This window comes from Sulfurimonas sp. CVO (assembly GCF_009883775.1).
GTDB classification, from domain to species: Bacteria; Campylobacterota; Campylobacteria; order Campylobacterales; family Sulfurimonadaceae; genus Sulfurimonas; species Sulfurimonas xiamenensis.
Genome location: NZ_CP033720.1, coordinates 460,168 through 921,540 on the forward strand (window position 1 = coordinate 460,168; position 461,373 = coordinate 921,540).

Sequence of the window (461,373 nt, forward strand, 5' to 3'; positions counted from 1 at the left end):
CCAGTGTGTAGCACTTGCAGAATCTTGATACGCATTACAAACATTTACCCATGCAAATTTGATAAGCCCATCTTCGATATCACGATGAATTTTCATAATATGTTGTACGCCAACTGGGTTGATTGTTCCTTCTGGAACCATCCATTTGTTTTCAGTGATTTTTCTATGTTTTGGATTTGCAACCATCATATCAGCTGGAAGTCTGTGACAGAATGTACCAACTTCACGAGCAGTACCACAAGCAGACGGCTGACCTGTTAAAGAGAATGCTCCAGAACCAGGAACAGCTTGTTTGTTTAACATAAAGTGTACATTGTATGAAAGTGTATTTACCCATGTACCGCGAGTATGTTGGTTCATACCCATTGTCCAGAATGATACTACTTTTCTATCTTTTTCAATATATAGATCTGCTAATGCTTGAAGTTTTGCTTTAAAGCTCTCTAAATCTTCATCCGGATCACCTTTAACTATCCTAGCTGTGTAGTCTAAAGTATAAGGTTCTAAAGATTTTTTATACTCTTGAAATGAAATTTCCCAGTGACCAAGAGTACCAGGAATATTTTCCATTACATCACCCTCTTTATATCCATAAGGCTCTAATGCAGGTGCTTCTTTTGCAGAAACTTTTTTCTTCATCTCTTTAGAGATAGTTTCCATCTCTTTAGCAGTATATTTACCGTCTTTAATTGATTTTTCATCACTTCTTCTCATACCATAACCAATGTTTACAGGCCCTACTGTAAAGATGATATGTTTTTTAATGAAATCCCAGTCAATAATGCCTTCTGCCTCATCTCTCATTACAATTTCTCTAGCGATATAGTTCCATATTGCCAAGTCTGTATTTGGTGAAAAGATAATCTCTATATCTGCAATATCTGATGTTCTATGTGTATATGTTTGGATTGACACAACTTTTACACGATCTGGATCTGAAAGTTTTCTGTCAGTTACACGAGACCATAAAATCGGGTGCATCTCTGCCATATTTGAACCCCAAGATACAACAGTATCCGTCAACTCGATATCATCATAACATCCTGAAGGCTCATCAATACCAAAAGTTTGATAAAAACCAACAACCGCAGAAGCCATACAGTGACGAGCATTTGGATCAAAAGCATTTGATCTAAATCCGCCTTTCATCATTTTTTGAGCTGCATAACCCTCCATAATAGTATATTGCCCTGACGCAAATACACCGACTCCTTCCGGTCCAGCATGTTTTAGTGCTTTTTTAATATGGAATTCCATCTCATCAAAAGCTCTTTCCCATGATACCGGAGCAAATTTACCTTTTTTGTCAAAGTTTCCATTTGCATCAACTCTGAGAAGTGGTTGAGTTAATCTATCAGCACCATACATGATTTTAGCATTAAAGTAACCCTTAATACAGTTAAGACCACGATTTACCGGTGCAGCTGGATCCCCTTTAACAGCAACGATTTTACCGTTTTTTGTTGCCATCATAATACCACAACCTGTACCACAGAAACGACAAGCTGCCTTGTCCCATCTCCAGTCGCCTTCAGCTTGATTAGCCGCTGCTTTTAGCTCTGTCGGCACATTCATACCAACAGCTGCTGCTGCAGATGCTGCCGCTGAACTTTTAAGAAACTCTCTTCTTGAAAGTGACATATTTTCTCCTATATGATAATTTTTAAAACACTTGTAGTAAAAACTACGACTACTATAATTTTTGTTAAGGTGTCCATTAACAAATCTATAGTATCACTTTGAGGCTTTTAAAATCTTTGATCTATGTCAAAATATTAGTTTTTTAAGCTAAGAATAATTTTATATTTCGAATATGTAGATATAAGTAGCACTTAAAAATAAAATAAAATTAAGTATATTTTATTAAACTTTTTGATTCTTAAGATCTTGACAGCTTTTGGTTAGTTTTTCAAGCTCTTTTTTTAGATTCATTAACTTTTTTGTTGAATTTATAAGTTCTTCTGTAGACTCAATAACAATATCTTCACTATTGTTTAAATGCTTAGTTACTAATGATTTGTTTTTTAATTTATTGATAATAGTATCAAACTCATCAGTAAGTTCTTCTAATTTTGATGAAGCTTTTTCCGACTGGTTGAGTGCTTCATTTGAGTACTCAACTGCTAAATTTATTTTTTTGATAAAACAGTTTATTGTGTCACTTACTTCAATAATTTCACTTTCGCTTTCAGACCCTACTTTTAATGGAGCTAAATTTGATATATTTTTACTTTTTACTAACATTTTTGAATATTTCATAAATGAATTAACATGAGATTCTATTGATTTTAACTGCATAAGCGAGTATGCAAAAAGTAAAAAAAGTATTGCACCTGATGTATATTGAAAAGTTTTTATAAAATTTGTTTTATCTTCACTGTATTTTGTGTACATTGCAACCAGTTTATCTACATTGTCGAGCAATATTGTATTGTTTTTGTATATAGATAAAATTATTTCTTTTAGTTTAGCTTCATTGTTTTTGTTTGAGTTTATAATTACTTTGAAATTTTGAACATCTTTGTAAAAAGAGTTCCATAAATTGCTTACTACAATGAGTTGAGTAGATATTTCATTCGTAGGAACAGCTAACACTTTTTTATTGTTATCTGTGTTTTTTAGGATGCTTAGCCCGTTAGCAAATTCATCACAAGCTTCGTCTAATTCAGTAAAATCTTGTGTAGAATCATAATTTATATAGAAAACATTTTTTGCTATTTTTTGGGTTAGCATTCTTTGTTTTCCGGCAATATTTATCGTCAAAGCATCTTTAATATTTTGTTGATTTAAATATATTGTTGTTGCTATAACACTTGTTATTAAAAATATTAGTAAAGCACCGATAAATTTTATTTTTGTACTAATTTTTTTTGTTTTAATCATAATATTTCGCCTCTATATAAATTTTGGAGCATTTTATTGTTTAAAATAACAATCTTTGATTTTTCTATATCTATAATAGAATTTCTTTTAAGTTTTTTTAAAACTCTAGATAAAGTTTCAGGCTGTATATGAAGCATAAAAGAGACTTCATGCCTTTTAAGAGAGTTAAACATCTCTAAATCATCACATAAAGAAAAAGCAACTTTTGCAGTTGCATCAAAAACAAGTTCTCTATTTATAACACAATGTAGTTGTTTTGTTTTTAATAATATTTCATTTATAAATTCATTGTTTAATATATTTTTGGATAAAAAATTCGCTTTAAATTCTAAAAAATCAATCTCTAAAACAATGCTTTCTTCCATAAATTCGGCATTTGACATGCAGTATATTGTGTCGTTTTCGAGTGTTGTAAGCTCAGATATAAGAGAGTCTTTATGTATATGATATAAAAATATTTCATTTTCAAATTTATCTATTTTATATATTTTTAAAAGACCTGATACTAAAAAAAAGAGTTTATTGTTTAAATCATTTTCATAAAAAAGTATAGAGTTTTTTGGATAAGTAATGATTCTTGATATATTATTAAGGATATCTAATTTTTCATTATCAAGAGAATGAAAAAAAGAGAGCTGTTTTATAAAATTTAATTTTTCATTTGTATCTGTTATGTTTTTTTCTGTCATATTTACTTCTTTTTGACTTTTTTAACCAATATTTCGCTGTTGATTTTATCTTGTATTATAAAAAAATTTTAATAATATAATTTTTTTGTTTGATATGGCATTTTTATTTTTAATAAAAATATATTTATTTAATGAATTTCGCAAGAATAGTACAACTAAAAATATGAAGCAATTATCTTAATATATATTTAAATATTTTAGCTTCGAAATTTATTCGAAGCTAAAAAAATTTAGCAAAAATGATTAAACTAATCCCTGCTCAATCATGGCATCTGCCACTTTTCTAAATCCTGCAATATTTGCACCCAGAACTAGGTTTGTAGGCTCACCAAATTCAGCCGCAGTTGTACTTGCATTTACAAAAATATCTTTCATTATTTGAGCCAATTTAGCATCCACCTCTTCAAAAGTCCAACTGCTCATAGAAGCATTTTGCTGCATTTCCAGCTGGCTTGTCGCAACACCGCCGGCATTTGCCGCTTTACCGGGACCGTAGCAAATTTTTGCATCAATGAACGCGTGAACAGCCTCAAGAGTTGAAGGCATATTTGCACCTTCGCTTACACAAACACAACCGTTTGTAAGAAGCGTTTTTGCATCATTTAGGTTAAGTTCATTTTGAGTAGCACTTGGAAATGCTGCATAACAAGGAATACTGTAAACACCATTGCAACCCTCAGGGTACTCTTCAACAGGAGTATATTTTGCATTTGGTCTACTTTTTACATACTCTGTTAATCTCTCTCTTCTTACCTCTTTTAAATCTTTTAAAAGTTCTAAATCGATTCCATCTTCATCATAAATCATACCGTTTGAATCACTGCATGTAACAGGGATTGCTCCAAGATGGTAAAGTTTTTCAATTGTATAGATAGAAACATTACCGCTTCCTGAAACTACACATCTTTTACCCTCTAAAGTCTCACCTCTATCTTCAAGCATATATTTTGCAAAATATACCGCACCATAACCTGTTGCTTCAGTTCTTACCAGTGAACCACCCCATTTAAGTGATTTTCCTGTAAGTACGCCTTCATATCTATTTGCAAGTTTTTTGTACATACCAAACATATAACCGATTTCTCTGCCGCCTACACCGATATCTCCAGCCGGAACATCTGTGTTCGCCCCAATATGTCTGTAAAGTTCGCTCATAAAAGCTTGGCAAAATCTCATAATTTCATTGTTTGATTTGCCTTTTGGATTAAAATCACTTCCGCCTTTTCCGCCGCCGATTTGAAGACCTGTCAGTGCATTTTTGAAAATTTGTTCAAATCCTAAAAACTTAATTACGCCTGCATTTACGCTCGGGTGAAATCTAAGGCCGCCTTTGTATGGTCCAAGAGCCGAGTTGAACTCTATTCTGTAACCTTTGTTTACTTGGATTTCGCCGTTATCATCAACCCAGTTTACTCTAAAGAGTATTTGTCTCTCAGGTTCAACAATTCTCTCTATAATTTTATGTTCTCTATATTTTGGGTATTTTTCCATTAACGGTCTAAGTGACTCCAAAACCTCTTCAGCAGCTTGATAAAATTCTGTTTGAGACGGACTTGATCTCTTTAAATATTCAAAAACATCTTTTACATATGGCATATACTTTCCTTTTGTTTAGTTTCAAATAATATTACTATAAGATATATTAAATCTTTATAATATTAATAAAATTTAATGAATATTTAAATAATTCAGCATATGTTAAGTTATTTTTAATTTGACAATTTAACTACTTTTTTGTTAGTCTAGTAGTAGGTTATGCAAAATTGAGTAGGGAGAGTTGTAAATTATGAAAATATCTAAAGAGAGATTTGATGAAGCAAAAATCGTTGCAAAAGAGTGGCAGCAGTATATAGAACAGCATAGAGAGTCAATAGAGCAAAAATTTCATGACACAATGGGCAGAATGTTAAAAGACCCCATGAACAAAATGTTTTTGATTGAGCTTTTAGATCAGAGTTTTCGCTCACGAAATCCTCACAGAGTAGCGGACCAAATAGAGTATATTTTCAACAAATATAAAGACACAACATTTTTTACTGCCTTTGAAGAGCTTCTTGTTCTCTCTTTTCGCAAAGTTGGTATTTATATGACCAATGTTTCTGTACCGATTTTTATAAAATATCTTAGAAATGATATAAAAAATGTGGTTATTCCGGGTGAAGAGAAAGCTCTTATTGAACATATCAAAAAGAGAAAAGCGGAGGGAACCCGTGTAAATATCAATATAATAGGGGAGATAGTTTTAGGAGAAGAGGAGGCTGACTACAGAGTTAGTAAATATATTAAAACTCTTCAAAACCCTAATATTGACTATATTTCTATAAAAATATCTACTATATTTTCTCAAATCAATCCTCTTGCACATGACTGGAGCGTAGAACAGGTTTCAAAAAAACTGGAAAAAATTTATAGTGCTGCTGTAGAAAATAGATTTACAGATATCGATGGTAAAAAGAAAGATAAGTTTGTAAATCTTGATATGGAGGAGTATAAAGATATACATCTTACTATTGATGTTTTTAAAAAAACGCTCTCTCTTGAAAAATTTAAATCTCTTCATGCCGGTATTGTGCTTCAATCATATCTTCCTGATACTTTGGCATTGACAAAAGATCTTGTTCAATGGGCAAAAAAGAGAGTAGAAAATGGAGGAGCACCTATAAAGATTCGTCTTGTAAAAGGTGCAAATCAGGAGATGGAACTAACAGAAGCTAGTTTGAGGGAGTGGGAGTGTGTTACTTATACGAAAAAATCGCAGAGTGATGCAAACTTTAAAATAATTATGGATTATCTTTTGAAACCTGATGTAGCTCCTTATGCACATTTGGGAGTAGCTTCGCACAACCTTTTTGATCACGCATTAGGAATGCTTTTGGCTAAAGAGAGAAAGGTTGAGAAATTTTACAGTGCCGAGATGCTTGAGGGCATGAGCGAGACTGCTTATAAGGTTTTGAAAAAAGAGGGTCTTGATGTCATACTCTATGCGCCGACTGCGACAAAAGAGACTTTTACAAATGCAATCGCCTATCTTGTAAGGAGGTTTGATGAAAATACTGCCCAGCAGAATTTTTTACGCCACAGTTTTGGACTTAAAGTTGATTCTGAAGCTTGGAAAACTCTTATAAAAAGTTACGGCGATGCTATAGAAGAGATAAAAGATTTAAGACTTACTCCCTACAGAGTTCAAGATAGAAACAAAGAGCCTGAAAAACCTGATGTTGATCTGGATAATTTTATTTATAAGAGTGAGCCTGATACCGACTTTGTTTTACCGCAAAATAAAAGATGGGCAGAATCTATTGCTGATAAATGGAAAAATATAGCTAAAAGCGGAGGATATAGTGCAAAACCTGTCGTAGCTTCCAAAGAGATTGAGAGTGATGATGCTGTAGAGGTAATAGATAAATCCCAGTATCATGATGGTGTTTTGGTCGGTTCATATGTAAGAGCAGGTGCAGAAGATATGCATGAAGCTGTAAAAATTGCAAAAGAGGATCCAGACGGATGGAGAGATTTAAGCACAAAAGAGCGCCAGAAGATACTTTTAGATGTGGCACATGAGTTTAGAAAAAGAAGAGGAGACCTTATAGGCGTCGCCGCGGCAGAAGTAGGAAAGGTTTTTGTTGAAACTGATGTTGAAGTTTCAGAAGCAGTTGATTTTTTAAACTTTTATCCTTACAGTATGAGAAAAATAGAGGCATTAGAGGGTGTGAAAACGACTCCAAAGGGAGTAGGCCTTGTAGTCAGCCCATGGAACTTTCCTGTTGCAATTCCTACAGGCGGTGTTGCCGCAGCACTTGCAGCCGGAAATACGGTTATACTAAAACCTGCATCAGACTCTGTTCTTTGTGCTCAAATGGTGTGTGAGTGTTTTTGGAGTGCGGGTGTGAGTAAAAACACGCTTCAGTTTCTTCCATCAAGCGGAGCTTTGGCAGGGGAGAATCTTGTTACAAATAAAGATATTGATTTTACTATCTTTACGGGCGGTGAAAAAACGGCTTACAGCATGATAAAGCAGCGACCGGATATTTATCTAAGTGCTGAGACTGGAGGAAAAGATGCTACGATAGTTACATCAATGGCTGACCGTGATCAGGCAATAAAGAATGTTATAGCTTCTGCATTTAATAACTCAGGGCAGAAGTGTTCGGCAACATCTCTGCTTGTTTTAGAGGATGAGCTTTATAATGATAAAGATTTCAAACAAACTTTAGCAGATGCAGCCTCTTCTTTGAAAGTCGGTTCTGTTTGGAACTTTGAAAATAGAATAGGGGCGCTCTCCTCAAAACCTTCAGGTAATTTAGAAAAAGCGCTTGAGTATCTTGATGATGGTGAAGAGTGGCTTATAAAGCCCTCTTGTGCTGAAGAAGAAAACCCCTATATGTTAAAACCATCTGTTAGATGGGGGACAAAAAGCGGTGATTTTTGTCATATGAATGAATTATTTGGACCGGTTTTAAGCGTTATGAGAGCAGATGATTTAAAGAGTGCCATAGATATAGTAAACTCTACAGGATACGGTCTCACCTCGGGAATAGAGAGTCTGGATGAGAGAGAGCAAAAAATATGGAAAGAGGAGCTCTTAGCCGGAAATCTATATATAAATCGTGGTACAACAGGTGCTATTGTAATAAGACAACCTTTTGGCGGAATGAGAAAATCTGCCATAGGAAGCGGAAGAAAAGCAGGCGGGTTTAACTATGTAACACAGTTTGTAAATATAGATTCTCAAAATAAAAATATCAAAGAACTGTTATCTCATCCTTTTATAAAAAAGATTGAAAAGTTAGCTTTAAATGATACTTTTTCAAATGAGATTCTTGAAGCATCAAATATAGCAAAAGGATTTTCATATTGGCATGAGAAAGAGTTTGCAAAAGAGCATGATTATGCAAATGTCAGAGGTGAAAGCAATATTATCAGATATTTAGGAGTAGAGAGTGTTCTTTTAAGATGCGAAGAAAGTGACAAATTTCAAGAGATACTTGCATCTATCATAGCGGTTAAAATGGCAAAGGCAAAATTATATATATCTTTACCAAAAAGTATAGAGAGTGATGCACTTGTATGGCTAATAAATAATTCTAAAAAGATTTTGGAAGAGGAAGATTCTTTGCAGCTGCAAAATGAAGAAGAGCTTATAAGCGCTATGAAAAAAGTTCAGAGAATTAGATTTTTAAATCCAAAACATGTAACCAAAAAGATATATGATGATCTAAAAGATGAGGCAAAGCATATATCAAGTGAGCCATTTATATCTCATGGAAGAGTTGAGCTGCTTCACTACTTTATAGAGCAGAGTGTTACAAACTCATATCACAGATATGGAAATTTAGGAGTTAGAGGGCTAGAGGATAAAGCTAATGTCCACTCTTAAATCTAAAACCATCTTGGGCAAGCAGAGCTCTTAATTTATCTTTAAGTTCGCCTTGAAACTCCATCCAGCCGTCTTTAAAAGTTCCGCCGCAGCCGAGTTTTTTCTTTAAAGCCTTTAACAGTGCTTCTGAGTCGTTTTGCGGTGTATGAAATTCGCCGACAAGAGTTACCGTCTTGCCGCGTCTCTTCTCTTTTTTAAAAACTAAAAAATGTTTAGAAGGCTCTAATATCTCACCTGATATGACACTTTTTCTGGGAGTCTCAACTTTTGCCCAGCCATCTTCTATTTCTGCACCGATAAAGAGGTCAAGCTTTTTTCCTCTGCTCATAAGATTACTTTTTGTTTGAGAAGACTCATATTTGAAGATTTAAAACTACTCTTTTTTATGCTTTTGATTACATCATCCAAAGAGAGTTCCGTATGACTGTAAAGCACTACAAAAACCTCATCTCCCTCTTGCAAAAATGTGCTCTCTCCATAAGAAGTATATCTTGTGGCACCTATGCTTATAATAGCATCTGAAGGATTATTGCATGATGCTATATAGTCGCTTAAGGGCTCAAGGGGACCGAAATCTCTCTGGATATTTATCTGCTCTACCATCCACTCTTGGAGTTTTTCATAGAAGTAGCTGTAACCTTTTAGTTCAACATCTTCACCGTAAGCATGAAGTTTACCATCTCTTTTTAAAAAACTGCAAATGGAGTAGTTATCCATTATGCTGCCATCGCTAAAGCGGTCTATTTTGATTAGATTTTCGCTCAGTCCTTTAGAATTTTCGCCCCAGTTTTTTTTGTCACTTATCTTGGAAGCACCTGCAACTCTGATTGAACAGTCATTGTATGCACCAAAGTGTGTAGGGATTATTTTGCTTGGTTTATTGTTTTCGTATTCAAGTCTGCAGATAAGAGCGACTTCAGGCTCTGCTTGAATATTAAGTTCTTTGTTTGGTATTTTAATGGTGGAGCTTGAGAGAGGGTAGGTGTTTAAGATCTCTTTGGCTCCTGTGACTCTTTTTGGCAGATAAAAAGGAAACATCCCTTTAGGTGCTGCCTCATCTGCCGTGATAACATCTTTAAAATCTTCTAATTCTCCTGCTTGAGCTAGGTGCAGAGCAAAATTACCTGCGATCCCAAGACCTAAAAAATCTCTATAGTTCACCTTTTTCCTTAGCTTCTGCAAACTCTTCATAACTTCCTTTGAAATCTACGAAAGTGCCGTCTTCTCTTAGTTCGATTATGCGGTTTGCAAATGCATCCAAAAGTTCACGGTCATGTGATACACAAATAACATTGCCTTTAAAGTTGTAAAGTGCCTCTCCAAGTGCCACGATTGCCTCAAGGTCAAGATGGTTTGAAGGCTCATCCAGAACCAAAAAGTTTCCACCCTCAAGCATCATTTTAGAGAGCATCATTCTATGTTTTTCACCACCTGATATGCTAGCAACCGATTTTTCTTGTTGTTCGCCTGAGAAAAGCATTCTTCCCAAACAGTTTCTAATCTCTGCTATATCTCGTTTTGGATCAAATCCTCTTAGCCAGTCATATAGAGTTCCATCACCTTTGATAATGTCGGCAGTGTCTTGAGGAAAGTAGCTGTTTTCTATGGTTGCTCCCCAGTGAATCTCCCCGCTTGTCGGCTTCATCTCTTCCATTATAATCTTTAACAGAGTTGTTTTACCCACACCGTTTGAACCTATAAGAGCAACTTTTTCATCCGGATCAAATTTAAGATTGATATCTTTTAAAACTTCATTGTCGCCGTAAGAGTGGTTTACTCCAATAACTTGAAGTGCTTCATCTCCCATAACTCTTTTTGCTTTAAAAACAATGCTCGGGTCACGGCGTGAAGATGGCTTGATATCATCGATTACTAGTTTTTCAAGCTGTTTTTGTCGTGAAGTTGCCTGTTTTGCTTTTGAAGCATTTGCACTAAAGCGGCGTACAAAAGCTTCTAGCTGCTCTTTTTCTTTCTCTTTTTTTGCATTGTTAAGCTCTTGCTGTTTTGCTATTACATTTGCGGCAATATACCAATCATCATAATTACCCGTAAACTCACGAATTTTTTGATAATCAACATCGAGAATATTTGTTACAACAGCATTTAAAAAGTGTCTATCGTGAGAAATAACTACCATAGTACCTTCATGACGCTTTAGTTCATCCTCTAGCCAGCTAATTGTTTCAATATCAAGATTATTTGTAGGTTCATCTAAAAACAAAACATCAGGTTTTGGAAAGAGAACCTGTGCAAGAAGAACTTTAAATTTATCTGCACTGTCAAGCGTGCTCATAAGCTCATTGTGCTGATTTGCAGGAATTCCCACATTCTCTAATATTTTTGCAATATTGACATCATATTCATAGGTAGGATCTTCTTCAACGGAAATTACTTCTAATTCTGCAAGGCGATTATTTACAGAATCATCTTCAAAATCTCCTGTTGCATAAAGATGCTCTTTCTCTTTTATTGCATCATAGAGTCTTTTATTTCCATATAAAACTGCATCTGCTATGGTGAAGTTTTCGTAAGCATATTGATTTTGACCTAAAACACCTACTTTATTTGATTTTGGGATAATAACTTCACCCTCATATTCATTGATCTGACCGCTAAGTATTTTTAAAAAGGTTGTTTTTCCGGCACCGTTTGCTCCGATAAGTCCATATCTTTTATGACGATCTAGTTTTAAATTTATATCTTGAAATAGAACTCTATTTCCATAACGCATTGTTAAATTTTGTACAGTTACCATTGTTAGTTTCTTTCATGCAGGCACATATATTACGCACCTATTTATTTTTCGCGATTATATCCAAGAGTTGTTTAAAGCCTATTTAATAATTGAATATAGTGTAAATTTATATATTATAGAGTATTGTAGAATTGAGGGTATTAGTAAGAAAATATAATCTATTTTTAGTTTTATAAAAAAGTTATATAAAAATTGCAGGCGCTAAGCCTGCAATATAAAAGTTATAGCGGAGTTACATTCTCAGCTTGAGGACCTTTTTGTCCTTCGCCTAGTTCAAAAGTTACCCTTTGACCTTCAGCTAAAGAGACGCGACCTGGTCCCGTTCTGTTTACTTGGCGAAAGTGTACGAATACATCTTTACCACCATTGTCTTGTTGAATAAAACCATAACCTTTTTCTTCATTGAACCATTTAACTGATCCGTCTAGCAATTCTGCCATGTTGTAGTACCTCTTTGGTAAAAATTCACTTCTTTTAGAAGAGGAGTCAAAATATAGGGGAGTCGTTTGTCTAGCAGAATATACTAATAGATGAGCTCACACACACAAATCTTTCATCAAAAACATTATATCAAAAGTTTTTAAATTTTGTATGTAAATATAAAAATTTTATATAATTTTTAATTTTCGATAATTTGTATATATATTTTATATCTATTCATATTATAATTATATAAGAAATTTTAAATAAAGAAGAAAAGTATGAATTATAAGTTAAAAGATGAGTATATAGAACTTTATAAACTTTTAAAAGTTCTAGATTTGGTCGATAGCGGAGCAGAAGCAAAGCTAATAATTGCTAATGGTCATGTCAGAAGAAACGGTGAAGTTGAGTTAAGAAAAAGAGCAAAGATTCAAGTGGGTGATATTATAGAGATTGCTGATGTAGTTATAGAAATCTCTTAAGTTGGATTTTGTTAAGTTTGAAGCTACATTGATAGCATAAAAGAACTTAACAAGCCAATCAGTCCACCAAAGACTCCACCCTTATGTTTTACAACTCTCTTTAACATTTAACAAAACACCTTATTTCTTCGTTTGTATGGACTTTATACAATTCTTATCCTTTGCAAGTATTTTCAGTTTTATGCTATTTTACAACAAATTGTTGTAAAATTTTGTTGTAAAATTTTTTATACAAATATACTTGATTAAATTCACAACAGAAGTTATAAAGCATATTGTATTTAAATAAGGTTTAATATGGGATTTAGAAAACTAAAGGCTAAAAAATATAGTGGTATTTTTGAATATTTTAAAGATAGTGATAAAGATAAAAAAACTATTGCTTATTATATTTCATATAGAGATATTGATAATAAGGTAAAAAAACTAAAATGTGATGCCACAACAAAAGAAGATGCACTTAAAATTTTAAATGATAAAAGAAATGAACTTTCAAAAAACAGACTTGAAATACAAAAAGATGCATCACTTCTAAATCAAAAAATCATGAATAGTAATCTGACATTAGAAGATGTTGCCAAACTATACTTTCCTACAAAAACTGCTAAATCAACAGCTATGATAAAATCAGCATACGATAGATTAATTAATCCTATTTTAGGAAAAATGAAAATTTCAAAAATAAAAACGGAAGATATAAAAAATCTTAGTGAGACTTTAAAAGCAACACCATCGAGACAAGGTACTCCACTTAACCACAGAACAATTAAAAAGACTATTTCTTACCTTAGAGCATTATATAACTGGGCTATAAAAGAAGGATATGTTGATAAAAATCCTGTAATTATAAAGGATATTATAAAAGTTGATAGGAATGAGGCAGGAAGAGTTTTATCAAACGAAGAGCTTGAAAAAATATGGAACTTGGATGAATTTATCGTAAAGCCAAGGTTACTGCTTTTTTTAAAAGCGTGTTATCATACTGGAGCAAGACCGTCTGCTGTTATGGATATACAAGTAAAACACATAAACTTTCATAAAGGTACAGTACATATTCGTGCTATGAAACAAGGTAAACCTTATGATGCAAGAGTTAGCAAAGAGCTACTCGATTTATTTAAAAACTGGATAAAGGAACACAGTCTAGTACATGACAATTTTATTTTTTATCCACAACAACTATATAAAAGAGCTATAACTAAAGAAGAGAAAGACGCACTAAAAAACCAATCAACAAGATACCAAAAATATGCAGAACAACTAAGAAAAATATTTGACAAACATTTTAATCAAAATATTGGAACTTATGATTTAGCATATAGAGTTAGTGTTTATACAATGAGGAGAACAGCTGCAACCAATGTTTATAAAAAATTTGGTATAGTTCATGCCAAAAGATTTTTAAACCATACTGAGATAGATACGACCATGAAATATCTCAATATAGATGATGATATGGAGGTTGTAGATTATGGATTATAATGATGAGTTTGAAGAAAATGAATTTCCTAAAAGAACAGATGATAGATATAAGAGAATAGAAAAATTTAAACCTTATGAACTGACACATTGTATTGTTTTTGAAATGGCGGGAAGAAACAAGAATGTAAGAGCATCTATAGAGTTAATTGCTAGTATAGAAAAGGTATTGAATATCAAGTATAGTTTAAAATCTGATAATGATTATGAAGGATTCGAAGAATTAAAAAAGCTTGATAATGATTCACTTGAGGTTACTTCTGAAGAGTATGAAAAGCTTGAAAAAAAAAGACAACAATTTTTAGAAACTTATAAAGAAGGCATACATATTTTAAAAAACAAATATTTTATACATTACGATCAAACTAAAATTAATATACCAGAAATAGAAAACCCATTTAAATATAAAGATTTTAGTGGTATGTCTTTTGAAGAAATTGAAGAAGAATTTTCAGATGCATTACGCTCTCCGATGATGAAACATATTTCAGGAGCAATAGGAAAATTCTTACATGGAGAAGAATACCCACTTTACAAATCTGATCACAACATATACGAAGGTTTTGTAACTGCAAGAGGGATTAATCCAAGGTGTAAAACTTTTGATATTTCTAGCATAAATACACATTTTCAAAGAAAAATTTATGATACAAATCAAATAAATATAGCTTTAAATATCTCATTACCAGAAAATGAACTAGTTGAATATATAAAGCATATTAAAAAAACTTTATCAGATGAAAACTCAAAAAAATTAAAGACCCCAAATAAACTACTAGGTAAAGATGTTCAAGAAGCAAAAAAGACAAAAAACTATCCCAAAAAACAAACTGCAAAAAAATTAGCAGATATGTTTTTTGTATATGATTATGTAACTGCACGATTCGATGATTATGCATCCAATAGTCAGGAAAGTGTAAAAAATGAAATATTTGATGAATTAGAATCTCATATACCAATAGCTTATTATTTAGAAAAACAAAACAAGAATAATTTAGATTTAGAAAATTATCAAGATGCTATTTTTGAAGATTTAGTATCACCATTGTATAGAGAAAAAATAAAGCACGTTCAGAGAAGATTCAAGAAAAAAATTATACATACTAAAATAAGTGAGGTATGCAAAGTTTTTGAAAATTATTTAGATGTTAGTGAAATATCAGTTATTACTAAGAAGTATTCCCAAAAAATTGATAATCCTAAAGAGAATAAAATTTTTGAAGATTTAGAAACAATTTTATACAAAAAACATAAAAAAGAGATTGAAAAGAGATTTTCTCATATTCAAGATAATCAAATAAAAAGAATCTTTAAAGATATAGAAGCACTAATTGAGGAATATAAAATTAGTAGCTCAACAGTTTCAAATTATTATTACGCTTTAAAACCATATATTAAAGAGTGTAGATATCCAGAATTTTTAACAGGTGAAAGTATTATTGAAGATACAGAAGATAAAAAATGACACATAAAGTAATGCTAAGCTTCATATAAAAACCTAGCTACTTCATCAAGCGAAAACATTACTTGACCCAAAATTTTTTTTGAGTTTAATTGACCATTTTGTCTAAGCCTATCAATGGTAGCTTCGCTAACATTTAGCTCATTAGCCGTTTCTTTTTTTGTAAGTAATATTTTTTTATAATTATCTCTGAGCATATTAAAAAAATCTTGTTGAGACATAGCAAATCCTTTTATATTTGTTTTATAAAAGAATTCTACAAAAATGATTTTTTTTGAATTGTAAAATTTTAAGATGATTTTTTACAATCCTTTTAAAGCTCGAATTACTTGTTCTTTAATCTCCTCAAAATTTAAATCAATTCTATCCCTCTCACTAAGATAAACAGCTTCATCATCTCTAGGTTCATTTTTTGATTTTATAAAATTAACAACATCATCTGCTGAAACTATTTTACTATTAATTTTTGAAAACAATTCAACTATTTCATCAATCGACAATACATTATGTTCTAGTATGGCTCCAAAGTCAAAAAGATCTCTTGATTTATTTCTCATGATGAGAGCTACTATTTTTAGCTTTGCTATAGATTTTACATCAAGTATTTTTAGTTTTGAATCTTCATAATTTGAAAATGATGCGGTAGAAAGTATCTCTTTTTGGATAGGTCTATTAGCTTGGAAAAACTCTAACTTTACATTATTAAGTAAAAATTTTATCATGTATTCGTCTGGAAACAGTCCAGCCATTCGTAAAGCTGTTACATTTTCATCTTGTAATTTCTTAGCTCCTATTACACTTATATTTGGGATAATAGCTCTATGATTTAATGTTCTAGCAGACACTATATCTATATCTTCAGAAATTCTATGGTTCAAGTAGTAAGCCAGAGCTGTACCTCCAGTGAAGTACAGCTCATCGTTAAAGATTTCATTGTTGCAGATTTTATCCAGTGCATTTTTAACATCAACAGTCATTAATCACACCTATTAGTTGTTTATACATTTCATTTTGATTAAAAGAACCTGTTAAGGGTATATCTATACTGCTAGTAGATATAAACCCCATCGCATACATTTTTTGATATTTATCTTTGAGTACACTTTTGACTAGGTTTTTACCAAATTGATTACATAATGTTTTAATATCATCTTCATTCATAGTGGATAGATAATTTGAGATGATAGCATAAACTTTTTGCTCACTTTGTTCGTTTGTCTGCCAAAAAAGATTATACGAATATTGCTCAGGTTTAAATACAACTACATCGTCAATATCAACTGCATTAATCTTCTCTTTTACTTCACCGTACTCTAATGATTCTAAAAGATTATAAAGCCTCTGTCTATTCTTTTTCCAATCTCTTAGTGTTCTGTCTGGTACATCTAATAATTTACTAATTTGTTGTTGTGTCATAGTAGTACCTTTTTAGTTTTTATATATTATAGGCGAATATCGCCTAAATGTCAATTATACAATAATAGTTTTTATCAGTCATCCAACAAAAATCCTAATCCCAAACCACTAAAAAACGGTAGCCAAAAATTAAGTTCACTTGATTTTGTATTATCTGCTATAAAGCTTATTATTTCACTCTCAATCTCTATATTAGGGATAAATATAGCTTCATCTTTACTGATGCATATAAGTGCATTTTCTAGCTTCTCACACCAAATTATATAATCGTATAATACTTTTTTACTAATCTGTAGTGATAGTAATGCTTGGATATTATCACTTGAGATATTACTCTTGAGATCTTTATAGATAGTGATAAGCTCTTTTAGTTCTAAGTTGATACTCTTAAAAGAGTTTATAACAGCTTTCATCATCTGTTCTTCACTCTCATAGTTGCTATTAAAAGTTTTAGCTTCTTTTTTTATAGAGTTTGAAAGGCTTTTAGTGTGCTTTTGAATATCTTCTAAAACTGTATCAAAATCAACAAATGAAGCTCTTGAGGAATCATCCTCAAAAGCTTTTATAATTGGTTGTTTACTTTGCTTTATAATTTTTAATAGTTGGATTAGAAGAGTGTCGTTCATTACTTACTGCTTACAACTTTTTTAGTTGCTTTGATTTTACTATCCGCATAGTGAACCACATCTTTTATAACAAGTTTTTTAATAGCAGATATTAGAGTTTCCATAGTTTTATAATCTGGCTGATTATCTTTTATTGGAAGCTCTATGCTTTTATCTTTTACTATATTCCAACCACCTAATTTATTTTTATATGAATATATAGATAAATCTGTTACTTTATTTATACATGGAACTGTAAATAAATACTGATTAGGAGATAGTTTTACATCACCATAAACCCAGTTAATTGCATAAGCATCAGATAAAACTGTAAACTCTCTTGATTGAAAATAAGCTCTATAAACATCACTATTAGAAGGGATTGAAATTACATTTTTTAAAATAGTTGCATTATCTTTAGGTGCAAAATAGTTTAACCCTTGATTCTGAAAACTAGAAGTAAGACAAGGAAGAGCATATGTGTCTGTTGGCTCTTTTGGAAGTTCACTTGCTTTAAAAGGTAACTTGTTTGTTTTTATTCTTTCAAACAAATTCTCAAGTCTGAACTCTCCCCACTTCATACTATCAAACTCATCTAAAGATTTTTGCTCTTGATATGTAAGATTGTAATCTTTTAAACCAGTAGCTATTAGGTATGCTTCTAGCTCCGCTATACGCTCCGCTTCTAGCTCCGCTATGAAGCGTTCCATAAAGTCAAAATCAATTTCACCATTTTTGGTTGGAAGTTGAATATTTAAATTATCGGCATCTTTTGCATAAAAATTTCTTCCATAATCAAACTTTCCTGTATAAGATGATTTATGAATTGCACCTGTTATAAAAACTGAAGCAAGTTTTGGTAAATTTTCAGTATGAACTACCGCTACATGGTCATCTGCACCATATTTATAATTTCTATATTTGGCAGAACCAAACATATCAATAGTTGTTGTATTTTCTGAAAATATAGTTACATCATTACCAATATATGCAGACACCCCTTCATCGGTTTCACCAGCAGTAACAAAAGGTAAATCTCCAGCTATTCTATCATCACTTTTTAATCTTTTTCCACGAGTTGATTTGCCAAATAGTTCTTCAAGATTATACTCACCCCACTCAACATTTTCTAATTTTTTGCTAAGTGAGGTTACTACTTTCCCGCTTGTTTTTCTCCTTGCTGCTTCAATAATTGGCTTACTTCCCAAGCTAAATAGTCACTTACGGTTTTTTTTAAGTCTTCTAAAGTTGGTTTTGTATTAATTATTGGATTATAGTTCCAGTCTGCACCATTATCAGGGTTTATAGTAGCTTCATAGTATTCTTTTTCACTAAAAATACTAAGCTTACTTTTTCCAAACCGTACTAAGTTTACAAGTTCTTGATATCTCTCTTTTGCTCGGTCCGTATCTTTTAAATTATTACTAGCTTTTTTACGGTTTGACCTTGAGTATCCATCATTTGAGAAATCAATAAACTTTACCATTTCGTCTTTATGATGTTTTTCACCAATTTTAAATACATAAATATTTGTTTGTACACTTGCTTTTCCTACAAATATATCTATTGGCATTTTAATACTTGCGATGAGAGTATTTTTTTCTAGTATTTTTTTGTTGTAATCTTTGGCTTTTCCACTTCCTGCTGAATTTTGAATAATTATAGCGGCATAGCCCTTGTTCATCATTTGTATAGCTTTTTCAACAAAAATCATACCATTTCCAGAAGCTGAATATGGAGGATTTAAGATAAATGCATCAGCTGGGAATATTTCATCTGTTTTTCCAAATCCATATTTACCATCAAAATCTTTTAAAGAGTCTTTATTTAGAATATTAGAACTTCCATCACCCATCATAATCATATTTAATACTGCTAACATATAAACATTTGAAAGAACTTCAAGACCTAATAGTTGTTCTGCTTTTATTTTAACTTCTTTTTGTACAAGTTCCTCTGGTGAAGTTATTGTATCTTTTGCATCATTCAACATTTCATTCATAGCTGATACAAGCAACCCTGCTGAACCAGTTGCAAAATCCCATACATAAGAATCTTTGTTGACTCTAGCTAACTTAACTAATAATGTTGCAATATAAGATGGAGTAAGCACCACATCATTAAGTTTATCTTGTGTAAATCCTAACCAACTATACATCTCATTGAAAAGCTTCCCAGTAAAGTCTGTAGATAGACCGATTTTATAGTAAATTCCTAAATCATCTACAATTTTGGTAAACACCCTTTTTAGTTGAGTTTCGCCATCTTCAACTTTGTTTATGTTGTCTGTTAAAAGAGTGTTTGAAAGTGTTCTTATAATAATATCTTGCTTGTCTTGAGGTATCTTTTTTTCTTTTAGAAAAGCTTTGATTTTTCTAAGTACTATTTCACCGTCTGTATTACCTTCTTCTGATGAAGATTTTAAATCTCCCTTTTCAAGAGGAGCAACTTTACCAGGTATTCCAATAGTTGCCATAATTGAAGCAGCTACAAGATAAACCCTGTCATTTTCACCTAAACCTTTTTCATTCTGATATATATCATTATTTAAGTCTTTTAGACTTTTATCAATCTCTTTTTCTTTTTGTTCTTTTAGTTTGTCCAGTTCTTCTAAAGAAAGATGCAAAGTTTTTACTTTAGCAATAAAATCATCAAAATTCTCAGGTGCTAAAAAAGAAAAATCAGAGTAATCATCTATTTTTTGACCAGCACCAAGATTTGATTTTGAAACATAATAAACACCAATTGTATGTTTTATGTTTCCGCTTTCATCTTTACATCCAGTCATACCTATAGCTATAATATCAGTGTAGCTTGTATGATGAAGTAACGCATTTGCATAATGTACCGCACCATTAACAGCATATGAATTGATATTTTTAAAGTTAGGTTCATTTTTGGCAGTTTTATTTTCAATTTGTTCATTTACATCAAGTTTTACCAGCTTGTCTTTATGTCCCTTATATTCAATTAGGATAGGAAAAAAATCTAAATTTTTATCTTGTAGTAAAAGTTTTGCATCAGGACGATTTCCTCCTGTTCCACCATTCTTAGAATAATAATCATTAAGAGCTTTATCAATTTCACTATTTAAATTTTCTTGTTCTAATTTGTAATTTAATTTATATGATTTTAGCCATCCATTAGCTAGGTCTGCTATATTTGGTTCTATTGATTGTACGGTTTTCTTTTTTGCCATTTATTCTTTGTCCTCTATGTTTTGTTTTTTAGGTAATGATGTCGTTTTTTTGGAAGTATTTATTTCACTGTTAGTTGCTTGTGTTGTATTGTGTATATTTAAATATTTAGCTAATTTTTGAGCATTAAATGCTGATACTGCAAGTAGTAGATAAATCACTATAACAATAATTTGAACAGTTATAAATTGAACTGTTCTAGTTTTTAACGGTCGAGTAACATATTTATTATATGTTTGAGAAGTCATGTAGTCCATAGAACTAGCACTCCATCTGTGAGCTTCTTTTTGAGAGAGCCAAATATCCCAGAAATTAAACGCTGCTTGAGTCAGCATTGAAATTAAAAAGTATGACCCTAAAAGTAAAAAAATAATTGTAGCGTCATCTGAAAAAATAAAATCCTTATTACCGCTAAATCTTGAATATGCAGTAAGTCCCAAAAAGAAAATAGAACCTAAAATATCTCTTAGAAGACTATTTATAACGGTTCTCGTTTTTTCTGAATATTTGTCAGTTTTCTCTTTTGTATCTTTAAGTAAATCTCTTAAATCTTTTGTATATTCTTCAGACTTTTCTGTAACTACAAATTTATATCGATCTTTTGCTTCTGTAAATGCTTCTTCAATATGTTCAATCACTATTTCCATTAAACTATTAGCATTGTCTTTATGAAAACTCAATCTATCTGCAAGAAGTTGTAATCTGGTACTGGTATTTTCTTCATAAACCCATTCAACAGCTTTCTCTAGAATTTTTACAATATTGGTATTAGGTTGTAAATCGTTATTTAGTTTTATTTTAAAATGCTTTAATCCTTTTATAGTAACATCTTCTCTTGAATTAAATATATGTACTATAGAAGCTAATAGAGTTTCTGCATATTTAGTTTCTAAAATATTTTCAAATTTATTAGTATTTTCTTTTAGTGTAAAGGCTAGTTTTTTTGGAGAAAAAACAATTGACTCTTGAGAAATTAAATGTACAAATTCTTTAATTTTTAAATCATCTGGTAGTTTGTTTTCATCACAAAGTGACAAATTTCCTTTAAGTTTTTTTGTAATTATAAAACTATTACCAATTATATCTTCATCATCATATGTAGGTAAGACAATTTGTAAGTTTTCATATTTTAATATTTCATTGTTTTGATTAAAGACATTGAGATTTTCAAGCCATTCTTGAAACTTTTGTATGTCAAAAAAAGTTGTGATTTTATAATGATTGTAACTGAATAAATTTACCTTATTTAAATTTATCTGCCAATTGAAATCAGTATAATCAGTATCAATATTTTCTCTTATATCTTCTTGTGAAACACTTGCATTATTTTCAGATAAATTTTCTACAAAAATTCTTGTTTCATCAACTTTTGTAAAAGCTTCATAAAGTACTTCTAGTTCTTTTAAAGAATCAATACTTTTATTAATGCTGATGATGATATTTTCAAAAGATTCACTTTTTACAGTTCCATGATTTTTTTGGAGGAACTCATTGATATATTGTATAAGTGATTCTATTGATTGTACTTTATCTTCCATTATTCTAAGTCTTTTAAATCAGCTGTTGTAATAGTAATTTGTCTTCTTTGGTCTTGAAGAGTTGTAATAGAAATTCCCTTATCTTCAGGGTTACCTTGCCATTCTATTACAACCCCTTCTTCTGTTCGTTTTTTAGTACGTGAAATTGTCTTTGGAATAGAATTAGGTTTAGGAATAAACACTTGACCATATATACCTGTGTTTGTTAAATGATCTTGCATTTTAGTCTGTAGGGTATTAATTTTATTTTTAGATTCTTGAGTTAATTCATCAAGAGAAAATAAATGTTTAATAAAGTTGTCTGCATCAAAAGTAATTCCTTCATTAGAGTTCATAAAACTTATTGCTCTACTTTTAAAATAACTTGCATAATCACTTGTTCTTTCAGTGTATTCAGGAATCTCCTTAATCAAGTTAGCATGTACTTTTGACCATTTACTAACTTCACTTACAGTTCTTTTTGTTAAACCACTTGAAGTATCTCTCATTTGAGCATTTAAAAATTTTTTAAAGTATTCTGCAATTCCTTCTGTCTTTTTTCGCTCTTTGGCAAGAATGTCCCATGCAAATGTATCACTTATATCAATAATTGCAACTTTTTGAACAGCATCTTTGCTTTCTATAAATGAATCTGCAATCTCACGCATAATTGCTTTTCTACCCTCATCTGTATTTTCAAGTTCATATTCTAAAACTTTTTTTTGATCCATTTTTAGTAATGCAATAAGTGTTATTTCCTCTTCATCTGTATTTAACATTGAAAATGTTGAAACAATAAATGCTCCATCTGTAGTTGTTCCTCCGTGATGAGATTTAAAGTCATTGCAAATGGTTTTTGAATTGTCTACAAAGTTACTATTGTCAATATTTAAATTTTTACATAATGTTGCGAGGGTATTATGGCTTTTATCAATAAAAGTGTACTGAGTACCTTCTGCTACTTCTGCTATTCTATCTTTAAAAAATAATTTTTGTGCATCTGTTAAATCAACTTCGTCTAGGTGTGTTGGCTCATCATTTTCAACAATGATAATATGAAAAATGAACTTTTCAATTTTGATACTCTCTTTTTGAACTTGGGTTAAAGTACTTTCTTTTGACATTATCCTCTCCTAGACATAAATTAAACTATTTTATCTAAAATTGGATTTGACTATTATTTTAAGAGTCAAAATACTATCTTAATTTTAAAATTATGTGCCATTTTTCATCTTTATAATTGTCTCGTTGTATGAGTTTTAAGTTGAATGAATATTGCTATTTCAAAAATGAAACAACTTTATCTAGCATTTTATCCTTTAAGCTATCAGTTTGTAGTTTTGCAAAAAACTCATCTATCTCTTCGCCTTTTTTTATTCTTCTTCTCTCTTCATCGACAATATTATATTTATCGTTGTAAAGTGTCTCAAAACTGCATATTACGATATTGTTTTCATTCAGTTGTTTTGATTCTATTTGAGATTTAAGTCTGATTTTTAAGTCTTTATCTTCCGTTATAAAATATACCTGTTTTTCACTTTTTAAATCATCAATAATCATTTTGATAAATATCGGGTCGGCATAAGATGATGAATCAGCTGGCATATCTTTTAAGTCTAGTATATCGATATGTTTTGAATCAACTAGTTTTTCTATTCTTCTAAAAGCATCTCTTGCGGCTTTTGAGCTAGATTCTTCATCGCTTCTTTTTAAATTATAAATTTCTTCATATTGTTCTCTTGGCATTGTGATTTTGATATTATCGTACGATGTAAATTCATCAAAAAATCTATCTACAGCTTTGTTGGGTTTAGCCATGAAAATATTAGAATCAACATATAACTTTTTATTTTTTAGTTGTTCAAAAAGAAGATTTAAAAAATCATCCTCATAACTATTTTCAATGGCATTTTTTGCCTCTTTGTCTTTTTGATCTTTTATACGATATATTTTTCGTGCTATTATTACTAAATCTGTAAACTCCATATTTCTATTCCTTTTAAATTATTTAACTTTTTGCTAACTTTACAAATCTTTCATTGTACGAGTTTTGTATTAGCTCTTTTTTGTCTTTAACGGATTGAGCGGTATTGATTTTAAGTTCTTGTAACCTTAATTTACCACTATCAATTAGATATGTTCGTCGATTATCTACTTTATTTACAAATATAAAAACTTTTTCAACTTGTGGATATTTATTTAAAATTTCATTTTCTAAATCAAACTCTTTCCAAATACTAACTAAGATTGATACACCCATCATAGCAAAACCTACAGGTGGAAACACAATACTTATAGTTATCATCATCCCTTTAGATAAAGCTTCTGTACCAACTATATTTACACATTCTTCAAGAGTCATTTCACCTTTGAAGTATGATAGAAGTGTTTTATAAACTATTGGAGCAACAGATACTATTACCAATGGTAAAGCACCGCTGTCTTCCATTTGTTTTTCTAAGATTATCTCGATAACTTTGATTAATGCACCTCTAAGAGCACTTGAAGATAACGTTGTCATTATATTTTTAAGGGCATCTGTAAGCACTTCTTTAGGTACTTTTTGTCCTTTTTGAAGTTTTGCTAATATTTTGATTGATTCTTGAAGAGATTGAAATATTGCTCCAATGGCTGCACCGCTCATAGCACCATCCATTATCTCTTCACTATTTGCAGAGTAGTGTAATTCCTCTACATATTCAGTTGGATTTTGTGCGATTTCTTTCATCTCTTCAACTGTAAATGCTTCAGCACTAATTCCATCATGGCTAACATGAGATTCTATATCTAAAGCTTCATTCATAGTATCTAATGCTTTAGAGAGTTCATCTAGTGAATCTAAGTCGTTAAAATCAGTTTGTGATAGCTCTTTTTCAATGCTCTCAAGATTCTTCATTGCTTGATTATAGCCGTTGTCAATATCAGTAACAAAAGCATCAGTATTGCCATCTTGATATTTTTCTTCTTGAATTTGTTTATTTATATACTGTTCTGTACCTATTTTGGCTTGATAATTTTTTATTGTTTCCCCAGTAGCTGTATCTACAATTCTTATATCTGGTGCACTTTTACCATCTATTCCAGTTGGTGGATCAACTATAGCTCTTAAAGAACTCCCATCTTTTGCAGCCACTTCATTAAAAGTTCTTGCTTGTTCTTCTTCAAACACAAAGCCTTTTAGATTGATATTTTGACTTATTTCCCCAGATTTTGTTGTAACTGTATCTAATAAATTATCAGCCCCATCTCGTCTTGCATCCATTGCATCATTCATTGGCTTTGTAACTTGTTCAATACCTATATTTATCGCTGTACTTGTACTTTTAGCACTATCTTTAATAAATTCACTGCCAAGTTCAACACTGCTTTTTGCAGTCTCTTTTGCTTTATTGGCTAAGGATTCAGCTCTCTTTTTAAAATTATCTAACATGTTTGCACTCCTAAGCAAACGATACATATATCGTTGATAGATTCTAGCGAAAAGAATATTATCCAATAATTAAATATATAGGTCGTTAGGAATAAATGTGAATAGTAGTGATGATTTAGAATCATTTAGCGAAGAGATATTAGATACTGTCTCTAAAAATGTACTGAAGTACCGAAAAGATAAGGGCTTAACTCAAATGCAACTAGCTCTTGAAATCGGTATGAGTGGCGGTGCATATTTAGGTCGTGCAGAAATTAGAAAAGAGAACCATCATTTCAACATCAAACACCTTGCAAAAATATCAAAAATCCTCGATGTAGATATTTGCGAATTTTTTAAATCCTAAAGAACCCTAAACTTATCCTTTATATCCTAATTCTCACTTTTAAATAATCCTACCAACTTCCACAAATAAAGCCAATCTATACCTTTTAGTTCGTAGCACCACTTTTTATTACTCATTTTGTAATTCCAATTTTTTTCAATCATATATCATAAACATAGTCAAGGTACATGGATACTTTGAGAAACCAATAACAGGAGAAAACACAATGTTTCAAAAGTTAAAAAAGTTCTGTGTGTTCACTACCAAACCATTACTAGATGATTTGATATGTGACGGTTATGATTTAAATTGTTCAAAGGTTGAGCTATGAAGATAAAAAATCAACTTCAAAAACAGCAAGAGAAAGAGTTTCAGGAAAATCTATCATTTGCCGAGTGGCTTGATTATTTTAGTAAAGAGCTAACTAGTAAAGAACTAGATGATATGGAAAGAAAATCTTTTAAAATCACTTCTATAAACAACAAACACTACCAGCCACTAAAGGGAGTATAAAAATGATACCGCCATCAGTTTTATTAGCAGTGATTATTGCAGGAGCAACGATTATCAAAGAGACTTTAGAAAAGCAAGAGGATTAGTCAAAAGACTTTCAATACAAAAAAAGAAAAACAAAAGGATAGAAAATGTCAGTAAAACCATTAAGCAACGAAGAGTTAAGAGTTAAAGCACCAACGCTTTTTACACAAACACCACACTTTGAAGTAAGTGATAAATACCACTTCATCCCTACGATAGAAGTGATTGAGGAGATAAAATCTCATAATTGGCATCCAGTAAGTGTAAGTGAAGCAGGAGTTAGAGATATTCAAAAAGAGGGGTATCAACAACACTGTGTTCGCTTTAGACACTTTGAGGATCTGTTAAACCCTAGTGAAAATGCCGTTGAACTGCTACTGTTTAACTCTCACGATAGAAGCAAAGCTTTTAGTATCAGTGCAGGTATATTTAGATTTGTATGTGCCAACGGGCTTGTACTAAGTGATAGTGTATTTGAGAGTTATAAAATCAAACACTTAGGAAGCAGAGATAACGATGTAGCAAGAGCAGTTGCAAATATAACGGCAATCAAACCAAAGCTTATGGATAAAATTCAAAAGTTGGAATCTATTACGCTCAATGAGAACGAAAAACAATCATTTGCAAAAAGTTCAATTCCACTTAGATTTGAAAATCATCTTGAAGTGGATTATAACGATTTGCTTATCCCACATAGAGATGAAGATACAAAAGATGACCTCTACACTACGCTCAATGTTATTCAAGAAAATCTCATTCGTGGAAACATAACAGGTGTAAACAAAGATACAGGCAGACGCTTTACTAGCAAACAAATCTCATCAATCTCTAAAGATGTTGAAGTAAACAAGGGTATTTGGGATATTGCAGAACGCATTGCATCCATAAAAGAGCCTACTTATCTTATGGCTCCTTAAGGGGTGTATTATGCAGATGAAAAAATATCGACTTCAAACAGAGATGGAAAATCTCAAAGTAGATAATCAAGAGTGGTTCAAGGACTATCTAAGAAGTGTTCTTGAATCTGATAAAAGCTATTTTGAAAAGGCTGATTATATCGCTTACTCTATCAACCAAGTTCAAAATAAAATAGACTATATCTCAAATGAGATAAAAGAGTTGCAAACCATCAAGAAAAATCTTACAAATGCAAAAGAGATAGCTCTTGAAACTACGGCAACTGTATTAGCGGAATATGGTATCGATAAATTAGAGGGTGCAACAATTTCATCCATTACCATCACTCCAGAGAGTTCAAAATCAAAAGATATAGTAACCATCAAAGACGATAACGCCGTTATGGGTCTTGGATTTGTCTCATTTTCGGTGGATATGGAAGCTGTAGAAAAAGCAATTGCTTCAAAAGAAGGAATTGATGAACTCAAAGAGTTTATCGAAGTAAATACTCTTACTGTGACAACACCTGCAAAGATAAAAATCAATAACAAAAGATCATCTGCAAATAGTGAAATAACAGTAGATGAAATCTTAGTTACCAAAGAAGCAGCATAAGGAGGAAATTATGTTCAATGACAATCAAATAGCTATCTTAAATCAAGAGTTAGACGGCAACAGAGTAAAAACAAGAGAAAAAGGAAATATCAACCTCTCATATTTGGAGGGGTTTGATGTAATTGAGACCGCCAATAAAATATTTGGATACGGTAACTGGTCGTACTCTATTACAAAACTAGAGCAAGTATCGCAAGAGCAAAACCAAAATCAAAACTTTGTAGTTTGCTACAAGGCTATTGTAAATGTGATAGTACATGACAATGGACATCTCAAACAGATACATCGTGAAGATGTAGGTACAGGAACAGGTATAGCAAAAACTTTAGCAGATGCACATGAGGGAGCAAGTAAAGAAGCCGTTACTGATGCACTTAAAAGAGCTTTACGGACACTAGGGAATCAGTTTGGGTTATCACTTTACGATAAAACAAAAAATCATCAAAGTGCAAATAACAATAAGCATTACAATCAACCTCAAAACCAACCTATGCAAAACAATACCCCTCAAGACTATAGCCAACTTACAAATCTTGGATTAACCGTTATGCATCAAGGTCAAAACCTCGTTGTCATAGGTGAGAATATTTTTGAGAAGAAAAATACCATTAAAGCTCATGGGTTTAGATGGGATGGTGCATCTAAAACTTGGTACAAGCCATTGGCACAACAAGCAGCGTAAGATGAGAAATTTTATATTCTTCACAACGGAAGGGTTTACATACGACCCCAACAATAAAGAGATTACCAATATGCAGATACTCGGCTCTGAAGAGGGAAAGGATATTTTAGAAGCGTTTAAAAACTTTAAAATAAGCCACTCCTACTTAAAAGAGTTTGCATTTAAAGATGTAAACGCCATTGAGTGCATCGGTGATTTTATACGCAATTTGGAACTATGAAAGGGGTTATACAATGGAGCTAATACCAAAAGAGATAAAAGAACAAATCCCTAAACTCTATGAAACAGAGGAACAAAAAGACCCTATGGCTTACATCAAGCTATTTATCGATGGTTGGACTTGGTATATCACAGAACTTTCAATCAATGATGATATTTGCTTTGGGTATGTGGTATCTCCATTTGGAAGTGAACTTGGATACTTTTCACTTCAAGAGATAAAAGAGGTAAAAGGAAGCTTAGGCTTGGGTGCTGAGAGGGATTTGTACTTTAAACCAACACCATTATCTACGATCAAAAAAGCTTCATAAATGAAAATTCTATGGCTACTAAAATGTAGCTATAGTTTTTTCTTTTTTTTATTTTAAAATCTCTAACTCTGTATATTACATCAAATTATAAATCATCGTAAAACAAGAACTTCCCAAATCTTGTATACATAGTTTACTTAGTATATTGAATATTTCATATTTTAGGTTATTAATATTATTAGTAATTATTATATATAGACTATAACTATACTACAACCAATATACTCATAGATTTATTATTTAAAATAATATATAAATATAGATAGAAGTGTAGCTATAGGGTGTCTTCATCTATAATACAAATAAAAAATAATTGTATACATACCTTTTATTGAAATAAAAATAAAAGGATATTAAATGTCAGATAACAAAACTGTAAACAAAAGATTAGAGAGTACCAAAGAGTACATAGATGCACTACAAGACAAGTATTCAAAACTATGTGTCGTAAGAGTAGATCTTGGATATAAGAAACCTCATAGCGATAGTATTGTACTAGATGATGCCAATAATGATTTTAATAGGATGTTAAATAATAGAAGAGGTAAGCCATCAGTTTTCAAAGACCAAGTAGGCTATATGTGCTTAAAAGAGTACACGGAAGATAAAGGTGTTCATCTACACACAGTTTTTATATACGATGGTAACAAAGTGCAAAAAGATGCTCACATGGGAGATAAGATTGGTGAATACTGGAAAGAGCTAACAGATGGTAAAGGTAGCCATTTTAATTGTAATCGCAAAAAATACAAACATAAAGGCGTAGGTATGCTTCATCATAGCGATACTGATAAGCGAGAAATTTTAGATGAATATGTAACCTCATATTTATGTAAAACTGATGAAGAACAAGATTTAGCACCTGTTAAAAGTAATAGTAAGGATAGAGCGTTTGTAAGAGGGATTATGCCAAAAAGCAAAAGTAAGACAGGAAGACCTAGAAATAAATAGTATATTCTATAAATAGCCCTTTTTTTGGACATTTTACAGAAAATACAAATTTGCTAAAAAGTGTAATAAAGCCCGTAATCAAGGTATTCTATGGGCTATTCTAAGTTTATTCCAAATGTACATAAAAATATCTGGAATAAAAAAAGAGCATCCCAGAATGGCTCTGGAATACTCTTGGAATATGGATAAATTACAGTAGCTTGTATCGAAATTTATCATTATATTTTTTGTGATCTTTTGGATTTTGTTTAAACACTTCATATCTGCTTCTTAGTTCAGATAAAAATAGTTTGTTATCACTGACATGTGCTTCAGGATACATGATATTGAAATAGAAACTCATTTCGGGTTGAGCAATAAATCTACCATTTTCATCATTTATAAGGTTATACAAAAATTCAGCATATTTTTCTGGATACTTTTCTAATGGCTCAAAATATTTTAAATCAATAGTTTCTGATAGCAGTTTTCCAACAAATTCATCAACAGCTTCATCAAAATTAAACACTTTGGTACTTCGATAGTAGTTTACAAGTTGATATTGTTTATGCTCTTTCCATTGAGCATTAGATATCTCTTCTTTACCGTCTAGTAGTTTATCGGTGTTGTTGATTTTAATAATGTCGTTAGAACCAGCTGATAGATAAAACTCTCCAGCTTTAAGAGTTTCAACATCCTCTAATTTTGTATTTAGAGTCTTGTTCATCGATTCAAGGGTTTTATTACTATTTTTACCAATGATTTTAACATTAGTCATAGTAGTCATAATATCTCTAAGATTAGTATCTTTTATCTGTGTGATTGCTTGATGGGCAAAAGTAACAAAAAGCTTGTATTTTCTCGACTCAGTAAGTATTTCACTAATAGTTGCTGTTGAAGAGATAAAGTTATGTGCCTCATCGATGTAGAGATGGGTATGTGTTCTTTCTTCTTCTGAAATATCAGCTCTTTTTAGTGCCAAAATTTGGATATATTCAACTATAAACTTAATATAGTATTTGTAAGTATTTGTCATCTTGCCTTTTGGGATATTAAAAATAATAACCATACCTTTAGTATTCATCACTTTTTCTAAATCAATCACATTTTTACCATTCATCATATTTGAGAAAACATGATCATTTAGAAGTTTTTTAAGTCTTCTTCTAAGAGCATCTTTTGTTACTGATGCCTTTGGATTTTTAAAATCATCTTCAAAAAATTCTGATTCTAAAAGATTAGGACTATTTATACCAAACTCTATAAGGTCATCATTTCTATTGTCATTAAGAAACCTATAAAGCTCTTGAAAGCTACCATTACCTCTTCTAAGTAATACCCTAATACACATCTCTAAAGAATCTTCCATTGCACCACTAAAAGATTCATCTGAATTAATCCCTTTTAATACATTAAGGATAATCTGTGTAACTCTTGCGATATTAGCTTCACTTTTATCTTCTAAATGAAATAGATTAATAGTTGGTGCTTTATTTTCACCTAAAAATGGATCTAGATAAATCAATCTTGTTTTATCTTGAACCATTTTTGCAACTTGTTCACTAAGATCACCGTGGGGTTCTAACAGTACAACTGACCCATCAGCTCTTAAAATATCTCTTAATATTAATGTTTTTAAAAGCTCTGACTTACCACTGCCTGTTTTACCTGTAATATAACAATGTTTGTACCTTTCAATTACTGGAATCAAGTTCTCGAAATTATCATCAAACGGATCCAACAGATTATTTTTTACAAGTTTAGCAATCTCTTCATCCATATTATCAAGTAGTTTGATAAACTCTTCATTTTGATTTTGTAGGGAATCATCACAAGGCATATTCCCAATCGCTGAAAGCTCTTTTGCAAAAGTATCTAAACTATTGTGAATCTTCTTATAAAAAGAGATTTTATCATCTACTTGTAGTTGATGCATTATATTATCTAATGTATCTACAAAAAAGACATCACTTGAACTTAAAAAATCTTTGAAAAATATATCTTCTTTATCTACAGTAAAAATTACTTGACCGTGAATAGGTATAGTGTTGTCATCGATTTGTATTGATTTATACACTAGGATAGAAATAAGTATTTCTCTAAGTTTCTCTCTATCTTCTGCGTCGGTTGGGATATGGTCAATATGGTAGATTAATTTATTTTTTACAATATCTTCTACACTCATAGTTTGCAACATTTCATCAGTGATTGTAGTAAAAAACTGTGAGCCAAAAATAGGCTTTAGTATCTTTTTTAACAATATGCCTTCTGAAACATCTTTATTACCCATAAATACGATTGCATTTGATGTTATGAGATGTTTAAAGAATTTTCCAAATCTGCTAACTAAAAATCTTAAATCTTTAATTGTAGTCATCTTTTGAATAAAATATCTTGCTTCACTAACATTGTTCTCATCTAGCCTAAAATCAATAAATCTTTTATGTAAATAAGAGGTATAAGATAAACAGTTCCTAGATAAATATCCTTGATGATTTACAAATATCTCATTCATTTGATTAATATCAAACACTTCTTCATCTACAACGGGTATAGAATTAATAGCGACATAGGTTGTATCAACTCTTATATCCATTTTTTTATAAGAAAGTGCATCGTTTAAATCGTTTACTATTTTTATGTTGATATTACAATATCTTGAGCTAATCTCTTTTGCAAGTTCTTGTTCATCACAAATTTTAAGCTCACCGTACTGGGTAGGTCTATAATAAAACTTATTTTTATACCTCCATAAACGAATAGGTTGATTAGGTCTGTTTATATCACAAAGTATAGAGTGCTCTTTATTTTTAAAGTAATCGTACTTTCTTTCCTCATTATTCATGATTTGGTTAAAGTTTGCCTGTGCATCCCAATATCTTACATTTGAGTTTTCTAACTTTCTGATATTTCTATCGTATAAACCAACTTGATGATACATGTGATCATTAATCGTAGTTAATCTGTTAGCTTCATACTCGTAATTTTGTAAAGCTGTTTCTACTTCTAAAGCGTTGTTGTCATTTTGAAGTACCATTCCATTCATTTTTTTATCCTTTAATAAAATTGAAACTATATAAAATATAGTTAACACCTCTCCATCAAATCACAGTTGAAACAAAAGTCGACAACTATAATTTTGATTTATGGATTGTTAAGTAATTTACTCAACACCTATAATTTAAAACACAACGAAAGAATATAAAAAAATAAAATTTGGGATTGTAAAAAAAGAAGGTAGAATTTTACAATGAGATTAAGAGAGTGAAATGAAGATAGAATTTAATTAACTTGTTTTAAAATAAGAAGTTTAGTATCTGGTATTTGACACATCTAAAAATTGAAGTACTTTGCAACTTTTATCAAAATTATGCAGATTTATAACAAAATGTTGTAAAAAAATGTTGTAAAGTTTTAAAGTAAAAAATATAATAGCCCTTAAAATAGGGCTATATTAAGAAAGAAGAGATTAAACCAATTAGTCCACCAAAAACTCCACCCCAAACTATAAGCCAAGAGAGATGCTCTTTTATAAGCTGTTGTACTATCTCTTTTACCATATGTGGAGTTAATTCGTTTAATCTAATCTCAATAATATTTTCAATAGATTGAATCATATCCTCACTTAAAGATGAATTTTGCAGATGCTTTTGCAGAGTGTAGTTAAAAGTTTCGCTCTGTACTATTTTAATAACGGCGTTTTTCATTTTTAAAGAGAATGGTTCACGAAGTCCTTCAAGTGCATTTGCTCCTCCAAACATCCCAAGCATTCCTCCAAAAGAGGACTCCATAACAGTTTTGCTTAACGCGTCAAAAGCGGGTGAGAAATCAGTTTTTTCTATAATAGGAACTAAATTTATCTTTCTCTCTTCACTTTTAAAAAAGTTATCTAGTTGATTTCGGGTGAAAAATTGGCTCATCATAAGGTTTTTAATAGCATCTTTAAAAGCTTCAAATCTAGCAGGTATTACTCCTGAACCATATAAAAAAGGTACTTTTTCAAATAGCATATGAATTGCAAGTTGATTTGTTACTGCACCCGAAAGTGCAAATAAACCTGTATATAGCAACAAAGAATTTAAAGTACTTTCAAATAAAAATGATAAAAAAACAAGTATTACGGCGATGCTGTTTGTAAGAAAAGTTTTAGATAACTTCAATTTTTGCTCCTAGATAATAATAAAAGCAAAATTATACTAAAAGTATTTTATAATGGCACAAATTTAATATAAAATGAGTACTTTAATGAAACAGCAAAGTTATGATCTTCTTAAAAATGCAGATATACAAACAATTTTACAAACTTTAGAAGATGAACTAAAAAGTAAAGAAGAGTCTCCTTTTTGGAAAGACAGAGTAATCCCTTTTAGTCAAGCTATTTTGAGTGTTTTGATTCCGCTAAGAGATGCAAATATGCTTTTTAGTCCTGAAGGAATTGCTCAAGATGAGCTTACTCCGGAACTTTTTTTAAAGTGGAGCGATCTTGTAAGTTTAAAAACTTTGGCATTTACGATTCAAAAATCCAATGAAGCGGGAGTTTTGTTAAGAACTGAACTTAATGAAAATGTCTGTAAAAATTATAAGAGTATAGATTTAAAGATATTGGGCGATTATCTATCAAAAAACAGTATAAATCTTCAAAACGAATTTTTGGATTTTCCAATAGCAAACTATAACTTGCATCAGGGTGTAAGCAGTGTAATAAAATCGCTTTTATAAGAGTGTTCATTGAATAGATTTATTGAATATTTTATAAAAAACAGCAGATTAAATTATGCTTTGCTGGTTTTTCTAATTTTTATGGGCATTGATGCTTATATAAAAATACCCAAAGAGATTTTTCCTGATGTAGAACTTGATAAAATCAGTGTTTTAGGCTCTTACCGCGGAACAAGCGCCAATATTATGGACAAAATGGCTGTTCGTGATATAGAAGATGAGATAAGCAATATTAGCGGTATTGATAAAACAGAGACCACCATCACTCCCGGTGCATTTGCGATACTGTTAACACTTAATGAAAATGCAAATAAAGAGATAACGCTTGGTCGTGTGAAAGATGCCATAGCGCTAAGCAGACAGTATCTGCCTTCAGATATGAATGAGCCGGTTGCACAATTGCTAGATAAAACAAGACCTCTTATAAGATTGGCTCTTTCATCAGAAACTCTTTCAATAGGTGAGTTAACTGTTATCGCTCAAGATTTGAAATCGAAAATATCAAAACTAGATAATATTAGTGAAGTTCTGATTCGTGGTGATTCTGATGAAGAGGTGATTATTAAAATAGATTCTGAAGCAGTCTTGGCATATGGACTTCAGCATGAAAGTGTACAAAAAGCGATAGCAAATTTATCATACATATATCCTGTTGGAAATATAGAACAGAAGGGAAAATTTGCTTATGTATCAACTGTTAACGGAAAACCGGATGCAGAGGGGTATAAGGAGAGCATTTTAAATATTGATGAAAAATATATAAAGCTGGGTGATATAGCTGAGGTGAGCATAGAGTATCCTCAAACTGATACTTTGGCAACTTTTAACAATAAAAAAGTAATTTCTTTAGTAATATCAAAAGGAACAAAAGGTGATGCAATTGTTTTATCAAAAGAACTTAGAGGGTATGTCCAAAATATAAAAAAAAATTATGACGGAGTTGATTTTAATTTTTATCAAGACTCTTCAAAACCCATAAAAGAGAGATTAGATACAATTATTTCAAATTTGATGTTTGGTTTGATTTTGGTCTTTTTATCAATGTATATTTTGATAAATTTAAGAATTGCATTTATTGTAGCTCTTGGAATTCCATTCTCTTTTATAATAGGACTTTTAACTATTTATCATTTGGGATATTCAATAAATATGATTTCTTTGCTTGGAGCATTGATAGTCATAGGTATCGTAGTTGATGATGCAATCGTTGTAAGTGAAAATATTCAACGATATATTGATGATGGTATGGATAATTACAGTGCTGCAATAACAGGCGTCAAGGAGATGATGCTTCCTGTGACACTTGCAACGATAACTACAGTAGCTGCATTTTTGCCTATCTTTATGATGCAGGGAGAGATAGCACTTTTTATTTTGCTTATTCCTATCACAGTAGTTATGATTTTAATAGCTTCTCTTATAGAGAGTTTTTTCTTTTTGCCTCTTCATGCACAGGAATTTTTAAGAAAAAGCAATAATTTAATTAGCTGGGTACCTTTACAAAAGTTTTATGTTAGGCTGATTTTACATTTTTTACATTTTAAAAAAATATCATTGTTGCTTTTTTTAATCTTAATTCCGCTGGCAACCTTTTATATAGCACAATCTATGAAATTTCAATTTTTTCCTAATTTTGATGGAAACTATCTATATATATCAGGAAAACTAAATATCAATACTCCGTTGGAAGATACATATGAGATATCAAAAGAGATTGAAGCAAAACTGATGGAACATTCAGAAGAGTTTTCTCTTAAAGCAATATCTTCTGTTGTCGGTTATAGAAGAAGCCTCTCAGGAGAGACGCAAAGAAACAATAGTGTTTTTATGATTACCATGGAGCTTTATGACAGGGTTGATACAAACTGGGTTGACAAATATATAAATCCAATTTTAAATTTTAGTTTTGAATTTGACAATCCTAATAAAATAAGACAAAAACAGACCTTTGAACTCTCTCCGCGAGCAAAAGAGATAATTGATGTTTATAGAAGTAAATACAATATGGAAGATCTTGGTGTTATGGAAGATAAACCGGGACTTATTAAGAGCGATATTCAGATAAATTTATCTGGAAGCAATGATGAGATACTTCAAAAAAATATAAAAAAACTAGAAGATGAACTCTCTAAAATGGAGTATATTAAAGATTATAGCAATAATATAAAATATGGAAAAATGGAGTATAAAATTAAAATAAACTCTTATGGGGAAAGCTTGGGGTTGAGTGAAGCTTCTGTTGCTAAAACACTTAGCGCTTATTTTTTAGAGCAAAAACAGACAACCACTTTTAATGAATCGGGAATAATGGAGATAAAAACAGAAGATAGTTCAAAAGACAATATTGAAAGATTTTTAAACTTTAATTTAGCGCTAAGTGATGGCAGATATGTGAAATTGTCTGATATTGCCGATATTTCAGAGATAAAAGATTATGAAAAAATAGACAAGCTCAATGGAAATATAATTAAAACGGTATTTGCTAATGTTGATAAGAGAAAAATTACAGCTGAAGAGATTTTAGAAAAATTAAAACCGACATTGGATTCAATAGCAAAAATGGGTGTGCATGTTGAACTTTTAGGAGAAAAAGAGAAGAATGAGCAATTGAAAAATGATATGAAAAAAGCAGTTTTTTTAGCAATATTTTTGATTTTTTTAACTCTGCTGCTTATTTTTTCAAAAATAAAATATGTGCTTATGGTCATGAGCGTTATTCCTCTCTCTGTATTAGGAGCCCTGATTGGGCATAAAATAATGGGAATAAATCTCTCTATGGCTTCAATAATAGGAATTTTAGGATTAGCAGGCGTTGTTATTAATGATGGAATAATAATGATAGATTTTTTGCATGGAACTCATAAGCTAGAAGATTTTCTACAAAGAGCAAAACTGAGACTTCGTCCAATTATTATAACATCGGTAACAACATTTTTAGGACTCTTCTCACTTATATTTTATGCAACGGGACAAGCTGTTATACTGCAACCGATTGCAATATCTTTAGGTTTTGGTCTTGTTTGGGGAACATTTTTAAATCTTATTTATCTGCCCACACTTTATGCCATGATAAATAAAATAGAGCCAACTAAATAAAAATGGCATATAAGAGTGCCCAAAGCAGAAAAACAATAAGCGCTATAATAGCAAAAGTCAAAAAAACTCTTGTAGTGAAATAGAAAAGAAATTTTAAGAATTGCATAATTTTTTAATTAGGTTTATAAGGCAAAATATCCAATTTTAGATATTTTGCATAAAGAATACCTCTTTTTATATTTATAACATCATAATTTAATTTTTGAGATAAAAAAGATGCCAGAATTCTTGTTCTGCTTCCTGTTCTGCAGATGATAGCAAAAGGCTTTTTTGTATCAACAGCACTATTTAGTTTTTGTAAAAAATCATTTATATCATAATTGCCTTTTTCATCAAAAAACATAATAGGTATAGAGCCTTTTAAAAGTCCAGTCTCTCTCCACTCGGCAGGAGTTCTTATATCAACAATCGGTATTTTTGAATCAAGCAGTGCCTGAGAAGCTTCTTCATTTTTAACAGTAGCAAAAAGCCAAGTGGATAAAAGCAAAAGTGATAATATTGTTTTTTTCAATATAATTCTCCATTATAAATAATTAAGTGTATAATTATACTAACAAATAAATAATAGGTTAAAAATGGCATCACAAAAAGCGATAAACAATTCACTTAGACTTCGTTATATAAGAGCATTAGAGAGATTTCACAAGAGTGTTGTTTCTTATTTGTCGAGTACATCAGATATCACTAAAGAGGGATATGAAAAAAAAGTCAATAACAGTTTAAAGCTACTACAAAGGGTTGAAGAGACAGCTCTTTACAAAGGTGACTTTCAAGATCTTGAAAAGTTGATTAAAAAGATTATCAACTATAAAAACAGTGATAAAAACATAGATGATATAAAAGAGGAAATTCTTTATGAATCAAATCAGTTAGATAAAACTAAAAATGCCAGACATTATAAAAAAGATAAACATTCCCACTCTAAATTTAATGACTGGGAATAGTTTAACTGCCGTTATAAAAACATAAATTGTGATAATAAAATAATAATTACAACCAGGCTAAATGGGAAGAAGTGGCTTTTAAATACCCAGGGGTTTATTTTAAAAAGTTTCTGATTGATTCCTCTTATGCCTAACCATAAAGCAAAAAAAGCTTTGATGGAGAGTAGAGTTTGAAAATATGAGAGTGTACCGTTTTCTATTTTTCCAAATATTTGAGAAATAAGGTACAATCCGCTTGCAACAGCTACCATTAAAGCATATGGAACAACTTTTCTTACATGCATCATAATAGCTTCTCTTGCTTTTGCATGTTCGTCATCGTTTAAAGTTTCTTTCATTTTAGAAAGAAATAAAACATCAACAAATAAAAATCCGCCGTAAATAAATACTGAGAAAATATGAATTGTATGAACTAGAGTATAAGTAATAGAGTATCCTTTTTTTGATTTGAATTTTAACATAAAATAGGGCTGATATATTTGTTTTATATTAATTGTTGTAAAATGTAAAAATAAATTTATAAAAAAAATGGAAAAATATGGATATAACACGGGAAAATATTAAAAAATCATTGACAGGTGATAGTGCTCAAAATAATGTTTTTTTTCAAGCGGTTCAAGAAGTTCTTTACTCTATATCTCCACTATTAGAATCAGATAAAAGATATGATAAATACTCTATTTTAGAGAGATTGGTAGTACCGGATAGAGTTATAAAATTTAAGATAGTTTGGTTGGATGACAGTGGGAAGATTCAAGTTAATACTGGATATAGAGTTCAGTTTAACAATGCTATTGGACCATATAAGGGCGGACTTCGCTTTCATCCAAGTGTTAATGAGGGTATTTTAAAATTTTTAGGATTTGAGCAGATTTTTAAAAATTCACTTACAGGTTTGCCTATAGGCGGAGGAAAAGGCGGAAGTGATTTTGATCCTAAAGGAAAAAGTGATTTTGAAATTATGAAATTTTGTTCAGCTTTTATGACTGAGTTGCATAAGTATATAGGTCCCCGCATAGATGTTCCCGCCGGAGATATCGGAGTGGGAGCACGAGAAATAGGGTATCTTTTTGGAGAGTATAAAAAAATCACATCATCTTATGACGGTGTTTTAACAGGAAAGCCATACATGTTTGGAGGCTCACATATGAGACCGGAAGCAACAGGATATGGAGTTATATATTTTACTCAAGCAATGCTTGAGATGGAAAAAAAAGAGAGTTTAGTCGGTAAAAAATGTGCAGTAAGCGGAGCAGGTAATGTTGCTTTGCATGCAATAGAAAAACTTTTACAAATTGGGGCAATTCCGGTTACATGTTCAGATTCAAAAGGAACAATATATGATTCTCGCGGCCTTGATTTAGAGCTTTTAAAAGAGTTAAAGTTAGAAAAAAGAACTTCGCTTGAAAAGTATATAGAGTCTCATCCAGAAGCTAAATATATCCCTGTTTGCGATTATATTGACGGTGAGCATGCAGTTTGGAATATTGAGTGTTATGCCGCTTTTCCGTGTGCAACACAAAATGAGCTCAATGAAGCAGATGCTCAAAACTTAATCTCTAATGGCTGTGTATGTATAAGTGAAGGAGCAAATATGCCTTGTACCCCTGAAGCAATAGATGCTTTTTTAAATCACAACATCTGTTTTGCTCCGGCAAAAGCTGCAAATGCCGGCGGTGTCGTAGTCAGCGAATTTGAAATGAGTCAAAATGCTTCTATGCAGAGATGGAGTTTTGAAAAGATAGATTATAAACTAAAAGATATTATGCAACAGATTTGTAAAAGAGTGGTACTTACCGCAAAAGATTACGGGGTTGAAGGAAACTATGTTGATGGTGCAAATATAGCAGGATTTAAAAGAGTCGCAGATGCTATGATAGCAGAAGGAATTTAGTTTTTTACTCTATATTTAGACTTTTTTGATAAAATCTAAAATAAAAAAAAATTATATATAAAGAAGAAATATGCAAAACACAAAAGCAAGAGTTAATATCTATGCACTTTTATCTCGAATATTATTGCAAGAGTTAGATGAAAATATGCTAGATACAATAAAAAAAGATGAAAATATTTTGGATTTTCTCCCAACTTTAAAAAATTGGGAGCCTTTTAAAGAGTTGCAAAATAACAAACTACTGGAGGAGTATTTTAATCCAGATTTTGTAAATCTCTCTCTTTTGCATCTTATCCCTTATGAAACATTTTACACTAGAGAAGATCAGAAGATTGAGACAGGCGGAGCAAATCCGGTAACTGATATATACAGCGCATATGATTTTATGGTTGATTTTGAAGCAGCTCGTACTATTTCAGCCGATCATATCGGAGTTGAACTTGAGTTTATGCATCATTTGGCAGAAGCTGAATTGAAAGCTATTGAAAATAATGATAAAGATGCTATAAAAAATCTTAGAGAAGTGCAAAAAGAATTTTTAAATAAACATCTTTTACAATGGGCTCCGATGTATTTGATAAATGTTAAGTATGAGGCTAGAACTCCTCTCTATTATGATACTGCGGATATGGCTTTGGAATTTATCTTAAGTGATAATGAATATCTCAGCAAAGAGTTAAGTGCATAAATGATACAACTTAAAGCCAGTCGTTGTATTCGTTCTCTCTCAAAAGAGAGTAATTGCAACAGATGTGAAATTATCTGCCCGACAGGGGCTATTGTTGTAGGAGACAATCCTCTTCCGGCAATTAATTTTTCTTCATGTGTGGGATGCGGAGCGTGTGATGCAGTCTGCCCGAATGAGGCACTCTCTTTAGATGATTTTAATTCTACAAATTTCTTTTTTAAATATATAGAAGAGAGTGATAATCTTATCTCATGCAGAAAAAATGTTCCATGTATAGCAGCTTTAAATGTAGAAAATATAATCTCGATGGCTCTGCTGAAAAAAAAGATGATTTTTGATATTGGACATTGTGATGCATGTGCAATAGCACATAAGTGCAAACCTGAGATAGAGAAAAACTATGAAGAGGCTTTATATATATTAGAGGCTATACAAAGTGATGCCGTTATAGAATTAAAAGATGTTAAATATGAAGATAAAGACGAAGTAAAAGAGAGTAACAGAAGAGAGTTCTTTAGCAGAATAAATTTAAAAAATGTCGCTAAAACCAAAATGAAATTTGAAAAAGAGATACAAAAAGCAACTGATGCATTAGTTGAACATACTTTGCAAAAAAGTGATATTGCACTCTTAAAACAAAAACGCATAACAGATAGAAGAAAGCTTCTGTTTATGGCTCTTAGAAGGGTCGATAAACCATCTATATATCACACAATTGAAGCAGGTGAACTAACATTTACCTCAATGAAACAAATAGATAGCAAAACATGTACTGCCTGTCAAATGTGCTATAGAGTCTGTCCGAGCGGCGCACTTAGTTCAGATATAAAAAATTCAAAGATAGATTTTGATCCGTTATTGTGTATAAAGTGTCATATTTGTCATGATGTGTGTGAACCTAATGCAATCATACTTTCGCCTGTTTATAAAATAAAAGAGTTTTTTGAACCTGAAGTTCACAATTTGATAAAATTTAATGTTAAAAGATGTGATGAGTGCAATATGATTTTTAGTACAAACAATAGCAGTGATAAACTCTGCTACAGATGCAAAGCAGAAGAGCAAGAGGCTAGAGAACTTTGGGGAATAAAGGAAAATATATAATATGATGAACAATGCAAATGAGATATCACATCATACAAAGCTTTATGGTTTTATAGGGGAATTTGCAGGACAGAGTAGTTTGTCTGCAATATTAAATAAGCTTTTTAAAGTAAAAAACAAAGATGCCATGATGATACCTATGAACATTAGGGAGGATGATTTTTATTATACTGTAGCAAATATGAAAAAATCGCATGTAAATGGTGCGTTTATATCCAATGAGTATACAAAAAATGTAGTAGAACTTTTGGATGAAGCAAGTGAGGCAGTTTTAAAATCAGGCATGTGTGATATTATTTTAAGAGAGGGACAAAAACTTATTGGTGATATTTTGGGCATAAATGTATTGGCAAAATTTTTAAAAAACAGAAATTGTAAAAAAATAGCACTCATTGGAATTGATTCAAGAGCGAAAGCATTTTGTTTTTTAAGAGATGATTTTGAAATAAGTTACTTTTATAACGATTTGGAAAATCTTATGAATTTTACTATTGAGATGGGAGTAATAAATCCTGATATAAATCGTATATCAGATAGTGTAAATATTGATTTTTCAAATTATGATGCAGTTATAGATTTTTCTGATTTAGAGAGTTTGGATATGGTCGATAAATTTAGTGATATAAATTTGGATATGAAGCAAAAAAAAGAGTTTTCAGCACTTAAATTGAGAGCAGATGAACTTAAAGCAAATTATATTGGGTTTGATGCTATGTTAGAAGAATTAAGCAGCGTTATTTTTGAATTTTTAGAAAAGAAGCAGCATCTAGATTATGACAAAAGCAATATGAGATTTTAAAAAAATAAAGGAAAAAAATGAATCAACATGATTTAAGTGATTTAAGAGCAGAGTTTGATAAGTTTGTAAAAGAGAGATGTCCAACAGATCCTGAAAATTTGCAAGAGCAAAATTCGGATGCTTCAGACAAAGAGGATGAAGAGAGTGTTCCGCAATTTGTAGAAACACTTACAAATAAACTTTTAGCACCTGCAATTAGCGGCGTCTATCTCTCAAGACTTGATATAAAGAGAATAGCTGAAGCAATAGATGAGTCTCTTCCTATTAAAGAACGGATTAAAATGATTCGAGCTCTTTTTAGACATACAAATACAAAACAATATTTAGAAGATGCTTTTGGTGAGATAAACAAGCACATTAATGGGCGTATTTTAATCTATCAAGAGCTTGGTGAAGCATTTCCGGCATCTAAAACAATCTTTGATGAGCACTCCAACAAGGCTAGAAAAATTATGAAAATTTTTGAGCACATTATAGAAGATTTTGAAGAGATAGAACCCTCCGAAGATCCGCTGTTTGTTTAGTTTTGAAAGATTAAACGAGAAAATGTCTTCTCATTTTGTAGAGCAGTATAGATAATAGTATCGCTGCTATCGATGCAATCATAAAAAGAGGAGTGCTCCCATAATTGTCCCACAGCCATCCGCCAATAGTAAGCGATAGCAGGGTCATTACTCCTATGGAGGTATAATAAACTCCATATGCAGTTGCTTTAAGCTCCTTAGGTGAAGTGTCTGAAATAATGGCTTTGGCAAGTGCATTAAAACCGCCGGCGAAAAAGCCGTAGATACCAAATCCTATCCATGCTCCCCAAATATCTCCTGAAACCATAGCAAGTGCTCCCAATCCAAAAGCCATATAGACAACGGATAAAAGTGTTGCTTTCCCAAATCGATCTGCCATTTTTCCAATTGGTATGGCAAAAATCGAGAGAATAAGATTATAAAGAGTATAGGCGAGCGGAATAATTGCTAATGCCATGCCGTTGTCTTGAGCCTTAAGAATCATAAAAGAGTAGTTCATTGCAAAGAGGCTGAAAAGACTCTGAAAAATGAGCAACCAGTAGAACTGCTTACTTAGTGATTTAGGACGAAATTGTTTTAGAGGCACCGGTGTAAAAGAGGTGTCTGTAACAAAAAAGATAAGAATTGCCATGGCAATAAGACCGGGAATAAGACTTAGAGCAAAAATAGTTCGAAAAGATGCCTCGCTCTCTCCCAAAAACCAGAGCAATCCAAAGGCACTTAAGCTTCCTACAACGGCTCCTGCACTGTCCATCATTTTATGAAAGCCAAAAACAAAGCCGCTGGACTCATTTTGAGTAGAGTCGCTGATAAGAGCATCGCGAGGTGCGCTGCGGATTCCTTTGCCGATGCGATCAGCCACTCTTATGGTGGCAATCATGGCAGCACTCTGAGCAAAAAAAGCAAAAGGTTTGATGATGTTAGAGAGACCATATCCGATAATTGTGAGTACTTTGCGTTTTCCGATTCGATCAGAATAAAAACCAGATAGTGCAATTAGCAGAGCAACTCCGAGCTCAGCCACTCCTTCTATTAGACCGATTTCTCCTTTGCTTGCATGTAAAAATCTATCTAAAAAAATGGGCAAAAGAGGAAGTATCATTTCTGTTGAGAAGTCTGTAAAAAAGCTATTCGCACCTAATGCGATAACATTTTTATCTATTTTATTCATAAGAACATATCCTCTTTTATCTGCTTCCAACACTACTGTTGTAAAAGCAAATTGATATAGAATTAAGACTATTTATCTTATATAAGTTATGCTACATCATGCCTTGAAGTTGTAAAAATCCCTGCCAAAGAACAGCACTTAAAATTCCCGCTACAAATCCTGCAACGATATCATCGCCAACGACGCCGACACCACCTTTGGCCTCTCTGTCCAGTCTACCGATAATAGATGGTTTTTTTATATCAAAATATCTAAACAGTACAAAAGAGAGTAAACTTTGAATTAAAAAACCATTTTGCAAATCAGCAACTTCATTTAAATTTACACTGATTGCAGGTGCAACGCTAAGAGCAAACCACATTCCGATCAACTCATCAATAACTATGCGTTTATCATCATGTATAGCGCTTTTTTTTTCGTACTTGTTTATTTCACGAATGGCTATTGCAGAGATTAAAACAGTAGCTAAAAAAAGAGTTTGAGCATCAAAATATATAAGTATAAGCATACCAAGAGGCAAAGAGACGAGTGTTCCGACAGTTCCCGGAGCTTTTGGTGCAAGCCCGCTGTATCCCAAAGTTATAAAAAACCAGTTCATTTTTTTCCTTCAGTAAATTTGTAAAACAACAAAATTATGTTAATGATGTTGTTTGATAGAGTTTCATTAGTTCCAAGTAGAAGTCATTTTCAGTATGCTCTTCTAAAAGCCCTTTGCTAGGGAGTATGTCATAATAGATTTTTTCTAAATTTTTAAATCTATTAGGATGAAGTTTAGATAGGACTACGGCTGAAATCTCTTTTCTCATTAGTATTGTAGGCGGTAAAATGCCAAGTTCTAAAAGTTCCAGTATGGAGTTTGAATGATAAGAAATTTGATGATGCTGGCCATGCGGGCAAGTATTTTTACTCACAAGTGTAGTACATTTGTCGCAATAAACATACTCGCTTGCAACGGTGATTTCAATATCTATTCCTATTACTTTGTCAATGATGGATTTATTTGAATTACAATCATAAAACATTCCAAGCCCGGCATGATTTCTGCCAATTGTTAATCTGTTGCAGCCATAGTTTTTAGCAACTACAGCATCAATTATTATTTCATTGTATCCTGCAAAAATATAACTGTTTTCAAGCGGTACAACAACTACATGATTTTTTGTTAAAAAATTATTTATAAAAAATTCAAGAGACTCTTTTCTTATTTCAAAAGATAAGTTTGATTCTGAATATGGTTTTAATAAAAAAATTACAAGCAAATCAGTGCTGTCGAGTGTTTGACGAATCAGTTTTTCATGTGCTCTATGCAGAGGATTTCCTGCCATTACAAGAGCAGTTGTATGTTTTGCATTTATAAGTTTTTTAGCTTCTTGTATTTTTTGTTTGTTTGTATTGCTGGATTTATTTAAGAGAGTATACTCTCCGCTGACGGCCAATGAACCAAGTCTGTTCAGTGTTGTCATAACACCGGGATGAGAGATGTCATCTGTTCCATATATATGTTTTATTCTATCTCTGGGGTCTATATGAAAAACTTCATCAACTATTAAAGAGGCAAAAGGTTTTTTATCGAAGAGAATAGTAATCTCCTCTCCTTTTTGCAATGAACGCAATACCTCTGCATTTATTTTGCCTGATGGGGCCAAAATAAAGGGAAAAGGAAAAGATTTACCATTGATAAGCCCTGTTTTTAGTACGCTTTCACTCTCTTTTTTATTCATTAACGACTCAACTGGGGAGAGTAAGCCGTCTTTGAGAAGTTCAAGTGCCGCCGCTGCTTCTTTGTCTATTAAAAGAGTTTTATTTTTTCTTGACAATGTCATACTTCTTTCTTTTTTCCCATAAACTTTTACGGCTGATTCCTAATTTTTTTGACAGTTCGGTATCGGGAAATTTGTGTTGATAGTTTAAAACGATAAATTTTACATAATCTTCAATAGGGAGAATTTCTCCCTCATCGAAGATATTGTTTTCACTTTTAATTTCTATAATATCATATGTTTCATCATCTATTTTGTCAGTACTGGAAATTATAGCTTTTTTATTTTCAAGTGATGAATAAAGAGCTTTTCTCTCGCTTTTTTTAAGAGTTTGAAAATCTATAATATAAATAAGCGAATTATCAGTAATTGATTCTATCTCATTTATGGCTTTTGGGTCACTAAGAGTTATAAAATGTAGTGGTAAATTTTTCTTTTTTGCATATTCAAAAGCGAAAGAGTCTGCATGTTTCTGATATGGTGAAAAAATAAAAATAGGAAGTTGCAGATTATCAAAGTTGTGCTCGCTGTCAAGAGATGCAAAAGAGTGCGTCAAATATTTTTCATAAGCTTTATTTCTTCTTTTTAACTTTTCATACTCTTGATAATGATTTATCTTCCTAATAAGTTCTTCAATCATAAAAGGTTTGAGTATATAATCTTTTGCCCCCGCCGAGAGAGGTTTAGACACGGTATCGTTGCTTATATATGAAACCATAAGAATTATAATAGATTTTTTAAATGTCTCTATTACAGGATTAAAATCCTGACCGTTTATGTTTGTTGAAAGCAAAACGACATCATAGTTGTTGCTTTTTATTGCATCTCTTGTTGATGTGCACATTTCACACACATGACCCAGTTCACTTAGTTTTGTAGCTATGCTTTGCGCTAGGTAAACTTCATTTTCTATAATTAGTATCTTCAAATTTTTGTCCAATCAAAATATTTTAAATTTGCGTTGGCAATAACACCAACACCTTCGCTTCTGCCGATAAAACCAAGTTTTTCAGTTGTTGTGGCTTTTATGTTTACTCTTTGGCTCTCTATATTTAAAATAGTGCTGAGCACTTTTCTCATTTGTAGCTTATAGTTGCCGATTTTAGGTTTTTGGGCTGCTATTGTCAAATCTACATTTATAATTACAAATCCAAAATTACAAAGTTTTGTAACAACTCTTTTTAAGAGCTTTTTTGAGTCTATATTTTTATAAGCAGTATCATTATCCGGAAACATCATACCGATATCTCCCATTCCGGCAGCGCCGAGAAGAGCATCAATAAGAGCATGAATTGCCACATCACCGTCACTGTGAGCTTTAAATCCATATTGGGAATCTATCTTTACACCGCCAAGATACATTTCACCCTTTTCATCAAAAGCGTGAACATCAAATCCAGTTCCGCTTAATATATCATTTGAGGGCGGGTTAAGGCATTGTAACTTTTTTAAATCTTCTATATGAGTTATTTTATGGGCACTGCTTTGGCCTAAAATAAACTCTCTTGAGCCTCCGTTTGCAACTATTGCACTGCTCTCATCCGTAAATTCCTCTTTTTGCTCAAGAGCACTTATGAGTGCAGCGGTAATTGAAAGTTGTGGTGTTTGAACAACTTTTACTCTATCTCTGTCAATTGTTTGATCATCATATACTATAGTATCATTTACTTTTAAGTAAGGAACAATGCAGTCACTTTTTCCTCTATATGAAATAATATTTTGCAAAAATTCTTCACTTATGCAAGAACGGGCAATATCACTTACTAAAACAAATTCTGTATCTACCTCTTTAAGAGAGTTTTTTAAAGACTCTTGTCTGCTGTTTCCGCCCTCTATAAATACAAAATCAGAGTAATATTTCATAAATTCTATATCATCTAAAGATGAAGTTATGATAATTTTTTTAAAAAGTTTTGTTTTTTCACATTTTTCGGCGACAAACTGCCATAATGGTTGATTTCCAACTCTAAGCCATTGTTTCTTTATATCTAGTTCAAAGCGTGTTGAACTGCCTGCTGCAAGTAAAATAAGTGTTACATTAGACAATAAAACTCCTAAAATATATAAGTGTTACGAAATTATACACATCAAAAGCTTTTTTTTCTCTTGAAGCAGGTAATAATTTCGCAAAAATTTAATTTAATATATAAATTATTAGAGCAGATAATCAACTTAATATTATATTAACTTTATTTGACTATATTTTCAGTGCATGATAGTGGTATATAATTAAAGTGGGAGAGAATATGAGAACTTCATGGGTAAAAAAGCGTCAAAACGACCCTGTTAAAACACAAATGCATTACGCAAAGCAAGGTATTATTACCGAAGAGATGGAGTATGTGGCAAATATAGAAAATCTATCTCCTGAGTTAGTTCGCAGTGAAATAGCAAGAGGAAGATTGATTATTCCTGCAAATGTAAATCATACTTCACTAGAACCAATGGCAATAGGTATTGCAGCAAGATGCAAAATCAACGCAAATATTGGTTCGTCCGCAATAGCATCTGATATACAAGGCGAGGTTGAAAAGATTCAGGTATCTCAACATTACAAAGCAGATACTGCGATGGATCTTTCAACAGGGGGCGATTTGGATGAAATTCGCAAGGCTGTAATTGCTTCATCTAAAATACCTATAGGAACGGTTCCAATTTATCAAATACTACATGATGTCGGAAATAAAATAGAAGATTTAAGCATAGATGTAATGCTTGAAGTACTCGAGCGTCAAGCAAAACAGGGTGTTAGTTATTTTACTATTCATGCAGGATTTTTATTGGAGAATATGCCAAAAATTGCTAAAAGAAAAATGGGAATAGTAAGCCGCGGAGGCTCTTTAATGGCTGCATGGATGATGCACTATCATAGAGAAAATCCTTTCTATACGGCATATGACGATATTTTGGATATTTGTGCAAAATATGATGTTGCGCTTTCTCTAGGTGATTCTCTTCGTCCTGGATGTTTGGCAGATGCAAGTGATGATGCTCAGCTTGGCGAACTTAAAGTATTGGGTGATTTGACTTTAAGAGCATGGGAGAGAGATGTTCAGGTTATGATAGAAGGACCGGGACATGTTCCATTAAATCAAATAGAACGCAATATGAAACTTCAGCGTGAACTTTGTCACGAGGCACCTTTTTATATTTTAGGACCATTGGTAACAGATATTGCTGCCGGATATGATCATATAAGTTCAGCAATCGGTGCTGCGGTCGGCGGATGGCACGGTGCATCAATGCTTTGTTATGTTACTCCAAAAGAACATCTAGGACTTCCAAACGCAAATGATGTAAGAGAAGGTATTATTGCTTATAAAATTGCTGCTCATGCAGCTGATATTGCAAGAGGGCGCAAAGGTGCTAGAGATGTTGATGATGCGATGAGTGATGCAAGATATAGTTTTAATTGGGAAAAACAATTTGAACTTGCGCTTGATAGCGAAAGAGCTAGAGAGTACCATGATGAAACGCTTCCTCAAGATGTTTTTAAAGAGGCAGAGTTTTGTTCAATGTGCGGACCGAAATTTTGTTCATACAAGATAACGCAGAATATTATGGATAATCCGGAAGCAATTGATAAAATCATACAAGATTCAAAAGAAAAATAAAAAATAGTTTATAAAATAAAATTTATTGATATAGGATAATTTTTGTCTTATTTAATTATGGTAAAATTTTGTTCTAAAAACAAATGGGGCTTTGCCCTAAAGGCGTTGTTAAATTAAATAAAAAGGAAAATATATAGAATGACAAAAGATATTGTAAATTCAGCACTATCAAAAGTTATGTATCCAGGTTTTACAAAAGATATAGTAACTTTTGGTTTTGTTAATAGTATAGAAATTAACGGTAATGATGTTAGTTTTAATGTTGAGATTACATCAAGTGCTCCAGAGGTGAAGCAACAAATTATTGATGATGCAACAAAAGAGCTAAAAGCAGTCGGTGCGGGGAATGTTACGGTAAATATTAATGCTCCGAAAATGCCTGAGCCTCCAAAGCCAAAGAGCAAAAATATTGCTCCGCATATTAAAAACTTTTTGATGGTCAGTTCAGGAAAGGGCGGAGTCGGTAAATCGACAACATCAGTAAATATAGCTATTGCTCTTGTAGCACAAGGTAAAAAAGTCGGTTTACTAGACGCAGATATCTATGGACCGAATATTCCTCGTATGTTAGGTGTAGCAGATGTTAAGCCTGAAGTTTCAGGAAATAAAGTTCTTCCAATTAAAGCGTATGGATTAGAGATGATTTCAATGGGCTCATTGATGGAAGAGGGAAAATCTCTTATGTGGCGCGGGCCAATGATTATAAAAGCAATCGAGCAGTTCTTAAGTGATATATTATGGAGCGATTTGGATGTTTTAGTTATAGATATGCCTCCTGGAACAGGTGATGCACAGTTGACATTGGCGCAAAGTGTACCGGTTACTGCGGGTCTTACAGTAACTACTCCTCAATCAGTTTCGCTTGATGATTCTCGTCGTTCACTTGATATGTTTAAAAAATTAAATATTCCAATTGCAGGAATTGTAGAAAATATGAGCGGTTTTATTGCACCGGATACAGGTGTTGAGTATGATATTTTTGGTAAAGGAACTTCACAGCCAATGGCAGAAGAGTTTGATACTAAAATAATTGCTGAAATTCCTATCGAACCAAGTATAAGAACCGGTGGAGATGAAGGAAAACCAATTACATTTGTTAATCCAATGAGTGAAAGCTCAAAGCGTTATATGGCTGCCGCTGAATCTATTTGGGCTACTATCGAAGAGGTAAATGCAAGTGGTGGAGTTAGCAATGAAAATGTTCAACCAGTCACAGCACCAGGCGGTAAATCTGCTTGCAGTATGTAAAAATATGACGCATTTTATGCGTCATATTATTTATAAAGCTAGAAAATAATTACTCTACAGTTACACTCTTTGCTAAGTTCCTTGGCATATCCACATCATTTCCCAATCTTATAGATATCTCTAAAGACAATAGTTGTAAAACTACCATCATCTCGAAAAATTCCAGCATATAGTGCTCACAAGAGGAGATTTGTATAAAATCATCTGCTTTATCAAACTCACTCTGACTTATTGCACAAATAGTAGAATCTCTGGCACTGAGCTCCTCGACATTGCTTTTTGATTTTTCATAATGAAGATGTTTTGGAAGAAGAGCAATGGTAAATAGTTCTGGATCTGCAAGGGCGATCGGACCATGTTTCATTTCACCTGCGGGATAACCTTCTGCATGCAGATAAGAGATCTCTTTAAGTTTTAGTGCACCTTCAAGAGCAAGCGGATAGAAGATATCTCTTCCGATAAAGAAAAAACCATGTCCGTGGAGATATCTTTTGGATAATCTTTTGATTCGTTCATGCATAGCATCTGTTACTTTTATATGTGAAGGAACCTCACGAAGCAGTGAAATATGTGAAGCTATCTCTTGTGCATTTAGCGAATTTTTTCTCTTTGCAATATATAGGCTTAACATCCAAAAAACACTAACTTGCGTAGCAAAAGCTTTGGTTGAAGCCACTCCTTTTTCTATTCCTGCTCTAGTTAAAATAGTTGCATCTGCCAATCTTACCATTGAAGAGTTGTCAACATTACAAATAGCTAAAGTTTTAAGATTAGCAGCTTTTGCCATTTTGAGGGTTTCCAAAGTGTCAGCTGTTTCACCGCTTTGAGAAATAACGACAAAAAGCGTGTCTTTTGTCATAATTGGTTCTCTGTAGCGAAATTCGCTTGCAATTTCTAATGAAGTTTTAATTTTTGAATATCTCTCAAAAAGATATGAAGCACTCATAGCTGCATGATAAGATGTTCCGCATGCGCAAAGTTTTATCTCATTTATACCGTCAAAAAGAGTTTTGTCAAGTTCATCAAAAATAATTTCATTTTCACCCAATCTTCCCATAAGAGTATCTGAAATTACAACACTCTGCTCATATATCTCTTTTTCCATAAAGAATCTGTAGCCATCTTTTTGAGCAAGAAGTTTATTTTGTGAAAGTGCGGAGAATTTCAACTCTTTCTTAGCTCCATCTTTGTTAAAAACAGCTATCTCTTTAGAAGTTGCATATCCGTAATCTCCATCTTCAAAATAGTTGACGCTTTGGCAGTGTCCAATTAACGGCGTGTCGGAGGATGCGAAATATTTTTCATCCTCTTTATTTATTCCAATTAGCATCGGAGAGCCATACTTCGCAAAAAAGATTCTGTCAGGTTCATTTTTTGTAACAAGCAAAATTGCATAAGCGCCTTGAAGTTCGCTTACAGTTTTTGCAAATGCCTCAAAAGAATTTTTTGCGCTTTTTTGATTTTTTTCAAATTGGTGAACAATCACTTCCGTATCAGTTTGGCTTAAAAACCGTGCGCCATTTGCTTGAAGCTCTTTTTTTAACTCTACATAATTTTCAATGATTCCATTGTGAACAACATAAGAAGATTCTCCTAAATGCGGATGTGCGTTTAGTTCTGTAGGCTTTCCGTGTGTTGCCCATCGCGTATGCCCGATGCCGAGTGCAAAGCCTTCTGTTTTAAAATCTTTTGTTTTTTCTTCAAGGTTAACAAGTTTGCCTACGGCTTTGTAGTTTGAAAAATTTCCATTTTGTAAAACGGCTATTCCTGCTGAATCATATCCGCGATACTCTAACTCTTTTAGACCCTCTAGTAAAATCTCTTTTGTATTTTTTTGTCCAAGATAACCAACAATTCCGCACATCTATTTGCCTTTTGTAATCAATAATTTATAAATTTTTTCGACATTATTACATAGTTCGTTTTGTTTTTCTATTAAGAAACTGTCTCTTACTTTATGTTTTGTGCTGTGAATTTTTGCTGATACAATGTTTATGCCAAGTTCTTCAAAACACTCCATTATGTAAGCTAAAAGACCCTTTTGGTTTTGTGTATTTATATTTATTTCTGCATGTGTAAGCGAGTGCTCAAAATCTATGTTTATTTCATGTTTATATATTGTAACTTCTTTTAGTTTTATATGCTTGCTCATATCAAAAGCATTGTTTATAATATTTTCTATTTGACGAAGCTCATCTTTGCCGACATGCTCGATAAATTCAATTTTAAAATATTTTATATCATCAAAAAGTGTGAAAATCTCCATAGATGCAACATCGAGATGACTTAAAGATGCAAGAAGATATCCAATGTTTAATGGAATTTTTCTATAAATTTCTATAACAAGAGAGCTCTCTGTAGAGATTGAAAAATCATACTTTTTTGTTTCTTTTGCTTTTTTTGCAATTTCTATGATATCTAAAGGCGTGTGTTTAAAAAAGAAAAGATTTGATTCAATGCCTAAGAGTTTCTTTTGAAGTAATTTTGGAAGTTCAAGAAATTCAGGAAGTTTTTGAACCCTTTTTTCACTGTTTATTCTTTTGGAAGCATCTGTAATTCTACCTTTGTTTTGTGCAACTTCAAGAGCATTTATATAGAGTTCGCGAAGAAGTTTTGAGCTAAAAGAGTTATAAACTCCTTCACCCACACCATTAATATCGGCATAAGTTAGAACATAAAGAAGTTTTAGATTTTTGATATCTTCCACATTTGACATAAACTTATAGAGTGTTTTTTCATTATGAATATTTTGTCTAAAAGCGACATTGCTCATGGTTACATGTTGCTTTACTAAAGTTATAGATCTATGTATATCTTCATCTTTTAGTTTCATTTTTTTAACAAACGGCGCTATAAGTTTTGCACCTACCTCGCTATGGTCTTGAACTCTTCCTTTTCCTGTATCATGAAAAAGAGTTACAATTTTTAGCAACAGTTTTTCATCATTGCCAAATTCATCATAAAGTTTTTTAATAAACGGCTCTTCAATATTTTCCAATGCTTCTACACATTTTATGGAGTGAATGTCTACGGGATAGTGATGATATCCGTCAAATTGCGGCAGATGAAGCACTTTTTTAAAATTATGAAACAGATGATGAAGTATGCCTGCATCATAAAAGAGTTTTAAAAAACAGTACATATGTCTTTTTTTAAAGAGTTCTTTGAGCAGCATATATGTTTTTGATTTTAGCGGATACTCTATCTTTGTATAGGTAAACTGGTTTAAAAATCCGGCATCAAAATGGTATGTTTTATTTTCAAGAGAAACTAAAATTTCTAAAAGCTTGTTTAACGGCTGAATCGCTAGATTGTAAGAGGCGTAAATTCTGTTATCTAGTTCGTAAATACCTCTGCTTAAGCGGTGATGTCTAAATTTTTTCACATTAGAGATATCCGCAATATATGGTCTAACCATTTTTTTAACAAATATTTGAGTAAAATTATTTATGCGCCATTGCGCCTCAAGTACTTTTGTAATCATCTTTTGCTGATTTTTAAAACCAAGCATATGACTTACCTCTGGTATATACTCTAAAAGAAGTCTATCTTCTTGTTTGCCTGTAATAAGATGAAGAGCACTTCTTACGCGAAACAACAATTCTAGTGCTACTCTGTACTCTTTATACTCTTCATCAGAATAGAGAGAACCTGTTAAATCTTTTAAGCTTGTAATTGCATAAATAGTCTGTGCTATCCAAAATATAAAGTTAGAATCTCGAAGCCCGCCAACGCTCTTTTTGATATTTGGCTGCATCGAGTTTGGATATTTTTTTCTTCTAGTTTGAGCCTCTTTAATTTTTGCAAGAATAAACTCTTTTTGTTTATAAAGTCGTATTCTATTTAACTCTTTGCTTGCTGCATGCCAAGTCAAACTTGATCCGGTAACAAATCTTGCTTCCATAAGTGAAGTTCTTATTGTGATATCTTCATTGCTGGCTTTAAAGAGATCATCTACCTCATGTACTCTATGGCTTAGTTTCAGTCCTGAATCCAAAATTAGATAGAAAAATTTTTCTATAATAAGCTCACTGTTAAAGCCGTCAATTTTTTTATAAACTATAAGCAGATCTATATCGCTGTGAACGCATAGCTGTTCCCGCCCGTAACTTCCAAGAGCAACAACGGCTATGGGAATAGAGCTTCTCATGGGAAGGTAGTTTCCAAATATACGCCTTAAAGTAGTTTTGTACATTAATGAGATAATGGAATCTAGCTGTTTTGTGTGGCAAACGAGAAAATCTTTGCCTTGATTTTTTTTAAAGAGCTCACTAAGAGAAGCTTTATACTCATTTATAAAAGTTTTGAAGAGTTTAGATAGCTCAAAATCACTACCATTTTTTTCTATTATATCTTCAATATGAACTGCTAAATCCAAGGCAATTGTCCTGCTTTTTTTATAATTATAGTGTAATTACTCAAACAGGGCAGAGACAAAGAGATAAAATAGTATAAATTTTAATTTTTGAAAAAGATTACGAAGTACAATTAAAGTTAGTAGATGCTAATATTACGACTTTAATATGCAAAAAAGCATCAGGATTATAATAGTTAGGAATAAATAAAAATGTATCTATTTACAAGTGAAGTAGTCAGCCCGGGGCATCCTGATAAGTGCGCTGACATTATAGCGGATAGCATAGTCGATAGACTAATTATAGGAGACTCAAAATCAAGAGTTGCATCAGAGGTTTTTGTTGCCGGAAAACATATAGTAATCGGTGGAGAAGTAACATCAAAAACTAGAATAACTACCGAAGAGTATAAGAAAATTGTTCATGACGCTCTTGTAAATATCGGTTATGACGGAAATCCATACTTTACGAAGGAGGAGTGCCTTCATCCTGAAGATATAGAACTTCAAGTGCTTTTAAATGCGCAGTCTCCCGATATTAATCAAGGAGTGGATCAAGAGAGCGGCGAGATAGGTGCCGGAGATCAGGGAATTATGTTTGGATATGCTGATATTGAGACGAAAAACTATATGCCAAGTGCTATCACATATGCAAGAATTTTGATGGAAAAAGTTTATAACTATGCAAAAGAGAATCCATCTAAACTTGGTGTTGATATCAAAACACAGGTTACTATGGATTACGGCAAGAAAGAGAATTTCGAGAGCTGCAGACCTCAAAAAATTCATACTATTGTTGTTTCAGCTCCTTGTGTAAATACGATGGATATAAACAGTGTAAGAGCTTTAATACAAGAGTTGATAGATGATGCAGGACTTCCTGAAGAACTTTACAATAAAAATGAGTGCATTATTCATATCAACCCGACAGGAAAATATGTATCCCACTCATCTCTGCATGATTCAGGACTTACGGGAAGAAAACTTATCGTTGACAGTTTTGGCGGATATGCACCCATCGGAGGCGGAGCGCAGAGTTCAAAAGATTATACAAAAGTTGACAGAAGCGGTTTATATGCAGCCAGATGGATAGCCAAGCATATTGTAGCTGCAGGTTTAGCAAAAAAAGCGCTTGTACAGATCTCTTATGCAATCGGGGTTGCGCGTCCAACCTCTATTGCGGTCGATACATATGGAACAGTAATACAAAGCTTGGACGATGATAAACTTTCAGAATTTGTACAAGAAAATTTTTCTCTTACTCCAAACTGGATAACAAATAAATTTAGTCTTGACAAACCATCAAAAGAGACTTTTTTATATGCTGATGTAGCTGCTCGTGGACAGGTTGGACAGAGTGATTATCCTTGGGAAAAGCTTGATGAGCTTGAAAAATTTGAGGCATTAAGATAATTATGGATTTAAAAGAAAAAATTTTGGCAAGAAAACGGGTAAATTTTGAAGAAGCGCTTGCGCTTTATGATATGGATCTTTTTGATCTTGGTGAGCTGGCGGATGCGATTCGCAAAAAAAAGCATGATAAAAAAACATACTTTAATATCAACCGTCATATAAATCCGACAAATATTTGTGCTGATGTGTGCAAATTTTGTGCATACAGTGCAACAAGAAAAAATCCAAATCAGTATACTATGAGCCATGACGAGATTATGGAGATTGTAAAAGATATTGACTCCCGTGGCGCAAAAGAGGTCCATATAGTTTCCGCTCATAATCCAAATACAGGTTTGGAGTGGTACCTTGATATATTTAAAAAGATAAAGAGTGCTTATCCTCATCTGCATGTAAAAGCTCTTACTGCCGCAGAAGTTGATTTTTTATCGCGTCAATATGGTAAAAGTTATGATGAGATACTTGATTTGATGGTTAAAAACGGTGTGGATTCTATGCCAGGAGGCGGAGCCGAAATATTCGATGAGAAAGTAAGAGATTATATTTGTAAAGGTAAAGTCACATCAGATCAATGGTTTGAAATTCATAAAAAATGGCATGAGAGAGGAAAAAAGAGCAATGTTACAATGCTCTTTGGACATGTTGAGAGCAGGGCAAACCGCATAGATCATATGATGAGAATTAGAGAGCTTCAGGACAAAACCGGCGGCTTTAACTGCTTTATCCCTCTTGTTTATCAAAAAGAGAATAATTATTTAAATATAAAAGAGATTATAACTGCAAACGAGATTTTAAAAACGATAGCGATAAGCCGCATAGTTTTGGATAATGTTGATAATATAAAAGCATACTGGGTAACTTCTACAGTAAACTTGGCATTAGTTGCTCAAGAGTTTGGCGCAAATGATTTAGACGGAACGATAGAAAAAGAGTCTATAAATTCTGCAGCGGGTGCAAAAAGTGCACATGGCATGAAACTTGAAGATTTTACTGCGCTTATAAAAAACAGCGGTTTTATTCCGGTTGAAAGAGATAGCCTTTATAACGAAATAAAAATTTGGTAAAATCCAAATATGGATATATCGGTTGTTATTCCTTCTTATAATCGATATGAAACTTTAAAGAGAGCGTTGACTTCAGTTTATGCCCAATCTTTTAAGCCAAAAGAGGTCATCGTTATAGATGATGGCTCTTGCGACAAAACTTCTAATATTCAAAATTTATTTCCAGACATCAAATATTTTTATCAAAAAAACTCAGGTGTCTCAAGCGCAAGAAATCTGGGTATAAAAAAAGCTGCGTATAAGTGGTTGGCGTTTTTAGATTCTGATGATGTATGGCATAAAGAGAAGTTGGCTTTTCATGCGATATTTCATAAAAAAAATCCTCACATATTGATGAGTTACACAAATGAGAGATGGATAAGAGATGGTGTTGAAGTAGCTATGCCTCAAAAATATCAAAAATTTCACGGAGATATTTTTGATGCGTCCCTTTCTCATTGCATTATTGCTCCCTCGGCAACGCTTATGCATAAAAATTTATTACAAGATGTCGGCTTTTTTGATGAGAATTTAGAAGTTTGTGAAGATTATGATATGTGGCTAAGAGTAGCATTAAAAAACAGTATCGGGCTTATAGATAAAAAGCTTATTACAAAATATGGCGGAGCAGACGATCAGCTTAGTACAAAATTTTGGGGAATGGACAGATTTAGAGTTAAGGCTTTAGAGAAGCTGCTTGATTTAGAGCTGCCAAAAGATAAAAAAGATTTAGTTATAAAAACATTAGTGCATAAGTACACACTACTATTAAAAGGCGCCATAAAATATGATAGAATATTGGATATTAATGCGTATAAAATAAAAATAGAGAGATATACATTTGAATAATTTAACACAAAGTACAAAAGTAACACTGCTTTATATAGCGATAGCGTTTCTGTTTTCAGTTGCTGTAAGGATGATTTGGTTTTATCAATTTTTTGGGTATGAACCTTTTATGTTTAATTCTCAGCTTATGATAAACACAAATGACGGCTATTTCTGGGCAGAGGGTGCCAGAGATATTCTTAGCGGCATAAGTCAAGAAAACGATCTCTCTCCCATAACTACTGCTGCTTCGCAGTTAACTGCACTTTTTGCTTATATATTGCCTTTTTCGTTTGAGAGCATAATCTTATTTATGCCTGTTTTTTTAAGTTCGCTTGTTGTTGTTCCTATAATACTTATTGCAAAGAGTTTAGATAATTTAGAGATGGGTCTTATAGCTGCACTTTTAGCTAGTATTGCATGGAGTTACTACAATCGAACAATGATTGGTTATTATGATACCGATATGCTAAATATAGTACTTCCAATGTTTCTGCTTTGGTCGATAATTTGGGCTATAAGAACAAATGAAAACAGGTATCTTCTTATAACAGCTCTTGATATTTTAGTTTATAGATGGTGGTATCCTCAAAGCTACTCTTTGGAGTTTTCATTTTTTGGTTTAATCCTTTTTTACACACTTGTTTGGGATAGAAAAAATTTTTATAACTATAAACTTTTAGCTTTAATGATGCTTGCAATGGTAAATCTTGACGGCTTTATTAGATTCCCTCTGGTTTTGGCTGTTTTTTATATCTTTAAAGATAAAAGATTTGATAAATATACATACTCTATTTTAGTTGCTTCAGTTGTTGTGTTTTTCGCATCAGGCGGTTTTACCCCTATCTGGAATCAGTTAAAAGGATATGTATTTAAAGATGCCGTAACTGCAGCCGATGAGGGCTTGAAGCTTCACTTCTTCTCTGTAATGCAGACAATAAGAGAAGCAGGACATATACCCTTTGAGACATTTGCAAACCGCATAAGCGGACATGTAATTACTTTTATTTTATCTCTTGGAGGATTTATATATCTCTCCTACAGACATAAAATAATGCTTTTTGGACTTCCTATGATAGGTCTTGGTTTTTTGGCTTATTTCGGAGGGTTGAGATTTACTATCTATGCAGTTCCTGTTTTAGCTTTTGGTGCTGCTTTTTTAATAACAGAAATTGCAAGATATATGCCAACAAAAAGATTAAAGTTTTTAACTATAACTGCTTTTACATTAGCCGTTTTATATCCAAATATAGCTCATGTGCAGGAGTATAAAGTTCCAACGGTATTTAATGTGAATGAGGTTAAGGTTTTAGATAAGTTGAAAAATATAGCAGATAGAGAGGATTATGTAATTGCGTGGTGGGATTATGGATATCCTATTCGATATTACAGTGATGTAAAAACATTGGCAGATGGCGGGAAACATAGCGGAAGTGTGAATTTTCCTGTTAGTTTTACGCTAACCAGTCCTCAAAATATTTCAGCAAAAATGGCAAGACTTGATGTTGAATATACTGAAAAAACATTTAGATTTAAAGAGGAGAATAAAGAGCGTATTGAAGATGAAAATATAACGATATTTTCAAATATAGAACAGATGACAAAAGAGTACGGTTTTGATGATGCAAATGATTTTCTTCTATCGCTTCAAACTGATATAGAACTTCCTTTAAAAACAAGAGATATCTATTTTTATCTTCCATATAGAATGTTAGATATCTACCCGACTGTCAAGGCATTTTCAAACATTAATCTTATGAATGCAAAGATGAAGAGTTCACCTCTTTTTTATATGAGCAGAGTATTTAAAGAGGAGCAAAGCGGTATAAATTTGGGGCAGGGAATTTTCTTGGATCTTCAAAATTCAACTATAACTTTTTCAGATCAAAAAATGCCAATTAAAAGATTTGTACAGACTTCATATGATAAAAATATGAAATTTAAAAAAGATGTAAATATTTTAAATATAACGGCAGATATAAATGTTATTTATATGTCAAGCTACAATACATTTTTAGTGCTTGATGAAAAAACCTACAACTCTTTGTATATACAGTTAATGGTTTTAGAAGAGTATGACAAAACTCTATTTGAAGAGGTTATTTTAACCCCGCATGCAAAAGTTTATAAACTAAAAATTTAACTTTTTTTATGGCGCAGTTAGATAAAATAAAATAAATATAATTAATGAAGGTTAAAAGATGCCAAAAGATAAAACAAAAGTTAAAAAATGTCTTTTTCCGGCTGCCGGATATGGAACAAGATTTCTTCCCGCTACAAAAGCGATTCCAAAAGAGATGCTTCCTGTACTTACAAAGCCTCTTTTGCAATATGGTGTTGAGGAGGCAATAAGTGCCGATATTGACACAATTGCCATTGTAACGGGGCGCGGAAAAAGAGCAATTGAAGACCATTTTGATATATCTTATGAGCTTGAGCATCAAATAAAAGGCACATCAAAAGAGCACTATCTGACTGAAATAAAAGATGTTATTGAAAAATGCACTTTTTCTTATACCAGACAGATGGAGATGAAGGGTTTGGGACATGCGATACTTACCGGTGAAACTCTTATAGGGGATGAGCCTTTTGCAGTAATTTTAGCAGATGATTTGTGTGATAATAACGGCGAATCTGTTATTTGTCAAATGACAAAATTATTCGAAGAGTATAAATGCTCAATAGTGGCTGTTGAAGAGATTCCTCCGCAAGACAGCAATAAGTATGGTGTTATAGCAGGTGAAGCGGAAGAAAATGGCGTTATTAGAGTTTCTGATATGGTGGAAAAACCTGATCCAAAAGATGCACCTTCAAATTTGGCGATTATAGGCAGATATATCTTAACGCCTGATATTTTTGATATTTTAAGAGAGACAAAACCTGGCAAAGGCGGAGAGATTCAAATAACAGATGCGCTTTTAGCCCAAGCAAAAAAGGGTAGAGTAATTGCTTATAAATTTAAAGGTAAAAGATTTGATTGTGGAAGCGTAGATGGTTTTGTAGAGGCTACAAACTATTTTTATAACAAAAGCAAGGATTGAACATGAAATATCAACATAACTTTAATCCAACAATATCTGATGAAGATATTTTTAGCGAAATTGTAAAAGAGAAAGAGTATATAGGGTACTATAATCTTGTTTTTCAAGATACATTAGAGTATAAAGAGTATGCTAAGTCTGTTAAACAAAAAAATATAGTCGTAATTGGAATCGGCGGAAGCACACTTGGAACTTACGCTATATATAAGTTTTTAAAATACTCTAAAAACTTAACTAAAAAACTCTATTTTTTGGAAACTACAGATCCGATTGATATAAAATCAAAATTGGAAAATATTGATCTAAATGATACTCTTTTTATAGTTATATCAAAATCTGGAACCACAATTGAGACTATTTCTATTTTTAAGTATATAAACTCTCTTATTACATGTGACAGAGACAATACTCTTGTTATAACAGAAAATGATTCTAAACTAAATGAATACGCAAAAGCAAATAAGATAAAATCCTTTGAAATACCAAAAAATGTAGGTGGAAGATTTTCAGTTTTTAGTGCAGTTGGATTAGTTCCGTTGGCTATCGTTGGAATAGATATAGATGAGATTTTACATGGTGCCAAAAAAAGACATGATTCATTTTTTACTCAAGGCAAAACATATGCTCGAATAGTTAAAAAAGCAAGATTTTTTATAGAGTATAAAAATAGTTTTAATATAAATGTGGTTTTTTCATACTCATCCAGACTTGAAGGATTTAACAAATGGTATATACAACTTTGGGGAGAGAGTCTGGGCAAAGTTGATATAAACAGCAGCAGACAAGGCTTAACTCCTATTGGAATTATAGGTCCGATAGATCAGCACTCCTTTTTACAATTAATTGTAGAAGGCAGAAGAGATAAAACGGTTACTGTTATAAAAGTTGATGATTTTTACAATCATTTAAAAATACCAAATATAGAGTTAACGGGCTTAAGCGAGCTGAATTATGTTGATGATATAGAGTTTTCTCTGCTTATCAACAAGCAGGCAGATGCTACAATAGAGTCAATTAATAATTTAAAAGATATACCCTGCGATGTAATTACAATAGATAGTGTGAGTGAGAGAAGCATTGCCGGTTTGATGTATGAGTATGAACTTTTAACATCTGTTTGCGCTAAATTTATGTATATAAATGCCTATGATCAACCGGGCGTAGAAGCTGGAAAAATTATTTTAAAACAAAAGCTTCAGACAAAAAGTTAAAAGTATTTGCTAATGTAGGAGAGATGCATCTCTCTTACAAACTAAGCGATAAAGTGTCCCACGAATTTGCTCATATTGTTCATAATTTCTGAACCTTTTCTAAAGCTGAGTCCGCACGCCTCATAGGCAAAGAAAACACCTGCTTGATACTTCGCACCGCTCTCATCCATATTTAGTTCCACATACTCCTGATAAACCTTTTTATAGTTGCCGTAAGGCCCATCTTGCTGGTTTAAAAGCTTTTTATCTGCACTAAATATTTTTATATTTGCACCCTCTCTGCCAAAAACACTTTTTTCTACATGCTTTACTCCCTCTAAAGGTTCAAAAGATGTTTTTAAAAGATATGGTGAGTCGGGAAATAGATCATATAAAATTTTCAGCATGCCTTTGGATTGAAAAAGCAGAGTGTATGCCGGATTTAAAATAATAGCACTTTGATTTTGCATAATATTTGTAAGCAAGGTAGCAAGCTCGGGCTCATCTACTGCTATATCTTCCCATGGATAGAGTTTAAACCAGTATTCATATTGATTGTCATCTCTGTCAAAGATTCCATTTTCATCAAATTTTACATTTTCAAGATACTCAAAACCGGTGTTAAAACCTGCATCTGTTGCAATTTGCTGCAGAAGCCTTGTAGTTGCCTCCTCCTCTTCATTGCCATAAATCGAAGAAAAAAGTATCTTCCATCCATCATATCTTTTATCAAAAAGCTCTGTATCATCAAAGAGTGTTATTACTCTTTTAAAATTTTGCTGGATAGCCTCATAAACACTATTAAACTGCTTACTTTCATCCATTGCATTTTCTTTGAGAAGAGCCCATTGTAAAAGAGCAGTTTCAAATAGAGATGTTGGAGTGTCTGCGTTAAACTCCAAGAGTTTGATTGGTTTTTCGTCAATACCGCCGGCTAAATCAAATCTGCCGTAAATATGCCAATGAACATCATTTTCCCAGCTTTTTTTAATTGCATCAATAAGGTTAAAAGGGATTCCCAGCTCAAAAAATAGATTATTCTCTATAACATACTCTGCAGCTTGAACATACATATCATAGAGTTCATTTGCCGCGTTATAATAAGCTTGCGCTTCATCTGTAGTAATTTGTACCAAACTTTCACTTATATATTTGCTATTGTCGCTATCAGTGTGCCATGTAAAACCCAACTCCTCGAGCTGCTCATTTTTAAGAGGCTTAATTTTATTTAATTTAACCAATGTTATCCGCCATATCTTGTAGTTGTTGATGATGAAGCTGTACTAGAACTGCCAAAAAAGCTTTTTCTAGCAGATGTGCTGCTTCTTGATGCACCTGCAGCAGAACGACTGTAAGCACTTTTATTTACAGAAGATGCTCTTGAAGCAAAATTTTTATTATTCATTAAAGCATTTCCGATCATATTCCCTAAAAGCGAACCTGCTGCAACAGCAAGTATAGTTCCTGCAAGCCCCATACCGGCACTTCCTTCACTGCTTTGTAGTGTTTCAGATGTACCTTCTTGAACTTTTTGATACTCTTGTTCGGCTAATGCTTTCATCTCTTCTTCGTTCATAAAACGCTCAATTGTATTGCCGTTTTCATCTTTTTCGCGGATAATTGCTCTGTTTGGACCTTCTGTGGGCATCTCTTCAACTACAATGTATTTTCCGCTTGCTTGCTGTTCAATAACCAAATATCTGTTTTGCGGCTCCTGTTGTTGCGATGTACATCCGCTCAGTACGCTCATCATAACAATACCGGTACTTCCAAGTGCAATTCCGTTTGCTATCGAAGAAATATATTTCAATATTCTGTCTCCCTTTTGCTAAGTTTGATAACTCTTTTGCAACTATATTTTTTATTCATTAAAACAACTCTCTTATCTTATTTTTTTACTTTTTACTCTATTTATTTTTATAAGAGCTGATGATTTTTTTTCAATTAAACCATTTATATCTTCTATTATTATGTCAGCTTTTGATTCACAAAAATCTCTACTAAATTTTTCACTGCTTTTATTTGCAGATGTGGAGTAAAACCATGAAATATCTCTTAATAGTTGTGAATTTAGGGGAATAGGTGCAACTCTAAAAGCAAAATCATTGATGATAAATGTAGTTTTTTTAGCGCGTCTGACTAAATTTTTTCTATTTTTAATAACTCTATTGCCATCAGCTAAAAAGCTTTTAAAATCTTTATAAACTTTTATAAAAGGCTTTGTTGAGGGACGAGATTTTATCTCATAAAGTTTTTGTGAATTTTGAGATAAGAAACCGACAGTAGTGTCGGTTTGAGTTAAAAAAACAGGCATTTTTATGCTAGAAAATCTTGCAGCGCTTTTGAGTTTGACCATGAATCATCTTTCATTTCATCAAGGGCAAGAATAAGTGCTCTTGCAGCACTTAGGGTTGTAAAGTAAGGAATATTTCTTTTTAAAACTTCTTGACGGATAACAATAGCATCTTTTTTTGAAGTATTGTTGTCAGATGTATTGATTGCCATATGAATTGCATCGTTTTTCATACTGTCTTCAATATTTGGACGGCCTTCAGAGATTTTTAAAACCACCTCACACGGAATTCCTGCATTTTCAAGTACTGCTTGAGTTCCTTTTGTGGCAACTAAAGTAAAACCATGTTCTACAAGACCTTTTGCTATCTCCGGCGCATGCTTTTTATCTGTATCTACAAAAGATAAGAAACAAGTTCCCTCTGTAGGAATTTTATTTCCCGCTGAGAGTTGAGCTTTTGCGAAACTAATACCAAAGTTTGAGCTAATTCCCATGACTTCACCGGTTGATTTCATCTCAGGACCTAAAACTAAATCAGCACCGTATAATTTATGGAAAGGAAAAACTGCTTCTTTAACAGAGATATGACCTTTTAAACGAGGTTTTAAAAGTCCATTTTCTTCTGTAACAATATTGTATTTATCATAATATTTAAGCGCATCTCTTAGAGTCTCACCAACCATAACGCGTGTTGCAACTTTTGCCAACGGCATTCCTGTAGCTTTACTTACAAACGGAACAGTTCTAGAAGCTCTTGGATTTACTTCAATTAGATAGATTTCATCTTCATAAATGGCATACTGAACATTCATCAGCCCGCAAACTCCAAGACCAAGCGCGATAATTTTTGTCTGCTGTTCAACCTTTTCAATCATCTCTTTTGATAAATTTACAGGAGGAAGAGAACATGCACTGTCGCCTGAGTGAATACCAGCTTCTTCAATGTGCTGCATAACAGAACCGATATAAACATCTTTACCGTCGCAAATAGCATCAACATCAAGTTCAACTGCCTGATCTAAAAATTTATCTATTAAAACAGGAGCGTTGTTTGAAACTGATACTGCCAAATCCATATATTGTTTAAGTTCATCTTCGCAATAAACAATTCTCATTCCGCGGCCGCCAAGAACAAATGATGGTCGAACCAGTACCGGATAACCAAGTCTTTTTGCAATAACATAAGACTCCTCTTTTGTTCTAGCCAATCCGTTTGCCGGTTGTTTTAATCCATGTTGATTTACAAAATTGGAAAACTGCTCTCTATCTTCAGCCAAATCAATGACAGCAGATGGAGTTCCTGCGATTTTTGCTCCGATTTGAGTCAAGCCATTTGCCAGTTTAAGAGGAGTTTGTCCTCCAAAATGAACAATGATTCCATCAGGTTTTTCATAATCTATAACTTCTCTTACATGTTCTAAATCAATTGGCTCAAAATATAGTACATCAGAAGTATCATAATCAGTTGATACTGTTTCAGGATTACAGTTATACATTATGGTCTCTATGTCCATCTCTTTAAGGGCAAATGCAGCATGAACACAACAGTAATCAAATTCAATACCTTGACCGATCCTATTTGGCCCGCCGCCGAGGATAAGAATTTTTTTCTTATCGCTTGCACGATTTGCTATATTTGGAAGTTTTGTAATATTTGTTGTAGAGTAAAGATATGGGGTTAATGCTTCAAATTCAGCAGCACAAGTGTCAACTTCATTATATTCTAAATTTATATCCATAGCTTTTCTAGCACTATAAACATCCTCTTCATCTATCTCTTTATTTGTATTTTTAGATATTAGCTGAGCAATTTTTTTATCTGAAAAGCCATCAACTTTTATCTTTCTTAAAAATTCTTCATCAGATAAAATTTTATCTGTAATACTATTTTCTGTTTTTACTATCTCTTCTATTTGATACAAAAACCAAGGATCGATATTGCAAGCCTCGAACATCTCCTCAACGCTCATTCCACGACGAAAGCCCTCCGCTACATAAAGAACTCTGTCCATATTTGGACGGCGAATCTCATGTTTAATAAAGTCTATATCTGAATTTATTTCATCAAATCCACACAAGCCGGTTTCAAGTGAACAGAGAGCTTTTTGCATAGACTCTTTAAATGTTCGCCCGATAGCCATAACTTCACCGACTGATTTCATACTTGTGCTTAAAGTGTTTTCTGCTTCAGGAAATTTTTCAAATGTAAAACGAGGAATTTTTGTAATTACATAATCAATTACCGGCTCAAAAGATGCAGGAGTTCCTGTAATGTCATTTGTAATTTCATCAAGAGTAAAGCCAACAGCTAAAAGAGTTGCAACTTTTGCAATAGGGTATCCAGTTGCTTTGGAAGCAAGAGCTGAAGAGCGCGAAACTCTAGGATTCATCTCAATTACTATCATACGCCCTGTTTTTGGATCAACTGAAAACTGAACATTGCTTCCGCCGGTATCAACGCCGATTTCACGCAAAATAGCAAAGGAAGCATCACGCATTCTTTGGTACTCTTTATCTGTTAATGTTAAAGCAGGAGCAACAGTAATACTGTCTCCCGTATGAACGCCCATCGGGTCAAAGTTTTCAATAGAACAGACGATAATGCAGTTATCTGATCTATCACGGATGACTTCCATCTCATACTCTTTCCAGCCAAGAAGAGACTCTTCTATTAAGATTTCAGTAACAGGAGATTCGTCTAACCCGCGCTTTGCAAGTTTTTTGAACTCATCCATATTGTAAGCAACGCCGCTTCCGCCGCCTGCTAAAGTAAAAGATGCACGAATAATTATAGGAAATCCGATTTTTTCCGCTGCAGCAAGAGCGTCATCCATATTGTAGGCGTACATTGAAAACGGCAGATCCATTCCAATTTTTATCATAGCCTCTTTAAATGCTGAGCGATCTTCGCCTTTATGAATAGCTTCAGGGGATGCACCTAAGAATTCTACTCCTTCTAACATTCCTTTTTCATACATTTTTGTAGCTACATTAAGTGCAGTTTGTCCTCCCATTGTGGGCAAAACTGCATCTACTTTTTCATCTTTGATAATTTTAGCAATTATCTCTTCTTTTATAGGCTCAATATATGTTCTATCTGCAAATTCAGGATCTGTCATAATTGTAGCTGGATTAGAATTGATTAGAATTACACGATAACCTAGCTCTTTTAGTGTTTTTACGGCTTGCGTTCCTGAATAATCGAATTCACAAGCTTGACCAATGATTATTGGACCTGAACCAATAAGTAAAATAGTGTTAATGTCGGTGCGTTTTGGCATTTTTTACCTTTTGTATTTATACATAAAAAAATTTGTTTATTATAGGCAAAAAGCACTTAAGATTTGATGAGTTATTTTACTTTTTTTATTATGTGAAAATAATTTGGATTATTTGCTTTATAGTACGGTTCTATAGTAGCAATTTGATATCCTTGAGATTTAGTAACAGATAAAACAGTTCCGACTTTTAAATCTTTAAAAAATATTTCATCCAGTCCTGATGTAATAACTTCATCTCCCTCTTTGATGTGATACCAAGCAGGGATAAACTTGACTATTAAATATTGCGTATTGTTTCCATGCACAATTCCTGGTGCTTTTTCTTCGCCAATGTAGACTGCATAGGAACTTTTTATGTCTTTATTTAGTAGTCCCAAAGCTCTTCCTTCATTTGAAACTACAATTCCTGCGGCGAGTTCTTTATATACAAGTCCGTAAACTTTTGACGCATTATAATCTTCTATTTCTAGCCATATTCTGTTAAAATCGCCAAATTTTTGATATGAGATGGTTCTTACAAGTTCTACATTTGGGTCTGTTTTTAGAGAAGAGTTGTTTTGTGCAAAAAAATCATTTATTTCAGAGGCCAACTGCTGCATAATTAAATGATCTTTTTCATATTTTTGAAGTTTTTTTTTCAGTTCTGATATTTGTTCAGCTTGAAAAAAGTGTCTATCTAATTGATCTTGTATAAATTCAGTTGTATCATGATATTGCGATTTAATATTGTTTAAAGTAGAGATAAATGGAGATTGAATAGATTTTGAAAAATATAATGCACCCATCAAGAGTGCAAAAAATATTGAAAAAAAACCAAATAATCCTTTATTCATTTTCAAAAAGTTCTTGCAATAAATCTATCTCTTCAAGTGCTCGACCTGTTCCGCGGGCAACTGCAAGAAGCGGTTCATCTGCAACATAAACAGGGATTTTTACTATATCCGAGAGGTATTTGTCAAGTTGGCGGATAAGTGCTCCGCCGCCGGTTAATATAATACCGTGATTTACTATATCACCTGCTAAATCAGGCGGCATCTGCTCTAGCACATCGCGAAGAGCTTCTCCTATCTCTTTAAGCGGATCTCTCATCGCTTCTCTGGCATCTTCGCTTGTAAGTTCAACAGTGCTTAAAAGTCCTTCTACCTGGTCTCTTCCTGTTATTGTCATTTTTAAATCTTCATCAAGAGCTACAGCTGTTCCAATAGCGATTTTAATCTCTTCGCCAACTCTTTCTCCGATTAAAAGATTATATTTTTTTCTGATAAAGTTTACAATACCTTGATCTATTTTATCTCCGGCAGTACGGATTGATTTTGAAAGAACAAGTCCGCCTAGTGATACAACACCGATTTCGGTAGTACCTCCACCTATGTCAACTACTAAATTTCCTCGTGGTTCTCTTATCTCTATACCGGCCCCAATTGCTGCTGCCATTGGTTCTTCTATTAGAAAAACTTCTCTTGCTCCGGCACTTAATGCAGATTCTCGAACAGCTTTTCTCTCAACTTGCGTTAATCCGTAAGGAACACAGATGATAATTCTAGGGCTTACAAGAGATCTTCTTCCATGTGCTTTTTCAATAAATTTTCTAATCATTTTTTCTGTTATATCAAAGTCGGCTATAACACCGTCGCGCATAGGACGGATTGCTTTGATATTGCCTGGAGTTTTTCCGACCATCTCTTTTGCTTCTTGACCGACTGCCAAGACTCTCTGTCTGCCATATTTTTCAGTTTTTACCGCAACAACAGAGGGCTCATTTATAATTATGCCTCTGCCTTTTGCTATAACAATTGTATTTGCAGTTCCTAAATCGATAGCTAAATCATTTGAAAAAAGACCGACTAATTTGTTAAATATCATTGTATTGCCTTATGCTATTTGTTTTGAGTGTTTTTTTATATAGACTGGAGCTTCGCCATCATCAATTACAGCTTTTGTAATTAATAGTTCGTATCCACTATACTCTGGAAGTTCATACATAATATCTATCATATTTTCTTCTAAAATAGCACGAAGCCCGCGAGCACCGGTTTTTCTCTTTAGAGCTTTTGTTGCAATAGCTCTTAATGCATCCTCTTCAAAATTGAGTTCAACATTATCAATTGAAAATAGTTTTTTGTATTGTTTGATAATTGAATTTTTTGGTTCAGTCAGTATTCGAACCATATCATCTTCAGTGATTTCATTGAGTGACGCAATGATAGGAAGACGCCCTACCAGCTCTGGAATAAGACCATAACTTACCAAGTCATCAGGCTCAACTATGTCATAGCTTAGTTTTTGTTCATTTTTGCTCTTTTTCTCATGACCGAAACCTAAAATATTTTCGCCCTGTTTTCTTTTTAGTATCTCATCAAGACCGTCAAACGCACCGCCGCAGATAAATAAGATTCCTGTTGTATCAATTGAAATAAACTCTTGATTAGGGTGTTTTCTTCCACCTTTTGGCGGGATATTTACAACAGCACCCTCTATAATTTTTAAAAGTGCCTGCTGTACGCCTTCGCCTGAAACATCACGAGTAATAGAACGGTTTTCGCTCATGCGCGAAATTTTGTCTATCTCATCTATAAAAACTATTCCTCTTTGTGCTTTTTGAACATCACCCTCAGCTGCTTGCAGCAGCTTTGTTAAAATATTTTCAACATCTTCTCCGACATATCCAGCTTCAGTAAGACTTGTAGCGTCAGCTATGGCAATAGGAACATTTAGGACTCTGGCAATTGTTTGAGCCATAAGAGTTTTTCCGCTTCCTGTCGGTCCAATAAGAAGTATATTTGATTTTGCAATTTCTGTATCATCATCTTCTAGATTTTGATTTTTAAAAATTCTCTTATAATGATTATAAACTGCAACACTTAAAAGTTTTCTTGCTCGTTCTTGCCCGATAATATAATCAGATAAAAAGTTGTTTAACTCTTTGGGAGTCATAAGATTTTCAACAGTTTCCATCAACTCTTCATCTTGTGAAGAGATTGAAGCGCTGTCGTCCCCAAACATTATCTTATATGCCGAAATAACACAATTTTTACATATATACACACCGTTTCCGGCAATTAAAGGATTCGTGTCACTCTCTTTGGCACCGCAAAAGCTACATGTTCTGTTGATCATAAATTTTTCCTCTCATATGGAATTCCGCGTTTTGTTTTAAGAACAAAGTTGCAAAGTTTTTGAACATTATGGTTTTTAGTTTTTTCAAGCAGCTCATTTGCAACATCTTTTAGCGGTTTTCCAGCTTCAAATAGCTCTCTGTAAGCAGATTTTAACTCATCTATATCTTCACGGCTTAAATTTCTTCTAAGTCCTGTTAGATTTAAGCCTCTAAGCGTTGCACGATTTCCCTCTGCCATGCAAAATGGGGGAATATCCTGCGCTAAAGCAGAGGCTCCTGCAACCATTGCATAATCACCTATATGAACAAATTGATGGATAGGAGTCATTCCGCCGATAACTGCATAATCTCCCATCTCTACATGTCCTGCAAGTGTTGCTGCATTTGCTAAGATACAATGGTTTCCGATAATTACATCATGTCCAATATGCACATATCCCATAAAAAGGTTGTGTGAGCCAATAATTGTTTTTCCGCCTCCGCCTTTTGTGCCTGGATTGAAAAGTGTAAACTCTCTGATTTTATTGTTGTCACCTATAATAAGCTCTACATCTTCACCGGCAAATTTGAGATCTTGCGGAGCTGAACCTATAACGGCATGTGAAAATATATGATTATTTTTGCCTATGGTTGTTTTTCCATAAATGGATGTACTTTGCTCTATTTTTGTGCCGTCACCGATAGTGGTAGCAGAAGAGATAAAGCAGTACGGCCCGATTTCAACATCTTTGCCGATAACAGCACCTTTTTCAATAATTGCCAGGGGTGAAATTTTATTCAATGATCTACCTTTATTTATCTACAATCATAGCTTTGAGTTCAGCTTCTGAAACTAAAACATCATCAACATAAGCTTTGCCATCAAGCATCCAGATAGCACCTTTATTTTTTATAACCTTAAGACGATATTCTAATCTATCTCCAGGTTTTACAGGATTACGAAATTTAGCTTTGTCAATACTCATAAAATATACAACTTTATTAGCAGCTTCTTCCTCTGTCATATTTCCCATGCTTTTAAATGCCAAAATACCGCCTGCTTGCGCCATACCTTCTAAAATCATAACGCCTGGATAGATGGGATGACCCGGAAAGTGGCCTTGAAAAATATTATCACCGATTGTTATATTTTTAAATCCTACTAAATATTCATTTTCTTTGATCTCAGTAACTCGGTCTAAAAGTAAAAAGGGATAACGATGAGGTATAATTTTTTGAATCTCTATAACATCCATAATCATAATACAAAAGCCTTTATAATAATTTTGGCTATTTTAGCGAAAAAAAGATTATAGAATCATTAGTTTTTCTTTAGTGTCTTCGTAAACTTTAGCATCAAGTTCTATAGTAAGTTTTGTTTGAGGGATTTTATCAATTATGATGATTGGGCTTAAATCATAATTTGTATTTGTTAAAATTTTTCTAAATTTTAGTTCATCATCATAAGCCGGAGGATTAAAGAGCAGCTCTTTTAATGTTTTATAATGTAAGTTGCATGTTTGATTAAAAAAATCCAGTGTTACAAATTTTATCTCTTCTCGATTAAAATAACCGATATTATTGTGTAAAAACTCTATTTTTCCCTGTGTTTTTTTTCTTGGAAGAGTAGAGTAGAAGAGAGCATATGCGGGGATAACTTCACTTTTTTGTGAAATTAGTTTAAAGTTAAATTGGCGATAGTTTAAAAATTTCTCTTTTATGATTTTATAAGTAATATTTTTATCTTCAAGTTTTATGCGATATCTGTATAGCTCTAAACGCTCTTCTATTGATGCTGGCAAGATTTGGTTTGAAACTGAAGAAAACATCTCATCCATTAAGCGGTTTTGTTGCTTTCTTTGCATAGTGAGTCCATAAATGCACCCGCAGTAATCCTGGCGATAGAGCTGCTCCTCTTTTGTTACACGGCTCTGATCCTGTGTTCCTCCGTTTGAACGATAATCAACAGCTATAAATGAAACGCCATATTTTTTAAAAAAAAGATCACCGCTTTTTTTAAGCTGTTGCTGTGATTTTAAAGGACTGACAAGCAGCGTTGTTGTTACTTTTTTTTCACCAAGTTCAAGAGCTTTTTGCACACTTACTTCAAATCTTTTATCGAAGCATGCTTCACATCTTTTACCTTTTTCAGGTTCATCTTCCAAGCCTTTTACTGTTTTTATCCATGTTTCAAAATCATAAGGACCTTCAAGAAGTTCAATGCCCAGTTTTTTACATGAACGCTTTACATCAAGCAGACGAAGCTGGTACTCTGAATAGGGGTGAATATTTGGGTCATAGAAGAAGCCTATCAGCTTCTCCTGCGGATAGTCACGCTGCAGCTTTTGTAGAAAAAAATGTGAATCAACGCTGCAGCAGATATGTACTAGCATAAAATTTTATTTACTGTTTTTTTTATTTACGAGTTTCAAAAATCTCGATAGAGTTGATTCCGTCTTGACCTTGGATACTATCAAGAACTGCAAAACTTTGGGCATCATCTTCTTCAATAACACCAAAAACAGTGTGCACTCCATCAAGGTGCGGTGTTGGAACAAATGTAATAAAGAATTGGCTTCCACCTGTATTTGGTCCGGCATGTGCCATAGATAGAGCACCTCTTTTGTGTTTTGTAATGTTTTTGTCTGTTTCACAAGGAATTGCCCAGTCAGGTCCGCCCGTTCCTGTTCCATGTGGACAGCCTCCCTGTGCCATAAATCCTGGAATTACACGGTGAAAATTAAGACCGTTATAAAAACCTGATTCTGCTAAATGTGCAAAGTTTGCCACAGTATTTGGAGCTTCTTCGGGAAGCAGTTTTAACCATATATCGCCTTTACTTGTTGCAATTTTTGCCCATTGAAATTTATTTATCTCTTCAGCGCTTAATTCATATCTTCTTAGTTTTTTTCCAAACATATTTTTGCCTTTTTATTTTTTTTAGAATTATAATCTAAGTTTAATAATATATAATCATATACATGAAAATAAAATCAATTTTTCAAAATATAACAATAAAACGGGCTAATCTTTTTACAATTTTATTTATATTTTTACTTACTATGATTTTTGTTACTCTTCTTGTTGATGAGATGTATAAAGATTATGAGAGAGCACTTCAGCAGAGTTCTTTAGTCAAAAGTGATACTTTTTCAGATTCCAAAAAATTAGAGCAAAATAAAAAAAAGTTAAAAACGCTTCTTGTAAAAACAGTTTTAGCAATTATGACGCTCTCCTTTATACTGTTTGGAGTTTTTTTAGGTTTTAATACTCTTTTTAACAAATTACTACAGAGAGATACACAAACTTTTTTGGATTTTTTTAAAAAAGCTGTTGACCATGATGAGGCGATAAACCCGAATACCATATTTTTTCAGGATTTTAAAGATATGGTCGGTTATGCAAATGAGATGGTCAGTAAAATTAATGAGCAAAAGAAAAGTCTCAAAGAGCTTAATCTTGGGCTTGAAGAGAGAGTAAAGAAAAAAACTGCGGCACTTTTAGAGATTAATAAAAATCTAGAAGAGGAAAAAACATTTTCGCAAGATCTTCTTAATGCTCAAAAAGAGTTTTTGCGTTACACGGTTCATGAAACAAATACGCCTCTTAGTGTTATATTAACAAGTATTGAGCTTTATTTAATGAAACATCCAAGAGATAGACAGTTATCTAAAATAGAAGCTGCCGTTAAAAATATTTTTAGTATATATGATGATTTGAGTTATTTGGTGAAAAAAGATCAGATAGAGTATAAAAAAACTGTAATAAATTTAAATAATTTTTTAAACAGCAGAATAGATTTTTTTACAGAAGTTGCTGAATTTTCAAGAATACATTTTAACTTTATCTCTCCTGATGAAGAGTTATATATATATTTTAATGAAACAAAACTTCAAAGAGTAGTAGACAATACATTGACAAATGCTATAAAATACACGCTTCCGGGTGAAAATGTTTATATAAAATTGCTAAAAGTTGGTGCATATGTAGAGTTTATAGTAAGCAGCAGATCAAAAATTATTAAAGATACAGATAAAGTGTTTGAAGCTTACTATAGAGAAGAGAAGAGCAGAGACGGATTTGGACTTGGACTTGGACTTGTAAAAAGCATATGTGAAGAGGAAAATATAGAAGTAAGTGTTACTTCTAGTGATAAATTAACTACATTTAGCTATAAATTTAAAATAATGGGAGACTGATGAAAATATTGCTTTTAGAAGATGAGGTAATGCTTAATGAGTCAATTTGTGAATATCTTGAATCTGATGGACATCAAATAGAGAGTTTTTTTGACGGAATTGATGCACTTAAAGCTATAAAAGATAACTCTTATGATCTGCTGGTACTCGATATTACCGTTCCAGGTCTTGATGGTCTCTCCTTTTTAGAACATATTCATGCGTTGAAGATTCATGTACCTGCCATCTATATAAGCGCTTTAGTCGATATTGAAGATATTTCAAAAGCTTATGATTTGGGATGTAATGATTATCTAAAAAAACCTTTCCATTTAAAAGAGTTATTGTTGAGAGTAAATAGAGTAAAACTTCTAGTCAATACCCCAAGAGTACATCTAAGACTCTCTAAAAACTATAGTTACGATCAGGAACACAGCAGATTGCTTTTTAACCAAGAACCGCAAATTCTTACAAAAAGACAGTCTCAAATCATAGATATTCTCTCCCGTAATCGCGGACGCATTGTTGATTTTGAACAGTTTCAGAGCTATGTCTGGAGTGAGCAGATGGTTGATAACGCTACTATTCGTGCAGAAATAAACAGGTTGAAAAAAAACCTCAAGGAAGATTTTATTATCAATGTGCGCGGCATGGGATATATGATAGATAAGCCGTAATACCCCATGCTATTTTATAAAGTTAATTATCATCCTTTGGCGTTGCTTCTTGAATAGTTTTATAAAAATAACCAAGCCCTACAAACATAATTGTTGTTCCTATAAGCAGATAAAAGGCTGAGAGCATATTTGAAAGATCTCCAAGTGCAATTTTAAACACTACCATTAGTGATTCAATAGATAGTGCGATAATTATAGAGATTAAAAATTTACCCAATACTTTGTACTGTTTATCTTCAGATTTATGAAATGACTGATACATAACCTCATGTTCAAAAATTTGTTTTGCAAGATCGTAAATTGCCAATCCAAGGGTTATGGAAATAATTGACCTGAATATATCATTTAGAAAGTTTGACATTGATAGAGAAAACATAAGCATAAAAAACACGAATACGCCATATCCTATAAGAGCGATAGAAACCAGAGCCAGAGAAGTAGAGCCAAAAAGGTAGACAACTCTTTTGACTTTATCATGAAAACTGTTGTATTCAATTAGTTTAAGCCCTTCAAGCAGATGGATAAGATCTATATCAAAAACATAATATGTTGAATCTACTAAATGAACAACTGAGATGCTTGCCTTACCTGTTTTATAATGAATATATGGGTTCGAGATATAAATATTATCTTCATCAAGATTGAGTTTTACAAAATAGTGGCTTTTGTTGTTTCCTATCTGAGAAGTATCAGACTCTTTTTTATATACAGTAGGTGTTGATTGCTTAAATTTAGCATCAACGCCATATATAAGCTGTATATAATTATATCTACTAAATATTTTTGCAGACTCTTTTATATAGTCACTCGGCAAACTTTTTATAAGAGTCTTAATATAAGAATCTACACTGATTTTTTGTTTTCTATAAACATTTATAATTTCTCTCATTGTGTCCATCCCTCTTTTATAAATTTAGATATCTTATTATAGAACAATCATTATAGTATGGTGTAAATATATTAAGTATTTTTTTTATGAAAATCTAAAAAATTTCTTTTAAGATAAGCTGGATATTAAAAATAAGTTACTTTTCTACTCATTTTGTGAAATTAAAAATTTAAAACATAACTTTTCTTCACATTGCTATGTTCGTGCTATTTTTCTTTTTTACTATTAGTTTGATGAAATTCTATAAAGGAGAAAAAATGAAAAAAGGGTTGATGTTAAGTGTAGTAACATTTGGATTAATTGCTTCTTCGCATCTAAATGCCGCGGAAGATTTAAGCAGTATGTTTTCTGAGGGAAAAGCTAGCGGTCAAATTCGTATGTTTTATATAGACAGAGAGTATCAAGGAAGTGCAGGGAATACAACACATAGAGGTTCAACTGCAATTGGCGGATATTTAAAGTATGAGACGGCTTCTCTTAACGGTTTAAGTTTTGCAACTGCATTTTATACTATAAATGAGATAGATTCTCGCGAAACTATGGATCCGACTCTATTTGGTGAAGGCAATGACAACTACTCAATGCTGGGTGAAGCTTATCTTCAGTACAAATTTGAAAATACAACATTTAAAGCAGGACGCCAAAAACTTTCAACTCCTATGCTGGGTGATGATGATGCAAGAATGCTTCCAAACTTATTTGAGGCTTATGTTTTAACAAACAAAGATATTACAGATACAACGCTTACTCTTGGACATGTAACAAAGTTTGCACAAGGAACATTTGGTCGTGCTTATAATGGTGGAATTTTATCTGCAACAGCAGGTTACTCTTATGTTAATTCTCAAGATTATGCGGGAGAATTTAAAAATGTAGGAACATATGCTTTTGATGAGTCAACAGACGGTATCACAATGGCTTCTGTTACATATACAGGCATAGATAACTTAAAACTTCAGTTGTGGGATTATTACGCACATGATATTATGAACATAGTATATGGAGAGGCTAACTTTTCATGGAACTGTTTAATAACTGATGCAATCAAGCCTTATGCAGGAGTACAGTTTATCAAAGAGAACTCTGTCGGAGATGAATTTGGCGGTGAGATAGAGAGTATATATGGTGCGGCAAAAGTTGGATTTAAAGTGCAAAATTTTAATCTATCGTTTGCTTATTCACAAACCGGTGAGAATGATGCAGCAGACAATAATAACTATCTTGAAAATGCAATTGTGTCTGCGTGGGGTGGAATGCCGGCATATACACAGGGCATGGTAACGCGCCATATGTTTTTAGCTGGTACAAAAGCTGCAAAGGTAGCTGCATCATATAATTTTAAAGATATGGGCACAAACTTAACAACTGCAGCTTATTATACTGAGTTTGATATGGATGAAAACAGTGGATATGGCATAGCGAGAACTGCTAGTGAAGCAGGATTTGATGCAATTTATAATCCACAGGCTGTAAAAAATCTTCAACTTCGTCTCCGCGGAAACTTTCCAAGAGGTTTTGCAGAGAGCACAAGCGGTAAAACTGGCTGGAATGAGTACAGATTTATTGCAAACTATAACTTTTAAAGGAAAAAAAGATGCATAAAGATATCGTAGAAGTGGTCAAGAATGACCCAAATTATCAAGAGTTAGTAACAAAGAGAAGCTCTTTTGCCGTGACACTCTCCATTATCATGCTAGTAGTCTATTTTGGATTTATCCTTATGATTGCCTATTTTCCAGAAGTGCTTGGAACTCCGCTATCTGAGGGTTCTGTAACAACGGTAGGAATTCCAGTCGGGATGGGAGTTATCTTTTTTGCTTTTATTTTAACGGGTATTTATACAAAAAGAGCAAACGGCGAGTTTGATGACTTAAATAACAAAATCAAAGAGAAAGTGAAGGGAATGTAGATGATAAATAGAATATTTTTATTTTTAATTCTCGGCAGTGTTGCAGTTTTTGCAGCAGGAGCAATTGAGGGTGAAGTAGCAAAACAAGATCTTAATGTACCTGCAATTGTAATGTTTGTTATTTTTGTCGGTGCTACACTGGGAATAACATATTGGGCTGCAAAGCGTACAAAAAGTGCAAAAGACTTTTATACTGCAGGCGGTGGAATAACAGGTTTTCAAAATGGTATGGCAATTGCAGGTGATTATATGTCGGCAGCATCGTTTTTAGGTATATCAGGACTTGTTTATCTTAACGGTTATGACGGACTTATCTACTCTATCGGGTTTTTGGTCGGTTGGCCGGTTGTTTTGTTTATGATTGCAGAACCGCTTCGTAATTTAGGAAAGTATACATTTGCCGATGTTGCATCGTATAGATTACGCCAAACACCTATTCGTATTTTAGCGGCATCAGGTTCGATAGCAACGGTTATTTTGTATCTTATTGCTCAAATGGTTGGTTCGGGAAAACTTATTCAACTTCTTTTTGGTCTTCAGTATGAAATAGCTGTAATAATTGTAGGTGTTTTAATGATTCTTTATGTAACATTTGGAGGGATGCTTGCAACTACTTGGGTTCAAATTATTAAAGCATTCTTGCTTCTTGCAGGTGCAACATTTATGGCACTGGCTGTAATGGCACACTATAACTTTAACTTTGGTCAGTTATTTGCACATGCAACAGAGTTAAAAGGAATTGAGATTATGAGTCCGGGTGGTTTGGTAAGTGATCCAATCTCAGCGATTTCTCTTGCAGTAGCTCTTATATTTGGTGTTGCAGGTCTTCCTCATATTTTAATGAGATTTTTTACTGTAGGTGATGCAAAAGAAGCGCGTAAATCTGTTTTTTATGCGACAGGTTTTATCGGTTACTTTTATATTTTGACTTTTATTATCGGTTTTGGTGCTATCGTTATGGTTTTTCAAAATCCTGAGTATTTGGATGTTGCTAAACAAGCAGTAAGTGGTGGAGCTCCGATACTTGGCGGAAACAATATGGCGGCTATTCACTTAAGCCATGCAGTTGGCGGCGACTTCTTCCTGGGCTTTATCTCAGCTGTTGCATTTGCTACAATTTTAGCGGTTGTTTCAGGTCTTACACTTGCAGGTGCTTCTGCAATAAGTCATGACCTTTATGCTTCTGTTATTAAAAAAGGACAGATTGACTCTATTACAGAGATGAAAGTTTCAAAAGCTGCTACTATAGCGCTTGGAATTATCGCGATTATTATGGGTATCTTGTTTGAACAGCAAAATATTGCGTTTGTTGTGGGTCTTGCGTTTGCTATTGCGGCATCTGCTAACTTCCCGATTCTTTTCCTTTCAATGTACTGGAGAGGTTTAACAACTCGCGGTGCTGTTATTGGCGGTAGTTTAGGTTTAGCGACAGCGGTACTTTTAGTTATCCTTGGTCCAATTGTGTGGGTTGATATTTTAGGAAATGCGACAGCAATTTTCCCTTATAAATATCCGGCACTCTTTTCTGTAATTGTTGCTTTTGTTGGAACTTACATCTTCTCTGTAACTGATAAATCTCAGGGAGCAAAAGATGAAGCAGAAGCTTTTGAAGCGCAATATATCAGAGCACAAACTGGTATCGGCGCTGAGGGTGCGACTGAGCATTAATAACATTAGAACAAAAGGAATTTTTTCCTTTTGTTTGTATAGTGAAATTTTTTTAAAAGAGTCAATAATGGAGTTAATCTTGTGAGTATACATGATCAAAGAAAACTTATAGAATCTATCCACCCCTTTGAGCTTTTAAGTCCGATTACATTAGATAATTTGATGAAAAAGATTGATATAGCTTACTACCCAAAAGACACTCTTCTTATCTCAAAAAATCTCCCTTCTGTTGCATTTTACATTATTATCAAAGGCTCTGTTAAAGAGATTATTGACGGAGAGATTCATACAGTTTTTACTCGAGAAGACAGCTTTGATGCTGATGCTCTTATATATGAAAAATCAAATGGAGATTTTATTGTAGAAGAGGATCTGATCTGCTATGAGATAAAAAAAGATGATTTTATAGATCTTATGCAAGACAAACGAGTTCAAGGATATTTTTTACAAGATTTTGTAACCCGTCATCAACATTTAAAAAATTATGCAACGCAGAGTGAATTAACACCTTTTCTTATCTCAAGAGTAAATGATATTTTTCTGCATAATGCATGTATGGTAGATGAGACTGTCTCTATACAAGATGCACTTAAAAAACAAAAAGAGTTAAAATCCAGTGTGATAATTGTAAAAAATGTTGATGAATACGGGATAATTACAGATAAGGATTTAAGAGAGAGAGTTTTGCTTGCTAGTATTGATGTAAAAGATAAGGCGTATAAAATAGCGACATACGGTTTAGTTTGCATCGATAAAAATGATTTTTTGTTTAATGCACTTTTATTGATGACACAAAAAGAGATAAAAAGAGTTGTTGTAAAAGATAAAGAGACAATAATAGGAGTTTTAGAGCAATTGGATTTGCTTAGTTATTTTGCAAATCATTCACATTTAATAGCAGTTCAGATTGATAAAGCACAAAAACTTGATGACTTAAAAGCTCTTGGAGATGATCTAAAAAATTTAATCATATTGCTTAGAGCAAAAGGTGTGAAAGTAAGATATATTACAAAACTTCTCTCCTCTTTAAATGAGAAAATATATAAAAAACTTTTTGATATGTGTGTTGAAGATGATTTAAAAAAAGATTGTGCTTTAATAGTTATGGGAAGCGAAGGCAGAGAAGAACAGACTATAAAGAGTGATCAAGACAATGCGCTTATTATTAGAGACGGTGTGGATGTAAATCTATTTACAAAACCTATGATGAAGTTAAATGCATATCTGCTTGAGCTTGGATTTCCAAAGTGCGGCGGAGATGTTATGGTAAGCAATGCATTTTGGCGTAGAAATATGACTTCTTATAAATCGCTTATAGATGAATGGACATATGAGATGAGTGAAGAGAGTGTTAAAAATCTTAGTATATTTTTAGATTCAAAATGTGTCGCAGGCGATATCTCTTTATTGAATGAGTTAAGAGAGTATCTTCACAATAATTTTTATTCAAGAGATGATGTACTGGCACATGTAGCAAAGGCGATACTCCATTTTGATACGCCTTTGTCTCTGTTTTCGGGTTTTGTAATAGAAAAAGAGCATGACAATAGGTTAAATTTAAAAAAAGGTGGCATTTTTGCTTTAGTTCATGGCATAAGAACATTAAGTCTTAAGCATGGAATAGATGCTACAAATACAATTGAGAGAATAAAAGAGCTAAACAATATAGGCGTAATTGATAAAACATTCGCAACAGAACTAATAGAGAGTTTTGATACGCTAAGTTCTATTCGTTTACAAGCTATGCTTGAAGCGAAAAACATTGAAGAGAGTAACTATATTAATCCAAAAAAATTGGAGAAAATACAAAGAGACTTGTTAAAAGACAGTTTTAAAATCATAAATAAGTTTAAAAAATTTATGGTTTTTCATTTTCATCTTAATATGGTTTCTTGATAATGTTTTCATTTATCTCAAAGCTAAAAACTAAAGCAAATTTTTCTAAACTTAAAGATAAAAATTTTAAATTTTTATTTGATGAAGATAAAAGCGGAGAACTTGTTGTAGTAGATACTGAAACAACAGGTTTAAACACAAAAAAGGATGAAATACTTTCTATCGGGGCTGTTAAAATTAAAGACAATAAAATTCTTACATCACAAACTTTTGAAGTTTTTTTAAAGAATTCTAAGGAAATAGACTCTAGCAGTATTAAAATTCATGGTATTCGTCCATTTGATTTAAAAAATGCAAAAACAACAAAGGAGGGTATTTTAGAGTTTTTAAATTTTGTAGGTTCTAGACCACTTGTAGGATATTATTTAGAATTTGATGTGGATATGATAAATAAATATACCAAAGAGATTCTTGGAATAACACTTCCTAATAGAATGATTGAAGTATCTGAAATATACTTTGACAAATCAATTTCTTTGATTCCTCAAGGAAATATTGATTTAAGATTTGATACAATTTTAAAAAACTGTGACATCCCTAATATGGGGACACATAATGCTGTCAATGACGCAATTATGACGGCAATGATTTATTTAAAACTAACAAAGGAAAGATAAATGACAAAAAATATTTTCAAACCAAATAAAGAGTTTGCGAAAAATGCTAGAATTAAAAATATGTGTGAATATCAAGAGTTGCAAGATGCGGCGATGGAAGATTATGAAGGTTTCTGGGGCGGTTTTGCAAAAGAGAAATTAGACTGGATAAAACCTTTTGATAATGTACTTAATGAAAGTAATTTCCCGTTTGTTAAATGGTTTGAAGGCGGAAAATTAAATGTTTCAGCTCAATGTATTGATCGTCATTTAAACAGTCGTAAAAACAAAGCGGCTATTATTTTTGAGGGTGATCGCGGAGATAAACAAATTATTACCTATCTTGAACTTTATTATAATGTAAACAAGTTGGCAAATCTTCTTAAAAATGAGTTTGGTGTAAAAAAAGGCGAGCGTGTAGTTATCTATATGCCGATGATTCCGGAAGCTGCTTATGCAATGCTTGCATGTGCTAGAATCGGAGCAATTCACTCTATAGTATTTGGCGGTTTTTCTGCTGAAGCATTAAGAGACAGAATTGTTGATGCTGAAGCAAAAGTAGTTATTACAGCTGATGGAGCTTATAGAAAAGATAAGCCTTATATGTTAAAACCTGTAGTTGATCAGGCTCTTGAAGAGAAAACAACAGTTGAGAAAGTTTTAATTGTTGAGAGAAATAATGAGGATATAACCTGGGTTGCTGGGCGTGATTATTCATATAACGAATTGATTAAAAATCAAGATGTTACATGCGAGCCTGAAGTTATGGATGCAGAAGATCCTCTTTTCTTATTATATACATCAGGAAGTACTGGAAAACCAAAAGGTGTACAGCATAATTCTGCAGGTTATATTCTTTGGGCTCAAATGACTATGGAATGGGTATTTGATGTTAAAGAGAATGATACATATTGGTGTACTGCAGATGTCGGTTGGATTACAGGACATACATATATCGTATATGGTCCATTAGCAATGGGTGCAACAACTGTTATGTTTGAGGGTGTTCCAACATATCCTGATGCAGGGCGTCCATGGAAAATGGTAGAAGAGTATAAAATTAACCAATTTTATACAGCGCCTACGGCTATCCGTGTTCTTCATAAAACAGGAGAAGATGAACCTTCTAAATATGATCTTTCAAGCCTGAAAGTTCTTGGAACAGTTGGTGAGCCGATTGACCCTCCGGCGTGGAAATGGTACTATGAAGAAGTTGGCGGAAGCAGATGTGCAATTGTGGATACATACTGGCAAACTGAAACAGGCGGACATATTGTTTCTCCTCTTCCTGGAGCTACACCAATCAAACCTGGCTGTGCAACCATGCCTCTTCCTGGAATTATGGGAGAGATTTTAGATGAAAATGGAAACAAAGCAGAAGTTGGAGAAAAAGGGTTAATGTGTGTAACTCGTCCATGGCCATCAATGATAAGAGGCGTTTGGGGTGATGAAGATAGATTTATAAAATCATACTTTGGCGATGTAAAAAAAGATGGCAAACCAGTTTACTTTACAGGTGACGGCGCTATTTATGATGAGGATGGATACATTACTATTACTGGAAGAACTGATGATGTTATCAATGTAAGCGGGCACAGAATGGGTACTGCTGAAGTTGAAGCGGCTATTAAAAAGCATCCAAATGTTGCTGAAGTAGCAGTTGTAGGAAAACCTCATGATATCAAAGGTGAAGGTATTTTTGCTTACATAGTTTTAAAAGAAGATAATGGTATTGCTGATGAAGTTGAAGAGGTAAAAGCAATTAATAATGTTATTAAAAAAGAGATTGGAAATATCGCTCTTTGTGATGATGTTGTTTTTGTTCCTGGACTTCCAAAAACTCGTTCTGGTAAAATTATGAGAAGAATTCTTCGTTCAATAGCAAAAGGTGAAGAGATTACACAAGACACATCAACTCTTGAGGATCCTTCAATAGTTGCAACTATTGCTACTGCGGTTCAATCTTGTAGATTATAAAAAAATAGAGTAGATTTTTCTACTCTATACCCCTTCATTTAAAATAAAAATACAAAAGAGAAACAATGGAACTTTGCGTAGCCCTTGATTTACCTACAAAACAAGAAAATTTAGATTTAATTAAAAAAATAAAAGATTATCCTCTTTGGCTAAAAGTCGGACTTCGCAGTTATATTCGCGACGGCGAAGAGTTTTTAAAAGATATTAAAAAAATAAATCCCGATTTTAAAATATTTTTAGATCTTAAACTTTATGATATTCCCAATACAATGGCAGATGCTGCTGAATCGATTATCGGACTTGGAGTTGATATGTTCAATGTGCATGCAAGTGCAGGTAAGCGCGCTATGAAAGAGGTTATGGATAGAATAGCTCCGTATGAAAACCGCCCAATAGTTTTAGCTGTTACCGCATTGACTTCTTTTAATGAGGAGGAGTTTGCAGAGGTTTATGAAAGTAAAATAGCACAAAAAGCTGATCAATTTGCAAAAGACGCATATGACAGCGGACTTGACGGTGTCGTCTGTTCTGCTTATGAGAGCGCATCTATTAAAAAAATAACAAATGAAAAATTTATGACATTGACTCCAGGGATTCGTCCTTTTGGCGAAGATGCACAAGATCAACAAAGAGTAGCTGATGTAGCATTTGCAAAAAAAGCAGATGTAGATTTTATAGTTGTCGGTCGTCCAATATATAAATCTGATAATCCTGCCTTAGTTGTTGCGAAAATATTAGAACAAATTTAAATATATAGCTTTGCGTGAATAAGTTTTAAGCTATATATTATTTATATATGACTATAATTGCACTCTTCAACGGATAGATGGGTGAGTTGGCTGAAACCACATCCCTGCTAAGGATGCGTATGGGTAACTGTACCGAGGGTTCGAATCCCTCTCTGTCCACCACAAAACTCCAACAAAAAAATCTCAAATTTTTATTAGTAACAAATTGTTGATACTCTTTATCTTCATTATCTATTGTGCTATAATCTCGATAAAAATAATCAAAAAAGTTATAAATGCGTTCATCTGAAATCGAATCACTTTTAAACAATAAAGATAAATTGCTAACTCAAGCCTACTTTGATCTGCAAAGATATTTCGAAAAAAAATATGGTAATGATACTGTTCTTTTTATGGAAATAGGGACCTTTTTTGAAGTTTATGAAGTAAATAACGATGAAGAGCAGATAGGTAAAGCCAAAGAGATAGCTGAGCTTTTAAACATACAACTTACCAAAAAAAATAAAAACATAATAGAAAATAGTGATAAAAATCCCCTTTTAGCTGGAGTTCCTGCAGTATCTTTTGATAGATATTTAAACCGCCTTATAGCAGAACAAAAATATACTGTTATAGTTGTAAAACAAAAGGGAAATCCACCAAAAATAAGCAGATATGTTTCCCAAATTGTATCTCCTGGAACAAATTTTGATTATATAATTGATAATGACGACAATTATATAGTTTCAATTTTGGTGGATAAATTTAGAGGAATATATACAGTAGGTTATAGTGCCATAGATGTAACTACGGGTAAAACATGGCTTTATGAAAGTCATGGAACAAGTGAAGATCCTGCTTATGCTTTAGATGAACTCTTTAATCTTTTAAATACATATCGAACATCAGAAGTAATTGTTACATTTTTGGATGGAGTGGATGATCAAAGGCATGTAATGCACTATCTTGAAATTCCCGAGCATTATAACTACAGCGTAAATAATCAAAGATTAAAGATAGAGTTTCAAAATAGACTTTTTTGTGAAGTATATCAGATTAAGTCGCTGCTCTCTGCCATAGAGCATTTGGATTTGGAAAGAAATCCAATGATAACAGAATCGTTGGCAATTCTTATAGATTTTATTATTGAGCATGATATTCATATAATTCAAAAGTTGGATTATCCAAAGATAATAGACAATCGCCGTTTTATGTATCTGGGAAACAGCGCACTTGAACAGATGGGCGTAGTCTCAAAAGATAAAAAAGAGTTTACTCTTTTAAAAATGCTCGACAAGAGTGCAACGGCAATCGGCCGCAGACTTTTAAAAGAGAGACTTCTTAATCCTATTATGGAGAAAGATGAGCTTGAAAGAAGGTACGATTTAATTGAAAAAGTGTCATCGCATACAAGATATCTTGATGAGATAATGCGTGGGATATATGATTTGGAGAGATTGTCGCGTAGGCTTGATCTGGGCAAACTTCATCCATTTGAGATGAATCATATATATGAATCAATGTTAAGTGTAAAAGAGTTGATAATATATGCAAAAAAACATAAAATCCAAAAAATACCTTTTCACGAGAGTGAAGTTGATGAATTTTTAAGAGATATTACAAAGAGTATAGATTTAGATATCTCACGCCGTTTTACAAATGCAACGATTGATGAAAATTTTTTAATGGGCGGTGTTGATGAGGCTATTGATACTTTAGTGAAAGAAAATAGAATTATATTTATTGCGTTTGAAGATATTATGAATAAAATCGAGCTTATTTTAGAGAGTGCAAATGCAAGCAGTTCAAATAAATTGGTGACTCTTGGATTTTTGGAAAAAGAGGGATACTATCTCTCTCTTAGCAAAAATAGATTTTCGATGATAGAATCTGAGTTTTACAAGCACAATGATTTTAAAGATTATATGGTTAAAAAATTAACTAACAGTGTAAAAATAACATCAAATTTTACCGATAAATTATCGGATCAATTGATGAAAAATCGTCGTAAGATTATCGCATTGGTAAAAGATAGATTTATTGGGCTGCAAAGTGTTTATGAAAGAAGATATTCTCTTCTTTTTGACCGCATAATAAGCTATGTTGCTGATTTGGATGTAGGAGTGAGTTCATCAAAAGTTGCTCAGCTTTACAAACATTCAAGACCTAAAATTTGTGATGTAGAAAATGATGAAAATTTTATTCAAATAATGCAGCTTCGTCATCCTCTTATCGAGATACAAAGTGACAGTATTTATGTGCCAAATGATGTTATTATGGGAAATCGCTCTTATATGGATCTGCCATATCCCAAAACTGTTATGTTGGACACAGCCTCGCATAACGGACACGAAATAAACGGCGTTTTGCTTTATGGCATAAACTCCAGCGGAAAATCATCTCTTATGAAAAGTATCGGACTTGCCACATTGATGGCTCAAGCAGGCTTTTTTGTAAGTGCTTCTGCTATGAAGTTTTCTCTTTTTGATTCTCTTTTTACAAGAATTGTTTCAAAAGACAATCTCGCTAAAGGATTATCAACATTTGCGGTTGAGATGCTGGAACTCAAAAATATATTTAACCGTGCTACGGTCCGCTCGCTTATTTTAGGAGATGAGATAAGTCATGGAACAGAGACGCTCTCCGGTGTTGCGATAGTTTCAAGTGCTATTATAAAACTGGCTAATCTTCGTTCTATATTTCTTTTTGCAACACATCTACATCAGCTTTCAACTATGCAGGAGATAAAAGAGTTAAAAAATGTTGTAGATCTTCACCTAAGTGTTAAGTATGATGAGCAGATGGACAAACTTACTTTCAATAGAATTCTTCAAGCAGGAAGCGGAAGCAGTATCTATGGGTTAGAGTTTGCAAAGTCACTTCATATGGACAGTGAATTTTTAGAAACTGCAAATAGGATTAGAAAGCGTCTTGCGAATGATTTTGATGAGCTAGAGCTTCTTGTAAAGAAGAAAACAAGCAAATATAATAAAGAGCTCTATATAACAAAATGTGTGATTTGTGGAGCGGTAGCTGAAGATGTACATCATATAAATCATAAATCAAAAGCAGACAGCAGCGGTTTTATAGGCCATTTTCATAAAGATGTAAAACACAACCTTATTCCTCTTTGTAAAAAACATCACAAAGAGATACATGAACAAAAGATAAAAGTAGATGGTTTTGTAATGACATCAAATGGATTAGAGTTAAAGTATAAAGAACAAATCAATAAAAAAGAAGATAAAAATCAAGATAATTTAAAGGAGTTTACTTTAGATAATTGGGATTAAGCACTATAGAAAATAGTATAATTTGCTTTTAGATAAACTAAAAATTAGGTATAAAATGAAAATAATTGAACTGTTTAAATTTATGATTGAATCAAAAAGTGAAACACCGCATGACGGGGGACTTTTGGATTTTATAGAGAGTTATCTGCCTGATTTTAATGCTGTTAGAGTAGATGTTAAAGATGTAAAAAATCTTTTTATTTATAAGAAATTTGGAAATGGGGAGCATCTATGTTTTGCCGGACATGTTGATGTGGTTCCGGCGGGCAACGGTTGGGATAGCGACCCTTATAAAGCAGATGAGAGAGATGGGTATATCTACGGTCGTGGAACACAGGATATGAAGAGCGGTGTTGCGGCTTTTACTCAGGCTGTTAAAGAGAGTAAAAATTTCAATGGAACACTCTCTTTGCTTTTAACTTCAGATGAAGAGGGAGAGGGAACATACGGAACAATAGAGGTTTTAAAGTATCTTAAAGAGCATAATATGCTTCCGGATGTCGCCATTGTTGCAGAACCTACATGTGAGAGTATCTTTGGTGATGCCATAAAAGTAGGTCGACGCGGCTCTATCAATGGTTATATTACTGTAAAAGGCAAGCAGGGTCATGCGGCATATCCTGAAAAATCTATAAATCCAATCAATTTAATAGCTCCAAGATTAGCCAATATGGCAGGAGTAGATTTGGATAATGGCGATGAGTTCTTTGCTCCAAGTAAATTTGTTATAACAGACATTAGGGCGGGCATGGAGGTTACAAATGTAACTCCAAACGAACTTAAAATGATGTTTAATGTAAGAAACACTACTCTGACAACACAAAAAGAGGTAGAAGAGTTTGTAGCTAAAAATTTAGATGGACTGGAATATACGCTTAGACTTACTCAAGGCTCATATCCCTTTAGAACAAATACTGATACAAAATTGGTAAAAAATATTGATAAAGCAATAGAAAGTGTAACGGGTATCAAACCAAAACACTCAACCGCAGGCGGAACTTCAGATGCAAGACATTTGGCTCCTTTAGGTGTTGATGTAGTAGAATTTGGCGTGATAAATGATACAATTCATGCAGTAAATGAGAGAACAACAAGAGAAGAGGTTGAGAAACTTTATGAAGTTTTCAAAAATTTAATCAAGATGTGGAAATAAAAGAGATAAAAATTTATTAATAGGAGAAAAAAATGAAGTTCGTACAAACAAACAAGGCGCCATCGGCAATAGGTCCATACTCTCAGGCAGTAGTAGCAAACGGTATGGTTTTTACATCGGGGCAGATTGCACTTACTCCAGAGGGTGTTATGCTTGAAAATGATGTGGTTATTCAGACAAAACAGGTTTTAAAGAATCTTCAAGCAGTTTTAGAAGAGGCGGGGGCTTCAATGCAGAGTGTTATTAAAACGACGATATTTTTGGACTCTATGGATGATTTTGTAACCATCAACGAGATATATGCAGAGGCTTTTGGCTCTCATAAACCTGCTCGTTCAACCGTTGCAGTAAAGACGCTGCCAAAAAATGCCCTTGTTGAGATTGATGCAGTAGCGTTGGTAAAATGACAAAACTTCTCTTTTGATGCCGTCTTTTTTATATAGAGTTATAGTTCTCTCAGTCTTGTGGTTAAGTGATTTTATAAAGAGGATTGAAACGGCTTTATAGTATAATTTTTTATATAAAGAGAGTAGGAGAGTATTTTGTTAGATAAAAAGCAGTTAAAAAAAGAGCAGATAATACAAGCGGCTCTAGAACTATTTGCTTCAAAAGGGTTTTATAGTACAACTATTCCTGATATTGCGCTTTTGTTAAAAATGAGTGTTGGAAACATGTATAACTATTTTAAATCAAAAGATGTTTTAGCAATAGAAATCATAAAATATATCTCTGCATATTTAGGTGAAAAGTTAAAAGAGATAAACGAACAAGAGATATCTACTAAAGAAAAAACAAGAAAAATAGTAGAGATGTATTTTAAAACAGCCTCTTTAAAACCAGAGATGATAGACTACTTTTTAAGAATATATCTCTCAAATCGTGAGGTTTTTAAAAATAGCTGTGAGGGAATGCTCTGCGTAAACGAGTTTGTAACGGAGATAATGATTTACTTTGAAGAGGGCGTTAAATGCGGCGATTTGAGAGAGCAGGACTTTTTTAGCGCTTTTGGACTTTTTATGGGCTATCTAGGCGGTATGGTTTTTTTAAAGGGTGAAAATATTTTGCCAAAAGATTTAAATGATTATGTAGATGATATAACATTTAATATCTATAAAGCGTTGAGTGCAGAATAATTATGAAAACAAAAATGAGAGTATTATGGCTTAGCGCAATCGCTTGCAACGGCAATACCCACTCATTTTTAAACTATCCATACATGGAACAATTTTTAGATGATTTTGAGTTTATTTATCATCCCGTCATAGATTCTGAGTATTCGCTTGAAGATATTGTTTCAAAAGAGATATCTTGTGATATTTTACTTATCGAAGGTGCAATCTCAAAAGAGTTTAAAAGAGCCGATGTCTCTGTTGTGGATATAATTGAGAAATATTCTAAAATAGTCCAAAAAATAGTCACAGTCGGTACATGTGCAACTTTTGGCGGGATTTTTAGAGAGAGCGGTTATGAAAATACATCTGGTTTACATTTTGATCAAGAAGAACCGCTAAAAACAGATCAGGATTTGTTGGATAAAACCATCTCAGTTTCAGGATGTCCCGTTCATCCTGAAGTTTTGGTAAATACTCTTTATGCAATCAAAAAAAGCGCTGCATTAAAACTGGATAATTTTCTTAGACCAAAAGAGTTTTATGCTTATACTGTCCATAATGGCTGTACGAGAAACGAATATTTTGAGTATAAAGTAGATAATCACCGATTCGGAGAACTTGAGGGGTGCATGTTTTACGACCACGGCTGTCAAGCGCCATTTACCCACGGAAGCTGTAACAAAATACTTTGGAACGAGGTAAACTCAAAAACCAGAGCAGGACTCCCTTGCATGGGTTGTACGGAACCTGCTTTTCCGAGAAAAAATCTCTTTAGCACTAAAAAAAATATGGCAATACCCGAAAATCTCCCCGTTGGCGTGAGCAAAAGAGTCTATCTAACTCTAGCAGGCATTACAAAAGCATTTAAAATTGATAGACTAGAAAAGAAGTTGATTGATGATTAAATTAATAGAGAAGATAGAGGGTGAGGCGAAACTCAACTTTAATTTTAAAGAGGGTAGGATTGATTTTGTAGATATAGAATTTATGTCAACGAGAAATATTGAAAATATCTTAAGAGGCAAAAATGCTTTTGACGCACTTGTTATAAATCCGAGAGTCTGCGGAATCTGCGGACATGCCCACTTGATAGCTACAGTTCAAGCATTAGAGAGCTGTTATGATAATTTGAAGCTTTCAAACAAGGCGAAAATTATAAGAGAGTTAACGCTTAATTTCGAGCTTATCCAAAACCACTTTAAATGGTTTTATCTCACAATGCTGCCTCTATTCGGGCATAAGCAAGAGATTTTAAAAGCTACATATCCGTCTCAGCTTATGGGAAAAGCCATTGCAATATTCGGCGGACAGTATCCGCATACTTCTTACGCAGTTGTCGGCGGAGTAGTTTGTGAAATAACAGAGATAGATATTATAAAATTGCAACACTATATAGCCCAGACGCTTAAGTTTGTGGAAGAGAATCTGGTAAAAACCAAGAGTGAGAATTTTTTAACATGTGAAGATGCAGATGCTCTTTTGGATTATGAGGGAGATTTGCCTGACATACTCAGACAGATAAAAAAAGAGAACTTGTTAGAGTACGGAAAAAGCTATGACAGATTTATATCTTTTGGGCACAACAGCTATTTTAAAAAGGGCAAATCGCTAAAGGCAAAAGTAACTCATAATATCTCGCTCGAACATGTCAAAGAGTCTGAAATGCCTTCATCGTTTGCAAAAAACGTAAGCTTTAAAGATAAGTATTATGAAGTAGGTCCGCTTGCCCGCGCCATGGTGAACAAAACTCCGCTTATAGCAGATGCCCATAAAAAATACGGCGACAGTATCTTTAGCAGAATACTGGCAAGGGTTTGTGAAATATCCCAACTTTTACAACACTCAAAAGAGTTGATTAAAGATTTGGATTTGAGTGAAGAGTCATATATTGAACCCTCTATTGATATATCAAAACTAAGTTCCAGCGGATATTCTGCCGTAGAAGCTGCGCGCGGCACACTTATTCATAAAGTTGAGATAGAAAACGGAATGATAAAAAATTATGAAATTATCACGCCGACACAATGGAATCTAAGCGGCGGAACAAAAGATAAACATGGTGTTTCGCAAAAAGCGATGATTGGTTTAAGCGATGTTAAAACTGCCGAACTTGTTTTCAAATCGTTTGATGTCTGCTCAGTTTGTACTACCCACTAAAATAAAAAAAAATAATTATTTTTTAAGCTAATAAGAGTATATTTATATAAATAATAGTTATATAAGACATATTAATTTTAGTTTAAGTTTTTTTCATATACCATTATTGAATGAATATTCATTTTTGAATATAATTAAAATTAAAGGGGGTTTGTCATGAAAAACAGCAGTCTGTTTAACAAGTTGTCTTCTAGATTGGATGAGTTGTCAAATTTACCAAAACTTGATGATGAGGTATCAATATCAAAGTTGATTGAAGAGAAAGGCTTTTCAAGAAGAGAGTTTATGGGTTGGGCTGGGGCGATGACATCCATGCTGATGTTGCCTGCCAGTTTTACCCCTCTTGTTGCAAAAGCTGCCGAACTAGCCGATAGACTTCCTTTAGTTTGGCTTCATATGGCGGAGTGTACGGGATGCAGCGAATCACTCCTTAGGTCTGCGACTCCGAGCATAGACAGTCTAATATTCGACTATATCTCGTTAGAGTATCATGAAACGATTATGGCAGCGGCGGGTTGGCAGGCTGAACACAATCTTGAACATGCCATGGAAAAATATAAAGGCAGATATATTTTAATGGTAGAAGGCGGTATCCCGCACGCTCAGAGTGATTATTTTTTAACTATCGGTGCTCACGGTAAAACGGGAGAACAGAGTGCAAGGGAAGCTTCAGAAAATGCTGCGGCTATTTTTGCAATCGGTTCTTGTTCATCTTTTGGAGGCGTTCAAGCGGCATATCCAAATCCTACAAATGCAACGGCACTTAGCAACATAACGGACAGACCTGTTATAAATGTACCGGGATGTCCGCCGAGCGAGAGCAATATTGTGGGAACACTGCTTCACTTTATTCTTTATGGAACGCTTCCCGCGCTTGATGTTTTTAACAGACCGAAATGGGCTTACGGACTTAGAATCCATGATGCATGTGAGAGAAGAGGCAGATTTGATGCAGGTGAATTTGTAGAGCAGTTCGGCGATGAAGGTGCAAAAGATGGTTACTGCCTTTACAAAGTAGGCTGTAAAGGACCGTACACTTTTAACAACTGTTCAAAACAGAAGTTCAATCAAGGTACTTCTTGGCCTGTTCAAGCAGGGCACGGTTGCATGGGATGCAGTGAGCCTGATTTTTGGGATAAAATGGGAATCGTTCACGAACCTCTTGGCGATAGACTTTATCATACGGTTTTTGGCGGTCTTGGTGCAGATGCAACGGCGGATAAAATCGGTGTTGGGATTTTAACGGTTACTGCAATAGGTATAGCGGCACACGCGGCGATTTCACTAATTAAGAACCCAAAAGAATAATTAAGGAGTATAGATATGTCAAAAAGAGTAATAGTTGACCCCATAACAAGAATAGAGGGACATTTAAGAGCCGAAGTAATAGTAGGGGATGACGGAGTAGTTCAAGACGCTTTCGTATCTTCGACTCTTTGGAGAGGATTAGAGGTAATAGCAAAAGGGAGAGACCCTAGAAACATACCTCTTATGATGCAAAGAATTTGCGGTGTTTGTACCTATTCACACTATTTAAAAAGTACGATTGCCGTTGAAGATGCACTCGGAATTAAGATTCCTTATAACGCGGAGCTTGTAAGAACTTTGATGAATGCGGCTCTGTTTTTACATGACCATGTTATTCATTTTTATCATCTTCACGGAGTTGACTGGGTCGATATCGTCTCTGCACTCTCAGCCGATGAGGCAAAAGCTAGTAAATTGGCTTTTAAATATACGGACAATCCTATAGGAACAGGCGAAAATGAGCTTAAAAAAGTAAAAGAAAAAGTGGCAAAATTTGCTAAAAATCCTCAAGGACTAGGACCATTTGCAAATGCATACTGGGGGCATAAAACATATAGACTCACACCTGAGCAAAACCTTATAGCGCTTTCGCACTATTTAAAAGCACTTGAGATTCAAAGAACGGCGGCTCAGATGATGGCGATATTCGGCGCTAAACAGCCTCATCCGCAAAGTTTGGCAGTCGGAGGAGTTACATGTGTAATGGATCTTCTGAATCCTGCTAGAATGGGAGAGTATCTAGTTAAGTATCAAGCAATAGCAGATTTTGTAAACAACGCTTACTATGCCGATATCGTAATGGCGGCAGAGATGTATAAAACCGAGTCTTCGGTTATGAAGCCTATGGGTGTTAAAAACTTTATGGCGCATAAAGAGTTTATGATAGGCAGAGAAGAGTATCTTTTTGATAGCGGAATAATTATGAATGGAGATTTGAGTAAGGTTTTTGAGATTGATGAAGATAAGATAACGGAAGAGGCTACCCACTCTTGGTATAAAGACGATGCCCCGCAACACCCTTATGAGGGAACTACAAATCCAAACTATACGGGTTTTATAGACGGTCAATCAGTCGGGCCTGACGGCAAAATGACAGATTCTAAGATGATTAACGAAAAAGAGAAGTACAGCTGGATAAAATCGCCTAGATATAACGGTGAACCTATGGAAGTCGGTCCGTTGGCATCGATACTGGTCGGTTACGCAAAAGGGAACAAAAAAGTACAAGCAGTTGTAAATGAGTTCTTAGCTAAAACAGGCATTCCTGCAGCTGCTCTGTTTTCAACTCTGGGAAGAACGGCAGGGCGAATGCTGCAGGCAAAACTTGTTGCCGATAATGCGCTTGTTGCTTTTAATAATCTGATAGAAAACCTAAAAGTTGATCAAGAAACTTGTGCTACTTATGTAATAGATAAAGATAAAGAGTATAAAGGCAGAGGGATAGGCGATGTGCCTCGCGGGATGTTAAGCCACTGGATTAGAATCAAAAACGGCGTTGTCGAAAACTATCAAGCGGTAGTTCCTTCAACATGGAATGCGGGACCGATGGACTCTAAAGGTGCAAAAGGACCTTACGAGGCGGACTTAATCGGACTAAAGATAGAGGATTTAACGCAACCGCTTGAGATAATCAGAATCATTCACTCTTATGACCCGTGTATAGCATGCGCAGTACATGTAATGGACACAAAGGGCAAAACATTAAGCCAGTATAAAATCGACCCGCTTTACGGCGGATGCACTATTTAAGGGAGTCATTATGCAAAGTGTTGATACATTAGAAAAAAATTCTCTTAATCATGCTGATGAAACCATTGAAAGAGAGCTAGAGTTTACTTCGTTTTATAGATGGCACCACTGGATTAGGGTGTTTAGTATAATTATATTAACGGTTACGGGGTTTTATCTCTCTGTTCCTTTTATAATTCCTGCAGTAAATGCAGAACCGACAAACTTTTTAAATGCAGAGTTTAGAGGTGTACATGAGATATTTGGATTTATTATGATTTCTATGTTTATAGGAAAGACATACTACTTCTTCTTTTCGGTAAAAGATAAGATTGAAATCAACTCTTTTAAGGATGTTTTGAGTCTTAAAAATTGGCTTAGTCAGATAGGTTATTATCTGCTTTTATCGAAGCATCCAAAGTTAAGCGGAGCGTACAATGTTATACAACTTTTGGCTTATTTTGTCTTTTACATCGCTATTACAGGTTTGATTATAACAGGGCTTATTCTTTATGTTCATAGTTTTCATCTTGGAATAGGCGGAATGCTTTATGATATTATGAGAGAATTTGAAGTGATGCTAGGCGGACTTGCTGCCGTGAGAGAGCTGCATCATCTGCTTATGTGGGGAGTAATCTTTTTTGTAGTCGGACATGTTTACATGGTAGTTTTTAATGCAGTTCACGGAAAAGAGGGAACAGTTGATTCTATATTTAGCGGATATAGATGGAAAAGAAAACATTAAGGGTTTATATTGAAAATTTTAGTTCTTGGCATCGGCAATATTTTATTTGGAGATGAGGGGATAGGTCCTCATCTTGCAAATTTAATAGATGAAAAGTATGAGTTTGTATCAGATGAACATGTTGTTGATGTTCTTGACGGCGGTACATTGGCACAGAGACTTATACCCATAATTACTGATTATGACAATGTTTTACTTATAGACTGCGTTAATGTAGCAGATGGAGAAGTCGGAGATGTTTACAGTTTTGACTTTAACGATGTGCCTGAATGTATAACATGGAATGGAAGTGCTCATGAGGTCGAAATGCTTCAAACTCTTCAGATGATAGAGATGTTAGGCGATTTGCCTCCAACTAAAATAGTGGGTGTCATTCCTTATGTAATCGGGGAAAACAGTACCTTTTCAATGACAGCGGAAGTTTTAAAAGCAAGTCTAACTATGGAGCAGGTCATTACAAAATATATAGAAGATTTCGGGGTTAAAGTTCTCATCAAAAAAAATACAACCCTAGAAGAGGTTTCAAAATATACATACTTAAAAGGCACGCAATGATATTGGAGTTTTCGTTTAACTATCTCTCATCATCTTTGATTTATGAAAAAATAATTTTAAATACGCTTGGAGTGTTTTTCCTTGAATCAAAAATTATAAAAAAGGGCGATAATCTTTTTTTGTATGTAAAATCAGATGATAGCGATGAGTTGGAGAGTTTTGCAAACAGATTGTCACTTGAACTGCCTCACTCAATTTTTTTACATGAAACAGATGTCAAAGTCGTAGATGAGATGCCGCAAGAGAGTTCTGTTTTACCTCAATTACAAAAACTTCCTATGGCATTTTGCCCTAAGTGTTTGCGTGAAGTTATGGATGAATCAAATGAGAACTATTACAATATTTTTCATGAGTGTGAAGTCTGCGGATACGATGTGAATGGCGAAAAAAAGAGCTATAAAGATGATTTTGTAAATCTTGCAAAATCAATAAGCGATGGTTTGGTAGTTGAAGTAAACACATTTTACTCAAAATATTTCGTTGGTAAATTAGGTAAAAAATGTAATGAGGTTGATTTTGATATTATCAGTTATGATTTAGGCACGACCACACACTACACAAATGCTACAAACAGCGAAATGGCGGCACTTGGAGCTATCGAGAAACCTTTTGTAAAGTTAAAAACAAACATCAAATTTAAAATGGATTTTGAAGATGTAGCAAATGAACTTATCCGTTTTAAACTCCCTGATGATTTAGTTTTGCATTTTTTACTCAGTGAGCTTAACAAACTCGGAATCAACTTGATTTTTATAACAAAAGAGAAGCTTCCTTTGGATGTTAAGTTTGATTTAGCGGAGTATGAAAAAGAGCTAGAGCCTATCGAAGTTGTCGTCGGCGATAATCATATCGCCATAGTAAGAGGAGAAAAAGGTCTGCCATATCAAAATCTAAGTAACAGCAATGATTTAATCCCTCATGTAGGAGCTTTTTTCTCGGTTATAAAAGAGCACTCTTTGTTTGATAACACGGTTGTTGGAGTAAACATCTCCAAAATGTATCACAATAATATTTTAGTCTATTGTAAAAAATTCGGAACTATAGAGTATCTCTCATTTGCGTTTAAATTTGACTCTGTTAAAGATGTGTTTGATTCTATCATGAGTTCAAATGAAAGCGGCAAGAAGCTGGTAGAGAACTTTAAAAACAAATTTCCAGAGCATTTTGAGGCAATATCTGCCATAACATTTAATGAAGAAGAGTTTAATGTTTACAAACTCTGGGGTATAGTTTCCATAGTTTTAGGTTACTCAAAAGATAAAAATCTTTTTGCATCTGCAAAAGTGCTTGAAGATAGTGCGAGTTCATTTTTTGGAACAAAAGGTCCAAGAATTGACTATAAACTAAAAAGAGTTGACTCTAAGGTTTACTTAGACCCATTGATGACGATTAGAACCGCTATGAGTTTCAAGCTGGCGGATGTTGATAGACTTACGCTTAGTTACGGGGTTATTGAGAGTTTTGTGGAGTTTGTCTCAACTCAATTGGATGAGATAAAAGAGGAGATGAAAAGCGATGCTGTGGTTGTAACGGGTTCACTTTTACAAAATAGACATCTTTTTAGTAAACTTAGCAAAGAAGTTTCTATAAATCATAATCTCTATTTTAATAAAGAGCTGCCAATTGATGGAAAAAATATTTTATACGGCGGAAATGAATTGTTTTGAAAAGATATAAATATATTATAAAAGGACAGGTTCAAGGTGTTGGATTTCGTCCTTTTGTATATAAGTCGGCACTCGATTTCAAACTCGCAGGTTTTGTCAAAAACGATATAAACGGAGTGGAAATTGAAGCAGAGGGAAAGCAAAAAGATATAGAGCTTTTTGAAGAGTCGCTCCGCTTTAAACTTCCGCCGCTTGCAAGAATAGACGAGATACAAAAAACAGAGATAGAACCGCTTTTAGAAAAAGGCTTTGCGATTATACAAAGCTGTGATGACTCAAAAACCTCATACAAATCTGCTCTTATTCCTCCCGATACCGCTACATGTCAAGAGTGTTTGGCAGATATAAAAGATGAGAAAAACAGAAAATATCATAACTACTTTGCCACAAACTGTACAAACTGCGGACCGAGATATAGCATCATAAAAACAGTTCCCTATGACAGAAAAAACACATCTATGCAGAAGTTTAAGATGTGCAGATCGTGCGAAGAAGAGTACAATAATCCCTTAAACAGAAGATACCATGCACAGCCTATTTCATGCAACGAGTGCGGACCCTCTTTGTCTCTTTTTAGAGGCGATAAAAAAGTAGATATTGCTCAAAAAGAAATTATCCAAAAAGTTGCATCTCTTATAGAAGAGGGAAATATTTTAGCCATAAAAGGCATAGGCGGATTTCATATAGTCTGCGATGCAACGAATGATGAGGCGCTAAAAAAGTTAAGAGAGTTTAAACACAGACCCACAAAACCTTTTGCCATCATGTGTAAAGATTTGGAGCAGATAAAGGCTTTGGCGTATGTAAATGAGAAAGAAGAACAGCTCCTAACATCAAAAGAAGCGCCCATTGTCGTACTGAAAAAGCTTACATGTCAAAACAATCTACATGTCAAAATATCATACTTTTTAGCTCCAAATATTGACAGAATAGGCTGCTTTTTGCCATACACCGCTCTTCATCATCTTCTCTTTGCTTATCTGCAAAATCCCATAGTTGCCACAAGCGCAAATCTCGGCGACGAGCCTATCATCATAAACGCAGAAAATATTTTTAAAAAGCTTCCTTTTGTTGATTTTACTCTTGATTTTGACAGAGAGATAATTAACGGTGTTGACGACTCACTTGTTCAGGTGGTAGATGACAAAACCCAGATACTAAGGCTTGCACGCGGATACGCTCCAAAGGTAATAAAGCTTCCCTTTAAGAGTGAGAAAAAGATTTTGGCAGTCGGAGCAAACCAAAAAAACTCCATAGCTTTTGTGATGGACGACAACATAATCATATCTCCGCATATAGGGGATTTGGGCTCTATGGAGGCTTTTGGATTTTTTGAGAGAACATTGGAGAGTTTTAAACGCTTTTACGATTTTGAACCGGGTGTCATAGTGCATGACAGACATCCAAACTATGAAACGACCAAATGGGCGAAAAAACAGAACAAAAAGCTTGTAGAAGTTGGGCATCATTTAGCACATATCTACGCCTGTAAAGCGGAGTTTGGACTTAGGGGTGATTATCTTGGATTCAGTTTTGACGGCACGGGTTACGGCGATGATGGTACTCTATGGGGCGGAGAGATTTTTGTAGGAGACAAACGCAAATACAGTTTCAAAACGGTAAAACTTCTAGGCGGAGAAAAGGCTATAAAAGAGCCTCGTAGAGTAGCACTCAGTATGCTTTTTGACAAACTCTCTTTAGAAGAGGTTTTAAAGCTTGAACTAGATGTTGTGAAATCCTTTTCAAAAGATGAGATAAAAATACTTCATCAAAGCTACCTAAAAAATCTAAACGCGCCAAAAAGTAGCTCAGTAGGAAGACTCTTTGATGCCGTGGCTTCATTTTCAGGTATTGCCCAGAGTGTAAGCTATGAGGGCGAGAGCGGACTTTTGTGTGAGAGTTTTTATGAGAAGAACATAGAAAAATATTTTGATTACGACATAGAAGAGGGCGTAATTGAGATAAAAATAGCAGAGTACATGTTAAAAAACAAGCCGGATAAAAAAGAGCTAAATACCATGTTCATAAACACGCTTGTAAAAATCATCGTTGATATCTCAAAGCGAGAAAAACTTGAAGTGATTTTAAGCGGCGGAGTATTTCAAGACAAAACTCTGCTTGAGCTTACATGTCAAGAGTTAAAACAAGAGAAAATCAAATGCTACTTTCAACAAGAAACGGCTACCAATGACGGCGGAATCGCTTTGGGGCAGGCTTATTATGTTTTATCTCACAGTGAATTTTGATACAACTCTGCTAATATTTCTTTCTGCATCTCTTTAGAGTAGTTAAACTTAAACTCAATCTCTTTCAAGTAGTAAAAAAAGTTTTCACTTCCAACTCCTTTGTATTTTAAAATAGACTCTTCAAAAAAGAGCCAGAACTGTGTGATTCGGTTTTCTCTTTTTTTTGTTTTTGAGATTTTGTTGCGCATCATAAATTTTGAAAATTCTTTGAAATAGACTTCTTCTATGTTATTGTCTAAAAACTGATTTTTATACTTGTTTAGGTTTGGCATAAGCAGGTTGTATACTTTGTCATCGTAGGCAAGAGTCAGAAAGTTCTGCGCATCAAAAATGTTCTCTTTTACTTTTTTCTTGCTTTTCTCAAGGTAGATATATTCATCGTACTCTATGATCTGTTTGTTTTGATACGCTTTTTCTAAATAGTTTGCGATTAGTTGACGAAAAAATTCATATCTTTTTTTGAGGGTTATATAGTTGATAAAGAGTTTTTTGCTTGCTTCATTTACTGTGAAATTTTCGCAAAAATACTCCATAATTTTTAAATCTGTTTTTATTTTTTTTTCAGAGAACTTTTTTTTGCATTTTGCACACTTCATCTGTCCAGATTTCAGCTCGTAGAGTTTGGTATGTTGGCAGTAGATACATTTCATAAAATATTCTACCATGTTTAGTACCAAAAATAACTAAGAAATAAGAAAATTAATGTTACTTTTACAATAAAGATATAAAATATGAACAGCTATTCAGAAGAATAGAGATACAATCAATTTAAGGAAAAAATCATGAAAATGTTATTGATGCTTTTATCATTCTCGGCGTTGGCTTTTGGACACACTACTACTTTGGAGAGTGGTGGATTTGGGAGTGGATTTTTACATCCTATCAGCGGTTTAGATCATATCTTGGCGATGGTGGGCGTCGGTATGGTTGCTTTTCTTTCTCAGAAAAAAGGTTATTTACTTTTAGTGGCATTTATGGGTGCAATGATGTTAGCGGCAGTAATTGGTTTTATGGGTGTTGAGATATTGTTCATCGAAGAGGGCATTTTGCTTTCCATCGCAGTTGTTTTTGCACTTATCGGTTATGCGAAAAAGATTTCATTAAATGTTATTATTGCAATCATTGCATTTTTTGGAATGTTCCACGGTTTTGCCCACGGGTCTGAGTTTCAGGGCGGAAATTTTGTAACTTATATGCTAGGATTTAGTCTTACAACTCTTATGCTTCACCTTAGCGGAATCGTTTTGGCTTACGGATATACGCGTATTCTTGAAAAACGCTCACAAGTTGAGGCGCTAGAATTAGCGTAGTTTAAAAACACAAAAGGTTTTGTATGGAGCACTTAGGCTTACTTCTTATATTTTGGTATGGTGTGTTTCATGCTTTTGGACCTGATCATTTGACTGCAATTGCAGATTTCTCAATCGGCAAAAACAAAAAAAGACGATACTTATAACGCTTGGAGTAATTAAGGAACAGAGTGTTGATTTTGTAATGGTTTTTGCGTTTACGCTTAGAGTTATGAGTATATTTGTAGGTTTCGGGGCAGTTATACTCTATATTAATAAAAATCTATTAAACTCAAAACAGAATTTAAGAAGAGTTTTTGCAATTGCCGGAGTCGTCTCAGTCGTTGTCGGCTCTAACATGTTAATCGGATAGAAAATCAGATAGAAAGAGGCATAAGTGCCGAGGGTCTTCTGCCGAAGGAAACAAAGTGTTAATGTAGGTATCGGAATTACTTCCGATACCGTAATAAATCAGATGAAGGGCTTCCTTCATTTTATGAAATAAAATTAAGGATATAAATATGTGTAAAGATTGCGGCTGCAGCATTGTAGAACATAGTCACTCTCAGAAAGAGAATCATTCACATGAACATCATCATCGGGATTCTCATGAACATCAGAGCGCTCATAAACATCTGCATGACAATCCACAGCTAAACGACCCTAAAACCATCTCGGTAATTACAAAAATTTTAGATAAAAATGACCAAGAGGCACAGCATAATCGTGAGCATTTTAACTCTCACGGTGTTTTGTGTATAAATCTTATGAGCTCTCCCGGAAGCGGAAAAACGGCACTTTTGGAGAGTTTGTCGGATTTGGGCGAGTTTAAATTTTGTGTCGTTGAGGGTGACTTGGAGACGAGCCGCGATGCGGACAGACTCAAAGCAAAAGGGATAGAGGCTCATCAGATTCAAACGGGTTCGGCTTGTCATTTGGACGCGTTTATGGTTCATAAAGCTTTGCATCACATGGATTTGGACAATATGGATGTATGTTTTGTAGAGAATGTCGGAAACCTCGTATGCCCTGCTAGTTATGATGTAGGAAGCCACTTAAACATAGTACTTGTCAGTGTTCCCGAGGGCGAAGATAAGATAGCAAAATATCCCGTTATGTTTCGTCAAGCAGATTTGATTCTTTTTACTAAAACCGACCTGCTTCCATATTTTGAATACGACATCCAAAAAGAGAAAGAGACTGCAAGAAAGTTAAAACCTAGTGTTGACATACTTGAAGTAAGTACCAAAGATGAAGAGTCCATCAAAAAAGTGGCTGCGTGGATAAAGTTTAAAATAGGAATGAGATAATGTGCCTTTCAATACCCTCAAAAGTAGTAAAAATAGATAAAAAAAATGAAATAGCGACAGTCGATACGATGGGCGTGCAAAGGGAAGCCTCTTTATCTTTGATGAGCCAAGAGGATATACATGTAGGCGATTATGTGCTTTTGCATATCGGATTTGTGATGAACAAAATCGATGAAAAAGAGGCGTTAGAGAGTTTGGAGCTTTATAGAGAGATTATAGATGCTATGAACGAAGAGGATAGGCGGCTGGCGATTTTAGAAGTAGATGAGTGTCCAAATAGAGAAGTCTAAAATGGGTTTGGAACTTAAAAATCTTTATGATGACTTTAGAGACGCAGACACCATAAAAGCCTATGCAAAAATCATAAAAGAGGATGCGGCAAAGCTGAAAAATCCTATAAACATCATGGAAGTCTGCGGCGGACATACGCATACTATTATGAAGTACGGTCTTCCTCAGCTTCTGCCATCAAACATCAAGTTTATCCACGGTCCCGGCTGTCCGGTTTGTATCATGCCAAAAGAGCGCATTGATCATGCTTATGTTTTAAGTATGCAGCCTGATGTGATACTTGTGACTCTAGGCGATATGATAAAAGTACCCGGAAGCAACGGAAGTCTGCAAACTGCAAGAAGCAAGGGTGCAGATGTTCGTTTTGTCTATTCTCCGCTAGAGTGTCTAAAGATTGCAAAAGAGAATCCTACTAAAAAAGTCATCTTTTTTGCCATAGGATTTGAGACGACTACGCCGATGACAGCTGCACTTCTTGATGCGGTTATAAAGCAGAACATCAAAAACATCTTCTTTCACATAAACCATGTAACCGTTCCCGAAGTTATGCGTGAGCTGATAGATAGCAGAGATGTGCATGTAGATAGTTACAACAACAAAATAGACGCATTTCTAGGACCCTCACATGTAAGCGTGATAAGCGGAAGTAAAATCTATGAAGAGTTTCCGCGTGATTATAACCGCCCCGTGGTTGTCTCGGGTTTTGAGCCTGTTGATGTCATGCAGGCAATTAGCATGATAGTCAAACAGTTCATAGAGGGCAGATGCGAGCTTGAAGTGGAGTACAAACGGCTTGTGACATATGATGGAAATGTCAAAGCGCAGGAGCTAATAGAGAGATATTTTGAAAAAAGAGACCTGTTCAAATGGCGAGGTTTGGGCAATATTCCTAAAAGCGGACTAAAACTAAAGCCTGAGTTCAAAGAGTATGACACAGAGATAGTCTACAAAGATGTTCTGCCACTCGGCGAGATAGAAGACCACAAACTATGCATCTGCGGAGATATACTGAGAGGCATGGCAAACCCGCCCGAATGCACTCTCTTTGGAACCGCATGCAAACCGACTTCACCCATTGGAAGCTGCATGGTAAGCAGCGAGGGCGCGTGTGCCGCGTACTATAAATATGGGAATTTAATTTAATATGAAAGAAAAAACCCTACTTCGGATAAAATATACATGTTGATTGTGAAAGGTATGTTTTAGAAAAAAGTGATATTCAAAAATTGCAATTTTATAACTTTTGAAAAGAGAGTGCGAGAGGTACAACTTGTGTGATGCTAGATGAAAATAGCGCTATGGCTGAGGAAGTAATATGTTAAATATAATATATGAATACAGTAAAGTAAAAGATAAAAAGCTAAAAGAGCATATCATAGATACGCCACTGCTTCATAAATATTTTAAACTTGATAGGAAAATTTCTCCTCGTTCCCATCTTCTCCGATGGGAGTGCATACATCGCTTCCTAATTTTGAAGTCTTTACAGCCTTTGGAGCATTGGAACGAAAAAAATACAAAACAAGCAGGTGCGAACAAAGGTGGATACTGGAAAGTGAATATAATAAATACAATGGAGAAAGCAGATGACTAAAACCATAACATTAGCACAGGGTAACGGCGGGCAAGAGAACAACGAACTTATCTCTAAAGTTTTTTACAAGGCTTTTAAAAACGACATCCTCGACAAAAGCGAAGATGCGGCTATTATCCATAACGGGGAGTTGGCATTTTCAACTGATAGTTTTACGGTTTCGCCTCTTTTTTTTGCGGGAGCGGACATAGGCAAGCTTGCTATCTGCGGTACATGTAACGACCTTGCCATGATGGGGGCGAAGCCGAAATATTTGACATGTAGCGTGATTATCGAAGAGGGTTTTGAGACTAGAGAGTTAGAGAGAATCGTGCGAAGTATGAAAAAAGAGCTTGAGGTAAACGGTGCGATTGTCGTGAGCGGAGACACCAAGGTTGTGCCTCGCGGAAGTGTCGATAAGATTTTCATAAACACTACGGGAATCGGCGAAGTTTTGAAAAAGGGTATCAGCTCCAACAACATAACAAAAGATGATCTCATCATCGTAAACCGTGATATCGGCTGTCACGGTGCGGCTATCTTTGTTGCGCGCGAAGGCATTGAGATGAGCAGTTCTTTGCAGAGTGATTGTGAGTCGCTTTTTCCTCAGGTAAAGGCTCTTTTGGACGCAGATATAAAGATAACGGCTATGAGAGACGCAACCAGAGGCGGAGTAAGTGCTGTTTTAAACGAGTGGTCGAGGCAGTCAGATATCTGTATAGAAGTGCAAGAGGAGAGTATCCCTGTCAGCGATGAGGTAAAAGGCATCTGTGAAATGCTCGGTTTTGAAGCGACGGCTTTGGCAAATGAGGGTACTTTTGTGTTGGCGATAAATCATGAAAATGCACCAAGAGCAGTTGAGATTTTAAAAACTTTTGAGAGTTGCAAAAATGCAGCGATAATTGGCAAAGTAACGGATACGCATCTAAAAAAAGTCGTTTTAAAGAGCAGTTGGGGAACTTCACGGTTTTTAGATACGCCAAGCGGCGAGCTGCTTCCAAGGATTTGCTAAAGCTATGAAAATACTTCTTATCGTATCTGCCTTTAACTCTCTTACGCAAAGAGTTTTTTGTGAGCTTCAAGAGATGAATCATACGGTCTCGGTGCAGTATGCCATAAGCAATGAGGCGATGATGCAAAGTGTTGACGCGTTTGCGCCCGATATCATCTTTTGTCCTTACTTGAAAAAATACCTTCCAAAAGAGATATTTCTAAAAATTCCCACTTTTATTCTCCATCCCGGCATAAGAGGAGACAGAGGACACAACGCGCTCGACCATGCCATAAGGGAAGATAAAAAAGAGTGGGGCGTTGTCATACTCAGAGCAAACGAAGAGTTTGACGGCGGAGATATATACGCCGAAGTCAGGTTTGAGATGAGAGATGCGACAAAGGCTTCCATCTACAGAAACGAAGTCGCTGATGCCGCCTCAAAAGCGTTAAAAGAGCTGCTTAAGAATTTGGACGACAAAGAGTTTAAACCCACTCCTCAACTCAAAATGCCGATGCATAATTACTTAACGCAAAAAGAGAGAGCCATAGATTGGCAAAGAGATACGACAAAAGAGATCATAAAAAAGATACATGTAAGCGATAGTTTTCCGGGTGTAAAAGATGAGTTTTTAGGTGTAGAGTGTTATCTCTTTGGAGCGTGGGAAGAAGAAAAGTTCAGAGGAAAACCCAAAGAGATAATCGCCAAAAGAGACGGCGCGATTTGCGTCGGCACGATTGACGGTGCTTTATGGATAAGCCACATGTCAGAAGTCGGCAGGTTCAAACTTCCCTCGACCTATGTTTTAAAAGATAAAATCAAAGGTATTAAAGAGATTCGTTTGCCGTTGATAGTCAAAGAGAAAGAAAAAACTTTTCATGAGATTAGCTCAAAAGTTATAGGCGAAGTAGGCTATCTCTATTTTAACTTTCACAACGGCGCTATGCATTCTGAACAGTGCATCAGGCTAAAGTACGCGTTTGAGTATCTAAAAGAGAGCTGCAAGGTTATAGTTTTAATGGGAGGAGAAGATTTTTTTAGCAACGGCATACATCTAAATATTCTTGAGGACTCTAAAAAACAGGGAGAGGACGGCTGGAGCAACATAAATGCCATGAATGATGTCGTAAAATCGATACTTTTTGCTGATGATATTATAACAGTTTCATCTCTGCATAAAAATGTAGGAGCAGGAGGAGTGTTTTTGGCTCTTGCTTGTGATTATGTTGTGACATGTAAAGATGTTGTTTTAAATCCGCACTATAAAACTTTGGGTCTTAGCGGAAGCGAGTATCATACTTACACACTGCCAAAAAGAGTAGGTGCGCACAAGTCAAAAGAGCTGCTGGAGCGTTGTCTGCCCATAAATGCCGCTCAAGCGAAAGAGATAAATATGGTGGATGAGGTTTTTGAAAAAGAGAACTATTTTGAGCAATTAAGAAGTTTTACCGATAAACTGGCAAATATGCAAGACAAATATGATGATTTTATATATGAAAAAGAGGATTATTTGCAAAGAAACAGAGAGTTTATAAATGAGTGCAAAGAGAATGAGTTAAAGACGATGCACTTGGAATTTTGGAATGAAGATAGCTCGTTTCATAAGCTAAGACATGATTTTGTTTATAAAGTCTGCTCTATTGAAACACCTCAAAGATTAAAAGGAAATTTAGATGCATGAATACAGTATAGTGCAGTCTCTTTTAGATTCATGCGAAGAAAATGCCGCAAAAAACAACGCTACAAAAGTAACTAAAGTCGTAGTTAAAATCGGCGTTATGAGTGGGGTAGAGCCTGAGCTTTTAAGAACCGCATTTGATACATTTAAAGAAAAGACGCTCTGTGAAGAGGCGGAGTTTGTTATAAATATCCAGCAAATCGTTATAAAATGCAACAAATGTTTAAATGAGTCAGTTTTAAAAAGTATAGATTATTGTTGTCCAAAATGTAAAGATACGGATATTGAGATTCTTGAGGGTGAAGATATGTATTTGATGCAGTTAGAGCTTGAGTAGATGTGTGAAATATGGTTGAATTATTCTCTTTATATAGTTACAGTAGAAAAATAGAGTAAATAAATAGCAAATTTATAATTTTTATACCTTTTTTTCAATAAGTTTACAATATTTTGAAGAAATGATGTTTATAAAAGTAGCTAAATTTGTAGTTTAGATATTTAAATTGAAAACTTTTTATTTAAGTTAAACAATACTTAAAGCTTGTAAGAGTATAATTTCGAACTTTTTGTAGAAACAAAACCAATGGGAATGTAAATTTAATGCGCCCATAGGGACCCAAGTATTTAAAGATTTAAGGAATTGTAGATGTACGCAATTATCAAAAACGGTGGCAAGCAGTATAAAGTTCAAGAGGGTGATATTTTATTATTTGATAAAATGTCTCTTGAACCTAAAGCTTCTATCGAGATTAAAGAAGTTCTAGCTGTTAACGCAGGTGAACTTAAAGTTGGAGCACCATTCGTAGAGGGTGCTGTTGTAACTGCTGAGGTTATCAATGAAGGTCGTGATAAAAAAGTTATGACTTTTAAGAAGCGTCGTCGTAAAGATTCTAAAGTAAAAAGAGGCTTTAGAAGAGATTATACGCGCGTTCGTATTACAAAAATAGCGGCATAAGCTAAAAAAACTCAAGGAGATTTAAGATGGCACATAAGAAAGGTCAAGGTAGTACACAGAATAATCGTGACTCGGCTGGTAGAAGACTTGGTGTAAAGAAGTATGGTGGAGAAGCTGTAATAGCAGGAAACATTATTATTCGTCAAAGAGGAACTAAAGTTCACCCTGGTAAAAATGTAGGCATGGGCAAAGACCATACTATATATGCATTGGTTGACGGTGTTGTATCATTTCATAGAAAAGATAAAAAACGCCAACAAGTTTCAATTATCCCCGCTGCATAATTCTACAATATTTGAGCCTAGGCTCAAATATTTCTACTTCAATATTAGGTCGTGCGCCTAAAAAATTTTAAATATTTAATAGTTTACTTTTTATTGTTACTAGTAAATTTTTAAGTATTAACTGACTTTACACACCTTTTATAATAGTGCGTAACATCAGGTATTTAAATATCAAGGAAAATATATATGTTTACAGATAGCGTTGAATTAACGGTCTCTTCAGGAAAGGGCGGTCAAGGGTGTGTAGCATTTCGCCGTGAAAAATTTGTTGTAAACGGTGGACCAAACGGCGGAGACGGCGGCAAAGGTGGTGACATCTGGTTTAAATGCGATAACAACACTCATACGCTTTCTCATTTTCAAAAAAAGATGCATATAAAAGCAGATAATGGTGCTCCAGGTGAAGGTTCAAGCATGACGGGAAAATCTGGTGCAAAAAAAGTTATTATAGTACCGCCGGGTACACAGATAATTGATCAGGACAGTGGTGAAATACTGTTTGATATGTTAGAAGATGGGCAAGAAGAGCTGTTTTTAAAAGGTGGAAAAGGCGGGCTTGGAAATACCCACTTTAAGTCATCTACAAATCAAAGACCTACTTATGCGCAACCCGGAGAAAAGGGTGAAACAAGAAGAATTAAACTTGATCTTAAGCTTATTGCCGATGTTGGTTTGGTCGGTTTTCCAAATGTAGGTAAATCAACCCTGATTTCAACACTCTCAAATGCTCGTCCTGAGATTGCAAACTATGAGTTTACTACTCTTACGCCAAAACTTGGTCAGGTAAATATTGGTGATTTCGAGTCGTTTATAATGGCTGATATTCCAGGAATTATAGGCGGAGCTCATGAGGGCAAAGGTCTTGGAATAGAATTTTTGAGACACATAGAAAGAACGGAGATTCTTCTTTTTATGGTTGACTTGGCATCGTACAGAGATTTAAAAGAGCAGATAGACACCTTAAAGGCTGAAGTATCTGCGTTCTCAGATAAGCTGGCAAATAGTAAATATGCCATTGCATTAACAAGATCAGATGCAGTTTCTCCAGATGAAATAACTGATCTGGTCAGTAATTTTTTAGAAATAGTAGGAGTAAAAGCCACTAAAAACAGTGATATTGGGTTTGACGATTCAATTCCATATTTTATTCAAGATAGTGCAGATGAAACACTTGGATATGATAGATCACTTCCATATTTTGTTGCACCGATATCATCGGCGACACAAAAAAATATTGAACCGCTTAAAAAGGCTTTATTTAAATTAGTTCAATCCAAACGATCCGAGTTATAAAAAAATGAGAAGAGTAGTTGTAAAAGTAGGAAGTGCTGTTTTAACGCAAGACGATTCCATTGCGCTTGCTAGAATGAGAGAATTAGTAGATTTTTTGGCAGAATTAAGAAAAAACAATGAAGTTATACTGGTTTCATCAGGTGCAGTTGCAGCTGGATATACAGCGTTAAAATTAGATAGAGGCATATTGCAAAATAAACAAGCTCTGGCATCTATTGGACAGCCAATTTTGATGAACAAATATAGTAAAAAATTTGCAACTCACAATATTTTGACAGCACAAGTTTTAGTAACGGCTGCAAATTTGCAAAGAGATGATGAGATACAAAGAATCAAAGATACCGTCAATACGCTTCTCTCAAACAGTGTTATTCCTATTATTAATGAAAATGATGCTACTTCCACAAAAGAGTTAGTCGTTGGAGACAATGATCAGCTCTCCGCATATATTACAAAATATACCGATTCTGATTTACTTATTATTCTTTCAGATATTGATGCTTATTATGATAAAGATCCGAGAAAATTTTCAGATGCAAAAATACTTAAAATTGTAAACAGTATTGATGAGAATGAGTTAGAGAAAGAGGCTAGTCCACATGGAGCTTTTGCAACCGGCGGAATTTTAACAAAGCTTAAAGCTGCTAATTATCTTTTAAAACACGGCATAGATATGGTTTTAACAAGCGGATATGATTTGAGCGATATAAAGAGTCTTATGTTGCAAAACAGGCATTTAGGCGGAACTCTTTTTACTAAGGTCAAGTGATGAAAATAATTTTCATGGGAACACCGGAGTATGCCGCTAGGATTTTAGAAAAAATTATAACCACAAAAGATATGGAAGTGGTTGCTGTTTATACACAGCCGGATAAACCTGTAGGAAGAAAAAAAGTTCTTACGCCTTCAATTGTTAAAACTGTAGCACTTCAAAATAACATTAAAGTCTATCAGCCAAATCGATTAAGAGAAGCGGATGTTATTGAAGAGCTTAAAAAAATAGAGTGTGATTACATTGTAGTGGCAGCCTATGGGCAGATATTGCCTCGTGAAATATTAGAACATGCCCCATGCATAAATCTTCATGCCTCGATACTGCCACAATATAGAGGAGCAAGTCCAATCCAGCAAGCTCTCTTAAAGGGAGAAAGAAAAACCGGCGTAACAGCAATGCTTATGGATGAAGGTCTTGATACGGGAGATATCATAAAAATTAAAGAGATTGATATAGATAAAAATGAGATGGCAGAATCACTCTTTAATAAACTTGCTGATGTTGCATGCGAGCTTACTGTTGATGTTTTAGAGAATTTTAATAAATATACCCCGGTTAAACAGGATAATTCTAAATCTTCTCATTGTACAAAAATTACAAAACAAGATGGTGAAGTTACATTTGAAGAAGCAAAAACTCTTTTTAACAAGTATCGCGCATTTACTCCTTGGCCGGGAGTATACCTCTCAAGTAAATTGAAACTAAAAAGGATAGAGTTTTTAGAGAATGAGACTCAAAACGAGAGCGGTAAAATTTTAAAAATTGAAAAAGATTCTATTATTGTGGGATGCAAAAAAGGCAGCATAAGAGTCTATAATGTACAACCAGAATCAAAAAAAGAGATGGACATCCTCTCGTATATAAATGGAAAAAGGATAGGGGTTGCAGATACTCTATCTTGAGAGTGTAGACTCAACGCAAAAATATCTAAAAGAGCTTATTCAAAATAATAAAATTTCTCCTCCTTATGCCGTGGTTGCAAATTTTCAAACAGCAGGAATCGGAAGCAGAGGAAACTCTTGGAGCGAAGGCAGAGATAATCTTTTTTTATCTTTTGCGCTTTCTTTGCAAGATTTGCCAAAAGATCTGAAACTTGAATCTGCATCTATTTATTTTTCTTATATTTTAAAAGAGACTCTTAAAGAGTTTGGTTCAAAAGTTTGGCTTAAGTGGCCCAATGATTTTTACATAAAAAATAAAAAAGCAGGCGGTATGATTACTAATATAATCAAAGAGAGCCTTGTTTGCGGAGTTGGATTAAATATAACAGAGGCGCCTGAAAGTTTTGAAAAATTAGATATAAAAGTTAACAGAGAAAAGTTGATTGAAAGATATTTTATAAACATTAAAAAAAAGAGTTCATGGAAGCAAGTTTTTAGTAAATATAAGTTAGAATTTTATAGAAATCAAAACTTTTATACACATGATAAAAATTTAAGAATTTCTTTAGAAGATGCGTCACTACAGAGTGATGGTTCGGTTGTAATCAATGGTGAAAGGATATATAGTTTAAGATGAGTGAAGTAATTGTAATTGCAAATCAAAAAGGTGGTGTAGGCAAAACGACGACTGCCGTAAACTTAGCTGCATCACTTGCAGTTGCAGAAAAAAAAGTGCTCTTAATAGACTCTGATCCGCAAGCCAATGCTACTACATCTTTGGGATTTCACAGAAATGATTATGAATTTAATATTTATCATGTACTAATCGGAACAAAAAAATTAAAAGATATTATTTTAAAATCTGAACTGCCTACACTTCATTTGGCACCTTCAAATATAGGGTTGGTTGGAATTGAAAAGGAGTATTATGATGCGCAAAACTCTAAAGGGCGTGAACTAGTTTTGAAAAAAGCTATAGCAAATGTCTTAAAAGATTATGACTATATCATTATAGACTCTCCTCCGGCACTTGGACCGATGACCATAAATGCACTCTCTGCTTCCAATTCTGTAATCATTCCTATACAGTGTGAGTTTTTTGCACTTGAAGGTTTGGCGCAGCTTTTAAATACTGTAAAACTAGTAAGAAAATCAATTAATCAAAAGTTAAATATTAAAGGATTTTTACCAACTATGTTTAGTGTTCAAAATAATCTATCCAAACAAGTTTTTGCTGATTTAAAACAACATTTTGACAGCAAACTTTTTAAAGATGAAAATGGAGAAATTATAGTAGTGCCAAGAAATGTAAAATTAGCAGAGTCTCCATCATTTGGGAAACCTGTGATTTTATATGATGTAAAATCAAGCGGTTCTATATCATATCAAAATTTAGCACAAGCGATTATGGAAATATGAAGTCACAAAAATTAGGTAGAGGTTTAGGTGCACTGTTAGGTGAAATAGATGAGGCGTATGAGAATGAAGTTTCTCAAAAAGATTCTATTGTAGAGATTCCACTAAAAGATATTAGACCCAATCCATTTCAGCCAAGAAAACATTTTGAAGAGAGTTCATTGTATGAACTTAGCGAATCTATAAAAAGCAACGGGCTGCTTCAACCTGTAGTAGTAACGGAAGATGTTGACGGGTATATGCTTATTGCAGGAGAGAGAAGACTTCGTGCATCAAAGCTTGCAAAATTAAAGTCAATTCGTGCCATTATTTTAAATAGTGATGAGCATAAAATGAGGCAGTTTGCACTTATTGAAAATATTCAAAGAGATGAGTTAAATTCAATAGAATTGGCACATGCTTATGCTGAGCTTATTAAGCTGCACAGTATAACACAAGATGAGCTTTCTGCTAGAATTCATAAAAGCAGAACACATATCACAAATACTATCAGATTGTTGCAACTTTCGTCAAAAACGCAAAAAGCTTTAGTAGAAAAAAAAATTAGTACAGGACATGCTAAAGTTTTAATTGGTCTTGATGAAAAACAGCAGCAGCTAATCGTTAACTCAATTGTTGGACAAAAGTTAAGTGTAAGGGATGTTGAGTCAATTATAAAAAACATTAAAAACAACAACAAAGAGTTGAATGATAAAATAGAAACAGTTTCATATAATTTTAAAAATATTAAAGATAAATTATCAGAACTTGGATTTAAGAGTAAAAGTTCTAATAAAAAATTAATAATAGAGTTTGAAAGCGAAGATCAAATAAAAGATTTGTTGAGTTATTTTTCAAATTAAAATAGTATAAATTAAAATAAATTTATAATTTTTCATAAAAATATAAAAAAAATTTAAATATTTTGTCAGTTTAACAATTCTTTTAATTTTAAGATAGTATAATCACGCAACTTTTAGGAGGTGCTATGTTAGATATAAATCCGATACTACTTGTAGCTACATTAATCGTGTTTCTTACACTTATTGCCGTTCTAAACAGTTGGCTTTACAATCCATTATTCGCTTATATGAAAAAAAGAGATGAGGACATCAAGAAAGACTTGGAAAAAGTAGGTTCTAATGATGATGAAATCAACGAGCTTGAATCAAAAGCGCAATCAATAATTGCAAACGCTAAATTGGAAGCTGCGGCCTTAAGAGAGAAAGTTATTGCGGATGCTAAAGAGTTAGCAGATAGTAAGTTAGAAGCAAAGCGTGCTGAATTAGCTAGTCAGTATTTAGAATTTGAGCAAGAACTTGCTCGAAATCGTGAACAATTGGAAAGTGATCTTAAATTACAAATCCCAATGTTTAAAGAAGCTGTCAAAGCTAAATTTAGTCAAATATAAGGATGTAATGTGAGTAGAATTTTAGTATTTATGCTAATGATATCAACCTTTGCATTAGCATCTAGTGGTGCAGAACATGCAGAAACAGATATTGTTCAAAGAACAGTTAACTTTTTACTATTTGCAGGGCTTATTTGGTATCTTGTTGCCGAACCTGTAAAAAACTATTTTTCTTCAAGAAGTCAGTCTATTGCTGATGAAATGAAAAAAGTACAAGAAAAGTTAAAAGAGACTGATTTATTAAAAAAAGAGGCGCTTGCTAAAATATCAGCAGCTGAAAAATTTGCACAAGATTTGATAGTTAGTTCTAAAAAAGAGAATAAAATTATTAATGATAGTATTATTACTCAATGTGATGCAGATATTGAAACAATTGTTAAACAACAATCTATACTAATTGAATTTGAGCAAAGAAAAATGGTTAGAAATGTTGTTGAGAATACACTTAAAGAAGTATTAAGTCAAAGTGATGATAGTTTTGATAAAGAAGCTATGGCTAATGTTATCTTAAAGAAGGTGGCATAAATGGAAGAGTTAATTGCAAAAAGATATATAAAAGCTATTAAGCAAGGTCTTGATATTGAATCGATACAAAAAATAGCTTCTATATTTTCTGTTTTAGCTGAATCTTTTAATAATGAAAAGTTTAATCAAGTTATGAACAATCCTGATATCAGTAAAAAACAAAAAGCTGATATTTTGTTATTGGCCGTAAAATCAGCTGATTCTAATATTGTTGAAAACTTAATTAAACTACTTGTTGAACACAATCGTATTAACATTATTCCTGCAATAGCAGAAGTGATGAGAAAAGATATAGCAATAACAACTAAAAACTATAATGGAATTATATATAGTGATAGTGATATGGATTCAAAAGTTATAGAAGATTTAGGTAACGGTTTAGGCAGTAAATTTGATTCTAATATATCGTTGAAATTGGTAAAAGAAAATTTTAATGGTATAAAAGTAGATGTTGAAGATCTTGGTATAGAGATAAGTTTTTCTAAATCAAGAATTAATAGTCAAATTATAGAACATATTGCAAAAGCAATTTAACTTCATGAGAGGAGATGTGTAGTGGTAGCAAAAATTCAAGCTGATGAAATCAGCTCAATAATAAAAGAGCGTATTGACAACTTTGAACTAAGTGTTGATATTAATGAAACGGGTAAAATCGTTTCTTATGCTGATGGTGTTGCGCAGGTTTATGGCCTTAGCAATGTTATGGCTGGAGAGATGGTAGAGTTCGAAGAGGGAACAAGAGGTTTGGTTATGAACCTTGAGGAAAGCACTGTGGGTATCGTTATTCTTGGTGCAGGAGCAACATTGAAAGAGGGCATGACTGTTAAAAGACTGGGCAAACTTCTTCGTGTTCCTGTCGGTGATGCACTTCTTGGGCGTGTTGTAAATGCTCTTGGTGAACCAATCGACGGTAAAGGCCCTATTGAGACAACAGAAACTCGTTTTGTTGAAGAAAAAGCTCCTGGTATTATGGATAGAAAATCTGTTCATGAGCCATTAGCAACTGGTATTAAAGCAATTGATGCACTTGTTCCAATCGGTAGAGGTCAAAGAGAGCTTATTATCGGTGATAGACAAACTGGAAAAACAACAGTTGCGCTTGATGCTATTATCAACCAAAAGGGTAACGGTGTTGTATGTATCTATGTTGCAGTCGGTCAAAAAGAGTCGACTGTTGCACAAATTATTCGTCGTTTGGAAGAGCATGGCGCAATGGAATATACTATTGTTGTTTCTGCTACGGCGTCTGAAGCAGCAGCACTTCAATTTTTAGCTCCATATACCGGTGTTACTATGGGCGAGTATTTCCGTGATAACGCTAGACATGGTCTTATTGTATATGATGACTTAAGTAAACATGCAGTTGCTTATCGTGAAATGTCACTTATTCTTCGTCGTCCTCCGGGCCGTGAAGCATATCCGGGTGATGTTTTTTACATTCACTCTCGTCTTCTTGAGAGAGCTGCAAAAGTTTCTGATGAAAGAGGTGCAGGTTCGTTAACTGCTCTTCCAATTATTGAAACGCAAGCAGGCGATGTTTCAGCATATATTCCGACAAATGTTATCTCTATTACTGATGGTCAAATTTTCCTTGAAACTGAGCTTTTTAACTCAGGTATTCGTCCGGCAATTAATGTTGGTCTTTCAGTTTCTCGTGTTGGTGGTGCCGCTCAGATTAAAGCAACTAAACAAGTTGCAGGTACATTAAGACTTGATCTTGCTCAGTATCGTGAACTTCAAGCTTTTGCACAGTTTGCATCTGATCTTGATGAGACATCTCGTAATCAATTAGAGCGTGGACAAAGAATGGTGGAAGTTTTAAAGCAGCCTCCATTTTCTCCGCTTTCTGTTGAAAAGCAAGTTATGATAATATTTGCAGGGAATGAAGGCTTTTTAGATGATATGGATTCATCTAATGTTGTTCGTTTTGAAGCAGAGATGTATCCATTCATTGAAGCATCTTATCCTCAAATATTTGAGAATATTAGAAGCAGTTCTAAAGTAGATGATGATACTAAAGCACTAATGTTGAAAGCACTTGAAGAGTTCAAAGCTAGCTTCGTAGTAGCGTAAGGAAAAACTTATGGCAAACTTGAAAGATATTCAAAGACAGATTAAGAGTGTTTCTAACACTCAAAAGACGACTCGCGCTATGAAGCTTGTATCGACTGCAAAACTTCGTCGTGCAGAAGAACTTGCAAAGCGTTCTCGTCTTTATGCTGCAAAAATGAATCAGGTAATTGCCGAAATTGCTGGGCGTATAAAATGTAACAAAGTTGGTGGACTTGACAATCGATGTTTTGTAGAGATTGAAAATCCAAAAACTGTTGACATTGTTTTTGTAACTGCTGATAAAGGTTTATGTGGTGGTTTTAATATTCAAACTATTAAAGCTGTTAAAAAATTATTAACAGAGTATAAAGCAAAAAATGTAAAAGTGCGTTTACGCGGAATCGGTAAAAAAGGCATTGAGTTCTTTAAATATAACGAAGTTGAACTTTTTGATGCAGTTGCAAATCTTAGCTCAAATCCTGACAAAGATCGTTCGGATGAGTTTATCATCTCTTCCATTGAAGATTTTAAAGATGGAAAGATTGATGCTTTACATATTGTGTATAACGGCTATAAAAACATGATAACTCAAGAGTTGCATGTAAATAAGTTATTACCAGTTGATTCAACTCAATTTGAGTGTGGTGAAGCAGAAAAATCTATGCTTGAGATAGAATCTCAAGATGAAGAGAAGATGTTAGATTCTTTGGTAAATAGATATGTGCAGTATGCAATGTACTATTCATTGATTGATTCTGTGGCTGCAGAACATAGTGCTAGAATGCAGGCTATGGACACGGCGACAAACAATGCAAAAGATATGGTTAGGTCATTAAATGTTCAATTTAATAAAGCTAGACAAGCAGCTATTACTACAGAGCTTATAGAAATTATAAGCGGTGTGGAGTCTATGAAATAATGGAGAAAAATATGATTGGTAAAATAAGCCAGGTTATGGGTCCGATTGTTGATGTTGATTTTGATGGATATCTTCCGATAATTAATGAAGCAATCGAAGTTAATATTAATTTAGAGGGCAATGTAACTCGTTTAGTACTTGAAGTTGCAGCGCACCTAGGTGATGGTCGTGTTAGAACGATTGCAATGGATATGAGTGAAGGTTTAGTTCGTGGTATGGACGCAAAAGCTACAGGTGCTCCTATTAAAGTTCCTGTTGGTGAAAAAGTTCTTGGGCGTATTTTCAATGTAATTGGTGAAACTATTGATGATGGTGAACAAGTTACAGATTCTCCTATGTGGTCAATCCACCGTGAACCTCCAAAATTGGTTGAACAATCAACTACTACAGAGATGTTTGAGACTGGTATTAAAGTTGTTGATCTTTTAGCACCGTACTCAAAAGGTGGTAAAGTTGGACTGTTCGGTGGTGCAGGTGTTGGTAAAACAGTTATTATTATGGAGCTTATTCATAATGTTGCAATGGGTCACGAAGGTCTATCTGTATTTGCAGGTGTTGGTGAGAGAACTCGTGAAGGAAATGACCTTTACCATGAGATGAAAGACTCAAATGTACTTGATAAAGTTGCACTCTGCTATGGTCAAATGAGTGAGCCTCCGGGAGCAAGAAATCGTATTGCATTAACAGGTCTTACAATGGCTGAGTACTTTAGAGATGAAAAAGGTCTTGATGTATTGATGTTTGTTGATAATATCTTCCGTTTTGCACAATCAGGTTCAGAGATGTCTGCACTTCTTGGTCGTATCCCTTCAGCGGTTGGTTATCAACCAACTTTAGCTCGTGAGATGGGTGCTTTACAAGATCGTATTACATCAACAAAGAATGGTTCAATTACTTCTGTTCAAGCAGTTTATGTTCCTGCAGATGACTTAACTGACCCGGCTCCGGCTTCTGTTTTTGCTCACTTGGATGCAACAACAGTTCTTAACCGTAAAATTGCTGAAAAGGGTATCTATCCTGCAGTTGATCCATTGGATTCATCTTCAAGATTACTTGATCCGCAGATTTTAGGCGAAGAACACTACAGTGTAGCTCGCGGTGTGCAGCAAACACTTCAAAAATATAAAGATTTGCAAGATATTATCGCGATTCTTGGTATGGATGAGCTTAGTGAAGAGGATAAAAATGTTGTTGAACGCGCTCGTAAAATTGAGAAGTTCTTATCACAACCATTTTTCGTTGCTGAAGTATTTACAGGTTCGCCAGGTAAGTATGTTTCTTTAGCTGACACTATTAAAGGATTTAAAATGATTCTTAATGGTGAATGTGACCATATGCCAGAAGGTTCTTTCTACATGGTTGGTGGTATAGATGAGGCGATTGAAAAAGCTGAAAAAATGAAGTAATTCATAAAGGACTGACATGGATAAGTTAAAACTTGAAATCCTGACTCCTAACGGTGTAATCTATAATGGTGAAGCCCTTAGTGTAACTCTTCCGGGTGAAGAGGGCGAGTTTGGAGTTCTAGCACAACACTCTTGTTTAACTACACTGCTTGAAGCAGGTGTAATTGATATAGAGAAAGAGGATAAATCAGTCGAATCAATTCTAATCAACTGGGGCGTAGTTCAGGTTGATGAAGAAAAAGTTATTGTATTAGTTGAGGGTGCTGTAGCGATTCGTGGTGAGACTGAAAGTGCAGTTGCAAAAGCTCTTGGTGATGCTAAGGAACTTATTGAATCTATTAAAGACAATAATCCTGCCATTGCCTCTGTTACTGCCAGAATAGAATCAGCAGCTCAGAGTTTATTATAAATAATGATTAACGAATTAATAGATTTTTATCTTAAAAGTCACCCGGTAACTTTGGGTGTTTTAGCTCTTTTAGCACTATATTTCATAGTGCTAAATTGGGTTTTTTTCTATCGATACTTCTCTCTTAATAGTTGGTTTGAAATAGAAAACAGATCTCTTGAGGGTCTTCTTATGGGAGCCAACAGTGTTGATTCTCAATCTTTTTTAAGTAATTTTTTAAAAACTAATTCAAATATCACAAAAAATATTTTAGATTTAGCTAAACTAGCAGCGACAAAAGATGCTACAAAAGGTTTATCTATACTTTCCGTATTTGCTTCTACTACTCCTTTTATAGGTCTTTTTGGAACTGTTGTTTCAATTTTAGATACATTTACGCATATTGGACAAAGCAGCGGTGGTATGTCTGTGATAGCCGGCGGAGTTTCTGATGCACTTGTCGCAACTGCAGCAGGTATATTTGTTGCTATTTTTGCATATACTTATCATCAAATACTTAAGAGAAAATCATTTGAACTTATTAGCTTTATCGAGATGCAAAGTGATGCAATCATAGCTAAAAAAGTGTGAAAAAATGGCTTATAATTGGGAAGAAAAACCTGAACTGAACATTACTCCTCTTGTAGATGTAATGTTGGTTCTTTTAGCAATTATGATGGTAATCGCACCAAATATGATATATGAAGAGAAGATAAATCTTCCTCAAAGCTCAAAAACTAAATCACTATCTAAAATTCCACCTGTTCATATTACAATAGATAAAGATTTAAATCTGAAAGTCAATAAAGACAATTATCAGCTTAATGCATTTTTAGATAATTTTTTTCTCTATTCAAAAAAACTTGATTTAAAAGCAACTGTACTTATCAGTGCAGATAAAAGTTTGGATTACGGTGTCGTTATGTCTGTTCTGGCTGCTGTTAAACAGGCAGGTTTTACCGAGGTATCATTAGCTACTAATGGATAAAAACAATTTTTACTTTTATATTAGTGGTTTTATATCACTGCTCTTATTTATATTTTTTTCAACTCTTTTTGTCATATCTATTATCCTTTCAAAAAAAAATGATAGCTTTGCTATAAAAAAAGATAATTATATTTCAGTATCAATAGATATGCCAAAGATTGAAACTTCCAGTATTAAAAAAAATGTAGAGTCTCCTAAAGAAATTGATAAAAAAATAGTTGTAAAAGATGAAGCTCCAAAAGAGAGTACAAAAGTAGAAGAAAAAAAAGTAAGAAATGTTGAAGATCTTTTTAGTCAAGTGTGGACTAAGGATATCAAGAAAACTCAAGAAATTAAAAAACCTACAAATGACAAAAGAGTTTTAGATGAGATTCAAAAAAAGATTAAAAAATCTGATTCCAATAGAGCTGAATCAATATCCCAAAAGATTATGAGCATGGATACTACAAAGAGAGAAAATGAAAATTCAAAAGCTTCTACTGCTACAGAAGTTAATGAATATTTAGCTAAAATTCAAGCTTTAGTATATCAATATTTTAAACCGCCTGAAAATTCACAGGGCAATAGTGTAACTGCTGTTATTGAACTTAGTTCTATGGGTAAAGTTATAGATTTTAGAATCTTAACATATTCTGATAATGAAGCACTCAATGGAGAGTGTGATAATATAAAAGAGAGACTTCTTAATGTGCTTTTTCCAGAAAATCCCAGCGGTCGTTCTAGCTTACACAAAGTAAAATTAATTTCTAAGGAGTAGTTTTGAAAATTTTTATTTCATTTTTGATGGCAATTGCTATATCATATGCAAGTGATGCAACAATTGAGGTTATTAAAAAAGCTGATTCTTTGCCTACTTTGGCTATTGAAGACTCTTCTGTTAGTTATGATGAAACTTTTAAAAATAAATTTTTCAAATCACTTTTAGCTGATTTAAATGTTCTTTCTATATTTAATGTAGACAGATATCACCGCAGAGTTAATTATGATGCAAGCAGCGTATTGGTAGAAAATAAAGACATGAATTATGTTTTAAGATATAAGCTAAGCGAAGATGACAATCTTGCATTAAGCGTAGAGCTTAAAATGATAAGCGGAGATAATGTTGTTTTTAATAAAAAATATAAAGTAAATAATTCTAACATATATATGTTTGTCTCTCACACAATTGCGTATGATATAAATGAGTTTATGGGCGAAGCGCCGGTAGAGTGGATGAAAAGAAAAGTTATTTTTTCAAGAATTGTTGGACCTAAAAAAAGTGAATTAGTTATTGCTGATTATACACTTGCATATCAGCATGTAGTAGTAAAAGGCGGGTTTAATATATTTCCAAAGTGGGCAAATAAAGAGCAGAGCGCATTTTACTACAGTTCTGTGGATGAAAATAAACCTACTTTAAAATATGTCGATATAACAAGCGCGAAAAGTAGAGTTATAAAATCATCTGATGGAATGATGATCTGTTCGGATGTTAATGATGACGGCAGCAAGCTTCTTTTGACAATGGCTCCACAAGGTCAGCCTGATATCTATTTGTACGATGTTAAAACAGAAAATATAAAAAGAGTTACAACTTACGGTGGAATCGATGTCGGCGGTCAGTTTATGGGCAACAATAGCATAGTGTTTGTATCAGACCGTTTAGGATATCCAAATATTTTTTCTAAAAATATTAATACAAGCAGTGTTGAGCAAATGGTCTATTATGGAAAAAGTAATGCAGCATGCAGTGTTTCAGGAAAATATATAGTGTATAAAGCAAGAGAGAGTTCAGAATCATTTGCAGACAATACATTTAATTTGCATTTAATATCTATGGAAACTGATTTTATTCGAAGATTGACGGCAGTTGGTGTAAATGAATTTCCAAGATTTTCTGTAGATGGAGATGCAATAATTTTTATCAAAAATTATAAGGCTCAAAGTTCTATAGGTATCATAAGATTAAATCATAATAAAAATTATCTTTTCCCTTTAAAATATGGAAAAGTACAGTCAATGGATTGGTAATAGTAAAATTATAAAAATATATTAATTTTATTTTGCTACAATTATGACAATTAAAATTGAAGGTTGAAAAACATGAAAAGTATAATAGTATCAAGTGCAATAGCAGCACTTTTAGTATTAAGTGGATGTGGCGACAAAGATCCTAAAGTTGATGAGTCGACAGTTGACAGTGTTTCTCAGGAACAAATGCAAGGGGATTCTGCTCAAGAGGTTTCTGCTGTTGAAACAGAAACAGTATCATCAAGTGAGGCTTCAGTTTTAGATGAGAGCAGTAAAAATGCGTTAAGTGCTCAAGCTATGATGAATCTAGAAAATGAACTGTTGAGTATATATTTTGACTTTGATAAATTTAACATTCGTGAAGATATGCAAGATAGAGTTTCTTCTGATGTAGCTATCGCAAATGGGAAAGCTGAAAAGTTTTTGGTAAAACTTGAAGGTAACTGTGATGAGTGGGGAAGTGACGAGTATAATTTTGCACTAGGTTTAAAAAGAGCAAATTCAGTTAAAAAAGCTTTAGTTGCTGAAGGTGTTGATGCTAATCGCGTTACAATGGTGAGTTTTGGTGAAAGCAATCCTGTTTGTAATGACAAAACAAAAGAGTGCTGGGCTAAAAATCGAAGAGTTGACTTTAAACTTTTACCATAATTAATGAAAAGAACTAAATTAATTGCTTTACTGGCAATAATCTCTCCTTACTATTTAACCGGTGCTGAACCTTCTGCGTTTGGCGCCGGCGACTTAAATAATCCAAACCCTTATGGTTTGACTTCAACAGAATCTGTTTTACTAGAAACAAAAAAAGATCTTAATAAAGTTGTTATAAAAAGTAATAATCAAGCAAACGAAGTTGATTCTTTAAGAGAGAGAATAGATGGCTTGCAGACTATTATTGAAAGTATAAATTCATCAACACATGAAAACAGACTTCAAATAAAGTCATTATTTGATGAAAATGAAATTCAGAAAAAAAATAGTAATGAGTATGATCAAAGAGTAACAAAATTTTTTCAAGAAAATAGCGATAATATAATAATAAATAAACAAGAGATAGAAAAAATAAAATTACAAATTGCAGAAATTTCTAAAATTGTTGATTCTATAAATGAGTCCTATATTACAAAATCTGAATTTAATGCGCTAGTAAATGATGTCAATAAATTTAAAGATCTTGTTGCAAAAGAGTTAAAAAAGCAAATAGAGCCAAAAAAATCTTTATATGATGGTATGTCAAATGGAGAAATTGAAACAAAAGCAAAAGACCTTTATGACAAAAAACATTATACTGAATCTATAAAATACTACAAATATCTTATAGATAATAATTATAAACCTGCTCGCTCTCACTATATGATAGGAGAGATCTATTATTATAAAAAAAATTATGCTGAAGCAATAGCATATTTTAAAAAAAGTGCCTCTCTTTATGATAAAGCTGATTATATGCCTCTTTTAATGCTCCATACAGCAATTTCTATGGATGAAACAGGTGATAAAAATAATGCAAAAAATTTTTATAATGCTGTAATTCAACAATATCCCGAAACAACATATGCAAAAAAAGCAGAAGATAAATTAAATTTAATTAAATGATAGATATCAATAAATTTGTAATTGATATTATATTATGATAAAATCTCAAAAAATTAAAAGGTACCTATAATGGCAATAGAAACAAATCAAGTTGTATCAATAGAATATGAAGTCCGCGATGGAGAAAAAATTGTAGATAGTAATGTTGGCGCTGAGCCGTTAGTATTTATGTTTGGAAGAGGTCAAATTATTCCGGGATTAGAAAATGCAATCGCAAATATGTCAATAGGTGAAAAAACTGATGTATTAGTAAAAGCAGAGGATGCATATGGTGAACATAATGATGAAGCTAAGCAAGAAGTTCCAAAGGATCAATTCGCAGGAATAGATCTAGAAGTTGGTATGACTCTTTATGGTCAAGGTGAAGATGGAGGAACTATTCAAGTTGTTGTTCAAGAGATAGGAAGTGAAAGTGTTATTATTGATTTTAATCACCCACTAGCAGGCAAAGATTTGGCTTTTACTGTATCAATCAATAATATTAGAGAAGCATCTGCTGAAGAAATAGCAAGTGGAATTCCGGCTGAAAATCAGCAAGAGAGCTGTTGCGGCACAGGTGCTGGCGCTGGTTGTGGATGCTAGTTATATAACTGCTTCCGCTTCTTCAGCGCAAGCATTTAAAACTGCCACTCTTTTAAAAACATTAAATGTAAATTCTCTTATAACCGGAGAATCAGGTGTTGGAAAAAAAACTTTAGCTCGCTATATACTTCCGGATGCTCCGATATTGGAAGCATCTAACTATAATGAACTCTTAATAGCTTTAAATAGTGTTAAAGAGATAATTATTACAAATTTAGAAAATTCACCAAATATAAACAAAATTTTAGAGATTTTAGATAGTCAAAATATAAAAGTTGTAGCAACAGCAAAAAATTTATATCATAATGAAAATGTCGATAAATACTTTAGTGTAAAATTTAATATACCATCTTTGTCAGAGAGACCTGAAGATGTTAATATATTAGTAAAAACATTTATAAAAGAAGCAGCTCTTTTGTTTTATGCAAAAGATGAGTTTAAGATTAAAAATTTTAAGCCAGACTTGAGTCAAAATTCACACTCTTTAAGAAGACAGGTGATGATAAGTTATCTTTTGCAAGATATAAATGAAAATGAATTGATGACTATTATTCAAAACTATCTAACGGATAAGTTAGGTTCTAATAATGATTATAAAAATTTTTTACATCTGTATGAAGTTCCAATAATTAAAGCAGGATTACAGAGATTTAAATCACAGTTGCAGCTTTCTGAAAAACTAGGTTTAAACAGAAACACACTTAGAAAAAAAATAGCTGAAAATCAAAAATATTTATAAAGGGTATAAAATGAAAAAAATAGCAATGATTTTTGCAGGACAAGGTTCTCAATCTTTGGGAATGGGAAAGAATTTTTATGAGAATTCAGATATGGCAAAAGAGATGTTTGAAAAAGCGGGTGAAAGAATTGGTGTAAACTTTGAAAATTTATTATTTGAAGAGAATGATATGCTAGGACAAACTGCTTATACGCAGCCTGCAATTCTTTTAGTGCAGATGATAGCTTATCGTCTGTTTAAGGAGAAATGTCCCGATTTAAAAGCTGAGCTGTTTTTAGGACACTCACTGGGTGAATTTTCGGCTCTTTGTGCAAGTGGTGCGATTGATTATGTTGATGCTGTTGAACTTGTTCATAGACGCGGGCAGCTAATGCAGGATGCTTGCAGTGATATAGAAGCAGGAATGATGGCTATAGTCGGACTTGATGATGCAAGTGTTGAAAAAGTTTGTGCAGAAGCTTTAAGTCAAGGTAAAAAGGTTTGGCCGGCAAATTATAATCAAGACGGACAGTTGGTTGTTGCAGGTATGAAAGCTGATTTACAATCACTTGAACAAACATTTAAAAATGCAGGTGCAAAAAGAGCACTGCTTCTTAATATGTCTGTAGCAAGCCACTGTGAACTTTTATCTTCTGCTCAATTACCTCTTGCAAGTTTAATGGAAGGCATGATTGAAGATAATTTCGAAGCTCCTGTAATCTCAAATGTTACCACTTCTCCATACTCCACAAAAAAAGATGCAGTTTCACTTCTTAAAGAGCAGCTTATAAAACCTGTGAAATACAAACACTCTATTCTTGCAATTGCTGATAGTGTTGATATTGCAATAGAATTTGGCAACGGTTCAACATTAAAAGGACTAAATAAAAGAATAGCTAAAGATTTGGAAACATTAAATGTTTTTGATATGGAAACTTTAGATAAAGTAGTAAAAGAAATTTGTAATTAAGAGGAGAGTAGATGAAAATTGCTATCATGGGAGCAATGCCTGAAGAGATTGCCCCAATACTTGAAAAGGTCGGTTCGTACAAAACAGTAGAGTATGCCGGAAATAGATATTATGAGGCAACATACAGAGGTGTTCGACTTGTGATAGCGTACTCTAAGATAGGGAAGGTTTTCTCGACACTTACTGCTACAACCATGATCGAGCATTTTGGAGCTACAAAACTTCTGTTTTCAGGAGTTGCAGGGGCAATATCTCCCACCTTAAAAGTCGGCGATTTAATTGTTGCTATAAAACTTGCTCAACATGATTTAGACATTACGGCATTTGGTCATCCATATGGCTATGTTCCCGAGGGAGCCGTTTTTGTAGAGACAGATAAAGAGATGATAGAGATAAGCAAAGAAGTTGCTGCAAGCATGGGTAAAAGCGTACAAGAGGGCATCATTGCAACCGGAGATCAATTTGTTGCCGACGAAAAGAGAAAAAATTGGATAGGAACAACATTTGGCGCAGATGCTTTAGAGATGGAGGGAGGAAGCGTTGCTGTTGTATGTGACGCTCTAAATATACCGTTTTTTATTCTTCGCTCAATCAGTGATGCTGCAGATATGGATGCAAGCTTTAGTTTTGATACATTTTTAGAAACGAGTGCAAAAGAGAGTGCTGAGTTTGTGATGAAAATGGTAGACAGGATAGTAGAGTAGTTATGTCTATAAAGATTTCTAAAAAAATAATGAGTAAGCTTGGCAAAACAAATGCAGAGTTTAATCTTATAGAAGAGGGTGACAAGATTTTAGTAGGATTAAGCGGTGGCAAAGATTCGCTTACTATGGTACATGCGCTAAAAGAACAGCAGCGCCGAGCACCATTCAAATTTGAATTTATTGCAGTAACTGTCTCTTACGGGATGGGTGAAAATTTTGATAATCTTATTGCACATTGCCAAGAATATGAAATTCCTCACACAATACATGATACGCAAATTTATAATTTAGCAGAAGAGAAGATTAGAAAAAATTCATCTTTTTGCAGTTTTTTCTCTCGTATGAGAAGAGGTTCTCTTTATAGTGCTGCACAGGTACATGGATGTAATAAAGTAGCTCTTGGTCATCATATGGATGATGCTGCAGAGAGTTTTTTTATGAATTTTATTTACAATGGGCAGTTGCGCTCACTTGCGCCAAAATATAAAGCAGATAACGGCTTAATAGTTATTCGTCCGCTGATTCAGATGAGAGAGCGCCAATTAAGAGCATTTGCAGATGATAATAGTATTCCTACTATTGGCGATGAAGCATGTCCTTCTATGCGTTTTGATGTAAAAATGCCATATGCTAGAGCAAATACTAAAGAGATGTTAGCAAAGATGGAAAAAGATTTCCCTTCATTTTTTACCAGTTTAAATGCAGCATTTAAAAATATATCAGTTGAGAGTTTTTTTGATAAAGAGAAGTTTAATATTTAGACTCTATATTCTCTTCATCTTTAGCAATCTGCACTCTTTTCTCATGTAGTGTTTCTACTTTTAGTGTTTGTAAAAACTCTATCATATTTTCTTGATAAGAGATAACATCTCCATCATGTGAAAGATTAAGCAGTTCTTTGAGCGAGTCAATATCTATTTTTTTAGCATATCTTGGCATAAGTTTTAGATCTTTTTGAATATTTAATACAAGTGTGTCTATATCTAAGCCATTGTTTTCTTTTACTTTTTCAATAAGTTCTTTTGTATTTAGCACTAAAAGATCTGCTCTCTCTTCATCATTTTTATATATTTTCATACCTATCTTTTTTATAATTGAATAGTCGTCTATTTTTGCATTTTCATTTGCAGAGAGAATTAATGCAAAAAGTTTCGCACGAAACTCTAAAGAACTATGATTATAAACAAATAATTCACGAAATGCATTGAAAAGATAGTGTTTAATCTTAAAAGCTAGCTGCATTTAAATACCCCATATAGTCTAATATGCTATTATACATTTTTGATTTTTAAAATGAGTGTAATTACACAAAGTATATTATAAATAATAAAGGAGAATTGATGGGTAGAGCTTTTGAATATAGAAAAGCATCAAAACTAAAAAGATGGGGAGCAATGTCAAAACTGTTTCCGAAATTAGGAAAAATAATTACCTTGGCTGCAAAAGAGGGCGGAACAGATCCTGATATGAATCCTAGACTTCGTACAGCAATTCTTAATGCCAAAGCTGAAAATATGCCAAAAGATAATATAGAGGCAGCAATTAAAAGAGCAACGGCAAAAGATACGGCAAGTATGTTGGAAGTAAGTTTTGAAGGTAAACTTCCACACGGGGTACAGCTTTTTATTGAGTGTATGACTGATAATAATACCAGAACAGTTGCAAATGTTAAAAATATACTTACTAAAAATGGTGGTGAAATGCTTACAAAAGGATCTTTGGAGTTTATGTTTGATAGAAAAGCTTTAATAGAATTTCCTTTAAAAGATGATATGGATTTGGAGGAGTTGGAATTAGAGTTAATTGATGCCGGATTAGAAGAGATAGAAGCAGAAGACGGTGTTGTTATAGTTACAGGAGATTATACAAGCTTTGGTGCATTAAATAGCGCTTTGGAAAATATGGGTATTGAAATTACAAAAGCAAATTTAGAAAGAATGCCAAACTCGCCAATTACAATTACGGAAAAAGAGCAGGCTGAAATAGATAGAATTTTAGATAAACTTGAAGATGACGAGGATGTTCAAAAAATATTTACAAACATAGCGTAATGAAATTTGCAAATAATAATTTTATAACAATATAAAAATTAAATTATCAAAAATTGAATATTTGATAAAGCAGAGTAAATATAATTTTATATTTACTCTTTACCCTCTTCCTTGGACAGCATTTCCCAAATCCCACATTGGTAAAAATATACCAAGAGCAAGTAAAAGAACCATAGCAGCGAGAATTAGCAGCATTACTGGCTCTATCGCCTCATTAAGACCATCAATAATAGCATCAAATTTCATTTTATAATACTCAGCTACTTTACTTACCATAGAGTCTAAAGTACCACTGTCTTCACCGGCACTAATCATTTGAATAATCATATTTTCAAATAATTGTGTTTCTTCTAAACCTTCATGCAGAGATGTACCTTTTTCAACAGATATTCTGACGGATGCAAGTTTCTTTTTTAGAGGAAGATTTTCTAACATTGATATAGAAGTATCTAGAGCTTCTGCAATGGGAATACCGGCACGGACTAACTCTGAGAAAACAAGTGTAAATCGGCTAAGTGTAGCATAAATAATAATATCCTTAATGAGATATGTTTTTAACAAAAGTTTATGCCAGTTATACCTAATATCTTCATAGTTGTTTATTAGATATTTAAAAATAATAAGACCTATAATTAAAGCAGCCAATACATAAAGCCCATAATTGTTGAAAATATTTTCAAGCTCTAGTAAAATCAGCGTAGGCAGTGGTAATTGAGCATGCAACTCTTCAAAAATAACTTTAAATTGAGGAACAACATAAGATATTAGAATTGTAAAAGCAATTGCCATTGCAATCATAACATTTCTTGGATATGCCATTGCTTTTTTAAATTTGATATAATTTGCACGAATTTCTTCAAGCATATTAGCAAGCGAATACAACGAATCATCAAGGTTACCTGTTTTTTCACCAAGTTGAACCATCGCGATAGTTAAATTTCCTAGCTCAAATTGGAAATTTTTCATAGATTTTGACAAGGAATAACCAGAATTTATATCCTCTGCCAATTTATTAAAAACTAATTTTAAATTTTTATCTTGTGTAGATTTTGCAATTTCATTAAGAGAATCATAAATTGATATCCCTGCATTTGTCATAACAGCTAATTGTCTAATAGAAGCTATTAATGCATCGGGCTTTATTTTTCGTTTTTTTACATTGCTTAACAAGTTTGTTTTAAATCTTTCAAATTGCTTCTCTAGCGGCTCTTCTTCTTCAGAAATTTTAAGAATAATTCCTGGATATTTTAATTTTGTAAGCTCACTAGCATGTTTTCTGTTCTCGGCATACATTCCTATTTGTTCTTTTTTACCCTTAGTGAGGATAGTTGCTACAAAGTATTTCATTATTTTGCCACCCTTAAAATTTCTTCTAAACTTGTAATACCTTCAAGAGCTTTATCGATTCCATTTTCAAATAGCCCAACAAATCCATCTTCTACTGCTTGGGCATGTAAAGTCTCAATTGAGGCATTCTTAGCAATAAGAGATGTCATTTTTTCATTAACAGTTAAAACTTCACAAATCATCTCTCTTCCCAAATATCCAGTTCCATTGCACTCTTTGCAACCTGCTCCAATATAAAATTTACTATTTTCAGGTATAAATTGGTGTAACTCCTCTAAAGTATTTGCTGGAACTTTTTCCTCTATTTTACAATGCGGGCATATTTTTCTAACAAGTCTTTGAGCCTGTATTGCAACTAATGAGCCGCTTATCAAATAAGAAGGAACTCCCATATCTACCATACGAGTTATAGCACTAATAGAATCATTCGTATGGAGTGTAGAAATTACCAGGTGGCCCGTTAGTGCAGCTTTAATAGCAATTTCAAGTGTTTCTGAATCACGAATTTCACCAATCATTATTTTATCCGGATCTTGTCTTAGTATAGATCTAAGAGCTGCAGCAAAAGTAAGACCTATTTTAGGGTTTACCTGTACCTGTTGAATAAGATTCATCTTATACTCTACAGGATCTTCAACCGTAATAAGCTTGTCTTCAACATTTCTAAGTTCATTTAGTGCTCCATATAGTGTTGTCGTTTTACCGCTACCTGTAGGACCGGTTACCAATATGATGCCATAAGGACTTTTAAGTGCCTTTGTAAATTTTTCGTAACTTAAACTATCCATACCTGCTTCTTCTAGTTTTACAAGTGCTTTTTGTTTGTCAAGGATTCTCATAACAATAGACTCGCCGTAAATTATGGGAAGAGTAGATACACGAAAATCATACTCTTTTGATCCGATTGTTGTAGAAAAACGACCGTCTTGAGGTTTTCTTTTTTCTGCTATATCAAGATTTGAGAGGAGTTTTAGTCTTGAAGCAAGCGGAGGATATATATCTTTTTCAAATATAAAAATTTCTATCAATTTACCATCGATACGGGTACGAACAACACAATTTTTTTCTGTCGGCTCAATATGTACATCACTCGCTCTATTTTTAATGCAAGCTTTTAAAATAACATCAATTAAAAGTAAAATGGAAGAAGCTTCTTGTTTTTGATCTAGAGAACTTATAGAATTTAATTCATCTTTGATTTTTTTCACTAAGCCTTTTACACTATCTTTTAATTCTACCTTAGTAAGGTATGATTGAATCTGTTTTTTAGTTGCAACTACTGTTTTAATTGGTTTATTTGGAAAAAGTCTCTGTACAGCTTCTTGAGCTTCAATATCAAGAGGATCGCAAAAAGCTATTGTAATGCTTAAATCATCTTCTGATATTGGAAGAGCATTGTATTTTTTTAATTGAGAAAGTGATGCTTTCTCCATAATTCTATAATCCATATCTATTGAATCTAAATCAAGAAACATAAGATTCTGTTTTTCTGCAAGTTTTGCTAACACATCTTTTTCTTGAATATAGTCATAATTATCAATAATTGATAAAGGATACTCACCGCTTTGAATTTTATCGACAATAAAACGAACAAGCCTATCCATTGTCATAAATCCAGATAAGGTAATATCTCTAAGAATTAAATTTGAATTTAAGCCTTTTGCGATCAGTCTGTCAACTTGACTCTTCATTATAGAGCCATTAGCTAATAGATCAGATGTTATTCTATCCATAATGCCTCTTCCCCTACCAATAAATATGTTTTTTAACGCTAATAGAGTTATAAAACTCTTCAATAATCATTTTATCTATTTTATCATCTTTTAAAAGATAAAGCTTATATTTTAATTGATTGTCATTTTCATCTTCAAAAATATAAACATCTTTAAGTTCATCTTTTTTAAGTTTACTATATAAATCAAAAACTTTTGATAAAACATGATCTGTTGAGGGTAAATTTAGAGATGATATATCATAATTATCTAACATTGCATGATAGAGAAGCTTTTTTTGCATTAAAATAATAGAAAAATAGGCAGCATTAAAGCGTGATTCTTGAGAATATTTTAATTTTGCTATAGGAACAGACAGGCGATCTATATAATCAGCATTTAAACATGAAAAAGCATATAAAGAGATATACTCTTCATCTCTTGAATATTCGCTAAAATGATTAAAACCAAGATTGCACGCCTCTTTATACTCTTTATCTTGATATTGACTTAACATTTTTTGTTTTATATTTCCATATAAATTTATTGTTATAAATAGTATTAACAGTAGTATTTTCATTTAAATTTTCCTGATAAGATTTCATCTAGAAGCTGCTTTGCTTGTGATGAATTAGAGTAGTTTATGTATTTTCTAAGTGTATCTATTGCCATATCTTTTTTATCTAGTTTTACTAATGATTTTGAAAAAATTATCCAGCTTGCTTCAATATTGTTATTTAATTCATTTGTTGCCAAAGCATAGTTATACGCTTGTTCATAGTCTCCTAATTGATAATACTTTTTTGCAACAAAAAGGCTTAGGGCAGGATTGTGATTTATATTAAACCTTTTTATAACATCTTGAATATCTTTTTCATCATCATTTCTTGTTATAGAAATAGAACTTTTTTGATTAACATTTTGCAAAGATTCTTTAACTTCTTCCACTGCAGGCTCTTCTACAGGGAGTGCCGTTTTTTTCTCTTCACTAACTTTTTTTATCTCTTTTTTTGTATCAATATTATTGCTTATATTTTTAGAATATGTTTCTTTTTCTGCTTTTATATTGTCTATAAATTTTAATGATGGAGAGAGCATAACCTTTTCTTGTTTTTGCAAGCTTTCTTCTTTAATAAGTTTTGGCTCTTGCGCTATGATCTCTTCTTCTATCTTAGCAGGTTCCGCCATTTTTTCTTGTTCTATTATTTTTTCCTCTTTTTTGGCAGGTTCTGCTTTTGTATTTTGTAATATTATATTTTCTTTTTTATCAATTGTTGATTTTATAATATTTTTTTTCTCTATATTAGAATTAAAATTGTATAAAGTAAAAAAAGCGATAGAAGAGCTAACAATAATTATACTCGCAGTTATTGTAAAGTAAGGAATGATTTTTTTTTGTTTATATTTTTTATGTCTGATTTCTAAATCATCAATATTAAGCATTAATAAGTCCTGTATGAATAGCAGACATCTCTATAATTTTTTTCGAAATCTCATTTCCTTTTATTTTTTTATAATTATTATTTTCATAATGCATGTATATATCAAATAATGTATATACTAGTTTATTTGTGTCTCTATAATTTCCATTTGTTAATTTATGAATCAAATTAACTGATTTTTGATTAAACATACTTGCAACATCCAGGCAATTTACTTTCATAAGTTTTTTTTGAATGTAAATTTTCAATTCTGAGGGTGAAGCATTTTCAAGCTTGATACTTTCCCAAATTCTAGTTTGAAAATGCTCTTTTGCAATTAAATCCTCTTTTTCTGTTTTATGAAGAGCAATAACAAATTTTACTTTTCTTGTGTCAGAGAGCAGTCTTATCTTTTCCATCATAAAAGTTGAGTAGAGTTGAGCTTCATCTAACATTATGATTGGCATAATATTTGCTCCAACTTCTCTATTTTCAACAACTTTCATAAATTGTGTAAAATTCAATTCACCATCATATTTAATGTCATATAAATCCTGAGCAAGTGTTTTAAAAAATTCACTTTCATCTAAAATAGGTGTTTTATATAGATAAACTTTTTGTTCAGAGACAAGGTCTTGGTGAAGTCTTGAGAGAAACATACTTTTTCCAGTACCAGGTCTTCCATATAAAAGCACCATTTTTAGAGGTTTAGCTATTGAGTCCTTTAATGCCTGGTAAATCATAGAGATTCTTTCAAGCTGGATGTAATCTTTAGCATCAACAGTATCTAAAAAAACATCCCTTGCGTTTTTATAGATACTTGTTTTCAATTTTCTTCTTTTGCACTATCAGTAGTAGCGGTAATTGCATCTTCTGCATTAAGTAAGATTTTCTCTGACAGGCCTTGATAACCTAAGTCTGATAAAGATAAATCATTCTCTTCTTTACGAATAATATGCGGTTCTATAACAATAATAAGCTCATGAACAGTTTTTTGTTTATCCTCATATTTAAACAGATAGTTTAAAAGAGGAATATCTCCGAGTAAAGGAACTTTGTTTACATTGTTTTCAACATTTGTGTTGATAAGACCACCTAAAATAATACGATTACCATCTTTTACAGTTACAACAGAGGAGAGCTGACGGCGAGTAAGATCCGGCGGCATTGTTCTGTCTTCTCCAGGGATACTAGATATATCTGAAGCTGTTTCAGATAGAGAAGGGTTTATTTTTAGTGTTATCATATGATCGCCAGAAATTTCTGGAGTAATATCTAGTAAAACTCCGGCAAAAACTGATAAAACATCTTCACTTTCACTTTGAGTTCCGGTTGTTCCGCCTGCCAATATTTCAGTACTTACTATTTTGTAAAAATATTCAGTTCCGGCTGTTATTAGAGCTGCTTGATTATTTAGAGTTAAAACTTTTGGGTTAGATATAGAATTTACTTCACCTTGAGTTTTAAGAAATTTAATAACTTCATTTAATTTTATTCCGCTTGAGCTGTTGAGTGTAATAAAACTATCCTGTGTATTGCCTGTACCTGTGCCTGTTCCAAAGCTTACATCAATATCTTGAAGAGCATATAGCTGGCTCCAGTCAACACCTGTTGTTTTTCCTTCATTTAAAGTTACAGACAGTAGCTGAACATCTATTAAGACTTGAAGCTGTACTTTGTCTTGAAGATTTTTAAGGTATTTTTCAAACCTTTGCATCTGTTTAGTTGTTGCAGTAACCGTAATAATACCGGCATTTTTATTTATAATAGGAGGCTCTGCTTTGTAGATATCTTGAGGTCTGTTAAGAACTTTTTGAAATTCTAAATCTAGTTGATGCCAAAACATCACTTCATCTGAACTGTCTATTTTCATACCTGATTTACCTGCACTGCCTCCACCTACTTCTGTGTTTGCTGTTGTAGTTGTAATTCCAGAAGAAACGCCAGCACCTTCTGATGAGAGAGTTATATCTGTTTTAGATTCACTTTTTCTTTGTGAAAGAATATAGTCTATACTAAACATCTTAGTTTCAAGATATGAAATTTTTAAAATATTATTTTCAAGAGTATATGTAAGATTATTCTCTTTCAGTATAAGCTCTAAAACTTCATTAATCGTTAGGTTGTTTAGATTTGTTTTATTTAAATTGGTATTTAAAAACTCTTGAGCAGTCGGATCAGTGACAATAATGCTAAATTCACACTCATCACTAAGCTGTTCTATAAAATCTATTATCTTAGTGTTTTTTGTGGAACTAATGCTAAAGAGTTCGTAAGAACAATCAGCTAAAGTATTAACTGATAACAAAAGTGTTAAAAGAGTCGAGTACATTGTTGTTTTTATAAGTTTCATAAATCTGCCCTACTTATTTTTGAATTTTAAATTTGAATTTCTGCTAATTGTTGATAAGATAAGTTTCTTATCACCTTTTTTTAAAGTTACCGAAGTTTTGTCAATATCAGTAATTGTATAATTGCTGATATTCTCATTCTTTTTATACCAGTTACCGTCAATCATAGCAGATGAATTGACAATAGCACTTAAAACAAAAGTGTCTTTTTTAATGCTTTTTTCCGAAGTAGCTACAGCAACAGCTTTTGAAGACGAAACTGTTCTTCGAGCTACTGAAGAAGTTTTAGCTCCTTTTTTTACTTCAGGTTTGCTTTTGTCTAAAAATATAAAAGGATCTTTTACTTTCACAACTGTAACTCCTTTTCTTGGAGGTTTGATTGCTTCTATTTGTTCATCTACCCACTCTAGTTCTGTAGCATAAAGGAGGCTGCTTAAAAAAACTGTAAGTAATATTATTAATAATGTTTTCATTAGTAAGTAATCCCCCAAATTGAAATATTTAAATCTGTACTCAGCTCATTCTGTGCTTTAATGCTTAAATCATGAACATCAACAACTAATTCACTTTTTTCAAGTGAATTGATAAACTTAACTGTATTCAAGTAATTTCCCTTAACTTTGAGTTCAACATCCAAAACATGACCAAAAGTTGATGTTTCGTTTTTTGGATAACTCTCTTCAAAGTTAATTATTTTTACATTGTGCTCTTTTGCATTTACAGATATAGAATTAAGATACTCACCCCACGCAATTTCATCATAGATAAGTGAATATATAGTTTCTATCTTCTCTTTTATATATTTATTGTTGTCTTTTTGAACCAACAATTCATTTTCAAGATTTTTAATTTCTTGAACAAGTTTAGCGACTTTTTCTTCTGTGTTTATTTTTAAATAAATTTTGTCAGAATCTATTTTTTTTGTAATATCTTCAACTTTTTTTTTCGCGCTATTAAATTCATTAACTGATGAATCATAAAACGGATAAGCCAAAAAAAACAAAATAGCAACTATGATAATATATATCATATAAACATCTTTTTGAGATTTTTCCTTAAAAAAATTATCAATTCTTTGTAAGGTATTTTCTATCATTAATTTAAAACTCATAATAAATTCACCTTTAATTCACCAAAATATAATTTTGTTTTTTCTTCATATGATATTTCATCTATCCAAAAATAGAATTTACCCTCATAAATTTTTGTTAAATATTTAATTAGGTCAGTTATTTTTTTATCATTAGAAGAGACTAGTTTAAGCTTCAACTCTTTTGTTTTATCATCTTTATTATACTTATTTGATTCTGTATAAAAAGCAGATTCCAATCTAACATCGTATCTATTTAAATCTTTTGTAAATGTATATATCAAACCAGCTTTCATAGGATAATTTACTTTAACATCGTGAATTTTTATAAGTGTGTTTTTCTTCTCAATATATTCTTGTTCTTCCTGAGCTAGTAATTTTGAAACTTTTTCTTTTTCAGCTTCTCTGCTTTTTATAGTAGCTTCTCTTGTAACTTTAATGTTGTGAACATTTTTATACTCCTCTTCAAGAAGTTTGTACTGGAGTGATTGCGCATATGTAAGTGTCCAGTATGTTGCAGGATACAAAAAAGCAAGCACAAGAGCAGCAGCACTAAGTAAAATAGCACGACCGCTTTCTCTCTTTATGAATTTTGGAGGACGATGATATGTAGTGAAATTACACTCATATCTCTCTTTTTCAGAAAGAGTAGTATAAAGATGCATAAGAGAATGAAGATGATCAATATTATTTTCACTCTTCTCAAATCCATAGTCAAAATTAAAATTATTACTTTTAATACTAAGTTCAACTTCTGATATCTCATCTAGTTTAGTTACAGATGCAAGTTGCGAATCTATGTAGATACAATCTATTTTATTTATATCTAAAGCTCTTTTTACATATGTTAAAATGTCATTGATATTTGTAAATATCTCTTTATATAGCCTAATTACATCTGTTTTATAGACACTTTCAGTAGTTTTAAGATCTTCATTTTTAAGAAAATTGATAAAGTCTTCATACTCAATCATCTCCCCATGCAATTCACAAAATCTTTCGTGCATTTGTAAAAATGAGTAATTTATAGATTTAGTATATATAAAATTTTTCTCATTATATATAGTAATAAAAGTGTCGTTTTCTTGAAAATATATAAAACAGTGGACACCGCTGCTCTCTATAATCTCTTTAGAATAAAGAGATTTTAATAGAAGAGGAGACGGTATAATATAGTCTATATATTTTACTTTTTCAACTACATTTTTAAATACATCATCTATTACAGCCGGATCTATTATAAATACATGAAAGTTTCTGTTTTCTTCATCTAAATTGTTAAAAGTTTCAATATATTCTATTTGATACATAATAGCTTGATCAAGACCAAGCTCATCGTATGCTTTATTATAAATAGCATCATATAGATCATCATCTGGAATATTTTTACTTACAGAAATATGACTATTGATAAAACTTTTTGTGTTTAGGTATGAGACAACATACTGCTCTTTATTCTATGTCGGTGATGTGATTTTATTTAAAAAATTTGAAATTGAACTTACATATGTACCCTTGTAAGGGTTAATAGAAAGTACGCTGGAGAAAGAGTGTTTTTCTTTTTTACTCATTTTCATGATCCTGTTTAAAATAAATTTTAACTAAAGTGCAAAATTTATTATTTTTATAAAACTAAATCTTGTAAATTTAATTAATCTACATGATAATCATTTTCTTTAGCAATGTTACATCATTGTTTACAATAGTATTTGAAGTTTATTTAAAAAAGCTTTAATTCTTTTTACAATAATCTCGAATATTTTGTAAATATTTTACTCTTTTTTTTAAATATTGTAGTTTAAGAATCGTTACTTTGTGTAATAAAACTTTAACTTTACTATCAATACTCTTCATAAATCAGAGAACTTAATTACTTTACTCTTTGATTTTATCTGAAGAAAGCTTAAAAAATTTTTTTTATTTAAAATTTTAAATAAATATTGTTGTTTTTGTTCATTTAACTATATGTTTTCTGCTATTTTCTATCGTAATATAGGAAAATAAATTTTACTTTTTTTTGTAATAGCTATTTTATGAGATATAACCAATCTCTTTTAAAAATGATTTATCTTTTGTCCAGCCTTTTTTTACAACAACCTGCAGATCAAGATAGACTTTTTTGCCACTTAGAGCTTCTATTTTTTCTCTGGAATATTTTCCGATTCTCTTGATTGATTCGCCGCCTTTACCAATTATAATACCTTTTTGAGACTCTTTTTCTATAATGATAGTAGCAATAATTTTGTCTATATTTTTATCTTCATAAATTTTGTCAATTATAACATCAGACTCATACGGTATCTCATCACTAACATTTTGAAATATACCCTCTCTTATAAAACCGGCATATATATCTCTTACCAATTCGCTTGTCAAATCTTCAGGATCATAAAGAAAAGGGGATTTGGGTAAAAGTTTCGAGATAGTTTCGAGCAGATCCTGATGACCGATTTTTTTTGGTACTGCCATTGGAATAAGAGCTTCAAAATAATCTGAAAACTGGTTGTACTGCGCTATTTTTTTAAAAAGTTTCTCTTGTGAAACCTGATCTATTTTACTTAATACTATAATATGTTTGATTTTTGAATTATTTAGTTTTAAAAATTTTTCATAATTTTCAATGCTGTCAGTAACTGGGGCAAGATAGACTATAAGGTCACAATCTCCCATAGCCTTAAGTGCTTCATCAAGCATAAACTGATTTAGTATTTTCTCTCTCTCATGCAATCCTGGAGTATCAACAAAGATGATTTGTGTATCTTTATGCATTACTATTGCATTTGATCTTTTTCTAGTTGCATTTGCCTTTTGGCTAACCATTGCAATGTTTTCGCCCAGTAGCGAATTCATAAGTGTGCTTTTTCCAGCATTTGGACGACCGATTAAGGAGACGAAACCTGCTTTTGTCATATTTGTTCCTATAAGATATATCTCGACAAGTCATCATTTTCGACAACAATGTCTAGTTTTTCATGTACCAACTTTTCAGTGATAACAAACTCTTTGTCTTTGTATTCATCAGCATGAAAACTTATATCTTCTAGAACTCTCTCTAGAACTGTATGAAGTCTTCTAGCACCTATATCTTCAGTTATTTCGTTTGTGCGATGAGCCAGCTTTGCTATCGCTCTAACTGCCTCGTCTTCAAAAACAAGCTTCATCCCCTCTGTACTTAGCAGTGCTTCATATTGGTGAAGCAGTGAATTTTTAGTTTGGGTAAGAATTTTATAGAGAGTTTCTTGTGTTAAAGATTCAAGTTCTACTCTTAGAGGAAACCTTCCTTGGAGTTCGGGAATAAGATCGCTTGGTTTACAGAGATGAAATGCACCTGCTGCAATAAAAAGAATATGGTCAGTATTTATCACACCATATTTTGTGCTTACGCTGCTACCTTCAACTATTGGAAGCAGGTCTCGCTGTACTCCCTCTTTGCTAGGGTCGTTTCTTCCCTGAGATTTTTCACTGACAGCTATTTTGTCAATCTCATCGAGAAATATTATTCCGCCGTCCTCGGCACGCTTTAGCGCTTCGGCATTAATGCTTGCAGAATCAATAAGCTTTGCACTCGCTTCGCTTTTTAGTATCGATTTTGCATCTTTAACCGTTACCTCTTTTTTATTATCCTCTTTATTCATTTGAGAGAATACTTTAGAGAATGATTCTTGAACTTTTGCCATCTCCGGAGGTAGATTTGTGTCGTTGAATTCAACATGTATTTTTTCAACTTCAAGTTCTATGATTTTATCATCCATCTCACCTGAGAGAACTCTTTGCTCCATAGCCTCTAAAAGTCTTTGATAGTCATCTTTTTTGCTCTCACTTGCACCTGATGGAAGAGGGGGGAGAAGTTTTTCAACTATTTTGTTTAAAACATAATTTTCAATTTTTTCTCTGTTTTCTTCCTCTTTTTCAGCTTTGACGATAGAGATAGATGCCACAACCAAATCTCGAATCATGGACTCGACATCGCGTCCCACAAAGCCGACTTCGGTATATTTACTCGCTTCTACTTTGATAAAAGGAACTTTCATCATGCCTGCCAAGCGTCTTGAGATTTCGGTTTTACCGACACCCGTAGAGCCTATCATAAGGATATTCTTTGGCGTTATATCTTTTTGGAGCTCTTGGGAGAGCTGCATTCTTCTGTATCTGGTTCTAAGCGCTAGAGCAATTGTTTTTTTAGCATTGTGCTGAGAAATAACATATTTATCTAGGTAGTCGACTATCTCTTTTGGCGTCAAATTCACTTTGCTTCTCCCTCTAAGATAAGAGTTTTTATATTATGGTTTGTGTAGATACATAAATCAGCCGCAATACTAAGGCTCTCTCTTACCAAATCTTCTTCATCCATCTCTGTATGTTTTTTAAGGGCGCGCGCAGCAGATATGGCAAAGTTTCCGCCGCTCCCAATGGATGCTATCTCGCCGTCTTCGGGCTCGACAACATCTCCGTTGCCTGTTAGTATGAAAATATGCTCATTGTTTAAAACAATCATCATAGCTTCAAGACGGCGAAGTACTTTGTCTTTTCTCCAAGCTTTGGAAAACTCTACGACGGATTTTAGGATATCGCCTTTTTTTGCCTCTAAAAAATCTTCAAACATGTCAAAAAGATTAAAAGCATCAGCGGTACTTCCTGCAAAACCAGCTAATATTTTGCCGTTATGAAGCGTGCGGATCTTTGTTGCATTTCCTTTTAGAACACTGTTTCCAAAAGTGACTTGACCATCACCGCCGATTACTGCTTTATTCTTGCCTTTGTATGCAAGTATAGTAGTGGCATCAAACATTATTCGCCTACAACATCCACATGCAGCGTCGCATGGATAGCGTGACCCAGTTTAAGGTCTAAGTCATGTTCGCCGACTGTTTTAATAGCAACTTTGTCCGTGATATGTTTTTTATCTATTTCTATATTGTGCTGTTCTAGTAAAGCTTGTGCAACTTCATCTTTTGTGATAGAGCCAAAAAGATGTCCGTTTTGTCCAACATTTTTTGTAATTACTATTTCGAGTTTGTCAAGTTTTTTTGCCAAATCTTTTAAAGATGCAATTTCATCTGCCAGCTCTTGTGCTGCTCTTTTTTGATTCTCTTCATGTTCTGTCAAAATTTCAGCAGTTGCATGTTTTGCAAACCCTTTTTTTATTAAAAAGTTTTGACCGTAGCCATCTTTTACCTCTTTAACTTCGCCTGCTTTGCCTAAACTCTTTACATCTTTAATCAATAATACTTTCATTTTTTTCCTTATCTCTCTATTTCGCCGCCGTAAGAGACGATTCCATAAGTCAGATTTCCAATTTTTTTATATCCCATATCTGTTAAAATTCTTGCACAGTGAGCACTGCGGCTTCCAACATGGCAATAAAGAATAATATTTTCATCTTTGTTTAATTTTGCATCATCAAGGGCTGCAAAAAAACTGCTTGTAGGAACCAATTTGTCAGCATCTTTTATGTGACCCATCTGCCACTCCATATGCTCACGAACATCTACAAGCTTAAATTGCACCATGTTAAGTTCTCTCGCTTCCATTAGAGATGCCAGCTCATCACCGTCTAACTCTCTCTGATCTAACAATGTAAGAGCTTCATCTTTTGTTAATCCGCGTGAGTGAGTATGAATTGCTTCTTCCATCCCCATCTCTGCTCTTTTTTTCTCAGCATATTCAGGTGTACAGTAGATTCCACAGTGACATACACCATCCTCAGGCATCTCTTTTTCTATTGCAGGTTTGCATGGACAGATTCTGTCATCAACGCTTTTTGGTTTTCCCTCAACCTCTTCAACCATAAAGCATGGGCAGAAGCGCTTGCCATACATCATCTTATTTCTGGCAAGACCCATCTGTACGCCCTCATTTACTTCGGCTTGAGGATTATATACCCAGTTGAACTGTTCGATTACTTTGTCAGTAAATTTTACTGTTTTTTCTAATTCGGTTTGAAACTCATCTGAGTTTATATCTATCTTGATTATGCTCATACTGTTTCCTTGAGTATCTATTTTTTTCTTGCTTTGCCCTCAATAATAAAACGAAGAGCATTTAATTTGATAAATCCGGCAGCATCTTTTTGATCATATACCGCATCCTCTTCAAATGTACAGTACTCTGGGTTAAAGAGTGAACTCTCAGATGAGCGTCCTACAACCGTAATATTTCCTTTGTAGAGTTTCAGTCTTACGCTTCCCTCTACATTTTCTTGAGTTTTGTCAATTGCAGCTTGAAGCATTTCACGCTCAGGAGCAAACCAAAAACCGTTATAGATAAGTTTCGCATATTTAGGCATTAATTCATCTTTTAGATGCGCTTCTTCACGGTCAAGTGTGATAGATTCGATAGCACGGTGCGCTTTTAGCATAATAGTCCCACCCGGAGTCTCATAGCATCCGCGGCTTTTCATACCTACAAATCTGTTTTCAACGATATCTACACGACCGATTCCATGTTTGCCAGCTAGTTTGTTTAAAGTTGCAAGCATTGTCGCAGGACTTAACTCTTCACCGTTCAACGAAACAGGGTCGCCGTTTTTGTAGCCGATTTCTATATATTCAGGAGTATCGGGAGCATCTTCGGGTTTTGTCGTCCACAGCCACATGCTATCTTCTGGCTCTGCATTCGGGTCTTCTAAAATACCGCCTTCATAAGAGATGTGAAGCAGATTTGCATCCATAGAGTAAGGAGATTTTTTACCTTTTTTCTCTATTTTTATACCGTGAGTTTCAGCGTATGCTAAAAGCTTCTCTCTTGAGTTCAGATCCCACTCTCTCCATGGAGCTATAATAGTCAAAGTGGAGTCTTTTCCAAGATAACCCATTTCAAATCTTACCTGGTCGTTTCCTTTTCCAGTAGCTCCGTGACTTACACCATCAGCTCCCGTAAGATGAGCAATCTCTACTTGTCTTTTTGCGATAAGAGGTCTTGCAATAGAAGTTCCTAAAAGATATTCGCCTTCATAAATAGCATTTGCTCTAAACATAGGAAAAACATAATCTTTTACAAACTCTTCTCTTAAATCTTCAATGAAAATATTTTCAGGTTTAATACCTAGTGAGAGGGCTTTTGCGCGTGCAGGTTCAACCTCTTCGCCTTGTCCTATATCAGCAGTGAAAGTAACAACCTCACAATTATATTCATCTTGTAACCATTTTAAAATAACACTTGTATCAAGTCCGCCGGAATATGCTAAGACTACTTTTTTAACTTCTTTTTTCATTTAAAAAACCCCCGTGAGCAAAATAATTACCGCGAGTTTACTATAAAAAATATTAAAGAACGGTTAGTGGAATTATTGAAAATAAAAAAAACAAATATGACTGAAGCGTTAAGTTTAGAAGTAAAAAATTTATGATAATCTTGCATTTATGAATCAATACATCCAATTACTTAAGTCAGAACCCACACTTAGAAGACTCTCTGCCATACAGCTTATCGCCTATTTTGGGGCTTGGTTTAGCAATGTTGCTATCTATACGCTTCTTTTGCATATGCAGGTTTCCCCTGAAGTTGTAGCGTTTACGGCAATGCTGCATTTTCTCTCTGGAATCATACAAGCACCATTTTCAGGTTCAATAATTGATAATATGAAACCAAAAAAGCTTATGCTGATATTGATAGCAGTTGAGATTTTTGCTACTCTTTTTTTGGTTTTTGTAAATGAACTCTCTGATCTGTGGCTTCTTTATACTCTTGTGTTTTTAAAGATGGCGGCGGCTAGTTTTTACTTCACAACAGAGATGTCGCTTCTGCCAAAACTGCTCGGAGGAGAGAAGCTTCAAAAAGCAAACGAGCTTCACTCTATTATCTGGTCGCTCTCTTACACTTTGGGCATGGCAATCAGCGGTTTTGTTGTTTTTTGGCTTGGTGTAAAGGTGGCTTTTATCCTTGATGCTATGATGTTTGTCGTTGCTTTTTTCCTGCTTTACAAGCTCCGCATTGAAGTGGAGTTTATAAAGAGCAAAGAGAGTTTAAAAGAGATGATGCGTGATAGTTTCAGATACTTTAAGAGAAATCCACACGCCGTCCATTTGATGCTGATGCACTCTTTTGTGGGACTTACCGCTTTTGATGCGTTGGTGGCGCTTATGGTAGATAAATATTATGCCTCCATCATCGCAACATCACTTGCTCTTGGGCTTTTGCACGCTTCAAGAGCAGTCGGTCTTGTTATTGGGCCCGTTATTCTTGGAAACTGGATAAACAACAAAAGGTTGGTAAATATTTTTATCTTTCAAGCATTTGCAATTTGGCTCTGGGCATATCTTATGAAGGATTTTTACATGTCGCTCTTTGCAAGTGTCATCGTGGGTTTTTTTACCACAACTCTGTGGTCCTATACATACACGCTTTTGCAAAAAAATATAGAGAAGAAATATTACGGACGAATCGTAGCATATAACGATATGTTGTTTTTAACATCGGCTACAATTACATCTTTTATGATAGGTTTTTTGGCAACAAAAGGTTTCTCTTTGGAGTTTATAACACTCCTTATAGGATTTGGATTTGTTGTCGGTGCAATTTATTTTAAATGGGTGCTTAGTACTCAAAATATTAAAGAGGTAGGATAGAGAGATGGCATCAGGAATTTTTTTACTTTTAGATGATATTGCGATGCTAGCGGATGATGTGGCGGTTGCAAGTAAAATGGCTACGCAAAAGACGGCTGCAATTCTTGGGGATGATTTGGCGGTAAATGCACAAAAAGCTACGGGGTTTGACCAATCAAGAGAGTTAAAAGTTATCTGGGCGATTACAAAAGGCTCTTTGAAAAACAAGGCCATCATCTTGCCTGTAGCCTTTGCTTTAACCGCTTTTGCCCCTTTTTTAATCACGATTATTCTTGTTTTTGGAGCGCTTTTTCTTCTTTATGAAGGAGTTGAGAAAATAGAAGAATATCTGTTTCATAAAGAAGAGGAAGTTAAAAATGAGGAGCTTTTAAACTCAACAGAAGAGAACATCTTGGAGATAGAAAAGGAGAAGATAAAGTCAGCCGTGCTTACGGATTTTATACTCTCAATAGAGATTGTGGTTATTGCTCTTGCTGCGGTATCCGACAAACCGTTTTTGGTTCAGGTCTCCTCAACCGTTATTGTGGCGTTAATAGCTACTTTTGGAGTTTACGGATTAGTTGCAATGATTGTGAGAATGGACAATATCGGCTTTTGGTTAATAGAAAAAAAGCGTATTCAAAGCGGTAATCTTCTTATAAGCGCTATGCCAAAGCTTATAAAAACTCTCGCATTTGTTGGAACTTTTGCAATGATTTTGGTAGGCGGTGGAATACTTTCTCATAAGGTAGAATTTTTTCATCACTATTATCTAGAATCACTTCCTGCTTTAGCCAATGATCTTTTTATCGGTTTAATTATAGGGGTTGTTGTTTTGTTTGTTGTGAAAATATTTCACATTCTTAAGAATAAAATAAGAAGCAGTTAAAAAGCCAAATATCAACCATCATTAGCTAATATACGAAAAAATAAGAGTTAAAAAGTTTTTGTATGAAAAATATGATATATAAGTCAAAAATAGGTGATATAGATCTTGGCAGGATCACGCGGCTTTATCCTGCAGTTGTTGTTGATTTAAATGGCGAAATTGCTGAAATGAGTCTGGAGTGGGTGGAGCTCTACGGCGATAAAGTAAAAATAAAATCTTTTGTTTTGGTTTTTGATTTTACACCTGTACATAAAGAGGTGAAAGATAGAATGACTTTGGAGTTTGAGACAAAAGATGAGCTGATGTCAGTTATGCAAGAGGTATCACAATTATTTCAAAACTGATTTCTCGCGATACGCGTAAGGTATTTTCTATTGCAATTCCCGCAGCACTCAAACATCTCGTAGATATTCTTCAAATCCTTGTAGATATGCTTATGATAGGTATGGTAAGTGTTTCTGCACTTGCCGCTGTTGGGATGAGTATGCAGTTTATGATGGTGATAAATGTGCTTATGACTCTATATGTTGTAGGAGGAAATGCACTAATATCGCGTTTTATCGGGCAGGGAAGAAAAAGAAGAGCTTCGGCGCTTTTGTATTCGCTTGCGATTTTTGCCGTTGTTTTATCTATTTTTGTAACCATCGGCGGTTATATGGGAAGCGAATATATCTATGTACTCATGGGTGCAAAAGAGGATGTCGTAGAGCAGGGTGCGCTCTATTTTAAGATAATATCACTGGGTATCGTGGTTATTTTTATAGATACGCTTCTCTACAATGCGCTCTCAGCTGCAGGAGATACGAAAAATTCGCTCTATATCAAACTTATCTCTACAGCGATCAACGCTTTTTTAAATTATGTTTTTATCTTTGGTCATTATGGTTTTGATGCGATGGGAATAGAGGGAGCTGCATATGCAACAATCATCTCCTACTGTTTTAATGTAGCAGCCTATTACATATTGATAAAAAATCCGCACTCAAAGTTAAATATCGTTCCGATTATCAGAGTAAAAGATCTTATCAGGGTTTGGCATATAGGGTGGAGTGCAGCACTTGATCGCGGGATCTCAAGCATGTCGTTTTTGGTTTTTGTAGCAATTATCGCCGCTTATGGAACAGCAGAACTTGCGGGATACCAGGTAGGACTTAGAATAGAGGGAATTGCTTTTATGCCCGGTTTTGGTTTTGCAATAGCTGCAATGGCTCTTGTAGGACAAAATTTAGGAGCAAATGACAAAGAGCGAGCTTACAATATGGGAGTTATAAGCGGACGAATCGCTTATGTCTTTATGGGAAGTGTAGGCGTTTTTCTCATTCTTTTTCCGGAGTTTTTGGTTGGTTTTTTTACAAAAGACAGTGCGACAATTGCAGTGGCTTCCTACTATCTTGTATTAGTGGGACTTGCACAGATTCCTCTTGCTATTATGTTTGTCTACTCTGGAGCACTAAGAGGAGCAGGAGCCACAAAAACAACGCTCAAAGTCAATGTTTTCTCTTTATGGGTTTTTAGGGTTATTCCATCTTATATAGCCTATAAAATGGGTTATGGAATCATTGCAATTTTTGTAATTATGAATATAGAGACTCTTTTAAAAGGGCTTATTTATGTTTATCTTTACAAAAAGAGAGCCTGGCTTGATACCAAAGTTTAGTATAGTTTAGAGGAGAGATTAAATTTATTATAATATATATCTATCATTTTTTTTAGCGTCTTATCATCAAGCTCACTCTTCTTTTTTATACCAAATTTTTTTAGATATTCAAGAGGCAGGATAGATTTATCGTAAGTGGGATCTTTAAGATACTCAAAAATAGCTTTTTTGATTCTTTCTTCACTGCTGTATTTAAGAGTATATTTTTTCATAATAATATTAAATTTAAAGTCTTCCCCATGGCAGCTTAAACAGTTTTGCTCAAATTCGGAAGCGTTTAACAGAGTGCAAAAGAGAAGAAAAAAAACTATTTTTTTTACCATGTCAGAGTCACCTTTGTTCCTTTGTTCTGTTTGGACTTAATGTCTATTTTTATATTATACTCATCAATAATTGATTTTATAATACTGTATCCTATTCCAAATCCGCCCTGAGATTTGTCAAACCTCAGATATCTTGTGAAAATTTTCTCTATCTCTTCCTTGCTCATGCCTTTTCCCTCATCCTCAATACTTAGCATTGATTCATTAAGTGTGACAGTTATTGCTGTTGACTTTCTTGTGTATTTGATTGCATTTGAGAGGATATTGTCGATTAAACGCTCCATTTTTTGTTTATCGGCGATAAAATGAACATCCTCTTTTATCTTCAAAACAAACTTTATTTTTTTCATATTTGCCATATTTGCAAAGTAATTTACTCTTTGAACTAATATTTGAGAGAGATTTAAATCTATATTTTGAGTTGATGTTTTATGATTTAAAAGCAGATAGACCAAATCTTGATATATATTTGAGATGCCCATAGACGCAATCTTTATCCGATCTAATTTTCGAAGTGTTTTTTCATCACAATTTGTCGAATCAAGTGTTTCTATATTTGTTAAAATTGCTGTTATGGGCGTATTTAGCTCATGTGTTGTATCTTTTATAAAGTTATCAAGAAGTTTTATGTTTTCTCTTATGGGTTTTAAAACCAAATTTACAAGAAAAAAGGATGTAATTATGGTAATCAAAACAACAATAATTGCGAGATAAATTAAAGCGTTTAAAATATCTAGGTTTTTTGTCTCTTTTTGTACAACGATATATGCAGCCCCCATATAGTAGGGTGACAGGGATGTGATAAGATAAGATTTAGAGTCTTTTATAAAAAACTTATTCTCTAACTCCTCAATATCATCATCAAAAGTGCTAAAGATAAGATTTTTATCAATATCGTAAATTGCACTTTTAAAATTATTAAATCTTGGATATTTATAGTCATGATTGTTTACTTCATGAAGAGCGGAGAGCTTATCTTCAATCTTAAGTGCATATTTTTTTAAAGTTTCTTTTTCATCATGCATAAGTTGATCTTTTTCATAGAAATAGTAACTTGTAAAAAGAGTCGCAATAAGCAGAAGTGTGGAGCTTAGATAGAGTCCCAAAACATAAAGAATACTTTTTTTTTCACCACTATACAAGTTTGTATCCAATGTTTTTTATACTTAGTATGTGTTCTTTTCCTATATGTTTTCGCAAATTTTTAATATAGGTTCTAAGACTCATATAGCTGTGGCTTTCGTTATACTGCCAAACATTTTGATATATATTTTCAAAATTAACACATTCGTTTTTATATCTTAAAAGCAATTTTAAGAGTAACAGCTCTTTTTGATTAAGTGCTATTTTTTCACCCTCTTTTATTAGTTCATTTGAGTAAATATTAAAATCTATCTCATCTGTTACCTTAATAAGCCGCTCCTGTGTTTTATATACTCTTTTTAGCAGAGCATTGATTCTAAGAAGCAGTTCTTTTAGTGCAAATGGCTTTTTAACATAGTCATCTGCACCGCACTCATAGCCTGAAGAGAGATCTTTTATGCTGTTTAACGAGGTTATAAAGATTGCAGGAGTTAAAATATTTGCCTCCCTTAACTCTTTTAAAAGTTCAAATCCGTCGATTTGCGGAACACTTACATCCAAAAGAAACAGATCAAATCTTGCAGTATAAATAGACTCTAATGCCTCCTCTCCATCATATACGCAAACGACATCAAAACCCTCATCTTTAAGAAACTCTTCAACAGTTTGCGATAAATTTATGTCATCTTCAAGATATAAAATTTTCATAAAAAATTATATCTTAATTATATAGAAACTGAAAAGTTTTCAATTTTTATTTTATTTAGATTTGATTTGTTCAACATACTATTAAGCGCATTGACATAATCTTGCAAGCTTAGAGTATCTGGATCAATCTTTTTTATTTGGGTGATTACCGCTGATCTGTCTGTTTGATTCATAGAACTAAGCCGCACTATTATGCTGTTTTTATCTTCTGTAGAGAGATTTTTTAAAATATCTCTTATGCCGCTTTGATTGTAATTAATGCCTGCAGCGTATAATCTTCTCATCTGTATTTACCGCCGCCTCTTGAACCTTTATACATATTGCCTGATCCATCTTGAGAGCCTTGCTTTGTGCCGCTTTGAGAATTATTTTCTTTAAAGGAGTCTCTCTCCTCTTGACTCATGTTTTGAACACGGCTTTGCATTTCAGCTTTAAAAGCGTCACGATCTTCGGCAGGGACAGAACCGCGCATACTTTGCAGCTCTTCTGTACTCATAAGAGAGTAATCGGTTGCAAAACATAAACTTATACTCAACAGTGATAATATTGCTATCTTTTTCATTTATAGATCTCCTTTGTTTTCTAGCTTTTAAAACTATATCAAATGAGTGTGAAATTATTGTGAAGCTCTAAAATAGTTGATTTATTTGATAAGTTTTTTACCCTTTGATTCCATCCGCACGAGGTGAGAGTAAAAATTTAAAAAATAGTTTTATGTATATTGCAAAAGGCAGAGTCCAAATAATCGATGAGTAGAGATAAAGTTCATTTGCATACTCCTCAAAAAATGGAATAGACCCTCTCATAATAGAAGCCAGGAGCATAAAAAACACCATAAGGTGTGTATAGATATTTGAAGTAAGATGTCTTCCTGTATGAATCCATCCTATGATTATCATAACCATCAAATAAGCAAGTCCGTAACCACCGCTTGTTATAAAGTGTCTAAAGTGGTTTATATTTGCACCTTTATTGCTTAAAATATCCCAACCCATAAATGCGTAGCCAACAGCGATCATAATAAAAACCAAACTAAGATAAATTACATAAGGCTGATTTAGTATGAATTTGTCTTTTAGATTATAATCACTTGTAATTGCCAAAATAGCAGCTCCCGCTGCAAGTCCAAGCCACCCTAAAGCAGAATTGTAAGGGTAGAAAAATTCTACTATAGTAAATGTTATAACGGTAAAAATAGCAAGATTTGTCAATGGAGGGCGAGCAATATAAATATCATCAATTCCTTTGTCTTCCATAAGTTCATTGACAGCTTCCATATTTACTCTTCTCATAGCAAGCAGTATTAAAACTACATGTCCGCCAAGAGCAGTTTTAAGTATATCCATTGCATCAGTTTGGGCAAATCCTGCCATTGACGCAAAAAACCATGCTTCAAGTATAAAAAGAGCTACCATCGCATACCCTAAAGATGCATGTCTTTGAAGTTTATCCAAAACAGCATCTTTGGCAAACCAGATCAGCCATCCAAGCATTGCAAGATTAAAAAAAGCGGCTATGTAAACACCTGTTATATCAATAAACCAAAAGCTTATGCGTCCGGCTAACCATAAAAACACAACATATTTGAGTTTTTTGCCTATAAGAGGAACCATTCCTGGAAAAAGTTCAGGCAGCCCTGTGGTTAAAAAAGCCAATATTCCTGCAGTTAAAATACCAAATAGCATTTCATAAACATGCCAGATTAAAATATTATCCATAAACGGAATATTGATAATTCCGCTCCAAATCAGTCCCCACAAAAGCATAGAGATAACGAGGTAAGGAGCAAGAAGTAAAAATGCAGGTCTAAATCCATATGCTAAATATGTAGGTACATCCTTCTCATCAGGATAGTAAAGATAGTGATTTGTAGCATGTAAAGTTTGTGTCTGTTCTTTTTTATTACTCATTACTTTAATTCCAGTTCAAATGTATCAATAATTTCTTCATCTTGCAGTATTTCTGCACTTTTGCCGTAGACATATTTATCATCTCTTTGATTTTGAATCAAATCAAATTTGAATTTTTTTACAATATGCCCCGGATCTGCTTTAAGAAGAAGCATTTCATCACTCAGGCGAATCGCTTCCATAAGGTCATGGGTGATAAAAAGTATGCTTATCTCTTTTTTGCTTATCATATCTATCAAAACGCTTTGTAGCTCTTTTTTGAGTCCGATATCAAGAGCAGAAAATGGCTCATCCAAAAAGAGGAGGGATGGTTTGACGACAAGTGCTCTTGCAAAACTCACTCTCTGCTTCATTCCTCCGCTTAAATCTTTTGGAAATTTTTCAAAATCCTCTTCATCAAGTCCAAATCGAAGTGCTATCTCTTGTGATTTTTTGATAGCCGTATCTTTTTTCTCACCTTTTGCAATAAGTGCTAAAGCGATATTGTCTATAACATTTTTCCATGGGAGCAGTCTTGCTTCCTGAAAAGCATACGCACTGCTTTCAAAGGTATTTGTAACGCTTCCATCCTCAACATCAAGCAGATTTGCGCAAAGGTGCAGAAGCGTTGTTTTTCCACCGCCGCTAGGACCAACGATAGAGAGAACCTCACCTTTATTTAGAGTAAAGTTAATATCTCTTAAAATTTCCGTAAAACCAAAATGGTGATTTAATTTTTTAACCTCTAATCTCTCCATAACTCAACCTCTCTTTTAATCGGCTCTAAAACAATATACTCTATAAACATAAGAGAACCTATCATAATAACCACTATAGAAAGTGCTGTAGGTGTGTCTAGCTGGCTTCTTGCAACAGCCAGAGAAGCTCCGATGCCGTTGCTTGTAGCAAGAAGCTCTGCCATTACAACTATTTTCCATGCCATACCAAGACCGCTGACCCAAGCAGGAAAAACATATGAAAAAATATGCGGAAAATAGACATCGAAAAAGCGCATGTGCCAAGGAAAATGAAAGCTCTCAGCCATCTCTTTAAGATCTCCGTCAAGTGTGCGTGTTCCTTGAAGCGCTCCGACAAAAACTATAGGAAAAGAAGCAACGATAACTGTAAATATAACGGTTTCATCACCCATACCAAACCAAATCATTGCAAGAACGATCCATGCAATCGGAGGCATACCTACAAAAATGGTTACAATAGGTCGACTCATCATAGAAGCTGTAGCAAAAAATCCTGCCAATAGACCAAGAGCAGTTCCAAATATAAGTGAAATACCAAAACCGATGGAAGCGCGATAAAGTGTAGTATTTATCTCATTAATAACGCTCTCATCATGCAGCATTGCATTTAATGTTTTAAAAGTCTCTAGAGGTGAAGGAAGAACTAAATTACCATACATTTGATTGCCAACATCCCAAAGCGCAATAAAAAGAAGTATGGAAGCGATAGCTCCCCATCCGCTCCATAAATATGCAGGAAAGTCTTTTATAATTTTAAGTGCAAATTTCATATTTAAAATCCATAGTAAAAGGTATCATCTGGGAGTTTGCCGCCTATGCTTTTTGGATCTTCTTCTTTTAAAACATTAAAGAAAAATTCTAAATCTTTTTTTGCTTGAGCTGCATTTATGCTTTTAAGTCTAACATGTGATATAGAGTCTTTTACACCATCTTCTTGGAGCATATCAAATGTTTTTACAACAAGAGCAGCTGCTTTTTCGGGGTTTGTTTTGTACCACTCAATGGACTTTTCATACTCTTCTTGAAATCTTTTGATAACATGATCATCTTTTATATGCCCCATAACTGCAATTCCAGCTTCGGGAATATCACCGTTTGTGTCAAAAATATTTCCCCACTCTTTTTGAAGATCAACACTTCTAAAAAGATCAGGTGCTACAAGACTAACAGGAAAAGATTTGGTTTTACGAAGTGCAATAGAGATGGCAGGCTCGGCTAAAAGTGCATGATCTATTCTTCTCATAATAAGCATCTGCATAGCATCCATAGGATTAGCTACATATACAAGATCAAAATCCTTTTGCGGATCTAAACCCTCTTTTTTTAGAAGTTGTTTAAAGACGATATCAGGCATATCTGCGCGAAATGGAACTGCTATTTTTTTACCTTTAAAATCTTTAAGGGTTTTTAGTGAATCATCACGACTAATCATTCCTAAAATTCCCCAAACAGAGACATTTATAAGTTTTATGTCTACGCCTTTGTTGTATAAAATTGCTGCAGTGTTTGTTGGAACAGCCACAAAATCAACATTGCCTCTGATTGTCATAGCGCGAAGTTCATCCGGATTTTTCCAAATTTTAAACTCTACCTCTTCAGCTATATCACTTAGAGCATTTGTTTCAATCATATGTAAAATAGGATGTGAAGATGAAGCAAACGGACCAGATATCACTATCTTTTTTAGTTTTGCTTCAGCACTTAGAATAGTTGAAAACAGTAACAGTGTAAAAAGGCTATAAATAATATTTTTCATATTTATGTTTTCCTTGTTTTTTTTAAATTTATACTGATAATATAATAACAATTTTGATATTAATTATCATTGATTTTAATCAAGATTAAAATAAATATCCCATTCTAACAATAAATCTCTTTTTTTCAAGAGGTTGATACTCTCTTAGATTATAGTGTGTTAAAAACGAGATTCCTGCTCCTAGATGAATTTTTGGTTTGCCAAAAGGGATAAACTCGATTTGCGGTGTTATATAACCCGCATTTCCGCTAAATGCTTTAAAAGGAAGCATAGATCTAAGCGGCGCGTTTGTGTCATCACCCATATCAGTTTTGGTATTATAGGTGAAATTGTACTCAATTCCGACATTTATCTGCTTTGTTACAGCTTTTGTTGTTGAGAGATTTACACATATCTCATCTCCATAATCATAATCATTATCTGCTTTTGGTCGATATGTATACATTGTATGTGCATCAAACTCCCAGTTTTCATCTATTATTTTTGTAATACCGAGTCCAATTTTGTATTCGAACTCTCCGGTGCCCATTTGTGTAGGCATAGGTGTGTTTACACCATTTGCAACAGCTGGTGCTTTAACAAACGAGCCGTTTGTTGCTCCTGTTGGAATCTTAAGTCCGCCATCAATAGATAGTTGATATCCATATTCGTTTATAGGCAAAAGAACATGACGCGCGGCTAAGATTATATCGCCTAACCCTCTGTTGTCAATAGCAACATCACTTGCTCCTAAGCTGGCTTTTGCTTTTATGTTTTTATATGGAACAATTAGACTGATTGTTGTTTTCTTGTTTAATCCATAGTGTAAACCGACAATAGTTATATTGGCAGTAGCATCTAGTTTTTCTCTGTTTTGAACTTCATTTGTACCATCAAACATGCTAGTTCTCTCAAAGTTAATATGTTTTATCCCCATTTTTAATTTTCCCTCAGGTAAAACTAATCCACCGCCATTTGAGTTAATAGCAGGTATAACATCTGCACTTAAAATAAACGGAACCAAAAGAAGAGATTTTATAAATATTTTTTTCATTGTGTACCCTTTTTATATTGATATTCATTCTCAAGTAGAACTTTATAGTAGTTTCCCTTAATTAAATATAAAATTGATATTCATTCTCAATAAACCGTCTTTCTTTAGGACTCTTTTAAAAAAGTTTTGGATAAAATCATATTTATGAATTTAAATGATTATAAAAAAGCTGTAGAGAAGCTAAATCTATACGCATACCACTATTATGTTCTTGATGATCCGATTACGACTGATGAGGTGTACGATAAACTCTATCATGAGGTCTTGGAATACGAAGAGCATCACAAAGAGGATATTTTGCCCTCTTCACCTACACAAAGAATAGGTGATGTAGTCTCTGAAGGATTTTCAAAAGCTCATCATCTTAGCCGTATGTGGAGTTTAGAGGATGTTTTTGACTCTGAGGGTTTGCAAAAGTGGCTTACAAAAACATACAAGTTAGATAAAAACATAACATTTTACTGCGAACCGAAGTATGACGGAGCAAGCTTGAATCTTATCTATGAAGATGGGAAACTTACTCAAGGTATAACCCGCGGAGACGGAAGTGTAGGCGAACTGATAACGCAAAATGTGAAAACAATCCGCTCGATTCCATTGGTTATAAATCATAAAGATAGAATTGAGATTAGAGGTGAAGTTGTACTCTATAAAGATGAATTTTTTAGAATAAATCAAGAGAGAGCAGCAAAAGGCGAAGCGGTTTTTGCAAACCCCAGAAATGCCGCGGCAGGAGGTCTAAGACAGCTTGACTCAAGCATTACCGCTTCAAGAAATCTTGTCTTTTTGCCTTACGGTGTCGGAGAGAACACTCTGGAGCATAAACTTTTAAGTCAAAGAATGGATTATATCTACTCTCTTGGTTTTAAAAAACCGCCGCTTCGAGCTACATGTAAAAATTTTGATGAGATAGAAGCTGTATATGAAGAGATGAACAAAAATCGCGACAGCTACGCGATGATGCTTGATGGCATGGTTATAAAAGTAAATGAAATAGCTGCGCAGATAGATATGGGTTACACCGTTAAAAACCCCCGTTTTTCAGTTGCTTACAAATTTCCTGCAGTTGAGAAGATAACCACGCTAAAAGAGATAGCTCTTCAAGTGGGACGAACGGGTGTGGTTACTCCGGTTGCTATTGTAGAGCCGACAAATATTGATGGCGTTGTAGTTGAGCGTGCGACACTGCACAATTTTGATGAGATTGATAGAAAAGATATCCGCATAAATGACAAGGTCATCATCCTTAGAAGTGGTGATGTTATACCAAAAATCATAAAAGTTTTAACTCATGAGAGAGATGGAAGTGAAATTAAATATGAGCGACCGACAACTTGCCCGGTTTGTGGCAGTGAGCTTTTGGATGAGGGTGTGCTTCTAAAGTGTCAAAATCTAAAATGTGAAGCTAGAGTTATCAACTCCATCATCTATTTTGCCTCAAAACCGTGTCTAAATATTGACGGCTTGGGCTCTAAAATAGTAGAGGCACTTTTTAATTCAGGGCTTGTTAAAAGTGTTCTTGATTTGTTTGATTTAACCTTAAATAAACTCTTAACTTTAGAGGGTTTCAAAGAGAAAAAGGCGCAAAATCTGCTTGATTCGCTTGAAGCCGCAAAAGGGTGTGATTACTGGCGGTTTGTAAACTCTTTGGGGATTGAGCATATCGGAGAGGTGGCGTCTAAAACTCTAAGTAGCAGGTTTGGAAGTTCTTTTATAGATGCCACAAAAGAGGAACTAGTCTCGTTAGAGGGTTTTGGAGAGGAGATGACGGAGTCGGTTTTGGAGTTTGTCAGAGTAAACAGAGATACTATATTAAAACTCCAAGAGATTTTGCGTCCGCTTGAACCAAAGCAGAGAGAAGAGGCAAAAGAGAATCCGTTTAAAGGTAAAAGTGTAGTGCTTACGGGAAGCATGAGCGAGTCAAGAGACGCTACAAAAGAGATGCTGGAAGCTTTGGGTGCAAAAGTGGTAAGTTCAGTCTCCAAAAAAACTGATTTTGTTATCTATGGCGAAGATGCAGGAAGCAAATATGATAAAGCTGTGAACTTGGGCGTTGCTGTTCTTAGTGAGCAAGAGATGAGGAAAAAAATTGAGCAGACTTGATAACTATCTGGTAGAAAACTATCTGTGCGAGAGCAGAAACAAGGCACAAGCACTTATAAAAAAGGGGCTTGTAAGCGTAAACGGAGAACAGATAATAAAGACATCGCATAAACTAAAAGAGAGCGACAAAGTAACTCTAAAAGAGCATAAAGAGTATGTTTCTCGTGCAGCTTTTAAACTGAGTGCATTTTTGGATGAGTTGGGGCTTGATGTAAAAGGGATGAGCGCGCTAGATATCGGCTCTTCAACGGGCGGATTTACTCAGGTATTGCTAGAGGGCGGAGTTGCAGAAGTTACGGCTGTTGATGTGGGACGAGATCAGTTGCATACAAGTCTGAAAAATGATGAGAGAGTCCGCTCTTACGAAGGTTGTGACATAAGAGAATTTAAGAGCGACAAAGAGTTTGACATAGTGGTAAGCGATGTCGCTTTTATCTCTCTGCTTTATATATTGGATGTCGTCGATAGACTTGCAAAAGATAAAATCATTCTGCTTTTTAAACCGCAGTTTGAGGTCGGGCGAGAGGCAAAAAGAGATAGAAACGGTGTCGTGACCGATGAAAAAGCAATACTTAACGCCATGATAAAGTTTGAAGATGCTTGTGCTTTGCTAGGGTGGAAACTGATTTTAAAATCGCCTTCAAAACTCACAGGCAAAGAGGGCAATCTTGAGTATTGCTACTTTTTTGAGAAACAAAATAGAGCATGAAGCCTTTTAACAATAACAAGTAATTTTCTCATTTAAATGTACTACATTTTATGTGTTCATATATTTAGCTGATATAAAGCTGTTTGATATATAATTTTTGTTGAATAAATAGTTATTATCAGATATGATTGACATCTAAAATAAGATAAAGAGCAAAGAAATGAATGATTCTATACTCGATTATGAGGGTGAGATGTGGCAATTGTTTAATGTCACAAAAACAGAAATGCCGGATTTAGCGGAAGCATATTATGGCCCTGTCAAAGATGCGGTTTATCGAGATGGAGCCATGAATCTCAAAACCAAAAGATTGATGTCTTTGGCTGTGGCTATTCAAGCAGGATGTAAAGATTGCATGATTTCTCAAACATCTAAAGCTTTAGAACTTGGTGCAACAACAGAAGAAATATTCGAAACCTGCTCTGTGGCTGTTAGCATGGGGGGAACCCTTGCGTGGAGCAAAGCACTTGTAGTTGCAGATTACTTGAGAGAGAAAGAATTAATTAAATAGGCCATAACAAGTTATTCGTGCAGGGCATGCTCTTCGTTATCTATTATAAAGAGAAAGATGCGAGACTTTTCTTGTTTTAATTCTCCACAGTGAAAACGAGAAAAAACTTACGAACAAAAAGGGTAATCTGGAATATTACTACTGTTCTGAAAAATAAATTATTCAATTATAATTATATAAATATAATAATTATGAAAATATTTTTTACAAAAAAGCAATCCTAAAAAATGACAGTATTTCTTTATTTTTAGAAAAATAAACATAAATAATTTAACAAATAAACCATGGAGAAAATAAAATGAGTAGTTTTGCAGTAGATGTCGTCGGTATCGTGGGTGTAGCAATGGTTTTGGCAACATATTTTTTGTTGCAGAGTGAAAAAATAGATGCCAAAGGCTTTTTCTACTCGTTTTTTAACTTTTTAGGTGCACTTCTTATTGTCTATTCACTCTTGTATAACTGGAATTTCGCCTCTTTTATCATAGAATTTTTCTGGATATTGATAAGCGTGTATGGGCTTTATAAGTGGTATAAAAACAAAAAGCAAAATGCTTTTAATGATAAAATATAGACCTTTTTGATAAAATTTTGCATAAAAAAGAGAGAAGCTATTTTGCTAGAGAGGAAAAAGATTTGAAAAACAGCACATCCATAGCTATAGGCGGCTTTGACGGGATGCATATCGGACATCAACAGCTTTTTTCGGCACTTGATGAGAAGAGTACTATAGTTGTTATCGAGACGGGTTATGCAAACCTTACTCCAAAAAAAGAGCGTGAGCACTTTTCGCACTTTCCTTTTCTTTATCTTGAACTTGAGGATATCCGCCACTTTAGTGGGGAGGAGTTTATAGCTTTTTTAAAAGAGAAGTTTCCAAAACTCCAAAAGATAGTAGTCGGGTATGATTTTCACTTTGGAAAAAATAGAAAATACTCTTTTAATGACCTCAAAACTCTATTTGATGGAGAGGTAGATGTGATTGAAGAGGTGACTCTGCACGGCGATTCGGTTCACTCTCACAAGATAAGAGCAAAGCTTCAAATCGGAGATATTGAGGGAGCCAACGCTTTTTTAGGGCATAATTACACCATCAAAGGCAAAGTGGTAGCAGGTCAGGGCATAGGCAAAAAAGAGCTAGTCGCTACTATAAATGTAGAAGCGAAAGAGTTTTTAATGCCAAAAGAGGGTGTTTATGCAACACTTACACGCATTGATGACGAGGAACATTTTCATCCATCGGTCTCGTTTGTCGGGCATAGAGTAACAACGGATGGAAGTTTCGCGTTAGAGAGCCACATACTTGATAGCGAAGTGTTATGTAAAGAGCGCGCAAGTATCAGTTTTGTTAACTTTATCAGAGAGAACAAAAAATTTGACTCGTTAGACGAGTTAAGAAAAGCTATAAAAAAAGATATAGCAACCGCTTCAAAGGAGCTAAAATTTCTACAATTATAAAAGAGTTAGATAGAGAGTATCTACACAGCATACAGGATATCGATTTAAAATTTTACCAAAATGAGAAGGATTTCGTAGTTGATGAGATTCCTATGGAAGAGTTTTTAGGCAGAGGAAATTACCTCATACTAAAGGTGCAAAAAGTTGAACTCACCACTTGGGATATGATTGCCATCTTCGCAGAGCATCTTATGATTCCCGCTCAAAAGATAGGTTACGCAGGACTTAAAGACAAGCATGCAACGACTACGCAGTATATATCGCTAGAGACAAAACATGAGTATGCGCTTAAAAAATTTCAGCACAAGCAGATTAAGATATTAAGCATGACAAGACACTCTCACTCCATAAGAATGGGAGATTTGGCAGGAAACAGATTTAGCATAAATCTTTACGAGGTTGATGCGATAGACGCAGGAAAGATAGAAAAAGTTGCCAGAAAAATAGCTAAAAGCGGACTTCCAAACTACTTCGGATACCAAAGATTTGGGCGCGATGCAGATAGCATTGAGCAGGCTAGAGAGATGATAAAGGGTGAGCTATTCATAGAAGATGCGAAGCTTAAGAGTTTTTTGATCTCGGTTTATCAGAGCTACTATTTTAACGAGTGGCTAAGAGAGAGGGTGATGTTAAGCAAAGAGAGCGACTCTTCGGAGTTTATGCTTCTTAGCGGTGATGTGTTTGTCTCAAAAGATGGCAAACTCTCAACTCCAAAGCTGATACCCTCAAAAGAGTTTGCGGCAAAGAAGATCGTCCCAACTGGACTTTTATGCGGCAGAGATGTATTTCGCGCCAAATATGATGCAGCGGAGATAGAAAAAAAGTATGATGATGAGTTTTTGCAAGAAAAAGGGCAGAGACGCGAAGCTCTAGTTTATCCTACCGATATTGAGTGTAAATATGTTAAAAAAGAGACAATGTTAAATATCTCTTTTACGATGCCAAAAGGCTCTTATGCAACTGTGTTTTTAGAGAGTATTGCGGGGAAAAACTATAGTGCAAAAGATGTAAAAAGAGATAAAAGCAAAAAAAAGAGATAAATTTTTTCTCGTATTATAAAAGTTTAATTAAATTTTTACTATAATCACACAATTATTACAAGACAGGGAGTACACCTATGGGTGAATTGTTCACATTTTTCGGTCTAATTTCTCACGATAAGACTTTTATCTACATGACGCACATGCTGCTATCAGCAGGTATCGCTTTGATACTAGTAAAGATGGCTATGTCAAACTTAAAAATGGTTCCGACAGGAACTCAAAATGTAATGGAAGCATATATTTCAGGTGTTCTAAAAATGGGAACAGATGTTATGGGTGAAGAGAATGCTCGCCGTTATCTTCCGCTTGTTGCGACTATCGGTCTTTTTGTAGGTATTGCAAACTTAATCGGCGTTATTCCTGGTTTTGAAGCTCCGAGCGCATTTTTAGAGTTTGCTTTTACACTTGCTCTTTCAGTATTTATCTACTACAACTATGAAGGTATCCGCCGTCAAGGTGTTATCAAATATTTTAAACACTTTATGGGCCCTGTTTGGTGGTTATACTGGTTGATGTTCCCGATTGAAATAGTTTCTCACTTCTCTCGTTTAGTATCTCTTAGCTTCCGTCTTTTTGGAAATGTTAAAGGTGACGATATGTTTTTGATGGTAATCCTTATGCTTGCTCCATGGGTTCTTCCTTTGATCCCTTTTGCTCTTCTTACATTTATGGCATTCCTTCAAGCATTCATCTTTATGATGCTTACTTTTGTTTACCTCGGCGGTGCAATAGCTGTTGAAGAACACTAACAGTTAAAGAACATGCAAAAAGATAAATTCGACAGAATTATTAGCTTTTTGCTTGGAGCATCATGGGCAATAGTTATCTTTGGTGCTTTTATAACCTTTCAGCTCTTCTCCTTTTTGGGATTTTCATTTGCTTTTTTTATTACAATAGCTTTTATAGTTGTTTCGTTTTTTTTAATTTTAATGCTTGATGCTTTCTCGGTAAATAGAGAAAAATTAGAAGAGATCAAAAAACAGACAGAACTTCTAAAAAAAATATACTCTAAAGATATTATAGAAGAAAACTAGATTATTGATTGTAGCATACAACTTTGTTGCGGCCGTCTCTTTTTGCTTGATAAAGAGCTTTATCAGCATTTTCAATTACTGAATTTTCATTGTCCTCATCTCTGCATTCATAAATACCAAAACTGGCTGTTATTTTACCTACTGTTGTAAAATCAAACTTCTCTATCTCTCTTCTTAAGTTTTCTGCCAAAGCAAATGTTCCTTTTTGATCAGTTTGTGTACAGATGATTATAAACTCTTCACCACCCCATCTGCCTAAAAAATCAGTATCTCTAATATTGTCTTTTTAAATTTGCGAAAACTCTTTTAAAATTAAATCACCTATAAGATGCCCATGTGTGTCATTTACAAGTTTAAAGTAATCTATATCTATTAAAATAACAGAAAATGTATGATCATATCTTCTTTTTCTTTTTAGTTCTATCTCAATTATTTCATCAATTTTAACTCTATTGTATACATTTGTAAGCCTGTCTATAATGTATAGTTTATCGAGCTTCTCTTTAGCTTTTGTTAGTTTCTCATGACTTTTATGAAGTTTATTTATAAAAATATTTATAGATCTTACAATTTGACCGAGTTCATCATAAGAAACTATCTTGAGCCTTTTTTCAAAATTAACATCTCCATATGCTATTTCGTTTGAGTCGTCAATAATTCTTTGTATTTTATATTTTAAATCTTTATAAACCAAGAATATAATTATAGAGGAGATAAAAAACCATATAAAAAATATAAAACTTCCATACAATAAAATAATATTTGCTTCGTTATAAAGTGAGTTGATATTTTTTTCAATATTTTCTTTTGTTAAAAATTTTAAATCATTAAATAATTTATCAACTTTATTGTAATTTTGAACTAAAATTTTTGTATCATTTTCGATATTTTGATAGTGATAACTATTTTGTATTATTTTTATAGAGACATCTTTGGCTCTTTTGTAGTAGTTTTCAAAAGCGGTTATACTTTGTGTAATCTCTTTTTTATAGTTGCTGTTTATATATTTATTTAAATTTTCTCTTATTTTATCAGCATTTTTGTCAGAGGCAGATATCCACTCTATCTCTTTTGCTGATACTGCGCTATTTATATCATTTGTAATTTTTTCTAACAGTAAAATATTATTTTGTGAAGCTTCATTTAACGGTATTAACGCACTGTTGGCGATATTTACAGACTGTTTCATCTCTAACATAATAAAAAATATAAAGAAATAAAATGGTATAACTAAAAGTAGACCAAATATAGGAGCTAGTAGAAATTTTTTAAGAATTGAAAGAGAATTGTAATAAAAGAGCAGTTTCTTAATTTTCTTCATAAATAATTTTCCATTCATCCCTTATATTTTTTTTATTGATATAAACAATAGTATTTACTTCTTTAAGTTTGTTTACAATATCTTCCCACTCAAGTCTTTTTGAGATAGGTTCCCTTCCCGTAAAAACTAATCTAGCCCAATAACTATTATACTGAAATTCACTCTTGCACAAAACTGTATTACAGAATTCATTGTGTAAATTTTCATTATTTGAGAGAATCGGCTTAACTTTTACACCATCTATTGTATCTGTTTTTGCTAAATATATATATTGGATTATCTCTTTTGAAATAGTGTCTATTTGAGAATTTTTATTTGTTACAACTACTATTTGCGCATTTAAAGAGTAGATACTAAACAGAAGTAACAAAAAAGTTTTCATGTAGTAATCTCTTTCAAAATATAAAATCCATAGCAAATGAAAATACATTTAAATTTTGCGGTTTTTCTAAAGAGCTTAAATGATAACTTCCAAAATCTCCCTTTGGAGTAACATATTCATACTGAAATTTTATGTCAAGATTGTTGTTTATATAGTATTTTATGCCCACTGTTTTTGATGTTTGTGCCAAGTTTTGAGCGCGAAGCAGAGTGTTTAAATCATCTGAAGCTGTATTTGCATCATAGGTGGCTTCATCCATCTCACTTTGTGCATAAGTTATAAAGGGGATTAGTTTGTTAAAGCTATATGCAAGTGTAATAGAGTATCCATGAGTATCTGCAAAAAAACTAGAAATTTTTCTTTGTCCGTACTCAGTAGAAAATAAAAAGTTTTTATAATCCAAAAATAGTCCAAAACTTAAATACTCAGATCTTTTATCTTTATATTCATACTGATCTGCCAACGCACTTAATCCGGATATTCTCAGGTTTTTAAAGAGTTGATTTAAGTCTTGATTTGATGCAGTTATATCGGCGTTTAGATATGTGACTCTTGCTTGTAAAGCAGTTGTCCCAAAAGTCAAATTTAGCGTATATAAGTTATCAATTTCAACATCTACTTTTTGATTCAGTGAATGGATAGGAACAGTCAGCTCTTCTTTGCCGTAGCCAGCCTGAATAGTATAAAAGTATTTATCTATAAGGTTTGAGTAGATTATTTGTGCTCCGTTGTAAGATGAAAACGGGACTTGCCCATAAACTTCAACACTCTCTCTTATCATAAGGGTCGAATAACCTATGTTTAAATTTTCTGAGTTTCTGTAATAAGGCGTTCTGATTCTGCCTAGTTTGAGGATAAAATTTTCATTTGAGTCAAATTTTAAGTATCCTTGATCAAATTTTGCCCTTACTTTATCATCGTAATCATTCTTTGCTATGCCTTGAAGAAGTATTGAGTAATTTTCATTTATCGTAAAAGTACTTTGCAGCCCGATTATGGTGTCTGTTTCAAAACTTAAATCACCAGAGGAGCCATCTTTTTGGAAAATATCTTTTCTGTATATATAGTTGCTATTGTCATTATATACACTGCCAATGGTGCCAAAAGCTTGAAAATCAAATTCATTTGAATGTGCAGAAAAAGTCAACAGTGATAACAATATAAGTTTAGTCGGTAAATTTTGTATTTTCATTATCTAACATTATACAATAAAAGATAACTCTTGTATTATTTCTAAAGATGTTTATGAAAGTTAAAAGCATAATTGGATAAAATCTACTCTAATTTTATACTTTTATCAAGGAACATTATGTTTGAAACAGTTATTGGATTAGAAGTCCATGTTCAACTAAATACAAAATCAAAACTTTTTTGCTCGTGTCCGACAAGTTTTAATCACAAACAAAATACAAATACATGTCCAACCTGCCTGGCACTTCCCGGAGCACTGCCTGTTTTGAATAAAGAAGTACTTCATAAATCAGTAATGCTTGGAGAGGCTATCGATGCGACTATAAATCAAACATCATATTTTGACAGAAAAAGCTATTTTTATCCAGATAGCCCATCGGCTTATCAAATCACGCAACTTTATACTCCAGTAATAGAGCATGGAAAACTTCGCATCGATTTTCTCGAAGAGGGTGCACAGCATCAAAAGAGCGGTTCGCATAAAACGATTCGTATAAACCGTGCACACATTGAAGCAGATGCAGGAAAAAATATCCATGAAGGTGATATCTCAAAAGTTGATTTAAATCGCGCAGGAACTCCTCTTTTAGAGATAGTGAGCGAACCTGATATGAGAAGTGCCGAAGAGGCAATCCTTTATCTAAAAAAACTCCACTCAATTATCCGCTATCTTGATATAGGTGACGCAAACATGCAAGAGGGGTCATTTCGTGTTGATGTAAATGTGTCTATTCGTCCAAAAGGGGATGAGAAACTTTATACGCGTGTAGAGATAAAAAATATCAACAGCTTTAGATTTATCCAGAAAGCTATAGAACTTGAAGTTGCTCGTCAGACAGAAGCTTGGGAAGATGGCGTTTATGATAAAGAGATAGTTCAAGAGACAAGACTTTTTGATCAGGTAAAACAAGAAACTCGCTCAATGCGCGGCAAAGAAGAAGCGGCTGATTATCGTTATTTTCCTGAGCCGGATCTCTTAAAAGCTGTAGTAACTGATGAGATGATGGAAGAGTTTAGCAAAATTCCTGAACTTCCTGATGAGAAGATGGAGCGTTTTGTAAGAGACTACGGCATGAGTGAGTATAATGCGATTGTTGTAACATCTTCAGTTGAGATGGCGCACTTTTTTGAGGCGATGATGGAAGAGGGCATTAGTGCAAAAAATGCTATTACATGGTTAACTGTTGAGCTCCAGGCTAGACTTAAGGGCGATGTAAATATTACCAATTCTCCTATTGATGCTAAAAAGCTTGGATTTTTAGTCAAAAGAATAGAAGATGGCACTATAAGCGGAAAAGCAGCTAAAGAGGTTCTTGATTATCTTATGCAAAACAGTGTTGATGTGGATAGTGCAATTGATACGCTTGGTCTTAAGCAGGTTAGCGATACGGGTGCAATTGAAGCTATTTGTGATGCCATCATTGCTGCAAACGGCGATAAAGCTGAGCAATATAAAAACGGCAAAGATAAATTATTTGGCTTTTTTGTAGGGCAGGTTATGAAAGAGTCAAAAGGAAGTGCAAATCCTCAAACTGTAAATGAAATTTTAAAAACAAAACTGGGATAGTAGTTTTGTTTAAACCTTTATTGGTAAATAGTGCATATTATATAAATACATCAAAAAAGTATGCAAAAATAAAACATTTTTTTTATAATCTGCTTGAAAACAGTAATTATAAATACAAAAGAGTGTTTGATCTTTTTATGATAGTGCTTATTTTTTCAAGTGTTGTCATTCTAATCAGAGAGGTAAAATCTCCTATTAATGACGGTTTGCTCTTTTTTAACAATTATGTAATTTCAATTATATTTTTTATTGAGTATATGCTTAGATTTTGGATAAGCAGCAGTATTACTGAAGTGATTATAAAACAGAGCGAGCATGATCTTATGCTCGGAGATGAGTTTAAAGCAGCTAAAGCTTTAAAAAAAATAGCTCTAATTAAACTTAAATATGTTTTTTCAGTCAAAGCTATTATAGATCTTTTAGCAATAATTCCGTTTTTTCATCAGCTTAAACTTTTTATACTTTTTCGTGTTTTTAAACTCTTTAGATATGCAAAAAGTATACAAACATTTGCCTCTATCATCGCTACAAAAAAATTTGAGTTTTTTACTCTTTTTACCTTTGCATCTATTGTTATTTTTGTTTCATCAGTTCTTGTCTATGTAATGGAAGCCAATAATCCTGCGTCTGCGGTAAATACTTTTTTTGAAGCTATCTATTGGTCAATTGTTACAATTTCAACTGTCGGCTATGGAGATATAACTCCTATAACCCAAGAGGGCAGAATTGTATCAATGTTTGTCATAATAGCAGGTATTGCGGTTTTTTCATTTACAACATCATTAATTGTCACCGGATTTACAGAAAAGTTAGATGAAATAAAAGATAAAAAACTTCTTGATGATATTGCGAATATGAAAAAATTTTATCTAATTTGCGGTTATGAAGATATATCAAAAGAGATTTCAAAAAAGCTTATACAAAGCAATAAAGTTATTATTTTAGAAGAGAATCATGAGAAAGCTTCTCAGGCAAAAAAAGATGGTTTTTTTGTACTAAATTATGACCCTGGAAGTATAGAGAGTTATCAAAAACTAAAAATTAATATACAAGAGCAGGTAAAAGCCATTTTATGTCTAAGCCACAGTGATGTGGAAAATGTATATACCACGCTTACAATACGCTCTTTTAATAAAGATGTTTTTATCTTATCTATTTTAAAAAATAAAATCAACAAAAATAAGCTGCTTTTTGCAGGAGTAAATGAACTTTTTTATGAAAAAGAGCTTATAGGCATGATTGCCAAAGGATTTATAGGACAGCCGGTTGCTTTTGAACTTATTCACGCTTTGCGTTCAAGTTATAATGGTGTTGATATGCAAGAGATAGTTGTAAGTGAGAGAATACTAGATAGTTTCACAATAGTTGGAAATTTAAAGTATAAAAAATATAAAATTCTGCTTTTGGGAATTTATAAAAAAAGTCAAAAAGAGTTTTGTTTTAATCCGCCTGATACAACAACTTTGGAACTTGGTGATTATCTTTTAATTATAGGAAATATACAGTTTATAAAAGAATTTAGCAATTTCCTGCATAAAAAGAGTGATGTATGACAGAAAAAACAGCATTGATATTTGGATATAACGATTACACCTTTGAGATAGTTAAAAATATATCGCTGCATTATGAAAATATACAAATTTTTAAATTGGATGAAAATGAAAAAATTATTCAAAACAGCAAATATAAAATATCACAGTTTGATTTAAGTGACAATTGGGATGACCTAAGAGAGAGTGTAGATATAAAGAGGTGCGTTGCATTTTGTATTTTGGAAAATATGGCAGAAAATATATTTTTAACTATTTCACTTAGAGATACTTTCAAAGATTTAACAATAGTTGCATTAGCTAAAGATAAAGAGAGTGAAGAGAAGCTTCTTTTAGCAGGAGCTTCAAGAATCCTTCCGACTATTCAAACTACTGCAAATATCATTGTTGAAATGCTGGAAAAACCTATAGTCAGTGAAGTGCTTCATAATATTTTATATGAAAAAAGTGATCTTAAAATTGCTCAAATCAGAGTTGATAATAGTGAGTTTTTTAACAAAGAATATCCTGCGGATATTGATTGGGGCGAAGAGTATGGAGTTATTGTTTTATCTGTTTTAAGCGAGGAGATGGCTATGGAATTTATTTACTCCTCAAAAGCGAAGCATCATCAGATCAAAGAAGGTGATATTTTTGTAGTAGTAGGGTATGAACAGGATATCAAAAATTTTGAAAATATAATAGGAGGGCAGATATGACTAAAATAGGGGTTATCGGAGCCGGAAAATGGGGGAGTGCGCTCGCATTTGCTTTAAGTGAAAAATGCGAAGTCTATATCACTTCAAGAACACCCAGGGATATTAAAAATTTTATTTCGCTTGAAGAGATTTTAAAATTAGAGTATCTTGTTATTGCTATTCCTGCACAACAGATATCATCTTGGCTGGAAGAAAATTTTAAATATAACAATCAAAAAATATTGGTTGCATCCAAAGGTATAGAGGCAACAACAGGAAGATTTTTAAATGAAATATATGCAAAATATGTTCCAAATGAAAATATAGCTTTTCTTTCAGGTCCCTCATTTGCAGCAGAAGTTATAAAATCTTTACCGACTGCTCTTGTGATTAACTCTAAAAATGAAAAGCTTAGTGCTGCATTTGCTTCCTTTTTTCCATCTTTTATAAAGACATATACATCTACAGATGTAGTTGGTGCCGAAATTGCAGGAGCATATAAAAATGTAATAGCTATAGCTGCGGGCATATGTGAAGGCTTAAATCTTGGCAAAAATGCTTCAGCATCTCTTATATCCAGAGGTTTGGTTGAGATGCATAGATTTGGAAAAGAGTATGGTGCAAAAGATGATACTTTTATAGGGCTTAGTGGATCAGGCGATCTTTTTTTAACTGCATCGTCTGTAATGAGTCGAAATTTTCGTGTCGGGTTGGGTATAGCAAAAGGCAAATCTAAAGAGGACATAGTAGAAGAGCTTGGAGAAGTTGCCGAAGGAATAGGGACTACTTATGCACTTTATGAAATAGCAAAGAAAAAAGATCTCTATCTTCCTATCGCAAAAGAAGTTTACAATATGTTAGAAGGTACAGACCCTCATGTCAGCTTAAGTAATTTTTTGGCAAGTTAACAGTCAAAAAATGACTGTTAAAAGGTTTTGTTTTCTAGGATATATTCGGCGATTAGTTTAATCTCATCTTCTGTAACTTTGCCTTCTTGTGAAGGCATAACGCCAAACAATTTTTTTGTTTCTACAGGAAAAAGCATTTTTTCTTCCGTTGGATTGAGTGTATAATCAACTATATAGTTTATTTTATCCTCTTTGTTAGCGTATGCTTCTTTAGCTTTTTTAGCAATTGCCCAGTAAGGAGGTGCTTTCATGTTTTTTAGTTTCTCTTTTGATACAACTCCCATTAAATGGCACCCGCCACATTTTTCAACAGCTAATTCTTCCGCTTCGTTGGAAGCAAATAGCATTGTGAGAGAGGCAAGAAATAAAAATAAACCTACTATTTTTTTCACAGTTATCTCCTTTGATAAATCATGATAATCAGAATCATAACATATATTTATTAAAAACAGCTGTTTTTATAATATATCTTATTCTATTTTTAGTTAAAATTATAATTAAATAAATAGAAGGTTTTGCATGGTAGTTCATATAGTTATGTTTAAATTTCGTGATGAGAACAAAGAGTCAAATATAAAAGATGTAGCAGAGAAGCTTAATGCTCTCTCTGAGTTGATTATTGAGTTAAAAGTAATGGAGGTAGGTGTCAATTTTACAGACTCCGAGCGGGCGTTTGATCTCTCTTTGTACTCTACTTTTGAGACAAAAGAGGATCTGGGCGCTTACACTATCCATCCTGAGCATCTGAAAGTGGTAGAGCTTATAAAGTCGGTTACGATGGAATCAAAAGTCGTTGACTACGAAATCTAGGCAGAAGATATTTTGCCCATCTTCATAACTGTAGCTTAGCGAAAAGTTATGCTTGTCGCTGATTTTCTTTACAATACTGAGCCCGAGCCCGAAACCGTCTCTCTGAGAGAGCTCCTGCGTAAAGGGTTTTAGGTAGTAATCCAGCTCTTTTGAGAGCTTTTTGCCCCTGTTTATGACATATATTTTCTGCTTTGAAGCCTTCAGGGTCACAGGAGGCTCGGCAGTGTATTTGAGCGCATTGTCGATAAGGTTCTTAAGAGCAACGGAGAGATAGTGCAGATCGCCTTCTATCTTAAAATCATCCTCTACTATAAGAGCGATGCTTGATTCATCTTCTATGTAGAGCTTGCTAAGAGATTCGGTTATAAGCGTCTCGGCACTAAAAGCAGAGATGTTTAGCTTTGTAGAGTTGAGCTTCTCCAGTTCTATGAGCTCATTTGTCAGTATCTCCAGATCCGAAAATATCTTTTGAAGCAGCTCTTTTTGAGAAATATCTTCAATCTGAAGTGTTGCAAACTTTCCTTTTGCTATCGGTGTTCTAAGCTCATGCCCTATATCTCTTAGCAGCTCCTCTCTTGTCTTTATAAGCTCCTCTATCGAAGCAGCCATAGTATTAAATGCGCGTGAGAGTGTTCCTATCTCATCATTTGAGGTTACCTCAATTCTGCTTTGCATATCTCCGTTAGAGAAATTTTGTATCTCTTTTGTTATTTTTTTAAGAGGAGAGAGCAGTTTTAGTAGATATAAAAATATAAGAAAAAGGACAAAAACATCCAAAAATATGAGAATATTTAGCTTTAGTTTGTCGTTGATATTCTCCTCATCGGGAGTTTTAAGGGTGTAGTTCTCATCAAGAAAGTTTATCTCAATGACAAACTCATCTTCAAACGACGCCTTTTGGATGGAGATAAAGCCGAAAGTGTGCTTTTCATGGTATAGAACTTCTCTGTTCTTTTTATCCAGAGCATCGACTCTTTTTAGAGAGTATTTTGAGATTATCTCTTCCACTTTCTTTTTGTTGTCGATATTTTGAAATATCTCGTTGGATATCTTCAGGTACTTCTCTTTTATAAGATCATCGACTCTTTTTGAGTTAATGCTGTCGATCCAAAACCCTATAATATTCATAAGAACAAAGCTTATTAAAAAGAGTATGGATATTTTTTTGATGATCGACATATCTAGCCTACGAACTTATAGCCGATGCCCCAGACGGACTTGATGTATTTGGGCTCTTTTGGGTCGTCGCCTATCTTGTTTCTGATGTTTGAGATGTGTGTGTCAATGGTTCTGTTCTTTGTGTTCTCATCAAGTGAGGTGGCATTTAGTATCTGCTCTCTGGAGGAGATCTTGTTCTTGTTCTCCACCAGGAACATAAAGATCTCAAACTCTATTTTTGTAAGATCGATCGAGTAGTCGCCCAGCAAAACTTCTCTGTTTGCTTTGTCTATCGTAAACTCTCCAAGAGTAGTTTTGCCGCTGAGAGACTTTTTTAAAATATGCTCTATTCTAAGGACAAGCTCACGCGGCTCGTAAGGTTTTGCAAGATAATCATCGGCTCCGAGATCAAAACCGTGTATCTTGTTTCCAATATCTCCTCTTGCCGAAGAGATGATGACGGGAATATCCGAGATGCTTTTTATTCTCTTTAAAACATCAAAACCGTCGATGTCTGGAAGCATCAGGTCCAAAATAACGATTGAGTAGGAGTCGTTTCTCTCAAGCTCCTCCAGCGCATCTTTTGGATGCGAAAAGGCGGAGCATATAAAGTCATACTCCTTTAAGTAGTCCGTTATAAAGCCCTGCATCTGCAGGTCGTCTTCTATAAGCAAAACTTTTTTACTCAACTTGCCACTCCCGCAGATAGTATGAAAACCGCTCTCTTTGCGAAGGAGACAAGACAGAGTGGATCTTCTGCAGTGTTTCTATTTCGAGTTCTATGGCATCTTCATGTATCTCTTTGGAAGTCTGTTCGTAGTTCTCTTTGTCAAATTTCTCTTCTCTTAGCAGCTCTTGAAGTCTTTTTTGGAATTTTTCTCTTTTTTTGTAAAATTTTTCATAATCTTTTCTATACTCTATAACTATCTCTTTTATCTCTTTGTGCTGATGTCTGCTTAGGTTTAAATAGTCCAGATTTTTATATATATGATTTTTTTTGTGTTCGTGTTCATAATCATCATCTGCAATAAGAGAAAAAGATAGAAGCAGACTACATATAAGCGTTAATATTTTTAATATTCTCATCTTCTATCAATCCTTTTTCAATATCGCTGTGACAAGCTTTGCAGTTTGCTCTGCTCTTTACATTCTCATGGGCAAAAACTTTTTTTGGTATCTTTGCGTGTCTTGTCTTCCAGAAATCTGTCTGGGTTATTGCTATTATATCTTTATTTTTTAGCGAATTCAAAATCTTCACACTAACCTCTTGGGTCGAGTTTTCCGCGCTGTTTTTTACTAAAAAGTCTAAAATATTTCTATTGTCCGCTTCATCGATAGAGGCATCGTCTCCAAAATGATTCTCTAAATCACCCATCAAAGCCACCCATGATTTTTCAGGCAGCGTATGCGGCGGATAGAGAGTGTGGCAGGATGCACACTCATTTACGAAAAGCTCATTTTGCGCTTTGTAATCCAGAGGCACATAGTTTGAAGCGATCAGAGGGTTGCTCTTGGTAGTCAGGTTAAAGAATAAAAAAGCAAGAAACAGAGCAAGGAATATTGCTGCAAACAGCTTTTGAAATATGTTTAGTTTTATGCCTTCTTGCTCTTTTGTCACTTTATAACCGGTAAATATGGACTCAAGCGTCTTATCTTTTGAGTGAAGAAGCCTGTCGCTTAAAACACCCAAAAGATGCATGGCTATAAGAGCGATAAGCAGACCTGAGAGAAACTCGTGTATCTCTTCAAAAAGCTCCATCTCTTTAAAAAAAGTGCTGTTTAAAGAGGAGAGTACTCCCTTTCCCTCCTGAATCCCCAGAGTCAGAACTCCTGTGATAATAGTAAGAAAAACAACTGCCAGTATGCCGATCATCGCATAAGAAGCCAAAGGGTTGTGTCCTATGTATCTCTGTTCGCTGCTAAAAATATTTGCAATAAACTCTTTGACTTCGCCCATGCCTGTCGGGAAATCTTTAAACTTTGAGTATTTCGGACCCAGATAGCCCCAGAAAAATCTAAAGGCCAAAAGGATTAGAATCCCGTAGCCGATAAGAGCATGGTAGTTAAGCAGATCGTCATCTTCAGTTAAAAAAGCAAGCAGTATCAGCACTACGAAGAGCCAGTGAAAAACTCTTGTCGGAAGAGACCAGATATAGGATTTCATCATATTGCCTTTTTAATCTTCCCATTTTCCGTAATTCGGGATCAAGATATCTCTCTCACTGTATATCCCTTTCTCCGCAGTAGTGTGGCATGCCGTACAGTTAAAGAGCCCTTTTACTTCATCTTGTGTTATAAGATCCTCTCTTATCTCTCTATGTTTTTTTATCATATACGGGGTTTTGGATATCGACTCCGGAATATCTCCGCGCTTTATGCTTTTTACTATCTTGTTGCTTCTTTTGTACTCCATCGCTTTTTCGGCGCTGTTTTTATTTAAGTACTCACTAATAGAATCAAAATCCTCTTTAGCCAAAGTCGCATCGGTATCAAAGTGATCTTGTAGATTTGACATTATCTTCTCCCATGACCTTGAGGGCAAAAGCCCCGGCTGATATGCAAAGTGGCAAGAGCCGCACTCTTTTTTATATAACTCGTCTGTTACCGCAGCAACGCCTTTTTTCTCGTAAGAACCTGCTAATAGAGTTGCGCTTAATGCTGCAAATAAAATTAATGATCTCATCTTTTTCTCCTTATCTGTTGATGATGTATGTCACTACATCACCTTTTTCTTCAATTGTTCCTTCACGGTTATATACATCTATGAAGTTCCTCTTCAGCCATTTCTCGATCGTTTTTACCTCGCTGAATCTCTGCGGGTTTGCTTTTGGAGAGAGCGGCTCGATCTCCTTTGCGGTAAAGAAATTCTTACCTGCTTTGTTTAGGTCCTCTCCATGGCAAGATACGCATGAGACCTCTTTGCCTTTTTTGCCTATGTGCTTTGAGGTAAAGATATCTTCGCCTCTTTTTAGACTGAAACCTTTAAAGGTAAGATCTTGGACTCTTGCCTCTTTTGCAAGAGTCTTTAGATACTCATCTACGACGGCCGCAGAAGAGATGCCAAAAAGTGTAACTAGCGTAAGTATGATCTTCATTTTTTCTCCTTTTTATCTGTTTATAATGAAAGTATAAAAGGATAGTGTCAAATATTTATGTCAGGTTTCTTGACAATTTCTTGACAGGTAAAGGTGGTAGTTGCTTCTATTTTTTGTTGGGGAGTATCGGCATGTTAAATATATAACACGCCGAATTTATCTATCTTTATTTTGTAGCTATCTGTTTTTTGAGCCTTTATTGGATCTGTTTTCTTGCATCTGTTTGTTTTGATTTTCAAGAAACTCCATTTTGCTTATTTTGCCGTCTTTATCACTGTCTATCTCTCCAAAGTTAGGCGCATTTTGTACATTTCTCATAGCTCTGTTTTGACTGGCTCTTTGTTCTTGTCTGGCTTCTCTAACGCTGTTGTGTTCGGCTTCACTGATAAATCCGTCTTTATCTTTATCAAAAGCAGAAAAAGACATTGGACCTGTTGAAGGTACATCTTCTGCTATTAAACTGACAGGAACGAGAGATAAGGCAGTTGCAACTACAAAACTAAATCCTATTTTTTTTGTAAACTTTCTCATAATAAAACACTCCTTTTTTAGTATTGCAAATATTGTATCATAATTTTTAATAGTTTAATGTCACTCTAAGCCAGATAAAATCCTCTGCCTGCTTTTTTCCAAACTCACTTAGACTTCCTCCGCTGTTTATATTGTAAGATAGATCAACTTCTGTGTTATTTTTAAAAGCATAGTTTGCTCCAATTTTATTTTGTTGTGAGCAGTCTTGAAGATTTGTCATATTTTTATAATAAATCGAGAAGTAGAGCAGATTAAATGGCTCTTTTTGTGTAAATGAGGTGATGGCATAATCTTTTGCGATAAATGGAGCTATATAGTCTGCAGTCTCTATTTCGGCTTTTGTCAATCCCTCTGATTGGTATAGATATTCGCTGATGATTGTGAGTTCAAAATCAGTCAGATATCTAACTCCCAAGAGGTAAGAATATCCATCGTTTAACACCTTTGCATACTCGCCGTGAACCTCGAAATTGATATCAATATTTTTGGAAAAATCTACTCCGATCTTCTCACTGGCTTTATCAGAATAGCTGTAGATGAAGTCAATATCGGTGTCATACCAAAGCAGATATAACTTTGCGGCAAAGTTGTCTGATGCTTTTTCATTTGTATTTAGAAGGGAGTAGTCATTATTAATATTTTCATCGGCTTTTAAGTAGACAAGATCAAGCGTTAGGTTCTTTAAAGAGCTGCTAAAGCTTTTGTTATAGCCATATTTTGTGAGAATAAACCCCTCTCTGGCAACCGTCGGGTCTGTCGGGTCTTTTTTTCTATCAAGAAAAGCGACTGGGTTAAAAAAGTACCCTTTGCCCCACATAAGAGATTTTTTGCCGGCTAAAAAGGAGTGGTTGACGCTTAGTTTTGCATCGACATATAGCTCATTAAAATGAGACTCCGTTTTGGCTGTATTGTTGTGGATATATTCGTAAGTTCCAACTCCGTTAGCTTTAAAGGTAAAGATGTCGTATAAGTAGCTAAAATCAAGCAACCCCTCTACTCGAAGCTGGTTTTGGTACTCATCCTCTTGCTCTCTTAATCTTTGTGTTTTGTTATCCGCTCTTAGATAACCGCCATACTCATAGGACTTTGGTTCAATGTTGTCCATATCAAAACTGTACTCATCCGCCATTACCATTATCGTGGCAAGAGAGATGAGTAGAAGCGTTTTAAACATACTGTTTTATCGTCTAAGATCTGATGCTTTTGAGAGGCTATCAAGCGTGAATGCTTCATCTGCAAACTCTTTTGGCGATATCTTTCCATAGATCATAACCGACTTGTAGCCTTTATACATCGGTGACTCGGTCTCTACCACAGCAGGGCGGATAATGTTGTCTCCAAAATCTTTTGGCTCTTTATAGTAGAGTGTTTTGATAAGCATGCCCGTTGAGGTGTAGCACTCGATCTGGATAGGTGTCAGGTGTTTTTTATCGACCTGCATAATGAGCTTATCGTAAGAGACCGTGTCGTTTTTTGCTTTTAGCTCAAGTTCTAGATACTCTTTCATGTCCTTTGAAGAAGTAACATCATACTCCGTGCTAAAATCCAGCCTCATAATGTCTGCATTGTTAAATACTCCGCCAACTACCGACTGCATTGATGTTATGCGAAGAGGCTTGCCGACATTTGGGATGTAGAGCCACATATTATCTCCCAGACGAAGCGTTGCACGCCCTTTGTCGCTCTCAGGTTCCAAAAATAGCGAGATCATCTTGTCCTTGTCTTTTTTCGCCTGAAAAAGCAAAAACTCCTTTTTTGAACCGTCAGGCTCTATATTTATAAGTTTTTTGTACATCTGCGCCGAAACGGGGGTCAGTTTTCTGTCAATATCTTCAAGAATATTCTCTGCACTTAACATAAGAGAGAGCGTGAGTAAAAGAGCGGTTATTTTCATTTTATCTTCCTAGTTTTGTCTTAGAGCATCTACCGGGTTTAGCTTTGCAGCTTTTCTTGCGGGTGAGATGGATGCAATAAGTGAAATTATAATAACTATAAGGCTAACAAGAGCTACTTCGCCAATTTCCAAAGTAGGGGTAAGAAGCAGCCCGTCTTGGCGTCCAAACGAAAATGTTATGCCGATGCCGTTTATAATAAAAATAATAATGTAAGAGAACACGGCACCGATTGTGGTTCCAAAAATTCCAAGCATCAGACCTTCGGCTAAAAAGAGCTTGGTAATAGTCGAAGGAGTCGTTCCCATCGCTGCAATCGTGCCTATCTCTTTTATGCGCTCATAAACACTCATAACCATTACATTTAAAATGGAGATAAGAACAATTGAGATAAGAATAATTTTGATGGATATATCCATGATATCAAGCATCTTTACTATGTTGTAAAATGGGCTTAGTTTCTCCCAGCTGTGAATCTCAAAAACGGGTTTATCTTTTTGGTTTTTTATAAGTTTTAGCGGCTCTAAGAGTTTTAGCGCTTTTTGCAGGTTATCTACATTCTTTAGGCGGATAACAATCTCGCTTATCTGCATCTCCCCAATTCTGAGCAGTTTTTTTGCGTCATTTATATGAATGTAGCCATCACGCCCACCAGGACCGCTGATAGACTCAAGTGTCGCCGATACTCTGAAATTAAGCCCGTTGACCGAGCCTTTCTCATTCGTCGCCACTAAAACAACTGTGTCACCGACTTTGACATCCATCCCTTTTGCCAAGATATCAGGAACTATGAGCGAACTTTCTTTTAAATTTGCTGGATCTTCTCCCGTGACACGCGAAGTAAAAAGAGGAAGTGTGCTTGTCTCTCTTTTTGGCTCGATCGCGTTTAGTCTTATACTGGTAGATGAGATGTAGTTGGAGAACATGGCGCCGAGTTTTAGGCGAAATGTATAGTCCTGAACATAGGGGTTTTCATCTAAAAGTTTTGTTATCTGTTCCAACTGCTTTTTGTTTAGGTTTTTATCAAGCGGGAGATTGTCTATTGACTCTACATATCCCTTTTTATGTATCTGGATGTGCCCCATCATGGAGTCGGTAATCTGAGCGACCATGTAAGATTTGAAACTACCAGAGAGTGCCGCATATACTAAAACAAAGATAACGCCAATTGTGATGAGGCTGGCGGTAAGAATGGTTCTTCTTGAGCTTCTTGTAAGATTTCTAAATGATATTTTTATAATATTTTTCATGATGCAACCTTTTTGTCGCCTACGATCTCGCCATCTACAAGAGTTATGATCCTGTCTACTTCGTTGACAATCTTCTCATCGTGGGTTGCAAAGATAAAAGTGGTGTTAAACTCGCGCTGAATATTTCTCATAAGTGTGATTATCTGGTTTGATGTTTTGGTATCGAGATTTGCAGTAGGCTCATCGGCAAAAACAATTTTTGGGTTTGTGACAAGCGCTCTTGCAATGGCGACGCGCTGGCGCTGTCCGCCTGATAGCTGGTCTGGAAACTTCTCCTTTTGGTCAAGCATATCCACATCTTCTAAAAGCTTCATGATTCTTTTATGCCGCTCATCTTGTGGCAGATTTTGAATCATGATAAGTGGATACTCGATATTCTCATAGACTGAAAGTACTGGGATAAGGTTGAAGCTCTGAAATATAAAACCTATATTTTCGCCTCTAAAGTTTGCCAGAGCCGTTGTGTCAAGCTTGGTTATGTCAGTCTCGTCAATAAAGATTTTGCCCTCCGTGGGCTTGTCCAAACATCCTATAAGGTTTAAAACAGTACTTTTACCGCTTCCGCTTGGACCCACGATGGCAACAAATTCGCCATACTCTATGGTAAGATTTAGGTTTTTTATGACCCTTAGATCAATCTCTCCCATTTTGTAAACTTTGCTTACATTTTGGTTTACTATCATATTTGACTCCTAAATTAATCTTTTGTTTAGAGATTTTTTATGATTTTTTTTGTTTCATCATATCCTATTTGGATTAAATCTTTGATTTGAGACATATCAACGGCATTAAAAGCAGAAAGATCCGGTTTTATGATAATATCTGCATCTTTGATTTGATTTTTTTTGTTTGCTTTTACCAAAAAGTTAAAACTGTTATATAAAACTTCAATTACATTTTCCGGCTTTTTGTATGAACGCTCCGGAACAAGATCTACACCAATAGTAAAATCAATATCTTTGTTTTTTAGACAGCTTAGCGGAACATTTTCTACAACTCCTCCATCAACCAAGAATCTACCCTCAATCTCAACAGGTATAAAAATTCCTGGAATACATGTACTCGCAATCACAGCATCTGCTACACGCCCCTTGTTTAAGATAATCTTATCTCCTGTTGTAATATCCGTAGCTATCATTTCTAATGGAATATTTGCATCTTTAAATTCTTTATCACCAATGTTATGTTTTATAATTTCACCTATTTTTTCATTTGAGAGCAGTCCATATTTTGAGAGTGTAAGAGATGATAATTTTTTCCACTCAAATTCAATAACAATCTTTTCTATCTCCTTAGCACTCTTTCCAAATGCATAGAGTGCTGCAACAATAGCACCTGCGCTTGTGCCGCTTATGGCTTTTATATCAACTTCAAACTCTTCAAATGCTTTTAATACACCTACATGCACAGCACCCAAAACAGCTCCTCCGCCTAAAGCCAAACCTACTTTTTTATCTTTAAGATTGTTCATTTTTATTTTCTTTTTTATCATATTTTCTACTGCTTGATATTCCGGCCGTCATTATAAATCCAAGGGCATCTTCTGTTTTTATATCAATAAAAGTTATATTTTTTTTTGGAATAAAAAGGGAGTAACCGCCCACCTGATAACTCATTTGAAAATAGACGACTACCGGTTCTTCCATATCTAAAAATTTAAATCTCTCTAAATCTCTTGAGGTGATAAAGCCCATGATTTTTGCATCAAGTGCTCCAAGAGAAACAAGAACAACAATGTCGTTCTCTTTGTTTTTTAGGTTTGAAAAGAAGTTGAAAAAATCTTTTATCGCACCGTATAGAGTGTTTACAAGCGGCATTTTGTCTATAAGTGTTTCAAAAAAGTCTCTAATTTTTTGTACAATCCAAAATTTCAACAATAAGCCTACAAGAAAAACTATCATAATTCCGGCTATTAACCCCAAACCTGTTATATAGTACTGCTTTGGAAGTACAAATAAAATCACTTCTCCAAAAAAATTCTCTGTAGTTTTTAATATCCAGATAAGTATATATAACACCAAGGCTGTTGGGAGTATAAGACCAAGTCCGTTTAGAAAGGTTTTCATAAATTCCTCTTTATAATTTGGTATAAGATTTAAAAGATTGTAGCAAAAAAAATATTAAAGCTTTTTAGAGGTACTCTAATGTTAAAATTTCAAAAAAATTAAGGCAGTTACATGTTAATGACTATTATAGCAATTTATACTATTTTTGCTCTTGTCTCAATCTATACAAGTGTTATGCAGATAGGTTATATAAATCAAGCAAAAAGAGGCGAAGCAGTTCTTCTTTTGGAGAGTGACTTTATAAAAGCAGGAAATTATAGTGTTGCAAAAGAGAAGATGAGCATTGTAAGTATGTTTATAGATTATATTATCTTTATTTTTTGGATAGGTTTTGGAGTGAAGCTTTTAGAGCAAAATATCAACTTTGAAAATGAAGCGCTTTTAAATATCGTTATTGTTATGGGTTTTTTGGTTATAAACTCTATTATCTCTTTGCCGTTTGGATATTATGAAAAATTTGTTTTGGATGAGAAGTTTGGTTTTAACAAATCAAGCTTGACCCAGTGGATAAAAGATACTCTTATCTCATTTGCAGCTACTCTTATCTTTGGTTCGCTTGTAGTGTGGGGAATATATGAGATTATTTCAAGTTTTACTCTTTGGTGGCTATGGAGCTTTCTTTTTATATTTGCTGTTGTAATTTTGATAAATATGCTTTATCCTACTTTTAGAGCTATGTTTTTTGACAAGCTGACTCCGCTTCAAGATGAAGCACTTGATGATGAGATAAAAAGATTGATGCAAAAGACGGGTTTTGTTAGTTCTGGCGTATTTGTAAGCGATGCAAGCAAAAGAGATGCCAGACTTAACGCCTATTTTGGCGGTTTTGGAAAAGCAAAAAGAGTTGTTCTTTTTGACACACTAATAGAAAAACTGACTACAAAAGAGCTGTTGGCTGTATTGGGGCATGAACTGGGCCATTTTGCACATGGAGATATCTATAAAAACATAGCTCTTGTGGGTGGAATGCTTTTTGGGATGTTTGCTCTTTTTGGAAATCTGCCATCTTCTCTTTATGCGGAGTTGGGAATCAATCAAGCTCCTTATTCAGTTATGATTCTTTTGCTTCTTTTTATGCCGGTTTTAGGATTTTTAATGATGCCTATTATGGGAATAGTAAGCAGACACAATGAGTATGAAGCGGATAAAACAGGAAGTGAACTTGGAGGAAGCGGTGGAGCTCTGGAGCTGGCAAATGCTCTTAAAAAACTTGTAAATGAAAACAAGAGTTTTCCGCTTTCTCATCCGCTTTATATCTTTTTTCATTATACTCATCCTCCTGTTTTAGAACGATTAAAAGAGCTTGGTGTTGATGTGCAGAAAATAGAGAAGAGAGCTTTGGGAGAAACATGTCAAGCGGATATCTAGTTAAAGATATTTTAAAGCAAATTACAACAATGCTTGCTCCTTGTATCCAAAGAGCATCAAGAGAGGCACAGCTTCTTTTGATGTATCATCTAGATGTTGATGAGCTTTGGCTGCTAACAAACCAAAATTCAGATGTAAAAGATGTTGATAAACTTTTAGAGCTGGCAAAGAGAAGAGCCAAAAATGAACCGTTGGAGTATATTACACAGAGAGTGAGTTTTTACAGCGAAGAGTTTTTTATAACACAAGGCGCACTTATTCCCCGTCCTGAAACAGAACTTTTAATTGATGAAGTTTTAAAAAACATATCGAGTAAAAATGCAGATATAACTATTGTTGAAGTTGGAGCAGGGAGCGGAATTATCTCTATAATGCTTGCAAAATTTCTGCCAAATGCAAAATTTATAGCAGTTGATATATCTGAAGCTGCTATAGAGATAGCAAAGATAAATATAAAAAAATTTGGACTTCAAGAGAGAATAGAGCTTAGGCTCGGATCGCTTTTAGAACCGATAAGTGAAAATATAGACTATTTAGTCTCAAATCCTCCATATATTGCAAATAGTGCTAAGCTGGAATCAAATCTTTCTTATGAACCTCAAAACGCTCTATTTGGCGGGGAAATCGGCGATGAAATAATAAAAAAACTTCTTGATGAAGTCTTAAAAAGAAAGATTAACTTTTTTAGTTGTGAGATGGGTTATGACCAAAAAGATAAAATACAAAATTATTTAAATCAAAAACCATTAACAAAATTAAGATTTTACAAAGATTTTAGTAGTTTTGATAGAGGTTTTACACTAAGGTTATAGTTTATGAAAACAAAAATCTATATTGATTTTGCCTATCTTTTTATATTGGCTTCTACTTTTGGCGCGGTGATAGTGCTGGGAGCTTTCGTAGCACCCGTTATTTTCAATACAGATAAACTTTTAAGTGAGATAATAGTTAATCAATACAATGCCGGAATTATTATGGGTGAAATTTTTCGCCTTTTTAGCTACTGGGTCTATTTTACTGCACTTTTTGTTATAGTTTATGAATTAATTATGTACAAAAAGGGACAAAGAGATTTTATAATTTTTGCCAGTTCTGTTACAGTGGTTTTTTCTGCGCTTATGTTTAGTGCAGTTTATTCACCAAAAATTATATCTATGCAAAGATTAGGAGTAGAAGCAACACAAAGTGATACCTTTAAAAATATTCATATAGCAAGCGAACTTGACTTTAAAATTTTAGCAATAGCTCTGCTTATATTATTTATAAGAAGATTAATCTTTTTTAAGATACAATAATGCACTTTTTAGATATCTAATAATGTATCGAATATGTTTTTATAAAAGAGATGTTTAAATCATTGTGATTTTGACTCTTTTATTTAAAAGTATTTCTTTATATATAGATAATAAAAAAGATATAAAAATAAAAGAGGTAGTTTGCTATGAAATTTGCTTTAATGTTTATAATAACTCTATTTTTGAGTTTGTCGAATCTTGGTGCAGAGGATTTTACAAAAACTGCAACAGTTAAGCCTGAGTTAGTTCAAAAAGGGTCACAAAAAGATTGGTGTCCGGTGTGCGGAATGAAGCTTGGAATGTTCTATAAAACATCTCATGCCTCAAAAATTCAAAACAATAAAGATAGACAGTATTGCTCTATAAGATGTCTAGTTGTAGATATGCAAGAGTATGATATCAATCTTGATGATGTAAAAGTTGTAGATGTAAAATCTCAAAAACTTATTGATGCTAGTAGTGCATTTTATGTAGTCGGCTCAGATGTTCCCGGAACTATGACAAAGGTTAGTAAATTGGCTTTTGCAGACAAAAAAGCTGCAGAGGATTTTAGTGATGAGCATGGTGGAAAGATTGTTGATTTTAAAACTGCTCTAAAAATGGCTCAAGACTCACTCAGCTCTGATATCGCAATGGTTCAAAATAAAAAAGAGAAAAAAATGTACCCAATGGGTAAAAAAATATTTGAGAAAAAGTGTAAACAAGATATAGATATAAATGCTTATTTAGAGATTAATGAGCTAAAAGCTGCAATCAAAGAGCAAAATTTTTGTGGAGAGTTAAAAGAACCTGAACTTCAAGCACTTTCACTCTATCTTTGGGAAGTTAAAAGATTTGGTGATGTAAAAAACAGTAATGAGTATATAAAAGTAAGCAAAGATGAGAAGTGTCCAATTTGCGGTATGTTTGTCTACAAATATCCAAAATGGGCTGCACAAATATTTTATGGCGAAAAACATTACTCATTTGATGGTGTAAAAGATATGATGAAATACTATTTTGATCATAAAGAGAACATTTCAAAAATGTTAGTGAGTGATTACTATTCTCAAAAAGCAATAGACGCTTCAAAAGCTTATTATGTAATTGGAAGTGATGTATATGGACCGATGGGACATGAACTCATACCTTTTAAAAATGAAAGTGAAGCAAAAACTTTCAGTATGGATCACAAAGGTACTAAAATACTTAAATTTGAAGAGATAACTTCAGAAGAAGTATATAAGTTAGATGAATAAAAAAAGTGAATTTTTATTTTATTCTTTTTTTATAGTAATAGCTCTCTTTTTTATTGAAGTAGGTTATCTCTATACTACAAAAGGTATAGACAAAAACGCTTTAGATACGAAAAGAGAGTTTGTTGAATTGTTAAAACTTCCTGATCTTGCAATTTCTACAGAAGCATCTTATGTCAGACACAGAAGTTTAAGTGATTTTTTTTCAATTTACAGAGATGATGGGGCATTACGAGAGTATTTTGCCTCCACCTTTGTTTTTTCAAGCAATGATAAGAGTAGAGATGAAAAGTAAAATAAATTTTTATATAATTGAGTATGCTGTAAATTCACTGCTTCGCCAAAAGTATAAAACTTTTTTTATCGCACTTGTCTTAAGCGCTCTTGTTTTTTTACTAAGTTCACTTTTTTTTATAACAAATTCCATAAAATATGAACTTCAATCTACGGTAGATTCTCTTCCTGAAATTACTATCCAAAAAATCAAAGCCGGACGACATTACGATATAGATACCAGCGTGGCTGATGAAGTTTTACAAATTACGGGAGTTCAAAGTGCTGTTGCCAGAGTTTGGGGATATTACTATTTTGAAAATGCCGGTGTAAATTTTAGCATTGTCGGTATTGATGAATTTGAAAAACAGTATAAAGATAGTTTAAAGCAGGTAGCTGAGCATTTAGATTTTGATAATGAAACATCCATGATAGTCGGAGAGGGCGTTAAAAAAACTATGAATGAAAACTATTACAAAGAGTATTTTAATTTTATAAAACCTGATGGAACACTTAAAAAGGTAGATATTGCCGGTGTGTTTAAGGGTGATACAGAGTTAGAATCGAATGATGTAATAGTTATGAGTAAAGAGAGCGTAAGAGAGATATTTGATATAGAAGAACGAAAAGCTACAGATATAGTTTTAAAAGTTGCAAATGTTAATGAAATAGCTACAATAGCTTCAAAGATAAAACTTATGTATCCTGATACCAGAGTAATTACAAAAGATGATTTGAAGATAAGTTATCAAAATATTTTTGATTATAAAAGCGGAGTTTTTTTAGCTCTTTTTGTTATTTCACTTTTTACATTTTTTATTATTGTATATGATAAATCAAGCGGTTTAAGCAGTGAACAAAAGAGAGAGATAGGAATACTTAAAGCAATAGGGTGGAGAGTAGATGATGTTTTAAAAGAGAAGTTTTATGAGGGATTTATCGTCTCATTTTTCTCTTATGCACTAGGAATAATTTTGGCTTTAGGATTTGTATATATACTTAAAGCACCTCTTTTGCAAAATATCTTTACAGGGTATTCGCAGTTGAAAACATCTTTTAATCTTCCTTTTGCATTTGATTTTCAAACACTTGTGCTTATATTTTTTCTAAGTGTTCCAATTTATATAGCGGCAACTATAATACCTTCTTGGAGAAGTGCAACGCTTGAAGCAGATGAGGTTATAAGATAATGATTGAGTTAAAAGAGATAATAAAAGAGTATGAGGTAAACAACCAAAATATTGTAACTGCACTGAAAGGTATAAACCTGCATATAAAAGAGGGAGAACTAGTTGTTTTAAAAGGATCAAGCGGAAGTGGAAAAAGTACTATTCTCTCACTTATAGCTGCACTTAGCAAACCAACAAGCGGAGAAATCATAGTAGATGGAGATAGAATTTCCAAGCTTCCGGATAATTTTGCTTCTGATTTTAGACGCCATAGCATTGGATTTGTTTTTCAAAAATATAACCTTATCTCTTCTCTTAGTGTTAAAGATAATATAATTTTACCTCTTGTTCCCATGAATTTGGATGAAAAAGAGATTGAAGAGAAGCTCTCAAGAGTTTTAAAAATGTTTCATATAGAGCATAAAAAAAATCAACTTGTTAAAAACCTCTCAGGCGGAGAACAACAGAGAGTTGCAATAGCTAGAGCAAATATAAATAATCCTAAAATTATCATAGCAGATGAGCCGACCGCAAATTTAGACGAGAAGCTCTCATTGCACTTTATAGATATAGTAAAAGAGTTAAAAGCTCAAGGTAAAACTATAGTTATAGCAACACATGATCCGCTTTTTTTCGGACTTGAGATTGTTGACAGAGAGATAGAGATATATCAAGGAGCTATTGTTTAATGTTGCTTACTCCTGAAATTTTAACAATTCTTATTTTAAATGCTATATTTACACTTTTTGCAACAGTGGCATTTTTTTTAAGTGTAAGAATATTTTTGTACTGGGATATTCATTCAACATCTCAAATGCAGTATAAGTTAGAGAAACAAAGTTTCTTGGCTTCAACAATTATAAAATATATATTTAGCATAAAAGTACCTTTGTTTTTCTTTTTTGTTTTTGCGTTAGATAAAATATCTAATGTTTTAACAGGTGCTATGTGCGCTGCTGGTGTAGTTGATGCCACAGATGTAGGAACATATCTATTTATTTTAAAGATTATAAATCTATATCTTTTTGCGCATTGGCTTAAACTTCATTCAGAAGATATGGTAAATAAAAATCAACCATATACAAAGTTGAAATTCGGACTCTTTATTGCACTTTTTTTCTTTTTCATGGTTGAAGTAGTTATGGAAACTATAATGTTTTCAAGTATAGATATTGATAAAATGGTAAGTTGCTGCGGGAGTATCTATTCTAGTTCTTCAACTTCTGCAATCTCAACACTTTTTACTTTAGATACATCGCTTTTATTAACTATATTTTATAGCAATTTTATATTGATAACTCTTTTTTATTTTTTAAAAAATAAATATCTCTTTAGCATATTAAACATTATTTTTATACCTGTGGCACTTATATCTCTTATACTCTTTTTTGGTACATATATCTATGAGCTGCCATCTCATCATTGCCCATTTTGTTTTCTGCAAAGTGAGTATTATTATGTAGGGTATTTTATCTATTTTTTACTCTTTATGGGTACATTTTATGGGTTTATTGTGAGTTTTGTAAAAGAGTCAAATAAAAACTATAATTTGTCACTTTTGTTTAATTCTTTATATGTTATATTATTGTCGCTATATGTGTTAGTATACTATATCAAAAATGGTGTATTTTTATAAGGATATTATATATGTTTAAATTTAAGTTGTTTTTACTTTCGTTAATGGTGCTTTTTTTATTAGGTTGTGAAAAAAAAATTGAAAAGGGTCCTGCAAAAATTCATTGGGACAGAGATATGTGCACTAGATGTGTTATGGTTTTAAGTGATAGAAAAAACACATTGCAGCTTAAAGATCCAAATACTGGAAGAGTATTTAAATTTGACGATATCGGATGTATGATTCTTTGGTTTGAAGAAGAAAATATAGATTATAAAGACAGTGTTAAAATCTGGATTACTGATGCGAAAACAGGAGAGTGGATAGATGCAAGAAATGCATTTTATACCACAAACAATATCACACCAATGGGTTATGGTTTTAGCGGATATAAATCAAAAGAGTCCATTAAAGAGGGTGAAGAAATTGTTAGTTATGATGAAGCAGTAAAAAGAGTGTTGAAAATTGAAGGATATTAATTTAAAAATATGAAAAATTATATTCAAAACACAATTCTTTTTAAAAATATAGATGAGGAGACAATAAAAAAAATAGAAACTTTTACAACAGAAGAGAAAGTTTTTAAAAATAATATTGTTTTTTATGAAGGGGATAAGCCAAAATACTTATATCTTCTTACTAAAGGTGTTATAAAACTATACAAAACATCTTCTAATCATAAAGAGATAGTGTTAAAATATTTTCACAATAATGAATTAATTGGCGAAGTTGCAAATTTTGAGGGTATTCCTTATCCTGCAACTGCTAAAGCATACAGTGATGTAGAAGTTCTAAAAATAGATTTTGAAAAATTAAAAGAGATTGTTTTCTCAAATCCAAATATGGCATTTAATATTCAAACATCTCTGATTAGAAAGATTAAAAACCTTGAAAACATTATATCTACAAATTTGGTTTTAGACTCAAAAGAGAGAGTTGCAAAATATATTTATAATCACGCAGATGATTTTTTTCAAACAAAAAATGTAGAAATAGCAGAGGTTCTAGGTGTCTCTCCAGAGACACTTTCTAGAATTTTAAAGTTTTTTAAAGACAATAATATTATTAATATTAAAAATAAATATATTGATAAAAAACTTTTAATTAACTTTTTTCAATAAAAGGCTAATCAATAAAATTTATGAATATTTTCCATAAAATTTTGAAAAGTTATATCTTCACCTTTATCTTTTAGATAAGCATTGAGATACGCTTCGCTTGCTTCAATACCTTCGGCTTTTTCTATCTCCAGCAGTTTTGCGTAAAGATCTGATATGATTTCGGTTACATGTTTTGAAATTGTTTTTCTTGAAGCAGTATAACCGATAATTTTGCCTGTATCAGTGTCGCGTCTAGATTCGAATTCTGTAAATACCCAGTAGTATCTTCCATCTTTTGCTAAGTTTTTTATAACTGCATTGATGTTTTTTCCTTGAGAGATTGTTTCCCATAGAAGTTTAAAAACAATTTTTGGCATATCAGGATGTCTAATAATACTATGTGGATTACCTAAGAGTTCTTCTTTTGAATAACCGCAGATTTCTATAAAATAGTCATTACAAAATGTCAGTTTACCATGCTCATCTGTTTCACTAACTATATATCTTTTTGGATCTAACACAATTTCTTCATTTATTGGTGCTGGCTTTTTCATTTTAATTTCCTTGAATATAATTTTTGTTTAACCGTTTAACCAATCAATTAAACCTACTGATATTTCAGTAAAAGACAAAATTCTTTTGCCGTTATGCTCGGATGCAAATTTTTTAGCGGCGTCATAAGTTGCAAAGGGAATTAAATCATCACCAGCAGGTGAAATTGTATTGCTTCCATATACATAAAATGCACCTCTTGCATTAATAGGTTTAAGCGTTTCATAATCTGTTACAACTATATTTTTAAAATCACTTTCGCTTTTAACCCCTACATGATACCATCTTCCAGGAACAAGGTAAAACTCCAACATTGATTTTGGACTGCAAAAGAAGAGTTCTTTGCCACTGTTAAGTTCTATTTTACAAACCCATTGCGGAGCTTCATAAACCTTGAAATTTCTTACAGTACATGTTGTTTCTCTGTCAAAATTCATGTTATATGAATCATTGGCAGTTAAAACACAAACTAGTGCTAGAACCATTAATATTTTTTTATACATAAAAACCCCTTTTATTAAACTAAATCTTTTTTCTCAAAAATTTTAAAACCTATAAAGGCAAAAAATAAACCTATAAATATAGGGTATCCAACTGATAATAAAACAAATGTTTTTTGACTCATTAAATCAAGTATATAGAAAGCAACAGGTCCCATTACCGTCAATTCAGGATCAAACAATGAAATGGCAGCTACTCTAAAGAGTTCCATAGGGTTTATCATAGCTATAAAAATTATTACCTCTTCATTGATTCTTTGCTGCATCATTAATGAGATTAAACCTATATCTATAAAAGCAAGTAAAAATATCCATATAAAAAATGCAATTCCAAGTGCAACTTCAGAAGATTTTACAAAAGAAGATATGAAAAAAGCAATTCCCAGAAAAGTACTTGATAGTGCAAAAAGCAATCCTGTGTATAAAAAGAAAATATTCCAAGGAATATCTGCTCCTTTAAAAAGACCATAAAGTACAGCAAGTATCATTGCAAAAATAACCGGAAGGTATACAGTAATAAATCTACCTATAATTTTCCCCCAATAGTATTGCTTAAGTGAGATAGGGAATGAAAGCATGTACTCTAATATATGGTTATCTCTATCACCGGAGATTGAACGAACTGTTGTGATAAGAATAAAAATAGGGAGAATTACTATGGTAATTTGTATATACATTAGTAATAATCTACTTAGCCCGCTAAAACCCATAACTTGTGATTCTGTTACGCCTGCAATAAAAAAAAGAGCTATAAGCCCCCCAAATACAAGCGAATAAACTAAAAACCATTTGGCTCTGATAGACTCTTTTAAGTCTAAATAAGCAATTAAATATAAATTTTTCAAGATAATCCTTTAATATCCAAGTATCTGTTTTCTGATTTTTGGATTTGCTAAATGCTCACCTCTAAGCATTTTGAGTTTTACTTCATCTATTTTAATATAAAAAGTGTCCTCTTTTTTATGCTCATAAGCAGCAAATCCATAATTCATAGGTGTTTTTTCATTTATTGTATAATACGCATCTTTTATATTTATATATTTATGTGTATCATTTGTAAACACTTCTGCCTTAGCTGCATTTATATCAATTTTTTGATTTTTTGTCCATAAAATTAAACATCCTATATCGTCAAAATAGGATATTTTACCATTATTTTCAAGGTTACATGAATAAATGTTTGATTCAGGTACCGGCATGTTGCACTGAGGGCATATTCTTTGAGTACTTTGTGATGTATTAGACGAGCCGTTTTCTGATGAGCTACAACCTGTTATAAGAGATAAAAATAAAAAATTTAAAATAAAAAATGAAAACTTAAAGCCTCTCATCTGATACCACTTTTCCCATATCCATATATATTTGTCTATTTATAAGCTCTTTTACTTCTTCAAGTCTGTGTGTAACAAATAGAAGAACTTTTTCATCTTCATTTTGCTTTAAAAGTCTATAAAAGTCATCTCGTGCTTTAGGATCAAGATTGGCTGTTGGTTCATCATAAATAATAATATTGCTTTTTTTAGCTAAGCTGATTGCAATAAGTAGTTTTTGTTTCATACCACCGCTCAATTTAAAAAAAGATTTATATAAATTAGCTTTTATGTCAAGTTTCATTTCATTTGAATAGTGCTCTATAAGCTCTTTGTCTACATCTGAACTTATGCTGATATACTGCATAAGTTCATCAATATTTAATTTTATCGGCGGAGGAAGCTGCGGCACAAAACTGATATTTTGAAGCACTTCAGTTCTGTTTTTAACGGGACAGAGACCATTGATTAAAACTTCTCCTGAATTTGGATGATAATATCCAAGAATTGATCTAATAAGAGTCGTTTTTCCAGCACCGTTTGCACCCATTAAAGCTATTGATTCATTTTTCTTAAATTGACAACTTACATTGTCTAAAGAAACATTTGAACCGAATTTTTTTGTAAGATTTGAAATAGTAATCATGTTTTACACCAAGTTTTTTAATCTGAAATCAAATTTAAGAGCATCAACATGACATACATCTATACATCTTCCGCAAAGTGTACAATCAGCTCCTGTTATATACTCTCTTGTGATTCCTTTTTCTTCTCTTTGTTTATCATATTTTGCTTTTGTAATCTCAAGTACTTGATTTTCAAAACATACATCATGACAAACCATACAATGGTCACAGTTATCGTTCCACTCAACTCTAAGAGCTGATACTTTACCTATATAACCGTATGTTGTTCCAATAGGACAAATATAAGTACACCATGCTCTTCTGGAGTAAAAAACTTCAAAAGCAAAAACAACAACAACCCAAAGTAATGCTAAACTCCAACCGTACGCGATCATTCTGCTTAGGATTCCAACAACATTTAATGTTTCAAAAACAAGATAACCTGTTGTAAAAGAGAGCACTAAAAATATTGCCCAAAATATATGTCTGACTCTATGATCAAATTTTCTCTCTTTTATAATTTTTTTATTAACAAGAGTATTGTGGATTTTTTCGCCGATTTCGCTTAAAATCCCATAAGGGCAAACCCATGAACAGTAGCTTCTACCACCAACTAAAAGGTAGAAAATAAGTATAGTTACTGTACCAATAATCATGTTTATAGGCAGCTCAAAAGTAGCTAAAAACAACTCCATAGTAGTAAATATGTCAATAAGATGAAAACCTAAAAACCTTGAACCATTAAGCGTTCCCTCAAGTGTCTGAATATCGATATGAAAAGATAGAAAAAAGAGTAGATGTATGGCTATAACCAATATCCATCTCTTCATTCTATAACTAAAAACTTTTTTCCCATCTTTTGTTCTGTCAAAAAAAGTTGACCAAAAAGTGGTGTTTTTTATCGTTTCTCTATTATTATACTTATCCATTTAATGCTCCATTGTTTTTGCTATTGACACTATATTACTTATTAACTTCAGCAGCGCGAGCAGGGAACTCTCCGATTTCATCCGCAAATTTTCTTAACTCTTCTTCGCTAGTGTTGATTAACAACCCTCTCATGATTACATTCTCTTTTCTATTTGCTTTAAAATCAATTAAGTCTTGGTACAATTTATCAGCATTTTGTCCATAAAGTTTTGGACCCATAAGTTTTCTGCCATCTTGTTCTCCTGAACCATTTGCTCCGTGACATGCAGCACATTTACTTTTGTATGCATCACTTACTTTGAAGTTTCCAATATTCCCAGCTTTTTCTTTAAGCGCTTTTATCTGTTCTGCTTCTTTCTCTTCATCACTTTTTTCTGCTGGTGCTGCTTGTGTTGTAGTAGTTGCATCCGCAAAACTTCCAATACCTTTTGCATGATCACCACCATGATATGCACCACCCTTTGAAGCCACCCATGCCATAAGAGCAAATGTTAAGATTGTTATTATTCCTACGATTGTATTTTTCATATTTTATTTCCTCATTTCTTCTATAGATTTATTAAATTGATGTATTTCATTAGCTAATTCTCTTATTTCTTTATCATCCATCTGGTTAATTAGATCAGTCATTAGCACATTTTTAGCTTTACCACTTTTGAATTCCGCAATTTTATTGTAAATATAATCAGAATCTTTTCCAAGCAGAGAAGGTCCTATAACTCCATTTGCATAATCATTATGACAAGCAGAACATTTGACTATAAATTTTTTGCTTAGTTTTTTAACAAGCATTGAAATTTGTATCTTTTCATAAGGACTTCTTACATATAAATTCGCATCAACTGCTGTTCTTGGTTTGCTTCTAACTGAAGCATCCTCATTGGCAGGCTTTGAATTTGGGTCATACTCACTTTTTATATTGTAATCATAATAGTAAGATTTACTTTGATTTTTGTCGTACTCTTTTTCTGCAACTTTTATTACTCGTGCATTTTCATTTTTAGAAATTTCTATTTTTTGCACAGATGCTTCATTTGAAGACAAAGAGGCAGTTCCTGCTTTTGCTTTCTCATCTTTTTGGCTATTGTCACTGCATCCAGTAAAAATAGTAAACAGTAAAACACTAGAAACACAAAGTAGATTTTTATACTTTGATTTTAAATGGTAAGTTTTCATTTTATACCCTTAACTTTTATTCGCATAATATTCTTCATATGTCATTCTTGGTTTAATAACAATAGATGGAATAGTTGTTGGACAAACTTCTTGACATGCTCCGCAGCCAATACATCCGTCATATATCTCGGGTTTATTTCCGCCGCCACTATCAGGCACCATAGCAATAGCGCTTAGTGGGTTGGGTATAGGACACATATCAGCACATAGCGTACACTGTTTACCTTCATATTGATCAAATTTTTCTAGTAATTGTTCCTCTAGTTCATGCTTATTTACTACAGAATTAGTAAATTTATGCATTTTCTCATTGTATCCCTTAGGGACAGGTGTATTTGTCATTGCAAGACAGGTATCAGGAAACTCCAACACAGCAATTCCCATTTTGATATCTTCTGGTTTTTCACAGTGATGATCCAATGCTCCACTCGGACATGCAAGAACACATGGAACAGCACTACAAGCCCAGCAGCCTCTCTCATTAGCATCTATATATGGCGTACCGACACCATGACCTCTGCCAAAGTCAGCGAGTTTTATTGAGTGATAAGGACAAACTTGAAGACATTGGCCACATTTTATACATAGTGCCAAAAATCTTTTTTCATCTACCGCACCTGGCGGTCTTAATCTGTTTTCTGCTCGTAAGGTATATGGGCTAAATATCATTCCCCCACCTAAAACAAGTCCAAGTACTCCAAGTGTAGAATATTTAATAAATTCTCTTTTATCTGTTTTAACTGTTTCCATATTTATCCTTCTATTTTAACTATTGGCTTTTTATCTTCAAACAAAAAGAGCGGTTTTGAAAAAGGTGCCAGTTTCGATAAAAAATTTAGTAAAGACATAGCCGGTGATCCGTAAAAGAATTTTACATCAGGATTGTAAATCCAAAGCTGATCCGCATATCTATAAACTTTATGTGGCGTGTCACCTATATTATCACCGTTTTTATCAAACCCTTCATAGTTATCCCAATAATTTTCGCTAATATCGTTATTGTAAGTTTTACTTGATCCACCATCATTTACAACATCTTCTATATTTCCCATAATAATATTGTTTTTAATAATATTATCTTCGCTAAGGGAGTGAAAATGGAGTGCTTCTGAGTTGTACAGTATTTTATTGTCTTCAATCCAGTTATTAGTATCTGGTTCAAAAGGAGATCTATCAATATACATTCCTTGAGCACAGTAAAGAACGGTATTGTCTTTTATGGTAAAGTTCGTACACTCTTTAAGACCTATGCCCATACCCGTTGCTCCCAGAGAACTTTTTACAATATTTCCTGTTGCAATTGTATCATTTGAGTACATAAAAAATATTCCTACAGAATTATATCTATAACTATTGTTTCTTACATAGTTTTTACCTGCATACATAAAATGAAGAGAGTATCTGCAATATTCGCCAAAATTCTCTTCAATTATATTTCCATGACTATACCAAACAACCATGTCTCTTGAGTGAATAAGAGAATTTTTTTTGATAATATTATCATTACTATACCAAAGTCTTAAGCCATCTCCCTTTAATCCAAGATCAAAGTCTTTAGATGTTATAGTGTTATTTGATACTATAGAGTTGCTTACCATCTGCATATCTATACCAAAGAGACAGTCATCTATAACGCAGTCACTTATTTCACACTGTTTTCCATCAGATATTTTGATGGCTGCATCTATATTTTCATGTCTGGCACCACTACCGACTATTTTTAAATTTTTAAGTGTTACAAAAGAACTTTTAACAGTTATAACAGTTCCTTCGCCCTCAGCATCGATGATAACACCATCTTCTTTTCCAATAATTGTTAAAGGTTTGGTTATAACAATATTTCCTTTATACACTCCTGCAGGTAATTTTAAAATAGAACCTTCAGGAGCATTGTCAATTGCTTCTTGCAATATATTTGCATTTAACAGTGGCAAAAATAGAGTAAATAAAGCAAAATAAATTTTAAACATTTTTATGCATTCGTTTCTTTAAGAGCTTTTTGTTTTGCAAAAAAAGCAAGCAGACTCAATAAACTAATCGCTAGTATTATATAAAATCCAATTGTTGGATAAGAGTGTGTTGTAAATTGAGCAATTTTCCCGTCTCCAAAAACAGTAGGCATAAAAGGCTTAATTTTAAACATTCCCCAATCATGTAAATTGTGTCCGAACCAATAGAGCCAAAATGAATAATCAGCTATAAACAGCAGAGGAAGGGACGCTGGAACTAACATAATATAGTTTAATATTTTTGAATTGTATGCCATAAAATAGACTATTGCTAAAGATAAAAGTAAAAGAGCATAGATACCTATTTCTCTCTCAATAGTACCTCCAACCCACATTGGGTCCATTCCAACATAGTGGTTAATAGTGTTCATCTCATGAACTTCTCCACTATAGCCGTCAAAATGGAAAAATACAGGGATGCCTTCTGGAAAAGCATCTTTAGGATAGTTTGGCGCTTCAAGTGAAACTGCCCAGATTGGCAATGATGCAGGACCGATTTCTGCTGTAGCTTCAATCATCTTGTCTAAATCATTATGAGCTTCTTTAGGTGTAGTTACACTTTTGTATCTTCCTTGATTGTAAAAATTCCAAACACTTTTGCTAAAAGATGATATCTCATCACTTTTTCCCTCGTCAATTTTGTTTAAAGTTCCATGAAATCCAATCATTGGAAATGTAAAAGAGAGAGTTAGAATAATTAAAGCCAAAGCGGCAAAAACTCTTGCCTTGGTTAAACTTTTGTTCATTGTGAAAATTCCTTTTCTAAGTAAAATAAAAATTGAAGATTATAAAAATAATCCTCAAATTTTACATCAACTATTATTATATAGTAAAATTTTTTTTATAAGTTTAAATAATGAAATTTTAGTATAAATTAAAAAAAAGGAGGAGATTTTATTCTCCTCCTTTTTGTTTTTAACTAAAACCCGTTTTTAGAACAGGTTTGCATTCTCATCTACCCATTTTAGGTATTCGATAATATTTTTAGTCTCTTGTTCATTCATATGCTGATTAGGCATTTTTAGATTAAAGTAATCAATCATACCTTTAACATATGGATCATCATACATTTTTTCAGGTTCCATAATAAAGTCTTTAACCCATTTTTCGCCATCTTCACCATGTCTTTCAAGTACACCAGTTAAGTCTGGTCCAGAAGAAACTTTACCGATAACATGACAACCGCCACATCCGCCTTCACCGAATGCTTTTTCACCAGCTGCAGCTGCTGCAGATTGTTTTGTAGCAATAAGTCTAACAAGTGCATCTTTTGCTCTAATACCAACATCGGCAGTTTTAACCATATATTGCCAGATCATATTTTCAAAAAGAACAGCTTTTTCTAAATCGCCAGCTTTAACAGCTTCGTCTGAAAGTTTTTTCTGTTCAGCAATTTTACCATATTGATCCATTGCATCAACAACTAAGTTTTTAACAACTTCATGCTTTTCATAGTTGTTCTCTTTTAAGAACTTTACAACTGATTGGATAACAGCGTCAGTCGCAGCATTTGTTGCAACAGTTTTGTCATACTCAGCTTTTAATTGCTCAGGAGACATTGTTTGCATTTTTAGTTTTTGAGCACTTACATATTTTTTGTTAGGGTCTTTAACCATTAAGTAACCCATCATCTCTAAGTGTAGTGCAGAACAGAACTCTGTACAGTAGTAAGGGAAAACACCCTCAATATCAGCTGTAAATTTAATACTCGCAGTTTTACCTGGCTCAAGTGACGCGTGAACATCATAGTGGTCAATTGTAAATCCGTGAGTCTCATCTTGAGCACGCTCTAGGTTTGTTAAGTACATAGTTACTTCATCACCTTTATTTACAGTGATTCTCTCAGGGTTGATGTGAGATCTAACAAGTGTAGCATAAACTTTTACTTTGTTTCCATCTCTTTCAATTCTCTCTTGACCTGCTAAAGTTTTACCTTCATGAATTTCATTAGTTCTTGTGTTTGTACCCATTGGATATCTTACATGACCATGAAGTTTCTCAGCTCTGATAGCAACCGCTTGGTGAGGTTCACCTAATGGAATAGGCATATCAACAAGAAGATCCATTTTTTTACCGCTAATATCAATTAGCTGGTGGTTTTGAGGATGCAAAGGTCCAACATTTTGGAATCTATCAATCGCAAGTTTGTTTAGAGAAATGATATATTTTCCTTGTGGATCAGCAGATTTACCCTCCATACCACATAAGTGACCAACATTGTAGTGAACATTTACTTTATCTAATACTTTTAAAGTTTTATAGTTCCATTTTACAATTTGGCTATCAACATATAGTGAAGTATAGATTTCACCATCAACATTTGAGTATTGGTTATGTAATGGCCCAAGACCAAGTTCCGCTTGTCCGTGAAGTGATTTTTTCATATCCAAGATAGGAATACCGTAAGGATCTTTACCTGCAAAATCTTTAGAGTCGATTAGTTTTTTGATTTTGCTCCACTTATAAACAGAAGCATGCGTATCTAACTTACCACAAACAGTAATGTATTCACCATCTGGAGACACATCAACACCGTGTGGAGATTTTGGCTCAGGAATTAAAAAGAGTGCATTGTTCTTAACTGCCACATCCATCATAATAACTTTGTGACCATTTATGATTTCTACATTTTTTTTATCTTTAGCAAGTTCTGCTAACTTTTTCCAGTTATATACATGCAAGAAGTCAGTGTCATTTCTACTACAACCAGCTTCAAATGGAGGCATACCAACTTCTATACCACCTGTATACATTTCAGAGTTAAATGAGTTAGTAAAGCCCCATCCGTCAGATACACCTTTACCTGCATCACTTAAATCTTGCATATATGGAGGCAGTTCTAGAGTAAATGAGTTTTTCTCGTCAATTCTACCGATTTTAGGGTTGAATTTCCATAAAGTTACACCACCACGGTATGTCTCTTTGTACTCTTCAATTGGGTGATAGTTGTTATCAAAAGGAGCAGCATATTGAGATGCTTCTATAATGTAATCACTGTTTTGAGTAAAGAAAGCTCCACCGTGCTCAGATTTTAAAACAGGGTTTACTACAATTTGTTTTGTTTCAAAATCTTCAAGGTCGATAATAGCAACTCTAGGGTTTGCTTTATCATTAATAGCTAGCCATTTACCGTCATATTTTCCATCTTTTTCAGAAAGCGCAGGGTGGTGAGTATCTCCCCAGTTGATCTCTCTGCCTCTGATGTTACCTTGTCTTAAAACTTTTTTTGACTCTTCGTCAAATCCGTATCCTTGCCAAGGCTCAGGAGTAAATACACCTATGTATTTTAAAAGTCTCATTGAAGGAACACCGTAAACTAGCATTTGTCCAGCTTGACCACCTGAACTAAATACAACAAACTCATCCTTCACCCCTGAAGGATTGTAAGTTTTTGCAGCACGAACTACATCTACTTCGCTTAGGCCCCTTTTCTTCATTACCTCTGCTAATTCACCACTGCTAGCAGTTAAAGCTGTTGCAGCAAGTGAAGTACTAGGATAATGGAAGAAAACTTGTTGAAATGTTTTTTCATAATATTCTCCTTAAATTCCTTTGAGTTTAAAATACTACTCAAACGATAAATATTATAGTAATAAAAATAGTAGGTTAAAAATTTGACCTTAGTCAAATTTTTTAATTAATTATTATTTTTAAGTTTATAGTGCGAAATAAGACTATCTAAGTCTTTTTTGAGGTTTTTGAGTTTTATCTCTGCCGAACTTAACTCTTCCAATGATTGTATGATTGCATCCTCTTTTTTTCTTAACTCTTTGTCTCTAGTGTCTTCATTCATTGTATAAATAAGTTCTACCAAATCTTCTATATGATGTTCTACATCTTTTAAAGATTCACATGAGTGATTTATGGAGTTGCTGGAATATTCAATGGAGTTATTAATTTTTTCAACAAGAAGATTGAAATTATTTCTTGCTTCACTTATTTCCAAATTTTTATTTTCTATTTCAATCGGTTTAAGTTCTCTAATGGAAGAGTTTGAAATAATTGCTTTTGATGTAGAGAGAAATTTTTGCATAAATATTATCATTGTTTTTAGTTGTGTAAATATATAAAACAATAGTGATATTAATATGGTAGAAAGTATATATAAAAGTAATTTATATTTTTTTTGTTTTTTATTGAAAGCGGTTTCTTGCGCTTGTATAAATTTATTGCTTTCTATAATCAATTCTAAATTAATGTTATAAATATCTTTTACATCTTTTTCAAGAAGCATATTTGAATAAGAAGATCTGTTTTTAGTTTTATCTCTAAAATGTTGTACTTTAAGGTAAAATTTATTCCATAACTTTAAAATTTTTTTACTTTTTTGCAAACCTTCTTTTTTGTTGCTCATAATATTTAAGAACTGTCTTATACTTTCATCTATACTTTTTGTAGTGCTATCTAAATTTTTATAAATATAAAAAACATTTTTTGAAACTTCCTGCGTGAAATTTTTTTGTTCAATCATTGTATTTATAAGGTTGTTATGTGATTGATTCTCTTTGGCTACATGATAAAAAAGAGATACTAATATAATAGAGAGTATAAATATTAATGCGCCGACTAGTTTAATTTTTTTCATGTTTTATTCCTCGCAAATAGATAGTAGAGACTCTTTGTCTAAAACTACTATTTTTCCACTTTTTGAATCGATTATTTTATCTCTTTTCAGCCTATTTAAAACTCTTGAGAGAGTTTCTGGCTGTATATGAAGTATAAGTGATATTTCAGAACGCTTTAAATTATTAAATATATTTAAATCATCATGAAGCATCATTGCAACTTTGACAACAGAGTTGAAAATAAACTCTCTGTTAATCAGTGAACGAAGTTGCTGTGATTTTAAAACAATCTCATTTGCAAATGCAGAACATAAAAAACCTTTTTCCAAAAAGTTTTCTCTAAATTTCTTATAATCAATATTGAGTATTTGAGAATCTTCAAGCAGTTCTATATTTGAAAAAGAGACTATTGTATCTTCTTTGATATTTGATATTTCAGATATTAATGAGTTTGGATAAATGTAGTGAAGAAATATTTCATTATTATGTTTGTCTATTTTGTATGCTTTTGCCAATCCCTCAAGAAGAAACAAAAGAGAGTCACTCTTTTGTTTTTCATAATAAACAATATAATTCTTTGAGTAGCTATTAACAGAGCAGATAGATGCTAAAAAATCTATCTGCTCTATGTTGAGAGATGAAAAAAAATCTAAAGAACTTAATACGCTCTTTATGGAAGTATTTTTACTCATTAATTATAATAAGTCAGGGCAATTTTCTTTACTTATATCAAATGTAAAAAGTTCTGCTTTTGTAAGTGCACTTTTATATATGTATCTAATAGATATATCTGATTCTAAAAATCTCTCTGAACTTCTGCATACACCCTCAGTTACAGCTTTTTGCATTCTGCTGTGATCTTCTTTTTTTACAGTTTCATCACTTTTAGGAGCCGTATCTATTTCAAATATATAAACAAGTGTTGTATCATCTGTTTTGATGTCTATAAGTTTTGTCTGCTTGTCAATTGTTGTAGGAAGTGATTTTGACATCTCTTCAGCTGCCATTTTAACAACATTTCTATTTTGTGCTTTTATAGCTTCAAGTGATATTCCTTTGTTTTTATCTTCTGCAGCTAATCCAAAAATAGGCAATAGAGCGATTAAAAGTATATATAAAAATTTCATTGAGTTCCTTTTTTAATTGTATTATACATATAAATAGTAAAATTTCAATCTTGCTGTTGTCTCATATATGATGGAATATCTAAGTGAGTACTGTCAAGATCCCCGCCAACCACTAATCTTGGACGAATTTTTGCAGCCGGTGAAGGAGTTTCACTTACAAAATTTTCATTATTTGAACTAGGGTTTAAATCTTTTTCAAAGCCTGTTGCAATAATAGTTATTTTTACATAATTTTCAGGTAGTGAATCATCAGTTGAAGTACCAAATATTACATCAGCTTCTTCATGAGCACTCTCTTGAACTACTATCATAGCTTCAGATGTTTCTATCATCGGAAAATTCGGATGCATATGAAAATGTACTAAAACACCCATTGCGCCATTTATTGAGATATTGTCAAGAAGAGGGGACTCTATAGCAGCTTTGATAGCTTCATAAGCTGCGTTTTCACCCTCATGTTCTCCTACACCCATAAGCGCCATGCCTTTATGACTCATTACTGTTTTTAAATCGGCAAAGTCAAGATTTATATCATTGTCGCCGCTTGAGAGAATAACTCCGGCTGTTCCGCTGACAGCTTGTGCCAAAACACTGTCAACAATTTTAAAACTATCTTTGATTCCAAGTCTTCTATCAATAATGGAGAGTAGTTTGTCATTAGGAATAACTACAATAGAGTCACTCTCTTTTTTTAGCTCTTCTAATCCGGCTATAGCAAGCTTTAGTCTCTTTGGTGCTTCAAACATAAAAGGTTTTGTGACAATTGAAATTGTTAGAGCATCTACCTCCTTGGCAATTTTTGCAATAACAGGAGCAGCACCTGTTCCTGTTCCGCCGCCAAGACCGGCAGAGATAAATACAATATCAGCACCCTCTAAAGCTTTTTTAATTTCATCATAATTTTCTAGTGCAGACTCTTTTCCGATTTCTGGTTTCATTCCTGCACCGAGACCTTTTGTCAGCTTTGCCCCAATTTGGATTTTACTTGCACCATTTGTATCATTTAAAGCTTGTGCATCGGTATTTATCATAATCATCTCTATGCCAGTTACACCCTCTTTGATCATATGACCAATCATGTTGCCGCCGCCGCCGCCGACACCAACAGCTACGATTCTTGCTCCATTTAAACTACTAGCTTCTTCAATCAAAAATGGTTCCATAATCTCTCCTTAAAATAACTGGGTTGCCCAGTTCCAAAATTTACTAAATACACCGGCTTCATCTTCTTTTTTGCTTTTTTTCAGTGAAAGCGTCACTATTCCTTCTTCTTTTTCATCATTTTGTGAATGAGGAATCGGAATATCAGGCTCATCAGCAAGATTGATTCTGCTTTCATGCGTCAGCATCTCATTTGAGTGTCTAACTCTTTTGTTTACATCTATTTCATACTGTGTATATGGAGATGCTGCATACATAATAAGACCTATGGCACTTGAATATTCCGGAGAACGGAGATTGTCAAAAAGACCATCCATCTCTTTAGGTTTTGCAAGACGAACAGGAACAGATCCAAAAGTTGCTACTGCTAATTCTCTTATTCCATCCATTTGAGAAAATCCGCCTGTCAAAACTATACCTGCACCAATTTTATCTTTGAGCCCGCTGTTTTCTATAAACTGAGCTAAAATCATTAAGGTCTCTTCAACTCTAGCATAAATTACATTATGTACTACTTCAAGAGAGACTTCATGTGTTGTATTTTCATCACCGATAATAGGAAGTTCTATTAAATCATTGCTGGGAGTTAAAAGCGAACCATATTTTAATTTTACACTTTCAGCAATATTAAGTGGTGTATGAAGTGCCATAGAGAGATCACTTGTTACATGATTGGAACCAACTCCTAAAAAATCATTATATCGCACAGAGTTGCCAGAGTGAATAATAATATTGCTGGTATTTCCTCCCATATCGATAACAGCAACACCCAACTCTTTTTCATCATCATTAAGTGTAGCGATTGAAGAAGCATAACCGTTTAAAACAATATTTTCAACTTCGACACCGGCTCCACGAACTGCTTTTTTTAGATTGTTTAGATTTGATTTTTGTGTTGTTATAATATGTGTGTTAACTTCAAGTCTTGAAGCATTCATTCCAAGAGGATCTTCAATGTAGTCCTGATCATCAGCTTTAAAGTTATAAGGAAGAGCGTGGAGTACTTCATACTCATTTGGAATATTTGCGTTATAAAGAGAGGTTTGCATAACTCTCTCTATCTCTTTAAAACTAACCTCTTTGTTTTGAATATTTACGATACCGCTGGAGTTTAAACTTTTTGTATAAGCGCCTGAGATAGAGACTATAGCAGTTTTTACTTCGCTGCCTGAAACTCTTTTGGCATCATTTAATGCAGTTTTTATAGATCTTGAAGCAAGTTCTATATTTGTAATACTTCCCTTTTTAAGACCCTGCGCCTTGCAGGTTCCGGCTCCTGTTATAGCTATGGAGTTGTCATTAGCAATTTCAGCGATAATTGCACATATTTTCGTTGAACCTATATCTATGGCTAAAACAGTTCTGCTCAATTTATAATCCTTCGATAAAAATCTCGGTTTTGTATTTGTTTTGTAAGTTTTTAATCAAACCTTCATTAAACATTGTAGCTTTTAATTTTGCAATCGGGTTGTTTTTTTCACTTAAAGTATTGTTGAGAAGTTTTTGTTCAAGTATGTTATACATAACAATTTTTCCGCTTTTTATAGGAACAAATCCTCTTTTTTCTTTTGCACCAAAAAGTGTGTTTAAAAATTCAACTGCCTCTTCTGTGCTTAACTCTGTAAATTTACTATAATCATTTCCTGTTATAAAATCTGTTGTTTTACCTTTAAATGTAGAGAATGATTTTTTCGCCATTTCTAGTAATTTTTCTCTTTTTTGTTGATCAACATAGAGAGACATAACCTCGCTTTTTGCATCTTCATAACTTTTTGTTTTTGATGGGTTTACATTTATAAGTTCAAAAGTTATATAGTCTTCTCCAACCATAACAGGCTTTGAAAATGGAGATGACGATGTTAAATTTGATATAGTATCAAAAGCATCTTTGTTAAACGGATTATTTGAAGCTGAGATGGTAGAACTCTCTATAGTAACATCTTTTAGTTCACCTTTTTTATAAGCTATATATGTTCTTAAAGCCTCTTTCTTAGTCTCTTTTGCATTTAACTCTTCTTTGATTTTATCTTTAGCAGCATCTAAAGAGAGTATTTTTCCATCTTTATCTTTAAAGTGAAGTTTGTTTTCATTGTAGTACTGGCTAAGTGTTGCATCATCATACTCTTTTGAAATTTTAGGTTGTTTTATAAACTTGATATCATAACTTACCTCAGTCATAAAATCGTTTTGCATTTTTTCCCAAAAAGGTTTTATCAAGCTGTCTGAAGTATCAATTTTTATTTGATCTGCATTTAAAATTTTGTACTCTATTTTATCAGAGATACCCGTCGCGGTATTTAATATATTTAGCTCACTCTCTTTAACTTCAACAGGAAAAAGGCTAAGTGTTTTTTTGATTAAGAGCTCTTTTTTTATATCATTTTCATACTCTTTAACACTCAAATTGTTTCTTAAAAGAATCTCTTTATATGTTTCTGAATCAAAAACGCCATCTTTAAAGAAAAATTCTTTTGTTTTTATCTCATTTAGAAGTTCAGTGTCATTTATTTGCAAATCATAAGATTTTGCTAAATTTAATATAAGAGCCTGTTGTATTAAATATTGAAGAGCTTGAGATTGAAGACCAAAGCTTTTTGCTTTTTCTTCATCAAACTCACCTTGAAACATTTGAGAATATTGATTGTAAAGGTTAGAATAACTTTTTTGAAGTTCTCCCATTGTTATCTCAACACTGCCAACTTTTGCTACAGCTCCTGCTTTATCACCATAACTATACTGACCCCATCCGACAAATCCAGCTCCAACAAAAGCAATAGTGGAAATCCAAATAGTTATTATGAGATATTTTTTATGTCTTTGCATCCATGTAATCATTGGTTTGACAGCCTTGTATTATGATATTTTTGTAATTTTATGTAAATTCGTATTAAACCTTCATAAAGAGGTGTTAAATTTTAATTTAATACTATGATTTGCAAAACCTAAGATATATATAAATGAAAAATCGGTAGAATCGTTTAAAATGGAGCTGAGAAAGGATTTTCTATGAATGATATTTCAAAATATTCAAATATTGAAAAAGAGTTGCCAAAGTTACCGGAGTTATTGTTAAACACAATTCAATCTGATGTTTTGGAAGTAAAAAGTATTGATAAATCTTGTGATAAATATCTTGATGCGTGCTCTAAAATACCGGAGTTTAAAGATGCACATTATGTTGTTTATTCAAAATATATAGATAAAAAAAATCATAAGTTTGAAAGATTTATATTTTTAGGCAAAGAGGGAGAGGAGCTTTTTGATATAAGCGGAGCAGAAATGGAACTCCATGGACTTTTGTCATGCACTAACCTTAGTTATACTCCCGAGTATAAATCATCTGTGTTAAATAAGTAAAATATATGAATAATTTAGAATTGAAAAAAAGAGATTTAAGTGTTTTGTGGCATCCATGTACTCAAATGAAAGATCATGAAACACTTCCGATTATTCCTGTGAAAAAAGCATATGGTGTCTATTTGGAAGATTTTGAGGGCAATACTTATATAGATGCAGTTAGCAGTTGGTGGGTCAATCTTTTTGGTCATACCAACAGCTATATAAATGAAAAGATAAAAGAGCAGTTAGATACTCTTGAACATGTAATATTGGCAGGTTTTACACACGAACAGGTTATAAAATTATCTGAAAGATTGGTAAAAATAACACCTGAAGGTTTAGAAAAATGTTTTTATGCAGACAATGGTTCCAGCGCTGTTGAAGTAGCGCTTAAGATGAGTTTTCATGCGCATAAAAATGATGGTAAAAATAAAAAACTTTTTGTTTCGTTAACAAACTCTTATCATGGGGAGACAATAGGCGCATTAAGCGTTGGCGATGTAAAGCTTTACAAAGATACTTATGAACCTCTTTTGATACAAAGCATTCAGACTCCCGTGCCAAAAGATATGAGCATAGAGTCGGCTAGAGAAGCGGCAAGAGAGTTTGAAGAGTTGTGTAAAAGCAGAGCATATGAGATAAGTGCAATAATTTTAGAACCGCTTGTTCAGGGTGCCGGATATATGCATATGTATCATAAAGAGTTTTTGGTCTTGGTGCGCCAAATTTGTAATAAATATGATATTCATATGATTGCTGATGAGGTTATGGTAGGTTTTGGAAGAACGGGAGAGCTGTTTGCATGTCAGAGTGCAAATATAACACCTGACTTCCTTGTTTTGTCCAAAGGTTTGACCGCAGGTTATCTTCCGCTTTCTGTCGTTTTGACAAGTGATGATATATATGCAAAATTTTATTGTGATTATAGTGAGTACAAAGCTTTTTTGCACTCTCACAGCTATACCGGAAATGCACTTGCCTGCGCAGCTGCAAATGCGACTCTTGATATTTTTGAAAAAGATAATGTTATAGAGAAAAACAGAGAAATTTCAAAATATATGAGTGATAAACTTTTGAAGTTTGAAGAACTTGAAAATGTAGCATCAACAAGACAAACAGGCATGATCTGCGCAATAGAGTTAAAAGGGTATAAACCAGAGGAGAGAATAGGGCTTAAAGTATATCAGTATGGGCTTGATAACGGTGTTTTGCTACGCCCGCTTGGTCATGTAGTCTACTTTATGCCGCCATATATTATAACACAAGAGCAGTGTGATAAGATGATGGATACAGCTTATGAGGCGATAAAATCGCTTCTTTAGTTTTGTATCTAGTAAAAAGCTGAATTACTGTTTTTCTCATTAAGTAGAAGAATTTTACAGCTTTTTTCTAGTATAGAGAGTTTTTTTGCCATTTCATAAACATCTCTGTTAAAAGTGTAAACACCATAACCTCGAATAACCATAATATCTGTTTTTTGACTCTGGAAATAGTAAGCAATTTCACTATTTGCTCTTTCATACCAATCATCAAAATTTCTTGGGTCAAATATCTCTATAGAACCTATCTCTTTATGACCAAAATAGTCTTTGGGAGTGATAATATTGTGCTCAAGTGAGTATGCGGTTGTAAAGGGGGGCATACTAAAAGAGATAAATTTTGCATCAGATATTTGTGAATAGACGCTGTAATGAATATTTGCATCAATACTAGCTTGATTCCATCTGTAATCTTTTTTAAAATAGAGTTCTATAAGAGAGGTATTGTCAAGTGTGTCAAAAACAGCCTCTTTTGTGTTTATAATAAATCTATTTATTTCTGTTTTAGCAGAAAGAGAACCATGATAAATACCGAAAAAATCTTTTCTAAACATTGACAACGCTAAGCTAGACAGTTTCTTTTTAAGATGCTCTTTGTTCATGTTAAAGTACTCATATATTTTTGTATAAGTGTATCATAATTTTGTTATTAAAGAATTTTGGTTTAAATAGGGAAGAATTTCCTATTTAAACCAGCTTTTCATTTTTTCGATGGCAGAGTCCAAAACGCTTTCATGCGGTTTTGATTCTATACCGAAAGATTCTTGAAGTTTGCTAATAAGTTCACGCTGTTCATCAGTTAATTTTTTAGGGTAGGTAATATTTACCTGGGCAATAAGATCTCCTTTGCCATGACCGTGAACATCTTCTATGCCTTCGCCTCTGAAGACAAACTGCTGTTTATCTTTCGTACCGATATCAAGTTTTAATTCCAATTCTCCTGTGAGTGAAGGAATGGTAAGAGTCTCTCCTGCAACTGCTTGTGTAAAAAATACAGGAATTGCTATGTATACATCATTTTCGTCTCTTTGAAAATGTTTGTCGGGTTTTACGCTAAATGTTACATATAAGTCGCCTCTTGCGCCTCGTTTTCCAATATTTCCTTTTCCAGAAATTCTAAGGCGGTTTCCGTTATCAACACCTTTGGGTATCTTAATGGTTACATTTCCTCTCTCTTCATGGTAGCCGCGTCCATCACAGCTGGCACAAGGAGCAGATGGTGCGGAACCTGTTCCATGGCATGCCGGACAGGTTTGAGAGAATGTCATAAACCCCTGTTTCATAAAAATCTGACCTTGCCCTCTACATTGATGACATGTAGAGAGTTTGCCATCTTTTGCACCGGTGCCTTTACAACTGTTACAAGGTGTTTTATATATAAATTCTATATCTTTTTCACATCCAAAGATCGCTTCGTTAAAACTAATGGTCATATCGACGCTCATATCAAGAGGATATTTTTCCATATCCGCAGGGTTTTGGCGGCGACGGGAACTTCCGCCTCCAAAGCCGCTGAACATCTCTTCAAAGATTGAACCTAAATCATCAAATCCTGCAGATGAGTGGCTTCGGCCGCCCATTCCCTGCAATCCCTCTTTTCCGTAACGGTCATAAATACTTCTTTGCTGGTCGTCGCTCAAGCACTGATATGCTTCATTGCATAACTTAAATTTTTGTTCGGCTTCAAGATCTCCTGGATTTTTGTCCGGATGATAAATTTTAGCCATTTTTCTGTAAGCTTTTTTAATTGTTGATTTATCCGCATCCCGTGATACTTCTAATATTTCGTAATAGCTTAAATTTTGCATATTATTTTACTATCCTAACACTCTAAAATTTTTGCAATTATATCGTTTTAAATTTAATCTATGTATAATCCTTTTTATGAAACATTTTATATTATTTTTTAGCACTATTTTGCTTTTTTTAGGTTGTTCAAAAGAGTCATATACAACTTTTTCTAATATGCCGGATACGAAACTTATCAAGAGCAATTTTCAAAAGCTTCCAAATTGGGATGATGAAGAGTATAGCAATGCTTTAAACTCTTTTATTGAAAGCTGTAAAACCAGTAAAACAAAAAAGATTTACGGTGATTTATGCGTTAAAGCCGCTGCTGCTACAGATGCAAAAGAGTTTTTAACTACCTATTTTATTCCCTATAAAATAAGTTCAGCAGATGCTTCTCAAGACGGACTCTTAACCGGCTATTATGAGCCTGAATTAAAAGGATCTTTAACAAAAAAAGAGCCATATATATATCCTATATATAAAACTCCAAAAGATTTGGTCGTGGTTGATTTAACACAGCAGTATCCTGAACTTAAAGGCTACAGGCTAAGAGGCAAACTCCAGGGCAATAAACTAGTGCCATACTATGATAGAGAAAATGCAAATGCAAATACGCTTGATGCTGAAGTTTTATGTTATACAGATTCAAAAATAGATCTCTTTTTTTTGGAAGTTCAAGGCTCCGGAAGAGTAACTTTTGAAAACGGGGAGACGATTTTTATCGGTTATGATAACCAAAATGGATATCCCTATAGTTCAATAGGCAGATATTTGGCAGATATCGGTGCAATACCTTTGCAAGAGGTATCGCTTCAATCCATAAAGAGATGGCTTGAGGAAAATCCCTCAAAAATAGATGAGGTTTTAAATTATAATAAGTCAATGGTTTTTTTTAGACAAAAAGAGCAGTCGGCAACTGGCTCGCTCGGTGTCACACTCACTCCAAAACGCTCAATTGCGGTAGATAGAAAGTATATTCCTCTTGGCACTATGCTTTATCTTAGTGCCAAAACAGATGAGGTGGACTTTAATCATATAGTAATGGCACAGGACACAGGCGGAGCGATAAAGGGAAGCGTTAGGGCAGATATTTTTTTAGGTTATGGAGAAGAAGCAAAAGAGAGAGCAGGCAAGTTGAAGGCACCTTTAAAATTATGGATATTATTACCAAAAGAGGAGTCATTATGATCGTTTTTGGCAGAGGTGAATTTTGAGAGGCTCGCTAGATAAATTTAATATGCTCGTAGAAGCGCTGCAAGAGCTTCCGACTATTGGAAAAAAGTCTGCAACACGGTTAGCTTATCATATGCTTATGAAAGACAGTTTTGCAGGTATGAAAATATCACATGCCATAGAAGAGGCTTTGGGAAGTATAAAAAAGTGCAGTTTATGCGGTGGAATGAGTGAAGATGAACTATGTTTTATATGTTGTGACGAGAGTAGGGATGAGACACTGCTGTGCATAGTTGAAAATGCAAAAGATATACTTCTTTTAGAAGAGAATGCGCTTTTTAACGGCAGGTATTTTGTTTTAGAATCTTTGGCAGAGTTAAATTTTTCAAATTTGGAAAAAATAGCAGCCTCGGGAATAAAAGAGATAGTTTTTGCACTAACACCTTCTGTTTCAAATGATGCAGTAATATTATTTATTGAAGATAAATTAAGCGATTATGATATAAACTACTCTAAAATCGCTCAAGGCGTTCCAACTGGTGTCAGTTTGGAAAATATAGATCTGCTCTCTTTGACAAGAGCATTGGCAGATAGAGTAAAGGTTTAAAGTTGAGGTTGATTTATATCGTTTTATTTTTATCTATAACTTTAAATTTGACCGGATGCAGTTCAAAAACTCTTGAAAAACCAAATGAAGCAGCTATTTATAAAGAGAATAGCAGTGATGCGGCAAATGATGAATTTAATGAATTTTTGGATGAGTTTGAAGTAGAAGAGGTTTATGACCCCTTTAGCGGTTATAATAGAGTTATGACAAATTTTAATGATGGTGCGTATGAGTATGTTATAAAACCGGTGGCAAAAGGTTATAGATATGTGTTGCATGCGGAGATAAGAGAGAGCATAAGAAATTTTTTCAATAATCTCTATTTTCCTATGCGTTTTGCCAATAATCTTTTACAAGGAAAACTTTATAATGCTTCTGAGGAGACGGGAAGATTTTTAATCAACAGCACAATTGGTATTTTAGGTCTTTTTGATCCAGCCAAAGCGCACTTTAATCTTGATGCGCATAAAGAGGATTTTGGCCAAACTCTCGGATTTTATGGGGTTGCAAGCGGTCCGCATATTGTTTTACCGCTTCTTGGACCTTCAAATTTACGAGATGCAATCAGTATCTATCCGGATTCACTTTTAAGCCTGATAGACTATACTGAAAGAAACTACTGGACGCTAACAGACACATGGGCGGAGTATTTGGGCGTAAAAGCACTTGAAAATGTGAATTATGCGTCTTTAAATATAGAAGAGTATGAAAAAATGAAAAAAGATGCAGTTGATTTATATCCTTTTTTAAGAGATATTTATGAGCAGCATAGAAATAAACTGATTGAGGAGTAAGAGTGAAAAATATTTATAAAATAATTTTGGTGTTATTACTGTTTTTTACACAAAATTTGATTGCCGATGAACAAGTAGAGCTAAAAAAGCATTTTTTAACTAAAATTGATGAAGTTATTTTGATAGTTGAAGATAAGAGTTTATCTAAAAAAGATAGAAACAGCAATATTATCAAATCTTTAACACCAATGTTTGATTTTGAACTTATGGCGAAACTAAGTCTTGGCAGTACATGGAAAAAACTTGCAGAAGAGGAGAGAGAAAAATTTGTTGATCTTTATGTGGAACGGATGAAACAATCTTATTCTTCGAAGATTGACGCCTATGAAAATGAGAAAGTTGAGATTAGAAAAATAGAACAGCCTCAAGCAAACAGAATAGCTCTTATAACTGATCTTGTAAGCAGTGAAGAGAAATTGGAAATTGTATATAAATTTTATAAGCCCAATGAGAAGATTCAAAATAAAGATAATTGGTTAATTTATGATGTAGAGATTTTAGGAGTAAGTATTTTAAAAACTGACAGAGCTCAATTTAAAGAGTTTTTACAAACCAAAAGCATAGCCGAGCTTATGGACGCTTTAGCGAAGCAGTCGTAGATAGTAATGTTAAAAAATCTTTATCAAAGCTATATTTTAAAATATCCAAAAATTGTTTTAGCTCTTATGAGCGTTTTTATAGTCGCAATGGCTTTTTTTGCTTTTCGGCTAGAAATTGATGCAAGTGCAGAGACGCTTCTGCTTGAGGATGATAAAGACTTGGAGTACACTAGAGATGTACTAAAGAGATTTGAAGCGCCAAACTTTTTAGTTGTTACCTATACCACGCAAGATGACCTTCTCAGTGATGAAAATATTGCAAATATTAAAAAGCTTAGTTCACAGATAAAAACTCTTGAGATAGTTGAGAGTATAAACTCCATAGTGAATGTTCCTCTTTTGCAGTCTCCTCCTGTTCCGATAAAAGAGCTTTTAAAAGATATACCCACATTAGAGTCTCCAAAGATTAATAAAGAACTTGTAAAACAGGAGTTTTTAAACAGCGCTGTTTATAAGCAAAATCTTGTAAGCGATGATTTTACTACTACTGCACTAATGGTAAATCTTAAAAGAGATGAGAAGTACTTCTCTCTTATAGATAACAGAGACAGATTTGTAAAGCTAAAAAAGCAAAAAGAGCTTAGTAAAGAGGAGAAAGAGGAGTATAAAAAGGCAGAGAGAGAGCTCAAAGAGTATAGAGATGTCTTAAGAGAAGAGACGCATCAGATCATAGTCAAACTCAGAGAAATCCTTAAAAATTTTGAGCAACAGCACAGCAGCGTAAAGCTCCATTTAGGTGGGGTTGAGATGATTGCCGATGATATGGTAGAGTTTGTAAAGTATGATTTAAAAACTTTTGGTTTTTTAATAGTAGGACTTCTTATAGCCATCTTGTATATACTTCTTAAAAAAGTGCAGTGGGTTATAATAGCGCTTTTTATATGTACCACTTCGCTTATTGTAACAAGCGGGTTTTTAGGGCTTTTTGGATGGGAGATAACTGTTGTTTCCTCAAACTATATCTCATTGCAGCTAATCATGAACATGTCGTTGGTTGTGCATCTTATAGTAAGGTACAAAGAGCTTTATGCCCATGACAAACATGATACGCAGATGGATATAACGCTAGATACTGTTCTCTCCATGGCAAAGCCCTCGTTTTTTGTCGTCCTTACTACCATGGCTGGATTTAGTTCCTTAGTGTTTAGCTCCATACTGCCTGTTATAAACTTTGGCTGGATGATGAGTGTTGGGATAGTAGTATCGCTTATTCTTACATATATTCTCTTTCCAATCATTTTGCTTCTATTTGAGAAAAAAGAGTCTCTTGAATTTGGCAAAGGAGGTGCTCCATTTACTGCTAAAGTGGCGCATGTTGCATACCATTATAAAAAAACCATCATTGTCTCGGCTTTGGTTGTTGTGCTTTTTTCCATCTCGGGTGCGACAAAACTTAGAGTTGAAAACAGTTTTATAGACTACTTTAAACAAGATACCGAGATATATAAAGGGATGGCTCTTATTGATCAAAAACTTGGCGGAACTACGCCTCTTGATATCATATTGACATTTAAAGAGAGCAGTGATGAGGTAGTCTCTGTTGAGGTAGCAGGAGCAGATGAAGAACTTGACTCATTTGCAGATGAGTTTGAAGAGAGTGAGGAGGACAGAGAGAAGTACTGGTTTACACAAAACAAGATGCGCAAGATTAAAGAGGTTCATCACTATCTTGAGTCTCTTGAAGCTGTGGGAAAAGTACTCTCTCTTGCAACTACCGGTGAGATTTTAAAAGTTTTAAATGATGGCAAAGAGGCTGACGGTCTTACACTGGCACTTATGTACAAAGAGCTGCCCGAGGAGTATAGAAAAATAATTTTAACGCCGTATGTGGATATAAAAAATAATCAGGTACGCATAAGCACTAGAATCATCGACTCAATGCCAAATCTGCAAAGAGATGCTCTTATTAAAAAGATAAACAGCGATATAAAAAGCATGCTTGATCCTGAGTATGTAGAGTATAAAACGGCAAATCTTTTGATAATGTATAACAATATGCTTCAGTCACTTTTTGATTCTCAGATCAAAACCATAGGAGTCGTCGTTGCTATTCTCTTTTTAATGTTTTTAGTTCTTTTTAGAAGTTTCAAAGTAGCAGTAATCGCAATAATTGCAAACATTATTCCCGTAGGTGTTATTTTTGGATTTATGGGGTGGATGGGTATTCCTCTTGATATGATGACCATAACAATTGCCGCCATCAGTATAGGAATAGCTGTAGATGATACCATACACTATATCTACAGATACTCTCTGCTTTACAATCGCTCAAAAGATGCAAAAGGCTCTATGTTTAGAGCGCATAAAAGCATTGGAACGGCGATGTTTTACACATCAACCATTATTATGATAGGTTTTTGTATCTTGGTGCTCTCCAACTTTTTACCGACTATCTATTTTGGACTTCTTACTATGATTGCTATGTTTATGGCAATTGTTGCAGATCTTCTGCTTTTGCCGGTGCTGCTTCTGCTTTTTGGTATCTAGATATTTTTTTTAAAAAAAAGTGTATAATTATAAGAAAAAATTCTAATACTGAGACAGAATGAGCTATTTAAAGATAAAATCTAACTTACTATTTATAACAATTATACCTCTGCTTTTTGTTATTACACTCTCATCTATCATTTTATATGAGATGCATGATAATAAAAAAAGTCTTGAATTTATAAAAAACCGCATACTTGAAGCTGAAGCTCTCTCCAAAGTTATTCATAATTTGCAAATCGAGAGAGGTTTGACAGCGGGGCTTGTAGCAAGCAGCAATTTAGATGAAAATGAGAAAAATTTTATTGCCGCAAAAAATGATTCAAACAGAGCTATCGAAAATGCAAAACATATATATTTAAATGTTACCAAAAACAGAGACAGCGTTATTTTTGAACTTTTAGACAGCCTATACTCAAGAGATACTTCATATCTTATAAATATGCAAATTTCCAGTGCTAGAAACTACTATACCAAAAATATATCCAAACTTATTAAGCATATAAAAACTATACCCGCTTTGATGGATGATAAAGAAAATAGAAATTTTATCCAGTCATACAGTAATTTGGCTTCGGCAAAAGAGGCGCTGGGGCAAATCAGAGCAACTCTGATGGAAGTTTTGTCGACAAATATATTAATAGATGAAGTTTTTGTATCTGCAAAAGAGCAGCTAAAAGAGTACAACTTAAATATTGAAAATTTTAAAATAAGCACACCTGAAAAATTGTTAAACTACTATAATAAAAGTTTTACCAACGCAAGGGCAGAAAGCACTTTTGAAATTATAGAGGCTGTTTTAAGAAATAGAAATAGTGATAATTTCAATCTAGAACCAACCTACTGGTTTAAAACAGCAACAAACACTATAGATGCGCTTAAAAAAGTAGAAGATGAACTTTTTGCATGTGTGGAGAGATCAATATCTCAAAAATTAGACTCTGTTCATTATAAAATAGCCGTACTTTTAGTGATTTTGGGCATTTCTGCGATTATAGTCACTATTTTAATGCTGCTGGCAATTACAAGAATTTTATCTTCAGCCGACAAACTGGAAAAAGAGCATGAAGCGTCTCTCTTACTGCTTGAGCAGTATAAATCAACAGTTGACAGAAGCTTTATCGTTTCAAAAACTGATCCCGAAGGAGTTATTACTTATGCTAATGATGAGTTTTGCAAAATCAGCGGTTATTCAAGAGAAGAGCTTATAGGAAGAAGACATAGCATTGTAAGAGATCCTGATACGAAAAAAGAGTTTTATAAAGAGCTGTGGCATACCATAAAAGATCTTAAACAGCCATGGATAGGCGAGATGAAAAATCGCGAAAAAAATGGTATGCCATACTGGCAGCAAGCTATTATAAACCCAATCTTAGACACAAGAGGCAATGTTGTAGAGTATATTGCTATAAGAGTGGATATTACACAGCAAAAAGAGATAGCGAACTATTTTGAAGATCAACAAAAGATATCTTCTAAAAATTTCAAATTTTCTATGCATCTCTCTAGGGAGTATGAAAAAGCTATAGATGCAAGTACCATACTTTTAAGAGTAGATAGAGACGAAAATATAACATACGCAAATAATAAGTTTTTAAATATTACCGAATACACACTAAATGAAATTCTAGGAAAAAGCTATAGAATATTAAGTTTAGAAGATATAGACGAAGCATTTTACACAGAGATTAAATCTACTATAGCAAGCGGTGCCATATGGCATGGAACCATAAAAAGCAAAACAAAATCAGGAAAAGATTTTTGGACAAAAACAACCATTATCCCGATAAAAGATTTAAACAGCGAGATTATAGAGTATCTGGCAATTAGCAATGATATAACAGAACTCATAAAGCAAAAAAAGGAGTCTGAGAGAATTGCCAGAACGGATATATTAACCGGATGCGGAAACCGCTTTAGATTAAACAGTGATATGCGTGAGCTAGATAATTTAGCAGTAGCAATATTTAATATAGACAATTTTAGACAGATAAATGATTTTTACGGACATCAGTTTGGAGATCTGATCATAAAATCCATAGCAGATAAAATATATACTCAAGTTGTAAAAGAGAAAAATTTAAGATTTTACAGACTTCAAGGCGATGAGTTTATAGCTTTGGCTGAGAACTACTCAAAAGAGATGCTGATACAGAAAGCAAAAAACATTCTTGATGTTATCAAAGAGAAGTTTATAATACAAAATAAAGATATATTGATATCTTGCAGCTGCGGCATCTCTTTTGAAGACAAAGAGCATCTTCTCTCAACCGCAAACATGGCACTCAAAATTGCAAAAAGAGGTAGTGCGGATCTTGTGGTATATGATGAGAGCATCTCTTTAAATAGTGAGTATGAAAACAATATCTTCTGGACGAAAAAGCTCTCAGATGCTATTAAAGAGGACAGAATAACAGCTTATTATCAGCCTATCGTAAATAATAAGACTTTAGTTTATGAGAAATATGAGTGTTTGGTAAGAATGATAGATGAAGACAAAGTTATAGCTCCATTTTTCTTTTTAGATATTGCAAAACAGACAAGACAATATTTTTATATTACAAGAACAGTGATTTATGAAGCTTTTGAGATGTTTAAAGATAAAGAAGTTGAGTTTTCTATCAATCTCTCCCTTATGGATATACTAGAAAAAGAGATATGTGAATATATCTTTATGATGTTAGAAAAGTACGGTATCGGCTCTAGAGTTGTTTTTGAAATAGTTGAATCTGAATATATAGAAAACTTTGAAGGTGTTATAAGTTTTATAAATGAAGTAAGAAAGTATGATGCTAAAATAGCAATAGATGATTTTGGTACAGGATACAGCAACTTTGGATATCTTATAAAACTAAAAGCTGATTATCTAAAAATAGACGGCTCACTTATAAAAAATATAGATACTGATAAAAATGCTTTTTTAATCGTATCTACTATTGTGGAGTTTTCAAAAAAACTTGGCATGAAAACAATAGCCGAATTTGTTGAAAATGAAAAAATATTTAAAATAGTAAAAGATCTTGGAATTGACTACTCTCAGGGTTATTACTTCTCAGCTGCTAAAAAAGATATAGTATAGCTATCTTTTTTTAATATCGAGATGATTTAAAATTCTCTCCATTCTCTCATTGTGAATATCCAGACTTTTATCGGCAAAAGGGTGCTCGTACTCTTTGCCGATAAATGTTTTTGCGCCTCTTTTTTTCGCGAACTCTCTCAAAGGCGCTGTTAAACTCTCTGGAAGAATAGAATCTTTTTGCGCCGTAATGATAAGAAATTTGCTTGCATCTTTTGGCAGATTTGCTACGGGATCAACCCGTTTTGGACATCCAAATGGAGAGAGAAAACTGGGAGCTGAGTCTATAACCGCAGCATCATACTCGATGCCTGAGCCGATAACATTGAGCATAACGGCACCGCCGAGTGATATACCGTAAAGCAGTTTTCTTTCATATACTTTATTGAGTGAAGCAGCTATTTCTTTGTAATCTTCGATTATCGCTTTTATGCGTCTGTTCCCTTCAGAGTTGCCATAGCCTCTGTAGTCGTAAACATAAACATCATAATTCCTTTGTGAAAAATTTTTGAGCATAATAATCATCTGATCAGAGACCATTGCATTTCCCATGGCAACCAAAATATACCCTTTAGCAGAGATTTTTGCATATCCATCATTTGAGATATACTTATATCCTTTGAGCGTTTTGCCGTCGGAAGTTTTAAATTTACTAGGTACAATAAAGGGTATGCCCGCGACTCTGTGACTATCAGGATTGGGTGTCATGGAACTCCATACCCAAAAAAGAAACGGCTCTAAAAAGGTGCCGCATATAGCTTCTTCTCTCTCGCTCGCTGATAGATTTACGGCTATAAAAAAAGTTAAAAACAGTATCTTGATTCTCTTCATAACAGCGCCTTTAAAATCTTAAAAGTGATGCATGTTATCATCTTTTAAATAAAATAAATATACATAGTAAAAGCGTATTAAAAAAAACTTGTTACAGCTCTTGAAATTTTGATGTACAATTAGCTTTTTAATTTTAGGAAGTATATTGAAATATATTATTGTTTCCCTTCTCGTTGCTTCGTTTCTTCAAATTTTTTTATGGCTTGGCAGCGAACAAAAATTTATCACTCCGCCCGATGCCGAGAATATCATAGAATCTCTCTCGTATGCACCCTATAAAAAAGGAAACAAAAAGGAGATGCTTAGCGATGAAGAGGTATATAAAGATTTAATTCTGTTAAATAAATTTACAAACAGTGTGCGCCTCTACTCTGTCGAAGATTCACAAAAAGTTATGCCGATAGTAAAAAAACTTGGTATGCAAGCGCATTTGGGTATTTGGCTTAGCGGAAATAAGCAAGATAATGAAAAAGAGATTGCACTGGCTAAAAGTCTTATTACTGAGTATTATGAGAGCTTGATCTCTGTAATAGTCGGAAATGAGGTGCTGCTTCGCGAAGATTTGTCATCACATGAGCTAATTGGGCATATTAGGGATATGAAAAGATTTGTTTATATCTTATTTAATGCTAGAAAAGAAGCCAAAGAAAACGCTATAAAAGATGAAATTGCTACAATAAAAAACAAAATAGAAAGAGTAGAAAAAGAGAAAATTCTTAGAGATGAGCTTTTAAGGCAAAAAGAGTATATAGTTCCGATTACAACGGCAGAGGTTTGGAATATATGGCTTCTTAATCCAGTTTTGGCTGGGGAAGTTGATATCATAAATATCCATATTCTTCCATATTGGGAAAAAGTAAAAGCCGAGAATTTTGAACTGTTTTTCAAAGAGACATATCAAAAATTAAAAGATGTGTATAAAAACAAACCTTTGGTTATAGGCGAATTTGGATGGCCGAGTCAAGGATATAATAATAAAGCCGCCATAGCGAGCCCCCAAAATCAGGCAACCGTTATTAGAAGATTTTTACTTTTAGCAAAGCAAGAGGGTTTTAGCTACAACCTTATTGAAGCGTTTGATCAGCCATGGAAAGGCTTAGACGAGGGGAGTGTCGGGCAGTATTGGGGCATTTTTGATGCAAACCGCCAGCAAAAATTTGAGATGCATGGAGAAGTTCTTGTTGAGCCCTATTGGTTTGCGCAGATGGTTGCGGCTGTCATAATAGGGGCAATTTTAACTTTTTTTGGTCTTAGAAATCAAAACATCAATTTTCTGCATGCGCTTACCTATGGTCTTGCTGCGCAGGGAATCTCCTTTGGTATCGTTATGTCGGCAGTTTATCCTTTTGTTCACTACATGAACTTCGGTACATGGATTATGTGGGGCATGGGCTCGATTCTTATGATACCTCTTACGCTTATCACACTGGCTAAAGCAAATGAGCTCTTTAAGTGTACAATCGGAAAGCGTCCGCAAAGGCTTATTCCTCTTGATTTAAAGTCTGAGAGAGTCCCTTTTGTGAGTATCCATGTGCCTGCATACAAAGAGCAGCCTGCCGTTTTAGAGGAGACTCTTATAGCACTCTCAAAACTAAAATATACTAATTATGAAGTTCTTGTAATTATAAATAATACGCCTGAGGAGTTTTATAAAGCACCCATAAAAGCTCTATGCAGTGAGCTTGGAGAGAGATTTGTTTATCTTGATATAGAGTGCAGCGGTTTTAAGGCGGGAGCGCTCAATAAAGCACTTGAGTTTACAAATCCCGAGTGTGAAATATTAGCCGTAATTGATGCCGATTATGTTATCAGTCCAAATTGGCTCATAGACTTAGTGCCGATTTTTGATGATCCTAAAGTTGCTTTGGTTCAAGCGCCTCAAGACCACAGAGACGGAAATGAATCGCTTATAAAAACGGCAATGAATGCCGAATATGCAGGTTTTTTTGATATCGGCATGGTTGAGCGCAATGAAGAGAATGCTATAGTAGCACACGGAACAATGCTTATGGTGCGCAAAAGCGCTTTTGATGAAGTCGGAGCGTGGAATACCGATACTATCGTCGAAGATAGTGAGCTTGGACTTAGACTCTTTGAGGCTGGTTATATCGCTCACTATACAAACCGCAGATACGGGCATGGACTGCTTCCAGATACTATTGAAGCTTTTAAAAATCAGCGCCATCGCTGGGCGTACGGTGCGGTGCAGATTCTTAAAAAACATTGGCACCACTTTAAACCATCATCCAAAACTCTTACGCGTGCACAAAAACACCACTTTATTACTGGATGGTTTTTTTGGCTCTCTGACGCTTTGGGAACTCTCACTTCGATACTCAACATCATCTGGGTTCCAGTTATTATTTTTGTAGGAGTAACCATTCCGACTATTGCGCTGACTGTACCGATTTTAACGGCTTTTTTAGTAAATGTCATTCACTCGTTTGTGCTTTATAAAACAAGGGTAGGGGCAAATCTATATCACTCCCTTTTGGGCGCCATTGCCGCCATGAGCCTGCAGCTTATCATTTTTAAAGCGGTATATGACGGATTTGTAAAAGACAGCCTGCCGTTTAAGAGAACGGAAAAAGGGGGCAACAGTAAAAAAAGCGTAAGCAGTCCTGTGAAAAATGAGATGATTTTAGCATCACTGCTTTTAGGTTCGTTTGTGGCACTTATAGTGACAAATAAGCAGGGAATTATAGAAGTTTATGTTTTTTGTGCAACTATCTTTATCCAAAGTATTCCATATGTTTCAGCGATTGTTCTTAGGATGATTGAGAAGCATTCCTACAAAAAGGCTCTTTAGGAAAAATCTTACTCTGCTTGTATTTGATATTATTATCTTTTAAATAAAATAAATATACAATGAAGCCGTATTAAAGAAAAGAGGAATCCAAATGAGACTCTTAATTATCGGCGGCGGTATAGCCGCGGCTTATTTTGCAAACAACATTAAAAAAGCGGATAGTTCTGTAGATGTCACAATTCTCAGTGAGGAGAAGTATGCGCCTTATGACAGGATACATCTCTGCAAACTTGTTGATGAAACTTCTGATATAGAGGAAATATCTCTGCATCTCGATCCCACAGTTCATCTGGAGTTAAATCAAAAAATCATCAAAATTGATAGAGAGAAAAAACGCGTCTACTCTAAAGAGGCAATGTTTGGTTATGACAAGCTTATCATCGCAACAGGCTCTTTGCCAAACGCTCCCTTTGATGTAAAAAGTGTTGAAAATGCAGCTGTTTTTAGAAGTGCCGATGATTGCGAAATTATCAAAAAAAGTGTAAAAGGAAGAGAAGTCGTCGTTGTCGGCGGAGGACCTATCGCTCTTGAGCTTCTTGAGACGCTGGATAAAATGCCGCAAGTAGAGAAAATCTCACTGCTTATCCGTTCAGACTCTTTATATGACAAAAATCTCTCAAGCGAATCTGTAAAAATTATAGAGCAGAGTTACACAAAAAAAATTACTGTATATTTTGAAGATGAGATAGTTGATACTATTATAGAAGATGCAAAGATAAAGCTTTTAAAAACGAAAAAAAGAGAGATAAAAAATCCTTTTCTTATCTTTGGCATAGGAATCAGACCCAATGTTGAGCACTTTAGAGATACTCTCAAATGCAGTAAAGGTATTTTGACAAACACTTTTATGCAGAGTGAAGATGAGAACATATATGCCATCGGTGAGTGTGCGGAAGTTGAAAGGTTTGGTTTTATAGCAGGACATGTAGAGGCGTGTACGAAGCAGGCAAAAAGTGCTATTTCTCATATTTTACAAAGAGAACTTCAAGAGTTTGAACCAAAAACAACCATAGACATGTTAAAAGTTGGCGAGTTTACATTGGTGGATGTTATGTCGCCAAATTTTGATAAAGAGTATAACAAAGTCATAATTAGCAAAGAGAACTCTATGGATGAGTATTTTTTAAAAAATGACAGAGTTTTAAGATACATCGGAATCAACTCAACCGTTGATGTCTGCTATGTTCAAAATCTTATAGAGAGTGCAAAAGAGATAGAGATAGATGAACTCTATAAAGCTGCTAAAACTGAGGGCAGGGGGAAGCTGGTTTGCAGCTGCACGGGAACTTACTATAATGATTTGGTTGACATAGTCACACAAAACGCCGTAAACTCTTTTGCCGATTTGAAGGAGTTTTCAGAAGCTGGCAGGGTTTGCGGCAGATGCCGAGGCGAGGTTGTAAAGATCATAGAGAAGTCTCAGTGTCTTATCGACCCAAATATTGTAAAAAAGAGTCCCGAAGAGAAAGAGTTAGAAAAAAAACTGAAAGTTGCAAAAAAGAGAGTTGAAAAGTTCAACAAAGAGCATCCGCGCAATGCTCTTGATGAAGAGAACCTTGAAGCCGCCATGCAGAGTATGGATATCACAAAAGATGAGGTTAACAGATGGATCAGCATGGTTACCGCAGATATGCAGCTGCATCCAAAGTTTGAAGAGGTGGTCGCAAAAGGGGTAAAGAGCCTAAATAAAATCCCGATTGTTTGGCTTGAGCTCTCAGATTGCAGCGGCAACTCAGAAGCCTTTATTAAGTCGGCAAATCCCGCTATAGAAGATCTTATATTTGAGTATATCTCACTTGACTATCATGAGCTCTTGATGAGTGCGAGCGGAGATGAGAGCGAGAGTCTTTTGGATGATATCATTAAAAATCAAAAGGGCGAGTATATACTTATAGTCGAAGGTGCGGTTCCGCTCGGACTTGATGGAAAGTACCTAAGAATCGGCTCAAAGGGCGAGACGGGCATAGAGCTTTTGAAGCGGTGTGCAAAGGATGCCGCACTTGTTATCGCCGTGGGAAGCTGCGCGTTTGACGGAGGCGTTGTAGCTGCCGCTCCAAACCCGACAGGTGCGGTAGGAGTTGCAGAGGCGCTAAATAGAGAAGATGTTGTTAATATCTCCGGGTGTCCGACAAACCCCGTTAATATTGTCGGTACGCTTCTTTACTACATTATGTTTGAAGAGATGCCGCCTTTAGATAAGTTCAACCGACCTCTTTGGGCGTATGAGGGAAGAGTTCATGACAACTGCGAGCGGCGAGGACACTATGAGCTTGGAGAATTTGTTGAGGAGTGGGGAGATGAGGGTGCAAAAAAAGGGTGGTGTCTTTTTAAGATGGGCTGTAAAGGTCCTTATGCTTTTGTAAACTGTCCGACCATGAAGTTCAACCAAGGCGCGAGCTGGCCTGTTCAGGCAGGGCATGGATGTATGGGATGCACAGAGAGAGGCTTTTTTGACAAGTTTGCAAATGAGAGAGTCTACAATAAGGAAGAAGAGAATGAAAAAGATAGTCATTGATCCCGTTACAAGGATAGAGGGGCATTTGCGCGTTGAGGTTGAGGTTGATGAAGAGGGCGTGGTTCAAGAGGCGTATGCAAGCGGGCAACTCTTTCGCGGTATAGAGACTATACTCAAAGGCAGAGACCCAAGAGATGCAGGACTTTTAGCGGGGAGAATCTGCGGAGTCTGTACAAACTCTCACTTTCGCGCGGCCGTGAGTGCCGTCGAAGATGCTTACTCTATTGTGCCGCCCGATAATGCACGGGTTGTTAGAGATTTGATGACGATGGCGCTCTTTATACAAGACCATGTCGTGCACTTTTACCATCTGCACTCTTTGGATTTTATCGATGTAACCGCTGCGCTTGAAGCCGATGCCTCTCTTGCTTCAGAGGAGGCGAAAAAGTACTCTCAAAATCCCTATAGAAACTCGGTCGCGCACTACACGGAGGTGCTACAGAAACTGCGAAATTTTGTAAAAGCGGGAAGACTCGGTCCTTTTGCAAACGGCTACTGGGGGCATAGCGCTTATAAACTAACACCGGAGCAAAACCTTATCATTCTCTCTCACTACTTAGAAGCGCTTAGGTTTCAAACAGAGATAAGCAAGGCGGTGGCGATATTCGGCGGTAAAACACCACATCCTCAAAGCATTGTCGTAGGCGGGGTTACAAGTGTAGCCGATATGCTCAATCCGCAAAGAGTTAACGACTACATCTTTGTTATCAAAGAGGCAAAAGAGTTTGTGGATCGCGCTTACATGAGCGATATGAAGCTGCTTGCGACGGCTTACAGAGATGAGATAAAAGAGGGTTTGGGCAGAGCAAAAGGTAATTTTTTATCCGTGGGCGGCTATGTGTTTGATGAAAAACAAAAGCTCTTTAGCGGCGGCGTGATTTATGGACATGACTTCTCAAAAGTAGAGGAGTTTGACGAGAGCAGAATCAGCGAAGAGGTTGATAGAGCATGGTACGATGAAAAGGGCGAAGTCTGTTATACCGACTTAAACGATGACGGTACGCTTAAAACCGCAAAAAGTGATGACAAATACACATGGATTAAGGCTCCCAGATACGGTGGAGAGGTAATGGAGAGCGGACCGCTTGCAAGAGTGCTTGTAAGCTATCTAAGCGGCAACGAGCTTATAAAACCTTTTGTAGATGAGTTTTTAGATGGTACGAATCTTGAGCTTATAGACCTTACGACAACCATCGGAAGAAATGCCGCGAGGGCGATAGAGAGTGTTTATATCTGCGAATATATCTTTAAGCTTGTCTCACGCCTTGTGCAAAACATCAAATACTACAACACCGATACATGGGCGAAATATGATTTTGAAAAGCTTCCAAAAGAGGCAAAAGGGAGAGCCTTTCTTGAAGTCCCGCGCGGTGTTTTGTCCCATTTTGTAAGCATAAAAGAGCAAAAGATACAAAACTACTCCGTCATAGCTCCGACCACATGGAACGCCTCGCCAAAAGATAGAGAGGGCAAAAGAGGAGCGTATGAAGAGGCGCTTATCGGCATCAAGATAGAAGATGCTACAAAACCGCTTGAAGTCCTCAGAGTCATCCACTCCTTTGACCCCTGCCTTGCATGTGCGGTGCATGTCATAGACACAAAAGGCAAAGAGCTGAGTCGCTACAAGATAAGAACTTTATGAAAAAAATTGCAGTTATAGGTGTCGGAAACATTCTTTTTTGCGATGATGAAGCGGGTATAATTTACGAGATTCTCTTCAAAGTGCTAATTGAATTTAGCGAAGTAGTGCAGAACAGATTGTTAAAAAAAAGACCCTTGATTTTGATGTTATAGTAAATAAGCTAATAAACTTTAACCGGTAAGAGTATAATTTTATTCAAGATCCTGTCATAAACAAAAAAAGTTATTGTTCATTTTTAATAAGTGAAAATTAAGTAGAAGATAATATCTTTTGATGTACAATCAACCAATGGCGCTGAAACACAGAGTCATTTTACAAAATAAATTGTAAGGAATGTGTTATGAATATTTATTTTGTTACAGCGAGATCTTTTGCTGTTGTTGCTCTTGCTATTTTGTTATATGGTTTTATTGTTCCATCTGTTGGTTTTCATGGAACATTAGAGCGCATACAAGATGACAAAGTTGAAAATATACCCTCATATGTTTATCCTCTTTGGAACTATTATCAAAAAGGTAGATATTTTGGTGTAAATAGTCCAGAAGAATCAAAATATAATCTAAAAAAAATGATTGAATTTTCTGAGGAGATTGGTGTTCCTTCTATGCCTGTATGGAATTTTTCATTAGAAGCACCAAACTATCCAAAAGAGGCTTTTCCGCAGGGACTTCCAGTATTTATCCATTTTGACGGACTTAGCGGTGAAGTTCATGAGATGAATACAATCAATCATTATGTAGGTATGCCTCCTATGGAGAGCGGCGGACCGTATGAGAGGGCTCTTACTCCTTATGCGCTTATTATACTTGCTCTGTTATTTGTTTTTTTTATTCTTTACAACAATAAATGGATAGATAGGTTGATGTTTATTCCTATGGTTCTGCCTTTTATTTTTGTCGGTTTTTATGCTTACTGGCTTTACTGGTTTGGACATAATCTTCATAGAGGAGCTATTACGATAGACCCTTTTATGCCTGTTTTACTAGGAGATGGCAAAGTAGCACAATTTACTACGCACGCATATCCAACTGTCGGTTTTTGGGCACTTGTGGCTATTAGTATATTTTCTTTCTTTGCATGGTGGCTGAAAAAAAGAGGACTCAAAGAACATCCGATAAACAGAGTAACGCCTCTGCATCATTTCTTAATGTTAGTTTCTTTATTGATAGGTGTGGCAGGAATTGCTTATTTGATTAAAACAGATATAGAAGTAAATAAATTGGAAAAACTTGACAAACTTGTCTATTCACCTAGAGTAGAAACCCCGATAAAAACAGAGATGTCTGAGCCTTCTGAAATAGAGAAAGAAGAGATGCAAGAAGAGAGAGATGAGCAAAGAAAAGAGCAGGAGTTACAGATAAAAGCTCTAGAAGAGAGAGCCGGATCTCTTGGAAAATTCAAAGTCACTAAAATGTATAAAAGCAATTGTGCTCCATGTCACGGGGCAAGCGGAGAAGGTAACTTCGGATCAAAACTTATCGGATTAAGCGAAGAGTATATACTGAAAAAATTACTTGAGTATAAAACAAATGAAGAAGCTATACATGTTGAAACAATAAAAAACCTATCAGAAGAGGATATCAAACAGTTAACTGAAGAGATTTCTCAATTTAAAGATCAATAAAAAAAACAGGGAGATAATGATGATAAAAAAATATTTACACATTATGTGTTATGTGACGCTCGGGTTTTTATTTGTAACACAAACTGTTTTGGCTGAGTCTCAATTTCAAGAAATAATGAAAAAACGCGGACTAACTGAAGAGGATGCTATTGCTGCACTAAAAGTTTATAATCCTAGCGGAAAACATGATGAATATTATGTTTTTGTGGGCGGTGGTCAGTCAGGGCAAGTTTTGGTTTATGGAGTTCCATCTATGAGACCATTAAAATATATTGGAGTATTTACTCCTGAGCCTTGGCAGGGATACGGCTTTGATACAGATTCAAAAGAAGTTTTGAGACAGGGAAATGTTAGAGGAAGAGAGATTAACTGGGGAGATACACATCATCCTGCGCTCTCAGAAACAGATGGAAAGTATGATGGTGAGTATCTTTTTATCAATGATAAAGCAAATACCAGAATTGCAGTAATTGACTTAAAATATTTTGAAACTTCTCAAATTGTAGTTAATCCTATCTTTAAATCAACTCACGGAGGAGCGTTTGTTACTCCAAATACGGAGTATGTTCTTGATACATGTCAATATGCAGCACCTTTGACAAATGATTATTATCCTATAGAAGCATATCAGGATGTTTATAGAGGAGGGGTGACATTTTGGAAGTTTGACAGACAAAAAGGAAAGATTCAACAAAAAGAGTCATTTAGTTTAGAGTTTCCGCCATATATGCAGGATTTAACTGATCTGGGTAAAGGTGTCTCTGAAGGTTGGGCATTTACAAATTCTATTAACTCAGAACTATACACTGGAGGCATTGAAAAGGGTCTTCCTCCTTTTGAAGCTGGTTGCAGTCGTAATGATACGGATTTTTTACATATTTATAATTGGAAAAAATTAGCACAACTTGCAAAGGATGATAAAAATATTAAAATAATTAATGGACATAGAGTTATCCCTATTGATGTGGCTGTAAAAAATAGTGCTCTTTTTTTAGTTCCTGAAAATAAATCTCCTCATGGTGTAGATGTAAGTCCGGATGGTCGGCATATTATCGTTTCTGGCAAACTTGACACGCATGCATCTGTTTATGATTTTAACAAGATTATGAAACTGATTCAAAATAGAGATTTTGAAGGAAAAGATTCTTATGGAATACCGATATTAGATATGAAAAAATCACTCTATGGGCAAGTTGAAGTTGGTTTAGGTCATTTGCATAACACTTTTGGCAAGGAAGATGGCACAATTTATAGTTCTATGTATGTTGATTCACAGGTTGTAAAATGGAACTATAAAGAACTTAAAGTTATAGATAAGATTGGTATTCATTATAATGTTGGACATCTTGAGGCAATGGAGGGTAAATCCGCAGATCCACAGGGAGAGTATCTTATTGCTATTAATAAGCTTGCAATCGATAGATTTTTGCCGGTTGGGCCTTTGCATCCGCAGAATAATCAGCTTATAGATATTGGCGGAAAAAAGATGAAACTTCTTTTGGATATGCCTATACCGCTTGGAGAACCGCATCAAGGTGCATCGATTCGAGCAAGTAAAATTCGTCCGGAAGTTCGATTTATAATGGGAACTAATTCTAGAACAGGCAAGCCTCATATTGGAAAAACTCTTGCCGGTCAAGAAAAAATTGAGAGAAAGGGAAATCATGTTTCCATTTATGCAACAGTAGTACGATCTCATATTAATCCGGAGCGAGTTACAGTAAACAAAGGTGACCATGTTACGATGTATATAACCAATGTTGAGCGTGCTCAGGATGAAACTCATGGCTTTACAATAGATCACCATAATGTGCATACTTCACTTGAGCCGGGAGAGACGACTCAAATCGATTTTATTGCAGATATTGAGGGTGTTTTTCCTTACTATTGTACAGAATTTTGTTCCGCATTACATATAGAAATGATGGGTTATCTTTTAGTTAAAGATCCAAATAAAAATTATGAGTGGATTCAAAAAACGAAAATGCAAAGCTTGTCTCCTGAAGAACTACAGATGGAATATAAGAAAATTAGAGCTAGTAATAAAGCGACTGATGAAGTTATCCAATCTCTATTTTTCTTTTTAGAGGAAAAAAATTATACTAAATATACAACGGTAAAAAATTTAGTCGATGATGCGAAAGATCAATATGCCAAGATTGATTTAGAGAGAGAAAAGTCAGCAAAAGCATATCAGAAAAATGATATAAATAATGCTATATTATTTGAAAATATGATATGGCAGTATATGATTAAAACTGCTGATTCTGCAATAAGAGCTAAAGATCTTCTTATAAATAACATAGCTACACCAAAATCTGAAAGTGCTAAAAAAGGTGAAATAGCATTTCGTGAAGGAGGCTGTTCTGGATGTCATGTTATCGGTAAAATCAGTTCCGGTCCAGATCTGATAGGTGTTCTTAAGCGACATAGAAATGCTGAACAATGGGTTGCAGAGTATGTTAAAAACCCTCAAAGTAAGTTTAACGAACCTTTTATGAAGAAAATGATTGAATTTTTTAATCTTAAAATGCCAAATCAAAATATGAGTGATGAAGAGATTAAAAATATCGTAGAATATTTTAAATGGATAGATGAGAATGCAGATCTATTTTGATGTATAGAAAAATTTAAAACAATAGAAAGGGTTTTTAAACAGAACATTATGAAAAAACTCTACATTATAAGACATGCAAAATCAAGCTCGAAAGATGCAGCACTTGATGATTTTAATAGACCTTTAAATAAAAGGGGCAAGCAAAATGCTCCATTTATGGGAAGCAGACTTAGAGCAAAAGGGGTGAAGCCTGATATTATCCTCTCAAGTCCTGCTAAAAGAGCAAAAAGTACAGCAAAAATGATTGCTAAAGAGATAAGTTATAATAAAAAAATATTATTTGATTCAAATATTTATGAAGCAAGTGCTGATGATCTTCGTAAAATTATAACAAAAGTGGACAATAGATATAAAACTCTCTTTTTGGTAGGACATAATCCTTCTCTTAACGAACTGGCAAAATATTTTTTAGATTTTGATGCAAATATTCCTACATGCGGAATCGTTGAGATTGCGTTTGCATGTAAAAGATGGACAGATATAGATCCAAATAATGCAAAATTTTTATCATTTGATTATCCAAAAAAAGTGATGTCTGATTTCATATAATATTTTAAAATAAAAGTTAGCACTAAAAACTCTAAAATGATGGTGAAATAATGAAGAATGAGCAAATAACCAAAAAACTTAAAGAGTTTAAAAAACTTATAAAGCATTTTATAAAAAATTCACTTGATAGTACTGATGATATTCATGCTCTTCGGATAAAGTGTAGAGAACTCTTCTCTTTGTTAAACGATAATGATAATCTGGCTAAAGATATAAAAAAAATAATTTCTTTTAGTAACGATATTAGAGATATTGATGTTTTTTTTAACGAATATCTTAAAAATCTGCCAACAAAATATAAAAAAGAAGTAGAGCGGGAGATTTTTTTAAAAAATAATGAAAGAGAAAGAAAAAAGAAGATAAAAAAACTTTATAAATATCTAAAAATTTTAAAAGTGCCAAAGAGTGTGGCAAATAAAAAAGAAGAGCATTTTACGCAAAATTTAGTTTTTATGGAATTTCCTGAGCTAGATAGAAAAAAACTTCACAAGTATAGAATTTATATCAAAAAAAGACTTTATATTGAAAAAAATAGTTTTGATAGAGATGATAAAAAAATAAAGACTTTAACTAATATAAAAGATGCTTTAGGCACTATAAATGATAACTATAATGCTTTAAAGAGACTTCGTTCTTATGATATAAAATCAAAAGTATACAAAAAAATAGAGAAGTATACACAGAATCAAAATCAAAAAATATATAAAAAATTAAAAAAAAGTTTATAATTTTTTAAAGTTTGATAGAGTTGTTTTTAGATTTATAGACACTATATTTTACATCCGCGTCCAGCAATATCTTCTAAACTTGATTCTTTAAACATTTTTTGGAGTAAAATTTTTGGTTCTATCCATTCATCATGCAGAGCGCATTTACATAAACCGTTACAAAATCCTATGCCTAAAACACATTGATCATCTTTTATAGAATCGTTAAAAATATCTAAAATATCATTAACCATTATCTCTGATGTCTTTTTTTTCAGTTTATATCCACCTTCTCTTCCTCTTATGGATATTACCAGGTCAACTTTAACAAGTTCTGTCATAATTTTGGTTAAAAATTTATAAGGGATGGAAAGTGTTTCAGCTAAATCAGTTGCAGTTATGAGTTGAGAATCTTTTTTATCTGCCATATAAGCTAGAATTCTTATGGCGTATTGTGATGTTTTGCTTAGTTGCATTTGAGATTCCCTTTCTAGAATTATACTTTAGAAAGAATTATAATAATAATATCTAAAGTATTAATTAAAAAAATACAAAAATAATTAATATACTAGATAAAAAACTTATAATGCATCTTTAAAATAAAAATAAGGAAAAATTAATAATATTTTGCTAAGATTTCAATTACTACTAGCAGGTAGAATTAGAAAAAGGACTTTTAATGACTGAGCGCATAACGAAAAGTATGGCGAAGAATATTTATTACGGTGGCGGTACATTTGCACTGTTAATATTTATCGCTCTTACTTTTGACACTGTACATCAAATACCAGAGCGATCAAATCAGCAAAATATGACAGAAAATGTTGTAGCTGGAAAAAAACTTTGGGAAGACAATAATTGTGTTGGCTGTCATACACTTATTGGTGAGGGAGCATATTATGCACCAGAACTTATGAATGTATTTCAAAGAAGAGGGGCATCTGATGAAGGAGCCTTTAAGGCATATATGCAGGGTTGGATGGCATCACAGCCTTTAGATACTCCACATAGAAGAAAGATGCCGCAATTTAATTTAACAAATGAGCAGGTAGATAGCCTTTCTGATTTCTTAATTTGGACATCAAAAGTAAATGCCAACGAATGGCCACCGACAATTGAAGGATAGTAGATAACATGAAATATACATCACAAATGGTCGCAAAACCATACTTTATTTTTGCATTAATTCTTTTAGCTGGGGAAATTCTTTTTGGTTTACTTATGGCAATACAGTATTTATATGGTGATTTTCTATTTCCATTGATACCTTTTAATGTATTGCGTATGGTTCACACAAACTTACTTATAGTACTTCTCCTATTTGGTTTTATGGGTGCTACTTACTACTTAATTCCTGAAGAGACTGAAACAGAACTTTGGAGTCCAAAGTTGGCTATTTTTACCTTTTGGGTATTTTTAGTAGCTGGTGTTGCCACAATTTTAGGTTACCTGTTTGTACCTTATGCAGAGTTGACTGAGTTAACATTTAATAATCTTTTACCTACAATGGGTAGAGAATTTTTGGAACAGCCATTACCAACTAAACTTGGTATTGTTTTAGTTGTTGTACTTTATCTTGTAAATGTTATTATGACAGTAATAAAAGGTAGAAAAACTGTTATTACTACAGTTTTACTTACAGGTTTAGTAGGTTTGGCAGTTTTCTTTTTGTTTGCATTTTATGTACCGGATAATCTTGTAATGGATAAATTTTTCTGGTGGTTTACGGTTCATCTATGGGTTGAAGCTACTTGGGAACTTATTCTTGGCGCAATTTTAGCGTTTGTACTTATTAAAGTTACGGGTGTTGATAGAGAACATATCGACAAATGGCTTTATTTAATCATCGCTATGACTATGGTATCAGGTATTTTAGGAACTGGACATCACTTCTTTTATATGGGTGCTCCTGAGTATTGGTTATGGGTTGGATCTATAGCATCTGCTGTTGAACCTTTACCTTTTTTCCTAATGATTCTTTTTGCATTTACTATGGCAAGAGATAGAAAAATTCAGCATGACAATGAAATTGCTCTTACATGGGCAAAAGGTACTGCTGTAATGGGCTTCCTTGGAGCTGGAGTTTGGGGATTTTTCCATACATTGGCACCTGTAAATATGTTTACACACGGTACTCAGCTTACTGCTGCTCATGGTCACCTATCGTTTTACGGAGCATATATTATGATCATATTTACTGTGATATCTTATGCTATGCCTATTTTAAGAGGTCGTCCTCACGGTAATTCTAAAGAGGCACAAAAAGTAGAGTTAACTTCTTTTTGGATGATGAATATCGGTATGTTAGGTCTTACATTGGCTCTAAGTGCTGCTGGAATTGTTCAAATAATGGATCAAAGAGTTGGAACTGATCTTATTGGATTTATGGAATCACAAGAGTCTATAGCGGGTATCTATATGATTCGTGCCGGTTTTGGTGCTCTTGTTTTTGCAGGATTGATTACTTACTTTTATAGTTTTTTTGTTAAAAAAGAAGCGTAATAGTGTTAAAGATAGAGAAGAATGCTTCACTATTATCTTGAATTTGAAGAGAGTATTGGCAGAGTTTGGGATAAATATCTCAATAAAAAAGTATACAAATTTCACGAAAATGAAAGAGTTTACTTTGCTGATATCTCTAAATCATTAAAAATTTTTCATCACCTTATGGGTGGTGAAAAAGGTAAAGATTTACAAATCACGGATAAAAGATATCTTAATACATCAAGAACTTTTTTACAAAAGATAGCATTCCTGGGTAAAGAGTTTCATCTTGCATGGCAGGATGAAGACTCTATCTATCTGCCGGCATCATCTGCTTATTTTCCTACAAAAGAACTTAATGAGATGCTTTATTATTGGCTTATTGCTATGGCAACTAGAGTTAATATTACAGATGAAAATATAATCGATAAAAATCATGCTACAGAGCTTTACCTTATCAATAAATATGATGGTTTTAAACAATTCTACAATATTACTAGTGAGTATTTGACTGATAAATATGAACAATTGTCATTTATTAAATCTTTAGATAATTATACAGATAAAGATTTAATCAATGATTATCCAAACCCTATGTGGATATACCCGTCGCCTCTAACTATCAATAAAACTAAAAAAACAGATGATGAAGAGCAAGACCCTACAAGAGAAGAGGATCAAGACAAAACAGATACTCTTAACATGAAAAAGCAGGCCAACCAAACGGACGACAAGCATGAAACAGATGGCTTTTTGGCTTTTTTACCAGAATCTTTGATGAGTATTTTTGAACAGGTCAATGTAGATAGATGTGAAGATGATACTTTTGATGAAGATGCACTCTATCATGCCGAGGACTTAGATGAGATAACTATAGGACAAAAACAGGCAAATTTATCATCACGAATAAAAATGGACTTGGAATTAAAGCTTGATACTACCGTTAAATATCCATTGGGGAAAGGTCATTTTATTGATGAGTGGGATTATCTTAAAGGTGAATATTTGATAAATTTTGTTCGTATTTTACCTCAAGTACCAATGAATGTAATACCTATAGAGTTGCCAGAACGACTAAAAAAAACCGTACGAAAAATTCAGCAAGAGTTAGATCTGCTCGAACTTGATCGTGTTAAAAATGACAATCTTCCTTATGGTGATGAGATAAATATTGATACTTGGATTGAATATTGCGGGCATCAAAATAAATCTATGCATCATCAAAAATTTTACACAACTTTTGAGAAAAAAACAAGAGATATGGCTACGCTTATATTAGCAGATGTTTCACTCTCTACAGAGGGTGGCATTACACAAGAAGTACGAATAATTGATGTAATTAAAGACTCTCTTACGGTATTTAGTGAAGCTTTGGAAAAACTTCAAGATAAATTTGCCATATACACTTTCTCATCACTGCAAAATAAAAAAGTCTATTTTAGCATTATAAAAAATTTTAAAGACAAATACAATGATTTGATTCGTGGAAGAATTGATACTATAAAACCAGAGTATTATACAAGGATGGGTGCAGCTATAAGAGAATCGGCAAAGATTTTAGATAAGCAGCAAAGTGTCAATAAACTGCTGTTAATCATAAGTGACGGTAAACCGAATGATGAAGATAGATATGATGGAAGATATGGCATAGAAGATACAAAAAAAGCTCTTGAAGAGGTTAAGAAAAAAGGTATTACGCCTTTTTGTATTACAGTAGATCTTGATGCAAAAGAGTATTTGGGGTATCTGTTTGGAAGAAACGGTTATGCGGTTGTAAGAGATGGGCAGAAATTGCCAAAAGTGTTAACTGAAGTTTATATAAATTTAACGAAATAAAAAAAGGAAAAAAATGTCAAAAAACTACTATTTACCTCAATCAAATGAAGTAGAGCTTTTTAAAACTGCTGCGCAGATGAATCTGCCTGTTTTAATCAAAGGACCGACAGGGTGTGGAAAAACAAGGTTTATAGAATCTATGGGCGAAGAGCTTGGACGAGATGTTTATACGGTTGTTTGCCATGATGATTTGAGTGCTGCAGACCTGATTGGCCGCCATCTTATAGATGAAAACGGTACATATTGGCAAGACGGTCCTTTGACTAAAGCGGTAAGAAATGGCGGTATATGCTATCTTGATGAGATAATCGAAGCTAGAAAAGATACTACAGTGGTACTTCACTCTCTAGCGGATTATCGTAGAGTTTTGTCGATAGACAGAACAGGTGAAACCATAGAAGCTCATCCTGATTTTATGCTTGTAGTATCTTATAATCCAGGTTATCAAAATGTCTTAAAAGGGATGAAGCCAAGTACAAAACAGAGATTTATTTCTCTTAGTTTTGATTATCCAAAATCAGAAATTGAAAAAGAGATTATCAAAAAAGAGAGTGGAGTTGATGAAGATATAGCACAAAAACTTGTAGATATCGCTAAAGAAGTGAGACAACTCACTGATGTTGATATTCAAGAAGCAGTTTCAACAAGACTGCTTATTTATGCAGGGAAGTTGATTACAAAAGATTTTGATCCATATCAGGCATGTATGCACTCTATAGTTGAATCACTCAGTGATGAAGATGAAGTTTTAAAAGTTCTTGAAAAACTTGTATCTTTATATTTCCCAAGGAGTTCAAATGTTAAAAAATAGTGCTTTGAAAGAGCCTCATCCTCCTGGGGATTTTGCAATTTGGATCATTATTTATGTTGAATTAATTACATTTGGACTATTGTTTATAGGTTATGCTGTTTCAAGAAGAGCAGATATAGAGCTTTTTAGTCAGTCTCAGCTTGTAGTTAGCCAAACATCAGGTTTTATCAATACTTTTCTTTTAATTACAAGCAGTTACTTTGTTGTAAAGGCTGTTTATGCTATTAAAAATATGACAAGAGATAGCTTGCAAAAGTCAAGTAGTGCAGCATCAAAATGGCTTTTGTCTGCAATGATGCTCGGAGTTGCTTTTTTATTTATAAAAATATTAGAATTTTCTCATATATTTGGAGAAGGAATTACGCTTAGTACCAATAAATTTTTTATGTTTTACATATTTTTAACTGTTTTTCATTTTATGCATGTTCTTTTGGGTTTAATAATCCTGTTTAATCTTCATAAAAAAACAAAAGCACAAGGGTACACTCCGGATGATTGCAGCGGGATGGAAACGGGTGCATCTTACTGGCATATGGTAGATTTGTTGTGGATTGTGCTTTTCCCATTAGTTTATATATTATGATACAAGGTAAAAAATGAAAAAAATTCTAGAATTTGTATGGATAGTTTTGGTTATTCTCACAATCTTTGCTTTTGTGCTTGGACATTTAAAATTTATACCGACTTATCTTGTCGCGATTTTACTTATAAGTACATTTATAAAAGGACAATTGGTTATTGACCACTTTATGGGTTTAAAAAATGTTCAATTAAAATATAGGCTTATACCAACTATATGGCTGGCTGTTGTTATATCGCTGATTGCACTCTTAATCTAATAGGAGATATTGGCAGAGGTCAAGCAATAGCTGTTGCTTTAAAGTTCAAAACTCTTTGACATAAATTTTTTTATATCTTCTGTTTTTAGTTCATAATTAACAAAGAGTTCATTTGCCAAAAGACCTTGACCTAAAAGCATATCTGCACCGTCTTTGTAAGTTATATTTTTGTTTTTTGCCAGTTTTAAAAAAGGTGTCATCTTTCCATAGATTGCGTCTGCTGCGTAAAATGTACTGTTTAGTATTTTTTCGATCATCTCTTTTGGAGCAGGTAGTTCTTCATCTTTAAGCCCGGCACTTGTAGTGTTTACAACTAAATCATATTTACTTATTTTAAAGTCACTCCATGAATAACAGCTGCAATTTAACTCTTTAAAGTATTGTAGTCTTGAATTGCTTCTGTTTAAAACAGTTACTTTTATATTCTCTTGTATAAATCTGGAAGTTAATGCTTTTGCCGTTCCGCCTGCTCCAAGAACTAAAATATTTTTAATATTTTTAAACTCTTTTATAGCAAATAAAAAACCGTCTGCATCGGTATTGTATCCGATTAATCTGCCATTTTCATTGATAAGGGTATTTACAACACCTATTTTTTCGGCAAAGCCTCTTACTTCATCGCAAGCCTCATACGCCGCCTCTTTATGTGGAACGGTAATATTTGCTCCGCTAAGACCTAGAGAGAAAAAAGTCTCTTTTAGTTTTGAGCCATCATTTAGATGGACTCTAGTGTAACATGCATTGTAGTTTAGATGTTTAAATACGCTATTGTGCATAAGCGGAGAGCGGGAGTGCGCAACAGGGTCGCCAAAGACGGCAAAGAGTTTCATTAGTCCAAATCTTCCAGTGAAGCGACAAGAGCACCAAGTTTATTTTTAACTTCGAGATACTCCAGCTCATTTATGCTATCAGCAACAACACCGGCTCCGGCCTGAAGAATCACTTTGTCTTTTTTAACCATAGCAGTTCTGATAGTTATGGCGTTATCCATATTGCCGTCAAATCCAAAATAACCAACACTTCCACTGTAAAAGCCTCTTTTTAATCCTTCAAATTCAGCAATAAGCTCCATTGCTCTTATCTTTGGTGCACCAGTCATAGTTCCTGCCGTAAAAGTTGCCATAAACAGATCAAACATATCTTTGTCTTTATCAAGCTCGGCCGTGACATCAGAAACTATATGCATAACATGTGAAAAACGCTCTATATGCATCATATCTTCAACTTTAACACTTCCGGTTTTTGCAACTCTGCTCACATCATTTCTGCCTAAATCTATAAGCATAAGATGTTCAGAGAGCTCTTTTGGATCTGCTAAAAGTTCCTCTTCAAGCTCCTTATCTCTCTCTTTTGTGCTGCCTCTTTTACGAGTTCCTGCAATTGGGCGAAGCAGAAGTTTTCCATCTTGAAGTCTTACCATGACTTCAGGGGAGCTCCCGACAATATTAAAATCTTCATACTCCATTAAAAACATATAGGGAGATGGATTTTTGGTTCTTAATATTCTGTAAAAACTAAAAGGATCAACTTTTATCTTTCTAGTAAAACGGTTTGTTATTAGAATTTGGAAAACATCTCCACTTTTTATCATCTCTTTTGAGTTATCAACCATTTTAAAAAACTGCTCTTTTGAGAATGCAAAAGTGCCTTTGTCATTCCCGCTGTTTTTTTTCATATGAATATATGTATATGTGCCTTTTAGCTCGTTTTCAATCATTTCAAACTTATCACTCATCTCTTTTAATGTGCTAATAAGAGTTAATTGGTGATCTTTGTGAGAGTAAACCAAGATTATTTTTGGAAGTATCAAATCTAAATCGGGGGCATTGATTTCATCTTTTAAGTTATCCATAACAGAATGAAGTTTTGGTTCAAATACTTTCACCATGTCATAGCCGATATAACCTATAAAACCATCTACATACCCAACTTTTAGTTTAGTTGTTGCTTCTTTGTATATTGATGTGTCTATATTTTTGTAATAATTTTTTAAAAATATAAAAGGAGATTCATCTTTTATATGCTTAATGCCGTTTGCATCTGTATATATTGTCTGATTATCTATATATTGAATTCTCTCTCTTGCGCCGATGCAGACAAAGCTATAATTTCCACTGCTTTGTCCTGCGCTCTCTAAAAGATATGAGATTTCATTTTTAAAGATTGATTTTAGCTTTGCATATACTGCAATAGGAGCTAGTTGATCTTGTATAAATTGTTTAGAATAAATCAAATAAGTACCTTGGTATAGTTATATTTTAATTAAAAAAGCACCTGCTTCAATAGATTTTTTAATAGGAGCCAGAGCTTCTCTTGCTTCTGCTTCACTGTTAAATGGACCTACTAAAACTTTGTTAAATGTTCTAGAATCAATAGTTACTTTGTGAAATTTATATTTGTATCCCAATTTTAAAATTGAATCTAAAAATTTTTTATTAGGTTCGTATTTTGCAAAAGAGCCAACTTGAATATAGTAAGCATTTGATAAATTTGTACTCTCTGCCTGAGGCTGTATAGCTACATTTTGAACTACTTCTTCTTTTGTTTGTACTTTTTTTGTTTCATCTGTGTTTGCTTTAACACTCTCTTGTGTCGCTGCTTGAGTCTCTTCTATTATATTTTCTTCTTTGAGTTTTTGTGCAATTGCATCTAAAGAAACACTCTCTTCATCTTCTTTATCCTCTTTTACAACATCAACTTTTTCAAAAAAGGAGTCATCAACTTGTGTTGAAGTTTGCTCCTGCGTCTCAGGAGGAAGAGCTGCTTGAGGTAGATTGTCAGTGCCGCTTGATGTAAGAGTATTCATCAGCATTACAACAACAATTAAAATAATACCTAACGCAGCAACAGCTAATAAAATTTTTTTATTTCCTGTAGATGAGTTACCTTTGTTTAAGATAATATCATTTAACTCATTTTTTTCATCCATAACTTCCCCCTCCTTTATTATCTAATTTATAATGATACCCAAAACTTGTTTATATTGGATATATTTAAATAAAGCCATACACGATTGACAAAAAAGTATCAATTTTATCTTTTATTAAGCAACGATCCTAGTAAGTCGGTTGATTATAAACTACAAAATTTTGAGCTAATGTTTTTAACTCTTTTTTAATATTTTCTTGAAGCTCAGTATTGTTAATATCATCAAGAACATCTGCGATTTTATTTGCAATAAATTCAAACTCTTTCTCTTTCATTCCTCTTGAAGTTAGAGCAGGTGAACCTATGCGGATACCTGAAGTTACAAAAGGGCTTCTTGTCTCACCCGGAACAGTATTTTTGTTTACTGTAATACCCGCATTTCCAAGAGCGATATCAGCATCTTTACCAGAGAAATCACGATTTATAAAAGAGAGCAGTACAAGATGATTATCAGTTCCACCGCTTACAAGCTCATATCCTCTTTTTATAAGAACTTCACCTAAAATTTTTGCGTTTGCTTTGACCTGCGCAGCATACTCTTTCCACTCTGGAGAGAGGTTATATTTAAATCCCACCGCTTTAGCAGCGATTACATGTACAAGCGGTCCGCCTTGAATACCCGGAAAGATTGCAGAGTTAACTTTTTTAGCTATTTCTTCATCATTTGTCATAATCATACCGCCTCTTGGTCCGGCAAGAGTTTTATGTGTAGTAGTTGTTACAACATGTGCATGAGGGAACGGGCTAGGGTGTTCACCCGCTGCAACAAGACCTGCAACATGGGCAATATCTGCAAATAAAATAGCTCCAACAGCATCAGCAATTTCACGAAATTTTGCAAAATCTATCTCTCTTGCATAAGCAGATGCGCCGCAAACAATGATTTTTGGCTGTACTGTTTTTGCTATTTCCATAATTTTATCATAATTCATACGGCCGTCAAGCTCTACACCATATGTAAAAGAGTGGTAGTTTTTACCCGAAAAACTTGGTTTGCTTCCGTGTGTTAAATGTCCGCCATGGCTTAAATCCATACCTAGAAGTTTATCACCCGCATTTAAAAGTGCTGCATAAACGGCTGCATTTGCCTGGCTTCCGGAGTGCGGTTGAACATTTGCATAGCTACATCCAAAGAGTTTGCATGCTCTGTCAATTGCTAACTGCTCAACGCCATCTGCATATTCACAACCGCCATAGTAACGCTTACCCGGATAACCCTCTGCATATTTATTTGTAAATACGCTTCCCATAGTTTCCATAACGGCAGGAAGTGTAAAGTTTTCAGATGCAATCATCTCTAAATGATTTGTTTGTCTCTCTAGCTCTTTTTCACATAGATCAAATATCTCTTTATCATACTCTTTTAAAAAACTCATTTTTGTTTATTCCTCTTCATTTTGATTTTTTTCTTCTAAATTTATTGGTTTCATTGCAGGAAACAACAGAACATCTCTAATGGAGTGTTCATTTGTAAGAAGCATAACAAGTCTGTCAATACCTATTCCTTGCCCAGCCGTTGGCGCCATTCCGTAACTTAGTGCCTCAACAAAGTCGATATCCATCTCATGTGCTTCATCATCTCCGCTCTCTTTTGCTGCACCTTGTGCTTCAAATCTATGAAGCTGGTCTACTGGGTCGTTTAATTCGCTAAAAGCATTTGCAATCTCTCGTCCTGCAATAAAGAGCTCAAACCGTTCTGTTATTTCAGGGTTTTCATCGCTTCTTCTTGCAAGTGGAGAGATGGCAACAGGATACTCTGTGATAAATGTCGGGTTGATAAGTTTTGCTTCTACAAACTCGTCAAAAAGTTCTCCTTGAAGCTGACCTAAACTCATGTTTTCTTTTACATCAATATTTTTACTCTTTAAAAATGCAACTATTTTTTCTTTATCATTTACTATATCTTTAGGAACTCCTCCTATCGTGTAAAGTGATTCAATAAGAGGAACTTCACTAAATTTGCTAAAATCAATTTCTAAATCTCCATAAGGAAGCTGTGTTGGAAGATTTAGATGATCAAAAAGATATGTGAAATACTCTTTTGTGATTTCTATAAGATCTTTATATGTTTTGTACGCCCAATAAAACTCTATGGATGTGAATTCAGGATTGTGTGTTGCATCCATTCCCTCATTTCTAAAGTTTCTATTAATTTCAAATACAGCTTCAAATCCGCCGACAATAAGCCTTTTTAAATAGAGTTCAGGAGCAATTCTTAGATATCTGTCTACTCCAAGAGCATTGTGATGTGTAACAAAAGGTTTTGCATTTGCTCCGCCTGCAATAGGATGCATCATCGGAGTTTCAACTTCTAAAAAACCTTTTTCTTCAAAAAAGCGTCTAGTTAGAGAGATGACTTTTGAACGAATCTTAAATGTTTTTCTAACATCTGAATTCATAATAAGGTCAAGATATCTTTTTCTGTATCGCACCTCTTTATCTGTGATACCGTGAAATTTTTCAGGAAGAGGAGAGATGGCTTTTGTTAAAAGTTTTAGATTGTCTGCATGAAGCGAAAGCTCTCCTTGACCTGTTACGAAAGGATATCCTGTAACCTCTACAATATCACCGACTTCTATAAGTTTTTTAAAAATATCATTATAAAAGCCTTCGGGAAGATTGTCTCTGGCTACATAAATTTGAAGAGAACTGCTTTCATCTTCAATTTTGATAAAACTTGCTTTCCCCATAATTCTAAATAATTTTATGCGTCCACTAACTGTATACTCTCTATTTTCATCTCTTTTATTTTCTTTGTGAACAATATCAGAATTTACATTTAAAAATTTTTCAATAGATGTGTTTTTTCTAGACTCATTAGAATATGGGTTAATCCCCTGTTTTCTAAGAAATTCTGCTTTTTCAATTCTTTGTTGTATAAATTTGTTATTAAAAACCAATCATTTTTCCTTTATTTTTTTTTGGCACTCTTTGCAGATTCCATAAATTTGCATAGAATGGTCCTGCATATCGAAACCAAGTTCATCAGCTATTTTGCGCTGTCTCTCTTCTATTTTTTCATCTACAAACTCAATAATGCTCCCACACATTTTGCAGATAAAGTGATCATGATGATGTTTAGCGCCAAGTTCATATTTTTTTCCTTGTGCGCCAAAAGAGAGAGATGTAACCATGTCTGACTCTTCTAGAAGTGATAATGTTCTATATACAGTAGCAATTCCTGTTTTTAAATTTGGAAATTTTTCCTGTATAAGATTATGAAGTGATTCTGGTGTAAGATGTTCATCAGAGTTGTATAGAGTTTCAAGAATTACTTCTCTTTGAATTGTAAATTTTAGATTATTTTTTTTAAGCAACGCTTTAAAATCACTAAGTAACTGTTTGTATGCAACTGTTTTATCGTTAAAATCGGTTGTTATTTCAGACATGTTATTTATTCTCTTCTTCAGATAAATTTTGTTCTTCATTTTTATCTAATTTTTTCTTTGTATCTTCTAAAATTTCCAATGTAGAATTTTGCAGAGTTTCATCAATACTGTTTTGCATTATATCTGTACCCTTGTCTATGGTTTTATTTATATCGTTAGAAATTTTCACAGGATCTATTTTCATAATAACACTGCCCGTTTTGATTAATATCGGAAAAATCACACTTTTTTGCATAATAGAGTCAAGATTTGTTTTTATAGCTTTAATGTTATAAGCAGCATAAGCTATGACTGCGGCAATAAGAAAAAATTTGCTTACACTAAACACAAAACCTAAGATTTTATCAAAAATTCCAAGTCCGCTCAGTGAACTTAATTTTTTAAATATCAATCCTACTCCAATCATAAAGAGCCAGAAGAGAAAAAGTGTAACTAAAAAACCTGTAAAATTAATAGCTGCACTGTTTTCAAATTTAAAAATAGAATCACTTATAAGCTGGCCTGCTTTATCTCCAACACGAGAAGCTACAAATATACCTCCTATAATGCCTAAAAGACCGAATAACTCTTTAAAAAATCCGTTTATGATTCCTTTAAGTCCTAAGAAAAGAACAACAATTGAAACGATAATATCAAAATAACTAAATTCCATTATTTTATCACCTTAAAGATAGTGTTTTGATTACTGTTTTTGAAAGTGGAGAAAGTTTTGTTGATTGTTGAAATAAATAAGTTTTCGAATTTGGTATTTTTAAGAAAATTAGCAGTTAAAGTTTTCAAGTTTATATCTTTTTGTTATATTTTTGTAATGTTTGTCTATTAAACTGTTTTAGTTTTGCTGTTTATATATTTAAATTTTTTTGGATGCTGTTAAATCCATAAAAAAATGTAGTGCATTATACATTTTTAACCATAAAAAAAAGCTTTTATGGTAATCAAAAAATTCTAATCAGTGCTATTTTAGGTATTATAAGGTAAAATAACAAAAAAATTATTGAGTTGTATTTTAAAAAAAAGGTTTTATTATGAGTATTTGGACCCCTTCTAGCTGGAGACAAAAGTCTATTGTGCAACAGCCGACTTATCCAAACATGGATGAATTAAGCGATGTTTTAGCTGAATTAAAAAATTATCCGCCGCTTGTTTTTGCAGGTGAAGCACGCTCGCTTAAAAGTCAATTGGCTAATGTTGTTGAGGGGAATGCTTTTTTACTTCAAGGCGGTGATTGTGCTGAGAGTTTTAGCGAATTTCATGCAGACGGTATTCGTGATACATTCAAAGCAGTTTTGCAAATGGCAGTGGTTATGACTTATGCAGGGGGTCTTCCTGTAGTTAAAGTTGGACGCTTAGGTGGTCAGTTCGCAAAACCACGCTCTAGCGATACTGAAACTATCAATGGTGTAACGCTGGACTCTTATCGCGGTGATATTATAAATGGCGTTGATTTTACACCAGAAGCACGAACTCCAGATCCTCAAAGAATGATTAAAGCTTATAATCAATCAGCGGCAACGCTCAATTTAGTTCGCGCATTTGCTTCAGGCGGTATGGCTGATTTGCATAAAGTGCATCAATGGAATTTGGATTTTGCTCATCAAAGTGAAATAAATAAAAAATATGAAGATTTAGCTGAAGAGATTAGTAAATCTTTAAAGTTTATGGAAGCATGCGGAATTACATCTAAAACGCAGAGAACTTTGCGTGAAACTGATTTTTACACCTCTCATGAAGCACTTTTATTACCGTATGAAGAGGCATTTACAAGAAAAGATTCTATTACGGGAGATTGGTATGATACTTCCGCTCATATGTTGTGGATAGGCGATAGAACCCGTCAACTTGATGGTGCACATATAGAGTATATGAGAGGAATTCATAATCCTATAGGTGTGAAAGCGGGACCGACAATGAACCCTGAAGATTTGGTAAGACTTTGCGATATTTTAAACCCAAATAATGAGGCAGGACGCTTAAATGTTATTGTAAGAATGGGAGCGGATAAAGTTGCTGAGGGCATGCCAAAACTTATCCGTGCTGTTGAGAGAGAAGGTAAAAAAGTTCTCTGGAGTTGTGATCCGATGCATGGAAATACAATCAAATCATCAAATAACTTTAAAACGCGTCCTGTTGATGCTATTCTTAGAGAGATGAAACAGTTCTTTCAAGTTCATAAAGCTGAGGGTACATTTGCCGGTGGTGTTCATTTGGAAATGACGGGCAAAAATGTAACTGAGTGTATAGGCGGCTCATTTATTGTAACTGAAGAGGATTTATCTTCTCGTTATCACACGCACTGCGACCCTCGTTTAAATGCAAATCAAGCTTTAGAGTTGGCTTTTTTAATTGCCGATACTCTTAAAGAAGCTCAAAAATAGCTAATGCATAATGCGTTAGCTATTTATCTTTTCCTCTTTTTCTTGAATATTTAAAAGCTCTTCAACTTTTTTTTCATATATGTTTTTAAGTTCTTCTAGCTCTTTTGCAAGTTGTGTTATGCCTATATCCTGATAACATAAAGGATCTGCCAAGCAGCTGTTTTTTTCTTCTATTTGTGTTTCAATAGACTCTATCTCTTCGGGCAGTTTTTCTAATGCAATCTTTTCTTTAAAAGTAAGTTTTAGCTCTTTTGGCTTACTCTCTTTTGTTTTAGGTTCTATTTTTTTACTCTCTTTTTCCATTTCGTCGAGTTCTTTTAGCTCTTTTTCTAGCTCTAAATACTCTGAATAGTTTTGGTAACTCTCCTCTATATGCTTGTCGTTTTTAAAAATAAAGAGTTTTTTTGCAATTTTGTCTACAAAATATCTATCGTGACTAACGATAATAACAGCTCCGCTAAAGTGAGTAAGCTGCTCTTCTAAAATATTGATAGTCGGAATATCCAGATCATTTGTCGGCTCATCCAGGATAAGAATATCGACATCTTTTGTAAAGAGCAGGGCGAGCGCTATACGATTTTTTTCTCCTCCGCTTAACACGCCTATCTTTTTATCTAAAAACTCCCGTGGAAAGAGAAAGTTTTTTAGATATCCAAATACATGCATATCACGACCGCGGACATTTACACGATCACCGCCATGCGGACAAAAAGTTTCTATAAGGTTTTTATCATCGTCGAGCATTTCGCGGTGTTGATCAAAATAGCCTATCTTGAATTCGCCTCTTTTTATAATTCCGCTTGTCGGCTTGATTCTTCCTAAAAGAACTTTTAAAAGCGTTGATTTTCCGCTTCCGTTTGGTCCGACGATAGCTATAACATCTTTTTGAAGAATTCTAGTACTGAAATTTTTTAAAAGCTCTTTATCTCCAAGTTTGATTCCAAGATTTTCCACTTCAAAGAGCATCTTTTGTCTGTTTACGCTTTTGTCGCGATTGAAATGTTTTGCTTCACGCTCTAGTTCAAGAGACATTTTTCGAATCTTAGAAGGATTCGTTTTTGCTTCTTCTCTTAGAGCCATAAGTCTCTCTTTACGACCTTCATTTCTTTTAAGTCTAGCTCTTACGCCTCTTGCAAACCACTCATTTTCTCTTTTGAGTATATCTAAAAGATTTTCATGCTGTTTTTGCAGAGTTCGCATATACTCCTCTTTTTGTGTTAAGTAGTTGCTGTATCCTCCGCTATATTCTCTTAAGGAGCAATCTTCAACTTCAACACTTTTTGTGGCTATTTTGTCTATAAAATATCTGTCATGCGAGATAAAAACAAGGGTAAATCTCTCTTTTAAAAGCAAATCTTCTAAAAATTCAACCATATATACATCAAGATGATTTGTAGGCTCATCTAGGAGTAAAATATCTGGTTTTTGAAGAAGCAGCGAAGCAAGAGCAACTCTTCTTTGTTCCCCGCCGCTTAGCATAGTAACAAGTTTATGTTCATACTGTTTAAGATCAAAATGTTGGATTATTCTCTCTATTTTATCATCTAAATTCCAAGCATTATGATGTTCAATGTAGCGGGAGAGTTTTTCATGTTCATCAATAAGAAGTCTATTCTCAAAATCATCAGCTAAAAGCAGAGAGAGTTCATTATATTTCTCTTTTGCCCTGTTTAATTCATCCAAACCCGCTTCAACAGCCTCTCTTACAGTGTCTGTCTCTTTAAAATGAGGTTTTTGCGCGAGCATTTTAACCTCTAAATTTTGTCTGATAATTCTCTCACCGGCGTCTTGTTCAAGAGTTCCGTTAATAATCTTCATAAGAGTGGATTTTCCGCTTCCGTTTTTACCGATTATTACAACTCTCTCCCCTTCATCTATATGAAAATTTATATCAGTTAAAATTTTTTGTGCTTCATAATGTTTTGATATGTTTAGTAGATCAATAAGTGCCATTTATATTTTTTATTTTTCCTGTTAGTTAGTTTTATAATAAAATGAATTATAGTATAAGTTTCATTATAGTTGGTTTTTTGCCAATAAAAAACAATATTAACCACAAAATTTACAAATTTAAAATATAATCAAATAATTGCAGTTATAAAAGGATTAATTATGGCAAAAGTAACATCATATGGGGCGGCGCAAACAGTGACGGGTTCTTGTCATTTGCTTAAAATAGGCTCTATAAATATTTTAATTGATTGTGGTATGTTTCAAGGAGATGGCGGCAGTAAGAGAAATTATGAGCCTTTTGGGTTTGAACCCTCAAAAATAAATTATCTTATTTTAACACATGCGCATCTTGATCATATCGGAAGAGTGCCAAAACTTTTCAAAGATGGATTTAAAGGAAGGATAATAGCAACAAAAGCTACTCGTGATATTGCAAAAATAATGCTTCTTGATAGTGCGGGTATATTATATGAAGAGTTTAAAACAATAAGCAAAAAAGCACGCAGACGCGGAGAAGAGGAGAGTGTAATGGAACCTCTTTACACTAAAGATGATGTAAAAGAAGTTTTTGCTAAGAAATGGTGTACGCTAAATTATTTTGAAGAGCACAAATTAAAACAACATATAAGAGTATCCTTGGGCAATGCCGGACATATTATGGGCAGCGCCTTCGTTATGATTGATTATCAAGAAGAAAATCAGCATAAGCGTGTGGTGTTTTCAGGAGATATCGGTTCTGCAGAGAGACTTATAATTGATGAGCACAATAAAATTGATGAAGCAGATTCTCTTTTTATAGAGTCTACATACGGAGATCGTAAGCATAAACCTTTAGAACAGAGCGTAGCTGAGTTTAAAGAGGCAGTTATTACAACGCTTAAACAAAAAGGCAATATTCTTATCCCATCTTTTGCTTTAGAAAGAACACAGGAGATATTGTGGCTGCTTCATGAAATGCATGACAACGGTGAACTGCCAAAATGCCGCGTTTTTTTAGACAGCCCGCTTGCTATAAAAGCAACAAAACTTTACAATAAGTATCCTGGCCATTTAAGTGACGAGCTTGAGTATTCCTCCGGAAATGGCAATGATCCATTTTCATTTGCTTGGCTTGAATCTACTACTACAAGAGATCAATCTATGGCAATAAATAAAGTAAAAGAGCGCTCTATAATAATTGCGGGAAGTGGTATGTGTACAGGTGGGCGTATTATGCATCATCTTAAACATAGACTTTGGAATTCAAAAAATGCAGTTATTTTTGTTGGATTTCAAGTTGAAGGAACATTGGGAAGAAGCATTGTAGATGGTCAAAAAATGGTTAAAATTTATGGAGAAGATATTGTTTCAAAAGCAAAAATCTATACAATTAACGGTTTCTCGGCTCATGCAGATCAAAGTGATCTTATTGACTGGATCAGACCTGTTAAAAATTTAAAAAATATCTACTTGATTCACGGTGAGAGTGATAAAATGGAGATTTTTGCAGATGCTATAAAAAATGAGTTGGGATATGATAGTCATATAATGAAAACAGTAGTTCCGGTAACTCTTTAACGGGCTTCATAGCATAGCTCTTTGGCGCTGTACCAATCAGCTATCTCTTTATCGCTGTAATGGTACTCTCGCTGAGAGAAAGGGATAGCACTGTTTCTCAATTTTGAACGGATGATGCCTATAATAATAAAAGTTAAAACTAATGTCAGCAAAGCTAAAAAAAAGTCATAAAGATACCATGCTGTTAAAGCTGATAAAAATATTGTATATTGTAAAAAAAGTCTCAACATAAAAGAGATCAATTTGCATTTTTTTGAGTAAAGTTTTGGTGTTGATTCTATTAATTCTATAAATTCTTCTTGCATTTTTTTTATTTTACAATAAAAACATCAACATCTGAGTGTTCTAAAATATCAAAAGCAAAAAAGCTTACATTATTTTGTACTGCATGGATTGCTATCAAGTCAAAATTAATATCAGCCATCTCTTCTTTAAAAGATTTAGGGCTTAAAGAACTTTTTTTAGCAGATGCTGAAATGTTTATATTTTTTGGTAACGCTAAAGAGTCTAAAAATGCATCTATTTTTTTTTGAGATTTTTTTTCTAGATCAGATTGATATTGAAGAAGATCTTCTTCATTAAACCCATATATGTCTATTTTATTGTCAAGAGGAGGAGAAAAAAGATTCAAAAGTTTTATATGTGAATTTGAAAAAATTTTGATAATTTCTCTTATGGCTTTTGCAGAATCATTTGATAAGTCTGTCAATACTAAAATATTTTGATATTCAAGATTATGATCACTTTTTACAACTAAAACAGGAATTTGTGCGTAATTGACTATCTCTTTTGTACTTGAACCCATAAAAAGTTCATTAAGAAAATGAGTTTCACCGCTTTTGCCCATGATAATCATATCAGCATCCAATATTTTTGCCGTGTTGTTTATCTCAACTTTTATTTTACCGCTTATACAATGATAATTCTCTTTTTTTAAGAGAGGAAAATCTTTGCTTAACTCTCTAAAAGTACTCTCTTTGATAGAATCTAAATCTATCTGTTTTAAAAATAACGGATTTTCAACTACATGAACTATATGAATATCTGCATCTTTTTTTTTAGCAAAATTAAGTGTTTTTTTTAAAACTACATAACTACTTTTTGAAAAATCAATGGGTACCAATATTATGAATTTTTTCATATTAACTCTTCATTTTAAATAATTTTTATAGCTGTTTTCATGATAATTATAACTAATTTCTATCAAAATTTTAGTTATATTAATAAATAAAATTAAATTTGTTTTTGTTTGGGTAAATAAAAAATCAGACTAAAATAACTTTAGTCTACCGGACTAAATAATATTGATTTGATTTGTAACTATTAACTTTTTTTTGTTAAAATCATGAAAATTATTTAACTTAAAGGATAAAAAAGATGGCAAAACATCAATTTCAAACAGAAGCAAATCAAATATTAAATCTTATGATACATTCACTCTACTCAAACAAAGAGATATTTATTCGTGAATTGATCTCAAATGCGTCAGATGCACTTGATAAGTTAAATATGCTTGTTTTAACAGATGATGCATACAAAGGGATTGCTTTTTCACCTCGTATCGATATTGTTGTAGATAAAGAAACAAAAACACTAACAATAAAAGACAGCGGTATCGGTATGAATGAAGAAGACCTAATGAACAACTTAGGTACAATCGCAAAATCAGGAACAAAAGCCTTTTTAGAAAATCTTACAGGGGATCAAAAAAAAGATTCTAATCTTATAGGTCAGTTTGGTGTCGGTTTTTATGCTTGTTTTATGGTTGCGCATAAAGTAGAGGTTACGACAAAAAAAGCGGGTGAAGATAAGGCATATTTGTGGACAAGCAAAGGTGATGGCGAATTTGATATAGAAGATGCTTCTATGGAGGGTCACGGTACTCAAATCGTTATGTATCTAAATGAAGATGATGAAGAGTTTTTAGATAGCTATAGAATCGAAAATATCATTAAAAAGTATTCAAATCACATTCCATTTCCTATCTTTATGGATAAAGAGAAGTATATTCCTGCAAAAAAAGATGATGAGGGCAATGAGATAGAACCATCAAAAAATGAGATAGAAAATGTTCAAATCAATCGTGCAAATGCTCTTTGGACAATCTCAAAAAGTGAGATAAAAGATGAGGAGTATAAAGATTTTTATAGCACAATTGCACACTCTTCAGAAGAGCCTCTTGCATGGATGCATAATAAAGCAGAGGGTGCTATAGAGTATACAACACTTTTTTACATTCCATCTAAAGCGCCTATGGATCTCTACAGAGTGGATTATCAAACAGGTATCAAACTTTATATAAATCGCGTTTTTATTACAGATGATGAAAAAGAGCTTATGCCGACATATATGAGATTCCTGCGCGGTGTGATTGACTCGAAAGATCTGCCTCTTAATGTTTCAAGAGAGATTTTACAATCAAATGCTGTAATGGCAAAGATTAGAAATGCTTCAGTAAAAAAAGTGCTCTCAGAACTTGCAAAGATTGCTAAAAACGATAAAGAAAAATATAGTACATTTTTTAAAGAGTTTGGAAATGTTTTAAAAGAGGGGCTCTACAGCGATTACGGCAATCGTGAAAAAATCCTTGAACTGATGAAATTTAATACGCTTGAATCTAATGAGATGGTAATGTTTGAGGATTTTTTGAAAAATGTGGATGAAGAGAAAAAAGAGATCTATTATATTACAGGCAAAACTTCACTCTCAATGCTTAAAAATTCTCCGGCGCTTGAGAGATTTAAGTCTCGCAACATCGATGTATTAATTTTAAATGAAGAGGTTGATACCATTATTTTCCCGATGATAACGGAGTATAAAGAGTATAAATTTGTACATGTTAGTGACGCAAAATTTGAAGAGAGTGAAGAGGAGAAAAAAGCTGAAGAGGAGACATCTAAAACTTTTGAAGGGTTGACTAAAGAGCTTAAAGACATTTTAGGTGATAATGTAAAATCTGTCGAAACAACTTTTGATTTAGTTGATTCCCCAGTAAAATTAAAAGAAGATAAAGAAGATCCAGCCTATATGATGGCTAAAATGATGAAACAGATGGGACAAGATACAGGAGCCTCGGCTCCGGCTCCGATCTTACAGATAAATCCAAAGCATGAATTAATTATAAAATTAAAAGATTCTGCAGATCAAAATCTTATTTATGATGCTGCTCATGTATTGCTTGATCAAGCAAAACTTTTTGACGGAGTAGAACTTGAGGATACTGCAGATTTTATTTCAAGATTAAATAGAATTATTTCAAAAGCAATATAATCATTATGAGTGCATTTGTAGCACTCATAATTTGTTTAAATATTTTTTTTATTAATGATTAAAGTAATAAAACAAAATTATGATATTTTATTATTATGAATAATAGTTTAAAAAACATACAAGACACTCAGCTTTGCAATAATATTGATAAATTATTAAGTGAAGGTGACTCTTTTCTTGAAAAAAATCTTTCAGATTTAAAAATATCTAGCTATTGTTACCAGATTAACGAAGCGGTTAACGAGCTCTCTTTAGAAGAGGAAATTATTAATGAACTTATTGAAGATTATGTTATACAAATTTTAAAATCAACAATATTTTTTTATAAACATATTCAAGAACTTAAAAAAAATAAACTAGAAAACAGACCTTTAAATTATATAAATATTCAAAATTTAGCACATAAAAATTTAGGTGTTGCTAGAAATCTTCATATCAAAGATGCGGAAAAATTATTGAAATTAATAATGAATGAAAATGACTTAGAATCTTTAGAGATATATATTAAAGCTTTAGAAATAACTGCAATTAAATTAAATCCGCTATGTGCTTATGAAACACTAAATTTGATTAAAGCTAAAAATTTTTTATAATTTGTTTAATCGATCTGTAGTCATATAAATCCAAAAATCTTTATGTGTATAGCCTTTGTTTAAAAAGAATATTTGTAATACTGCAACTCTGTAAAGAGTAATTAGCATTTTTGCATATGGAATAAAAAGACTAAGACTAACAAGTAATGGTTGCTCTTTATTACCCTTGTTTCTAATCATCTCCTGCATGCCTATATTTTTACTAAGATAAACACCAAATATTATGGAAAAAACAAAATTCATCATAAGACCAAATATAATATATGCGATAAAATCTTGTTCATTTATTCCGGCAATCATAAAAATTCCTCTCTTATTTAATCCAATTATTTTAACGCAAAAAAACTTTTTTATTCATAAGTTTTTATTGTAGCTTTTGTAAAAAAGGTTCCAAACGGTACAAGAGAGGCTATAAAAAACAGTATATTTTTTTTAAATGGCCATTTTGCTTCATACCATGCTCTTACTAAAAGGATACAAAAAAGTATAAAAAGTATTCCGTGAATCATGCCTACTACTTTTACTGCCAGAGGTATATCCATAAAGTATTTCATCGGCATTGCTATAAAAACGAGTGCTAAATAGGAGTATCCTTCTATTGTATTTATCCGCCCAAATTTTACTACATTTTCATTTTTCACAGCTTGTCCTATAGAAATTTTTTATGAATTATATAATCAAAAAGTAACAATTTAGCTCTTTGTCATAATTTAAAAAAGAGCAACAAGCCTTTTTAAACATTAATATAATACAATATGCGCGAAATATGAAAGAAAAGGTATATGAATATGGATACTAACCTTGTATTAGAGGGTTTAAAATTTATGGGTGTAGGGATGGGAGCAGTATTTTTGTTTCTTGCAATCCTAATATTTTTGATAGCTATGATGTCAAAAATTATACATAGATATTTTCCCGAAGTTCAACCAAGCAATAGTAATTCAGAATCAAGTCTTCAAGATAAGCAAAAAAAAATCGTTGCAGCTATAACAGCAGCAATTAAATTTCATAGAGAAAGTTAAGGATTAGTATGGCTAAAAAATTTATAGATATAATGGACACAACTTTTAGAGATGGTTTCCAGTCAGTGTTCGGTGGTCGTGTATTGATGAATGATTTTTTTCCGGCTGTAGAAGCTGCGAAAACTGCCGGAATCAACCATTTCGAATTTGGGGGTGGTGCGAGATTTCAGTCTTTGTATTTCTATTTAAGAGAAGATGCATTTGAAATGATGGACAGATTTCGTGAGATTGTAGGACCTGATGCAAATCTTCAAACTTTAGCTCGTGGTGTTAATACTGTAATGTTGGATACTGGTTCTAAAGAATTAATAGACTTACATGCAAAAATGTTTAAAAAGCATGGTACAACAACTATTAGAAATTTTGATGCTTTAAATGATGTAGAAAATTTGAAATATTCAGCTCAAAGAATTACGCATCATGGTTTAAAACATGAAGTAGTAGTAACTATGATGGATTTGCCTCCGGGATGTTATGGTGCGCATACTGTAGAATTTTATGAAAAAACACTTAGAGAAATATTAGATAGCGGAATACCTTATGACAGCATCTGTTTTAAAGATGCATCAGGTACTTCAAATCCACAAAAAGTTTTTGAAACTATACAAATGGCAAGACAATTAATACCTGAGGGAACACACTTAAGACTTCATACACATGAAACGGCTGGAGTGTCAGTTGCAGCGTATATGGCTGCTTTAGAGGCAGGTGTTGATGGAATAGATATGGCTGCAGCACCTGTAAGCGGCGGAACAAGTCAACCAGATATTTTAACAATGCTTCATGCTACTAAAGGTATGGATTATGATCTTGGCGGATTAGAAATCAGTAAAATTCTTACCTATGAAAAAGAGCTTCAAAACTGTTTGTCTGATTATTTTATGCCTCCTGAAGCAACAATGGTTTCTCCTATTATTCCATTCTCTCCAATGCCGGGCGGTGCGCTTACAGCGAATACTCAAATGATGCGCGATAACGGTATGTTGGATAAATTTCCGGAAGTTATTGCTGCAATGACTGAAGTTGTAGAAAAAGGGGGATATGGGACATCTGTAACTCCTGTGTCACAATTTTATTTTCAACAAGCACTTAATAATGTTATGCAAGGTCCATGGAATGCAATAGCTCCTGGATATGGAAAAATGGTGCTTGGATATTTTGGCAAAACTCCAGTTGCGCCTGATCCTGAAATTGTTAAGATAGCTTCTGAGAAGTTAGGCTTGCCGCCTACAACTGAAAAAGCTATAGATTTGGCAAATGCTGATGAAAGTAAGTCATTAAATACATGGATAAACAAATTAAAAGAAGAAAATATTGAGATAACCGAAGAAAATATTTTTATTGCAGCAGCTTGTCAAGACAAGGGTATCACCTTCTTAAAAGGAGAAGGTGAACTAAATGTTCGTAAAAAATCAAATATGAAAAAAGAAGAAGAAGGAAGTTCAAAAATGGGTAGTGGAAGTTATACAGTAGTAGTAGATGGTCAAAAATTTAGTGTTCAAGTTGCAGAGGGTGATGCAGATATTCAAGTTACAGCGGTAGATGGAGAGAGCATAGAGCCTCCAAAGCCAAAAGCTGCTCCATCATCAGGCAATAGTTTAGATATTAAAGCATTACTACCAGGAAATGTTTGGAAAATTGTTGCAAATCCGGGACAAAGTGTAAATGAAGGAGATGTTATTATGATTTTAGAATCTATGAAAATGGAGATTGATGTTGTAGCACCTAAAGGTGGTGTCGTTAAAACAATCAATGTTGCTACAAATGATAAAGTAGTAGAAGGTCAAGTCGTAGCAGTGCTAGGCTAGGATAATATAAATGAAAAAAAATGTAATAAAAATTGTCACGCTGTTTTTGCTTTTTAGTTTTAACACTGTTTTTGCTTCTACGATTTCAGCTGATACATTAGTTGATGCAACGGCTACTAAAAACGAAACTTATCATGCCAAACCTTTTCTAGAAATGATTGATGGATTTTTAGAATCTACAGGGGTGAGTGCTCTTGTAAATCCAAATCCAAATGAATTAAGCTCTCATGGCGAGACAATGAGTGATTTTCATAAATCATGGGGTAGAATTATTATGATTTTAATAACATTTTTACTCTTTTATCTTGCAATAGCAAAAGGTTTTGAGCCTCTCCTCCTTCTTCCAATAGGTTTTGGCGGACTTTTGGCAAACATTCCTATTGCAGGAATTGCAGGACATGACGGTTTCTTGGGTATTATGTATGAGATGGGTTTGGCAAATCAGTTTTTTCCTATTTTGATATTTATGGGAGTAGGTGCCATGACCGACTTCGGTCCACTGCTTTCAAACCCTAAGACTGCACTTCTTGGTGGTGCTGCACAGTTTGGTATCTTTGGAACACTTGTCGGAGCTGTTGCTCTTGCTCAGTATACGCCTCTTTTTGACTTTACGCTTCAGCAGGCTTCTGCCATCTCGATTATCGGAGGAGCTGACGGTCCGACCTCTATATTTATAGCGACAAAACTCGCTCCTGAACTTTTAGGTGCTATTGCGGTTGCTTCCTACTCATATATGGCAATGGTTCCGATTATTCAGCCTCCTATTATGAAGGCACTTACAACAGATGCTGAAAGAAGAATCAAGATGAGTACTATGCGTCATGTATCTCGTTTAGAGAAATTGGTTTTTCCTATTATGGTTTTAGTGCTTGCTATCTTAGTTCTTCCTGATGCAACGCCTCTTATTGGTGCGTTTATGTTTGGTAACTTCCTTAAAGAGAGCGGTGTTGTTGACAGACTCTCAGATACAATGCAAAATGCGCTTATCAATATAGTTACTATCTTTTTAGGACTAGCCGTTGGTTCAAAACTAGCCGCAGATCAGTTTTTAGTTGCAGATACTTTAGCTATATTAGCGCTTGGTATAGTGGCATTTTCTGCAGGAACAGCTGCGGGTGTTATTATGGCTAAGATTATGAATCTCTTTCCTGGAAACAAGATAAATCCGCTTATTGGTTCTGCAGGTGTTTCTGCTGTTCCTATGGCGGCTCGCGTATCTAACAAAGTTGGTATGGAATATGATCGCTCAAATATGCTTCTAATGCATGCGATGGGCCCAAATGTTGCCGGTGTTATCGGTTCAGCTGTTGCAGCTGGTGTTCTTATTTCACTGTTTCAGTAATTAAACTTTCGATAACATGTAATATTAAAAAAAATATTACATGTTTACGGGTAACCTTATAAAAATATAAAAGGTGTTTATAATGAAAATATTTGCTCTACTTTTTTTACTGTTTAGTTTCTCATATGCTAAAGTTTATTATGCCAAGGTTGAACCATTTGAAATGAGAAGTATATCTTCAAATGTATCTGGATTAATTGTTTATGCTGATGAAAATTTAATAGGCAAAAAACTTTCTGCTGAGCCATATATTAAAATAGATTCTGAAATTGATGAAAAAGAACTTAAATTAACAAAAGAAAAATTAATGTATACAAAAAACAGTTTAGAGATAAACGAAGCTGTTTTAGTAAACCTTGAAGATTCTCTTGTGAAAAAAAGAGAAAATTATAGAAAAATAGAGCCTTTGAAATTTAAATCATCTGTTGAAAAAGATAAAGAGTTTTATGATTTGATAACAAGTGAAAACTTATACTTAAATACAAAAAAAGAGATTCAAAATTTAAAAGTTCAAATTTCAGATTTAAAATTAAGAATAGCGCAGCTTGAGAGAAGTATTAAAGATAAAAATTTAGTTGCAGAGAATTTTGTGCTCTATGAAATGCTTGTAAAACCGGGTCAAGTTGTCAGTGTAGCAGCTCCTTTGGCAAAAGTAGCTGATGTTTCAAAAGCACTGCTTACAATATATCTAGATGAACCTGATGTAATCAATTCAAAAGAAAAAGTTATCTATATAGATGATAAAAAAACATCATATAACATTTCAAGACTTTTAAATATTGCAGATAGTAAAAATATATCCAAATATATGGCTCAGATTATTATAAAATCACCAAAGTTATTTTCAAAACTTGTTAAAGTAGAACTAAGAGATGAGTAGTATTACCGCATGTCCATTAGATTGTTATGATGCATGTGAAATTGTTTACGAAAATGGTAAATTAAAAGGTTTGAAAAATGGTTATACGCAAGGTTTTTTGTGCCCGCATTTAAATCATTTTCATAAAAATAAATTTATAGAAAAACCACGATATAATGGCAAAGAGATCTCTGTGCCTGAAGCATTGCAAACTCTTAAAGAGATGATAGAAGAGAGTGAAAAAGATGAGATTTTGCACTATAGAGGAAATGCAAATTTTGCTTTGATGCAAGAGGTGACAGATCACTTTTTTGCTTCTTATGGTGCGGTACTGACTGAAGGAACCCTTTGTGACGGAGCAGGGGAGGCCGGAATAGTAGAGGGAAGAGGCAGCAATAAAAATATGCCAATTACTGAGATTGTAAAATCTGATGTAGTTATATTTTGGGGAAGAAATCCGCATACGACATCCAGTCATATTTTGCCACTTATAAAAAATAAAACTGTTATTGTTATCGACCCTGTAAAGACAAAAATCGCTAAGATTGCTGATATCCACATTCAGTTAAAACCTCATACTGATATTTTTTTAGCAATGTTGCTTAGTCGTTTTCTCTATATTGAAGATGAGTGTAATGAAGAGTTTTTGGATAAATATGCAAGTGAATATGAAGATTATTATGAATTAACACAAAACATAAGAATCAAAGCTGTTTTAGAAGAGATAGATGTCTCGCTTGGTGATCTTGGGGATATTCTTAGAGTTATAAAAGATAAAAAAGTTGCAATTGTTTGCGGCGTCGGTATACAAAAATATAGTAACGGTGCTGATATTATGAGAGCTATCGATGCTTTTGCTGCAATGCTGGGGCTTTTTGGAAAAGAGGGCTGCGGTGTAAGTTATCTTGGTGCATCAAGAGATGGAATAACTTCTCCTTTTTTTACAAAATCAAAAAAAGTTTCTAAAGTAGATACAGAGTTTGGCAATTTTAAAACTCTATTTATTCAAGGAGCAAATCCGCTTTCTCAAATGCCAGACACTACAAGAGTAAAAGAGTCTATAAGCAAAGTAAAAAATATTGTTTATTTTGGACTTTATGAGAATGAGACAAGTGAAGTTGCACATTTGATTATTCCGGCGAAGAGTTTTTTATATAAAAACGACATAAGGACATCATACTCGCACAACAAAATCTCTTTTATGCCTAAAGTTATCTCTAGTGATGTTGGAATCAGTGAATATGATTTGAGCGCTTATTTATGCAAAGAGTATGGAATTTCGTTAGAGAGTGAAGAGTTTTATCTTAAGTATTTTAAAAAATTTGCGGTTCAGAAGATAGATGGTTTTTGGTATGTTGAAGATAGAGAAACAGTTCCTTACAGAGATGGTTTTGATACGGATGATGCTCAATTTGTTTTTTTGGATGAATTAGATTCAAAAATAGATGAAGAAGAGAGCGGGATGTATCTTATAACATGCAAGAGTCCTGTAAGTTTAAATTCTCAATTTCATCGTGATGATAGTGTATATCTGCATAGTTCTTTGGGATTTTCAGAGGATGAGATAGTTACAGTCTCTTCGGTTTCAGGCAGTGTCGAGTTAAAGGTGAAGCACAATGATGATTTGCGAAAGGATTGTGTTTTAATCTATAGCGGCACAAAAGGTGTTAATAATTTGACAACATCAAAGCATGCTCTTTATACAAAAAGTGCAATATTTCAAGAAAATAAGGTAGAAATCAACAAATGAATAATATTATAGATTTAGATAAAAAATATGTTTTACCTACATATGCAAGAGCAGATGTAGAGTTTGTAAGTGGTGATAATGCAAGATTGGTTGATGCAAATGGTAAAAAATATATTGATTTTGCTTCGGGCATTGCAGTTGTAAGTGTTGGACATGCAAATAAAAGAGTAAATGATGCTATTTGTAAACAACTTTCAAATATTACACATACTTCAAATCTTTACTATATCGCGCCACAAGCTAGAGCAGCGCAAAAAATAGTAGAGGCCAGCGGTTATGATATGAAGTGTTTTTTCGGAAACAGCGGAGCGGAAGCAAATGAAGGAGCCATAAAGATAGCAAGAAAATTTGGCGAAAAAGATGGAGAGATAAAAAGATATAAAGTGATAACGCTGCAACACTCTTTTCACGGCAGAACTATTACTACAGTAAAGGCTACAGGTCAAGCTTATATGCATAATTATTTTGGTCCATACCCTGATGGATTTGTTTATGCAGAAAACATAGAACATGTTGAGAGTTTGGTTGATGCGCATACTTGTGCAGTTATGATAGAACTTGTTCAAGGTGAGGGTGGTGTGCAGCCGCTAGATAAAGAAGCGGTTCAAAAGCTGGCAAAATTTTTAAAATCAAAAGATGTATTGCTTATTGTCGATGAAGTGCAAACCGGAGTTTACAGAACAGGAAAATTTTTAGCATCAAACTATTATGATATAGAGCCTGATGTTGTAACTCTTGCAAAGGGCCTTGGCGGCGGTGTTCCAATCGGTGTCGTTATGACTACCTTAAAAGATATTTTTAGCGCAGGAGACCACGGCTCAACATTTGGCGGAAACTTTTTAAGTACGGCAGCAGCATGTGAAGTTGTAGATATATTAAACGAGATGAATGAGAGCGGTGAACTTCAAAAAAATATAGAGTATTTTGATAGTGAGCTGGAAAAATTTTATAATGCCCATAAAGATATATTTACTTCCAAAGTCGGAATCGGAATGATGTGCGGACTTCGTGTAAAAGATGGTGAAACACTTGCAAAAATAATCTCTAACGCAAGAGAAGAGGGCGTGATAGTTTTAAGAGCCGGAAAAGATACGCTTAGACTATTACCGGCTTTAACAATTACGAAAAAGGAAGTAGATGAAGGTTTTAAATCTCTCAATAGCGCTGTCACTTCTTTGTAGTTCACTGCTCTTTAGCGATGAAGAGTTAGACAGCTATATTTCGCAAAACAAAAAAGAGCAGTTTATTTATGATTATGAAAAAAATGAAGCTGAGAGTTCAAAGCTTCGAGATTCATGGATTGCTCCTCTTAATTTAAACTATACGCACTCAAAAAGTGATCCTTACGGTGAGCAGCAAACTTCTGAGAGCGCTTCTATAAAAATGGATCAGCCGATTTTTCAAAGCGGCGGTATCTACTATGGAATTAAGTTCGCCGAGGCTTCTAGAATTTACTCTGATTATTCTATAGATGTTGCAAAAAGAAAGTTGGTAAAAGATGCTGTCTCTTTGTTGATGCAGATTAAGCAGATTGATCTAAAAGTCAGCAAGCAAAAACTTCAAATTGAAAATTCTGAGATAAATCTTGCACAAAAAAAAGAGGATTATTTAAACGGTCAGCTTGATTCTGGCTTTTTAGACAGTGCTATTATTGATAGAAATGTTTTGATTCAAGCACTTTATGATTTAGAAACAAACAAAGAGAAATTGATTTCAAAGTTTAATGCTATAAGCGATATGAACTATAAAAATGCATTTGTGCCAAATTTAAATATTTTAACTCAAGAGCAATTTTTAAAGCATAATATAGTTTTAGGTATGTCTGAGAGCGAGATCGTAAAAAATAGATATGCCAAAGATGTAACGGTGGCACAATATCTTCCAAAGGTGAATATAACCGCAGGATACAACTGGGATAAAAGTGATAGCATATATCAGTTTGGTTCAGCACAGGAGAAAGATTATTATAATTTTGGGTTGAAAGTAAATCTGCCTTTGGATATCAACACCTTCAGAGATATAGAGTCTTCAAAAATTGATTATCTTAAATCACAACTGCTTGTTGAAGATAAGATAAGAGAGCTAAAAGCAATTTTTGAGCAGGTTATGCAAAATATAGAAAATTTTGAGAGAAAAAAACAGCTTAGTGTTGAAAATATGGAACTTTATGAAAAGTTATTATCAGATACAAAAGAGCTTTATCAAGCGGGTTATAAAACACAGTATGATGTAGAATTGCTGCAAAATTCTGTTGCTATTCAAAAAAGTGATGTGCAGATATATGAACTTGACAAACAGCTAGAGCTCTTAACACTTTATGAGATGTACAAAAATGATTAGGCGCATAAATGTAAATGCACTAAGGCGGTAAATGGCGAGTCGTAAATTTAGTGATTATATGAGTGAGTGGCTCTATGGAAAAGATGGATATTATGCTACTTATAAAAATATAGGCAAAAGCGGAGATTTTTACACAGCGGTCAGTACGAGCAAATTTTTTGGCGGTACCATTGCAAAACATATTATCTCTTTAGTTGATGAAGGGTTTTTAAAAGAAGATGGCGTTGTTTGTGAAATCGGTGCGCATCACGGTTATTTTTTAGCAGATATAATAGAGTTTATATATACTCTAAGACCAAAGCTTTTAGATAGCCTGAAGTTTGTTATTATAGAGAGATTTGATGCACTTCAGGAGTTTCAAAAAAATTATTTTAAAGAGAGTTTTGGTGATGTTGTTTCTCTTACACACTATAAATCTTTGAGTGAATTAAAGTGCGAAAATGCTTTTTTTATAGCAAACGAAATATTTGATGCATTTCCTTGTGAATTATATTTTAAAGGAAAAAGTGCAAGAGTAGATGGACATGAAGTCATCTTTGATTTAGATGATAAATGGGTAAAAAACAAGGCACAGAAATATCACAAAGATAGAGGCGAGATAGCTATCGGATATGAAGAGTTTGCTTTAAGCATGGCATCTGCATGTAAGAAGTTTGAGTTTATAAGTTTTGATTATGGAGAGATGCAGGCGCGTCCTGATTTCTCGCTGAGAGTTTATGCAAAACATGAAGTGATTCCATTTTTTCTCACAGAGAATGAAGATGAGAAGATAAATAAAGAGGAACTCTTTGCAAAATTTGATATAACATATGATGTCACATTTGCTCATGTAAAAGATGCTTATGAAGAGGCGGGCGTAGAGTTTATAGAGCTGAAGGCTCAGATGAGTGCTCTTGTTGAGATGGGTATTTTAGAACTGCTTGAGATACTAAAAGCAAATGTAGAAGAGAAGCTTTATAAACAAGAGTTGGAAAAAGTAAAAATATTGATAATGCCAAATTTTTTAGGCGAACGCTTTAAAATGATAAGGTTTAGAAAAAAGTAGATCTTTGACATGTTTTAGATGTCAAAGATTTTTACATATTATTAATTATTTTTATAAACTCTTCAGGTCTGTTTGAAGCTGTGATTGCAGTCTCTTTTGTAATGACTTTCTTACGCAGAAGATTTAAGAGCTGGTCAGTTTGTGTAGTCATATTTGTTTCAGTTTGATTTAGCTGCATTTGAGAATAGATTTGGTGAACTTTATCCTCTCTTATAAGATTTTGAATAGCTGGATTTGATATAAGCACCTCTTGTGTTGCAACTATACCACCGCTGATTCTTGGCATAAGAGATTGTGATATAACAGAGATAAGAGAAGATGCAAGTTGCGCTCTTACTTGTGCTTGTTCTCCGGATGGAAAAACATCGATAATACGGTTAATTGTTGAAGAAGCTGAGTTTGTATGAAGCGTAGCAAAAACAATATGACCTGTTTCAGCAGCAGTCAACGCAGCTGCAATTGTCTCTTTATCCCTCATTTCCCCAATAAGAATAACATCAGGATCTTGTCTTAATGCAAATTTAAGCGCTGTTGCAAATGAGTTTGTATTTTGACCAACTTCTCGTTGAGAAAAGAGTGATTTTATATTTGTATGCATAAACTCAACAGGATCTTCAATTGTTATGATATGTTTGTTTTGTGTTAAATTGATTTCATGAAGCATTGATGCCAAAGTAGTTGATTTACCGCTGCCGGTAGGTCCTGTTACAAGAATTAAACCTTTTTCTCTTTTAACAAGTTCTTTGAAAATCGGATTGTTATTAAATTTTTCAAGTGGCGGTATATCTAAAGGAATCATACGAAACGCACAAGCTATACCACCAATTGTTTGATAATAATTTGCACGAAAACGGCCAACATTTTCTAATTCAAAAGAGAAGTCAAGTTCATTTTTTTCTTCAAAAATTTTCTTTTGTTTATCTTCTATAAGAGCATAAGCCATTTTTTCTATTTCAGTAGCACTTAATACAGGAAGATTTAAAGGTTTAAGCGATTTATCAATTCTGATTTGCGGTTCACTTCCAGGAACAAGATGTAAATCTGAAGAATCAAAATGTAAAACACTCTTAAGCAGTTTCTTTATCTCTATTTGTTGATTTGTTTCATTGTCCATAACAATATTTCCTTTTTTCTATTAAATTAAAATTACACACTATCAATACAACAAACTGTTATTCAATTATCTTAGGAACAATAAAAAAGTGATCAGCACTTAAAGGTGCATTTTTAAGAATAGCATCATTTACTTGTTTATCGCATAAAGGTATATCTTCTCTTAGAAAAGTTGATTCATCATTCATAGCAAATTTATCATCAACATTATCTGTATTTAACTCACTTAAATTATCAACAAAACTCACAATTTCAGAGAGCTGCTCTACAATCTCAGCTCTTTTATCATCTGAAATTTTTAAAAAAGATAATTTTTCCAATCTTGTTAATAGTGCATCATCTACTTGCATATAACAACCTTTGCATATTAATTTGCAAATATTGTAGCAAAAAAAATCTATCTATTTGATGAAACTTTAACAAAGTATACGATATTATTTTGAACTTTTTAATAATTATGTAAAAGAAGGATTTTTTTTGAGCTTACAAGAGAATATAAAGATGGTAAAAGAGGAATTAAACTCTGAAGAAAAGTTTTTTGAAAAAGCGGTAATGACTGAGAGATTTATTAAAAAATATAAAAAATTGATGATAGCTTCAGTAATTACAGTAGTGGTAATTGTTGGTGCAAATATAGCATATACTGCTAATAAAGAGAGTAAAATTGAAGCTGCTAATATTGCATTTTTTAATCTTCAAGCAGATCCAAAGAATAGTGCTGCACTTAATGAACTCAAAGAATTGAGTCCAAATTTACATGATGTATGGATTTATTCTCAAGCAATTGCAAATAAAGAGTTTCAAACAATTAAAAGTTTAAAAAATTCAAAAACATTGATTGTAAGTGATTTGGTAAAATATGAATTAGCGCAAGATCCTGCTTCTCTTGAAAATTATGCTTCAAAACAAGATGCTATATATAAAGATTTGGCACTGGTTCAGGCTGCCGTGATGCTTATCAAGGAAAATAAAATCAATGAGGCTAAAAACAAACTCTTAAAAGTTTCAAAAGAGTCTTCTTTAAAAAACATAGTGGCAGCTCTTATGCACTATGGAATAGAGTGATACTTTGAAAATTTTATTTTATATTTTATTACTTTTTACGGTTATTGTTTTTAGTGCATGCAGCTCTAAAGAGGTATATAAGCCGGTTTTTGTTCAAGATGATTGGAAATATTTTGGGGATAGTAATGTAACAATCAATGATATTTCAGCTAATGCTGCATTGGTAGAAAATCACAAAGTATTGGTAGATAAAAAAGTTATAGATATAAAGATTCCAAAAACCCATAAACTTTTAGGCTACAGTGACGGCTGGATTCTTAGTTCTAGCATTGATGGAAATTTAACACTTGTATATGCTGCTGATAGAAATATGACAGAAGAGTTTGATCTAAAGAGAACTATAGCAACGGCAAGCGTAAAGAATGATCTTTTGGCTGTACTATTTTCAAACAATGAGATGGCTCTTTACTCTATAGCAAGTAAGTCTTTGTTGTTAAAAGAGCAAGGTGAAGCACCAATAGTTGTTAATTCAAAAATTGTAAAACCTTATTTTAAAGATGATTTGGTTATTTTTTCAACTCTTGATGGAAAAATAGTTATTATTAACTCAAAAGAAAAGAAAAAACTAAGAAGTGTAATAGTCAGTAGTGAGAAGCACTTTAATAATGTTATATATTTTAATCTTATAGATAATAAAATTATTGCGGCAACAGGACATAAAATACTTTCATTGTCACAAAAAGAGATCAGATCGGCTTATGATATAAGAAATATTGTAGCTGATGATAAAAGCATATATTTGGCTACAAAACAGGGTGAGATAATCTCATTAACTTCAGATCTTCAGCAAAATGCAAAATTAAAGTTTCCGTTTGCTCATTTTTTAGGGATGATAATAAGTGGTGACAAGCTCTATGTTTTGGAAAAAGAGGGATATATTATAGAAATTTCAAAAGATTTATTAAAATACACAGTATACGAAGTTGATATAGATGATGGTTATGTCTATATAGATGATAAAATATTTTTTGTGGATAATAAATATATTTCGGTAGAGTAATAATGTCAAATGAGCTGGAAGCTTTTATAGAGTATGTAAGTATTATAAAGGCTCTTAGCAAAAAAAGTGTTGGGGCATATAAAAGTGATTTAATCGCTCTTGAAGAAACTCTTCACAAGCCGCTTATAACATTAGATTCAAATTCTCTTTTGAATGCTCTTAGTATTTATAAAAACAAAAGAACTTTAAATAGAAAGTTATCTTCTGTAAATGCTTTTTTTGATTTTTGTTATAAAAATCAATTTTCAACAGAAAAAACAAAATTTAAGTTTTCAAAAATCCCAAAACTTCTTCCAAAATTTCTTTCATACGAAGAGATACAAAATTCATTAAACCAAATAGACAGAAGCACTTTTTTAGGTCTTCGTGATTACGCGCTGATACTTTTTTTATATGCATCAGGAACCAGAATAAGTGAGTGTTTGGCTTTAAGAAGAGAAGATATTGATGGTGAATGGCTTCATATAAGACATGCTAAAGGCGAAAAAGAGCGTATGGTTCCAATAGCAAAAGTAGCTATAATGGCTATAGAAAATTATTTAAATGAGAAGAAAAAAGATACTTTGTTTATTTGGTCTAATTACAAAGGTGAGAAACTTAGCCGTATATCAGCATATAAAATAACTCAAAAATATTTAGGAGTATCTCCGCATGTGTTGCGTCACTCTTATGCAACATCGCTTATAACCGGAGGAGCTGATTTGAGAGTAGTGCAAGAGCTGCTGGGGCATGCATCTCTTTTGACTACACAGATTTACACACATATACAAAAACAGAATTTAAAAGAGACTGTTCAGGTTTGTCATCCTATGTCAAAGGAGCAGAAATGAACAAAGTAAATAACAGTTTTTTTTCCAGAGCATTTTTGGAATCACTCTTCTTTGTTCAAAATAAATGGCATCAACATGGAATTTTGATTCATACGCTTCGAGTTACATACTATATATTAAAAACTAGAAATTTTAAATTTTTTGCTGCCGGACTTTTGCATGATATTGGAAAACCTTTTGTTGCTTATAAAAAAGATGAAGAGGATATAAAATTTGGTGAATATAGTTTTACTGATCATGAAGAGAGAAGTTATAATATAATAAAAAATTGGTTTTTTATCAGTGATTACACTAAACTTATAGTTCGTTATCACTATCTTATAAGGGATTTGCAAAAGAGCAAAAAAGAGGATTTGCCCAGATATAGAAAGAAAAAAAAGATATGGGACTCTTTAAATCCAAAAATTAAAAAAGATTTAGCTAAATTTATCAAATTTGATGATTTAGGCAAAGGAAAGAAAAGAAGATAATTTAAGCATAAATATGGCAAAATTAACATTAAGTTTAATTTATTTTAAGGTTAAGACAATGATAAAAAAATTTATTCCTTTTTTAATAGTAATAGTTGCAGTTATACTGATTGTATCGCTCTTTTTATTTTTAGCATCATCAAAAAGAATGATTGTTGTGTATGAGGGAAATATAAAGCAGCTGCCAGTCAAGATGCAAGAAGGGTTTTATCAAGATAGTGAATGTGGTATGGTTATAGAAGATTTGCGCGATGCTTCACAGGTGGTTATTAAAAACGGCAAATGTTGGTTTTTTCATGATCACGGTGGATTTGTAAAATGGCTAGAGGATAAAGAGTTTAAAGATAGTGCAAAAATTTGGGTTATGAGCAGAGACACTAAAGAGTGGGTAGATGCAAGAAAAGCTTATTTTTCTCTAACAGATGATACACCAATGGGATATGGCTTTGGTGCTTATGAAAAAGCTGTTGATGGATATATAAATTTTGATACAATGCGTTTACGAGTTCTAAGAGGTGAAACTTTGCGTAATCCTCATATAAAAAAACAGCTTTTGGGAGATTGACAACTTAATATGGAAACAGTAAATATTATGAGCATTATAAGTATTGCATTTTTAGGCTCTTTTGGTCATTGTATTGGAATGTGCGGTGGTATTGTTTTAGCATATACAACAATTAAAATTGATCCAAAAAGTTCTAAGGTTTCTCAAAGTACGGCTCATCTTCTTTACTCATTAGGCAGAGTTTTTACATATTCAGTTCTTGGCGCAATATTTGGAGCATTGGGCGGTGTTGTCACATTTAACAACACTGCAAATGGAATGATGCTTATAATCGCTGGAGTTGCAATGATCCTTGCCGGGTTATCTTTAATGGGAAAAATAAAATTTTTAACACTTGTAGAGCACTCATTTTCATCGTCATCCATTTATAAAAACGCATTCAAAAAGGTGTTAAGCTCCGAGTCAAATTTTAGTTTTTTTGTTCTTGGTATGCTAAATGGTCTTTTGCCATGTGGATTTGTATACTTTTTTGCTATAACTGCAGCAAGTACTGCAGATCCATTTTATGGTGCTTTAGTTATGGCTATATTTGGATTAAGTACTATTCCTGCTATGTTTTCTCTTGGTTTTTTGGCATCTCTCTCAAGTGCAACAAACTTTAGAAATATAATGATGAGTCTCTCCTCTTTTGCCGTTATTCTTTATGGTTTATATACAGTTTATGACGGATATGATTATATAGTCAGGGCAGATAAAACATTGACAGAGTGTCACACTCAATAAACTTTTTGTATATCTTGCTATAATAAGCGTTAAAAAAGGTATCAGGTTTGAAAAGTTCAATAGTTGATAATAAAAAAATAAGTAAAACAGTTACGGTAATTGATACTTTTGGTTTTTTCTTTCGTAGTTTTTATGCACTTCCGCAATATCTTAAAAACAGAGATGGATTTCCAACAGGACTATTAACAGGTTTTATAAACTTTATCTCTACGCTTCAAAAACAGCATGATAGTGATTATCTGATTTTTGCCATTGATTCTGTAGGACCCACATTTAGAAATGAAATAGACTCAAATTATAAAGCACATCGTAAAGCTCCTCCTGAGGAGTTGACTATGCAGCTTCCAATTGCAATAGAGTGGATAGATAAGATGGGGTATAAAACTCTTGGCAAAGTTGGATATGAAGCTGATGATATGATAGCAACAGTTGTACACTTCGCTAAAGAGAAGGGTTACAATGTCAGAGTGGTTTCTCATGATAAAGATCTTTTTCAGCTTATAGATGACGGCAGAGTCGTTTTAGTGGATCCTATTAAGAAAAAGGTTATGGATGAAGATGGTTGTTTAGATAAATATGGCATCACTCCCAAACAATTTATAGATTATCAAGCAATTCTTGGTGATTCGGCTGACAATATACCAGGTGTTAAAGGTATAGGAAAAGTTGGAGCACAGAAGCTTTTAGCGGAGTATGAAAGTTTAGATAATATTTACGCAAATATAGAAAACATTAAACCGCCAAGTCTTCAAAAAAAACTTATTGAATCTAAGTATGCTGCTTATATGTCAAAAGAGCTGGTAACCCTTAAAGATAATGTTTTTGATAATTTTGATTTTGAAGATTATAAAATGGATGTAGAACACCCTTTTTTAAATATATATGATGAGCTTGTAAAATATGAGCAAAACGGTATTTTAAGAACTCTGCATGCTAAAAATATGGTTAGTCATGAAACACATCAAGAAGCAGTTAAAAAAATAGAAAAAGAGATACAAAACTCCAAAAAACTAGATTTTAAAACCATACTATTAACAAATGCAAAAGAGTTAGATAGGATTTTGAGTTTTATTGACAAAGATACAATTATTGCTTTTGATACGGAAACAACGGGTCTTGATTATGAAAATGACTCTTTGGTCGGTTTTAGCTTCAGTTTTAACAATACAGAATCCTATTATGTTCCAATCGCTCACTTTTATCTTGGCGTACCTGAACAGATAAGCAGAGATGATGCTGCAAAAGCTATAAGAAAAATATTTGATTCAAAAGTGGTTGGACATAACATAAAATTTGATCTGCATTTTGTAAGCAGATTTTTAAATGATGATAGCTTATCTATCTTTGCCGATTCTATGATACTTGCTTGGTTAGTAAATCCAGAAAATGCACTATCTCTTGATAAATTAGCCGACAAACTTTTGAATCATAAAATGATTTCTTATAAAGATACTGTTAAAAAAGGTGAAACTTTTGCTGCGGTTGAGCTTGAAAACGCATGTAAGTATGCTGCTGAAGATGCTATTATTACACTAAAACTCTATCATCTGCTTTTAGAAGAGTTAGAGCTTCAAAATGCTGCGCATCTTATTCAAGAGGCTCTAGAGGTTGAATTCCCTTTTATTACAACACTACTTAAGATGGAGAAAGAAGGCATAGAGGTAAACAGCTCCTTTTTAGAGCAGTTTCTTGTTGAGGTAAAAGATACTTTAAACCGTTTAACAAAAGATATTTACAAATTGGCAGGAAGAGAGTTTAACATCAATTCAACACAGCAGCTAGGTGTTATACTTTTTGAAGAACTTGAGCTTCCGACTGGAAAAAAAACAAAAACAGGCTACTCAACAAATGAGCAGGTTTTAAACTCTTTAAAAGATGAACATAAAATTATCTCTTATCTTTTAGAGTATCGTGAAGTTTATAAGCTCTCTTCAACATATATAGAGCCTTTGCTAAAACTAAGCCGTGAAGATAAGAGGAGCCGTGTTCATACATCTTTTGTTCAAACAGGAACAGCGACAGGACGATTAAGTTCAAAAAATCCAAATCTTCAAAATATACCTACAAGAACAGAGCTCGGAACAAAGATAAGAGAAGCTTTTGTTGCAGGCAAAGGTAAAAAACTTATAGGGATAGACTACTCCCAGATAGAGCTTAGACTATTGGCTCATTTTTCGCAGGACAAAGTTTTGATTGATGCATTTAATCATGACAGAGATATACATATGCAGACAGCGATAGCTCTATTTGGCGAAGAAGAGGCGGCTGAAAAAAGAAGTACTGCAAAAACTGTAAATTTTGGTTTGCTTTATGGCATGGGGCAAAAAAAGTTATCAGATACACTTGGTATTAGTACAAAAGAAGCAAAAGAGATAATAGAAAAATATTTCAACAGTTTTCCTACTGTTAGAGCATATTTTCGCTCTATTGTAGATTTTTCAAAAGAGTTTGGATATATTGAAACAATATTAAAACGCCGTAGATATTTTGATTATGAAAATGCTTCACCGATGTTAAAAGCTGCTTATGAGAGAGAGTCTGTAAACAGTGTATTTCAAGGAAGTGTCTCTGATATTATAAAACTAAGTATGAATAAAATCCATAAAACAATTGTAGATGAGGATTTAAAGGCTAAGATGCTTTTGCAAATTCATGATGAACTTATTTTTGAAGTAGATGAATCTGAAGCTGAAGTTTTAGGAGAGAGATTTAAAGAGATAATGGAAAGTATCACTGAGTTAAAAATTCCATTAAAAGCCAGTTTAAACATCGGTGACAACTGGAGTGAGTTAAAGTAGTGTTCTATGTTGAAACAGTATAAAGAAGCTATAGAAAAAAGCAATATTATTTCTAAGACAGATATAAATGGAGTTATAACCTTTGTCAATGATGAATTTTGCAATATAAGCGGTTATACAAAAAATGAACTGATAGGACAAAATCATAATATTATCAGACATCCAGATGTTGAGGATAAAATATATAAACTTTTATGGGAAACAATAAAGTATAAAAAAGTATATAAAGATACTCTTAAAAATTTAGCTAAAGATGGCTCTACATTTTATGTAAACACTACAATCATTCCTATTTTAGATAAAAATGAGAATATTATCGAATATGTAGCAATACGCTATGATACAACCAAAGAAATAGTTTTAAGAGAAGAACTTCAAAAAAAAGAGATAGAGTATGAAGAGTTAAACAAGAGTCTTGAAAAGATAGTAGAAGAGAAGACAAGAGAGTTAAAAGAGTTAAATCAAACACTAGAAGAGCGTGTACAAGATGAAATAGCAAAAAATGAGGAGAGACAGCGTGTTATGTTTTGGCAATCACGACATGCAAGTCTTGGTCAAATGCTTGCAAATATAGCTCATCAATGGAGACAACCGCTTACTGAGCTTAGTCTGGCAATGTTTAACATAAAAAAAGCTTTTCAAAATAATAGTGAAGATGGTGTGTCAAAATTTTATACTGAGAGTAAACATATTATTAGAAATATGTCAGAAACAATAGATGATTTTACAAACTTTTTTAATCCTCATAAAGAAAAACACTATTTTAATATTAGTGACAGCATAAGAGAGTCTCTTGTACTCTTAGAAAGCATTATAGATGATGAGATGATAACTGTTAAAACAAATTTTGAAGATATAGAAGTTCTTGGTATTACAAATGAGCTTACTCAAGTCATAATAAATTTAGTCAATAATTCAAAAGATGCATTTATATACAATAGTATTCTTTTAAGAGAAATAAGTATAATTACTAAAAAAGAGAATAATTTTGCAGTAATAGAGGTGCAAGATAATGCCGGCGGAATAGCAAAAGAGAATTTAGAAAAGATTTTTGAACCCTATTTTACTACAAAACATAAAAGCCGCGGTACCGGGTTAGGGTTGTTTATGTCAAGGATGATCTGTGAGCAGGGATTAAACGGCACACTTGATGTAAAAACTAAAAAATATACAACAATATTTAGTATAAAAATTCCACTGGATTAAAATGAAAAACAGATCATTAAAAGATATTAAAGTTTTATTTGTAGAAGATGAGGAAAATCTTGCAAGGCTTTTAAAAGAGGCTATTGGTGATAATTTTCATAGTTTTATACTTGCTACAGACGGCATTAACGGTATAGAGCTTTTTAAAAAAACAAAGCCTGATATTGTTATAACAGATATTATGATGCCTCGTCTTTCAGGACTTGATATGGCAAAAGAGTTAAAGCGGATTAATCCAAAAATACCAATTATTATACTTAGTGCTTTTAGTGAAAAAGAGAAGTTGTTTAGTGCTATTGATATAGGAATTACAAAATATTTTTTAAAGCCATTTGATATAGATGAACTACTAGATTATATCAGCAGCATTGCTCCAAGACTTAGCACTAAACTGGTAAATTTAAATGAAGGTTTTGTATTTAATAAAACTACAAACTCTCTCTATAAAAATGAGAGATTCGTTCCTCTTTCAAAAAATGAAACAAAATTTTTATGGTTATTGTTAGATAATCAAAACAGAGTAGTAGACGACAGTATAATCAAAGAAGAGTTATGGGGTGAAAATGTCAGTGATGAGAGAGTAAGAACTTTTATAAGACGCTTTAGAGCAAAGACCTCAAAAAAATTGATAAAAAATGTAAAAGGAGTTGGTTATCAACTCTCTTTTAGCGAAAATTAGTTCTTTGAATTTTCGGTTTGTAGTGAGGGTCTTCTCCCTCTACTGTCCAAAGTTTTTTAGATAAATAACTAACAGCGTCAAAAAAACTATTATCTACATATTGCCAAAAATCCAAATCTTCAAACTCTTCTTTAAGCAGCTTTTTTTCATATTCAAAATTTTGCATATTTTCTAGTTTTGGCAGTAATATATAGCTATTTGTTTCAAGATTTGCAAGAATCCATAAAGATAAAAAATCTTCAGAGTAGTGAATTAAAATATCATTTGCATACTCTTCAAAATTTGTATATCCACTTTTTTCAAAAAGGTCTATAATAAGTGAGAGTACTTTATGTAGATGAACAAAAGGAACCATTGAAAAGAGCTGCCTGCTGACTGATTTTCCATCTGAATGCAGAGCTCCAAGAAAAACTCTAGCTCCTCCTTCTGTGTCTCCGAAATTATTTGTTTTTAATCCGATAAGACCTATATCAGTATGTCTATGTCTTCCGCAACCTTTAGCACAACCAGAGAAGCCGACTTGTATGCGATATTTATTTATCTTTTCTAAGGGAAGATAGCTTGTTTCATCCTTGATACTCCAAACAGCGTAGGGGCAAAGATTACCCGCACATGCAATTATGGTTTCACTAAGGGCAGGAGAGTTAAGAGTGGTTGAGGGCTCTTTTAAACCGATAATATAGATATTTTGATCTATACCAAATCTAATCTCTGCACTATTTTTTGTTGCATATAGAGCAATATCTTTTATCTCGTCAGCTGTAAGTCTTGAAAAATCAGTTTGATAACAAAAGCCAAATCTTTTATCTTTGAGTTTATGAAATTTAGAGAACTCTTTTTTTTCTAGTATAAGTTCCCCTTCACCCTGAAAATCTTTTTTGTACTCTTTTTGGATAAAAGCTTTCAAACCATCCATTCCAATATCTTCAATCATATGAAAAATACGGGTTTTAGCTCTAGAAAATCTGGAGCCGTGAAGATAGAATGCTTCAATAAAAGCTTTAAAAAAATCAAATACTTCATCTTTTTGCAAAAAGATATCGGCACTTTGCGCTACTTCTGTATTTTTACCGCCCATGTAGACATTAAAACCTAACTGATTCTCTTTTTTTGCGAGTGCAAAATAGATGTCATTTGCAAAAAAAGAGGTAACATTTGCACGATTGCCAGATATTCCTACTGATATACGGCGAGGAAGCATACCTACATAGCGAGGATTTTTTACAATATAATCTTGCATTTGCAGCACAATAGGATAAACTTCAATCTCAGAATATATCCCGCAGCCATCATACGGGTCTGTAACTATATTTCTAACATTGTCACCAAAACTCTGCCATGTAGAAATGCCAAGAGCATTTATGCGTTTATGAATTTCTAAAACATTGTCAGCTTCTATGTCATGAAGCTGTATTCCGCCTCTTGCAGTTAAAATAATCGTTAAATCATACTCTTGCACAATATCTGCTATTTTTTGAAATTGTTCAGTGCTGATTCTGCCGCCTGGAACACGAATACGCAGAGTAAATTCATCTTCTAAAAAATCGGTATTAAATATTCCGAAATCTTGAAGATAAAATCTATCTCCCTCTCCAAGATTTTCAAAATCTATATTTTCAAAATCTTTATAATAATCTATTGGTTTTAATTGAGCTTTATAACGCTCTCTCTTGTTTAGTTTATTTTCCATATCTGTATTTTAGCTAATAATTAAAATAAATTCTATGTATATTTATTATCTATAAACGATATTGATATCATTTTGTAGAAGTGATCTGTCAAATTTAAATTTTGGAGTTTGAAGATTTCCAATATTAGAACCTGTATCCAAAAATTCTTGAATATAGTAGCTGTTTTTATAACCGCGTTTTTTTAAATCATCTATAATTTTATTAATATCATCAGCATCTAATAAATCATTATGAATCGTAGTTCTGGCTTCAAATGGTAATTTGCTTTTTATCAAAAAATCAAGAGTTTGAGAAAATTCATCATATCTGTTAGAGTGTGTTATTTGTGTAAATTTTGCTTCTGGAGCTTTGTAGTCAAGTGCCACATAATCCAAAAGATTTAGTGCAACAAGCTCTTTTACAATTAAAAAATTTGTTCCATTAGTATCTAATTTTATTTTAAATCCAAGTTGTTTTATCTTGCGGCAAAATGGGATTAAATCATGTGTTGTGGCTTCACCGCCAGATAAAACAACTGCTTCAAGCAGACCAACTCTTGTTTTTAAAAAATCGAGAATATTTTCATAGCTGTACTTCCCATCTTTGGCAAAAACTATATCTTTGTTGTAGCAGTAATCACATCGCATATTGCACCCACTAAACCACACTATACATGATAGGTGGTCTGGATAATCCAAGTGGGTGAATGATGTTAAATCATATATAACCTTAGCACTCAGCGAATTGTTTTCTCTGTTTGTGCTCACCAGTTTTCCCTACATTAAAACTCTCAACAGGTCTGTGATAACCCATAACTCTTGTGTAAACGATACACTTTTGTCTTTTGTCTTTTAACATAGCTAAAGCTTCATTTTTACTCATTTTTTTTCACCTCCTTTATTAAGATGCGACTGTGATTTCGCTTAAAAGCTCTTCATCACATTTCGGACAATACTCATGTTCTCCTGGAATATATCCATGTTTAGGACAAACAGAGAATAACGGAGTTACTGTAATGTAAGGCAGTCTATAGTTAGAAATTACATTTTTAACCAGTTTTCTACAAGCTTCTGTTGAACTTATAGCCTCTTTCATATAGAGGTGAAGTACCGTTCCTCCCGTATATTTACACTGTAAATCATCTTGTAAATCCAAAGCTTTAAACGGGTCATCTGTTAAATCAACAGGAATTTGAGATGAGTTTGTATAGTAGATGTTTTCTCCCATGCCTGCTTGAATAATAGAATCCCCGTATCGTTTTTTATCCTCTTTAGCAAATCTATAAGTTGTTCCTTCAGCAGGAGTTGCTTCTAGATTGTAAAGATTTCCTGTTTCTTCTTGAAACTCAACCATTCTGTCACGGATATGTTCAAGAAGCTCAATTGCAAATTCTTCTCCGCGCTTGTCTGCTATATCATAGCTATCGCTTGTGAAATTTCTAATCATCTCATTCATACCATTGACACCAATGGTTGAGAAGTGATTTCTAAATCCTGGCAAGTAGCGTTTAGTATATGGGAAAAGACCTCTATCATACATATCTTGGATAAATACTCGCTTCTTCTCAAGTGTAGATTTTGCCATTTCCATAAGTTCGTCTAAGCGTTTATAAAGAGCTTCTTTATCACCTTTGTAGAGAAAACCTAAACGGGCCATATTGATAGTAACAACACCGATTGAACCAGTCATCTCAGCTGAGCCGAATAAGCCGCCGCCACGCTTGAGAAGCTCACGCAAATCTAATTGCAAGCGGCAGCACATTGAACGAACATGCCCTGGTTTGTATGCTTCAGGATTCTCTACTAAGTTTCCATTCTCATCTCTTTTGAATTGTGAACCGATAAAGTTTTGAAAGTATGACGAACCTACTTTTGCAGTGTTTTCAAACAAAATATCTGTATTTTCGCCATACCAGTCAAAGTCCTCAGTAATGTTTACTGTCGGAATCGGAAATGTAAAGGGCTGACCTGTCAAGTCACCCTCAGTCATAATTTCGTAGTAGGCTTTGTTAATGAGATTCATCTCTGTTTGAAAATGTTTGTATGTCATCTCTTCAAGAGATTTTGCACCTCTGTGTTTTGCCTCTTCTTCAAGTTCGCTGTCAAGAAGATCTTTAAAAAGATGCTGCTGATTTGATGTCGGTGTTTGGTCTTTTAAGTCAGCAGGAACTGTCCAGTCTATCGTAATATTTGTAAATGGCGATTGACCCCAGCGTGCAGGTACATTTAAGTTGTACACAAAACTTCTAACAGCTTTTTTAATGTCATAAAAAGAGAGTTTATCTTTAAATGCATAAGGTGCCAGATATGTATCAAAAGAACTAAATGCCTGTGCACCCGCCCATTCACTTTGCAAGATACCTAAGAAGTTTGCCATTTGACCCAGTGCTTCACGAAAATGTTTAGGCGCACCGCTTTCAACTCTTCCTCTTACTCCGTTAAAACCTTCATCAAGCAATACTCTTAAACTCCAGCCTGCACAATATCCAGTAAGACAGTCGAGGTCGTGGATATGGTAGTCACCATTGCGATGAGCATACCCTTCCTCTTTTGAATATATTTTATCAAGCCAGTAGTTTGCGATTACTTTACCTGCGGTGTTATTGACAAGACCTGCATTAGAGTAACCGGTGTTTGAATTGGCCTTTATGCGCCAATCTGTTCCGCCAATATACTCTTCTATAGTTTGAGTAGAGCTAATGTATGTCGTATCTTCATCGAGCATATGCTCTCTTTGCATTTTATGAGTATGGCGATAAACCATAAAAGATTTCATAACATCATAATATCTAGCTTTATAAAGCTCTTTTTCGATTAAATCTTGTACATCTTCAACAGCAACGACTCTTCTTGTCTTCAAGTCGTCAAGAACATTGAAAAATACAGAACTATCATAAGTAATATTTTGAGACTTGAAAGCTTTTTTGACAGCATCTTCAATTTTAAAAGGTAAAAATTCTTTATATGTGCCATCTCTTTTTAAAATATTTTCAACCATGATAGCTCCTCTTTAAAATAATTTACGCAGTTTATAAGATAAGAAGTTAAAAACTTATAATAAAATATGTCACTTTTGCGTCACTAAAAGCTCTATTAATTGTCACAGGGTATAATTTTAATATAGTAAAAAAAGTAAAAAAATTTTAAAAATTTGATATAACTGTTTCAGTGATAAAAATTATAAAATATATGGGAGAAACAATGAAAAAATATCTTATAACTTCCAAAGAATTTTATACAAATAATTCAGAAAGTTTTTGTTCAATTTTACAAAAACAGTTTAAAAAACACAAGCCGCATTATGCTCTTTACAGAGATAAACTAAATAAAAATTATGACAAACAGGCTGCGGATTTCGTAAAAACTTGTTCAGAATTTGAAAATATTAAAAGTTTTATACATCAAAATACAAAACTGGCAAAGGAGTTAAATGCAACAGGCATTCATCTTACTTCTACCCAGTTTGAAGAGATTGAAAGTGCTAAAGAATTGGGACTGGAAGTTATTGTTAGCACGCATACTTATATGGAAGTTTTACAGGCTCAAAAACTTGGTGCTGATGCAGTTACATACAGCCCTATATTTTCTTCTCCGGGAAAAGGTGAACCAAAAGGGATAGATGATTTAAAAAAGCTTTTAAATATATGTGATATAAAAGTTTTTGCCCTTGGAGGTATTGTAGAAAAGGCGCAAATAGATCTTATTGCCAAAACAAAAGCGTATGGTTTTGCTTCAATTAGATATTTTCAATAAAGGTATTTTTACTAAAACTTGCACCTGCAAGATAGCCGCTTGCAAAGCTCCATTGGAGATTATAGCCTCCACATGGACCGTCAAGATTTAAGATTTCTCCGCAAAAGTATAATCCATCTACTATTTTGCTCTGCATTGTTTTTGGGTTTATCTCTCTTAAATCAACTCCGCCGCGGGTTATCATAGCCATCTTAAAGCCTTCATGCCCTATAACTGTCAGCGGTGTCCAGGCAAGAAGATTTATAAGTTTTGCTCTTTGTTCTCCTGCTATTTTTTTGTATGATAAATGAGCTTCTACTCCTGCCAGTTTGCAGATTTCATTTGAAAGCTCAAGAGGGAGAAGAGTGTTTACAAGTTCAAGTATAGTTAAGTGTGGAGCTTTTGAAAACAGTTCTTTTAAATACTTTGTTATTTGCTCTTCATTCATCCCTTTTGTGAAGTTTAACAAAATTGGCACTTCGCCGTATTTTTCTAAAAGCGGGGTTAAATCTCTTGCCGCGTCAAGCACGACCGGACCGCGTATACCGTTTTTTGTAAAAATAAGATCTCCGTATACCTTTATTTTGCTCTGTTTTTTCATATCAACTCTAAGTTCAACTTTGGCTATTGTGTCAGCTCTGCAATTTTTAACCCACTTCTCTTTTGTATAAAGCGGCATCATAGCCGGGTACAGCTGGGTAACTTTGTGCCCAAGCTCTTGTGCCATTTTATATCCATCTCCATCAGCTCCGAGAGTAGGGTATCCAAGCCCGCCAGTTGCTACAATGACTCTTTTTGTGTTAAAAATATTATTTGTAGTTTGAATACCGCTTATTTGATTATTTATAACTAAAAGCTTTTCGACTCTTTGCGATACCAAAACCTCTACACCGACTCTTTGCATCTCATCTATAAGAGCAGATATGATTGTTGATGAGTTGTGCGAGGTTGGAAAAACCCTAAAACCATCAGGCGCATGAGTATCCACTCCTATCTCTTTAAAAAAGTTTATAAGTGTTTTATAATCAAACTCTTTTAAAGCATCTTGCATAAAGCGGCCGTTACGCCCAAATTTTGACATGAACTCTTCATTGTTCAGAGTGTTTGTCAGGTTACAGCGTCCGCCTCCTGTAGCTTTTAGTTTTGAGGCTATTTGGGGCAGTTTTTCTAAAAGTAAAACTTTATCATTCAATCTTGCTGCAGTTATTGCTGCAATTATTCCCGCCGCACCGGCACCGACAACTATAAGGTCATATCTCTGTTTTAATTTCATAGCGCAATTTTAGTATAATTCGCTTTATGAAAACATATTATGGTGATAGAGAGAAGTGTTATAGTTGTTACAGACCCAAAAGTTCATGCATGTGCGGATATGTTAATCCTATAGAGACAAAGACAAAGTTTGTAATACTTATGCATCCAAAAGAGTTTAAAAAAGTAAAAAACGGTACGGGGCATTTAACTCACCTGTCTCTTAAAAACTCAGAACTTTTTGTTGGCATTGATTTTACAAACAATGGTGCTATAAATGAGATAATCTCAACATATCAAAGTTATATACTTTATCCATCAAAAGATGCCATTAATATAAGTGTGAAAAGCAGAGATTTTGAAAAAAATATTGATAATACAAAAGATATGGCAATATTTATTATAGATTCGACTTGGGCATGTTCGCTTAAGATGATAAGAGAGTCTAAAAATTTGCAAAATATAAAACATATAAGTTTTGAAACATCAAGAGTTTCACAGTTTAAGATAAAAGAGCAGCCTGCTGAGTACTGTTTATCAACAATAGAGTCAACTTTAATAGTTTTGGAACTTTTGAAAAAATGGGAGATTGAGAGTCTCCATAAAGATGATTTAGATAAATTTTTAAATCCATTTTATAAAATGATTGATTATCAAATAGAGTGTATAGAAAATTCATTTAGAAATGCAGTAAGATATAGAGAAAAAAATATTAATTAATTATATTGTTTTAAATTTTAATGATATAATTTATAAATAAAAATTTCTTATAATAAAGGTTCATAAATGAAACTATGTAAAGTTCTAGGAAGCAGTATAGCGGCTCTACTTTTAAGTACAGCTCTTTTAGCATCAGAGGGAGCAACTCACTGGGGATATACCGGACACGAAGGTCCTGATAACTGGGGCACACTTTCTGCTGATTACAGTATGTGTAAAGATGGTAAAAGCCAATCTCCTATAAATATTACTTCAGAAGTAACTGTTGAAGCAGAGAATATGCAGAAGATCGGGTTTGACTATAAGACAGGTATATCATCTGTGATAAACAACGGTCATACTATTCAGGTTAATTTTGATGCGGGAAGCAGTATTACTGTAGATAGTATCAAGTTTCCGCTTATTCAGTTCCACTTTCACACACCAAGTGAGAATCAGATAGACGGCAAAGAGTTCCCTCTTGAAGGTCACTTTGTTCATGCAACAAAAGATGGCTCTTTAGCGGTTGTAGGGTTGATGTTCGAAGACGGAGCAGAAAATCCGTTTCTAAAAAAAGTGTGGGCTAAAATGCCTAAGAAAGCTGGTGGCAAAGAGTCTTTGAGTATCTCTGCGGATGAAGTAAATGCGCTTTTGCCAGAAGATAAAGATTACTACAGATTTAACGGTTCATTAACGACTCCGCCGTGCAGCGAGGGTGTCAGATGGCTTGTTCTTAAAAACTACTCTACTATCTCAAAGGGGCAGACAAAAGAGTTTTTAGATACTTTCCATCACGCTAACAACAGACCGATCCAGCCTATTAACGCTAGAAAAGTAATAGAGTAGAAGTAATAACTCTCCTCTTAAGGGGAGAGTTACTTATTAAACATTATTGAGCCGAGACGAACCATATTTGAACCGCACTCGATAGCCAGCTCAAAATCACCGCTCATCCCCATAGAACAGATCGTAGCACCATCTAACTGCTTATAGATGTCATAAGTTGTCTCAAAACTCTTTTTTATTACCGCTTTATCTTCGGTATGCGCACCGATGCTCATAACGCCTCTTAAGTGGATATTTGGACACTCTTTTTTTATCTGGTTGTAAATTGCAACCGCATCTTCTGGCATTACGCCGTGTTTGGACTCCTCTTTTGCAGAGTTTATCTGAAGAAGCGCCTCCAGTGTCATCTCTCTTGCTTCAAGTTTCTTTTGCAGCTCATGTGCAAGCTCTAGCGAATCAAGTCCATGAAAAAGAGCAGGGTTGATGTCCAGAAGGTTGTTTATCTTGTTTTTTTGCAGATTTCCTACAAAGTGCCACTCCAGCGGCAGGTCTTCAAGCTCACTGCTTTTTGCTCTTAGATCTTGAACTTTGTTCTCCCCAAAAGCTCTTTGACCAATTCTATATAATTTTTCTATCTCTTTGGTTGTAGAGTATTTGCTAATTGCAACAATTTTAATAATCTGATATTCGCTAAATTTAACTCTTGCAGACTCAACCCGTCTGATAATATCATCTATATAAATTTTGTATTCTTCGTCATTCATTTTTTATCCTATTAGTCTATTTATATCGTTGTAAATTCCAAGCCCCATAAGTGAAAAGAGAATTACCCATCCTGCAATAGTCAGCTTTATCATAATCTCTTCGCTTACCTCTCTTCTAAGTATAAGCTCATAAAGATTAAACATTATATGCCCGCCGTCAAGTGCCGGAATGGGAAGCAGATTTAAAACGCCAAGATTTACAGATATAAGAGCAGCAAAAAAAAGAACACTCATCCAGCCCGCATCTGTCGCGTCGGAAGTAAGTTTTACTATAGATATAACACCTCCAAGCTCTTTTGCCGGCACTTCTCCGACAATGAGTTTTTTAAGTCCTGTAAAAATAAGACTCGATGCTTGAATGGTTTGATCAGTTGCATAGGAGAGTGTTTCGCCTGGGTTCAATTCAAGTTTATGAGAAACTCCTGCACTGCCGATTCCAATCATCTTCTTCTCAATCACTTCGTTAAACATATTTGTTGTCTGCGTGATTTTTGGCATAAGTGTTATAAAGTGAATATATCCTGCTCTCTCAAGTTCTATATTTAAAGAACCTTCTGATTTTTCAATAATTTCTGCCATCTCTTTCCATGTAGTGATTTCTACGCCGTTAATGGAACGAATGGTGTCATTTGTTTCTAATCCTGCAACAAAAGCGGGAGAATCTTTTACAACTTCGCCAATTACAGGTGAAAGAATATTTGGTCCGCCTAAAGCTATTATAAAGTAGAGAAAAAATGCTAAAACAAAGTTTGCAAGAGGACCTGCTAGAAGAATAAATATCTTTTGAGATGGTGTTTTTACATTGTAACTGTCTATATCATAACTTTTTTTAGAGGGATCACTATCATCTTGTCCTTTCATTTTGACATAACCGCCAAGAGGAAAAAGTGCTAATTTCCATTCAGTGCCCCATTTATGAAAAGAAGCTATTTTTCGTCCAAAACCAATACTGAAAGTTTCAATATAAACACCCATCGCGCGGGCTGCAAAATAGTGTCCTAATTCATGAAAAAATATAAGTGCAGATAGAACTAAAAGAGATACTATAAAACTCATTACTTTTTAACTCCCAAGAGTGCTCTTCTAAACTCCCAAAGATATTCAAAGCCTGAGTAGAGCGTGAGCACGACTGCCAACCAGAGAAGTTCACTTCCAAGGGGCCAGTGCATAAGCAAAAATCCGATGGCAATCATCTGTACAACGGTTTTTACCTTTCCTGCCCATGATGCTTTTACGCTTAACCCCTCACTTACGGCTACGGTGCGGATTCCGGTTATAAAAAGCTCGCGGATGATGATAATGTAGATAGCCCATGCATTTGCTTCTCCTATCATCATAAGCCCTAAAAATGCGGCAATTATAAGCATCTTATCAGCAAGAGGATCAATAATGGCACCAAGCATTGTCATCTGATTCCACTCTCTTGCGATGTAACCGTCAAAAAAGTCCGTAACACTTGCCAGCACAAAAAGAAGCGAAGCAAAGTAGTAGTTCCATGTTATATGGTAACCATTGTCAGTAAAATAGTCGGGATTCAAAATAACCCAAAACATAAACGGTGCTAAAAAAATGCGTGAAAACGCTAGTATATTAGGAAGATTTAACAAAAATTACCTTATTTATTTATTGGTGTATTTTAACTTTTTGGCTCTTAATTTAGGCTTGATATTATAATTATGCTTGACAATAGATTTGCATCTTGGATACTATAGATTTAAAAATTTAGAATTAAGAGAAAAGATGGATTTACATAAAATAGAGGAGAAGATATTATCTTATACTTCGTTTATTGATGAGATTGGAGTAATTATATTTAATGGTTATCCTTTTGCATTTGTTTATCCTGATTTTAATGCTTTAAAAGAAGCAAAAATTATAAATATAGAAGATGAGATAAAATGGTATGCAATTGAGCTTTACAATATGAAAGCTCTTGAGCAAGAGAAGGTAAAGGGCTATAAAATTTTAACAAAACCGCTTGTAAAGACAAAATCAGGCGAGATTGACAAGACGGTGCTTAAAGAATTTCTTGTATCAGATAAAAACGATAATATTTCAACTCAAGATGAACCCAGTGATGAGGTATATAAAATTTTAAAATCATATATAGCAACTTTGACTAAAAAAGAGATCTTGCCATCTTCTCATCTCGAACTTGACCTTGAACTTGATTCGCTTAATTATGTAGAGCTTTTTGTTTTTATTGAAGAGAGTTTTGGAGTAAAAATAGATGAAGCTGCTTTCTCAAAAATTATGAAACTTGAGTCACTCTATAGTTACATAAAAGTCAATGCAAAAAAGATAGGAGTTGTCAAACCAGAATGGGATGAACTGCTAAGAGAGCAAAGCAGTGAAAAACTAGTATACTCTCCTTTTATTATGTCTCTATATAAGACTCTTCTTTATCCGTTTTTTAGGTTATATTTTCGCTTTGAAGTCAGAGGGATTGAAAATATTTCATCAAAGGCATGCATAATAGCGCCTTCACATCAGAGTATGCTTGACGGATTTTTGATAGAGTCCGCATTGCCGTACAAAACTTTAAAAAAAACCTTTTTTCTGGCATATAAACAGGTCTTTGGTACAAAACTCTTAAAGCCTATTGCAAAACATGGACAGACCATCTTGATAGATGCAAACGAAAACCTTAAAGAGACGATGATCTACTGCGCACTTCCTATAAGAAGCGGAAATAATCTAGTGATTTTTCCTGAGGGGGCTAGAACAAGAGATAGAGAACTTTTGGAGTTTAGACCATACTTTGCTATGCTCTCTAAAACATTTAAGACACCCATCATCCCAGTTGTAATTGACGGCAGTTTTGAAGCACTTAGAGCAGGAATGCTTTTCCCAAGACCAAGAAAAATAAGGGTGACATTTTTAGAGCCTATAGAGCCGCACTCTATGGAGTATGGCGAGATAGTAAAGAGAGTTAGAGATGCTATAGAGCGCGAGCTTAAACGCTCTAGAAAAGAGCATCTTTGAGCTCTTTTTCTCCTTTTTTCTCATCTACGAAGTAGAGCAGAATTGCGCCTATAATAAACAAAATAGAGATAGAGGCGATAGATACTCTTGAGTTTTGGGATACAAGTGCTACAATGGCTATAAGAAGAGGTCCGAAAATCGCCGCAAATTTGCCTATAAAGTTGTAAAAACCGAAAAACTCGGCGGAGTATCCCTCTGGAATCATCCTTGAGTAGTATGAGCGGCTAAGTGCCTGAATACCGCCTTGAACAAGAGCGATCATCACTGCAAGCATATAAAATTCCCAAACCTCCATCATCTGAGCCGCCCATATAATTATAAATAGATAGATAGCGATGGCAAGATAAATCGCACCCTTTGTGCCCATGATTTCAGATATTTTAGTAAAGAGAAGCGTTGCGGGAAATCCGACAAACTGAACAAGTAAAAGAGCTAAAATAAGGTTTGAAGAGTCAAATCCAAGCGCCATTCCGTAATCTACCGCCATCCTGATAATTGTATCTACGCCGTCTATGTAGAGCCAGTAGGCTACTAAAAAGAGGGATAGATGTCTAAGCTGCCTGATCTTAGAGAAAGTTTTTTTTAGTCGTAAATATCCATCTTTTAGTTTTGTCGTTGCAGCTGCGTTGGTGCTTTTGTCCTCCTTTACGAACAGAAGGAGGGGGATGGAGAAGAGCGCCCACCAGAGCGCGACACTTACGAATGATGCTTTTATGGCAGCGGCTTGGTTTTCAAACCCAAAAAATTCAAAATCCTGAAACATCCAGACATTTATGCTAAAGAGTACTCCCCCGCCGAGATAGCCGAGCGAAAAGCCAAGCCCCGAGACAAAATCGACACTTTTTTTGGTTGAGACGGATTTTAAAAGCCCGTCATAAAATATGTTTGAGCCCATAAAACCTATATTGCCTAGAATATATATAAAAAGTGCCGCCTGCCACTCTCCTACTCCAACAAGAGAGAGCATTGCGCTCATCAATATGCCGAGATAAGCAAATAGGAAAAGATATCTTTTTTTAAGAGAGTGAACATCCGCAATAGAGCCCAGGAGCGGAGCGATAAGCACGATTACAAGGCTCGATATTGAGCTGGCAATCCCAAGATGGGCGGTACTAGTGGTAACCGCTACATCTGCACTGTAGTATGATTTGAAAAAGAGTGGGAAAAAGCCTGCCATAACGGTTGTTGCGTATGCAGAGTTCGCCCAGTCGTAAAGTGCCCACGAGTAGATGGTTTTTTTACTCTCTTGCATAGATGCCGCCTCTTTTAATTTCGCACCAATTTTACCACAAAAGATGAGATTGGATAAAATAAATGATAGAATAGTGCATGAAATTTTTAGAACTAATGAAGAAAAAGGGTCTTGTCGCCGCTCACAGAGGTGCACGCTCTATCGCACCCGAAAACACTCTTTCGGCGTTAAAAAAGAGCATAGGAAAGTGTGATTTTATAGAGATAGATGTTCAGCTAAGCAAAGATAGGACAGTTATAGTTATGCATGATAATACGCTTCAAAGAACTACCAATATAGCCGAAATCGACTCTTTTAGAGATAAAAAACCCTACAGAGTTTGCGATTTTATGTTTGAAGAACTTTGCATGTTGGATTATGGAAGCTGGTTTTACAAATATAAAAATCATAAAGAGCCACTTTTGACTCTTAAGAGGGCATTAGAATTTATAAAAGAGAATAGTCTGTTTATAAATATTGAAATTAAAGATATGTCTAACTGTTTTGAGGATAGAATAGTTATAGAAACAATTGCAAAAGAGATAGAAGAGGCAGGAGTACAGGAGCGTGTTTTGATCTCATCGTTTAGGCATGAATATTTAATAATAGTTAAAGAAAAGCTGCCAAATGTGCCCAGCGCAGCTTTGGTTGAGGGAAGAGATCCTGATAATCTTCTTGAGTATCTAAAGAGTTTGAAGGTAGATGCTTATCATATTGATAATGCCTTAGTAGATAAAACAAAAGTTAAAATGTTAAGAGAAATCGGTTTTTTTGTAGGTGTTTATACAGTAAATAATCCTCAGCTGGCAAAAGAGCTTTTTGAGATCGGTGTTAATTACATATTTAGTGATTGTTTAAATAAAAAATTAAAAGTGATATAGTTTATGAATTATGAAAAGTTTGAAAAAGCTCTTGAAGCTTTAGATATAGTGACGCGTATAACACAGGCTGAATTAAAAGAGAAGTATCTTAAATTATCAAAAATATATCATCCTGATATGCCACAGGGTGATGCAAAAAAGTTTAAAGAGATAAATGAAGCCTATAAGCTTATAAATAAGTATATGCAAAATTTTAGATTTGTTTTAGATGAAGAAGAGTTTTATAAGCAGTACCCTTTTTCAAGAAAATCAAAAGATTGGTTTTATGATTTTTAGACAATAAATTTATTACAATTAAGGAGTTAAGATATGATTATCGGAGTTCCAAAAGAGGTGAAAACCGATGAGTTTCGCGTTGGAATAACCCCTTCAAATATTGGCTTGTTGGTTGATGAGGGGCATAAAGTAGTTGTTCAAAGCAGTGCAGGAATCGGAAGCGGTTTTACTGATGAGGATTATATAAAAGCGGGTGCAAAAATAGCAATAAGCGCCAAAGAGCTTTATAAAGAAGCAACATTAATAGTAAAAGTAAAAGAGCCGCAATCCTCAGAGTACGGTTTTTTAAATGAGAAGCATACTCTCTTTTGTTATCTGCATCTTGCTCCTTTAAAAGAACTTACTCTTGTTTTAATGCAAAAGAGAGTTTGCGCGATTGCTTATGAGACGGTTACAATAGACAATGAACTTCCTCTTTTAAAACCAATGAGTAAAATAGCAGGCTTTATGGCGCCGATTGTCGGAGCCTATCATCTTAGCCGTTATAAAGGCGGTGAGGGTGTTTTAATAAGCGGTTCAGACGGGGTAGAGGCGGCAAAAGTTTTGGTAGTAGGCGCAGGTAATGCCGGATTTAACGCGGCTAAGATAGCTTTAGGAATGGGAGCGGATGTAACGGTTATCAATAGAACCTCACCAAAATTGGAGGAGTTAAAAAAGCAGCTTCCTTATGTAAAAACTCTTTTGTACTCTAAAAATGCTTTTTTAGAGGCTATAAAGAGTTCAGATATGGTTGTCGGTGCGGTACTCGTTCATGGCGGAGCGGCGACGCCGAAGCTTATTTCACTCGAGATATTAAAAGAGATGAAAGAGGGAGCCGTGCTTGTGGATATAGCGATAGACCAGGGAGGTATTTCCGAAGCTTCTCGCCCTACAACTCACACAAACCCCACCTTTATAGAAGAGGGAGTATTACACTACTGTGTGGCAAATATGCCAGGAGCCTATCCGAAAACATCTACCGTAGCGCTCTCAAATGCAACGATTTCTTATGTGAGAAAATTGGCAAAGGATGGAGTGATTAAGACTATTGAAAATGATGCATCATTGGCTTTGGGAGTCAATGTTTTTAATGGAGCTTTAACAAATCGCGCTGTTGCCGAGGCTCACAATCTAGAGTTTAAAGCTCTTGAATCACTTTTGTAAGGAGGGATAGTTATGTACTCAAACAATGAGATGGTTGATTATCTTATAAATGTTGGCGCGCTTCACTCAAGCAGAATTATAGAAGCTTTCAGACATGTCGACAGAGCGGATTTTGTAGCCGATAGAAGTGCTATGGACATTTATGAAGATTATCCTCTGGGCATCGGTAATGGACAAACAATCTCTCAGCCAAGAACTGTTGCTATGATGCTTGAGATGCTTTCGCCAAAAGAGGGAGATAAGATTTTAGATATAGGAAGCGGCTCAGGGTGGACAACTGCTCTACTAGCTTATGTTGTGGGAGAGGGCGGCTCTGTAACTGGAGTTGAGAGAGTGGGTGAGCTTGTAAAATTTGGAAGTTTTAACTTAAAGAAATATAAGTTTAAAAATGCTAAGATAGTTCAATCAGGAGATGAGCTTGGCATAGCGGGCGAGAAGTTTGATCGCATTTTAGTCTCTGCCGCTGCCGATGAACTTCCATATGAGCTTATCAAACAGCTAAAAGTCGGAGGAAAGCTTGTCATCCCGATTCAAAGTTCAGTTTTTGAAATTGTTAAAAAAGAGGGCGGGGAGTTTGATGCTAATGAGCACTACGGTTTTGCATTTGTTCCGCTGATTTATAAATAACCTATTAAGTTCTCGAAAGTGTCAAACTTTTCTAAAGAAACTAAAGTTTTGTGATCATAGCGGGTTTTTAGTGTAAGTGGCGGAATTGAGGTACCACTTGAGGGTCTATTTCCGACATCGTTATAAATAAGTGAAGGATGTCCTTCATTTTATGAAGTAAAATTAAGGATAGCAAGATGTCACAAACAGCATGGCTAAGTAAAAAGCTAGATAGCGGAAAGATATTGTGTCAGGCGTGTGCGCATGCATGTAAGCTTGATGAAGGTGAGTATGGTATATGCGGTGTAAGAAAAGTTGAAGGTGGTGAGCTTAAACTTCTTGTTTATGGACTTGCCGCCGCGGTAAACATTGACCCCGTAGAAAAAAAGCCGATGTTTCATTTTCTGCCAAAGAGCAGAGCCTTCTCCGTGGGAACGGTGGGATGCAACTTCTCTTGTAAATTTTGTCAAAACTACGATATATCCCAATATCCAAAAGAACATGAACATAAGATTGTCGGGCGTGAACTTCCGCCTCAAAAGATAGTCGAATTAGCAGTTGAAAATAGATGCGAATCAATAGCATATACATATAATGAACCGATAGTTTTTTTTGAGTATACCTATGACACTGCAAAGCTTGCGCACGAAAAGGGTTTGAAAAACATCTATGTAACAAGTGGTTATGAGACGCGAAAAGCTATAGATTTGCTCGAGCCTTATATAGACGGGATGAATATTGATATCAAGAGTTTTTCCGACGAGTTCTATAAAGAGATCTGCGGCGCAAGACTAAAGCCTGTTCTTGAAGCTGTAAAGTATGCTCATGAAAAGGGAATCTGGATAGAGATAACAACTCTTCTTATTCCGGGCAAAAACGATTCAAATGAAGAGATAAGAAATATCGCAAAATTCATTGCAGAGCTTGATACTTCTATACCGTGGCATCTCTCGGCATTTCATCCTACTTACAAGATGCTTGATGTTCCTTGCACTCCTGAATCGACTCTTCTTCGTGCCTATAAAATAGGTCAAGAGGAGGGGCTAAAATATCTCTATGTCGGCAATGTCGATAATGAAGATTATGAATCAACATATTGCCCTAGTTGTAAGAAAAAAGTGATTGACAGAAGCGGCAATATTGGACAGTTTGTAACAAACGACCTTGATGAGGAGGGTAAATGCCCATATTGCGGTTATTTGCTTGAGGGAGTGTGGCACTAAAATCGAGCGTTATTTTAAACTATAAAGGCGGTTAAATGTTGATGCGTTTACTTTTTCTGTTGCTTTTAACACTTTTGCCACTTTTAGCAGATAGTTTTACTGTTGTGAAGCTAGAGATAAAAGGGGCTGTGGGACCTGCAAGCAGTGAATATTTCAAAGATGGTATGCTCTTTGCAAGGGATCGAGATGCTCAGATGATAATTCTTGAGTTAGATACTCCCGGCGGGCTCTCAACATCCATGAGAGAGATAATTCAGGGTATTACAAACAGTTCTATACCGGTTGTTACATATGTCTCTCCAAAAGGTGCAAGAGCAGCTAGTGCCGGTACATATCTTCTTTATGCTTCTCATATTGCAGCCATGTCTCCGGGAACAAATCTTGGTGCTGCTACTCCGATAAATTTAATGCCGGCACCAAAAATAGATGATTTAAACAGCAGTGCTATGTCTACTCTTGAAAAAAAAGCATTGAACGATGCTGTAGCATATATTAAAAGTTTAGCCCAATTGAGTGACCGCAATGTAACTTGGGCGTTATCTGCCGTGGAAGAGTCGAAAAGTATTTCTGCTACTGATGCTCTTAGATATGGTGTGATTGATTTGATAGCTCAAGACAGTGAAGAGTTGCTTGCTAAACTTGATGGCAGGAGTGTAGTTGTTTCGGGCAAAAGTATTACGCTTAAAACAAAAGATGCAGTGATATATAGTTTTGAGGCAAACTGGAAAATTAAATTTTTATCTATTGTTACTGATCCAAATATTGCTTATATACTTATACTGATAGCTATATATGGTATCTTTTTTGAATTGATGAATCCAGGTTCTATTTTTCCTGGAGTAGTTGGGCTTATCTGTGGTGTGATTGCACTTTATGCATTGAATATGATACCGTTTAATTATGCGGGGTTATTGCTTATACTTTTAGGCATCGCCTTTATGGTTGCAGAGGTTTTTATTGCAGGATTTGGTATTTTGGGTATTGGCGGTGTTATTGCTTTTGCTTTTGGCTCACTTCTCTTATTTGATGCTGATACTCTTGGGCAGAGTATTTCTATCCCGCTAATTATTGCTTTTACTTTTTCCAGTCTTCTCTTTTTTATTTTAGTTATGAAACTTTTTTTAAGCTCAAGATCGGCTAAAGTAGTTTCAGGCGCAGAGGAGATGATCGGTGCAGTTGCTAATGTTATTGATTCTAATGAGAAAGGATATTTGGTGCATTGTCATAGTGAAACATGGAGTGCTGTAAGTGAGAGTAAATTATCTGTGGGTCAAAATGTTCAAGTTATTGAACGATCAGGTCTTGTTTTAAAAGTTAAACCAATTAAGGAGTAGACAATGTTTTTTGATTTAAATATAACAGCGATATATATGGCATTTTTTGCGATTGCTTTTTTAGCTGCTGCTATTCGTATTTTACGAGAGTATCAGCGCGCAGTTGTTTTTACGCTTGGGCGTTTTACGGGGGTTAAGGGACCGGGACTTATTATATTAATTCCCTTTATTCAACAGATGGTAAGGGTTGACCTTCGTACAATTGTTCTTGATGTTCCTACTCAAGATGTTATCTCTCATGATAATGTATCTGTGCATGTAAATGCGGTTGTCTATTTTCGAGTGATAGATCCTGAAAAAGCCATTATTCAAGTAGAGAATTTTTATGATGCAACTAGTCAGCTTGCACAAACTACTCTTCGTTCTGTGCTAGGCGGACATGAACTTGATGAGATGCTTGCCGAGAGAGAGCGGTTGAATCGTGATATACAGGAGATTTTAGATAAACAGACTGATGCATGGGGTATTAAGATATCCAATGTTGAGATAAAGCATATTGACCTTGATGAGAGTATGGTTAGAGCTATTGCAAAACAGGCTGAAGCAGAACGCGAGCGCCGCGCAAAAGTTATCAATGCAAAAGGGGAGGTCGAAGCAAGTGAAAATCTTCTAGAGGCAGCACAAAAACTTAGCAAAAATGATTTGGGAATACAGCTGCGTTATCTTCAGACCATGAGCGATATCTCAAGCGACAAAACAAATACGATAGTTTTCCCGTTTCCGACTGATTTTAGTAAACTTTTTAATAGTAATATAAAAGAGTAATTAAGGAAACTAAATAGAAAGTAGTTATCTAAAATTTTTCAGAAGCTTTACTCTGCTGCACGATGGTGTTGATGCTGAAAATATCAATGCTAGCTGTGAAAATGGTGTATTGGAAGTTGTTGTTCCTAAGTTGAGAGAAAAAAGTGAAAAAAAAGAAAAAGATAGAAGTTAAATAATATAAAGAGTGTCCAAAAGTATGTGTCAATTTTAAACACTCTTACCCTCTCAAAGAGTGAGAGTCAGGATTGAATCTTTTTGCCGATATCTTCATTGGTATAAATACTGTGAGTACCATCACAAAAAGGGAAGTTTGCACTTGTCTTACACATGCAGATGTGGTACTGCTTCGTTTTTTCAACAGTTACTTTTTTGGGCATGCATTTTGTTCCTTTGTGACTTCCGTCACAAAAAATACCATCTTTACTTCTTCCACATGTGCAGATCATATATGTGACTCCAGCTTCAAGAGTTACACCTTCAGGTTTGTTGCGAAATACAATTGCATCTTTACACATAACATATCCTTTAATAAGTCTATACTATTATAGTAACGATTTTAAGAAAATGTCAAGTTTCTTACTAAAAAATTATACCGAAGAAGAGATGCTAAGCTGCAGTTTCTCTTTTTGATTTAGATCTTTAGCGTCTATATCGTATAAAGAGCAGAGCTCTTTTTTAGCATCTTCGTCGAGGGTATTTAAATCAATGACATAATCGACATAATCGTCTTCTTCAGCAATTTTCATATTGAAGTTTGTTATCTGCTCTTTTGTCGGATGTGCTTTAAGTATTTTGTACACGGTTGACCTCTTGTTTAAGTGATAATATTTAGAATGGAATTGTATTATTTTTTTTGAATTTTGCATCAAGAAAATAATAGATATTTAATGAGATATTTTAAATATTGGTTTTCTATCTTCTACTAACAAAACAGGCTGAACAAAAGGAGCAATTTTTAGTAAAAAGTCTAACATGGATAATGCTGCAGAGCCGTAAAAAAATCCTAACTTATGGTTTTTAAATGAAAGAGCGTCAAGATAAAGATGCTTTTTATATGGAGTGTCACCTATATTGTCTTTGTTTATGTCAAATCCTTCATAATCATCCCAGTAGTTTGATTCTATCTCATTTTGATTTGTTAAACCGATGCGGCTGTCGCTCATGATATTGTCCATATTTCCAAATAGCTCATTTCTTTTTATGACATTTTTTACACTATAGTTTTTAAAATTCAAACCTCTTGTGCTGAATATAATCTTGTTATCCAAAATCCAATTTTTTGTATCTCTAATTTTTGGGGAATTGTCAATATAGAGTGCTTGATTGCACTCAGCAACGATGTTTTTTTCTACATGTATATTTGACGCAGCTTTTAAAATTATGCCAAGGCTAGTTTGTGCTCCGTGATCTCCTTTTATGGAGTTGCTACTTATATTTATATCATTACTCGCTTCTAAAAAGATGCCTACAGCATTATTTTTGAGTATATTGTCTATAAGCGTAATATTTTTTGAGTACTGTGTAAATATAGCATATCTGCACTCTTGCATATAGTTTTTAGAAATATTATTATCATTTGAACGCATTAAAACAATATCTCTTGATTTTATAAACTTGTTGTTTTTTATAGTGTTGTTATGGCTAAACCAGAGTCTAAGAGCATCACCTCTAAAGCCTATTTTCTCACCGTTTGAGGAGACGGTATTGTTTTGTATGACGGAATTATTTACATTGTCCAAAAAGATACCATAAAGTGAGTTTTTTATTTTACAGTTATCAATATCTACATATTTTGCGTTGTTTATAAAAACGGCAGAGTCCATAATGTCCAATCTGCTTCCGCTGTTTGTTATATTTAGATTTTTGAGCTTTACATGTGAGCTTTTGATAGTTATGATATTTCCTCTGCCTTCTCCTTCTATAATAACGCCATCTTCTTTACCGACAATGTTTATAGGTTTTTTTATGGTTATATTGCCTTTGTAAATTCCGGCAGAGAGTTTCAAAGTAGAACCTGAAGGCGAGGAGTCGATAGCATCTTGAAGTATGTTTGCATATGTATTTATGACAAATATAAAAAAAATAAAAAAAGTTCTTCTGAACATAAAAATCCTAAAAATAAAAGTAAATTTTAATTTTATATTATGCCATATATAAAAGGGTTTTGTTGGGAATTATAATATTTAAATAAAGTTGTATTATATTTTTTAGTAGAAAAATAGAGTGGAAATATATATAAAGTATGTGAGCGGATAAATCCACTCACGCGAAAAGATTACAGACCTGTAACGTTTTCTGCTTGAGGACCTTTTTCGCCTTCGCCTATTTCGAAAGTAACTTTTTGACCTTCGTTTAATGAAACACGACCATAGCCTGTGCTGTTGATTTGACGAAAGTGTACGAATACATCTTTACCGCCATTTTCTTGTTCGATAAATCCGAAACCTTTTTCACCATTGAACCATTTAACTGTACCGTTTACTAATGCTGCCATTGTAATACCTTTGTGTTTGAATACACCTCATTGCTGAAGTGGTCTAAAATCTAATATGAAGCTTTTCTTTTAGTAGCGGATTATACTGTTAACTAGGTCATCAATGTAAAGCAGACTAAAGATGTAACTCGAATCATCTTTTATTGAGGGAAGTATAACTGAATAAAAGGTAAATGTATATAGAAGAGGCAAATTCTTTTTAAAGTTGTCTTTTTTTGTGTTAACACTTTGTCTCTTTTGTGTTTTTTGCTATGAACTCTTTCGCAAGCTTGAACATATTTTTGTAGTTGTTAAATATTTCTCTTAACTGCTCCTCAAACCCCGCATGAGCAAGATATAAAGTGTTGTGATGTTTTATTCTCGTATAGTATCTTGTCGCTTGTAAGAAGATGTCTCTGCTTTCAACACATAAACCCGACTTCGGCGTTTATACTTCATTTCAGTTCAAAATGTGCAAAAGCACCCTCTACACTTAAGACATTTTTATAGCTGGTCTTTGTAATAGTCACTTTTTTTGTAGTTAAGTCACACACCGCGATACGAAAGTTTGAACCCATATACGGTTCAACAATGCAGATGATCTTATCATCGATCTGTCTTGTTGCATGGATAACACCTTTAAGAGTATGAAAAAAATATTTCGGATAGCTCAAAGGTGTGATCTCTACAACCTCCGCAACTATTTTTTTGCCAAGATTTTGTCTCATAAGATTGGCATCTTCATAGTTGTCAAACTGAACACACCAGTCGTCAAACTCTTTATTGAAGCGTTTTAAACCTTCGTCCAAAAAACCGCCTGCCTCTGACTGTAGGGCAAATATGCTCATTTGTAGAATCCTGTAAGAATATTCATAATTATACTTGCTAGCTTCTTTGATATCCTTTATTTTACAGCTCTTTGATGGCATCTGAAAAGATGTCGTAACTCTCTTTTGAAGAAAACACAAAGTTAACTTCCATGCTCTCATCTGTGTCTAAAAAAGATTTTACGCTCTTGTAGGCAACTTGAGCCGCCTTATATTTTGGATATCCGTAGATGCCTGTAGAGATGGCAGGAAACGAGATACTGTGGCACTTTAGTTCAGAAGCTGCTTTTAGTGAGTTTATATAGCAGTTCGCCAGAAGCTCTTCGCAGCGGTTTTTACAAGATGAATAAACAGGGCCGACGGTGTGGATCACATATTTTGCTCTCATCTCTCCCGCAGTTGTTGCAACGGCTTCTCCTGTAGGCAATCCATCAGGATACAGAGAGGCTCTGAGTTTTTTACACTCGCTAAGTATCTGCTCTCCGCCAGCGCTGTGAATTGCACCATCTACTCCGCCGCCGCCCAATAGTGAGCTGTTCGCAGCATTTACCACTGCACATACATCCTCTTGCGTTATATCAGCTACTTTTAGGTTTATGTTTTTCATTTTCATTACCTTTGTATTTGACAATACTCGATTGTTTGCTCTGTTAACTACAACTCCATAATCCGCTCAGAAATTTACACCCAAGTGAGTAAATTTTAAATTTTATAAACTTTTCATATCATTGTATAATTCAACTAAATGTCCATATGCCATGTCAAGTAAAGGTTCATACATAAATGAATTCAAATGTATATTTTCAGGAGTCATAATACTCATTCTTGTTAAAACTTTTATATCATTATCAAAACTATCATCACCTTGATATTCATCTTTAAAACGTTGAAAAAGTTTTCCGGTTTGCGTACCCTTTATTACTGATTTGTCAGTAACTTTGCTCCACATATATTCTTCAGCTTTAAGTCTAATTGCAATAGATAAAACAATTTTATCATCAAGGACTATTCCATCTTTTTTACCAGAGGCAACGATATTGTCTGCACAACTATAAATTGACTTTAAAATAAGGTCATCCTCATTTTCAATAACTTTACCTTTATAAAGTTTCCCTACGGTTTCAAAAGTAGCTTGTATATCTTTTTTAGTTACACTAAAAGTATCTGGTTTTTTAATATGCAGACATGCAGTAAGTACTTTATATTCATCACCATCCGTACCATGAGCATATTCAATTATATTTCTTACAAATGGAATTAAAGCAATAAATTTAGACAATTCATTATGATAACCTTTTCTCCATATCTCAAAAGGATTTGTAACGTTTTTACTACCAGCAGAAACAATTTTTAAAGATTCATCGTTGTCTTTATCGACTATTAAAGAATTATGCCATTTAGTTGTCATTAAAATTCTTTCCTGTACAGTTCTGAAAAAATCAAAATTATGCGTCAAAATTATTTGATTAAAAAAGTCATAGCTAGATATTTCATTTAAATATTCAACTATCGCATATTTATTTTTATAATCAAAAGAATCTGCTATATCATCAATAATAAGAAGCGTATTTGTTTTGCTTTCTATTCTTCCTTTAAGTTCAAATATTACATAAAGCAGATATAACGCTCTTTTTTCACCTTGACTTAAAATTTGTAGAGAACCTAACGAGTCTCTTGAAAAAGTTTTTTTCGCACCTGTAACAGGATTAGTAAATTCAAAATCTATGTTTGGTGTTTCTTTACCTAAAATAGCACTTTCTTTGTTGGTTATTAAAATTTCAAACGGCAATGAAAATCTTTTTTTAAACTCAATCACAACTTGTTCCCATTTTGTAAGTTGTAATTGAGCTTTATTCTCAATTTCCTCTATCTCTGCTTTTGTTGATATGTACAATTCTTTTAAAGCTAGAAATGATTCTTCTTCTTTTTTATAATAGCTAAGCCATAGTTTTTGTTTTAGCTTTTGTATATTATCAATTTCTAGTTCAGTAATAATCTCTGGATATGTCTCAAGAATGGATTCAAAGTCATTGATTGCCTTAGCACCATTACTAATTTGTTTTTGTATATCTTGCAGTTCAGCATCAGCAAAAATTTTCACTTTTTCTTCTTCAAGAGTTTTGTCTAGTTCTTCATAGCTTGCAAATGGTTGTAAATTGCCATGTAATAAAATAGAATGCTCGGCTTGAAAAAAATTTTCTTTTTTTGTTGCTTTTAAAATATTATTAGCTTTTGTTGGATTAAAAATGCCTTTTTTATAATATTTTGATTGCTCGAGAAGCTGATGATATTTATGCGTATAACCTTTTATTTTGTCTGCAATATTCTTTTCACTGAGCATTTGAAGAACTTTTTCATCCATAACCGTCGCATATGGAATATGAGAAAATTCATCATTGATAGTATTTAAATCTATAGATTCAATATGCTCAAAAAAAGGAATTCCATCAAAATCAGACTGAATTGTTTTCTCAATTTTATTATTTGTTTTAACTACGCTCGACATTTTATTGAGCTTATTAATAAATTTTACTTGCGAAGACAACAACTCTTTTGTAAGTTCTTCATATTTTGTTCTCGCTTCATCATCTACTAATAAAGTTGAAACTTGTTCAGAAGTAAATCTTTCATTCATGCTTTCAATCACAAAAATATTTTCTTTAGCAAGTTCTAAATCGTCTGCTAATATTTTTGACACAGGGGTGTATCCATATATTATTTCTTTGGGTTCATCCCCCTTACTAATATTCAGTAGCGTTTTCGAAAATGAAGTTTTCATCATACCATTTGGTGCGTACAATACAATAGTTTTATGTTTTTCAAAATCAAACTCGTGCGTTAAACTATTTATTCCATAACAATTTTCAAACTCAACAGTCAATTTTTTCATAACAATCCTTTTATCTTCAAAGTCGTATTCTTAAAATAACAGCTAAGTTAATAACAGTTATAATTATCTTTTATATAATTGTCATAATATCTGCCAATTGATGAAGCATTTAAAAATCCATCAAAAATATTTTGAGGTACTCCACAATAATCATAAGTTCTACCTTGTTTGAATGTTATTTTCATTTGTTTTGTATTGCTATCGTATCCAATATGACTAATAGCGCGCGATTTTACTAAAATCATTTCCATATCATTTCCTTTTAATTTTAAAGTTCCACAACCCGCTCAAACATCTCTTTTATCTCCATCTCGTGGCTTATAAGAAATATCTGTCTGTACTGCTCTTTGATGGTGTGGAAAGCTTCTAGTATCTCCATGCGTCTTGTTTCGTCCTGACTTCCGAACACTTCGTCAAATGCCAAGAAACCTATTGAGCTTGCTCCGCTGAGTTCGGTTAAGGTTTTTGAGATTGCTATGCGAAGCACTAGATTTGCGAGGTCTATCTCTCCGCCGCTAAAACGCTCTATTGGGTACTTTTTGCCCTCGTCGTAGATGAAAAAGTCGAAGTCGTTGCTGACCTCTATATGCTGGTATTTTCCTTTTGTGATACGAGCGTACATCTCTGAGGCGATCTCCGAGATGCGGGGTGCTATTTTTGCATTTAGGCGTGTCTTAAACTCCGTAAGGTTTGTCTTTATCTTCTCATAGTCAAGCAGATCATCTTTTTTGCTCTGAACTTTTTTCTTTTGCGCCTCATTGTTCTCAAGCGAGGCTTCTATGTTTTTTATCTCGCCCTCGATCTTTGCAACTTTTACTTTTATCTCCATCAGAAGTGCTGCTTTTGCATCTATGGCTTTGAACAGTTCGTTATGCTCCGCAAGCTTTGCTTTGTGTTTCTCTTCGTCGTAGATGACAAGGTTAAACTCCGCCTCTTTTTTCTTGTACTGTTCTCTTAGATCTTCGATTCTTTTGCTTACAAGTGCGAGGTCAGCTTTTACTACGGGAAGTCTCTTTAACTCTGTCTCATTGCTAATGTATAGTTTGTATTTTGGTTCAAGAGATGCGAAGTCGCTTCTTATCTTCTCGTGCGCTTTCTCATCGTAACTGTAGGCTTCAAGCTCTTTGAGTTCCTGCTTGTTTTTAAGCCCTTTTTGCTCTACAAGGGCAAAGTGTTCTTGTGCGGCTTTTAGGTCTTTTAATTTGCTATCTATGATCTTAATACTGCTTACAATCTCCGAAAACTCTTTCTCTTTTTGCTTCTTCTCGGCTTCAAATGCGCTCTTTTGAGTCTCTACCTCAGTAAGCTGCTTCTTATACTCATCAATCTTCTTTTGGTGTGTCTCGTTGACCGCGTGGACAAGCGAGTTTACAACATTGTCATACTCCTCTAAAAGCGGTCTTGTGCATGTCGGACAAGCTCCTTCGTTTCCTAGCTCTTTTAGCTTGGCTATCTTGGCGTTCGTGATATCTATCTGCTTGAGTTCCGAGGCTATTTCAGCTTTTAGCTCGTTTTCGATCGTCTGCTTTGTCTTTACGCTCTCTTGCAAAACTGCGATGTTTATCTCCAGATTTTTTGCGTTTAAGACAAACTCGTCATAACCCTCGCAGGCCTTCTCAAGTGCGCCAATGTCTGATCTGCTCTTTGTGTACTGTTCTCTTAGTTGAACCTGCTCCTTTTGCAGCCCCTCTTTTTTGAGGAAGAACTCTCTTAGCTTCTCCTGCTCTTTTAGCTGCTGCTGCAGGCTAATATACTCGTTTGCCGCAGGTTTTAAGGATTCGAGCTTCTCTTGCTTGTCTTCAAGCTCATGAAACTCAGCGTTAAGTTTTACCTGGTTTAATATCTCGCTGTTTTTGGAGTTTTTCGTCAGTTCCAGTTGTGAGGCAAGCTTTTGTTTCTTCTCTTTTGTCTCTGCAAATATAGTGAGCTCTTTTTTTATCTCTTTCTCTTTAGTTTTTAGTGCGTCAAGCTCTTTTGTCTTGCTCTTCTCATCTTTTGCAAGAGCCTCTTTTGAAGCGATATTTTCCTTTATCTGCCCCTCTTTTTGCTTTATCTCCGCTTCGCCCAAAAGCACCTCTTTAAACGCTTCTATCTCTCGTTTTAGCTCTCTGCTTTTTTCAACCAGCTCTCTTTCGACAAAGTCTATTTTTTCAAGTCCCAAAAGACGGCGTATCATCTTTTTTCTATCTTCGTTTTTAAGCGTGCTGAGGCTTGTAAGCTCTTTTTGAGAGGCAAAAAGAGTGTTCACAAAAGCATCTTTGCTCATCTTTGTAAGTGAGGTTATGGAGCTTGTCACCTCTTTGGCGCCGCTTGTTATAAGCTCTTCATTTTTGTATAGTTTTGCGTTTGCGCTCATCGCTTTTCCGCGAAATTCACGAACTACTCTGTAGGTTGCCGCATCAAACTCAAACTCAAGCTCAACGACCACCGCATCTTTTGCGTCAGCATTTGAGTTTTTGATAATATCTTTATACCCTTTGTTCCTCAGCTCGCCGTAAAGTGCAAAAAATATCGCCTCGAAGATGGTAGATTTTCCGCTTCCGTTCTTGCCGATGATGCCGATGAGCCCCTCGCCAAACTTTATTGTCTTAGCGCTGTATTTTTTAAAGTTCTCAAGTCGGAGTCTAGATAGTATCATCACAAACCTCCTCGTAGTGTGCAAAGAGCTCTTGGACTTTGAGTTTGAGCCTCTCAAACTCCTCTCCTTTTGCTTCCTCTTTTATGTGTTGTAAAAAAAACTCCTCAAGAGATACGGCTTCGGCTTCCATCATCTCTGTTTGTCTCTGTGCTTGCTTGAAATCTCGCTTTACCGAGACGCTCATAGCGTCTGCAAAAAGCTTTTTTATCTCAGAGTTTTGAATGTCGATGGATTGTAAAACGCTCAAGTTTGTAAGTCTTACCTCGACTATTGCATCTTTTGTGTCGCTTGTGTCAATATTTGAGACGAAGTTTTCATAATCCTCACAATCTATCTCTTTTGTGAGAATAGGGCGGATGTTTATCTCTTTATACTCGACCTGCAGTTCATCGTATAGATTTATCTCTGCAAAGCCTTTTGAGTTTCTTTTGTCATTTAGGCTTGTTCTCTCTGTCGAACCGCTGTAGTAAACATTTTCATGCTTGCCGACTTTGCCAAATCCGTGCCAATGTCCGAGTGCGACATAGTCCATCATCTTAAAGATATACTCTTTATCACTCGGATATACCCACTCGCCAAACTCGTTCATAAGATAAAAAGCACCCACTGAGCAGTGCATCATCATAATGTTCTTTTTGCTTTTGTCAATGCCCTCTTCGCAGAGCTCTATTTGTGAGAGCGCCTTTGTTTCGTCGTTCATGTGGGGCAGGGCGTGAAATATTATGTGCTCAAACTCTATCTTTTTATACTCTTGATTATATGCCGCATATATATTTTTAAAGTTGTCAAATATCTTTAGTATAGGCGAACTTAGGTTTGTTCTGGGTGTTGAGTGGTTTCCCGCTATGAGGATAAAAGGGATATCAAGAGAGTCTATGATTTTGAACTGTTCAAGTGCAAAAGTGATAGCGCGGTTTGAGGGGCTTGAGCGGTGAAACAGATCGCCTGTGTGGATAATATAATCTGGTTTTATCTCTTTTATCTGTTCTACGACCTGAGCAAAAGCGTCGTAAAAATCGGCTTCCCTCTGGTTGATGTTCTCGTCGTTTAAAACTTCAAGGTCGTTAAAGCCCAAGTGAGTGTCGCTAAAGTGAACTATTTTCAAAGAATCTCCCCTTTATAATTGCAATTGGTATAAATATTTTATCTAAAAATATTTTCATTGCCTAATAATATTTATAGTGTGAATTTTATTGTAAAATAAACACAAAAGTTAAAAAAAAAGGTTTATGATGAGATATTCAGATTTAAAATCTAAAAAAATTATGTTTGTTGCTATGTTAAATATAATCATAGTTGTTTTGGAATTTATATTTGGTTTTATCTCAAATTCACTTGCATTGATTACGGATGCAGTTCATAATCTTGGTGATGTTTTGGCTCTTTTTGTAGCGCTCATAGCATCTTATTATGCACTTAAATCTGCTACTTCAAAGATGACATTCGGATATATTCGCTTCGAAATGATGGCAGCATTTGTAAATTCACTTTTTTTATGTATTACTATGATTTATGTTTTATATGAGGCTGCTATAAGATTTATGAATCCGGTGCTTATAGATGCAAAGAGTGTGATAGTTGTCGCGTCTGTAGCTTTGGTTGTAAATAGTATCAGTGCTTATCTTCTTAGAGACAATCCTGATTTGCACTCTCACGAACACCATCATGAAGATTTAAATGTAAAAGCTGCATATCTGCATATGTTTGGAGATGCAGTAATCTCTCTTGGAGTAGTTTTAGGAGCCGTTATGACGCTTTATTTTCAAGTTCTTTATATTGATCCTCTTTTGACTTTTGTTTTTGGCACATATATATTAATAAGCAGTTTTAAAGTTTTAAAAAAAAGTTTTTTGAGTTTAATAGATGCAAATATAAATGGAACAAAAGAGTATGAAGAACTTCTTTTGTCTTTTGAAGAAATATGTGCCGTGCATGATATCCATTTAACTCTGCCATCATCAAAAGATAAATATTTTTCTGCTCATATAGTACTCAAATCGAGTAAATCTCTTGAAGAGATTGAGCATCTAATTGAAAACATCCGCTTCAGTCTTAAAGAGAATTTCGGGGTTACACATGTGATTATTCAGCCTGAAACAACGAAATATATGCAGACAAACGATTGTTATTGCATAAGTCATTAAGAGTGTTTTTTTAAGACTCCTTAAGTATCTTTACAATCTCATCAACACTTAAAACTTTTCCGCTGCTTTTTACAACATTGTCAACAACAAGAGCAGGTGTGCTTATAACATTATAATTCATTATTTTTACAATATCTTCAACTTTCTCTACACTGTGAAACCCGCCGATTTTTGCTACAGCCTGCTTTGCAGCTTCCTCAAGTGTTTTACATTTTGCACACCCTGTGCCCAGTATCTCAATTTTCATTTTTTCTCCTTTATTGTAAAATTGCATTAAATAAATAACCTACTAAAAGTATCTCAAATCCAACAATGGCAAAAAATATCGCTATTAGTTTTGTTGATAAAACTCTTTTTAGTATCATGGCTTCCGGAAGGCTTAGAGCAACAACTGCCATCATAAAACTAAGAGCTGTCCCAAGCAGCATCCCTTTTGATGTCAAGACCTCTACTAAAGGCAATATTCCCGCGGCATTTGAGTACATCGGTATTCCCATTACAACACTTACTATAGGTGCATACCAGATGTCTCCGCCGGCATATAATGCTATAAAATCAGCAGGAATATAACCATGGATAAATGCTCCGATTCCAACACCGATGATCACATAGAGATAGATTTTTTTAAAAATATCTCTCGAGTATTCCCAAGATTCTCTAAGTCTGTGCCTAAATTTTGTCTCATCCTCTTTATAGTTCATTTCATCAATAGGTTTTACTTCTATAAGCACCTCTTTCTCCAAACCCATTGAACCGATAATTATTCCCGCAATAATAGCTACAAGCAAACCAATGCCAATGTAGAGCAGTGCGATTTTCCATCCAAAGAGAGATAGAAGCATAGCAATAACGACTGCATCGCTAAGAGGTGCTGAAATAAGATAACTAAATGTTACGCCAAGAGGAATTCTAGCTTGTAAAAATCCTAAAAACAGAGGTATTGCACTGCATGAACAAAAAGGGGTGATTACGCCAAATATTGCTGCTAAAACATGCCCTGTTATCTTATTTTTACCGCTTATATAAGCTCTTGCTTTTTCTATGGGAAAATAACTTCTAAGAAGTGTTACGATGTAAATAATTGAGATTAAAAGTATAAAAATTTTAAGAGTGTCATAGATAAAAAAGCTTAAAGCTTCACTGATGGGACTATGTTTTTCTAAGTTTAAAATATTAAAGACTATAATGTAACTAAAATTTTCGAGCCACTCAAACATCTTTTCTCGCTTAAAGTATTAAATTTTTTATAAAAGAGAATAATAGCTAAATACTATTAATATATCAAGATATATTGATATATTAATAAAAATCTTTTTATATTGCAGCTCTAAGAAGAACTGCTATTTTTTGAAAAATTTATAGTAAAAATTTTTTATTTTTCTTAATTTTACATTGTTTACGGCAAGCTCTCCGCTTTGAATTGTTCCGCTTCTAACGGTTGTGCCTGCTGCAACCATAACATTGTCTTGCAGTGTAATGGGTGCGATAAGCTGGCTGTCGCTTCCGACAAACACATTTTTGCCAATAGTTGTTTTATACTTGTTGATTCCGTCGTAGTTACATGTGATAACTCCAGCACCGATGTTTGTGCCTTCATCAATGGTTGCATCTCCGAGGTAGCTTAAATGCCCGGCTTTAACACCCTTGAGCGTGCTTTTCTTAACTTCTACAAAGTTTCCGATGTGGGTATCTTCTATGTTTGAAGCAGGGCGCAGATGTGCCAGCGGTCCGACATCCGAATCTTTTACAATGCTCTCTTCTATAATGCTGTGTGCTTTTATGTGAGAGTTGATTATTTTAGACGACCCTGTAATACGGCATCCGTTTTCGACAATGCACTCGCCCTCAAATATTACTCCCTCTTCGACATAAATAGTTGATGGAAGCTGCATAGTTATGCCTGAGTTCATCCATTTTGTTTTAATTCTCTCTTGCATAATTACTTCAGCTTCTGATAAATCTTTTTTGGAATTTACACCCTTAAAGTGCTCCTCATCAACCAACAGAGGAGTTATTTTGTGGGCATCTGCTCTTGCCATGGAGATAACATCTGTGAGATAGTATTCGCCTTGCGCATTATCATTTGTAAGAAGGGGGATATATTTATCTAACATCTCTTTGGAAAATGCATAAACTCCGGCATTTACCGTTGTTACATGAAGTTCTGTTTCTGAAGCGTCCTTTTGTTCTACTATCTTTTTGACCTGTCCGTTTTCTATAATAACGCGGCCATATCCGTCGGGATTTTGCATATTGAAAATGGACATAATGATATCAGAACTGCTCTTTAAAAACCCCTCTAAAGACTCTTTTGTGATAAGCGGCATATCTCCGTTTAAAACAAGCACTTTCTCATTTTTAATATGCACATTCTTCATGGCTCCGCCGGTTCCGGGAAAATTATCGCTGTCTTGAATAACAAAATTGATATCATGAAAACAGGAGCTCATTTTATCTATGACAGTCTCTTTTTGGTGTGATACCACAACTGTGATGTCATCACTGATTTCACGCGATGCTTTTATGATATGATAAAGCATCTCTTTTCCGCAGATTGTATGTAAAACTTTGGCTTTGTTAGATTTCATACGACTGCCTTTTCCGGCAGCTAAAATTACTATACTTACTCTATTTATATTCATTTTTACTCTTTTGCTTAATTCATAAAATTATACCTTTTAGCTCTTATAATTGAAATTAAATTTGCAAACTATATTCTTAGTATAGAGGTAAATATTTTTTGTGGTATTATAATAGATTTAATAATTTGATAATTTTATAGCTTCAATAAAATAAATAATAAAGTGGATAATGTGAATTGTAAATATTTTGGAGAGTGTGGTGCATGTAGAGTCTATGAGGGTGGATATGAACATCAGTTGGCTTTAAAAGTAGAAGTAAATAAAGAGAGATTCAAACTTTTTTACAGCGGCAGTATATCTATTTTTAAATCACCGCAGAAAAACTATCGTTCAAGAAGTGAGTTTAAAATTTGGCATATTGAAGATAAAATTCATTATGCAATGAATCATATAGATAAAAAAAGCATAGTTTTGATAGATGAGTGTCCGCAAGTCACTCAGCCTATATTTGATCTTATGCCAAAGCTTCTAAAAGCCATAAAAGAGAACAATATAGATTTTAAGTTATTTGGTGCTGATTTTTTAAGTTCAAACAACGGTGAGACTGTTGTCTCACTGCTTTATCACCGAAAATTAGATCTTGCATGGAAAGAGACTGCCTCTAAAATCGCCTCTGAACTCGGTATCTATATTATAGGGCGAAGCAGAAAGCAAAAGGTTACAATAGGAGAGGATTATGTTACAGAAATTCTAAATATTAACGGAGAAGAATTTCGATTTAAATATATAGAAAATAGTTTTACGCAGCCAAATTCCAAAGTAAATGAAGAGATGATTGACTGGGCTTTGAAAAATTTATCTAATATAGACGGGGATCTGCTTGAACTATATTGTGGCGCAGGAAATTTTACTATACCTTTTGCTAAAAATTTTAGAAAAGTTTTGGCTACAGAGATATCAAAATCTTCTATTAATGCGGCAAAAGCAAATATGGATTTAAACAGTGTAAAAAATATTGAGTTTGTGAGAATGGGCGTTGAAGAGTTTACTCAGGCTCTTGATGGAGTGCGAGAGTTTAATAGAATGAAAGATATAGATATAAATTCATATAACATCAATACGATATTTGTTGATCCGCCAAGAAGCGGAATGGATAATGCCACATGTGAGTTTGTCTCTCGATATGAGACTATACTTTATATATCTTGTAATCCGGAAACTTTAGTAAGAGATTTGGAAATTTTATGCAAAACACACAGAGTTGATGATTTAGCTCTTTTTGATCAATTTCCATATACGCATCATGCTGAAATGGGTGTTAAATTAACTAGAAAAAAAGAGTATCAAGAAAAAAATATAAAAGATGAGATATGAAAAAGATATTGATTATAAGCGATGGTGAAACTGCTAAACATTTTGTAAACAGGGTTATGGATACATACACGAGTGAAAATATATATTATGTTATCGAAACGAAGGCCAGAGAGTATAAAAATGTAAATGCATCTCGCTTTAAATTTTATGAGTTTGATCCGACTAGTCTTTATAAACTTGCAAATATACTTAAAATGGAGTTTGCCCAAGCTATTATAGTTATGGATAATCAAGCCGATGTAGAGCATACGATAAAAAATATAAGAACTATAAAAAAACACCTTCGTATTATAGTTTTAAACAAATGGGATTTAAAAAACAAAGATTCAAATGTTGTTTTAATCAACTCGAATGAAATTTTGTCTTCAAGATTAATTGATTATTTGCCAAATGTTCCTGTAATAGCACAAAATGTAGGACTAGGCGAAGGTGAGATAATGGAAGTTTTAGTTCCTTTTGGAAGCTCTTTTATCTATAAACATATAGGTGTAATTGAACAAAAAGATTGGCGTATAGTTGCAATATATAGAAACAGAAAACTTATTATGCCAAATCGACGCAGAATGATTCAACCAAATGATCTTCTGCTTTTAGTAGGAGAACCTGCCGTATTAAAATCTGTTCATAAGGCAATTAAAAGAGAACTTGGTCAGTTCCCTGAACCTTTTGGCTCAAATCTTTATATCTATCTTGATATGAATTTATTACATCTTGATAAAGTGAAAAACTTTATTGAGAGGGCAGTGTTTGCACATAAAAAGTTTGGGCATACTTTAGTGATAAGAGTAGTTAATCCTAATGACATTGATGTTCTTTGGAAAATTAAAGAGTATAGAAGTGAAAATGTTATTATCGATATAAATTACGATAGTCAAGATTTAAAAAAACTTTTTTTTGATGATATAAAAACTTATCATGCAGGTTTGGTTATTGTTCCAAATGAGATGTTTGATGATTATGAGATGCGAACAATCTTATATGAGGCGCATGTTCCTGTCCTTAAAATAGCAGACAAAGAGTTCTTTTCCATAAAAGATGCTTCTATTATTTTGGGTGATAATCGTGATTTGGAGAAAATTTCATCAACGATATTTGATATTTCTGAACAGATGAGTATTAATATAGAACTTTATAACTATATAAATGAGCATCAAGAGACAAAAGAGCAGGTAATTGAGCACTATTATAATCTTTCTACAATTTTTTCAAAAAATATTAAAGTGATTAAAGAGAATGCAAATCCGATAAAAAAACTAAAACAAAAAGATGACTTTGTTCAAATTATACCATTTACGAAAAAATTAACACTTAGAAAAATTTACTCAATTTTATCTACCGACAGTGAAAGACTTTATCACAAATTGGATGATCATCATCAAATATTTATACCGGTGCAAATTTAAAATCAGTGATTTTTTATCATTTTTTAAGTATTATATATTTACTTAATTAAATTTTGGACCGATAATGCAAGTACACATTCCTTTAAAAAAAGTTGTTGATAACTCTTATGATATTACAATTGACACACTCCCAAAGATGAACTTTGACACAAAAGTAGCAGTAGTTACCAATCAAACAGTTTCTAAACTGCATTTAGATTATCTTTTGTCAAAAATCAGTGCAAAAGAGTTACATGTTATAACATTACAAGATGGTGAAGAGTATAAAAATCAGGCAAGCATAGATGCAATACTGGAATCTCTTTTTGAAAATCGTTTTAATCGTAAATCAATGTTGATAGCATTTGGCGGAGGTGTTATCGGCGATATGACAGGATATGCTGCAAGTATATTTCAAAGGGGGATTGATTTTATTCAAATACCTACTACGCTTCTTTCTCAAGTTGATGCAAGTGTAGGCGGAAAAACAGGGATGAATAACAAGTATGGAAAAAATCTTGTCGGCGCATTTCATCAGCCTAAAGCTGTTTATATTGATCCCTATTTTTTAACTACTCTTCCACAAAGAGAGTTTAGTGCCGGAGTTGCAGAGATAGTAAAAATGGCAGTAACTTTTAACAAAGAGTTTTTTACATTTTTAGAGAGTGCTGATTTAAATAATCCCAAAGTTTTACAAGAGGTTATTAAGCAGGCGGTGCAAACTAAAGCTTCTGTTGTGGCAGAAGATGAAAAGGAAAAAGGTATTAGAGCTGCTCTTAACTATGGTCATACATTTGGACATGTGATAGAGAATGAAACACAATATAAAAAATTTTTACACGGTGAAGCAGTTGCAATCGGTATGGTAATGGCAAATGAGATGGCTGTAAAAATGAATCTTATGAGTGAAAAAGAGGCATTGCGAGTTAAATCTCTTTTAGAAAAATACAATCTGCCTGTATCTTATGTAATTGAAGATGTTAGAAAATTTTATGAAACTTTCTTTTTGGATAAAAAAAGTTCAGATTCTGCTATAACTTTTGTTCTTCCTCTTGGTATTGGTGATTTTGTTATAACAGACAAAATAGATATCGGAACAATTATGTGTGTTTTAAATAAATTTGGAAAAAATTGATGAAAAAAATATTTTTTTATTTTTTACTTGCATCATCCATATTATTTTCTGATAGCATTAAAAATGATATCAATGTCACTAAGTTTGAGATGGATAAAATAAAACTTGCTGAAGAAGATTTAAGAAAAGAAAAAATTGCAAATTATATTTTAGAACTAAAAGAGATAGAGAAAAAAATATCAAAAAAAGATAGTGTTTGGATAAAAAGTTATGCTTCTTATCTTACATCTTTGGATGTCAGAGAGAGTTTAGAGAAGATAAAAGAGAGAATTGAAGCTCTTCAAAAGAAAAGAAAAAAGAGTTTAAGCGAGATAGATGAATTAAGCGCATTGATTTCAAGAGAAAAAATTTTAACATCACAAATAGAGAAGTTGAAAAAAAAAGACAGTTATCCTTTTTCAGATCTTTTAACTCCGCCAAATATAGAAGAGATTCCATCTATAAATAATCCTTTTGATATATTTGCAGGAATCTCTCGTATTAAAACTCTTGATAAAGATTTTAATGATTATGTTTTAAGAAAAAAGGAGTTAAAAGAGCTGATCTCATTGTTAAGATCAGAGTATAGAATATACACTCAGATAGTGGCCATAGACGAAGAGAACAACTACAAAGAATCAGCAGAATTTAAAAGTAAGCAGCTAGAGAGATTTGAATCGGCTCTTGATACAATGAATGTAACGGCAGATGTTTACCAAAAGAGACTCGATATAGTTGAAGCAAGTATAAACAAAGATGTTGAATCACAAGTATTTAAACTTGCTAAAATCGGTGTAATTATTTTGGTAGTACTGATTTTTTTCTTTTTACTTAAGCTTTTTGTTAAAAAATATATAACAGACAATGAAAGATTTTATATGGCAAACAAGATTATCACTTTTGGTAATTTTACGCTTATTATATTAATTCTTTTTTTTAATTATATAGAAAATGTCAGTTATTTAGTCACAATTTTAGGATTTGCATCTGCTGGTATTGCGATTGCAATGAAAGATTGGTTTATGAGTATACTCGGCTGGCTTGTAATAGTTTTTGGCGGAAGTATACATGTAGGGGATAGAATCCGTGTAGATATGGATGGAATGAAATATGTTGGCGATGTTATGGATATATCTCTTCTTCGTATGACTATTTTAGAAGATGTTACTCTAACAACAGTTATTGACAACAGAAGAGCAGGGAGAATAATTTTTATACCAAATAATTATGTTTTTACAAGAATGATAGCAAACTATACGCATAGTACATTAAAAACTGTATGGGATGGTGTTAAAATTACAATAACATTTGACTCAAACCATAAAAAAGCTATACATTTGGCAAAAGAGATAACTAAAAAGTTTTCCAAAGGGTATACTGATATTACAAGAAAACAGTTAAATAAACTTAGAAACCAGTATAGTTTGAAAAACACCAATGTTGAGCCGAGAATATTTTCATTTATTGAGCCAAATGGTATAACAATTGATGCTTGGTATTTGACAAATGCATATGCAACGCTTACTCTAAGAAGTGTCATCTCGAGTGAAATAGTAGATGCTTTTAATGCCGAAGATGATATTACTATTGCATATCCGACTCAAATGTTGCATTTGGAGAAACCGGCTAAAAAAACTCCGCCATTTAAAATTGATGAGAAAACAGTATGATAAAACTATCGGTTTTTCTCTCAGATGTTAATTTTACAAAGAAGAAATTATGAAAAAAGTCTATTTTAAAACCTTCGGATGTCGAACAAATCTTTACGATTCTCAAGTTATGATGAGTTCTATGCAAAACTATGAAATAACTGAAAATGAGAGTGAAGCGGATATTGTTGTAGTAAATTCATGTACAGTTACAAATGGAGCTGATACGCATGTTCGCTCATATATTTCGCATATAGAAAAAAATGGTGGAGCTAAAATTTTTCTAACCGGATGCGGTGCGCATACAAAAGGTGAAAAGCTTTTAGAACAGGGAAGAGTTGCAGGTGTTTTTGGGCAGAGTGAAAAAGAAAAAATAGATGCAATGTTAAGTAAAGAGGAGCCTTTTTACGAGCCTGGCGATCTTAACCATATTGACGAGAGTGTAGTTGATAATTTTGTCGGAAAAAGCAGAGCGTTTATAAAAATCCAGGAGGGGTGCAATTTCCGCTGCTCTTACTGCATCATACCATATGTCCGCGGGGACGCTAGAAGTATGAATGAGGAGAAGGTTTTAGAGCAGATATCAAGGCTTGCTCGTAACGGTTTTGGAGAGTTTATTTTAACCGGTACAAATGTTGGAAGTTATGGGCAAAGAACAGGTACTTCTATAGCCGCACTAATGAAAAAAATATCCCAAATCAGAGGAGTTAGACGAATACGGCTTGGAAGTGTTGAGCCGATTCAGATAACCGATGAATTTAAAGAGATTTTGGGTGAGCCTTGGTTAGAGAAACATCTTCATATCGCACTTCAGCATACATCTCCTCAAATGCTGAAATTTATGAACAGAAGAAATGTTTATAAACAAGATAGAGAACTTTTTGAATTTTTAGCAGACAAAGGTTATGCAATAGGGACTGACTTTATCACGGGTCATCCCGGAGAGAGTAAAGAGCTTTGGGATGAGGCGATGAGAAATGTAAAAGAGCTGCCTCTGACACATTTACATGCATTTACATATTCTAAACGCGATAATACGCCTTCTGCAATTATGAAGCCTGAAGTAAGTTCAAAGGTCGCAAAAGAGAGACTCCATGAACTCGAAAGTATTGTAAAAGCGAAAAATTTTGAGTTTAGAAAAGCTTTTGGCGGTGAACTGAATATTCTTGTTGAGAATGAAAAAAATGGATTTTTTATAGGGTATGATCAGCATTTTAATAAAATAATGATTGAATCCAGTGAAGATTTAGTAGGGAACTGGATCAATTTGCAAGATTATGAGGTAAAAGAGGAGTTTAATTATGGTAGAGTCTAAGTCAAACAGAATAGCACTGTATGTATCAGCTTTTTTGGTAATTATTCTCGTTTTATTTGCAATTTTAAGAGACAATGCAGAGTCGATTACTCTTAAAGAAGCAACAAAAATTTTAAAAGACCACAGTGTGAAAAGTGTTGTTGCTTCACAAGATTTTGTATATCTTAAAACAGACAAAGAGGTATATAAAATCGCATCTTCGCAAGTTAGTCCGGAAATGTTTATAGACTATAAAGTAAAAGTTAAAAGCTCTTCAAATATATACTTTTATCTTCTTGTTTTAGTTCTTTTTTTAGGATTAGGTACACTTCTTTTTAAATGGCTGCAAAAAAACAAACTCATTAATACACAGAACATAAAAAATGGCAGATTTAGCTCTCTTCCAGAGCACTCACAGCCTGTAGAGTCTATAAAAAGTGATGTTACATTTAGTGATATCGGCGGAATAAGTGATGTCAAAATAGAACTTGAAGAGATTATAGATTTTATGAAAAAACCAAAACGATATAAGAGTTTTGGAGCAAGAATGCCTAGAGGTGTGCTTTTAGTAGGTCCTCCGGGTGTTGGAAAAACTATGATAGCAAAAGCTGTTGCAAATGCTGCGGGAGTGCCGTTTTACTATCAAAGTGGTGCTTCTTTTGTTCAAATCTATGTAGGAATGGGCGCAAAAAGAGTTCATGAACTTTTCACTGCTGCTAAAAACAACTCTCCTGCTATTATATTTATTGATGAGATAGATGCTGTAGGTAAAAAAAGAGATGGGCAGAGAAATGATGAGAGAGAGGCGACACTCAATCAGCTTTTAACAGAGATGGACGGTTTTGAGAACTCAAGCGGTGTTATTGTAATAGCTGCTACAAACAAGATAGATGTACTTGATTCGGCACTGCTTCGTGCGGGCAGATTTGATAGAAGAGTCTTTGTTGAGCTTCCGACAAATAGAGAGAGAGCATCTATTCTATCAAAATATTTAGAGAAGGTTCCGCATGAATTGGATGTAAATTCAGTAGCAAATATGACTGTTGGATTTAATGGTGCATCTTTGGCGGCTCTTGTCAATGAAGCATCTCTTCTTGCAATTAGACAACATGATTTTCAAGTAACTATCGAGCACTTTCACCAAGTAAAAGATAAAGTTATGTTTGGCAAGAAAAAGCTGCAGATTTTAAGCAATGAGCAAAAACAATATCGTGTTACATATCAGGCAGCAAAAGTAATTTGTGCAACATATTTTGATCTTCCTTTTGAAAAATTGCTCTTATCCAATGAAAAATTGACTCCGGCGACGGATGAACCTCTTATAAAACATGAGCTTGAATCAAGAGTTAAGATGCTTTTAGCCGGAATAGTTGCATGCAATATTAAATATAATGAACATACCAGCAGCGCAAAGGGTGATCTGGATGAAGCAAAAGAGATTGTTGAAAAAATGATTCAAGATTATGGAATGGGTTCATCTCTGATTGTACAAGAGGGTGAAAAAGAGATCTTAATGAAAAAACTTTATGATGAGACAAGAAGTTTGTTAGAATCCCTGCAAAGTGTTATGAAGTATGTAGAGGGAGTTTTAAATGAGCGTGAAAGCATAACTAAAGTGGATGTAAAAAAGAAAATAGATGAAGTTTTATAGCGGATTTTCTTTAAAAAATGAGCATCACTATTTTAAAGATTTTATAAATCCATCTGAGTACTCTGTCTGCGGTTTTAGTTACGGAGCTATAAAAGCTTTTCATTTTATAACCCAACAGCTAAATGCTGGAAAAAGAGTAGATATATTGCAGCTCTTCTCTCCAGCTTTTTTTCAGACAAAAGCTGAGAAGTTTAAAAAACTCCAACTTATTGGATATAGAAAAAACAGTGAAAAATACTTAAATGAGTTTATCTCTTTATGTTTTTCGCCATATGAAAAAAAGATTATTGAGCATGATAAAAGCACTATAGAAGAGCTCGAAGAGCTGCTTTACTATGAGTGGAATAGAGATAAACTAAAATATCTTGTGCAAAGAGGTATAAATATAGAGGTCTATCTTGGCGGTGAAGATAAGATTATAGATGTAACGGGAGCAAGAGAGTTTTTCTTGGAGGTTGCAACAGTGACATATATAAAAGAGGCAAATCATTTTTTGTTAACTAACTAGTATTGTTAAATATATAAGGAGAAAAAGGTATGAGCAAAATAAAAATAGGCGTTATAACAGCAAGTGACAGAGCGAGCAAAGGGATATACGAGGATATATCCGGAGTAGCTATTCAAGATACTATGAAGGATTATTTAAAGAGCGAGTTTGAGATTGTCTACAGATGTATTCCTGATGAGCAGGATATGATAGAGAAGACTATGATGGAACTTTGCGATGATGAAGAGTGCTGCTTGGTTGTTACCACAGGCGGAACAGGACCTGCACTTCGTGATGTTACCCCAGAAGCAACCCAAAATGTATGCCAAAAGATGATGCCCGGATTTGGCGAGCTTATGCGTCAGGTAAGTCTGCAGTATGTACCGACGGCAATTCTCTCCCGTCAAACGGCTGGAATCAGAGGCAAAAGCCTTATCATAAATCTGCCTGGCAAACCAAAATCCATAAGAGAGTGCCTTGATGCAGTATTTCCCGCCGTACCGTATTGCATAGACCTTATAGAGGGTCCATACATCGAGACAAACGAGGATGTCATAAAGGCTTTTAGACCTAAGGTTAAATAGAGCCTTTTTGTTAACCGATAAATCTGTATTTTTCAGATGAGCGTGTTTAATGATCGCCTTCTTCGGCAACCTGATGCCTTATACTGAGTTTAAGTATAGGTATCACCTTATCACCGGGCCTTAATATATCGACCTTTTAAAAGTCTCCCTTAGCTGCTAAATCCATCATTTTATACATAGTGTCTCTAACATGTTCAGCTTTTTTCATCATTTCAGGCGGTAAAGTGTGTCCACCAAAAAGCATAAGTTCCATAGCCATAGTCATTAGCCATCTATCACCATTGTCATCTTCAACTATAAGGATTCTACAAGGCATAAACGCACCATAAGCTTCCGAATAATCAATAAATGTTTTTGCAATATTTGGAGCACAATAATGTAAAATTCTAATATATCTTTGTCTTTCACCATTGTGATCATACATTTCTGCCATTCTAGAGTCACCAACTTGAAGCATATTTGCATCGCCGGCTATACTGTTCATAGATTCTATAACATCATCTGTGCTAACATCTGGATCGATCTTAACTCTTCTAACCATTGCATCAGCAGACCTTCCGGTTGTAAGCACTGCATTAAACATATTCATATATGCACTCATTGCTTTTGGATCTAGCTTTGAGGCTTTATCCATCTTGTCTTTTAAATTATACTTAACAAATACCACTAAAGCTCCAATTATAACAATGGCGCCAATAATACTTAAAATATTTTTTAAGAAGTTCATTTTTAGATCCTTGAAATATAATGATTACAAATAATAAAATCAATGTAATAGAAACATTATATATAAGAAAACTTTATCTAAATATAAAAAGAAAAATAAATATTTTTTATATTATCCCTTATCAACGATTTTAATAGATTCAAGTAGGAAGCTGTGCTTACTTAAGAGTAACCATCTTGGTCTGCGTATACTATTTTTGAACATCTTCTTTTTCGATTTTTAAAGCGATGATATACAGAGGTTCTTTACTGCGGATACGCAAAAATGCGTTGATGGGCTTATCTATTGTAAATCTGAGAACTTGCTCTTTATGGTTTGGATAGAATATCCGGTCGAAAAAATGATTCAAATTAGCTGAGAGCACTTCCATGCTGAAAAGAGCATCTCCTTTTATCTCAATAATAAGACGATAATTGCCGTTTTCCAAGATACCAAGAGGAATAAAATAGCCTTTGTACGAAGATATAGCGAAGTATGAGAGATTCTCCGGTTTGAATTTTTCACTGTCTGGCATCAACAGCGCACACTCTTTTTTCATATAGTTTAAAAGAGTAAATAATTCCTCTATCTCAGATTCAGAGATATTTGAGTCGCCTGCAAAGTGCTTTATATGAGGGCTCACTGCTTTAATGCCAGTATTATAACTCAGTCTTCCGCTGCATTCTCCTTCATGACACACTCCGCAGAGTGTATTGAAAATCACCGCTGTTTTTGTATTGATGTTTTCTGTTTTCTCAGCCGAAAAAAGAGAAAAAGCAGAAAGAAAGCTCATTAACAATAAAAAATTTGCCCTTTTAATCATTAATATCATTTTTTTTCTTTCTTTAAATTATATCAATTTACTCAAAAAGAGTAATTAAGTGAATATAAAAAATTATTTATTTACCTGACCCTTTGACTATTTGTCTCTTTTACTATTGACTGTATTTTAGTTTTGTTACCTGTTATTACAATTTTTATAATTTTGTGGCTTGTTACTTACTCTATCATATCGAATATCTGAAGTGTCTGAAACTGCCATTGGAAATATCATAAGTACAAGACCGGCAGCATAACCCAAGCTTCTAGATTTAGCATGTTTACTACTGTTAAGACCTAATGTAATATCCTCATAACTTGGTCCTAAGAGGACATCGTCCCCACCCCGAGACAAAAGATGTGCTTCCTTACGAATAATAATTTTGCCATCTTTGATTTTAAAATCTTGGTCAAGAATGTATATTTTTTCAAAAATAGAACAGTTTTTACTAATAGCTTTTACAATAAGTGAATTATCTTTTGGAATTACTTCGATAAGCTCGATGTCTTCATGCTTAATATTAGAACTAATGACTTCTTTGCTAGCCGGTGTAATTTCTCCTATATCAGGCCAAATAATCCAAGATAGATAACCTGATGGGTTTCCTTTATTTTTATAAACCCCTGCCAATTCAGACAATTGCGATATCTGATGAAATTCCAGATTGTCTTTTGGTTCCGAATGAAATGCACAACCGGTAACCAAAAAGATAAATAAAAATATAACAATTTTGGATTTCATTAATTATCCTTTTTAAAGCTTACTATTTATTAAATAAACATTTTATCTTGATTTATTCAAAAAAAACAATTAAATAAACATAAAAATAGTTTATTTAAAATCAGGGATCTTTGATTTCTTTGATTACTATTTTTTACATAAAGTCATCTAAAAAAGCACCGATGTGTTATAATAGCCATAGTTTGTAAGAGTGTAGATAATTTATATTTTAGAGAGGAAAAAGTATGGAACTAGATTTCATAACGGCAAAATCCATATTACTTAGCATAGCGCTAGGCTTCTCAATTGGTCTGCAAAGAGAGATAAGTTTTGCTCTTAGAAATAAGAGTATCACTTTTACCGGAACAAGAAGTTTTGCTATTATATCTTTACTTGGTGTTTTAGCGGGGCATTTCAAGGCGGATTATATTTGGATTACAATAGCAATCACTTTCATATTTGGGGCACTGCTCATAAGTTCTTTTGTTATTCGAGCAGTTCGTCATGAAAAAATTGGCACTACCACAGAGTTTGCAGCTATTGCTGCATTTTTGATTGGTATGCTAGTTTATGAAGGTCTATATATGTTTGCTACATTTACAACTGTTGCAATAATTTTTATTTTAAATATACGCAGCAATGTATTACAGCTCGCAGACAGTACCAAAAAGAAAGATCTGGAGTCAATGGTGCTCTTCTTGTTGATTACCTTCATTATTCTTCCAATATTACCCAACAAAGCAATTGACCCTTATGGAATAATCAATCCATATTTTATTTGGATGATGGTTGTTCTTATTTCCGGTCTCTCTTTCGCCGGTTATATAGCTGCTCGTCTCATAGGAGTATCCAAAGGTATAATGGTAGCTGGCTTTTTTGGAGGTTTTTTATCTTCTACGGCAACTACCATCACTTTTTCAAAAAAAGTTGATTATAAAAATAAAACAACTCACCAATTAGCTTCGGTCATTGCACTTGCTTGTACAACAATGTATGTTAGGATTATTATCGTATCAGCATTTATAAATACCGATATCGCTATGAAAATTTTGCCTGCTTATCTTTTAGCCACGGTAGCGGGATATATTTATATTTATTATCTATATAAACGCTCTGAGAAAAGCCGGATTGATGTGGACTTTATGTATAAAAATCCATTGGAATTAAAAGAGGCACTGAAGTTTGGTTTACTCTTTGGTATCGTATTTGGTACTACATCACTGCTTCAGGATTGGGTTGGAAGCACAGGGGTCTATCTCTCTTCATTGCTATCAGGAGTAAGTGATGTTGATGCTATAACCCTCTCACTAAGCACGCTCTATACAGATGAAAAACTAATGCTGCATACCGCATTTATTGGAATTGTTATCGCAACATTCTCCAACTCTATAACAAAACTTGTTATCGCTTATACAGTAGGCAACAGAGAGTTGGGTAACCAGCTCTTTGTTGCCTTTGGTATCCCTTTAGCAGTAATTATTATAGTACTTGTAATTACACCCCTAATTACACCCCTGTGAATGAATCTCCACTTTTTACAACTTTGCTTATCAATGATTTTGATACATTCAAATAAGTTGCTATGCTTGCTTGAGAGTAACCGTCTTGGTATGCGTTAAGTATTGCTAAGTTTCTATCTATTTTTGTACAAACATCATAAAAATGCTCTTGGAATTGTTTCTCTTGCCTTACATGTAAGATACCGTCTTCTTTGAGTATTTTTTGTTTCTATCAGCAAGTGATAGTGATTGTCCATCAAACAGTAATCATGTAATATTATTTTATGAAGAGTAGCACTTTTATTGATGATTTGTAAAAACATCTCTTTGTCATCATTGCAGTTAAAGACATCACAAAGGTTTACTCCACGATTTATAATATGATGATACCCTGCTAAATCAACTCTCAGTCTTGTCGGCATTTGTCAATCCTATTTTTTAATTATGAATCATGTGAATTTTAACTATTTATATTCATTACAATTAAACATATTGCAAATTGAAAGATTTTAGTTAAAACTTAGAGTATATAATTTTTTAAAAAGTGGAGATTCATTCACAGGGGTGTATTTCCATTCACAGGGGTGTATTTCAGGGGTGTATTTCTTATATACAAAACAGCTTGATATTAGCTAATTAAACAAACACGAAAATTGTTTATTTAAATGATTGAGGTATTGCTAGAAGAAAGGGTGGAAATTTTTAACATGTAGAAAAAAACAGAGGGATTTTATCTCTCTGTTTTTGTGATTTTAGATGAAGTTCACATTCGTAACATGGTGCTTTAAACCAAGTTCTACAGGGCTGCATCCTAGTGCCAGACCTACCATTTGCTGCATGTGAAGAACTGGAAGTGAAACTTCTCTGCCTATAGCTTCTGATGCATGTTTAGTTTGAGTGTCTAGTTTTAGATGACAAAGCGGGCATGGTGTTACCATCATATCTGCGTTGTTGTCTGTTGCTCCTGCTATCGCATTTCCTGTAAGTACTGCTGCAGTGTGAGGTGCTTGAAGCTCTACATGGAAACCGCAGCATTTGTTTTTTTCTTCATACTCAACATTCATGCCGCCGCATGCGATGATTAAATCATCTAGCGAAGTAGGGTTGTATGGGTTCTCTTTTTGTTTGTGAGACTCGTTGTGAAGCTCTGAAGGGCGGATGTTATGACAACCGTAAAACGGAGCTATGTTGAACTGGCTTAATGGTTTTACAACCATCTCTTTGATTTTATCTAAGCCGAAATCATCGATAATCGCATACAAAAAATGGATGATGTTTGAGGTGCCTTTGTACTCTAAACCGACTTCTGCAAGCTTTTCGTTGACCTTTGCTTTTAGTTCTGCATTATTATCGAGTCTGTGTTTTGTCATAGCAGTGTTTAGCTGACATGTATTACAGATAGTGACCATTGTAAGACCATGTTTTTCAGCGTATGCTATATTTCTTGCATTTAGTACCAGCGAGAGAAAATCATCATAGTCTTGCAGGTGAGAAGCGCCGCAGCAAGAAGCTTCCGTCAGTTCTACAAGTTCAATATCTAGTTTTTTTGCAACTGCCAAAGTTGACATCATCTGTTCCGGAGTACTCTGTTTTGCCGTACATCCTGTAAAAAGTGCATATTTTAATTTTTTCATCTCTTTTACTCCTAGAACTTTACTGTTGATGATGATTTTACAAGTTTTTGTATCTCATCAAGATTGTCTGATTTTGGCATATTCCAAGGCATGATTATTTTGCCTTTTCTATACATTTGAAGAGCGACTGGAATATGTTTTACAATTGAGGGCCCTTCAGAGTAGAGAACTAAACCGCCCTCATCAAGAACACCATGTTTTTTGATAGAGTGTAAGAAACCGACTGCATGACGAGTTGCGACATTGTTTTTTGCCACACCTTTTTTAAACGCCATTTGATGAAGTTTCGTGATTTTAGCAATCGGATTTATATCTTTTGGACAAACTTCCGCGCACTCAAAACATTTGACACAATCCCAAACACCCTGTTTCTCTTCATTGACATTGCTAAGTCTTTCGCCGTCGTTATCACGAATGTCTGCTTCAAAGCGGTAAGCTGCCGCAAATGCTGCAGGACCAAAGAAATCACTGTTTATCTCAACAACCGGACAAGCATAGTGACATGCCCCGCACTGGATACAGAGGTCAGCCTCGTCTAGCTCCTCTGCATCATGTGGAGATACAAGGTTTTCACATGAAGGACACTCATCAACATCTGCAACCAGATAAGGAGTCACAGCCGCATGTTTTTCCCAGAAGTCGGCTTTGTCAATAATCATATCTTTTACGGCTCTTTTTGTATTAAGAGGCTCGATTGTGAGATCATTTCCAAAGTACTCTACCATAGTAGACATGCTCTCTTTACATGCGAGAGTGCTTCTACCGTTTACTTTGATGGCACATGCCCCGCAGATACCGTGGCGACAACTTCTTCTGTATGAAAAACTTCCGTCATGATCCCATTTTATTCTGTTTAGTATGTCTAAAACAACCTCTTCAGAAGTAACATCCATTGTGTAGTTTTCATAGTATGGAAGATAATCTTCATCAGCATTAAAGCGAAATACTTTGAAGTTTACTTTTTGTTTAGTAATTGAATCTTTGCTCATAAATTCTCCTTAGTAATTTCTTGCTTTTAGCTCATGCTTGCCAAGAACAACAGGCATATAATCAAGTACTATATCACCTTTTTTATCCATGTAAGCCATAGTGTGTTTCAAGAAGTTTTCATCATCACGAGTGTCAAAATCTTCTCTAAAGTGCGCGCCGCGGCTCTCATTTCTAGCAATAGCGCTCTCTACGATAAATGCAGAGTAGTCAATCATATGACCAAACTCTATAGCTTCTTGAAGTTCCGTGTTAAAGATTTTTGATTTATCTTTTATGCGGATGTTTTTAAATCTAGCACGAAGTTCTTTAACTTTTGCAACCGCAATCTCTAATGTCTCTTTTGTTCTAAATGCACCTGCATTTGCAGTCATACACTGTTGAAGCTCTTCTCTAAGCTGTGTGATTGTTTCAGTTCCGTTGTTGTTGAGTACAAAATCAATCTCATCAAGAGCTCTCTTTGCATCTTCTTCTGTTGCTTCACGAAGAGGAATCGTATCTATCTCATTTACCATTGTTTTGCCCACAAAGCGACCAAAGAGAAGCGCTTCAAGAACAGAGTTTGCACCAAGGCGGTTTGCACCGTGAACTGAAACACATGAGCACTCACCCGCCGCATAAAATCCCTCTACAAATTCGTTGTTGTTTTTACGAACATTTCCGGCAATATTTACAGGGATACCGCCCATAGAGTAGTGCGCTGTTGCAGAGATAAGGATAGGTTCTTTTATCATGTCAAGGCCTAAGAAAGTCATGGCAAGTTCGCGAAGCTCAGGGAGTCTCTCCATGATTAAATCTTTTCCTAAGTGAGTTACATCGATGAAAACTGCATCTTTTCTCGGTCCAACGCCGCGCCCTTCTCTTATCTCATTTAAGATAGCTCGAGACACAACATCACGAGATGCAAGCTCCATAGCATTTGGAGCGTACTTTTCCATAAATCTCTCACCAAGAGAGTTATAGAGACGACCGCCTTCACCGCGAGCCGCTTCAGAGATTAAAACTCCGTTTCCTGAAAGTCCTGAGGGGTGAAACTGAACAAACTCCATATCTTCTAGCGGCAGCCCGTGGCGCGCTACGATAGAGAGTCCGTCACCCGTATTTGCATGTGCATTTGAGTTGATTTTATAGCTTCTTGCATATCCGCCTGTTGCAAACATAACAGATTTAGCATTAAAAATGGCTACTTGCAAATCCCGTATATTAAACGCAACTACACCTGAAACTTTACCGTCTTTATAGATAAGGTCGGCAGCATACCACTCATCCCAAAACTCAACACCGACGCGGAAAGCCTGCTCGTAAATAGTTTGCAAAAGCGTTAAACCTGTTCTATCTTTTGCATAACATGCTCTTGGGGATGACTGTCCGCCAAAAGGTCTTTGCGCGATTTTTCCGTCGGCAGTTCTGCTAAATGCCGCACCCATTTTCTCTGCCCAGCGAATAGTCTCCGGTGCATTTTTACACATAAACTCAACAGCATCTTGATCAGCTAAGTAGTCACTTCCTTTTACCGTGTCAAATTCGTGCAATTCCACACTGTCATTATCGCTAAAAGCAGCATTAACGCCGCCTTGTGCAGCTCCTGAATGACTTCTAAGCGGATGTAGTTTGGTTATAACTGCAACTTTTTTACCTGCATTTTGTAACTCTCTTGCAGCGGCACATCCTGCTAGACCTGCACCGACAATGATTGCATCGTAAGTATATATAGGAATACCCATTAGCTTTCCTTTGTTAATAAGAATAAAATAAGGCTGATTGTACAATTTTTACCCTTTGTGAATGATAAAAAGTTATTATAAATGTGTAAAATGTTCCATAATCACCCATATTTATAAGTGTGATAAGTGTAGAATTTACACACTTTGTTTTTGTTTTTTTTGTGATATACTTTGTCTTTATTTTTTACTATTATATAATGTAAGGAAAGTGATGACAACAGAAGTACATGTAGAACTTTTTAGATTTGATGCTAAAGCTGACTATCTGCCGTATTATAAAAAATATACTCTAAAGTATAAAGCCGAAGATACTATCTTAGATCTTTTAAACGATATAAACAGTATTGAAAAATTTGCTTATGATCCAGTTGGTGATTTTAATCTAAAAATAAACAATTTGTATCTAAATGCAAATGAATTAATCTCGGATATTGTTGAAAAAACATCCAACGAATTTAAAATAGAGCCTGTTAGTATTTATAGAGCTTTAAATGATCTTATTGTTGATAAAAGAGATTATATAGAGAAAATTAGTTTTTTTAAGGATTATATTACTCAAAGTCAAATAGATGAGTATGCTAAAAGGTATGAATTAGACTATTTTGCTTCCAATACATACGATATTCATAGAAGCTATATTGGAGATCATTCACTGTTAATAGCAAGTGATATAATTGAGCAAAATCCTGATTTAAAACAGGAGATTTTAGAGAAGATTGCATGTAAAGAAACTGGAATTTGGTATCACACTTCATTAAAACGCAGAGTTTTTAATTATGATGCAAATAAAGAGAACAAGATAAAATCTCTTTTTGAAATGCTACCAAAAGTTACAGATTTTAAAATGAGTGAAAATGCAATTTCAGATTCAAAAATAGAAAATGTAAAAATATTTCAATCTTTTGAAGGTTTTAATATAGCAGAATTTGAAGGTATAGATGAAAAATCTTGTGCTTCTATAATCAAAAATTCTAAAGCAAATTATGTAGCATTGTCTCACTCAAAAGAAGATTTGGCGCCATATTCTGCTCTTGCAGATAAAGATTTTTCACTTAAAATTGCCGGAGAAATTCTTCTTGAAGCAAAAGATGAAAATGCTGATTTTATAGTTGTTAGAGATGAAAATGATCTTATGCTTTTTGACAAAGAGCAAAAAAGAATAGAAAAGATAATGAACAGAGAGATAGAACTCCCCGTAATTTCACAGCAACAATTTAAAATGTTGTTAGAGGGTGAAAAAAACATAACAACTCTTGGTTTTGATAAACATAGAGTTAAAGTCTCTTTTTTATAACTCGTTACGAGCTAAATCTCTCACTTGAGAGATTTTATTTTTACCGTGATCTTGTGAAAATTTTAAAATCTTTTTAGCCTCTTTGATTGCTTCTTCAAGTGGCAGATTGTATGGTTTCATAACAAATCCGCCGCTTACCGTTATCTCTATCTCTCCTAATTCTGGAGATTCTACTCTTAATTCAGAAATATTTTCACGAATATTTTCTACATCTTTAAAGAGCTCTTTTTTCTCATCTCTAGAAAATATCAGAGTAAACTGATTATAGTCTGTTCTTGCAATTACATCAACAGTTTGTTGATGTAGAGATAATAAATACGCAATTTTTTTAAGTATAGTTTGTGTAAGCTCTTGAGAATAAACTCTATTTGTTTTTGAGAAGTTGTCAACTTCTATTACAGTTACTGCTGTATAACCTCTCTCTTTGATATCTTTTTTTTCATCATAAGAGCTGATCATTCCTTTTAAATTATTGATTCCTGTCACAGGATCAATCATTGTCAGATTCTCAGATGTTACAGGTTTTCTTTTTATTTTAAATAAGATATCATTAATCTCTTTGGAAAATATTTTATAATTTTTATTCTCTTCATTGTTGTATAAAAATTCTAAATCTCTATATATCGCATTTAGTCTGTTTCTATACCAAACAGAAGCCAAAAAAAGTATGGCAAAAATTACAAATATTATATTTTTGTAAATATCAAATTTTGTTTGATTATATGTTGTAGTTTTAAATATTATAGAGTTGATTTGTTCCAAAAGAGAATCGGAGCTTTTTTTTAATTCATTTTGCTCTATTTTTTCATTATAATAGCTGCCAGTTTTTTTATTGAATGCTGCTGCAAGAGAGCTTAGTCTGTCTAAATCAGCAAGATACTCTTTCTCATTTGAAAGTATATATCTCTCCATAAAATCATATTCATACATATTGTAAAGTTTTTCGATTTCATAATTTAGTTGGCTGCTTTTGCTGTTAAACTCTATAAGAGTTAGTGCCAAATCATTTTTAGGCAAATTTACAAGTGTTGAAATAATATATTTTTGATTATTTAAATTTTCTATTTTTTTATAAGAATTAATATGATTTATTATTACTAAAATACCAACTCCAGCTACTATTGTTGCCGTAAAAAGAAATAGAATTAGATTACGAAATATATTTTTTATGGAATGTTTCATAATGAGAATTTCCTATAAGATGGTATAATAACCTACTATTTTATATATATTGGCTTTAATAGTAACTTAAAGCATTTTAAGAAGTTTTATTGAATTTAGAAAATTATTTTATATCTCAGTTTAAAAATGTTCACATCGGTGATGATGGAGCTTTGATAGATGATACTGTTTACTCAAAAGATGCATTTTTTGAAAATGTACATTTTAAGAAAGAGTGGATGAATCATTATCAAATAGCTAGTAAAGCGATGATGGTCAATATTTCTGATGCAATTGCTATGAATGCAAAGCCGAAATATGCTCTTTTAAGTGTTGCTATGCCAAAAGATATAACAAAAGCTCAAATGAGAGAGTTGGCGGCAGGATTTCAAGATGCTTCTGCAAAATATGGCATAGAGATTATAGGTGGAGATACGATTAGCAATGTAAAACTAGATATTACGATTACCATAGTTTCAAAAACCAAAAAACCATTAATGAGAAGAGGATTAAAAAAAGGACATTTGATTGCCTATACGGGCAATTTGGGAAGAAGTGGCAAAGATCTAAAGAGACTTATGAATTTAGGCAAAATTCATAAAAAATCAAAATTTGTAAATATTGAATTAAGAGATAAGTTTATTTACAATAGTGCTCGTTTTTTAAGTTGCGGCATGGATATATCAGACGGGCTTTTTAGCGATTTGGATAAACTTTCATCAGCCAACAAATCAGGCTTTAACTTTTACAGACCCGTCAAAAAAAACATTGGCTGCAGCGGTGAAGAGTATGAGATGCTTTTTGGATTTGACAAAAGAGACAAAAAAGCAGTTTTAAGAAGAGCAAAATTAAGCAGAACGCCCATAAGTATCATAGCGCAAAGCGTGAGAAAAAGTTACAAAAACAGATGTAAAGCACATCATTTTTAAATTATAGGATTATAAAAATATGGATAGATTTTATTCGCTAGACCACTCAAGTATAGATTTTCATTTTAAACAGACACCAAGAGACTTTGTGGTTGAAGAGATTCCTCTTTATGAATTTTCAGGGGAGGGTGAGCACTTAATTTTATTTGTTAGAAAAAAAGAACTCTCGACTCTTGAACTTGTTTCGATAATTTCCAAATATTTGGGGATACAGCAAAAAGAGATAGGGTATGCTGGTTTAAAAGATAAGCATGCAATGACGAAACAGTATATCTCTTTGCACAAAAAACATGAAGAGAAGATGAATGCATTTGAGCATGAAGGTATAAAAATATTATCAAAAACCTACCACAACAACAAGATAAGAATAGGGCATTTAAACGGTAACAGATTTTTTATAAAACTTAAAAAGGTAAACCCGACTTCTGCAAAAAAAATAGATGAAGCTCTAAAAAACATAGCAAAGTTTGGAATGCCGAATTTTTTTGGTTATCAGCGTTTTGGAACTGACGGCAATAACCATATTGACGGTGAAAAAATTGCAAAAGGTGAAAAAAAAGAGCGCAATCCTAAGGTAAAAAAATTTCTTATCAGTGCTTATCAAAGCCATCTTTTTAATTTATGGCTAAGCAGAAGATTGGAAATTAATACTTTAGTTCAAAAGTTTGAAGTAAATGAGTTAGAGCCACTGCTTAATATATCAAAAGATGAATTGACAAAAATGAAAGCGCAAAAGCACCCTTTTAAACTAATAAGCGGGGATATTATGGAACACTATCCATATGGCAGGCTTTTCGATTTTGAGGGTACTGAGCATGATCTCAATAGATTTAATGAAAAAGATATCTCTGTTACCGGTTTACTCTGTGGTAAAAAAGCCAAACTCTCTTCTGATGTGGCAAGAGTTATTGAAAAAGAGTTTGACGATGAGATAAATGCGGATGGTACAAGAAGATATGCATGGGTATATCCTGAGGGAGTTGAAGGAAGATACAAAAATGAAGAGGCACAGTATGAGCTTAACTTTTCGCTTCCAAAAGGCTCTTATGCCACGGTTTTAATAGAAGAGATAGCGAAGAGAGAGATAAGGGAGTAGAGAATGAAAAAACATATAACATCGGCAATTTCACAAACTTTTGGAAAATTCGCAAACAAAAAATTTCCAAAACCAATTCAAAATTTTATAAACAACTCTTATGTAAAAGTCATGGGACTTGATATGAGTGAATTTCATAATCCTGAAACATATCATAGTTTAAATGCGCTCTTTACAAGAAAACTAAGAGAAGATAGAAAATACTCGCTAGATAGTGAGGATTTTATATCGCCAAGCGACTCTTATATTACTGAGTGCGGAGAGATTGATGAAAAGTATGCACTCCAGATCAAAGGGATGCAATATAACAGCGATGAGCTTTTGGGTGCGCATTTTAGCAAAGAGGAGAAGGAGCTTGTTAAAAACGGAACATTTATAAATTTTTACCTTTCTCCAAAAGATTATCATCGTTATCATATCCCTACAAATCTAAAAGTGCTAAAAGCTGTTCATATTCCGGGAAAGTTTTATCCGGTTAATATGCCTTCTCTTAAAAAAAGACTCAATCTTTTTGTAGAAAATGAGCGTGTTGTTTTGCAGTGTGAAACTCCGTCTAAAAAAAGATTTTATATGGTTCTTGTAAGTGCCTTAAATGTGGGTGTTATGCAGGTCTCTTTTGAGCCAAAGATAAAAACAAACGCAGATGCTCTTAGCAGCAGTGTATATCACTTTAATGATGTATATTTAAATAAAGGTGATGATTTTGGATGTTTTGAGATGGGTTCAACCATTGTGGTATTGGCGCAAAAAGATATGCTAGAGCCTTGTGTTAAAGCAGGAGAGCATGTCAGATACGGTGATACGGTCGCAAAAATAAAGTAATAGATATGAATTAGAACTATCTTGCCGGCAAGATATTTTTAAGTTCTCATATGATATTATACTTTATGCTTAAAAAGAGGGGAGTAAATGTTTAAAAAAATTTTAAAATCTATCTTTTTTCTCTTGTTTATAGTTGCAATTGTTATAGGCTACAAATATATAAATGAGCATATAAACAACTCCAACACATTTGAAAATTTTGCTTTTGGAAACGGCAGAATTGAATCAACGCAAATCAATATCGCTACAAAGATTCCCGGAAGATTGGTTGATGTGTATGTTGAAGAGGGTGAAATTGTACAAAAAGGTCAAATACTTGCTAAACTCGATACGGATGAGTTAGAAGCAAAACTTCGTCTGGCACAAGCACAGATAGAAGAGGCGAAAGAGGGTAAAAACCATGCTTTAGCAATTTTAGAGCAGAGAAAGAGCGAGCTTTCTCTGGCAAAAGAGAACTTCTTAAGAGCACAAACACTCTATAAAAAAAATGCCATCTCTTTGCTTACATATCAGCAGGAAGAGACTTCATACAAATCAGTTAAAGCTGCCATGAAAGCTGCAGAGACTGATATAGCACGCATGCAGGCTACTATAACCTCTGCAGTTGCTCAAGCTGATTCTATCAAAGTAAATATAAAAGAGAGTACTCTTTATGCTCCTACAGAGGGAAGAATACTCTATAAACTATCTCAAAAGGGTGAAGTTATAGGAAGCGGCCAAAATGTACTTGTTTTACTTGATCTTTTAGATACTTATATGACTATATTTTTGCCAACATCTGCAGTAGGCGTTATAGATTATGGCTCAGAATCCAGAGTTGTTTTAGATGCGCTGCCGGATATCGCTATTCCTGCAAAAGTAACTTTTATATCTCCAAAAGCACAGTTTACTCCTAAGCAGATAGAGACGCAGGATGAGAGAGCTAAGCTGATGTTTAGAGTAAAAGTAACGATAGATTATAATCTTTTAAAAAAGTATATACAAAAAGTTAAAACAGGATTGCCGGGTGTAGCCTATATACGCCTTGATGAAACTGCTCCTTGGCCAAAAAGCCTAAGCAATTTGCCAAAAAGCTATCTAAAATCGTCCAATTGATATGAGTTCTTCTGTAGTAAAAATAAAAAATCTCTCACATAATTATAAAAATACGCAAGCGTTAAAAAGTATCACATTAGATATTCCAAGTGGTCTTATGGTAGGTTTTATCGGACCTGACGGTGTTGGAAAATCAACTTTGCTCTCTATAATAGCCGGAGTTCGTAAGATTCAAACTGGCAGTGTTGAAGTATTTGAGGGTGATATACGAAATGAAAAGTTTCGTAAAAAACTATATCCAAAGATAGCATATATGCCCCAAGGTCTTGGAAAAAATCTCTACATGAGTCTTAGTGTTTATGAAAATATTGAATTTTTCGGCAGACTTTTCGGTCTTGAAAAAAAAGAGAGAAAAACAAGAATAGATGAACTTTTAAAAATTATTGGACTTTATGATTTTAAAGAGAGAGCTGTCGGAAAACTCTCCGGCGGAATGAAACAAAAGCTCGGACTTTGCTGCGCATTGATACATGATCCCGATCTGCTTATCCTTGATGAACCTACAACCGGAGTTGATCCGCTCTCGCGAAGACAATTTTGGGAGCTTATAGACTCTATTAGAGCAGTTATGAAAGATATGAGTGTATTGGTGGCGACTGCTTATATGGAAGAGGCAGCAAGATTTGATCATATTATAGCAATAAATGAGGGTGAAATTTTAAGCAGCTCCACTCCAGAAGAACTTTTAAAACAAACAGATACAGATACAATTGATGCTGCATTTATAGCACTTCTTCCAAAAGAGCAAAGAGCTTTTCATTCTGATTTGATAATATCTAAAAGAGATGAAAACAAAAAAGAGGCATTAGCTATTGAAGCAAATAATCTTACTATGTGTTTTGGGGAATTTAAAGCTGTTGATAATGTAAGTTTTGAGATACAACAGGGTGAAATTTTTGGTTTTTTAGGCTCAAACGGGTGCGGTAAAACTACTACTATGAAGATGCTGACCGGACTTCTTGCACCAACTATGGGGAGTATAAAACTTTTTGGCGAATCTATAAAAGAAAATAGCCTTGATATGAGAAAAAATGTCGGCTATATGACTCAGGCATTTTCACTCTATAATGAACTTACCGTAAAGCAAAATATGATTTTGCATGCGCAGCTTTATCAAATAAAAAACTCTCTTATAAAAGAGAGAGTCGAAGAGATGCTTGAGTACTTTTTGTTAAAAAAATATGAAAACACTCTTGCAAGTGATATTCCTTTAGGAATTAAACAACGCCTATCTTTGGCTGTTGCCGTAATACATAAACCTAAAATGTTACTGCTTGATGAGCCCACTTCAGGGGTTGATCCCATCTCAAGAGATATATTTTGGGAATTTTTGATAAAACTCTCAAGAAGTGAAGGCGTTACTATCTTTGTATCTACGCATTTTATGAATGAGGGGGAGAGGTGCGATAGAATCTCTTTGATGCATCAGGGAAAAGTACTCGCAAGCGATACGCCAAAAAATCTTATAAAATCAAAAAATAAAGAGAATCTCGAAGATGCTTTTATAGAGTATTTATATAAAGCAATAGGAGAGACAAGAGAGCAGAAGAGAAGCATAACCATAAATAAAAAGAGTCATAAAAAAGAGAGTGAATTTTTTTCCTTTCTTAGATTTTTTGGTTATGCATATCGTGAATCATTAGAACTTATAAGAGACCCAGTTCGAGTAGTATTTGCACTGCTTGGCACCGTGATTTTAATGTTTGTTATGGGTTTTGGAATAACAATGGATGTAGAGGATTTGAAATTTGCAGTTTTAGATAATGATCAAAGTCCGCAAAGCAGAGACTATATTCAAAATGTTTCAGGGTCAAGATACTTTTTAGAGCAATCTGCGCTTAAATCTTATGCTCATATGGATGAAGAGATGAGAAGAGGAAGCATAAGTATTGCTCTTGAAATACCTCCTGATTTTGGGCGCAATCTATCAAAAGAAAACTATGTAGAAATAGGGGTATGGATAGATGGTACACAATCCTTTAGAGCAGAAACTATAAGAGGGTACATTGAGGGGCTTCATAGAGAGTATCTGACAAAATTTTTAAGTGAAAAAAATATGCCTTTAGATATAGAGATGCGATACAGATATAATCAGGATTTCAAAAGCATCTACTCTATGGTTCCGGCTATTATCCCGATGCTTTTGATCTTTATTCCATCTATCTTGATGGCACTTAGTATTGTAAGAGAAAAAGAGCTTGGATCCATAATAAATTTTTATGCAACATCGGTTACAAAATTTGAATTTCTTCTCGGTAAACAGCTTCCCTATATAGCCGTTAGTATGTTAAGTTTTTTGGGATTAATGGCTCTTGCTTTATATATATTTCAAGTCCCTTTAAAAGGAAGTTTTTTGCTGCTCTTTTTTGCGTCGCTTCTTTATGTAACAGTAACTACAGGTATCGGTATGCTCTTTTCTGCTTTTGCAAAAACTCAAATTGCTGCTTTGATGGGAACAGCAATTTTTACTCTTTTGCCGACTGTTACATTTTCGGGGCTTACAGACCCTATAACTTCACTTGAAGGAGCGGGTGCATTTATAGCACATATATTCCCGGCAACATATTACATCAACATAAGTCGGGGGATTTTTAGCAAAGATGTAGGTTTTGAGGGTTTGCATTTTGATTTTTTTGTACTTGCTGTTACAATAGTAGTTCTTAGTGTATTAAGCGCAGTTTTACTTAAAAAGCAGGAAAAATAATGGTAAAACATATTTTAAATATATATCGTCTTGTTGTAAAAGAGATTCAAACGCTTTTAAAAGACAAAGTTATGCTTTTTTTGATATTTTATTCATTTAGTTTTGCTATTTATATAAGTGCAAAAGCAACTTCAACTGAGCTGGTAAATGCTCCGATTGCCTTTGTGGATGAAGACAGATCTATGTTTTCACAAAGAGTTATCGACTCTTTTTATAAACCGATGTTCAATACTCCTGAACTTATATCTTATGATGAGATGGATAGAGGAATGGACAAAGGACTCTATACTTTTGTTGTTGTAATACCAAGCGGCTTTGAAAGAGATCTTATAGAAGGCAGAAAAACTGAACTTCAGTTAAATATTGATGCTACAAGGATGTCTCAGGCAGGCATCGGTGCAGGATATATTTCACAAATAATATCCCAAGAGGTAGCTTCGTTTTTAAAATTTCCATCAACTACTCCAAAGATAGGAATTGTACCAACTTATAAATATAATCCCAATCTAACAGGCACTTGGTTTGGAAGCATTAATGAAGTTATAAATAATATTATGACATTCTCAATTTTGCTTGCTGCTGCGGCTCTTATGCGTGAGAGAGAACATGGCACGATTGAGCATCTTCTTGTTATGCCTATAAATACGGCAGAAATTATACTCTCAAAAATCTTCGCGACAATGGTTGTGATTTTGGTAAGTGTGATTTTTTCTCTATATGTGATTGTAGATATGCTTTTACAGGTACCTCTTGCAGGATCTATGACTCTGTTTTTATTTAGCTCTCTTTTAGTTCTTTTTTCTACAACATCCATAGGGATTTTCATAGGTACTATTACAAAGTCTATGCCTCAGCTCGGTATGATGTTTATGTTAGTCGTGCTGCCTCTTATGATGCTCTCAGGCGGAATCACACCTTATGAAAGTATGCCCGAGATTTTGCAGTATATTATGAGGCTCTCTCCCACAAGTCACTTTATAGATGTTGCACAAGCGATACTTTTTAGAGGAGCCGGATTTGAAGTGGTGTGGAAACATCTACTTGCAATCTTTGCCATAGGAGTGTTTTTTTTCACTTTTGCACTATTAACTTTTAAAAAAAGTATAGAGTCGTAAAGCTTAAGTTTGATTCTATTTGCACTTTAGACATTAAATCTAAAGTGCATGATATCGCCGTCTTGCACTATGTACTCTTTGCCTTCTAGTCTCATTTTTCCTGCTTCTTTTGCTTTTGCTTCGCCGCCGCAGGCTATAAAATCTTCATAGGAGATAACTTCTGCGCGGATAAAACCTTTTTCAAAATCATTATGAATAACTGCTGCTGCTTTTGGAGCCGTAGTGTTTTTGCGGATTGTCCAAGCGCGAACCTCTTTTACACCTGCCGTAAAGTAACTCATAAGTCCAAGTTTGTCAAAACCTTTTTGGATGATTTGTCCAAGTCCAGACTCTTCAACGCCAAGAGAGCTTAAAAACTCTTCTGCTTCATCATCCTCAAGACCGACGAGCTCCTCTTCGATTTTTGCACAAAGTTTTATAAGTTCGCAGTTGTTTTTTGCCGCATGCTCTTTTAGGTCCAGTACATATTGGCTGTCTTCAACCAGACCTTCCTCATCGACATTTGCACCGTACATAATCTCTTTGCCTGTTAAGAGTCTTACTTCGTGATTTAGCTGCTTATACTCGTCACTGTCTGCTTTTGGAAAGTTTTTAGCCAGATTTCCATCAGCTAAAAACTCTAAAAGTTCTTCTGCTAAAGCTAAAATAGCAGCTGCACTTTTGTCAGTTTTTGCCTGTTTTTTAAGTCTGTCTGCTCTGTTTTGTAGAACCTCGATGTCAGCTAAAATAAGCTCTCCCTCGATTATCTCTACATCTCTTAGCGGGTGGATGCTTCCCTCTGTATGAACGATGTTATCATCTTCAAAACATCTGACAATATGTAAAATCACTTCAGTCTCGCGAATGTTAGATAAAAACTTGTTCCCTAGTCCTTCGCCTTTGCTAGCACCTTTAACCAACCCTGCGATATCTACAAAATCAAGAGTAGAGTGCTGAATGCGTTCAGGATTTACTATCTTTGCAAGTTCTTGCAATCTTAAATCAGGAACAGGAACCACTGCCTTGTTTGGCTCGATGGTACAAAACGGGTAGTTCGCCGCCTCCGCGTTTTGTGCTTTTGTAAGTGCGTTAAAAGTTGTTGATTTGCCTACATTTGGAAGTCCTACAAGACCGATACTTAAACCCATAATTGACCTTTTTGTGCTTATTAAATATTTTTTGCAATAATAACTAAAATATACAAAGAGAACGCTTTAACGGCTTTTGCTATTTTTGAGTGTTTATTTTTAAGAAGAGGTGAGAAGAAAAGCAGTCTCTCTAATGCATGTTTTTTATGGTTTCAACAAGGGAATGAATTTGCATGGTGTGTTAAAAACTCAGTCCCACTTCCAAATAATACTGATGCCGCCTATTTTTTCATTACTAGAAGAAAATATACTCTTTGTTTGAATATCAACAGATTTAAGATAAAGAGAGACTTTTAGAGCATTGTAATAGAGATCTAAAGCAAGTTTTTGACTAATTATATAGTCTAATTCATCAAGATAATATCCCTCTTCAATTGCTTCATCAATTAAATAGTAGGTATTAAATTTATTGTAATATATGCTAAGGGATAATGCCCAATTAAAACTTTTGGTTGGTTCATAATTAAGCACTGAGGTCTCATTCGCACCTATGAAATTTCCTGCAGTAGTAAAACTACGCATCGCAATGCTGCTCAGCCTCAAAGAAGTGCCCACTAATGTTCCAGTATAAAAATTGCCAAGGTCAGCTTTGATATTTGTCGTGAGGTCTAAGCTCAAATCTTGAATTGCAAAGGGATCTGTTTTGTAACCGACATTATAAGAAATCCCGTAGATAAATTCATCATCTAACTGGTTATCCCACCCGTTTGGTTCATTAAATCCAAATAGAGAGTGAAAGCCTTTTTGCAGTGTATCCGCTTGTGCAAAAGGACCAACCATACCTATATTTATACCCGCTTCATGAAAGAAGTTTGCAGATGATTTATAAGCTAAAAAGTTTAAGTCAACATAACCGGCATAAGGTAAATCATTTAAATCTCTTGTATTAATCTCTTTATTTTCAGGCGTAAATATAGCGTGTGAGATTGAAAAAGCGACATTTTTTTGTTCTAAATCAATAAAACTTAAAAGATCAGGAAATGTAGTGTTGTTTTCACTCATACAAGTAAGGTATATACCATTTGTGTAATGATGATCTTGCCCAACGATTGCATCATTTTCCAAAACAAGTGATACTGTGTCAGCATATATCAAAGAAGTTGTTAAAAATAAGAAACTTTTTTTTAATAACTTAATTTTCAAGGAGTTGCTCTGCTACACAATACTTTGTATTCCCATCGGAAAGCGATGGGAAGGAGAGGGAGTTGGTTTAATATTGAACCACTTCAATTACTGTGTCTTTGTTTTTAAATAGAGTGTGAACCATCTGTTGAAAGCGGTGGGGAAAACTTTCTTTATCCTCCGGTGTAGCGTTGGGACCGATGGCACTCGTAAGAATCTGCATAGGATTTACTACCTTGCCCGGTCGATAGTTTATGCCCACTTGCTTGTTTGTATCTAGGCGTGTAAATCGAACATCGGTATCGATGGGTGCACCGTAGAAAAGCAAATCCTGACGATTAAACTTGCCGCCTGGGATACCGCCGAAGCCATAATCCGTAGTGGCTCCTGTAATATTTGAAAGCACAAAACCAACCACACCGGTATGCTCTTCGTTAACCGGTTTTTGTAACTCCACCTTGATTTCACCTCTTTTGGGAATTTCATCCCCGTACAGCGCTTTCAACCCTTTAAGAGCAATGAGATAGGCTCCTGCGACAGTTGCGCAACTGTGACCGGCTACCTTTACTATATCCAGATAGGAAATTTCAAGTATCCCATCATCGTTTACCCCGAGAAAATGCGCCAGCTCATCTTGTAATGTGATGGACTCTATCTCGTCAAAAAATTTTTGGTATTTCATGTTTATGCCTCCGTTTATTTATTTGTTTATTACTTTAATCAAAATATTTTATCTCTTCAGTGCTAAGTGCACGGATGTGGCTATTATAACACATCATTAGTTTTCTAAATAAACCCTGCGGACAAAAAATTATTACTTCATATTTATCACGCTCTTATGCTTTTGTTCGGGAGTTATTATTTAAAGTATAAATTCTAATAGAGACCGTGGGAACAAGGGAAAAAAAGAGTGGATATTGACAGCCTTGTAAGTATCTTTATTTAGTTATAGTTATCACCTGACCCCTTTTCGCTTTTCGTGCCTTTTCGAGAAAAAAAGTGGAGATTCATTCATAGGGGTGTAACTTGTAACTTGAAAAGCATTTAATATATTATTAATTTTTTTAATACTATAATTTATGTATTCTCTAAATACAAGGAAGAAAAATGAATATATTACATCCTCCGTTTGTACATTTCGTGGTTGCATTACCAGTTATTGCTTTGTTTTCCCAATTTACTTTCTTCATTACAAAAGACAAAGCTTATTCCAAAGCAGCATTTAGAATTGTCGGTTTTGCGATGCTGGCATCTTTTCTCGCTATAATCAGCGGAATAGAAGATGCACAAAAAATTATGGCAAATCAAAATATTATTCAAGAAGGTGTAAGCTCTTTAAATAGCCATAAAATATTCGGCTTTATTGTTGTAGCTACTTTAATAGCGACTTCTATAGTAAAATGGCTTGCCATTTCTAAAGACTCTCTTTTATATGAGAATGTCTCTCTTGTTTTAATAGTAGTTTTGTTGATAGTTTCACTTTACCAAGGAAGAAGCGGGGGAATACTTGTTTATAAATACTCTGCAGGTATCGATAAGAGTGTTGCTATACAAAGAGTTGATGAGCAAAAAATTAGTAAATATTAGGGGCGTAGTTCAATTTTATATGGTATTACTCGTTCCCATGTTCCTACATGGGAGTGTGTATTTCAAGTTGTTTTACAGTATGTATTCCCACGCAGACCGTGTGAACGAGAAAAAAGTGGAGATTCATTCACAGGGGTGTAACTTTATGCCACACTCTGCAAGCCAAACTCTACTTTAAAATCAGTTGCTTTTACTTTTGGAACTATGTTGTTTTTTACTTTGTTTAAATCTACAATCCCATATCTTTGAAGTGTTTTCAGCGTTCTTGATAGATTTGACTTTGCTCTTCCGCTCAACTCTTCAAGTTCTCTGAGTGATTGAGGATTGTTAAGCAAAATGATTCTAAGCAGCTCTTGATTTTCGTTTGAGAGTATTTGAGCCATTGATTTTAAAGATTCAAACCATATTTTAGGCTCATCTTTTTTTGGAATATACTCGCCTTTTGCGATTGCTATCGTTCTTTTTTTATATTGTTCAAAGGGCATTATGCCTACTTTTAAAGTTTCTAGTTTCATCTCTTCCATCCTTTTAATTATTCGATATATAATAATCCACGCTATTCCAAAAATCTTCTACAAGTTGCGCGCAAGACTCAAACTCATAAGGTACGATATCTATTTTCTTATGTACATGGTCTAATGTCTCTTTTTTGGCAGCATACTTCTTAGAAGATTTAAAACTATGTGCATTATCATAACCAACTACTCTATGGTTTCTTTTGTCATGCAAAGTCAAAGAGTACTTAACTCCGTAAGGTATGGCTTTACTCTTTTGAACTTTTTTTGCCTCAAACTTTACCCAATAACCACTATCCAAAGGATAAACTTCGCCATCAAGATTTAGTAAAAACTCTAAATCATTCATAATGTTTCCTTTGTTATCATCAAATGATAACTAAATTATTTTTATAGCAATGTTAAATATTTTAAATAGTAGCGATTTTGATTCGAGATGTGAGAAAATATGACAGATTGAAATGTTTTTATAGGACACTGCTCGCTCCCATGCTCCAGCGTAGGAGTGTATATGTCAGGTTATTTTACAGTATGCATTCCCATCGAGGACGATGGGAACGAGAAAAAAAAAGTTCTATAGGAAAGTGGAGGTTCCTTTACTGGGATGTAGTTAAAAAGTTCGCTGTTTAAAAAGTGTTAATATATGCACATTTTGTTCAATAATTTTAAAAACAATGGTGTATTTTTTATATATCAAGTCTCTTGTGTCTTCATCCTCAATATAGTAACTTTTTCTACAGCGATGAGGCATTTGACTTAATGAATTCATCTTTTTTTGAAGTTCAAAGATAAATTTTCTTGCTTTGTTTTTTGAGTCTTGTTCGGTAATATAATTATAAATATTTTGTAAATCTTCTAAAGCTTCATTTTCAACGATTATATTGTAGTTCATTTAAGATTTAAGGACTTTGTCAATAGCTTGATTTAAAGGTATGCCGTTATTTTTAGAAATGCTATTTACAGCCTTTTGAACTTTTTGTTTTGCCTCTTCAAAAGAGATGGACGGATACTCTTTTTGAGTCGTAACTTCTACTTTATCTTTTGGCAGTATCTCAATCAGACCCATAAATTTGTCAAAAATAGAATCATCAATATTTAGTTGTATTGTATGCATAAAAACTCCTTAACTCGTTATTGTAGCTAATATTTGGTAAAAAGATATTGGACTTTCTCACTCCCATGCTCCAGCGTAGGAGTATATATGTAAGGATGTATTTTAAGAAGCTTTTAGCTCATGATTTATTTTATATGCAATAATACCGCTTAGTGAAATATCCTCATCTATCTCTTCAAAATGTATCCCTATGCCATCACCAATAATACGATAGTTTAAAAGCTGCTCTTTTTTTGTATTTTGAATTTTTTTGGTATAACTGTAAGGTATAGTCAAAATATCACTGCTTTTTAAGTAGATATAAATTTTATCACCGAAATCAACTCTTGTAATTGAAGTATTCATCCTATGCTCCTATAAGTTTTTGCTGATGCTCTTGTATAATGGTTATTATCTTTTTCTCATCTGTTTTAGAGAGTTTATACCGCTTGGTAACTTTAAAGGTATCAAGTTCAACCCTCATGTAGCCATCGCCTTTTTCAACATGAATGTGCAACGGCAAATGTTCATCACTAAAAAAGAAAAATCTAAAACCGTCTACTCTTAGTACCGTTGGTAAAGCAAGTCTCCATAAATTTTGTTTTATTGTATCATTAATTTTCTTAACATGTAAAAAAAGCGTTTTTTCGCTCCCTTGCCTATATAAGATAGAAACGAAAGGAAACTTTCCACATGTCGTCATTCCCAACTTGCACCATGGGCATTCCTTTTGGTCATTGGGAATCTAGTTAAAAAAGAGTTTTATAGGAAAGTGGAGATTCATTCACAGGGGTGTTGTTTTGTTCGTTCTTTGTTGTTAATGTAACGAGAAGAATTTTATGTATGTTCAACTTAAGTTAAACATAGTGTTGTATAATTTTACCGCTCAGATACCATTTGGCATCAAGAGATGGCTCCTCGTCTTGCCTTATAGGCGAACAACTTCTAAAACCATTCACATTCATGCAAATTTATATCTTTTCTACTTAAATAGTTTTGATATCTTTTCTCGTATATATTTTTATTGTAATTTTTATCAATATAGAATGATGTCACTAAGTGACTTGAACTTTTACCTAATTTCTGAATAATCACTATAAAGTCTTTTTGATAAGCCCACAAATAGAGCCTTACAACCTTTTGTTTGTTTTCGTAGTGATAAAAAAATTTGATTTCATTATGACTATGATTTAAAATAATTTTTTTTATCCATTTAATTCTTGCTGCTCTATGCTCGTCAAGTTCGCGTTGCTTATTTTTTGGATTTTCTTTTGTAATAACATGCCAAAAAATTTTCTCCTTGCCATGTTTTTTATCTTTAGACAATGGGTCAATATAAATTTTATCAGCTAAGATGGTTTTGCTTGCAATAAAATCACTTTCAAAAATAGTATATAAAAAATCTATTATTTTTGACTCTTCACAGCAACTTTTAAAATCAATAATTTGACTAAACATATTAAAACTTTCGTGGACGAAATCTGTAAATTCTAAATTTTTCTTCCCATTCTGGAGATGAAACATTAAGCGCAGAACCATTAAGTGATTCAATCAAATCTATAATATAAGTCTTTATTTCACTGTTTTTATCAATATCTTCGCGATTTTTATATCCTATAGCACCGATAAAAATGTCTGATAACTGCATAATCTGTGATTCATGAGAATGTATGATTGTAAAATTCAAATCAATGCTTCCATAAAAAGTATTTCTTACAACTTCTTTGAGTTTTTTTACTCTTTGTCCGCCTTTTGTATCTTTATAATCCATAAATAAATTGTATTTTTCCGAGGGCTTTAAAAATGGCAGCAAAGCGTAATAGTACATTTTATAGTAAAACTTGTCTGCTTCGCCGTCGTTATATTTGTCATGATTTAGATTTGATTTATTTACTACAATCTGAGCATTAAACCTCAAGTCAACTCTTGAAAAAAAGAACTCCAAAAGCTCTTTGTAAAACTCTTTTTTATGGCTGTTTAGTTTTGTCCATTTAAGCTCACAGTTTGCATCGTGTTTATGTTTTAGATGTTTAATATATCGATTTATATACTCGACTTCTTCGCTTGGACAACAGATACCGCCTATCACCATTAGGTCTGATTTATCATTGTAGAGATGATTTGACTCATCACAAAATATTTTATAGTTCATTTTATACCACCGCTTCTAAAATATTTATCAACTCATTTTCTATTTGCATTATTAATCGTACTTCTCTGTTGTATTCTCTCTCAATAAAATCATTAACCACACATTTTTCATAATACTTTTCTCCATATTTGAATGAATCAAAAAAATAAGTTGCGGTGTTGCCTGCAATAGTAAGGTCATGATTAATTAAATAGCGATGCTTTGAATGATTTACAATCGCTTCTAAATATTTGTAGTCGTCGTGTTCAATCAGCGCTTTTAATAGATTTTTTAATTGTTCGTCTTCTAGCTTTCCCCTAATGCTTTTTATATAAATTTTATTTTCTAGTATCTTGGTTTTCTCACTTGCTCCCAAATTAAAAGCGTAATAAATAACATGTCCTAAAATGTCAAATGCTGAATGCATATTTTGCATACATGCAATAACATTTGCTTCTATTTTTAGGTTATCTGCATAATCGTCAAAAATTAAATCTATTTTTTTGGAAATTGTGTCTTTGCTATCTAGAATTTTTCTATATTCATTAAAATGGAAACTAGCAAACTCTCGCCTTTTAACCAAAGAGTTTATGCTTTCTTTGGCCATTTCACAAATCTTTTTGCCGTGTTTTTCTTCTATTAAAGTATATAGCTGTTTTCTATCCAATGTCATGAGTTGGAATTCTCCACAATCTTAATCTCATCTTCGCTCAAGTCGTAGAGTTTATAGACCATTTTGTCTATCTCTTTGTCGGTTTTGGCTATCTCATCTTTTAATCTACATGTTAAAATTTTGTCGTTCTCAAAAATGGCTTGCCACTCTTGTTTGAAGTTGCGCTCATGAAGTTTGTCGGCAAATTTTAGTTTCTTTGCTTTTGCGTACTCTTTTATAAACTCCTCAAACTCCAGCTCCTCAAAATTTTGCAGTTTCTTTGTCAGTTTTTCTAATCCCAGCTCATTTGTGAAGTTTTGTTTTGTCTCTTGGAGTTTTTTGTTTAGTGCGAGCATTTTGTCGGCTTTTTCAATAAATGGTGCTTGTTGTTCTAAAGTTATTTCTTTAACTGGTAATTGTTTTAAATTTACTCCCTTAACTTCAGAAAAAGCTTTTCCAACTTCAGGAACTATAATTTGATATAGGAAATTTAATAATTTTGAATTTAAAATTACCAATAAATATTTATGATTAAAAATATTTACTTTGTCAAATAAAATATGCGTTGTATCCATAGTAAAATATTGTTGATTATCATATGCCACAACCAAATGATCTGATGTCTGTCTAAAAATAAGTTTTTCATTGACTGTGTACATTGATTCATTTGTATTACTCCAAAGTTGTTCTGGGTCAAATAAAACATAAATTTCATTTTTTAATGTTGTGTATTTGTAAAAATCCCGTCCTCGGATAATTGCTTTGTATCTTTCATCAATTTTATTTTCAGATAAGAATTTTGCATTATTGCCTGTTTTAATGCCATTATAAAATTGAAAATTATCGCTTCCAAGTGATATTGAATTTTTAAAAGATTTATTCCAGAGAGAAATAAGATTGTCAGAAAACAAAAATTTATTATCAGGAATTTTTTTAAATTCTTTTTGTTCTATTTCAAACACATAAGGATTTGTATATTGTTGTTCATTTTTTACAGATAAAAGCTTTGTTTTAAAAGTATTATTTTTCCCAATAATAAAAATTGCGGAACCTCCTGTATCTGCATCATCAAAAACTTCATATTCTAAGTTAAGCAAACTGTGAATGGAACAAGTATCAATCAAGTGTTGTCGAAAATTTGCATAAAAATAATTTGTATAAATTGCATTAGGGATAATAAATGAGAGCAACCCATTCTTAGATATGAGTTCTAAAGACTTTTCTATAAAAATTAAATATGAACTGACTTTATAAACAGAAGATAAAGGAAATCTGTCTTTATAAAATTGAATATCATCATTTTCGAATTCTTGTTTTTTTCCTAAAGCAAATGTTATATACGGCGGATTTCCAATCACAACATCAAAGCCACCTTTTGCAAAAACTTCTGGAAACTCCTCTTCCCACACAAAAGCATTGTCGGCTACTGTTTTATCATCTATAAGCGAGTTGCCGCACTTTATCTTATCCGCCAGCTTTGTAAGCTCTCTTCCCTTATGAGCCGTTCTAAGCCAGAGTGAGAGTTTTGCTATCTCAACCGCGTCTTCGTTGATGTCTACGCCGTAGAGGTTGTGTTCTAGTATCTCTTTTTCTATCTCGTAGCCGAGTGTTAAGTCCTCAAAAGACAGAAGCATATCTCGCACGAGAGTGTGTTCGTTTATGAGAAACTCTAATGCTTGGTTTAGAAATGCTCCGCTTCCGCATGCGGGGTCTAGTATTTTTAGGTTTGTGAGCCACTCGCGGTAGGTAAGGATATTTTGTTTATGTGTCTGTTCTGCTTTTTTGAGTTTTTTCGTATTTGATGGTATTAAAGTCTCGCCGCCGATTTGCAGCTCCTCTTTCTTCTCATGGCAGAGCTTGCCCAGAGTGTTATCGACTATGTAGCGGGTGATGTACTCAGGGGTGTAGAAGACGCCGTCTTTTTTGCGTTTGGATTTTTTCTTGTCAAAGTCGGTATGCTCTATGTTTGCCTGAAGCTCCTCCAAGTCTGTAAGTGACTGCTCAAATATATGTCCGAGTATATTTACGCCTACATCGCTCATAAAGTCGTAGTCGCTTAGTTTTTGCGCTTTCATGTCAAGGTATTCGTCATCTATGATGAGAGTGTCTAGAAGCTCATCTTTTGCAAAAAGTCCGCCGTTGTATTTTGGGATGCCAAGCTTTTTATTTCCCTCGTTTATGGCGTTAAAGTAGAACTTATAGATGTCGTAAAGTGTGTAAGAGGTAAATTTTTGAGCTCTAAACTCCTCTCGTATCTCTTTGATGGTGTTGTGTCTCAGCAGTCCTCTGTCTTCTGCAAAGAGCATAAATATAATGCGGTCGCAGAGTTTTTGGGTAAGGCGGAGGAGAGTGGATTTGTCAAGAGAGTTGTTTTTGACTATATTTTCAAAAAGATGTGTTCTAAAGAGCGAGAAGTCTTTGTACAGTTCTTTAGAAATTTGGAGTTCAAAGTTTGCCGATTTCTCTTTTAGTTTGAGCGGCAAGCCCTCTTTTATGCTCTCGTAACTTAGCAGAAGATGAAGTTTTTTAAACTCATCGTAAGTGAGGTAAAAGAGGTCAAACTTTTCGTAAGCGGTTTTTTTGTCTATGTAAAATCTCAGCTCGTTAAAGTTTGAGATGATGATGTATTTTGAGTTTGAGTGTGAGTTGTGGTAGTTAAATGCTTGCGCTTCAATGGCATCTAGATTTTTACTTTTTTGGTCTTTTAGCTCCACTATGCCGATAACTTCGCCATATACATAGATGACGCCGTCTGCTTTTTTAGAGTCCGTTTCATTCTTCTTTTCCCGCTCAAGATTGAACTCTTGCGGGTTTGTGTTGTCAAGCGTATAGCCTAAGCACTCTTCAAAGATGTCATGCAAGAAGCCGTCTTGGTATTTCTCCTCTTTGACGCTTTTTACAAACTCCACTTTTGCCAAAAAGTTTTGAAACTTTGCCCATCTTTGGGCTATAAGAGCTTCATCTTGATTGTAGGTTTTTAGGACTGAATTTAAAAATATCGGCATAAGATGTTTTTCCTTGCTAAAAATTGCATAAAAAAGAGTTTAGCAAAAACTGAATTAAACTCTTGTTTTTATTCTGGTTTTTAACTTCTAAGCGCCTCTCTTGCCGCTCTGTCTACTAGAGTGAAGTACTTGTCTATTTCATCTTTGTCTTCGCTCTTTTTGTGTCCTTTTACTTTGATGAAATCACACTCATAAAGGTCTGTGAGCTCATAAAACTTTCTGTAAAGTGCGTGGTTTTTTATGAGCGTGCCTCTTCTTGTCATGTAGTGGTTTTTTTTGATCTTCTCTTCTCTGTTTCTTAGATTGATAATATTTTGACAGTCTGTATAGACTATTATCTTGGAGTTTTTTGTCGGCAGTTTCTGCAGAGCCCACAAAAATGTCTCAAGCTCTAACTTTGAAGAGTTTGTCTCTTTAAATCTTTTAACTTTGATTTTTAATTTTTCAAGAGGTGCTTCAAGCTCAAATTCGCCTAAAAGCAGGTATGCACCATAACCAACTTTTGTTTGAGGATCAACACTGGCATCGGTAAAGAGGAAGAGGGTAGGCTTATTTATATCGACATACATAACTATACCAGTTTAAACCCAATGAGACTTATTGCCATAACCAGCATACCAAGAGTTATCCCTCCAATCGTTGTATGTGCATTTCCATAGACTCTTGCAGCAGGCAGAAGTTCATCAAAAGATATGTAAATCATTATTCCGGCAACCATTGCAAAAGTTATGCCAAGTGTAGCTTCTCCCATAAAAGGAAAAAGCAGAAAAAAGCCTACAAGCGCACCTATTGGTTCTGCTAAGCCTGAGAGAGTCGCATACCAAAATGCGCTTTTTTTATTGCCTGTTGCATGATATATAGGCAGAGATACCGCCATGCCCTCAGGTATATTGTGAATCGCAATCGCAAATGCTATGGTAATACCTATGCTTGGGCTCTCAAGCGCTGATACAAAAGTAGCAAAACCCTCCGGAAAGTTGTGTATACCTATGGCGAGTGCTGTAAAAATCCCAGTTCTTTTAAGTTTAGAATTTCGTAAAACAAAATTTTCAGCTTCCGGTTTTAGCTCTAGAAGTTCACTATTGCTTCTTGTCTCATGTGGATTTACATCTTCGGGAATCATTTTATCTATAAATGCGCTAAGAGCAATACCGGCAAAAAAACACAAAAGAGTCAAAGATTCTCCTGTTATTTCACTTGAGTAGAGTTCTGTAAATGAGTCTTTGGATTTATTTAAAATTTCCATAAAAGAGACATAGATCATCACACCTGCGGAAAATCCCATCCCTATGGATAAAATAGTATAGTTTTTGCTTTTTGAAAAGAATGCCAAAACGGCACCGATTGATGTAGAAAGCCCTGCAAATAGAGTCAGAGCAAAAGCAAATAAAAAAGTTTCAAGTGATAAATCCTGCATGGCGAGATTATATGATTTTAAAAATAAATTGCTACTTTAATATTTAAGTTTAAGTTACTTAATTGTAATTTTATTGATGTACACTTATGCGAATACATTAAAAACAGACAAGGAAAAGATATGAAGCTTATTGACACAGATATATTGGTTTTAGGAGGTGGACCCGCTGCTCTAGTTACAGTCTCTACCGCTTTGCAAAATTATCCTGATAAAAAAATCACTCTTATTAAAGAGGATGAGATATCTCTTGTTCCTTGCGGGATTCCCTATATTTTTGGCAAAACACTCGCACAGAGCAGTAAAAATATTATGCCTTTTTCGCCAGCGGTGGCAGAAAAGACTACTATTATCACCGATACGGCAACTTCTGTCGATATTGAATCTAAAACACTCTATGCAAACAGTCATAAAATTACATTTGATAAACTTGTTTTTGCTACCGGTTCTACTCCTTTTGTTCACAAAAGTTTTGAGGATGCCTTGCATCTAAAAAATGTTTTTACAATCCAAAAATGCAAAGAAAAAATTGATCAATTAAAAGATTATCTTGAAGATAAGCAAAAGGTTATTATTATAGGTACCGGATTTATCGGCGTAGAGATGGCAACAGAACTGCGCTCAATAGGCAAAGATGTAACTATTATCGGAGGAAGACATATCTTGGCAGGTTCTTTTGATGTTGCTATGGCAATTGAGGCGCAAGAGATTATGCAAAAGATGGGGATTGAACTTGTTTTGGGGCAATATGTGTCTCGCATCGTACAATCCGGGAGTTTGGCAGAGGGTGTAGAACTTTGTGACGGAAGCCGCATAGAGGGTGATGTTATTATTTTAGCTACGGGATACCAGCCAAATACGCAGCTTGCAAAAAATGCCGGATTAAAACTTGCTCATTATGGCGGAATATGGGTGGATGAGTATATGCGCACCAAAAATAAGGATATATTCGCCGTTGGCGACTGCTGCGGCCGTCGAGATTTTATCACCCGCGATCCTTCCAAGGTGATGCTTGCTTCCACATCTGCATCTGAAGCCAGAGTAGCAGGAAGCTCGCTTTACGGACTTCAATATCTCAAAGGGTTTAACGGCACTATTGCTATTTTTTCAACAATGATTGGCAATCGGGCATTTGCAAGCGCGGGAGTTACTGAAGATCGTGCTAAAAAAGAGAATATTGATTATACAGTAGGGTATTTCCAAGGGCTCAATCGTCATCCCGGAACCATTCCTGATGCTTCAAAACAATCGGTCAAACTTATAGCTATTAGAAGCAGCGGTCAGATTATTGGAGGACAAGTCATAGGAGATAAAGAGGCTGGAGAGGTGATTAATATCATCGGCTTGGCAATTGAAACAGAGCTAAGCGCCCACCATCTTGTCTCTTTGCAGGTCGCAACGCAGCCACTACTTACAGCCGCTCCGACTACATATCCGATTATCAAAGCTGCAGAGCAGATTATTCAAGCAAGATTCCAATGAATACAGCGCAGACAAAATATAAAAATGGTTTAAATCAGGCTTTTTTATCAGAGTTGCTTGAGAACCTGCTTGAGCTTAAAGAGAAACTTAACCATGGTATAGATCCGCAAATAAAAAATGTTTCTCTATTAAATATGAAGCAGTATCTCAACCTTAGAAAATATGACTACTCACTGCTTCAAGACAACTTGACAAGAGTGGGTCTCTCCTCTTTTGGTCGTTCACAAGCGCATATAGAAGCAAGTGTTATTGTCGCACTAAGAATGCTCTCTCTTGCACTCGATCGTGAACTTGAACTTGGCGATGCATATATGAGCTATGAAGATTCGCATGCAATTATGGATAAAAATGCTACACTTTTTTCTAATTCAGATGACAAAACAAAAATTATGATTACTGTTGATTCAAACTATGAGGAAGATAAGGATTACTTTAGCAACCTCTCACGCGAGGGAGTGCATCTTTTTCGTATTAATACCGCGCATGATAATCCTAAAGCATGGAAAGATATGGCAAAATCAATCAAAAATGCTCAATCAGAAGATAAAGAGCTTAAAGTATATGTAGATCTTGCAGGACCCAAAATAAGAACCTCTTTAAGAGAGGCGGATAGAGATAAAAAAATAAAAGTATTTTATAATGAATATGTTTTTATCCAGTCATCTCTCTCACGCCTATTTCATGACAAAAACAATCGCTACAGCGCCACAATTGGCTGCACGCTTGAAAAACTCGGCAGTATCACTTCTGTTGGGGATCATGTTTTTATCGATGATGGAAAAATCCAGATGGTCGTAGAAGAGATAAAGGGTGAAGATATTGTGTGCCGCGTTCTTACAAACAGTAAAAAAGGCAGTAAAATAAAAGATGAGAAGGGGATCAATCTCCCAAACAGCGATATTTCTCTTGCTGCAATAAGCGAACATGACAAAGAGATACTCCCTTTTATTTGTGAATATGCAGATATCATAGGAATATCTTTTGTGCAAGGTGCAGATGATGTTCGAATGCTTATAGAAGAGCTTGAACGGTTGGGCAAAAAAGACAAAATTGGAATTGTTGCTAAAATAGAGACAAAAAAAGGGGTGCAAAATCTCCCCTCAATTCTTGAAGCCCTTATAGAGTATGAGCGTGCAGCCATTATGATAGCACGAGGTGATCTTGCTATAGAGATCGGGTTTGAGAATTTGGCATATATACAAGAGGAGATTCTTGATCTTTGCACTGCTGCGCATATTCCTGTAATACTTGCAACTCAAGTACTCGAGAGCAAGATGAAAACAAATCTTCCGAGTCGTGCTGAGATCTCTGATGTTTCATTTGCCCATAAAGCTGAATGTGTTATGCTCAATAAAGGGGAATATGCTCTTGAGACGATTAAGATTCTTAGGACAATTCTTCTGCAGATGGATATGGTTTTTCGTAAAAACAAACTACTTTACAACCATAGTTTTGAATGGAAATAGAGTGTTCTATGTTTCACTTTTGTTTCACATAATATTGATAGTATTATAAAAATCAAGGTAGAAAAAATGATAACTTTTTTAAATAATTTTGAGGCATCTGCTCCCAATAATGTAGTTCAGAGAGCTTTTTTATCGCTGCAAGAGGAGATGCAGAGTGAGAAGGTGGGGTATTATAAACTTCCCAGAAGATCACTTGAAGTTTTAGAGGATGCCAAAGATATAGATACCAGCAGGTTTAGTCAGATAGTTGTTATCGGTATCGGTGGTTCATCACTTGGCATTAAAGCCATAGACTCCATGCTTCGTCCTGTAAATAAAGCTGCAAAAGAGATTCTGTTTTTTGAAAACTCAGATCCCTTGACAATTCTCTCTCAAATACAAAAAATACGCCCTGCTGAAGCAGCTTTTTTTATTATCTCTAAATCAGGTTCAACTATTGAGACAACTTCTATTTTTAAAACACTTCTTCATCACTTTGCGCTTGATTTGGATGTAAAAGACAATCATCGTGTTTTTGCCATTACAGATAACAATTCTGATTTGAGTAAATTTGCATTGCACCATAAGCTTAAGACATTTTATATTCCGCATAATGTGGGAGGGCGTTTTTCTGTACTGAGTGCCGTTGGTGTTGTAGTGCTTCATTTTGCAGGTTATGATGTAGAAGCTATTTTGCGAGGAGCTGCAAATTTTATAGAACGATTTTTTGACAAAAAAGAGAAACATCTTTTAGAAAAAGCATACTTTTTTTATAAAAATTCGAAAAGTTTAAGCATTAATGTTTTATTCTCATATGCAGACTCTTTAGAGAATTTTAACAAATGGTATGTTCAGCTGTGGGGCGAATCTCTGGGCAAGATTGATGTTAATGGCGAACATGTTGGGCTAACTCCCATTGGAATTATCGGTGCAACGGATCAGCACTCGTTTTTACAGCTTATAATCGAAGGCACAAGAGATAAAACTTTAACTTTTATAGCCGTTGAAAATTTTCAAGATGATATTGCCATCGCAGATATTACCTTGGAGTATATAGAAAAAACAAATTTTGTAAATGGCAAAAATTTCTCAGAGTTGATAAATGCACAATGCAAAGCTGTGATGCAGAGTGTTGAAGAGTTTGGCATAAATACCGATTTTATAAAACTTGATATTATAAATGAAGAGAATATAGGTATACTTATTATATATTTTGAACTGCTTACCTCGCTTGTAGGTTCTATGCTTAAAATAGATACATATAATCAAAATGGCGTTGAGTATGGTAAAAAGATACTTTATAGTAATTTATCAAAAAAAGTATAAGGAAAAAAATGAATCTGTTTTCATATGATATAAATGAAAAATTTAAAAAAAGTGTTGCTTATTTTTCTATGGAGTTTGCAGTTGATCAGTCGCTAAAAATCTACTCGGGAGGACTTGGTTTTTTAGCAGGTTCACATATGAGAAGTGTTTACGACTTAAAGCAAAATGTTGTTGGAGTAGGGCTTTTATGGAGTTTTGGCTACTATGACCAACTTCGTAATGAAGATAGAACCCTCAAGCCTCACTACACAAGAAAATTTTACTATTTTTTAGAAGAACTCGATGTAAAAGTGAGCGTAAAGGTCGACAATAAAGATGTAATGATAAAGGGTTTTTTGCTTCGCTGCGATGTTTTTGGTACCGCTCCTATAATTTTGCTCTCTACCGATATTTATGAAAATGATTACCTCTCTAGAACTATTACACACAAACTTTATGATGCAAACGAGAAAACAAGAGTGGCGCAAGAGATTGTTTTGGGTATTGGAGGCGCAAAAATGCTTGAGGCGATTAATCATAAAGTAGATATTTATCATATGAATGAGGGACATGCCCTCCCGCTTATTTATGAGCTTTATAATAGATTTGGTGATATAGAAACGGTAAAAAAACATGTTGTATTTACAACCCATACGCCCGAAACCGCGGGTAATGAGGTTCACAATATAAACTTTTTATATGAGATGGGATTTTTCAACGGTTTGGATCTCAATACAGCCAGAAATATAAGCGGTTGCAAAAAGAGCGATAATTTTAGTCTTACTATAGGCGCTCTTAAGGGTGCTAAGATAGCAAACGGTGTTTCAAAAATACATGGTATTGTTGCAAATGAGATGTGGAGGGATGTTGAGGATCGATGTGAAATCATCTCTATAACCAATGCGCAAAATAAAAAGTACTGGACAGATAAAACGCTTATTCGCGCACTAGATGAACACGAAGATTATGAGCTGCTTGCCCGAAAAAAACACTTAAAAAAAGTGCTTTTTGATACGGTAGCGGATCAAACGGGAAAAATGTTTGATCCTGAAGTTTTGACAATTGTCTGGGCAAGAAGATTTGCAGAATATAAAAGACCGGGATTGCTTAAATATGACTATGAGAGATTTGTAAAACTTATGACAAATACACAAAGACCTATTCAGGTTATTTGGGCAGGAAAACCTTATCCCACTGATACCGGAGCTATTGATATATTTAATGAACTGGTCCATATAAGCCATAAATTTAAAAATATGGCAGTTTTAGTCGGTTATGAACTTACTCTCTCAAAACTTTTAAAACAGGGAAGTGATGTTTGGCTCAATACACCAAGAATTACTCGTGAAGCAAGCGGAACAAGCGGAATGACTGCAAGTATGAACGGCTCCATTCATTTTTCCATTCATGACGGCTGGCACCCAGAGTTTGCAAAAGATGGTAAAAATGCTTTTACAATTACTCCGATTGATTATGAATTGCCATTTTTTGAACAAGACAGACTTGATAATAAAAATATGATGGATATTTTAGAAAACAGCATTATTCCTATTTATTATGACAACCCTCATGAGTGGGTAAATATTATGAAGAGTGCTATGAGCGATATAGAAATCGAGTTTGATTCTGCTCGCATGGCGACAGAATATTATGAAAAAATGTTTAATTTGTAGTAGAGAAATTTTATAAAATCAATAGAGAGGTAGTTATGAAAGCAGTAGTAATGGCAGGTGGATTTGGAACAAGAATCCAACCTTTAACACATTCAAGACCAAAACCGATGTTGCCTATAGTCAATAGACCTATGATGGAACACACTATGATAATGCTAAGAGATCTTGGGATTTCAGAGTTTATTGTTCTGCTCTATTTTAAACCTGAAATTATTCAAAACTATTTTGGCGACGGAAGTGAGTTTGGAATCAAAATAACCTATGTCGTTCCTGATGATGACTATGGAACAGCGGGGGCTGTAAAACTGGCCGAGGAGTATATCGGAGATGAGAATTTTATCGTTATAAGCGGTGATTTGGTTACTGATTTTAATTTTGAAAAAATATTTGAGTTTCATAAGCAAAGAAAAGCAAAACTCTCCATAGGGCTCACTTCTGTTGAAAACCCGCTTCAATTTGGTGTAGTTATAGCAAATGAAGATAATGTCATAGAGAAATTTTTAGAAAAACCAAGCTGGGGCGAAGTTTTTAGCGATACGATAAATACAGGCATCTATGTTATTGAACCTGAGATATTGGAGTATATCCCGCAAGGAGAAAATTTTGACTTTGCAAAAGATCTTTTCCCTTTGCTTATGAAAAAGGGAGTGGATTTGATGGGATATAATCTTGAGGGGTATTGGAGAGATGTAGGAAACCCTGAGAGTTACCGTGAAGTATATGATGATATCTTAAACGAAAGAGTCGCTTTTAAATTTAACGGCATTGTTAAAAAATATGCAGAGGGCATTTTATACAGTGATGAAGAGTACAATCTAAACTCCTCTGTTAAAATTTTAGGGACTGTTGTCCTTGGTAAACATGTAAAGATAAAAGATGATGTAAAACTTAGTAATTCAGTTATCGGTGACAATGTATCCATCGGAAACGGATGCAGTATCTCAAATAGCGTTATTTGGGAAGATGTCAAGATGAAAAAAAATATAAAACTTGATAATGCTGTTATCTGTAATAATAATTCAATTGATAAAAATGTAACCGCAAAAGCCGGACTTATTCTCTCAGAAGGGTGTGAAGTCGGAGAACTTGCCTCCTTTGAACATGATGTAATTATTTGGCCCAATAAAAAGATTGAAGCTGCTTCAATAATAAGTCATAATCTTGTTTTTGGAAGCAGATACAAAAACTCTATCTTTGAAAATGGAACAGTAACAGGCAAAAGCAATGTTGAACTCTCCTGCGAGATGGCTACGAAATTGGCAGAAGCATTTGCAGCGCAGCTTCCTGTAGGAGCAAAAGTAGCAGTTGGAAGAGACCATGATAAAAGTTCAAGAATGTTAAAAAGAGCATTTTTGGGAGGACTTTTATCTGCCGGAATTAATGTACTGGATCTAAGAAGCATAGCACCGTCTATTTTAAGATATACTATTGCGAAAAATCCTGATTTAGTTGGCGGAGCACACTTTAAACAGGATGTTTTTCACTCTGCAAATTCTCAAATTACACTCTTTAACGAAGAAGCTATCCGCATAGATCAAAACAGCGCAAAAAGCATTGAAAAAACATTTTTTACAGAAAAATTTCGAAGGGTGGATTTTTTACGCATTGGAGAGATTGAAGAGACAATGTACTTTAAAGAGTGTTATAGTTATAAAGCTGCCATTAAGAGCAAAATAGATCAAACCATAATAAAATCCAATAGATTTAAGGTTGTTCTTGATTTGATGCATGGGTCAACGGGTGATGTTTTTTCAATAATCTTAAATGAAATTGGTGTAGAAAATATAGTGCTAAATGCTAATTATGATGAGCAAAAGTTGTCTAATTTCAATGCACTTAAAAAACGCTCTGAGGAGAATCTCTCAAAAATAGTATCAAGTCTTGGTTGTGATATCGGGATTATGATCTATCCAAATGCACAGCGCATCTATCTCGTGACTGACGAAGGTGAGATTTTAGATATGGTAAAAGGACTTTTAGTAGTTCTCTATTTGCTAAATATGCATGCATCACAGACGAGAAAAAAAGTCATTTTACCGACATGGGCTCCCGACATATTTAAATTTGAAAATCTTGATATTCAAAGAGGAAAATATTCTGATTTTAAAGCCCAAAAACTTAGAGAGTACTCATTAATAGCAACAGTTGACGGCAATTTCGCTTTTACCGAGTTTGGCGTATTCAGAGATGCCATATATGCAAGTTTAAAGATTATGGAGATGCTTAGTTTTAGTCAATATAAACTCTCTGAAATATCTAGAAAAATTGATGATTTTTGCTATATGCAAGAAAAGATTGAGTGTTCGCAAGCCCTAAAAGGCAAAATGATGCGAAAGTTTTTAGAAGATACCAAAGGTAAAAGATCATCATCTGAAGATGGTGTAAAAATTTGGGAAAATGAGACCGACTGGATACTGATGATTCCTGATCAGTACAGCGATCATCTCAATTTCTATATACAAGCAAGCACTAAAGAGGGAGCAGAGGCGCTGCTAAAGAGCTATACGCAAAAAATTGAAATATGGTCAAAAGAGAAGTAGTATGAATTTAGCTTTTATATGGCATATGCATCAGCCTGATTATAGAGATGAATCTGGTGTGATGCAGATGCCTTGGGTATTTTTGCATGCCATAAAAGATTATTACGATATGCCATGGATGATCTCAAGACATAGCGGTTTAAAAGCCACTTTCAATATAACTCCCTCTCTTATTTTGCAGTTGAAGCTCTACTATGAAAATCCGCAAAAGAGTGATAAGTTTTTGAATCTCTGGCTGCAAGATCAGAGCTCTTTAGATATGCAAAATTACAAATGGATGATAAAGATTTGTAAAAGCGTTCCCTATGAAACTATGGCCGCTTCTATAGAATCATATAGCAGACTTTATAAAAAAGAGAGTTATGAAGATGGTGAGTTTTTTGATTTGCAGGTTCTTTTTATACTCTCATGGTGCGGTGTTTATTTAAGAACAAACAGCAAAGTGGTAAAAGATCTTCTTGCAAAACAGAGAGGTTATACCTATGAAGACAAACTCTCTTTGCTTGAAGAGTTGAGAGAGTTTATATCGGGAATTTTTGATTATTATATTGAATTAAAAAAGAGAGATACTCTATCTCTTTGCACAACTCCGCTAAATCATCCTATCTTGCCTCTTTTGCTTGATGTGCAAAGCGCTATAGCTGCAAATCCTTCAACAAATACTCCAGAGTACAGTATCTCTTTAAAAGAGGATGCCGTTTTGCATATTCAAAAAGCCAAAGATCTTTTTGTAAAGACTTTTGGATTTTTACCCGATGGTTTTTGGCCCGCCGAGGGTGCAGTGGATGAGAAGAGCGCAGCGCTGCTCTATGATTACGGGGCAGAGTGGATTGCAACGGATGAAGATATTCTTTTTCGTTCTATTAGTTCAAAAAAGAGAGCAGCTCTTTACACTCCTTATGATTGCAATGGTATGTGCATCTGTTTCAGGGACCATCAGCTTAGTGATTTAATAGGTTTTACCTATAGGTTTTGGGAGGCAAAAATAGCCGTAAAAGATTTTATCTCTTCTCTGCTTTTGATAGATAAAACAGACAAGAGCGCTACTGCTTTTGTTATTTTAGATGGTGAAAATGCATGGGAATTTTATGAAAACAACGCTTTTTATTTTTTTGATGAGTTGTATAAAAGTATAAACAGTACTGCATGGTTAAATACTCTGCATATAGAAGATATAAAGAAACTTCCAAGAAAAAAATTGAATAAACTGGCAGCCGGAAGCTGGATAGGCGGTAAACTTGACACATGGATTGGCCAGAGAGAAAAAAATCGTGCATGGGAGCTTATCTTTATAACAAAAAGAGATTATGAGCACCATAAAGAGTCTTTTGATGATGCGCTAAATGCCAAAATAACTGAGCATTTTTTAGCCGCAGAATCTTCTGACTGGTTTTGGTGGTACGGAGATGACCACTATACGGAATTTGGTCTTGAATATGATGCGCTTTTTAGATCCCATCTTATCTGCATATACAACCTTATGCAAATAGAGCCTCCTTTTGATTTTTTTGAGCCCATCATTCAAAAAAGAAGTTCCAAAGATTTTTGGATCTATCCGCAATCGCATATATCTCCTCACATCAACGGAAAAAACGACTCCTTTTTTGACTGGATAGGGTGCGGCGTCGTTTATGAAAGCAAATTTTATGCAACTATGGACAGAAAAAGAGGACCCATTAAAAAGATGCTTTATGGACAGGATTTTGAAAATATCTATTTTGCTTTTGAAGCAGATATGGATGAAATTAAAAATTTTGATTTTACGCTTCGTACAATCATCGATCCAATCGGTTTTGATGAAGAGGTATCATTTGATTTTGAGGGTAAAAAAGAGTATAAAAGCAAAAAGAGCACCATAGCGTATGAAGTTGCATATGAAGATTGGGTAGAGATCAAGATAGCTAAAAATGCTATCAAAAAGCAAAAACTCTATTTTCGTTTTGAATTATCAAAAGATGATATGGTTATACAGGTTTTACCCGGTTTTGGAATGCTTGAAATTGATACACAGAGTGATTTTAGCGATAGATGGTTTGTTTAGGAGAGTGGCTTGAAAAAAATAAATTTGCTTTTTGGCGTACATATGCATCAACCTGTCGATAATTTCAGTGATGCTGTTGATAGATCTGTAGAGCTCTGTTACGCTCCTTTTTTTGAGACTATGAGAAAGTATCCGGAGTTTAAGTTTGCGCTTCACTCAAGCGGATGGCTCTTAAGTGAGATAAAAACAAAATATCCAAAACTCTTCTCAAACATAGAGTATTTAACAAACAAAGGCTCTATCGAGTGGGTCGGAGGCGGATATTATGAGCCTGTTTTAAGCTCCATCTCTTCCAAAGATGCAAAAGCACAGATAGAGAAACTCAACCTCTATCTGCAAAAAAATCTCAAAGCAACCCCCAAGGGATCTTGGCTTACAGAGAGGGTGTGGGAGGCCTCCGTCATAGAGGATTTAAAAGCGTGTGGCCTAGAGTATGTCGTCGTGGATGATTACCATTTTTTAAGCAACGGTTTTGATGCAAATGCAATGGACGGATATTATGAGAGCGAAAAGGGGGGAGAGAAGATAGCACTCTTTCCCATCTCATCCTCTCTTCGCTACGCACTTCCATTTTTTAACATAGAGCGCGCAATAGAGGAGATTCTAAAGTGTGCGCAAAATAAAAACAGTGCAGCTGTTATTTTTGATGATATGGAAAAGTTTGGACTCTGGCCAAAAACACATGAGTGGGTTTATGAGAAGAAGTGGCTTGAGAGATTTGTTAAGGCTGTTGTAAAAGATGAGAGAATTGCCACCATGCACTACAAAGAGTATCTTCAAACACATCACTCAAAGGGATTAGCATATTTAAGCAATACATCGTACTTTGAGATGGGTGAGTGGAGTTTGGGCGCCGTGCAAGCGCAAGCTCTTGAGAGACTTAAACAAAGGATTGGGGAAAAATATTTTCAAAGTACTGGAGTGGCGTTTATCAAAGGCGGTATTTGGAAAAACTTTTTTCTCAAATACCATGAGTCCAACCATATTCATAAAAGAATGCTGCGGCACTCATTGCATCAAGAGAGACTGAAGAAAAATATTTTGGACTCTCTTTATAAGCTTCAAACAAATGATGTTTTTTGGCATGGTCTCTTTGGCGGAATCTACCTTCCCAATTTACGCGATAATGCCTATAAATATCTCTTAGAGATTGAAGCTTCGCTTGCTACAAAAAAAATCAAAATGGTTTTTGAAGATATCGATATGGACGGATACAAAGAGTTAAAGGTTTTAACCAAAGATTTAAGTCTTGTTTTTTCATCAAAGTATGGCGGCTCTCTTGTAGAATTTGGTTCGCTAGAGAAGCTTTTTAATTGGCAAAACACTCTTATGCGCCGTTATGAAGCATATCATGAAAAAATTTTAAATCCTCCTAAAAACAATCATATTGAAAAGAAAAATAGTGATACAATAGCAACAATACATAATGCTGATGTGGTTGTCGATGCCGCCTTAAAAGATAAGTTAATCTACGACTGGCATCCAAAATATTCGTTTGTGGATCATTTCTCAAGAGATGAGTTTCTGCTTGATAGTTTTAAAAGAGCAAACTTTAAAGAGGTCGGTGATTTTGCAAACCAACCTTTTGAATTTGATGAAGCAGAGAGTATATTTAAAAGAGATGGCGGCATATTTTTAGATAAAAAATATGAAACATCTCTTGTTAAAAAATATAGTTTTGCTTCTAAAAAAATTGCTCTTAAGTTCAATATTGCGACCCAATTTACGCATAAGCTTTATTATGGCATGGAGTTTAATTTTCACTTTGCACACCCGCATAAAGTTTCTATTAACGCCCATAGTGTAGAGGAGGGGATTATTTTAACGGAGGTAGAGAACATAGTGCTAAAAGATGACTACACGCAAAAAAATCTCAAAATCACAACAGATAAAAAATGTACTCTTTATGCGTACATAGCAGATACGATCTCGCAGAGCGAGGAGGGTTTTGAACTTATAGCACAGCAGGTATCCCTGCTTATTTATACACCGTTTTCAAATTCGTTGGATCTAAATATATCACTGGAGGTTTGTGATGTCTGAAATAAGAAGAGACCGTTTTTATAACAGGTATGTATTGATAGCTCCGGAGAGACTTCACAGACCTGATCTGCATGTAAATAGCAACACACATAAAATCCCAAAGAGCAGATGCCCTTTTTGTGAGGGGAATGAGTCTTTGACTCCTAAAGAGATTTTTGCCCTAAGAGACAATAGTGCGGACTTTGTCGGCTGGAAAACAAGAGTGATCCCAAATTTTTATAAAGCTGTTCAAATTGAACTTGAAGATATTTCGCAAAGAGACGGAATGTTTGAGCATATCCCCGGAGTAGGTGCGCATGAGATACTTATCGACTCTGTGTGCCATGAGTGTACAATGCAAAAGCTTGAAGTTGCTAGCATTGAGAATTGGCTGCGAACTATTATCATTAGAATAGAGGATCTCAAAAAAGATAAAAGACTCATCTATCTTAGCATTTTTAAAAATCACGGATCTAGCGCGGGAGCCACACAAGAACATCCGCATACACAGATACTAGCACTTCCCATAACTCCGCAAAACGAACAGAGCTTTTTAAAGCACAACATGAGATACTACAGAAGACATGGCAGGGGAAAAATTGAAGATATGCTCTATAATGAACTTTTGGCGCAAGAGAGGGTCCTTTACGACAAGGGGAGTTTTGGGGCGTTTTGCCCTTATGCGAGCGCGTACCCTTTTGAGGTGATAATAGCGCCTAAGAAAAATATCGCAAGCCTTGAGTATTGTTCAAGGGATGATCTCTCATCACTTGCTGATTGCATAAAAGTTGTATTTAGCAAACTGCATACACAACTTGGTGATTTTGATTATAATCTCTACTTTAATATCCCGCCTATAAATCCAAATTTTGAAAATGAGAGTTATATGTCTTGTCTTAATAAAAACTATCGCTTTAGTATAAGAATAACCCCTAGAATCTACTCTTTAGGCGGATTTGAAATATCTACCAACATGGCGATAAATCCAGTCTCTCCAGAAGAGTGTGCCGCACTTTTGAATTCAAAGGATGCAAAATGAGAGTGCTTTTTTGCGCAAGTGAAATATTTGGACATGCAAAAAGCGGCGGTTTGGCTGATGTGGCATACTCTCTTGTGCAAGTTTTGAGCAAATATACAGACATAGTGAGCGTTATGCCTTTTTACACTTTTATGGATAAAAAAGCTTATCAAAAATCAGCAATAAACTTTAGTGTGGAACTTGGCGGCGCAGAGTATGAAATAGAACTTTATGAATCTCTGGATAGAGGAGTAAAGAGCTATTTTGTGCATTGTGCTCTTTTGAGCTCTATAAAAGAGATGTACGGCGATGAGAGCGGCGAATATGCAAACAATGATATTCGTTTTGCCATCTTTAGTGCCGCAGTTGTAAAGCTCGCAACTATTTTAAAGATAGAGCTTATTCATGCAAATGACTGGCATAGCGCACTTGTGCCTCTTTTTGTCAAAAGAGCAGATCTTGGTATAAAGACAATCTTTACCATTCATAATCTCGCTTATCAAGGAGTTTTTGAAAAAAATTCGCTCTCTCGCATAGGCATAGAGGAGAAATACTTTACTATGGAGGCTTTGGAGTTTTATGGAAAAGTAAATTTTTTAAAAGCCGGAATTATTTTTAGCGATATGATAACTACGGTAAGCCCCACATATGCCAAAGAGATACTGACAAAAGAGTTTGGCTGCGGTCTTGAGGGACTTTTAATGGCAAACAGGCATAAACTTACGGGCATCATGAACGGTATCGATACCGATGTTTTTGATCCGCAAAATGATAAAGCTCTTTGGTATCCTTTTGGTGCTGATAGTTTGAAAAATAAGTATAAAAATAAAAAAGAGTTTCAAAAAGAGATTGCTCTAAGGGATGTTAAAAAGCCTCTTTTTATTATGATTAGCCGTATGGTACATCAAAAAGGATTTGACCTTCTCTTAGAATCACTCCATGATTTTTTAAAAGAGGATATCAACTTTGTACTTTTGGCAAATGGAGAGGAGAGTTATAAAAAAAGAGTTCAATCTTATGAGGCTGAGTATAAAAACTTTAAATTTTTATCAGGCTACAAAGAGGAGCTCTCTCATCAAATCTATGCGGCAGGAGATTTTTTGCTTATGCCCTCTCTCTATGAGCCTTGCGGACTAAATCAGATGATAGCCGTACGATACGGAACCATTCCTATTGTTCATAAAGTAGGCGGTTTGGCAGACAGTGTGCATGAAAAAAAGATGCAATGCGCGAGAGGATTTCTCTTTTCAAAACCAACTAAAAAAGCGCTGCTGATGGCCATAAAAAGAGCACTAAGACTTAAAAAAGAGAGTAAAAAGTTTAATGATATGATATCATTTAATATGAATTGTGATTTCTCATTTGAAAAGAGTGCTTTGCTCTATTATAAGCTCTATAAAAAGGTGCTTTAATGAATCTCGCAATTGACGCCGGCGGAACAAATTTAAGAGCAGAGATTTGGAGTAAAGATAAGTTTGTTGACGATGCAGAAGCAAAAAGCGGTGAGATAGGTCTTTGCGCTTGGATAGAGATGCTGCTAGCAAAATATAAAGATGTAAAAACTATTGGCATCTCCTATGCGGGACAGGTAGAAAATGGTAAAATAGTATCTTCACCAAATATTTTAGTTGATGAGCATGAGCTTAAAAAGAGAATTGAATCAAAATACTCTGTTTTGCTTCAAATAGAAAATGATCTTAGTTGCGCAGCTCTGGCGGAGGCAATAGAGTTTGAGTCTCAAAATATTTGCGCTCTCTATATTGGAACAGGTCTTGGCGTTGGGATTGTTGAGAGAGGGCGCCTTGTTCGTGGTTTTAAAAATGTAGCTGCAGAGCTAGGTCATATCCCACATCAAAGAGCCCCTTTTAGATGCGGTTGCGGCAGAGACAACTGTCTGGAGCTTTATGCTTCGGGTTCTGGTTTGGCAAAGTGGATAGAGTATAAAAAACTTTCATGCAGCGTTTCACTCAAAGAGTTAGCAGAAGCACAGGAGTATGAAATAGTAGAGATGTTTTATGATGCGCTTTTAAAGGCAGCTGGAACAACACTAACACTATTTAATCCGCAGGTTTTAGTTTTAGGCGGCGGTATAATAGAGGCAAATCCTCATTTAGAGGAGTTTATATTGAAAAACATCAAAAATTATGCGCTTTCAAACTCTCTTGAGGGAGTGAAAATTTGTAAAAGCAGACTTAAAAATGCTCCGCTTCTAGGCGCACTTTTATTAAAGGATTTAAATGATTAAAAAAAATCTCAATATTTTATTTGTGGCTTCAGAAGTTGCACCTTTTGCCAAAACCGGCGGTTTGGCTGATGTTGCGGGAGCACTTCCAAGGGCTTTAAGCGAGATGGGACACAATGTCGTAGTAGTGATGCCGAGGTATTATGCTATAGATAAAACAAAATTAACTCATATTGAAGGTCCTTTGGGTGTCTCCATGGGTTTTATGGGTGAATTGTGGGCGGGTGTATACAGCACAAAACTTCCAAATAGCAATGCCATGATCTACTTTATAGATTATGAGGAGTATTTTGGAAGAGGAGGTTTATATGATCACTATGGCGAAGCCTATATGGATAATGATAACCGCTTTATCTTTTTCTCAAAGTCTGTTTTTGGGCTTTGTAAAATGATAGATTTTAAGCCTGATGTTATCCATGCAAATGATTGGCACACGGCAGCCATACCGCTTTTGGCTCAAACAAGATTTGCAGATGATTTTGGTGATGCTGCAACCGTTTTAACGCTTCATAACCTTGAACATCAAGGAAATGTTTATAAGGGTGCCATGGATATTTTAGAATCCGGATGGGAACATTTTCATCCTGAGGCTTATGAGAGTATGGATCGCATAAACCTCTTAAAAGGCGGTATTGCATATGCCGATGCCATAACGACGGTATCGAGAAAGTATGCCCATGAGATACAAACAAGCGAGTTCGGGTTTGGTTTGGAGAGTCATATAAGAGCGCATGCAGATAAGCTTTTTGGAATTTTAAACGGAGTGGATTATGATGAGTGGAGTCCACAAAAAGATGATAAAATAGCTTCAAAATATAGTGTTAAAAATATGAAAGGAAAACTTCTTTGTAAAAGAGATATACAAAAGCATTTTCATCTTGAGCAAAGAGACGATGTTGCGCTTATAGGTTTTGTCGGCAGATTTGCAAAACAAAAAGGCATAGAGCTTATTGCCGAAATAATCGAAGGAGTCTTAAAGCAGGATTTGCAGATAGTGATGCTTGGAACCGGAGAGAAGTGGGCAGAGGGATTTTTTAGCCATATTGCTTCAAAATATAGCGGCAGGTTTGGGCTTCATGTAGGCTACAGTGATGTTTTGGCACATAAAATAGAAGCGGGATGCGACCTCTTTTTGATGCCTTCACTTTTTGAGCCGTGTGGACTTAATCAAATCTATTCGCTTGCATACGGAACTCTTCCCATTGTTCGAAAAACAGGCGGACTTGATGATACGATAGAAAATTTTGATGAAGCAGCAGGAAGCGGAGTCGGATTTAAGTTTGAATATGCCAGCGCACACGCACTTTATCATACCATTATGTGGGGGGTTGGAGTTTATTACAATAATCCAAAAGCATTTCAAGAGATGCAAAAAAGAGCAATGTGCATGCATTTTGGATGGGATGACGCTGCAAAATCCTACGATGATGTTTACAGATATGCAATACACAAAAAGAGAGTTTCAAAACTCCAATAAGGCTATAAAATGAGTGTTTTTTACGATGTAAGCAGGTTTAGCGAATATGATGTTTATCTCTTTAGGGAGGGAAAGCATACAAAACTTTATAACCACTTTGGAGCACATTTAATGCATAGAGAGGGCAATCACGGCACCTATTTTGCGCTTTGGGCTCCAAATGCAGAGGCTGTCTCTGTAAGAGGCGATTTTAACAACTATGATCCAAATTCACATCATCTTAAAAAAAGAGATGATGATTCTGGAATTTGGGAGGGGTTTATCGAGGGTGTGGAAGCAGGTATAACCTACAAATATCACATCTATACAAAAGAGCATAATCCAAATCCGCTCAAGGCTGACCCTTTTGCGTTTTATGCCGAAAAAGCTCCCGCCTCGGCATCAAAGATCTGGTCACTCAACTTCTATAAATGGAGAGATAAATCATGGATGCACTCGCGTAAAAAACACAACTCCCACCATGCGCCAATATCCGTTTATGAAGTTCACTTAGGCTCATGGAAAAAGGCAGAAGATGGTTCATTTTTAACATATACCCAAGCTGCACATAAACTCTCAAAATACCTGCTTGAGATGCAATTTACACATGTAGAACTGCTTCCCATAACCGAATATCCGTTTGAGGGCTCTTGGGGATATCAGGTCAATGGATATTTTGCTCCGACTGCAAGATATGGCAATCCCGATGAACTTATGGAGTTTGTCGATATTATGCATCAAGCTGGCATCGGTGTGATTTTGGACTGGGTGCCTTCTCATTTTGTGATGGACGGGCATGGACTTATGAATTTTGACGGAACTTGTTTGTACGAGCACAAAGATCCGCGCAAAGGATATCATCCGCAGTGGGGAAGCGCGATATTTAATTATGACAAAGATGAAGTAAGATCCTTTCTTATAAGCTCGGCGATGTTCTGGTTAGAGAAGTATCACATAGACGGCATTCGTGTTGATGCGGTCTCTTCGATGTTATATCTTGATTATGCAAGAGAAGAGGGTGATTGGATACCAAATGAGTTTGGCGGAAATGAAAATCTCGGTGCCATTAAATTTTTAAAAGATCTTAACACTTTTGTTTACGGTGCTTTTGATGATATTATGATGTTCGCTGAAGAGTCAACTGCTTATCCTATGGTAAGTGCCCCTGTGGATCTTGGCGGTCTTGGTTTTGGATTTAAATGGAATATGGGCTGGATGCATGACACTCTTAAATATATGAAAAATGATCCGGTTGTTCGTAAGCACCATCATCATGAACTTACATTCAGCTTTGTTTATATGTACAATGAGAACTACATACTGCCGCTTAGCCACGATGAAGTTGTGCATATGAAAGGCTCACTTATCAATAAAATGGCGGGAGACTACAACCAAAAATTTGCAAATTTAAGAGCACTTTATGCTTTTATGACTGCTCATCCGGGTAAAAAACTACTCTTTATGGGGTGTGAAATAGCACAATTTTCGGAGTGGAATTACAAACAGAGTCTTGATTGGAATGTTTTGGAGTATCCAAATCACAGAGGGGTGCAAAATCTCGTCAAAGAGCTAAACAGACTCTACAAAGAGGAGCCCTCTCTTCATAAGTTTGATACAGACAGTCATGGCTTTGAGTGGATAGATGAAAGGGATTATGAATCAAATGTTATCTCTTTTATCCGAAAAGGTGATAAAAAGGATGAACCAATTATTGTTGTTTGTAATTTTTCCGACTGTTTAAGGGAAAACTATCCCATAGGTGTCCCAAAAAGAGGAGTCTATACAGAGATTTTCAACTCTCAGTCAAAAGAGTTTGAAGGTTGGGGGGCAACAAATACGAAGCCGCTAAAAACCGAAGCAAAAGAGCATCATGGACGAACAAACAGACTTCTTATCACACTTCCGGCTTTAGGCGTTGTTTTTTTAAAAAAAACAGATAAATAGCTTATAAAGAGAACTGCCGGTTGCGGTTGTTTTTTTAAAAATCAGTTTGCATTATTTCATATAATTTTTGCGGACTGACACTATTTGCTTTTGCGATATCCGTAAGCTTTTCATTACTGTTTTCAAACTTGATATTATTTGTTTTAAGTGCATTTAGAGAATTTTTTTCATTTAACTGATTTTTTCTTATAAATGTTTTTAATGAAGAGAGTTCAGCTCTACCGTATGGCGGCTCTCCATAAATATTTTTCCAGTATTCTTTTGCTACTTCTTTTAGTTCTAAAAAATTATCAAATGGAGTTGTAGAGGTAAGCGTTCCTACTAAAAAAACAATAGTCAAAAGAGTTGCAACTACCATCTCTTTTGTAAAAACAATCAACTCCCTTGCGCTATTTTTTAAATAACTTACTATAGGTTTTAAGTTGTAATAAATATGTAAAATTGTCGCTAGAACAAAAAGTATCATAAAAGTTGAGTGAACTTCCCCAGCTTCTGTTTTCGTAAGTCCTAAAAAACTCCAGTCAATCCAGCGAGCAACTCTACCTTCTGGCGCTATAAATAGAATGATACCAGTATAACTCATAATCAACATTGTTAAAAGCATAGTCAAAGATGTGATTTTTTTTAAATTCATAAATACCCCTTATGCTTTTAATAAATAAAGCTGTTAAAATTATAACATCTGTTAGCACTAAAGAGAGATAAAATAAAAAAAAATAAAAATTTAAACTTTTAGAGATATTTTTTGGTACAATTAATCAAGTATCGATTAAAAAAGTGTGAAATTGTTAATAGTATTAGAGAGTTATTTTTCGGAGGCTATAAAATGAAAGAACATAAAATTGAAAAAAATAAAACAGATTTTTTAATTTCACCTAATTTAACAGATTATGAAAAAGAGTATAAATTTTTTGAGTGGGATAGAGTTGCTTTAGAATTTGAAGGATTGCCTTCAGGTGGATTAAATATTGCTCATGAAGCAATTGACCGTCATGCAAATGGTTTGCTGGCTCAAAAAAGTGCATTGATATGGTTGGGAGAAGATGGGCAAAGGCGTAAATTCACTTTTGCACAGATGAAAGAACAAAGCGCAAAGTTTGCCAATGTTTTAAAAAGCTTGGGCATCGCAAAAGGCGATCGTGTTTTTACACTTTCAACTCGTCTTCCAGAGTTATATATCGCTTCTATAGGGATACTTAAAAACCAAAGCGTTATGTGTCCTCTCTTTTCCCAGTTTGGACCAGAACCCATACTTCAAAGACTTCAAAGAGGCGATGCAAAAGCACTGCTTACAACAAAAACACTTTTTAAAAAGAAAGTACTTCCTCTCTTAAAAGAACTTCCTGATCTTAAAACAGTCATATTAATAGATGCAGATATAGATGAGAACGAACAGGTGCGTTCGTGGAATCGTTTGATGGATGAAGCTGATGATATGTTCGAAATCGCACACACTAATCCGGAAGATATGTCGCTTCTGCACTTCACAAGCGGTACTACGGGAATGCCAAAAGGGGTAGTGCATGTACATAAAGCCATATACAATCACTACATAAGCGGTAAATATGTACTTGACCTGCATAAAGACGATATCTATTGGTGTACAGCGGACCCCGGATGGGTTACAGGAACCTCATACGGAATTATTACTCCATGGCTTCATGGTGTGACAAATGTTGTTGATGAAGGGGAATTTGATGCAAAACGATGGTACTCAATTTTGCAAAATGAGAAAGTAAGCGTCTGGTATACTGCTCCAACAGCCATAAGACGCCTAATGCGTCTTGATATGGAGCCATTAAAAGAGTATGACATCTCTGCTTTAAGATTGATTCAAAGTGTCGGCGAGCCTTTAAATCCAGAAGCTGTTATTTGGGGCAAAGAGAAACTTAAACTTCCCATCCATGACAATTGGTGGCAGACAGAGACGGGCGCAATAATGATTGCAAACTATATCTCTGAGCCTATCTATGCAGGCTCTATGGGGCGTCCGCTTCCGGGAATCAAAGCAGCCATAGTGCATGTAGATGATAAAGGGGAAGCTAGTGAAGTTACTGAGCCAAACAAAGAGGGAGAGTTGGCACTAAAACCGGGCTGGCCCTCTATGTTTCGCTCTTATCTGCATAATGAGGAGCGTTATGCGAAATCTTTTGTCGGAGGATGGTACCTCTCTGGGGACTTGGCATATAGGGATGAAAAGGGCTATTTTTGGTTTGTGGGGCGCTCTGATGACATCATAAAAACCTCTGGACACATGGTTGGACCTTTTGAGGTTGAAAGCGCTTTAATGGAGCATCCAAGCGTTGCCGAAGCGGGAGTTATCGGAAAACCTGACCCAATGATAGGGCAGATAGTCAAGGCTTTTGTGTCGCTTAAAGCGGGGTATGAGCCTAGCGAAGAGTTAAAACGAGAACTAATAGGTTTTGGGCGCAAAAAACTTGGAGCGGCAGTAGCGCCAAAAGAGATTGAGTTTCAGCAAAATCTTCCAAAAACAAGAAGCGGAAAAATAATGCGCCGGTTACTAAAAGCTCGTGAAATGGGCTTGCCTGAGGGTGATACATCTACTTTAGAGGATTAGAGTTATGGAAAATAAAATGCAAATTTATAAAAAATACTATACGCAGATGCTTTTAATACGAAGATTTGAAGAGAAGTGTGTAGAGTTGTACAGTAGTGAAAAAATTCGTGGATTTTTACATCTTTATATCGGCGAAGAAGCTGTAGCAGTCGGTGTTATGGATGCGCTTACTCCTGATGATAATATATTTGCTACTTATCGTGAACATGGACATGCGTTGGTGCGCGGTGTATCACCAAATGCAATTATGGCTGAAATGTTTGGAAAAGTTGAAGGGTGTTCTCGCGGACGCGGTGGTTCTATGCATCTTTTTGATGCTGCAACTCGTTTTTACGGAGGAAGCGCAATTGTAGGCGGCGGACTTCCTCTTGCAGTAGGTATGGCTCTTGCAGATAAGATGAAAAAAGAGGATCGTGTGAGTGTTTGCTTTTTTGGCGATGGTGCCGTAGCTGAGGGAGAATTCCATGAATCTCTTAATTTGGCGGCTTTGTGGAATCTGCCGATACTTTTTGTTTGTGAAAACAATCTCTACGGAATGGGTACAGAGCTTAAAATGAGTGAATCTGAGACGAATCTTGCAAAAAAAGCCTCTTGCTATAAGATTGAGTCGTTGCAAGTCGACGGCATGAATGTACTTGATATCGCAAAAGCGGCTAAAAATGCAGTTAAAAAAATAAAAAAAGAGGGTGTTCCTGTTTTTCTGGAGTGTCTTACATATCGTTTTCGCGGACACTCCATGTTTGACGCCGAGCTTTACCGCGATAAAAAAGAGGTAGATGAGTGGAAGAAAAAAGATCCTATACTCAATTTTCAAAATGAGCTTAAAAAGATGAAAGCTTTGGAGCAGATAGATATAAAAGATATTGAAAAAGAGGTCTCTTCAATCATAAATGAAGCGGTTGAATTTGCCCAAAACGGCACATTAGAGCCGATTGAAGATTTAGAAAAATTTGTTTACTCAACGGAGGCAGAACAATGAGTGCAATGACTACATATCGCGAAGCTCTAAGAGCTGCAATGCATAAAGCAATGAAAAAAGATAAGAGAGTTTTTTTAATTGGAGAAGATGTCGGCAGATATGGAGGCAGCTTTGCTGTTAGTAAAGGTCTTTTAGAGGAGTTTGGATCTGAGCGAATTATAGACACGCCTCTTTGTGAGTCTGCTTTTACGGGAGCCGGAATCGGCGCTGCACTCGGAGGTATGCGACCTATTGTAGAGATTATGACGGTAAATTTTAGTCTTTTGGCACTTGATCAGATCATGAATAATGCTGCAACTCTGCTTCATATGTCGGGCGGACAGTTCAATGTTCCTCTTGTTATTCGCATGTCGACAGGCGGCGGAAAACAGCTCGCGGCTCAGCACTCTCATTCGCTGGAAGGATGGTACGCGCATATTCCGGGACTTAAAGTTTTAACTCCTGCAACAGCGCAGGATGCATACGATATGATAGGTTTGGCGCTTGATGATCCTGATCCGGTGTTAATTTTTGAAAATTCTCTTTTGTATAATATGAAGGGGGAGTTTAACGCAGAGGTAAAAGCACTAGAGATAGGAAAAGCTTTTACACATCGACAAGGCAAAGATATAAGCATTATTACATACGGTATAAGCCTATTTAAAGCGCTTGAAGCAGCAGAAGTGCTATCAAAGGAAGGAATAGATGTAGAGGTTATAGATTTGCGCTCTTTGCGTCCACTTGATGATGAGACGATTATAAATTCAGTTAAAAAAACACATAGAGTTCTCATAGTGGATGAGGGGTGGAAATCGGGCAGTATCTCTGCTGAAATCATGGCGCGAATAAATGAGCAGGCTTTTTATGAGCTGGATGCTCCGATGGCTCGCGTATGTTCAGAGGAGGTTCCATTTCCATATGCAAATCATCTTGAACAAGCTGCAATGCCGCAGAGCGAGAAGATTGTCGCAGCGGCGCGAAAAGTGATGGAGGAGTTATGAGTACATTTGTTATGCCGAGTTTAGGTGCCGACATGGAGTCGGCAGTACTAATGGAGTGGAAGGTTAAAGAGGGCGAGAGTGTCTCCAAAGGAGATATTATTGCAGAAGTAGAAACAAGCAAAGGAGTCATAGAGATTGAGGTTTTTGAAGATGGCGTTATCGAAAAACTTCTTGTCAAAGAGGAGACGGATTGTGCCGTCGGAACGCCTTTAGCTGTTATTCGAAGTAAAGAGCAGGAGGTCGAAGAAAAAGAGTCTCAGGAGTACAAAATCGACGAATCTCCCCAGAAAGATTTAGAATCAAAAGAGCAAGAGTCGGAAAAGAAAAAAGAGAAAGAAGCAAAAGATTCAGAGTTAAAAGTTTTAGAATCAAAAGAGAAAAAAACAGATGAAGAAGTATCTAAACAGAGGATAAAAATCTCTCCCGCTGCACGAAAAAAGGCAAAAGAGCTTGGAGTTGAACTTTCTGAAGTGCAGGGCGATAAAAAAGAGATTCATTTAAAAGATATAGAGTCCGAAACAGTGCATAAAAAAAGTGAGCATCCTGCTAGCGGGATGAGACAAGCTATTGCAAAAGCCATGAGCCTCTCAAATGCTCAGATACCGCACTACTATCTTAGCAGCTCTATCAATATGTCGCCTGCTTTAAAGTGGCTTGAAGAAGTTAACAGAAACAGAGCAATTCAAGAGCGCATTCTTCCTGCGGCTCTTTTGATTCAAGCCGTTGTATATGCGTTAAAAGAGGTGCCCGAGCTTAACGGTTTTTGGAGAAATGACGCTTTGGAGATTAGCAAAGAGATAAATCCCGGCATTGCAATAGCGCTTCGCAAGGAAGGTCTGATAACCCCTGCAATTTTAAATGCGCACGAGCTCAATCTTGATGGCACTATGAAATCATTAAGCAATCTAATTGAGCGTACACGCTCTGGCAAACTAAGAAACAGCGAGATTACAGAGCAGACCATTACCATTACAAATCTCGGTGATTTGGGAGCAGAGAGTGTTTTTGGAGTTATCTATCCTCCGCAGGTTGCACTTGTGGGATTTGGACGCATTATGAATGTTCCATGGGCAGAGGGTGATACACTTAGTGTTCGCAAGGTATTGCAAGCAACGATTGCGGGAGACCATCGCGCTACCGATGGGCGTATCGGAGGAAAATTTCTTGATAAACTAAATCAGATTTTACAAACACCACAGGAGTTACTATGAACATGGATGAGATAAAAAAAATTATAATCGAGCAGATTTTAGAGATTGCTCCCGAAATTTCAGAAGATGATATCGATGAGAATAAAAATATTCAGCGCTCATTAGAGATTGATTCATTTGATTTTTTAAAGATACTTACTGCTCTTAATGAGAAGCTGGGAATTGAAGTACCTGAAGCTGACTATTCAAAAGTGGATACATTAAATAATATGGCAGAGTATTTTCTCAAACAGCTCTAAAGATTAACAAGTAATGCTAAAAAATAGACGCTGGAGATTTATTGATACCGGAGTAGGGAGTGCAGAGTGGAATATGGCAGTGGATGAAGTATTGCTGAAAAATCACAAAGAGAGTGATTTCCCGACTCTTCGTTTTTATGGATGGAATAAAGCTTTAAGTGCAGGACGGTTTTCTAAAATTGAGCAAAGTGTTGATTTAGAGAAACTAGAAAAAAATAAAATTGCCTGTGTTCGCCGTTTAAGCGGCGGCGGTATTTTGGTTCATGATAACGATCTCTCCTATTCGCTTATATTTGCGCATAATTTTTTAAAGGATAAAAGTGTGAAAGAGAATTATTTTTATCTTTGTTCTTTTTTGATTAATTTATATAAAAAATTTGGGTTAAATGCAGAGTTTGCATGCAAAATTGGGTTGCAAAGTGGGCACTCAAATATTTGTTTGGCTGGTCGTGAACCTTATGATATTATAATAGATGGTAAAAAAATGGGAGGTAATGCTCAGCGCTATACTCGCAGCACTATGTTTCAGCATGGAAGTATACCGATAAGTCTGAATGAAACACTATTTGAATCCCTGTTTTTGCAAGAATCTGGACTAAAAGATGCGGCAACACTCCAAAAGCTTGGAGTTTTTGCAGCATATAAAATGCTCTCAAAGACAGCAGTTGAAACATTTTGTGAAACATATGAGGCAGAGATTGAGATAGATACTCTTAGTGCGAGTGAAAAGCAGAGTGTTAAAGAACTTATGCAAAATAAATACACACAAAAAAGGTGGAATATTTATGCCAAGAGCTCCTAAGCCCGAGTGGCTTCGTAAAAAGATTACTCCAAGCGCCCATAAAGAGATGATAACTTTGCTTGGTGAAGGAGATATTCATACAATTTGCCAAGAAGCAATGTGTCCTAATATCAGTGAGTGTTTTGGGCAGAGAGTAGCAACATTTATGATACTTGGAGTACACTGCACTCGTGCATGCAGCTTTTGTGCCGTCAGTAGAGAAAAACCAATGCCTCCCAATCCTCTTGAACCTGAAAATATAGCTCAGGCTGTATCAAAACTTGGACTAAAACATGTAGTTATCACTGCTCCAACGAGAGATGATCTTAGTGACGGAGGTGCTGAACATTTTTGTCAAACAGTATGCTCTATTAAAGCTTTGGATAGTTCGATTGTTGTTGAACTTTTGATCTCAGATCTGCAAGAAAATGACTCTGCATTGAAGCAAATAGCAATGAGCGGAGCTGAAATTATTGGGCATAATTTAGAGACTGTACCGCGTTTATATTCCATACGCAGGGGAGCAAAATATGAGCGCTCTTTAAGAGTTTTAGAAAAACTTTTGGTCTTAAATCCTCTTTGTGCAACAAAAAGCGGAATTATGCTAGGTCTTGGAGAGAAGAATGACGAAGTGCTTCAATTGATGGAAGAACTTTTAAAAGTCGGCTGTCTTTATCTAAGTATAGGGCAGTATCTCTCGCCCTCATTTAAACATACAAGCGTAGTGGAGTATGTTGAGCCCAAAAGGTTTGAGTTTTTTGCTAAAAAAGGGCTTGAGATGGGGTTTAAACATATAAAAAGTTCGCCATATACACGCAGCAGCTATATGGCGCATGAATATTTGGAGAGAAGATGAGAGAGATAGATACCGTAATTATCGGAGCAGGTCCTGCAGGATATGAAGCCGCACTATATTTGGCGAACAGCGGTGTTGATACGCTTTTGATAGAGCACAGTAAAGTAAAAATAGGTGGAGTATGTCTAAATGAGGGGTGTATCCCGACAAAAAACTATCTGCAGAGTTCCTCATTTGCATCCAAAATCCCTTACTTTAAAAGTTGTGGTTTAGAGCTGGAGTACAACGGTTTTGATTTAAAACAGCTTGTTCAAAAAACTACAGCTCTTAAAGATGAACTTCGCAGCGGTGTAGTGTGGATGCTTGACCAAGCCAAAGTCGAGACAGTTTACGGCACGGCACTTTTCATGAATAGCAATCATCTTGAGCTCTCAGGAGAGGTGATAGCGTTTAAAAAGTGCATAATAGCTACAGGCTCGCAAGTTCTGCAGGTTCCAAAACTTCCGCTTGATGGTAAGTATATTATCTCAAGCAGCGATGTTTTTAATCTCCAGACTATGCCTTCATCGATAATAATTGTCGGAGGAGGGGCAATAGGGTGCGAATTTGCGACATTTTTTAGCGCTTTTGGCGTAGATGTGACAATGGTAGTCCGCGGATTACGGCTTTTAACGCGTGAGGACGAAGAGGTTTCAAAAGCTCTTTTGCGAGCTTTTAAAAAACGCTCCATTAAGGTTTTGACCTCTGCCGAAATTTCAAATGTTGATGTAGATGAAAGCGGAGCAAAGCTTCTTGTCGCAACACCTGAGGGTGAAAAGACGCTTAATTCTGAACTTGTGCTCTGTGCCATCGGACGGATGCCCTGCAGCAAAGAACTGCAGCTTGAGAAGGCTGGGGTCAAGTGTGATAAGAGAGGTTTTGTGGAGGTAAATGAAGCTTTGCAAACAACACAAAAACATATCTATGCAGCAGGTGACTGTATCAATACTCCTGGATTTGCTCACACTGCTTATACTGAGGGGAGAATTGCCGCGCAAAACAGTGTAAAGGGCGATTCTTTGACTAACAGTCATGTTACCCCTTTTACTATCTTTTGTGATCCGCAAATAGCGTCATGCGGTTTAAATGAGCAAGAGGCTAAAGAGCAAGGAGTTGAAGTAGAGGTTAAAAAAGCCTACTTTAAAGCCAATGCAAAAGCAAAAATATCAGGAGACGACTCCGGATTTGTAAAAATTGTTATCTCTTTACAAAGCGGCGAGATACTCGGAGCTTCCATCATCGGTGCAGAAGCAACTGAGATTATTCATGAGTTTATTATAGCGATAGAGAAGAAGATACCATACAGTGAATTTGTCAAAATGATTTTTGCCCACCCGACTCTATCAGAGATAGTGCGTTATCTTTGATAGATAAGATAGTTGGCTGCGGTTTGGCTATAAAAAATCCTTGAATACGATCTATATTGAGCTCTTTAGCTTTTTCAAAAACTTCTTTGTTGTGAACATATTCTGCTATTGTAACAATGTTTAATCTTTTTGCAAACTCTACGATTATTCCAACTATCATTTGGGCATTGATATCTTTATCAAGATTTTTTATAAGCGTGCCGTCAATCTTGATATAATCGATATTTAGTTTAAGAAGATGTTCAAAATTTGAGTATCCGCTTCCAAAATCATCTATAGCTATTTTGCAGCCAAGTTTTTTCATATCATTTATAAAGATAGATATATCTTCATAATTTTCTATGCCTTCTGACTCTAAAATTTCAAAAATAATTTTATCTGCAACATCGTATTGTTTTATTTTTTGTTTTATATAAGTAACGATCTCTTTGTTGAGTATATCTTCTACAGATAAATTAATTGAAAAATTTGAATCTATATGTTCAAAATATTGACAACTTTTTTCAATCATAATTTTACTCAATTTGTTATAAAGTCTGCTTTTTTTGGCGATTGGTAAGAATATGTCCGGAGCAACAGGTATATTACTACTATCGATTAAACGAATTAAACACTCATAGCTGGATATTTTATTTGTAGTATTATTAAAAATAGGTTGAAAATATGGAACTATTTTATCTTGTTCAAGTGCTTTATTAAGTTTTTTTACCCATTCCATATTATTTTTATACTGTTTTTCTATATTTAATTTTTTATCATATAGAAAAAAAGATTTTTGTTGTTTTCTTGCGGATTTTAGAGCTATATCAGCTTTTTCAAGTGCTCTTTCTATCTCATAGGTTGCACCTATCGTTACTCTAATATTAATCTCATTTTCTTGATATAAAAAAATCATTTTTTCTATAGCAAAAATTAATTTTTCAATAGTTTGTATAAAATTTTTTAATTGAGGTTTTTGTGTAAACAGAAGAGCAAATTCATCACTTGATAGATATTTCAATTGAACAGTTTCATTTTCTTTAAATATATTTATAAGTCTATTTGAGAGTTTTTTTAATATACTGTCACCCGCCGCATGCCCATAAAAATCATTTATCTCTTTAAAATCATCTATATTTAAAACAATCAGTGCACCATCTTTTATATCAGCGAGACTATTGATAAGACTAAGTCTATTTGGCAATCCTGTCAAAGTATCTGTATAGAGCTGTTTACGAAGCTCCTTTGTTTTTTCATTTACCTGTTCCTCAAGATAATTGTTAATGTTTTCTTGCTTTTTTGAATACTGGCAAATTTTTTCTTGCATCTCATTGAGAGCGTTTGAGATTAATCCAATTTCATTTTTTTGCGATGCATATGGAAATTTAATATTTTTATTTGGAGAGTAATTTTTTAATGATCTAGAAATTTTTCGAAGCGGAGAGAGAAGACGCTTTATATATATACCAAATAAGATAAAGAGCAAAGTTAAAACTAAAAGCAGTTTAAGTAAAATATCTGTAAATTCACCTACTAACTCTTTATACTCTTTATTGGAATAGGTAAGTGTAAGACGACCTACTTCTTTATAAGAGTTAGGCTGCAAAATACTCTTTGTAACTATAAATGAGTCATCTAAATTATTTTGATATTCATTAGACTTTATTTCACTGATTATTTCATTATTTGCTAGAATTTTTATGGCTAATATATTTGGATTTTCTAAAAGTTGGCGTGTGATTTGTTCGACATTCTCTTTCATATCAAGATAGATATTCATCCCAATAAGCGGCTCTATAGTTTTTGCAATTATTTCCGCTTTTTCTCCCTCGATTTGATAAAAAGCTTCTTTATTTATCTTTTCAAAAACTGCAAAAAAAACTAAAAGGATAAACAATGATGCAAGGGCGATTGAAAAAACTATTTTGCTTGAGAGAGATTTTAAATTCTCTTTTTCCACTTTACCACCTTGTCACTAAATAATATGACTCTCTTTGATTAAAAAAATTGTAACATTATTATTATAAAAGTTTTATTTTATTTTTATTGTTTGTCAATAAATTTGATTATCTGATAGAGTGGATCGACAAAGTTTATATCTTTAGTGTAGAGGTTCTCTTTGTTAAGATAAATTACAGTTGATTTTTCTAACATTAAAGAGAAGAGCAAACCCTCTTTTAAATTATCAATATCGTAACTAAATGTTATAACTCCTTTTGTTTTTGCAATGTCAACAATTTTTCTAATATTTTTATCTGAATTTAAAACATAAATTGCAGATGCCTCGGTCTGAGTTGATATATCTGAAAATTGTACTAAATTTATGCTGTAGGGGTATTTACCGAAATAACCGTTGTAGTTTTTATCTATAAAGTTGCTTATTTCTAAAGCTGTAAGATAATCAATTTTTTCATAAACAATAGTATAAACTATCTCTTTATTGATAAGTTTGTTATCTAACTTTTTATCAAGCAGTAAAATTTTAGGAAAAATAGAAGCTTGCGCTTTTAGCAAAATATCGTTATAACTAAAACCATAAGCTATATTTACAAAAATAAGAGAGAGTAAAACTATTTTTTTCATTTAAAACTTTTTCGTAAATGCTATAAGAAAATTTCTACGCTCTTGTTCATAATCATCTATATATGTGTTAGGCGGAGATGGAAAAACAACTTTTGTATCACATAGATTTTTAAAACTAACCGTTAACATATAATCATATTTTTGATTTTTATAACTTAGTGAAGCGTCTATTGTTGAATAAGCTTCAAGTTTTTCACGCGTATCTATAAAGATCCTCTCTTTTGAACCGACATATTTAAGAGTAGTACTAAGTGATAATGCGCTATTTAGATTATAGATATAGTATCCTTTAGCCAAATGCTGGGAGACATTTGGCAGAGATTCACTTCTGTCTTCGTTATTTATATATGATTTTCCATCTACATAAGAGTAGTTTAGGTATAGTTGATCAACAGGAAGTATGCTTCCTTTGTACTCAAGTTCAAAACCGTAAATATCTGTATCCATTGCATTTTTATATTCAGGATTTGTAGAAGAGTTATAGATTTGATCTTTGTTAAGCAGATAAAAAAGATTGGCTTGAAAATGGGAGTCGCTTGAGAATTTTTTTATATATGCAACTTCAAAAGCATCAACGATTTCAGGCTCCAAATCTGTGTTTCCAACTCTTGCTAAATTATTCATTGTAAACATCTCCTGCCATGAAGCGTTTCTATGTGAACGGCTATATATGGCTTTGAAAATATTTTCTCTGTCTTTTTGATAAACCATTGAGATTCTGGGTTCAAAGCCTGCATCTTTATATGATGTCTCTTCATAATTAAAACCATAGATAAAGCTAAGAGCATTATTGAGTAAAAATTCATCTTGAAGTGAGAAGATAAAAATATTTCGCTTGGCATCTGCATCAAAAAATGCAAAAGTTTCACTATAATCAACCAACTCTGCATCACCGCTCTCTCTGTTTGAGAGTTTTGATGTCATATCTATGGTTTCTTCTTTTTTAAAACGGTAACCGGCAGTAATAGTATGTTTTTTAATTCCGCTATATTTAAGATAAGAGGATTGATAGAGTGTTCTCTGCGCAGCAAAGTGTTCTCCATATACACCTTCATTAAAGACAATACCGTTTATTTCAATTTCATCAGGAGCTAATTTAGAGTATGAATCGAATGCGTCATATTTTATTCCTGCTTTTATATCGGCTTTATAGTCTCCTATCTCTTTTTTATAACCTAGTTCAAGATAGTGATTTGGCGCTTTTATTCTATCGCTCTCCTGTGGCAATGCAAGATTTATACCATATGCACTTCCTTGTTTGTGCTGAAGTGCTCTTGCTTTGATTGAAAAATCTTTGTATTGAAGATTGATACCAAGCGAGTAGGACTCTAACCATAAAGGTGCATCTCCTGATTGAGAGAGAGCTATATTTTCTGTTCCTAATGCACCTTGTGAGAGACCGTCAGGACCTGCGGGCAGCTTTTTGTTATCTTCTTGGTAGAAAAAATCTATAAAAACTTTTAAATCATCTTTTTTATAGGTTTTCATAAATCCGCCCATATAGTAATCATACGAGCCATGCTTAAATACTAGCTTATCATTAGATTCAAATCCTTTAAAATCTTCCGCATAGGTGATAACATTGATAGATCCTGCATAAGCATTGACACCATCTGTTTTGCTTCCCGGACCTCTCACTACTTCGATTCTTTTAATCATCTCTATAGGAAAAAAGAGGTATTCAGAATAGCCGTCTGAAAAAACATTATTGACAGCTACACCGTCTATAAAAAGTTTTGACTGCCCATAGGCGCTGGAGTTTGAACCTCTGAAAATAGGAGTTTGATTGTTTAAATTATCAGTGGTCATATCAACTCCAGGGACTAACTCCAACGCCTCTTTAAGGTTTGAGACACCAAGTTTTTCAAGCTCTTCTCCATGAAATACAGAGATAATATAGGGCTGATAGTGCTCATTTTGTTTTGTAATCGTTGCAACTTCATCAAAATGTTTCATATCATTAGATATTGAGTCTACTATATCAGTTGTTTTTGCTTTTAAATTAGCAAAACCTAATAATAGTAATACAACAGAACTAACTTTGAGTGAGTTTAACAAACTATTTTTTTTCATATTCTTTTTTCCAGAGTTGAGCAATATCCGGATTGTCTTCACCAAACTCTTCTGTATATATAATGGACGGATATCGTAAACCGAAATCTTTACAAGTTTGTTCTTCACCTATAGTATGATAGTTCATTTTGTACATCTTTAGCAGTCTTAAAAAGCTTGCCTCCTGTGAGCCGTATGTATACTCTAAGCCCAGCTCTTTCATTTTGTTATATATGATTTGCTTAAGCCCTTGCATAATACTTTTTGTAGTTTTTATATTTCTATATTTAGCATCTACAAAGATTCTTGACATCTCTCCGAGCTTATCTCTTTCAAACATACTGTTGTCAAATTTCATATTATTTTCGGTGGGATAGCCAATGGGAGAGTTGTGTATAATTCTTACCGCTGCACTAACTTCATCATTTTCATCTAGTACCGCAAAATGTACTGAATATTTATCATATTCATCATGCTCTTTGGTATCTGAAAAGTTGCATTTTTTTAAATATTGCGGATATATTTCTAAAAGTATTTTGTAGCGAAAAGCAAATACCTTTTCTAATATATCACTCTCTTTAACTTCTAAAAATGTAAATTTCAAGCAACTCCTTTAAAGTTCTATTTATAACAGTATTATGGCATCACTTTTCTCTAAATGCAGTGCATTAAATATAAAAAAAAATATTTAATGCAATTTTGTTACTTTATATCTTTTAAATATTCACACATTAAACGAACTCCGGCACCCGTTGCTCCATAAACATTACAGTCCCATGGAGCTTCAGTATATGCTGAACCTGCTATATCAAAGTGCATCCATCTGTTTTTGTTTTCATCACGGATAAATTTATCTAAAAAGAGTCCTGCTGTTATTGCGCCGCCGTATGGTTTTGAAGCTGTATTGCTGATGTCGGCAATTTCACTTTTTAGAAGTTTTTTCAGATGATTATTAAATGGCAGAGAACTAATCAACTCTCCAGAATCAGCTCCTGCTCTTGAAATATCATGCTTTAGTTTATGCGAGTGTCCCATTAATCCGGTTGTGTATTGACCAAGCGCTATCATACATGCACCTGTAAGTGTTGCAAAATCAAAAATATAATCTGACTTAACAGCATCCTGCGCATAGTCAAGAACATCTGCTAAGACCAAACGACCCTCTGCATCTGTATTTCTAACCTCGATAGTTGTTTTACTTCTTGAGATTAAAACATCATCGGGTTTATATGCATCTCCGCCAACCATGTTTTCAACCGCGCCGATAAACGCATGTACTTCAATATCAAGTTTCATCTCACTTACAGCTTTTATCATACCAAGTACCGCACAGGCTCCTGCTTTATCCATCTTCATGGTAACCATTGAAGTGGCAGGTTTTAGGCTTAATCCGCCACTGTCATAAGTTAAACCTTTGCCTACAAGAGAGATGATTTTTTTTGGATTTTTTGGCTTATATGCCAGATGAATAAGAGCACTTTCATGAACAGAAGCACGGCCTACTGCAAGCATTGCACCCATACTCTCTTTTGCCAAATCATCTTCTTTTAGTACATTGCACTCCAGAGAGTTCTCTTTTGCCAATTTTTGAGCTAATTTACTTAGGGTTTGCGGATTTATCTCTTGTGGAGCTCTGTTTACTATATCGCGGGTAAAACATGTAGCATTTGCAATAATCAGTGCTTCATTAAAGATAGTTTGTAAATTACCAAAATCAATATCTGTAGATGCTAAAAAAAGATCCTCTAAAACTACTTTTTTTGGTTCAGATTTATACTCATTAAACTCATATCCGCCTAAAACTATACCTTCAACTAAAGCCTTTATAGCGGATTTGTTTACAACACTTATTTTTGCAGATTTATAGTTTGAAGATTTAAGCACTTTGATCATAGCAGCACATGCACTTCTTAAATCGTCACTTTTTTTGCTATCAACTCCACAAAATAGAGTAGATTTTTCATATAAAAAACATGTAGAATCTTGCTCAGCCTTAAAGCCGGCACTATTTAGTATCTTTGCATTTTTATGATCTTTAAGTTCACTGTTTGTTATAAATTCTATTAAGACTTCTGAATCAATATCAGATATCTCTTTATTTACTAATTGAATATTCATAATTTTTCCTCTATTTTAATTGTCAAAATTTAACAACTCTTTTGCTTGAATCATATCTTTGTCACCGCGACCTGATAAATTTACAATAATTAATTTATCTTTTATATTTGGCATTTTTTTCAAATAAGCTATAGCATGTGCACTTTCAAATGCCGGTATAATTCCCTCTTTGCGAGATAACCATACGAATGCATCGAGTGCTTCTTTATCTGTCGCATAATCATATGTAACTGTTTTATTATCATGATGAAAAGAGTGTTCGGGTCCTATCCCTGGATAGTCAAGTCCAGCCGATATTGAGTGAGCTTCTAAAATTTGTCCATCATGATTTTGAAGCAGATAACTCATTTGACCATGCAGTATACCTGGGCGTCCTTTGTTAAGAGAACAGCCGTGTTGACCGGTTTCTATACCGTGTCCGCCGGCTTCTATACCAATACACTCAACTTCTTTATCTTCTAAAAAGTGTTGAAATGTACCAATAGCGTTGCTTCCGCCTCCGATACATGCAATCACATGATCCGGCAAGCGATTCTCTTTTTCTAAAATTTGCGCTCTTGCTTCATAACCGATAATAGCCTGAAAATCTCTTACCATCATAGGGTAGGGATGCGGTCCGGCAACGGTTCCTATAATGTAAAAAGTATCTCTTGTATTTGTTACCCAGTGACGGATTGCATCATTCATGGCATCTTTTAGTGTTCTGCTTCCACTCTCAACACTGTTTACTTTTGCACCAAGAAGTTTCATGCGAAAAACATTAAGTTCTTGACGGGCTACATCTTTTGCACCCATAAATATTTCACACTCTAAATCTAAAAGCGCACAAATAGTTGCTGTTGCAACTCCATGCTGGCCGGCACCCGTTTCTGCTATTATTTTTTTATAGCCAAGTCTCTTAGCCATAAGCCCCTGAGCTATAACATTGTTTACTTTATGTGCGCCGGTATGATTTAAATCTTCTCTTTTTAGATAGATTTTTGCACCAAGTTCATCTGAAATGTTTTTTGCATAGTAAAGAGGAGAAGGGCGGCCGACATAATCTGAAAGATAGTAATTTACCTCTTTCCAGAAATCTTCATCAAAGCGGATATTATTATACTCCTCTTCGAGTTTTAAAAGCGCAGGCATCAATGTCTCAGGAACATATCTGCCGCCAAACATACCAAAGTGTCCATTTTTTGGATCAAATTTTGAAGGAGAAGGAATATACATTATTTTACCTCTATTAAAGAATATACATTAGTTATTTCTTTTAAATTTTTTTGTCCGTCTAAAAAATCAAGAGCTATAAGAAAACAAGCTTCTACACAGGACGCACCTGCTTGATTTATCAATTTTGCTGCAGCATTTGCTGTACCGCCGGTAGCGATTAAATCATCAATAAGAAGTACTTTTGCATTTGAAATTTCACTAAATGCATCAATATGAATCTCTACTTCATCTACACCGTACTCCAGTGAATATTTTTCACTGATTGTGGTATATGGCAGTTTGCCTTTTTTACGGATAGGCACAAAACCGACTCCAAGCATTTGAGCAAGTGATGCAGCAAAAATAAATCCTCTCGCATCTATGCCTGCTATATAATCTAAATTATATTCCTTATACCTTTGATAGAGATGATTCATAAGCACGCCGTAAGCTTTTGCATTGTTTAAAAGAGTTGTAATATCTTTAAATACAATTCCGGGTTTTGGAAAATCTTTTACATCTCTTATGGAGTTTTCTATGATTTCTCTCTCTGTAGCGCTAAGTGTCATATTTTTTTCCTTATATTAATACGCTTTTTTATAAAAGTATTAAGATTTAATTGCTTCGATTTTTGCTACTCTTTGTATATGACGACCACCTTCAAAACTACCTGCAATCCAAGCGTCAAGTATAGACTCGCATACACCTTTTCCTATGATTCTCTCTCCAAAGCATAATACATTTGCATCATTATGTCCTCGGGCAACAGTTGCAGTATATGCATCATGGCAAAGTGCAGCACGAATTCCGCTATGTCTATTTGCTGTCATACTCATTCCTATTCCGGAGCCGCAAATAAGAATGCCTTGTGCCTCTTTGTCTGCTAAAACTGCTTCTGAAACTTTTACGGCATAATCAGGATAATCAACTCTATCTTTTGAAAATGGTCCTAAATCTATAACTTCGTGACCTTTTGTTTTTAATAGTTCAACGGTATAATCTTTAAGATCCAAGCCTGCATGATCTGTAGCAATATAAAATTTCATTTTTTTCCTTATTTTATGATAATAACAGACTTAAAATAGTCTGTACAGGGAGTAATAATAGATAATTCTTTAATGGTGTCATAAGAATTATCAAAACTATAATTATTCCATATCTTTCATTTTTATAAAAGAACTCAGCTATGGAATTTATTTTATACTTTAATGAGAGGTGCATTAAAAAGTGCGCACCGTCAAATTGAGGAATCGGGAGTAGGTTGAAAACGCCCAAAACAACATTTATAATAAGCAGTTGAAATACAAAAAGATAAGTCAAAACATAAAATAAACTGTCAGAAGTATTTGGCTGACTCATCATAACAATAACAATAGAAGCCAATACCGCTAAGGTAAAGTTATAAACTATTCCCGCTAAATCAACCTGCATTGCGCCATTATAACCGGCTCTTCTGATTACAGTCGCCATATTGATTGGCACGGGTTTAGCCCATCCAAATAAAAATCCGCTCTCTCCACCTAAAAGTATCGGCAAAAAATACATTGTTGCAGGAACTATAATTGTTCCAATAAGATCTATATGCGAAATAGGGTTTATTGAGAGTCTTCCTGCATTTTTGGCAGTAGTGTCACCATACATGTACGCTACCCATCCGTGCATTATTTCATGCCCGACAATAGCTACAATCAAGGAGAGTACAGCAGCTAAAATTTTAAGTAAATCAATAGATTCCATAATCATCTTTGTCTTTTTTTATTCTCTCTGCTATAGCTTTGTTTAAGTGAGCAGGAGTCTCTAGATCTGTAGGCGTTTTTCCGATTCTGTCCCATCTGATTTCCCAGTTTTCATCTATACTAAAGTATACAAACCAAGGCGTTCCTTCTATATTTTCATAAGGAACAGCTCCCCAAAAACGGCTGTCATTTGAGTGGTCACGGTTGTCACCCATCATAAAGTAGTGGTCTTCATCAATTTTGATTGGAGCAAAATTAAATATAGGCATTGGATATTGACCGTTATTTGTAATTTTTTTATCATGATGAATTCCGGGGTGCTCTTTCATGTATGGATTTTTAACCCAAAGTTTTCCCGCAAAAATAATAATATCCTCTTCTTTAAAATTATTTTCAATCCACTTGTCACCTTCATGATGATGAATATATAAATCTTTGTCTAAAATAAAAAGTTCATCATTAGGGAGCGCAACACACCTTTTTACAAAGTGCTGTTTTGTATTGTGCGGCGGTCTGAAAATTACAATATCTCCCCTTTTTGGAGTATCTCCATCCATTAAACGCAGACGATCACTCCATGGCATAATAGAGGTTTCCAAAAATGGAATATGAGGCATAGGAATACCGTATGCAAATTTTTTAGCAAAAAGATGATCTCCGATAAGCAGAGAATCTTTCATGGAACCGCTTGGAATTTTAAAAGCTTGAGCAATAAAAAATATAACAAAAAGAACTATTATTATAGTTCCAGTCCATGAATTGGAAAATTTGTAGGTTTTGTGTAAAAAATTTTTCATTTACTCTCTTTCATTTGCATGCATTTTTGCAGCTTTTAGAGTATTGCTTAATAGCATAGCAATTGTCATTGGACCGACTCCGCCTGGAACAGGAGTTATGTAGGAGCATTTTTTTGCAACATTTTCAAAATCAACATCACCTACTAATTTTCCGTTATCGGCACGGTTGATTCCTATATCAATAATAATAGCGTCATCTTTTACCATATCTTCTTTTATAAGATTTATTACACCAACCCCAACTAAAAGAATATCAGCATTAAGGGTATGCTTTTTTAAATCATCCGTAAATATATGACAAATCTCAACCGTTGCATTTGCATTTAAAAGTAGAGATGCCATCGGTTTTCCGACTATATTTGATGCTCCTACTACTACGCAGTTTTTTCCTTGAATGTCTATACTGTATTCTGATAAAAGTTCCATTACGCCAAGAGGAGTACAAGGGACAAAACCATCAAGTCCTATCATTAATCTGCCGACATTGTATGGATGAAAACCATCCACATCTTTGCTCGGATTTACCAATTCAAGTATTTTTGTCGTATCTATTTGCGCAGGGAGAGGCAGCTGAATTAAAATTCCGTCAATATTTGGATTGTCATTCATCATAATGATTGTTTTTTCAATTGCCTCTTGAGAGATGTCTTCTGGCATCTCATGTGTAACAGAGTAAAAACCAACTCTGTCACATGCTTTTTTCTTCATATTTACATACGCTGCACTTGCCGGGTCCTGTCCTACCAAAATAACTGCTAAACCTGGAACTGAACCTGTTTTGCTTTTAAACTCTTTTACTTCATTAACTATTTTTGTTTCTATCTTTGCTGAGAGTGCTTTACCATCAAGAAGTTGCATTTAAACCTCATAATATTATTTTTTTGTTATTATACCTTTATATGTTAAAAGGTCGCTTTATGAGAAATGCTTTGTTTTTATTGTTGCCATTTTCTTTATTGGCTGAGAGTAGTTTTATTACACCTTTGGAGTATGCTTCGTCTCTTTATAAAAACCCAAGAGGCATAGGATGCCATAAATGTCATGGAGAATTTGGCGAGGGAAGAGTTGTAGCTACATATGAACATAAAAATGAAAAAAAAAGTTTTGTCGGTCCGGTAATAAACAGTATGGATTTTAATGATTTTTTTAAATCGCTTAATGTGAGAAAAAATGGTATGCCAAGATATTTTTTAACTCAAAAAGAGATTAAGGCACTCTATTTTTATCTGCAAGAAAAAAAGAAAGAGAATATATCAAATGTTAAATAATTTAAAAGAGATACAAGCTGCTTATGATAGTAGAGATTTAGTGGCACTTGATGCGTTGGCAACTCCAACATATAGAATGATAAACAGAAGAAAAGATTTTCGTTCGGCTTTAATGCTTTCATGCAATAATATAGATCACCTGACAAAAATAGAATCGGTTGAGGCTGATTGTATAATTTTAAATCTTGAAGATGGTGTAAGCAAAGAGGATAAACCTTTTGGTCTTGTTTTGTGCGCTATATTTTTATCTTATTATAAAAAATGTGATAAAAAATTGGTGGTTCGTGTAAATGCTCTGAACGAGGGGGGATTTGAAGAGATAGCATACTTAAATCAATTTATGCCTGATGCAATTAGAGTTCCAAAAATAAAAAATCCAAAAGAGGTAGAATCAGTTTATGCACTCTTGGATGAAAAAACAGAACTGCATCTCTCAATAGAAACAAAAGAGGCTTGGAATAATTTAGCACTTTTAAAAGTGGATAAAAGAGTTACAACATTTTATCTTGGCATACTGGATCTTTTTGCAGATATGAATCTTCCACAAAGTTTGATAAATATAGATAATCCAACTATGACATATATTTTGTCACATTTTTTGATTACATGTAAAACAATTGATGTAAAAGCAGTTTCTTTTGTATATCAGGAATTTAAAAAATTAGATGAATTTGAAAGATGGATATCTTTAGAAAAAATCATGGGTTATGATTCAAAAGGGTGTATTTCTCCTGAGCAGGCCAAGCTTGTTAATAAAAAATTTGCAGATGAAGAGCGAGAAATTATGAGAGCCAAAACTATAATTAAACTCTTTGAACTTAAAAGAGAAGAGGGGATGACTGGTTTTGAAGATGATGAGTACGGATATATAGATGAACCTATATATAAGGGAGCATTGGCACTGCTAAACAAAAATAAGCAGGAATAAATTGAGTTAGTATCCGGCCAAATTATAAAAAACATTGTATCGAACTAATATTTTTTCATTTGGCCGTGGATATCTGCTGTAAGCGTATTCAATCGTCTCTTTTGTAGTATCGTCTAAAACATAATACCCGCTTTTTTTGAGAAATTTAAAATCTGTCATATCTCCATTTGGATGAAGATAAAACTCTACGATGTTTGTACTGTTTACATTTATATCTCTTGAAAGGTTTACTCTGGCTACCCTATTTAAAACCTCTTGCGTTATTCTTCTCATTATCTCTTGATTGTCAATAAGATATTTTTGCTGTCCCGGGGTCAGCTTGCCAAACTCATCTCCGTAAAGCTCTTTTAAATTTGAATTCCCAATATTGCTTCCGCTCTCTTTTTTACTCTCCTTTGTCTTTTTTTCTTCTTTTGATCTATCCTCATATAACCAGTCGTAAGACTCTTTTTTACTCTCTTTTTCCTTTTCTGGAGGTGTTGATGGAGATTTTAAAGGTATATATGGCTTAGTCGGCGGAAGAGGTTCTATTTTTGGCTGTTTGATTTCAACCTTACTCTCTTTTTTTATCTTTTGTTCAACTTTTTTTTGTTCAACAATAGATTTTGCTTTTTCCATAGGCAATTTTTTGCTCTTTGTTGGTTGAACTTTTTTTGGCTTAAACTCTATAGGCGGTTTTTGCTGCAGAGAATTTTCTATTTTTTTAAGTTGACTCCCTTTTGGCATAGGGGGAGCTATCTCTTTTGGTTTTTTAGTATCCTCTTTTTTAATATCTCCGCTATCCTTATGCTTTTTTGGCATCTCTTTTAATGAAATTTTTATTTTATTCTCTTTTTTATTCTCTTTTTTTTCAATTTCCGGTGTTATAGTGCCAAAAAGCCAAAATATAAGCAGCAGCAAAATATGAATTAAAAGAGCTACAAAGAGAGCAAAATATGAACGATTCAAGTAATTCCTTAAAAAAATTTCAATTATTATAACCAACATAGATTAATAGTTATTAGCTATAATTACAAAAATCAAACACAACAACAAGGTGAAAAATTGAGTATAGATAATTCATTAAAAGCTTTCAAACAGGCACAAAATTTAATTCCAGGTGGAGTAAATTCTCCGGTTAGAGCATTTAGCAGTGTTGGAGGAACTCCTCTATTTATTGCAGAAGGAGATGGAGCATATTTAATTGATATAGATGGAAATAGATATATAGATTTTGTACAAAGTTGGGGACCTTTGCTATTTGGACATAGAGATGAAGCGATAGAGAGTGCTGTTATAGAAGCAGTAAAACATGGACTTAGTTTTGGTGCGCCGACACAAGCCGAGAGTGATTTGGCTGAGCTTGTTGTATCAATGTTTGATTCTATTGACAAGATTAGATTTGTTAGTAGCGGAACAGAGGCTGTTATGAGTGCAATACGCCTTGCTCGTGGATACACCGGACGAGATGATATTGTAAAATTTACTGGATGTTATCATGGACACAGCGACTCTCTTTTAGTTCAGGCAGGAAGTGGCGCTGCTACATTTGGAAATCCTAGTTCACCGGGTGTTCCGGCTGATTTTACAAAACATACTCTTTTAGCTGAATATAACAATATAGAAAGTGTAAAAAAATGTTTTAAAGACTCAAGTGAGATTGCATGTGTAATTATAGAGCCAATCGCTGGAAATATGGGATTGGTTCCTGCAGACAAAGAGTTTTTGCATGAGTTAAGAGAGCTTTGTGATGCCAATGGAGCTTTGCTTATATTTGATGAAGTTATGAGCGGTTTCCGCGCTAGTGTAAATGGAGCAGAGTCTATTACGGGAGTAAAGCCGGATATTGTTACGCTTGGGAAAGTTATCGGCGGCGGTATGCCAGTGGGTGCTTTTGGTGCAAGAGCCGAGATAATGGCAAAACTCTCACCTGAGGGTCCGGTTTATCAAGCAGGAACACTCAGCGGAAATCCTGTTGCAATGGCTGCAGGACTTGCTGCCATCTCTAAACTAAAGGCAAATGCGCAAGTGATCTCAGTTCTTAATCAAAGGGCAAAAAGATTGGTTGAGGGAATGAAAAAAGAGGCAGAATCTTTTGGTATACCTATGCAGATAGATACAAGAGGGAGCATGTTTGGTTTCTTTTTTAATGAAAAACCTGTTAAAAACTTTGCCGATGCATCTAACTCTGACGCAGAACTTTTTGCTAAGTTTCACTCTAAAATGCTTCAAGAAGGATTTTATTTTGCATGTTCACTCTATGAAACCGGTTTTATTTCAACTGCAGTTACAGATGAGATGATAGAAGATACGATAAAAGCTAGTGCTAAAGTTTTTAAAGAGATAACAAATGGTTGAAAATGAAAAAAAGGAAGAAAAAACTCCTAAAATAAAACCGATTATAGAGGCAGCTGACAATCTGTCATTGGGAATTTCCATAGCAGTTGCAGTTGTTATGGGTGTTGGTATAGGCATCTTGCTTAAAAACTTAACAGGTGCCGGTTGGACTTTATGGATAGGAGTTTTTATAGGTATTGCAGCGGCTGTATTAAATGTTTATAAAGCATATTCAAAGCAGTATAAAGAGTATGAAGAGTTAGCAAAAGAGCCTCGTTATGCAATAAAAAAACAGCTTCAAGATGATGAAGATGAGGATGAGAGTGAAAAAAACTATTAAACTTATAGTTTTTGTCGAATCAATAATTTTGTTGACAAATATTATCTCTTTTGAATTCTTTATAAATTTGCAAATAGCATTTTTAAGCAGTTTTTTTATCATTTTAGGTTCAATATATGCCTATAAGAGAACAGTAAAAAGTGAAGTTGATTCTCAAAATATTAATGAAAAAAGAGATCTTTTAGATACTATAGAAGACCCTTATGAACTTTACAATGATATGGATATAAACGAGGCGCCAGTAGATGAGCTTGATTTGAAGGCTATCGTTAAAGAAGAGAAAAAAAAGATAAAAATATTGAATGTCAAAGATATTAAAAAAAGCGGCAGAGCAAGTATTTCACTCTTTAGGCTTATTCCATATCTGTTTTTGATTTTAGGTTTTATAGCACTTAAAAACAATCAGGTACTTGATATATCTACTTATCTCCCATCTCTGCTTGTAGGAATCATAGTAGGTTATATTGTTTCAAAAGATCTATTTTAAGAGGTAATCATAGGGATGTTTATGGTTATCTTTTTTTGAATATCAATATAAAAATTTGTATTTGCAGTAAAAACTTTTAACTCATTTATTTTTTCTTTGTTACTGTTTTGTGAACTTATTTCAATGGAAAAAATACTATATTTTTTTTCATCAAATTTAATATGTTCACCGACTCTGTAAAATATTTTTGTTGAAATTTTTGCATTCTCCGCATAACAAGAGTATATTTTATTTAGCAGTTTTATAAAATTATTTGAATCTATAATGATTTCGGGAATTGTAGGATCAAAATCTTTTTCAAAAATAATTTTTGAATTAATAGAATATGTCGCTATGCATAGATCAACTAATGTATAGATATTTGTCGGTTCACCTATAAGTTTTTGATTGTTTAGTTTAAAAGAGGGTGACTGATATAATTTTATACCTATTGCATCATCATTTTCATACCCCACAGTTAAAGCAAAAAACCTATATCTTCCAAACTCTAGCTCAATAAAAGTTGTTTTAAAACCAAATGACACATTTGCATATGTTGTCGCAAGATTAAAAAGCTCTTCAGTGGTTGCTGCACCAAGTAAAAATTGTGCCTGTGAGTTTAATGATATAACTTTTCCGTTTGAACTAAAGAGCACAAAAGGGTTGTAGTCATATTCAATCCATTGTTGCTCAAATGTCATATTTTTGTTCGTTACTCTTCCATATAGTTTTTAAGTTTTCTTCCTACTTTAGGATGTTTTAGTTTTTTAATTGCGCTTGATTCGATTTGGCGGACTCTTTCACGCGTTACACTTAGCTCTTTTCCTATCTCTTCAAGTGTTCTGTCAGACTCATCATCCATAATTCCAAAACGAAGTTTAATAACAGCTTTTTCTCTTTCATTTAATTGTTCTAAAACACTCTCTATCTGGACTCTTAAATCATCTTTAAGAATTGAATCAGATGGTGACAATGATGTTTTATCTTCAATAAAGTCACCAAAACGCCCATCATCTTCACTGCCTATAGGCGCTTCAAGACTTATCGGCTCTTTTGTAATCTTAATTACATTTTTAACTTTTTCAACAGAAAGTCCGACTTCTTGTGCGATTATTTCAACATCAGGCTCTTTTCCATGTTCTTGAAGGTGTTTACGCATAATTTTATTGATACGGTTGATTGTCTCTATCATATGTATCGGGATACGAATAGTTCTTGCTTGATCAGCTATAGCACGCGAAATTGCTTGACGGATCCACCATGTTGCATATGTTGAAAATTTATAACCTTTTTGATATTCAAATTTATCAACTGCTTTCATAAGACCAATATTTCCCTCTTGAATTAGATCAAGAAATGGAAGACCGCGGTTTGTATATCTTTTTGCAATGGATACTACAAGTCTTAGGTTTGATTTTGCCATCTTAGTTTTTGAGATTTCAGAGATATTTTTACCGCGTTTGATCTGCTCTAAAATATCTGCTAGCTTTTCAGGTTCCATGTCAAAGCTGTTTTTTGAAGCCTCTTTGGTTTGTACAAGCTTTTTAATCTCCATATATGTACTGACCATAGTAGCTTCAGGAACCATTGTAGCAATGTCCTCTTTATTTAAATCACAAATTTTTTCAAGTAAAATTTTATGATTTGCTTTGAGCGTAGCATTGAATAGTGGAAGTTTATACTCTAATCTTTTTAACTCTTTATCATACCCTTCATCACTTTTAAGTGCAGTTTCCATAGCTTTTACAAGTTCGTTTATAAGTTTAGAAGTAGGACCTAAGTCTAATAGTGTTTCTTTTAAAATAGCTTTTTTGTATGTAATAGCCAGATAATAGTAGATAATTTCAGGCGTAAGTTCTCCGTCTAAATTTTCAGGTGCTTTCTCTGCTGTTTTTATCCACTCTTTTTTAGCTTTTTCTAGTGCTTTGAAACTTATAGTAACTTTTTCAACTCTGGTTTTGTCTTTTACTGTTAATGTTTTTTCATTCTCACTCTCTTCATTATCATCATTGTCATCATCATTATCCGAATCATCGTTGTCATCTTCAAAACTTTTAAATAACTCTTTTACTCTTCTTTCACGATTAATCAGTGGTTCTTTGTAATCCAGGATAAAATCTATCAGGTATGGAACAGAGCATATAGCATCGATAATTATGCTCTCTCCGGCTTCTATTTTTTTTGAGATTTCTATCTCTTCTTCTTTTGTTAAAAGCGGAATTTGTCCCATTTCTCGAAGATACATACGAACAGGAGAATCTGAACGAGACCATTCTAAAAGCTCATGCTCTTTTAATATATCAAAATTGTCAGTTTCATTGTTTTCAATCATCTTTCTTTGAGCGCTTCTTCTTGCTTCTGCCTCTTTGTCGTTAAGAAGTTTTGCATGTTCGGATGATGTGTATATACAAGCTTTATATTTTTGTATAAGTTTATAGATATTATTTGCTTGTGCGGTGGTTGGCTGCTTATCAAAAAGGTCTATAAGTGATTCATAAGTTAAACACTCTTTTGGTTTTTGATTTGTAAAAAATGTTTCAATAGCTTTATTGAGTTCTTTTGCTGTCATGTATAATGCACCTTGTTGGCTTGTTAAGTTTTTTCAAAGGTGGATTATACCCAAATAGTCTTAATTTTCTCTTCTTATATAGATAGTAAAATATTATATAAGATATATAAAATTACTTTTAGTATAATTTCAAATTAAAATATTGTTTTAATTTGAAATATATGAAAAAAAATACAAATAGGAATTTTTATGAATTTAAAAAATATAGAAAAAATTGAGTTAAATTATTTAGAAATGGATGATTATGAAGCAGTGGTAGATCTAATGAAAGATGAATATAGACATCTAAAAGATTCCACATGGAGCAGAGAAGAACTTGCTATTTTGATCAACAAATTTCCAAAAGGGCAGGTAAGCATAAAAATAGACGGTGAATTTGCAGGTTTTGCGCTAAGTTTGATTGTTGATTATGATAAATTTGAAGATAATCACACATACAAGCAGATAACAGGAAACTATACATTTGACACCTTCAATCCTCTTGGTAATATTCTTTACGGCGTTGATGTTTTTGTAAGTAAAAAATATCGAGGCTTAAGGCTTGGAAGAAGGCTTTATGACTATAGAAAAGAGCTATGCGAAGAGCTGAATTTAAAAGGAATAATCTTTGGAGGCAGGTTGCCGAATTACTCCAAATATGCAAATAAAATCACTCCAAGAGAGTATATTCAAAAGGTAAAAGAGAAAGAGATTGATGATCCGGTATTAAATTTTCAACTCTCAAATGATTTTAGTGTAAGGCGCGTAATTAAAAACTATCTTGAGGGAGATAAAGAGAGTTGTGAATATGCAGCACTTTTGGGCTGGAATAATATTTACTATACACAACCTAAGAAAAATCCGCTTACGCAAAAAACTGTAATAAGGCTCGGTCTAATTCAGTGGCAAGTAAGACCGTACAATAACATCGAAGAGGTGCTTGAACAAGCAGAATATTTTATAAACGCTGTATCAAATTATAGAAGTGATTTTGCGCTCTTTCCGGAATTTTTTAATGCACCGTTAATGTCAAAACATAACCATCTAAACGAAGCAGAGGCGATAAGAGAGCTCGCAGGCTACACGAAGAGATTTCGTGATGAGTTTTCAAAGCTGGCTATCTCATACAATATAAATATTATCACAGGAAGCATGCCTGAACTCGTTGATGGGCATCTTTACAATGTAGGTTTTTTATGCAGACGCGACGGTACTACCGAGAAATACTCAAAGATACATGTAACACCGGATGAAGAGCGCATCTGGGGTTTAAAAGGTTCTGATGAGATTAAAACATTCAATACGGACTGCGGTAAGATAGGTGTGTTGATTTGCTATGATACCGAATTTCCTGAGCTTGGAAGATTGCTGGCAAAAGAGGGGATGGAGATATTATTTGTTCCGTTTTTAACGGATACGCAAAATGGCTACTCAAGGGTAAGAGTCTGCTCTCAGGCGCGTGCGATAGAGAATGAGTGTTATGTTGCCATTGCCGGATGTGTAGGAAACCTGCCAAATGTCAGTAATATGGATATACAGTATGCACAATCAGCAGTATTTACGCCTTGTGACTTTGCATTTCCTTCAAACGGTATAAAAGCGGAATCTACACCAAACACGGAGATGATACTTGTTGCGGATGTTGATTTGGATCTCTTAAAAGAGCTGCATACATTTGGAGGTGTTACAAACTTAAAAGACAGAAGAGAAGATCTTTACGAAGTGAAATTAAAAAAGTAATATTTAAATCATAAAGGCTCTTTATAAAACTAAAATTTCATTTTGGGTATAATCGCAAAATTAATTTAGAATAGATGATTAGGAATTTATATGCAAAAAGCAAATATTAACGGCAAAGTTTGGAGATTTGGAAAAGATATTGATACGGATTTAATCATAGCGGCTCGCTACTTGAATACATCAGTGCCTGAAGAGCTGGCAAAACATGTTATGGAAGATGCTGACCCTGAGTTTGTAAACAAAATGAGCAGAGGTGATGTAATAGTTGCGGAGGATAATTTTGGTTGCGGCAGTTCGCGTGAACATGCACCTATAGCTCTTAAAGCAGCGGGTGTTGCAGCAGTTATTGCTCCTACTTTTGCAAGAATTTTCTATAGAAACGCATTTAACATGGGGCTTCCTATATTTGAGCTTAAAGAGAGCCATGAGATTGCAGAGGGCGATGAAATAAGCATAGACATGAATAATGGAACTATTACAAACAAAACATCAGGCAAAACATATAGCTTTACTCCTATCCCTGCTTTTATGCAAGAGCTTATAGATGCAGGCGGACTTATGAATTTTGCACAAAATGAGATTAAAGGTAAATAATGAAAACATATAAAATTGCACTGATAAAGGGTGATGGTATCGGTCCTGAGATTATAGATGAAGCCGTTAAGGTACTAGATGCAGTAGCTTCATGCTGTGATATAGAGTTCTCTTATGAAGAGGCTTTAATGGGCGGTTGCGCTTACGATATCACCGGCGATCCTCTTCCTCAAGAGACGATTAACATCTCACTAAACAGCGATGCAGTGCTTTTTGGTGCAATCGGCGGTACAAAATGGGATAATCTTCCCCGTGAGAAAAGACCGGAGAGCGGACTTTTGAGATTCCGTAAAGAGCTTGGTGTTTATGCAAATCTGCGTCCTGCGGTTGTATATGATGAACTTATTAATGCTTCCTCTTTAAAGGCTGAAGTCGTTAAGGGCGTTGACTTGATGGTTGTTCGCGAGCTTATCGGCGGAATCTATTTCGGCGAGCCAAAAGGGCGTGATGAGAATAGGGGCTACAACACTATGGTCTACACTCGTGATGAGATTGTGAGAATTGCCCATCAAGCTTTTAAGATCGCTATGACAAGAAGCAAGAGAGTCTGTTCAATCGACAAAGCAAATGTTTTAGATGTATCTCAGCTTTGGAGGGATGTAGTTACCGAAGTCTCAAAAGAGTATCCTGAAGTTGAACTCTCTCATATGTATGTGGATAATGCTGCAATGCAGCTTATTCGCGACCCTAGACAGTTTGATGTAATGCTTACCGGAAATATTTTCGGCGATATATTAAGCGATGAAGCAAGTATGCTCTCAGGCTCTATAGGGCTTCTCCCATCGGCTTCCGTCGGCGCAAAAATCGGTGTTTATGAGCCTATTCATGGTTCAGCACCTGATATTGCAGGACAGGGAATTGCAAACCCTATTGCAACTATCTCATCGGCTTCAATGATGCTTAGATACGCTCTTGGCGAAAATGATGCGGCAGATAAGATAGATGCCGCTGTAAAAAGAGCATTAAAAGAGGGATATAGAACAAAAGATTTAGCTCAATATGATGCTAAAGAGATATGCTCTACAAGTGAAATGGGCTCAATTATTGCTAATTATGCAGCAAAATAAAAATATTAGCTTTAGTAAATATTTATCAGTTACTTTATAAAGTTAAGAAAAAGGAAGTTGCAAATGAGTCAATACAGAGTTCTTATTGATGCTAATGATGAAAAAGGTCTGGTTCACAAAATATCGACCGTTTTTTATAAAAATGATTTAAATATTCTTACAAATAGTGAGTTTGTAGACAAAGACAGTAATAAATTTTTTATGCGAAGTGTTGTTGACGGTGATATAGAATTGGACAGATTACATAAATCAATTAGTGATGCTATTCCAAATAGTGCAAACATTGAGGTAATAGCACCAAAAAATAAAAATATTGTTATTATGGCTACAAAAGAGATGCATGCTCTTGGCGATATACTTATTCGACATGAAGCCGGAGAGCTCGAAGCAAATATATTGGCAGTAATATCAAACTATAATGATTTAGAATCTTTGGTGGATAGGTTTAATATACCATTTGTTTATATCTCTCATGAAGGTTTAAACAGAGCAGAACATGAGCAAAAAATTATTGACTATTTGTCTACTTTTAAAGATATAGATTATATAGTTTTGGCAAAATATATGAGAATATTAACACCTGGATTTGTAGAGAGATACGAAAATAAAATTATAAATATACACCACTCATTTTTACCGGCTTTCATAGGAGCAAACCCATATAAACAAGCTTATGACAGAGGTGTTAAAATTATTGGAGCTACATCGCACTTTGTAAATAACAATCTGGATGAAGGTCCGATTATTGCACAGGAAGTTATTCATGTAAATCATGCTTATGGGTGGAGAGATATGCAGCGCTCAGGCAAAGATGTAGAGAAAGTTGTTCTCTCCAGAGCACTAAAGTTGGCACTTGAAGACAGAATATTTGTTTTTGCTAATAAAACTGTAATCTTTTAGGATAATCATTGTTTAATCTTGTTTTAGTAAATCCACAAATTCCTAACAATACCGGTGCAATAGGGCGATTATGTGTTAATGCCGGTGCAACCCTGCATATCATAAAGCCTATCGCTTTTGATATTGATGAAAAAGCAGTAAGACGAGCAGGGCTTGATTATTGGCACAAACTAGATCTGCTCGTATGGGAAAGTATAGATGATTTTTTCACAAACAACACTATCAAAGATAATGCCTACTTTGCTACTACAAAAACAGACAAGCCCTATTTTAAAGCACAATTTAAAGAGGGTGATTATATATTTTTTGGAAGTGAAACAGCGGGAATTCCGGAAAATATTTTGCATAAATATAAAGAGCAAAATATAACCATACCTATGACTAAAGAGGGCAGAAGTTTAAATCTGGCTATAAGTACCGGAATAGTACTTTATGAAGCAATAAGACAAAACTATGACTCATTTTACAAATAATTAAAAGGAAAAAAAATGGATACATTTATCGATATAGCAATGACAATACTTTTTATTCTCTTCATGGTTTTTGTTTTTGGCGGCTATCATAAAAATAAATCAACTGCAAGAGAAGCCCAAAGAGAAGCTGATGAAAAGAGATCAAAAAACAAAGAAAATAAAATTTAAAAAAATTTTTGAGCCCATTTTTCTATATTCTCCTCAAATCTTTTTAATAAAGTTTGTACATTTTTTACCATAATTGTCATATTAAATCCTTTTTTTAAATATTACAAAAAAAGTAAAATAAAAATATAAAATATTGCATTTTGTCATATATTTTTTGACTATATTGCAAAAAAATACTATAATTTTATATATTTGAGCAATATAGGGGGTTATATGAAAAATTTTCTTGAAATTGTTGATGAGATTAAAAATATTCTTTCTACAGAGTTTGCAGGCAAAAAGGTACTTGATAAAGATGTTGCAGATACCTTAGGCATAAGTCAAATGAATTTTGCAACTATGAAAAAGAGAAACAAGATACCTTTTGGTGAACTTTTAGATTTTTGCGCAACTAAATCCATATCTATAAATTGGCTGCTCTATGGTCAATCGCCGGAGAGTCTAGTTGAGGCGACAAATAAATTTTTTATGATAAAATATTTTAGTAATGTAAGTGCATCAGCCGGCGGCGGAGCCGAATTGGAAGAGGAGGAGGTTCAGGGTGTTGAAATTCCACATGAATTTGTCACTATGCTTGGAGGAGAGAGAGAATTAAAATATATAGAAGCTATTAATGTCTCCGGTGATTCGATGGAGCCTACTTTTAGTTACAATGATATTGTTTTTATAAACAGAAACAAAACTGACCTGCGAAGAGGTGGAATCTTTACCATAAGAACACAGGGTGGTCTTTTTATAAAAAGAGTTCAAAAAAGAATAGATGGTAAAATTGATATAATATCTGACAATCAAATCTATTCAACACAAACATTAGATCCAAATGAGATAGAGGTTATTGGCAGAGTTGTCAGCAGATTTGGAAGTGTTGACTAAAAGGTGAAAAAATGAAGTATATTTTGATATTTTTATTTATGGTTTTATTTATAGGCTGTTCTTCAAATAATTTTAAATATGCTGATAATAATCAAATAAAAATATATGATCTATTAAATATACCTCAAGATGTAAGCTGTTTTGCGAAAAATATAGATAGTAATTCCTCTCTTTATGATATTCAAAAAGAGTATAAAAAATACTATTTTAGTATATGGAATATTGATAAACCACAAGAGGACGCGAAAAGCGTAATGTGGCCATTTGAATCATATAAAATGGGGGAAAGTTATGGAGAAAATTTACAACTATTAAAAGAAGATTTTTTTGACAGCATAAGAGAAAATTCAAATTTTGAGTCATATGGAACAGTCAATGAAAAGGCATTAACGCTCAAAGAGAGTGATATTAGATCTTTTCCAACTCACAGACCTTTATTTAAGAATCCATCTCTTGCGGGAGAGGGGTACCCATTTGATTATCTTCAAAACAGTACTATACATGCAAATGAGCCTATATTTATTTCACACTACTCAAAAGACAGAGAGTGGGCTTTTATATTTAGTAGTTATGCATCTGGGTGGCTAAAAACTGATGCATTTGTTATTTTAAAAAAGAGAGATATTGATTTTTGGCAAAAAGCTCAACAAGTTGCTATTACAAAAGAGAATGAACCTATATATGATAGTGAAGGCAGATTTTTGTTTAAAACAAAAATCGGAATGATGTTTGTTCTTGTGTCAGAAGATGAAAATACATATACAATTTTAACAGCAACATCATTTAAAAAATCACAACCGCTTTTTATAAATTCTAAAATTTCTAAAGATATAGCCAGTAAAGAGATAATGAAATTAAATCAAGAAAATTTAACTAAAATTGTTAATGAAGTATCAAAAACAAATTATGGATGGGGCGGAATGTACAAACAAAGAGATTGTTCATCAATGCTTCGAGATATGTTTGCACCTTTTGGTATTTGGCTGCCTAGAAATTCATACCAACAGAGTAAAATTGGAAATGTTATAAATTTGAAAAATTTAACCAATAAAGAGAAGATAGAAGTTATAAAAGAAAAAGCAATCCCGTTTCAAACGCTTTTATATAAAAAAGGACATGTTGTTTTATATGTTGGAACTTACAATAATGAAATTATTGTATTTCACAATATTTGGGGAATAAAGACCAGCAGAGATGGAATAGAAGGCAGAATTATAATAGGGAAACCGATTTTCAGCTCGTTAAAACTTGGAAAATTTCAAGAAAACTATGATAAAGAGTCAGAAATACTTAATAATTTAGTAAGTATGAATATCATTACTCAAAAATAAATCTTTTATTTATAATTTAAAAAAATATTAATTATAAATATTTATTGTATAATAAATGATGAAAAAATTATTTTTGGAGTAAAAATGAAGACTATTTTAATTTTGTTTTTTATTATAAATGTAGTGTTGCAGGCAAAATATCTTGATAGTGAAACATGTAAAGAGTGTCATGAAAAAATTTATCATGAGCACTCTACTTCAATGCATCATAAATCATCCCTCTTTAGTGATGAAGTGCATAGAAAAGTCAAAGAGTTCTCAAGCAAAGATAAATATTCATGTGCACTCTGTCATATGCCAGCTACTAAAAATTTAGGTGCTATGATTCGTGGACAAGAACAGCCAAATGCTCATGAAAAAAGACAAACAGATGGAGTTTCATGCTCTTATTGTCATCAAATTACCAAAATACACTACTCCAAGCCTTACAATATAAATTTTTTAAATAGCTCCAGCAATGACAAGCCCACTATGTTTGGAAATTTAAAGAATTCTGAATCAAGTGACAAACATAATGTACAAAGTAATGAAATATATAAAAACAGTGAAGTTTGCATGGGATGTCACTCTCATAAAGAGAACAGCCATGGATTTGAAGTTTGCAATACAAAAGATCAATATAATTCAAAAAGTGATTGCATAGGGTGTCATATGCCAAAATCTACGGGCGGTAATGAAAAATTCAATAAAAAGAATAGAAGTGAGTATGCTACACATTCATTTCTAGGAATTCACTCTGACAAGATGATAAAAAAAGCCGTTAAATTATCACTCGAGTATAAAGACAATACGATCGAGTTGACTATTGAAAACAAAATGGGTCACTCTATTATCACACATCCAATGCGTTTAAAATTTGTAAAAACAGTTGTGCTTAGAGACGGCAATATTATCTGGAGCAATTTTGCTGAGAATCCAATAGAAGATAAAGAAGCGACATTTATTGTTGTGTTTGAAGATGCTAAAAGTAACCAATCTATGCCTCATACTGCTACAGGCTATAAAATAAATCAAAATCTAAAAGCAATGAATACAAAAATTGTCAAATACAGTGTACCTAAACTTCAAAAAGGTGATGAAATAAAATCAACCTGGATAAGTTATATAATAAATCCAAATATAGCTAAAAAGTTAGATATTTCAACTAAAGATATCATTAAGCCATATATAGGAACAGAAAAATCAATTGTTGTGGAATAATAGGAGTGAAATTTTTTAAACTCACTCCTATATATTTTTATTAGTGTAAATCAGCGTTTAGCTTAATCTCTCTTGTACTTCTTTGTGCTATATATTGTCCAGTTTGAGAATTTTGTCTAAAGTGAAGTCCGTTAAGCCCTGCTAATTGGGATGCTTTCATAATATTTGAAAAAGTCGCATTTGTGTTAACTTCTTTTAATTTAGTTATCTCATCATCGTTAATATATACTTTTGTTCCAGCGAAAATCGCCAATCCTCCATCAATAATGCATCCATCGCCAAGAGGAATACCACATGTAGAATTTGCTCCCAAAAGTGTATTTTTACCGATTGTTATAGGATTTCCATCTGTCCCGCTTAATACACCCAAGATAGAAGCACCGCCGCCAACATCACTTCCTGCCCCAACTACTGCAGAACTTGAAATACGACCTTCAACCATTACAGGACCAGTTGTTCCTGCATTAAAATTGATATAAGAAGCACCTGGCATAACTGTTGTACCAGCTGCCAATTGAGCCCCAAATCTTACTTTTGAAGTATCTAGAATTCTTGTATTGTCAGCTGGAATAATATGCTGTAAGAATCTTGGAAATTTATCTACAAAATCGATACTCGGGTACTCATTTGCAAGCTTTAGTTCAATCTCAAATTCACGAAGATAATCAAGCTCAATAGGCTGCCCGTTTGACCAAGCAACATTTGGCAGCGCGCCAAATGCACCGTTTAAGTTTATGCCTCTTAGTTCAACTTTTGCTTGAGAGAGGGCATATAGCTTCAAATAAGTTGCTTCAACGCTCTTTAGCGGCTCATCTGCAAAAAGAAATGTTATTTTAAACTCACCCTCTAAAGAGCCGCTGTTCATAATTTGGTTATATAGAGCAGAGACGACCTGAATATTTTTATGTGCATCGCCGTATGCTTCATCTGCATAAGGAGTAAAAGCATTTAAACAATTTTTTAAAAAGGTAGTGTTGATATTGCAAACTACTTCACTATCATTAAAATCTACATCAACTCCCTGTTCAGCTAAAGCTTTTATGAAAATAGCTGCACTGCCAAAGTTTTCATTCCAGTTTATTATAGGATATGTAGCTTGAAGAGTTTTATCAAGATTTAACTGTCCTAAGTCAACTCTACATATACCAAATGCCAAAGGATCTTTGTATCCTTTTATTGATGATTTAATATTTTCTATAAGTGCTTTAAAAGCATCTGTTGTTTGAATGATTTCCATGAATTCTCGCTTAAATAATTTATGAAAAGTATTATACTTAAACATTACTAATAACAATTTAGTATATACTTTCACTATGAATAAATGGATTGAATTTTTAAAAAATAATGATTTTACAGGTATTAAAAAATATATCAGAGAGGGCGCTGATGTAAATGAAGCAAATGAAAATGGCGAGTCTGTTTTGGCATCTTCTTTAAGATATAGATGTGATTTTGATTTAATTATGCTTTTGATTGAAAATGGTGCTGATATTTGGGATTTTGACGAAGAGGGCGTTACAATTTTTGATATGGCAGTCACATATGGCAATATGGAGATGGTTAAATACATGATTTCAAAGGGAGTAGATGTCAACAGCACAAAAAGAAGAAGCAGATTTACTCCGCTTATGGCTGCTGCTTGCTATGGAAGAGTTGAAATAGCAAAACTTCTTATTGAGTGCGGTGCAGATAAAAATGCAGTTGATGTAAAAGGTATAAGTGTTGTAGATTTTGCAAGAAAAACAAATAAAAAAAGCATTTTACTTCTACTTGACTATGATGAAAATGCGCCAAAAAACAGAAATTATGCAAGGTAATCACTCTTTTTAAAACCTAAAAATTATAAATATTAAACTAAGCTGTAGGCTATTTTTTCTTTTTTTAAAAAATCTGTAAATAGTTTAAAATAGTTTTCTGCGTGCAGCTTATCTTCTGCACAAAGCGATATTTCAACAGAAGCAGTTTGGTTGTTAAGTATTGGCAAAGATGAGAGTTCAATATCTTCAGGAACCTGTTTCATCAAATCAATAAGTGTATTTTCACTTGTTTGTGCTAAAAGAGAGACTCTATATTTTTTTTTAGATTTATTAAATAATTTTTTTATAACAGTGCTTATCATTGGGTGTGACATTTGCGGGAATCCAGGAACAAAAAAATATCTGTTTTCAAGTGAAAAACCGGACATATTGTTAACAGGATTAAATAAAAGTTCAGAATTTTGCGGTAAATCAGACATATTAATTCTATGAGGAAAAGCATCTTCGCCAAATCTATCTATAATATCCTTTTCAAATTTTTTGTTTCGTTTGAGCGCCTTAGAGGTAAATACCTCTGCTGCAATGGCTCTTGTTAAATCATCCGGTGTTGCACCGATACCGCCAAATGAGAACATAACGCTTTTTTTATCATCTTTTACAAGTTGATATATTTTTTTAATCAACTCTTTATCATCTTTTATTATAAAAGATGCAAAAAGTTCATGTCCATATTTTTGAAGCTCATTTTTTAAAAAATCAAAATGTTTGTCTACTCTGCGACCATTTAATATTTCACTACCTATAATACAAGCATAAAAATTCATTTTTTATCTACCGTTTCATTTTTTTTAAGTATTATACTAAAAACAGTTAAGGAAATTATATGTCATATGCACAAAAACTAGAAGAGTTAATAACAAAAAGTGTTATTCCAGATATCAATGATAGATTGGATGAAATTTTTGAAGAGATCGCTGACAGCAAGGAAGCAGGTGAGGATGCTAAGGAGGAGATAGAAGAACTTCGTGAGTTTAAAGCAGATTTGCAAGATGTTTTAAATGATATAAAAAGCGGAGATATTGAAGAGGATGAGTGCAAAGAACTTATCGATGATATTTTAGAGGCTCAAAATGAGAGCGATGAAGACGATTTTGGATTTAAAGAGGAGTAAAAGCAATTAATATATAAGGTGATTTTCTTATAGTTATTTTTAACTTCATTTATATATAATATCACTAATAAAATAGATAGGATATAAGTATGAGAATAATATTATTAGGAGCTCCCGGTGCCGGAAAAGGAACCCAAGCAGGATTTTTAACAAAAAGATATAACATTCCTCAAATTTCGACAGGAGATATGCTTCGCGGGGCTATAAAAGCAGGTACAGAATTGGGTAAAATGGCAAAAGCAGCTATGGATGCAGGTCAATTAGTATCTGATGAGATTATTATCGGTCTTGTAAAAGATAGAATTAAAGAGGATGACTGTAAAAACGGTTTTTTATTGGACGGTTTTCCCCGTACCATTGCTCAAGCAGATGCTCTTAAAATTGCAGGTGTAGATATTGATGCCGTTATAGAGATTGATGTTCCGGATGCTGAGATAGTAAAGCGTATGTCGGGCCGCCGCGCACACTTGGCGAGCGGGCGAACTTACCATATTGTTTACAACCCGCCAAAAGTTGAAGGAAAAGATGATATAACCGGAGAAGATCTTGTTCAAAGAGATGATGATAAAGAAGAGGTAGTGCTTGACAGATTAAAAGTTTATCATGAACAGACAAAACCTCTTATCGGCTATTATAAGGAGCAAGCAGATAAGATAGCGTCTTTAACATATATAACTGTTGACGGAACTGCTGACATATCTAAAGTGGAAGCGGCTATAGTTTCCAAACTAGGTTAATTGAGCCCAATTTAGGGTTCAATTAAATTTTGGATTTTATAAAAGAGTGCATCTCTGAGACTATCTCTTCGATGCTTCTCTCTGCGCTAATTGTGTGAAGAAGATTTTTTTCTATATAAAACTTTTTTATATCACTCAGTGGTTCCGTATAAACTTTCATACGGTTGTTAAAAACTTCAACTTTGTCATCTTCGCCGCGAGAACGACCTAAAACTCTCTCTTTTGCCGTCTCTTGGCTTACTTCAACCTCGATAACACTGCAAAGCTCTAAAGATGAGTCACTCTTTAGATATTTGTCTAAAGCTGTTAATTGTTCCATGCTTCTTGGATAGCCGTCAATAACAATTATATCTGTAGGTGCATTTTTAATCGCGCTTACAATAGTCTCCATTGCTATTTTGATAGGAACGATAAGACCTTTAGAGATGTAGTTCTTTATTTCCGAGCCAAGTTCAGAGCCGCTTGCGGCTTCTGCGCGAAGCATATCGCCTGTAGAGTAGTGTGTTATTTCACTGTTTTGCTCTGCAATCAACTCTGCATCCGTGGTCTTACCGGAGCCTGGCGCTCCGATGATTAAAAAAAGCTTTTTCATAAGATAACTATTTTACCTGTTCACGAAGTCTAATATGAAGATCGCGAAGCTGTGTGTTATCAACACTGCTTGGAGCATCCGTAAGAATACATGAAGCTTTTTGCGTTTTAGGGAATGCGATAACATCACGGATACTTGATTTTTTCGTGATTAGCATCATAAGTCTGTCAAATCCGATTGCAAAACCGCCATGTGGAGGAGCGCCGAATTTAAGAGCATCAAGCAAGAAACCAAATTTTTCTTTTGCCTCTTCCTCATCAATACCCAACAATTTGAAAACCTCTTCTTGAACTTCAGGCTTGTGGATACGAATACTTCCCCCGCCAAGTTCGGTACCGTTTAAAACAATGTCATAAGCGATAGATTCTATCTCTTCAACATCATCTTTATCGGTATCTTTTGGTTGTGTAAATGGATGGTGAAGCGCCTTTACTCTTCCATCTTCAACCTCAAACATAGGAAAATCAACAACCCATACAAATTCAAAAGCATCTTTATCCACAAGGTTCATTTTCTCATGTTCAGCGATAAAGATTCTAAGGCGCCCCATGTAGTCCCATACTGTTTTTTTATCGCCTGCACCAAAGAAAACAACATCACCAACTTCCATACCTAGTCTCTCAACTAAAAGTGCAATATCATCTTCGCTAAAAAACTTAATAAGAGGACCTTTAAGACCATCCTCTTTCATCTGAAAGTAGCCAAGACCTTGCGCTCCAAATTTACGAACATAATCCTCAAAACCTTTCATCTCTCTTTTTGAGAAAACTAAATCTGCACCGGGTACTTTCAGAGCTTTAATGCGGTTTGTGTGTGGTTTTTTTGCAATATTGGTAAAGATTTCATTGTCACATCTCTCAAAAATGTCAATAACATCAACCATCTTAAGGTCATATCTTAAATCAGGCTTGTCAGAACCGTACCACTCCATAGCATCGAAGTGTGAAATGCGTTTAAATGGAGGTTTAACATCGATACCGCAAGCGCTAAACATAGCTTCAAGAAGATCCTCTGCTACTTTTATAACATCCTCTTGGTCGCAGAAGCTCATCTCGACATCTATTTGAGTAAACTCAGGCTGACGATCAGCTCTTAGATCTTCGTCGCGAAAACATTTTGCTATCTGAAAGTATCTGTCAAATCCGCCTACCATCAAAAGCTGTTTGAAAAGCTGCGGGGATTGTGGAAGTGCGTAGAACTCACCATTGTGTACGCGAGAGGGAACAAGGTAATCTCTGGCACCCTCAGGAGTTGATTTTGTTAAAATCGGAGTCTCAACCTCTAAAAAACCGTTTGCATCAAGTATGTTTCTTGCAGCAATTGCGGCTTTTGAGCGAAGACGAAATGCTTCATACATGGCAGGGTCTCTCAGCTCTAAGTAACGGTATTTAAGCCTTGTTTCTTCGCCGACATTTTTATCGCCGATAACAAAAGGGATTGGAGCCGACTTATTCTCTATAATAAGCTCTTTTACTATAACCTCGATAGCTCCTGTTTTAAGACGAGGATTTACAAGACCCTCTCCACGATGACGGACTGTTCCTTTAGCTATAAGAACATACTCATCACGAACGCCGTCTGCCGTTTTATGCGCCTCTGCATTGTCTTCAGGATCACATGTAAGCTGAATAAGTCCGCTTTTGTCTCTTAAATCAATAAAAATAATCCCACCGTGATCACGGTAACTGTTTGCCCAACCTGTTAGAACAACATCTTCTCCAACATTTGCTTCACTTAAATCTGTACAATAATGACTTCTCATAAATATAGAGTCCTAGTAAATAATTTTCGCGATTGTATCTAAATTTGGCTTATCGCATAATTAGGAGTAATATTTTTTATTTTAACACCAAAGAGTGTATAATCTATAAAACAATTTATAAAGAGATATTTTGGAAAGTAAAAAGATTAAAAAAATCGGCGTAGTTCTAAGACCGTTAACTCCAGAGTTAAGGGATGGATATATAAAGATAGAAAATATTTTTAAAAATCACAATATAGATGTTTTACTTGAGAGCAGAAGTGCCAAAATGATCGGAATGAGTGGTGAAAGCTTCAAAAATATATGTATGGCGTGTGATTTTATCATAAGTTTCGGTGGTGACGGCACGCTTATATCTACTGTTAGAAAGTCGTTTGATTTTGATATCCCCATACTCGGTGTTCATGCCGGCAATCTCGGTTTTTTAGCGGATCTCTCACTTGATGAACTTGATGCATTTGTGGAAAAAATTATTCAAAACAGATATAGAACCGATGAAAGAGCCGTACTTGAAGCTACTGTTATAAAAAATACAAAAGAGGTTAAGTATTACGCTTTTAATGATATTGTGCTTACTCGTACAAGAGTTTCAAATATGATACATATAGAAACACTTGTTGATTCAAAATCTTTTAACACATATTATGGTGATGGAGTAATTCTCTCAACTCCAACAGGATCAACTGCATATAATCTCTCAGCAGGTGGACCGGTTCTTTTTCCTATGAGCAATGTATTTGCACTTACTCCTATTTGTCCTCACTCTTTAACGCAAAGACCAGTTGTACTTCCGGGGAGATATGCTATAGAGATGAAAACATCAGAAGAGAGAGCTCTAATAATTATAGATGGACAGGATGTACACGAATTAGAACTTGGTGAAAGCGTACATATAAAACTTGCTGCTAAAACAGTTAAATTGATACACAAAGAAGAGTATAATTATTTTGAGGTATTAAAAGAGAAACTAAGATGGGGTGAATAATTTTCAAAGGAGACCAAATGTTTAAATATATAATTCCTTTTTTACTGCTGTTTATAGTTGGTTGTGCAACGAAAAAACCTGATATCGATTATGATCCGGCATTTCAAATAAATACGCTTTCTGCATTTAGTGTTGTTTATAATGCTGAGCAGAGTTATGATACGCTTAATGATGAGCGTATTCGCGAAGCTATTGTAAATGAGATGGAATTAAAAGGGTATCTGGGCACAGCAAAAGAGAGAGCTGATTTTCACATTGATTTTAAAAGTTCAATCAAAGAGGATGTCCCATCAAATGTAGGTGTGGGCTTTGGTGTAGGTACTTTTACAAGAAGTATGGGATTTTCCATGAGTACGGCAAATCAGATAATATTTACAGATGAGGAGACTATTCTCATAAATATGATAGATCCAAATACAAAAAAAACATTTTGGAGCACTTCAATTACTCAGGATAAAAAAGATTTTAAATCACCGCAAGAGCGAACCGACTACTATAATGAAATTGTAACCATAATGTTAAAAGAGTTTCCTCCTCGGTTAGTTGATTGATAAAATGAAATAAGCAAAAAGATTTTTAACAATAAAGTATAATTTGAAAATATTTTACAAGGTACTTATGAATGATAGAGAGATTTTATTTAAAAGATTATCTTAGTTTTAAAGAAATTGAGCTAAATTTAAAGGGTGGGTTAGTTGTATTTACTGGTCCCAGCGGAAGCGGAAAATCGCTTTTAATGAGTTCAATTTTATCTTCATTTGGCACAACTACATGTGATGCCTCATTGTGCGAATCTGTTGTTTCCTGGGAATTAGATGCCGATGAGTATGGTATAGAGTCTGATGATGTTTATATATTTAAACATCTTAAAAAAGAGAAATCAAGATACTTTATAAATAATCAAAGTATTTCAAAAAAAGCAATAAAGAGTTTATCTTTAAATTACTTAAAGCATCTTTCATTAAGAGATTTCAGCGATTTTGAAAATGAAAATCTGCTCTCTATTTTGGATAAGAGGATAGAGAAGAAAAATCACAAGATAAACAAACTAAAAGATGAGTACAAAGAGGCTTTTTTAGAGCACAAAAAAGTAAAAAAAGAACTTTTGGCTATAGAAGATGAGCAAAAAAAGATTGTAGAACTCAAAGAGTTTGCAGCATTTGAGATTAAAAAAATAGAGGATATAAATCCAAAAATTTCAGAGGATGAAGAGCTTTTGGAGATTAAAAAAGAGCTCTCAAAAAAAGAGAAAGCTCTAGAAGCCATATCCAAAGCAAATGTTGTTTTTGAGTATGAGCATAATGTTTTTAATGCCCTGGAGCTATTAAATGTAGAGAATTCATTTTTTAGTGATACTATGAATGAATTAAGAGCAATTATGGAGAGTGCTGAGGAGAAGTTTAATGCTCTTGATGAAATTGATATTGAAGAGATTTTAAACCGGATAGAAGAGTTAAGTGATCTCAAAAGAAGATATGGAAGCATAGAAGAAGCTCTTTCGTACAAACAACAAAAAATTTTAGAACTGCAAAAGTATGAAAATATAGAGATTACAAAAGGTGATTTACAGAGCAGGGAAACAACGCTTTATAAAAAAGTAAAAGATTTGGCATGCAATATAAGTAATCTTCGTCATAATGAACTAAAATCTTTAAAAGACAATTTAAACGAATATCTAAAAGAGCTCTATCTTCGAGATGCACAGTTGGAAATAAGTGATATTGAGTATGGAATTTCCGGAAAAGATAAAGTAGACATCAAGCTAAATGCTACCGATTTACAAAAGGTGAGTACAGGTGAGTTTAACAGACTTCGTCTTGCCATTTTGGCTCTAAAATCTGAGTTTATGAGTAAAAATGGCGGCGTTTTGATGCTTGATGAGATAGATGCCAATCTTAGCGGTGAAGAATCTATGAGTGTTGCAAAGGTGTTAAAAGAACTCTCAAAGCATTTTCAAATCTTTGTAATTTCGCATCAACCGCAACTTACATCTATGGGCGATCAGCACTTTTTGGTGCATAAAAAAAGTGATGAATCTTATGTAACAGAACTTGGATTTGATGAGAGAGTAGATGAAATAGCAAGAATAATAAGCGGCGAGAGCATTACACAAGAAGCTAGAGAGTTTGCTAAAGAACTGCTAAATTTACACACAAAATAAGTAATACCTGCAAAAGGAAAAGTTAGAAATGATAATTGACACACATGTACATTTAGACGACAAGAGATATATAGATGATTTAGATGAAGTGCTCAAAAGAGCCAGAGAAGGGGGAGTAGAGCGTTTTATAATTCCGGGGGCAGATCCTGTAAATCTCACAAGAGCCATAGAGATAGCTGAGAGCAATAGTGATATCTATTTTGCAATCGGCGTTCATCCTTATGATATATATGCTTTTGATACGCTGGAGTTTGAGAAGTATATTAATCATCCAAAGTGCGTTGCAGTAGGCGAATGCGGACTTGATTATTTTAGACTTGAGGGAAGTGATGAAGAAAAAGATAGAGAAAAGAAGAAGCAAAAAGAGATTTTTATAGCACAGATTGAAATTGCAAAAAAGTATAAAAAACCGCTTATTGTACATATAAGAGATGCTTCAAAAGATTCAAAAAAGATTCTTGAAGCATATAATGCAAAAGAGGTTGGAGGAGTTTTGCACTGCTATAATGCGGATGAAGAGCTTTTAAGTCTTGCAAAAGAGGGATTTTATTTTGGGATAGGAGGCGTTTTGACATTTAAAAATGCAAAAAAACTTCTCCATGCACTTCCAAAAATACCTCAAGACAGGCTTCTTATTGAGACAGACGGTCCATACTTGACACCGACTCCGCATAGAGGTGAAAGAAATGAACCTCTTTATACAACCTTTATTGCAAAAAAAATTTCTGAACTTTTAGAAATACCACTGGAAGATGTAAAAAAAATAACAACTCAAAATGCCCTTGTACTCTTTAATATTTCTTAATATTAAAGAGTCTTAACTCTATTTAATATTCATTTGGATAAAATGTATTTTTTAAATTTAAAATAAGAGCTGTCATTTTGAAATATATTTTATTGTTAATACTACCATTTTTGTTGAGTGCAAATCTTACATACACTTCAAATTACACCAAAGAGATAACCATCTTAGAATCTTTTGATATTGAAGCATCTTTTTTATATGACCCGATAATGAATCAGATGAAAAACAGCAATATGACGGTTTATAAAAATAAACACTTTTTTCAAGCGATGAATGATGCTTATCTTTTTATTCCGGCAATAAAGAATATTTTAGCAAAGCATGGAGTTCCTGCAGAATTTCTTTTCCTCGCAATGGCAGAATCACATTTTTCTATACAGGCATATTCTGCTAAGAGAGCCTCTGGCTTATGGCAGTTTATGCCTGAGACAGGTAAAATATACGGTCTTAAAATTGATGATTATGTTGATGAGAGAAGAGATCTTGTAAAATCAACAGAAGCAGCCGCAAAATATCTCTCCTACCTTTATGAAAAATTTGGCAAATGGTATTTAGCAGCTATTGCATATAACTGCGGTGAAGGAAGATTGAGTAGAGCTATAAAGAGTGCGCAAAGTGATGATCTCTCTATTTTGTTAAATCCTAAAAAGAGGTATATACCAAAAGAGAGCAGACTCTATATTAGAAAAATTGTGGCATTGGCTATAATGGGAAATGATGAGCAGTTTTTATTGAAAAGTGAATATGAACATCTTTTAAACAGAGCAAATGCATACTCTATATCTACAGTTAGAGTACCAAGAGGAGAGTCATTAAAAAGAGTTTCTAAACTAGTGGGAATTCCAATGGAAGAGCTTAAAAAATTAAATAGACACTTAAAGTATGATTTTATACCTCCATATCTTAATGGTTATGATATATATATTCCATATATAAAACTCTCAGAATTTAAACAAAAATATTTTGAAGAAAAAATTAAAAATATTTACAAAATACATGTTGTTAAAAAGGGTGAAAGTCTCTACAATATAGGCAAAAAATATAATGTTCCATATAAAATGATTATGGATTTCAATAATTTAAAAAAGAGTATGCTTAGTTTAAATCAAAAACTGATTATCCCGATAGACAATCGGGCAAATGTTGAAAAAATAGATAGTGAATTTTACTATTTGGTAAAAAAAGGGGATACTTTAGAATCTATTTCAAAAGCATATAAAGTCAGTATTAAAAATATACAGCTTCAGAACAAACTTGATGGAAGTCTGATTAGAGAGGGTGAGAGGTTAAAGCTATATGAATAAAGTATCTGTTTTTCTAATTGTCTTGCTTTTAATTTTTATTACTGGATGCAGCACAAGAGGAAAAAGAGCATACACTGATTTTGATAAAACAACATCTTATTCGCTAGATGAAAATTCACACAGCCCTATACTTAGTAAAAAGGATTATAGGCATCCTACGATGAATCCATATGTAATAAGAGGTATAAAATATTATCCGACTGTAGTAAATGTAGGTGATGAGTTTAGTGGTAATGCAAGTTGGTATGGTCCTGATTTTCATGGAAAACTGACTTCTAATGGCGAAACATACAATATGTATGATATGACAGCTGCTCACAAAACTCTGCCGATGAATACAATTGTAAAAGTTACAAATAAAAAAAATGGTTTAAGCACTGTTGTAAGGATTAACGATAGGGGGCCTTTTATTGCGACAAGAATTATTGATCTCTCCAATACGGCTGCGAGAAAAATAGATATGATTGATGACGGAACAGCTCCTGTTACAATAAAAATACTTGGTTTTCATTCAAAAGAGCAAAAACAAGTACCATTGCAAGAAGAGTTAAAAGATGTTCCTCAAGATCAACAAATAGCTAATTTTGCACTTCAAATCGCATCTTTTAGCAGATTTGAAGGAGCTCTTTTGACACAACAAAAGTACGATAATATTGATGGGTACAAGACAATTATAAAAGATATGCAAACACAAAACGGAAGAATGTTTAAAGTTTGGCTTAAAGGTTTTAGAAGTGAACAAGAGGCTAGAGATTATAAATCACTTGGAAATTTTAAAGATTCATTTATTGTAAGAGAGGATTAAACAAATGATTAGCAAAAGCAGAAAAACAAAAGAGACAGATATCGTTGTTTCCTTGTCTCTTAATGGAAAAGGCAAAAGCAATATAAATACGGGTGTGGGTTTTTTAGATCATATGTTAGAGAGTTTTTCTAAACACTCTTTGATAGATTTAGATATTGCATGCAAGGGTGACACATATATAGATGATCATCACAGTGTAGAGGATGTCGGAATTGTTCTAGGTTCTCTTTTGTCTGAAACAATTTATCCTGTTGAAAACATGGAACGATTCGGCAGTGCAAATATTGTGATGGATGAAGCTTGTGTTAGCTGCGATTTGGATTTAAGCAATCGTCCATACCTGGTTTATGAAGTTGATGTGACTGGAAAAGTAGGACAGTTTGATACGGAACTAGTTGAAGAATTTTTTAAAGCTTTTGTCTCAAATGCAAGAATTAGCGCACATATTGTAGCACTTAGAGGAAAAAACAAGCATCATATTATAGAAGCCGCTTTTAAATCAGTTGCTGTAGCTATGCGTCGTGCAATGCAAAAAAATGAAAAAATCGGTATTCCGAGTACAAAAGATATGCTGTGATTAAGCTTATCGTATTAGATGTCGACGGTTGCCTTACAGATGGAGATATAATCTACTCATCTGATGGTACAGAAACAAAAAAATTCAATGTAAAAGACGGTCTGGCTATTAGTTCTTGGATTAAGATGGGTTATTATGTTGCAATAATAACCGGAAGAAATTCTGAAATAGTTCAAAGAAGAGCCAAAGAGCTTGGTATTGTGCATCTGTTTCAACATATTAAAGACAAAGAAAAAACATTAAGCGAACTTATAGATTTGCTTGAGCTTAAAAATTATGAAGTAGCTGCTATTGGCGATGATTTGAATGATTATAAGATGTTGAAAAAAGCTGGCAGAAGTTTTACTCCAAAAAATGGAGTAAAAGAGATTAAAGAGCTTGTTGATACGGTTCTTACATGTAACGGCGGTGATGGCGCTGTGAGGGAAATGATAGATATATTAATTGATGAGAATGATTTAAGAGATCAGTTTTTATCTGTTTGGATATAGTATGAATATAAATTATTATTTTTTATTTATTTCTGTATGTTTAATTATGATACTTTTTTTATTTAAGCCCTTGGAGATAAAACAACAATCTTTTACCGAAGTACCTCTTTTTAGTATCTCATTTTTTACTATGTATGAACTTGATTCTAAAGGATTGATTACATTAATGAACGGTGAAAAAGCAATTAGATATGCAGATAGATATACGATTGACAAAATGGATTATACAGATAATTCAAAAAAGTATATAGCAAATATGAAATCAAACAGCGGAATATACAAAGATGACATCGTTTATTTAAATGGAGATGTTGTCTATTTTAGACAAGATGGATTGACCTTTGAGACGCAAAAGGCAGTTTATAATAAAAAAACAAATATTGCTACTGCAGATGGAGATTATGTGCTTTATAAGGGCACTAATAGAGTTACCGGAAGAGAATTAAAATATAATAACTCTTTACAAAGAGTAGAGTCAAAAGATGTAAAAGCAATATATCAATTAAAAGAGAGTACTAAATGAAAAAAATAATTTTTTTAACAATTTTTTTAACAACGGCACTATTTTCCTTAGAGTTAAAAGTTAAAGCAAACAGCTTTAATGCAGATCAAAAAACAGGTGTATCTGTTTTTGAAGGTGATGTTAATGTGATTCGGGGCAATGATGAATTAAATGCATCGAAGGTCACCATTTATACAAACACAAACCAAGAACCGACAAAGTTTATTGCAGAAGGAAATGCTTCTTTTAGTATACAAACACTTGAAGGTGCACTATATAAAGGCAAAGCCCAAAAAGTTGTCTATCTTCCGCAAGAAAAAGAGTACTATTTTTTTAAAGAAGTGCATCTAAAGCAGATTGATGAAAAAAAAGAGATATCAGGTGAAGAGGTTATTTTAAAGACAATAGAGGGCAAAGCGTATGCTAAGGGTGCTGAGAAAGAGCCGGTTATAATGATTTTTGATATGCCTGAAAATAAAAAAAAGAGCGAAGAATGATTGAAATAATTGACTCAAAATTTGTTACATCAGCAGCAACTATAGAAGATGCACCGGACTCAAAAGAACAAAATGAAGTTGTTTTTATGGCTCGTTCAAATGTGGGGAAAAGTTCTTTACTAAATGCTCTGACAAATCATAAAGGTTTAGCAAAAGTATCTTCAACACCGGGTAAAACAAGACTTATTAACTATTTTGATGTTACATTTATAGATAGAGAAAATGCGCAAAAAAGTTTTGCAAAATTTGTTGATTTGCCAGGTTTTGGATATGCGAAAGTTTCCAAATCTATTAAATATGATTGGGAAAAAAATTTAACAGATTATATATCAAATAGAAAACAGATAAAACTTTTTATTCATTTGATTGATTGCAGACACCCTTTTTTAGAAATTGACAAATCTGTAACTGATTTTTTAATTGATCATGCTAATGAAACACAATATATTTTACAGATTTTTACAAAAATAGATAAATTAAATCAAAAAGAACAAAATGCACTTAAAAAAGAGTTTCCTAAGGCTTTAATGGTCTCAAGTTCAAAAAAGAGAGGTTTACAAAAAATTGTAACGATTATATATGATATATTGCAAGGAGCTGCTGGTGAAAATTAAATTAACAAAAGCAACGCTTTATGATATTGAAAATATGCAAAAACTTGTTGCTCCTGAAGTTGAGACAGGGATAATACTTGCAAGAAGTTCAGATGAAATCGCAACAAATATAAGATCATATATATTAGCAAAAGAGGAAGGTGCGATAGTTGGTTTTTGTGCGCTTCATATTCATACTCCCTTTTTAGCAGAGATCAGATCACTTGTTGTAAAAGAGGATAGAAGAGGCATGGGGATAGGGCAAAGTTTGATTGCCAAAGCTATAGAAGATGCACAAAATCTTGGAATTAAAAAAGTTCTTACTTTGACTTATCAACAGCAGTTTTTTGAAAAACTTGGATTTATCGAAATTCCAAAAGAGTCAATTCCTGAACACAAAATATGGGCTGATTGTATTAAGTGTAAACATTTTCCGATATGCAACGAAGTATCTCTAATCAAAACTCTTTAACACCATTTTTATATGTTGTTATATTTATACCCTATATTGTATTAAGCAGTATACACCTATTTTTACCACCTTTATTGGCAATATTATATGTACTTTTTTCAAGAGCGCTTAAGAAAAATGATTTAACCTCTTTACTTTTAATTTGCTTTTCTTTAGTGCTTTTTGAAGCTGAAAAGGGATATGTTCTCTTTAGCACTCTTATATATTTTGCTTTTATATATAGATATATCATACCAAAAATAGCGAAAATTATTAATTGTAATATATGTGTAAAAATGGCAACTGTTATATTGGTTTATATTGGTTTTTTTGTTTTTAATATATTTTTATCAAATATATTCTTAATGCCATCTCCAAGCATAAACTATTATGTAATTTATTACATAATGATTGAATTTTTTATTTTGAGTATTTTATGAAAATAAAATTTATAATTTTTGTATTTGCTGTTGTATGGCTGGCACTTTTAGCAAGAGTATTTTTGTTGTCAATAGAGTCAAATACTTATTATGAAAAGCTCTCTTATAACAATACCATTAAAACTGAATTGATTGCGCCGGTAAGAGGTGAGATTGTTGATGTGAAAAATAGACCAATTGCTATTAATGAACTTGGGTTTAAAATACAAATGGCCCCTCATCTTAGATCTAAAAAAAATCAAACTACATTTGAAGAAGAAGTTGATACGATTATAAAATTACTGCCAAATTTGGATAGAGAAAAAATTATAAAAAATTATATAAAAAAAGATTCGTACTATAATCACGACTATATAGATATTGTTAGTTTTGTATCTTATGAAGAGATTATGCCTGTATACTCTATTCTCAATTTAAGAGACAATATTCATATTGTCTCCTCTCCAAAAAGATATTATCCGTATAAAGAAGTTGCAACACACTCTATTGGGTATGTTTCTCGTGCAAATAAGAGTGATATAGAAGAGGATAAACTTCAAGAACTTATTGGTTATGCTGGAAAAACAGGCATAGAAAAATATTATAACTCATTTTTGCAAGGAGAAGCCGGCAAACGAGAAATAAAAGTAAATGCAAATAATCAAGAGATAGAAGAGTTGTCCAGTAAGCAAGCTATTGAAGATAGAAAATTGATATTAAATATTGATATAGAACTTCAAAAATATATTTCATCTCTTTTTAAAGACAAATCAGGTGCTGTAATTGTTATGAGAGTTGATGGTGCTATTTTATCTGCTAGCAGTTTTCCTGAATATGATCCAAATACATTTGTATCTGGAATCTCATATGAAGAGTGGGATAAACTCTCAAATAGTCTTGATAAGCCATTTACAAATAAATTAATTCATGGTCTTTATCCTCCAGGTTCAACTATAAAAACTGGATTGGGATTATTATATATTACGGCACCGGAAATTGGGCCAAACTGGAATGTTTATTGTACTGCATCAATGCCTCTTGGCAAAAGAGTATTTAGATGTTGGAAGCAAACTGGACATGGAAAAACAGGCATTAAAAAAGCTATACGAGAGAGTTGCGATGATTTTTTTTATAAAGGCAGCCTTAAGCTAGGAATTGAAAAAATGAGTGATGGGCTTATTAGATATGGACTTGGTAAAAAAACCGGTGTTGATTTGCCAAATGAGTTTATCGGTACGGTACCATCAAGAGAGTGGAAAAGAAAAAAATATAATATGCCATGGTATATGGGAGAGACTGTAAACACCTCAATCGGGCAGGGTGATTTTTTAGTTACGCCAATGCAGATGGCACAGTTTACTGCTCTTATGGCAACATCTAAGCTTCCTCGGCCATACTTTGCAAAAATGATAGGGGAAGAGGTGGTTAAGCCGGAATTTGAAGAGGTTCTTACTAAAAATGAATTAAAAAAATTGCCAATTATTCAAAAAGCCATGTATGAAGTTTGCAATCATCCAACCGGAACAGCTGCTAGAAATATAAATTCACATGTAAAAATTGCCGGTAAAACAGGAACTGCTCAAGTAATCGGTATTTTGCAAGATATAGAAAATAGAGAATTAGAGCATGAAATGGAGTATTATACCCGTTCACATGCATGGCTTACAAGTTATGGACCATATGATAATCCTCAATATGTAGTTATGGTTATAGTTGAACATGGAGGACACGGCGGTTCTGCTGCAGGAAGTATTGTATCAAATATTTATGATAAACTCTTAGAATTAGAATATATTAAGCAGTAAATTAAATAGAATTAAGTATAAAAAGAGTTAATATTGTTAGTAAAAATATTGCTCCTGCTTTATTATAAAGTCTATTTGCCAAAATAAACAGAAGTGTTAGGGAAGCTGCAATCATTATATAAATATCAAACTTTGTAGCAATTAAGTCAATAGAGAGAGGGTTTAAAAGTGCTGCTGAACCTAAAACCATAGAGAAATTAGCAACATTTGAGCCTATTATATTTCCAATACTCATTTCGGCATTGCCTTTTTTTATTGCAACCAAAGATACTACAAGTTCAGGCAGTGATGTTCCAAAAGCAATAAGAAAAAGCCCAATTATCCACTCACTAACTCCAAATATTTTTGCTATATTTGTTCCGCTCTCTACAACAAAATGTGCTCCGCCTATTGTTAAAATAAAACCAATAAGTAAAAATTGAGTTGTTTTGAGCCATTTAAATTTTTCTTTCATTAACTCTTCATCTATCTCTTCTACAAGATCTTCTTTGGAATCGGTAAATAAAAATATAAGATAAGAGAACATAACCAAAATATACAAAGCTCCTTCAATTCTGCTAATTAAGCCGTCTTGAATCATTAGCATAAATAAAATTACAGGAACAACTACCCACGCACTATCTCTGTCAAATAGATTCCGTCTTGAAGTCATTTTTTTTGATATTAAAAAAACAAGCCCTAAGACTAGCGTTATATTAAAAGTTACGCTGCCCACAACATTTGCGATAGCCATTTCGCTTTTACCGGCTCCTGATGCCATCATAGAAGCTGCCATTTCCGGTAATGATGTGCCAAAAGCAATAAGTGTAGCACCGATTACAAAATGTGATATATTGAAATGAAGAGCAATTCTTTCAGACTCTTTTATAATAAAATCTGCTCCATAAATAAGCGCTGTCATAGCAACTGCAAAAATTATAAAATCCACTAAGAGCTATCCTTCTGTTCTAATTATTAGACTTTTTGGAAGGTTGAATTTTTTTATAAGCTCTGCTTCTTTTTTTCTCATTTGACCATTGTCAGTTTCATGGTCATATCCTAACAGATGAAGCAAACCGTGTATAAAAAGAAGTGCAAACTCATCATTTTCACTATGACCCAGTTCTATTGCTTTTTCTTTTACATGAGAAGAGGAGATAACTATGCTTCCAAGCGGGCTCATCGGCATAGGTTCATATGGAAAACTTAATACATCTGTATCTTTGTCAATATTTCGATATGTTTTATTTATCTCTCTTATCTCTTCATTTGTTGTAACAATAAGCTCAATTTCTTTATTTGTAAAAAGATTTGCTATTGCATCAATAAGAGTAGTATCAATCTGTAGTGTAGTTCTATTGTCAAGTTCAATCATAAGTGAGATTATATCAAATTTTAAAATATGTTCATAAAAGATTATGCTAAAATATTTTTATGATTATAAAAGATAAAAAAGCGCTCTGTGTTATGAGCGGTGGTATGGATTCAACGCTTAGCGCATACATGATGAAAAAAATGGGGTATGAGATTGTTGCTGTGCATTTTAATTATGCACAAAGAACACAAAAAAAAGAGTTGTCTTGTTTTCACAATATTTGTGATGAATTGGGCGTTTTAAATAGATATGTTTTAGATTTGGATTTTTTCGCTCAAATAGGTGCTTCAGCTTTGACTGATAAAAATATAGATATACCAACTGGCGGTGTAGAAGAGGGTGTTCCCGTCACATATGTGCCTTTTAGAAATGGAATATTTTTAAGTATGGCAGCTGCTATAGCAGAAAAAGAAAATGCCGAAGCTATTGCAATAGGAGTGGTGGAAGAGGACAGCAGCGGTTATCCTGATTGCAGGGACTCTTTTATACAAAGTATGCAGCGAAGTATAAATCTTGGTACAAAAGATGAAACAAATATAGTTATTCATATGCCTTTAGTACATCTAAAAAAATCTCAAATTGTTAAAAAAGCGCTAGATTTAGAAGTTCCGCTTAATCTTACATGGAGTTGTTATAAAAATGAAGATAAAGCGTGCGGAGTTTGTGATAGCTGTCGTTTAAGGTTAAATGGTTTTAAAGAAGTCGGAGTAAAAGATCCAATTGAGTACCAGTGAGATAGATTTTAATAATTTAAAAATTGTACATATATATAAAGCAAATTTAAAAAATAGCTACATAAGCGTTAAGAAAAATGGTGAAATAGTTCTTAAAACTCCTGCTGTTTCAAAAAAATATATTCAAAATCTTCTTATTAGCAGGGAAGAGTGGATACGAAAACAGCTAAAAATAGTAGAAAAAAATTCACAAATAAGAGTGAATCTTCAAGATGAAGTTTTATTGTTTGGAAAAATTTTCAGTATTGATACGGATAAAGCAAAAGAGTTAAGAACTTATCTTAAAAAAATAGATACGACAAAAATTGATAATATTTTAAGATGTTATGATGAATTTTATAAATTTTATGCTCAAAATTATATTGTTCCAAGAGTACAATACTATTCAAAAATAATGGATTTAACTTATAGCGATATAAAATTTAGAAAAATGAGAAGTAGATGGGGAAGCTGCAGCTCAAAAGGAATTATTACCTTTAATACAGAACTTATAAAAGTAGAAGAAAAACTGATTGATTATGTAGTAGTGCATGAACTCGCACACCTTAAACATATGAATCATTCAAAAAAATTTCACTCTTTAGTCAATCAATATATCCCTGATTCTTATGAGTTAAATCAAAAGCTAAAAAACTTCTGGTTTTAATAATAAAACGATCTACCTCTCATTTAAAAAGTATTTTAAACTCGCATCACTCCACTCTTTTGAAAGAGAAAGATGGTTTTGTATAGAGGCATAAACTCTTTTAAAGTCACTGTTTTTTTCACTAAGCTCAGTTATAACTTCATTTAAAGCTATTTTTCCTGCATCTATGACATCCTTTGGAAACTGATGGATAGATATATTAAGTTCTTTTAGTTTTTTAAGGGCCTTGATATTTTCACTGTGAAATTCATAAGTCATACTTGAATTCATCTCACTTGCAGCAACCTCTATCATACTTTGATGTTCAAAAGGAAGTTTATTCCAAAGCTGCTTATTAAAAGTAACCTCTAGGATAGAACCTGGCTCATGCCAGCCTGAGTAGTAGTAGGGTGCTACCTTATAAAATCCCATTTTGATATCAAGAGCAGGACCAACCCATTCTGTAGCATCTATTACACCTCGTTCCAGTGAAGTATATATCTCCCCTGCAGGCAGTAAAATAGAGTTAACTCCCATTTTTGAAAAAACTTCTCCGCCAAGACCAGGAATTCTCATCTTAAGTCCATTCATATCAGCAAGTGATTTTATCTCTTTTCTAAACCATCCGCCCATTTGAATATTAGTATTTCCGCCCATAAAAGGATGAAGATTATACTTTGCATAATGTTCTCTCCAAAGTTCTAAACCTCCTCCAAAAAGCATCCATGAGTTTATCTCTTCAGCAGTAAATCCAAAAGGAATGCCGCTGTATAAAGAAAAAGCGCTGTTTTTTCCTTTCCAGTAATATGGCCCTGAATGAAAAGCATCTATTTGACCGCTGGAACACGCATCAAAAACAGCCAAATCTGGAATAAGAACATTCTTTGGATAAATTTTTACTTCCAAAGAGTTGCCGCTAATATCTTTTAATCTTTGTGCAAATTTTTCTACACCGGTTCCCATAATAGGAAAGCTTGCCGGCCAGCTAGTAGCTAATTTTATAACAATTTTTTTATTTTTATTGATATTTACTCTTTTTGCATCACTGTTTTTTTGCTGTGGATGTTTTGAATAATCAATAGCTTGCCGATTGTTGTCATTACAGCCTGTTAATGCAAAAGCGGTAGAAACTGTTGTAGCAGTTGTTAAAAAATCTCTTCTATTCATATTTTGTGTACATCCTCATTAGAAATAGTATTTAAAAATCCATAGTAAGCTGCATTTGATTTGATAAGGGCTTATTTAAAATTGATTTATCAACCCCTGCAATAAGTGCAAAATGAAAATTATTATTTTTAAGTATATTTATAATGTCTTTTTCATTTTTGTAAATAAAAATATTTTTATTTTCATAAGATTTGATATGTGATGGAGCAATAAAAATGATACTGGCCCATGATGCATGGCGTTGTAAAAATAGAATTTGAGAATCTATTAAATTTATATTTGGTTCAAATATAAGTACTTTATCACTGGTGCCAAAACTTTTTATTTCAAACTTCTTATTTGTAAAAACTGCTTCAAAATGATTTATCGGAGTAAATTTTTTCAATTTATAATTGATTTTAAGTGTTTTTAAAAGATGCAGCAACTCTTCTAAATATGGTATGAAAAATGGGGAAATCAGTTGTCTTTCATAAAAAATATTATCATAAATAAAAGATGTTTCAAATAGGGTTTGCTCCATTATTACGATAGATTCAAAAGAGTTAGTTGGGATTTTTTTTACATTTGCAAATATCTCTCTATCACTTAGAGCAGGGCAGAACAGTACCGTTGTTTTGTTTTCTGCATTCCAAAGAGATTTGAAAATTGATTTTAAATCTCCAGTAAGTGAAATAAAATTTAGCTGAGTAATAATCTGCAAAGATAGTTTTAAAACAATTTCATTACACTCATAGGCTACAATCTCTTTTTCTATCATTTTAAAACGAAGCAGTTTTTTAAGTGCATTATCTAAGCTGTTGACTTTAATCCAAGCTATTTCACTATCACTTATTTGTGTTGGACTCTCAAACACAACACCGTAAGCACCATTTGCAACGGCTAACTCTATATTTTTATAATCATAAGCAAAAAAGAGATCACCTCTTTTTATTTTAGAAGCTTCAAAAACAATATTTTCAAAGCTATTTATATATGGTTCATTAACAAGAGTAGCTTGCGTAAGCGCTAAAAAATTTTCAAGTCTCATCCAATCGGTGTACCTGGTTTTTTAGATTTTTCAGGTCTGATTAGACAAAGACCATCTTCATCTTTTGCAGCAAGCAGCATTCCTTCTGAAATCATACCCATTAGTTTCGCCGGTTTTAAATTTGCAACAACACAAACCTGTGTATTTAATAAGGAGTCAGCACTGTAAAACTCTTTTATACCTGCTACAACTTGTCTAGGCTTTTCTTCGCCTAAATCAACTAGAAGTTTTAAGAGCTTTTTGCTTTTTGGCACCTCCTCAGCCTCTATAACAACACCTATTTTTAGAGATGTTTCAAAAAACTGGCCAATTTCTATAAGGTTATCTTTTTCTTCCAATATTTCATCACTTTTCTCAGAAATATTTGGCTGTGCTGAAGGAGCTTCAGGCATTAAAGGCTCTTCTATGCGAGGAAATAGTGGTGGAACAACTTTAATATTAAATAATTTTAAAAGTTTTTTATCTATAATAAACTCGTTATAGCTTGAGCTGTTTATGCTAAAACTTAAGGCATCGGCAATTGTATTTGTTGTGCGCGGCATAACAGGGTGAAGCATAATTGATGCTTTAGCTAGTATATTTGCGACCAATGCTACGGTTGCAAGTGCTTCATCTTTTTTATTTTCTTTCATTTTAACCCATGGAGCATGCTCTTCGATAGCTTTATTTCCAATAGAAAATAGTTTCCATAACTCTTCTAAATATCTATGTATTTGTATATTCTCCATAAAAGCGTCAAGCGAATCCAAAATAATATTGACTGCATCAATCTCTTTTTTATGATATTTCAAAACATTTACGCTATCTATTTCAAAATTTGAATATTTACCGCTCATGCCTATAATACGGTTTAAAAGATTGCCTAAATCATTACTAAGTTCAGAGTTTATTCTATCTATAAAGGCTCTTTGAGAAAAATCGCCGTCTTGTCCAAAAGGAACCTCTCTCAGCATAAAATATCTTAAGTTTTCAACACCATAAGCGTTTGCAACCTCTCTTGGGGAAACAACATTGCCTTTTGATTTACTCATTTTTTCCCCATCTCTAGTCCACCAGCCGTGAGCTCCGATATGTTTTGGAAGAGGGAGATCCAAACTCATTAAAAAAGCAGGCCAGTAAATAGCGTGAAAGCGGAGTATATCTTTGCCGACAAATTGAATAGAAGCCGGCCAATAGTGCATATTTGCTTCATCAGTTCCATAGCCAAGAGCCGTTATATAGTTCATTAGTGCATCAAGCCAAACATACATAACATGCTTATCATCTTTTATCGATTCAGGCATTTGAACACCCCATGTAAAAGATGTTCTTGTCACAGAAAGGTCACGCAAACCTCCTTTAACAAAGTTTATAACTTCACTTGCACGAGAGCGCGGCATTATAAAATCAGGATTTTGTGCATAGTATTTTAAAAGAGCGTCTTCATATTTTGAAAGTTTAAAAAAGTAACTCTCTTCTTTAATAATATTGGTACTTCTGCCGCAGTCTGGACAAAATTCGCCATCAACAAGTTGAGTTTCAGTAAAAAAAGTCTCACAGCTTACACAGTAGTGTCCCTCGTAAAAATCTTTGTATATATCACCTTTTGCATACATAACTTCAAAAGCTTTTTGCACGCCTTTTTTGTGATCTTCATCGGTTGTACGGATAAATTTGTCATAATCTATTTCAAATTCATCCCATAAATTTTTAAAACCTGCACTTATCTCATCTGCAAACAGTTGAGTGGGTTTGCCATTTTTTTGAGCAGACTCCTCAATTTTTTGCCCATGTTCATCTGTACCGGTCAAAAAATATGTATCTTCACCTTTTAATTTTTCATATCTAGCCATGCTGTCGGCTATAAAAGTAGTATACGCATGTCCTATATGTGCTTCGCCATTAACATAGTATATCGGTGTTGTTATATATTTACTCAATTTCTATCCCCTTAAAATTCAAATCCACCAGTATCTCCTTTAGACATACTGTTATAAACAGCTTTAATGTAATTGGTTCTTAATTCACATTTTAAATAGAACTCACAACTGCTGCAACTTTTTAACTCTTTTTCTTTTTGGCAGTTTTGTACTTTTTCTATCATCTCGTTAAGATGAAGTTCAAATTTGTCCATCTCGCCGGTATTAGTTATTTGCATAAACTTCTTTTACTCTTTGTATCTCATATTTGGAACCAAAAAAACATGGTGATGTATCATGTATGTGTGCGCACTCGATTTCCATTAAATCTTTTTCTCCGTCAATTGCCTCTCCACCGGCAGTTTTAAATACAAAAGCAAATGGAAATACTTCAAAAAGTTTACGAAGTTTTCCATCAGGTCTATCCGAAGTAGCAGGGTAACTAAATAAACCGCCACCTTTTAAAAGTATCTGATGCAAATCAGGAACCATTCCGCCGGAGTATCTTAGACGATAACCCTCAGCAAAGAAGCTGTCTACAAGCTTTTTATGATACGGTTTCCAGTTTTGCTGTGTTCCGCCGGGAGCATTAAGTTTACCCTTTTCATTAAGACGAATCTCTTTAACAAACTCAAACTCTCCATTTTGAAGTAAGTGAAGTTTAGTTTTATTGTGCGCAAATACCATCTCAACACGAGGACCAAATACAACATAGCAAGATGCGACCATATTTTTAGCGCCAAAGGCATTTTCATATATTCCAAAAATAGAACCGACACTTAAATTAACATCAATTAAAGAAGAGCCGTCAAGTGGATCATACGCTATAAAATATCTGCCATCTTTATGCAGTAACATCTCCTTCTCTTTCTCTTCACTAGCAATTGTATGAATAGAAGGTATATGCGAGAACTCCTCTTCAATAATCATATCGCATTTTATATCAAGTTGAAGCTGCGTTTCGCCGGAGCTGTTCTCTTGCTGTGAATAACCAATATCTTTTGTATCAATCGCCTCTTTTATTCTTATAGCTGTTCTTTGTATTGCTTTAAATATATCAGTCATTTATCTACACTTCCTTTGCATTTTTAAGTATCCATGATATTACATCATCACAATTGTTTAGATCCAGTATAGCAATATTGTTAGGTAAATCATACTCTTTTATATTTACACTGCCGTCAATTGCCAATGCATCCATATATGGAAAATAGTCACTATCTAAATAATTTCTAAATATGCTGATTCTAGGCAAAGGAAGACTTTTCAATCCCTCTACCAATAAGACATCAAAATTATCAAAGAGTCTAATCATTTCATCAAGATCTTTTTCTCTTTGAGAAAAGTAGGTTGTACGATTTGGGGATGTAACAATAACTTCTGCACCCGTGTCTGAGAACTTATAACTATCTTTTCCTTCAACATCAAAACGAGCTTTGTCTTTTGGATCATGTTTAATAATTGCCACCTCTTTATTATATTCATGTATTAGTTTTCTGGCAACTTTTAATATAAGGGTAGTCTTACCACTGTTTGAGGGACCTGTAAATGCAACTGCTAATCTTTTTTTCAATGTAAACACTTTATTAAAATTTTAGTTATTATACAAAATAGTCTTTAAAAGGTTGTTTAATAAGATATAATTCCATGATAATTTGCAGGATTTTAAATGAAAACTTTTTTTATAATTTTAACTTTTTTAACTCTTTTTACGGGATGTTCTAGAAAAAATGCTTTTTTTGAATTTAATATGGATAAAGATCAGGAATTAAGCGCAACCAGTATTCAAAGTAGTAAAATAGTATCTAAAGATGGAGAAACGCAAGGTGTCATCTCTGTGATATATTTAAATGAAATATATCCTAAGCTATATAATAAAAATGAATATTTTTTTGTATTTTTATTTACAAAAGAAGCAAAAGAGATTTATGATCCAAATAAATCAGCAGATTTTAATTTAAAACTTAAATTAAATTCGAAACTCCCAATTGAAGTTGAGCAACTTCCAGAAGAAAATAAATTTTCACATCTTGTTAATAGTAAAAATAACTGGAACAGCTACTATTTAATAACATTTGAAAAAACAGATACGATTAATCTTCTTCTCGAAGATAATGTTTCATCCTCGAAAATATTACATTATGAATCAGTAAAGAGCCCGCAAAATTGAACTAAGCAGTACAATTATAATTTGCAATCCTATAATAATTATTAGTGGCGCCAAATCCAAACCATTAAAATTTGTTCTTACAAATCTTCTTACAAAAGAGTAGGCAGGATTTGTTACTCTATATAAAAATTGAACAATAGGATTGAACGGATCTGGATTCACAAAACTAAGAAGAGCAGCGATAATCACTACCCATATATAAATATTAATAAGTCCGATAAAAATCGAACCTATACCTTGAATTATCTCTATAATCATACTCATTTAACAATCTCACCTATGTAATTTTTAATATATTTATATACCAAAGAGATATCCGGACCATCTTCAGCACCTGTTAATAGAAGTCTCAAAAGTTTAGAAAAAATTTTATCATTTAGTCTAGATTCTTTCATGATATAATTTTTAAAATCATCAAACTCTTCAAAATAGGGTGCATTTTTAATAATCTCTGACATCGTTTTTACAGCCTCTGCAAACTCTTTTGGCACCTCTTTTTTTGCAAAAATAGCACCTATTTTTGATTTTAACTCTTTTGTAGTTGAGGCTTCCTCAAGATATACGCGTGCCAGTTCACCAATATCGGCGTCTGCAAAACCAACATATCTAGAGAATTCTTTTGTATCTAGAGCTCTTAGGTGTTCTTTGTTTATATCTCTTAATTTGTCAATATCAAAATACTCAGACTCTTTTGATATGTTTTTCAAATCAAACCACTCTATGGCGTCTACTAGATGAAAAATCTCTTTTGGTGGCTTGTTTCCCATTAAAATTAAGTAATTTGCAATAGCGGACGGCAAGTAGCCCTCTTCAAGAAGCCATTTGACGCTTAAGGCATTATTTTCACCCAATATAGCAGGCAGATGGGCATATTCAATTTTCTTTTCATAGCCAAGTGATGTTCGGATCATATCCTCTTTAGGTGCATCGTTCATCTGTCCTTCATCACGGATAACTAAAGATATATCGCCGAGCATATCATCAATCCCACAGGCAAAGTTATAAGTGGGTGTTTTATTCTCGTTCATTATGATGAAACTCTCCATATCTTCTGGCTTGAAAGTTATCTCACCCTTAATATGGTCTTTTATTATTATCGGTGTTTCTGACTTTTTTATCCTTACGGTAAATGGATTTTCATTGTCGATTACAAGTTCTGCAGGTAAATTTGCGCATGCATCATCATATCTGTATGTTTCTTTGTTGTTTTTGGCTTCTTCTCTCTTTTTTTCAAGCCACTCCGGTGAGCAAAAACAGTTAAAAGCCTTAGCTTCATGCAAAAGCTGCAGAGCCATTGCTACATAAAAACGGAAATTTTGGCTTTGATAGACAACATGAGAATAATCAATGCCCAAAAGCTTCAAAATACCAATTGTCTCTTCATCTTTTCCCTCTATGTTTCTCTCTTTATCCAAGTCTTCTATGCGAATGATTAAACCTTCATCTCTCTGCTTTGAGACAATATAGTTAAATAGGGCAACTCTTAAATCACCAATGTTCATATCGCGAGTAGGGCTGGACGCAAATCTTAGCATTTATATTCCTGTATAATGTAATTTTTGAATTTTATCAAGTTTTAGCTAAGGAAGTTCTTTAGATAAGATAGAGGGAAATTGAGCTATAAGCTCCAATTTGATAAAATACAATTCATAATAAGAGTTTTAAATTAAAGGTTTAACAAGTAATGGGTGAGCACAAAGATTTTTTACGCACAATAGTTGAAAAAGACTTAAAAGCAGGCAAATACAAAAATATTATAACAAGATTTCCTCCGGAACCAAACGGCTTCCCTCATATTGGACACGCTAAATCTATAGCAATAAATTTCGGCATCGCACACGATTACAACGGTTATTGTAACCTTAGAATGGATGACACTAACCCGACTACTGAAGATACAAAATATGTTGAAGCGCTTAAAGACGCTGTTAAGTGGCTCGGATTTGAGTGGGAGGGTGATGTGCGATATACATCCGACTATTTCGACAAACTTTATGAGTATGCTATAGAACTTGTTAAAATGGGTAAAGCTTATGTTGACAGCTTAGATGAAGAGACTATGAGAGAGTACCGTGGCACCATCACGGAACCGGGGCGTCGCAGTAAATATGCACAGCGCAGTGTAGAAGAGAACCTAGACCTTTTAGAGAGAATGAAAAACGGTGAGTTTAAAGACGGTGAGCATGTTCTTCGCGCTAAGATCGATATGTCAGCGGCAAACATGAAAATGCGTGATCCTCTCTTATACCGTATCCGCCATGCGCACCACTATAGAGCAGGGGACAAGTGGGCAATTTACCCTATGTATGACTTTGGTCACTGTCTCTCTGATTATATTGAAGGTGTTACTCACTCTATCTGTACGCTAGAGTTTGAAAACAACCGTGACATCTATGACTGGGTATTAGATACGCTTAAACTCGAACCGCCGCGCCCTTATCAATATGAATTTGCAAGACTTGGGATTAACTATACCGTTATGAGCAAAAGAAAGCTTCTGGAATTGGTCAATGAAAAAAGAGTACGCGGATGGGACGATCCCCGCCTTCCTACCATTGCAGGACTTAGAAGAAGAGGCTATACACCTGAATCTATTTTAAACTTCTGTGATCAGATCGGTATAGCAAAAGCAAACTCCACTGTTGATATCTCACAGCTTGAGTTTTGTATCAGAGATGATCTCAACACAAAAGTACCGCGTGTTATGTGTGTGCTAGACCCTCTAAAAGTAACTATAGAAAATTATGAAGGCAACGAAGAACTTGACGCCCCGTATTATCCGGATGATGTACCTAAGGAGGGGTCAAGAAAGATCTCTTTTTCGAAAGAGATATATATTGAGCGTGATGATTTTGATGAAAACCCTCCACAAGGTTATTTCCGTCTTACGCCTCATCAGTCTGTACGCCTTAAACATGCTTACATCATCACATGTAAAGAGGTTAAAAAAGATAAGAGCGGCAATATAATCGAGATAATAGCAGAATACAACCCCGACTCTAAAAGCGGACAAGACACAAGCGGTATAAAAGTCAAAAGTGCTATCCAGTGGGTAGATGCCATATCTGCTAAAAAAGTGGAGGTAAGACTCTATGACAGACTCTATTCACGTGAAAATCCACAAAATATAGAAGATCTAAATCCTGATTCACTCAAGGTTATTAAAAATGCGCTTATTGAGCCTGCTGTTGTCATAGATAAGCCGGATGTGAGATTTCAGTTTGAAAGAGAAGGGTACTTTTATGCTGATCCTATTGACTATACGGATACAAACCCTGTATTTAACAAAATAGTGAGTCTTAAAGATTCATGGAGTAAAAAAGAAAAACCAAAAAGAACTATCAGTGAAAGAAGAATTCAGCCAAAAAAAATTCAAATAGATGGTAAGATTGAGCCTATGAGTGAGTCTGAGCAAGCCTTGTTTAACAAATACACGACTGAACTTAAATTAAACAGTATGGTTGCAGACATTTTAGCCAGAGATAAGAAACTATCTTCTTTTTATGCTGAAATATTATCAGCTAACAACTCACCTGTAACTATAGCCAACATTGTAGCAAATGAGATTGCAAGAGAATTAAAAGAAAAAGAAGTGCACGAGCTTCAATTTAATGCATCTGATGTAGCTAAACTTGTGCAAATGCTAGATGATGGCACCATTTCAAATAAAATAGCTAAAGAGGTTTTTGAAGAGATGGTTAAAAGCGGAGAAAATCCTACTCAAATAGTTGAAGCCAAAGGACTTGTTCAGATAAGTGATGTGAGCGTAATAGAACCTATTATCGATGAAATAGTTGCAAAATATCCAGACAATGTTGCAAAATTTAAAGCTGGAAATAGTAATCTTCTCGGCTTTTTTGTAGGGCAGGTCTTAAAAGCCACAGGCGGCAAAGCAAACCCAAAAGTGGTAAATGAACTTGTTACACAGAAATTAAAATAAAAAGGTTAGTGTAGAACTAGCCTTTGCAGTTCTGTCATGTTTAAGCAAATAGTACGATCTGTTTGTGATTGTTCTTAAGTTGATGAAGTGGTGACCCCGAGGAGAATCGAACTCCTGTAACATGGATGAAAACCATGGATCCTGACCGCTAGACGACGGGGCCACTTGTCAGTCTTATTTACTGAGCCGAAATTATATAGATTTATTTCTTAATAAAATATAAAATTTTAAAAACTCAGTAAAAAAAAATAAATTACTCGTAAAAACTGCGTAAAGCTCTAATAATTACTGCATTTTTTGAGATGCTTTCAGCTTTGGCATTTTCATCAACTTCTTCATATATGTCTAAAGGAAGAGATATAGAAAATGTTTTTGTTTCTATTTTTTTCTTTTTATTCATTATTGATACTATATTTTTTAATAATTCTATTATTTTTTTGGTATCAATTGGTTTTTGTATAAAACTATTAACACCAACTTCAATAGATTCAGATATTTTTTCTATATCATTGCTGGCCGAAATAATAATAATAATCTGATCAGGATTAATTTCACGAATTTTTCGTGCAAGTTCGATTCCGTCCATTTCAGCCATAATAATATCTACAAAGACAATATCAGGAGATGATTTTGAATAAGCTTGAAGTGCTTCTTTTGCATTAAAAAATGATTTTACATCTGAAAAGAAATTTTTAAAAGTAGAGCTTAAAAGTTCATTTGCAATTTTCTCATCTTCAACAATCATTGCTGATAATTTTTTTGTTTGTTCAGTTAGTTGAATTAAATCTACATTGGACATAACAAAATCCTTTATTTTAAAATATGACGGAATTGTAACAGATTTTGGTTAAACAAAATAGGGCGTATTATATATTATATTTTTTAAATTTTTCTAACCATTGTAAGTCTGACTCTTTTGAATACTCTTTTTGATTTAGTAATGAATCTATTATACTGATCAAACTGGCTTCATCCATAAATTTTAGCATATCTGCATTTATGGATGTTTTTTTTATACCTTCATAAGTATTTAGAAGATTTTGTATATCAGCTATTAATTCTTCTTTTTTGCTTCTCATTTGTTTTTCCATGTAATAGTGTCAGTTTTCAAATATCTTGGTTAACATAATGTAAATTCTCTTGAAAAAATTTAGTTAAAATTAAATCGAACCAAAACCTTTTTATTATTGATATTAAATAGTATGTTAAATTAAACAGGTACAACAGTAAGCCGAGTTTTGTTTTGGTAGCATTAATCTACTTTACTATTTACATAGTAACTCTAGCGAAACAGTAGCATAAGTAAGATTACATTGTAATTTTACCCCTAAGACGCTGACCATCTGTTTCTTGCTGCCATGTTGGGTTTACAAGCTCTCTATATTACTATAGAGACTGGTGGTCTCTTACACCACCCTTTCACCTTTACCGCTGTTGGCGGAAGTCTACTCTCTGTTGCACTTTCCCTCGTATTGCTACGGCCATTAATTAAATGGAACACTGTCTTAGAGCAGCTCGGACTTTCCTCTTGAAATAAATCAAGCAACTACCCGTTGTACCTTTAAAATAATACTAAAAATTTCCTTTAAATCTGTTTATGAACATCTGTTCATAACATCTGCTTGATTGATGAACAAGTGTTCATCATCACATAAGCATAGATTAACACTTGTTCATATATAATTTTATTTAAATTAACAATTGTTCATATACTAAAAAAGGTTGCAAAATGCCCGAAAACAAGACGATTCAAAAGAAATCAAATACAAAACAAAAGATTATAAAAGTGTCATCTACACTCTTCTCAGAATATGGTTTTAAAGCAACAAGTGTGCGAAAAATAGCTTCAGAAGTAGGAATTAGGGAGAGCGCTTTGTATAATCATTTTAAGAATAAGGAGGAGATATTTTTATGTGTCGCAAAAGAGATATTTTCTTCTCCTTTTCATACAAATGAGACAAATATTAAAGAGTCAGCACTCAAGGGAAAAGTTTTTTTACAAAAGTTTGCTATGCAATATAAACTTCTCACATTTGATAAAAATAATGAGAATATGTTTAGATTGCTAATGATTGAGTTATTCCAAAACAGAGAACTTAGAGAACAGTTTATGAATGAATTTCATAATGAAAATATAAAAATGTTCTCTGAAGCATTTTTTATAATGATGCAGAACTCTTTAATACGCTCTGCTGATCCAATGATGGTAGCTTATGAATTTATTTCCACCCTATTCTATATACGATTGCAAATTACACTTCTGAGGTTTGATAGCACGCCTACAACAGCTCTATCTACACAGTTTGAAAAGCATGTTGAGTTTTTTTGGGAAAGTATTAAAGTGTGATATTTTTTAATATTAAAATATTTTATTTCTAATACTATTTAATATCAGAAATATATTTAAAAAAAGCAGCCCTTTTGAAGGCTGCAAAAACTACAGGCAAGCATAAAATTATTTTGCTACTGCCTCTAGTGCATATTTTTCACCAAGATCATATGCTATTTTATTTACATCATGAACTTTGGCAGGTACTTTTGAGAGCATTGTTTCGATTAAAACTTCTCTATCAAGAGGTTTCATAATTGTATTTGCTATTGCAAGTGCAACAACTGACTGAGTAATAACATTACCAACTTCCTCTTTTGCAATAGTAATAATCGGAATTTCAATTATATTCCATTTTTTTCTATCTTCATCGCTAGGTTTAACAAGGTTTGGATCTATAACAATAGTTCCGCCCTCTTGTACACCTTTTTTAAATTGATCATAGCTTACTTGTGCAACAGAGAGCATAAAGTTTATCTCGCCGTCATTCGCATATGGATAGTAAATTTCATCATCATCTAAAGTTATATCAACAACAGTCGGTCCACCACGAACTTGTGAAGTATATGTTGCTGTTTTTAATCCATTACCGCCGGTTTTAATTTTTGCAGCTGCAAAAATTTCACCAGCGAGAAGAACACCTTGTCCGCCAACACCTGTAAATCTCATTAATGTTCTAGCCACCCCGTGCCTCCTTATATTTTTTTCTTAAAGTCATCTTGAGTAATTGTTTTTCTTTTACCTTGATGTACTTTAATAATTTCAGCATACATATCACAATACTCAGCTGCTTGTGTATCTTGTTTTAAAACACCTGTAGGAAGTAAATTTACTTGTTCCTCTTCTGTCATAGTGTCATATTTTTTCTTTGAAACCGTAATACTGTCTATCCAATTAAGATTTTCAATAGCAGAATTCATTTTATTTTTTCTACCAAGATTAATATGGCAGTTTGATAAAACTTCAAGAAGTGAAAAACCTTTGTGTTCTAGTGCTTTTACCATAGTTTTTTCTAATTTTTTAGGATCATTTACTGTCTCTCTCGCCACAAAAGAAGCTCCTGATGCAATTGCTAAATTACAAGTATTAAAAGTTGGATCAATGTTTCCAACTTGTTGCGATACTGTCCACATACCCTGTGGAGTAGTTGGACTTGTTTGAGAATTTGTTAATCCATAAATAAAGTTATTAATTATAATAAATGTTATGTCTATGTTTCTTCTACAACCATGAATTGTGTGATTACCACCAATTGCTAAAGCATCACCGTCACCCGCAACACAGATTACATGTTTAGTAGGATTTGCAAGTTTGATACCTGTTGCAAATGCTATAGTTCTTCCATGAGTTGTATGGACTGTATTAAAATCAACATATGATGAAAATCTTCCTGAACATCCAATTCCTGAAACTAGGCAGATATCATCTTTATTTATACCAAGGCTGTCAACCGCTCTAACAAAAGCTTTTAGGATAACACCATCACCACAACCCCAACACCATAGTGTCGGCATTTTTTCCAGTCTTAAATAGTTTTCATAATTAAATGCCATTTTACAGCTCCTTTACTTTATTAACAATTTCATAAGGAGAAATTGGTCTTCCGTTTACTTTGAATAAACCATTTATATCAAGTCTTCCAGTAGCGCGTTGTACTTCGTCTCTATATTGACCGATATTTAGCTCTACACATAAAACTTTTGGTATTCTGTCTGCAAGCTCTTTCATCTTCTCTGCCGGACTTGGCCAAAGTGTAATCGGTCTGAATAATCCTGCTTTAATACCCTCTGCTCTTAAGTGGCGGATTGCCTCTTTTGCAGCAAGAGAAACTGAACCATACGCAACAATTAAAATCTCTGCATCATCCATATGAAACTCTTCATAAGATTCAAGCTCATCTTTATGAAGTTCTACTTTATCTTCAAGCCTTTGAATAAGTTTTCTACATGTCTCTATCTCTTCAGTAGGGAACCCTCTTTTGTCATGGTGAAGACCTGTAAAATGGTATCTGTACCCTTTAAACATAGGATTTAAAACTGCAGGCTGATCACTTTCACACTCATATGGAAAATACTCCTCTGCAGGGCCTTCGAATGTTTTTCTAGGAACAATTCCTGCAGCAACCTCTTCTTCTGTAGGAAGCATTGCTTTTCCATGCATGTGTCCCAATGTTTCATCTAGTAAAACAAATACAGGCTGCATAAATCTGTCTGCTAAGTTAAATGCTCTTACAGTTTCAGTATAACACTCCGCCAATGAACCTGCACATAGCGTGATTGATTTGTAATCACCATGTGATGGATTCTTTGCCTGAGCAACATCCCCTTGAGATACACGAGTCGGAAGACCAGTTGATGGGCCGCCGCGCATAACATTAACTACAACCAAAGGAACTTCAGTCATTTGAGCCAAACCAAGATTTTCTGCTTTAAGCGAAATACCTGGACCTGAAGTAGCAGTCATAGTTCTAACACCACTCATTCCGGCACCAATCGCTGCTGCAACTCCTGCAATCTCATCTTCCATTTGAATACAAGCTCCGCCGACTTCTGGCATTAAATTAGACATTTCATGCATAACTTCGCTTGATGGAGTAATAGGATAGCCCCCAAAAAATCTACATCCTGCATCTTTTGCAGCTATTGCAGCTAATTCATTACCGCTTGAAATTATTTCTCTTGTTGCCATTATTTAGCTCCTTGTTCATTAAGTGACATATAATTATTTGCAACAACTGCTTCCTGACGCGATTTTGATTCATCAGTAAGTTTTGCAAATTTATACTCTTTTCTATCTGCAACATAAATTGCAAAATCAGGACATGATAATTCACACTCCATACATCCTATACAAGACTCTGGATGCTGAATAGATATCATAGCACCAAGAGTAGATGTAGGTTCATACACCATTCCAAGAACGCCCGCAGGGCATACAGAAACACAAATATCACATGCTTTACAATTACTGGTATTTACCCATACCGGTTGATTACCAGGATTTTCAGTTTTAAAAGTTCCCATTTACTCTCCTCTTTTGTTTTGAAGCGCAGCACAATGTGTGAAGTATCTCTACGCCACATTCTTGAACTGTTACTTATTTTTACAGATAGGTTAACCTACTTTAATTAATATAGCTCTAAATTTGTGCTAATGACGCTTCTTTTTAACATATTTGTTACCGAATGAAGCTCGCACTAAGAAACAATATTTACTTAGAAAGCACCTCTGCAACTGCTTTTCCGATATCAGCCGGAGAAACTACAACTTTAACACCTGCTGCTTCCAGAGCAGCCATTTTCTCAGCTGCAGTTCCTGCTCCGCCTGAAACAATTGCACCCGCATGACCCATTCTTTTGCCTTTTGGCGCAGTTTGCCCTGCAATAAAAGCTACAACAGGCTTCTTGATGTTTTCTTTAATAAATGCAGCTGCTTGAATCTCAAGGTCTCCACCGATTTCACCAATCATAACAATTGCATGTGTCTCAGGGTCTGCTTCAAACATTGGCAAAAGCTGTTTATAAGAGAGGCCTATAATCGGGTCTCCGCCGATACCAACAGCAGTTGAGATCCCAAAGCCCTCTTTTACGACTTGGTTCGCACCCTCATAAGTAAGCGTTCCAGACTTTGAGATAAGACCGATATTGCCCTTTTTGAAGATCATACCCGGCATAATACCGATCTTACACTCTTCTGCAGTTATAATTCCAGGACAGTTTGGCCCAATTGTCTTCATACCGTGTTTTGTAGCATAAGCTTTTGCAGCTTGCATGTCACGAACAGGAGCACCCTCTGTAATAACAACGGCGAGTTCAATTCCTGCATCTGCAGCTTCCATTACAGCATCTGCAACAAAAGCAGGCGGAACAAAAATCATTGAAACAGTAGCACCTGTAGATGATACAGCTTCTTTAACTGTATTGAAAACAGGCTTTCCTAAATGCTCTTGACCGCCTTTATTTGGAGTAACTCCCCCTACAATTTTTGTTCCGTATGCTAAACACTGCTCAGCATGAAAAGATCCCTCTTTTCCAGTAAAACCTTGAACTATAACTTTCGTATCTTTATTTACCAATATACTCATAAAACTTATTCTCCTTTTCTAAAGAAACAGCGCTTAGGCTTGTTTTGCCGCAGCTACTGCTTTTGCTGCACCATCTGCTAAATCTGTAGCTGTTATAACATTTGCAATATTTGCGTTTTTTAAAATCTCTGCCGCTTCAGGTGCATTTGTGCCATCAAGACGAACAATAACCGGCACATGAACATCAACAAGCTTTGTTGCTTCCAAAATACCGTTTGCGATACGGTCACATCTAACGATTCCGCCGAAAATATTTACAAAAATAGCTTTTACCTTTGGATTTTTAAGAATAATCTCGAATCCTTTCGCAACAGTTTCAGCATTTGCAGAACCACCGACATCAAGAAAGTTTGCAGGAGTTCCGCCCATATAGTTAATCGTATCCATTGTACCCATTGCAAGCCCTGCTCCGTTTACCATGCAACCGATTTCACCATCAAGACTGACATAGCTCAGGCCATACTTTCCAGCTTCTCTCTCATCTGCATCTTCTTCACTGATATCTCTCATATCTTCAATATCAGGATGGCGTCCAAGAGCTGAATCATCAAATCCCATTTTCCCGTCAAGCGCTAAAAAGTCGCCGTTTCCAGTTTTAACTAAAGGATTTATCTCTATCATTTCAGCATCATTTTCCAAATAAAGATTATAGAGTGCAGCTGCTAATTTGATAAATTTGCCCTGCTCTGCTTTATCTGTTATGCCCAAACCAAAAACTAATTCACGACCGTGAAAACCTTGAAAACCGATAGCAGGATCAACCGCAACTTTAATAATTTTTTCTGGAGTGTCATGCGCAACATCTTCAATTGCCATACCGCCCTCTGTTGAGGCCATTATCACAGGCATCTCTTTCGCGCGGTCAAGAACAACACCAAGATATAACTCATCTTTAATATCTGCACCGTCTTCAATATATAGTTTTTGAACTAATTTTCCTTCAGGTCCTGTTTGGTGTGTAACCAAAGTCATGCCAAGAATTTCACTAGCAAGCTGTTCAACCTCTTCTATTGAACGAGCAAGTTTCACACCGCCTCCCAGTCCGCGGCCGCCAGCATGAATTTGAGCTTTAACAACCCAGATTGGTCCGCCTAACTCCTCTGCATTCTTAACTGCTTGCTTTACGCTTTCAGCCATTAAACCTCTCGGTGTAGGCACGCCATATTTTGCAAAAATCTGTTTTGCTTGATATTCATGTATATTCATTTACTTTCCTTCAATTAAGTTTAGTTGTGCTTGCATCAGCCCTTAAGCTTTGGGAGCAATCATATCTTTTGGTATAACATATTTGTCGAACTCTTCAGCACTGAGAAGACCCAGTTCTATTGCTGTCTCTTTTAAAGTTGAATTGTTTTTATGCGCTGTTTTAGCAATTTTTGCTGCATTTTCATATCCTATATAAGGATTAAGTGCTGTTACAAGCATTAATGAATTATGCAAATAGTGTTCAATTTTTTCTTCTACCGGTTCTATTCCGACAGCACAGTTGTCATTAAAAGAAACAATAGAATCTGCCAATAAACGGCATGATTGTAAGAAATTATAAGCAATTACAGGCTTAAAAACATTTAACTGAAAATTTCCCTGAGAAGCTGCAAAACCGATAGTGGCATCATTTCCCATAACTTGACATGCAACCATTGTTACGGCTTCAGCCTGTGTCGGATTTACTTTTCCAGGCATGATAGAAGAACCCGGCTCATTTTCAGGAATAGTAATCTCACCTATTCCGCATCTTGGACCTGAAGCTAACCATCGAACATCATTTGCAATTTTCATCATATCGGCAGCTAAGGCTTTAAGAGCACCATGAGCATACACTAAAGCATCGTGAGAAGTTAATGCATGAAATTTATTTGGCGCTGTGACAAAAGTATGCCCGGTTAGCACTGTTAATTTTTTTGCAACTCTTTCTCCCAATTCAGGATGTGCATTAAGACCTGTTCCTACAGCTGTTCCGCCAAGTGCTAATTCACGCACTGCTTCAAGCGAATCTTTAGCCATTTTTTCACATTTATTAAGCATTTCAACCCAACCGCTAATCTCTTGACCAAGGGTTAATGGAGTAGCATCTTGAAGATGAGTACGCCCTATTTTTACAATTGAATCAAATTGAGTAGACTTCTGCTCAAGAGTAGATTTTAGCTTGGCAATAGCCGGTAAAATACGAGTTTCAACTGCAATAACAGCCGCTACATGAAGCGCTGTCGGATAGGTGTCATTTGAGCTTTGAGATTTGTTTACATCATCATTTGGATGAACAAGTTTCTCAACTCTAAAATCGCCGCCTAATATCTCTGTAGCACGGTTTGCAAGAACTTCGTTATTATTCATATTTGACTGCGTGCCTGAGCCTGTCTGCCAAACAACTAAAGGATAGTTTCCATCAAGTTTTCCTGCCAACATATCATCTGCAGCTTGCGCAATTGCATCTGCTTTTTTGGGATCTAATTTACCCAAATCTTTATTTACAAGAGCTACCGCTTTTTTAAGATATGAAAATGCTCTTGTTATCTCATAAGGCATCTTCTCTTCACCAATAGCAAAATTTTCTATTGATCTTTGTGTTTGTGCTCCCCAATATGCGTCTTTTGGAACATTTATTTCACCCATTGTGTCTTTTTCAATGCGACTGCTCAAATTATTCTCCTTCAAAAAAATTATTTTTATTTAATGTATCAATTAAAGATTTTACAGAGTTACATGAATTTTTAAACATCTCTTTTTCCATATCATCAAGAGTTACCTCAATAATTTTTTCAGCTCCATTAGTTCCAAGCATTACCGGAACCCCTGAAACTACATCAGAATATCCATATTCACCCTCTAGATATACCGCACAAGGATGAATCTGTTTTGTATCTTTTAAAATTGCTTCAACCATTATAGCTGTAGATTTTGCAGGAGCATAATATGCCGAACCTGTTTTAAGATAGCTGACAATTTCTGCACCGCCATTACGAGTACGAGCAACTATTTCATCAATTTCACTGCTACTTAAAAGATCCGTAAGAGGAACACCAGCTACTGTAGAGTAGCGAGGTAAAGGGACCATATCATCACCATGTCCGCCCATTACCGAAGCACGGATTTGACCACCGCCGTATCCAAGTTTTTCTTGAATAAAACTTGCCATTCTTGAACTATCTAGTACTCCAGCCATTCCTATTACGCGGCTTCTCTCAAATCCGCTCTCTTTTAATGCTACATATGTCATTGCATCTAATGGATTAGAAACCATTATTACTATTGCATTTGGTGAATATTTGGCTACACCCTCTATAACTTCTTTGGTAATTTTTGCATTGATCATAAGAAGATCATCACGGCTCATGCCAGGAAGTCTTGGACTGCCAGCTGTAACAACAACTACATCACAATTAGTTAAATCTGACATCTCTTCTGCAACACTAACTACTGTATGACTTCTTACGGCAGAAGCAGCTTGACTCATATCAAGCGCTTTTCCTTTAGCAACATCAATCTTGTTATCACGAAGAATTATCTCATGACAAGAACCAAGCATTGCTAGAGAGTAAGCTACCGTTGCGCCAACATTTCCGGCACCTACTATTCCTACTCTTTTTCCTTGATTCATATACACTCCTTGAGTAAATTATTATGATATTTTAGTGAAATACTTTTTAGGTATCTTTAAACTATCAAATAAAGACTTTTTGCCTTTTAAATAAAACTAAAAACAGTTTCATTAAAAAAGAAAAATAGAAATAGAGAAGTTCCTGCATATTATTTATGCAGAAACAATCTCTTTAAGTAGATAATTTAGATGCTGTCTATAATCGCATTAAGCGTTGCAGACGGTCTCATTGCTGCTTCAGTTTTTGCATCATCAGGATGATAATAACCGCCAATATCTTGAGGTTTCCCCTCTACAGACAAAAGCTCTTCCATAATTTTAGCTTCATTTTCTTCTAAAGCTTTAGCAACCGAAGAAAATTTTGCAGCCAACTCTGCATTGTCAGATTCTGCAAGAGCCTTTGCCCAATACTGAGCAACATAGAAGTGAGAAGCTTTATTATCAGGCTCCCCTGCTTTTCTACTAGGTGCTTTATTATTATCAAGGTAAGCTTCATTTGCTTTATCTAAAGCTTCAGTAACAGCTTTAAGGTTTGCATCTGGGTGTTTTTGTTCAATATATCTAAGTGACTCAGCAAGCGCCAAAAATTCACCTAGTGAATCCCATCTTAAGTGCCCCTCTTCTAAAAATTGATCAACATGCTTAGGAGCAGATCCGCCCGCACCTGTTTCAAAAAGACCGCCGCCCGCTAAAAGAGGAACTATTGAAAGCATTTTTGCAGAAGTTCCAAGTTCTAAAATCGGGTACATATCAGTCAAGTGATCGCGTAAAACATTTCCTGTAACAGAAATAGTATCTTTTCCTTCTCTTACTCTTGCGTTAGTATAAGCAACTGCAGAAGCTACATCCATAATAGGAAGCTCAAGACCTGAAGTGTCATGCTCTTTTAAATACTCTTTTACTTTTTTTATAAGATTTGCATCATGTGCTCTGTTTTCATCAAGCCAGAATACCGCAGGATTTCCTGTAAGTCTAGCACGCTCAACAGCCAATCTTACCCAGTCTTTAATAGGAATATCTTTAGCTCTAGACATTCTCCAAATATCTCCTGCTTCAACATTGTGGCTCATAAGTACATTGCCTGCAGCATCTTTTACTTCTACAACACCATCTTCAGCTATCTCAAAAGTTGTCGGATGAGAACCATACTCTTCAGCTTTTTGTGCCATAAGACCAACATTTGCCACATTTCCCATTGTAGTAACATCATATTGACCGTTTTTAACACAGTCATCTATCATACCTTGGTGAAATCTTGCATATGAACTATCAGGAATTACTGCAACACACTCTTGTGGCTTTCCGTCTCTGTTCCACATCTTACCGCCGTCGCGTACAACAACCGGCATAGAAGCATCAATAATAATATCATTAGAAGCGTGAAGATTTGTAATACCTTTATCAGAATCAACCATAGCCATTGGAGGCTGAACATCGTATGTAGCCATAATAGCAGCTTCTATCTCAGTTTTTTTATCAGCTGGAAGCTTCTCAAGTTTTTTATACAAATCGCCTAAACCTAAGTTTGCATTTACACCAATCTCTTTAAACTCTGATTCATATTTTGCAAAAACATCTTTAAAAAAGACCTTGATAGCATGACCAAACATAATAGGATCAGAGATTTTCATCATTGTTGCTTTTAGGTGCAAAGACCATAAAACACCATTAGCTTTTGCTTCATCTAATGATTTTTGATAAAAATCTTGAAGAGCTCTAGCAGACATGAAAGTACCATCAAGAACCTCTTTGTCAATTGCATCTATCTCTTTTAAACATTTACCATTTAGGTTAATAGTTACTTTTTGATCTCCATCTACTATAACAGACTGCTCATTAGCATAAAAGTCTCCATTCCCGTCCATATGAGTTACATAAGTTTTTGACGGATTTTCAAAAGGTCTTAACTTATGAGGATTTTTCTTAGCAAAATTTTTAACTGCAGCTGCAGCGCGTCTGTCTGAGTTTCCTTCACGAAGAACCGGATTAACTGCTGAACCTAAACATGTAGAGTATTTTGCTTGAATAGCTTTTTCTTCTTCAGTTTCCGGATTTTCAGGATAGTTAGGAAGCGCATATCCTTGTTCTTGAAGCTCTGCAATACACTCTTTTAACTGAGGAATAGATGCAGAAATATTTGGTAATTTTATAATATTACCTTCAGGCTCCTGTGCTACTTTACCTAAATAAGCTAACTCATCAGCGATTTTTTGATCGTCTGTTAAATATTCTGGGAAAGTTGCAATAACTCTACCCGCTAGTGAGATATCTCTAAGCTCAACTTCAACGCCTGCTGCTTTTGTAAAAGCTCTAACAATTGGAAGTAGTGAATAAGTTGCTAAAGCCGGAGCCTCATCAATCTTTGACCAAATAATTTTTGACATTGTGTTTCCTCAAGTTTATATTTTTCATTTTCATCAAGTATATGAAAATTTACAAGTTCAATGATATCATTAAGATGTAATAATATTAAGGAAGCGCATATAAAGATTAATTTATTTAACCCAAGTGTTTCATTTTGTAGCATCATTTATATTGGTCAAATGTGTAGAATAGTTACATGAAAAAGTGTGAGCGCCGTTTTTAGATTTAACAAAATAGAGATAATCTGTTTGTGCGGGGAAAATTGCCGCTTTAATTGCATCAAAACTTACATTACAAACTGGAACAGGTGGAATACCGCTGTGTAGGTATGTATTGTATATAGATTTATCCTCTTTTATCATCTTTGAAGTTACTTTTATATGTGAATATTTTCCATAATTTAGCGTACCGTCCATCTGCAGTTTCATTCCTTTTTTAATTCTATTGTGTATAACAGAACTAACTAGCGGCATCTCCTCTATATTGGCAGATTCTTTTTGAATAATTGATGCAATTGTTACAAAATGAAACCATTTCTTCTCATTATATGTTCCGAATATCTTCATTGAAAAATCTCTCATTTGTAAAAACGACTCTTTTAAAAGAATTTTTATAATCATCTCTTCAGTTATACCCATAGGCAAACTGTAGGTGTTTGGGACAAAAAGACCCTCTTTGTATTTTGATTGCACTGCATACTCTTTTTGCAGCAGCTCTCTGTTTAAATGAAATTCATCTGCTAATTGATCTAAAAATATATGTGTAGTTTCTCCAGGAATTAAAGTAACATTTTGAAGTGCAGCTTTTGCTGTTGTAAGTTTATAAAGAAAATCACCTCTCGTACTACATGTAGTTCCTATATCTATCCATCCGCTTTGTGGAGATCCTATAACTCTAAGCAACAGCGCATCAAGTTTATTGATGTTGTAATTTCTGCTTTGCAAATGTGCTATAATCTTATTAATAGAACCTTTTGGAATATATATAATCTGAGGGGAGTTTATAGGTTTATTTAGGTAGTACATGAACGACAATATTATAATCAATACAATTTCAAAAATCCATTTTATACTTATTAGTATTTTGTTGTTCATATTTTTACTGCTTTTTTCTTCATTTATACTTTTACAAAATGGTATATATATAGATGGCATATCATCCCAAAATATAAAAGTTAAGAAATTATACATTAAATGGGATGAAAAAATAAGCATAACTGCCGGAGAAATCAGCATTGCAAAAGGTGAAACAAAAAAAAGTTTCAAGATTGAATATGAAAACTATCTTAGAACTTTAAAAAATTTCCTACCTTTTACAAGTTGGTTTAAAGAGATAAATATTGAAAAAATATCTCTTAATAGTATTGATGGAATAATAAATTATATAGATGACAAAAAAAGTTTTGTATATTTCTCCTCTCCCAATTTTACCCTGCACGCATCTTTGCTGCCAAGCAATCATCTGTTTCATGTAAAAATTGATTCATTTAAATATTTAAATAACGATTTAAATATAGATGGGGATATTTTGCTAGATGCAAAAAAAAGATTAGAATTTAACACAGCTCTCAATATTTCAATAAAAGATAATGCAAAATTTAATCTCTATGCTTACAGTGATACCAAAAAATTATCATATAAAATAGAATCCAAAGAAGATATAAAAAATGCAAAAGATATAGTAGATCTCTTTAATCTTAATCCAAAAATCAAATATTGGGTATATGATGCTATAGAGATGTCAAGCCTTTCGTTAAAAGCTTTTTATGGGTGGTTTGAATATAAAAATCTTGATAAGGCATATCTGAATCTACATGCAAAAGCTGTAGCAAATAATTTAAATTATACTTATGATAAAAAAGTGGCACCTGTTCTTGCAAGCAGTACCGAACTGGAATTTAAAAATGGTGTGCTCTCTATCAGACCTCAAAATGCATATTCATATAATTTTTTTCTTGATAAAAGTTGGTTAAAAATTGATTTTTCAAAAAAAGAGGAACTCTTAACACTCTATCTGCTTTTTAAAGGCAAAGTCAACAAAGATTTGCTTACATTGTTAAAGAGATATAGAATTAAAATCCCTTTTGTTCAAAAAAAAGGTGAAGTAGATACTAATTTAACACTTGATATTAATCTGCGAACATTAAATGTAAAAGCAGCTGGAGAGTTCTATGCAAAAGAGGCTCAAATAGAGTATTTAGGATTGGATATAGATATTTTTGATGCTTATGTATTTTTAAACAATACATTAGTTGAAGTTAATAATATGGGTGCAAAGTACAAAAATATTGCGACATCTCATGTAGATTTAAATTTTGATGCTAAAAAATCCAAGGGAGAACTCTCTTTTAAATTTGATGCAATAGATTTAAAAGAGAACAATATAACACTTGCAAATCCTATAAAACCGTTTATTGCAACTTATACTATTTCACCAAAACAAGATTACTTAAAAATAGATAGATCTACTTGGAAATATAAAAATCAAATTTTGCATGTAGATGCAATAAAATTACCTTTTGATATAAAAAATTTAACAGCTTCTATCCCCAATACTAAAATAGAGTCTCCAAAAATAGGTTCAGCATCACTTTCTGGAGATATATTTTTTCAAACAAAAAAAGCTGATTTAAATATTAAAATTCTAAAAATTGACTATTCTGATATATCATTAAACAAAACATCTCCTTCTTTTCACTGGATTTATGAGAAAAACAGATCGCTTATAACCTCAAAAGATCCGATAATTTTAAGTATCGATAATAAAAAAATAAATATTGATAATTTAATCATTGATGCAACTCCGGAGTATATAAAAGCTCAAAACTTAGATATTAATTTTCAAAATAGTGTAAAATCCAAAATAAGCATAAACTATAATCTAAAAGATTTTACAGGAGTTTCAACTCTTCAAAATTTAGAAATTAAAGATAGTGAGTTTGGTGAAATTTTTAAAATAGACAAAAATATCGAACTTTTTATTGAGAAAGAAAATAACAAAATTTCAATAAATTCAAAAGAGTATGACTTTGAATATACTCTTAGCGAGAACGAGTGGATAATAAATCTAAACTCATTTGAAAAAATAACGCCATACTCTAATCTTTTAAGAAAATATGATCTAACAAATGGAAATTTTAAATTAGAAAAAACGAAAAACGAAAAAGATATAAACTTTTCTCTTAACACAGATTATAAATATAAGTTTCTTGCAACTGAGAAAGAGCCGATAAAAAGCTATACAATAAATGGAAGTTTTAATAAAGAGACAAATAGAATAATGCTCAGTGTTAATGATATTGTTGCTATAGAGATAAAAGATGATATAAAAATTAAAGCAGATAGTGCAGGAATCAATATAAAAGAGGTGATAAACTTTTTTACTGATAAAAAGAGTGAAAAAGAGACAAAAGAAAATATTGATCTCTATTTTGATGCAAACAATTCTTACCTTTATCTAGGAAATAACCGGCTTGTAATTTCTGATACAATGAAATTAAAATATCAAAATAAAGATTTACGCGCTGACCTTAAATATAAAGAGGGAAGCGCTGTTTTTAAACTTGGTAATGATAAAATGTATCTTTACGGTGATAAATTTAATGATCAATTTATGGATAAGCTTTTTGCACTTTCAAAATTTAGAGGTGGTTCTTTTGAGTTTTATATCAATGGTACAATAAAAGAGTACAATGGCACTATCTATATAAAAGAAGCAACAATTTTGGATTATAAAATTTTAAACAATATTCTTGCTTTTGTAAATACTGTCCCTTCTCTTGTAACTTTCTCTCTTCCTGGATACAATAAAAATGGAATAGCTGCCGAAAAAGCATATATTAATTTTAAATTTAAAGATGATATATATAAGATGAGTGATATTTATCTTAAATCAAAAGAGATTGAAATCGCCGGAATTGGTGAAGCAAGTATAGAAAAAAACAGCATAAATATGGATTTAAACTTAAAAACCGATTTAGGGAGTTCAGTCTCAAAGATACCTCTTATTGGGCATATACTCCTTGGAAAAGAGACTGTTTCAACAACCCTAAAAGTAACAGGTGCTTTAGATAATCCAGATGTTAGCACCCAGATAGCCAAAGATATAGCTGTAGCACCTTTTAATATAATAAAAAGAACACTTATGTATCCATTTGAACTATTTAAAAGTGAAGATAAAGAAAGTGAGTAGAGTTCTACTCATTTCTAAGAACAGTTAATATGTCCACTTCGCTTGCTTTTTTTGCAGGATAAAAAGAGGATACAACAACTATTATAAATGCTCCGCAAATAATAGATAAAAAATCTTTAAGACTTAAATCAAGCGGAAGCGTAGATGTAGGGTAAACATCTTTTGGCAGATGGATAATATCAAATGTACCAAGTATCCATAAACCGCTTAAACCAAAAACAATTCCCGCTAAAATACCGCTAATGCCGATAACTATGCCTAGATATAAAAATACTTTTTTAATCTCTGCAGATGTTGCACCAAGTGATAAAAGCAGTGCTATTTCACTTCTTCTGTTCATAACAGTCATTAAAAGAGAAGATATAATATTGATAGCAGCTATTAAAATAATAAGCATAAGAACAATAAATAAGGAGACTTTCTCTAACTCTAAAGCTGCAAAAAAGTTTACATTGTCCTCCCACCACCCTTTAATAGTTACACTTTGAGGGAGATATTTTTTAATTTTTAATATATCATTGTGAGGATCGCCGGAAAAAATATGAATTCCGCTGTATTGATTGCTTGGCAGATGCATCATAGTTTGAAGAGATGAAAGCGTTGTATAACTATATGCTTTATCATAAGCAGATAATCCTGAATCAAATATACCGTTAATATTGAATCTTTTTATTTTGGGAGTCACAGACATTCCGCCAGGTTCAACATGAGTAAATATATACATCAGTTTATCACCACTATAAAGATTAAGTTCCTCTTTTAGTGATTTTCCTATCAGAACATCAAATTTATCGAAATGTTTATCTTTGATAGCCTCTTTTAAAACACTGTTTACTTCAGCTTCACTCTTAAAATCAACACCAAATATATATCCACCTTCCAATTTTGAACCGCTTCTTGCCATTACGGATGATTGAACATAAGGACTGAATTTTAAATTTGAAAATTTTGATTCTAAATCAAGAAGCAGATTTTCATTAACTGCTCCATAAAATTTTGGAATAATTGTTAGAGGATAGTTCATAATAGTGAGTTTTTTTCTAAACTCATTATCAAATCCATTCATAAGTGCCATGGCAACTATAAGAACCATAACGCCTAAAGAAATGCCTAAAAATGCTAAAAGAGCAGATAAAAAAATAAATGGCTGTTCACTGTCAAATCGTAAAAAGCGTTTTACCAAATAAGAAACTATAGATGTTTTCAAGAAGCAAAAACACCTTTTTTCGGGCCGCTCTTACCACAACAAAGTTTATACTTTTTACCGCTTCCGCATGGACAAGGATCATTTCTGGCAATTTTTTTTGCAGGAGCTTTTTCCTCTTCGTTATAGAGATTAAACTGCATTGCTGCTTCATTTATTTTTCTCTCTATATCCATCTGCTGAGCAACTTTCTTAGCTTCTTCTTCAGGATTTTCAATTCTAAATTGAATCACTTGAAGTGTTTTTACAGTATTGAATTTAATATCTGCTATAAGTTCTGTAAAAAGGTTAAAACTCTCTTTTTTATACTCTACCAGTGGATCTTTTTGATTATATGCTCTTAACCTGATTCCTGTTTTCATATTATCCATAGCGTAAAGATGTTCTCTCCAAGCACTGTCAAGCTCTTTTAAATAAAGCTCTCTCTCAATTTCATTACAAACTTCTTTATTAAGTACACTCATTTTTTCATCATAAGCTTTTTTAACACTTTGAACTATACTGTTTAAGAGCTCATTATAGTCAAATGAGGAGAAATCATTTATATTTAGCTCTAAATTAAGCTCCTCATGAATAAGTTTAAATAGTTTTTCTAAATTAAAATCTTCTCTTGCTCCGCCTTCAAAAATATCACAGCTATTGAGCAGATGCTCTATATATTCAACTCTAATTTCATTGATTTTTGATGAAATATCATACTCAGGATCAAGCATTTGATTTCTAAATTTATAAATTATTTTTCTCTGTTCATTAGCTACATCATCATATTCAACAATCTGTTTTCTTCCCTCATAGTGCATGTTTTCAACTTTTTTCTGCGCTTTCTCAACTGCACGCGTGACCATTTTGGACTCTATATATTCACCGTCTTCAACACCGAGTCTCTCCATAATGCTTTTAATCTTGTCGCTTCCAAAAATACGAAGAAGGTTGTCTTCAAGAGATAGATAAAACTGTGTAGTTCCAGGATCACCTTGGCGTCCGCTTCTACCTCTTAATTGATTATCTATACGGCGATTTTCGTGTCTCTCTGTTCCTATAATATAGAGACCGCCCAAATCTCTCACTTCATCATTTACTTTAATGTCAACACCGCGCCCTGCCATATTTGTAGCGATTGTAACCGCTCCTTTGGCACCTGCATTTTTAATGATTTCACCCTCTTGTGCATGATTTTTTGCATTAAGTACAGTATGCGCAATTTTTTCTTTTTTAAGCATCTCATGAAGAACTTCTGACTTATCGATAGAAGCGGTACCGATAAGGACAGGCTGACCTGTTTTTGAAAGTTCTTTTATCTTTTTTATTGCAGCTTCAAATTTCTCTTTTTCTGTTTTATAGATAAGGTCGTTCAGATCTTTTCTTATTACCGGGATATTTGTAGGAATTGAGATAACATCAAGAGAGTATATTTGAGCAAACTCAGATGCTTCTGTTTGTGCCGTTCCTGTCATGCCGGCTAATTTATCATACATTCTAAAATAGTTTTGAAATGTAATATCCGCAAGTGTTTGTGTCTCTTCTTTTATCTCCACACCCTCTTTTGCTTCAAGCGCTTGGTGCAGACCCTCAGAATAGCGGCGGCCTTCGCTCAGACGACCAGTAAACTCATCTACAATAACAACTTCACCGTTATTTACTACATAATCAACATCTCTCTCAAAAAGATAGTTTGCTTTTAATGCCTGATCAAGTATATGAGATAATGAGGCATTCTCCGGACTATAAAGATTTTCAACCTTAAAAAGCTCTTCCGCTTTTGTAATTCCCTCTTCGGTAAGCAAAACAACTTTATCTTTTTCATCAACACTAAAATGTTCATCTTTGACAAGTTGAAGCGCTATTTTATTAGCATCTGCAAAATCTTGAAGTGCCCTGTTTGTAGGTCCCGATATAATTAATGGTGTTCTAGCTTCATCAATTAAAATACTATCTACTTCATCTACAATAACAAAATTATGTCCTCTTTGAACCATATGATCACGAGAATAACTCATATTGTCTCTTAGATAATCAAAACCAAATTCATTATTTGTACCATAAGTAATATCAGCATTATAAACTTCTTTTTTTACAGCCGGATCATGCATCTCATCTAAAATAACACCTACGCTAAATCCCAAAAACTCATAAAGAGGACGCATTTCGTTTCCGTCTCTTGAAGCGAGATAATCGTTAACCGTAACAAGATGCACGCCTTTGCCTGTAATTGCATTAAGAACAATTGGCAAAGTTGCCACAAGTGTTTTTCCTTCACCTGTTTTCATTTCTGCAATTCTGCCTTCATGCAGAACAACACCACCAATAAGTTGAACATCAAAGTGTCTCATATTAAGAGTTCTAACACTTGCTTCTCTTGTTATGGCAAAAGAGTCTGGCAAAACATCATCTAAGCTCTTCTCTTTGTTTAAAACACTATTCTTAATCTCTAAAAAAGCAGCTTTTAACTCATCATCTTTCAGAGCTTTATATTTACTCTCTAAATTATTTATTTTATTGACAATTTTTGTATATTTTTTTAATTCACGATCATTTGTAGTACCAAAAATCTTACCCATTAATGCCTGTAGCAATTCGCAACCTTATTGTAGATAAGTGCGTTTTTTATGCACCCATCATTGAAATTCTCCTTATTTTATCATACTTATAATAACAATTTGCATAAATCATAGAATGATTTTTAAATAATATGTAAACAGTCACTTTGATATAATTTTTAAAAAATAGGATAGAAATGAGATACCTTTTTTTAACAATTTTAATAAGCATGCAGTTATTTGCATCACTTGAAGAGATAACTTCATTTGAGGCAGATTTTACACAAAGTATCACAGATGAAAAAGACAAAACACTAACCTATAGTGGTCATATAGTAGCTTTAAAGCCGCAAAATGTTAAGTGGAGCTACAAAGAACCTGTTGAGAAAGATGTATATATAAATAGATTTGAAGTAACAGTTGTTGAACCGGAAATTGAGCAGGTAATTATTAGAAGACTGGAATCAAATTTCGATTTTTTCAAAATAATTTCTAATGCTAAAAAAGTTGAAGAAAATAAATATCTGGCGTACTATAGAGATTCTAAGTTTACTATAATCAAAAATAAATCTTTTATAGAATCAATATCTTATTTAGATGAGTTTGAAAACAGAGTTAAAATAACTTTTAAAAATCAAAAACAAAATCAAACTATTGATGAAACTGTATTTAAACCAATCTTTCCTTTAGAGTTTGATATCATAAGAGATTAGATGGTTCTAACATAAGAGAATCTATTTAAATTCTCTTATGCAGATATATATTATAGTTTATAATCTTTTATAAGGTTAAAGTTAAGATATTTATATATATCAGCTTCTTTACCGCCTATTTTTTTAGGAACAATATTTAAATACTCCTCTTTTGTCGGCAGATATCCCAACATTGCACATACTGCTGCAAGTTCTGCTGAACCTAAATAAACTTTTGCACCCTTGCCTAAGCGGTTATCAAAATTACGAGTTGAAGTAGAAAATACAACGGCATTATCTGCAACACGCGCTTGATTTCCCATACATAAAGAACATCCAGGAATCTCAGTTCTAGCACCAGAAGTTCCAAAAATAGAGTAATAACCCTCTTCTGTAAGTTGTTTCTCATCCATTTTTGTCGGAGGACAGATCCACAAACGAGTCGGAACAGCACCCTCTCCTTTTAAAACTTCACCAAGTGCACGGTAGTGACCTATATTTGTCATACATGAACCTACGAATACTTCATTGATAATATGAGGACGCTTAGGATCTGCTAAAACTTCTGTTAGAGTCGCAACATCATCAGGATCATTTGGACAAGCTAAAATCGGTTCAGTAATCGTATTTAAATCAATATTAATTACAGCCGCATACTCCGCATCAGCATCAGGTTTCATAAGAGATGGATTAGCAAGCCACTCATTCATTTTATCGATACGGCGCTGTAGTGTGCGCTTATCTTCATAACCGGCTTCAATCATAGAGTTTAAAAGAACGATATTTGACTTTAGATATTCAATAACTGGATCTTCATTTAGAAGAACAGTACATGCAGCAGCACTTCTTTCAGCTGATGCATCTGAAAGTTCAAATGCCTGCTCAGCTTTTAAATCAGGTAAACCTTCTATCTCTAAAATACGACCTGCAAAAATATTTTTCTTACCTTTTTTCTCAACAGTTAAAAGTCCCTCTTTAATTGCTTGATATGGAATAGCATTTACTAAATCACGAAGAGTAATACCAGGTTGAAGCTCACCGCTAAATCTTACAAGTACAGATTCTGGCATAGTAAGCGGCATAGAACCGGTAACACCTGCAAAAGCAACGATGCCTGAACCTCCAGGAAAAGATATACCTATAGGAAAACGAGTATGGCTGTCTGCACCGGTACCAACGGTGTCTGGAAGCACCATTCTATTTAACCATGAGTGGATAACTCCATCACCAGGGCGAAGAGCAACACCAGAACGCTTAGAAATAAAGTCTGGCAAAGTGTGATGCATTTCAACATCTGAAGGCTTAGGATATGCTGCCGTATGACAAAATGACTGCATTACCAAATCAGCACCAAATCCAAGTGCCGCAAGCTCTACAATTTCATCTCTTGTCATAGGCCCTGTTGTATCTTGTGAACCTACTGTTGAAGTTACAGGCTCAACATACATACCCGGTTTAACACCTTCCATTCCACATGCACGCCCAACCATTTTTTGAGCTAGAGTATATCCTTTACCATTATCTTCAGGCTGTTCAGGAGTTAGAAAAATATCTGTCGTACCAAGCCCAAGTACTCCGCGAGCTTTTGCAGTTAAACCACGGCCAATAATAAGTGGAATACGCCCACCTGCACGAACTTCATCAGTAATTGTATTAGGATTTAATTTAAATGTTGCAATACATTTTCCATCTTTATGTGCTTCGCCTTTATATGGATAGATAGTTACAACATCGCCCGTTTCCATTTCACTTACATCAAGTTCTAAAGGAAGCGCCCCTGAATCCTCACATGTTGCAAAAAATATAGGAGCAATAATTCCACCAAGAACTACACCGCCGGTACGCTTGTTTGGAACACCGGGAATATCCTCGCCCATATGCCACTGAACTGAGTTTACACCAGATTTGCGGCTTGAACCCGTTCCAACAACATCACCGACATAAGCAATTGGATTGCCCATCTCTTTTAATTTTTTGATGGTATTGATAGGATCATCCATTTTTGCCACAAGCATAGAGTTTGCATGAAGCGGAATATCTGAACGGGTAAAAGCTTCAGAAGCAGGTGATAAATCATCCGTATTTGTCTCACCAGCAGCTTTAAATACTGTAACTGTAATTGCATCTGAAAGTTCAGGTTTAGATGTAAACCATTCAGCATTTGCCCATGAAGTCATAACTTCCGTTGCAGCTTTATTGCCTGATTTATGCAACTCTTCTACATCATTAAATGCATCATATACAAGAAGGGTATGTTTTAAAGCCTCTTTAGCAGCTTCAACAACAGCTTCATTCTCAGAAGTAAGAGCATCTACTAATGGTTTTACATTGTAACCACCAAGCATCATACCCAACATCTCAACTGCTTTTTCAGGAGAAATAGCAGAAACTTTAGTATTACCAAGAACTACATCATTTAAAAATGCTGCTTTAACATAAGCAGCATCATCAACACCAGGTGATACACGATTTGTCAATAGATCTAACAACTCTTGCGTACACTCAGATTTTATCAATTTTATTAATTCTACTGTTTGCTCTGCAGAAAGCGGTAATGGTGGAACACCAAGTGTCTCTCTCTCAGCTATATGTGCTTTATACTCTTCTAAAAATGCCATTGTCATTCCTGTTTATAAATTTAAAGAAGATTATAACTAAATAAGTAAACAGCAAATCATATGTGTTACCAAAGTAAACAAAAGCTTTGTGATTTATTTAAAATATGTTTACTTTGGTAACATCTACAACTCTCTATAATGCAATTCAGCATCAATAGCATCTCTATTTTTTCCTTTATAGTTACTTTTTAACCATAAAAGGTATGAATCTGGCAGATCGCTATATGTCAATCCCTTATATTTTCCAAACTCAACTCTTTGTGTCTGCTGTGTTTTTAAAAATTTTTCTTCGCATTTTGCATTGATTGAGATTTTTTGCAAAAGTGAAACAAACTCACCAAATTCCAATCTTTTTTGAATAACAAAAGCATAAGAGCTAAAATCAAAAATACCCTTTCTCTCTTTAACAAAAGCTTCGATTTTTTGTATTTGCTCTACTGATAAATCTTCTAGGTTTTTTACATACACACTAAAAGAGTTGGGATATTTTGTGAAAATAAAATATGGCACTATCATTAAATAATTTCACGAATTCCTCTAGAATTAGGGGCAGAAAGCACTCCTTCACCTTCTAGCTGCTCAATAAGTCTTGCAGATTTGTTATAACCGATTTGCAGTTTTCTCTGAAGATATGAAATGGAGGTTTTTCTATCTGTTAAGACAACATTTTTTGCTTCATCAAATAGAGGGTCCAACTCTTCATATGTATCACCGGATGATGAAGCACTCTCTTCACTCTCTTCAACCAAAAAACTTTTATCATAATTTGCTTCTCTTTGTGATTTTATAAAATTAACAATTTTTTCTATCTCCTCTTCTGTACTCCAAGGTGCATGTAGACGGACTAAACCGGTCGAACCCGGAGGTGTAAAGAGCATGTCGCCTTTTCCTAAAAGCGATTCTGCACCCTGCTGATCTAAAATAATTTTAGAATCAACTTTCTGCCCTACTCTATACGATATGCGTGAAGGAAGATTTGCTTTTATAAGTCCTGTTACGACATCGACTGAAGGTCTTTGAGTTGCTACAACAAGATGTATACCAGATGCCCTTGCCATCTGTGCAAGTCTTGCAATTGAGTATTCAACATCCTTTCCGCTTGTCATCATCAAATCAGCAAGTTCATCTATAATAACTACGATATAAGGAAGATGCTCTCCACCCTCTTTTTTAACTTTCTCGTTATACCCTTCTATATTTTTTGTTCTATTAATACTCATAAGAGAGTAGCGTCTCTCCATCTCATGTACCATGTTATTCAGTGCAACAATCGCTTGTTTAGCTTTTGTAATAACCGGGGTTAGAAGATGAGGAATATCATTATAGATCGAAAATTCAAGCATTTTAGGATCAATCATGAGAAGTCTCAATTTATCCGGTGAATTTTTGTATAAAAGAGAGAGTATCATAGCGTTAATACCAACGCTTTTTCCGCTCCCCGTTGTTCCGGCTATAAGAAGATGCGGAAGTTTTTTCAAATCAGTTATAAATGGCTTGCCCACTATATCTTTTCCCAAAACAATAGTTAATGGAGAAGATGACTCTTTGAAAAGTTTGCTATCTATAAGCTCTCTTAAGTAGATTGTGTCTATTTTCTCATTAGGTATCTCAATCCCGACAACATCTTTTCCAGGGATCGGTGCCTGTATACGAATAGTTTCTGCACTAAGTGCCATGGCTAAATCATCTTGAAGATTTAAAATTCTAGAGACTTTTACATTTGCAGCGGGTTTAAATTCAAATGTTGAAACAACCGGACCTGCATATGTTCTTACAACATCACCTTCGATTTTAAAATGAGCCAGTTTTTCTATAAGAAACTTTATTTTGTCATCTAGCTCACTCTCATCTACGCTGTGGGTTTTATTATTTGGTTTTTGTAAAAAATCAATAGGCGGAAGCTTGAAATTTTTTGGTTTTTCAACTTCTCCCTTTTCTATAGATTCCAAAAGTTTTGCATTCTCTTCAAGCTCATCAACTACAATTGCATTTTTTTGCTCTTTTATCTCCTGAACTAAATCTATAATATTATGATGTTTTTTCTCTTTTGAAGATTCTACAGATTTTAAAGAGTCCTCTTCTTTTACTTCGGAGTTGATCTCTTTTCTTAAATATGCAGGTTTGTCTATCTCTTCTTCAATCTTCTCTACAGCAGACTCTACTGCTATATCACCTTCTTGTTTAACATTTTTATTTATGTTTTTTTCTTTAATAAAAGTGCTTTTCATAGGCTTTTTTAAAGTAGAATTTTGTTTATCTAAAAATTTTATTTTTATCTTATTTAAAAAAATATCTACTATTTCATGGGCGCTTTTATCAAAAATAATAACTATAGACAACAATGTTATAATAAACCAAAATGTCCAGAGACCAAAAGAACCGATATATGGAGATAAAAAATTGGCAAAACCAGCACCTACTTCTCCTCGTA

The 461,373-nt window shown here is 34.0% G+C and carries 452 protein-coding genes, 2 tRNA genes, 1 other RNA gene and 2 pseudogenes (2 of these 457 cut by a window edge); 244 read left to right on the top strand and 213 right to left on the bottom strand.

All coding sequences use genetic code 11. The features are described 5' to 3' along the window. The 4 genes from napA to gdhA (CVO_RS02400) form a co-directional block, all read right to left on the bottom strand. On the bottom strand, positions 1 to 1,641 hold the 5' portion of the coding sequence (gene napA, locus CVO_RS02385; protein ID WP_152299740.1) for a nitrate reductase catalytic subunit NapA. Its footprint begins 1,182 nt before the window's first position; only the first 1,641 of its 2,823 coding nucleotides appear in the window; it begins with the start codon at positions 1,639 to 1,641; the stop codon falls past the left edge of the window. 222 nt (positions 1,642 to 1,863) lie between these two features. After that, positions 1,864 to 2,883 (bottom strand): type IV pili methyl-accepting chemotaxis transducer N-terminal domain-containing protein, encoded by a 1,020-nt coding sequence (locus CVO_RS02390; protein WP_159569773.1) that lies wholly within the window; start codon positions 2,881 to 2,883, stop codon positions 1,864 to 1,866. Continuing rightward, positions 2,880 to 3,572 carry a Crp/Fnr family transcriptional regulator gene (locus CVO_RS02395; protein WP_152299738.1) on the bottom strand — a complete coding sequence of 231 codons (693 nt, stop codon included), beginning with the start codon at positions 3,570 to 3,572 and terminating at the stop codon, positions 2,880 to 2,882. Before CVO_RS02395 ends, CVO_RS02390 begins: the two co-directional genes overlap by 4 nt. Positions 3,573 to 3,815: 243 nt before the next feature. Next, positions 3,816 to 5,168: an NADP-specific glutamate dehydrogenase gene (gdhA, locus tag CVO_RS02400; RefSeq protein WP_159569775.1), complete on the bottom strand. Its 1,353-nt coding sequence runs from the start codon at positions 5,166 to 5,168 to the stop codon at positions 3,816 to 3,818. 190 nt (positions 5,169 to 5,358) lie between these two features. Between gdhA (CVO_RS02400) and CVO_RS02405 the strand changes: the two genes are divergently transcribed. After that, positions 5,359 to 8,949, top strand: coding sequence for a bifunctional proline dehydrogenase/L-glutamate gamma-semialdehyde dehydrogenase (locus CVO_RS02405; RefSeq protein ID WP_159569777.1), 3,591 nt, complete (start codon positions 5,359 to 5,361; stop codon positions 8,947 to 8,949). Here the strand turns inward: CVO_RS02405 and CVO_RS02410 are convergent. The 4 genes from CVO_RS02410 to CVO_RS02425 form a co-directional block, all read right to left on the bottom strand. Further along, the gene (locus tag CVO_RS02410) at positions 8,933 to 9,277 is read right to left on the bottom strand and encodes a translation initiation factor (RefSeq protein WP_152299735.1); all 345 of its coding nucleotides are present in this window, start codon (positions 9,275 to 9,277) and stop codon (positions 8,933 to 8,935) included. The genes CVO_RS02405 and CVO_RS02410 overlap by 17 nt on opposite strands. Beyond that, complete coding sequence (locus CVO_RS02415) at positions 9,274 to 10,110, bottom strand: DUF5718 family protein (protein ID WP_241690992.1); 837 nt, start codon at positions 10,108 to 10,110, stop codon at positions 9,274 to 9,276. Before CVO_RS02415 ends, CVO_RS02410 begins: the two co-directional genes overlap by 4 nt. After that, positions 10,100 to 11,704 carry a ribosomal protection-like ABC-F family protein gene (gene abc-f, locus CVO_RS02420; RefSeq protein ID WP_152299733.1) on the bottom strand — a complete coding sequence of 535 codons (1,605 nt, stop codon included), beginning with the start codon at positions 11,702 to 11,704 and terminating at the stop codon, positions 10,100 to 10,102. Before abc-f (CVO_RS02420) ends, CVO_RS02415 begins: the two co-directional genes overlap by 11 nt. A 221-nt stretch (positions 11,705 to 11,925) precedes the next feature. Then, positions 11,926 to 12,144 (bottom strand): cold-shock protein, encoded by a 219-nt coding sequence (locus tag CVO_RS02425; protein WP_137014185.1) that lies wholly within the window; start codon positions 12,142 to 12,144, stop codon positions 11,926 to 11,928. Between the two features lie 261 nt (positions 12,145 to 12,405). Between CVO_RS02425 and CVO_RS02430 the strand changes: the two genes are divergently transcribed. From CVO_RS02430 to CVO_RS02440, 3 genes are all read left to right on the top strand, one after another. Beyond that, positions 12,406 to 12,609, top strand: coding sequence for an RNA-binding S4 domain-containing protein (locus CVO_RS02430; protein ID WP_152299732.1), 204 nt, complete (start codon positions 12,406 to 12,408; stop codon positions 12,607 to 12,609). A 297-nt stretch (positions 12,610 to 12,906) separates the two neighbouring features. After that, positions 12,907 to 14,091 carry a tyrosine-type recombinase/integrase gene (locus CVO_RS02435; RefSeq protein WP_159569781.1) on the top strand — a complete coding sequence of 395 codons (1,185 nt, stop codon included), beginning with the start codon at positions 12,907 to 12,909 and terminating at the stop codon, positions 14,089 to 14,091. Continuing rightward, the gene (locus CVO_RS02440) at positions 14,081 to 15,553 is read left to right on the top strand and encodes a hypothetical protein (protein ID WP_159569783.1); all 1,473 of its coding nucleotides are present in this window, start codon (positions 14,081 to 14,083) and stop codon (positions 15,551 to 15,553) included. Before CVO_RS02435 ends, CVO_RS02440 begins: the two co-directional genes overlap by 11 nt. Positions 15,554 to 15,567: 14 nt before the next feature. On the opposite strand, the gene CVO_RS02445 is transcribed toward CVO_RS02440, so the two are convergent. The 10 genes from CVO_RS02445 to CVO_RS02490 all read right to left on the bottom strand — a co-directional run bounded on the left by CVO_RS02445 (position 15,568) and on the right by CVO_RS02490 (position 25,715). Next, positions 15,568 to 15,771, bottom strand: a complete 204-nt coding sequence (locus CVO_RS02445) for a helix-turn-helix domain-containing protein (RefSeq protein WP_159569785.1) — start codon at positions 15,769 to 15,771, stop codon at positions 15,568 to 15,570. An 81-nt stretch (positions 15,772 to 15,852) separates the two neighbouring features. Further along, on the bottom strand, positions 15,853 to 16,527 hold the full coding sequence (locus tag CVO_RS02450; protein ID WP_159569787.1) for a nucleotidyl transferase AbiEii/AbiGii toxin family protein: 675 nt from the start codon (positions 16,525 to 16,527) through the stop codon (positions 15,853 to 15,855). Next, on the bottom strand, positions 16,517 to 16,966 hold the full coding sequence (locus CVO_RS02455; RefSeq protein WP_159569789.1) for a hypothetical protein: 450 nt from the start codon (positions 16,964 to 16,966) through the stop codon (positions 16,517 to 16,519). Before CVO_RS02455 ends, CVO_RS02450 begins: the two co-directional genes overlap by 11 nt. Positions 16,967 to 17,040: 74 nt before the next feature. Next, the gene (locus CVO_RS02460) at positions 17,041 to 17,592 is read right to left on the bottom strand and encodes a hypothetical protein (RefSeq protein WP_159569791.1); all 552 of its coding nucleotides are present in this window, start codon (positions 17,590 to 17,592) and stop codon (positions 17,041 to 17,043) included. After that, the gene (locus CVO_RS02465) at positions 17,592 to 18,779 is read right to left on the bottom strand and encodes a restriction endonuclease subunit S (RefSeq protein ID WP_241690993.1); all 1,188 of its coding nucleotides are present in this window, start codon (positions 18,777 to 18,779) and stop codon (positions 17,592 to 17,594) included. Before CVO_RS02465 ends, CVO_RS02460 begins: the two co-directional genes overlap by 1 nt. Next, complete coding sequence (locus CVO_RS02470; protein WP_159569793.1) at positions 18,725 to 20,770, bottom strand: HsdM family class I SAM-dependent methyltransferase; 2,046 nt, start codon at positions 20,768 to 20,770, stop codon at positions 18,725 to 18,727. The genes CVO_RS02465 and CVO_RS02470 overlap by 55 nt, the downstream gene beginning before the upstream one ends. After that, on the bottom strand, positions 20,771 to 22,306 hold the full coding sequence (locus tag CVO_RS02475) for a hypothetical protein (protein ID WP_159569795.1): 1,536 nt from the start codon (positions 22,304 to 22,306) through the stop codon (positions 20,771 to 20,773). Next, complete coding sequence (locus tag CVO_RS02480) at positions 22,306 to 23,409, bottom strand: nucleoid-associated protein (RefSeq protein WP_159569797.1); 1,104 nt, start codon at positions 23,407 to 23,409, stop codon at positions 22,306 to 22,308. The genes CVO_RS02475 and CVO_RS02480 overlap by 1 nt, the downstream gene beginning before the upstream one ends. A gap of 154 nt (positions 23,410 to 23,563) precedes the next feature. Next, complete coding sequence (locus CVO_RS02485; RefSeq protein WP_159569800.1) at positions 23,564 to 24,271, bottom strand: hypothetical protein; 708 nt, start codon at positions 24,269 to 24,271, stop codon at positions 23,564 to 23,566. Positions 24,272 to 24,293: 22 nt separating this feature from the next. Further along, positions 24,294 to 25,715, bottom strand: coding sequence for a hypothetical protein (locus CVO_RS02490; protein ID WP_159569802.1), 1,422 nt, complete (start codon positions 25,713 to 25,715; stop codon positions 24,294 to 24,296). Positions 25,716 to 25,812: 97 nt separating this feature from the next. On the opposite strand from CVO_RS02490, the gene CVO_RS02495 reads away from it, so the two are divergent. From CVO_RS02495 to CVO_RS02530, 8 genes are all read left to right on the top strand, one after another. Next, positions 25,813 to 26,061, top strand: coding sequence for a helix-turn-helix transcriptional regulator (locus tag CVO_RS02495; protein WP_159569803.1), 249 nt, complete (start codon positions 25,813 to 25,815; stop codon positions 26,059 to 26,061). Between the two features lie 306 nt (positions 26,062 to 26,367). Further along, on the top strand, positions 26,368 to 26,553 hold the full coding sequence (locus CVO_RS02500; protein WP_159569805.1) for a hypothetical protein: 186 nt from the start codon (positions 26,368 to 26,370) through the stop codon (positions 26,551 to 26,553). A 131-nt stretch (positions 26,554 to 26,684) separates the two neighbouring features. Next, positions 26,685 to 27,494, top strand: a complete 810-nt coding sequence (locus CVO_RS02505; protein ID WP_159569807.1) for a DUF932 domain-containing protein — start codon at positions 26,685 to 26,687, stop codon at positions 27,492 to 27,494. A gap of 10 nt (positions 27,495 to 27,504) precedes the next feature. After that, positions 27,505 to 28,089, top strand: coding sequence for a siphovirus Gp157 family protein (locus tag CVO_RS02510; RefSeq protein ID WP_159569809.1), 585 nt, complete (start codon positions 27,505 to 27,507; stop codon positions 28,087 to 28,089). A gap of 10 nt (positions 28,090 to 28,099) precedes the next feature. Then, positions 28,100 to 28,771 carry a Rad52/Rad22 family DNA repair protein gene (locus CVO_RS02515; protein WP_159569811.1) on the top strand — a complete coding sequence of 224 codons (672 nt, stop codon included), beginning with the start codon at positions 28,100 to 28,102 and terminating at the stop codon, positions 28,769 to 28,771. Between the two features lies 1 nt (position 28,772). Beyond that, entirely contained in the window at positions 28,773 to 28,991 is a 219-nt protein-coding gene (locus CVO_RS02520; protein WP_159569812.1) for a hypothetical protein, read from the top strand. A 13-nt stretch (positions 28,992 to 29,004) separates the two neighbouring features. Further along, the gene (locus CVO_RS02525; protein ID WP_159569814.1) at positions 29,005 to 29,301 is read left to right on the top strand and encodes a DUF2958 domain-containing protein; all 297 of its coding nucleotides are present in this window, start codon (positions 29,005 to 29,007) and stop codon (positions 29,299 to 29,301) included. A gap of 357 nt (positions 29,302 to 29,658) precedes the next feature. Next, positions 29,659 to 30,252, top strand: a complete 594-nt coding sequence (locus CVO_RS02530) for a YagK/YfjJ domain-containing protein (RefSeq protein WP_159569816.1) — start codon at positions 29,659 to 29,661, stop codon at positions 30,250 to 30,252. 190 nt (positions 30,253 to 30,442) lie between these two features. Here CVO_RS02530 and CVO_RS02535 read toward each other — a convergent pair whose 3' ends face one another. Together CVO_RS02535 and CVO_RS02540 are read right to left on the bottom strand one after the other, a co-directional pair. Beyond that, positions 30,443 to 33,277 (bottom strand): type IV secretory system conjugative DNA transfer family protein, encoded by a 2,835-nt coding sequence (locus CVO_RS02535; protein WP_159569818.1) that lies wholly within the window; start codon positions 33,275 to 33,277, stop codon positions 30,443 to 30,445. Between the two features lie 403 nt (positions 33,278 to 33,680). Continuing rightward, the gene (locus tag CVO_RS02540) at positions 33,681 to 34,391 is read right to left on the bottom strand and encodes a DUF445 domain-containing protein (protein ID WP_159569820.1); all 711 of its coding nucleotides are present in this window, start codon (positions 34,389 to 34,391) and stop codon (positions 33,681 to 33,683) included. 73 nt (positions 34,392 to 34,464) lie between these two features. Between CVO_RS02540 and CVO_RS02545 the strand changes: the two genes are divergently transcribed. Both CVO_RS02545 and CVO_RS02550 read left to right on the top strand, forming a co-directional pair. Further along, positions 34,465 to 34,950 carry a hypothetical protein gene (locus tag CVO_RS02545; protein WP_241690994.1) on the top strand — a complete coding sequence of 162 codons (486 nt, stop codon included), beginning with the start codon at positions 34,465 to 34,467 and terminating at the stop codon, positions 34,948 to 34,950. A gap of 9 nt (positions 34,951 to 34,959) precedes the next feature. Next, a complete protein-coding gene (locus CVO_RS02550; RefSeq protein WP_159569822.1) occupies positions 34,960 to 38,046 on the top strand; it encodes an efflux RND transporter permease subunit in 3,087 nt (1,028 codons plus the stop codon). 112 nt (positions 38,047 to 38,158) lie between these two features. On the opposite strand, the gene CVO_RS02555 is transcribed toward CVO_RS02550, so the two are convergent. Then, positions 38,159 to 38,557, bottom strand: a complete 399-nt coding sequence (locus tag CVO_RS02555) for a rhodanese-like domain-containing protein (protein WP_152299728.1) — start codon at positions 38,555 to 38,557, stop codon at positions 38,159 to 38,161. 64 nt (positions 38,558 to 38,621) lie between these two features. Between CVO_RS02555 and CVO_RS02560 the strand changes: the two genes are divergently transcribed. Continuing rightward, a complete protein-coding gene (locus CVO_RS02560) occupies positions 38,622 to 38,990 on the top strand; it encodes a hypothetical protein (RefSeq protein WP_152299727.1) in 369 nt (122 codons plus the stop codon). 11 nt (positions 38,991 to 39,001) lie between these two features. Here the strand turns inward: CVO_RS02560 and CVO_RS02565 are convergent, their stop codons facing one another. Next, positions 39,002 to 39,451 carry a hypothetical protein gene (locus tag CVO_RS02565; RefSeq protein WP_241690995.1) on the bottom strand — a complete coding sequence of 150 codons (450 nt, stop codon included), beginning with the start codon at positions 39,449 to 39,451 and terminating at the stop codon, positions 39,002 to 39,004. Between the two features lie 77 nt (positions 39,452 to 39,528). Between CVO_RS02565 and gdhA (CVO_RS02570) the strand changes: the two genes are divergently transcribed. The 5 genes from gdhA (CVO_RS02570) to CVO_RS02590 all read left to right on the top strand — a co-directional run bounded on the left by gdhA (CVO_RS02570) (position 39,529) and on the right by CVO_RS02590 (position 43,999). Next, positions 39,529 to 40,884, top strand: coding sequence for an NADP-specific glutamate dehydrogenase (gene gdhA, locus CVO_RS02570; RefSeq protein WP_152299726.1), 1,356 nt, complete (start codon positions 39,529 to 39,531; stop codon positions 40,882 to 40,884). Positions 40,885 to 40,954: 70 nt separating this feature from the next. Next, entirely contained in the window at positions 40,955 to 41,572 is a 618-nt protein-coding gene (locus CVO_RS02575) for a TorD/DmsD family molecular chaperone (RefSeq protein WP_159569824.1), read from the top strand. Beyond that, positions 41,573 to 42,676, top strand: coding sequence for a 4Fe-4S binding protein (locus CVO_RS02580; RefSeq protein WP_159569826.1), 1,104 nt, complete (start codon positions 41,573 to 41,575; stop codon positions 42,674 to 42,676). Position 42,677: 1 nt separating this feature from the next. Continuing rightward, positions 42,678 to 43,475, top strand: coding sequence for a hypothetical protein (locus CVO_RS02585; protein ID WP_159569828.1), 798 nt, complete (start codon positions 42,678 to 42,680; stop codon positions 43,473 to 43,475). Between the two features lie 17 nt (positions 43,476 to 43,492). After that, a complete protein-coding gene (locus CVO_RS02590; RefSeq protein ID WP_159569830.1) occupies positions 43,493 to 43,999 on the top strand; it encodes a hypothetical protein in 507 nt (168 codons plus the stop codon). Between the two features lie 10 nt (positions 44,000 to 44,009). On the opposite strand, the gene CVO_RS02595 is transcribed toward CVO_RS02590, so the two are convergent. From CVO_RS02595 to CVO_RS02615, 5 genes are all read right to left on the bottom strand, one after another. Beyond that, positions 44,010 to 45,170, bottom strand: coding sequence for an MFS transporter (locus CVO_RS02595; protein WP_159569832.1), 1,161 nt, complete (start codon positions 45,168 to 45,170; stop codon positions 44,010 to 44,012). A 91-nt stretch (positions 45,171 to 45,261) separates the two neighbouring features. After that, on the bottom strand, positions 45,262 to 45,768 hold the full coding sequence (locus tag CVO_RS02600; RefSeq protein ID WP_152299720.1) for a phosphatidylglycerophosphatase A family protein: 507 nt from the start codon (positions 45,766 to 45,768) through the stop codon (positions 45,262 to 45,264). A gap of 34 nt (positions 45,769 to 45,802) precedes the next feature. After that, positions 45,803 to 46,993 carry a sulfate adenylyltransferase gene (locus CVO_RS02605; RefSeq protein ID WP_159569834.1) on the bottom strand — a complete coding sequence of 397 codons (1,191 nt, stop codon included), beginning with the start codon at positions 46,991 to 46,993 and terminating at the stop codon, positions 45,803 to 45,805. Next, positions 46,971 to 47,858, bottom strand: a complete 888-nt coding sequence (locus CVO_RS02610) for a response regulator (protein ID WP_159569836.1) — start codon at positions 47,856 to 47,858, stop codon at positions 46,971 to 46,973. Before CVO_RS02610 ends, CVO_RS02605 begins: the two co-directional genes overlap by 23 nt. Beyond that, on the bottom strand, positions 47,855 to 48,976 hold the full coding sequence (locus tag CVO_RS02615) for a bifunctional 2-C-methyl-D-erythritol 4-phosphate cytidylyltransferase/2-C-methyl-D-erythritol 2,4-cyclodiphosphate synthase (RefSeq protein ID WP_159569838.1): 1,122 nt from the start codon (positions 48,974 to 48,976) through the stop codon (positions 47,855 to 47,857). The genes CVO_RS02610 and CVO_RS02615 overlap by 4 nt, the downstream gene beginning before the upstream one ends. Positions 48,977 to 49,176: 200 nt before the next feature. Between CVO_RS02615 and thiC the strand changes: the two genes are divergently transcribed. Both thiC and CVO_RS02625 read left to right on the top strand, forming a co-directional pair. After that, the gene (gene thiC / locus CVO_RS02620; RefSeq protein WP_159569840.1) at positions 49,177 to 50,544 is read left to right on the top strand and encodes a phosphomethylpyrimidine synthase ThiC; all 1,368 of its coding nucleotides are present in this window, start codon (positions 49,177 to 49,179) and stop codon (positions 50,542 to 50,544) included. Positions 50,545 to 50,682: 138 nt separating this feature from the next. Continuing rightward, positions 50,683 to 51,792 (top strand): Mrp/NBP35 family ATP-binding protein, encoded by a 1,110-nt coding sequence (locus tag CVO_RS02625; RefSeq protein ID WP_152299715.1) that lies wholly within the window; start codon positions 50,683 to 50,685, stop codon positions 51,790 to 51,792. 49 nt (positions 51,793 to 51,841) lie between these two features. Here CVO_RS02625 and glmS read toward each other — a convergent pair whose 3' ends face one another. Next, entirely contained in the window at positions 51,842 to 53,656 is a 1,815-nt protein-coding gene (gene glmS / locus CVO_RS02630; protein ID WP_159569842.1) for a glutamine--fructose-6-phosphate transaminase (isomerizing), read from the bottom strand. Continuing rightward, positions 53,657 to 56,170, bottom strand: coding sequence for a [protein-PII] uridylyltransferase family protein (locus CVO_RS02635; protein ID WP_159569844.1), 2,514 nt, complete (start codon positions 56,168 to 56,170; stop codon positions 53,657 to 53,659). 189 nt (positions 56,171 to 56,359) lie between these two features. Here CVO_RS02635 and metK point away from each other — a divergent pair, with 189 nt between their 5' ends. From metK to CVO_RS02665, 6 genes are read left to right on the top strand one after another with little or no spacing between them, the layout of a single operon-like run. Next, positions 56,360 to 57,559, top strand: coding sequence for a methionine adenosyltransferase (gene metK / locus CVO_RS02640; RefSeq protein ID WP_152299712.1), 1,200 nt, complete (start codon positions 56,360 to 56,362; stop codon positions 57,557 to 57,559). 2 nt (positions 57,560 to 57,561) lie between these two features. After that, positions 57,562 to 58,623, top strand: coding sequence for an aminofutalosine synthase MqnE (gene mqnE, locus CVO_RS02645; protein ID WP_159569846.1), 1,062 nt, complete (start codon positions 57,562 to 57,564; stop codon positions 58,621 to 58,623). Positions 58,624 to 58,632: 9 nt separating this feature from the next. After that, positions 58,633 to 59,451, top strand: a complete 819-nt coding sequence (locus tag CVO_RS02650) for a glycosyltransferase family 2 protein (protein ID WP_159569848.1) — start codon at positions 58,633 to 58,635, stop codon at positions 59,449 to 59,451. Beyond that, complete coding sequence (locus tag CVO_RS02655) at positions 59,444 to 61,573, top strand: STT3 domain-containing protein (protein ID WP_159569850.1); 2,130 nt, start codon at positions 59,444 to 59,446, stop codon at positions 61,571 to 61,573. Before CVO_RS02650 ends, CVO_RS02655 begins: the two co-directional genes overlap by 8 nt. Before the next feature lie 58 nt (positions 61,574 to 61,631). Next, positions 61,632 to 62,471: a UTP--glucose-1-phosphate uridylyltransferase GalU gene (gene galU / locus CVO_RS02660; protein WP_152299708.1), complete on the top strand. Its 840-nt coding sequence runs from the start codon at positions 61,632 to 61,634 to the stop codon at positions 62,469 to 62,471. 2 nt (positions 62,472 to 62,473) lie between these two features. Then, complete coding sequence (locus CVO_RS02665) at positions 62,474 to 63,682, top strand: glucose-6-phosphate isomerase (protein ID WP_152299707.1); 1,209 nt, start codon at positions 62,474 to 62,476, stop codon at positions 63,680 to 63,682. Between the two features lie 41 nt (positions 63,683 to 63,723). Here the strand turns inward: CVO_RS02665 and CVO_RS02670 are convergent, their stop codons facing one another. The 11 genes from CVO_RS02670 to CVO_RS02720 all read right to left on the bottom strand — a co-directional run bounded on the left by CVO_RS02670 (position 63,724) and on the right by CVO_RS02720 (position 75,251). Further along, positions 63,724 to 64,902: a glutathionylspermidine synthase family protein gene (locus CVO_RS02670; protein WP_159569852.1), complete on the bottom strand. Its 1,179-nt coding sequence runs from the start codon at positions 64,900 to 64,902 to the stop codon at positions 63,724 to 63,726. 2 nt (positions 64,903 to 64,904) lie between these two features. Beyond that, complete coding sequence (locus tag CVO_RS02675; RefSeq protein WP_152299705.1) at positions 64,905 to 65,471, bottom strand: Cj0371 family chemotaxis-regulating polar lipoprotein; 567 nt, start codon at positions 65,469 to 65,471, stop codon at positions 64,905 to 64,907. A gap of 72 nt (positions 65,472 to 65,543) precedes the next feature. Next, entirely contained in the window at positions 65,544 to 66,017 is a 474-nt protein-coding gene (locus tag CVO_RS02680) for a Sua5/YciO/YrdC/YwlC family protein (RefSeq protein ID WP_241690996.1), read from the bottom strand. Beyond that, positions 65,978 to 69,235, bottom strand: a complete 3,258-nt coding sequence (gene carB / locus CVO_RS02685) for a carbamoyl-phosphate synthase large subunit (protein ID WP_152299704.1) — start codon at positions 69,233 to 69,235, stop codon at positions 65,978 to 65,980. The genes CVO_RS02680 and carB overlap by 40 nt, the downstream gene beginning before the upstream one ends. 71 nt (positions 69,236 to 69,306) lie before the next feature. Beyond that, positions 69,307 to 70,068, bottom strand: a complete 762-nt coding sequence (gene mreC, locus CVO_RS02690; protein WP_159569854.1) for a rod shape-determining protein MreC — start codon at positions 70,066 to 70,068, stop codon at positions 69,307 to 69,309. Then, positions 70,061 to 71,098 (bottom strand): rod shape-determining protein, encoded by a 1,038-nt coding sequence (locus CVO_RS02695; RefSeq protein ID WP_152299702.1) that lies wholly within the window; start codon positions 71,096 to 71,098, stop codon positions 70,061 to 70,063. The genes mreC and CVO_RS02695 overlap by 8 nt, the downstream gene beginning before the upstream one ends. 9 nt (positions 71,099 to 71,107) lie before the next feature. After that, complete coding sequence (gene clpX, locus CVO_RS02700; RefSeq protein ID WP_159569856.1) at positions 71,108 to 72,352, bottom strand: ATP-dependent Clp protease ATP-binding subunit ClpX; 1,245 nt, start codon at positions 72,350 to 72,352, stop codon at positions 71,108 to 71,110. After that, positions 72,349 to 73,134, bottom strand: coding sequence for an acyl-ACP--UDP-N-acetylglucosamine O-acyltransferase (gene lpxA / locus CVO_RS02705; protein WP_152299700.1), 786 nt, complete (start codon positions 73,132 to 73,134; stop codon positions 72,349 to 72,351). Before lpxA ends, clpX begins: the two co-directional genes overlap by 4 nt. Positions 73,135 to 73,144: 10 nt before the next feature. After that, complete coding sequence (fabZ, locus tag CVO_RS02710; protein WP_188093769.1) at positions 73,145 to 73,591, bottom strand: 3-hydroxyacyl-ACP dehydratase FabZ; 447 nt, start codon at positions 73,589 to 73,591, stop codon at positions 73,145 to 73,147. A gap of 51 nt (positions 73,592 to 73,642) precedes the next feature. Continuing rightward, positions 73,643 to 74,725, bottom strand: a complete 1,083-nt coding sequence (locus CVO_RS02715) for an epoxyqueuosine reductase QueH (protein ID WP_159569858.1) — start codon at positions 74,723 to 74,725, stop codon at positions 73,643 to 73,645. 22 nt (positions 74,726 to 74,747) lie between these two features. Further along, complete coding sequence (locus tag CVO_RS02720; protein ID WP_152299697.1) at positions 74,748 to 75,251, bottom strand: peptidylprolyl isomerase; 504 nt, start codon at positions 75,249 to 75,251, stop codon at positions 74,748 to 74,750. Between the two features lie 62 nt (positions 75,252 to 75,313). Here CVO_RS02720 and CVO_RS02725 point away from each other — a divergent pair, with 62 nt between their 5' ends. Both CVO_RS02725 and CVO_RS02730 read left to right on the top strand, forming a co-directional pair. Then, positions 75,314 to 76,531: a sensor histidine kinase gene (locus tag CVO_RS02725; protein WP_159569860.1), complete on the top strand. Its 1,218-nt coding sequence runs from the start codon at positions 75,314 to 75,316 to the stop codon at positions 76,529 to 76,531. Further along, on the top strand, positions 76,531 to 77,187 hold the full coding sequence (locus CVO_RS02730) for a response regulator transcription factor (RefSeq protein ID WP_152299695.1): 657 nt from the start codon (positions 76,531 to 76,533) through the stop codon (positions 77,185 to 77,187). Before CVO_RS02725 ends, CVO_RS02730 begins: the two co-directional genes overlap by 1 nt. A 22-nt stretch (positions 77,188 to 77,209) precedes the next feature. Here CVO_RS02730 and CVO_RS02735 read toward each other — a convergent pair whose 3' ends face one another. Further along, on the bottom strand, positions 77,210 to 78,076 hold the full coding sequence (locus tag CVO_RS02735; protein WP_152299694.1) for a hypothetical protein: 867 nt from the start codon (positions 78,074 to 78,076) through the stop codon (positions 77,210 to 77,212). A 257-nt stretch (positions 78,077 to 78,333) separates the two neighbouring features. On the opposite strand from CVO_RS02735, the gene CVO_RS02740 reads away from it, so the two are divergent. From CVO_RS02740 to hypF, 20 genes are all read left to right on the top strand, one after another. Further along, positions 78,334 to 79,659 (top strand): OprD family outer membrane porin, encoded by a 1,326-nt coding sequence (locus tag CVO_RS02740; protein ID WP_159569862.1) that lies wholly within the window; start codon positions 78,334 to 78,336, stop codon positions 79,657 to 79,659. A gap of 11 nt (positions 79,660 to 79,670) precedes the next feature. Continuing rightward, positions 79,671 to 79,985 (top strand): DUF485 domain-containing protein, encoded by a 315-nt coding sequence (locus tag CVO_RS02745; protein ID WP_159569864.1) that lies wholly within the window; start codon positions 79,671 to 79,673, stop codon positions 79,983 to 79,985. Continuing rightward, positions 79,986 to 81,653 (top strand): cation acetate symporter, encoded by a 1,668-nt coding sequence (locus tag CVO_RS02750; RefSeq protein ID WP_152299691.1) that lies wholly within the window; start codon positions 79,986 to 79,988, stop codon positions 81,651 to 81,653. Positions 81,654 to 81,734: 81 nt separating this feature from the next. Further along, the gene (locus CVO_RS02755; protein ID WP_159569866.1) at positions 81,735 to 83,549 is read left to right on the top strand and encodes a putative nucleotidyltransferase substrate binding domain-containing protein; all 1,815 of its coding nucleotides are present in this window, start codon (positions 81,735 to 81,737) and stop codon (positions 83,547 to 83,549) included. Positions 83,550 to 83,551: 2 nt separating this feature from the next. Then, entirely contained in the window at positions 83,552 to 84,166 is a 615-nt protein-coding gene (locus CVO_RS02760; protein ID WP_152299689.1) for a 3'-5' exonuclease, read from the top strand. Further along, positions 84,167 to 86,122: an acetate--CoA ligase gene (gene acs, locus CVO_RS02765; RefSeq protein WP_152299688.1), complete on the top strand. Its 1,956-nt coding sequence runs from the start codon at positions 84,167 to 84,169 to the stop codon at positions 86,120 to 86,122. It abuts the gene before it with no gap. A gap of 65 nt (positions 86,123 to 86,187) precedes the next feature. Next, positions 86,188 to 86,871 (top strand): orotidine-5'-phosphate decarboxylase, encoded by a 684-nt coding sequence (pyrF, locus tag CVO_RS02770; RefSeq protein ID WP_152299687.1) that lies wholly within the window; start codon positions 86,188 to 86,190, stop codon positions 86,869 to 86,871. A 71-nt stretch (positions 86,872 to 86,942) separates the two neighbouring features. Further along, positions 86,943 to 87,033, top strand: a tRNA-Ser gene (locus CVO_RS02775). A 113-nt stretch (positions 87,034 to 87,146) separates the two neighbouring features. Further along, positions 87,147 to 90,143, top strand: a complete 2,997-nt coding sequence (locus CVO_RS02780; protein ID WP_159569868.1) for a MutS-related protein — start codon at positions 87,147 to 87,149, stop codon at positions 90,141 to 90,143. A 55-nt stretch (positions 90,144 to 90,198) separates the two neighbouring features. Next, positions 90,199 to 91,296 carry a succinyl-diaminopimelate desuccinylase gene (dapE, locus tag CVO_RS02785; RefSeq protein WP_159569870.1) on the top strand — a complete coding sequence of 366 codons (1,098 nt, stop codon included), beginning with the start codon at positions 90,199 to 90,201 and terminating at the stop codon, positions 91,294 to 91,296. Between the two features lie 32 nt (positions 91,297 to 91,328). Beyond that, on the top strand, positions 91,329 to 91,703 hold the full coding sequence (locus CVO_RS02790) for a RidA family protein (RefSeq protein ID WP_159569872.1): 375 nt from the start codon (positions 91,329 to 91,331) through the stop codon (positions 91,701 to 91,703). Between the two features lie 135 nt (positions 91,704 to 91,838). Continuing rightward, positions 91,839 to 92,429: a TetR/AcrR family transcriptional regulator gene (locus tag CVO_RS02795; protein ID WP_159569874.1), complete on the top strand. Its 591-nt coding sequence runs from the start codon at positions 91,839 to 91,841 to the stop codon at positions 92,427 to 92,429. A 2-nt stretch (positions 92,430 to 92,431) separates the two neighbouring features. Beyond that, positions 92,432 to 93,313: an NADH-quinone oxidoreductase subunit B family protein gene (locus tag CVO_RS02800; protein WP_159569877.1), complete on the top strand. Its 882-nt coding sequence runs from the start codon at positions 92,432 to 92,434 to the stop codon at positions 93,311 to 93,313. After that, entirely contained in the window at positions 93,306 to 94,565 is a 1,260-nt protein-coding gene (locus tag CVO_RS02805; RefSeq protein WP_159569879.1) for a nickel-dependent hydrogenase large subunit, read from the top strand. Before CVO_RS02800 ends, CVO_RS02805 begins: the two co-directional genes overlap by 8 nt. A gap of 156 nt (positions 94,566 to 94,721) precedes the next feature. Continuing rightward, positions 94,722 to 95,873: a hydrogenase small subunit gene (locus CVO_RS02810; RefSeq protein ID WP_159569881.1), complete on the top strand. Its 1,152-nt coding sequence runs from the start codon at positions 94,722 to 94,724 to the stop codon at positions 95,871 to 95,873. Between the two features lie 15 nt (positions 95,874 to 95,888). After that, positions 95,889 to 97,622, top strand: a complete 1,734-nt coding sequence (locus CVO_RS02815; protein WP_159569883.1) for a nickel-dependent hydrogenase large subunit — start codon at positions 95,889 to 95,891, stop codon at positions 97,620 to 97,622. Positions 97,623 to 97,632: 10 nt separating this feature from the next. After that, positions 97,633 to 98,346 carry a Ni/Fe-hydrogenase, b-type cytochrome subunit gene (cybH, locus tag CVO_RS02820; RefSeq protein ID WP_159569885.1) on the top strand — a complete coding sequence of 238 codons (714 nt, stop codon included), beginning with the start codon at positions 97,633 to 97,635 and terminating at the stop codon, positions 98,344 to 98,346. Between the two features lie 9 nt (positions 98,347 to 98,355). Further along, positions 98,356 to 98,901, top strand: coding sequence for a HyaD/HybD family hydrogenase maturation endopeptidase (locus CVO_RS02825; RefSeq protein WP_159569887.1), 546 nt, complete (start codon positions 98,356 to 98,358; stop codon positions 98,899 to 98,901). Then, on the top strand, positions 98,898 to 100,568 hold the full coding sequence (locus CVO_RS02830) for a hydrogenase (protein WP_159569889.1): 1,671 nt from the start codon (positions 98,898 to 98,900) through the stop codon (positions 100,566 to 100,568). The genes CVO_RS02825 and CVO_RS02830 overlap by 4 nt, the downstream gene beginning before the upstream one ends. Further along, positions 100,565 to 102,814 (top strand): carbamoyltransferase HypF, encoded by a 2,250-nt coding sequence (hypF, locus tag CVO_RS02835; protein ID WP_159569891.1) that lies wholly within the window; start codon positions 100,565 to 100,567, stop codon positions 102,812 to 102,814. The genes CVO_RS02830 and hypF overlap by 4 nt, the downstream gene beginning before the upstream one ends. Here hypF and CVO_RS02840 read toward each other — a convergent pair. After that, the gene (locus tag CVO_RS02840; RefSeq protein ID WP_159569893.1) at positions 102,799 to 103,464 is read right to left on the bottom strand and encodes a transposase; all 666 of its coding nucleotides are present in this window, start codon (positions 103,462 to 103,464) and stop codon (positions 102,799 to 102,801) included. The genes hypF and CVO_RS02840 overlap by 16 nt on opposite strands. 132 nt (positions 103,465 to 103,596) lie before the next feature. Here CVO_RS02840 and CVO_RS02845 point away from each other — a divergent pair, with 132 nt between their 5' ends. From CVO_RS02845 to CVO_RS03015, 36 genes are all read left to right on the top strand, one after another. Continuing rightward, the gene (locus CVO_RS02845; RefSeq protein ID WP_159569895.1) at positions 103,597 to 104,124 is read left to right on the top strand and encodes a HupE/UreJ family protein; all 528 of its coding nucleotides are present in this window, start codon (positions 103,597 to 103,599) and stop codon (positions 104,122 to 104,124) included. Positions 104,125 to 104,147: 23 nt separating this feature from the next. Then, complete coding sequence (locus CVO_RS09870; protein WP_256365632.1) at positions 104,148 to 104,270, top strand: hypothetical protein; 123 nt, start codon at positions 104,148 to 104,150, stop codon at positions 104,268 to 104,270. A gap of 38 nt (positions 104,271 to 104,308) precedes the next feature. Next, positions 104,309 to 104,476 carry a hypothetical protein gene (locus CVO_RS09835; RefSeq protein ID WP_241690997.1) on the top strand — a complete coding sequence of 56 codons (168 nt, stop codon included), beginning with the start codon at positions 104,309 to 104,311 and terminating at the stop codon, positions 104,474 to 104,476. A gap of 148 nt (positions 104,477 to 104,624) precedes the next feature. After that, positions 104,625 to 105,413 carry a hydrogenase nickel incorporation protein HypB gene (hypB, locus tag CVO_RS02855; protein WP_159569897.1) on the top strand — a complete coding sequence of 263 codons (789 nt, stop codon included), beginning with the start codon at positions 104,625 to 104,627 and terminating at the stop codon, positions 105,411 to 105,413. Beyond that, a complete protein-coding gene (locus CVO_RS02860) occupies positions 105,413 to 105,703 on the top strand; it encodes a HypC/HybG/HupF family hydrogenase formation chaperone (RefSeq protein WP_152299662.1) in 291 nt (96 codons plus the stop codon). Before hypB ends, CVO_RS02860 begins: the two co-directional genes overlap by 1 nt. A 1-nt stretch (position 105,704) precedes the next feature. Next, positions 105,705 to 106,847: a hydrogenase formation protein HypD gene (gene hypD, locus CVO_RS02865; RefSeq protein WP_159572095.1), complete on the top strand. Its 1,143-nt coding sequence runs from the start codon at positions 105,705 to 105,707 to the stop codon at positions 106,845 to 106,847. A gap of 172 nt (positions 106,848 to 107,019) precedes the next feature. After that, on the top strand, positions 107,020 to 107,298 hold the full coding sequence (locus CVO_RS02870; protein ID WP_152299660.1) for a hypothetical protein: 279 nt from the start codon (positions 107,020 to 107,022) through the stop codon (positions 107,296 to 107,298). Continuing rightward, positions 107,291 to 108,289, top strand: a complete 999-nt coding sequence (gene hypE, locus CVO_RS02875; RefSeq protein WP_159569899.1) for a hydrogenase expression/formation protein HypE — start codon at positions 107,291 to 107,293, stop codon at positions 108,287 to 108,289. The genes CVO_RS02870 and hypE overlap by 8 nt, the downstream gene beginning before the upstream one ends. A 4-nt stretch (positions 108,290 to 108,293) precedes the next feature. Beyond that, positions 108,294 to 109,949, top strand: coding sequence for a hydrogenase maturation protein (locus CVO_RS02880; RefSeq protein WP_159569901.1), 1,656 nt, complete (start codon positions 108,294 to 108,296; stop codon positions 109,947 to 109,949). Beyond that, on the top strand, positions 109,942 to 110,283 hold the full coding sequence (hypA, locus tag CVO_RS02885) for a hydrogenase/urease nickel incorporation protein HypA (protein WP_159569904.1): 342 nt from the start codon (positions 109,942 to 109,944) through the stop codon (positions 110,281 to 110,283). Before CVO_RS02880 ends, hypA begins: the two co-directional genes overlap by 8 nt. Positions 110,284 to 110,592: 309 nt before the next feature. Beyond that, entirely contained in the window at positions 110,593 to 110,901 is a 309-nt protein-coding gene (gene rplU, locus CVO_RS02890) for a 50S ribosomal protein L21 (RefSeq protein ID WP_152299656.1), read from the top strand. A gap of 26 nt (positions 110,902 to 110,927) precedes the next feature. After that, on the top strand, positions 110,928 to 111,185 hold the full coding sequence (gene rpmA, locus CVO_RS02895) for a 50S ribosomal protein L27 (RefSeq protein ID WP_152299655.1): 258 nt from the start codon (positions 110,928 to 110,930) through the stop codon (positions 111,183 to 111,185). Between the two features lie 186 nt (positions 111,186 to 111,371). Next, the gene (gene obgE, locus CVO_RS02900) at positions 111,372 to 112,478 is read left to right on the top strand and encodes a GTPase ObgE (RefSeq protein WP_159569906.1); all 1,107 of its coding nucleotides are present in this window, start codon (positions 111,372 to 111,374) and stop codon (positions 112,476 to 112,478) included. Positions 112,479 to 112,482: 4 nt separating this feature from the next. Continuing rightward, a complete protein-coding gene (gene proB / locus CVO_RS02905; RefSeq protein ID WP_152299653.1) occupies positions 112,483 to 113,247 on the top strand; it encodes a glutamate 5-kinase in 765 nt (254 codons plus the stop codon). Then, on the top strand, positions 113,247 to 114,155 hold the full coding sequence (gene fmt, locus CVO_RS02910) for a methionyl-tRNA formyltransferase (RefSeq protein WP_159569908.1): 909 nt from the start codon (positions 113,247 to 113,249) through the stop codon (positions 114,153 to 114,155). Before proB ends, fmt begins: the two co-directional genes overlap by 1 nt. Then, positions 114,136 to 114,771 carry a biotin--[acetyl-CoA-carboxylase] ligase gene (locus tag CVO_RS02915; protein ID WP_152299651.1) on the top strand — a complete coding sequence of 212 codons (636 nt, stop codon included), beginning with the start codon at positions 114,136 to 114,138 and terminating at the stop codon, positions 114,769 to 114,771. Before fmt ends, CVO_RS02915 begins: the two co-directional genes overlap by 20 nt. Further along, positions 114,768 to 115,553: a ParA family protein gene (locus CVO_RS02920; protein ID WP_152299650.1), complete on the top strand. Its 786-nt coding sequence runs from the start codon at positions 114,768 to 114,770 to the stop codon at positions 115,551 to 115,553. Before CVO_RS02915 ends, CVO_RS02920 begins: the two co-directional genes overlap by 4 nt. Then, positions 115,550 to 116,392, top strand: coding sequence for a ParB/RepB/Spo0J family partition protein (locus tag CVO_RS02925; RefSeq protein ID WP_152299649.1), 843 nt, complete (start codon positions 115,550 to 115,552; stop codon positions 116,390 to 116,392). Before CVO_RS02920 ends, CVO_RS02925 begins: the two co-directional genes overlap by 4 nt. Before the next feature lie 125 nt (positions 116,393 to 116,517). After that, a complete protein-coding gene (locus CVO_RS02930; protein ID WP_152299648.1) occupies positions 116,518 to 116,940 on the top strand; it encodes a FoF1 ATP synthase subunit B' in 423 nt (140 codons plus the stop codon). A gap of 9 nt (positions 116,941 to 116,949) precedes the next feature. After that, positions 116,950 to 117,465 (top strand): F0F1 ATP synthase subunit B, encoded by a 516-nt coding sequence (locus tag CVO_RS02935; protein ID WP_152299647.1) that lies wholly within the window; start codon positions 116,950 to 116,952, stop codon positions 117,463 to 117,465. Next, complete coding sequence (locus tag CVO_RS02940) at positions 117,466 to 117,999, top strand: F0F1 ATP synthase subunit delta (protein ID WP_152299646.1); 534 nt, start codon at positions 117,466 to 117,468, stop codon at positions 117,997 to 117,999. Positions 118,000 to 118,020: 21 nt separating this feature from the next. Then, positions 118,021 to 119,538: a F0F1 ATP synthase subunit alpha gene (gene atpA, locus CVO_RS02945; RefSeq protein WP_152299645.1), complete on the top strand. Its 1,518-nt coding sequence runs from the start codon at positions 118,021 to 118,023 to the stop codon at positions 119,536 to 119,538. A gap of 10 nt (positions 119,539 to 119,548) precedes the next feature. Continuing rightward, complete coding sequence (gene atpG / locus CVO_RS02950; protein ID WP_152299644.1) at positions 119,549 to 120,436, top strand: ATP synthase F1 subunit gamma; 888 nt, start codon at positions 119,549 to 119,551, stop codon at positions 120,434 to 120,436. 11 nt (positions 120,437 to 120,447) lie between these two features. Next, a complete protein-coding gene (gene atpD / locus CVO_RS02955) occupies positions 120,448 to 121,842 on the top strand; it encodes a F0F1 ATP synthase subunit beta (RefSeq protein WP_152299643.1) in 1,395 nt (464 codons plus the stop codon). 16 nt (positions 121,843 to 121,858) lie between these two features. Further along, positions 121,859 to 122,251 (top strand): ATP synthase F1 subunit epsilon, encoded by a 393-nt coding sequence (gene atpC / locus CVO_RS02960; protein WP_152299642.1) that lies wholly within the window; start codon positions 121,859 to 121,861, stop codon positions 122,249 to 122,251. A gap of 3 nt (positions 122,252 to 122,254) precedes the next feature. Further along, positions 122,255 to 122,821 (top strand): MotA/TolQ/ExbB proton channel family protein, encoded by a 567-nt coding sequence (locus CVO_RS02965; protein ID WP_152299641.1) that lies wholly within the window; start codon positions 122,255 to 122,257, stop codon positions 122,819 to 122,821. Between the two features lie 4 nt (positions 122,822 to 122,825). After that, positions 122,826 to 123,218 (top strand): ExbD/TolR family protein, encoded by a 393-nt coding sequence (locus CVO_RS02970; protein WP_152299640.1) that lies wholly within the window; start codon positions 122,826 to 122,828, stop codon positions 123,216 to 123,218. Continuing rightward, positions 123,211 to 123,975, top strand: coding sequence for a TonB C-terminal domain-containing protein (locus CVO_RS02975; RefSeq protein ID WP_159569910.1), 765 nt, complete (start codon positions 123,211 to 123,213; stop codon positions 123,973 to 123,975). Before CVO_RS02970 ends, CVO_RS02975 begins: the two co-directional genes overlap by 8 nt. 2 nt (positions 123,976 to 123,977) lie before the next feature. Continuing rightward, the gene (gene tolB, locus CVO_RS02980) at positions 123,978 to 125,228 is read left to right on the top strand and encodes a Tol-Pal system protein TolB (RefSeq protein WP_241690998.1); all 1,251 of its coding nucleotides are present in this window, start codon (positions 123,978 to 123,980) and stop codon (positions 125,226 to 125,228) included. A gap of 72 nt (positions 125,229 to 125,300) precedes the next feature. Further along, complete coding sequence (locus CVO_RS02985; protein ID WP_159569912.1) at positions 125,301 to 125,876, top strand: OmpA family protein; 576 nt, start codon at positions 125,301 to 125,303, stop codon at positions 125,874 to 125,876. A 3-nt stretch (positions 125,877 to 125,879) separates the two neighbouring features. Continuing rightward, positions 125,880 to 126,821: a tetratricopeptide repeat protein gene (locus CVO_RS02990; protein WP_159569914.1), complete on the top strand. Its 942-nt coding sequence runs from the start codon at positions 125,880 to 125,882 to the stop codon at positions 126,819 to 126,821. 69 nt (positions 126,822 to 126,890) lie between these two features. Further along, positions 126,891 to 127,403, top strand: a complete 513-nt coding sequence (locus tag CVO_RS02995) for an FKBP-type peptidyl-prolyl cis-trans isomerase (protein WP_159569916.1) — start codon at positions 126,891 to 126,893, stop codon at positions 127,401 to 127,403. Continuing rightward, entirely contained in the window at positions 127,333 to 128,142 is an 810-nt protein-coding gene (locus CVO_RS03000; RefSeq protein ID WP_241690999.1) for a helix-turn-helix domain-containing protein, read from the top strand. The genes CVO_RS02995 and CVO_RS03000 overlap by 71 nt, the downstream gene beginning before the upstream one ends. Positions 128,143 to 128,152: 10 nt before the next feature. Further along, a complete protein-coding gene (gene fabD / locus CVO_RS03005) occupies positions 128,153 to 129,091 on the top strand; it encodes an ACP S-malonyltransferase (protein WP_159569918.1) in 939 nt (312 codons plus the stop codon). An 11-nt stretch (positions 129,092 to 129,102) separates the two neighbouring features. Then, the gene (locus CVO_RS03010) at positions 129,103 to 129,795 is read left to right on the top strand and encodes a 5'-methylthioadenosine/adenosylhomocysteine nucleosidase (protein WP_159569920.1); all 693 of its coding nucleotides are present in this window, start codon (positions 129,103 to 129,105) and stop codon (positions 129,793 to 129,795) included. Positions 129,796 to 129,797: 2 nt separating this feature from the next. After that, positions 129,798 to 130,556, top strand: a complete 759-nt coding sequence (locus CVO_RS03015) for a tRNA 2-thiocytidine biosynthesis TtcA family protein (RefSeq protein ID WP_152299632.1) — start codon at positions 129,798 to 129,800, stop codon at positions 130,554 to 130,556. On the opposite strand, the gene CVO_RS03020 is transcribed toward CVO_RS03015, so the two are convergent. Continuing rightward, entirely contained in the window at positions 130,546 to 131,037 is a 492-nt protein-coding gene (locus CVO_RS03020) for a hypothetical protein (RefSeq protein ID WP_152299631.1), read from the bottom strand. The two genes, CVO_RS03015 and CVO_RS03020, sit on opposite strands and share 11 nt — an antisense overlap. A gap of 98 nt (positions 131,038 to 131,135) precedes the next feature. Here CVO_RS03020 and CVO_RS03025 point away from each other — a divergent pair, with 98 nt between their 5' ends. Continuing rightward, positions 131,136 to 131,846 (top strand): YebC/PmpR family DNA-binding transcriptional regulator, encoded by a 711-nt coding sequence (locus CVO_RS03025; RefSeq protein ID WP_159569922.1) that lies wholly within the window; start codon positions 131,136 to 131,138, stop codon positions 131,844 to 131,846. 99 nt (positions 131,847 to 131,945) lie between these two features. Here CVO_RS03025 and CVO_RS03030 read toward each other — a convergent pair whose 3' ends face one another. From CVO_RS03030 to CVO_RS03100, 15 genes are all read right to left on the bottom strand, one after another. Continuing rightward, on the bottom strand, positions 131,946 to 133,193 hold the full coding sequence (locus CVO_RS03030) for a type II secretion system F family protein (RefSeq protein ID WP_152299629.1): 1,248 nt from the start codon (positions 133,191 to 133,193) through the stop codon (positions 131,946 to 131,948). Continuing rightward, a complete protein-coding gene (locus CVO_RS03035; protein ID WP_159569924.1) occupies positions 133,193 to 134,926 on the bottom strand; it encodes a GspE/PulE family protein in 1,734 nt (577 codons plus the stop codon). Before CVO_RS03035 ends, CVO_RS03030 begins: the two co-directional genes overlap by 1 nt. A gap of 13 nt (positions 134,927 to 134,939) precedes the next feature. Further along, positions 134,940 to 135,485: a hypothetical protein gene (locus CVO_RS03040; protein WP_159569926.1), complete on the bottom strand. Its 546-nt coding sequence runs from the start codon at positions 135,483 to 135,485 to the stop codon at positions 134,940 to 134,942. After that, positions 135,482 to 136,348 carry a CDC27 family protein gene (locus CVO_RS03045; protein WP_241691000.1) on the bottom strand — a complete coding sequence of 289 codons (867 nt, stop codon included), beginning with the start codon at positions 136,346 to 136,348 and terminating at the stop codon, positions 135,482 to 135,484. Before CVO_RS03045 ends, CVO_RS03040 begins: the two co-directional genes overlap by 4 nt. Then, entirely contained in the window at positions 136,341 to 137,156 is an 816-nt protein-coding gene (locus CVO_RS03050; protein ID WP_159569928.1) for an ATP-binding protein, read from the bottom strand. Before CVO_RS03050 ends, CVO_RS03045 begins: the two co-directional genes overlap by 8 nt. Further along, positions 137,153 to 138,679, bottom strand: coding sequence for a pilus (MSHA type) biogenesis protein MshL (locus CVO_RS03055; protein WP_159569930.1), 1,527 nt, complete (start codon positions 138,677 to 138,679; stop codon positions 137,153 to 137,155). The genes CVO_RS03050 and CVO_RS03055 overlap by 4 nt, the downstream gene beginning before the upstream one ends. Before the next feature lie 9 nt (positions 138,680 to 138,688). Then, positions 138,689 to 139,150 carry a hypothetical protein gene (locus CVO_RS03060; protein WP_159569932.1) on the bottom strand — a complete coding sequence of 154 codons (462 nt, stop codon included), beginning with the start codon at positions 139,148 to 139,150 and terminating at the stop codon, positions 138,689 to 138,691. Continuing rightward, complete coding sequence (locus tag CVO_RS03065) at positions 139,150 to 139,788, bottom strand: type 4a pilus biogenesis protein PilO (protein ID WP_152299622.1); 639 nt, start codon at positions 139,786 to 139,788, stop codon at positions 139,150 to 139,152. The genes CVO_RS03060 and CVO_RS03065 overlap by 1 nt, the downstream gene beginning before the upstream one ends. Continuing rightward, entirely contained in the window at positions 139,785 to 141,077 is a 1,293-nt protein-coding gene (locus CVO_RS03070) for a hypothetical protein (protein WP_241691001.1), read from the bottom strand. Before CVO_RS03070 ends, CVO_RS03065 begins: the two co-directional genes overlap by 4 nt. Positions 141,078 to 141,798: 721 nt before the next feature. Next, positions 141,799 to 142,677 (bottom strand): GTPase Era, encoded by an 879-nt coding sequence (era, locus tag CVO_RS03075; protein WP_152299620.1) that lies wholly within the window; start codon positions 142,675 to 142,677, stop codon positions 141,799 to 141,801. A gap of 8 nt (positions 142,678 to 142,685) precedes the next feature. Beyond that, positions 142,686 to 144,014 (bottom strand): ATP-dependent protease ATPase subunit HslU, encoded by a 1,329-nt coding sequence (gene hslU / locus CVO_RS03080; RefSeq protein ID WP_159569934.1) that lies wholly within the window; start codon positions 144,012 to 144,014, stop codon positions 142,686 to 142,688. Then, the gene (hslV, locus tag CVO_RS03085) at positions 144,011 to 144,556 is read right to left on the bottom strand and encodes an ATP-dependent protease subunit HslV (RefSeq protein ID WP_159569936.1); all 546 of its coding nucleotides are present in this window, start codon (positions 144,554 to 144,556) and stop codon (positions 144,011 to 144,013) included. Before hslV ends, hslU begins: the two co-directional genes overlap by 4 nt. Beyond that, positions 144,556 to 145,002 (bottom strand): 50S ribosomal protein L9, encoded by a 447-nt coding sequence (rplI, locus tag CVO_RS03090; RefSeq protein ID WP_159569937.1) that lies wholly within the window; start codon positions 145,000 to 145,002, stop codon positions 144,556 to 144,558. The genes hslV and rplI overlap by 1 nt, the downstream gene beginning before the upstream one ends. 8 nt (positions 145,003 to 145,010) lie before the next feature. Continuing rightward, positions 145,011 to 145,748, bottom strand: coding sequence for a ferredoxin-thioredoxin reductase catalytic domain-containing protein (locus CVO_RS03095; RefSeq protein ID WP_159569939.1), 738 nt, complete (start codon positions 145,746 to 145,748; stop codon positions 145,011 to 145,013). 17 nt (positions 145,749 to 145,765) lie between these two features. Further along, complete coding sequence (locus CVO_RS03100) at positions 145,766 to 146,980, bottom strand: argininosuccinate synthase (RefSeq protein ID WP_152299615.1); 1,215 nt, start codon at positions 146,978 to 146,980, stop codon at positions 145,766 to 145,768. A 148-nt stretch (positions 146,981 to 147,128) separates the two neighbouring features. On the opposite strand from CVO_RS03100, the gene CVO_RS03105 reads away from it, so the two are divergent. The 4 genes from CVO_RS03105 (at position 147,129) to CVO_RS03120 (ending at position 150,859) form a co-directional block, all read left to right on the top strand. Beyond that, on the top strand, positions 147,129 to 148,334 hold the full coding sequence (locus CVO_RS03105; RefSeq protein WP_159569941.1) for an MFS transporter: 1,206 nt from the start codon (positions 147,129 to 147,131) through the stop codon (positions 148,332 to 148,334). Between the two features lie 4 nt (positions 148,335 to 148,338). Then, positions 148,339 to 149,202 (top strand): DUF808 domain-containing protein, encoded by an 864-nt coding sequence (locus tag CVO_RS03110; RefSeq protein WP_159569943.1) that lies wholly within the window; start codon positions 148,339 to 148,341, stop codon positions 149,200 to 149,202. Positions 149,203 to 149,264: 62 nt separating this feature from the next. Beyond that, positions 149,265 to 149,546 (top strand): hypothetical protein, encoded by a 282-nt coding sequence (locus tag CVO_RS03115; protein ID WP_241691002.1) that lies wholly within the window; start codon positions 149,265 to 149,267, stop codon positions 149,544 to 149,546. A 35-nt stretch (positions 149,547 to 149,581) separates the two neighbouring features. Continuing rightward, on the top strand, positions 149,582 to 150,859 hold the full coding sequence (locus CVO_RS03120; RefSeq protein WP_152299612.1) for an MATE family efflux transporter: 1,278 nt from the start codon (positions 149,582 to 149,584) through the stop codon (positions 150,857 to 150,859). Here CVO_RS03120 and CVO_RS03125 read toward each other — a convergent pair. The 10 genes from CVO_RS03125 to CVO_RS03170 all read right to left on the bottom strand — a co-directional run bounded on the left by CVO_RS03125 (position 150,856) and on the right by CVO_RS03170 (position 158,409). Further along, positions 150,856 to 151,182 (bottom strand): hypothetical protein, encoded by a 327-nt coding sequence (locus tag CVO_RS03125; RefSeq protein WP_152299611.1) that lies wholly within the window; start codon positions 151,180 to 151,182, stop codon positions 150,856 to 150,858. The genes CVO_RS03120 and CVO_RS03125 overlap by 4 nt on opposite strands. After that, entirely contained in the window at positions 151,176 to 152,336 is a 1,161-nt protein-coding gene (locus tag CVO_RS03130; RefSeq protein ID WP_159569945.1) for a sensor histidine kinase, read from the bottom strand. Before CVO_RS03130 ends, CVO_RS03125 begins: the two co-directional genes overlap by 7 nt. Continuing rightward, positions 152,317 to 152,973: a response regulator transcription factor gene (locus CVO_RS03135; protein WP_152299609.1), complete on the bottom strand. Its 657-nt coding sequence runs from the start codon at positions 152,971 to 152,973 to the stop codon at positions 152,317 to 152,319. Before CVO_RS03135 ends, CVO_RS03130 begins: the two co-directional genes overlap by 20 nt. A gap of 17 nt (positions 152,974 to 152,990) precedes the next feature. Continuing rightward, positions 152,991 to 153,257, bottom strand: coding sequence for a hypothetical protein (locus CVO_RS03140; RefSeq protein ID WP_159569947.1), 267 nt, complete (start codon positions 153,255 to 153,257; stop codon positions 152,991 to 152,993). Continuing rightward, a complete protein-coding gene (locus CVO_RS03145) occupies positions 153,254 to 153,535 on the bottom strand; it encodes a DUF1104 domain-containing protein (RefSeq protein ID WP_152299607.1) in 282 nt (93 codons plus the stop codon). Before CVO_RS03145 ends, CVO_RS03140 begins: the two co-directional genes overlap by 4 nt. Positions 153,536 to 153,632: 97 nt before the next feature. Continuing rightward, positions 153,633 to 154,883 (bottom strand): NnrS family protein, encoded by a 1,251-nt coding sequence (locus tag CVO_RS03150; protein ID WP_152299606.1) that lies wholly within the window; start codon positions 154,881 to 154,883, stop codon positions 153,633 to 153,635. After that, positions 154,883 to 155,620 carry an ABC transporter ATP-binding protein gene (locus tag CVO_RS03155; RefSeq protein WP_159569949.1) on the bottom strand — a complete coding sequence of 246 codons (738 nt, stop codon included), beginning with the start codon at positions 155,618 to 155,620 and terminating at the stop codon, positions 154,883 to 154,885. Before CVO_RS03155 ends, CVO_RS03150 begins: the two co-directional genes overlap by 1 nt. After that, a complete protein-coding gene (locus CVO_RS03160) occupies positions 155,608 to 156,390 on the bottom strand; it encodes an ABC transporter permease (RefSeq protein WP_152299604.1) in 783 nt (260 codons plus the stop codon). Before CVO_RS03160 ends, CVO_RS03155 begins: the two co-directional genes overlap by 13 nt. Positions 156,391 to 156,392: 2 nt before the next feature. Then, positions 156,393 to 157,376: an ABC transporter substrate-binding protein gene (locus tag CVO_RS03165; protein ID WP_159569951.1), complete on the bottom strand. Its 984-nt coding sequence runs from the start codon at positions 157,374 to 157,376 to the stop codon at positions 156,393 to 156,395. 85 nt (positions 157,377 to 157,461) lie between these two features. After that, positions 157,462 to 158,409, bottom strand: a complete 948-nt coding sequence (locus CVO_RS03170; RefSeq protein ID WP_159569953.1) for a transporter — start codon at positions 158,407 to 158,409, stop codon at positions 157,462 to 157,464. Between the two features lie 144 nt (positions 158,410 to 158,553). On the opposite strand from CVO_RS03170, the gene ligA reads away from it, so the two are divergent. The 8 genes from ligA (at position 158,554) to CVO_RS03210 (ending at position 165,264) form a co-directional block, all read left to right on the top strand. Next, positions 158,554 to 160,512, top strand: a complete 1,959-nt coding sequence (gene ligA / locus CVO_RS03175; protein ID WP_159569955.1) for an NAD-dependent DNA ligase LigA — start codon at positions 158,554 to 158,556, stop codon at positions 160,510 to 160,512. Next, positions 160,499 to 161,221: a 23S rRNA (cytidine-2'-O)-methyltransferase TlyA gene (gene tlyA, locus CVO_RS03180; protein ID WP_159569957.1), complete on the top strand. Its 723-nt coding sequence runs from the start codon at positions 160,499 to 160,501 to the stop codon at positions 161,219 to 161,221. Before ligA ends, tlyA begins: the two co-directional genes overlap by 14 nt. Positions 161,222 to 161,381: 160 nt before the next feature. Next, positions 161,382 to 161,732: a carboxymuconolactone decarboxylase family protein gene (locus tag CVO_RS03185; RefSeq protein ID WP_159569959.1), complete on the top strand. Its 351-nt coding sequence runs from the start codon at positions 161,382 to 161,384 to the stop codon at positions 161,730 to 161,732. Positions 161,733 to 162,030: 298 nt separating this feature from the next. Further along, positions 162,031 to 162,303 carry a CBU_0592 family membrane protein gene (locus CVO_RS03190; protein ID WP_152299592.1) on the top strand — a complete coding sequence of 91 codons (273 nt, stop codon included), beginning with the start codon at positions 162,031 to 162,033 and terminating at the stop codon, positions 162,301 to 162,303. 62 nt (positions 162,304 to 162,365) lie between these two features. Further along, positions 162,366 to 163,187: a bifunctional riboflavin kinase/FAD synthetase gene (locus CVO_RS03195; RefSeq protein WP_159569961.1), complete on the top strand. Its 822-nt coding sequence runs from the start codon at positions 162,366 to 162,368 to the stop codon at positions 163,185 to 163,187. Continuing rightward, positions 163,184 to 164,227, top strand: a complete 1,044-nt coding sequence (locus CVO_RS03200; protein WP_349636692.1) for a tRNA pseudouridine(13) synthase TruD — start codon at positions 163,184 to 163,186, stop codon at positions 164,225 to 164,227. The genes CVO_RS03195 and CVO_RS03200 overlap by 4 nt, the downstream gene beginning before the upstream one ends. 77 nt (positions 164,228 to 164,304) lie before the next feature. Further along, the gene (locus CVO_RS03205; RefSeq protein WP_159569963.1) at positions 164,305 to 164,979 is read left to right on the top strand and encodes a F0F1 ATP synthase subunit A; all 675 of its coding nucleotides are present in this window, start codon (positions 164,305 to 164,307) and stop codon (positions 164,977 to 164,979) included. A gap of 12 nt (positions 164,980 to 164,991) precedes the next feature. Further along, entirely contained in the window at positions 164,992 to 165,264 is a 273-nt protein-coding gene (locus CVO_RS03210) for a hypothetical protein (protein WP_152299589.1), read from the top strand. A gap of 1 nt (position 165,265) precedes the next feature. Here CVO_RS03210 and CVO_RS03220 read toward each other — a convergent pair. From CVO_RS03220 to CVO_RS03230, 3 genes and pseudogenes are all read right to left on the bottom strand, one after another. Further along, positions 165,266 to 166,603: pseudogene (locus CVO_RS03220) on the bottom strand (diguanylate cyclase). Further along, positions 166,572 to 166,967, bottom strand: a complete 396-nt coding sequence (locus tag CVO_RS03225) for a hypothetical protein (protein WP_152299587.1) — start codon at positions 166,965 to 166,967, stop codon at positions 166,572 to 166,574. The pseudogene CVO_RS03220 and the gene CVO_RS03225 overlap by 32 nt, the downstream one beginning before the upstream one ends. Before the next feature lie 13 nt (positions 166,968 to 166,980). Then, a complete protein-coding gene (locus CVO_RS03230) occupies positions 166,981 to 168,159 on the bottom strand; it encodes a hypothetical protein (RefSeq protein ID WP_152299586.1) in 1,179 nt (392 codons plus the stop codon). A 117-nt stretch (positions 168,160 to 168,276) separates the two neighbouring features. Here CVO_RS03230 and gatB point away from each other — a divergent pair, with 117 nt between their 5' ends. From gatB to CVO_RS03250, 4 genes are read left to right on the top strand one after another with little or no spacing between them, the layout of a single operon-like run. Then, on the top strand, positions 168,277 to 169,725 hold the full coding sequence (gene gatB / locus CVO_RS03235; RefSeq protein ID WP_152299585.1) for an Asp-tRNA(Asn)/Glu-tRNA(Gln) amidotransferase subunit GatB: 1,449 nt from the start codon (positions 168,277 to 168,279) through the stop codon (positions 169,723 to 169,725). Positions 169,726 to 169,730: 5 nt separating this feature from the next. Further along, positions 169,731 to 171,278 carry an ion transporter gene (locus CVO_RS03240; RefSeq protein WP_159569967.1) on the top strand — a complete coding sequence of 516 codons (1,548 nt, stop codon included), beginning with the start codon at positions 169,731 to 169,733 and terminating at the stop codon, positions 171,276 to 171,278. Then, positions 171,275 to 171,973: an NAD-binding protein gene (locus tag CVO_RS03245; protein ID WP_159569969.1), complete on the top strand. Its 699-nt coding sequence runs from the start codon at positions 171,275 to 171,277 to the stop codon at positions 171,971 to 171,973. The genes CVO_RS03240 and CVO_RS03245 overlap by 4 nt, the downstream gene beginning before the upstream one ends. Further along, positions 171,970 to 172,860, top strand: a complete 891-nt coding sequence (locus CVO_RS03250; protein WP_159569971.1) for an NAD(P)H-dependent glycerol-3-phosphate dehydrogenase — start codon at positions 171,970 to 171,972, stop codon at positions 172,858 to 172,860. The genes CVO_RS03245 and CVO_RS03250 overlap by 4 nt, the downstream gene beginning before the upstream one ends. A gap of 17 nt (positions 172,861 to 172,877) precedes the next feature. Here CVO_RS03250 and CVO_RS03255 read toward each other — a convergent pair whose 3' ends face one another. Continuing rightward, on the bottom strand, positions 172,878 to 173,252 hold the full coding sequence (locus CVO_RS03255) for a c-type cytochrome (RefSeq protein ID WP_159569973.1): 375 nt from the start codon (positions 173,250 to 173,252) through the stop codon (positions 172,878 to 172,880). Between the two features lie 127 nt (positions 173,253 to 173,379). On the opposite strand from CVO_RS03255, the gene CVO_RS03260 reads away from it, so the two are divergent. Further along, entirely contained in the window at positions 173,380 to 173,670 is a 291-nt protein-coding gene (locus CVO_RS03260; RefSeq protein WP_159569975.1) for a Dabb family protein, read from the top strand. On the opposite strand, the gene CVO_RS03265 is transcribed toward CVO_RS03260, so the two are convergent. From CVO_RS03265 to CVO_RS03325, 13 genes are all read right to left on the bottom strand, one after another. After that, positions 173,644 to 174,849, bottom strand: a complete 1,206-nt coding sequence (locus CVO_RS03265) for an ArsS family sensor histidine kinase (protein WP_159569977.1) — start codon at positions 174,847 to 174,849, stop codon at positions 173,644 to 173,646. The two genes, CVO_RS03260 and CVO_RS03265, sit on opposite strands and share 27 nt — an antisense overlap. Positions 174,850 to 174,851: 2 nt before the next feature. Then, positions 174,852 to 175,517 carry a response regulator transcription factor gene (locus CVO_RS03270; RefSeq protein ID WP_159569979.1) on the bottom strand — a complete coding sequence of 222 codons (666 nt, stop codon included), beginning with the start codon at positions 175,515 to 175,517 and terminating at the stop codon, positions 174,852 to 174,854. Beyond that, a complete protein-coding gene (locus CVO_RS03275) occupies positions 175,510 to 175,914 on the bottom strand; it encodes a Spy/CpxP family protein refolding chaperone (protein ID WP_159569981.1) in 405 nt (134 codons plus the stop codon). Before CVO_RS03275 ends, CVO_RS03270 begins: the two co-directional genes overlap by 8 nt. Beyond that, complete coding sequence (locus CVO_RS03280) at positions 175,880 to 176,995, bottom strand: cytochrome b/b6 domain-containing protein (protein WP_159569983.1); 1,116 nt, start codon at positions 176,993 to 176,995, stop codon at positions 175,880 to 175,882. The genes CVO_RS03275 and CVO_RS03280 overlap by 35 nt, the downstream gene beginning before the upstream one ends. 9 nt (positions 176,996 to 177,004) lie before the next feature. Beyond that, positions 177,005 to 177,511, bottom strand: a complete 507-nt coding sequence (locus CVO_RS03285) for a diheme cytochrome c (protein ID WP_159569985.1) — start codon at positions 177,509 to 177,511, stop codon at positions 177,005 to 177,007. 10 nt (positions 177,512 to 177,521) lie between these two features. Next, complete coding sequence (locus tag CVO_RS03290) at positions 177,522 to 177,923, bottom strand: DUF1924 domain-containing protein (RefSeq protein ID WP_159569987.1); 402 nt, start codon at positions 177,921 to 177,923, stop codon at positions 177,522 to 177,524. 177 nt (positions 177,924 to 178,100) lie between these two features. Continuing rightward, positions 178,101 to 178,454, bottom strand: a complete 354-nt coding sequence (locus CVO_RS03295; RefSeq protein ID WP_152299579.1) for an EF-hand domain-containing protein — start codon at positions 178,452 to 178,454, stop codon at positions 178,101 to 178,103. A gap of 46 nt (positions 178,455 to 178,500) precedes the next feature. After that, positions 178,501 to 179,628 (bottom strand): hypothetical protein, encoded by a 1,128-nt coding sequence (locus CVO_RS03300; RefSeq protein ID WP_159569989.1) that lies wholly within the window; start codon positions 179,626 to 179,628, stop codon positions 178,501 to 178,503. Positions 179,629 to 179,634: 6 nt separating this feature from the next. Then, positions 179,635 to 180,348 carry an outer membrane lipoprotein-sorting protein gene (locus tag CVO_RS03305; protein ID WP_159569991.1) on the bottom strand — a complete coding sequence of 238 codons (714 nt, stop codon included), beginning with the start codon at positions 180,346 to 180,348 and terminating at the stop codon, positions 179,635 to 179,637. 9 nt (positions 180,349 to 180,357) lie between these two features. After that, complete coding sequence (locus tag CVO_RS03310; protein WP_152299576.1) at positions 180,358 to 181,596, bottom strand: ABC transporter permease; 1,239 nt, start codon at positions 181,594 to 181,596, stop codon at positions 180,358 to 180,360. After that, positions 181,593 to 182,279, bottom strand: a complete 687-nt coding sequence (locus tag CVO_RS03315) for an ABC transporter ATP-binding protein (RefSeq protein ID WP_152299575.1) — start codon at positions 182,277 to 182,279, stop codon at positions 181,593 to 181,595. The genes CVO_RS03310 and CVO_RS03315 overlap by 4 nt, the downstream gene beginning before the upstream one ends. A gap of 26 nt (positions 182,280 to 182,305) precedes the next feature. Beyond that, the gene (locus CVO_RS03320) at positions 182,306 to 183,088 is read right to left on the bottom strand and encodes a patatin-like phospholipase family protein (RefSeq protein WP_241691004.1); all 783 of its coding nucleotides are present in this window, start codon (positions 183,086 to 183,088) and stop codon (positions 182,306 to 182,308) included. Then, positions 183,054 to 183,662 carry a DUF502 domain-containing protein gene (locus tag CVO_RS03325; RefSeq protein ID WP_152299573.1) on the bottom strand — a complete coding sequence of 203 codons (609 nt, stop codon included), beginning with the start codon at positions 183,660 to 183,662 and terminating at the stop codon, positions 183,054 to 183,056. Before CVO_RS03325 ends, CVO_RS03320 begins: the two co-directional genes overlap by 35 nt. A gap of 111 nt (positions 183,663 to 183,773) precedes the next feature. Between CVO_RS03325 and CVO_RS03330 the strand changes: the two genes are divergently transcribed. The 10 genes from CVO_RS03330 to CVO_RS03375 all read left to right on the top strand — a co-directional run bounded on the left by CVO_RS03330 (position 183,774) and on the right by CVO_RS03375 (position 191,738). Next, positions 183,774 to 185,030 carry a M48 family metallopeptidase gene (locus tag CVO_RS03330; RefSeq protein ID WP_159569993.1) on the top strand — a complete coding sequence of 419 codons (1,257 nt, stop codon included), beginning with the start codon at positions 183,774 to 183,776 and terminating at the stop codon, positions 185,028 to 185,030. After that, positions 185,012 to 185,842 (top strand): peptide chain release factor N(5)-glutamine methyltransferase, encoded by an 831-nt coding sequence (gene prmC / locus CVO_RS03335; RefSeq protein ID WP_152299571.1) that lies wholly within the window; start codon positions 185,012 to 185,014, stop codon positions 185,840 to 185,842. Before CVO_RS03330 ends, prmC begins: the two co-directional genes overlap by 19 nt. Positions 185,843 to 185,845: 3 nt before the next feature. Next, positions 185,846 to 186,325: a DUF4149 domain-containing protein gene (locus CVO_RS03340; RefSeq protein ID WP_152299570.1), complete on the top strand. Its 480-nt coding sequence runs from the start codon at positions 185,846 to 185,848 to the stop codon at positions 186,323 to 186,325. Between the two features lie 146 nt (positions 186,326 to 186,471). Next, complete coding sequence (locus CVO_RS03345; protein WP_159569995.1) at positions 186,472 to 187,563, top strand: nitrous oxide reductase accessory protein NosL; 1,092 nt, start codon at positions 186,472 to 186,474, stop codon at positions 187,561 to 187,563. Then, positions 187,556 to 187,855 carry a hypothetical protein gene (locus tag CVO_RS03350; RefSeq protein ID WP_152299568.1) on the top strand — a complete coding sequence of 100 codons (300 nt, stop codon included), beginning with the start codon at positions 187,556 to 187,558 and terminating at the stop codon, positions 187,853 to 187,855. Before CVO_RS03345 ends, CVO_RS03350 begins: the two co-directional genes overlap by 8 nt. Further along, positions 187,845 to 189,023, top strand: coding sequence for an ABC transporter permease (locus CVO_RS03355; protein ID WP_152299567.1), 1,179 nt, complete (start codon positions 187,845 to 187,847; stop codon positions 189,021 to 189,023). Before CVO_RS03350 ends, CVO_RS03355 begins: the two co-directional genes overlap by 11 nt. After that, a complete protein-coding gene (locus CVO_RS03360; RefSeq protein WP_152299566.1) occupies positions 189,023 to 189,691 on the top strand; it encodes an ABC transporter ATP-binding protein in 669 nt (222 codons plus the stop codon). The genes CVO_RS03355 and CVO_RS03360 overlap by 1 nt, the downstream gene beginning before the upstream one ends. Continuing rightward, on the top strand, positions 189,691 to 190,638 hold the full coding sequence (locus tag CVO_RS03365; RefSeq protein WP_152299565.1) for a hypothetical protein: 948 nt from the start codon (positions 189,691 to 189,693) through the stop codon (positions 190,636 to 190,638). Before CVO_RS03360 ends, CVO_RS03365 begins: the two co-directional genes overlap by 1 nt. An 11-nt stretch (positions 190,639 to 190,649) precedes the next feature. After that, complete coding sequence (locus tag CVO_RS03370; RefSeq protein WP_152299564.1) at positions 190,650 to 191,096, top strand: hypothetical protein; 447 nt, start codon at positions 190,650 to 190,652, stop codon at positions 191,094 to 191,096. A gap of 9 nt (positions 191,097 to 191,105) precedes the next feature. Continuing rightward, positions 191,106 to 191,738 (top strand): Crp/Fnr family transcriptional regulator, encoded by a 633-nt coding sequence (locus CVO_RS03375; RefSeq protein WP_152299563.1) that lies wholly within the window; start codon positions 191,106 to 191,108, stop codon positions 191,736 to 191,738. Between the two features lie 8 nt (positions 191,739 to 191,746). Here the strand turns inward: CVO_RS03375 and CVO_RS03380 are convergent, their stop codons facing one another. From CVO_RS03380 to CVO_RS03465, 18 genes are all read right to left on the bottom strand, one after another. Then, complete coding sequence (locus CVO_RS03380; protein WP_152299562.1) at positions 191,747 to 192,271, bottom strand: PAS domain-containing protein; 525 nt, start codon at positions 192,269 to 192,271, stop codon at positions 191,747 to 191,749. A gap of 27 nt (positions 192,272 to 192,298) precedes the next feature. Then, on the bottom strand, positions 192,299 to 192,772 hold the full coding sequence (locus tag CVO_RS03385; protein ID WP_152299561.1) for a nitrous oxide reductase accessory protein NosL: 474 nt from the start codon (positions 192,770 to 192,772) through the stop codon (positions 192,299 to 192,301). 14 nt (positions 192,773 to 192,786) lie between these two features. Then, complete coding sequence (locus CVO_RS03390; protein ID WP_152299560.1) at positions 192,787 to 193,614, bottom strand: ABC transporter permease; 828 nt, start codon at positions 193,612 to 193,614, stop codon at positions 192,787 to 192,789. A 9-nt stretch (positions 193,615 to 193,623) separates the two neighbouring features. Beyond that, positions 193,624 to 194,100 carry a hypothetical protein gene (locus CVO_RS03395; RefSeq protein ID WP_188093945.1) on the bottom strand — a complete coding sequence of 159 codons (477 nt, stop codon included), beginning with the start codon at positions 194,098 to 194,100 and terminating at the stop codon, positions 193,624 to 193,626. Beyond that, positions 194,087 to 194,725 (bottom strand): ABC transporter ATP-binding protein, encoded by a 639-nt coding sequence (locus CVO_RS03400; protein WP_152299558.1) that lies wholly within the window; start codon positions 194,723 to 194,725, stop codon positions 194,087 to 194,089. The genes CVO_RS03395 and CVO_RS03400 overlap by 14 nt, the downstream gene beginning before the upstream one ends. Positions 194,726 to 194,728: 3 nt before the next feature. Beyond that, the gene (locus tag CVO_RS03405) at positions 194,729 to 195,634 is read right to left on the bottom strand and encodes a NapH/MauN family ferredoxin-type protein (protein WP_159569997.1); all 906 of its coding nucleotides are present in this window, start codon (positions 195,632 to 195,634) and stop codon (positions 194,729 to 194,731) included. 34 nt (positions 195,635 to 195,668) lie between these two features. Next, positions 195,669 to 196,163 (bottom strand): c-type cytochrome, encoded by a 495-nt coding sequence (locus CVO_RS03410; RefSeq protein ID WP_152299556.1) that lies wholly within the window; start codon positions 196,161 to 196,163, stop codon positions 195,669 to 195,671. Positions 196,164 to 196,166: 3 nt separating this feature from the next. Further along, the gene (locus tag CVO_RS03415; protein WP_152299555.1) at positions 196,167 to 196,811 is read right to left on the bottom strand and encodes a c-type cytochrome; all 645 of its coding nucleotides are present in this window, start codon (positions 196,809 to 196,811) and stop codon (positions 196,167 to 196,169) included. A 9-nt stretch (positions 196,812 to 196,820) separates the two neighbouring features. After that, positions 196,821 to 197,561, bottom strand: a complete 741-nt coding sequence (locus CVO_RS03420) for a 4Fe-4S dicluster domain-containing protein (protein ID WP_152299554.1) — start codon at positions 197,559 to 197,561, stop codon at positions 196,821 to 196,823. Positions 197,562 to 197,563: 2 nt separating this feature from the next. Further along, a complete protein-coding gene (locus tag CVO_RS03425) occupies positions 197,564 to 198,781 on the bottom strand; it encodes a nitrous oxide reductase family maturation protein NosD (RefSeq protein ID WP_152299553.1) in 1,218 nt (405 codons plus the stop codon). A gap of 2 nt (positions 198,782 to 198,783) precedes the next feature. After that, positions 198,784 to 199,566: a cytochrome C gene (locus tag CVO_RS03430; RefSeq protein ID WP_159569999.1), complete on the bottom strand. Its 783-nt coding sequence runs from the start codon at positions 199,564 to 199,566 to the stop codon at positions 198,784 to 198,786. 186 nt (positions 199,567 to 199,752) lie between these two features. After that, complete coding sequence (gene nosZ, locus CVO_RS03435; protein ID WP_159570001.1) at positions 199,753 to 202,257, bottom strand: Sec-dependent nitrous-oxide reductase; 2,505 nt, start codon at positions 202,255 to 202,257, stop codon at positions 199,753 to 199,755. Between the two features lie 200 nt (positions 202,258 to 202,457). After that, positions 202,458 to 203,405, bottom strand: coding sequence for a hypothetical protein (locus CVO_RS03440; RefSeq protein ID WP_159570003.1), 948 nt, complete (start codon positions 203,403 to 203,405; stop codon positions 202,458 to 202,460). Between the two features lie 3 nt (positions 203,406 to 203,408). Then, positions 203,409 to 204,077 carry a Crp/Fnr family transcriptional regulator gene (locus CVO_RS03445; protein ID WP_152299549.1) on the bottom strand — a complete coding sequence of 223 codons (669 nt, stop codon included), beginning with the start codon at positions 204,075 to 204,077 and terminating at the stop codon, positions 203,409 to 203,411. 3 nt (positions 204,078 to 204,080) lie between these two features. Then, positions 204,081 to 204,512 (bottom strand): DUF8479 domain-containing protein, encoded by a 432-nt coding sequence (locus tag CVO_RS03450; RefSeq protein ID WP_152299548.1) that lies wholly within the window; start codon positions 204,510 to 204,512, stop codon positions 204,081 to 204,083. A gap of 44 nt (positions 204,513 to 204,556) precedes the next feature. After that, complete coding sequence (gene ftsZ, locus CVO_RS03455; protein ID WP_152299547.1) at positions 204,557 to 205,675, bottom strand: cell division protein FtsZ; 1,119 nt, start codon at positions 205,673 to 205,675, stop codon at positions 204,557 to 204,559. Between the two features lie 9 nt (positions 205,676 to 205,684). Then, on the bottom strand, positions 205,685 to 207,043 hold the full coding sequence (gene ftsA / locus CVO_RS03460; RefSeq protein WP_152299546.1) for a cell division protein FtsA: 1,359 nt from the start codon (positions 207,041 to 207,043) through the stop codon (positions 205,685 to 205,687). Position 207,044: 1 nt separating this feature from the next. Continuing rightward, positions 207,045 to 208,508, bottom strand: a complete 1,464-nt coding sequence (locus CVO_RS03465; protein ID WP_159570005.1) for a peptidylprolyl isomerase — start codon at positions 208,506 to 208,508, stop codon at positions 207,045 to 207,047. Positions 208,509 to 208,679: 171 nt separating this feature from the next. On the opposite strand from CVO_RS03465, the gene CVO_RS03470 reads away from it, so the two are divergent. After that, complete coding sequence (locus CVO_RS03470; protein WP_159570007.1) at positions 208,680 to 209,030, top strand: hypothetical protein; 351 nt, start codon at positions 208,680 to 208,682, stop codon at positions 209,028 to 209,030. Between the two features lie 5 nt (positions 209,031 to 209,035). Beyond that, the gene (locus CVO_RS03475; RefSeq protein ID WP_152299543.1) at positions 209,036 to 210,334 is read left to right on the top strand and encodes an adenosylmethionine--8-amino-7-oxononanoate transaminase; all 1,299 of its coding nucleotides are present in this window, start codon (positions 209,036 to 209,038) and stop codon (positions 210,332 to 210,334) included. A gap of 8 nt (positions 210,335 to 210,342) precedes the next feature. On the opposite strand, the gene CVO_RS03480 is transcribed toward CVO_RS03475, so the two are convergent. Together CVO_RS03480 and dnaJ are read right to left on the bottom strand one after the other, a co-directional pair. Further along, a complete protein-coding gene (locus CVO_RS03480) occupies positions 210,343 to 210,933 on the bottom strand; it encodes a class II aldolase and adducin N-terminal domain-containing protein (protein ID WP_152299542.1) in 591 nt (196 codons plus the stop codon). A gap of 81 nt (positions 210,934 to 211,014) precedes the next feature. Beyond that, positions 211,015 to 212,139 (bottom strand): molecular chaperone DnaJ, encoded by a 1,125-nt coding sequence (gene dnaJ / locus CVO_RS03485; RefSeq protein WP_152299541.1) that lies wholly within the window; start codon positions 212,137 to 212,139, stop codon positions 211,015 to 211,017. A 76-nt stretch (positions 212,140 to 212,215) separates the two neighbouring features. Here dnaJ and mltA point away from each other — a divergent pair, with 76 nt between their 5' ends. The 6 genes from mltA to CVO_RS03515 are packed head-to-tail and all read left to right on the top strand — an operon-like array spanning position 212,216 to position 220,861. Then, complete coding sequence (mltA, locus tag CVO_RS03490; protein WP_159570009.1) at positions 212,216 to 213,310, top strand: murein transglycosylase A; 1,095 nt, start codon at positions 212,216 to 212,218, stop codon at positions 213,308 to 213,310. A 22-nt stretch (positions 213,311 to 213,332) separates the two neighbouring features. Further along, on the top strand, positions 213,333 to 213,902 hold the full coding sequence (gene recR / locus CVO_RS03495; protein WP_152299539.1) for a recombination mediator RecR: 570 nt from the start codon (positions 213,333 to 213,335) through the stop codon (positions 213,900 to 213,902). Positions 213,903 to 213,904: 2 nt separating this feature from the next. Continuing rightward, a complete protein-coding gene (locus tag CVO_RS03500) occupies positions 213,905 to 214,696 on the top strand; it encodes an MlaA family lipoprotein (RefSeq protein WP_159570011.1) in 792 nt (263 codons plus the stop codon). 2 nt (positions 214,697 to 214,698) lie between these two features. Then, positions 214,699 to 215,295: a Tgt2/MlaC family protein gene (locus CVO_RS03505; RefSeq protein WP_159570013.1), complete on the top strand. Its 597-nt coding sequence runs from the start codon at positions 214,699 to 214,701 to the stop codon at positions 215,293 to 215,295. Between the two features lie 6 nt (positions 215,296 to 215,301). Further along, the gene (locus tag CVO_RS03510) at positions 215,302 to 217,782 is read left to right on the top strand and encodes an efflux RND transporter permease subunit (protein WP_159570015.1); all 2,481 of its coding nucleotides are present in this window, start codon (positions 215,302 to 215,304) and stop codon (positions 217,780 to 217,782) included. Between the two features lie 58 nt (positions 217,783 to 217,840). Beyond that, positions 217,841 to 220,861 (top strand): EAL domain-containing protein, encoded by a 3,021-nt coding sequence (locus tag CVO_RS03515; RefSeq protein WP_159570017.1) that lies wholly within the window; start codon positions 217,841 to 217,843, stop codon positions 220,859 to 220,861. On the opposite strand, the gene CVO_RS03520 is transcribed toward CVO_RS03515, so the two are convergent. Next, positions 220,862 to 221,689: an alpha/beta hydrolase gene (locus CVO_RS03520; RefSeq protein WP_152299534.1), complete on the bottom strand. Its 828-nt coding sequence runs from the start codon at positions 221,687 to 221,689 to the stop codon at positions 220,862 to 220,864. Positions 221,690 to 221,834: 145 nt separating this feature from the next. Here CVO_RS03520 and CVO_RS03525 point away from each other — a divergent pair, with 145 nt between their 5' ends. From CVO_RS03525 to CVO_RS03560, 8 genes are all read left to right on the top strand, one after another. Beyond that, positions 221,835 to 224,498 (top strand): glycosyltransferase family 2 protein, encoded by a 2,664-nt coding sequence (locus tag CVO_RS03525; RefSeq protein WP_159570019.1) that lies wholly within the window; start codon positions 221,835 to 221,837, stop codon positions 224,496 to 224,498. A gap of 91 nt (positions 224,499 to 224,589) precedes the next feature. Then, positions 224,590 to 227,013 carry a hydrogenase small subunit gene (locus CVO_RS03530; protein WP_159570021.1) on the top strand — a complete coding sequence of 808 codons (2,424 nt, stop codon included), beginning with the start codon at positions 224,590 to 224,592 and terminating at the stop codon, positions 227,011 to 227,013. Further along, positions 226,994 to 228,655 carry a nickel-dependent hydrogenase large subunit gene (locus CVO_RS03535; RefSeq protein ID WP_159570023.1) on the top strand — a complete coding sequence of 554 codons (1,662 nt, stop codon included), beginning with the start codon at positions 226,994 to 226,996 and terminating at the stop codon, positions 228,653 to 228,655. The genes CVO_RS03530 and CVO_RS03535 overlap by 20 nt, the downstream gene beginning before the upstream one ends. Next, positions 228,652 to 228,807, top strand: coding sequence for a hypothetical protein (locus CVO_RS03540; RefSeq protein ID WP_159570025.1), 156 nt, complete (start codon positions 228,652 to 228,654; stop codon positions 228,805 to 228,807). Before CVO_RS03535 ends, CVO_RS03540 begins: the two co-directional genes overlap by 4 nt. 188 nt (positions 228,808 to 228,995) lie before the next feature. Then, entirely contained in the window at positions 228,996 to 230,279 is a 1,284-nt protein-coding gene (locus CVO_RS09910; RefSeq protein WP_349636691.1) for a c-type cytochrome, read from the top strand. A gap of 22 nt (positions 230,280 to 230,301) precedes the next feature. Beyond that, on the top strand, positions 230,302 to 232,896 hold the full coding sequence (nosZ, locus tag CVO_RS03550) for a Sec-dependent nitrous-oxide reductase (protein WP_502707889.1): 2,595 nt from the start codon (positions 230,302 to 230,304) through the stop codon (positions 232,894 to 232,896). Between the two features lie 48 nt (positions 232,897 to 232,944). Next, positions 232,945 to 233,445: a SixA phosphatase family protein gene (locus CVO_RS03555; protein WP_152299529.1), complete on the top strand. Its 501-nt coding sequence runs from the start codon at positions 232,945 to 232,947 to the stop codon at positions 233,443 to 233,445. Positions 233,446 to 233,495: 50 nt separating this feature from the next. Beyond that, complete coding sequence (locus CVO_RS03560; RefSeq protein WP_159570029.1) at positions 233,496 to 234,173, top strand: CHAD domain-containing protein; 678 nt, start codon at positions 233,496 to 233,498, stop codon at positions 234,171 to 234,173. Between the two features lie 41 nt (positions 234,174 to 234,214). Here the strand turns inward: CVO_RS03560 and CVO_RS03565 are convergent, their stop codons facing one another. After that, entirely contained in the window at positions 234,215 to 234,628 is a 414-nt protein-coding gene (locus CVO_RS03565; RefSeq protein WP_152299527.1) for an RrF2 family transcriptional regulator, read from the bottom strand. Between the two features lie 227 nt (positions 234,629 to 234,855). Here CVO_RS03565 and CVO_RS03570 point away from each other — a divergent pair, with 227 nt between their 5' ends. The 6 genes from CVO_RS03570 to CVO_RS03595 are packed head-to-tail and all read left to right on the top strand — an operon-like array spanning position 234,856 to position 240,122. After that, the gene (locus CVO_RS03570; RefSeq protein WP_241691005.1) at positions 234,856 to 235,278 is read left to right on the top strand and encodes a c-type cytochrome; all 423 of its coding nucleotides are present in this window, start codon (positions 234,856 to 234,858) and stop codon (positions 235,276 to 235,278) included. Positions 235,279 to 235,286: 8 nt separating this feature from the next. Further along, on the top strand, positions 235,287 to 236,654 hold the full coding sequence (locus CVO_RS03575; protein ID WP_159570032.1) for a cbb3-type cytochrome c oxidase subunit I: 1,368 nt from the start codon (positions 235,287 to 235,289) through the stop codon (positions 236,652 to 236,654). Between the two features lie 21 nt (positions 236,655 to 236,675). Beyond that, complete coding sequence (locus CVO_RS03580) at positions 236,676 to 238,472, top strand: nitric oxide reductase activation protein NorD (protein ID WP_159570034.1); 1,797 nt, start codon at positions 236,676 to 236,678, stop codon at positions 238,470 to 238,472. A gap of 13 nt (positions 238,473 to 238,485) precedes the next feature. Further along, the gene (locus CVO_RS03585; protein WP_152299523.1) at positions 238,486 to 239,283 is read left to right on the top strand and encodes a CbbQ/NirQ/NorQ/GpvN family protein; all 798 of its coding nucleotides are present in this window, start codon (positions 238,486 to 238,488) and stop codon (positions 239,281 to 239,283) included. Then, the gene (locus CVO_RS03590; RefSeq protein ID WP_152299522.1) at positions 239,270 to 239,866 is read left to right on the top strand and encodes a cytochrome c oxidase subunit 3; all 597 of its coding nucleotides are present in this window, start codon (positions 239,270 to 239,272) and stop codon (positions 239,864 to 239,866) included. Before CVO_RS03585 ends, CVO_RS03590 begins: the two co-directional genes overlap by 14 nt. Positions 239,867 to 239,879: 13 nt before the next feature. Further along, positions 239,880 to 240,122, top strand: a complete 243-nt coding sequence (locus CVO_RS03595; protein WP_152299521.1) for a cytochrome C oxidase subunit IV family protein — start codon at positions 239,880 to 239,882, stop codon at positions 240,120 to 240,122. Positions 240,123 to 240,160: 38 nt separating this feature from the next. Here CVO_RS03595 and CVO_RS03600 read toward each other — a convergent pair whose 3' ends face one another. The 7 genes from CVO_RS03600 to CVO_RS03630 all read right to left on the bottom strand — a co-directional run bounded on the left by CVO_RS03600 (position 240,161) and on the right by CVO_RS03630 (position 247,091). Further along, complete coding sequence (locus CVO_RS03600) at positions 240,161 to 240,952, bottom strand: shikimate dehydrogenase (protein WP_152299520.1); 792 nt, start codon at positions 240,950 to 240,952, stop codon at positions 240,161 to 240,163. Continuing rightward, complete coding sequence (locus tag CVO_RS03605; RefSeq protein WP_159570036.1) at positions 240,952 to 242,355, bottom strand: anthranilate synthase component I family protein; 1,404 nt, start codon at positions 242,353 to 242,355, stop codon at positions 240,952 to 240,954. The genes CVO_RS03600 and CVO_RS03605 overlap by 1 nt, the downstream gene beginning before the upstream one ends. Positions 242,356 to 242,373: 18 nt before the next feature. Next, entirely contained in the window at positions 242,374 to 243,051 is a 678-nt protein-coding gene (locus tag CVO_RS03610) for an SPOR domain-containing protein (protein ID WP_159570038.1), read from the bottom strand. 127 nt (positions 243,052 to 243,178) lie between these two features. Then, positions 243,179 to 244,426, bottom strand: a complete 1,248-nt coding sequence (locus tag CVO_RS03615; protein WP_152299517.1) for a serine hydroxymethyltransferase — start codon at positions 244,424 to 244,426, stop codon at positions 243,179 to 243,181. Positions 244,427 to 244,432: 6 nt separating this feature from the next. After that, a complete protein-coding gene (lysS, locus tag CVO_RS03620; protein WP_159570040.1) occupies positions 244,433 to 245,950 on the bottom strand; it encodes a lysine--tRNA ligase in 1,518 nt (505 codons plus the stop codon). Continuing rightward, positions 245,951 to 246,439, bottom strand: coding sequence for a Fur family transcriptional regulator (locus CVO_RS03625; RefSeq protein ID WP_152299515.1), 489 nt, complete (start codon positions 246,437 to 246,439; stop codon positions 245,951 to 245,953). Position 246,440: 1 nt separating this feature from the next. After that, positions 246,441 to 247,091 (bottom strand): CvpA family protein, encoded by a 651-nt coding sequence (locus tag CVO_RS03630; protein ID WP_159570042.1) that lies wholly within the window; start codon positions 247,089 to 247,091, stop codon positions 246,441 to 246,443. 373 nt (positions 247,092 to 247,464) lie between these two features. Between CVO_RS03630 and CVO_RS03635 the strand changes: the two genes are divergently transcribed. Next, entirely contained in the window at positions 247,465 to 248,814 is a 1,350-nt protein-coding gene (locus CVO_RS03635) for a class II 3-deoxy-7-phosphoheptulonate synthase (protein ID WP_159570044.1), read from the top strand. A gap of 15 nt (positions 248,815 to 248,829) precedes the next feature. Here the strand turns inward: CVO_RS03635 and abc-f (CVO_RS03640) are convergent, their stop codons facing one another. Next, complete coding sequence (abc-f, locus tag CVO_RS03640) at positions 248,830 to 250,767, bottom strand: ribosomal protection-like ABC-F family protein (protein ID WP_159570046.1); 1,938 nt, start codon at positions 250,765 to 250,767, stop codon at positions 248,830 to 248,832. Between the two features lie 159 nt (positions 250,768 to 250,926). Between abc-f (CVO_RS03640) and CVO_RS03645 the strand changes: the two genes are divergently transcribed. Continuing rightward, positions 250,927 to 252,324: an MBL fold metallo-hydrolase RNA specificity domain-containing protein gene (locus CVO_RS03645; RefSeq protein WP_159570048.1), complete on the top strand. Its 1,398-nt coding sequence runs from the start codon at positions 250,927 to 250,929 to the stop codon at positions 252,322 to 252,324. Here the strand turns inward: CVO_RS03645 and CVO_RS03650 are convergent. Beyond that, positions 252,321 to 252,629, bottom strand: coding sequence for a hypothetical protein (locus tag CVO_RS03650; protein ID WP_152299510.1), 309 nt, complete (start codon positions 252,627 to 252,629; stop codon positions 252,321 to 252,323). The genes CVO_RS03645 and CVO_RS03650 overlap by 4 nt on opposite strands. Before the next feature lie 5 nt (positions 252,630 to 252,634). Further along, positions 252,635 to 253,465 (bottom strand): universal stress protein, encoded by an 831-nt coding sequence (locus tag CVO_RS03655; RefSeq protein WP_152299509.1) that lies wholly within the window; start codon positions 253,463 to 253,465, stop codon positions 252,635 to 252,637. Between the two features lie 236 nt (positions 253,466 to 253,701). On the opposite strand from CVO_RS03655, the gene htpG reads away from it, so the two are divergent. Together htpG and CVO_RS03665 are read left to right on the top strand one after the other, a co-directional pair. Beyond that, positions 253,702 to 255,594, top strand: coding sequence for a molecular chaperone HtpG (htpG, locus tag CVO_RS03660; RefSeq protein WP_159570050.1), 1,893 nt, complete (start codon positions 253,702 to 253,704; stop codon positions 255,592 to 255,594). Positions 255,595 to 255,689: 95 nt separating this feature from the next. Further along, positions 255,690 to 256,187, top strand: a complete 498-nt coding sequence (locus CVO_RS03665; RefSeq protein WP_159570052.1) for a hypothetical protein — start codon at positions 255,690 to 255,692, stop codon at positions 256,185 to 256,187. On the opposite strand, the gene CVO_RS03670 is transcribed toward CVO_RS03665, so the two are convergent. Continuing rightward, the gene (locus tag CVO_RS03670) at positions 256,182 to 256,487 is read right to left on the bottom strand and encodes a hypothetical protein (protein WP_152299506.1); all 306 of its coding nucleotides are present in this window, start codon (positions 256,485 to 256,487) and stop codon (positions 256,182 to 256,184) included. The genes CVO_RS03665 and CVO_RS03670 overlap by 6 nt on opposite strands. 50 nt (positions 256,488 to 256,537) lie before the next feature. Then, positions 256,538 to 256,828, bottom strand: coding sequence for a DUF3817 domain-containing protein (locus CVO_RS03675; RefSeq protein ID WP_152299505.1), 291 nt, complete (start codon positions 256,826 to 256,828; stop codon positions 256,538 to 256,540). Positions 256,829 to 256,975: 147 nt separating this feature from the next. Here CVO_RS03675 and CVO_RS03680 point away from each other — a divergent pair, with 147 nt between their 5' ends. The 8 genes from CVO_RS03680 to CVO_RS03715 all read left to right on the top strand — a co-directional run bounded on the left by CVO_RS03680 (position 256,976) and on the right by CVO_RS03715 (position 266,353). Continuing rightward, positions 256,976 to 257,209, top strand: coding sequence for an OadG family protein (locus tag CVO_RS03680; protein ID WP_152299504.1), 234 nt, complete (start codon positions 256,976 to 256,978; stop codon positions 257,207 to 257,209). A gap of 8 nt (positions 257,210 to 257,217) precedes the next feature. Further along, on the top strand, positions 257,218 to 259,017 hold the full coding sequence (locus CVO_RS03685) for a biotin/lipoyl-containing protein (protein ID WP_152299503.1): 1,800 nt from the start codon (positions 257,218 to 257,220) through the stop codon (positions 259,015 to 259,017). A 10-nt stretch (positions 259,018 to 259,027) separates the two neighbouring features. Then, positions 259,028 to 260,359, top strand: a complete 1,332-nt coding sequence (locus CVO_RS03690) for a sodium ion-translocating decarboxylase subunit beta (protein ID WP_152299502.1) — start codon at positions 259,028 to 259,030, stop codon at positions 260,357 to 260,359. 82 nt (positions 260,360 to 260,441) lie between these two features. Then, complete coding sequence (locus CVO_RS03695; protein ID WP_152299501.1) at positions 260,442 to 261,239, top strand: biotin/lipoyl attachment domain-containing protein; 798 nt, start codon at positions 260,442 to 260,444, stop codon at positions 261,237 to 261,239. Continuing rightward, on the top strand, positions 261,232 to 262,968 hold the full coding sequence (locus CVO_RS03700; protein ID WP_159570054.1) for a molybdopterin-dependent oxidoreductase: 1,737 nt from the start codon (positions 261,232 to 261,234) through the stop codon (positions 262,966 to 262,968). Before CVO_RS03695 ends, CVO_RS03700 begins: the two co-directional genes overlap by 8 nt. Beyond that, positions 262,965 to 264,149: an aspartate aminotransferase family protein gene (locus tag CVO_RS03705; protein WP_152299499.1), complete on the top strand. Its 1,185-nt coding sequence runs from the start codon at positions 262,965 to 262,967 to the stop codon at positions 264,147 to 264,149. Before CVO_RS03700 ends, CVO_RS03705 begins: the two co-directional genes overlap by 4 nt. Continuing rightward, positions 264,106 to 265,308, top strand: coding sequence for a TolC family protein (locus tag CVO_RS03710; protein ID WP_159570056.1), 1,203 nt, complete (start codon positions 264,106 to 264,108; stop codon positions 265,306 to 265,308). The genes CVO_RS03705 and CVO_RS03710 overlap by 44 nt, the downstream gene beginning before the upstream one ends. 31 nt (positions 265,309 to 265,339) lie before the next feature. Next, on the top strand, positions 265,340 to 266,353 hold the full coding sequence (locus tag CVO_RS03715; protein ID WP_159570058.1) for an SAM-dependent methyltransferase: 1,014 nt from the start codon (positions 265,340 to 265,342) through the stop codon (positions 266,351 to 266,353). Between the two features lie 31 nt (positions 266,354 to 266,384). Here the strand turns inward: CVO_RS03715 and CVO_RS03720 are convergent, their stop codons facing one another. Both CVO_RS03720 and gatC read right to left on the bottom strand, forming a co-directional pair. Beyond that, the gene (locus CVO_RS03720) at positions 266,385 to 267,467 is read right to left on the bottom strand and encodes a type IV pilus twitching motility protein PilT (protein ID WP_152299496.1); all 1,083 of its coding nucleotides are present in this window, start codon (positions 267,465 to 267,467) and stop codon (positions 266,385 to 266,387) included. 58 nt (positions 267,468 to 267,525) lie between these two features. Beyond that, a complete protein-coding gene (gene gatC / locus CVO_RS03725; RefSeq protein ID WP_152299495.1) occupies positions 267,526 to 267,816 on the bottom strand; it encodes an Asp-tRNA(Asn)/Glu-tRNA(Gln) amidotransferase subunit GatC in 291 nt (96 codons plus the stop codon). A 127-nt stretch (positions 267,817 to 267,943) separates the two neighbouring features. Between gatC and CVO_RS03730 the strand changes: the two genes are divergently transcribed. The 9 genes from CVO_RS03730 to CVO_RS03770 all read left to right on the top strand — a co-directional run bounded on the left by CVO_RS03730 (position 267,944) and on the right by CVO_RS03770 (position 276,802). Further along, a complete protein-coding gene (locus CVO_RS03730) occupies positions 267,944 to 268,531 on the top strand; it encodes a tetratricopeptide repeat protein (RefSeq protein ID WP_159570060.1) in 588 nt (195 codons plus the stop codon). Between the two features lie 4 nt (positions 268,532 to 268,535). After that, the gene (locus CVO_RS03735; RefSeq protein ID WP_159570062.1) at positions 268,536 to 269,531 is read left to right on the top strand and encodes a hypothetical protein; all 996 of its coding nucleotides are present in this window, start codon (positions 268,536 to 268,538) and stop codon (positions 269,529 to 269,531) included. A 2-nt stretch (positions 269,532 to 269,533) separates the two neighbouring features. Further along, positions 269,534 to 270,361 (top strand): tyrosine-type recombinase/integrase, encoded by an 828-nt coding sequence (locus CVO_RS03740; RefSeq protein ID WP_159570064.1) that lies wholly within the window; start codon positions 269,534 to 269,536, stop codon positions 270,359 to 270,361. Next, on the top strand, positions 270,358 to 270,831 hold the full coding sequence (locus CVO_RS03745; RefSeq protein ID WP_159570066.1) for an HD domain-containing protein: 474 nt from the start codon (positions 270,358 to 270,360) through the stop codon (positions 270,829 to 270,831). The genes CVO_RS03740 and CVO_RS03745 overlap by 4 nt, the downstream gene beginning before the upstream one ends. Before the next feature lie 58 nt (positions 270,832 to 270,889). Next, positions 270,890 to 271,396 carry a hypothetical protein gene (locus tag CVO_RS03750; protein WP_152299490.1) on the top strand — a complete coding sequence of 169 codons (507 nt, stop codon included), beginning with the start codon at positions 270,890 to 270,892 and terminating at the stop codon, positions 271,394 to 271,396. Positions 271,397 to 271,405: 9 nt separating this feature from the next. Further along, positions 271,406 to 272,119 (top strand): sulfite exporter TauE/SafE family protein, encoded by a 714-nt coding sequence (locus CVO_RS03755; RefSeq protein ID WP_159570069.1) that lies wholly within the window; start codon positions 271,406 to 271,408, stop codon positions 272,117 to 272,119. Between the two features lie 77 nt (positions 272,120 to 272,196). Then, complete coding sequence (polA, locus tag CVO_RS03760) at positions 272,197 to 274,917, top strand: DNA polymerase I (protein WP_159572116.1); 2,721 nt, start codon at positions 272,197 to 272,199, stop codon at positions 274,915 to 274,917. A 6-nt stretch (positions 274,918 to 274,923) separates the two neighbouring features. After that, positions 274,924 to 276,123: a PAS domain-containing sensor histidine kinase gene (locus CVO_RS03765; RefSeq protein WP_159570072.1), complete on the top strand. Its 1,200-nt coding sequence runs from the start codon at positions 274,924 to 274,926 to the stop codon at positions 276,121 to 276,123. 1 nt (position 276,124) lies between these two features. After that, positions 276,125 to 276,802: a response regulator transcription factor gene (locus tag CVO_RS03770; protein WP_152299487.1), complete on the top strand. Its 678-nt coding sequence runs from the start codon at positions 276,125 to 276,127 to the stop codon at positions 276,800 to 276,802. Here CVO_RS03770 and CVO_RS03775 read toward each other — a convergent pair. The 3 genes and pseudogenes from CVO_RS03775 to CVO_RS03790 all read right to left on the bottom strand — a co-directional run bounded on the left by CVO_RS03775 (position 276,789) and on the right by CVO_RS03790 (position 281,469). Continuing rightward, the gene (locus tag CVO_RS03775) at positions 276,789 to 278,492 is read right to left on the bottom strand and encodes a ferredoxin-like domain-containing protein (protein WP_159570074.1); all 1,704 of its coding nucleotides are present in this window, start codon (positions 278,490 to 278,492) and stop codon (positions 276,789 to 276,791) included. The genes CVO_RS03770 and CVO_RS03775 overlap by 14 nt on opposite strands. Positions 278,493 to 278,537: 45 nt before the next feature. Continuing rightward, positions 278,538 to 279,239 (bottom strand): anaerobic ribonucleoside-triphosphate reductase activating protein, encoded by a 702-nt coding sequence (locus tag CVO_RS03780; protein ID WP_159570076.1) that lies wholly within the window; start codon positions 279,237 to 279,239, stop codon positions 278,538 to 278,540. Continuing rightward, positions 279,202 to 281,469, bottom strand: a pseudogene (locus tag CVO_RS03790) (ribonucleoside triphosphate reductase). Before CVO_RS03790 ends, CVO_RS03780 begins: the two are co-directional and overlap by 38 nt. A gap of 203 nt (positions 281,470 to 281,672) precedes the next feature. Between CVO_RS03790 and CVO_RS03795 the strand changes: the two are divergent. After that, the gene (locus CVO_RS03795) at positions 281,673 to 282,224 is read left to right on the top strand and encodes a thiamine phosphate synthase (RefSeq protein WP_152299482.1); all 552 of its coding nucleotides are present in this window, start codon (positions 281,673 to 281,675) and stop codon (positions 282,222 to 282,224) included. Here CVO_RS03795 and CVO_RS03800 read toward each other — a convergent pair. Continuing rightward, on the bottom strand, positions 282,208 to 283,476 hold the full coding sequence (locus tag CVO_RS03800; RefSeq protein ID WP_159570079.1) for a BaiN/RdsA family NAD(P)/FAD-dependent oxidoreductase: 1,269 nt from the start codon (positions 283,474 to 283,476) through the stop codon (positions 282,208 to 282,210). The two genes, CVO_RS03795 and CVO_RS03800, sit on opposite strands and share 17 nt — an antisense overlap. Before the next feature lie 26 nt (positions 283,477 to 283,502). Between CVO_RS03800 and CVO_RS03805 the strand changes: the two genes are divergently transcribed. Beyond that, on the top strand, positions 283,503 to 284,174 hold the full coding sequence (locus CVO_RS03805) for a tRNA-uridine aminocarboxypropyltransferase (RefSeq protein ID WP_159570081.1): 672 nt from the start codon (positions 283,503 to 283,505) through the stop codon (positions 284,172 to 284,174). Positions 284,175 to 284,240: 66 nt separating this feature from the next. After that, the gene (locus tag CVO_RS03810; protein WP_159570083.1) at positions 284,241 to 284,999 is read left to right on the top strand and encodes a carbonic anhydrase; all 759 of its coding nucleotides are present in this window, start codon (positions 284,241 to 284,243) and stop codon (positions 284,997 to 284,999) included. A gap of 29 nt (positions 285,000 to 285,028) precedes the next feature. On the opposite strand, the gene CVO_RS03815 is transcribed toward CVO_RS03810, so the two are convergent. Genes CVO_RS03815 through pgsA form a run of 3 tightly spaced genes read right to left on the bottom strand, consistent with a single transcriptional unit; the run spans position 285,029 to position 287,310 of the window. Then, positions 285,029 to 285,703 (bottom strand): YggS family pyridoxal phosphate-dependent enzyme, encoded by a 675-nt coding sequence (locus CVO_RS03815; RefSeq protein WP_159570085.1) that lies wholly within the window; start codon positions 285,701 to 285,703, stop codon positions 285,029 to 285,031. Between the two features lie 3 nt (positions 285,704 to 285,706). Continuing rightward, complete coding sequence (gene rseP / locus CVO_RS03820; protein ID WP_159570087.1) at positions 285,707 to 286,759, bottom strand: RIP metalloprotease RseP; 1,053 nt, start codon at positions 286,757 to 286,759, stop codon at positions 285,707 to 285,709. Next, the gene (gene pgsA, locus CVO_RS03825; protein WP_152299476.1) at positions 286,759 to 287,310 is read right to left on the bottom strand and encodes a CDP-diacylglycerol--glycerol-3-phosphate 3-phosphatidyltransferase; all 552 of its coding nucleotides are present in this window, start codon (positions 287,308 to 287,310) and stop codon (positions 286,759 to 286,761) included. Before pgsA ends, rseP begins: the two co-directional genes overlap by 1 nt. Positions 287,311 to 287,383: 73 nt before the next feature. On the opposite strand from pgsA, the gene CVO_RS03830 reads away from it, so the two are divergent. Further along, positions 287,384 to 288,688: a lysophospholipid acyltransferase family protein gene (locus CVO_RS03830; protein ID WP_241691006.1), complete on the top strand. Its 1,305-nt coding sequence runs from the start codon at positions 287,384 to 287,386 to the stop codon at positions 288,686 to 288,688. Here CVO_RS03830 and CVO_RS03835 read toward each other — a convergent pair. After that, positions 288,669 to 289,940 (bottom strand): MFS transporter, encoded by a 1,272-nt coding sequence (locus tag CVO_RS03835; RefSeq protein WP_159570089.1) that lies wholly within the window; start codon positions 289,938 to 289,940, stop codon positions 288,669 to 288,671. The two genes, CVO_RS03830 and CVO_RS03835, sit on opposite strands and share 20 nt — an antisense overlap. A 77-nt stretch (positions 289,941 to 290,017) precedes the next feature. Here CVO_RS03835 and CVO_RS03840 point away from each other — a divergent pair, with 77 nt between their 5' ends. From CVO_RS03840 to CVO_RS03875, 8 genes are all read left to right on the top strand, one after another. Then, positions 290,018 to 290,800, top strand: a complete 783-nt coding sequence (locus CVO_RS03840) for a glycerophosphodiester phosphodiesterase (RefSeq protein WP_159570091.1) — start codon at positions 290,018 to 290,020, stop codon at positions 290,798 to 290,800. 3 nt (positions 290,801 to 290,803) lie between these two features. After that, positions 290,804 to 291,076, top strand: a complete 273-nt coding sequence (locus tag CVO_RS03845) for a DnaJ domain-containing protein (RefSeq protein WP_152299472.1) — start codon at positions 290,804 to 290,806, stop codon at positions 291,074 to 291,076. A gap of 33 nt (positions 291,077 to 291,109) precedes the next feature. Further along, entirely contained in the window at positions 291,110 to 292,219 is a 1,110-nt protein-coding gene (gene ald, locus CVO_RS03850; protein WP_152299471.1) for an alanine dehydrogenase, read from the top strand. Positions 292,220 to 292,231: 12 nt separating this feature from the next. Further along, entirely contained in the window at positions 292,232 to 292,846 is a 615-nt protein-coding gene (gene pcm / locus CVO_RS03855) for a protein-L-isoaspartate O-methyltransferase (RefSeq protein ID WP_152299470.1), read from the top strand. A gap of 176 nt (positions 292,847 to 293,022) precedes the next feature. After that, positions 293,023 to 294,048 (top strand): AmmeMemoRadiSam system radical SAM enzyme, encoded by a 1,026-nt coding sequence (gene amrS, locus CVO_RS03860; RefSeq protein ID WP_152299469.1) that lies wholly within the window; start codon positions 293,023 to 293,025, stop codon positions 294,046 to 294,048. Positions 294,049 to 294,083: 35 nt separating this feature from the next. After that, positions 294,084 to 295,382 carry an NfeD family protein gene (locus tag CVO_RS03865; protein WP_241691007.1) on the top strand — a complete coding sequence of 433 codons (1,299 nt, stop codon included), beginning with the start codon at positions 294,084 to 294,086 and terminating at the stop codon, positions 295,380 to 295,382. 3 nt (positions 295,383 to 295,385) lie between these two features. After that, entirely contained in the window at positions 295,386 to 296,147 is a 762-nt protein-coding gene (locus CVO_RS03870; RefSeq protein WP_152299468.1) for a slipin family protein, read from the top strand. A 55-nt stretch (positions 296,148 to 296,202) separates the two neighbouring features. Further along, positions 296,203 to 296,319, top strand: a complete 117-nt coding sequence (locus CVO_RS03875; protein WP_241691023.1) for an Hsp20 family protein — start codon at positions 296,203 to 296,205, stop codon at positions 296,317 to 296,319. A 67-nt stretch (positions 296,320 to 296,386) separates the two neighbouring features. Here CVO_RS03875 and CVO_RS03880 read toward each other — a convergent pair whose 3' ends face one another. The 10 genes from CVO_RS03880 to CVO_RS03925 all read right to left on the bottom strand — a co-directional run bounded on the left by CVO_RS03880 (position 296,387) and on the right by CVO_RS03925 (position 306,080). Further along, a complete protein-coding gene (locus CVO_RS03880) occupies positions 296,387 to 296,662 on the bottom strand; it encodes a CDGSH iron-sulfur domain-containing protein (RefSeq protein ID WP_152299467.1) in 276 nt (91 codons plus the stop codon). A 72-nt stretch (positions 296,663 to 296,734) separates the two neighbouring features. Beyond that, the gene (locus CVO_RS03885) at positions 296,735 to 296,947 is read right to left on the bottom strand and encodes a hypothetical protein (RefSeq protein ID WP_159570093.1); all 213 of its coding nucleotides are present in this window, start codon (positions 296,945 to 296,947) and stop codon (positions 296,735 to 296,737) included. Between the two features lie 84 nt (positions 296,948 to 297,031). Then, positions 297,032 to 298,252, bottom strand: coding sequence for a nitrous oxide reductase family maturation protein NosD (gene nosD, locus CVO_RS03890; RefSeq protein ID WP_159570095.1), 1,221 nt, complete (start codon positions 298,250 to 298,252; stop codon positions 297,032 to 297,034). A gap of 170 nt (positions 298,253 to 298,422) precedes the next feature. Then, positions 298,423 to 298,641, bottom strand: coding sequence for a cold-shock protein (locus CVO_RS03895; RefSeq protein WP_152299464.1), 219 nt, complete (start codon positions 298,639 to 298,641; stop codon positions 298,423 to 298,425). A gap of 434 nt (positions 298,642 to 299,075) precedes the next feature. Then, positions 299,076 to 299,468 carry a hypothetical protein gene (locus CVO_RS03900; RefSeq protein WP_152299463.1) on the bottom strand — a complete coding sequence of 131 codons (393 nt, stop codon included), beginning with the start codon at positions 299,466 to 299,468 and terminating at the stop codon, positions 299,076 to 299,078. A 61-nt stretch (positions 299,469 to 299,529) separates the two neighbouring features. After that, positions 299,530 to 300,054, bottom strand: coding sequence for an O-acetyl-ADP-ribose deacetylase (locus CVO_RS03905; protein WP_159570098.1), 525 nt, complete (start codon positions 300,052 to 300,054; stop codon positions 299,530 to 299,532). A gap of 102 nt (positions 300,055 to 300,156) precedes the next feature. Further along, positions 300,157 to 302,337 carry an AAA family ATPase gene (locus tag CVO_RS03910; RefSeq protein WP_159570100.1) on the bottom strand — a complete coding sequence of 727 codons (2,181 nt, stop codon included), beginning with the start codon at positions 302,335 to 302,337 and terminating at the stop codon, positions 300,157 to 300,159. Between the two features lie 47 nt (positions 302,338 to 302,384). After that, positions 302,385 to 302,588 carry a KTSC domain-containing protein gene (locus CVO_RS03915; protein WP_159570102.1) on the bottom strand — a complete coding sequence of 68 codons (204 nt, stop codon included), beginning with the start codon at positions 302,586 to 302,588 and terminating at the stop codon, positions 302,385 to 302,387. A 17-nt stretch (positions 302,589 to 302,605) separates the two neighbouring features. Next, positions 302,606 to 304,975 carry an AAA family ATPase gene (locus CVO_RS03920; protein WP_159570104.1) on the bottom strand — a complete coding sequence of 790 codons (2,370 nt, stop codon included), beginning with the start codon at positions 304,973 to 304,975 and terminating at the stop codon, positions 302,606 to 302,608. After that, on the bottom strand, positions 304,962 to 306,080 hold the full coding sequence (locus CVO_RS03925) for a metallophosphoesterase family protein (RefSeq protein ID WP_159570106.1): 1,119 nt from the start codon (positions 306,078 to 306,080) through the stop codon (positions 304,962 to 304,964). Before CVO_RS03925 ends, CVO_RS03920 begins: the two co-directional genes overlap by 14 nt. A gap of 124 nt (positions 306,081 to 306,204) precedes the next feature. Here CVO_RS03925 and CVO_RS03930 point away from each other — a divergent pair, with 124 nt between their 5' ends. Continuing rightward, a complete protein-coding gene (locus CVO_RS03930) occupies positions 306,205 to 307,119 on the top strand; it encodes a cation diffusion facilitator family transporter (protein WP_152299458.1) in 915 nt (304 codons plus the stop codon). Positions 307,120 to 307,129: 10 nt separating this feature from the next. On the opposite strand, the gene CVO_RS03935 is transcribed toward CVO_RS03930, so the two are convergent. The 3 genes from CVO_RS03935 to glmU all read right to left on the bottom strand — a co-directional run bounded on the left by CVO_RS03935 (position 307,130) and on the right by glmU (position 309,761). Continuing rightward, positions 307,130 to 307,366 carry a thioredoxin family protein gene (locus tag CVO_RS03935; protein ID WP_152299457.1) on the bottom strand — a complete coding sequence of 79 codons (237 nt, stop codon included), beginning with the start codon at positions 307,364 to 307,366 and terminating at the stop codon, positions 307,130 to 307,132. 10 nt (positions 307,367 to 307,376) lie between these two features. Continuing rightward, positions 307,377 to 308,336 (bottom strand): permease, encoded by a 960-nt coding sequence (locus CVO_RS03940; protein WP_159570108.1) that lies wholly within the window; start codon positions 308,334 to 308,336, stop codon positions 307,377 to 307,379. 123 nt (positions 308,337 to 308,459) lie between these two features. Next, positions 308,460 to 309,761 carry a bifunctional UDP-N-acetylglucosamine diphosphorylase/glucosamine-1-phosphate N-acetyltransferase GlmU gene (gene glmU, locus CVO_RS03945; RefSeq protein WP_152299455.1) on the bottom strand — a complete coding sequence of 434 codons (1,302 nt, stop codon included), beginning with the start codon at positions 309,759 to 309,761 and terminating at the stop codon, positions 308,460 to 308,462. A gap of 171 nt (positions 309,762 to 309,932) precedes the next feature. Between glmU and trmA the strand changes: the two genes are divergently transcribed. The 8 genes from trmA (at position 309,933) to mog (ending at position 319,236) form a co-directional block, all read left to right on the top strand. Next, complete coding sequence (gene trmA / locus CVO_RS03950; protein WP_159570110.1) at positions 309,933 to 311,075, top strand: tRNA (uridine(54)-C5)-methyltransferase TrmA; 1,143 nt, start codon at positions 309,933 to 309,935, stop codon at positions 311,073 to 311,075. Then, entirely contained in the window at positions 311,072 to 312,478 is a 1,407-nt protein-coding gene (locus CVO_RS03955) for a COG3400 family protein (RefSeq protein ID WP_159570112.1), read from the top strand. Before trmA ends, CVO_RS03955 begins: the two co-directional genes overlap by 4 nt. 64 nt (positions 312,479 to 312,542) lie before the next feature. Next, positions 312,543 to 313,592: a 3-dehydroquinate synthase gene (gene aroB, locus CVO_RS03960; RefSeq protein WP_159570114.1), complete on the top strand. Its 1,050-nt coding sequence runs from the start codon at positions 312,543 to 312,545 to the stop codon at positions 313,590 to 313,592. After that, positions 313,592 to 315,241, top strand: coding sequence for a mechanosensitive ion channel domain-containing protein (locus CVO_RS03965; protein WP_152299451.1), 1,650 nt, complete (start codon positions 313,592 to 313,594; stop codon positions 315,239 to 315,241). Before aroB ends, CVO_RS03965 begins: the two co-directional genes overlap by 1 nt. 49 nt (positions 315,242 to 315,290) lie before the next feature. Continuing rightward, positions 315,291 to 316,535, top strand: a complete 1,245-nt coding sequence (mtaB, locus tag CVO_RS03970) for a tRNA (N(6)-L-threonylcarbamoyladenosine(37)-C(2))-methylthiotransferase MtaB (RefSeq protein WP_159570116.1) — start codon at positions 315,291 to 315,293, stop codon at positions 316,533 to 316,535. Further along, entirely contained in the window at positions 316,522 to 318,165 is a 1,644-nt protein-coding gene (locus CVO_RS03975; RefSeq protein WP_159570118.1) for an AAA family ATPase, read from the top strand. The genes mtaB and CVO_RS03975 overlap by 14 nt, the downstream gene beginning before the upstream one ends. Then, positions 318,152 to 318,673, top strand: coding sequence for a pimelyl-ACP methyl ester esterase BioV (bioV, locus tag CVO_RS03980; RefSeq protein WP_159570120.1), 522 nt, complete (start codon positions 318,152 to 318,154; stop codon positions 318,671 to 318,673). Before CVO_RS03975 ends, bioV begins: the two co-directional genes overlap by 14 nt. A gap of 29 nt (positions 318,674 to 318,702) precedes the next feature. Further along, a complete protein-coding gene (gene mog, locus CVO_RS03985; RefSeq protein ID WP_159570122.1) occupies positions 318,703 to 319,236 on the top strand; it encodes a molybdopterin adenylyltransferase in 534 nt (177 codons plus the stop codon). A gap of 136 nt (positions 319,237 to 319,372) precedes the next feature. Here the strand turns inward: mog and CVO_RS03990 are convergent, their stop codons facing one another. The 3 genes from CVO_RS03990 to CVO_RS04000 all read right to left on the bottom strand — a co-directional run bounded on the left by CVO_RS03990 (position 319,373) and on the right by CVO_RS04000 (position 321,503). Continuing rightward, on the bottom strand, positions 319,373 to 319,963 hold the full coding sequence (locus tag CVO_RS03990) for a DUF302 domain-containing protein (RefSeq protein WP_152299446.1): 591 nt from the start codon (positions 319,961 to 319,963) through the stop codon (positions 319,373 to 319,375). A gap of 190 nt (positions 319,964 to 320,153) precedes the next feature. Then, a complete protein-coding gene (locus CVO_RS03995) occupies positions 320,154 to 320,765 on the bottom strand; it encodes a hypothetical protein (RefSeq protein ID WP_159570124.1) in 612 nt (203 codons plus the stop codon). Positions 320,766 to 320,900: 135 nt separating this feature from the next. Next, a complete protein-coding gene (locus CVO_RS04000; RefSeq protein WP_159570126.1) occupies positions 320,901 to 321,503 on the bottom strand; it encodes a hypothetical protein in 603 nt (200 codons plus the stop codon). Between the two features lie 224 nt (positions 321,504 to 321,727). On the opposite strand from CVO_RS04000, the gene CVO_RS04005 reads away from it, so the two are divergent. Then, complete coding sequence (locus CVO_RS04005) at positions 321,728 to 323,002, top strand: MgtC/SapB family protein (RefSeq protein WP_159570128.1); 1,275 nt, start codon at positions 321,728 to 321,730, stop codon at positions 323,000 to 323,002. 134 nt (positions 323,003 to 323,136) lie between these two features. On the opposite strand, the gene CVO_RS09840 is transcribed toward CVO_RS04005, so the two are convergent. From CVO_RS09840 to sdhA, 4 genes are all read right to left on the bottom strand, one after another. Next, entirely contained in the window at positions 323,137 to 323,403 is a 267-nt protein-coding gene (locus CVO_RS09840) for a transposase (protein ID WP_241691008.1), read from the bottom strand. A 330-nt stretch (positions 323,404 to 323,733) separates the two neighbouring features. After that, positions 323,734 to 324,615: a CoB--CoM heterodisulfide reductase iron-sulfur subunit B family protein gene (locus CVO_RS04015; protein WP_159570130.1), complete on the bottom strand. Its 882-nt coding sequence runs from the start codon at positions 324,613 to 324,615 to the stop codon at positions 323,734 to 323,736. 11 nt (positions 324,616 to 324,626) lie between these two features. Next, positions 324,627 to 325,604, bottom strand: a complete 978-nt coding sequence (locus tag CVO_RS04020; RefSeq protein WP_152299441.1) for a succinate dehydrogenase/fumarate reductase iron-sulfur subunit — start codon at positions 325,602 to 325,604, stop codon at positions 324,627 to 324,629. 9 nt (positions 325,605 to 325,613) lie between these two features. Further along, entirely contained in the window at positions 325,614 to 327,326 is a 1,713-nt protein-coding gene (gene sdhA / locus CVO_RS04025) for a succinate dehydrogenase flavoprotein subunit (RefSeq protein ID WP_159570132.1), read from the bottom strand. 211 nt (positions 327,327 to 327,537) lie between these two features. Here sdhA and CVO_RS04030 point away from each other — a divergent pair, with 211 nt between their 5' ends. After that, positions 327,538 to 328,620, top strand: coding sequence for a DUF5644 domain-containing protein (locus CVO_RS04030; protein WP_159570134.1), 1,083 nt, complete (start codon positions 327,538 to 327,540; stop codon positions 328,618 to 328,620). On the opposite strand, the gene CVO_RS04035 is transcribed toward CVO_RS04030, so the two are convergent. Continuing rightward, the gene (locus CVO_RS04035; protein WP_159570136.1) at positions 328,615 to 329,802 is read right to left on the bottom strand and encodes a GGDEF domain-containing protein; all 1,188 of its coding nucleotides are present in this window, start codon (positions 329,800 to 329,802) and stop codon (positions 328,615 to 328,617) included. The genes CVO_RS04030 and CVO_RS04035 overlap by 6 nt on opposite strands. 89 nt (positions 329,803 to 329,891) lie before the next feature. On the opposite strand from CVO_RS04035, the gene CVO_RS04040 reads away from it, so the two are divergent. The 6 genes from CVO_RS04040 to CVO_RS04065 all read left to right on the top strand — a co-directional run bounded on the left by CVO_RS04040 (position 329,892) and on the right by CVO_RS04065 (position 337,542). Continuing rightward, a complete protein-coding gene (locus CVO_RS04040) occupies positions 329,892 to 330,710 on the top strand; it encodes a thiamine-phosphate kinase (protein WP_159570138.1) in 819 nt (272 codons plus the stop codon). A 19-nt stretch (positions 330,711 to 330,729) separates the two neighbouring features. Then, complete coding sequence (gene truD, locus CVO_RS04045; protein ID WP_152299436.1) at positions 330,730 to 331,806, top strand: tRNA pseudouridine(13) synthase TruD; 1,077 nt, start codon at positions 330,730 to 330,732, stop codon at positions 331,804 to 331,806. 3 nt (positions 331,807 to 331,809) lie between these two features. Continuing rightward, on the top strand, positions 331,810 to 332,628 hold the full coding sequence (locus tag CVO_RS04050) for a phosphatidylserine decarboxylase (protein ID WP_159570140.1): 819 nt from the start codon (positions 331,810 to 331,812) through the stop codon (positions 332,626 to 332,628). Positions 332,629 to 332,715: 87 nt separating this feature from the next. Continuing rightward, positions 332,716 to 333,723, top strand: coding sequence for an HlyD family secretion protein (locus tag CVO_RS04055; protein ID WP_159570142.1), 1,008 nt, complete (start codon positions 332,716 to 332,718; stop codon positions 333,721 to 333,723). 1 nt (position 333,724) lies between these two features. Then, positions 333,725 to 336,427: a ribosome-associated ATPase/putative transporter RbbA gene (rbbA, locus tag CVO_RS04060; RefSeq protein ID WP_159570144.1), complete on the top strand. Its 2,703-nt coding sequence runs from the start codon at positions 333,725 to 333,727 to the stop codon at positions 336,425 to 336,427. Beyond that, the gene (locus tag CVO_RS04065; RefSeq protein ID WP_159570146.1) at positions 336,427 to 337,542 is read left to right on the top strand and encodes an ABC transporter permease; all 1,116 of its coding nucleotides are present in this window, start codon (positions 336,427 to 336,429) and stop codon (positions 337,540 to 337,542) included. The genes rbbA and CVO_RS04065 overlap by 1 nt, the downstream gene beginning before the upstream one ends. A 26-nt stretch (positions 337,543 to 337,568) precedes the next feature. Here CVO_RS04065 and ychF read toward each other — a convergent pair whose 3' ends face one another. The 3 genes from ychF to CVO_RS04080 form a co-directional block, all read right to left on the bottom strand. Further along, positions 337,569 to 338,669 (bottom strand): redox-regulated ATPase YchF, encoded by a 1,101-nt coding sequence (gene ychF / locus CVO_RS04070; protein WP_159570148.1) that lies wholly within the window; start codon positions 338,667 to 338,669, stop codon positions 337,569 to 337,571. Positions 338,670 to 338,858: 189 nt separating this feature from the next. Then, positions 338,859 to 339,812, bottom strand: a complete 954-nt coding sequence (locus CVO_RS04075; RefSeq protein ID WP_241691009.1) for a lipid A deacylase LpxR family protein — start codon at positions 339,810 to 339,812, stop codon at positions 338,859 to 338,861. 67 nt (positions 339,813 to 339,879) lie between these two features. Then, positions 339,880 to 340,473, bottom strand: coding sequence for a hypothetical protein (locus tag CVO_RS04080; RefSeq protein ID WP_159570150.1), 594 nt, complete (start codon positions 340,471 to 340,473; stop codon positions 339,880 to 339,882). Positions 340,474 to 340,898: 425 nt separating this feature from the next. Here CVO_RS04080 and CVO_RS04085 point away from each other — a divergent pair, with 425 nt between their 5' ends. Further along, positions 340,899 to 341,378, top strand: coding sequence for a DUF2231 domain-containing protein (locus CVO_RS04085; RefSeq protein ID WP_159570152.1), 480 nt, complete (start codon positions 340,899 to 340,901; stop codon positions 341,376 to 341,378). Positions 341,379 to 341,521: 143 nt separating this feature from the next. On the opposite strand, the gene CVO_RS04090 is transcribed toward CVO_RS04085, so the two are convergent. The 12 genes from CVO_RS04090 to zupT form a co-directional block, all read right to left on the bottom strand. Further along, complete coding sequence (locus CVO_RS04090) at positions 341,522 to 341,893, bottom strand: HVO_A0114 family putative DNA-binding protein (RefSeq protein ID WP_159570155.1); 372 nt, start codon at positions 341,891 to 341,893, stop codon at positions 341,522 to 341,524. A gap of 13 nt (positions 341,894 to 341,906) precedes the next feature. Continuing rightward, positions 341,907 to 342,242 (bottom strand): toxin-antitoxin system TumE family protein, encoded by a 336-nt coding sequence (locus CVO_RS04095; RefSeq protein ID WP_159570158.1) that lies wholly within the window; start codon positions 342,240 to 342,242, stop codon positions 341,907 to 341,909. Between the two features lie 261 nt (positions 342,243 to 342,503). Then, complete coding sequence (locus CVO_RS04100) at positions 342,504 to 342,785, bottom strand: type II toxin-antitoxin system RelE/ParE family toxin (protein ID WP_159570161.1); 282 nt, start codon at positions 342,783 to 342,785, stop codon at positions 342,504 to 342,506. Continuing rightward, entirely contained in the window at positions 342,786 to 343,007 is a 222-nt protein-coding gene (locus CVO_RS04105; RefSeq protein WP_159570164.1) for a hypothetical protein, read from the bottom strand. It lies immediately after the preceding gene. 102 nt (positions 343,008 to 343,109) lie between these two features. Further along, complete coding sequence (locus CVO_RS04110; RefSeq protein WP_159570167.1) at positions 343,110 to 343,352, bottom strand: DUF2442 domain-containing protein; 243 nt, start codon at positions 343,350 to 343,352, stop codon at positions 343,110 to 343,112. A gap of 1 nt (position 343,353) precedes the next feature. Further along, positions 343,354 to 343,689, bottom strand: a complete 336-nt coding sequence (locus CVO_RS04115; protein ID WP_159570170.1) for a DUF4160 domain-containing protein — start codon at positions 343,687 to 343,689, stop codon at positions 343,354 to 343,356. 242 nt (positions 343,690 to 343,931) lie between these two features. Next, the gene (locus CVO_RS04120; RefSeq protein WP_159570173.1) at positions 343,932 to 344,444 is read right to left on the bottom strand and encodes a hypothetical protein; all 513 of its coding nucleotides are present in this window, start codon (positions 344,442 to 344,444) and stop codon (positions 343,932 to 343,934) included. Position 344,445: 1 nt separating this feature from the next. Further along, complete coding sequence (locus CVO_RS04125) at positions 344,446 to 345,138, bottom strand: DUF3800 domain-containing protein (protein ID WP_159570176.1); 693 nt, start codon at positions 345,136 to 345,138, stop codon at positions 344,446 to 344,448. Position 345,139: 1 nt separating this feature from the next. Beyond that, positions 345,140 to 345,790, bottom strand: coding sequence for a hypothetical protein (locus tag CVO_RS04130; RefSeq protein WP_159570179.1), 651 nt, complete (start codon positions 345,788 to 345,790; stop codon positions 345,140 to 345,142). Beyond that, positions 345,787 to 348,774, bottom strand: coding sequence for an Eco57I restriction-modification methylase domain-containing protein (locus tag CVO_RS04135; protein WP_159570182.1), 2,988 nt, complete (start codon positions 348,772 to 348,774; stop codon positions 345,787 to 345,789). Before CVO_RS04135 ends, CVO_RS04130 begins: the two co-directional genes overlap by 4 nt. Before the next feature lie 80 nt (positions 348,775 to 348,854). Continuing rightward, positions 348,855 to 349,343 carry a ribonuclease HI gene (locus CVO_RS04140; RefSeq protein ID WP_159570185.1) on the bottom strand — a complete coding sequence of 163 codons (489 nt, stop codon included), beginning with the start codon at positions 349,341 to 349,343 and terminating at the stop codon, positions 348,855 to 348,857. Positions 349,344 to 349,345: 2 nt separating this feature from the next. Continuing rightward, positions 349,346 to 350,191: a zinc transporter ZupT gene (zupT, locus tag CVO_RS04145; RefSeq protein ID WP_152299424.1), complete on the bottom strand. Its 846-nt coding sequence runs from the start codon at positions 350,189 to 350,191 to the stop codon at positions 349,346 to 349,348. A 120-nt stretch (positions 350,192 to 350,311) separates the two neighbouring features. On the opposite strand from zupT, the gene CVO_RS04150 reads away from it, so the two are divergent. The 12 genes from CVO_RS04150 (at position 350,312) to glgB (ending at position 369,356) form a co-directional block, all read left to right on the top strand. Next, positions 350,312 to 351,670, top strand: coding sequence for an FAD-dependent oxidoreductase (locus tag CVO_RS04150; RefSeq protein ID WP_159570188.1), 1,359 nt, complete (start codon positions 350,312 to 350,314; stop codon positions 351,668 to 351,670). After that, entirely contained in the window at positions 351,667 to 353,136 is a 1,470-nt protein-coding gene (locus tag CVO_RS04155) for a pyruvate kinase (RefSeq protein WP_159570191.1), read from the top strand. Before CVO_RS04150 ends, CVO_RS04155 begins: the two co-directional genes overlap by 4 nt. A 66-nt stretch (positions 353,137 to 353,202) precedes the next feature. Further along, positions 353,203 to 354,441: a glucose-6-phosphate isomerase gene (locus CVO_RS04160; protein ID WP_159570194.1), complete on the top strand. Its 1,239-nt coding sequence runs from the start codon at positions 353,203 to 353,205 to the stop codon at positions 354,439 to 354,441. An 8-nt stretch (positions 354,442 to 354,449) separates the two neighbouring features. Further along, positions 354,450 to 356,093 (top strand): alpha-glucan family phosphorylase, encoded by a 1,644-nt coding sequence (glgP, locus tag CVO_RS04165; RefSeq protein ID WP_159570197.1) that lies wholly within the window; start codon positions 354,450 to 354,452, stop codon positions 356,091 to 356,093. A gap of 35 nt (positions 356,094 to 356,128) precedes the next feature. Then, positions 356,129 to 358,633, top strand: a complete 2,505-nt coding sequence (locus tag CVO_RS04170) for a sugar phosphate nucleotidyltransferase (RefSeq protein WP_159570200.1) — start codon at positions 356,129 to 356,131, stop codon at positions 358,631 to 358,633. A gap of 1 nt (position 358,634) precedes the next feature. Beyond that, positions 358,635 to 360,674, top strand: a complete 2,040-nt coding sequence (locus CVO_RS04175) for a glycoside hydrolase family 57 protein (protein ID WP_159570203.1) — start codon at positions 358,635 to 358,637, stop codon at positions 360,672 to 360,674. Positions 360,675 to 360,683: 9 nt separating this feature from the next. Then, positions 360,684 to 362,717, top strand: a complete 2,034-nt coding sequence (locus tag CVO_RS04180; protein WP_241691010.1) for an alpha-amylase/4-alpha-glucanotransferase domain-containing protein — start codon at positions 360,684 to 360,686, stop codon at positions 362,715 to 362,717. Continuing rightward, the gene (locus tag CVO_RS04185; RefSeq protein ID WP_159570206.1) at positions 362,710 to 363,735 is read left to right on the top strand and encodes a galactose-1-phosphate uridylyltransferase; all 1,026 of its coding nucleotides are present in this window, start codon (positions 362,710 to 362,712) and stop codon (positions 363,733 to 363,735) included. Before CVO_RS04180 ends, CVO_RS04185 begins: the two co-directional genes overlap by 8 nt. After that, entirely contained in the window at positions 363,732 to 365,126 is a 1,395-nt protein-coding gene (locus tag CVO_RS04190) for a glycogen synthase (protein ID WP_159570209.1), read from the top strand. The genes CVO_RS04185 and CVO_RS04190 overlap by 4 nt, the downstream gene beginning before the upstream one ends. Continuing rightward, positions 365,126 to 365,959 (top strand): ROK family protein, encoded by an 834-nt coding sequence (locus tag CVO_RS04195; protein ID WP_159570212.1) that lies wholly within the window; start codon positions 365,126 to 365,128, stop codon positions 365,957 to 365,959. Before CVO_RS04190 ends, CVO_RS04195 begins: the two co-directional genes overlap by 1 nt. After that, the gene (locus CVO_RS04200; RefSeq protein WP_152299414.1) at positions 365,952 to 367,433 is read left to right on the top strand and encodes a glycogen synthase; all 1,482 of its coding nucleotides are present in this window, start codon (positions 365,952 to 365,954) and stop codon (positions 367,431 to 367,433) included. Before CVO_RS04195 ends, CVO_RS04200 begins: the two co-directional genes overlap by 8 nt. Before the next feature lie 9 nt (positions 367,434 to 367,442). Further along, entirely contained in the window at positions 367,443 to 369,356 is a 1,914-nt protein-coding gene (gene glgB, locus CVO_RS04205) for a 1,4-alpha-glucan branching protein GlgB (protein WP_159570215.1), read from the top strand. A 34-nt stretch (positions 369,357 to 369,390) separates the two neighbouring features. Here the strand turns inward: glgB and CVO_RS04210 are convergent, their stop codons facing one another. After that, positions 369,391 to 369,990, bottom strand: coding sequence for a DUF4405 domain-containing protein (locus CVO_RS04210; protein WP_152299412.1), 600 nt, complete (start codon positions 369,988 to 369,990; stop codon positions 369,391 to 369,393). A 192-nt stretch (positions 369,991 to 370,182) separates the two neighbouring features. On the opposite strand from CVO_RS04210, the gene acsA reads away from it, so the two are divergent. Genes acsA through lpdA form a run of 8 tightly spaced genes read left to right on the top strand, consistent with a single transcriptional unit; the run spans position 370,183 to position 378,326 of the window. Then, positions 370,183 to 371,934, top strand: coding sequence for an acetate--CoA ligase (gene acsA / locus CVO_RS04215; protein ID WP_152299411.1), 1,752 nt, complete (start codon positions 370,183 to 370,185; stop codon positions 371,932 to 371,934). Positions 371,935 to 371,938: 4 nt separating this feature from the next. Beyond that, positions 371,939 to 372,913 carry a pyruvate dehydrogenase (acetyl-transferring) E1 component subunit alpha gene (gene pdhA / locus CVO_RS04220; protein WP_159570218.1) on the top strand — a complete coding sequence of 325 codons (975 nt, stop codon included), beginning with the start codon at positions 371,939 to 371,941 and terminating at the stop codon, positions 372,911 to 372,913. Then, on the top strand, positions 372,910 to 373,893 hold the full coding sequence (locus CVO_RS04225; protein ID WP_159570221.1) for an alpha-ketoacid dehydrogenase subunit beta: 984 nt from the start codon (positions 372,910 to 372,912) through the stop codon (positions 373,891 to 373,893). The genes pdhA and CVO_RS04225 overlap by 4 nt, the downstream gene beginning before the upstream one ends. Beyond that, positions 373,890 to 375,104: a dihydrolipoamide acetyltransferase family protein gene (locus CVO_RS04230; RefSeq protein WP_159570224.1), complete on the top strand. Its 1,215-nt coding sequence runs from the start codon at positions 373,890 to 373,892 to the stop codon at positions 375,102 to 375,104. Before CVO_RS04225 ends, CVO_RS04230 begins: the two co-directional genes overlap by 4 nt. Continuing rightward, complete coding sequence (locus CVO_RS04235) at positions 375,101 to 375,343, top strand: acyl carrier protein (RefSeq protein ID WP_159570257.1); 243 nt, start codon at positions 375,101 to 375,103, stop codon at positions 375,341 to 375,343. The genes CVO_RS04230 and CVO_RS04235 overlap by 4 nt, the downstream gene beginning before the upstream one ends. A gap of 13 nt (positions 375,344 to 375,356) precedes the next feature. Continuing rightward, complete coding sequence (locus CVO_RS04240; RefSeq protein WP_152299406.1) at positions 375,357 to 376,145, top strand: lipoate--protein ligase family protein; 789 nt, start codon at positions 375,357 to 375,359, stop codon at positions 376,143 to 376,145. Continuing rightward, positions 376,129 to 376,980, top strand: coding sequence for a lipoyl synthase (gene lipA, locus CVO_RS04245; RefSeq protein ID WP_159570260.1), 852 nt, complete (start codon positions 376,129 to 376,131; stop codon positions 376,978 to 376,980). Before CVO_RS04240 ends, lipA begins: the two co-directional genes overlap by 17 nt. Next, on the top strand, positions 376,977 to 378,326 hold the full coding sequence (lpdA, locus tag CVO_RS04250; RefSeq protein ID WP_159570262.1) for a dihydrolipoyl dehydrogenase: 1,350 nt from the start codon (positions 376,977 to 376,979) through the stop codon (positions 378,324 to 378,326). The genes lipA and lpdA overlap by 4 nt, the downstream gene beginning before the upstream one ends. Here the strand turns inward: lpdA and CVO_RS04255 are convergent. From CVO_RS04255 to folD, 11 genes are all read right to left on the bottom strand, one after another. After that, entirely contained in the window at positions 378,274 to 380,265 is a 1,992-nt protein-coding gene (locus CVO_RS04255) for an EAL domain-containing protein (protein ID WP_159570264.1), read from the bottom strand. The two genes, lpdA and CVO_RS04255, sit on opposite strands and share 53 nt — an antisense overlap. A gap of 83 nt (positions 380,266 to 380,348) precedes the next feature. Then, the gene (locus tag CVO_RS04260; RefSeq protein WP_159570267.1) at positions 380,349 to 380,888 is read right to left on the bottom strand and encodes a hypothetical protein; all 540 of its coding nucleotides are present in this window, start codon (positions 380,886 to 380,888) and stop codon (positions 380,349 to 380,351) included. Next, positions 380,889 to 382,961 carry a TonB-dependent receptor plug domain-containing protein gene (locus tag CVO_RS04265; protein WP_241691011.1) on the bottom strand — a complete coding sequence of 691 codons (2,073 nt, stop codon included), beginning with the start codon at positions 382,959 to 382,961 and terminating at the stop codon, positions 380,889 to 380,891. It lies immediately after the preceding gene. After that, positions 382,948 to 383,544 (bottom strand): GNAT family N-acyltransferase, encoded by a 597-nt coding sequence (locus CVO_RS04270; protein ID WP_159570270.1) that lies wholly within the window; start codon positions 383,542 to 383,544, stop codon positions 382,948 to 382,950. Before CVO_RS04270 ends, CVO_RS04265 begins: the two co-directional genes overlap by 14 nt. A 98-nt stretch (positions 383,545 to 383,642) precedes the next feature. After that, entirely contained in the window at positions 383,643 to 385,058 is a 1,416-nt protein-coding gene (locus CVO_RS04275) for a leucyl aminopeptidase (protein WP_159570273.1), read from the bottom strand. Positions 385,059 to 385,073: 15 nt separating this feature from the next. Continuing rightward, positions 385,074 to 386,273: a tryptophan synthase subunit beta gene (trpB, locus tag CVO_RS04280; protein WP_152299399.1), complete on the bottom strand. Its 1,200-nt coding sequence runs from the start codon at positions 386,271 to 386,273 to the stop codon at positions 385,074 to 385,076. Then, positions 386,273 to 386,821 carry an adenine phosphoribosyltransferase gene (locus tag CVO_RS04285; RefSeq protein WP_152299398.1) on the bottom strand — a complete coding sequence of 183 codons (549 nt, stop codon included), beginning with the start codon at positions 386,819 to 386,821 and terminating at the stop codon, positions 386,273 to 386,275. The genes trpB and CVO_RS04285 overlap by 1 nt, the downstream gene beginning before the upstream one ends. A gap of 39 nt (positions 386,822 to 386,860) precedes the next feature. Beyond that, the gene (gene rpiB / locus CVO_RS04290; protein WP_152299397.1) at positions 386,861 to 387,298 is read right to left on the bottom strand and encodes a ribose 5-phosphate isomerase B; all 438 of its coding nucleotides are present in this window, start codon (positions 387,296 to 387,298) and stop codon (positions 386,861 to 386,863) included. 13 nt (positions 387,299 to 387,311) lie between these two features. Beyond that, positions 387,312 to 387,989: a site-2 protease family protein gene (locus CVO_RS04295; RefSeq protein ID WP_159570276.1), complete on the bottom strand. Its 678-nt coding sequence runs from the start codon at positions 387,987 to 387,989 to the stop codon at positions 387,312 to 387,314. Next, positions 387,976 to 388,785 carry a signal peptidase I gene (gene lepB / locus CVO_RS04300; RefSeq protein WP_152299395.1) on the bottom strand — a complete coding sequence of 270 codons (810 nt, stop codon included), beginning with the start codon at positions 388,783 to 388,785 and terminating at the stop codon, positions 387,976 to 387,978. Before lepB ends, CVO_RS04295 begins: the two co-directional genes overlap by 14 nt. Continuing rightward, complete coding sequence (gene folD / locus CVO_RS04305; RefSeq protein ID WP_159570279.1) at positions 388,786 to 389,643, bottom strand: bifunctional methylenetetrahydrofolate dehydrogenase/methenyltetrahydrofolate cyclohydrolase FolD; 858 nt, start codon at positions 389,641 to 389,643, stop codon at positions 388,786 to 388,788. It lies immediately after the preceding gene. A gap of 59 nt (positions 389,644 to 389,702) precedes the next feature. Here folD and CVO_RS04310 point away from each other — a divergent pair, with 59 nt between their 5' ends. Further along, complete coding sequence (locus tag CVO_RS04310; protein WP_159570282.1) at positions 389,703 to 390,053, top strand: c-type cytochrome; 351 nt, start codon at positions 389,703 to 389,705, stop codon at positions 390,051 to 390,053. After that, entirely contained in the window at positions 390,043 to 390,981 is a 939-nt protein-coding gene (locus CVO_RS04315) for an HpcH/HpaI aldolase/citrate lyase family protein (protein WP_159570285.1), read from the top strand. The genes CVO_RS04310 and CVO_RS04315 overlap by 11 nt, the downstream gene beginning before the upstream one ends. 6 nt (positions 390,982 to 390,987) lie before the next feature. Here CVO_RS04315 and CVO_RS04320 read toward each other — a convergent pair whose 3' ends face one another. Next, entirely contained in the window at positions 390,988 to 391,929 is a 942-nt protein-coding gene (locus CVO_RS04320) for an energy transducer TonB family protein (protein WP_159570288.1), read from the bottom strand. Between the two features lie 96 nt (positions 391,930 to 392,025). On the opposite strand from CVO_RS04320, the gene hemL reads away from it, so the two are divergent. From hemL to CVO_RS04335, 3 genes are read left to right on the top strand one after another with little or no spacing between them, the layout of a single operon-like run. Then, positions 392,026 to 393,318 carry a glutamate-1-semialdehyde 2,1-aminomutase gene (hemL, locus tag CVO_RS04325; RefSeq protein ID WP_159570291.1) on the top strand — a complete coding sequence of 431 codons (1,293 nt, stop codon included), beginning with the start codon at positions 392,026 to 392,028 and terminating at the stop codon, positions 393,316 to 393,318. After that, positions 393,311 to 393,637 carry an AtpZ/AtpI family protein gene (locus tag CVO_RS04330; protein WP_159570294.1) on the top strand — a complete coding sequence of 109 codons (327 nt, stop codon included), beginning with the start codon at positions 393,311 to 393,313 and terminating at the stop codon, positions 393,635 to 393,637. Before hemL ends, CVO_RS04330 begins: the two co-directional genes overlap by 8 nt. Beyond that, a complete protein-coding gene (locus CVO_RS04335; RefSeq protein ID WP_241691012.1) occupies positions 393,621 to 394,124 on the top strand; it encodes a hypothetical protein in 504 nt (167 codons plus the stop codon). Before CVO_RS04330 ends, CVO_RS04335 begins: the two co-directional genes overlap by 17 nt. Here CVO_RS04335 and CVO_RS04340 read toward each other — a convergent pair. Then, positions 394,121 to 394,804 (bottom strand): hypothetical protein, encoded by a 684-nt coding sequence (locus CVO_RS04340; protein WP_152299388.1) that lies wholly within the window; start codon positions 394,802 to 394,804, stop codon positions 394,121 to 394,123. The two genes, CVO_RS04335 and CVO_RS04340, sit on opposite strands and share 4 nt — an antisense overlap. A gap of 11 nt (positions 394,805 to 394,815) precedes the next feature. Next, positions 394,816 to 396,672 (bottom strand): RNA polymerase sigma factor RpoD, encoded by a 1,857-nt coding sequence (gene rpoD, locus CVO_RS04345; RefSeq protein WP_152299387.1) that lies wholly within the window; start codon positions 396,670 to 396,672, stop codon positions 394,816 to 394,818. A 189-nt stretch (positions 396,673 to 396,861) separates the two neighbouring features. Here rpoD and CVO_RS04350 point away from each other — a divergent pair, with 189 nt between their 5' ends. The 9 genes from CVO_RS04350 (at position 396,862) to CVO_RS04385 (ending at position 404,997) form a co-directional block, all read left to right on the top strand. Next, positions 396,862 to 398,391, top strand: coding sequence for a bifunctional GNAT family N-acetyltransferase/carbon-nitrogen hydrolase family protein (locus CVO_RS04350; protein WP_152299386.1), 1,530 nt, complete (start codon positions 396,862 to 396,864; stop codon positions 398,389 to 398,391). Between the two features lie 90 nt (positions 398,392 to 398,481). Next, positions 398,482 to 398,985 carry a 3-isopropylmalate dehydratase small subunit gene (locus tag CVO_RS04355; protein ID WP_159570297.1) on the top strand — a complete coding sequence of 168 codons (504 nt, stop codon included), beginning with the start codon at positions 398,482 to 398,484 and terminating at the stop codon, positions 398,983 to 398,985. Continuing rightward, a complete protein-coding gene (gene leuB, locus CVO_RS04360) occupies positions 398,985 to 400,052 on the top strand; it encodes a 3-isopropylmalate dehydrogenase (protein ID WP_152299384.1) in 1,068 nt (355 codons plus the stop codon). The genes CVO_RS04355 and leuB overlap by 1 nt, the downstream gene beginning before the upstream one ends. Positions 400,053 to 400,115: 63 nt before the next feature. Then, positions 400,116 to 400,952, top strand: coding sequence for a formyltetrahydrofolate deformylase (gene purU / locus CVO_RS04365; RefSeq protein WP_152299383.1), 837 nt, complete (start codon positions 400,116 to 400,118; stop codon positions 400,950 to 400,952). An 8-nt stretch (positions 400,953 to 400,960) separates the two neighbouring features. Next, positions 400,961 to 401,425, top strand: a complete 465-nt coding sequence (locus CVO_RS04370; protein ID WP_152299382.1) for a tRNA (cytidine(34)-2'-O)-methyltransferase — start codon at positions 400,961 to 400,963, stop codon at positions 401,423 to 401,425. 15 nt (positions 401,426 to 401,440) lie between these two features. Further along, complete coding sequence (locus CVO_RS09805) at positions 401,441 to 401,593, top strand: hypothetical protein (protein ID WP_188093946.1); 153 nt, start codon at positions 401,441 to 401,443, stop codon at positions 401,591 to 401,593. 213 nt (positions 401,594 to 401,806) lie between these two features. Continuing rightward, the gene (locus CVO_RS04375) at positions 401,807 to 402,466 is read left to right on the top strand and encodes a LexA family transcriptional regulator (RefSeq protein WP_159570301.1); all 660 of its coding nucleotides are present in this window, start codon (positions 401,807 to 401,809) and stop codon (positions 402,464 to 402,466) included. Positions 402,467 to 402,477: 11 nt separating this feature from the next. After that, the gene (locus CVO_RS04380) at positions 402,478 to 403,797 is read left to right on the top strand and encodes an SH3 domain-containing C40 family peptidase (RefSeq protein ID WP_152299380.1); all 1,320 of its coding nucleotides are present in this window, start codon (positions 402,478 to 402,480) and stop codon (positions 403,795 to 403,797) included. A gap of 84 nt (positions 403,798 to 403,881) precedes the next feature. Beyond that, positions 403,882 to 404,997, top strand: a complete 1,116-nt coding sequence (locus tag CVO_RS04385; RefSeq protein WP_152299379.1) for a multiheme c-type cytochrome — start codon at positions 403,882 to 403,884, stop codon at positions 404,995 to 404,997. Positions 404,998 to 405,037: 40 nt separating this feature from the next. Here the strand turns inward: CVO_RS04385 and CVO_RS04390 are convergent, their stop codons facing one another. Next, positions 405,038 to 406,234 carry a tetrahydrodipicolinate N-succinyltransferase N-terminal domain-containing protein gene (locus tag CVO_RS04390; RefSeq protein WP_159570305.1) on the bottom strand — a complete coding sequence of 399 codons (1,197 nt, stop codon included), beginning with the start codon at positions 406,232 to 406,234 and terminating at the stop codon, positions 405,038 to 405,040. Between the two features lie 76 nt (positions 406,235 to 406,310). Between CVO_RS04390 and CVO_RS04395 the strand changes: the two genes are divergently transcribed. After that, on the top strand, positions 406,311 to 406,814 hold the full coding sequence (locus CVO_RS04395; RefSeq protein ID WP_152299377.1) for an ankyrin repeat domain-containing protein: 504 nt from the start codon (positions 406,311 to 406,313) through the stop codon (positions 406,812 to 406,814). Between the two features lie 32 nt (positions 406,815 to 406,846). On the opposite strand, the gene CVO_RS04400 is transcribed toward CVO_RS04395, so the two are convergent. Continuing rightward, positions 406,847 to 407,578 carry a competence/damage-inducible protein A gene (locus CVO_RS04400; protein WP_152299376.1) on the bottom strand — a complete coding sequence of 244 codons (732 nt, stop codon included), beginning with the start codon at positions 407,576 to 407,578 and terminating at the stop codon, positions 406,847 to 406,849. Between the two features lie 59 nt (positions 407,579 to 407,637). Between CVO_RS04400 and CVO_RS04405 the strand changes: the two genes are divergently transcribed. Together CVO_RS04405 and adk are read left to right on the top strand one after the other, a co-directional pair. Continuing rightward, complete coding sequence (locus CVO_RS04405; protein ID WP_152299375.1) at positions 407,638 to 407,925, top strand: hypothetical protein; 288 nt, start codon at positions 407,638 to 407,640, stop codon at positions 407,923 to 407,925. 89 nt (positions 407,926 to 408,014) lie between these two features. Beyond that, positions 408,015 to 408,662, top strand: a complete 648-nt coding sequence (gene adk / locus CVO_RS04410; protein ID WP_152299374.1) for an adenylate kinase — start codon at positions 408,015 to 408,017, stop codon at positions 408,660 to 408,662. Positions 408,663 to 408,684: 22 nt separating this feature from the next. Here adk and CVO_RS04415 read toward each other — a convergent pair whose 3' ends face one another. Next, the gene (locus tag CVO_RS04415) at positions 408,685 to 409,254 is read right to left on the bottom strand and encodes an adenylate kinase (protein WP_152299373.1); all 570 of its coding nucleotides are present in this window, start codon (positions 409,252 to 409,254) and stop codon (positions 408,685 to 408,687) included. A gap of 7 nt (positions 409,255 to 409,261) precedes the next feature. Beyond that, the gene (aspS, locus tag CVO_RS04420) at positions 409,262 to 411,016 is read right to left on the bottom strand and encodes an aspartate--tRNA ligase (RefSeq protein WP_159570308.1); all 1,755 of its coding nucleotides are present in this window, start codon (positions 411,014 to 411,016) and stop codon (positions 409,262 to 409,264) included. A gap of 130 nt (positions 411,017 to 411,146) precedes the next feature. On the opposite strand from aspS, the gene CVO_RS04425 reads away from it, so the two are divergent. From CVO_RS04425 to mrdA, 13 genes are all read left to right on the top strand, one after another. Further along, entirely contained in the window at positions 411,147 to 412,001 is an 855-nt protein-coding gene (locus CVO_RS04425; protein WP_152299371.1) for an NAD(+)/NADH kinase, read from the top strand. A gap of 17 nt (positions 412,002 to 412,018) precedes the next feature. After that, positions 412,019 to 412,552, top strand: a complete 534-nt coding sequence (locus CVO_RS04430; RefSeq protein WP_159570311.1) for a DUF4136 domain-containing protein — start codon at positions 412,019 to 412,021, stop codon at positions 412,550 to 412,552. Positions 412,553 to 412,623: 71 nt separating this feature from the next. After that, a complete protein-coding gene (locus CVO_RS04435) occupies positions 412,624 to 414,162 on the top strand; it encodes a DNA repair protein RecN (RefSeq protein WP_159570314.1) in 1,539 nt (512 codons plus the stop codon). Between the two features lie 28 nt (positions 414,163 to 414,190). Next, the gene (locus CVO_RS04440; RefSeq protein ID WP_159570317.1) at positions 414,191 to 414,967 is read left to right on the top strand and encodes a TatD family hydrolase; all 777 of its coding nucleotides are present in this window, start codon (positions 414,191 to 414,193) and stop codon (positions 414,965 to 414,967) included. 77 nt (positions 414,968 to 415,044) lie between these two features. After that, on the top strand, positions 415,045 to 416,271 hold the full coding sequence (locus CVO_RS04445) for a lytic transglycosylase domain-containing protein (RefSeq protein WP_241691013.1): 1,227 nt from the start codon (positions 415,045 to 415,047) through the stop codon (positions 416,269 to 416,271). Then, positions 416,264 to 417,076, top strand: a complete 813-nt coding sequence (locus CVO_RS04450) for a septal ring lytic transglycosylase RlpA family protein (protein WP_188093700.1) — start codon at positions 416,264 to 416,266, stop codon at positions 417,074 to 417,076. Before CVO_RS04445 ends, CVO_RS04450 begins: the two co-directional genes overlap by 8 nt. A 4-nt stretch (positions 417,077 to 417,080) precedes the next feature. Then, the gene (gene hisB, locus CVO_RS04455; protein WP_152299367.1) at positions 417,081 to 417,653 is read left to right on the top strand and encodes an imidazoleglycerol-phosphate dehydratase HisB; all 573 of its coding nucleotides are present in this window, start codon (positions 417,081 to 417,083) and stop codon (positions 417,651 to 417,653) included. Next, the gene (locus CVO_RS04460; RefSeq protein WP_152299366.1) at positions 417,650 to 418,144 is read left to right on the top strand and encodes a KdsC family phosphatase; all 495 of its coding nucleotides are present in this window, start codon (positions 417,650 to 417,652) and stop codon (positions 418,142 to 418,144) included. Before hisB ends, CVO_RS04460 begins: the two co-directional genes overlap by 4 nt. Position 418,145: 1 nt before the next feature. Further along, positions 418,146 to 418,667 carry an LPS export ABC transporter periplasmic protein LptC gene (gene lptC / locus CVO_RS04465; protein ID WP_152299365.1) on the top strand — a complete coding sequence of 174 codons (522 nt, stop codon included), beginning with the start codon at positions 418,146 to 418,148 and terminating at the stop codon, positions 418,665 to 418,667. Further along, a complete protein-coding gene (lptA, locus tag CVO_RS04470; RefSeq protein ID WP_152299364.1) occupies positions 418,664 to 419,143 on the top strand; it encodes a lipopolysaccharide transport periplasmic protein LptA in 480 nt (159 codons plus the stop codon). Before lptC ends, lptA begins: the two co-directional genes overlap by 4 nt. Further along, positions 419,140 to 419,757 carry a ribosome biogenesis GTP-binding protein YihA/YsxC gene (gene yihA / locus CVO_RS04475; protein WP_152299363.1) on the top strand — a complete coding sequence of 206 codons (618 nt, stop codon included), beginning with the start codon at positions 419,140 to 419,142 and terminating at the stop codon, positions 419,755 to 419,757. The genes lptA and yihA overlap by 4 nt, the downstream gene beginning before the upstream one ends. Then, positions 419,723 to 420,208 (top strand): N-acetyltransferase, encoded by a 486-nt coding sequence (locus CVO_RS04480; protein WP_159570320.1) that lies wholly within the window; start codon positions 419,723 to 419,725, stop codon positions 420,206 to 420,208. The genes yihA and CVO_RS04480 overlap by 35 nt, the downstream gene beginning before the upstream one ends. Before the next feature lie 415 nt (positions 420,209 to 420,623). Further along, a complete protein-coding gene (mrdA, locus tag CVO_RS04485) occupies positions 420,624 to 422,411 on the top strand; it encodes a penicillin-binding protein 2 (protein ID WP_152299360.1) in 1,788 nt (595 codons plus the stop codon). A 1-nt stretch (position 422,412) separates the two neighbouring features. On the opposite strand, the gene CVO_RS04490 is transcribed toward mrdA, so the two are convergent. Together CVO_RS04490 and ybeY are read right to left on the bottom strand one after the other, a co-directional pair. Continuing rightward, positions 422,413 to 423,339, bottom strand: a complete 927-nt coding sequence (locus CVO_RS04490) for a calcium/sodium antiporter (protein WP_152299359.1) — start codon at positions 423,337 to 423,339, stop codon at positions 422,413 to 422,415. Positions 423,340 to 423,345: 6 nt separating this feature from the next. Next, positions 423,346 to 423,765, bottom strand: a complete 420-nt coding sequence (gene ybeY / locus CVO_RS04495; protein WP_152299358.1) for an rRNA maturation RNase YbeY — start codon at positions 423,763 to 423,765, stop codon at positions 423,346 to 423,348. Positions 423,766 to 423,824: 59 nt separating this feature from the next. Here ybeY and queC point away from each other — a divergent pair, with 59 nt between their 5' ends. Next, positions 423,825 to 424,499, top strand: a complete 675-nt coding sequence (queC, locus tag CVO_RS04500; protein ID WP_152299357.1) for a 7-cyano-7-deazaguanine synthase QueC — start codon at positions 423,825 to 423,827, stop codon at positions 424,497 to 424,499. Beyond that, positions 424,486 to 425,145 (top strand): M48 family metallopeptidase, encoded by a 660-nt coding sequence (locus tag CVO_RS04505; RefSeq protein ID WP_188093947.1) that lies wholly within the window; start codon positions 424,486 to 424,488, stop codon positions 425,143 to 425,145. Before queC ends, CVO_RS04505 begins: the two co-directional genes overlap by 14 nt. A gap of 12 nt (positions 425,146 to 425,157) precedes the next feature. On the opposite strand, the gene CVO_RS04510 is transcribed toward CVO_RS04505, so the two are convergent. From CVO_RS04510 to mobB, 6 genes are read right to left on the bottom strand one after another with little or no spacing between them, the layout of a single operon-like run. Further along, positions 425,158 to 426,291, bottom strand: a complete 1,134-nt coding sequence (locus CVO_RS04510) for a TRAP transporter substrate-binding protein (RefSeq protein WP_152299356.1) — start codon at positions 426,289 to 426,291, stop codon at positions 425,158 to 425,160. A gap of 31 nt (positions 426,292 to 426,322) precedes the next feature. Then, the gene (locus tag CVO_RS04515) at positions 426,323 to 427,318 is read right to left on the bottom strand and encodes a hypothetical protein (RefSeq protein ID WP_152299355.1); all 996 of its coding nucleotides are present in this window, start codon (positions 427,316 to 427,318) and stop codon (positions 426,323 to 426,325) included. After that, entirely contained in the window at positions 427,315 to 429,237 is a 1,923-nt protein-coding gene (gene metG, locus CVO_RS04520) for a methionine--tRNA ligase (RefSeq protein WP_159570323.1), read from the bottom strand. The genes CVO_RS04515 and metG overlap by 4 nt, the downstream gene beginning before the upstream one ends. Before the next feature lie 11 nt (positions 429,238 to 429,248). Next, complete coding sequence (locus CVO_RS04525; RefSeq protein WP_152299353.1) at positions 429,249 to 429,455, bottom strand: hypothetical protein; 207 nt, start codon at positions 429,453 to 429,455, stop codon at positions 429,249 to 429,251. Further along, positions 429,442 to 430,281 (bottom strand): class 1 fructose-bisphosphatase, encoded by an 840-nt coding sequence (locus CVO_RS04530; RefSeq protein WP_152299352.1) that lies wholly within the window; start codon positions 430,279 to 430,281, stop codon positions 429,442 to 429,444. The genes CVO_RS04525 and CVO_RS04530 overlap by 14 nt, the downstream gene beginning before the upstream one ends. A gap of 4 nt (positions 430,282 to 430,285) precedes the next feature. After that, positions 430,286 to 430,789, bottom strand: a complete 504-nt coding sequence (mobB, locus tag CVO_RS04535) for a molybdopterin-guanine dinucleotide biosynthesis protein B (protein WP_152299351.1) — start codon at positions 430,787 to 430,789, stop codon at positions 430,286 to 430,288. A gap of 96 nt (positions 430,790 to 430,885) precedes the next feature. Here mobB and CVO_RS04540 point away from each other — a divergent pair, with 96 nt between their 5' ends. Beyond that, positions 430,886 to 431,386, top strand: a complete 501-nt coding sequence (locus CVO_RS04540; protein WP_159570326.1) for a hypothetical protein — start codon at positions 430,886 to 430,888, stop codon at positions 431,384 to 431,386. On the opposite strand, the gene CVO_RS04545 is transcribed toward CVO_RS04540, so the two are convergent. Further along, positions 431,363 to 431,650 (bottom strand): YggT family protein, encoded by a 288-nt coding sequence (locus CVO_RS04545; protein ID WP_159570329.1) that lies wholly within the window; start codon positions 431,648 to 431,650, stop codon positions 431,363 to 431,365. The two genes, CVO_RS04540 and CVO_RS04545, sit on opposite strands and share 24 nt — an antisense overlap. Beyond that, positions 431,647 to 432,921 (bottom strand): glutamate--tRNA ligase, encoded by a 1,275-nt coding sequence (gene gltX / locus CVO_RS04550; RefSeq protein WP_159570332.1) that lies wholly within the window; start codon positions 432,919 to 432,921, stop codon positions 431,647 to 431,649. Before gltX ends, CVO_RS04545 begins: the two co-directional genes overlap by 4 nt. Before the next feature lie 149 nt (positions 432,922 to 433,070). Between gltX and CVO_RS04555 the strand changes: the two genes are divergently transcribed. Beyond that, complete coding sequence (locus CVO_RS04555; RefSeq protein ID WP_159570335.1) at positions 433,071 to 435,326, top strand: glutamine--tRNA ligase/YqeY domain fusion protein; 2,256 nt, start codon at positions 433,071 to 433,073, stop codon at positions 435,324 to 435,326. A gap of 88 nt (positions 435,327 to 435,414) precedes the next feature. On the opposite strand, the gene CVO_RS04560 is transcribed toward CVO_RS04555, so the two are convergent. From CVO_RS04560 to rnpB, 4 genes are all read right to left on the bottom strand, one after another. After that, positions 435,415 to 435,489 (bottom strand) — tRNA-Glu (locus CVO_RS04560). Positions 435,490 to 435,579: 90 nt separating this feature from the next. Beyond that, positions 435,580 to 436,125 (bottom strand): response regulator, encoded by a 546-nt coding sequence (locus CVO_RS04565; RefSeq protein ID WP_152299346.1) that lies wholly within the window; start codon positions 436,123 to 436,125, stop codon positions 435,580 to 435,582. Positions 436,126 to 436,192: 67 nt separating this feature from the next. Next, the gene (locus CVO_RS04570) at positions 436,193 to 436,417 is read right to left on the bottom strand and encodes a hypothetical protein (protein WP_241691015.1); all 225 of its coding nucleotides are present in this window, start codon (positions 436,415 to 436,417) and stop codon (positions 436,193 to 436,195) included. 120 nt (positions 436,418 to 436,537) lie between these two features. Beyond that, positions 436,538 to 436,888, bottom strand: an RNA gene (gene rnpB / locus CVO_RS04575) — RNase P RNA component class A. Between the two features lie 167 nt (positions 436,889 to 437,055). Between rnpB and CVO_RS04580 the strand changes: the two genes are divergently transcribed. Next, entirely contained in the window at positions 437,056 to 437,673 is a 618-nt protein-coding gene (locus tag CVO_RS04580; RefSeq protein WP_152299344.1) for a TetR/AcrR family transcriptional regulator, read from the top strand. A 108-nt stretch (positions 437,674 to 437,781) separates the two neighbouring features. Here CVO_RS04580 and CVO_RS04585 read toward each other — a convergent pair whose 3' ends face one another. From CVO_RS04585 to mltG, 10 genes are all read right to left on the bottom strand, one after another. Then, the gene (locus CVO_RS04585; RefSeq protein ID WP_159570338.1) at positions 437,782 to 438,339 is read right to left on the bottom strand and encodes a 2-oxoacid:acceptor oxidoreductase family protein; all 558 of its coding nucleotides are present in this window, start codon (positions 438,337 to 438,339) and stop codon (positions 437,782 to 437,784) included. An 11-nt stretch (positions 438,340 to 438,350) separates the two neighbouring features. Next, complete coding sequence (locus CVO_RS04590; protein ID WP_152299342.1) at positions 438,351 to 439,208, bottom strand: 2-oxoglutarate ferredoxin oxidoreductase subunit beta; 858 nt, start codon at positions 439,206 to 439,208, stop codon at positions 438,351 to 438,353. A gap of 1 nt (position 439,209) precedes the next feature. Next, positions 439,210 to 440,343 carry a 2-oxoglutarate synthase subunit alpha gene (locus CVO_RS04595; RefSeq protein ID WP_159570341.1) on the bottom strand — a complete coding sequence of 378 codons (1,134 nt, stop codon included), beginning with the start codon at positions 440,341 to 440,343 and terminating at the stop codon, positions 439,210 to 439,212. Next, the gene (locus tag CVO_RS04600; protein ID WP_152299340.1) at positions 440,343 to 440,678 is read right to left on the bottom strand and encodes a 4Fe-4S binding protein; all 336 of its coding nucleotides are present in this window, start codon (positions 440,676 to 440,678) and stop codon (positions 440,343 to 440,345) included. Before CVO_RS04600 ends, CVO_RS04595 begins: the two co-directional genes overlap by 1 nt. Before the next feature lie 187 nt (positions 440,679 to 440,865). Next, positions 440,866 to 441,738 carry a succinate--CoA ligase subunit alpha gene (sucD, locus tag CVO_RS04605; protein ID WP_159570344.1) on the bottom strand — a complete coding sequence of 291 codons (873 nt, stop codon included), beginning with the start codon at positions 441,736 to 441,738 and terminating at the stop codon, positions 440,866 to 440,868. 33 nt (positions 441,739 to 441,771) lie between these two features. Next, the gene (gene sucC, locus CVO_RS04610; RefSeq protein ID WP_152299338.1) at positions 441,772 to 442,944 is read right to left on the bottom strand and encodes an ADP-forming succinate--CoA ligase subunit beta; all 1,173 of its coding nucleotides are present in this window, start codon (positions 442,942 to 442,944) and stop codon (positions 441,772 to 441,774) included. A gap of 42 nt (positions 442,945 to 442,986) precedes the next feature. Beyond that, entirely contained in the window at positions 442,987 to 444,378 is a 1,392-nt protein-coding gene (fumC, locus tag CVO_RS04615) for a class II fumarate hydratase (protein WP_159570347.1), read from the bottom strand. Position 444,379: 1 nt separating this feature from the next. Further along, the gene (gene mdh, locus CVO_RS04620) at positions 444,380 to 445,336 is read right to left on the bottom strand and encodes a malate dehydrogenase (RefSeq protein ID WP_152299336.1); all 957 of its coding nucleotides are present in this window, start codon (positions 445,334 to 445,336) and stop codon (positions 444,380 to 444,382) included. A 185-nt stretch (positions 445,337 to 445,521) separates the two neighbouring features. Beyond that, positions 445,522 to 447,720, bottom strand: a complete 2,199-nt coding sequence (locus CVO_RS04625) for an NADP-dependent isocitrate dehydrogenase (protein WP_159570350.1) — start codon at positions 447,718 to 447,720, stop codon at positions 445,522 to 445,524. 129 nt (positions 447,721 to 447,849) lie between these two features. Further along, positions 447,850 to 448,794 carry an endolytic transglycosylase MltG gene (gene mltG / locus CVO_RS04630; RefSeq protein WP_502707888.1) on the bottom strand — a complete coding sequence of 315 codons (945 nt, stop codon included), beginning with the start codon at positions 448,792 to 448,794 and terminating at the stop codon, positions 447,850 to 447,852. On the opposite strand from mltG, the gene CVO_RS04635 reads away from it, so the two are divergent. Then, positions 448,724 to 451,891 carry a YhdP family protein gene (locus CVO_RS04635; protein ID WP_241691017.1) on the top strand — a complete coding sequence of 1,056 codons (3,168 nt, stop codon included), beginning with the start codon at positions 448,724 to 448,726 and terminating at the stop codon, positions 451,889 to 451,891. The genes mltG and CVO_RS04635 overlap by 71 nt on opposite strands. A 4-nt stretch (positions 451,892 to 451,895) precedes the next feature. Here the strand turns inward: CVO_RS04635 and CVO_RS04640 are convergent, their stop codons facing one another. Both CVO_RS04640 and secA read right to left on the bottom strand, forming a co-directional pair. Continuing rightward, a complete protein-coding gene (locus CVO_RS04640; RefSeq protein ID WP_159570356.1) occupies positions 451,896 to 453,098 on the bottom strand; it encodes an ABC transporter permease in 1,203 nt (400 codons plus the stop codon). Next, positions 453,095 to 455,668, bottom strand: a complete 2,574-nt coding sequence (secA, locus tag CVO_RS04645; protein ID WP_152299332.1) for a preprotein translocase subunit SecA — start codon at positions 455,666 to 455,668, stop codon at positions 453,095 to 453,097. The genes CVO_RS04640 and secA overlap by 4 nt, the downstream gene beginning before the upstream one ends. 161 nt (positions 455,669 to 455,829) lie before the next feature. Here secA and lolA point away from each other — a divergent pair, with 161 nt between their 5' ends. After that, positions 455,830 to 456,345 carry a LolA-like outer membrane lipoprotein chaperone gene (lolA, locus tag CVO_RS04650; RefSeq protein ID WP_159570359.1) on the top strand — a complete coding sequence of 172 codons (516 nt, stop codon included), beginning with the start codon at positions 455,830 to 455,832 and terminating at the stop codon, positions 456,343 to 456,345. A 50-nt stretch (positions 456,346 to 456,395) separates the two neighbouring features. Here lolA and acnB read toward each other — a convergent pair whose 3' ends face one another. From acnB to CVO_RS04665, 3 genes are all read right to left on the bottom strand, one after another. Further along, the gene (gene acnB / locus CVO_RS04655) at positions 456,396 to 458,942 is read right to left on the bottom strand and encodes a bifunctional aconitate hydratase 2/2-methylisocitrate dehydratase (protein WP_159570362.1); all 2,547 of its coding nucleotides are present in this window, start codon (positions 458,940 to 458,942) and stop codon (positions 456,396 to 456,398) included. A gap of 123 nt (positions 458,943 to 459,065) precedes the next feature. Next, positions 459,066 to 459,458, bottom strand: a complete 393-nt coding sequence (locus tag CVO_RS04660; RefSeq protein ID WP_159570365.1) for a putative quorum-sensing-regulated virulence factor — start codon at positions 459,456 to 459,458, stop codon at positions 459,066 to 459,068. Then, positions 459,458 to 461,373 carry the 3' portion of an FtsK/SpoIIIE family DNA translocase gene (locus tag CVO_RS04665; protein WP_159570368.1) on the bottom strand. Its footprint extends 289 nt past the window's final position, so the window shows 1,916 of its 2,205 coding nt (coding positions 290-2,205); its start codon lies beyond the right edge, outside the window — the gene reads right to left on this strand; it ends in the stop codon at positions 459,458 to 459,460. The genes CVO_RS04660 and CVO_RS04665 overlap by 1 nt, the downstream gene beginning before the upstream one ends.

Excerpts from the sequence above, each read along its gene's own strand:
- CVO_RS02390 (WP_159569773.1), bottom strand. The coding sequence starts at position 2,883 with ATGATTAAAACAAAAAAAATTAGTACAAAAATAAAATTTATCGGTGCT.
- CVO_RS02395 (WP_152299738.1), bottom strand. The coding sequence starts at position 3,572 with ATGACAGAAAAAAACATAACAGATACAAATGAAAAATTAAATTTTATA.
- gdhA (WP_159569775.1), bottom strand. The coding sequence starts at position 5,168 with ATGCCATATGTAAAAGATGTTTTTGAATATTTAAAGAGATCAAGTCCG.
- CVO_RS02405 (WP_159569777.1), top strand. The coding sequence starts at position 5,359 with ATGAAAATATCTAAAGAGAGATTTGATGAAGCAAAAATCGTTGCAAAA.
- CVO_RS02410 (WP_152299735.1), bottom strand. The coding sequence starts at position 9,277 with ATGAGCAGAGGAAAAAAGCTTGACCTCTTTATCGGTGCAGAAATAGAA.
- abc-f (WP_152299733.1), bottom strand. The coding sequence starts at position 11,704 with ATGGTAACTGTACAAAATTTAACAATGCGTTATGGAAATAGAGTTCTA.
- CVO_RS02425 (WP_137014185.1), bottom strand. The coding sequence starts at position 12,144 with ATGGCAGAATTGCTAGACGGATCAGTTAAATGGTTCAATGAAGAAAAA.
- CVO_RS02430 (WP_152299732.1), top strand. The coding sequence starts at position 12,406 with ATGAATTATAAGTTAAAAGATGAGTATATAGAACTTTATAAACTTTTA.
- CVO_RS02435 (WP_159569781.1), top strand. The coding sequence starts at position 12,907 with ATGGGATTTAGAAAACTAAAGGCTAAAAAATATAGTGGTATTTTTGAA.
- CVO_RS02440 (WP_159569783.1), top strand. The coding sequence starts at position 14,081 with ATGGATTATAATGATGAGTTTGAAGAAAATGAATTTCCTAAAAGAACA.
- CVO_RS02445 (WP_159569785.1), bottom strand. The coding sequence starts at position 15,771 with ATGTCTCAACAAGATTTTTTTAATATGCTCAGAGATAATTATAAAAAA.
- CVO_RS02450 (WP_159569787.1), bottom strand. The coding sequence starts at position 16,527 with ATGACTGTTGATGTTAAAAATGCACTGGATAAAATCTGCAACAATGAA.
- CVO_RS02455 (WP_159569789.1), bottom strand. The coding sequence starts at position 16,966 with ATGACACAACAACAAATTAGTAAATTATTAGATGTACCAGACAGAACA.
- CVO_RS02460 (WP_159569791.1), bottom strand. The coding sequence starts at position 17,592 with ATGAACGACACTCTTCTAATCCAACTATTAAAAATTATAAAGCAAAGT.
- CVO_RS02470 (WP_159569793.1), bottom strand. The coding sequence starts at position 20,770 with ATGGCAAAAAAGAAAACCGTACAATCAATAGAACCAAATATAGCAGAC.
- CVO_RS02475 (WP_159569795.1), bottom strand. The coding sequence starts at position 22,306 with ATGGAAGATAAAGTACAATCAATAGAATCACTTATACAATATATCAAT.
- CVO_RS02480 (WP_159569797.1), bottom strand. The coding sequence starts at position 23,409 with ATGTCAAAAGAAAGTACTTTAACCCAAGTTCAAAAAGAGAGTATCAAA.
- CVO_RS02485 (WP_159569800.1), bottom strand. The coding sequence starts at position 24,271 with ATGGAGTTTACAGATTTAGTAATAATAGCACGAAAAATATATCGTATA.
- CVO_RS02490 (WP_159569802.1), bottom strand. The coding sequence starts at position 25,715 with ATGTTAGATAATTTTAAAAAGAGAGCTGAATCCTTAGCCAATAAAGCA.
- CVO_RS02500 (WP_159569805.1), top strand. The coding sequence starts at position 26,368 with ATGAAGATAAAAAATCAACTTCAAAAACAGCAAGAGAAAGAGTTTCAG.
- CVO_RS02505 (WP_159569807.1), top strand. The coding sequence starts at position 26,685 with ATGTCAGTAAAACCATTAAGCAACGAAGAGTTAAGAGTTAAAGCACCA.
- CVO_RS02510 (WP_159569809.1), top strand. The coding sequence starts at position 27,505 with ATGCAGATGAAAAAATATCGACTTCAAACAGAGATGGAAAATCTCAAA.
- CVO_RS02515 (WP_159569811.1), top strand. The coding sequence starts at position 28,100 with ATGTTCAATGACAATCAAATAGCTATCTTAAATCAAGAGTTAGACGGC.
- CVO_RS02520 (WP_159569812.1), top strand. The coding sequence starts at position 28,773 with ATGAGAAATTTTATATTCTTCACAACGGAAGGGTTTACATACGACCCC.
- CVO_RS02525 (WP_159569814.1), top strand. The coding sequence starts at position 29,005 with ATGGAGCTAATACCAAAAGAGATAAAAGAACAAATCCCTAAACTCTAT.
- CVO_RS02530 (WP_159569816.1), top strand. The coding sequence starts at position 29,659 with ATGTCAGATAACAAAACTGTAAACAAAAGATTAGAGAGTACCAAAGAG.
- CVO_RS02535 (WP_159569818.1), bottom strand. The coding sequence starts at position 33,277 with ATGAATGGAATGGTACTTCAAAATGACAACAACGCTTTAGAAGTAGAA.
- CVO_RS02545 (WP_241690994.1), top strand. The coding sequence starts at position 34,465 with ATGAGTACTTTAATGAAACAGCAAAGTTATGATCTTCTTAAAAATGCA.
- CVO_RS02560 (WP_152299727.1), top strand. The coding sequence starts at position 38,622 with ATGGCATCACAAAAAGCGATAAACAATTCACTTAGACTTCGTTATATA.
- CVO_RS02565 (WP_241690995.1), bottom strand. The coding sequence starts at position 39,451 with ATGTTAAAATTCAAATCAAAAAAAGGATACTCTATTACTTATACTCTA.
- gdhA (WP_152299726.1), top strand. The coding sequence starts at position 39,529 with ATGGATATAACACGGGAAAATATTAAAAAATCATTGACAGGTGATAGT.
- CVO_RS02575 (WP_159569824.1), top strand. The coding sequence starts at position 40,955 with ATGCAAAACACAAAAGCAAGAGTTAATATCTATGCACTTTTATCTCGA.
- CVO_RS02580 (WP_159569826.1), top strand. The coding sequence starts at position 41,573 with ATGATACAACTTAAAGCCAGTCGTTGTATTCGTTCTCTCTCAAAAGAG.
- CVO_RS02585 (WP_159569828.1), top strand. The coding sequence starts at position 42,678 with ATGATGAACAATGCAAATGAGATATCACATCATACAAAGCTTTATGGT.
- CVO_RS02590 (WP_159569830.1), top strand. The coding sequence starts at position 43,493 with ATGAATCAACATGATTTAAGTGATTTAAGAGCAGAGTTTGATAAGTTT.
- CVO_RS02595 (WP_159569832.1), bottom strand. The coding sequence starts at position 45,170 with ATGAATAAAATAGATAAAAATGTTATCGCATTAGGTGCGAATAGCTTT.
- CVO_RS02600 (WP_152299720.1), bottom strand. The coding sequence starts at position 45,768 with ATGAACTGGTTTTTTATAACTTTGGGATACAGCGGGCTTGCACCAAAA.
- CVO_RS02605 (WP_159569834.1), bottom strand. The coding sequence starts at position 46,993 with ATGACATTGTCAAGAAAAAATAAAACTCTTTTAATAGACAAAGAAGCA.
- thiC (WP_159569840.1), top strand. The coding sequence starts at position 49,177 with ATGAGAACTTCATGGGTAAAAAAGCGTCAAAACGACCCTGTTAAAACA.
- CVO_RS02625 (WP_152299715.1), top strand. The coding sequence starts at position 50,683 with ATGACAAAAGATATTGTAAATTCAGCACTATCAAAAGTTATGTATCCA.
- glmS (WP_159569842.1), bottom strand. The coding sequence starts at position 53,656 with ATGTGCGGAATTGTTGGTTATCTTGGACAAAAAAATACAAAAGAGATT.
- metK (WP_152299712.1), top strand. The coding sequence starts at position 56,360 with ATGTATCTATTTACAAGTGAAGTAGTCAGCCCGGGGCATCCTGATAAG.
- mqnE (WP_159569846.1), top strand. The coding sequence starts at position 57,562 with ATGGATTTAAAAGAAAAAATTTTGGCAAGAAAACGGGTAAATTTTGAA.
- CVO_RS02650 (WP_159569848.1), top strand. The coding sequence starts at position 58,633 with ATGGATATATCGGTTGTTATTCCTTCTTATAATCGATATGAAACTTTA.
- galU (WP_152299708.1), top strand. The coding sequence starts at position 61,632 with ATGCCAAAAGATAAAACAAAAGTTAAAAAATGTCTTTTTCCGGCTGCC.
- CVO_RS02665 (WP_152299707.1), top strand. The coding sequence starts at position 62,474 with ATGAAATATCAACATAACTTTAATCCAACAATATCTGATGAAGATATT.
- CVO_RS02680 (WP_241690996.1), bottom strand. The coding sequence starts at position 66,017 with ATGGTCAAACTCAAAAGCGCTGCAAGATTTTCTAGCATAAAAATGCCT.
- carB (WP_152299704.1), bottom strand. The coding sequence starts at position 69,235 with ATGCCAAAACGCACCGACATTAACACTATTTTACTTATTGGTTCAGGT.
- mreC (WP_159569854.1), bottom strand. The coding sequence starts at position 70,068 with ATGAATAAAGGATTATTTGGTTTTTTTTCAATATTTTTTGCACTCTTG.
- CVO_RS02695 (WP_152299702.1), bottom strand. The coding sequence starts at position 71,098 with ATGATATTTAACAAATTAGTCGGTCTTTTTTCAAATGATTTAGCTATC.
- clpX (WP_159569856.1), bottom strand. The coding sequence starts at position 72,352 with ATGATCAACAGAACATGTAGCTTTTGCGGTGCCAAAGAGAGTGACACG.
- CVO_RS02715 (WP_159569858.1), bottom strand. The coding sequence starts at position 74,725 with ATGCTAGTACATATCTGCTGCAGCGTTGATTCACATTTTTTTCTACAA.
- CVO_RS02720 (WP_152299697.1), bottom strand. The coding sequence starts at position 75,251 with ATGTTTGGAAAAAAACTAAGAAGATATGAATTAAGCGCTGAAGAGATA.
- CVO_RS02725 (WP_159569860.1), top strand. The coding sequence starts at position 75,314 with ATGAAAATAAAATCAATTTTTCAAAATATAACAATAAAACGGGCTAAT.
- CVO_RS02730 (WP_152299695.1), top strand. The coding sequence starts at position 76,531 with ATGAAAATATTGCTTTTAGAAGATGAGGTAATGCTTAATGAGTCAATT.
- CVO_RS02735 (WP_152299694.1), bottom strand. The coding sequence starts at position 78,076 with ATGAGAGAAATTATAAATGTTTATAGAAAACAAAAAATCAGTGTAGAT.
- CVO_RS02740 (WP_159569862.1), top strand. The coding sequence starts at position 78,334 with ATGAAAAAAGGGTTGATGTTAAGTGTAGTAACATTTGGATTAATTGCT.
- CVO_RS02745 (WP_159569864.1), top strand. The coding sequence starts at position 79,671 with ATGCATAAAGATATCGTAGAAGTGGTCAAGAATGACCCAAATTATCAA.
- CVO_RS02750 (WP_152299691.1), top strand. The coding sequence starts at position 79,986 with ATGATAAATAGAATATTTTTATTTTTAATTCTCGGCAGTGTTGCAGTT.
- CVO_RS02760 (WP_152299689.1), top strand. The coding sequence starts at position 83,552 with ATGTTTTCATTTATCTCAAAGCTAAAAACTAAAGCAAATTTTTCTAAA.
- acs (WP_152299688.1), top strand. The coding sequence starts at position 84,167 with ATGACAAAAAATATTTTCAAACCAAATAAAGAGTTTGCGAAAAATGCT.
- pyrF (WP_152299687.1), top strand. The coding sequence starts at position 86,188 with ATGGAACTTTGCGTAGCCCTTGATTTACCTACAAAACAAGAAAATTTA.
- CVO_RS02780 (WP_159569868.1), top strand. The coding sequence starts at position 87,147 with ATGCGTTCATCTGAAATCGAATCACTTTTAAACAATAAAGATAAATTG.
- dapE (WP_159569870.1), top strand. The coding sequence starts at position 90,199 with ATGAAAATAATTGAACTGTTTAAATTTATGATTGAATCAAAAAGTGAA.
- CVO_RS02790 (WP_159569872.1), top strand. The coding sequence starts at position 91,329 with ATGAAGTTCGTACAAACAAACAAGGCGCCATCGGCAATAGGTCCATAC.
- CVO_RS02800 (WP_159569877.1), top strand. The coding sequence starts at position 92,432 with ATGAAAACAAAAATGAGAGTATTATGGCTTAGCGCAATCGCTTGCAAC.
- CVO_RS02805 (WP_159569879.1), top strand. The coding sequence starts at position 93,306 with ATGATTAAATTAATAGAGAAGATAGAGGGTGAGGCGAAACTCAACTTT.
- CVO_RS02810 (WP_159569881.1), top strand. The coding sequence starts at position 94,722 with ATGAAAAACAGCAGTCTGTTTAACAAGTTGTCTTCTAGATTGGATGAG.
- CVO_RS02815 (WP_159569883.1), top strand. The coding sequence starts at position 95,889 with ATGTCAAAAAGAGTAATAGTTGACCCCATAACAAGAATAGAGGGACAT.
- cybH (WP_159569885.1), top strand. The coding sequence starts at position 97,633 with ATGCAAAGTGTTGATACATTAGAAAAAAATTCTCTTAATCATGCTGAT.
- CVO_RS02830 (WP_159569889.1), top strand. The coding sequence starts at position 98,898 with ATGATATTGGAGTTTTCGTTTAACTATCTCTCATCATCTTTGATTTAT.
- CVO_RS02840 (WP_159569893.1), bottom strand. The coding sequence starts at position 103,464 with ATGAAATGTATCTACTGCCAACATACCAAACTCTACGAGCTGAAATCT.
- CVO_RS02845 (WP_159569895.1), top strand. The coding sequence starts at position 103,597 with ATGAAAATGTTATTGATGCTTTTATCATTCTCGGCGTTGGCTTTTGGA.
- CVO_RS09870 (WP_256365632.1), top strand. The coding sequence starts at position 104,148 with ATGGAGCACTTAGGCTTACTTCTTATATTTTGGTATGGTGTGTTTCAT.
- CVO_RS09835 (WP_241690997.1), top strand. The coding sequence starts at position 104,309 with ATGGTTTTTGCGTTTACGCTTAGAGTTATGAGTATATTTGTAGGTTTC.
- hypB (WP_159569897.1), top strand. The coding sequence starts at position 104,625 with ATGTGTAAAGATTGCGGCTGCAGCATTGTAGAACATAGTCACTCTCAG.
- CVO_RS02860 (WP_152299662.1), top strand. The coding sequence starts at position 105,413 with ATGTGCCTTTCAATACCCTCAAAAGTAGTAAAAATAGATAAAAAAAAT.
- hypD (WP_159572095.1), top strand. The coding sequence starts at position 105,705 with ATGGGTTTGGAACTTAAAAATCTTTATGATGACTTTAGAGACGCAGAC.
- CVO_RS02870 (WP_152299660.1), top strand. The coding sequence starts at position 107,020 with ATGTTAAATATAATATATGAATACAGTAAAGTAAAAGATAAAAAGCTA.
- hypE (WP_159569899.1), top strand. The coding sequence starts at position 107,291 with ATGACTAAAACCATAACATTAGCACAGGGTAACGGCGGGCAAGAGAAC.
- CVO_RS02880 (WP_159569901.1), top strand. The coding sequence starts at position 108,294 with ATGAAAATACTTCTTATCGTATCTGCCTTTAACTCTCTTACGCAAAGA.
- hypA (WP_159569904.1), top strand. The coding sequence starts at position 109,942 with ATGCATGAATACAGTATAGTGCAGTCTCTTTTAGATTCATGCGAAGAA.
- rplU (WP_152299656.1), top strand. The coding sequence starts at position 110,593 with ATGTACGCAATTATCAAAAACGGTGGCAAGCAGTATAAAGTTCAAGAG.
- rpmA (WP_152299655.1), top strand. The coding sequence starts at position 110,928 with ATGGCACATAAGAAAGGTCAAGGTAGTACACAGAATAATCGTGACTCG.
- obgE (WP_159569906.1), top strand. The coding sequence starts at position 111,372 with ATGTTTACAGATAGCGTTGAATTAACGGTCTCTTCAGGAAAGGGCGGT.
- proB (WP_152299653.1), top strand. The coding sequence starts at position 112,483 with ATGAGAAGAGTAGTTGTAAAAGTAGGAAGTGCTGTTTTAACGCAAGAC.
- fmt (WP_159569908.1), top strand. The coding sequence starts at position 113,247 with ATGAAAATAATTTTCATGGGAACACCGGAGTATGCCGCTAGGATTTTA.
- CVO_RS02920 (WP_152299650.1), top strand. The coding sequence starts at position 114,768 with ATGAGTGAAGTAATTGTAATTGCAAATCAAAAAGGTGGTGTAGGCAAA.
- CVO_RS02925 (WP_152299649.1), top strand. The coding sequence starts at position 115,550 with ATGAAGTCACAAAAATTAGGTAGAGGTTTAGGTGCACTGTTAGGTGAA.
- CVO_RS02930 (WP_152299648.1), top strand. The coding sequence starts at position 116,518 with ATGTTAGATATAAATCCGATACTACTTGTAGCTACATTAATCGTGTTT.
- CVO_RS02940 (WP_152299646.1), top strand. The coding sequence starts at position 117,466 with ATGGAAGAGTTAATTGCAAAAAGATATATAAAAGCTATTAAGCAAGGT.
- atpG (WP_152299644.1), top strand. The coding sequence starts at position 119,549 with ATGGCAAACTTGAAAGATATTCAAAGACAGATTAAGAGTGTTTCTAAC.
- atpD (WP_152299643.1), top strand. The coding sequence starts at position 120,448 with ATGATTGGTAAAATAAGCCAGGTTATGGGTCCGATTGTTGATGTTGAT.
- atpC (WP_152299642.1), top strand. The coding sequence starts at position 121,859 with ATGGATAAGTTAAAACTTGAAATCCTGACTCCTAACGGTGTAATCTAT.
- CVO_RS02965 (WP_152299641.1), top strand. The coding sequence starts at position 122,255 with ATGATTAACGAATTAATAGATTTTTATCTTAAAAGTCACCCGGTAACT.
- CVO_RS02970 (WP_152299640.1), top strand. The coding sequence starts at position 122,826 with ATGGCTTATAATTGGGAAGAAAAACCTGAACTGAACATTACTCCTCTT.
- CVO_RS02975 (WP_159569910.1), top strand. The coding sequence starts at position 123,211 with ATGGATAAAAACAATTTTTACTTTTATATTAGTGGTTTTATATCACTG.
- CVO_RS02985 (WP_159569912.1), top strand. The coding sequence starts at position 125,301 with ATGAAAAGTATAATAGTATCAAGTGCAATAGCAGCACTTTTAGTATTA.
- CVO_RS02990 (WP_159569914.1), top strand. The coding sequence starts at position 125,880 with ATGAAAAGAACTAAATTAATTGCTTTACTGGCAATAATCTCTCCTTAC.
- CVO_RS02995 (WP_159569916.1), top strand. The coding sequence starts at position 126,891 with ATGGCAATAGAAACAAATCAAGTTGTATCAATAGAATATGAAGTCCGC.
- fabD (WP_159569918.1), top strand. The coding sequence starts at position 128,153 with ATGAAAAAAATAGCAATGATTTTTGCAGGACAAGGTTCTCAATCTTTG.
- CVO_RS03010 (WP_159569920.1), top strand. The coding sequence starts at position 129,103 with ATGAAAATTGCTATCATGGGAGCAATGCCTGAAGAGATTGCCCCAATA.
- CVO_RS03015 (WP_152299632.1), top strand. The coding sequence starts at position 129,798 with ATGTCTATAAAGATTTCTAAAAAAATAATGAGTAAGCTTGGCAAAACA.
- CVO_RS03020 (WP_152299631.1), bottom strand. The coding sequence starts at position 131,037 with ATGCAGCTAGCTTTTAAGATTAAACACTATCTTTTCAATGCATTTCGT.
- CVO_RS03025 (WP_159569922.1), top strand. The coding sequence starts at position 131,136 with ATGGGTAGAGCTTTTGAATATAGAAAAGCATCAAAACTAAAAAGATGG.
- CVO_RS03030 (WP_152299629.1), bottom strand. The coding sequence starts at position 133,193 with ATGAAATACTTTGTAGCAACTATCCTCACTAAGGGTAAAAAAGAACAA.
- CVO_RS03035 (WP_159569924.1), bottom strand. The coding sequence starts at position 134,926 with ATGGATAGAATAACATCTGATCTATTAGCTAATGGCTCTATAATGAAG.
- CVO_RS03040 (WP_159569926.1), bottom strand. The coding sequence starts at position 135,485 with ATGAAAATACTACTGTTAATACTATTTATAACAATAAATTTATATGGA.
- CVO_RS03045 (WP_241691000.1), bottom strand. The coding sequence starts at position 136,348 with ATGCTTAATATTGATGATTTAGAAATCAGACATAAAAAATATAAACAA.
- CVO_RS03055 (WP_159569930.1), bottom strand. The coding sequence starts at position 138,679 with ATGAAACTTATAAAAACAACAATGTACTCGACTCTTTTAACACTTTTG.
- CVO_RS03060 (WP_159569932.1), bottom strand. The coding sequence starts at position 139,150 with ATGAAAACATTATTAATAATATTACTTACAGTTTTTTTAAGCAGCCTC.
- CVO_RS03065 (WP_152299622.1), bottom strand. The coding sequence starts at position 139,788 with ATGAGTTTTAAATTAATGATAGAAAATACCTTACAAAGAATTGATAAT.
- CVO_RS03070 (WP_241691001.1), bottom strand. The coding sequence starts at position 141,077 with ATGTATCAAATAGAATATATTGAAACTTTTAACAATTTAGATGAAGAA.
- era (WP_152299620.1), bottom strand. The coding sequence starts at position 142,677 with ATGACAAAAGCAGGTTTCGTCTCCTTAATCGGTCGTCCAAATGCTGGA.
- hslV (WP_159569936.1), bottom strand. The coding sequence starts at position 144,556 with ATGTTTGATGCCACTACTATACTTGCATACAAAGGCAAGAATAAAGCA.
- rplI (WP_159569937.1), bottom strand. The coding sequence starts at position 145,002 with ATGAAAGTATTATTGATTAAAGATGTAAAGAGTTTAGGCAAAGCAGGC.
- CVO_RS03095 (WP_159569939.1), bottom strand. The coding sequence starts at position 145,748 with ATGAGCATAATCAAGATAGATATAAACTCAGATGAGTTTCAAACCGAA.
- CVO_RS03100 (WP_152299615.1), bottom strand. The coding sequence starts at position 146,980 with ATGAAAAAAGAAGTTAAAAAAGTAGTCTTAGCATATTCCGGCGGACTT.
- CVO_RS03105 (WP_159569941.1), top strand. The coding sequence starts at position 147,129 with ATGAATCAATACATCCAATTACTTAAGTCAGAACCCACACTTAGAAGA.
- CVO_RS03110 (WP_159569943.1), top strand. The coding sequence starts at position 148,339 with ATGGCATCAGGAATTTTTTTACTTTTAGATGATATTGCGATGCTAGCG.
- CVO_RS03115 (WP_241691002.1), top strand. The coding sequence starts at position 149,265 with ATGAAAAATATGATATATAAGTCAAAAATAGGTGATATAGATCTTGGC.
- CVO_RS03125 (WP_152299611.1), bottom strand. The coding sequence starts at position 151,182 with ATGGTAAAAAAAATAGTTTTTTTTCTTCTCTTTTGCACTCTGTTAAAC.
- CVO_RS03135 (WP_152299609.1), bottom strand. The coding sequence starts at position 152,973 with ATGAAAATTTTATATCTTGAAGATGACATAAATTTATCGCAAACTGTT.
- CVO_RS03140 (WP_159569947.1), bottom strand. The coding sequence starts at position 153,257 with ATGAGAAGATTATACGCTGCAGGCATTAATTACAATCAAAGCGGCATA.
- CVO_RS03145 (WP_152299607.1), bottom strand. The coding sequence starts at position 153,535 with ATGAAAAAGATAGCAATATTATCACTGTTGAGTATAAGTTTATGTTTT.
- CVO_RS03150 (WP_152299606.1), bottom strand. The coding sequence starts at position 154,883 with ATGAGTAATAAAAAAGAACAGACACAAACTTTACATGCTACAAATCAC.
- CVO_RS03155 (WP_159569949.1), bottom strand. The coding sequence starts at position 155,620 with ATGGAGAGATTAGAGGTTAAAAAATTAAATCACCATTTTGGTTTTACG.
- CVO_RS03160 (WP_152299604.1), bottom strand. The coding sequence starts at position 156,390 with ATGAAATTTGCACTTAAAATTATAAAAGACTTTCCTGCATATTTATGG.
- CVO_RS03165 (WP_159569951.1), bottom strand. The coding sequence starts at position 157,376 with ATGAAAAATATTATTTATAGCCTTTTTACACTGTTACTGTTTTCAACT.
- CVO_RS03170 (WP_159569953.1), bottom strand. The coding sequence starts at position 158,409 with ATGAAAAAAATATTTATAAAATCTCTTCTTTTGGTTCCGTTTATTTTA.
- ligA (WP_159569955.1), top strand. The coding sequence starts at position 158,554 with ATGAATTTAAATGATTATAAAAAAGCTGTAGAGAAGCTAAATCTATAC.
- CVO_RS03185 (WP_159569959.1), top strand. The coding sequence starts at position 161,382 with ATGAATGATTCTATACTCGATTATGAGGGTGAGATGTGGCAATTGTTT.
- CVO_RS03190 (WP_152299592.1), top strand. The coding sequence starts at position 162,031 with ATGAGTAGTTTTGCAGTAGATGTCGTCGGTATCGTGGGTGTAGCAATG.
- CVO_RS03205 (WP_159569963.1), top strand. The coding sequence starts at position 164,305 with ATGGGTGAATTGTTCACATTTTTCGGTCTAATTTCTCACGATAAGACT.
- CVO_RS03210 (WP_152299589.1), top strand. The coding sequence starts at position 164,992 with ATGCAAAAAGATAAATTCGACAGAATTATTAGCTTTTTGCTTGGAGCA.
- CVO_RS03225 (WP_152299587.1), bottom strand. The coding sequence starts at position 166,967 with ATGAAAACTTTTTTGTTACTTCTGTTTAGTATCTACTCTTTAAATGCG.
- CVO_RS03230 (WP_152299586.1), bottom strand. The coding sequence starts at position 168,159 with ATGAAAATACAAAATTTACCGACTAAACTTATATTGTTATCACTGTTG.
- gatB (WP_152299585.1), top strand. The coding sequence starts at position 168,277 with ATGTTTGAAACAGTTATTGGATTAGAAGTCCATGTTCAACTAAATACA.
- CVO_RS03245 (WP_159569969.1), top strand. The coding sequence starts at position 171,275 with ATGACAGAAAAAACAGCATTGATATTTGGATATAACGATTACACCTTT.
- CVO_RS03250 (WP_159569971.1), top strand. The coding sequence starts at position 171,970 with ATGACTAAAATAGGGGTTATCGGAGCCGGAAAATGGGGGAGTGCGCTC.
- CVO_RS03260 (WP_159569975.1), top strand. The coding sequence starts at position 173,380 with ATGGTAGTTCATATAGTTATGTTTAAATTTCGTGATGAGAACAAAGAG.
- CVO_RS03265 (WP_159569977.1), bottom strand. The coding sequence starts at position 174,849 with ATGTCGATCATCAAAAAAATATCCATACTCTTTTTAATAAGCTTTGTT.
- CVO_RS03275 (WP_159569981.1), bottom strand. The coding sequence starts at position 175,914 with ATGAGAATATTAAAAATATTAACGCTTATATGTAGTCTGCTTCTATCT.
- CVO_RS03280 (WP_159569983.1), bottom strand. The coding sequence starts at position 176,995 with ATGATGAAATCCTATATCTGGTCTCTTCCGACAAGAGTTTTTCACTGG.
- CVO_RS03285 (WP_159569985.1), bottom strand. The coding sequence starts at position 177,511 with ATGAGATCATTAATTTTATTTGCAGCATTAAGCGCAACTCTATTAGCA.
- CVO_RS03290 (WP_159569987.1), bottom strand. The coding sequence starts at position 177,923 with ATGAAGATCATACTTACGCTAGTTACACTTTTTGGCATCTCTTCTGCG.
- CVO_RS03295 (WP_152299579.1), bottom strand. The coding sequence starts at position 178,454 with ATGAGAAAGTTTACAAAAAAAATAGGATTTAGTTTTGTAGTTGCAACT.
- CVO_RS03300 (WP_159569989.1), bottom strand. The coding sequence starts at position 179,628 with ATGTTTAAAACGCTTCTACTCATCTCTCTTGCCACGATAATGGTAATG.
- CVO_RS03305 (WP_159569991.1), bottom strand. The coding sequence starts at position 180,348 with ATGAAAATAACCGCTCTTTTACTCACGCTCTCTCTTATGTTAAGTGCA.
- CVO_RS03310 (WP_152299576.1), bottom strand. The coding sequence starts at position 181,596 with ATGAAAAATATTATAAAAATATCATTTAGAAATCTTACAAGAAGCTCA.
- CVO_RS03315 (WP_152299575.1), bottom strand. The coding sequence starts at position 182,279 with ATGATAGTAAACCAAAATGTAAGCAAAGTTTACAAAATGGGAGAGATT.
- CVO_RS03320 (WP_241691004.1), bottom strand. The coding sequence starts at position 183,088 with ATGATAAAAAAGAAAATAAAAATGAACAATCTTAAAGATAAAAAAGTA.
- CVO_RS03325 (WP_152299573.1), bottom strand. The coding sequence starts at position 183,662 with ATGAAAACCTTTCTAAACGGACTTGGTCTTATACTCCCAACAGCCTTG.
- CVO_RS03330 (WP_159569993.1), top strand. The coding sequence starts at position 183,774 with ATGTTAATGACTATTATAGCAATTTATACTATTTTTGCTCTTGTCTCA.
- prmC (WP_152299571.1), top strand. The coding sequence starts at position 185,012 with ATGTCAAGCGGATATCTAGTTAAAGATATTTTAAAGCAAATTACAACA.
- CVO_RS03340 (WP_152299570.1), top strand. The coding sequence starts at position 185,846 with ATGAAAACAAAAATCTATATTGATTTTGCCTATCTTTTTATATTGGCT.
- CVO_RS03345 (WP_159569995.1), top strand. The coding sequence starts at position 186,472 with ATGAAATTTGCTTTAATGTTTATAATAACTCTATTTTTGAGTTTGTCG.
- CVO_RS03350 (WP_152299568.1), top strand. The coding sequence starts at position 187,556 with ATGAATAAAAAAAGTGAATTTTTATTTTATTCTTTTTTTATAGTAATA.
- CVO_RS03355 (WP_152299567.1), top strand. The coding sequence starts at position 187,845 with ATGAAAAGTAAAATAAATTTTTATATAATTGAGTATGCTGTAAATTCA.
- CVO_RS03360 (WP_152299566.1), top strand. The coding sequence starts at position 189,023 with ATGATTGAGTTAAAAGAGATAATAAAAGAGTATGAGGTAAACAACCAA.
- CVO_RS03365 (WP_152299565.1), top strand. The coding sequence starts at position 189,691 with ATGTTGCTTACTCCTGAAATTTTAACAATTCTTATTTTAAATGCTATA.
- CVO_RS03370 (WP_152299564.1), top strand. The coding sequence starts at position 190,650 with ATGTTTAAATTTAAGTTGTTTTTACTTTCGTTAATGGTGCTTTTTTTA.
- CVO_RS03375 (WP_152299563.1), top strand. The coding sequence starts at position 191,106 with ATGAAAAATTATATTCAAAACACAATTCTTTTTAAAAATATAGATGAG.
- CVO_RS03380 (WP_152299562.1), bottom strand. The coding sequence starts at position 192,271 with ATGAAAAAGCCAGCACCAATAAATGAAGAAATTGTGTTAGATCCAAAA.
- CVO_RS03385 (WP_152299561.1), bottom strand. The coding sequence starts at position 192,772 with ATGTATAAAAAAATATTAATGGTTCTAGCACTAGTTTGTGTTTTAACT.
- CVO_RS03395 (WP_188093945.1), bottom strand. The coding sequence starts at position 194,100 with ATGAGAGGCTTTAAGTTTTCATTTTTTATTTTAAATTTTTTATTTTTA.
- CVO_RS03400 (WP_152299558.1), bottom strand. The coding sequence starts at position 194,725 with ATGATTACTATTTCAAATCTTACAAAAAAATTCGGTTCAAATGTTTCT.
- CVO_RS03405 (WP_159569997.1), bottom strand. The coding sequence starts at position 195,634 with ATGGATAAGTATAATAATAGAGAAACGATAAAAAACACCACTTTTTGG.
- CVO_RS03410 (WP_152299556.1), bottom strand. The coding sequence starts at position 196,163 with ATGAAAAATACAATCGTAGGAATAATAACAATCTTAACATTTGCTCTT.
- CVO_RS03415 (WP_152299555.1), bottom strand. The coding sequence starts at position 196,811 with ATGAAAACTTACCATTTAAAATCAAAGTATAAAAATCTACTTTGTGTT.
- CVO_RS03420 (WP_152299554.1), bottom strand. The coding sequence starts at position 197,561 with ATGGAAACAGTTAAAACAGATAAAAGAGAATTTATTAAATATTCTACA.
- CVO_RS03425 (WP_152299553.1), bottom strand. The coding sequence starts at position 198,781 with ATGTTTAAAATTTATTTTGCTTTATTTACTCTATTTTTGCCACTGTTA.
- CVO_RS03430 (WP_159569999.1), bottom strand. The coding sequence starts at position 199,566 with ATGAACAAAAGTTTAACCAAGGCAAGAGTTTTTGCCGCTTTGGCTTTA.
- nosZ (WP_159570001.1), bottom strand. The coding sequence starts at position 202,257 with ATGAAGAAAAGGGGCCTAAGCGAAGTAGATGTAGTTCGTGCTGCAAAA.
- CVO_RS03440 (WP_159570003.1), bottom strand. The coding sequence starts at position 203,405 with ATGAAAAAAATTAAACTAGTCGGCGCATTAATATTTATACTCTCTATT.
- CVO_RS03445 (WP_152299549.1), bottom strand. The coding sequence starts at position 204,077 with ATGAGTAAAAATACTTCCATAAAGAGCGTATTAAGTTCTTTAGATTTT.
- CVO_RS03450 (WP_152299548.1), bottom strand. The coding sequence starts at position 204,512 with ATGAAATTTTTATATATACTTTTAATCGCTCTATTGCCTATTTTTGGA.
- ftsZ (WP_152299547.1), bottom strand. The coding sequence starts at position 205,675 with ATGGAACCATTTTTGATTGAAGAAGCTAGTAGTTTAAATGGAGCAAGA.
- CVO_RS03465 (WP_159570005.1), bottom strand. The coding sequence starts at position 208,508 with ATGATTACATGGATGCAAAGACATAAAAAATATCTCATAATAACTATT.
- CVO_RS03470 (WP_159570007.1), top strand. The coding sequence starts at position 208,680 with ATGAATGATATTTCAAAATATTCAAATATTGAAAAAGAGTTGCCAAAG.
- CVO_RS03475 (WP_152299543.1), top strand. The coding sequence starts at position 209,036 with ATGAATAATTTAGAATTGAAAAAAAGAGATTTAAGTGTTTTGTGGCAT.
- CVO_RS03480 (WP_152299542.1), bottom strand. The coding sequence starts at position 210,933 with ATGAACAAAGAGCATCTTAAAAAGAAACTGTCTAGCTTAGCGTTGTCA.
- dnaJ (WP_152299541.1), bottom strand. The coding sequence starts at position 212,139 with ATGCAAAATTTAAGCTATTACGAAATATTAGAAGTATCACGGGATGCG.
- mltA (WP_159570009.1), top strand. The coding sequence starts at position 212,216 with ATGAAACATTTTATATTATTTTTTAGCACTATTTTGCTTTTTTTAGGT.
- CVO_RS03510 (WP_159570015.1), top strand. The coding sequence starts at position 215,302 with ATGTTAAAAAATCTTTATCAAAGCTATATTTTAAAATATCCAAAAATT.
- CVO_RS03515 (WP_159570017.1), top strand. The coding sequence starts at position 217,841 with ATGAGCTATTTAAAGATAAAATCTAACTTACTATTTATAACAATTATA.
- CVO_RS03520 (WP_152299534.1), bottom strand. The coding sequence starts at position 221,689 with ATGAAGAGAATCAAGATACTGTTTTTAACTTTTTTTATAGCCGTAAAT.
- CVO_RS03530 (WP_159570021.1), top strand. The coding sequence starts at position 224,590 with ATGAGACTCTTAATTATCGGCGGCGGTATAGCCGCGGCTTATTTTGCA.
- CVO_RS03535 (WP_159570023.1), top strand. The coding sequence starts at position 226,994 with ATGAAAAAGATAGTCATTGATCCCGTTACAAGGATAGAGGGGCATTTG.
- CVO_RS03540 (WP_159570025.1), top strand. The coding sequence starts at position 228,652 with ATGAAAAAAATTGCAGTTATAGGTGTCGGAAACATTCTTTTTTGCGAT.
- CVO_RS09910 (WP_349636691.1), top strand. The coding sequence starts at position 228,996 with ATGAATATTTATTTTGTTACAGCGAGATCTTTTGCTGTTGTTGCTCTT.
- CVO_RS03555 (WP_152299529.1), top strand. The coding sequence starts at position 232,945 with ATGAAAAAACTCTACATTATAAGACATGCAAAATCAAGCTCGAAAGAT.
- CVO_RS03560 (WP_159570029.1), top strand. The coding sequence starts at position 233,496 with ATGAAGAATGAGCAAATAACCAAAAAACTTAAAGAGTTTAAAAAACTT.
- CVO_RS03565 (WP_152299527.1), bottom strand. The coding sequence starts at position 234,628 with ATGCAACTAAGCAAAACATCACAATACGCCATAAGAATTCTAGCTTAT.
- CVO_RS03570 (WP_241691005.1), top strand. The coding sequence starts at position 234,856 with ATGGCGAAGAATATTTATTACGGTGGCGGTACATTTGCACTGTTAATA.
- CVO_RS03575 (WP_159570032.1), top strand. The coding sequence starts at position 235,287 with ATGAAATATACATCACAAATGGTCGCAAAACCATACTTTATTTTTGCA.
- CVO_RS03580 (WP_159570034.1), top strand. The coding sequence starts at position 236,676 with ATGCTTCACTATTATCTTGAATTTGAAGAGAGTATTGGCAGAGTTTGG.
- CVO_RS03585 (WP_152299523.1), top strand. The coding sequence starts at position 238,486 with ATGTCAAAAAACTACTATTTACCTCAATCAAATGAAGTAGAGCTTTTT.
- CVO_RS03590 (WP_152299522.1), top strand. The coding sequence starts at position 239,270 with ATGTTAAAAAATAGTGCTTTGAAAGAGCCTCATCCTCCTGGGGATTTT.
- CVO_RS03595 (WP_152299521.1), top strand. The coding sequence starts at position 239,880 with ATGAAAAAAATTCTAGAATTTGTATGGATAGTTTTGGTTATTCTCACA.
- CVO_RS03600 (WP_152299520.1), bottom strand. The coding sequence starts at position 240,952 with ATGAAACTCTTTGCCGTCTTTGGCGACCCTGTTGCGCACTCCCGCTCT.
- CVO_RS03610 (WP_159570038.1), bottom strand. The coding sequence starts at position 243,051 with ATGGATGAAAAAAATGAGTTAAATGATATTATCTTAAACAAAGGTAAC.
- CVO_RS03615 (WP_152299517.1), bottom strand. The coding sequence starts at position 244,426 with ATGAGTTTTTTAAAAGAGTATGATAAAGAGATATTTGATCTATGTGAA.
- CVO_RS03625 (WP_152299515.1), bottom strand. The coding sequence starts at position 246,439 with ATGTCTGAAATAACAACCGATTTTAACGATAAAACAGTTGCATACAAA.
- CVO_RS03630 (WP_159570042.1), bottom strand. The coding sequence starts at position 247,091 with ATGGAATTTAGTTATTTTGATATTATCGTTTCAATTGTTGTTCTTTTC.
- CVO_RS03635 (WP_159570044.1), top strand. The coding sequence starts at position 247,465 with ATGAGTATTTGGACCCCTTCTAGCTGGAGACAAAAGTCTATTGTGCAA.
- abc-f (WP_159570046.1), bottom strand. The coding sequence starts at position 250,767 with ATGGCACTTATTGATCTACTAAACATATCAAAACATTATGAAGCACAA.
- CVO_RS03645 (WP_159570048.1), top strand. The coding sequence starts at position 250,927 with ATGGCAAAAGTAACATCATATGGGGCGGCGCAAACAGTGACGGGTTCT.
- CVO_RS03650 (WP_152299510.1), bottom strand. The coding sequence starts at position 252,629 with ATGCAAGAAGAATTTATAGAATTAATAGAATCAACACCAAAACTTTAC.
- CVO_RS03655 (WP_152299509.1), bottom strand. The coding sequence starts at position 253,465 with ATGAAAAAATTCATAATATTGGTACCCATTGATTTTTCAAAAAGTAGT.
- htpG (WP_159570050.1), top strand. The coding sequence starts at position 253,702 with ATGGCAAAACATCAATTTCAAACAGAAGCAAATCAAATATTAAATCTT.
- CVO_RS03665 (WP_159570052.1), top strand. The coding sequence starts at position 255,690 with ATGAATAATAGTTTAAAAAACATACAAGACACTCAGCTTTGCAATAAT.
- CVO_RS03670 (WP_152299506.1), bottom strand. The coding sequence starts at position 256,487 with ATGATTGCCGGAATAAATGAACAAGATTTTATCGCATATATTATATTT.
- CVO_RS03680 (WP_152299504.1), top strand. The coding sequence starts at position 256,976 with ATGGATACTAACCTTGTATTAGAGGGTTTAAAATTTATGGGTGTAGGG.
- CVO_RS03685 (WP_152299503.1), top strand. The coding sequence starts at position 257,218 with ATGGCTAAAAAATTTATAGATATAATGGACACAACTTTTAGAGATGGT.
- CVO_RS03690 (WP_152299502.1), top strand. The coding sequence starts at position 259,028 with ATGAAAAAAAATGTAATAAAAATTGTCACGCTGTTTTTGCTTTTTAGT.
- CVO_RS03695 (WP_152299501.1), top strand. The coding sequence starts at position 260,442 with ATGAAAATATTTGCTCTACTTTTTTTACTGTTTAGTTTCTCATATGCT.
- CVO_RS03700 (WP_159570054.1), top strand. The coding sequence starts at position 261,232 with ATGAGTAGTATTACCGCATGTCCATTAGATTGTTATGATGCATGTGAA.
- CVO_RS03705 (WP_152299499.1), top strand. The coding sequence starts at position 262,965 with ATGAATAATATTATAGATTTAGATAAAAAATATGTTTTACCTACATAT.
- CVO_RS03710 (WP_159570056.1), top strand. The coding sequence starts at position 264,106 with ATGAAGGTTTTAAATCTCTCAATAGCGCTGTCACTTCTTTGTAGTTCA.
- CVO_RS03715 (WP_159570058.1), top strand. The coding sequence starts at position 265,340 with ATGGCGAGTCGTAAATTTAGTGATTATATGAGTGAGTGGCTCTATGGA.
- CVO_RS03720 (WP_152299496.1), bottom strand. The coding sequence starts at position 267,467 with ATGGACAATGAAACAAATCAACAAATAGAGATAAAGAAACTGCTTAAG.
- gatC (WP_152299495.1), bottom strand. The coding sequence starts at position 267,816 with ATGCAAGTAGATGATGCACTATTAACAAGATTGGAAAAATTATCTTTT.
- CVO_RS03740 (WP_159570064.1), top strand. The coding sequence starts at position 269,534 with ATGTCAAATGAGCTGGAAGCTTTTATAGAGTATGTAAGTATTATAAAG.
- CVO_RS03745 (WP_159570066.1), top strand. The coding sequence starts at position 270,358 with ATGAACAAAGTAAATAACAGTTTTTTTTCCAGAGCATTTTTGGAATCA.
- CVO_RS03750 (WP_152299490.1), top strand. The coding sequence starts at position 270,890 with ATGATAAAAAAATTTATTCCTTTTTTAATAGTAATAGTTGCAGTTATA.
- CVO_RS03755 (WP_159570069.1), top strand. The coding sequence starts at position 271,406 with ATGGAAACAGTAAATATTATGAGCATTATAAGTATTGCATTTTTAGGC.
- CVO_RS03765 (WP_159570072.1), top strand. The coding sequence starts at position 274,924 with ATGTTGAAACAGTATAAAGAAGCTATAGAAAAAAGCAATATTATTTCT.
- CVO_RS03770 (WP_152299487.1), top strand. The coding sequence starts at position 276,125 with ATGAAAAACAGATCATTAAAAGATATTAAAGTTTTATTTGTAGAAGAT.
- CVO_RS03775 (WP_159570074.1), bottom strand. The coding sequence starts at position 278,492 with ATGGAAAATAAACTAAACAAGAGAGAGCGTTATAAAGCTCAATTAAAA.
- CVO_RS03795 (WP_152299482.1), top strand. The coding sequence starts at position 281,673 with ATGAAAAAATATCTTATAACTTCCAAAGAATTTTATACAAATAATTCA.
- CVO_RS03800 (WP_159570079.1), bottom strand. The coding sequence starts at position 283,476 with ATGAAATTAAAACAGAGATATGACCTTATAGTTGTCGGTGCCGGTGCG.
- CVO_RS03805 (WP_159570081.1), top strand. The coding sequence starts at position 283,503 with ATGAAAACATATTATGGTGATAGAGAGAAGTGTTATAGTTGTTACAGA.
- CVO_RS03810 (WP_159570083.1), top strand. The coding sequence starts at position 284,241 with ATGAAACTATGTAAAGTTCTAGGAAGCAGTATAGCGGCTCTACTTTTA.
- CVO_RS03815 (WP_159570085.1), bottom strand. The coding sequence starts at position 285,703 with ATGAATGACGAAGAATACAAAATTTATATAGATGATATTATCAGACGG.
- rseP (WP_159570087.1), bottom strand. The coding sequence starts at position 286,759 with ATGAGTTTTATAGTATCTCTTTTAGTTCTATCTGCACTTATATTTTTT.
- CVO_RS03835 (WP_159570089.1), bottom strand. The coding sequence starts at position 289,940 with ATGCAAGAGAGTAAAAAAACCATCTACTCGTGGGCACTTTACGACTGG.
- CVO_RS03840 (WP_159570091.1), top strand. The coding sequence starts at position 290,018 with ATGAAATTTTTAGAACTAATGAAGAAAAAGGGTCTTGTCGCCGCTCAC.
- CVO_RS03845 (WP_152299472.1), top strand. The coding sequence starts at position 290,804 with ATGAATTATGAAAAGTTTGAAAAAGCTCTTGAAGCTTTAGATATAGTG.
- ald (WP_152299471.1), top strand. The coding sequence starts at position 291,110 with ATGATTATCGGAGTTCCAAAAGAGGTGAAAACCGATGAGTTTCGCGTT.
- pcm (WP_152299470.1), top strand. The coding sequence starts at position 292,232 with ATGTACTCAAACAATGAGATGGTTGATTATCTTATAAATGTTGGCGCG.
- amrS (WP_152299469.1), top strand. The coding sequence starts at position 293,023 with ATGTCACAAACAGCATGGCTAAGTAAAAAGCTAGATAGCGGAAAGATA.
- CVO_RS03865 (WP_241691007.1), top strand. The coding sequence starts at position 294,084 with ATGTTGATGCGTTTACTTTTTCTGTTGCTTTTAACACTTTTGCCACTT.
- CVO_RS03870 (WP_152299468.1), top strand. The coding sequence starts at position 295,386 with ATGTTTTTTGATTTAAATATAACAGCGATATATATGGCATTTTTTGCG.
- CVO_RS03880 (WP_152299467.1), bottom strand. The coding sequence starts at position 296,662 with ATGTGTAAAGATGCAATTGTATTTCGCAACAAACCTGAAGGTGTAACT.
- nosD (WP_159570095.1), bottom strand. The coding sequence starts at position 298,252 with ATGTTCAGAAGAACTTTTTTTATTTTTTTTATATTTGTCATAAATACA.
- CVO_RS03895 (WP_152299464.1), bottom strand. The coding sequence starts at position 298,641 with ATGGCAGCATTAGTAAACGGTACAGTTAAATGGTTCAATGGTGAAAAA.
- CVO_RS03900 (WP_152299463.1), bottom strand. The coding sequence starts at position 299,468 with ATGAGCATATTTGCCCTACAGTCAGAGGCAGGCGGTTTTTTGGACGAA.
- CVO_RS03905 (WP_159570098.1), bottom strand. The coding sequence starts at position 300,054 with ATGAAAAACATAAACCTAAAAGTAGCTGATATAACGCAAGAGGATGTA.
- CVO_RS03910 (WP_159570100.1), bottom strand. The coding sequence starts at position 302,337 with ATGAAAAAATTGACTGTTGAGTTTGAAAATTGTTATGGAATAAATAGT.
- CVO_RS03915 (WP_159570102.1), bottom strand. The coding sequence starts at position 302,588 with ATGGAAATGATTTTAGTAAAATCGCGCGCTATTAGTCATATTGGATAC.
- CVO_RS03920 (WP_159570104.1), bottom strand. The coding sequence starts at position 304,975 with ATGATACTATCTAGACTCCGACTTGAGAACTTTAAAAAATACAGCGCT.
- CVO_RS03930 (WP_152299458.1), top strand. The coding sequence starts at position 306,205 with ATGATGAGATATTCAGATTTAAAATCTAAAAAAATTATGTTTGTTGCT.
- CVO_RS03935 (WP_152299457.1), bottom strand. The coding sequence starts at position 307,366 with ATGAAAATTGAGATACTGGGCACAGGGTGTGCAAAATGTAAAACACTT.
- CVO_RS03940 (WP_159570108.1), bottom strand. The coding sequence starts at position 308,336 with ATGTTTGAGTGGCTCGAAAATTTTAGTTACATTATAGTCTTTAATATT.
- glmU (WP_152299455.1), bottom strand. The coding sequence starts at position 309,761 with ATGAATATAAATAGAGTAAGTATAGTAATTTTAGCTGCCGGAAAAGGC.
- CVO_RS03955 (WP_159570112.1), top strand. The coding sequence starts at position 311,072 with ATGAAAAAGATATTGATTATAAGCGATGGTGAAACTGCTAAACATTTT.
- aroB (WP_159570114.1), top strand. The coding sequence starts at position 312,543 with ATGCAAGTACACATTCCTTTAAAAAAAGTTGTTGATAACTCTTATGAT.
- CVO_RS03965 (WP_152299451.1), top strand. The coding sequence starts at position 313,592 with ATGAAAAAAATATTTTTTTATTTTTTACTTGCATCATCCATATTATTT.
- mtaB (WP_159570116.1), top strand. The coding sequence starts at position 315,291 with ATGAAAAAAGTCTATTTTAAAACCTTCGGATGTCGAACAAATCTTTAC.
- CVO_RS03975 (WP_159570118.1), top strand. The coding sequence starts at position 316,522 with ATGGTAGAGTCTAAGTCAAACAGAATAGCACTGTATGTATCAGCTTTT.
- bioV (WP_159570120.1), top strand. The coding sequence starts at position 318,152 with ATGAAGTTTTATAGCGGATTTTCTTTAAAAAATGAGCATCACTATTTT.
- mog (WP_159570122.1), top strand. The coding sequence starts at position 318,703 with ATGAGCAAAATAAAAATAGGCGTTATAACAGCAAGTGACAGAGCGAGC.
- CVO_RS03990 (WP_152299446.1), bottom strand. The coding sequence starts at position 319,963 with ATGAACTTCTTAAAAAATATTTTAAGTATTATTGGCGCCATTGTTATA.
- CVO_RS03995 (WP_159570124.1), bottom strand. The coding sequence starts at position 320,765 with ATGATTAAAAGGGCAAATTTTTTATTGTTAATGAGCTTTCTTTCTGCT.
- CVO_RS04000 (WP_159570126.1), bottom strand. The coding sequence starts at position 321,503 with ATGAAATCCAAAATTGTTATATTTTTATTTATCTTTTTGGTTACCGGT.
- CVO_RS04005 (WP_159570128.1), top strand. The coding sequence starts at position 321,728 with ATGGAACTAGATTTCATAACGGCAAAATCCATATTACTTAGCATAGCG.
- CVO_RS09840 (WP_241691008.1), bottom strand. The coding sequence starts at position 323,403 with ATGCCGACAAGACTGAGAGTTGATTTAGCAGGGTATCATCATATTATA.
- CVO_RS04015 (WP_159570130.1), bottom strand. The coding sequence starts at position 324,615 with ATGAAAAAATTAAAATATGCACTTTTTACAGGATGTACGGCAAAACAG.
- CVO_RS04020 (WP_152299441.1), bottom strand. The coding sequence starts at position 325,604 with ATGAGCAAAGATTCAATTACTAAACAAAAAGTAAACTTCAAAGTATTT.
- sdhA (WP_159570132.1), bottom strand. The coding sequence starts at position 327,326 with ATGGGTATTCCTATATATACTTACGATGCAATCATTGTCGGTGCAGGT.
- CVO_RS04030 (WP_159570134.1), top strand. The coding sequence starts at position 327,538 with ATGACAACAGAAGTACATGTAGAACTTTTTAGATTTGATGCTAAAGCT.
- CVO_RS04035 (WP_159570136.1), bottom strand. The coding sequence starts at position 329,802 with ATGAAACATTCCATAAAAAATATATTTCGTAATCTAATTCTATTTCTT.
- truD (WP_152299436.1), top strand. The coding sequence starts at position 330,730 with ATGGATAGATTTTATTCGCTAGACCACTCAAGTATAGATTTTCATTTT.
- CVO_RS04050 (WP_159570140.1), top strand. The coding sequence starts at position 331,810 with ATGAAAAAACATATAACATCGGCAATTTCACAAACTTTTGGAAAATTC.
- CVO_RS04055 (WP_159570142.1), top strand. The coding sequence starts at position 332,716 with ATGTTTAAAAAAATTTTAAAATCTATCTTTTTTCTCTTGTTTATAGTT.
- rbbA (WP_159570144.1), top strand. The coding sequence starts at position 333,725 with ATGAGTTCTTCTGTAGTAAAAATAAAAAATCTCTCACATAATTATAAA.
- CVO_RS04065 (WP_159570146.1), top strand. The coding sequence starts at position 336,427 with ATGGTAAAACATATTTTAAATATATATCGTCTTGTTGTAAAAGAGATT.
- ychF (WP_159570148.1), bottom strand. The coding sequence starts at position 338,669 with ATGGGTTTAAGTATCGGTCTTGTAGGACTTCCAAATGTAGGCAAATCA.
- CVO_RS04080 (WP_159570150.1), bottom strand. The coding sequence starts at position 340,473 with ATGAAATACCAAAAATTTTTTGACGAGATAGAGTCCATCACATTACAA.
- CVO_RS04085 (WP_159570152.1), top strand. The coding sequence starts at position 340,899 with ATGAATATATTACATCCTCCGTTTGTACATTTCGTGGTTGCATTACCA.
- CVO_RS04090 (WP_159570155.1), bottom strand. The coding sequence starts at position 341,893 with ATGAAACTAGAAACTTTAAAAGTAGGCATAATGCCCTTTGAACAATAT.
- CVO_RS04095 (WP_159570158.1), bottom strand. The coding sequence starts at position 342,242 with ATGAATGATTTAGAGTTTTTACTAAATCTTGATGGCGAAGTTTATCCT.
- CVO_RS04100 (WP_159570161.1), bottom strand. The coding sequence starts at position 342,785 with ATGAACTACAATATAATCGTTGAAAATGAAGCTTTAGAAGATTTACAA.
- CVO_RS04105 (WP_159570164.1), bottom strand. The coding sequence starts at position 343,007 with ATGCATACAATACAACTAAATATTGATGATTCTATTTTTGACAAATTT.
- CVO_RS04110 (WP_159570167.1), bottom strand. The coding sequence starts at position 343,352 with ATGAATACTTCAATTACAAGAGTTGATTTCGGTGATAAAATTTATATC.
- CVO_RS04115 (WP_159570170.1), bottom strand. The coding sequence starts at position 343,689 with ATGACGACATGTGGAAAGTTTCCTTTCGTTTCTATCTTATATAGGCAA.
- CVO_RS04120 (WP_159570173.1), bottom strand. The coding sequence starts at position 344,444 with ATGTTTAGTCAAATTATTGATTTTAAAAGTTGCTGTGAAGAGTCAAAA.
- CVO_RS04125 (WP_159570176.1), bottom strand. The coding sequence starts at position 345,138 with ATGAACTATAAAATATTTTGTGATGAGTCAAATCATCTCTACAATGAT.
- CVO_RS04130 (WP_159570179.1), bottom strand. The coding sequence starts at position 345,790 with ATGACATTGGATAGAAAACAGCTATATACTTTAATAGAAGAAAAACAC.
- CVO_RS04135 (WP_159570182.1), bottom strand. The coding sequence starts at position 348,774 with ATGCCGATATTTTTAAATTCAGTCCTAAAAACCTACAATCAAGATGAA.
- CVO_RS04140 (WP_159570185.1), bottom strand. The coding sequence starts at position 349,343 with ATGTATGTCGATATAAATAAGCCTACCCTCTTCCTCTTTACCGATGCC.
- zupT (WP_152299424.1), bottom strand. The coding sequence starts at position 350,191 with ATGCAGGATTTATCACTTGAAACTTTTTTATTTGCTTTTGCTCTGACT.
- CVO_RS04150 (WP_159570188.1), top strand. The coding sequence starts at position 350,312 with ATGAAGCTTATTGACACAGATATATTGGTTTTAGGAGGTGGACCCGCT.
- CVO_RS04155 (WP_159570191.1), top strand. The coding sequence starts at position 351,667 with ATGAATACAGCGCAGACAAAATATAAAAATGGTTTAAATCAGGCTTTT.
- CVO_RS04160 (WP_159570194.1), top strand. The coding sequence starts at position 353,203 with ATGATAACTTTTTTAAATAATTTTGAGGCATCTGCTCCCAATAATGTA.
- glgP (WP_159570197.1), top strand. The coding sequence starts at position 354,450 with ATGAATCTGTTTTCATATGATATAAATGAAAAATTTAAAAAAAGTGTT.
- CVO_RS04170 (WP_159570200.1), top strand. The coding sequence starts at position 356,129 with ATGAAAGCAGTAGTAATGGCAGGTGGATTTGGAACAAGAATCCAACCT.
- CVO_RS04175 (WP_159570203.1), top strand. The coding sequence starts at position 358,635 with ATGAATTTAGCTTTTATATGGCATATGCATCAGCCTGATTATAGAGAT.
- CVO_RS04185 (WP_159570206.1), top strand. The coding sequence starts at position 362,710 with ATGTCTGAAATAAGAAGAGACCGTTTTTATAACAGGTATGTATTGATA.
- CVO_RS04190 (WP_159570209.1), top strand. The coding sequence starts at position 363,732 with ATGAGAGTGCTTTTTTGCGCAAGTGAAATATTTGGACATGCAAAAAGC.
- CVO_RS04195 (WP_159570212.1), top strand. The coding sequence starts at position 365,126 with ATGAATCTCGCAATTGACGCCGGCGGAACAAATTTAAGAGCAGAGATT.
- CVO_RS04200 (WP_152299414.1), top strand. The coding sequence starts at position 365,952 with ATGATTAAAAAAAATCTCAATATTTTATTTGTGGCTTCAGAAGTTGCA.
- glgB (WP_159570215.1), top strand. The coding sequence starts at position 367,443 with ATGAGTGTTTTTTACGATGTAAGCAGGTTTAGCGAATATGATGTTTAT.
- CVO_RS04210 (WP_152299412.1), bottom strand. The coding sequence starts at position 369,990 with ATGAATTTAAAAAAAATCACATCTTTGACTATGCTTTTAACAATGTTG.
- acsA (WP_152299411.1), top strand. The coding sequence starts at position 370,183 with ATGAAAGAACATAAAATTGAAAAAAATAAAACAGATTTTTTAATTTCA.
- pdhA (WP_159570218.1), top strand. The coding sequence starts at position 371,939 with ATGGAAAATAAAATGCAAATTTATAAAAAATACTATACGCAGATGCTT.
- CVO_RS04225 (WP_159570221.1), top strand. The coding sequence starts at position 372,910 with ATGAGTGCAATGACTACATATCGCGAAGCTCTAAGAGCTGCAATGCAT.
- CVO_RS04230 (WP_159570224.1), top strand. The coding sequence starts at position 373,890 with ATGAGTACATTTGTTATGCCGAGTTTAGGTGCCGACATGGAGTCGGCA.
- CVO_RS04235 (WP_159570257.1), top strand. The coding sequence starts at position 375,101 with ATGAACATGGATGAGATAAAAAAAATTATAATCGAGCAGATTTTAGAG.
- CVO_RS04240 (WP_152299406.1), top strand. The coding sequence starts at position 375,357 with ATGCTAAAAAATAGACGCTGGAGATTTATTGATACCGGAGTAGGGAGT.
- lipA (WP_159570260.1), top strand. The coding sequence starts at position 376,129 with ATGCCAAGAGCTCCTAAGCCCGAGTGGCTTCGTAAAAAGATTACTCCA.
- lpdA (WP_159570262.1), top strand. The coding sequence starts at position 376,977 with ATGAGAGAGATAGATACCGTAATTATCGGAGCAGGTCCTGCAGGATAT.
- CVO_RS04260 (WP_159570267.1), bottom strand. The coding sequence starts at position 380,888 with ATGAAAAAAATAGTTTTACTCTCTCTTATTTTTGTAAATATAGCTTAT.
- CVO_RS04265 (WP_241691011.1), bottom strand. The coding sequence starts at position 382,961 with ATGAAAAAAAATAGTTTGTTAAACTCACTCAAAGTTAGTTCTGTTGTA.
- CVO_RS04275 (WP_159570273.1), bottom strand. The coding sequence starts at position 385,058 with ATGAATATTCAATTAGTAAATAAAGAGATATCTGATATTGATTCAGAA.
- trpB (WP_152299399.1), bottom strand. The coding sequence starts at position 386,273 with ATGTATATTCCTTCTCCTTCAAAATTTGATCCAAAAAATGGACACTTT.
- CVO_RS04285 (WP_152299398.1), bottom strand. The coding sequence starts at position 386,821 with ATGACACTTAGCGCTACAGAGAGAGAAATCATAGAAAACTCCATAAGA.
- rpiB (WP_152299397.1), bottom strand. The coding sequence starts at position 387,298 with ATGAAATTTTATATTGCTACAGATCATGCAGGCTTGGATCTTAAAGAT.
- CVO_RS04295 (WP_159570276.1), bottom strand. The coding sequence starts at position 387,989 with ATGGAATCTATTGATTTACTTAAAATTTTAGCTGCTGTACTCTCCTTG.
- lepB (WP_152299395.1), bottom strand. The coding sequence starts at position 388,785 with ATGAAAAATTTTTTACACAAAACCTACAAATTTTCCAATTCATGGACT.
- folD (WP_159570279.1), bottom strand. The coding sequence starts at position 389,643 with ATGCAACTTCTTGATGGTAAAGCACTCTCAGCAAAGATAGAAACAAAA.
- CVO_RS04310 (WP_159570282.1), top strand. The coding sequence starts at position 389,703 with ATGAGAAATGCTTTGTTTTTATTGTTGCCATTTTCTTTATTGGCTGAG.
- CVO_RS04315 (WP_159570285.1), top strand. The coding sequence starts at position 390,043 with ATGTTAAATAATTTAAAAGAGATACAAGCTGCTTATGATAGTAGAGAT.
- CVO_RS04330 (WP_159570294.1), top strand. The coding sequence starts at position 393,311 with ATGGTTGAAAATGAAAAAAAGGAAGAAAAAACTCCTAAAATAAAACCG.
- CVO_RS04340 (WP_152299388.1), bottom strand. The coding sequence starts at position 394,804 with ATGACATTTGAGCAACAATGGATTGAATATGACTACAACCCTTTTGTG.
- rpoD (WP_152299387.1), bottom strand. The coding sequence starts at position 396,672 with ATGACAGCAAAAGAACTCAATAAAGCTATTGAAACATTTTTTACAAAT.
- CVO_RS04350 (WP_152299386.1), top strand. The coding sequence starts at position 396,862 with ATGAATTTAAAAAATATAGAAAAAATTGAGTTAAATTATTTAGAAATG.
- CVO_RS04355 (WP_159570297.1), top strand. The coding sequence starts at position 398,482 with ATGCAAAAAGCAAATATTAACGGCAAAGTTTGGAGATTTGGAAAAGAT.
- leuB (WP_152299384.1), top strand. The coding sequence starts at position 398,985 with ATGAAAACATATAAAATTGCACTGATAAAGGGTGATGGTATCGGTCCT.
- purU (WP_152299383.1), top strand. The coding sequence starts at position 400,116 with ATGAGTCAATACAGAGTTCTTATTGATGCTAATGATGAAAAAGGTCTG.
- CVO_RS09805 (WP_188093946.1), top strand. The coding sequence starts at position 401,441 with ATGGATACATTTATCGATATAGCAATGACAATACTTTTTATTCTCTTC.
- CVO_RS04375 (WP_159570301.1), top strand. The coding sequence starts at position 401,807 with ATGAAAAATTTTCTTGAAATTGTTGATGAGATTAAAAATATTCTTTCT.
- CVO_RS04380 (WP_152299380.1), top strand. The coding sequence starts at position 402,478 with ATGAAGTATATTTTGATATTTTTATTTATGGTTTTATTTATAGGCTGT.
- CVO_RS04385 (WP_152299379.1), top strand. The coding sequence starts at position 403,882 with ATGAAGACTATTTTAATTTTGTTTTTTATTATAAATGTAGTGTTGCAG.
- CVO_RS04390 (WP_159570305.1), bottom strand. The coding sequence starts at position 406,234 with ATGGAAATCATTCAAACAACAGATGCTTTTAAAGCACTTATAGAAAAT.
- CVO_RS04395 (WP_152299377.1), top strand. The coding sequence starts at position 406,311 with ATGAATAAATGGATTGAATTTTTAAAAAATAATGATTTTACAGGTATT.
- CVO_RS04400 (WP_152299376.1), bottom strand. The coding sequence starts at position 407,578 with ATGAATTTTTATGCTTGTATTATAGGTAGTGAAATATTAAATGGTCGC.
- CVO_RS04405 (WP_152299375.1), top strand. The coding sequence starts at position 407,638 with ATGTCATATGCACAAAAACTAGAAGAGTTAATAACAAAAAGTGTTATT.
- adk (WP_152299374.1), top strand. The coding sequence starts at position 408,015 with ATGAGAATAATATTATTAGGAGCTCCCGGTGCCGGAAAAGGAACCCAA.
- CVO_RS04415 (WP_152299373.1), bottom strand. The coding sequence starts at position 409,254 with ATGAAAAAGCTTTTTTTAATCATCGGAGCGCCAGGCTCCGGTAAGACC.
- aspS (WP_159570308.1), bottom strand. The coding sequence starts at position 411,016 with ATGAGAAGTCATTATTGTACAGATTTAAGTGAAGCAAATGTTGGAGAA.
- CVO_RS04430 (WP_159570311.1), top strand. The coding sequence starts at position 412,019 with ATGTTTAAATATATAATTCCTTTTTTACTGCTGTTTATAGTTGGTTGT.
- CVO_RS04435 (WP_159570314.1), top strand. The coding sequence starts at position 412,624 with ATGATAGAGAGATTTTATTTAAAAGATTATCTTAGTTTTAAAGAAATT.
- CVO_RS04440 (WP_159570317.1), top strand. The coding sequence starts at position 414,191 with ATGATAATTGACACACATGTACATTTAGACGACAAGAGATATATAGAT.
- CVO_RS04450 (WP_188093700.1), top strand. The coding sequence starts at position 416,264 with ATGAATAAAGTATCTGTTTTTCTAATTGTCTTGCTTTTAATTTTTATT.
- hisB (WP_152299367.1), top strand. The coding sequence starts at position 417,081 with ATGATTAGCAAAAGCAGAAAAACAAAAGAGACAGATATCGTTGTTTCC.
- lptC (WP_152299365.1), top strand. The coding sequence starts at position 418,146 with ATGAATATAAATTATTATTTTTTATTTATTTCTGTATGTTTAATTATG.
- lptA (WP_152299364.1), top strand. The coding sequence starts at position 418,664 with ATGAAAAAAATAATTTTTTTAACAATTTTTTTAACAACGGCACTATTT.
- yihA (WP_152299363.1), top strand. The coding sequence starts at position 419,140 with ATGATTGAAATAATTGACTCAAAATTTGTTACATCAGCAGCAACTATA.
- CVO_RS04480 (WP_159570320.1), top strand. The coding sequence starts at position 419,723 with ATGATATATTGCAAGGAGCTGCTGGTGAAAATTAAATTAACAAAAGCA.
- mrdA (WP_152299360.1), top strand. The coding sequence starts at position 420,624 with ATGAAAATAAAATTTATAATTTTTGTATTTGCTGTTGTATGGCTGGCA.
- ybeY (WP_152299358.1), bottom strand. The coding sequence starts at position 423,765 with ATGATTGAACTTGACAATAGAACTACACTACAGATTGATACTACTCTT.
- queC (WP_152299357.1), top strand. The coding sequence starts at position 423,825 with ATGATTATAAAAGATAAAAAAGCGCTCTGTGTTATGAGCGGTGGTATG.
- CVO_RS04510 (WP_152299356.1), bottom strand. The coding sequence starts at position 426,291 with ATGAATAGAAGAGATTTTTTAACAACTGCTACAACAGTTTCTACCGCT.
- CVO_RS04515 (WP_152299355.1), bottom strand. The coding sequence starts at position 427,318 with ATGAGACTTGAAAATTTTTTAGCGCTTACGCAAGCTACTCTTGTTAAT.
- CVO_RS04525 (WP_152299353.1), bottom strand. The coding sequence starts at position 429,455 with ATGCAAATAACTAATACCGGCGAGATGGACAAATTTGAACTTCATCTT.
- CVO_RS04530 (WP_152299352.1), bottom strand. The coding sequence starts at position 430,281 with ATGACTGATATATTTAAAGCAATACAAAGAACAGCTATAAGAATAAAA.
- CVO_RS04540 (WP_159570326.1), top strand. The coding sequence starts at position 430,886 with ATGAAAACTTTTTTTATAATTTTAACTTTTTTAACTCTTTTTACGGGA.
- CVO_RS04545 (WP_159570329.1), bottom strand. The coding sequence starts at position 431,650 with ATGAGTATGATTATAGAGATAATTCAAGGTATAGGTTCGATTTTTATC.
- gltX (WP_159570332.1), bottom strand. The coding sequence starts at position 432,921 with ATGCTAAGATTTGCGTCCAGCCCTACTCGCGATATGAACATTGGTGAT.
- CVO_RS04555 (WP_159570335.1), top strand. The coding sequence starts at position 433,071 with ATGGGTGAGCACAAAGATTTTTTACGCACAATAGTTGAAAAAGACTTA.
- CVO_RS04565 (WP_152299346.1), bottom strand. The coding sequence starts at position 436,125 with ATGTCCAATGTAGATTTAATTCAACTAACTGAACAAACAAAAAAATTA.
- CVO_RS04570 (WP_241691015.1), bottom strand. The coding sequence starts at position 436,417 with ATGGAAAAACAAATGAGAAGCAAAAAAGAAGAATTAATAGCTGATATA.
- CVO_RS04580 (WP_152299344.1), top strand. The coding sequence starts at position 437,056 with ATGCCCGAAAACAAGACGATTCAAAAGAAATCAAATACAAAACAAAAG.
- CVO_RS04590 (WP_152299342.1), bottom strand. The coding sequence starts at position 439,208 with ATGGCATTTAATTATGAAAACTATTTAAGACTGGAAAAAATGCCGACA.
- CVO_RS04595 (WP_159570341.1), bottom strand. The coding sequence starts at position 440,343 with ATGGCAACAAGAGAAATAATTTCAAGCGGTAATGAATTAGCTGCAATA.
- CVO_RS04600 (WP_152299340.1), bottom strand. The coding sequence starts at position 440,678 with ATGGGAACTTTTAAAACTGAAAATCCTGGTAATCAACCGGTATGGGTA.
- sucD (WP_159570344.1), bottom strand. The coding sequence starts at position 441,738 with ATGAGTATATTGGTAAATAAAGATACGAAAGTTATAGTTCAAGGTTTT.
- sucC (WP_152299338.1), bottom strand. The coding sequence starts at position 442,944 with ATGAATATACATGAATATCAAGCAAAACAGATTTTTGCAAAATATGGC.
- mdh (WP_152299336.1), bottom strand. The coding sequence starts at position 445,336 with ATGAATCAAGGAAAAAGAGTAGGAATAGTAGGTGCCGGAAATGTTGGC.
- CVO_RS04625 (WP_159570350.1), bottom strand. The coding sequence starts at position 447,720 with ATGTCAAAAATTATTTGGTCAAAGATTGATGAGGCTCCGGCTTTAGCA.
- CVO_RS04635 (WP_241691017.1), top strand. The coding sequence starts at position 448,724 with ATGAACGACAATATTATAATCAATACAATTTCAAAAATCCATTTTATA.
- mltG (WP_502707888.1), bottom strand. The coding sequence starts at position 448,794 with ATGAACAACAAAATACTAATAAGTATAAAATGGATTTTTGAAATTGTA.
- lolA (WP_159570359.1), top strand. The coding sequence starts at position 455,830 with ATGAGATACCTTTTTTTAACAATTTTAATAAGCATGCAGTTATTTGCA.
- acnB (WP_159570362.1), bottom strand. The coding sequence starts at position 458,942 with ATGGCATTTTTAGAAGAGTATAAAGCACATATAGCTGAGAGAGAGACA.
- CVO_RS04660 (WP_159570365.1), bottom strand. The coding sequence starts at position 459,458 with ATGATAGTGCCATATTTTATTTTCACAAAATATCCCAACTCTTTTAGT.